At 48.9% G+C, this 461,373-nt stretch carries 421 protein-coding genes, 10 tRNA genes, 1 other RNA gene and 1 pseudogene (1 of these 433 only partly in view); 235 read left to right on the forward strand and 198 right to left on the reverse strand.

All coding sequences use genetic code 11. The annotated features are described in order from the left end of the window. Both HMPREF1091_RS03530 and HMPREF1091_RS03535 read right to left on the reverse strand, forming a co-directional pair. On the reverse strand, positions 1–683 hold the start of the coding sequence (locus HMPREF1091_RS03530) for an OPT/YSL family transporter (RefSeq protein WP_002563459.1). It extends 997 nt beyond the left edge of the window; the window shows 683 of its 1,680 coding nt (coding positions 1–683); the start codon lies at positions 681–683; its stop codon lies off the left edge, out of view. Between the two features lie 75 nt (positions 684–758). Beyond that, complete coding sequence (locus HMPREF1091_RS03535) at positions 759–1,526, reverse strand: gamma-glutamyl-gamma-aminobutyrate hydrolase family protein (RefSeq protein WP_021736289.1); 768 nt, start codon at positions 1,524–1,526, stop codon at positions 759–761. Between the two features lie 161 nt (positions 1,527–1,687). Here HMPREF1091_RS03535 and HMPREF1091_RS03540 point away from each other — a divergent pair, with 161 nt between their 5' ends. The 38 genes from HMPREF1091_RS03540 to HMPREF1091_RS03725 all read left to right on the forward strand — a co-directional run bounded on the left by HMPREF1091_RS03540 (position 1,688) and on the right by HMPREF1091_RS03725 (position 39,481). Beyond that, on the forward strand, positions 1,688–3,133 hold the full coding sequence (locus tag HMPREF1091_RS03540; protein WP_002563461.1) for a replication-associated recombination protein A: 1,446 nt from the start codon (positions 1,688–1,690) through the stop codon (positions 3,131–3,133). Between the two features lie 103 nt (positions 3,134–3,236). Then, a complete protein-coding gene (locus HMPREF1091_RS08015) occupies positions 3,237–3,947 on the forward strand; it encodes a DUF948 domain-containing protein (RefSeq protein ID WP_002563462.1) in 711 nt (236 codons plus the stop codon). A gap of 66 nt (positions 3,948–4,013) precedes the next feature. After that, positions 4,014–4,385, forward strand: coding sequence for a hypothetical protein (locus HMPREF1091_RS03550; RefSeq protein ID WP_002563463.1), 372 nt, complete (start codon positions 4,014–4,016; stop codon positions 4,383–4,385). Beyond that, positions 4,375–5,163, forward strand: coding sequence for a SigB/SigF/SigG family RNA polymerase sigma factor (locus HMPREF1091_RS03555; RefSeq protein WP_002563464.1), 789 nt, complete (start codon positions 4,375–4,377; stop codon positions 5,161–5,163). The genes HMPREF1091_RS03550 and HMPREF1091_RS03555 overlap by 11 nt, the downstream gene beginning before the upstream one ends. Positions 5,164–5,175: 12 nt before the next feature. Beyond that, entirely contained in the window at positions 5,176–6,732 is a 1,557-nt protein-coding gene (locus HMPREF1091_RS03560; RefSeq protein WP_002563465.1) for an AI-2E family transporter, read from the forward strand. Beyond that, the gene (gene alaS, locus HMPREF1091_RS03565; RefSeq protein WP_002563466.1) at positions 6,725–9,370 is read left to right on the forward strand and encodes an alanine--tRNA ligase; all 2,646 of its coding nucleotides are present in this window, start codon (positions 6,725–6,727) and stop codon (positions 9,368–9,370) included. The genes HMPREF1091_RS03560 and alaS overlap by 8 nt, the downstream gene beginning before the upstream one ends. Further along, positions 9,371–9,853, forward strand: coding sequence for a Holliday junction resolvase RuvX (gene ruvX, locus HMPREF1091_RS03570; RefSeq protein WP_002563467.1), 483 nt, complete (start codon positions 9,371–9,373; stop codon positions 9,851–9,853). It begins immediately after the preceding gene. Between the two features lie 11 nt (positions 9,854–9,864). Then, positions 9,865–11,148 (forward strand): endolytic transglycosylase MltG, encoded by a 1,284-nt coding sequence (gene mltG, locus HMPREF1091_RS03575; RefSeq protein ID WP_002563468.1) that lies wholly within the window; start codon positions 9,865–9,867, stop codon positions 11,146–11,148. A gap of 27 nt (positions 11,149–11,175) precedes the next feature. Then, positions 11,176–11,688 (forward strand): YqeG family HAD IIIA-type phosphatase, encoded by a 513-nt coding sequence (locus HMPREF1091_RS03580; RefSeq protein ID WP_002563469.1) that lies wholly within the window; start codon positions 11,176–11,178, stop codon positions 11,686–11,688. Then, on the forward strand, positions 11,685–12,098 hold the full coding sequence (locus tag HMPREF1091_RS03585; protein ID WP_002563470.1) for a prepilin peptidase: 414 nt from the start codon (positions 11,685–11,687) through the stop codon (positions 12,096–12,098). The genes HMPREF1091_RS03580 and HMPREF1091_RS03585 overlap by 4 nt, the downstream gene beginning before the upstream one ends. Before the next feature lie 140 nt (positions 12,099–12,238). After that, on the forward strand, positions 12,239–12,787 hold the full coding sequence (locus HMPREF1091_RS03590; RefSeq protein WP_002563471.1) for a shikimate kinase: 549 nt from the start codon (positions 12,239–12,241) through the stop codon (positions 12,785–12,787). Continuing rightward, positions 12,784–13,923 (forward strand): hypothetical protein, encoded by a 1,140-nt coding sequence (locus HMPREF1091_RS03595; RefSeq protein ID WP_002563472.1) that lies wholly within the window; start codon positions 12,784–12,786, stop codon positions 13,921–13,923. Before HMPREF1091_RS03590 ends, HMPREF1091_RS03595 begins: the two co-directional genes overlap by 4 nt. Before the next feature lie 39 nt (positions 13,924–13,962). Then, a complete protein-coding gene (locus HMPREF1091_RS03600) occupies positions 13,963–15,087 on the forward strand; it encodes a M24 family metallopeptidase (protein WP_002563473.1) in 1,125 nt (374 codons plus the stop codon). Positions 15,088–15,191: 104 nt separating this feature from the next. Beyond that, the gene (efp, locus tag HMPREF1091_RS03605) at positions 15,192–15,755 is read left to right on the forward strand and encodes an elongation factor P (protein ID WP_002563474.1); all 564 of its coding nucleotides are present in this window, start codon (positions 15,192–15,194) and stop codon (positions 15,753–15,755) included. Positions 15,756–15,806: 51 nt separating this feature from the next. Next, positions 15,807–16,169, forward strand: coding sequence for an Asp23/Gls24 family envelope stress response protein (locus HMPREF1091_RS03610; protein ID WP_002563475.1), 363 nt, complete (start codon positions 15,807–15,809; stop codon positions 16,167–16,169). Positions 16,170–16,171: 2 nt separating this feature from the next. Beyond that, positions 16,172–16,672, forward strand: a complete 501-nt coding sequence (gene nusB, locus HMPREF1091_RS03615; protein WP_002563476.1) for a transcription antitermination factor NusB — start codon at positions 16,172–16,174, stop codon at positions 16,670–16,672. Between the two features lie 2 nt (positions 16,673–16,674). Further along, a complete protein-coding gene (locus HMPREF1091_RS03620) occupies positions 16,675–17,025 on the forward strand; it encodes an exodeoxyribonuclease VII small subunit (RefSeq protein ID WP_002563477.1) in 351 nt (116 codons plus the stop codon). A 5-nt stretch (positions 17,026–17,030) separates the two neighbouring features. Continuing rightward, positions 17,031–17,816, forward strand: a complete 786-nt coding sequence (locus HMPREF1091_RS03625; protein WP_002563478.1) for a TlyA family RNA methyltransferase — start codon at positions 17,031–17,033, stop codon at positions 17,814–17,816. Positions 17,817–17,867: 51 nt separating this feature from the next. Beyond that, positions 17,868–18,722 (forward strand): NAD(+)/NADH kinase, encoded by an 855-nt coding sequence (locus HMPREF1091_RS03630; RefSeq protein WP_002563479.1) that lies wholly within the window; start codon positions 17,868–17,870, stop codon positions 18,720–18,722. Beyond that, a complete protein-coding gene (locus HMPREF1091_RS03635) occupies positions 18,723–20,366 on the forward strand; it encodes a DNA repair protein RecN (protein ID WP_002563480.1) in 1,644 nt (547 codons plus the stop codon). 36 nt (positions 20,367–20,402) lie between these two features. After that, on the forward strand, positions 20,403–21,308 hold the full coding sequence (xerD, locus tag HMPREF1091_RS03640) for a site-specific tyrosine recombinase XerD (RefSeq protein ID WP_002563481.1): 906 nt from the start codon (positions 20,403–20,405) through the stop codon (positions 21,306–21,308). A 285-nt stretch (positions 21,309–21,593) separates the two neighbouring features. Beyond that, entirely contained in the window at positions 21,594–22,025 is a 432-nt protein-coding gene (locus HMPREF1091_RS03645; protein ID WP_002563482.1) for a division/cell wall cluster transcriptional repressor MraZ, read from the forward strand. A gap of 15 nt (positions 22,026–22,040) precedes the next feature. Next, a complete protein-coding gene (gene rsmH, locus HMPREF1091_RS03650; protein WP_002563483.1) occupies positions 22,041–23,012 on the forward strand; it encodes a 16S rRNA (cytosine(1402)-N(4))-methyltransferase RsmH in 972 nt (323 codons plus the stop codon). Between the two features lie 49 nt (positions 23,013–23,061). Then, on the forward strand, positions 23,062–23,634 hold the full coding sequence (locus HMPREF1091_RS08020) for an FtsB/FtsL family cell division protein (RefSeq protein ID WP_002563484.1): 573 nt from the start codon (positions 23,062–23,064) through the stop codon (positions 23,632–23,634). Between the two features lie 15 nt (positions 23,635–23,649). Further along, positions 23,650–25,428: a peptidoglycan D,D-transpeptidase FtsI family protein gene (locus HMPREF1091_RS03660; RefSeq protein WP_002563485.1), complete on the forward strand. Its 1,779-nt coding sequence runs from the start codon at positions 23,650–23,652 to the stop codon at positions 25,426–25,428. Between the two features lie 16 nt (positions 25,429–25,444). Next, complete coding sequence (locus HMPREF1091_RS03665) at positions 25,445–26,893, forward strand: UDP-N-acetylmuramoyl-tripeptide--D-alanyl-D-alanine ligase (protein ID WP_002563486.1); 1,449 nt, start codon at positions 25,445–25,447, stop codon at positions 26,891–26,893. Next, positions 26,893–27,924, forward strand: coding sequence for a phospho-N-acetylmuramoyl-pentapeptide-transferase (gene mraY, locus HMPREF1091_RS03670; protein ID WP_002563487.1), 1,032 nt, complete (start codon positions 26,893–26,895; stop codon positions 27,922–27,924). Before HMPREF1091_RS03665 ends, mraY begins: the two co-directional genes overlap by 1 nt. Before the next feature lie 14 nt (positions 27,925–27,938). Continuing rightward, on the forward strand, positions 27,939–29,345 hold the full coding sequence (murD, locus tag HMPREF1091_RS03675) for a UDP-N-acetylmuramoyl-L-alanine--D-glutamate ligase (protein ID WP_002563488.1): 1,407 nt from the start codon (positions 27,939–27,941) through the stop codon (positions 29,343–29,345). 2 nt (positions 29,346–29,347) lie between these two features. After that, a complete protein-coding gene (gene ftsW, locus HMPREF1091_RS03680; RefSeq protein ID WP_002563489.1) occupies positions 29,348–30,994 on the forward strand; it encodes a putative lipid II flippase FtsW in 1,647 nt (548 codons plus the stop codon). A gap of 5 nt (positions 30,995–30,999) precedes the next feature. Next, positions 31,000–32,136: an undecaprenyldiphospho-muramoylpentapeptide beta-N-acetylglucosaminyltransferase gene (murG, locus tag HMPREF1091_RS03685; RefSeq protein ID WP_002563490.1), complete on the forward strand. Its 1,137-nt coding sequence runs from the start codon at positions 31,000–31,002 to the stop codon at positions 32,134–32,136. Between the two features lie 64 nt (positions 32,137–32,200). Next, on the forward strand, positions 32,201–33,628 hold the full coding sequence (gene murC, locus HMPREF1091_RS03690) for a UDP-N-acetylmuramate--L-alanine ligase (protein ID WP_002563491.1): 1,428 nt from the start codon (positions 32,201–32,203) through the stop codon (positions 33,626–33,628). Between the two features lie 23 nt (positions 33,629–33,651). Continuing rightward, complete coding sequence (locus tag HMPREF1091_RS03695; protein ID WP_002563492.1) at positions 33,652–34,842, forward strand: cell division protein FtsQ/DivIB; 1,191 nt, start codon at positions 33,652–33,654, stop codon at positions 34,840–34,842. 261 nt (positions 34,843–35,103) lie between these two features. After that, complete coding sequence (gene ftsZ / locus HMPREF1091_RS03700; protein ID WP_002563493.1) at positions 35,104–36,234, forward strand: cell division protein FtsZ; 1,131 nt, start codon at positions 35,104–35,106, stop codon at positions 36,232–36,234. 9 nt (positions 36,235–36,243) lie between these two features. Next, positions 36,244–37,050, forward strand: a complete 807-nt coding sequence (locus HMPREF1091_RS03705) for a polyphenol oxidase family protein (RefSeq protein WP_002563494.1) — start codon at positions 36,244–36,246, stop codon at positions 37,048–37,050. A gap of 47 nt (positions 37,051–37,097) precedes the next feature. Then, complete coding sequence (locus tag HMPREF1091_RS03710; protein ID WP_002563495.1) at positions 37,098–37,859, forward strand: YggS family pyridoxal phosphate-dependent enzyme; 762 nt, start codon at positions 37,098–37,100, stop codon at positions 37,857–37,859. Further along, positions 37,856–38,482 (forward strand): cell division protein SepF, encoded by a 627-nt coding sequence (locus tag HMPREF1091_RS03715; protein WP_002563496.1) that lies wholly within the window; start codon positions 37,856–37,858, stop codon positions 38,480–38,482. The genes HMPREF1091_RS03710 and HMPREF1091_RS03715 overlap by 4 nt, the downstream gene beginning before the upstream one ends. 5 nt (positions 38,483–38,487) lie before the next feature. Further along, complete coding sequence (locus tag HMPREF1091_RS03720; protein ID WP_002563497.1) at positions 38,488–38,751, forward strand: YggT family protein; 264 nt, start codon at positions 38,488–38,490, stop codon at positions 38,749–38,751. Between the two features lie 49 nt (positions 38,752–38,800). Then, positions 38,801–39,481 (forward strand): DivIVA domain-containing protein, encoded by a 681-nt coding sequence (locus HMPREF1091_RS03725; RefSeq protein ID WP_002563498.1) that lies wholly within the window; start codon positions 38,801–38,803, stop codon positions 39,479–39,481. A 148-nt stretch (positions 39,482–39,629) separates the two neighbouring features. Here HMPREF1091_RS03725 and HMPREF1091_RS03730 read toward each other — a convergent pair whose 3' ends face one another. From HMPREF1091_RS03730 to HMPREF1091_RS03740, 4 genes are all read right to left on the reverse strand, one after another. Then, complete coding sequence (locus tag HMPREF1091_RS03730) at positions 39,630–40,451, reverse strand: TIGR03915 family putative DNA repair protein (RefSeq protein WP_002563499.1); 822 nt, start codon at positions 40,449–40,451, stop codon at positions 39,630–39,632. Positions 40,452–40,530: 79 nt separating this feature from the next. After that, a complete protein-coding gene (locus HMPREF1091_RS03735) occupies positions 40,531–41,937 on the reverse strand; it encodes a putative DNA modification/repair radical SAM protein (protein WP_002563500.1) in 1,407 nt (468 codons plus the stop codon). A gap of 199 nt (positions 41,938–42,136) precedes the next feature. After that, positions 42,137–42,504: RNase P RNA component class A (gene rnpB, locus HMPREF1091_RS08115), an RNA gene on the reverse strand. 80 nt (positions 42,505–42,584) lie between these two features. Next, positions 42,585–43,238 carry a GntR family transcriptional regulator gene (locus HMPREF1091_RS03740; protein ID WP_002563501.1) on the reverse strand — a complete coding sequence of 218 codons (654 nt, stop codon included), beginning with the start codon at positions 43,236–43,238 and terminating at the stop codon, positions 42,585–42,587. 286 nt (positions 43,239–43,524) lie between these two features. Here HMPREF1091_RS03740 and HMPREF1091_RS03745 point away from each other — a divergent pair, with 286 nt between their 5' ends. The 3 genes from HMPREF1091_RS03745 to HMPREF1091_RS03755 all read left to right on the forward strand — a co-directional run bounded on the left by HMPREF1091_RS03745 (position 43,525) and on the right by HMPREF1091_RS03755 (position 46,681). After that, positions 43,525–44,301 carry a dimethylarginine dimethylaminohydrolase family protein gene (locus HMPREF1091_RS03745; RefSeq protein WP_002563502.1) on the forward strand — a complete coding sequence of 259 codons (777 nt, stop codon included), beginning with the start codon at positions 43,525–43,527 and terminating at the stop codon, positions 44,299–44,301. A gap of 83 nt (positions 44,302–44,384) precedes the next feature. After that, a complete protein-coding gene (locus tag HMPREF1091_RS03750; protein ID WP_002563503.1) occupies positions 44,385–45,887 on the forward strand; it encodes a basic amino acid/polyamine antiporter in 1,503 nt (500 codons plus the stop codon). Positions 45,888–46,042: 155 nt separating this feature from the next. Next, on the forward strand, positions 46,043–46,681 hold the full coding sequence (locus HMPREF1091_RS03755; RefSeq protein ID WP_002563504.1) for an IMPACT family protein: 639 nt from the start codon (positions 46,043–46,045) through the stop codon (positions 46,679–46,681). On the opposite strand, the gene HMPREF1091_RS03760 is transcribed toward HMPREF1091_RS03755, so the two are convergent. After that, entirely contained in the window at positions 46,668–47,201 is a 534-nt protein-coding gene (locus tag HMPREF1091_RS03760; protein WP_002563505.1) for a cysteine hydrolase family protein, read from the reverse strand. The genes HMPREF1091_RS03755 and HMPREF1091_RS03760 overlap by 14 nt on opposite strands. A gap of 203 nt (positions 47,202–47,404) precedes the next feature. On the opposite strand from HMPREF1091_RS03760, the gene HMPREF1091_RS03765 reads away from it, so the two are divergent. Both HMPREF1091_RS03765 and HMPREF1091_RS08025 read left to right on the forward strand, forming a co-directional pair. Then, positions 47,405–47,773 (forward strand): VOC family protein, encoded by a 369-nt coding sequence (locus tag HMPREF1091_RS03765; RefSeq protein WP_002563506.1) that lies wholly within the window; start codon positions 47,405–47,407, stop codon positions 47,771–47,773. Between the two features lie 285 nt (positions 47,774–48,058). Further along, entirely contained in the window at positions 48,059–51,991 is a 3,933-nt protein-coding gene (locus HMPREF1091_RS08025) for an RICIN domain-containing protein (RefSeq protein ID WP_002563507.1), read from the forward strand. 109 nt (positions 51,992–52,100) lie between these two features. Here HMPREF1091_RS08025 and HMPREF1091_RS03775 read toward each other — a convergent pair whose 3' ends face one another. Together HMPREF1091_RS03775 and HMPREF1091_RS03780 are read right to left on the reverse strand one after the other, a co-directional pair. Beyond that, positions 52,101–53,537 (reverse strand): C1 family peptidase, encoded by a 1,437-nt coding sequence (locus HMPREF1091_RS03775; protein WP_002563508.1) that lies wholly within the window; start codon positions 53,535–53,537, stop codon positions 52,101–52,103. Positions 53,538–53,549: 12 nt separating this feature from the next. Beyond that, the gene (locus HMPREF1091_RS03780; RefSeq protein ID WP_002563509.1) at positions 53,550–54,902 is read right to left on the reverse strand and encodes a C1 family peptidase; all 1,353 of its coding nucleotides are present in this window, start codon (positions 54,900–54,902) and stop codon (positions 53,550–53,552) included. 142 nt (positions 54,903–55,044) lie between these two features. Between HMPREF1091_RS03780 and HMPREF1091_RS03785 the strand changes: the two genes are divergently transcribed. From HMPREF1091_RS03785 to HMPREF1091_RS03810, 6 genes are all read left to right on the forward strand, one after another. Next, on the forward strand, positions 55,045–56,442 hold the full coding sequence (locus HMPREF1091_RS03785) for a CCA tRNA nucleotidyltransferase (protein ID WP_002563510.1): 1,398 nt from the start codon (positions 55,045–55,047) through the stop codon (positions 56,440–56,442). A 208-nt stretch (positions 56,443–56,650) separates the two neighbouring features. Beyond that, positions 56,651–56,724: transfer RNA gene (locus HMPREF1091_RS03790), tRNA-Gln, on the forward strand. A gap of 20 nt (positions 56,725–56,744) precedes the next feature. Further along, positions 56,745–56,821: transfer RNA gene (locus HMPREF1091_RS03795), tRNA-Glu, on the forward strand. A 122-nt stretch (positions 56,822–56,943) separates the two neighbouring features. Next, the gene (locus tag HMPREF1091_RS03800; protein WP_021736188.1) at positions 56,944–57,231 is read left to right on the forward strand and encodes a hypothetical protein; all 288 of its coding nucleotides are present in this window, start codon (positions 56,944–56,946) and stop codon (positions 57,229–57,231) included. A gap of 3 nt (positions 57,232–57,234) precedes the next feature. Continuing rightward, a complete protein-coding gene (locus tag HMPREF1091_RS03805) occupies positions 57,235–59,262 on the forward strand; it encodes an InlB B-repeat-containing protein (RefSeq protein WP_002563512.1) in 2,028 nt (675 codons plus the stop codon). Positions 59,263–59,484: 222 nt separating this feature from the next. Then, positions 59,485–60,777, forward strand: coding sequence for a lysylphosphatidylglycerol synthase transmembrane domain-containing protein (locus HMPREF1091_RS03810; protein WP_002563513.1), 1,293 nt, complete (start codon positions 59,485–59,487; stop codon positions 60,775–60,777). A gap of 58 nt (positions 60,778–60,835) precedes the next feature. On the opposite strand, the gene sdaAA is transcribed toward HMPREF1091_RS03810, so the two are convergent. The 4 genes from sdaAA to HMPREF1091_RS03830 form a co-directional block, all read right to left on the reverse strand. Beyond that, positions 60,836–62,410, reverse strand: a complete 1,575-nt coding sequence (sdaAA, locus tag HMPREF1091_RS03815; protein ID WP_002563514.1) for an L-serine ammonia-lyase, iron-sulfur-dependent, subunit alpha — start codon at positions 62,408–62,410, stop codon at positions 60,836–60,838. A gap of 73 nt (positions 62,411–62,483) precedes the next feature. Further along, on the reverse strand, positions 62,484–63,974 hold the full coding sequence (gene gltX / locus HMPREF1091_RS03820) for a glutamate--tRNA ligase (protein WP_002563515.1): 1,491 nt from the start codon (positions 63,972–63,974) through the stop codon (positions 62,484–62,486). A gap of 212 nt (positions 63,975–64,186) precedes the next feature. Then, the gene (locus HMPREF1091_RS03825; RefSeq protein WP_002563516.1) at positions 64,187–66,415 is read right to left on the reverse strand and encodes a YhgE/Pip domain-containing protein; all 2,229 of its coding nucleotides are present in this window, start codon (positions 66,413–66,415) and stop codon (positions 64,187–64,189) included. Next, on the reverse strand, positions 66,412–68,991 hold the full coding sequence (locus HMPREF1091_RS03830) for a YhgE/Pip domain-containing protein (protein WP_002563517.1): 2,580 nt from the start codon (positions 68,989–68,991) through the stop codon (positions 66,412–66,414). Before HMPREF1091_RS03830 ends, HMPREF1091_RS03825 begins: the two co-directional genes overlap by 4 nt. 116 nt (positions 68,992–69,107) lie before the next feature. Here HMPREF1091_RS03830 and HMPREF1091_RS03835 point away from each other — a divergent pair, with 116 nt between their 5' ends. From HMPREF1091_RS03835 to HMPREF1091_RS08515, 3 genes are all read left to right on the forward strand, one after another. Next, positions 69,108–69,722 (forward strand): TetR/AcrR family transcriptional regulator, encoded by a 615-nt coding sequence (locus HMPREF1091_RS03835; protein ID WP_002563518.1) that lies wholly within the window; start codon positions 69,108–69,110, stop codon positions 69,720–69,722. A 9-nt stretch (positions 69,723–69,731) separates the two neighbouring features. Beyond that, positions 69,732–70,973: a methionine adenosyltransferase gene (gene metK / locus HMPREF1091_RS03840; protein ID WP_002563519.1), complete on the forward strand. Its 1,242-nt coding sequence runs from the start codon at positions 69,732–69,734 to the stop codon at positions 70,971–70,973. Positions 70,974–71,132: 159 nt separating this feature from the next. Then, positions 71,133–72,944 (forward strand): C40 family peptidase, encoded by a 1,812-nt coding sequence (locus tag HMPREF1091_RS08515; protein ID WP_002563520.1) that lies wholly within the window; start codon positions 71,133–71,135, stop codon positions 72,942–72,944. Between the two features lie 30 nt (positions 72,945–72,974). Here HMPREF1091_RS08515 and HMPREF1091_RS03850 read toward each other — a convergent pair whose 3' ends face one another. Further along, entirely contained in the window at positions 72,975–74,810 is a 1,836-nt protein-coding gene (locus HMPREF1091_RS03850) for a glycerophosphodiester phosphodiesterase family protein (protein ID WP_002563521.1), read from the reverse strand. 123 nt (positions 74,811–74,933) lie between these two features. Between HMPREF1091_RS03850 and priA the strand changes: the two genes are divergently transcribed. The 5 genes from priA (at position 74,934) to HMPREF1091_RS03875 (ending at position 81,481) form a co-directional block, all read left to right on the forward strand. Continuing rightward, on the forward strand, positions 74,934–77,234 hold the full coding sequence (gene priA / locus HMPREF1091_RS03855; protein WP_002563522.1) for a replication restart helicase PriA: 2,301 nt from the start codon (positions 74,934–74,936) through the stop codon (positions 77,232–77,234). 79 nt (positions 77,235–77,313) lie between these two features. Continuing rightward, positions 77,314–77,856: a peptide deformylase gene (gene def, locus HMPREF1091_RS03860; RefSeq protein WP_002563523.1), complete on the forward strand. Its 543-nt coding sequence runs from the start codon at positions 77,314–77,316 to the stop codon at positions 77,854–77,856. 7 nt (positions 77,857–77,863) lie between these two features. Further along, a complete protein-coding gene (gene fmt, locus HMPREF1091_RS03865; protein WP_002563524.1) occupies positions 77,864–78,796 on the forward strand; it encodes a methionyl-tRNA formyltransferase in 933 nt (310 codons plus the stop codon). After that, a complete protein-coding gene (locus HMPREF1091_RS03870) occupies positions 78,781–80,379 on the forward strand; it encodes an RsmB/NOP family class I SAM-dependent RNA methyltransferase (protein WP_002563525.1) in 1,599 nt (532 codons plus the stop codon). The genes fmt and HMPREF1091_RS03870 overlap by 16 nt, the downstream gene beginning before the upstream one ends. Positions 80,380–80,446: 67 nt before the next feature. Continuing rightward, on the forward strand, positions 80,447–81,481 hold the full coding sequence (locus tag HMPREF1091_RS03875) for a fructose-bisphosphatase class II family protein (protein ID WP_002563526.1): 1,035 nt from the start codon (positions 80,447–80,449) through the stop codon (positions 81,479–81,481). 77 nt (positions 81,482–81,558) lie between these two features. Here the strand turns inward: HMPREF1091_RS03875 and HMPREF1091_RS03880 are convergent, their stop codons facing one another. After that, positions 81,559–81,765, reverse strand: coding sequence for an FmdB family zinc ribbon protein (locus tag HMPREF1091_RS03880; protein ID WP_002563527.1), 207 nt, complete (start codon positions 81,763–81,765; stop codon positions 81,559–81,561). A gap of 140 nt (positions 81,766–81,905) precedes the next feature. On the opposite strand from HMPREF1091_RS03880, the gene HMPREF1091_RS03885 reads away from it, so the two are divergent. Continuing rightward, complete coding sequence (locus tag HMPREF1091_RS03885) at positions 81,906–82,583, forward strand: HAD family hydrolase (protein ID WP_002563528.1); 678 nt, start codon at positions 81,906–81,908, stop codon at positions 82,581–82,583. A gap of 36 nt (positions 82,584–82,619) precedes the next feature. Next, positions 82,620–83,297: a thiamine diphosphokinase gene (locus HMPREF1091_RS08030; RefSeq protein WP_002563529.1), complete on the forward strand. Its 678-nt coding sequence runs from the start codon at positions 82,620–82,622 to the stop codon at positions 83,295–83,297. 70 nt (positions 83,298–83,367) lie between these two features. Here HMPREF1091_RS08030 and rpmB read toward each other — a convergent pair whose 3' ends face one another. Then, positions 83,368–83,556: a 50S ribosomal protein L28 gene (gene rpmB / locus HMPREF1091_RS03895; protein WP_002563530.1), complete on the reverse strand. Its 189-nt coding sequence runs from the start codon at positions 83,554–83,556 to the stop codon at positions 83,368–83,370. A 258-nt stretch (positions 83,557–83,814) separates the two neighbouring features. Here rpmB and HMPREF1091_RS03900 point away from each other — a divergent pair, with 258 nt between their 5' ends. The 15 genes from HMPREF1091_RS03900 to HMPREF1091_RS03970 all read left to right on the forward strand — a co-directional run bounded on the left by HMPREF1091_RS03900 (position 83,815) and on the right by HMPREF1091_RS03970 (position 100,465). Then, a complete protein-coding gene (locus HMPREF1091_RS03900; protein ID WP_002563531.1) occupies positions 83,815–84,159 on the forward strand; it encodes an Asp23/Gls24 family envelope stress response protein in 345 nt (114 codons plus the stop codon). Between the two features lie 45 nt (positions 84,160–84,204). Next, entirely contained in the window at positions 84,205–85,920 is a 1,716-nt protein-coding gene (locus HMPREF1091_RS03905; protein WP_002563532.1) for a DAK2 domain-containing protein, read from the forward strand. Between the two features lie 87 nt (positions 85,921–86,007). Then, a complete protein-coding gene (gene recG, locus HMPREF1091_RS03910) occupies positions 86,008–88,125 on the forward strand; it encodes an ATP-dependent DNA helicase RecG (protein ID WP_051058346.1) in 2,118 nt (705 codons plus the stop codon). Further along, entirely contained in the window at positions 88,122–88,706 is a 585-nt protein-coding gene (gene rsmD, locus HMPREF1091_RS03915; RefSeq protein ID WP_002563534.1) for a 16S rRNA (guanine(966)-N(2))-methyltransferase RsmD, read from the forward strand. The genes recG and rsmD overlap by 4 nt, the downstream gene beginning before the upstream one ends. Then, positions 88,699–89,229 (forward strand): pantetheine-phosphate adenylyltransferase, encoded by a 531-nt coding sequence (coaD, locus tag HMPREF1091_RS03920; RefSeq protein WP_002563535.1) that lies wholly within the window; start codon positions 88,699–88,701, stop codon positions 89,227–89,229. The genes rsmD and coaD overlap by 8 nt, the downstream gene beginning before the upstream one ends. Before the next feature lie 210 nt (positions 89,230–89,439). Further along, positions 89,440–89,937, forward strand: a complete 498-nt coding sequence (locus tag HMPREF1091_RS03925; protein ID WP_002563536.1) for an ATP synthase subunit B family protein — start codon at positions 89,440–89,442, stop codon at positions 89,935–89,937. Positions 89,938–89,954: 17 nt separating this feature from the next. Further along, positions 89,955–90,521 (forward strand): YceD family protein, encoded by a 567-nt coding sequence (locus tag HMPREF1091_RS03930; protein WP_002563537.1) that lies wholly within the window; start codon positions 89,955–89,957, stop codon positions 90,519–90,521. Between the two features lie 132 nt (positions 90,522–90,653). Then, the gene (rpmF, locus tag HMPREF1091_RS03935) at positions 90,654–90,833 is read left to right on the forward strand and encodes a 50S ribosomal protein L32 (protein ID WP_002563538.1); all 180 of its coding nucleotides are present in this window, start codon (positions 90,654–90,656) and stop codon (positions 90,831–90,833) included. A 77-nt stretch (positions 90,834–90,910) separates the two neighbouring features. Beyond that, on the forward strand, positions 90,911–91,906 hold the full coding sequence (gene plsX / locus HMPREF1091_RS03940; protein WP_002563539.1) for a phosphate acyltransferase PlsX: 996 nt from the start codon (positions 90,911–90,913) through the stop codon (positions 91,904–91,906). Positions 91,907–91,971: 65 nt separating this feature from the next. Beyond that, entirely contained in the window at positions 91,972–92,208 is a 237-nt protein-coding gene (locus HMPREF1091_RS03945; RefSeq protein WP_002563540.1) for an acyl carrier protein, read from the forward strand. Positions 92,209–92,210: 2 nt separating this feature from the next. Further along, positions 92,211–92,924 carry a ribonuclease III gene (rnc, locus tag HMPREF1091_RS03950; protein WP_002563541.1) on the forward strand — a complete coding sequence of 238 codons (714 nt, stop codon included), beginning with the start codon at positions 92,211–92,213 and terminating at the stop codon, positions 92,922–92,924. Positions 92,925–92,953: 29 nt separating this feature from the next. Next, on the forward strand, positions 92,954–96,529 hold the full coding sequence (gene smc, locus HMPREF1091_RS03955; RefSeq protein ID WP_035424795.1) for a chromosome segregation protein SMC: 3,576 nt from the start codon (positions 92,954–92,956) through the stop codon (positions 96,527–96,529). Next, complete coding sequence (gene ftsY, locus HMPREF1091_RS03960; protein ID WP_002563543.1) at positions 96,530–97,435, forward strand: signal recognition particle-docking protein FtsY; 906 nt, start codon at positions 96,530–96,532, stop codon at positions 97,433–97,435. Between the two features lie 3 nt (positions 97,436–97,438). Beyond that, positions 97,439–98,830, forward strand: coding sequence for a signal recognition particle protein (gene ffh / locus HMPREF1091_RS03965; protein WP_002563544.1), 1,392 nt, complete (start codon positions 97,439–97,441; stop codon positions 98,828–98,830). Positions 98,831–99,175: 345 nt separating this feature from the next. Further along, positions 99,176–100,465 (forward strand): LPXTG cell wall anchor domain-containing protein, encoded by a 1,290-nt coding sequence (locus tag HMPREF1091_RS03970; RefSeq protein ID WP_002563545.1) that lies wholly within the window; start codon positions 99,176–99,178, stop codon positions 100,463–100,465. A 122-nt stretch (positions 100,466–100,587) separates the two neighbouring features. On the opposite strand, the gene HMPREF1091_RS03975 is transcribed toward HMPREF1091_RS03970, so the two are convergent. Beyond that, on the reverse strand, positions 100,588–102,216 hold the full coding sequence (locus tag HMPREF1091_RS03975) for a L,D-transpeptidase family protein (RefSeq protein ID WP_002563546.1): 1,629 nt from the start codon (positions 102,214–102,216) through the stop codon (positions 100,588–100,590). Positions 102,217–102,331: 115 nt separating this feature from the next. Between HMPREF1091_RS03975 and HMPREF1091_RS03980 the strand changes: the two genes are divergently transcribed. Together HMPREF1091_RS03980 and HMPREF1091_RS03985 are read left to right on the forward strand one after the other, a co-directional pair. Continuing rightward, entirely contained in the window at positions 102,332–103,144 is an 813-nt protein-coding gene (locus HMPREF1091_RS03980) for a TrmH family RNA methyltransferase (RefSeq protein WP_002563547.1), read from the forward strand. 95 nt (positions 103,145–103,239) lie between these two features. Continuing rightward, positions 103,240–104,676 carry a glycoside hydrolase family 1 protein gene (locus tag HMPREF1091_RS03985; protein ID WP_002563548.1) on the forward strand — a complete coding sequence of 479 codons (1,437 nt, stop codon included), beginning with the start codon at positions 103,240–103,242 and terminating at the stop codon, positions 104,674–104,676. Between the two features lie 147 nt (positions 104,677–104,823). On the opposite strand, the gene ftsH is transcribed toward HMPREF1091_RS03985, so the two are convergent. Together ftsH and HMPREF1091_RS03995 are read right to left on the reverse strand one after the other, a co-directional pair. Beyond that, on the reverse strand, positions 104,824–106,731 hold the full coding sequence (gene ftsH, locus HMPREF1091_RS03990) for an ATP-dependent zinc metalloprotease FtsH (protein WP_002563549.1): 1,908 nt from the start codon (positions 106,729–106,731) through the stop codon (positions 104,824–104,826). A gap of 111 nt (positions 106,732–106,842) precedes the next feature. Then, entirely contained in the window at positions 106,843–108,735 is a 1,893-nt protein-coding gene (locus tag HMPREF1091_RS03995) for a fructose-bisphosphatase class III (RefSeq protein WP_002563550.1), read from the reverse strand. Between the two features lie 322 nt (positions 108,736–109,057). On the opposite strand from HMPREF1091_RS03995, the gene HMPREF1091_RS04000 reads away from it, so the two are divergent. The 37 genes from HMPREF1091_RS04000 (at position 109,058) to holA (ending at position 152,847) form a co-directional block, all read left to right on the forward strand. Then, on the forward strand, positions 109,058–110,875 hold the full coding sequence (locus tag HMPREF1091_RS04000) for a hypothetical protein (RefSeq protein WP_002563551.1): 1,818 nt from the start codon (positions 109,058–109,060) through the stop codon (positions 110,873–110,875). Between the two features lie 106 nt (positions 110,876–110,981). Then, entirely contained in the window at positions 110,982–113,792 is a 2,811-nt protein-coding gene (gene ileS / locus HMPREF1091_RS04005; protein ID WP_002563552.1) for an isoleucine--tRNA ligase, read from the forward strand. A 1-nt stretch (position 113,793) separates the two neighbouring features. Continuing rightward, positions 113,794–114,345, forward strand: coding sequence for a signal peptidase II (lspA, locus tag HMPREF1091_RS04010; protein ID WP_162261128.1), 552 nt, complete (start codon positions 113,794–113,796; stop codon positions 114,343–114,345). Further along, positions 114,345–115,379 (forward strand): RluA family pseudouridine synthase, encoded by a 1,035-nt coding sequence (locus tag HMPREF1091_RS04015; protein ID WP_002563554.1) that lies wholly within the window; start codon positions 114,345–114,347, stop codon positions 115,377–115,379. The genes lspA and HMPREF1091_RS04015 overlap by 1 nt, the downstream gene beginning before the upstream one ends. Before the next feature lie 17 nt (positions 115,380–115,396). Beyond that, positions 115,397–116,704 carry a glycosyltransferase family 2 protein gene (locus HMPREF1091_RS04020; RefSeq protein ID WP_002563555.1) on the forward strand — a complete coding sequence of 436 codons (1,308 nt, stop codon included), beginning with the start codon at positions 115,397–115,399 and terminating at the stop codon, positions 116,702–116,704. 82 nt (positions 116,705–116,786) lie between these two features. Further along, positions 116,787–118,304: an IMP dehydrogenase gene (locus tag HMPREF1091_RS04025; RefSeq protein ID WP_002563556.1), complete on the forward strand. Its 1,518-nt coding sequence runs from the start codon at positions 116,787–116,789 to the stop codon at positions 118,302–118,304. Positions 118,305–118,449: 145 nt separating this feature from the next. Further along, on the forward strand, positions 118,450–121,044 hold the full coding sequence (gene leuS, locus HMPREF1091_RS04030; protein WP_051058329.1) for a leucine--tRNA ligase: 2,595 nt from the start codon (positions 118,450–118,452) through the stop codon (positions 121,042–121,044). A 34-nt stretch (positions 121,045–121,078) separates the two neighbouring features. Continuing rightward, positions 121,079–122,380: a PASTA domain-containing protein gene (locus HMPREF1091_RS04035; RefSeq protein WP_002563558.1), complete on the forward strand. Its 1,302-nt coding sequence runs from the start codon at positions 121,079–121,081 to the stop codon at positions 122,378–122,380. A gap of 120 nt (positions 122,381–122,500) precedes the next feature. After that, a complete protein-coding gene (locus tag HMPREF1091_RS04040; RefSeq protein ID WP_002563559.1) occupies positions 122,501–123,001 on the forward strand; it encodes a ribosome maturation factor RimP in 501 nt (166 codons plus the stop codon). Between the two features lie 12 nt (positions 123,002–123,013). Next, the gene (nusA, locus tag HMPREF1091_RS04045) at positions 123,014–124,279 is read left to right on the forward strand and encodes a transcription termination factor NusA (protein WP_002563560.1); all 1,266 of its coding nucleotides are present in this window, start codon (positions 123,014–123,016) and stop codon (positions 124,277–124,279) included. Positions 124,280–124,325: 46 nt separating this feature from the next. Beyond that, the gene (gene infB / locus HMPREF1091_RS04050) at positions 124,326–126,971 is read left to right on the forward strand and encodes a translation initiation factor IF-2 (RefSeq protein WP_002563561.1); all 2,646 of its coding nucleotides are present in this window, start codon (positions 124,326–124,328) and stop codon (positions 126,969–126,971) included. 25 nt (positions 126,972–126,996) lie between these two features. Continuing rightward, on the forward strand, positions 126,997–127,413 hold the full coding sequence (gene rbfA, locus HMPREF1091_RS04055; RefSeq protein WP_002563562.1) for a 30S ribosome-binding factor RbfA: 417 nt from the start codon (positions 126,997–126,999) through the stop codon (positions 127,411–127,413). Continuing rightward, positions 127,413–128,429, forward strand: coding sequence for a DHH family phosphoesterase (locus tag HMPREF1091_RS04060; protein ID WP_002563563.1), 1,017 nt, complete (start codon positions 127,413–127,415; stop codon positions 128,427–128,429). Before rbfA ends, HMPREF1091_RS04060 begins: the two co-directional genes overlap by 1 nt. A 12-nt stretch (positions 128,430–128,441) precedes the next feature. Continuing rightward, positions 128,442–129,404, forward strand: a complete 963-nt coding sequence (gene truB / locus HMPREF1091_RS04065; protein WP_002563564.1) for a tRNA pseudouridine(55) synthase TruB — start codon at positions 128,442–128,444, stop codon at positions 129,402–129,404. After that, positions 129,404–130,453, forward strand: coding sequence for a riboflavin biosynthesis protein RibF (ribF, locus tag HMPREF1091_RS04070; RefSeq protein WP_002563565.1), 1,050 nt, complete (start codon positions 129,404–129,406; stop codon positions 130,451–130,453). The genes truB and ribF overlap by 1 nt, the downstream gene beginning before the upstream one ends. Continuing rightward, complete coding sequence (dnaG, locus tag HMPREF1091_RS04075; protein WP_002563566.1) at positions 130,450–132,318, forward strand: DNA primase; 1,869 nt, start codon at positions 130,450–130,452, stop codon at positions 132,316–132,318. Before ribF ends, dnaG begins: the two co-directional genes overlap by 4 nt. Before the next feature lie 32 nt (positions 132,319–132,350). Continuing rightward, entirely contained in the window at positions 132,351–133,706 is a 1,356-nt protein-coding gene (gene rpoD / locus HMPREF1091_RS04080; RefSeq protein WP_002563567.1) for an RNA polymerase sigma factor RpoD, read from the forward strand. A gap of 73 nt (positions 133,707–133,779) precedes the next feature. Next, a tRNA-Asn gene (locus HMPREF1091_RS04085) sits at positions 133,780–133,854 on the forward strand. A gap of 224 nt (positions 133,855–134,078) precedes the next feature. After that, positions 134,079–134,909: an ABC transporter permease gene (locus HMPREF1091_RS04090; protein ID WP_002563568.1), complete on the forward strand. Its 831-nt coding sequence runs from the start codon at positions 134,079–134,081 to the stop codon at positions 134,907–134,909. A gap of 14 nt (positions 134,910–134,923) precedes the next feature. Further along, positions 134,924–136,030: an ABC transporter ATP-binding protein gene (locus HMPREF1091_RS08235; RefSeq protein ID WP_002563569.1), complete on the forward strand. Its 1,107-nt coding sequence runs from the start codon at positions 134,924–134,926 to the stop codon at positions 136,028–136,030. Between the two features lie 2 nt (positions 136,031–136,032). Continuing rightward, entirely contained in the window at positions 136,033–137,121 is a 1,089-nt protein-coding gene (locus HMPREF1091_RS04100) for a glycosyltransferase (protein ID WP_002563570.1), read from the forward strand. Then, entirely contained in the window at positions 137,121–138,302 is a 1,182-nt protein-coding gene (locus HMPREF1091_RS08035) for a glycosyltransferase family 2 protein (protein ID WP_002563571.1), read from the forward strand. Before HMPREF1091_RS04100 ends, HMPREF1091_RS08035 begins: the two co-directional genes overlap by 1 nt. 52 nt (positions 138,303–138,354) lie before the next feature. Continuing rightward, on the forward strand, positions 138,355–139,443 hold the full coding sequence (locus tag HMPREF1091_RS08040; protein WP_002563572.1) for a glycosyltransferase family 2 protein: 1,089 nt from the start codon (positions 138,355–138,357) through the stop codon (positions 139,441–139,443). Between the two features lie 7 nt (positions 139,444–139,450). After that, a complete protein-coding gene (locus tag HMPREF1091_RS04115) occupies positions 139,451–140,509 on the forward strand; it encodes a glycosyltransferase family 2 protein (RefSeq protein WP_002563573.1) in 1,059 nt (352 codons plus the stop codon). Between the two features lie 139 nt (positions 140,510–140,648). Further along, on the forward strand, positions 140,649–141,203 hold the full coding sequence (gene pyrR / locus HMPREF1091_RS04120) for a bifunctional pyr operon transcriptional regulator/uracil phosphoribosyltransferase PyrR (protein WP_002563574.1): 555 nt from the start codon (positions 140,649–140,651) through the stop codon (positions 141,201–141,203). A gap of 15 nt (positions 141,204–141,218) precedes the next feature. Beyond that, positions 141,219–142,154: an aspartate carbamoyltransferase catalytic subunit gene (locus HMPREF1091_RS04125; protein ID WP_002563575.1), complete on the forward strand. Its 936-nt coding sequence runs from the start codon at positions 141,219–141,221 to the stop codon at positions 142,152–142,154. Then, entirely contained in the window at positions 142,138–143,430 is a 1,293-nt protein-coding gene (locus tag HMPREF1091_RS04130; RefSeq protein WP_002563576.1) for a dihydroorotase, read from the forward strand. The genes HMPREF1091_RS04125 and HMPREF1091_RS04130 overlap by 17 nt, the downstream gene beginning before the upstream one ends. A 74-nt stretch (positions 143,431–143,504) precedes the next feature. Then, a complete protein-coding gene (locus tag HMPREF1091_RS04135) occupies positions 143,505–144,299 on the forward strand; it encodes a dihydroorotate dehydrogenase electron transfer subunit (protein WP_002563577.1) in 795 nt (264 codons plus the stop codon). Further along, complete coding sequence (locus tag HMPREF1091_RS04140; protein WP_002563578.1) at positions 144,299–145,252, forward strand: dihydroorotate dehydrogenase; 954 nt, start codon at positions 144,299–144,301, stop codon at positions 145,250–145,252. The genes HMPREF1091_RS04135 and HMPREF1091_RS04140 overlap by 1 nt, the downstream gene beginning before the upstream one ends. After that, entirely contained in the window at positions 145,246–145,962 is a 717-nt protein-coding gene (pyrF, locus tag HMPREF1091_RS04145) for an orotidine-5'-phosphate decarboxylase (RefSeq protein ID WP_002563579.1), read from the forward strand. The genes HMPREF1091_RS04140 and pyrF overlap by 7 nt, the downstream gene beginning before the upstream one ends. A 195-nt stretch (positions 145,963–146,157) precedes the next feature. Then, positions 146,158–146,466 (forward strand): integration host factor, actinobacterial type, encoded by a 309-nt coding sequence (gene mihF, locus HMPREF1091_RS04150; RefSeq protein ID WP_002563580.1) that lies wholly within the window; start codon positions 146,158–146,160, stop codon positions 146,464–146,466. Beyond that, positions 146,467–147,033 (forward strand): guanylate kinase, encoded by a 567-nt coding sequence (gene gmk, locus HMPREF1091_RS04155; protein ID WP_002563581.1) that lies wholly within the window; start codon positions 146,467–146,469, stop codon positions 147,031–147,033. A 12-nt stretch (positions 147,034–147,045) separates the two neighbouring features. Beyond that, positions 147,046–147,339 carry a DNA-directed RNA polymerase subunit omega gene (locus HMPREF1091_RS04160; protein ID WP_002563582.1) on the forward strand — a complete coding sequence of 98 codons (294 nt, stop codon included), beginning with the start codon at positions 147,046–147,048 and terminating at the stop codon, positions 147,337–147,339. 9 nt (positions 147,340–147,348) lie between these two features. Next, positions 147,349–148,593, forward strand: coding sequence for a tRNA uracil 4-sulfurtransferase ThiI (thiI, locus tag HMPREF1091_RS04165; protein ID WP_002563583.1), 1,245 nt, complete (start codon positions 147,349–147,351; stop codon positions 148,591–148,593). Positions 148,594–148,741: 148 nt separating this feature from the next. After that, the gene (locus HMPREF1091_RS04170; RefSeq protein ID WP_002563584.1) at positions 148,742–149,503 is read left to right on the forward strand and encodes a ComEA family DNA-binding protein; all 762 of its coding nucleotides are present in this window, start codon (positions 148,742–148,744) and stop codon (positions 149,501–149,503) included. Between the two features lie 202 nt (positions 149,504–149,705). Continuing rightward, the gene (locus HMPREF1091_RS04175; protein ID WP_196792751.1) at positions 149,706–151,886 is read left to right on the forward strand and encodes a ComEC/Rec2 family competence protein; all 2,181 of its coding nucleotides are present in this window, start codon (positions 149,706–149,708) and stop codon (positions 151,884–151,886) included. Beyond that, the gene (gene holA, locus HMPREF1091_RS04180) at positions 151,879–152,847 is read left to right on the forward strand and encodes a DNA polymerase III subunit delta (RefSeq protein WP_002563586.1); all 969 of its coding nucleotides are present in this window, start codon (positions 151,879–151,881) and stop codon (positions 152,845–152,847) included. The genes HMPREF1091_RS04175 and holA overlap by 8 nt, the downstream gene beginning before the upstream one ends. Before the next feature lie 71 nt (positions 152,848–152,918). On the opposite strand, the gene rpsT is transcribed toward holA, so the two are convergent. Further along, the gene (rpsT, locus tag HMPREF1091_RS04185) at positions 152,919–153,182 is read right to left on the reverse strand and encodes a 30S ribosomal protein S20 (protein WP_002563587.1); all 264 of its coding nucleotides are present in this window, start codon (positions 153,180–153,182) and stop codon (positions 152,919–152,921) included. Between the two features lie 109 nt (positions 153,183–153,291). Between rpsT and lepA the strand changes: the two genes are divergently transcribed. The 3 genes from lepA to hemW are packed head-to-tail and all read left to right on the forward strand — an operon-like array spanning position 153,292 to position 157,495. After that, positions 153,292–155,103: a translation elongation factor 4 gene (gene lepA / locus HMPREF1091_RS04190; RefSeq protein WP_035424750.1), complete on the forward strand. Its 1,812-nt coding sequence runs from the start codon at positions 153,292–153,294 to the stop codon at positions 155,101–155,103. Next, entirely contained in the window at positions 155,104–156,186 is a 1,083-nt protein-coding gene (locus tag HMPREF1091_RS04195; RefSeq protein ID WP_002563589.1) for a tRNA dihydrouridine synthase, read from the forward strand. Between the two features lie 4 nt (positions 156,187–156,190). Next, entirely contained in the window at positions 156,191–157,495 is a 1,305-nt protein-coding gene (gene hemW / locus HMPREF1091_RS04200; RefSeq protein WP_002563590.1) for a radical SAM family heme chaperone HemW, read from the forward strand. Here the strand turns inward: hemW and HMPREF1091_RS08045 are convergent. Then, on the reverse strand, positions 157,492–158,169 hold the full coding sequence (locus HMPREF1091_RS08045; protein ID WP_002563591.1) for a histidine phosphatase family protein: 678 nt from the start codon (positions 158,167–158,169) through the stop codon (positions 157,492–157,494). The two genes, hemW and HMPREF1091_RS08045, sit on opposite strands and share 4 nt — an antisense overlap. A 184-nt stretch (positions 158,170–158,353) precedes the next feature. Here HMPREF1091_RS08045 and HMPREF1091_RS04210 point away from each other — a divergent pair, with 184 nt between their 5' ends. From HMPREF1091_RS04210 to HMPREF1091_RS04225, 4 genes are read left to right on the forward strand one after another with little or no spacing between them, the layout of a single operon-like run. Then, positions 158,354–159,442 (forward strand): DnaJ domain-containing protein, encoded by a 1,089-nt coding sequence (locus HMPREF1091_RS04210; protein ID WP_002563592.1) that lies wholly within the window; start codon positions 158,354–158,356, stop codon positions 159,440–159,442. Positions 159,443–159,478: 36 nt separating this feature from the next. Beyond that, complete coding sequence (dnaJ, locus tag HMPREF1091_RS04215) at positions 159,479–160,735, forward strand: molecular chaperone DnaJ (RefSeq protein ID WP_002563593.1); 1,257 nt, start codon at positions 159,479–159,481, stop codon at positions 160,733–160,735. Further along, complete coding sequence (locus HMPREF1091_RS04220) at positions 160,732–162,048, forward strand: MiaB/RimO family radical SAM methylthiotransferase (protein ID WP_002563594.1); 1,317 nt, start codon at positions 160,732–160,734, stop codon at positions 162,046–162,048. Before dnaJ ends, HMPREF1091_RS04220 begins: the two co-directional genes overlap by 4 nt. Before the next feature lie 47 nt (positions 162,049–162,095). Further along, positions 162,096–163,049, forward strand: coding sequence for a PhoH family protein (locus tag HMPREF1091_RS04225; RefSeq protein ID WP_002563595.1), 954 nt, complete (start codon positions 162,096–162,098; stop codon positions 163,047–163,049). A 113-nt stretch (positions 163,050–163,162) separates the two neighbouring features. On the opposite strand, the gene HMPREF1091_RS04230 is transcribed toward HMPREF1091_RS04225, so the two are convergent. After that, a complete protein-coding gene (locus HMPREF1091_RS04230; protein WP_143273450.1) occupies positions 163,163–164,980 on the reverse strand; it encodes a hypothetical protein in 1,818 nt (605 codons plus the stop codon). Between the two features lie 234 nt (positions 164,981–165,214). On the opposite strand from HMPREF1091_RS04230, the gene ybeY reads away from it, so the two are divergent. The 21 genes from ybeY (at position 165,215) to hflX (ending at position 188,364) form a co-directional block, all read left to right on the forward strand. Beyond that, on the forward strand, positions 165,215–165,718 hold the full coding sequence (gene ybeY / locus HMPREF1091_RS04235; protein WP_002563597.1) for an rRNA maturation RNase YbeY: 504 nt from the start codon (positions 165,215–165,217) through the stop codon (positions 165,716–165,718). Further along, on the forward strand, positions 165,719–166,093 hold the full coding sequence (locus HMPREF1091_RS04240; protein WP_002563598.1) for a diacylglycerol kinase family protein: 375 nt from the start codon (positions 165,719–165,721) through the stop codon (positions 166,091–166,093). Positions 166,094–166,102: 9 nt separating this feature from the next. Beyond that, a complete protein-coding gene (era, locus tag HMPREF1091_RS04245; RefSeq protein ID WP_002563599.1) occupies positions 166,103–167,014 on the forward strand; it encodes a GTPase Era in 912 nt (303 codons plus the stop codon). A gap of 6 nt (positions 167,015–167,020) precedes the next feature. Beyond that, positions 167,021–167,770 (forward strand): DNA repair protein RecO, encoded by a 750-nt coding sequence (recO, locus tag HMPREF1091_RS04250; protein ID WP_002563600.1) that lies wholly within the window; start codon positions 167,021–167,023, stop codon positions 167,768–167,770. A gap of 172 nt (positions 167,771–167,942) precedes the next feature. After that, positions 167,943–168,224, forward strand: a complete 282-nt coding sequence (gene rpsO, locus HMPREF1091_RS04255) for a 30S ribosomal protein S15 (RefSeq protein WP_002563601.1) — start codon at positions 167,943–167,945, stop codon at positions 168,222–168,224. An 86-nt stretch (positions 168,225–168,310) separates the two neighbouring features. Continuing rightward, complete coding sequence (locus HMPREF1091_RS04260; RefSeq protein ID WP_002563602.1) at positions 168,311–170,530, forward strand: polyribonucleotide nucleotidyltransferase; 2,220 nt, start codon at positions 168,311–168,313, stop codon at positions 170,528–170,530. A 307-nt stretch (positions 170,531–170,837) separates the two neighbouring features. Next, entirely contained in the window at positions 170,838–172,502 is a 1,665-nt protein-coding gene (locus HMPREF1091_RS04265; RefSeq protein ID WP_002563603.1) for a ribonuclease J, read from the forward strand. 7 nt (positions 172,503–172,509) lie between these two features. Continuing rightward, complete coding sequence (locus tag HMPREF1091_RS04270; RefSeq protein ID WP_002563604.1) at positions 172,510–175,011, forward strand: FtsK/SpoIIIE family DNA translocase; 2,502 nt, start codon at positions 172,510–172,512, stop codon at positions 175,009–175,011. A 2-nt stretch (positions 175,012–175,013) separates the two neighbouring features. Then, positions 175,014–176,525 carry a helix-turn-helix domain-containing protein gene (locus HMPREF1091_RS04275; RefSeq protein ID WP_002563605.1) on the forward strand — a complete coding sequence of 504 codons (1,512 nt, stop codon included), beginning with the start codon at positions 175,014–175,016 and terminating at the stop codon, positions 176,523–176,525. 11 nt (positions 176,526–176,536) lie between these two features. Next, positions 176,537–177,034, forward strand: coding sequence for a YajQ family cyclic di-GMP-binding protein (locus HMPREF1091_RS04280; RefSeq protein WP_002563606.1), 498 nt, complete (start codon positions 176,537–176,539; stop codon positions 177,032–177,034). A 12-nt stretch (positions 177,035–177,046) separates the two neighbouring features. Next, positions 177,047–178,387 (forward strand): 30S ribosomal protein S12 methylthiotransferase RimO, encoded by a 1,341-nt coding sequence (gene rimO, locus HMPREF1091_RS04285; RefSeq protein WP_002563607.1) that lies wholly within the window; start codon positions 177,047–177,049, stop codon positions 178,385–178,387. Between the two features lie 3 nt (positions 178,388–178,390). Next, a complete protein-coding gene (pgsA, locus tag HMPREF1091_RS04290) occupies positions 178,391–179,014 on the forward strand; it encodes a CDP-diacylglycerol--glycerol-3-phosphate 3-phosphatidyltransferase (protein ID WP_002563608.1) in 624 nt (207 codons plus the stop codon). Positions 179,015–179,017: 3 nt separating this feature from the next. Beyond that, entirely contained in the window at positions 179,018–179,527 is a 510-nt protein-coding gene (locus HMPREF1091_RS04295; protein ID WP_002563609.1) for a CinA family protein, read from the forward strand. Positions 179,528–179,653: 126 nt separating this feature from the next. After that, positions 179,654–180,733: a recombinase RecA gene (gene recA, locus HMPREF1091_RS04300; protein WP_002563610.1), complete on the forward strand. Its 1,080-nt coding sequence runs from the start codon at positions 179,654–179,656 to the stop codon at positions 180,731–180,733. 5 nt (positions 180,734–180,738) lie between these two features. Continuing rightward, positions 180,739–181,404 (forward strand): regulatory protein RecX, encoded by a 666-nt coding sequence (locus tag HMPREF1091_RS04305; protein ID WP_002563611.1) that lies wholly within the window; start codon positions 180,739–180,741, stop codon positions 181,402–181,404. 264 nt (positions 181,405–181,668) lie between these two features. Further along, positions 181,669–183,228, forward strand: a complete 1,560-nt coding sequence (gene rny / locus HMPREF1091_RS04310; RefSeq protein WP_002563612.1) for a ribonuclease Y — start codon at positions 181,669–181,671, stop codon at positions 183,226–183,228. A 3-nt stretch (positions 183,229–183,231) separates the two neighbouring features. Further along, the gene (locus tag HMPREF1091_RS04315) at positions 183,232–184,323 is read left to right on the forward strand and encodes an ATP-binding protein (protein ID WP_002563613.1); all 1,092 of its coding nucleotides are present in this window, start codon (positions 183,232–183,234) and stop codon (positions 184,321–184,323) included. A 108-nt stretch (positions 184,324–184,431) separates the two neighbouring features. After that, a complete protein-coding gene (locus HMPREF1091_RS04320; RefSeq protein ID WP_002563614.1) occupies positions 184,432–184,728 on the forward strand; it encodes a stage V sporulation protein S in 297 nt (98 codons plus the stop codon). A 21-nt stretch (positions 184,729–184,749) separates the two neighbouring features. Further along, entirely contained in the window at positions 184,750–186,120 is a 1,371-nt protein-coding gene (miaB, locus tag HMPREF1091_RS04325; protein ID WP_002563615.1) for a tRNA (N6-isopentenyl adenosine(37)-C2)-methylthiotransferase MiaB, read from the forward strand. After that, positions 186,117–187,052 (forward strand): tRNA (adenosine(37)-N6)-dimethylallyltransferase MiaA, encoded by a 936-nt coding sequence (miaA, locus tag HMPREF1091_RS04330; protein WP_002563616.1) that lies wholly within the window; start codon positions 186,117–186,119, stop codon positions 187,050–187,052. Before miaB ends, miaA begins: the two co-directional genes overlap by 4 nt. Before the next feature lie 4 nt (positions 187,053–187,056). Then, on the forward strand, positions 187,057–188,364 hold the full coding sequence (hflX, locus tag HMPREF1091_RS04335) for a GTPase HflX (RefSeq protein WP_002563617.1): 1,308 nt from the start codon (positions 187,057–187,059) through the stop codon (positions 188,362–188,364). Here the strand turns inward: hflX and HMPREF1091_RS04340 are convergent. Beyond that, a complete protein-coding gene (locus HMPREF1091_RS04340) occupies positions 188,359–189,102 on the reverse strand; it encodes a heparan-alpha-glucosaminide N-acetyltransferase (RefSeq protein ID WP_002563618.1) in 744 nt (247 codons plus the stop codon). The two genes, hflX and HMPREF1091_RS04340, sit on opposite strands and share 6 nt — an antisense overlap. Beyond that, positions 189,102–189,767, reverse strand: coding sequence for a transcriptional repressor LexA (lexA, locus tag HMPREF1091_RS04345; RefSeq protein WP_002563619.1), 666 nt, complete (start codon positions 189,765–189,767; stop codon positions 189,102–189,104). Before lexA ends, HMPREF1091_RS04340 begins: the two co-directional genes overlap by 1 nt. A gap of 189 nt (positions 189,768–189,956) precedes the next feature. Here lexA and HMPREF1091_RS08050 point away from each other — a divergent pair, with 189 nt between their 5' ends. From HMPREF1091_RS08050 to trxB, 5 genes are all read left to right on the forward strand, one after another. Then, positions 189,957–190,406 carry a LysM peptidoglycan-binding domain-containing protein gene (locus HMPREF1091_RS08050; protein ID WP_002563620.1) on the forward strand — a complete coding sequence of 150 codons (450 nt, stop codon included), beginning with the start codon at positions 189,957–189,959 and terminating at the stop codon, positions 190,404–190,406. Between the two features lie 119 nt (positions 190,407–190,525). After that, the gene (gene nrdR, locus HMPREF1091_RS04355) at positions 190,526–190,978 is read left to right on the forward strand and encodes a transcriptional regulator NrdR (protein WP_002563621.1); all 453 of its coding nucleotides are present in this window, start codon (positions 190,526–190,528) and stop codon (positions 190,976–190,978) included. Further along, positions 190,968–191,417, forward strand: coding sequence for a dUTP diphosphatase (gene dut / locus HMPREF1091_RS04360; RefSeq protein ID WP_002563622.1), 450 nt, complete (start codon positions 190,968–190,970; stop codon positions 191,415–191,417). The genes nrdR and dut overlap by 11 nt, the downstream gene beginning before the upstream one ends. A 66-nt stretch (positions 191,418–191,483) precedes the next feature. Next, positions 191,484–192,815, forward strand: coding sequence for an NCS2 family permease (locus tag HMPREF1091_RS04365; RefSeq protein WP_002563623.1), 1,332 nt, complete (start codon positions 191,484–191,486; stop codon positions 192,813–192,815). A 183-nt stretch (positions 192,816–192,998) separates the two neighbouring features. After that, complete coding sequence (gene trxB / locus HMPREF1091_RS04370) at positions 192,999–193,949, forward strand: thioredoxin-disulfide reductase (protein ID WP_002563624.1); 951 nt, start codon at positions 192,999–193,001, stop codon at positions 193,947–193,949. Positions 193,950–194,258: 309 nt separating this feature from the next. Here trxB and HMPREF1091_RS04375 read toward each other — a convergent pair whose 3' ends face one another. From HMPREF1091_RS04375 to HMPREF1091_RS04410, 8 genes are all read right to left on the reverse strand, one after another. After that, on the reverse strand, positions 194,259–195,869 hold the full coding sequence (locus HMPREF1091_RS04375; RefSeq protein WP_002563625.1) for a ClC family H(+)/Cl(-) exchange transporter: 1,611 nt from the start codon (positions 195,867–195,869) through the stop codon (positions 194,259–194,261). Positions 195,870–195,973: 104 nt separating this feature from the next. Then, the gene (locus tag HMPREF1091_RS04380; RefSeq protein WP_002563626.1) at positions 195,974–197,179 is read right to left on the reverse strand and encodes a C40 family peptidase; all 1,206 of its coding nucleotides are present in this window, start codon (positions 197,177–197,179) and stop codon (positions 195,974–195,976) included. A gap of 123 nt (positions 197,180–197,302) precedes the next feature. Then, positions 197,303–197,836, reverse strand: coding sequence for an adenine phosphoribosyltransferase (locus tag HMPREF1091_RS04385; protein WP_002563627.1), 534 nt, complete (start codon positions 197,834–197,836; stop codon positions 197,303–197,305). Between the two features lie 47 nt (positions 197,837–197,883). Then, positions 197,884–198,603, reverse strand: coding sequence for a transcriptional regulator FtsR (gene ftsR / locus HMPREF1091_RS04390; protein ID WP_002563628.1), 720 nt, complete (start codon positions 198,601–198,603; stop codon positions 197,884–197,886). Positions 198,604–198,617: 14 nt separating this feature from the next. After that, positions 198,618–199,031 (reverse strand): FHA domain-containing protein, encoded by a 414-nt coding sequence (locus HMPREF1091_RS04395; protein ID WP_002563629.1) that lies wholly within the window; start codon positions 199,029–199,031, stop codon positions 198,618–198,620. A gap of 248 nt (positions 199,032–199,279) precedes the next feature. After that, positions 199,280–200,104, reverse strand: coding sequence for an aminomethyltransferase family protein (locus HMPREF1091_RS04400; protein ID WP_002563630.1), 825 nt, complete (start codon positions 200,102–200,104; stop codon positions 199,280–199,282). A gap of 9 nt (positions 200,105–200,113) precedes the next feature. Continuing rightward, positions 200,114–201,265, reverse strand: a complete 1,152-nt coding sequence (locus HMPREF1091_RS04405; protein ID WP_002563631.1) for a D-alanyl-D-alanine carboxypeptidase family protein — start codon at positions 201,263–201,265, stop codon at positions 200,114–200,116. Further along, on the reverse strand, positions 201,258–202,007 hold the full coding sequence (locus tag HMPREF1091_RS04410; RefSeq protein ID WP_002563632.1) for a CDP-alcohol phosphatidyltransferase family protein: 750 nt from the start codon (positions 202,005–202,007) through the stop codon (positions 201,258–201,260). Before HMPREF1091_RS04410 ends, HMPREF1091_RS04405 begins: the two co-directional genes overlap by 8 nt. 243 nt (positions 202,008–202,250) lie before the next feature. On the opposite strand from HMPREF1091_RS04410, the gene HMPREF1091_RS04415 reads away from it, so the two are divergent. Then, positions 202,251–202,327 (forward strand) — tRNA-Pro (locus HMPREF1091_RS04415). Between the two features lie 138 nt (positions 202,328–202,465). Here the strand turns inward: HMPREF1091_RS04415 and HMPREF1091_RS04420 are convergent. The 25 genes from HMPREF1091_RS04420 to HMPREF1091_RS04540 all read right to left on the reverse strand — a co-directional run bounded on the left by HMPREF1091_RS04420 (position 202,466) and on the right by HMPREF1091_RS04540 (position 227,824). Further along, positions 202,466–202,975 carry a helix-turn-helix domain-containing protein gene (locus tag HMPREF1091_RS04420; RefSeq protein ID WP_002563633.1) on the reverse strand — a complete coding sequence of 170 codons (510 nt, stop codon included), beginning with the start codon at positions 202,973–202,975 and terminating at the stop codon, positions 202,466–202,468. A gap of 127 nt (positions 202,976–203,102) precedes the next feature. Next, the gene (locus HMPREF1091_RS04425) at positions 203,103–204,962 is read right to left on the reverse strand and encodes an ABC transporter ATP-binding protein (protein WP_002563634.1); all 1,860 of its coding nucleotides are present in this window, start codon (positions 204,960–204,962) and stop codon (positions 203,103–203,105) included. Between the two features lie 5 nt (positions 204,963–204,967). Then, positions 204,968–206,719 carry an ABC transporter ATP-binding protein gene (locus HMPREF1091_RS04430; protein ID WP_002563635.1) on the reverse strand — a complete coding sequence of 584 codons (1,752 nt, stop codon included), beginning with the start codon at positions 206,717–206,719 and terminating at the stop codon, positions 204,968–204,970. Further along, positions 206,712–208,571: an ABC-F family ATP-binding cassette domain-containing protein gene (locus HMPREF1091_RS04435; protein WP_002563636.1), complete on the reverse strand. Its 1,860-nt coding sequence runs from the start codon at positions 208,569–208,571 to the stop codon at positions 206,712–206,714. The genes HMPREF1091_RS04430 and HMPREF1091_RS04435 overlap by 8 nt, the downstream gene beginning before the upstream one ends. A 4-nt stretch (positions 208,572–208,575) precedes the next feature. Then, on the reverse strand, positions 208,576–209,418 hold the full coding sequence (locus tag HMPREF1091_RS04440; RefSeq protein WP_002563637.1) for a deoxyribonuclease IV: 843 nt from the start codon (positions 209,416–209,418) through the stop codon (positions 208,576–208,578). Continuing rightward, complete coding sequence (gene coaBC / locus HMPREF1091_RS04445) at positions 209,415–210,644, reverse strand: bifunctional phosphopantothenoylcysteine decarboxylase/phosphopantothenate--cysteine ligase CoaBC (RefSeq protein WP_002563638.1); 1,230 nt, start codon at positions 210,642–210,644, stop codon at positions 209,415–209,417. Before coaBC ends, HMPREF1091_RS04440 begins: the two co-directional genes overlap by 4 nt. Positions 210,645–210,651: 7 nt before the next feature. Then, a complete protein-coding gene (locus tag HMPREF1091_RS04450) occupies positions 210,652–211,386 on the reverse strand; it encodes a zinc ribbon domain-containing protein (protein ID WP_002563639.1) in 735 nt (244 codons plus the stop codon). 72 nt (positions 211,387–211,458) lie between these two features. Then, positions 211,459–212,625: a cysteine desulfurase family protein gene (locus HMPREF1091_RS04455; protein WP_002563640.1), complete on the reverse strand. Its 1,167-nt coding sequence runs from the start codon at positions 212,623–212,625 to the stop codon at positions 211,459–211,461. An 11-nt stretch (positions 212,626–212,636) separates the two neighbouring features. Next, positions 212,637–213,311 (reverse strand): ribulose-phosphate 3-epimerase, encoded by a 675-nt coding sequence (gene rpe, locus HMPREF1091_RS04460; protein WP_002563641.1) that lies wholly within the window; start codon positions 213,309–213,311, stop codon positions 212,637–212,639. A gap of 80 nt (positions 213,312–213,391) precedes the next feature. Beyond that, positions 213,392–214,408 carry an NAD(P)H-dependent glycerol-3-phosphate dehydrogenase gene (locus HMPREF1091_RS04465; protein ID WP_002563642.1) on the reverse strand — a complete coding sequence of 339 codons (1,017 nt, stop codon included), beginning with the start codon at positions 214,406–214,408 and terminating at the stop codon, positions 213,392–213,394. Positions 214,409–214,413: 5 nt separating this feature from the next. Further along, on the reverse strand, positions 214,414–215,082 hold the full coding sequence (plsY, locus tag HMPREF1091_RS04470) for a glycerol-3-phosphate 1-O-acyltransferase PlsY (protein WP_002563643.1): 669 nt from the start codon (positions 215,080–215,082) through the stop codon (positions 214,414–214,416). 1 nt (position 215,083) lies between these two features. Further along, positions 215,084–216,397, reverse strand: a complete 1,314-nt coding sequence (der, locus tag HMPREF1091_RS04475; RefSeq protein ID WP_002563644.1) for a ribosome biogenesis GTPase Der — start codon at positions 216,395–216,397, stop codon at positions 215,084–215,086. Positions 216,398–216,447: 50 nt separating this feature from the next. Continuing rightward, a complete protein-coding gene (gene ispH, locus HMPREF1091_RS04480) occupies positions 216,448–217,299 on the reverse strand; it encodes a 4-hydroxy-3-methylbut-2-enyl diphosphate reductase (RefSeq protein WP_002563645.1) in 852 nt (283 codons plus the stop codon). Positions 217,300–217,309: 10 nt separating this feature from the next. After that, on the reverse strand, positions 217,310–218,782 hold the full coding sequence (gene cmk, locus HMPREF1091_RS04485; RefSeq protein WP_002563646.1) for a (d)CMP kinase: 1,473 nt from the start codon (positions 218,780–218,782) through the stop codon (positions 217,310–217,312). Then, positions 218,766–219,683, reverse strand: coding sequence for a pseudouridine synthase (locus HMPREF1091_RS04490; protein WP_002563647.1), 918 nt, complete (start codon positions 219,681–219,683; stop codon positions 218,766–218,768). Before HMPREF1091_RS04490 ends, cmk begins: the two co-directional genes overlap by 17 nt. After that, a complete protein-coding gene (gene scpB, locus HMPREF1091_RS04495) occupies positions 219,667–220,368 on the reverse strand; it encodes an SMC-Scp complex subunit ScpB (protein ID WP_002563648.1) in 702 nt (233 codons plus the stop codon). Before scpB ends, HMPREF1091_RS04490 begins: the two co-directional genes overlap by 17 nt. Continuing rightward, the gene (locus HMPREF1091_RS04500; protein WP_002563649.1) at positions 220,369–221,181 is read right to left on the reverse strand and encodes a segregation and condensation protein A; all 813 of its coding nucleotides are present in this window, start codon (positions 221,179–221,181) and stop codon (positions 220,369–220,371) included. Then, positions 221,181–221,921, reverse strand: a complete 741-nt coding sequence (locus HMPREF1091_RS04505; RefSeq protein ID WP_002563650.1) for a site-2 protease family protein — start codon at positions 221,919–221,921, stop codon at positions 221,181–221,183. The genes HMPREF1091_RS04500 and HMPREF1091_RS04505 overlap by 1 nt, the downstream gene beginning before the upstream one ends. 20 nt (positions 221,922–221,941) lie before the next feature. Then, positions 221,942–222,232 carry a hypothetical protein gene (locus HMPREF1091_RS04510; RefSeq protein WP_002563651.1) on the reverse strand — a complete coding sequence of 97 codons (291 nt, stop codon included), beginning with the start codon at positions 222,230–222,232 and terminating at the stop codon, positions 221,942–221,944. After that, positions 222,225–224,267 carry an ABC-F family ATP-binding cassette domain-containing protein gene (locus tag HMPREF1091_RS04515; protein ID WP_002563652.1) on the reverse strand — a complete coding sequence of 681 codons (2,043 nt, stop codon included), beginning with the start codon at positions 224,265–224,267 and terminating at the stop codon, positions 222,225–222,227. Before HMPREF1091_RS04515 ends, HMPREF1091_RS04510 begins: the two co-directional genes overlap by 8 nt. Before the next feature lie 174 nt (positions 224,268–224,441). Further along, positions 224,442–224,517 (reverse strand) — tRNA-Ile (locus tag HMPREF1091_RS04520). Positions 224,518–224,565: 48 nt separating this feature from the next. Next, a tRNA-Ala gene (locus HMPREF1091_RS04525) sits at positions 224,566–224,641 on the reverse strand. A 98-nt stretch (positions 224,642–224,739) separates the two neighbouring features. Then, on the reverse strand, positions 224,740–226,332 hold the full coding sequence (gene pckA, locus HMPREF1091_RS04530) for a phosphoenolpyruvate carboxykinase (ATP) (protein WP_002563653.1): 1,593 nt from the start codon (positions 226,330–226,332) through the stop codon (positions 224,740–224,742). A gap of 129 nt (positions 226,333–226,461) precedes the next feature. Beyond that, positions 226,462–227,043 (reverse strand): putative membrane protein, encoded by a 582-nt coding sequence (locus HMPREF1091_RS04535; RefSeq protein ID WP_021736293.1) that lies wholly within the window; start codon positions 227,041–227,043, stop codon positions 226,462–226,464. 43 nt (positions 227,044–227,086) lie between these two features. Beyond that, positions 227,087–227,824 carry an ATP-binding cassette domain-containing protein gene (locus tag HMPREF1091_RS04540; RefSeq protein ID WP_002563655.1) on the reverse strand — a complete coding sequence of 246 codons (738 nt, stop codon included), beginning with the start codon at positions 227,822–227,824 and terminating at the stop codon, positions 227,087–227,089. Positions 227,825–228,004: 180 nt separating this feature from the next. On the opposite strand from HMPREF1091_RS04540, the gene HMPREF1091_RS04545 reads away from it, so the two are divergent. Then, positions 228,005–228,079, forward strand: a tRNA-Val gene (locus tag HMPREF1091_RS04545). A gap of 88 nt (positions 228,080–228,167) precedes the next feature. Here HMPREF1091_RS04545 and HMPREF1091_RS04550 read toward each other — a convergent pair. The 80 genes from HMPREF1091_RS04550 to rpsP form a co-directional block, all read right to left on the reverse strand. Next, positions 228,168–229,883 carry a proline--tRNA ligase gene (locus HMPREF1091_RS04550; RefSeq protein ID WP_002563656.1) on the reverse strand — a complete coding sequence of 572 codons (1,716 nt, stop codon included), beginning with the start codon at positions 229,881–229,883 and terminating at the stop codon, positions 228,168–228,170. A 118-nt stretch (positions 229,884–230,001) separates the two neighbouring features. Next, positions 230,002–231,084 (reverse strand): flavodoxin-dependent (E)-4-hydroxy-3-methylbut-2-enyl-diphosphate synthase, encoded by a 1,083-nt coding sequence (gene ispG, locus HMPREF1091_RS04555; RefSeq protein WP_002563657.1) that lies wholly within the window; start codon positions 231,082–231,084, stop codon positions 230,002–230,004. 16 nt (positions 231,085–231,100) lie between these two features. After that, positions 231,101–232,471, reverse strand: a complete 1,371-nt coding sequence (locus HMPREF1091_RS04560) for a M50 family metallopeptidase (protein WP_002563658.1) — start codon at positions 232,469–232,471, stop codon at positions 231,101–231,103. Next, positions 232,471–233,667 (reverse strand): 1-deoxy-D-xylulose-5-phosphate reductoisomerase, encoded by a 1,197-nt coding sequence (dxr, locus tag HMPREF1091_RS04565; protein ID WP_002563659.1) that lies wholly within the window; start codon positions 233,665–233,667, stop codon positions 232,471–232,473. The genes HMPREF1091_RS04560 and dxr overlap by 1 nt, the downstream gene beginning before the upstream one ends. After that, positions 233,664–234,548: a phosphatidate cytidylyltransferase gene (locus tag HMPREF1091_RS04570; RefSeq protein WP_002563660.1), complete on the reverse strand. Its 885-nt coding sequence runs from the start codon at positions 234,546–234,548 to the stop codon at positions 233,664–233,666. The genes dxr and HMPREF1091_RS04570 overlap by 4 nt, the downstream gene beginning before the upstream one ends. Then, positions 234,549–235,331, reverse strand: coding sequence for an isoprenyl transferase (locus tag HMPREF1091_RS04575; protein ID WP_002563661.1), 783 nt, complete (start codon positions 235,329–235,331; stop codon positions 234,549–234,551). Between the two features lies 1 nt (position 235,332). Further along, positions 235,333–235,878: a ribosome recycling factor gene (frr, locus tag HMPREF1091_RS04580; RefSeq protein WP_002563662.1), complete on the reverse strand. Its 546-nt coding sequence runs from the start codon at positions 235,876–235,878 to the stop codon at positions 235,333–235,335. After that, on the reverse strand, positions 235,878–236,606 hold the full coding sequence (gene pyrH, locus HMPREF1091_RS04585; protein ID WP_002563663.1) for a UMP kinase: 729 nt from the start codon (positions 236,604–236,606) through the stop codon (positions 235,878–235,880). The genes frr and pyrH overlap by 1 nt, the downstream gene beginning before the upstream one ends. 185 nt (positions 236,607–236,791) lie before the next feature. Further along, a complete protein-coding gene (gene tsf, locus HMPREF1091_RS04590) occupies positions 236,792–237,667 on the reverse strand; it encodes a translation elongation factor Ts (protein ID WP_002563664.1) in 876 nt (291 codons plus the stop codon). Positions 237,668–237,736: 69 nt separating this feature from the next. Continuing rightward, positions 237,737–238,480, reverse strand: a complete 744-nt coding sequence (gene rpsB, locus HMPREF1091_RS04595) for a 30S ribosomal protein S2 (protein WP_002563665.1) — start codon at positions 238,478–238,480, stop codon at positions 237,737–237,739. Between the two features lie 224 nt (positions 238,481–238,704). Beyond that, a complete protein-coding gene (locus HMPREF1091_RS04600) occupies positions 238,705–239,664 on the reverse strand; it encodes a tyrosine recombinase XerC (RefSeq protein WP_002563666.1) in 960 nt (319 codons plus the stop codon). A 5-nt stretch (positions 239,665–239,669) separates the two neighbouring features. After that, complete coding sequence (trmFO, locus tag HMPREF1091_RS04605) at positions 239,670–241,034, reverse strand: methylenetetrahydrofolate--tRNA-(uracil(54)-C(5))-methyltransferase (FADH(2)-oxidizing) TrmFO (RefSeq protein WP_035424711.1); 1,365 nt, start codon at positions 241,032–241,034, stop codon at positions 239,670–239,672. Between the two features lie 36 nt (positions 241,035–241,070). Further along, positions 241,071–241,958, reverse strand: coding sequence for a DNA-processing protein DprA (locus HMPREF1091_RS04610; RefSeq protein WP_002563668.1), 888 nt, complete (start codon positions 241,956–241,958; stop codon positions 241,071–241,073). Continuing rightward, positions 241,955–242,434: an ATP-binding protein gene (locus tag HMPREF1091_RS04615; protein ID WP_002563669.1), complete on the reverse strand. Its 480-nt coding sequence runs from the start codon at positions 242,432–242,434 to the stop codon at positions 241,955–241,957. The genes HMPREF1091_RS04610 and HMPREF1091_RS04615 overlap by 4 nt, the downstream gene beginning before the upstream one ends. A gap of 314 nt (positions 242,435–242,748) precedes the next feature. Continuing rightward, positions 242,749–244,323 carry a recombinase family protein gene (locus tag HMPREF1091_RS04620; RefSeq protein WP_002563670.1) on the reverse strand — a complete coding sequence of 525 codons (1,575 nt, stop codon included), beginning with the start codon at positions 244,321–244,323 and terminating at the stop codon, positions 242,749–242,751. Positions 244,324–244,326: 3 nt separating this feature from the next. Beyond that, positions 244,327–245,538: a recombinase family protein gene (locus HMPREF1091_RS04625; RefSeq protein WP_002563671.1), complete on the reverse strand. Its 1,212-nt coding sequence runs from the start codon at positions 245,536–245,538 to the stop codon at positions 244,327–244,329. Positions 245,539–245,588: 50 nt separating this feature from the next. Further along, positions 245,589–245,759 carry an SHOCT domain-containing protein gene (locus tag HMPREF1091_RS08340; protein WP_002563672.1) on the reverse strand — a complete coding sequence of 57 codons (171 nt, stop codon included), beginning with the start codon at positions 245,757–245,759 and terminating at the stop codon, positions 245,589–245,591. Next, positions 245,752–246,123, reverse strand: a complete 372-nt coding sequence (locus HMPREF1091_RS04630) for a sigma factor-like helix-turn-helix DNA-binding protein (RefSeq protein ID WP_002563673.1) — start codon at positions 246,121–246,123, stop codon at positions 245,752–245,754. The genes HMPREF1091_RS08340 and HMPREF1091_RS04630 overlap by 8 nt, the downstream gene beginning before the upstream one ends. Before the next feature lie 124 nt (positions 246,124–246,247). Next, positions 246,248–247,162, reverse strand: a complete 915-nt coding sequence (locus tag HMPREF1091_RS04635; protein ID WP_002563674.1) for a GH25 family lysozyme — start codon at positions 247,160–247,162, stop codon at positions 246,248–246,250. Then, the gene (locus HMPREF1091_RS04640; protein WP_002563675.1) at positions 247,163–247,600 is read right to left on the reverse strand and encodes a phage holin family protein; all 438 of its coding nucleotides are present in this window, start codon (positions 247,598–247,600) and stop codon (positions 247,163–247,165) included. It lies immediately after the preceding gene. A 77-nt stretch (positions 247,601–247,677) separates the two neighbouring features. After that, positions 247,678–248,742 (reverse strand): hypothetical protein, encoded by a 1,065-nt coding sequence (locus HMPREF1091_RS04645; RefSeq protein ID WP_002563676.1) that lies wholly within the window; start codon positions 248,740–248,742, stop codon positions 247,678–247,680. Beyond that, complete coding sequence (locus HMPREF1091_RS04650) at positions 248,714–248,950, reverse strand: hypothetical protein (protein ID WP_002563677.1); 237 nt, start codon at positions 248,948–248,950, stop codon at positions 248,714–248,716. Before HMPREF1091_RS04650 ends, HMPREF1091_RS04645 begins: the two co-directional genes overlap by 29 nt. After that, a complete protein-coding gene (locus tag HMPREF1091_RS04655; RefSeq protein ID WP_002563678.1) occupies positions 248,950–249,183 on the reverse strand; it encodes a hypothetical protein in 234 nt (77 codons plus the stop codon). Before HMPREF1091_RS04655 ends, HMPREF1091_RS04650 begins: the two co-directional genes overlap by 1 nt. 14 nt (positions 249,184–249,197) lie before the next feature. Continuing rightward, positions 249,198–251,186, reverse strand: a complete 1,989-nt coding sequence (locus tag HMPREF1091_RS04660; RefSeq protein ID WP_002563679.1) for a phage tail protein — start codon at positions 251,184–251,186, stop codon at positions 249,198–249,200. Beyond that, entirely contained in the window at positions 251,186–251,917 is a 732-nt protein-coding gene (locus HMPREF1091_RS04665) for a hypothetical protein (RefSeq protein ID WP_002563680.1), read from the reverse strand. The genes HMPREF1091_RS04660 and HMPREF1091_RS04665 overlap by 1 nt, the downstream gene beginning before the upstream one ends. After that, the gene (locus HMPREF1091_RS04670; protein WP_002563681.1) at positions 251,914–254,832 is read right to left on the reverse strand and encodes a phage tail tape measure protein; all 2,919 of its coding nucleotides are present in this window, start codon (positions 254,830–254,832) and stop codon (positions 251,914–251,916) included. The genes HMPREF1091_RS04665 and HMPREF1091_RS04670 overlap by 4 nt, the downstream gene beginning before the upstream one ends. Before the next feature lie 218 nt (positions 254,833–255,050). Beyond that, positions 255,051–255,425 (reverse strand): hypothetical protein, encoded by a 375-nt coding sequence (locus HMPREF1091_RS04675; protein ID WP_002563683.1) that lies wholly within the window; start codon positions 255,423–255,425, stop codon positions 255,051–255,053. Then, positions 255,425–256,027, reverse strand: a complete 603-nt coding sequence (locus HMPREF1091_RS04680) for a major tail protein (protein ID WP_002563684.1) — start codon at positions 256,025–256,027, stop codon at positions 255,425–255,427. Before HMPREF1091_RS04680 ends, HMPREF1091_RS04675 begins: the two co-directional genes overlap by 1 nt. Before the next feature lie 6 nt (positions 256,028–256,033). Beyond that, positions 256,034–256,351 carry a hypothetical protein gene (locus HMPREF1091_RS04685; RefSeq protein ID WP_002563685.1) on the reverse strand — a complete coding sequence of 106 codons (318 nt, stop codon included), beginning with the start codon at positions 256,349–256,351 and terminating at the stop codon, positions 256,034–256,036. Continuing rightward, positions 256,344–256,727: an HK97 gp10 family phage protein gene (locus tag HMPREF1091_RS04690; RefSeq protein WP_002563686.1), complete on the reverse strand. Its 384-nt coding sequence runs from the start codon at positions 256,725–256,727 to the stop codon at positions 256,344–256,346. Before HMPREF1091_RS04690 ends, HMPREF1091_RS04685 begins: the two co-directional genes overlap by 8 nt. Continuing rightward, on the reverse strand, positions 256,727–257,059 hold the full coding sequence (locus HMPREF1091_RS04695) for a phage head closure protein (RefSeq protein ID WP_002563687.1): 333 nt from the start codon (positions 257,057–257,059) through the stop codon (positions 256,727–256,729). The genes HMPREF1091_RS04690 and HMPREF1091_RS04695 overlap by 1 nt, the downstream gene beginning before the upstream one ends. Position 257,060: 1 nt before the next feature. Beyond that, positions 257,061–257,324 carry a head-tail connector protein gene (locus HMPREF1091_RS04700; RefSeq protein WP_002563688.1) on the reverse strand — a complete coding sequence of 88 codons (264 nt, stop codon included), beginning with the start codon at positions 257,322–257,324 and terminating at the stop codon, positions 257,061–257,063. A 75-nt stretch (positions 257,325–257,399) separates the two neighbouring features. Continuing rightward, positions 257,400–258,590 (reverse strand): phage major capsid protein, encoded by a 1,191-nt coding sequence (locus HMPREF1091_RS04705; RefSeq protein WP_002563689.1) that lies wholly within the window; start codon positions 258,588–258,590, stop codon positions 257,400–257,402. Positions 258,591–258,604: 14 nt separating this feature from the next. Further along, entirely contained in the window at positions 258,605–259,435 is an 831-nt protein-coding gene (locus HMPREF1091_RS04710) for a head maturation protease, ClpP-related (protein ID WP_035424601.1), read from the reverse strand. Next, on the reverse strand, positions 259,371–260,681 hold the full coding sequence (locus HMPREF1091_RS04715; RefSeq protein WP_002563691.1) for a phage portal protein: 1,311 nt from the start codon (positions 260,679–260,681) through the stop codon (positions 259,371–259,373). Before HMPREF1091_RS04715 ends, HMPREF1091_RS04710 begins: the two co-directional genes overlap by 65 nt. Positions 260,682–260,695: 14 nt before the next feature. Beyond that, on the reverse strand, positions 260,696–262,297 hold the full coding sequence (locus tag HMPREF1091_RS04720; protein ID WP_002563692.1) for a terminase large subunit: 1,602 nt from the start codon (positions 262,295–262,297) through the stop codon (positions 260,696–260,698). Positions 262,298–262,410: 113 nt separating this feature from the next. Further along, positions 262,411–262,656, reverse strand: a complete 246-nt coding sequence (locus tag HMPREF1091_RS04725) for a DUF7678 domain-containing protein (RefSeq protein WP_021736284.1) — start codon at positions 262,654–262,656, stop codon at positions 262,411–262,413. After that, entirely contained in the window at positions 262,656–262,835 is a 180-nt protein-coding gene (locus HMPREF1091_RS04730; protein ID WP_002563694.1) for a DUF6900 domain-containing protein, read from the reverse strand. Before HMPREF1091_RS04730 ends, HMPREF1091_RS04725 begins: the two co-directional genes overlap by 1 nt. Positions 262,836–262,942: 107 nt before the next feature. Next, positions 262,943–263,116 (reverse strand): DUF5049 domain-containing protein, encoded by a 174-nt coding sequence (locus tag HMPREF1091_RS04735; RefSeq protein ID WP_002563695.1) that lies wholly within the window; start codon positions 263,114–263,116, stop codon positions 262,943–262,945. Then, positions 263,116–263,337, reverse strand: coding sequence for a DUF4314 domain-containing protein (locus HMPREF1091_RS04740; RefSeq protein WP_002563696.1), 222 nt, complete (start codon positions 263,335–263,337; stop codon positions 263,116–263,118). Before HMPREF1091_RS04740 ends, HMPREF1091_RS04735 begins: the two co-directional genes overlap by 1 nt. Continuing rightward, the gene (locus HMPREF1091_RS04745; protein ID WP_002563697.1) at positions 263,334–263,978 is read right to left on the reverse strand and encodes a hypothetical protein; all 645 of its coding nucleotides are present in this window, start codon (positions 263,976–263,978) and stop codon (positions 263,334–263,336) included. The genes HMPREF1091_RS04740 and HMPREF1091_RS04745 overlap by 4 nt, the downstream gene beginning before the upstream one ends. A 234-nt stretch (positions 263,979–264,212) precedes the next feature. Then, positions 264,213–265,421 carry a DNA cytosine methyltransferase gene (locus HMPREF1091_RS04750; protein ID WP_002563698.1) on the reverse strand — a complete coding sequence of 403 codons (1,209 nt, stop codon included), beginning with the start codon at positions 265,419–265,421 and terminating at the stop codon, positions 264,213–264,215. Beyond that, positions 265,414–266,676, reverse strand: coding sequence for a site-specific DNA-methyltransferase (locus tag HMPREF1091_RS04755; RefSeq protein ID WP_002563699.1), 1,263 nt, complete (start codon positions 266,674–266,676; stop codon positions 265,414–265,416). The genes HMPREF1091_RS04750 and HMPREF1091_RS04755 overlap by 8 nt, the downstream gene beginning before the upstream one ends. Beyond that, a complete protein-coding gene (locus HMPREF1091_RS04760; RefSeq protein WP_002563700.1) occupies positions 266,677–267,459 on the reverse strand; it encodes an S-adenosylmethionine synthetase N-terminal domain-containing protein in 783 nt (260 codons plus the stop codon). It abuts the gene before it with no gap. 9 nt (positions 267,460–267,468) lie between these two features. After that, a complete protein-coding gene (locus HMPREF1091_RS04765) occupies positions 267,469–268,044 on the reverse strand; it encodes a P27 family phage terminase small subunit (protein WP_002563701.1) in 576 nt (191 codons plus the stop codon). 125 nt (positions 268,045–268,169) lie between these two features. Beyond that, complete coding sequence (locus HMPREF1091_RS04770) at positions 268,170–268,547, reverse strand: HNH endonuclease (protein WP_035424599.1); 378 nt, start codon at positions 268,545–268,547, stop codon at positions 268,170–268,172. Between the two features lie 140 nt (positions 268,548–268,687). Continuing rightward, complete coding sequence (locus HMPREF1091_RS04775) at positions 268,688–269,119, reverse strand: DUF1492 domain-containing protein (RefSeq protein ID WP_002563702.1); 432 nt, start codon at positions 269,117–269,119, stop codon at positions 268,688–268,690. 72 nt (positions 269,120–269,191) lie between these two features. Continuing rightward, entirely contained in the window at positions 269,192–270,562 is a 1,371-nt protein-coding gene (locus tag HMPREF1091_RS04780; RefSeq protein ID WP_002563703.1) for an SNF2-related protein, read from the reverse strand. After that, the gene (locus HMPREF1091_RS04785) at positions 270,562–270,846 is read right to left on the reverse strand and encodes a PDDEXK family nuclease (protein WP_035424597.1); all 285 of its coding nucleotides are present in this window, start codon (positions 270,844–270,846) and stop codon (positions 270,562–270,564) included. Before HMPREF1091_RS04785 ends, HMPREF1091_RS04780 begins: the two co-directional genes overlap by 1 nt. A 129-nt stretch (positions 270,847–270,975) precedes the next feature. After that, the gene (locus tag HMPREF1091_RS04790; protein ID WP_002563704.1) at positions 270,976–273,222 is read right to left on the reverse strand and encodes a phage/plasmid primase, P4 family; all 2,247 of its coding nucleotides are present in this window, start codon (positions 273,220–273,222) and stop codon (positions 270,976–270,978) included. Then, the gene (locus tag HMPREF1091_RS04795; protein WP_002563705.1) at positions 273,219–273,620 is read right to left on the reverse strand and encodes a DUF7768 domain-containing protein; all 402 of its coding nucleotides are present in this window, start codon (positions 273,618–273,620) and stop codon (positions 273,219–273,221) included. The genes HMPREF1091_RS04790 and HMPREF1091_RS04795 overlap by 4 nt, the downstream gene beginning before the upstream one ends. Further along, entirely contained in the window at positions 273,620–274,402 is a 783-nt protein-coding gene (locus HMPREF1091_RS04800) for a phage antirepressor KilAC domain-containing protein (RefSeq protein WP_002563706.1), read from the reverse strand. Before HMPREF1091_RS04800 ends, HMPREF1091_RS04795 begins: the two co-directional genes overlap by 1 nt. Before the next feature lie 285 nt (positions 274,403–274,687). Continuing rightward, the gene (locus tag HMPREF1091_RS04805; protein ID WP_002563707.1) at positions 274,688–276,661 is read right to left on the reverse strand and encodes a DNA polymerase; all 1,974 of its coding nucleotides are present in this window, start codon (positions 276,659–276,661) and stop codon (positions 274,688–274,690) included. 72 nt (positions 276,662–276,733) lie between these two features. Next, on the reverse strand, positions 276,734–276,868 hold the full coding sequence (locus HMPREF1091_RS08520; RefSeq protein ID WP_002563708.1) for a hypothetical protein: 135 nt from the start codon (positions 276,866–276,868) through the stop codon (positions 276,734–276,736). Between the two features lie 11 nt (positions 276,869–276,879). Next, entirely contained in the window at positions 276,880–277,443 is a 564-nt protein-coding gene (locus HMPREF1091_RS04810) for a DUF2815 family protein (protein WP_002563709.1), read from the reverse strand. Further along, a complete protein-coding gene (locus tag HMPREF1091_RS04815; protein WP_002563710.1) occupies positions 277,444–278,571 on the reverse strand; it encodes a DUF2800 domain-containing protein in 1,128 nt (375 codons plus the stop codon). It abuts the gene before it with no gap. Then, a complete protein-coding gene (locus HMPREF1091_RS04820) occupies positions 278,561–278,881 on the reverse strand; it encodes a hypothetical protein (protein WP_002563711.1) in 321 nt (106 codons plus the stop codon). The genes HMPREF1091_RS04815 and HMPREF1091_RS04820 overlap by 11 nt, the downstream gene beginning before the upstream one ends. 196 nt (positions 278,882–279,077) lie before the next feature. After that, complete coding sequence (locus tag HMPREF1091_RS08055; protein WP_002563712.1) at positions 279,078–279,584, reverse strand: sigma-70 family RNA polymerase sigma factor; 507 nt, start codon at positions 279,582–279,584, stop codon at positions 279,078–279,080. Positions 279,585–279,957: 373 nt separating this feature from the next. Next, positions 279,958–281,526: an ImmA/IrrE family metallo-endopeptidase gene (locus HMPREF1091_RS04830; protein WP_196792752.1), complete on the reverse strand. Its 1,569-nt coding sequence runs from the start codon at positions 281,524–281,526 to the stop codon at positions 279,958–279,960. A 4-nt stretch (positions 281,527–281,530) separates the two neighbouring features. Further along, a complete protein-coding gene (locus tag HMPREF1091_RS04835; RefSeq protein WP_002563714.1) occupies positions 281,531–282,268 on the reverse strand; it encodes a M48 family metallopeptidase in 738 nt (245 codons plus the stop codon). Further along, the gene (locus HMPREF1091_RS04840) at positions 282,265–285,384 is read right to left on the reverse strand and encodes a type I restriction endonuclease subunit R (protein WP_002563715.1); all 3,120 of its coding nucleotides are present in this window, start codon (positions 285,382–285,384) and stop codon (positions 282,265–282,267) included. The genes HMPREF1091_RS04835 and HMPREF1091_RS04840 overlap by 4 nt, the downstream gene beginning before the upstream one ends. A gap of 2 nt (positions 285,385–285,386) precedes the next feature. Then, positions 285,387–286,634 carry a restriction endonuclease subunit S gene (locus tag HMPREF1091_RS04845; protein ID WP_002563716.1) on the reverse strand — a complete coding sequence of 416 codons (1,248 nt, stop codon included), beginning with the start codon at positions 286,632–286,634 and terminating at the stop codon, positions 285,387–285,389. Then, a complete protein-coding gene (locus HMPREF1091_RS04850) occupies positions 286,628–289,306 on the reverse strand; it encodes an HsdM family class I SAM-dependent methyltransferase (RefSeq protein WP_002563717.1) in 2,679 nt (892 codons plus the stop codon). The genes HMPREF1091_RS04845 and HMPREF1091_RS04850 overlap by 7 nt, the downstream gene beginning before the upstream one ends. A gap of 20 nt (positions 289,307–289,326) precedes the next feature. Continuing rightward, positions 289,327–289,533, reverse strand: a complete 207-nt coding sequence (locus tag HMPREF1091_RS04855) for a type II toxin-antitoxin system Phd/YefM family antitoxin (RefSeq protein ID WP_002563718.1) — start codon at positions 289,531–289,533, stop codon at positions 289,327–289,329. Positions 289,534–289,651: 118 nt separating this feature from the next. Further along, positions 289,652–289,837, reverse strand: coding sequence for a SymE family type I addiction module toxin (locus tag HMPREF1091_RS04860; protein ID WP_002563719.1), 186 nt, complete (start codon positions 289,835–289,837; stop codon positions 289,652–289,654). A gap of 13 nt (positions 289,838–289,850) precedes the next feature. Continuing rightward, the gene (locus HMPREF1091_RS04865; protein WP_002563720.1) at positions 289,851–291,053 is read right to left on the reverse strand and encodes a YifB family Mg chelatase-like AAA ATPase; all 1,203 of its coding nucleotides are present in this window, start codon (positions 291,051–291,053) and stop codon (positions 289,851–289,853) included. Next, complete coding sequence (locus tag HMPREF1091_RS04870) at positions 291,044–291,532, reverse strand: YraN family protein (protein ID WP_002563721.1); 489 nt, start codon at positions 291,530–291,532, stop codon at positions 291,044–291,046. The genes HMPREF1091_RS04865 and HMPREF1091_RS04870 overlap by 10 nt, the downstream gene beginning before the upstream one ends. Positions 291,533–291,631: 99 nt before the next feature. Beyond that, on the reverse strand, positions 291,632–292,426 hold the full coding sequence (locus HMPREF1091_RS04875; RefSeq protein ID WP_002563722.1) for a ribonuclease HII: 795 nt from the start codon (positions 292,424–292,426) through the stop codon (positions 291,632–291,634). 130 nt (positions 292,427–292,556) lie between these two features. Beyond that, positions 292,557–292,898 carry a 50S ribosomal protein L19 gene (gene rplS / locus HMPREF1091_RS04880; RefSeq protein ID WP_002563723.1) on the reverse strand — a complete coding sequence of 114 codons (342 nt, stop codon included), beginning with the start codon at positions 292,896–292,898 and terminating at the stop codon, positions 292,557–292,559. 116 nt (positions 292,899–293,014) lie between these two features. Next, entirely contained in the window at positions 293,015–293,968 is a 954-nt protein-coding gene (locus HMPREF1091_RS04885) for a DUF6273 domain-containing protein (RefSeq protein WP_002563724.1), read from the reverse strand. Continuing rightward, the gene (locus HMPREF1091_RS04890) at positions 293,965–295,041 is read right to left on the reverse strand and encodes a deoxyguanosinetriphosphate triphosphohydrolase (RefSeq protein WP_002563725.1); all 1,077 of its coding nucleotides are present in this window, start codon (positions 295,039–295,041) and stop codon (positions 293,965–293,967) included. The genes HMPREF1091_RS04885 and HMPREF1091_RS04890 overlap by 4 nt, the downstream gene beginning before the upstream one ends. Before the next feature lie 100 nt (positions 295,042–295,141). Continuing rightward, the gene (gene ppdK / locus HMPREF1091_RS04895) at positions 295,142–297,919 is read right to left on the reverse strand and encodes a pyruvate, phosphate dikinase (protein ID WP_002563726.1); all 2,778 of its coding nucleotides are present in this window, start codon (positions 297,917–297,919) and stop codon (positions 295,142–295,144) included. Positions 297,920–298,178: 259 nt separating this feature from the next. Beyond that, positions 298,179–299,057: a pyruvate, water dikinase regulatory protein gene (locus tag HMPREF1091_RS04900; protein ID WP_002563727.1), complete on the reverse strand. Its 879-nt coding sequence runs from the start codon at positions 299,055–299,057 to the stop codon at positions 298,179–298,181. A gap of 25 nt (positions 299,058–299,082) precedes the next feature. Beyond that, a complete protein-coding gene (glyS, locus tag HMPREF1091_RS04905) occupies positions 299,083–301,179 on the reverse strand; it encodes a glycine--tRNA ligase subunit beta (RefSeq protein WP_002563728.1) in 2,097 nt (698 codons plus the stop codon). Continuing rightward, positions 301,179–302,090: a glycine--tRNA ligase subunit alpha gene (locus tag HMPREF1091_RS04910; protein ID WP_035424692.1), complete on the reverse strand. Its 912-nt coding sequence runs from the start codon at positions 302,088–302,090 to the stop codon at positions 301,179–301,181. The genes glyS and HMPREF1091_RS04910 overlap by 1 nt, the downstream gene beginning before the upstream one ends. 39 nt (positions 302,091–302,129) lie before the next feature. Then, on the reverse strand, positions 302,130–302,738 hold the full coding sequence (lepB, locus tag HMPREF1091_RS04915) for a signal peptidase I (protein ID WP_002563730.1): 609 nt from the start codon (positions 302,736–302,738) through the stop codon (positions 302,130–302,132). Next, on the reverse strand, positions 302,716–303,495 hold the full coding sequence (gene trmD, locus HMPREF1091_RS04920) for a tRNA (guanosine(37)-N1)-methyltransferase TrmD (protein WP_002563731.1): 780 nt from the start codon (positions 303,493–303,495) through the stop codon (positions 302,716–302,718). Before trmD ends, lepB begins: the two co-directional genes overlap by 23 nt. Positions 303,496–303,506: 11 nt before the next feature. Further along, positions 303,507–304,019 (reverse strand): ribosome maturation factor RimM, encoded by a 513-nt coding sequence (locus HMPREF1091_RS04925; protein ID WP_002563732.1) that lies wholly within the window; start codon positions 304,017–304,019, stop codon positions 303,507–303,509. Positions 304,020–304,029: 10 nt separating this feature from the next. Further along, on the reverse strand, positions 304,030–304,338 hold the full coding sequence (locus tag HMPREF1091_RS04930; protein ID WP_002563733.1) for a KH domain-containing protein: 309 nt from the start codon (positions 304,336–304,338) through the stop codon (positions 304,030–304,032). Between the two features lie 2 nt (positions 304,339–304,340). Then, on the reverse strand, positions 304,341–304,682 hold the full coding sequence (gene rpsP, locus HMPREF1091_RS04935) for a 30S ribosomal protein S16 (protein ID WP_002563734.1): 342 nt from the start codon (positions 304,680–304,682) through the stop codon (positions 304,341–304,343). A 249-nt stretch (positions 304,683–304,931) separates the two neighbouring features. Between rpsP and HMPREF1091_RS04940 the strand changes: the two genes are divergently transcribed. From HMPREF1091_RS04940 to dinB, 3 genes are read left to right on the forward strand one after another with little or no spacing between them, the layout of a single operon-like run. Next, positions 304,932–305,612 (forward strand): response regulator transcription factor, encoded by a 681-nt coding sequence (locus HMPREF1091_RS04940; protein WP_002563735.1) that lies wholly within the window; start codon positions 304,932–304,934, stop codon positions 305,610–305,612. A 19-nt stretch (positions 305,613–305,631) separates the two neighbouring features. After that, a complete protein-coding gene (locus HMPREF1091_RS08060; RefSeq protein ID WP_002563736.1) occupies positions 305,632–306,897 on the forward strand; it encodes a sensor histidine kinase in 1,266 nt (421 codons plus the stop codon). A gap of 35 nt (positions 306,898–306,932) precedes the next feature. Further along, positions 306,933–308,237 carry a DNA polymerase IV gene (gene dinB / locus HMPREF1091_RS04950; RefSeq protein ID WP_002563737.1) on the forward strand — a complete coding sequence of 435 codons (1,305 nt, stop codon included), beginning with the start codon at positions 306,933–306,935 and terminating at the stop codon, positions 308,235–308,237. Positions 308,238–308,297: 60 nt separating this feature from the next. Here the strand turns inward: dinB and rsfS are convergent, their stop codons facing one another. From rsfS to HMPREF1091_RS05030, 16 genes are all read right to left on the reverse strand, one after another. Next, positions 308,298–308,654 carry a ribosome silencing factor gene (gene rsfS / locus HMPREF1091_RS04955; RefSeq protein WP_002563738.1) on the reverse strand — a complete coding sequence of 119 codons (357 nt, stop codon included), beginning with the start codon at positions 308,652–308,654 and terminating at the stop codon, positions 308,298–308,300. Next, positions 308,651–309,316: a bis(5'-nucleosyl)-tetraphosphatase (symmetrical) YqeK gene (gene yqeK, locus HMPREF1091_RS04960; protein ID WP_002563739.1), complete on the reverse strand. Its 666-nt coding sequence runs from the start codon at positions 309,314–309,316 to the stop codon at positions 308,651–308,653. The genes rsfS and yqeK overlap by 4 nt, the downstream gene beginning before the upstream one ends. Then, positions 309,294–309,995: a nicotinate-nucleotide adenylyltransferase gene (gene nadD, locus HMPREF1091_RS04965; protein ID WP_051058331.1), complete on the reverse strand. Its 702-nt coding sequence runs from the start codon at positions 309,993–309,995 to the stop codon at positions 309,294–309,296. Before nadD ends, yqeK begins: the two co-directional genes overlap by 23 nt. 35 nt (positions 309,996–310,030) lie before the next feature. After that, entirely contained in the window at positions 310,031–311,416 is a 1,386-nt protein-coding gene (gene obgE / locus HMPREF1091_RS04970; protein WP_002563741.1) for a GTPase ObgE, read from the reverse strand. Between the two features lie 176 nt (positions 311,417–311,592). Further along, positions 311,593–311,847: a 50S ribosomal protein L27 gene (gene rpmA / locus HMPREF1091_RS04975; RefSeq protein ID WP_002563742.1), complete on the reverse strand. Its 255-nt coding sequence runs from the start codon at positions 311,845–311,847 to the stop codon at positions 311,593–311,595. A gap of 37 nt (positions 311,848–311,884) precedes the next feature. Further along, positions 311,885–312,244 carry a 50S ribosomal protein L21 gene (gene rplU / locus HMPREF1091_RS04980; RefSeq protein ID WP_002563743.1) on the reverse strand — a complete coding sequence of 120 codons (360 nt, stop codon included), beginning with the start codon at positions 312,242–312,244 and terminating at the stop codon, positions 311,885–311,887. A gap of 127 nt (positions 312,245–312,371) precedes the next feature. After that, positions 312,372–313,217: a DUF697 domain-containing protein gene (locus HMPREF1091_RS08065; RefSeq protein WP_002563744.1), complete on the reverse strand. Its 846-nt coding sequence runs from the start codon at positions 313,215–313,217 to the stop codon at positions 312,372–312,374. Positions 313,218–313,237: 20 nt separating this feature from the next. Next, entirely contained in the window at positions 313,238–314,473 is a 1,236-nt protein-coding gene (locus HMPREF1091_RS04990; RefSeq protein WP_002563745.1) for an FtsW/RodA/SpoVE family cell cycle protein, read from the reverse strand. Between the two features lie 22 nt (positions 314,474–314,495). Then, the gene (gene mrdA, locus HMPREF1091_RS04995; RefSeq protein ID WP_002563746.1) at positions 314,496–316,535 is read right to left on the reverse strand and encodes a penicillin-binding protein 2; all 2,040 of its coding nucleotides are present in this window, start codon (positions 316,533–316,535) and stop codon (positions 314,496–314,498) included. An 8-nt stretch (positions 316,536–316,543) separates the two neighbouring features. Next, a complete protein-coding gene (gene mreD / locus HMPREF1091_RS08070; RefSeq protein WP_002563747.1) occupies positions 316,544–317,113 on the reverse strand; it encodes a rod shape-determining protein MreD in 570 nt (189 codons plus the stop codon). A gap of 3 nt (positions 317,114–317,116) precedes the next feature. Then, positions 317,117–318,082 (reverse strand): rod shape-determining protein MreC, encoded by a 966-nt coding sequence (gene mreC / locus HMPREF1091_RS05005; protein WP_021736285.1) that lies wholly within the window; start codon positions 318,080–318,082, stop codon positions 317,117–317,119. A gap of 42 nt (positions 318,083–318,124) precedes the next feature. Beyond that, on the reverse strand, positions 318,125–319,171 hold the full coding sequence (gene mreB / locus HMPREF1091_RS05010; protein ID WP_002563749.1) for a rod shape-determining protein: 1,047 nt from the start codon (positions 319,169–319,171) through the stop codon (positions 318,125–318,127). A gap of 67 nt (positions 319,172–319,238) precedes the next feature. Continuing rightward, entirely contained in the window at positions 319,239–320,675 is a 1,437-nt protein-coding gene (locus HMPREF1091_RS05015; RefSeq protein ID WP_002563750.1) for a tetratricopeptide repeat protein, read from the reverse strand. Positions 320,676–320,715: 40 nt separating this feature from the next. Further along, a complete protein-coding gene (locus tag HMPREF1091_RS05020; protein ID WP_002563751.1) occupies positions 320,716–321,264 on the reverse strand; it encodes a peptidylprolyl isomerase in 549 nt (182 codons plus the stop codon). 80 nt (positions 321,265–321,344) lie between these two features. Beyond that, on the reverse strand, positions 321,345–322,544 hold the full coding sequence (locus tag HMPREF1091_RS05025; RefSeq protein WP_002563752.1) for a zinc ribbon domain-containing protein: 1,200 nt from the start codon (positions 322,542–322,544) through the stop codon (positions 321,345–321,347). Positions 322,545–322,570: 26 nt separating this feature from the next. After that, positions 322,571–322,647 (reverse strand) — tRNA-Arg (locus HMPREF1091_RS05030). A 127-nt stretch (positions 322,648–322,774) separates the two neighbouring features. On the opposite strand from HMPREF1091_RS05030, the gene HMPREF1091_RS05035 reads away from it, so the two are divergent. The 7 genes from HMPREF1091_RS05035 to aroQ all read left to right on the forward strand — a co-directional run bounded on the left by HMPREF1091_RS05035 (position 322,775) and on the right by aroQ (position 330,935). Next, positions 322,775–323,632 (forward strand): prephenate dehydrogenase, encoded by an 858-nt coding sequence (locus HMPREF1091_RS05035; RefSeq protein WP_002563753.1) that lies wholly within the window; start codon positions 322,775–322,777, stop codon positions 323,630–323,632. Then, positions 323,629–324,726, forward strand: coding sequence for a 3-dehydroquinate synthase (gene aroB / locus HMPREF1091_RS05040; protein ID WP_002563754.1), 1,098 nt, complete (start codon positions 323,629–323,631; stop codon positions 324,724–324,726). Before HMPREF1091_RS05035 ends, aroB begins: the two co-directional genes overlap by 4 nt. Before the next feature lie 10 nt (positions 324,727–324,736). Beyond that, positions 324,737–326,053, forward strand: coding sequence for a 3-phosphoshikimate 1-carboxyvinyltransferase (aroA, locus tag HMPREF1091_RS05045; RefSeq protein ID WP_002563755.1), 1,317 nt, complete (start codon positions 324,737–324,739; stop codon positions 326,051–326,053). Position 326,054: 1 nt separating this feature from the next. Next, entirely contained in the window at positions 326,055–327,263 is a 1,209-nt protein-coding gene (gene aroC / locus HMPREF1091_RS05050) for a chorismate synthase (protein WP_002563756.1), read from the forward strand. A gap of 7 nt (positions 327,264–327,270) precedes the next feature. Further along, positions 327,271–328,425, forward strand: coding sequence for a bifunctional chorismate mutase/prephenate dehydratase (locus HMPREF1091_RS05055; protein WP_002563757.1), 1,155 nt, complete (start codon positions 327,271–327,273; stop codon positions 328,423–328,425). Continuing rightward, entirely contained in the window at positions 328,425–329,750 is a 1,326-nt protein-coding gene (locus HMPREF1091_RS05060; protein WP_002563758.1) for a shikimate kinase, read from the forward strand. The genes HMPREF1091_RS05055 and HMPREF1091_RS05060 overlap by 1 nt, the downstream gene beginning before the upstream one ends. A 186-nt stretch (positions 329,751–329,936) precedes the next feature. Beyond that, on the forward strand, positions 329,937–330,935 hold the full coding sequence (gene aroQ / locus HMPREF1091_RS08240; protein WP_002563759.1) for a type II 3-dehydroquinate dehydratase: 999 nt from the start codon (positions 329,937–329,939) through the stop codon (positions 330,933–330,935). A gap of 11 nt (positions 330,936–330,946) precedes the next feature. Here aroQ and nrdG read toward each other — a convergent pair whose 3' ends face one another. Together nrdG and nrdD are read right to left on the reverse strand one after the other, a co-directional pair. Further along, the gene (nrdG, locus tag HMPREF1091_RS05070) at positions 330,947–331,495 is read right to left on the reverse strand and encodes an anaerobic ribonucleoside-triphosphate reductase activating protein (protein ID WP_002563760.1); all 549 of its coding nucleotides are present in this window, start codon (positions 331,493–331,495) and stop codon (positions 330,947–330,949) included. 93 nt (positions 331,496–331,588) lie between these two features. Continuing rightward, complete coding sequence (gene nrdD, locus HMPREF1091_RS05075) at positions 331,589–333,814, reverse strand: anaerobic ribonucleoside-triphosphate reductase (protein ID WP_002563761.1); 2,226 nt, start codon at positions 333,812–333,814, stop codon at positions 331,589–331,591. A gap of 438 nt (positions 333,815–334,252) precedes the next feature. Between nrdD and trpS the strand changes: the two genes are divergently transcribed. After that, positions 334,253–335,305: a tryptophan--tRNA ligase gene (trpS, locus tag HMPREF1091_RS05080; protein ID WP_002563762.1), complete on the forward strand. Its 1,053-nt coding sequence runs from the start codon at positions 334,253–334,255 to the stop codon at positions 335,303–335,305. A 139-nt stretch (positions 335,306–335,444) separates the two neighbouring features. Here trpS and HMPREF1091_RS05085 read toward each other — a convergent pair whose 3' ends face one another. The 7 genes from HMPREF1091_RS05085 to HMPREF1091_RS05115 all read right to left on the reverse strand — a co-directional run bounded on the left by HMPREF1091_RS05085 (position 335,445) and on the right by HMPREF1091_RS05115 (position 344,220). Continuing rightward, a complete protein-coding gene (locus tag HMPREF1091_RS05085; RefSeq protein ID WP_074667908.1) occupies positions 335,445–337,076 on the reverse strand; it encodes a YfcC family protein in 1,632 nt (543 codons plus the stop codon). Between the two features lie 452 nt (positions 337,077–337,528). Next, positions 337,529–338,524, reverse strand: coding sequence for an ornithine carbamoyltransferase (argF, locus tag HMPREF1091_RS05090; RefSeq protein WP_002563764.1), 996 nt, complete (start codon positions 338,522–338,524; stop codon positions 337,529–337,531). A gap of 122 nt (positions 338,525–338,646) precedes the next feature. Continuing rightward, positions 338,647–339,897 carry an arginine deiminase gene (locus tag HMPREF1091_RS05095; RefSeq protein ID WP_002563765.1) on the reverse strand — a complete coding sequence of 417 codons (1,251 nt, stop codon included), beginning with the start codon at positions 339,895–339,897 and terminating at the stop codon, positions 338,647–338,649. A 553-nt stretch (positions 339,898–340,450) separates the two neighbouring features. Continuing rightward, the gene (locus tag HMPREF1091_RS05100) at positions 340,451–341,893 is read right to left on the reverse strand and encodes an ABC transporter ATP-binding protein (protein WP_002563766.1); all 1,443 of its coding nucleotides are present in this window, start codon (positions 341,891–341,893) and stop codon (positions 340,451–340,453) included. Next, positions 341,890–342,513, reverse strand: coding sequence for an energy-coupling factor transporter transmembrane component T (locus HMPREF1091_RS05105; protein WP_231289317.1), 624 nt, complete (start codon positions 342,511–342,513; stop codon positions 341,890–341,892). The genes HMPREF1091_RS05100 and HMPREF1091_RS05105 overlap by 4 nt, the downstream gene beginning before the upstream one ends. 50 nt (positions 342,514–342,563) lie before the next feature. Further along, positions 342,564–343,157: an MptD family putative ECF transporter S component gene (locus tag HMPREF1091_RS05110; RefSeq protein ID WP_002563768.1), complete on the reverse strand. Its 594-nt coding sequence runs from the start codon at positions 343,155–343,157 to the stop codon at positions 342,564–342,566. A gap of 79 nt (positions 343,158–343,236) precedes the next feature. Continuing rightward, positions 343,237–344,220, reverse strand: a complete 984-nt coding sequence (locus HMPREF1091_RS05115) for a helix-turn-helix domain-containing protein (RefSeq protein ID WP_002563769.1) — start codon at positions 344,218–344,220, stop codon at positions 343,237–343,239. Between the two features lie 179 nt (positions 344,221–344,399). On the opposite strand from HMPREF1091_RS05115, the gene rlmD reads away from it, so the two are divergent. From rlmD to HMPREF1091_RS05220, 22 genes are all read left to right on the forward strand, one after another. After that, positions 344,400–345,728 carry a 23S rRNA (uracil(1939)-C(5))-methyltransferase RlmD gene (rlmD, locus tag HMPREF1091_RS05120; protein ID WP_002563770.1) on the forward strand — a complete coding sequence of 443 codons (1,329 nt, stop codon included), beginning with the start codon at positions 344,400–344,402 and terminating at the stop codon, positions 345,726–345,728. A 64-nt stretch (positions 345,729–345,792) separates the two neighbouring features. Further along, the gene (locus HMPREF1091_RS05125; protein ID WP_196792754.1) at positions 345,793–346,365 is read left to right on the forward strand and encodes an RDD family protein; all 573 of its coding nucleotides are present in this window, start codon (positions 345,793–345,795) and stop codon (positions 346,363–346,365) included. A 163-nt stretch (positions 346,366–346,528) separates the two neighbouring features. Beyond that, the gene (locus HMPREF1091_RS05130; protein WP_002563772.1) at positions 346,529–347,047 is read left to right on the forward strand and encodes a ClbS/DfsB family four-helix bundle protein; all 519 of its coding nucleotides are present in this window, start codon (positions 346,529–346,531) and stop codon (positions 347,045–347,047) included. A 208-nt stretch (positions 347,048–347,255) separates the two neighbouring features. Beyond that, positions 347,256–348,839, forward strand: a complete 1,584-nt coding sequence (abc-f, locus tag HMPREF1091_RS05135; protein ID WP_002563773.1) for a ribosomal protection-like ABC-F family protein — start codon at positions 347,256–347,258, stop codon at positions 348,837–348,839. A gap of 104 nt (positions 348,840–348,943) precedes the next feature. After that, on the forward strand, positions 348,944–349,363 hold the full coding sequence (locus HMPREF1091_RS05140; RefSeq protein ID WP_035424589.1) for a MarR family winged helix-turn-helix transcriptional regulator: 420 nt from the start codon (positions 348,944–348,946) through the stop codon (positions 349,361–349,363). A gap of 21 nt (positions 349,364–349,384) precedes the next feature. After that, positions 349,385–350,044 carry a YczE/YyaS/YitT family protein gene (locus HMPREF1091_RS05145; protein ID WP_002563775.1) on the forward strand — a complete coding sequence of 220 codons (660 nt, stop codon included), beginning with the start codon at positions 349,385–349,387 and terminating at the stop codon, positions 350,042–350,044. 154 nt (positions 350,045–350,198) lie between these two features. Next, on the forward strand, positions 350,199–351,545 hold the full coding sequence (locus HMPREF1091_RS05150) for a PTS transporter subunit EIIC (RefSeq protein WP_002563776.1): 1,347 nt from the start codon (positions 350,199–350,201) through the stop codon (positions 351,543–351,545). Beyond that, positions 351,475–352,056, forward strand: coding sequence for a PTS sugar transporter subunit IIA (locus HMPREF1091_RS08405; RefSeq protein WP_196792755.1), 582 nt, complete (start codon positions 351,475–351,477; stop codon positions 352,054–352,056). Before HMPREF1091_RS05150 ends, HMPREF1091_RS08405 begins: the two co-directional genes overlap by 71 nt. A 21-nt stretch (positions 352,057–352,077) precedes the next feature. Continuing rightward, positions 352,078–353,535, forward strand: a complete 1,458-nt coding sequence (locus HMPREF1091_RS05155; protein ID WP_002563778.1) for a glycoside hydrolase family 1 protein — start codon at positions 352,078–352,080, stop codon at positions 353,533–353,535. Between the two features lie 243 nt (positions 353,536–353,778). After that, the gene (locus HMPREF1091_RS05160; protein ID WP_002563779.1) at positions 353,779–354,054 is read left to right on the forward strand and encodes a type II toxin-antitoxin system RelB/DinJ family antitoxin; all 276 of its coding nucleotides are present in this window, start codon (positions 353,779–353,781) and stop codon (positions 354,052–354,054) included. A 105-nt stretch (positions 354,055–354,159) separates the two neighbouring features. Next, on the forward strand, positions 354,160–355,959 hold the full coding sequence (locus HMPREF1091_RS05165; protein WP_002563780.1) for an ABC transporter ATP-binding protein/permease: 1,800 nt from the start codon (positions 354,160–354,162) through the stop codon (positions 355,957–355,959). Next, positions 355,960–357,618: an amino acid ABC transporter ATP-binding/permease protein gene (locus HMPREF1091_RS05170; RefSeq protein WP_002563781.1), complete on the forward strand. Its 1,659-nt coding sequence runs from the start codon at positions 355,960–355,962 to the stop codon at positions 357,616–357,618. A gap of 191 nt (positions 357,619–357,809) precedes the next feature. Continuing rightward, entirely contained in the window at positions 357,810–358,550 is a 741-nt protein-coding gene (locus HMPREF1091_RS05175; RefSeq protein ID WP_002563783.1) for a 5-oxoproline transporter, DUF969 family subunit, read from the forward strand. Then, a complete protein-coding gene (locus HMPREF1091_RS05180; protein WP_002563784.1) occupies positions 358,550–359,527 on the forward strand; it encodes a DUF979 domain-containing protein in 978 nt (325 codons plus the stop codon). The genes HMPREF1091_RS05175 and HMPREF1091_RS05180 overlap by 1 nt, the downstream gene beginning before the upstream one ends. 10 nt (positions 359,528–359,537) lie before the next feature. Next, on the forward strand, positions 359,538–360,188 hold the full coding sequence (pcp, locus tag HMPREF1091_RS05185; protein ID WP_002563785.1) for a pyroglutamyl-peptidase I: 651 nt from the start codon (positions 359,538–359,540) through the stop codon (positions 360,186–360,188). A 292-nt stretch (positions 360,189–360,480) separates the two neighbouring features. Further along, positions 360,481–361,104 carry a DUF47 domain-containing protein gene (locus HMPREF1091_RS05190; protein WP_002563786.1) on the forward strand — a complete coding sequence of 208 codons (624 nt, stop codon included), beginning with the start codon at positions 360,481–360,483 and terminating at the stop codon, positions 361,102–361,104. Next, positions 361,097–362,092, forward strand: a complete 996-nt coding sequence (locus tag HMPREF1091_RS05195; RefSeq protein ID WP_002563787.1) for an inorganic phosphate transporter — start codon at positions 361,097–361,099, stop codon at positions 362,090–362,092. The genes HMPREF1091_RS05190 and HMPREF1091_RS05195 overlap by 8 nt, the downstream gene beginning before the upstream one ends. Before the next feature lie 35 nt (positions 362,093–362,127). Continuing rightward, a complete protein-coding gene (locus tag HMPREF1091_RS05200; RefSeq protein ID WP_002563788.1) occupies positions 362,128–362,784 on the forward strand; it encodes a tRNA (cytidine(34)-2'-O)-methyltransferase in 657 nt (218 codons plus the stop codon). A 324-nt stretch (positions 362,785–363,108) separates the two neighbouring features. Further along, complete coding sequence (locus tag HMPREF1091_RS05205) at positions 363,109–363,672, forward strand: hypothetical protein (protein ID WP_002563789.1); 564 nt, start codon at positions 363,109–363,111, stop codon at positions 363,670–363,672. Positions 363,673–363,674: 2 nt separating this feature from the next. After that, the gene (locus tag HMPREF1091_RS05210; RefSeq protein ID WP_002563790.1) at positions 363,675–365,453 is read left to right on the forward strand and encodes an ABC transporter ATP-binding protein; all 1,779 of its coding nucleotides are present in this window, start codon (positions 363,675–363,677) and stop codon (positions 365,451–365,453) included. Continuing rightward, complete coding sequence (locus HMPREF1091_RS05215) at positions 365,446–366,192, forward strand: energy-coupling factor transporter transmembrane component T family protein (RefSeq protein WP_002563791.1); 747 nt, start codon at positions 365,446–365,448, stop codon at positions 366,190–366,192. Before HMPREF1091_RS05210 ends, HMPREF1091_RS05215 begins: the two co-directional genes overlap by 8 nt. Before the next feature lie 149 nt (positions 366,193–366,341). Further along, positions 366,342–368,477: a C69 family dipeptidase gene (locus HMPREF1091_RS05220; protein ID WP_002563792.1), complete on the forward strand. Its 2,136-nt coding sequence runs from the start codon at positions 366,342–366,344 to the stop codon at positions 368,475–368,477. 171 nt (positions 368,478–368,648) lie between these two features. Here HMPREF1091_RS05220 and HMPREF1091_RS05225 read toward each other — a convergent pair whose 3' ends face one another. Then, positions 368,649–369,800: a GTP-binding protein gene (locus HMPREF1091_RS05225; RefSeq protein ID WP_002563793.1), complete on the reverse strand. Its 1,152-nt coding sequence runs from the start codon at positions 369,798–369,800 to the stop codon at positions 368,649–368,651. Positions 369,801–369,932: 132 nt separating this feature from the next. On the opposite strand from HMPREF1091_RS05225, the gene HMPREF1091_RS05230 reads away from it, so the two are divergent. Next, positions 369,933–370,553 (forward strand): Maf family protein, encoded by a 621-nt coding sequence (locus HMPREF1091_RS05230; protein WP_002563794.1) that lies wholly within the window; start codon positions 369,933–369,935, stop codon positions 370,551–370,553. Further along, a complete protein-coding gene (locus HMPREF1091_RS05235) occupies positions 370,550–371,515 on the forward strand; it encodes a P1 family peptidase (protein WP_002563795.1) in 966 nt (321 codons plus the stop codon). The genes HMPREF1091_RS05230 and HMPREF1091_RS05235 overlap by 4 nt, the downstream gene beginning before the upstream one ends. Before the next feature lie 20 nt (positions 371,516–371,535). Here the strand turns inward: HMPREF1091_RS05235 and HMPREF1091_RS05240 are convergent, their stop codons facing one another. Both HMPREF1091_RS05240 and glf read right to left on the reverse strand, forming a co-directional pair. Continuing rightward, the gene (locus HMPREF1091_RS05240; RefSeq protein WP_002563796.1) at positions 371,536–372,582 is read right to left on the reverse strand and encodes a glycosyltransferase family 2 protein; all 1,047 of its coding nucleotides are present in this window, start codon (positions 372,580–372,582) and stop codon (positions 371,536–371,538) included. Positions 372,583–372,591: 9 nt separating this feature from the next. Continuing rightward, the gene (glf, locus tag HMPREF1091_RS05245; protein WP_002563797.1) at positions 372,592–373,794 is read right to left on the reverse strand and encodes a UDP-galactopyranose mutase; all 1,203 of its coding nucleotides are present in this window, start codon (positions 373,792–373,794) and stop codon (positions 372,592–372,594) included. Positions 373,795–373,993: 199 nt separating this feature from the next. Here glf and pta point away from each other — a divergent pair, with 199 nt between their 5' ends. Together pta and HMPREF1091_RS05255 are read left to right on the forward strand one after the other, a co-directional pair. Further along, the gene (gene pta / locus HMPREF1091_RS05250) at positions 373,994–374,971 is read left to right on the forward strand and encodes a phosphate acetyltransferase (protein ID WP_002563798.1); all 978 of its coding nucleotides are present in this window, start codon (positions 373,994–373,996) and stop codon (positions 374,969–374,971) included. 235 nt (positions 374,972–375,206) lie between these two features. Next, complete coding sequence (locus HMPREF1091_RS05255; RefSeq protein WP_002563799.1) at positions 375,207–375,773, forward strand: GNAT family N-acetyltransferase; 567 nt, start codon at positions 375,207–375,209, stop codon at positions 375,771–375,773. Positions 375,774–375,855: 82 nt separating this feature from the next. On the opposite strand, the gene HMPREF1091_RS05260 is transcribed toward HMPREF1091_RS05255, so the two are convergent. The 6 genes from HMPREF1091_RS05260 to rnd form a co-directional block, all read right to left on the reverse strand. Continuing rightward, positions 375,856–377,034: an acetate/propionate family kinase gene (locus HMPREF1091_RS05260; protein ID WP_002563800.1), complete on the reverse strand. Its 1,179-nt coding sequence runs from the start codon at positions 377,032–377,034 to the stop codon at positions 375,856–375,858. Between the two features lie 118 nt (positions 377,035–377,152). After that, complete coding sequence (locus HMPREF1091_RS05265) at positions 377,153–377,491, reverse strand: HIT domain-containing protein (protein ID WP_002563801.1); 339 nt, start codon at positions 377,489–377,491, stop codon at positions 377,153–377,155. A gap of 33 nt (positions 377,492–377,524) precedes the next feature. Then, complete coding sequence (gene xseB, locus HMPREF1091_RS05270) at positions 377,525–377,791, reverse strand: exodeoxyribonuclease VII small subunit (RefSeq protein ID WP_002563802.1); 267 nt, start codon at positions 377,789–377,791, stop codon at positions 377,525–377,527. Between the two features lie 2 nt (positions 377,792–377,793). After that, on the reverse strand, positions 377,794–379,149 hold the full coding sequence (xseA, locus tag HMPREF1091_RS05275) for an exodeoxyribonuclease VII large subunit (RefSeq protein ID WP_002563803.1): 1,356 nt from the start codon (positions 379,147–379,149) through the stop codon (positions 377,794–377,796). A gap of 9 nt (positions 379,150–379,158) precedes the next feature. Beyond that, positions 379,159–379,854, reverse strand: coding sequence for a zinc metallopeptidase (locus tag HMPREF1091_RS05280; RefSeq protein WP_002563804.1), 696 nt, complete (start codon positions 379,852–379,854; stop codon positions 379,159–379,161). A 127-nt stretch (positions 379,855–379,981) separates the two neighbouring features. Next, a complete protein-coding gene (rnd, locus tag HMPREF1091_RS05285; RefSeq protein WP_002563805.1) occupies positions 379,982–381,112 on the reverse strand; it encodes a ribonuclease D in 1,131 nt (376 codons plus the stop codon). 83 nt (positions 381,113–381,195) lie between these two features. On the opposite strand from rnd, the gene HMPREF1091_RS05290 reads away from it, so the two are divergent. Beyond that, complete coding sequence (locus HMPREF1091_RS05290) at positions 381,196–382,173, forward strand: diacylglycerol/lipid kinase family protein (protein WP_002563806.1); 978 nt, start codon at positions 381,196–381,198, stop codon at positions 382,171–382,173. Between the two features lie 39 nt (positions 382,174–382,212). Here the strand turns inward: HMPREF1091_RS05290 and HMPREF1091_RS05295 are convergent, their stop codons facing one another. From HMPREF1091_RS05295 to HMPREF1091_RS08085, 3 genes are all read right to left on the reverse strand, one after another. After that, positions 382,213–382,542, reverse strand: a complete 330-nt coding sequence (locus HMPREF1091_RS05295; RefSeq protein ID WP_002563807.1) for an AzlD domain-containing protein — start codon at positions 382,540–382,542, stop codon at positions 382,213–382,215. Beyond that, a complete protein-coding gene (locus HMPREF1091_RS05300; protein ID WP_021736249.1) occupies positions 382,539–383,228 on the reverse strand; it encodes an AzlC family ABC transporter permease in 690 nt (229 codons plus the stop codon). Before HMPREF1091_RS05300 ends, HMPREF1091_RS05295 begins: the two co-directional genes overlap by 4 nt. Positions 383,229–383,355: 127 nt before the next feature. Beyond that, complete coding sequence (locus tag HMPREF1091_RS08085; RefSeq protein ID WP_143273509.1) at positions 383,356–383,937, reverse strand: TetR/AcrR family transcriptional regulator; 582 nt, start codon at positions 383,935–383,937, stop codon at positions 383,356–383,358. A 290-nt stretch (positions 383,938–384,227) separates the two neighbouring features. Here HMPREF1091_RS08085 and HMPREF1091_RS05310 point away from each other — a divergent pair, with 290 nt between their 5' ends. The 4 genes from HMPREF1091_RS05310 to HMPREF1091_RS05325 all read left to right on the forward strand — a co-directional run bounded on the left by HMPREF1091_RS05310 (position 384,228) and on the right by HMPREF1091_RS05325 (position 389,407). Beyond that, positions 384,228–384,719 (forward strand): HD domain-containing protein, encoded by a 492-nt coding sequence (locus HMPREF1091_RS05310; protein WP_002563810.1) that lies wholly within the window; start codon positions 384,228–384,230, stop codon positions 384,717–384,719. 2 nt (positions 384,720–384,721) lie between these two features. Next, positions 384,722–385,297, forward strand: a complete 576-nt coding sequence (locus tag HMPREF1091_RS05315) for a putative ABC transporter permease (protein WP_002563811.1) — start codon at positions 384,722–384,724, stop codon at positions 385,295–385,297. Between the two features lie 68 nt (positions 385,298–385,365). Beyond that, positions 385,366–388,674 (forward strand): ABC transporter ATP-binding protein/permease, encoded by a 3,309-nt coding sequence (locus tag HMPREF1091_RS05320; protein WP_002563812.1) that lies wholly within the window; start codon positions 385,366–385,368, stop codon positions 388,672–388,674. Positions 388,675–388,690: 16 nt separating this feature from the next. Next, positions 388,691–389,407 (forward strand): acyl-[acyl-carrier-protein] thioesterase, encoded by a 717-nt coding sequence (locus tag HMPREF1091_RS05325; protein WP_002563813.1) that lies wholly within the window; start codon positions 388,691–388,693, stop codon positions 389,405–389,407. Here HMPREF1091_RS05325 and HMPREF1091_RS05330 read toward each other — a convergent pair. The 3 genes from HMPREF1091_RS05330 to HMPREF1091_RS05340 are packed head-to-tail and all read right to left on the reverse strand — an operon-like array spanning position 389,400 to position 391,639. Further along, positions 389,400–389,720 carry a hypothetical protein gene (locus tag HMPREF1091_RS05330; RefSeq protein ID WP_002563814.1) on the reverse strand — a complete coding sequence of 107 codons (321 nt, stop codon included), beginning with the start codon at positions 389,718–389,720 and terminating at the stop codon, positions 389,400–389,402. The genes HMPREF1091_RS05325 and HMPREF1091_RS05330 overlap by 8 nt on opposite strands. Further along, on the reverse strand, positions 389,704–391,035 hold the full coding sequence (locus HMPREF1091_RS05335) for a Y-family DNA polymerase (protein ID WP_002563815.1): 1,332 nt from the start codon (positions 391,033–391,035) through the stop codon (positions 389,704–389,706). The genes HMPREF1091_RS05330 and HMPREF1091_RS05335 overlap by 17 nt, the downstream gene beginning before the upstream one ends. Positions 391,036–391,060: 25 nt before the next feature. Continuing rightward, complete coding sequence (locus tag HMPREF1091_RS05340; protein WP_002563816.1) at positions 391,061–391,639, reverse strand: DJ-1 family glyoxalase III; 579 nt, start codon at positions 391,637–391,639, stop codon at positions 391,061–391,063. 116 nt (positions 391,640–391,755) lie between these two features. Here HMPREF1091_RS05340 and HMPREF1091_RS05345 point away from each other — a divergent pair, with 116 nt between their 5' ends. After that, the gene (locus tag HMPREF1091_RS05345) at positions 391,756–392,067 is read left to right on the forward strand and encodes an MGMT family protein (RefSeq protein ID WP_002563817.1); all 312 of its coding nucleotides are present in this window, start codon (positions 391,756–391,758) and stop codon (positions 392,065–392,067) included. Here the strand turns inward: HMPREF1091_RS05345 and HMPREF1091_RS05350 are convergent. The 9 genes from HMPREF1091_RS05350 to HMPREF1091_RS05390 all read right to left on the reverse strand — a co-directional run bounded on the left by HMPREF1091_RS05350 (position 392,064) and on the right by HMPREF1091_RS05390 (position 401,865). Next, positions 392,064–392,435, reverse strand: coding sequence for a GAF domain-containing protein (locus HMPREF1091_RS05350; protein ID WP_002563818.1), 372 nt, complete (start codon positions 392,433–392,435; stop codon positions 392,064–392,066). The two genes, HMPREF1091_RS05345 and HMPREF1091_RS05350, sit on opposite strands and share 4 nt — an antisense overlap. Positions 392,436–392,609: 174 nt before the next feature. Continuing rightward, positions 392,610–393,842: a peptidase U32 family protein gene (locus HMPREF1091_RS05355; RefSeq protein ID WP_002563820.1), complete on the reverse strand. Its 1,233-nt coding sequence runs from the start codon at positions 393,840–393,842 to the stop codon at positions 392,610–392,612. A gap of 202 nt (positions 393,843–394,044) precedes the next feature. Next, on the reverse strand, positions 394,045–394,791 hold the full coding sequence (locus HMPREF1091_RS05360) for a DUF3825 domain-containing protein (protein ID WP_002563821.1): 747 nt from the start codon (positions 394,789–394,791) through the stop codon (positions 394,045–394,047). Between the two features lie 97 nt (positions 394,792–394,888). Continuing rightward, positions 394,889–395,968: an ABC transporter ATP-binding protein gene (locus HMPREF1091_RS05365; protein ID WP_002563822.1), complete on the reverse strand. Its 1,080-nt coding sequence runs from the start codon at positions 395,966–395,968 to the stop codon at positions 394,889–394,891. 3 nt (positions 395,969–395,971) lie between these two features. Beyond that, entirely contained in the window at positions 395,972–397,681 is a 1,710-nt protein-coding gene (locus HMPREF1091_RS05370; RefSeq protein ID WP_002563823.1) for an ABC transporter permease, read from the reverse strand. Between the two features lie 132 nt (positions 397,682–397,813). Beyond that, entirely contained in the window at positions 397,814–398,959 is a 1,146-nt protein-coding gene (locus tag HMPREF1091_RS05375) for an ABC transporter substrate-binding protein (protein WP_002563824.1), read from the reverse strand. A gap of 222 nt (positions 398,960–399,181) precedes the next feature. Beyond that, positions 399,182–400,288 carry a nucleoid-associated protein gene (locus HMPREF1091_RS05380; protein ID WP_002563825.1) on the reverse strand — a complete coding sequence of 369 codons (1,107 nt, stop codon included), beginning with the start codon at positions 400,286–400,288 and terminating at the stop codon, positions 399,182–399,184. Between the two features lie 102 nt (positions 400,289–400,390). Continuing rightward, positions 400,391–400,912 carry a hypothetical protein gene (locus tag HMPREF1091_RS05385; protein ID WP_002563826.1) on the reverse strand — a complete coding sequence of 174 codons (522 nt, stop codon included), beginning with the start codon at positions 400,910–400,912 and terminating at the stop codon, positions 400,391–400,393. Between the two features lie 731 nt (positions 400,913–401,643). Next, on the reverse strand, positions 401,644–401,865 hold the full coding sequence (locus tag HMPREF1091_RS05390; protein ID WP_002563828.1) for a hypothetical protein: 222 nt from the start codon (positions 401,863–401,865) through the stop codon (positions 401,644–401,646). A 516-nt stretch (positions 401,866–402,381) separates the two neighbouring features. Between HMPREF1091_RS05390 and HMPREF1091_RS05395 the strand changes: the two genes are divergently transcribed. From HMPREF1091_RS05395 to pstB, 6 genes are all read left to right on the forward strand, one after another. After that, positions 402,382–403,116, forward strand: a complete 735-nt coding sequence (locus HMPREF1091_RS05395) for a winged helix-turn-helix domain-containing protein (protein ID WP_002563829.1) — start codon at positions 402,382–402,384, stop codon at positions 403,114–403,116. Between the two features lie 107 nt (positions 403,117–403,223). Then, complete coding sequence (locus tag HMPREF1091_RS05400) at positions 403,224–404,606, forward strand: sensor histidine kinase (RefSeq protein WP_002563830.1); 1,383 nt, start codon at positions 403,224–403,226, stop codon at positions 404,604–404,606. A gap of 254 nt (positions 404,607–404,860) precedes the next feature. Continuing rightward, entirely contained in the window at positions 404,861–405,730 is an 870-nt protein-coding gene (locus HMPREF1091_RS05405) for a phosphate ABC transporter substrate-binding protein (RefSeq protein WP_002563831.1), read from the forward strand. Between the two features lie 337 nt (positions 405,731–406,067). After that, positions 406,068–406,937 carry a phosphate ABC transporter permease subunit PstC gene (pstC, locus tag HMPREF1091_RS05410; RefSeq protein ID WP_002563832.1) on the forward strand — a complete coding sequence of 290 codons (870 nt, stop codon included), beginning with the start codon at positions 406,068–406,070 and terminating at the stop codon, positions 406,935–406,937. Between the two features lie 5 nt (positions 406,938–406,942). After that, a complete protein-coding gene (gene pstA / locus HMPREF1091_RS05415) occupies positions 406,943–407,794 on the forward strand; it encodes a phosphate ABC transporter permease PstA (protein ID WP_002563833.1) in 852 nt (283 codons plus the stop codon). A 110-nt stretch (positions 407,795–407,904) separates the two neighbouring features. After that, a complete protein-coding gene (pstB, locus tag HMPREF1091_RS05420; protein WP_002563834.1) occupies positions 407,905–408,786 on the forward strand; it encodes a phosphate ABC transporter ATP-binding protein PstB in 882 nt (293 codons plus the stop codon). A gap of 232 nt (positions 408,787–409,018) precedes the next feature. On the opposite strand, the gene HMPREF1091_RS05425 is transcribed toward pstB, so the two are convergent. Then, complete coding sequence (locus HMPREF1091_RS05425; protein WP_035424581.1) at positions 409,019–409,228, reverse strand: hypothetical protein; 210 nt, start codon at positions 409,226–409,228, stop codon at positions 409,019–409,021. 335 nt (positions 409,229–409,563) lie between these two features. Here HMPREF1091_RS05425 and HMPREF1091_RS08090 point away from each other — a divergent pair, with 335 nt between their 5' ends. Next, the gene (locus HMPREF1091_RS08090) at positions 409,564–411,837 is read left to right on the forward strand and encodes an LTA synthase family protein (RefSeq protein ID WP_002563836.1); all 2,274 of its coding nucleotides are present in this window, start codon (positions 409,564–409,566) and stop codon (positions 411,835–411,837) included. 28 nt (positions 411,838–411,865) lie between these two features. On the opposite strand, the gene HMPREF1091_RS08095 is transcribed toward HMPREF1091_RS08090, so the two are convergent. Then, positions 411,866–413,065 (reverse strand): acyltransferase, encoded by a 1,200-nt coding sequence (locus tag HMPREF1091_RS08095; RefSeq protein WP_002563837.1) that lies wholly within the window; start codon positions 413,063–413,065, stop codon positions 411,866–411,868. Between the two features lie 255 nt (positions 413,066–413,320). On the opposite strand from HMPREF1091_RS08095, the gene HMPREF1091_RS05440 reads away from it, so the two are divergent. The 4 genes from HMPREF1091_RS05440 to HMPREF1091_RS05460 all read left to right on the forward strand — a co-directional run bounded on the left by HMPREF1091_RS05440 (position 413,321) and on the right by HMPREF1091_RS05460 (position 418,169). After that, positions 413,321–415,513 (forward strand): alkaline phosphatase family protein, encoded by a 2,193-nt coding sequence (locus HMPREF1091_RS05440; protein ID WP_002563838.1) that lies wholly within the window; start codon positions 413,321–413,323, stop codon positions 415,511–415,513. A gap of 35 nt (positions 415,514–415,548) precedes the next feature. Next, positions 415,549–416,334 carry an LOG family protein gene (locus HMPREF1091_RS05445; protein WP_002563839.1) on the forward strand — a complete coding sequence of 262 codons (786 nt, stop codon included), beginning with the start codon at positions 415,549–415,551 and terminating at the stop codon, positions 416,332–416,334. A gap of 279 nt (positions 416,335–416,613) precedes the next feature. Beyond that, positions 416,614–416,808 (forward strand): hypothetical protein, encoded by a 195-nt coding sequence (locus HMPREF1091_RS05450; RefSeq protein WP_002563840.1) that lies wholly within the window; start codon positions 416,614–416,616, stop codon positions 416,806–416,808. A gap of 944 nt (positions 416,809–417,752) precedes the next feature. After that, positions 417,753–418,169 carry a pyridoxamine 5'-phosphate oxidase family protein gene (locus tag HMPREF1091_RS05460; protein ID WP_002563842.1) on the forward strand — a complete coding sequence of 139 codons (417 nt, stop codon included), beginning with the start codon at positions 417,753–417,755 and terminating at the stop codon, positions 418,167–418,169. 331 nt (positions 418,170–418,500) lie between these two features. Here the strand turns inward: HMPREF1091_RS05460 and HMPREF1091_RS05470 are convergent. The 3 genes from HMPREF1091_RS05470 to HMPREF1091_RS05480 all read right to left on the reverse strand — a co-directional run bounded on the left by HMPREF1091_RS05470 (position 418,501) and on the right by HMPREF1091_RS05480 (position 420,043). Then, positions 418,501–418,574, reverse strand: a tRNA-Cys gene (locus HMPREF1091_RS05470). A gap of 41 nt (positions 418,575–418,615) precedes the next feature. Then, a tRNA-Gly gene (locus HMPREF1091_RS05475) sits at positions 418,616–418,691 on the reverse strand. A gap of 92 nt (positions 418,692–418,783) precedes the next feature. Continuing rightward, positions 418,784–420,043 carry an FprA family A-type flavoprotein gene (locus HMPREF1091_RS05480; RefSeq protein WP_021736271.1) on the reverse strand — a complete coding sequence of 420 codons (1,260 nt, stop codon included), beginning with the start codon at positions 420,041–420,043 and terminating at the stop codon, positions 418,784–418,786. Positions 420,044–420,275: 232 nt separating this feature from the next. Here HMPREF1091_RS05480 and HMPREF1091_RS05485 point away from each other — a divergent pair, with 232 nt between their 5' ends. The 17 genes from HMPREF1091_RS05485 (at position 420,276) to HMPREF1091_RS05565 (ending at position 440,477) form a co-directional block, all read left to right on the forward strand. Next, a complete protein-coding gene (locus HMPREF1091_RS05485; RefSeq protein WP_002563844.1) occupies positions 420,276–420,944 on the forward strand; it encodes a class I SAM-dependent methyltransferase in 669 nt (222 codons plus the stop codon). A 343-nt stretch (positions 420,945–421,287) separates the two neighbouring features. Continuing rightward, positions 421,288–422,487 (forward strand): DUF6017 domain-containing protein, encoded by a 1,200-nt coding sequence (locus HMPREF1091_RS05490; protein ID WP_002317296.1) that lies wholly within the window; start codon positions 421,288–421,290, stop codon positions 422,485–422,487. 21 nt (positions 422,488–422,508) lie between these two features. Then, a complete protein-coding gene (locus tag HMPREF1091_RS05495; RefSeq protein ID WP_002317295.1) occupies positions 422,509–422,721 on the forward strand; it encodes a DUF5348 domain-containing protein in 213 nt (70 codons plus the stop codon). Between the two features lie 74 nt (positions 422,722–422,795). Next, positions 422,796–423,272 carry a PcfB family protein gene (locus tag HMPREF1091_RS05500; protein ID WP_002317294.1) on the forward strand — a complete coding sequence of 159 codons (477 nt, stop codon included), beginning with the start codon at positions 422,796–422,798 and terminating at the stop codon, positions 423,270–423,272. After that, the gene (locus HMPREF1091_RS05505; RefSeq protein ID WP_002317293.1) at positions 423,269–425,077 is read left to right on the forward strand and encodes a VirD4-like conjugal transfer protein, CD1115 family; all 1,809 of its coding nucleotides are present in this window, start codon (positions 423,269–423,271) and stop codon (positions 425,075–425,077) included. Before HMPREF1091_RS05500 ends, HMPREF1091_RS05505 begins: the two co-directional genes overlap by 4 nt. Next, complete coding sequence (locus HMPREF1091_RS08610) at positions 425,037–425,369, forward strand: Maff2 family mobile element protein (protein WP_456257205.1); 333 nt, start codon at positions 425,037–425,039, stop codon at positions 425,367–425,369. Before HMPREF1091_RS05505 ends, HMPREF1091_RS08610 begins: the two co-directional genes overlap by 41 nt. A 91-nt stretch (positions 425,370–425,460) precedes the next feature. Continuing rightward, a complete protein-coding gene (locus HMPREF1091_RS05515; RefSeq protein ID WP_002317291.1) occupies positions 425,461–426,324 on the forward strand; it encodes a VirB6/TrbL-like conjugal transfer protein, CD1112 family in 864 nt (287 codons plus the stop codon). 30 nt (positions 426,325–426,354) lie between these two features. Then, on the forward strand, positions 426,355–426,897 hold the full coding sequence (locus HMPREF1091_RS05520) for an MT-A70 family methyltransferase (RefSeq protein WP_002317290.1): 543 nt from the start codon (positions 426,355–426,357) through the stop codon (positions 426,895–426,897). 13 nt (positions 426,898–426,910) lie between these two features. Next, complete coding sequence (locus HMPREF1091_RS05525; RefSeq protein ID WP_002370797.1) at positions 426,911–427,333, forward strand: PrgI family protein; 423 nt, start codon at positions 426,911–426,913, stop codon at positions 427,331–427,333. Further along, a complete protein-coding gene (locus tag HMPREF1091_RS05530) occupies positions 427,263–429,662 on the forward strand; it encodes a VirB4-like conjugal transfer ATPase, CD1110 family (protein ID WP_002317289.1) in 2,400 nt (799 codons plus the stop codon). The genes HMPREF1091_RS05525 and HMPREF1091_RS05530 overlap by 71 nt, the downstream gene beginning before the upstream one ends. A gap of 31 nt (positions 429,663–429,693) precedes the next feature. After that, positions 429,694–431,685: a C40 family peptidase gene (locus HMPREF1091_RS05535; protein WP_002382864.1), complete on the forward strand. Its 1,992-nt coding sequence runs from the start codon at positions 429,694–429,696 to the stop codon at positions 431,683–431,685. Positions 431,686–431,707: 22 nt separating this feature from the next. Continuing rightward, a complete protein-coding gene (locus HMPREF1091_RS05540; RefSeq protein ID WP_002317286.1) occupies positions 431,708–431,959 on the forward strand; it encodes a DUF4315 family protein in 252 nt (83 codons plus the stop codon). Further along, positions 431,949–433,178, forward strand: coding sequence for a CD1107 family mobile element protein (locus tag HMPREF1091_RS08615; protein ID WP_002317285.1), 1,230 nt, complete (start codon positions 431,949–431,951; stop codon positions 433,176–433,178). The genes HMPREF1091_RS05540 and HMPREF1091_RS08615 overlap by 11 nt, the downstream gene beginning before the upstream one ends. Continuing rightward, positions 433,175–435,256 (forward strand): DNA topoisomerase 3, encoded by a 2,082-nt coding sequence (locus tag HMPREF1091_RS05550; RefSeq protein WP_002317284.1) that lies wholly within the window; start codon positions 433,175–433,177, stop codon positions 435,254–435,256. The genes HMPREF1091_RS08615 and HMPREF1091_RS05550 overlap by 4 nt, the downstream gene beginning before the upstream one ends. 148 nt (positions 435,257–435,404) lie before the next feature. Next, positions 435,405–439,325 (forward strand): YodL domain-containing protein, encoded by a 3,921-nt coding sequence (locus HMPREF1091_RS05555; protein WP_002317283.1) that lies wholly within the window; start codon positions 435,405–435,407, stop codon positions 439,323–439,325. After that, complete coding sequence (locus tag HMPREF1091_RS05560) at positions 439,326–440,270, forward strand: hypothetical protein (protein ID WP_002317282.1); 945 nt, start codon at positions 439,326–439,328, stop codon at positions 440,268–440,270. Between the two features lie 3 nt (positions 440,271–440,273). Next, the gene (locus HMPREF1091_RS05565; RefSeq protein ID WP_002330519.1) at positions 440,274–440,477 is read left to right on the forward strand and encodes a transposon-transfer assisting family protein; all 204 of its coding nucleotides are present in this window, start codon (positions 440,274–440,276) and stop codon (positions 440,475–440,477) included. Positions 440,478–440,776: 299 nt separating this feature from the next. Here the strand turns inward: HMPREF1091_RS05565 and HMPREF1091_RS05570 are convergent, their stop codons facing one another. The 5 genes from HMPREF1091_RS05570 to HMPREF1091_RS05590 all read right to left on the reverse strand — a co-directional run bounded on the left by HMPREF1091_RS05570 (position 440,777) and on the right by HMPREF1091_RS05590 (position 443,811). Then, a complete protein-coding gene (locus tag HMPREF1091_RS05570) occupies positions 440,777–441,013 on the reverse strand; it encodes a helix-turn-helix domain-containing protein (RefSeq protein ID WP_002330520.1) in 237 nt (78 codons plus the stop codon). A gap of 182 nt (positions 441,014–441,195) precedes the next feature. Continuing rightward, entirely contained in the window at positions 441,196–441,567 is a 372-nt protein-coding gene (locus tag HMPREF1091_RS05575) for a cysteine-rich VLP domain-containing protein (RefSeq protein ID WP_002595216.1), read from the reverse strand. Further along, on the reverse strand, positions 441,564–442,892 hold the full coding sequence (locus HMPREF1091_RS05580) for a relaxase/mobilization nuclease domain-containing protein (protein ID WP_002317279.1): 1,329 nt from the start codon (positions 442,890–442,892) through the stop codon (positions 441,564–441,566). The genes HMPREF1091_RS05575 and HMPREF1091_RS05580 overlap by 4 nt, the downstream gene beginning before the upstream one ends. After that, positions 442,853–443,182 (reverse strand): plasmid mobilization protein, encoded by a 330-nt coding sequence (locus HMPREF1091_RS05585; RefSeq protein ID WP_002317278.1) that lies wholly within the window; start codon positions 443,180–443,182, stop codon positions 442,853–442,855. The genes HMPREF1091_RS05580 and HMPREF1091_RS05585 overlap by 40 nt, the downstream gene beginning before the upstream one ends. Positions 443,183–443,439: 257 nt before the next feature. Beyond that, the gene (locus HMPREF1091_RS05590) at positions 443,440–443,811 is read right to left on the reverse strand and encodes a helix-turn-helix domain-containing protein (protein ID WP_002317277.1); all 372 of its coding nucleotides are present in this window, start codon (positions 443,809–443,811) and stop codon (positions 443,440–443,442) included. A gap of 144 nt (positions 443,812–443,955) precedes the next feature. Between HMPREF1091_RS05590 and HMPREF1091_RS05595 the strand changes: the two genes are divergently transcribed. From HMPREF1091_RS05595 to HMPREF1091_RS05670, 16 genes and pseudogenes are all read left to right on the forward strand, one after another. Further along, the gene (locus HMPREF1091_RS05595) at positions 443,956–444,141 is read left to right on the forward strand and encodes a MerR family transcriptional regulator (RefSeq protein ID WP_002317276.1); all 186 of its coding nucleotides are present in this window, start codon (positions 443,956–443,958) and stop codon (positions 444,139–444,141) included. 178 nt (positions 444,142–444,319) lie between these two features. After that, on the forward strand, positions 444,320–444,466 hold the full coding sequence (locus HMPREF1091_RS08415; protein WP_162183096.1) for a hypothetical protein: 147 nt from the start codon (positions 444,320–444,322) through the stop codon (positions 444,464–444,466). Between the two features lie 617 nt (positions 444,467–445,083). Further along, positions 445,084–445,743, forward strand: coding sequence for a vancomycin resistance response regulator transcription factor VanR-B (gene vanR-B / locus HMPREF1091_RS05605; protein WP_002317273.1), 660 nt, complete (start codon positions 445,084–445,086; stop codon positions 445,741–445,743). Between the two features lie 2 nt (positions 445,744–445,745). Beyond that, positions 445,746–447,089 (forward strand): vancomycin resistance histidine kinase VanS-B, encoded by a 1,344-nt coding sequence (gene vanS-B / locus HMPREF1091_RS05610; protein WP_002382867.1) that lies wholly within the window; start codon positions 445,746–445,748, stop codon positions 447,087–447,089. Positions 447,090–447,259: 170 nt separating this feature from the next. Continuing rightward, positions 447,260–448,066: a D-Ala-D-Ala carboxypeptidase VanY-B gene (locus tag HMPREF1091_RS05615; RefSeq protein ID WP_002416070.1), complete on the forward strand. Its 807-nt coding sequence runs from the start codon at positions 447,260–447,262 to the stop codon at positions 448,064–448,066. Positions 448,067–448,083: 17 nt separating this feature from the next. Beyond that, a pseudogene (gene vanW-B / locus HMPREF1091_RS05620) lies at positions 448,084–448,910 on the forward strand (glycopeptide resistance accessory protein VanW-B). Further along, positions 448,907–449,878, forward strand: coding sequence for a D-lactate dehydrogenase VanH-B (locus HMPREF1091_RS05625; protein ID WP_002317268.1), 972 nt, complete (start codon positions 448,907–448,909; stop codon positions 449,876–449,878). The pseudogene vanW-B and the gene HMPREF1091_RS05625 overlap by 4 nt, the downstream one beginning before the upstream one ends. After that, entirely contained in the window at positions 449,871–450,899 is a 1,029-nt protein-coding gene (vanB, locus tag HMPREF1091_RS05630) for a D-alanine--(R)-lactate ligase VanB (RefSeq protein ID WP_002563847.1), read from the forward strand. Before HMPREF1091_RS05625 ends, vanB begins: the two co-directional genes overlap by 8 nt. 5 nt (positions 450,900–450,904) lie before the next feature. Next, positions 450,905–451,513 carry a D-Ala-D-Ala dipeptidase VanX-B gene (locus HMPREF1091_RS05635; RefSeq protein WP_002317266.1) on the forward strand — a complete coding sequence of 203 codons (609 nt, stop codon included), beginning with the start codon at positions 450,905–450,907 and terminating at the stop codon, positions 451,511–451,513. Between the two features lie 587 nt (positions 451,514–452,100). Continuing rightward, positions 452,101–452,532 (forward strand): sigma-70 family RNA polymerase sigma factor, encoded by a 432-nt coding sequence (locus HMPREF1091_RS05640; RefSeq protein ID WP_002317264.1) that lies wholly within the window; start codon positions 452,101–452,103, stop codon positions 452,530–452,532. Positions 452,533–452,538: 6 nt separating this feature from the next. Then, positions 452,539–452,772: a helix-turn-helix domain-containing protein gene (locus tag HMPREF1091_RS05645; RefSeq protein ID WP_002317263.1), complete on the forward strand. Its 234-nt coding sequence runs from the start codon at positions 452,539–452,541 to the stop codon at positions 452,770–452,772. A gap of 423 nt (positions 452,773–453,195) precedes the next feature. Then, entirely contained in the window at positions 453,196–453,396 is a 201-nt protein-coding gene (locus HMPREF1091_RS05650; RefSeq protein ID WP_002317261.1) for an excisionase, read from the forward strand. A gap of 83 nt (positions 453,397–453,479) precedes the next feature. Further along, the gene (locus HMPREF1091_RS05655) at positions 453,480–454,673 is read left to right on the forward strand and encodes a site-specific integrase (RefSeq protein WP_002317260.1); all 1,194 of its coding nucleotides are present in this window, start codon (positions 453,480–453,482) and stop codon (positions 454,671–454,673) included. A 222-nt stretch (positions 454,674–454,895) separates the two neighbouring features. Beyond that, the gene (locus tag HMPREF1091_RS05660; protein ID WP_002563848.1) at positions 454,896–456,215 is read left to right on the forward strand and encodes an MATE family efflux transporter; all 1,320 of its coding nucleotides are present in this window, start codon (positions 454,896–454,898) and stop codon (positions 456,213–456,215) included. Next, the gene (locus tag HMPREF1091_RS05665) at positions 456,208–456,840 is read left to right on the forward strand and encodes a uracil-DNA glycosylase family protein (protein WP_002563849.1); all 633 of its coding nucleotides are present in this window, start codon (positions 456,208–456,210) and stop codon (positions 456,838–456,840) included. Before HMPREF1091_RS05660 ends, HMPREF1091_RS05665 begins: the two co-directional genes overlap by 8 nt. Before the next feature lie 68 nt (positions 456,841–456,908). After that, positions 456,909–457,976, forward strand: a complete 1,068-nt coding sequence (locus tag HMPREF1091_RS05670; protein WP_002563850.1) for a threonine aldolase family protein — start codon at positions 456,909–456,911, stop codon at positions 457,974–457,976. Positions 457,977–458,085: 109 nt separating this feature from the next. On the opposite strand, the gene HMPREF1091_RS05675 is transcribed toward HMPREF1091_RS05670, so the two are convergent. Continuing rightward, positions 458,086–458,868, reverse strand: a complete 783-nt coding sequence (locus tag HMPREF1091_RS05675; RefSeq protein ID WP_035424643.1) for a ZIP family metal transporter — start codon at positions 458,866–458,868, stop codon at positions 458,086–458,088. Positions 458,869–459,014: 146 nt separating this feature from the next. After that, positions 459,015–461,276: an HAD-IC family P-type ATPase gene (locus HMPREF1091_RS05680; RefSeq protein WP_002563852.1), complete on the reverse strand. Its 2,262-nt coding sequence runs from the start codon at positions 461,274–461,276 to the stop codon at positions 459,015–459,017. Between the last annotated feature and the right edge of the window lie 97 nt (positions 461,277–461,373).

The raw sequence follows: 461,373 nt of genomic DNA on the forward strand, positions 1-461,373 counted from the left end.
CCTACAATACCAAGATGGCCAACAACAGCACCAATAAACCAAACAGCGGTAGGAACAACTCCCACAGCAAAACCCATAGCAACGCTCATAGGGGAGTTATAGATTCCCAGTGCTACACCGGGAAGTGCGTTGGATTGGAACAGGATTGAAGGAACGAGGTGCAAAACGTCTCGTATAGCGGCGTACACACCGGACAAGCCCAAGCCCCAAAACAGGGCGGGTGCATCCTGTGCATTATTGTTCCCTACCGCAGTAAGGGTATCTGCGGCGGCAGTACCAATGGGGTAAGCTAATTTTTTGTCGCAGATAAAGTAGGGCTGGAAGGCAGCACAGGCAACCAGACCCACGAGCGTTCCAGCCAATGCTGCAATAAGCACTTCATATAGAGCAAGATCCTGACCCAAGCCCATAATCCACAGACCAGGGATGGTAAAAGCAAGACCGCCTGCAATCATGGAGCCAGCGCTCATGGCTGCGTGCATAACGTTTGCTTCATGAAGGTTGTGAGATTTAAACAGCTTAAGCGCTAAGACGCTGGCGATGGCCGCAAAAGAGATAGGCCAAGGCAGCATGCCCATACGCAACGCGATAAACAAAGAACTTGCAGTAAGAATTGCAGATCCAAGGGCTCCAATAACCAGTGCGCGAACGGTAAGTGCTTTATTGTTAGTGCCAGAATTCATGAACTGCCTTTCGGTGTAAAGAGCTGTAAAGAGCCTTTTGCGTGTGAGTTGTTTTGTTATTGAGCATCAGGCCAGTTATTGAGCGTCAGATAAAGCGGCCTTCTTTGCTTTGTACGTGGCTGCAGCATCAATAAATGCCTCAAACAGATCTGGTTGTGTGCCCAAAATCTCTGGATGCCATTGCACGCCAACCACAAAGTCCTTCTCGGCACATTCCAGCGCTTCGGGAGTGCCATCGGTTGCCCAACCTACAATACTCACTCCTTGCCCAGGAGTGCTAATTGCTTGATGGTGATAAGAATTTACCCCCAACAGCGTTGAGTGATAAATGTGAGCAAGCTTGCTGTGTTCATCCAGATCAACGGTATGGCAGGGCATGTCAAAGGGAGGAGCAACGTGCACCTGGGCTGTGGTTGTGGTGTTTGGCTGCTCGGTTACATCACGCACCATGCGACCACCACGAGAGATGTTAAGCAGCTGCATGCCGCGGCAAATTGCTAGAGTTGGCAGGTTAGAGCTCCATGCCTGTGCACATAAAGCTTCTTCCATGTTGTCGCGCACCATGTCTGTAAGAAAGATCTCTGCTGTGGAGTAAGGCTCATACACCTTGCCTCCAAATGACTCGGCAGCAATGTCTCCGCCGCCTGTGAGCAACAGGCCATCTACCAGATCCAACAAACGCGGCACCATGGCAGGACCCTGAGCAGACAGAGGGAGCACAACGGGAATACCACCTGCGGCAATAATACAGTCTGCATACCTCTGATTTATCCAGGTATGTCCATCCTCACCTGGACGAGAGGTAATACCAATAAGAGGTGCAAAATCATACGCGGTATCCACCATCATTCCTTTCTGCTGGCGCGAAACTTTAATCATAGGTCAAAACGCAGTCTCCTGCACTAAAAATAAGGCCTCAAACAATTTCTTATAGTTATTACGTAAAACCATCGCAGCGGTTGGCTGGTGAGAAAAGCGTGGTTTTGCTGCGCTAAAATGAGCCTATGGATACTTTGTTTAGCAGCGCTCAGCGCACTATTAAAATTAATAACGCTCCGATGGCCGTCAGAATGAGACCGACTTCCTTGGATGAATTTGCGGGCCAAACCGCAGCGGTTGGTCCAAATTCATGGTTGCGTCGTGCCATAGAGCATGATGTATTGTCCTCTGTTATTTTGTATGGTCCAGCCGGTACGGGTAAAACCACCCTGGCTCGCATCATTGCCAACTCTACCAATGCTACGTTTGTAGAGGTTTCTGCTATTACCGGCACGGTTAAGGATCTGCGTCGAGAGATTGAGCTTGCAGAATCACGTTTGCTTACCAGCGGAACTCGAACCATTTTGTTTGTGGATGAAATCCACCGTTTTAATCGTTCCCAGCAAGATGCGCTGCTTCATGCGGTAGAGGACCGTATTGTGGTGCTGATTGGCGCTACAACGGAAAACCCTTGTTTTGAGGTTAATCAGGCATTGATTTCTCGTTCGCGCGTGGTGGAGCTTACCACGCTTTCTGATGAGGATATCAGCGGTATTGTTACCCGTGCCCTGGAGTCTGATCAGGGTTTGGCGGGTAAGTTTACGCTGACAGACGATGCGCTGGAAGAAATCGTGTTACTTTCTGGTGGAGATGCCCGCTGCGCTCTGACCACCCTAGAGCTGGCAAGCCAACTGGCAACACCGCTGGCAGCGTCGGCGGCGCCTACGGCACCCACGCCAACACCAGAGCCATCGGCAGCACCCACGTCGGTACCAGATTCGTCGGCCCCGTCCGACGCACCCGCAGACGCAACGGATCGTCTCGTCATCACACGTGAACAGGTGCTTGATGCCAACCCACGTCATGGCATGCCCTACGACAAGTCTCAAGACATGCACTATGACATCATCTCTGCCTTTATCAAATCCATGCGTGGCTCGGATCCCGATGCCGCACTGTACTGGCTTGCTCGCATGATTGACGCGGGTGAGGATCCTAAATTTATTGCGCGACGCATTATGATTGCCGCCTCTGAGGATATTGGTAACGCAGATCCTCAGGCATTGCTGGTGGCCCAAGCTGCGTTTAGAGCTGCTGAGGTTATTGGCTATCCAGAGTGTCGCATTATGTTGGCGCAGGCTGCGGTGTACAATGCCTTGGCACCCAAGTCAAACGCTAGTTATGCTGGCCTTAATGAGGCTATGGCAGAGATTCATAACGGTCCTTTGCGTGCCGTGCCGTCGCATTTGCGTGATCGGCATCGTCCGGGGGCAGAGCAGTACCAGGAGTATCTGTATCCGCACGATGATGCAAGAGGATGGGTTTCTCAGCAGTATTTGCCCGATGGACTTTCCAAGGGTGCCTTTTTTACGCCCTCTGAGCGCGGGTGGGAGGCGTGGCGCTATGAGGCGTCAAACAGAGATCACACCGATCCGCCTGCCCAGAAGGGTTCGTCTGCCGAGAAGGGCTAAAAAGTAGATGTAATTGCCCGCTAAATGCGGACGTTGTGAGTAGCTATGGGGTTTAAACGGGTAGAATTAAACGAATGTAACGGGCTAGGGGAAGGTTGACGCGATGTTTGACGCGATGTCACCAATGGAGATTGCAGGTATTGTTCTGATAGTAGCTGGTATTTGGGCAGCTATTGAGCTTGCTTTGACCTTGCGCTCCTCACGCAAGTCTCTTGCAGAGCTTACCCATACCGTTACTGACACGGTGGCCGAGGTTAAGCCTGTGGTGCAAAAGCTGGATGGCGTGGTAGATGAGCTGCAGCAGTCTTCCAAGCAGCTTGAGCCGCTTTTAGAGAAGACTTCGGTAGCCGTGGATGCTGTGACGGTTGATCTGATTCGTGTGGACGACATCCTCTCTGATGTTTCCACGGTTACTTCTACAGGCGCCAATCTTTCCAGTGCGGTAAGCAAGGTTACCGCGAGTGCAGCAGACGGTGTAGCCGGTATTGTGGGCAAGATCACTTCAAGTGCAAGCAAGACCGTCGGCGCAAAGCTGGGACTTTCTGTTTCAGAGGCCACGGCCGCCCTACAAGATGCTGCTAGCAGCATGGAGGGTCAAGCACACAGCAAGGCAGCGGGCGCTGGTACTGGCGCCAATGCGGACACGAACGGCACCGGCTCTGAGACTTACTCATCTAAGGATCAGGGCGCTCAAGATACAGCCCAGCAAAATGCTGCACCATCCCATAAGTCGGCTAAGCCTACTTATTTTACGTACCCAGATAGCGCAACGGGTACCGCTCGTGCACAAAGCAGCGCAACGGATAAGGAATAATTAAACTGCCTCGTCGGGTTTCTCGGCAGGCACAACAGCCAAATAGGCGTACGCAAAAGGAGAGATATGTCCCAACAAGTAGTGTCGTTGAGCGTTCCTGCTCAACCGTTGTTTGCACGTTCGGTCCGTATGATGGCGGCTAATCTGGCTGTGGTAAACAATATGGATGTGGACGAGGTAGAGGATTTGCGCATGGCCGCAGAGGAAGGCTTTGTATATGCGTGTGCAACCCAGCCTGCTTCTTGTGACATTGTGTTTGAGCTGGATGAGTCTGGCATTGCAATCAACTATACCTTGGGCGATACCATTTCGTCCGATGACGATGCCCTGCAGTATGCAAACTTGTTACTCTCTGCCATTTGTGACGAGTATGATGCCGATCATGCGAACAAGAAGCTTCGCCTGGTAAAGCTTGCGGATGGTGCACATGCCAACTAGTACACGACGCTCCTCGGGTAAGCTGGCGTGGGACAAGCAGCGTACTCATGAGCTTTTTCGTAGGTATAAAGAAAAAGGTGATGAGGACGCACGTGAGCAGCTTATCGTCAATCATCTTAATCTGGTACGTTTCTTAGCGGCCAAGTTTAAAAACCGTGGCGAACCTTTGGATGACTTAATCCAGGTTGGTACCGTGGGACTTATCAAAGCAATCGATCGTTTTGACCTTGAGCGTGGCCTTGAATTTACCACCTTTGCAACGCCTACTATTTTGGGTGAAATCAAGCGCCATTTTCGCGATAAGGGCTGGTCAGTACGGGTTCCTCGTCGCCTTCAAGAGCTTTCTGCCAAAGTTAATCAGGCTACGGATACCCTCACGGAGCAACTTCAGCGCAGTCCTTCTGTAGAAGAGATTGCTCAGTACCTAGGAACCTCCGTGGATGAGGTTTTGGAAGCTATGGAATCTTCCAGCGCATATAGCTCGGTGCCCTTGGAGGGCGGCTCGACTGATGACGAGGAAGCTCCCTCGGTTATCGATAAATACGCAAGTGAGGATACCGCCCTGTCTACGGCAGATGATCGTATGGTCATAGAGCAGACCATTCGGGATTTTTCTCCGCGCGAGCAAGAGGTTATCCGCATGCGCTTTGTGGAAGGCCTGACACAGGTAGAAATTGCCGAGAAACTCGGTGTATCGCAGGTACAGGTTTCTAGGTTGCTGCGCCGCACCCTTAAGAAGATCCAAGAAAAGATTGACCCCGACTCTTTAGCACAATAGAAAGGTGGCTGGGTGAGCACATCTTGTAATCAGCAGCATGATACCGAGCAATATGACAACGAGCAGCTATCACAAAGTCGTCGCATGCTTGTCATCGTATGGGCGGCCATTGGCTGTTTAGCACTGTTGTTTGTTGCCATTCAAGTCCTTGGTAAAGTTTGGCCAGCGGTTCAGCTTTTACTCTGGGGTATTGTTATTGGCTTTATTTGCAGTCCTATTACCAACTGGCTTGAAGACCACAAAGTGCCTCGCGGTCTTGCAGCGTTTTTATCGCTTCTCGTTATGGTGGGCATAGTGTCGCTGGTCTTTACGCTTTTGCTGCCTCCGTTTATAGAGCAAACCATTAACCTTTTGCGTAATGTGCCAAGCTACGTAAGTTCATTGCAAGAGATGTTTTCTCAATTTATGAAAGAGCATCAAACCATTGCAGGTACCGATGTGCAAGCTATGCTCTCGTCCAGTATCAGCTCGTTGTCTGATGTGCTGAGTCGTTTGGCAACAGATATGGCAGGCAAGCTTTCTGGTGGCATTGTGACCAATATTATGGGTACGCTTTCAGACCTGTTTACCATGTTCTTGGGTTTGGTCATGGCCTATTGGCTGGCCAAAGATTATCCCGTTATCATTCATGAGATTGCTATTTTGGTAGGCCCTAAACATCGAGAAGGCATGACCATGCTGTTTGCCGTTATGAGTCGTTCTATGGGCGGCTATATGCGCGGCATTGTGATTACCTCAGTTGTGGGAGGCTTTTTGAGCTATATAGGGTTTAGCTGGATTGGCCATCCCTATGCAGGTCTTATGAGCATTACGGTAGGTATTCTGCATTTTATTCCTGTTATTGGTCCATGGATTGCCGCTGGACTTGCCATGGTTTTGGCTCTGTTTACCAGTCCAACCTTGGCGCTTTTCTCGCTTTTGGTATCCGTGGTTGCTCAAAACGTTACGGACAATGTGGTTTCACCATTGGTTATGCAATCGGCCGTTAAGGTACATCCTATTATGTCGCTTACCGCCATCATTGTGGGCAATGCTCTGGGAGGCGTGCTGGGCATGGTCTTGGCCATTCCGCTTTCCGCAGCGCTGAAGGGCATCTTTGTGTACGACTTTGAAACGCGTACCGGCAGACAGATTGTGTCCTATGAGGGCGCCATCTTTAAGTCCACGCCTTTTCATGATAATGAGGGCGCCATCCTGCCATCCTTTGATGCCTTGGATGATGATCGTTTCTTTGAGTACACCAGACTGGTTCCTCGTGTAAAGAACGTGAATGTTACGGCGGAAACACCCCCAGATTCCATTCGTCCTACTATTGCAGATGTTGTTCGCAGGTACAATGAACAGCTTGGAACAACAGCGTTCCACATTGGCTTGTCGCGTGATACCAACAACTCAGACAAGCCTGGCGCCACCAGCGCTACCGACGCTACTGGCACTGGCGGCGACGGTGCTGACAAGAGCACTACGAGCCACGGCACCGCCGGCGCTACTAGTACCACCAGCGCTACACAAACTATGATATCAGATACACCCACTACCAGCACCAAGGAGCACCATGACAATGTCTGATTACAAGACAATGACCACCGCAGAGATTCGTGAGCATTATCTGCGCTTCTTTGAATCTAAAGGCTGCAAACTATACCCCAGCTCATCACTGGTTCCCGACGATCCTTCTTTGCTCTTAGCTAATGCTGGTATGAACCAATTTAAGGAATACTACCAGGGCACCAAGACCATGCGTGAGATTGGTGCAACCTCGTGTCAGAAGTGCTTGCGCACCAACGATATCGACAATATCGGCGATGCCCGCCACCTGTCATTCTTTGAGATGTTGGGTAACTTCTCTTTTGGCGGCTACTCTAAAGCGGACGCCATTGCCTGGGCTTATGAGTTTATTACCAGCCCCGAGCACCTTGGTCTTCCCAAAGACCGCCTGTACATGACCGTCTTTGAGGATGATGATGAGGCCATCGAGCTGTGGCATGAGCAGGGCGTAGCCTATGACCACATCTCCCGCTTGGGTGAAGAGGATAACTTCTGGGCGGCTGGTCCTACCGGTCCCTGTGGTCCTTGCTCTGAGATCTACTTTGACCAGGGTCCTGCGTTTGAGGGCGAGAAACCCGGCGATGACGGCGATCGTTACCTTGAGTTTTGGAACCTCGTCTTTACCCAGTATGACCGCCAGGAAGATGGATCCATGCCCGATTTGCCTCATCGCAATATTGATACCGGCATGGGCTTGGAACGCATTGCTGCCATCATGCAGCACGAGGGATCCAACTATGAGGGCGATGTACTGCGCTCTCTCATCCACGTGGGTGAGAAGCTTGCCGGTGTGAGTTATCACAGCTCTGAGGCGGTAGATAAGTCCCTGCGTATCTTGGCAGATCACTCCCGTGCTGTATCCTTCATGATTGGTGACGGCATCCTTCCTTCCAACGAGGGCAGGGGCTATGTTTTGCGCCGCCTTTTGCGTCGTGCTGTCTACCATGGCCGATTGATGGGCATTAAGGATGCATTCCTCAATACCTACTTCCATGAGGTACAGGCGCTGCTGGGAGACGTATACACAGCGCTTATCGACAACCGAGCCCTTATCGAGGGTATTATCGCTGCAGAAGAGGAGCGCTTCTCCGCTACCTTAGACGCTGGCGAGAAAAGCCTTGCTGCTGAGCTTGCGGCTTTGCCTGCTGGGGCGGTGCTTTCTGGTGAGGTGGCCTTCAAGCTGCACGATACCTACGGTTTCCCCATTGATCTTACCCGTGAGATCGCAGAAGGCGCTGGTCATGCGGTAGATATGGACACCTTTGACAAGCAGATGGCGGCACAGCGCGATCGTGCTCGTGCAACGGCCAACCGCGATGCTTGGGGTCAGGCCAACAATGTGTGGGTTGCGCTTTCTGATGAGCATGAGCCTACGCGTTTTGAGGGTTACAGCTCTGATGTTGTAGAGAATGCCAAGGTTATCGCTTTGGTTATTGACGGACAATCCGTTGAGTCTGCTTCCGTAGGCAGCGAGGTAGAAGTTGTGTTGGACGCCACCCCCTTTTATGCGGAGATGGGTGGTCAGGTAGGGGATACGGGCACCATTTATGGCCCTGCCTTTAGCCTGGAGGTAACCGACACCAAGAGTCGTGGGGACGGACTGGTCGCTCACGTAGCCGTTGTTCGCGAGGGTACGGTTGGGGTTGGTGCCTTAGTAACCGCTGCGATTGACCACAACCGTCGCGAGTTGATTCGTCGTAACCACACGGCAACCCACCTGTTGGATGCCGCCCTTAAATATGTGCTGGGCGAGCATGTAAGTCAGGCAGGCTCTCTTGTAACCCCCGATCGTCTGCGCTTTGACTTTACGCACTTTGAGGCCATGACGGCAGAGGAAATTGCCCGTGTAGAAGGCCTTATCAATGCAGAAATTTTTGCTGCCGAGCCCATGATCACCAACATCATGAGTCTTGATGAGGCAAAGGCTTCAGGCGCGGTAGCGCTGTTTGGCGAGAAATACGGCGAGACGGTTCGCGTTATTTCTACCGGTGCGTCCGAGAAGCCCTTCTCGCGTGAGCTTTGTGGCGGCACCCATGCACACAACACTGCTGATCTTAGCTTCTTTAAGATCATCTCCGAGAGTTCCGTTGGTTCTAACGCGCGTCGTATAGAGGCTGTTACCAGCGCGGGAGCCCTTGAATATGTGGATGAACGGCTCTTGGAGCTTTCAGAGATTGCCGCTGAGCTTAAATGTCGTCCCTCCGAGATTTTGTCTCGCGTAGCGCAACTGCAGCAAGAAGTGCGCGATTCCAAGAAGCGTATAACACAGCTGATGAGCGGTGCTGCTTCTGACGTTGTGGGCGATGCGCTTAAGCAGGCGGTGGATGCAAGTGGATATCGGTGTGCCATTACTAAACTGAACGGCGTTTCTGGTAAGGAGCTTCGTGGTGTTTGGGATGGTATTCGCGATGCCGCACAAGGTAAGCCCATTGCCTGCGTTTTGGCTTCCGCTACATCTGATGGCAAGGTTGGCCTGCTTGCTGCTGGTACCGATGCCGCTGTTGCTGCAGGATTTTCTGCAGGTGATATCGTGAGTGCGTTGGCTCAAAAGCTTGGTGGCCGTGGCGGCGGACGTCCTAACATGGCTCAGGCTGGTGGTACCAATGTGGACGGCATTGATGCTGCTCTGGAAGCTGCTCGACAGATGATAGGCGCATAAGTGCGTGTCCTTGCTTTAGATATTGGAGAGGCCCGCATTGGCATTGCTACTTCTGATGTCACGGGTCGTATCGCGTCGCCCGTCAAAGTACTTCCTGCTCAGGAGGTACTTTCGGGCGCACGCTCTTTTCGCATGATTTTGGAAGACTACGAACCAGAGTTGCTGGTGTGTGGTCGTCCTAAGACTATGACGGGTGAGGATGGTCCACAGGCACAGCATGTGATGGATCAGGCTCAACAGATTGCAAAGGCCTGTGGTTTGGCTCTAGAGTTTGTCGATGAGCGCTTATCGTCTTGTGAGGCCAAGCGTATTCTGCGCGAACAAGGACTTTCCGAGAAGAGCATGCGCGGCAAGGTAGATATGGTTGCTGCTTCCTTGTTCTTGCAATCATGGCTGGATGCTCAGGCTGTCCTGAACACTCAGGATGCTCAGGATACCCAGGATATCCAGGTTACCCAGGATGCTCAGGCTGCTTGGCAATAAAGGAGAAATGCATGGCTAGTTCCCAAGAATCACATTCCTCTCACCGTGCTTCTCGTGGTGCACATTTTTCTGGTACGCCTCGGCAAACCCCTGCTCGAAACTACGCTTCTCGACAAGTGCCTGCACAAAATCACGTTGCACAAAACCTCACAGCTCGACAACACGCTGCTTCTCCATCACGCAGCTCAGCTGTACAAAGTCCTCGCTCCTATAAACAGCCCACTACAAATCAGGCACCCGTCACCCCACCCATCAAAGTCATTGTTTTGGTTATTGCGGTGATCTGCCTGCTTGTTGCCGGTTTTGTTATTCATGGCTGCGTGACGGCAAAACAAAAGAGCACCTCTGGCGTAGCTGCTGGTACAGAGGTTACCGTTACCATTGCAGAAGGCTCTGGTGCTCAAAAGGTTGCCCAGTCTTTGCTTGATGCTGGTGTCATAAGCACCAGTGAAGACTTTTTAAAGGAGCTCAGCCTTAAGAATGCAGATTCCCAGATCAAGCCCGGTACCTATGTGTTTACAACGGGTATGTCTGTGGAAGAGGTTGTTCAGCAACTGGTAAAGGGTCCTAACACAAGCGCTAACAAGCTTTCTGTTCCCGAGGGCCTTACGGTTAAGAAAACAGCAGCACTGGTAGAGAAGTCCTTGGGAATTAAAGCCGATGATTTTCTCGCCCAGGCTAAGGCTTCTAACTATGTGAATGAGTTTTCCTTCTTGCAGGGCGTTGCAGATGATTCCCTTGAGGGCTTTTTGTATCCCAAAACCTACGACTTTAGCGGCAAAGAAGTAAGCGCTGACAGCGTTATTCGTACCATGCTTAATCAGTATCAAGCGGAGCATGCGAGCCTGGATTTTGAGACTGCTTGCGCCACCATTCAAAGCAACTATGGCATCACCATGAGTGATTACCAATTTTTGATCTTGGCATCCATCATTGAGCGTGAGGCCGTAACGCAAGATGACCGCCCTCTTGTTGCTTCCGTCTTTTATAACCGTCTTAAACAGGACATGGCCCTGCAGTCGGATGCTACGATGGGCTATGTATTGGATAGGGAAGTGACGGCAGAAGATCTTAAGACGCAGAGTCCGTATAACACCTATCTTAACAAGGGTTTGACTCCTACACCTATTTGTACACCCAGCACCGCTTCACTCAAAGCTGCATTGGAGCCTGCAAGTACGGACTACCTCTACTTCTTTATTGTAGAAAATGGTAGTTACTCCAACCATAGTTTCTCTAAGACCTACGAAGAGCATCAGCAGGCTATTGAGACAGCAAAAAATGCTCAATCGTAGCCGTGTATACCTGTTGTTGTGATAGCCATGAGTTTGCTGCAGGCCTCAAAATATGTGGCGTCGTTGCCTTTGGTGGATATAGACGAGCTTGTTCATGCAGGTATACGCTGTATTTTGCTTGATCGCGATAATACCTGCGTGCCAAAAGACAGCAAGTATCTACCCTCTGACATTGTGGCGTGGGTACAACGAGCAAAGCAAGCGGGCTTACAGATCTGCTTGGTATCCAATAATTTTTTTGCAGCTCAGGTAGCACAGACGGCACACGAGCTTGCTGTACCAAAAATAGATCATGCTCTAAAACCGGCACCCTTTGCGCTCTGGACTGCGCTTAAGCGCATGGGCGTTTCGCGCCATCAGGCTGTCTTAATTGGTGATCAGGTATTTACCGATGTGGTGGCAGGTAATCTAGCAGGCATTTCTACCATCCTTGTTAGACCGCAGTCATCCACCGATTTGTTCTACACCAAACCCTTGCGCATGGCTGAACATAGAATCCTCGACGGCATTAGTTTTGAGGGAGAGGATGTGCAGCCGTGATAGCAGCTATTCTTATATCGTTGGTGGCCTCGGTCCAAGATATAAGAACCCGCTGTGTTGCTAATGCACATTCGTTGTTGCTGCTCCTGTTGGGGGTAGCGCTGCGCCTTGCTTATGCACCTTCTACCTTTATGCTGTATGCGGGGTTTACCATAGCATTAGCCTTTGTTTTAGTGGCAGTCGAGCTTTTATTTCGTAAACGACAAAACCATGCCGCTCTGGGTATGGGCGATATTAAATTTATTGCAGCGTGGGGTATGTGGTTGGGACCTGTTACGGTTATGGCCGTTGGTATAGGTTGTGCACTAGCAGCAGTGTTTGGTGTTGTAGTCCAGCAAAAAACAATAGCGTTGGTTCCTTGGCTTACCATAGGCTTTGTGTTCGTAGTTTTGGTAGTTCGGTTTGTGTAGGAGCTTTGGGTCCTGCTGTGACCTGCCATTGGATGATAAAATCTAAAAGTTAGATGCAAAAGCTAGCTGCTTATGCAAAGAGCAAAGGAAGCGTGCTGGGAGAGTAAAGGCGCATATACCTAAGGCATACGAGGAGTGCTGTGCAAAGGCCGGAGCGTGGATATATTGTACACAAGGGCTGTGACCACGTCTTTTTTGTGGGCTTCTTTGGTGCTGGCAAGTCTACCTTGGCACGCAATATTGGCCATATGTTCAGTCGCTCATTCACGGATACGGATCGCATTATAGAGCGCATGTATCACTGCTCACTGGCGCAAATGTATGCAGATGGCGGGGAGAAGGCCCTGCGTCAGGCAGAAACCAGCGCCCTCCAGAGTTTGCAGTCACAAAAAAGTCTGCTTGTAAGCTGTGGAGGCGGTATCGTAGAAAGTGAGCTCAATTGCCAGCTCATGCATGAGATGGGTATCGTTGTGTATCTAGATGGCACCTTATCGGATTCCCTCAAACAGATTCAACGCACTGATCGCAGGCCTGATTTGACACTGTGTTCGAGTCCTGAGGAATTGTTTGAACGGCGTCGTCCTCTCTATCAAAATGCAGCTGACTATTCGATTTGTATTACGGACAAGACATTTGATGAGGTTGCGCAAATAACCGCACAACTCTTGTGGGAGAAAGGCCTGCTATGAGTCAGGAAGAAGCTCAGCAATCAGTTATTCGCCAATCAATCACCTTGCCTGGCGGCTCGTGCGATATGCGCATAGGCAGGGATGCTCTCTACAATATGGGTCGTGAGCTCCGTTTATTAGTGGGTAAACCGCGTAAGGCTGCACTCATTTGCGGGGCAGATGTTTCTGATGCCTTAGCAGAGGAGCTGCGCCGTCAGTTGGCGGATGGCGGTTTTGTTGCCGTGCAAGCAAACCTACCCGATCAGGACGATATAACAACCATAGATCTTGCCCACGAGCTGTATATCTTTTTAAGCAATGAAGGTCTTACAGCAGATGATGTTCTTATCTTTGCTGGTAATGAGCAGTTGGCTGGTTTGGCTTCCTATAGTGCAAATGCCTGGTGCGCTGGGGTGGAATATGCCTTTGTTCCCACTACCGCTCTTGCTGCGGTACAGGGTATTACTACACCACCCGCTTTGCGTGCTACACCAGGTGCTTTTCCTGTTATAGCCACAAAAGCACGACCTCGTATGGCCTTTTGTGATTTGACCTATATGGAGCTATACGAGCAAGATCAATTTCAAACCATGCTGGCCTACGCGGTTTCTACGGCGGTGTGTGACAACACAGATGCCTTTGGCCGTCTTGCCTCAAGAGCCAACAAGATTATGGAGCATGACGAACAGACCATCGTGGATCAGCTGGTAGATACCGTTAAATGTCGTGGTCGTATTGAGGCGTCCACTTCCCTGGCAATCCGTCAGAGCAATTCCTACGGCTTTATCTTTGAGGCTGCTCTGGATCGCTTATTCGAGGGCATTCCCCGTGCGCTTAAAATTGCCGAAGGTTTGCGGGTAAACGCGCGTCTTGCGGTTGGTCTTGGGGAAGCGGATATGGATTTGATGTACAGCCAAGATGGCCTGCTGGACAGCTTGGGCATTGGACAGATTGCGTGCGACGTGCAAGCGCAAGAGCTTATCGGCGCCCTTAAGGCGGTATGTTTTGCAAGGACCAATCGTTTCTTATTGCCGCTTCCTTTAGCTTTTGGTCGTGTGCGGTATACAGCAGTGCCAGATGAGCTGCTCAATGAGCATATTCAGGCTTGGTGTATGCTACACAAACAGCTGCTAGAAGCTCATCAGGCAACAAACTAGCCAGGCGATACGAGCATATCCATTGGGAAAGGATTACTTATGGCAGATACACAGGCATGTGCGGCGCGTGTTGCGCGTTTGCGCGAGGTTATGGCACAGCGTGGCTATGATGCGGTGATTTTGAGAAACAATGCAGATTTGCGCTGGCTTACGGGTTCTGAGCGCACCTTTGATCATGAGGTTGCTCATACCGCATTTATTACGGCTACTGGTCAGTGGCTGCATACGGATTCTCGTTATTACAACACCTTTATAACGCGTATGGGTACCGACCATGCTTGGATTATAGATATGGACCTGGTGGATCCTGCCTGGTGGGTTGCTGGGCTTATCGTTCAGACACACAGCCGCATGGTTGCTATTGAGGATAGCTGTGATTTGGCCTTTTATGATGAGCTAAAAGCGTGTGTGCATCAACAATCTGCTGCCTGCCTGCTGCCACGCATACATGGAGATATTGCCTCCTTGCGCATGGTAAAAGACGCAGAAGAGTTGGAGCTTATGCAGCATGCACAGGATATTACCGATGCTGCTTTCGAGTATATGTGTAGCTATATTAAACCCGGTCAGACCGAGCAGAACCTTCGAGTGGCACTGGAAAACTACATGCTGACGCACGGTGCTGATGCGTTGTCATTTGACACGATCATTGCAACCGGCGCAAACGGTGCAAATCCCCATGCTCAACCCGGTTCTGCCATAGTGCAAGAGGGCGATTTTATCGTCATGGACTACGGTGCTGGCTATCATGACTATCATTCTGATATGACGCGCACGGTATATGTGGGGACGCCTTCTCAAGAGCAAAAACAGGTCTACGACATTGTTCGTTTGGCTCATGAGACCTGCGCAGCCTATGTAAAACCTGGCGTTATTGGCAGCGATGTTCACAATCTTGCTGTTAAGGTTATTACGGATGCCGGGTATGGTGATTTCTTTAAGCACGGTTTGGGGCACGGTGTTGGTTTGGAGATTCACGAGAAACCCAATTTTAATCGCCGGTATGATCTGCTCATCCCCGAGGGTTCGGTTGTTACCATTGAGCCTGGGATTTATTTGCCTGGTAAATTTGGTATTCGCCTGGAAGACTTTGGTGTGGTAACGTCAGATGGCTATAAACCCTTTACCAAGTCTACGCATGAGCTTGTTTGTATCTCCTGTTAAGTCTGCATAGGTATTCTCGTTAAGAAGACAGACAACGGTATACTAGAATGCATCTGTGAATATGTTGCTTCAAAAGGCATAGATCAAATAGAAAGTGAGTTGTTGTGGCAAGCATTAGCACCGCAGATTTTAAGAACGGCATGGGTCTTAAAATTGATAACAAGTATTACACCATTGTAGAGTTTCAGCATGTAAAACCTGGTAAGGGCGGCGCATTTGTTCGCTACAAGCTCAAGGATTTGCGTGACGGTCGTACGATTGATCAAACCTGCAATGCTGGCTCCAAGTTTGAGAGCGTCCAACTCATCACCAAGGAAATGCAGTATCTGTATAACGATGGCGATGCATACAACTTTATGGACATGGAGACCTACGATCAGATTCCTGTCTCTGATGACTATATTGGCGATAATGCCAAGTGGCTTAAAGAGAACGACGTGTGCCAGCTGCTGTATGCAGATACCGAGCTTTTAGGCGTTAATCCTCCTATGTTTATTGAGGTAGAGGTTACAGAAACCGATCCTGGTTTTAAGGGTGATACGGTCCAGGGTGGCACCAAGCCTGCCGTTATTGAGACGGGTGCAACTATTCAGGTTCCTATGTATCTTAACCAGGGTGAGCGTGTAAAGGTTGATACCCGTACTGGTAAGTTTGTACAGCGTGTCTAGCCAGCTGTCACCCCAAATGTGAGTGTGGCTCGTAGCGTGAAAGGAATTCCCATGGAACAGACTGAGATTCTGATCTCTGGCATCGGTATTTCTAAGAGTGTTATTGGCACCGTGGTTACGGCTGCCGTAAACAAGGTAGAAGGCGTTGCTCGCGTAGGCGGCAACGATATTACATCGAGCCTGATCTCTGTATTTACCAGTAAGACGGTGCAATCTGGTCGCGCGGTAGAGTGCGAGTCTGATGAAAACGGTCTTATTGTGACGGTTCATTTGGCGGTCTTTTTTGGCTATACCTTTACCAAGCTGGCCGAGCAGGTTCGCATTGCGGTATCTCAGGCCATTACCGAGCAAATTGGCGTCAACGTAAGCGCTGTTAATGTGTGCATTGATAGCCTCGTATTTCCCAAGGAGTAAGTTTGAGCACTCCCGCTTATCAAACTCGTAGGCTTGCGCGCAGCCAGGCGCTTCAGATTTTGTTTCAGGCTGAGGCCACTGGTCGTAAGGTGTGTGATGTCCTGTCGGGTGACTATGCTTTGTCCGACGGTCCTCTCAACCCGTATGCACAGACCCTTGCTTTAACAGCAAGCGATAAGATCCCTGCGCTTGACGGCATTATTACGCGCTTTTCCAAGCGCTGGGAAGTTATGCGCATGCCTGCAGTGGACCGCAACCTCTTGCGTCTTTCCATTTGTGAAATGCTCTGTATTGCTGAGGTAGATACCGCTGTTTGCATCAATGAATCCGTGGAGTTGGCCCGCGCCTATGGTACGGATGAGTCCTCTCGCTTTATCAACGGTGTGCTGGGTGCGATTGCTGCAGCTACGCAAGCAGGGGAAGATCTGTTTGCTACCACTCCAGCGGTTGAGGCAAACGCTCCCAAACCTGCAGACCATGATGTAGATGCGGTAGAGGAATAGCTATGGCAAGGGTTGATACGTCTGCCTACCAGTCCTTTGATGACATTGTTGGTCGTTTGGACGAGATCGTGGGCACGGTTCGCGATAAAGACACCTCGCTTGAGCGTTCTTTGGATCTGTTTGAGGAAGCTATTAGCTTGGGTTCTAAAGCGGTAGACATGGTAGATAAGGTTGACCTTACGGCCCAGGATGCTGCTGCCGAGAAACCCGATAAGCCCGTTGCGTCCGTTGAGGCTGATGAGTCTGGTTCTGACTCTGACACGAGCTCCGACGCGGACGCCGATACAGGCTCCGACGCGGATGCCGCTACGGGCTCCGATACCTCTAGCTCTACCGCAGCTGAGTCTAAGTAACTCATATGGCTCGTGTGCGTTTGGACACAGAGCTGGTACAGCAAGGCTTTTTTACCAGCACCAGTGATGCTCTCCGTGCAATTATGGCTGGAGAGGTATCCACTACCAATCGAAAGCTTACGAGCGCGGGCGAACAAGTTAAACCTGGTATAGAACTGCATGTTCGTGGAAAAAATCCTTATGTAAGCCGCGGTGGGCTCAAGCTCGACTGCGGCTTAACTACATTTAAGGTCAATCCGCGTGGCTGTGCTTGTGTAGACGTTGGTTGTTCTACCGGCGGCTTTACCGATTGTTTGTTGCGTCATGGGGCTGCGTCGGTTTTATCGGTAGATGTGGGGTATGCCCAGTTTGCGTGGTCTTTGCGTAACGATACGCGCGTTACGTTGCTGGAACGTACAAATATTGTGGATGTTGCCACGCCTGAGCGTGCTGGTACCATCGACCTGGCTGTTTGTGATGTTTCCTTTACTTCAATAACCACCATTGCTGGTGCTGTTTGGGATTTACTGCGTGAGGAAGGAAGCTTTCTTACGCTGGTCAAACCCCAGTTTGAGGCAGCGCGTGAGCAGGTGGGCGAGGGCGGCATTGTACGTGATCCCGCCGTGTGGCTTGCCTGTTTGGAAACGGTAAGCCAAAACCTTTCGCACAGAGGCTTTGCGGTGCAGGCTGTGTGTGCAAGCCCTGTTGTAGGACATAAGGGAAATCATGAATTTTTGCTGCTTGCACGTAAAGGTGGACAAGCAGATCCCGTAGATTTTTCTCAAGCAATTGCGCAGATTACCACTTCTTAGTGCTCGGTGATACACTTTGTACAATCTATCGTGTAGCTGAGGAGAAGCCTTATGAAGGTCCTTTTGGTGCCAAACTATTCTCGTCCCGTTGCTGTGCAATCTGCTACGGAGCTTTCCAACTGGCTTGAGTCACAGGATGTCGTGGTAAGCTGGGCTCACGATAAGAAAAAATATCCTCAGCGCACCACCTCTGCAGAGGGAAGTGACCTTGTCGTTTCTTTGGGTGGCGATGGCACTCTGTTACGTGCGGCAAAGATCGTTGGCTATGCAGAAATTCCTTTACTGGGGCTCTCGTTTGGGCACCTTGGATTTTTGACTGCTGGCGATTCGGAAAATATTGTGGGTAGCGTGGCCAGCGCATTAGCTGGAGAGATGCACGTTTCTCGTCGTACTGCGCTGGATGTTGAGTTGCATATGGTGGATAAAGAAACGAGTGAGCCAGAAGTGGTACATCATTTTGCCCTCAATGAGCTTGCAGTTACGCGTGGCGCTGATGGCGATATGATCGAGTTTGATGTTGGTGTTTCGGGCAATCATATTGATCGCTTGCGGGGGGATGGGGTAGTTGTCTCCACCGCTACCGGATCTACGGGGTATTCACTGGCAGCTGGAGGTCCTATTGTGCATCCAGACTTTAAGGGGATGCTTATTACGCCTATTGCTCCCCATACCATTTTGGCGCGCTCGTTTATGACAGGCGCTTCTGATGTGGTAGAGATTGCTACTTCACATAATCGTCCAGCAGATCGCTCTGCCTTTGTGGATGGTCAGCTGGCAAGTAAGGGCAAGTGGCTGGAATTAGCTTGTGTGCGCCGTGGTGTGGGCGACATTGTTTTGCTGGATGGTGGCCCCTCAAGTTTTTATAATTCTGTCTCCCGTGTATTTTACGGAAGGACGAGGAAATAAATGATTGACCAGCTGCACGTTCAAAATGTGGCGCTCATCCAAGATGCATCTCTTGAGTTTTCAGATGGGCTTACCGTGCTTACTGGCGAGACGGGCGCGGGCAAAACAGCGCTTCTCGGAGCACTTAAGCTGCTTATCGGGGAGCGCGCGGACAGTTCCTTTATACGTGAGGGTACTGAGGAACTACTGGTAGAAGGCCAGGTTTTCTCGCCAGATGATCCTGATGGGCATGTGGTAAGACGTCGTTTGAGCCGCTTAGGTCGCGGACGTATAGATATTGATGGCCAGATGGCTTCCGTGCGGGAATTGGCCAGCGGCATTGGTTCAACGGTAGATTTGTGTGGTCAGCATGAGCATCAGCGCTTGCTTTCACCCTCGGCTCATTTGGAGCTGTTGGACGGCTGGGCCGCGCAGGAGATAGCTCCTGCAAAAGAAAAATTTTGCGAGGCGCTGGCTGCCGCACGCGCAGCGGCCCAAGAGCTTGAGCGTGTTCAAACCGCGGTACAAGAAAGTACCAGCCGTTTGGATGAGGCTCAGTTTGTGTTGGCGCGCATTGATGAGGTGGACCCGCAGGCAGGTGAGCTCGATCAGCTCCAGACCACGCTTGACCTTGCAGAGCATGCGGAATCCTTGTTTACAAGCGTAGAAGCTGCGTATGAGGCCCTTTCTGATGATGACGCGGCGCTCGATCAGTTTGCACAAGCGCTTACCAATCTGGAAGCCGCTGCGCGCTATGACGCGTCTTTGGCAACCAAGATTGACACGCTCAGAAGCTCCCTTCTGGATGTGGAAGACGTGGCTCATGAGCTGCGGGATTATCGCTCGTCCATGGAATTTGACCCCGCACAGCTCAATGCCCTGCAAACGCGCATGTCTCGCTTGCAGGGCCTGATGCGCAGCTATGGTCCCCAGATGGAGCAGGTGTTTGAGCGTCGAGCGTGGGCGGCTGGAATCGTAGAGGCTTCGGGCGATACGGGCCAGGCACTTTTGGAGGCTCAAGCAGCGGTGGATGCTGCCGAGAAAACCTTGGCGCTTGCAGCGGATGACTTGGAAGCTGCGCGTCTGGCTGCTGCTCCCTTGTTGGCGCAGCGTATTACCGAGCAGATGCATCGCCTGGAAATGGGCACTGCGCAGCTAGACATTGAGGTTGTGCGTCTTGCTCGCAATCAGTGGACCAATGCAGGTCCTCATAGGGTAGAGCTGATGTATAGGCCTGCTGCGGGTATGAGCGCTCGTCCGCTGCGCCGCATTGCTTCTGGCGGCGAGATCAGCCGCGTTATGCTTGCGTGCAAGGTGGTTTTAGGCGAGGCAGATGCCGTAGAAACCCTTGTTTTTGACGAAGTTGATGCAGGTGTTGGCGGCATGACAGCAAAGGCTTTGGCATCAGTGCTGTCAGATTTGGCGCGCACCCATCAGGTGGTTGTGGTCACTCACTTGACGCAGATTGCTGTTGTGGCAGACCGTCAGTATGTGGTACGCAAGACCGAAGGAGATACACCACAGGCTGTTCCGCAAACCCACATTGATGAAGTTGTAGGCCAGGATCGTGTGGTAGAAATAGCTCGTTTGCTATCGGGAGATGCCAGCACTGCTTCCTGTGAGCACGCCCGTACACTGCTTGATGAGGCTTCTCGTGTGCGTTAAACCGCTTGGCACACCTGCTTGCTTTAAGGAACTCCAATGGATCTTTCTTGTGCCCTCAAAGAATATGTGGCATACCTTGCAATAGAGCGGGGAAGTGCGGCTAATACCGTTCAGGCATACAGGCGGGATCTGTTGCGCTATATACGGTATTTAGCGCAGCAAGACATCACGCAGCCGGATCAGGTGACTCGCACAGATGTTGAGCATTATCTCCAAGCACTGAGTTCTATAGAGCTCGCATCTTCATCTATAGAGCGAGCCACTTCTGCCATTAAGGGCTTCCATCGCTTTATGGTGGCCGAGCAAATCTGTGCGTCTCATCCCGCTGTGGATATCCCGCTGCCTAAAAAACCCGATCGCTTACCCGATGTTATCTCTCCAGAACAGGCGGCAGCCCTGCTAGATCAGCCTTTCTTACCAACCGCTACCTCTCAGCGCGACCGCACGATCTTAGAAGTGCTGTATGGTTGTGGTCTGCGTGTGTCTGAGCTGTGCGGTTTAGAGCTGCAAAATGTTTTGCTCGCCGATGAGGTACTTCGCGTGTATGGCAAGGGCTCCAAGGAACGTATAGTGCCCATCATGGGAACAGCTGCAAGCACCCTGCAGGAGTATCTGGAGCTGTGGCGTAGTAGCTTGGCACGTCCAAATGCATGTCAGGCCAGCGTCTCTGCTGTCTTTTTGAACGCCCGCGGCGGACGTATTTCTCGGCAGTCTGTTCATAGCATTGTTGAGAAGTACGGGCGTATAGCTGGTCTTGCGGGCCTACATCCCCATACGCTGCGACATAGTTTTGCAACGCATATGCTGCAGGGTGGTGCGGATTTGCGTGTGGTTCAGGAATTGTTGGGACATGCTGACATTTCTACCACCCAGCTGTATACCCACGTAGATCGCACGCATGTGCGTATGGCTTATATGGGAGCTCACCCGCGCGCTCATTGATTGGGTAGGCATTCCTACATGATTACATCACTAAATTTTTAAGTTACTCACTAGATGACCCACCATAAGACCCACGCTGTATTCGTACAGGTAGTGGGTCTTTTGCTTTGTTACCACAACATGTAGTGGTTGGAAAGAAGGGCGTAAATTTTCTTTTCTGAGAAGTGGGAAATTAGGGGATAAAGTGGGAGAAAGTGTTGAGAAATGTTGCAAAAGCACGTATAGTGGTTGGTACGCAACGTGGACACGACTCCACGCAGACCGCAAAGCGAAAGGAGGGTGAGCATGTATTTGACCGACCACTACAATCGAAACCTAGACGTCAAATCCCGCCTCACCCTTCCTGCGGATTTCCGCAAGCAGTTTGCTAACAAGGTTTGTTTGGTTCCGTTTCACGGTGCGCTGTGTGGGTTTACCCCTGAAGGACATCAGGAGTGGATGCAGAGCTTTTTCCCCGAGGGATTTGATCCAAAGGATAAGGCTCAGGACGCTATCCGCCGCAGGCTTTCGGCACTTACCACCACGGTTGATATTGACACCGCTGGTCGTATTGCCCTAAGCAAGGTCTCGGAACAAATTCGCGAGAAGTTCGGACTCGGTCGCGAACTCGAGATCGTGGGTAACGTAGATCACTTTGAAATCTTTAGTGCATCCAAGTGGGAGCAAATGCAAGCAAGCTTCCTGGATGAAGATTTCGATTCACTGCTGTTTGGCTAGTAAAGGGGAAGCGCTTTGACAGAAGAATATTGGCACGTACCCGTAATGCTTAACGAGGTCCTTCAGGAACTGAACCCTCAAAAAGGAGACGTTGTATGTGACTGCACGCTGGGTGGCGCTGGTCATACCATGGAGATGGCAAAACTGGTAGCTCCAGAGGGCTTATCGATAGGAATCGATCAAGACGATATGGCCCTAGCAGCGGCAACGCAACGCTTTGAGAAAGAAGTTCCTGGTGCTCGCCACGTTTTTCTTAAGGGAAACTTTGGCGACCTGGACAATCTGCTCTTGCAAGCTCGTGTTTCTGGCGTGGATTGTTTCCTCTTTGACCTTGGCGTTTCTTCTCCGCAACTCGATATTCCTATGAGGGGTTTTTCGTATCACGAGGATGCCCCACTCGACATGCGTATGGATCCGGGTAATAACACTCTAACCGCAGCAGAGGTCGTAAACACCTATAACGAAGCAGATCTCGCTCGGATTCTTCGCGTATATGGGGATGAGAGTTACGCAAAAAGCATTGCCAAACAGGTGGTTTCCCGCAGAGCAAAGGCGCCCATTACCACAACACTGGAGTTGGTGGACGTTATTAAAGCAGGTATTCCTGCGGCGGCTCGTCGTCACGGTGGACATCCGGCACGCAGAAGCTTTCAGGCGCTGCGTATTGAGGTTAACCATGAGCTTGAGATGCTTGAGCAGGGCTTGCGCGCAGCTATTCGCTGGGCAAATGAGGGTGGTAGGATTTGCGTTATAAGCTATCACTCGCTTGAAGACCGTCTTGTTAAGCATATCTTTACGGAGCTTTCACAGGGATGTACCTGTCCTCCAGATCTTCCTGTTTGTATGTGTGGCAAGGTGCCAATACTCAACGTCATAACGCGTAAACCACTTGTTGCAACGCCTCAAGAGATCCAGGTTAATCCTCGGGCTCGCAGTGCAAAGACACGCGCGGCAGTAAAACTGTTTGCTCCGCGTACCAACAAGTAGATTTCCCACCACAAAGCATGTATTGATACTATCAAGGAGCACGTACATCATGGCCTATCCACTTACACAGGCGCAGAGCCTCGGGGCACAGGAGAGCAGGCGCGCTGGCGCGCATCAAACTCGTCCAGCCTTTGAGATTGTAGAGGGCGCCGGCCTTGATGCTCGCGTACGCCAAGGTGTCTCCGATCTTTTCTTGTCTCGTGTTCGCATGGCAGTACTTGCGATCGCTGTTTTTGCGGTACTGGCTATCACGCGAGTAACGCTGTATGCCGCTACTGCGAGCGCTTTGCAGGCAAATGCTGAGCTTCGCGGTCAAATTAAGACGGCTCAAAGCCTGGAAAATGACCTCAAGGTGACGACTTCTACGCTTTCTAACAGCTCGCGTATTGATCGCATCGCTACACAAAACTATGGCATGGTTCGTGCGTCTCAGACCGAGATTATTACCCTAGGCGGCAGTGCCCAGGATAGTTTTACGGCTTCTACTGGCGATAATGACAAGCAAATTGAGGGCAGTAAGAAAGCTAAAGATGCGGCTTCTGCTCCCGAGGGTACCGCTTCCGCTAAGCAGGCCAAGCAGGCCAAGCAGACAACCAAGGCCACTGACGCTACGAGCAAGTAGTGCCTTTTCTTTGTTGTGGCTGGTTCAAATCGACAGAATGGGAAACGACGTGTTCGTGGCTCCTCCTACGATGAGGCGCCACGTACGTCTCATAAAGGCTTAGAGTCCAAAGGCCCTTCAAACTCCTTTGCCTCCACAAACGCATTTGGATGGCTTCCTTTTATTTTTGTAGGACTCTTTTTGCTGGTGGTTTTGCGCTTGCTCTACCTGCAGCTTATTGATGCACCGCGCCTGTCTGCTAAGGCACAGGCCAACCATACCAATGTCATTACTATTTCTGGTAAGCGCGGCACGATTTATGATCGTAACGGTAATGTGCTGGCTACCAGTGAAGAATGCCAAACCGTCTACGTTAATCCCAAAGAAGTTGCAAATATAGAAACTACCTCTCAGATTCTTGCTCAGAATCTCGGCGGTAAGCAGGATGATTACAAGACCGTTCTTAGTAAGAACACCACCTTTGCTTACATTCAGCGCAAGGTGGATATGTCCGTTGTAAAGCAGCTCAAAGAAGATCTCAAAAAAGCAAAGCAAACCGGCATCTATTATCTTGCAGATACCAAACGAGTGTATCCCTATGGGGCTCTTGCAGGGCAAATCCTTGGCGTGGTAGGTACCGATGGCAATGGTCTTACCGGTCTTGAGCTGTATTACGACAAAATCTTGAGCGGTACCGATGGTCAAATGACCATGGAGGTAGGTGCTGATGGCACACCCATTGCAGGTGGTGCCAGTCAGATTACCGAAGCAAAAAATGGTCAAGATATTGTTTTGTCCCTGGATGCAAACGTTCAACAAGTGGCAGAAAACAAGATTACCGAAGCGATTGAAACCTACGGGGCAGAGTCCGGTATGGTTATGGTTACCGATCCTAAATCCGGAGAGATCCTAGCCGCTTGCTCTACGCCGCTTCTTAACATCACCGATCCTGCGTCCTATACCAATGATCAACTGGCCTTTAAGATGGTTTCCAGCTCCTATGAACCGGGCTCCATGTTTAAGGTGCTCACTATGTCCATTGCTATTGATAATGGCACGCTCACTCCGGACTCCGTACTTACGGTGCCTGCAGGGGTAAAGGTTGGAGACGACACCGTAAGAGATGATGATGGCCGTGATTACACCATGGACATGACGCTTACAGAAATCTTGAGACGCTCTTCCAACACAGGAGCTATTTTGGTAGGTCGCGCCAGCGGTGCCGATGCTTTTGCAGAGGGTGTAGAGAAGTTTGGCATTGGCTCTAAGACCGGCATAGACTACCCGGGTGAGGTAGAAGGCTTGGTTACTAAGCGCTCTGAGTATACGGGTGCAACCTTGGGGGCTATGTCCTTTGGTCAAGCTACATCAATGCCCATGGTCCAGATGGTGCGCGCCATAGGTGCCGTTGCAAATAAAGGTGTCCTTACCACTCCTCACTTCCTTATTTCTCAAGGTGGAGAAAAGGTTGATTGGTCAAGCAGCAACAAACAGGTTATTTCTGAAGACACCGCCCAAAAGATGACAAAGATGATGCAGGTAGTAGTAGACAAAGGTACTGGTGTTGCCGGTAAGGTTGATGGCTATGCCGTTGCGGGTAAGACAGGTACCGGCGAGCAGGCGGGCGAGAATGGCTATAAAGAAAATGTGTATCTCAGCTCTTTGATTGGTTTTGCAAATGCCGATGATCCTGCGGTTATGGTGTATGTCGGTCTTAACGGTACAAGCTATTTGGCTTCTAGCTCTGCTGCACCGGTCTTCTCGTCAATCATGAGTGAGGCGCTTAGCGATATGGGCGTACAGCCTGTTTCCTAAGGGCATGGAGGATAGTATGGTTACTTTGGATGTTGCTTCTATTTGCTCAGCTACCAGCAGTATTTTGGTGGCGGGGGATCCCAACCGCATAGCAAAGGGCGTGGCAATTGATTCTCGTGCGGTAGGTACGGATGGTTTGTTTGTAGCCTTTGTCGGTGAGCGTACTGATGGCAATGCCTATGCACCTGCGGCAATACAAAACGGTGCCGCCTGTGTTGTACTTACAGCAGATCCTACAGAAGAGCTGCTTGCTTTGGCTGCCGAGAAACACTGTGCTGTTGTTCGTGCAGCTCATGATGATGGAGAAGAGTTTTTGCTGCGTCTTACACAAGCATGGCGCCAAAAACATGCAGAGTGGCTGGTTGTTGGCGTAACGGGATCGGTAGGGAAAACCACTACAAAGGATATGCTTGCAGCAGCAATTTCTGCTCAATATAGAACGCATGCTACTAAGGGTAATTTTAACAACCTGATTGGCCTGCCCCTGACATTGCTTTCTGCGCCCGAGGATACACAGGTTATTGTGGCCGAAATGGGCATGAATCACCCCGGTGAGATCGCGCGCCTAGCCGCTGCAGTACGTCCAACTCTGGCGGTTATTACTAATATTGGAACAAGCCATATTGGCTTGTTAGGTTCACGTGAAAATATTGCAAAAGCTAAGGCAGAAATCGTTTCTGGAATGGCTCAAGCTACACTTGAAAGTATGCAAATTGAGCCCTGCCTCTATTTAACGAGTTCTGATGACTTTAGTAGCTATATTGATAGTAAGTATGCACAAGTAAATTCGATAGCTACCTCGTATGTTGGTATATCTTCTCATGATAATCTCAGCGCTCAAAACATTAAGCTTACAGATGAAGGTTATGTTTGTTGTGATGTATATTATGAAAATGGTGATATACAGCCTGCACAACTACCAATTCCTGGAAAACATCTGTTAAATGACTATCTTTTAGCGTTAGCTGTTGCAGATAAGCTTAATATAAACCATAAAGCTAGCATTGAAGCTATACAAACTATGCCTCAGACACATATGCGCTTAGAAATTGTCGGTGGTGGGAATAAACCACGCATGATTGATGACAGTTATAATGCAAGTCCCAGCTCTATGGCAGCTGCCCTAGACGTGTTGACTTCGTTGCCTTGCACAGGCAAGCGTGTGGCCGTTCTGGGCGAGATGGGTGAGTTGGGTCAGATGGCCCCACAACTTCACAACTATGTGGGTGCGTATGCTGCCGGCAAACCGTTAGATATGCTTGTTCTTATCGGTAGTGAATTTGTGGGTGGGATGCGTGAAGCAGCTATCACAATGGGCATGTCTGACGATAAAATTGAAATGTTTGATTCTGTGGACAGTGCGGTTGCCGCGCTCAAACCCATCTTGGACCCTCAAGATTTGGTGTTGGCAAAGGCCTCAAGGTCCAGTGCGCTCGACCTATTTGTAAAGGGGGTGCTCGCATAGTGTTTGGTAAGCCAAGCTATCCGAGCTATCAAGTCTTTTTGGCAATGGGACTTTCTGCTGCTATCGTTTTGGTGCTGATGCCGCTTTTTATTAAGCTCATGCGTCGCAAGGGAGTAGGTCAGCAAATTCGTGCTGACGGTCCCCAGCGTCACCTCATTAAGCAGGGAACCCCCACTATGGGTGGCTTCATCATTTTGGTGGCCATGTCTCTTACCTGCATGCTTCTGGCGCGCTGGTCTGCCAATCTTATTATCGGCTTTGGCGCAACCAGTATTACAGCCTTGCTTGGTATTGCAGATGACATAGAGTCTGTGGCACACGGTCGCTCGTTGGGCCTTACCCCCAAACAGAAGATGATTGGCCTGTTTATCATTTCTGTTACCTTCGGTTTGCTTGCCGTAAATATGTGCGATATCGCTCCGGTACTGCGTTTTCCCGGTGGCCTTGATCTTAACCTTGGGTTCTTAACCAGTACCTTTGTACTTAATGGCATGGCTATTTCCGTGCCTTGGCTGTACATCTTTTTTGTTTTCCTTCTGATGGCGGGCATGTCCAATGCCGTTAATCTCACCGATGGTCTTGATGGTCTTTCCGGTGGAACGGTGCTTGTTGTCATGCTTATGATGGCTGCAGTTGCCTTTAGTTCTTCCGAAGTAAACCTTGCGGTGTTTGCTGCATCTATTGCTGGTGGTCTCATTGGATTTTTGTGGTTTAACTGCTACCCCGCATCCATCTTTATGGGGGATACGGGTTCGTTGGCTTTTGGTGCTGCCTTTGCGGCGCTGGCTGTTCTTACCAAGACCGAGGTAGTCTCGGTAGTTATGGGTGGCCTGTTTGTGGTGGAAGCATTGTCGGTCATGATCCAGGTGTGCAGTTTCAAGCTTACCGGTAAGCGTGTCTTTTTAATGGCTCCCATTCATCATCATTTTGAGAAGCTTGGCTGGAGCGAAACTAAAGTTGTTATCCGCTTCTGGATTATTTCGGCAGCGTTTGCAGCCCTTGGCTTTGCGTTGTACTTCCAGCTTAAGTAACGGTTAGGTTTAATATGGCTGTTTGGAATTTAGGAAATGTACTCGTGCTTGGACTGGGCAAAACGGGTTTTGCCGTCTGCGACTACCTCCTTACCCTTGATCCCAGCCGTGTATCTTCCATCACCCTGTATGGTGGTGCCTCGTCTACTGCAAGTGAGAAAACCGCACAGCTTGAAGCTTATGGTGTACGTGTTGTTGTAGGCTGCGACAGCGTTGAGGGCAGCTATGACGTGGCCATCTCTTCTCCGGGCATCTCTGAGTTTTGCGATTTTTTTCTCAGTGCTCAAAACCATTCCAGCCAGATTATGGGCGAGCCTGAGTTTGCCTTTCGTGAAAGTCCTGCCAAGTGGATTGGCATTACGGGCACCAACGGTAAAACCACCACCACCACACTTACCTGTACGATGTTGCAGCAGGCTGGTCTAGCTGCTCAAGCAGTGGGCAATATTGGCACACTGAGCATTAGCTGTGTACCTTCTCGTCAAAAAGACGAGTGGTTTGTAGCAGAGCTTTCCAGCTTTCAGTTGGCTGGGAGTTCAACTCTGCATCCGCGTGTGGCCGTGTTGCTTAATATCACCCCCGATCATCTGGCATGGCATCGTTCGCTTGATAACTATAGTGCCGCCAAAGAACGTATTTTTGCCAATCTTGGTCCGAATGACCTTGCCATTGTTTCTTCTGATGACAACCTCAAGGATCTGGTACAGCGCCTTGCTGCTCGCAAGATTCGTACTTGTGTGGTAAGCAGCTCTGCAGACCCTCAGACGCCAAGCGCTGCTTTTGTGCGTAACAATTTGCTGGTGGTACGGTTAGATGGAACAGAGGTTGAGCTCATTTCTGTGGATGAGCTGTTGCTCAAGGGTGCGCACAATATACAAAATGCCCTAGCTTCCGCTGCTGCTGCACTGGAGGTGGGAGCTGCTGCTAGCAGTATTGCACAAACGCTTGCCAGCTTTAGCCCTCTGCCGCATCGCATTGAGACGGTCGGCCAGCTTAATGGCGTTACGTTTATAAACGATTCCAAAGCAACCAATCCCGACGCTGCACTCAAAGCCTTAAGTGCCTTCCCTCCTCAAACCATTGTGCTTATGGCAGGTGGACACGATAAGGGCACGAACCTTGCAAGCTTTTGTCAAGCTGCTTTGACAAGCTGTAAGGCTGTGGTGTGTTTTGGCCAAGCTGGTGAGCGTTTTCAATCTGCTCTAGCTGCGGCCGCTGTGGCTGCTCATATGCCTACGACGCCCAAGCTTGTGCGTGCAGAACATTTGGCGGATGCTCTAGAGCGTGCCTGTGAGCTTGCTGGGCCGCAGGACACCGTATTGCTCTCTCCGGCCTGTTCATCATTTGATGAGTTTTCCGGATATGAAGAGCGTGGTTGCGTCTTTAAGCAGCTTGTTGCAACTAAAATTCAGGAGCGCTAAGTATGGCATCTCCTACTCGTGGTACATCTCAACAAGCTAAACCCAATACACGCACCAAGCGTGCGTCATTGGATACAACAAAGCGCAGCAGTGAGCGCACCGATGCTTCTGGCAGACGCGCACAAAGCAAGAAGTCCTTTTTGGAGCGTATAGCCGCTGGTGTTCCTGCACGCTTTATGGAGCCTCGTCTGATTTTGTCGCTTATCGTGGCTGCACTTGTGGTATTTGGTCTGGTCATGATTTACTCGGCCAGCTCTGTGAAGGCGCTGCAGTCTGCAGGAGATCCTGCATATTTCTTTAAGCGTCAGCTCGTTTATGCAGCGATTGGTGTTGTTGTTGCTGTGCTGCTCAGTATGATTGACTACCACACCCTGCGTAAAGGACTGTTCTTAGCCTGGGCGGTGTCGATTGCGCTGTTGTTATTAACAGCTGGTTTGGGTATTGCTACTAAAGGCGCAGTACGCTGGCTTAATCTTGCGGGATTTTCATTCCAGCCATCCGAATTTGTAAAGGTCGTTATTGTTTTGTATACGGCAGATATCTTATATAGATATTTTGCAGAGCAATCAATGACGGATCGTCAGTTTTATCAAGCGGTTGCTCTCCACATTGTGGCGCCTGTAGTACTTATTTTGTTTCAGCCGGATAAAGGCACGACGCTTATTTTGAGTGGCACCATCTTAGTGATGGCATACCTTTCCGGGTATCCCATGCGTCCCTTATTGCTTGCTGCGGCAGCTGTCGCTGCGTTTATGCTTGTATATATTTTGGTGGACGATTATTCACGTGCCCGCGTTTTTACCATGTTCAATCCTGAGGCAGATCCCTATGGTGCGGGCTATCAGATCCTTCAAGGGTTTTATGCCTTTGGTAGCGGCGGTTTTATGGGCGCGGGTATTGGTATGTCACGCCAAAAGTATTCCTATTTGCCCGAAGCGCATAACGATTTTATTTTTGCAGTTATTGGCGAGGAGACCGGTCTTATCGGCACACTTGCGGTTATTGCAGGCTTTTGTGCGTTTCTTTACTACGGCTATCGTATTGCTAAGAATGCACCTGATCTGTGCGGCAAGCTTATTGCTGCTGGTTGTACCTCGCTTATTATTATCCAATTGTTTGTAAACGTTATGGGAATCTTAGGTATTGCTCCCATGACAGGAAAGCCCCTGCCGTTTTTGTCCTATGGTGGTTCGTCTATCATATCCACGTTGGCGTTGGTGGGTCTTATTTTGTCGGTATCCAAGCAAAGCGTTTTGCCTGAGACCGAGTTTGATCGTCGTCGTAGCCAGATGAGCTTGGCAAACGATCAGAAGGGGAGTGCGTATCAGGACTCCTCAGACTCTGGGGTGGTTTCTGTCCAAAGACGCAGTGCTACTCGGTCCTCCGCACACACCAGATCCAATGTTTCTGCTGCTGCCCAAGAAAACACGCACCGCACCGTGTTGAGTTTTCGGAGCAAAGCAGCTGCGGACAAGGCGCGCGACGTGCAGACAACGCGGTCTTCTCGCTCGGAGCGCTCGGATCGTACGACCCGTAGCGAGCGCACAACCCGTACTGATCGTGCGACCCGTATAGACTTGGGGCCCAGTCCGGCGGAGCGCCTACGCTCACGCAGATCGGACTCGTCAAAGGATAATCGCAGGAGGTAATCCAATTGACAACTACTACTAAGCTTGAGATTGCTCTTGCTGCTGGAGGCACTGCTGGTCATGTAAATCCTGCCCTTGCTCTGGCAGAGGAGCTTGTGGCACGTGGCCATCATGTTACGTTTTACGGTCAGCCTAATCGCCTTGAGGCAAAACTTGTGCCCGAGGCTGGCTATGATTTTGTTCCTTTGCAGGTAACCGGTTTTGATCGCTCTCGTCCTTGGACGTTGGTAACGGCATTGTGGCGTATCCGTAAGGCACAGGCGGAGCTTGGACGACGCTTTAGTGCTACTGGCGCGCCTGATGTAGCGGTGGGATTTGGTGCCTACGTGGAGCTGCCCCTTGTTGATTGGTGTGCTTCTCATAAGGTGCCCGTTGTATTGCATGAGCAAAACTCTGTCCCAGGCCTGGCCAATAAAACATCTGCAAAAAAATCCGCTGCCGTATGCGTTGCTTTTCCCGCTGCACAAGAGGCCTTTCAAAAAATTCTAGGCTCCGATGAGCGCATTAAAGTTACTGGTAATCCAGTGCGTAAGTCCGTGGTTCAGTCCACACGTACAGCGGGTCGTCAGGCCATACACGTCCCTCAAGATGCACGCTTGGTAGTGGTGTTTGGTGGCAGCTTGGGTGCCAAGCACCTTAATAGTGCGCTTGCGGCGCTTAAGTCTGAGCTTTTGTCCAGGCAAGACCTCTATGTTATCCATTCTACGGGCGCAGCAGATTACGATCAAACGCTGCTCGAGCTGGATCTGAGCGATAAAGAAAAACAGCGTTATCATGTTATGCCTTACATTGCCAATATGGGAGCTGTATTGGCTGCAGCGGATCTGGTTGTCTCGCGCGCCGGTGCTTCTTCCATTGCAGAGATTGCTGCACTGTCCGTTCCTTCCGTGCTGGTGCCCTATCCCTTTGCAACGGCAGACCACCAAACCACCAATGCGCGCTTGCTGGTAGATTGTGGTGCCGCGCGCATGGTAGCAGACGATCAGCTGGGCGAGAAGGTCTTCTCGCAGACGTTGTTATCGCTTATTGACAGCCCTGCTCAGCTAGCAGATATGCGTGAATCTGCCAATGGCTTGGGCTCGGCAACCGCTGCGGCTCTTCTCGCCAATGAAGTGGAGAGCGTGTCAAAGAAGCGTTCGTAGAGGCTTTGCTCCCTTCAAGATGGGGTAGAGTTATAGTGTCCTTTTTAGACTCCTAGGAGATACTATGTCCCAATCCATAACTGCCCTGCCCTTCTCGAGCGCCCACTTTGTAGGTATTGGTGGTGCTGGCATGAGCGGCATTGCATTGGTGTTGCATCAGCGTGGTGCTTGTGTAAGCGGTTCGGACCTCAAGCAGTCGCATTACGTGCGCAAGCTCGTGGAGGCCGGTATTGAGGTACGCATAGGCCACGAAGCCCAAAACATTGATGACCTCATGCCCGATGTTGTGGTCGTTTCTTCTGCTATTCCAGAAACCAATCCCGAGGTCATTCGTGCTCGTGAACTTGGTATCCAGATTTGGCCGCGTGCAAAGATGCTGGCTGCTTTAGGGCGTGGCCGCACGGAGATTGCTGTAGCCGGTACGCATGGCAAGACCACTACGTCTTCCATGGTTGCTTCCATGCTTGATCACATGGGAAAAGATCCCGCGTTTTTGATTGGCGGCATTGTTGAGGAGTACGGCACCAATGGCCGTGATGGTAAGGGCGGCTACTTTGTCTGTGAGGCGGATGAGTCCGACGGTTCCTTCTTATACCTCGAGCCATCCATTGCAGTGGTTACCAACGTAGAGGCTGACCATCTGGATCATTACGGTACTATCGAGAATGTCGAGAAGACCTTCTGCCAGTTTATGGATTTGGTAGGAGAGGCCGGTTGTATAGTTATTAACGGTGATGACCCGCATTTTATTGAACTTGCGCGCAATACACACCGTCGCTTTGTAACCTATGGCTTTGCCGATACCAATGACTACGTGGTGTGTGCTGGCGAGCGTGGCACGGGCATTACAAGTAACCTGAGCGTCACCACGCCTGCTGGCAGTGTTGTGCACGTTACTCTGAGCGCCAACCCTGGCCGTCATAACATGGCAAACGCTACGGCTGCACTTGCGGTAGCAGATGTGCTTGGTTTTGATGTTACGCAGGCGGCCGCGGCACTATTGCATTTTGGTGGGGCACATCGTCGCTTTACGCAGGTAGGCACCATAGCTGGCATTACTGTGGTGGATGACTATGGTCATCATCCAACTGAGATTGCAGCCACCCTTGCTGCAGCTAAACCGTTGGGCTTCAAGCGCATTATTGTGTGCTTCCAGCCGCATAGGTATTCTCGTACGCAGGCACTGGCGGATCAGTTTGGAGTAGCATTTAACGATGCAGATGTGCTGTTTGTGGCAGATGTATTTTCTGCTGGCGAGATGCCCATTCCAGGTGTTTCTGGCAAAACAATTTCTCAGGCGGTGCGTAAGTTGGGCACGGTGCCACAGGTTAGTTTTGTGCCAGTTCACCATGGCTTGGTAGAAAAACTGTGCGATGTTTGCCAGGAGGGCGATCTGCTTATTACACAAGGTGCTGGCGACATAACCTTGCTGGGGCCACAGTTTATTGAGGCCATGCAGGCACGTCTTGATGGCGCTGCACAGCAGTCATAACATCAACGAACGGGTTAGTACGCATGGCAGCCGATTCAGATCGCAAGAAGGTAAAGCCTACACCTCGAAAAAAGCCAACAAAACGAGAGACGGCGCGTGCTGTTAAGCAGCTTAAGAAGCGTGGAGCAAGCCCTGCGCGTATTGCTGCTAAACAGTCCATGCAGCTGCGCATCGAAAACGCAAACAAGCGTGAGGGTTCGTCGGGCTCTGGTAGTACTAGCACAGCAAAAAGCGCGAAGTCCTCTAAGGGTTTCTCGCTTAGCTTGTCCAAGCTGTCTGTTTCTCCGCTCCGTGTTCTGATTGGCATTGCAGCAGCAGCTATTTCTTTAGTGTTGGTGCTGCTGGTTTTGTCTCAACTGCCGGTATTTGTGATTGAGTCTATTGATGCGCAGCCAACGCAGCATATGGATTCCGAGTCCATTGCTAAGCTTGCTGCTGTTCCTGCGGGAACTACCTTGCTTAACGTAAATACTTCAGAGATTGCTCAAAACATCCAAAAGAATCCCTGGGCAGGTGAAGTACACATTGGTCGCTCTTTTCCTAACAAGCTTACGGTGCAAGTGGAAGAGCGCAAAGCGTCCGCTATTGTCCTTATGAGTTCAGGCGATATTGCGTGGTATATTGGCGATGATGGCGTGTGGATTGAGCCGTTTAAGATCACCACCTCAAAGGATGAATCTGCAACAACGGTAGCCCTGCAACAAGCCAATCAACTGGGCTGTCTGTTGATTACCAACGTACCTTCTTCTATTACGCCCAAGGCCGCAACTAAGACCTCTGATGCCACAATCTTGGCAGTGTTGAAGTACATCAATGGATTTAGCAAAGACTTTTCCAAAGATATTGTCAGCTATTCCGCTGCAAGTACTGAGTCTATTTCTTGCGTGTTGTCCAGTGGGGTAGAGGTATCTTTGGGTGCCGCTAGCGATATTTCCACCAAAGAGAGTGTGGTTTCACAGCTCCTTACCCAGTATCCTAACCAAATTACTTACATTAACGTGCGCGTGCCCTCCAAACCAAGCTATCGCAAGGTAGGCTCTGAGTCAGTCAATCCTGGTTCGGGTGGTCGTGTGACCGATGGCACAAAAAATCCCCCTTCAGACGCGGATGAGGCTGCCGCAAAGAAAAAAGAAGAAGAGAGCGCCCAGCAGTCTGAGGATGGCAAAAATAAGGACGCTGATACGTCCCCTACAACCAACTCTCAAGCTCATTAGGTTCATGTAGAGGGTTACATAAAGGCTAGAGAAAGTGCATATCTACCCGATAACTATACAAAGCCTGAGGTATCCCTTTAAGGTTGAGAAAAGCATATAGCAAGCAATCTACCTGTGGTTTCCATCTTTTATACAAATTGGTTGCATCTGAAGCCGAGCTATGTAAATATTACGCGCTTTACCTTGTGCTTTGAGTTTAAGTTGAACTTTAAGGTTTGCATACTTCATGGTGTGCGCAAGCTAAATGAATGAGGAGGAACCATGGCAGACGTAGATACTCCAAACAACTACCTTGCAGTCATCAAGGTTGTTGGTGTAGGTGGCGGCGGCACCAACGCTGTTAACCGCATGATTGAAGAGGGCATCCGTGGCGTTGAGTTTGTGGCTATCAACACAGATGCTCAAGCTCTTGCCATTTCTGAGGCAGATATTAAGGTACACATTGGTACAGATATTACCAAGGGCCTTGGTGCTGGCGCTAATCCTGAGGTTGGTGCAGAGGCAGCCGAGGAGAGCCGTGATGATATCAAGCGTGCTCTTGCTGGTGCAGACATGGTATTTATCACTGCCGGCGAGGGCGGTGGCACGGGTACAGGTGCTGCTCCTATTGTTGCTAACATTGCAAAGAACGATGTGGGCGCTCTGACCGTTGCTGTGGTAACCAAGCCCTTTACCTTTGAGGGTCGCAAGCGCGCTGGTTCTGCTGTAGACGGTATCAAGAATCTTGCAGAAGCAGTAGATACGCTCATTGTTATTCCTAATGATCGCCTGCTTTCCATCTCTGAGAAGAAGACCACGATGCTGGATGCATTCCGTATGGCAGACGATGTTTTGTGCCAAGGCACCCAGGGCATCACAGACCTCATTACCGTTCCTGGTTTGATTAACCTCGACTTTGCAGATGTGTGCACCGTTATGCGTGGTGCTGGTTCTGCCATGATGGGTATTGGTTTGGCTTCTGGCGATAATCGCGCTGCAGATGCAGCTCAGCAAGCAATTTCCAGCCCCTTGCTAGAGAGCTCCATTGATGGTGCAACGCGTGTGTTGCTGTCCGTTGCTGGCAACAAAGATCTTGGCATCCAGGAGATCAACGAGGCAGCAGACCTTGTCGCTTCCAATGTTGATCCTGAGGCAAATATCATCTTTGGTACGGTGGTTGACGAGTCCTTGGGTGATCAGGTTCGTGTAACCGTCATTGCAACTGGTTTTAATGATGCTAATGCAACACAGATGCCTGACCTGCTCAGCCGCATGCCACAAAGCCGTCCTGCAGCTCCTGCACCTGCTGCGGCTCCTCGTCCGGCTGCAGCCCAGCGTCCAAGCCGTCCTGCCAATGACTTTGGTAACCAGGCATTTGACATCCCTGAGTTTCTCAGGAATTCTCGCGCATAAGGGGCATCAGTGTTTCCTCGCGTGAGCGAATATACCTCATGTGGCGTGACCTTGCTGGGCGATACCTCTTGCCCAGCTGGGGTCACGCTTGCTTTTACTCAGCGCAGTGGTGGGTTTTCGGATAAGCCCTATGCATCTCTTAACGTGGGTTTGCACGTGGGGGATGACCCAGAGGCGGTACAGAAAAACCGTGCGCTGGTATGTGAAGCGTTGGGCCATAAGGAGCTTGTCTCAAATTTGGTAGTACCACATCAGGTACACGGTAGTGAGGTTTGTACCATTTCGAGCGCCGATCAGCTGCCGGCTTTTCGTGCACGCATCGCTCAGGGCTGCGATGCTATTGTCTGCACGGCGGCTCAGATACCTGTGCTGTTGTGCTATGCAGACTGCACTCCCGTTATTCTTGTGGCAGAGGGTGGAACTCGTCCAGGCTTTGCGGTTATTCATTCTGGTTGGCGCGGAACCTTTTCGCGCATTGTAGCGGCGGCTTTGCAAGAGCTCTGTGCTCAAACCAACGCTGCACCTCAGCAGGTTTTAGCATATGTAGGTCCTCATATTTCTGCCGCGGACTATGAGGTATCGGCTGAACTTATCCAGCGTTTTATAGATGAGTTTGGTGAGTTTGTGTGTGTGGGCGAGCGCAATTTGGATATGAGTGCTGCCATTAAGGCATCGCTATTGGAGGCGGGCTTGCAGCCTCAGCATTTTGTAGATTGCCAGCGCTCAACAGCAAGTGAGGTAGATAAGTTTTTCTCGTACCGTGCCGAGCAAGGCATATGTGGTCGCCACGGTGCTATAGCGTTTTTGGTTGAGTAGCTACGATAGTGTTTCGTGGCTGAGGTGTTTGTAGAACGAGGGGAGGTATGTTGGAGTATTCACAGTTTATTGCTGCTCGACGTGAGCATATCATGGCAGATATAGAGGCTGCTTGTGCGCTTGCTGGTCGTAAGCCCAGTGAGGTGAGCGTGGTTGCTGTGTCTAAAACGGTGGGCATTCCTGAGGTACAGGCAGCTATCCAAGCGGGTTGGAATCACTTTGCAGAAAATCGTCCACAAGAGTTGGTCCGCAAGACGGCGGAATTGCCTTCTGTGCCGTTTGACATGATTGGTAATCTGCAAACTAACAAGATTAACCATGTGCTTGGTTGCGGTCAGCTCATCCATTCTGTCTCGTCTTTTGATCTAGCCGCTGCTATCAATAAGCGTGTGCTTGCATCGGGGGATATGCAAATGGCGCAAACAGCGGCTGCAGACACAGGTCAAACAGCTGCTGGGCGTCAACAACCCGTGTTGTTTGAAGTTAACGTTTCTGGCGAGCAAAGCAAACAGGGTTTTAGCTCCCGTGAACTGTACCAGTCAGCGCAGCAACTAGCTGCTATGGAAGGCTTGGCATGGCAAGGCCTTATGACTATGGCTCCAGCAAACAATCCCGAGGCAGCAAAGCGCAGCTTTGAAGGCTTGCGAGAATTGCGTGATGAGCTGCAAACACAGATAGGCCATCAGCTACCTGTATTGTCTTGCGGAATGAGTGATGATTTTAAGATTGCTATTGCGCAGGGCTCGACACTTATTAGGCTGGGTAGGATTGTGTTTGATCCAAAGTATGCAAAGGGAGTAACACGATGAGTTTTTTAGATACCATTAAAGATAAGCTTCGTATAGAGCCTCAAGATGATTACTACGATGATGTCTATGATGAGCAAGATTACGATGACACCCCCGATGCATACGATCAACCTCATGATGTAGCTGCAAATACAGGTACCGGTCTGTTGGGTAACACTCCTCGTCCCGAGGCAGACAGCGTGTCTGTGTATACGCGCTCTGGTCGTCCCTTAGGTGGCAATAGCGGTTCTGTCCCTGCAACTACCTATACGCGCGATGATGACTACGAGAGTGCACCTCGTGCAAGCTATGTTCGCTCTACTCCGCTTTCTGAACGTGCTGCCGTTCCTCGTTCTGGTAGTCAGCTTCCTGCTTATGTGCTCACCCCTCAGTCCTACGATGACTGTCAGACGGTTGTTCGTCGTGTTCGCACCAATCAGCCTGTCATTTTGTTGTTCCGCAACACCAATATGGACGCAGCAAAGCGCATATTTGATTTCTGCGCAGGTCTGGCTTGTGGTGTGGGCGGTCAGATTCAGGAGTTGGGTGTGCAATGTTTTGTTGTTTTGCCCGCCGGCAAGGAGCTCTCTCAAAATGAGGTCGATAAGCTCATTGCAGACGGCACGATTGTTCGCAAGGATTAAAACGTATGATTGCAAGTGGTATTGCTGCTCTTTTTAGGTTTTACGAGTTTTTGATACTCGCCTGGTGCATCTTCTCGTGGTTCCCTCAGCGTTGTGAGTGGTTCCAGGATTTGTGTGTTGTACTCGATAAGCTCGTGGCTCCGTACATGAATTTATTTAGGCGCTTCATTCCTCCCATAGGAGGCATAGATTTTTCACCAATTGTGGGGCTTATCGTCCTGCAATTACTTGCACGTTTTGTAGTCAATTTCTTTGTAGGTATACTTTAACAAGCACGGCTATCTTTGCGTAGTGGCGCTCACATGAAAGGAACTAACAATGGCTATTACTCCAGCAGACATCGATCAGCTTACCTTCTCGCCATCCAAGCATGGTTATGACACAGAGGAAGTGGATGCTTTTCTCGAGCAGCTCTCTGGTGAGCTGGATGCAATGTTGCAAAAGATTGCAGACCTTAAGGGCCGTCTGAACAATTCAGAGCAGCAGCTTGCCGCAGCTCAAGAGCAGGTGGCTCAGCTTACCGAGCAGGCCGCAGAGGCCTCTGCCTACGCAGCTCCAGAGGCAGCAGTCGTTGTGAGTCCTGTTCAGCCTGACACCAGTGCATCTGAGGCTCAGATTTCCCGCGTTCTTATCATTGCTCAGCAGTCTGCAGATCAGATTGTTGCCGATGCTAAGGAATCTGCCGAGAAGATCCGCACCGAGGCAGATCAACGTGCCCGCGAGGTCATTCGCGCTGCCTTAGCCGAGAAGCAAAATGAGCTGGATGAGATCGACCGTCTTAAGGCTTCCCGTGAAGAGTTCCGCTCTGAGTACAAGACGCTGTTGCAGCACTTCATGGATGATGCAGATGCTGCCTTCCCCAATCAGGTGCTTTCTAACGCAACGTCGTCTGAGTACCATGCCGTTGCTCCTTCTGTAAGCGTTCCCAATGCTGTAGACGCAGCTTCTGTTTCTGTACCTGAGCAGACACCTGCCATTAGCTTGGACGACCTTGACTAAGCAAGCCGACTAAACCGGCCAAGCCTACTAAGCTGGTCAAACCGGCCAATCCGGTCAAGCCGACCAAGCAAACATATCTGGCACCAATTGATGATGGGGTCCCTGTAGCCAATGTGACTGCAGGGACTTTTTATGGTTCCTAGGGCTTCTATGGTTCCAGCTCATGCAGACCATCCCAAAAACGTTTGGGCATCCAGTGCATGCGTAGGTCATAGCCCCGTTCAGCTTTGCCTCTTTGGCTAAACCCAAGCTTTTTGTAAAAGGTTTTCCACAGAGCGCGAATATAGTGCTCTTCATCAGACGGCTGTTTTGCATCCAACAGTTCTTGCATCAGTACTTTATCCAACAGCATGACACCACAGCGTGCATCTCCAGCATTGTGTATGAGTGCCACTTCATGAGCAGGATCAACAAGGGCAAACGTTTCCGTCCGCAAGCGACCTGCAAAATGGGATGCCACCAAGGGCAGTACATTAGCTTTGCCGCTAAAACGCGCAAAGTATGATCCATCTTCCATCTTACTCATACGAATAAACTGCCGCGCGTGCTCACATTCATTGCTTGCTTTGCGAGCAAAATGTAAAAAGGCTTCTGTTTGTGGAGCGGACAGCAGTGTCTGTGACTGGTTCTTATAGCGCAAAACCATGCGTACCCATTCATATACCGCTTGAGGCATGGCAGGGTCATCATAACTACAGGCACACGCAAGAAGGTAGTTTGTTGGCTTTCCATAAAAGCGTTGCAGTTGAGTGAGGAGGCGCTTGACTAAGGCCAAATCCTGCAGTCCTTTTATGGGTGCAATGGGTGTTTCACCTAGTTGCAGCTGGCAAGCTTTCTCTAAGCTAAGTCGGAGCTGCGAGCTGTGTAGCTTTGCATTCCCGTGCCGTGCATAGTAGGTGAGTGCAATAGTGGTGAGGATTGACTCAAGCGAAGGCTTGCATAGCAGAACCACGCGTTGCTGTTTGCTCATACAGTTCTGTATCTCTGTAACAAATCTCTGAGCTTCTTCAGATAAGCCCTGCGTACCTGAGGTTTTAGAACGGGTTGTTTTAGAACAAGCTGAGTTGCTGTTCTTCAAGCTCTTTTCTTTTTTGGTTGTACTTGCTATATGTGGCATCGCTCACCACCCGCTGCCTAATGAGCTGCTCATCAAGGGGGCTTTGAGGATCGCGTTTGCCATTACAGCTCAAGAAGTGACGTGCTCGTTTAAGGGTGACATGCATACGTTTAAGATCATCAAAGCTTAAAAGGGTTGTGCGGCGTGCTTGTATGATGCGCCGAGCACCAACAGGCCCAACACCAGGAACACGCAACAAGAGCTCAAGCGGGGCATCCATTACCTCCACAGGAAAGCGATCCATATGGTTGAGCGCCCAGGCAAGCTTGGGGTCCACCTCTAAATCCAGCCATGGCGTATGGGGGTTTACCAGCTCATCAGCATCAAAGCCATAATAGCGCATAAGCCAATCCGCCTGATAAAGCCTATGCTCACGTCGCAACGGAACAGGCGTGCCCAGTTCCGGTAGATGCTCATCTTCCAACATGGGCATATACGCCGAGAAAAACACGCGCTTTAGCTCAAACTTTTTATACAGCGAGCTCGACAGCTTGAGAATGTGATTATCATCCTCAGGACTTGCTCCTACGATTATTTGCGTAGACTGTCCAGCTGCAGCAAAGCTTCTCAGAGAATTTCTTACGCGAGCAGGTTTTTGCATGGACCTGGTGGGTAGGGTATAGCAGGCTCCATTGGAGATAAGCGCACGCTCAGAGTATTGACGGGTTGTTTTCTCAGGGGCAGCAGTAAGGGTGCGCGCCTGTTTTGCGCTTGGGTTGTGCGTAGTGTTAAGGAATAGTGTTTGCTCTTCCTCCATGCGTTTGTTATGAATAAGCGCCATGGGTGCTAAGAGGGAAGAAGGGGTTTTATCAGGGCAGAGAGTAGATAAAGAAGCGGCACTTGGTAATTCTAAGTTTACCGATAAACGATCCGATAATCTGCCAATGACATCCACGAGTTCAGGACTGGTTCCTGGGATGATTTTAGTATGAACATACCCGTTAAAACGCAGGTCCTCACGTAAGATGCTCAAGCAGGCAATCATCCGCTCAGATGTGGCATCTGCCGTGCCCAAAACTCCGGAAGACAAAAACAGGCCTTCAATGTAGTTATGCTTATAAAATTCAACAGTAAGTTCTGCCAGCTCGCGTGGAGTAAACGTTGCTCGAGGACAAGAAGCGCTTTTACGATTAACACAGTACGCACAGTCAAAACTACAGTTGTTTGACATGAGTACTTTAAGCAGAGTAATGCAACGGCCGTCTTCCGTAAAACTATGACAACAGCCAGCTGCACGAGTGGCACCTAACATACCAGCCTTAGAGCTTTTGTTAGAGCCAGATGAAGTGCAGGCTACATCAAAGCGCGCAGCTTCTGCAAGAATTTCAAGCTTTGACATGGTATCCACAGTGCACCCCCGTACAGAACATATGTTCTAAAAAAGAATACCACAGGGACGGCAATAGTACAACTGTTCGATATGTCGGAGCGTTATTAAAAGTAATAATGCACCGACATAGGTCAGAGAGCTATGAGAGCTATACAAAAGCTGGTATTTATGGCTGTAGAGGCATGAGGCTATAGAAGCATGAAGAAAAAAGCGAAGTGAGCCTATGAGCCGGGTTCTGTCGAGGACGATCATTTATCTACGAACGTTGTTACCAACGCCCTCTAGCACGCAACCCGAACGCTCTGCGGGCAACATCATAGCGTTCCTATTTGCGCTTGCTCCGGATGGGGCTTGCCAAGCCGCCGTATTACTACGACGCTGGTAGTCTCTTACACTACCGTTTCAGCTTTTCTCTTACTCACCTGCCTGTACGCAAGTGAGCAGTGGGAGTCTTCTTTTCTGCGGCGCTTTCCGTCGGGTCACCCCGCCTGGCCGTTAGCCAGCATCCTGCCCTGTGGAGCCCGGACTTTCCTCATGGGCAGCTTGAGCCACCCCCGCAATCGTCGAGCTCACTTCGCGTTAGCGATTGTACCACGTCTTGCGGTATCCTTCTTGTGTTTGTCATGTGGCTTAACCATAAAAAACACCTGTCTTCTTTACCACGACAAGTACTTAGCGTTATCTAAAGACCAGTGCACATCACGAATGTATTTTTGCAGATCACTGCCATCGCGCTTTTTAAATAGCGCCACTATATGGGCATGCTCTTTATTAGCTTTGCGAGCATTAGCTTCAAGAACCTCTGGATCTTCTTGCAAATACGCGCGCTTCATAAAAAAGCGGTTGAGTTCTTCTATGTAGTTGGATAGGCGAGAGTTACCACACTTAAGCACATACGTCTGATGGAACTCACGTTGCAAGTCATCGTATCTGTCATACAGTCCACTGTTTATAGCTAATTGCATGCTATTACATAAGAAGCTCAGCTGCGCAATGTCATTGTCGCTCATTCGTCCTGCAGCAAGAAGGGCTGCTCGACCATCCAAAGGACCAAGGATTTCAAACACTTCTCTGGCAGCGGATTCGTCAAAGCCACGAACCACAAATCCTTTACGAGGAACGCGTTCTAAATAGCCCTCATCACTCAATTGCATAAGGGCTTCTCTAACGGGGGTTCGGCTTACCGAAAGAGCATCTGCAATGCTTTGCTCGCTAATATGCTCAAACTCGCTGAGCATGCCCTTGTTAATGAGGTTGGCAATGTGAGCATACACATGGTCTTTGAGGGAGAGGTATCTATCTTGTGGCACGTCCGCGCTCACCTCCATTGGATGTATATAAACGCAAATTGTATACAATCAACATTTTTGTTTATATAAACAAAAAAGTAAAGGTAAATCATAGTATTTAAGCCGTTTACAGCTCAAATTATACCGCTCAAGTTCACAGTGTACATAGCAGTTGCAAGCTCACGATATGTTGAACGTGCAGATGTAATGTCTACGCGCAATCCAAACATAACGTGGATGCATGAGGACATTAGCATCGCAGTTTGAAGTCATTCTTATGGTAGTTCTTGAGGAAAGGGGTTATAACATGACCAAGTTTACGCACTGCATTGTTCGTCGTCCGAGCCACTCTTTGCTTGATGGTATTACCTCTGCTCCTGAGTTGGGCAAGCCTGACTATGATCGTGCCCTCGAAGAGCATAATGACTACATCGATGCGCTGACTCGCTGCGGTGTAGACGTAACGGTTTTGCCGGCATCTGAGGAATATCCAGACAGCTGCTTTGTGGAGGATACCTGCGTTATTACGCGTTGCGGCGTTATTGTAGATAACCCTGGTGCGGATAGCCGCCGCGGGGAAGCTGCGCTTCTTGAGCCCGTACTTCATCGTTTCTTTGACTATGATAAAATCCGTCACATTACTTCTCCCGGTACGCTTGAAGGCGGAGATGTCATGATGGTTGGAGACACCTTCTATGTTGGTAGGTCTAAGCGCACCAATGAAGAGGGCATTCGTCAGTTTGCTGCCATTCTAGAAGAGTGGGGCCTTACATGCGTAGAAGTTCCTCTCGAGAAGGTCCTGCATCTTAAGACGGGTGTTAACTATATCGAAGATAACAACATGCTGGTTTCCGGCGAGTTTATCGATAAGCCCGAGTTTGCGCAATATAACAAGATTGTGGTTCCAGAAGAGGAAGCCTATGGTGCCAACTGCATTTGGATGAACGGTACCGTTATTGTTGCAGAAGGATATCCCACGGTGCTAAAGGCTGTTCAGGATGCTGGCTATAAAACCATTGTGGTGGATACTTCCGAGTATCGTAAGCTCGATGGTGGTCTGTCCTGCCTTGGTTTGCGCTTCTAATATGAATTTGTAATCCCCAAGAGCTGCATGGACCTTTGCTTGTGAGGTTCGTGCAGCTCTGTATTACAGAAGGGGGCTTTACGATGGAAAAACCTACTACGACAACACATGACGCGACTGAACTTCTTGTGGATGAGCAGGGCAATAAGATTATTGACCCTCACGGAATGGGCTTGTTGCGTCTGTCTATGATGGTTATTACCGCCAGTATTTGCGGTGGTATATTCTCGCTTGCAGGAGATTTGGCAGCTGGAGGAGCTCATACCGGTGCTGTGCTGGTAAGCTGGGGCATTTGTTTTGTGGGTGTGTTGGCTTTGGCCATGTGCTTCTTTGGTTTATCGCGCGCTCGTCCTGATCTTACGGGCGGTATTTATGCCTATGCTGCCGCTGGCTTTGGTGACTTTGTTGGGTTTATTTCTGCCTACGGGTACTGGATTTCTGGCTGCCTATCCAATGTCTCATTCGCTTTATTGCTTTTCTCGGCATTAGGATATTTCTTTAAGCCATTTGAGAGCGGTAATAACTTGCTTTCCTGCATATGTGCGTCTGCGTATTTGTGGCTGTTGGTATGGTTGGCAGCTAAAGGCGTTAAGGAGGCAGCAAAGCTCAATATTTTTGTAACCGTGGTAAAGATTATCCCGCTTGGCTTGTTTATTGTATCCATTTTGCTGCTTGGCAAGTTTGACCCGTCCATTTTTATGGACAACTTTATGGGTGAGCCTGGTGGACCAGGCTTTTACGAGCAAGTTGTTTCTACTATGGTGGCATTAGTCTGGATTTTTACGGGTATTGAGGCTTCTGTTGTTATTTCTGGCCGCGCTCGTTTAGCAAAAGATGTTGGACGCTCTACCATCATTGGCTTTGTCTTTATTTTTGTGCTGTACATGCTCATTTCTGTGCTCAGTATGGGCGTGGTGCCTCGTGCGCAGATGGCGGAGCTGGCAACGCCTTCTATGGCGGGTGTGTTGGAAGCCGCTATTGGTCCTATAGGCGCCGCCGTTGTTAATTTGGGCGTTGTGTTGTCCTTGTTGGGCGCTATGTTGGGCTATGTAATTATTAATGCCGAGACTCCCTATGAGGCAGCAAAGATGGGCACGTTTCCCAAGGTATTTGCACGCTCAAATACGGCGGGATCTCCTCTTGTTACCCTGATTGTTTCTTCTGGCATTACCCAGCTGTTCTTGATTTTGGCTGTGTTTGCTACGTCTACGTATCAGTTTATGTACAACTGTGCGGTCTGCACAATTCTTGTTCCCTATGTGGCATCTACCTTGTATTTTGCAAAGATTGCATGGCAAAACAAATACATGGGGGATGACGGTGCTGGCAGCGTAGCACAAGCTCGCTTCTTTGGTACCTTGGGCTGCGTATACGCGCTCTTTTTGGTGTGGTCTTGCGGTGTGACGGGCATTATGATTACCACCATTTTGTTTACGCCAGGCATATTGCTCTATGCTTGGGGAGAAAAGACACAAGACAAGAAGATTTTGCCTACCATGGCGGATAAGATTATTGCCTTGATTATTGTGGGTACCATGTTGGTTTCTGTGTATCAGATTGCAACAGGAGCTATTTCTGTAATCTAGAGCACATATCTCATTACATACCTTATGGCAATACGCGTTATAGTAAACCGTGCATGTACTTTAATTTGGCATATGCACGGTTTTAAGATGGTGGTACTCACAGCGCTGCCAGGGTAGACACTGGTGATAACAATAACGAGTAGGGTTAATTGCAAATGAAGCAAGAATATAAGACACTTGTTTCTGACGTAGTGCATACGGCGGAGTTTGTAGATCGTCGTAGTCGTTTTCTTGCGGCACTTACACACTTATCTTCAGAAGCTGCTGCTGAGGAGTATATTGCTTCTTTAAGGGCTCGCTATCATGACGCACGCCATACTGTTTTTGCGTGGATATTGGCAGATGGGCGTGAGCGTTTTTCTGATGATGGGGAGCCATCTCGTACCGCTGGTATGCCGGTTTTTGATGTCTTGCATGGTGCTGGCTTAGCAGACATATGCTGTGTTGTAACTCGATATTTTGGTGGCACTCTTTTGGGCCCTGGTGGTTTAGTTCGTGCTTATACCGCAGCGGCACAAGCTGCGGTAGCAGACGCTCAAACTGCAAACCATATAGTTGTTATGGGACTTACTACCTATGTAACGTGCTGTATTCCTTATGCTGCCTATGATCGAGTTTTGCATATGGCACAAGCTGCTGGCGGCAAACAACATGAGGCTCTTTTCACCAATGAAGTGCAGCTTACCTTGAGCTTTGCCTCTGGTTTAGAGCAACCCTTTGTGGCGGCTCTGCGTGAGTTTGCTCATGGGGAAGACCTTTGCACAATTGCAGAACCTGTCTTTACTGCACGATAATCTGGCAACTTTCCAGAGCACCAAGTGCACGTTCATGGCTTTGTGGCGTAACCCCTGCACAACAGTTTTTCTTTACAACGATAGGAACTTCAGGTACGGCAGCTTTTGCGAGCAGCGCATTAGAGATAACGCAAATGTCTGTGCACAGGCCAATGAAGGTAATCTTTTGAAGAGGTGCCTTTGCATTGAGCTGTGTAAGGTATGCTGCGAGTTCCATGCTGCCAAAACTGGGCTTATCAAAAATGCGTACATCTGCAGCATTGGCAACCTCTGCAAGCTCGGGAATAATTTGCCACCCCTCGCTGCCATATAAGCAATGTGGTACAGGTAGATTGGTGCCTTCTTGTGTGGATAGATAGTTGCTGTGATGGGTGTCACGCGTAAAGATAATCTTCTCGTTAGTTTGTTGAGCGGTGGCAATGCGTGCCATAACAGCAGGTACGATAGCGCGTGCTTCGGGTGTGCCCAGCGCATGGGTTACAAAGTCATTTTGCATATCTACAACAACCAAGACGTTCATGAGCGCTCCTTATCGTACAAAATGATTGACTTGCTTTTGGGACTTACTTGGTTTTATGCAAGTTCTGAGTACCTCTATTGTATCTACGGCGCAGGTTGTAGGAGAAAAAACATATCCTGAGCATGCTTTTTGATGACAAGGCGAGTAAAATTATATAGATGCTAAACAAACTTAAAATGCAACAAAGCAGTAAGGAGCCTACTATGAAGGCACGTTTTGTTCATCGTTGTACCCATGTGCTTGATAGAGATGCTACGGTAGCGTTTTATCAAAAGGCCTTGGGGTTAGTTGTGGCGCGTGTTTCGGGTCCTGAGGATGGGAGCTGGTCAAACACCTTTATGGTTGACCCTCAGTCTGGTTTTGAGATTGAGCTTACTTGGAATCGTGGTCGTACAACGCCCTATGAGAATGGCGGAATGGATATCCATATTGCCTTTAGGGTGGACGATATTGAGGCAGCTCATGCTTTGCATGAAGAGATGGGTTGCATTCAAAAAGAAAATCCCAAGATGGGTTTGTATTTTATTGTAGACCCAGACGGACAGCGCATAGAGATTTTGCCCGAGAACTAGGGCGTGTTGTTGCCTTGCATTATAGGGGATGGGGCATTGTATACATGGTATAAAAAGTGCATGGTATAGATACGCACATACAACAAGCCAGAGTTAGCTGAAACCTAAGAGCATACAGTTTTGACTTTGTGTATAAAATGTTGACCTTCTCTGTAATTATCGGTCTGTATAAAGTTAGCGCCTGGTTACTTATGGCAGTTGTACTACGCGATAAATGACTGCAAACTATAAGCCCTGAGATTGTGCATAGTTGCTGTGTAGCATGCACATTAGATTCGGAGCGTTATGAAGTATTTGGAAAGACAAGCTCGTAATAAGATGCTGTGGACAGCGTGCTCGCTCATATGTGGCGTAGCGTTGCTTGTTGTGCTCAGCGTGCCTAGTGTGGCACGTGCCGCTACGGATTCTGCTGCTCAGCAGTCCGCGGCGGCTGCACCAGCTGCACAGGCAACACAAACCGTGCAAGCAGATACAACCACGGTTCTTGCTGAAGCGCAAAGTAAGGATGCTGTGGCAGACCAGAGTGACTCTGTAGTGGCACGTGCAGTTTCTGTAGCCGAACCTTTGCTTGCTTATGAGGATGCAAACAAAGCTGATGACACTAACAGTACCAACAGCACTGATGGTGCTTTGGCAGCTCAACAAGATGAGCAGGCCACCGCAAAAAAACGTGCAGCAGCTCCTCGTGCCGCTGCTGCCGCAAACTATGATGATAATTTGGTTGAAGGGGATGTGTACTACATCCACTCTAAGGTAGCGCCCGATAAAGTTTTAGACGTTGCCTGGGGCTCTAAGGCAGATGGTGCTAACGTACTGCTCTGGAAAAAGAATAATGGTGCTAACCAGCGTTGGCGTCTTATTCGTAATGGCGAGCATTACCTGTTTATTAACGAGGCAACCAATAAAGCTTTAGATATAGCTGATGGCCAACCTTTTAATGAGGCTAACGTACAACAATACCAACCCAATTATACCGATGGACAAAAGTGGATTTTGAATCGCATGGCTGATGGCAGCTATTCCATTGTGTCAGCTGTAGATCCAACATTTTCACTTGATTTATATGCAGGCAAGACAGCTAATGGTACCAATGTGCAGCTGTATACCAATAACGGCGGCAACAATCAAAAATGGGTTTTAGAAAATGTAACGGGTGCCTTGCGTGAGGCTAAGCAGGCTCAGGACAATAATCGCCTTCCCGAAGGCGATTACCTGATAGAGACCAAGGTAACTGATGGCAAGGCAGTAGATGTGGACTATCCTACTGCTGAGTCTGGTTCTAACGTATTGCTCTGGCAGACCACTCGTCATAAAACGCAGGTCTGGCATGTGTCGTACGATAAGGACGGCCTGGCAAAACTTACCAACAAGTATTCTGGTAAAGCACTTGATGCAAATGGTGGTATGGCTGCTAACGGTGTAAACGTACAGCAGTGGGACGCTAATGATTCCATGGCACAGCGTTGGCTTATTGTTAAGATGGCTGATGGCACCTACAAGATTTTATCGGCAATTAACCCCAAGTTTGCAGTTGATTTGCATGCGTCTCAGACTAATAACAACGCAAACATTGAGCTGTACGGCGTTCATGATGGCGCTAACCAGCGTTGGCGTTTTACGTCATTGGACATTCACGTTCCACAAACAGACCTAGAGGTTGCACACTCCCTTGATCCAAATGCAATGTACCGTATTGTTTCATCTGCCAATCCAAGCTATGCAGTAGATGTGTACGCAGGTAAGACAGCTAATGGTACGAATGCCCAGTTGTACACTAAGAACAACGGTGCTAACCAAGCATTTATGTTTGAGCCTGCCGCCAAAAATGGTTACTTCTTACTTAAATCGTTGCGAGGCAATATTGCGTTAGCCTCTAATGGTGACAACCCAACCTCTGGCAATAATGCACAGTTCTGGGAGACCCACGCCGACGATAAGAACCAGCAGTTTGCCATTATTCGCAATGCTGATGGCACCTACTCCTTTAGGAGTGTTTCGACTGGTTTGCTCCTAGACATTAATGGCGATCCTGCCAATGAGGCAAATCTGTATCTAACCAGCTTTAGCACGTATCCTTCCGATACTCAGAAGTTTAGGATAGAAAAGATTACTGACATCATTCCCAGTGGCTTATATTCTGTTGCCGCAGCTGGCAGCAAGACTATGGCACTTACTACAGATGGTGCATCTCTAACCATTGCCTCTAATGCTAAGCGTCTTAATCAGAAATGGGCTATAAGAAAAGTTGGGGGCAAGGATAACACCTACACCCTGCAGTCTTTGGATACGGGCGCCTACGTAAATACCCTGAATGGCAAGGTGCACTTAAGTGCTTCTTCCACCACGTCTTCTGCTCATTGGGTAGTGAGTTTTGTACAGGGTAACTTGCAGTTTAAGAATGAACTTTCTGATACTGTCTTAGATATTACAAACAATGTGTATGCCTCTGGTACCTCTGTAGGTATGTGGCTTGCTCATGGTGGCACCAACCAGCAGTGGACTTTGTCTCAGGCAATTGAGCTGGAAAACGGTACTTATGAGATTAACGCTGCTGTAGGCAATAACATGGCTTTGGACGTAGATGGTGGTTCATCCCAAAACGGTGCAAACGTTCAGATTTATACGCGCAACCACTCTGCTGCTCAAAAATGGACCGTTCGACGCCTAGCAAGTGGCGCATACGTATTTACCAATGTTTCCTCAGGTAAGGTACTTGACCTGTATAACAATGAGGTCAAGAATGGCTCTAATATTTTGCAATACGCCTCCAATGGCGGTTCCAATCAGCACTGGTATGTAGAGTGGAATATCAAGGGCTATTTTGTGTTGCGCTCCGCCCTTAACCCCAACTATGTTATTGACGTGACTGGTGGTCATGCAGTTAACTCAACCAACGTAGAGCTGTATGCCTATCATGGTGGTGTTGCTCAGGGTTGGAACTTTTTCCGGGTAAGTGCTGCTACTCAGCAACATACTGGTACATTCCGTTTGTATCTTGATGCTGGTCACGGTTACAGTGCCCCGAACGGCTGGGATCCTGGTGCTACCACCCCTAACTATCGTGAAGCGGATCTTACTCATGAACTCGTGGACCTTATCGCTCTACGTTTAGATAAAAAGGGTATTGCGTATCGTAAGTCCCAGGATGACGGCGTTAATTTTGATCGTCGTCAAGAGGCTGCACGCGATCATGGTTGCACAACGCTGCTATCCATTCACTTTAATGCTTCACCGAATGCTACTGCCACGGGTTTTGAGAGTTTTAGGCATGCCTGTAATGCCGAGCCTGGTTCTCTTGAGTTCCAAAGTGCTATGCATGAGGCCCTCAAGGCTTCCGTTGGCCTAAGAAACCGTGGTATGAATACACAAGAAATTGCTGTTATTAGTGGCAAGAAAGGCCATCTACCTGCAACGCTTCTTGAGATTGCATTTGTGACCAATGCAAACGATATGTATGTATACCAGCAGCGTAAATTTATAATTGCAGATGCCTTGGCAAACGCCATTGAGCAGTATGCAAAGGAGTACTATGGCGGCGGTTCTGATACTCCTCATGCTGATGAATCTCAAAATGACGTTCCATTTACCCCTGATTACCAGTCTAATTCCGAGAACCCCGTCGACCCTAACCCGGATTTGCCCAATCCTCCTTCCGTAGACGAGGACATAAGCTCCGAGACATACACCATTATGGGCAATTCCACGGTCACCGCACGTCAGATGGTTGCTCTGTATAAGCAGATAGGCAAGCAGTATCCCAGTTCTGTGTACAGCGCTTATGGCGCCCCAACTATCGAGAAGTTCTGTCAGCTTGTTATGGAAGAGGCAGCTGCTGAAGGCGTGCGTGCCGAGGTAGTTTTTGCACAGGCCATGCATGAGACAGGCTGGTTGCAATTTGGCGGTGACGTAAAGAACTGGCAGTGCAATTTTGCTGGCCTTGGTGCTGTTGGCGGTGGCGTCCGAGGTGAGGACTTTAGCGGCTACGGTGCTGAAGGTGTGCGCTATGGTTTGCGCGCCCAAGTCCAGCATCTTAAGGGCTATGCAAGCACCGATGCACTTAATAATGCATGTGTGGATAATCGCTTTAAGTACCTTACGCCAAAGCGCGGTTCTGCACCAACCATCTCTGGTCTTACGGGCACATGGGCCATGGATCCTGCCTATGCAAGAGGACTGTTTAGTATTTTGAGGGAACTTAAGGAAACGCCTCAGTACTAAGCGGTGCAAAATATACGCTGCTCTTGGGTTACAGAGCGTCTTATATGGTAAAAAAATCAGCCGTCCCTCATCTGAGAGACGGCTGATGTGTATGAATCCGATAAGTAACTTACTTACCTTGTCCCATGCCTAACGCAAAGCCGCTCCAAGGGTCGCACTCTTCGGCAGGAGCGCTGTCCCACAGCTCACGTATTTCTGCGGGCAAGTATTCACGGCGTACCACAACTTCACCACCGTATATACGGAACCATTCAGCACTCATGTACAGGTATCCGTCTTTGCCAGAGTCCTTACCCCAGCTGTTTTCTACACGCCAGGCAACAAGTTGGCCTTTATCGTTAAGCTCTACGCCCTGGAAGGTCATAGCATGGGTCAGGCATGTCTCGTGTATGTCGAGCATATCCGTGCGGTCCATGCTCAAGTCCATACCAAAGAGACCGTCTAAATCTACGCCATCCATAGTTAGGATGCCTTTGAAGTCCTCAATATGGCGAGGATATTCCTGCATAACATCGCATGCCATACTTACAGGCTCACCAGCCTTAAGCTGGGCAATGGCTGCTTGCTCTAGTATGGATTGCTCAACATTAAGGAAGCGGTTAGGACGGCCGCCCTCTACGCTGTCAATAGCGCGAACATGATAGGGGGTATTGAGTTTAGAATCGCTGGTAGGTATGCAAACAATCTCTGCGTACTCATAGGGATTGAAGGGCACATAGCGCTGCGCAAACTCCTGAGGAGTAATGTTAATGTCGCGAAGTAAGCGCTTTGTGTCCTTGTCATCTGCATACTCAGAAGCAGGAAGAATGTTACTAAGCTTTGTGGCATCTACCTTGCATTTTTTGCCTACACGCACTTCAAAATCAAAGTGGGTGGGAGGCTCACCTAAGCAAATGGAGAGCATCTTGTATACATCTACAAGCATCTCTTGCTTATGCTCTTGGAGTTGCTGGCGTGAAGCACCTGCAGCAAACTCTTTACGCAAGATGGAAGCGTCCTTGCGCAAAAGGCGCTCAAGCTGCGCATCCATTTGAGCAGAAGATTTGGTGCATGCAGTTTCTGGCATGACATCTTTAGGAACAAGACCCCATTTGGCAATGAGGTTCATGGCAAAAATCCAGTAACCACCGTCATCCATACCAGTGGACAAAACGCTCATGAGCTCACGGTCATCGCAGGGCTTATCGGCAAGACGAATGATGTTTTCCAACATGGCGTTTGCCTTCTCAAGCTTGTCATAAAACATGCCATAGGCCTGGGAAAACTCAAAGGTATCCACATCAAGAAGTTTCATGGTGGCTACACGAGCTACGTTATAAGCGCTAAACATCCAGCAGCGTCCGCTGTGGCACTGGTTGGTAATGTTGGCAGTCTTGAGCTCTACGCTGTAGGTATCGTGATAGGTGCGCATGCGATTGTAGTCACGTGCAGCAGCCATGACATCCATACTGGTAACCGCATTACGTGCCACACGGTTGGCGCGGTCTGTAGCAAAGGATGCGTTTTGAGAAGTGGCCCAATCTGGGGTAATAGTTGATAAGCTCATATGTTTGTCTCCTTAGTGAGCGAGTGAGCCCATGGGGTCCCAAGGCGCAAGCTCTATGTCGTCGTGAGCATCGTACTGTGCGCGCTGCTCGTCTGTTAGATACTTCTTGTCTACTACAACTTGGTATACATACTCATCAAACCAGGCATCAGAGATGGTGTCAAAGCCGTCGCGACCATGGTCTTTGCCCCAGCTGTTTTCTACCTTCCACATGGTGGGTTTGCCATGAGCATCAAAGCGCACGCCTTCCAAAACCATGGCATGGGTCATAAGAGATTCGCCGTAGTCTAGGCGCTCTTCTCGATTAAGGGCTGCTTCAACGGCAAAGCCAAATAGGCCGTCTACGTCCAAAGCGGCGGTATCCATAATGCCTTCGTCTTGCAGATACGACTGCATGACATCGCAGCCAAACCATACAGGTACGTTGTCTTTCATCTGTGCTATGGCTACGCGCTTAAGCTGATTAATGGGAAGGTTGAGGTGACGAACTTGACCAAACTCAACTATGTTACCAAGGCGAGAAACAGTAAAGCTGCGATTATAGGGCTTGTCTGTCGTTGCAGCAGAGATTAAAGAGACATAGTCATCCACCTTGATGCGAACGGCTTTCTCAAAGAACTCTTGTGGGGTAAATGTGCCAGAAAGTACGAGCTTATCGTCTTTATCACGCAAACGTACCTCAAAGTGTGTGGGAGGCTCGCCCAAAGCAATGACGAGCATGCGATAAATCTCGCTCATCATTTCCTTCTTCATAGCAGTTAAATCCTCTGAAGAAGCGCCTGCGGCGTTGGTTTCGCGCAAGCGTTTGGCACAGCCGCGTAAATAACGGGTAAGGTATCTGTCTAAATCACGCGTGTTACATGAGTTAGCAGTTTCTGGCATGGCCTCTTTGGGGCATACACCATACTTCTTGACAAGGCCCTTAAACATGTCCCATTGGCCACCGTCACAAATTGGATCAAACAAGAGATAGTTCACCAGACGACCCTCAAGAGGCTCATCTGTGGTGTCTAGGATGTTCTCTAAAAACCAGTTGCTTTTCTCGAGCTTGTCCCAAAAGAGGGGATAGGCCTGCGATAGTTCAAAAGTCTTAAGGTTATAGTTTTGCATAACCCGAATACGGAAGGTGTTGAGCGAGGCAAACATCCAACAGCGACCAGAGCGCTCTTGGTTAGTGCGGTCTCCCTGCTTTACCTCTACATCAAAAGCTAAGGCATTATTGGCAATGGCTTCAGGCACGCGCGCAACAGCGCGAATACCTTGAGCAGTTGCGGCATTTTTGGCTACGCTATTGGCGCGCTCAGCAGCAAAGTCTTTACGGGCTGCAGCAATATCATCAAATGTAACCGACGTATCTTGGTTCATAATAACCTCCCTGCAAACGTGTTGTACCATATGAAGAATAGCATGTACTTGATGCGTTCTATGCCCGTTACCACGCATTTGTTATACGCGGTATACTATGTACATACTATCTTCGTTTGTTGTTTGAGCTAAGGGTGCGGGTATGAGCCACCACATTTTGCCAACTGATGTGCCCGCCTATGCTTGGCGTGTGCTGTCCGTCTTGGAACAGGGCGGTTATGAGGCTTGGGTGGTTGGTGGCTGGGTACGCGATGCTCTTTTGGGAATGCCCTCACATGATGTAGATGCCTGCACTAATGCGCCGTGGCAAGAGTCTGTGCGCCTGCTTAAAGCAGCACATATAGAGGTGCATTGCACGGGTGTTCAGCATGGTACGGTAACAGCTGTGGTGCAGGGCCACCCCATAGAAGTAACTACTTATCGCGTAGAGTCTGGCTATTCTGATTTACGTCACCCCGATAGCGTTCAGTTTGTAGATTCTATCCTCGATGATCTTGCCCGCAGAGACCTTACTATTAACGCCATGGCCTACCATCCGCAACGCGGGCTTCTTGACCCCTATGCTGGCAAGAAGGACCTCGAAGCTGGTTGTATTCGTGCTGTAGGTAATCCACGGCGCCGTTTTACCGAGGATGCTTTGCGCGTGTTGCGTGCCGTGCGTTTTGCCGCGCGCTTGGGCTTTGAGGTAGAACCCGCTACACAAGGTGCACTGCAAGCATGTGCACCTGAGCTTGCTCATATTGCGCGCGAGCGAATTGGTCATGAGCTTGACGGTATTATCGCCACTGGGCATCTTGCATGGGCTTTGCGTACTCAGCGCAGCGTGCTGTTGGAAGCTGTGCCAACGCTTGCCCCTATGGTGGGGTTTGAGCAAAATAGCCCATTTCATTGTTATGACGTCTATGAGCACACCATACAGGTAGTTGCTGCCATGGAATGCTTTGCAGGTGGCATTGCTTCTAAACGGCTGCGTTGGGCATCCTTGTTGCATGATATTGGCAAGCCACATACGTTTACCATGGACGAGAAGGGCCAGGGGCACTTCTTTGGCCATCCTTCTGCTGGTGCTCAAATAGCCGAGTCATTGTTGCGTATGTTTGCGCTTCCCACCAGCTTGATTGTACCGTGCGTAAACCTTGTGCGATTCCACGATAGGCCCGTTAAGGCTACGCGTCATTCTGTGTTGCGTATGATGAGTGATTTGGACAGTCGTTGTCCTGGTCAAGCTGTTCCACTGGCGTTTGAGCTGCTTACGCTTAAGCGTGCGGATGCCATGGGCAAGGCGGCTCCTTATCGCTCGTATGCGTTGGAAATCGATAAAATCGAGCGCGTATTGCGGGAGCTGGTGGGACAGCACGCACCGTATCGCGTAAAGGATTTAGCGGTTAACGGCACCGATGTTGTAAAGCTGTTAGGAGGCCGTCCCGGGCCATGGATTGGCACTATGTTGGAAAGTGTGTTGCGTGAGGTGGTACATGGCCGCCTAGACAACTCGCGAGAAGCCCAATTAGCTTGGATACAGGGAACAACTTCGGTATAACAGATGCTTAAAATGGCATTGAGACAGGTATGAGACAGGTATTCAAGAAGTTGGCTTTATCGCTTGGCATGAAACTTGTCATGGAATGTGACCTGCGGTCTTAATAATTTTTCCAAAACATGCCTATTTTTTTCAAATTAGGACTTGCACAAATGGTGTATATCCCGTAAAGTATGTTCTCGCGTCAAGGCGCGTAGGACGTATCCCTTGGGACGTCGTCTAATGGTAGGACAACGGATTCTGGTTCCGTCAGTGGGGGTTCGACTCCCTCCGTCCCAGCCAAGAGTCCTACCTCACAGTTTGGCCCGTTCGTCTAGCGGTTCAGGACGCCGCCCTCTCAAGGCGGAGATCACCGGTTCGAATCCGGTACGGGCTACCAAGCATTTGCAGGGCTGGTTATCCAGCCCTTTTTCTTTACCCAGACCTGCTAAAACATAACAATATTTCAAATATACTTTTACGGTGGACCCGCCCTTTTTCGGGGAGGGGGGTAAGGTGATAATGTTTATCACATATAGTTATATACGGCAGAGTATAGACGGTAGTTATGACGATGAGTCCTTGGCAGAGTATGAAACCCTAACAGGGACGGTTGGAGAAAAAACAAACGCGGTTGCCAATCGTTCTTATGATGGCTTTCAAGCACTTGTTCCAGAACAGGTAGAAATTGGACAAAGTGGCGCTCTAACTGTGAGTGTATATTATGCACGCAAGTCCTATACCACGTATTTTAAGACGGGCGATGCTAAGCAAGACTTTCATGAAGCCTATAGGTATCAAGAGCAGTAATCCATGCCTGCCGCGCCAAAGATTCCAGGTAAAATCTTTAGTCATTGGACCTATAAAGATGATTCTGGTGTATGGCAAACCTGGACTCCAGGTGCACAACCTGCTAAGGATATGACGGTATATGCACAATATGACACTCCTATACAGGCATCCTATGTTGTAAATTACTGGTATCAGAATGTAGGTGATGAGCTGTCATATACCGATGCAGAGAAAACGTATTCCCTGCTTGCAACTGAGACAAAAACACAAGACATCAATACCGATGTAGTTTCTGATAGCTCAAAATATGAGGATACCTACCACAAGTATAACCAAAGTAAAACAGAAGCAGCTAATGCGAATAAGCTTGTAAATCCAGATGGTACAACCGTTGTTAATGTGTACTATGATCGACCAGTAATGACGCTTACGTTGGTGTATTACAACCTTACGGATGGAACAGAAGATCATAGAGAAATATTCCAGGCAATCTATGATCATACCGCTGATGGCATAGTCTCACTTGATACTACTTACAGATGGACAGCAGCAAAAGACGCACACAGGGACGTTAGCATAAAAAGTTTTAATAGTGCTGATCCTGATTCTATGATTGATTCGTATCATATAGAGTTTCATGCACGTGAGCTCGCCACAACTACTGCACAATATAAGGTCTATGGTATTAAACATTACCAAAATCCCGATGGCAGTTGGACAAATGGAAAAAGTATTACCAAGGGAGTTAATACATCCGATTACAAAAATTATTATCTATATTTTAGTGAATCCACTGGTAACTATGCCTCATTTTATTATTGGGCAAACAGTGCCGATGATTTTACTACTGATGTAAGCGCTTCTAATCCTGAGTTAAATAAATATACGGCTTATGAACATGTAGATGTGCTTAAAGACGGTAAACCCATTAATGATTATGACGATGATGGCATAAGCTACCTCCATGTTTATATTGCAAAAAAGTCCTATCAATTACATTTTGTTAATACCGATAATGAGCCTGTTACCTTGTTGTATGAGGCACCCTTAACGTATGCCAAAGACAGTCTTGATCATCCAATCAAACCTGCCTCTGTGCCCAGCAGCTATGTTTTTGGCGGCTGGTACACCACGGCTGATTTTCAAGAAGGTACGGAGCTTAACGCACAGGCAACTACCATGGAAGCACAAGACAAGTTTGTGTATGCCAAGTGGGTAGAGCCAAATGTTACGGTAACAGTTGAGGGTAACGGGGCTACATCTCAGCTTCCAGACACTATTGTTATCCCCATGCATTCTACTGTACATAAGGATCTTCCTAACATTCCATCAAAGGATGGCTATTGGTTTGCTGGGTGGTATAAAGATCCCGACTTTACCATTCCCTTTGATATAGATGAAGCGGTAGATGAAGACACTACTGTCTATGCAAAATGGACCAATCGAGCACAGACAAGCTGGACGGTAAGGTATCTTGACAGCAAGGGAAAGATCCTTGCAGAAACAGAAACTGGATCTGCAGATCTGTATTCCGTGTTGCTTACCTATCTCAAAAATATTCCTGATTATACCGTGGATTATGCAAGTAAAAATCTTACCTTAACGCTTGCAACAGCTACGAATCGTTTGGATTTCATATATATCTATCGGGTAAAAACCTTCTGGATTACCGAGGATAAGACCACGCTCAAAGATATGGAGTATGGAACCCTAGAGCCAGAAACATTTGCAGGGTATGAATTTGTTACAACCTATACATCAGAAAACGGTGACACCATACATATCTATAGGGCAACTAAGCCTGCAGATAACACAAACAATGGTTCTAAAAAGACGGCAACAACTAAGCCTTCAAGTAATACAAACGACGGTTCTAAAAAGATGGTAGCAACTCAGTCTGTAAGCACAGCCAAGCAGACCGTAGCGGCTGCCTTGCCCAAAACGGGAGATACGACCCATTCTGAGCTTTATCTGACCGTCGGTGTTTTGTCAGCACTGTGCTTGGGACTTTTCTTTTTTAAAAGCAGGGAGAACTCCTTAGAGAGCTAAGCAAAAGGACAAGCTCTTACAGCACAACAAGGTACGGTAAAAGAGAAGTCGTTACGGCTTCTCTTTTTATATACAGGCTCTGTACTAGTAAAATGACAGTAATAACTATGCTATAGTGCTTTATACAACGTTCAAACATCAGCGGTTAATACGAAACAGAAAGTGCGACTGCATTTTAAATACAACTTAAACGAAGCGTACCGTTCTATCAACCGGAGATCCATGTCCAACAAGCTTACTCATACTTCTGAATCTCAGAAGCCCACCACACAGGTTGGCTCAAAGCCAAAGACGCGCGTTACGTCTAAGGATGAAGAGACTTCTAGCGCACGAAAAGGCGCTCAGTTTCTTGCTGTGGTTGTGGCTGCTTACATAGTTTTTCTTATTGTTACGGGGCAGATGGCAACTTTTGTTGATGCGCTTGCACATGCAAATCGTGCTTGGATTTTTGGTGCTGTTGTCTGCTTTGTACTCTACTTTGTGTTTGGTGTTATTGCGTATGCCATTGCAGTGTGGCTTGATCCTAACTCACCCGTTGGCATCCGTGATCTGATGAGCGTCGAGGCATCGGGTATTTTCTTTGGCAACCTTACGCCTATGATGGCAGGTGCCGTTCCTTCTCAGATTGTACGTCTTACCCGTACGGGATTGGATGCAGGAGAAGCATCGGCTACGCAATTTACGCGCTTTATTATGTTCCAGTTTGGCGTGGTACTGTTTGCAGCGTTAGCACTGTTGGGTAAATTTGAGTTCTTTTTGCATACCTACGGTGACATTGTCATTCTCAATCTGTTTGTCTTTGGTATGCATGCGATAGAGCTGATTGTCTTGTTTGTGGTGTGTCTGTGCCCGGGCTTTGTCAAGCGTTTTGGCAATGGCTTTTTGCGTTGGATTCGTAAGCGCAATTTGGTTAAGGATAGCTCACGGCTTGATGATCTTATCAACCGTCAGGTGGATGAGTTTGCAGATGCCTTTAGGCGTGCTGCTGTTCATATCCCCAGCATGGCGTTGACTTTGCTTGTTACCATGCTGCAGTTAGCTGCGTTTTATACCATTCCATGGTTTGTTTTGAATGCTTTTGGCCAGTCAGCAGATTTTTGGGCCTGTCTTGCGGCGGGTTCCATGGTACAAATGGTTGCCACTGCGGTACCCTTGCCGGGTGGAACTGGTGGCGTAGAGTCTGGTTTTGCGCTGTTTTATGGTCCGTTATTTGGTGCATCCGCAACAGCTGGATATCTGGTTTGGCGTATCGTTACCTTCTTTGCACCTACCATTTTGGCCGCTCCCTTGTTGGGCTTGCGCTCCAGTAATCCCGTATCTATTCGCCATCGTTGGGATCGTATGATGGGTAAGTACTCAGGTACAGAGTCTGGCAATAAGCGCAGCTATGGCGGTGTTGGTATGAGTGGTGCGCGGGCAGCAAGGCTGGCTGCAAAGGCACATAAGGGATTATTCTCTTCCGCCAAGAGTGAGTCTCAGGACAAGCAGGACAAACAGCAATCTAAAAAGTCTTAAACCAGCACGTAGCTTTAAAAGCTTAAAACAAGCCCCCAAAGAGCTTAAGTCTTAAAGCCTAGTGGCAACCACTGCAGGCAAGACAGGATGGAGCTTGTGCAAGCCCGCCAAGAGCGGTTTCTCTCAGTGTTGTAGGAATTGCTTTGCCTACGGAGTACATAACGCTTACAGCCTCGTCAAAGGGAACAGGGCAACCCACATTGGAAAGTGCCAGCTGAGCTGCACTAAAGGCATCAGAAACACCAATAGCATTGCGATCTTGGCAGGGGAATTCCACCAAACCGCGTACCGGATCGCATACTAAGCCCAGTAAGTTAGCAATAGCAATAGAAGCTGCCTCTAAGGCCTGTTTGGGAGTACCGTCGTGCAACTCCACAAGCGCCGACGCAGCCATAGCTGCTGCAGCACCAACTTCTGCCTGACAACCACCTTCTGCACCGGCAACCGTTGCATTGCGAGAAATAATGGCACCAATAGCAGCGGAGTTCCACAGTGCATTAAGAAGGTCTTGCTGACTTGCTCCCTGAGCCTTGGCGCTTGCTAATACAGCACCGGGAACCACACCTGCAGATCCCGCTGTCGGTGCGGCAACAATAACGCCCATAGCAGCAGAGCGCTCAAGTACCGCCATAGCACGAGCTACCGCACTGCTTAGGGTTTCGCCCAATAGTGTAGGAGCATAGCGTGCCGTATGGTTGGCAACTGCCTTTGCTTGGCCATTGAGAAAGCCTCCCAAAGAAAGTTGGGGTTCTACCAAAGGTTTGGTGGTTTCTTCTTCCATAACATCCGCTACATGCGCCATACGCTGCTGTTGAGAAGCCAGATCAGCATTATCTAGCTCTGCTTCACGCAAAGCCATAACCTCTCCGATGGTCTTGTCGGCCTTCTCGCACAAAGCAAGGAGCTCAGCACCATTATCAAAGCCATAATGGAGCTGTGCATCAGGGGCAACCTCACTGGTGCCAGGCACTTTTACGAGGGCGGTTTCTACCACATTATCCATGCTGCGGATACTGTCCAAAGCAGACTCAGGCAATACTTCGTCTGTCTCTATAATCGTATAGGCACGCCCGCCCTTAGAGGTACGATAGGTGCGAATAGTAGCGATATTGGCCTTGCTGCTCGCAAAAAAGCCGGTAAGAGATGCCAAAACACCAGGTCGATCCCAATGCCCCACAAACAGGGTGGGGTAGTCTCCGGTCAGATCAACCTCAACACCGTTAATGGAACTAAGGCGTACACGCCCACCGCCCAAAGACTCGCCGCGCACCTCTAGAGTGTTGCCATCAGTGCAGGTCATGCAGATGTCTACCGTATTGGGATGCAGGCCAGGATCATCCCCAGCCTCTACAAATTCCACGGCAACCTTTGCTTCTTCTGCAAGGGCAAAGGAATTGCGCATGCGGGTGTCATCGGGCATAAGTCCCAAGATGCCAGCTACAAGAGCACGATCGGAACCGTGACCGCGGTAGGTATGGGAAAAGGAATTGTGCAAAATAAAGCGCACGCTTTTGAGAGGCGCATTAACAAGCGAGCGAGCAACTAAGGATAGGCGTGCAGCGCCAGCTGTATGAGAGCTGGAAGGGCCAACCATAATAGGACCAAGAATCTCAAATGCTGATGTTGTCATCATGATGCTGGGATGTCCTTACTATCCGTTGTGTATCCTCGTTATACGCGTACGTTTGTTGCTTACGCTTGTCTTGTTATGCTTGCGCCAGGGTGTAGGCTTGCTCAAGGCGGGTGAGTACCAGCTCTTTACCCAGCAGCTGTAAAGACTCGCCCATAGGAGGAGATACCTGATTGCCGCATTCCGCTACGCGGATAGCAGCGTAAAACTTACGCTTGTTTGCCTCAAGCTGCTCGGGAAGGGGCGCTAAGGCCTCATCCAAATGAGCGGCAGTCCAGTTTTGTGGCTCGATGGCTGCTAAGGCTTGGTAAGCGGCTTGCAAATAGCCAAGTGTGCCTTCTTTAGCGAGGTTTTTAGCCACGCTTTTCTCGTCATACGATAGCTTGGTACCCTCATACAGGAAGCGAGCCTTGTCCACTACCTCACCAGCAAGCTTAACGCGGGGCTTGAGGATGGAAGCCAAAAGCTCATACCAAGCGCTGTTGTGAGCAAGCGCGTTATCCTTTTCCAAACCAGCAGTTATCAGTTGGGGGATAAGAACGTCTGCGGCAAAGGCTGCATCCGTTTTTGCGGCAAGGTATTCCCCGTTAATCCAGTCCAGCTTTGTCTGATCAAAGGTGGCAGGATTTTTGGATACATGGTCCAAAGAGAATTTCTGAGCAAGGACCTCACGAGGAATAAGGGTAGTCTGTCCATCTAAAGCCCAGCCTAGCAGCGCCAAATAGTTTACAAAGGCATCGGCATCATAGCCGCCGTCACGATACTCCTCCACGCTGGTTGCGCCATGGCGCTTGGACAGCTTCTTGCCGTCTGCACCCAAGATCATGGAGATATGAGCAAAGCAGGGAATGGGAGCGCCCAGTGCCTCATATACCATAACCTGGCGAGGTGTGTTAGAAAGGTGGTCATCGCCGCGGATAACGTGGGTAATGCGCATGTCTGCGTCATCCACAACGGTGGCAAAGTTATAGGTGGGAGTACCGTCGGAACGGAAGAGGATAAAATCGTCCAATTCCTTGGCGTTAAAGACTACATCACCATGAACGGCGTCGTGGATGGTGATGTCACCACGATCTTCTGGTACTTTAATGCGAATGGTATAGGGCTCGCCGGCTTCTACGCGTGCGCGCGCTTGCTCGGGATCAAGATGGCGACACGTGCGTTGATAGCCCTGGAAGGGATCGTGACGCTCTTGAGCAGCTTTGCGGTCTGCCTCGAGTTTCTCGGGAGTGCAGAAGCAATAGTATGCCTTGCCCTCATCTACGAGACGTTGCGCCGCAGCACGATATATCTCAAGGCGCTCGGTTTGCCAGTAGGGACCATAGTTGCCGCCTACCTCGGGACCCTCATCCCAGTCCAGGCCCAGCCAGCGCATGGCGCGCAAGATGATCTGGGTGTTCTCATCGGTGGAACGCGTGGGGTCAGTATCATCAATGCGCAAGATGAACGTACCGCCGTTTGCGCGTGCAAATGCCCAGTTGTAGATCGCTGTGCGAGCGCCGCCAATGTGCAGCTTGCCCGTGGGCGAAGGTGCAAAACGTACCCGAACCGCTGTGGATGTGGTCATGCGTAACTCCTCTAATGATAAAAGCGGCCGCTGGAAGGCATGGGTTTCCAGCGGCAGTTGTATAGCTTATTGACACAAGCCTAGCCGGCTCATTATACCGCTTGACTTGGGCTGTGTGTGATGCTTACGACACGGGACAGATAAACGGCATGTGCCCTACAAATGCACCTTGCAAACGGCAAATACGTTACCTCTTGCAGATAGCATGCGCCCTACATGACCTTAGCCTGTTCCAGCTTTTGTTCCACCCAGGCCGTAAGACGGAGCACCGGCTTGCGCAGGAAAATGCCAAGTATGCATGCAGGGATAAGGAAAGATGCAAGTTTGCCAAAACTTATCCAATAATCTTGAGCATATATACCGGCAATAGCTGCGCGGAAGGCGTTTTCTGCATGGACAAAGGGCAGATAGGGATACAGTGCCTGGAAAGAGCTTGGCAACATCTCCTTGGGGAAGGAACCGCCCGAACCTGCAACCTGCAGCACCATAAGAATAACGGCAATCGCTTTGCCCACATCTCCAAAAGCAGTGGTCAGTGCATAAATTATGTTGACAAACACAAACGATGCCAACCAGCCCACCAGCAAAAACAACCCAGGGTGTACGCATTGGATGCCCAAAAAGTACAGATCACCCAGCAAGATAATGCTTGCCTGTAACAATCCAATAATGACAAAGTATACCAAGCGCCCCAAGTACGCCTGTGTAGGGGTGAGCTGCAGCTCGTGGCTAAGCTCCTCGTCGGGAGAGGCCTGAGCAATGGCGCACAAAATGATGCCACCAATCCAGATAGCAAGAGTGGTATAAAACGGTGCCATAGCAGAGCCATTGTTGGCTACCGAGAAAACCGGCGTACGATCAACGCTTACCGGAGCAGCAATAAAGTCTGCCAGCTTGCTGGGGTCGGAGCCCAAAATCGTGCGTACACGATCCATATTGGAAGAAGCCAGTGCCTCAGAGAGCTGTGCATGCAAGTCTGCTAGGTTGTCTGCTGCGGCGTTGATTTTATCGGCAGCGCTCTGCAAATCTTGTGCTGCTGCATCAAGGTTGTTGGATGCATTGGTGGTGGCTGCGCGCACGGTTTTTTGTGTATCGCTCAGGCTCTCAGAAAGTCCCTTGCTGGTTTGCGCGGCCTTGTCGATAGCTCCAGAAAGCTCGGTTAAAGAGCTGTGAACCTCACCCTGTACCTTGGTAGAAATGGAACTGAGCTGCTCCTTTGAGCTGCTTACCAAATCTTTGAGCTGCTGCTTTGCGGTATTTGCATCAGTTACGCTGGTGGTTATATCGCTTTGTGTTTTGTTAAGGGCATCGGACAGTTCTTGCATCTGTTGGATGGCATTGCTTACGCGCGCATGCAGCGCCATAAGATCCGCGCGGATGTTTTGCACCGAGGTCTTGGCCAAGCTGGAATCAGGCAGGCTGTCCTCTATGGTTTGCAACAGCTGTTCTTGAGAAGCCAGCTCGTCAGCCAGGGTTTGGAGGGGAACAATGCGGGCATCCACAACCGTTTTTGCTTTTTGTAGAGCCGCAGCTAAGTCCTTAGACTGGCTGTTGGCAGTGGAGTATGCAGCATCAATGGCGTCAGAAACATCATTAAGGCTGTCATTGCTTTGTGTAACAACCTCTTGCAAGGCACTGTGTGCTCCATCAAGAGCGGAGCTCACCCCATCAATGCCTTTAGATGCGCTGTTTAAGCTAGAGCTGGCATCTAACGTTGCACCCAAAGATGTATTTGACGCAGCGGTGGAGTCTGAAACTATGGTGTGTAAGGAAGCTACGATACGTGCATAGGCATCCGTATCGGTAGCAAGATTACGCAGGGTATTCTCACTATTGTCCAGGGCTTTGTCCAGACTTTGGGCAAATTGTGCCAGGTCGCCGTCGCTCAGTGCGTTATCCAGCTCCTTAAGCGCTGCGGCTCCAACCGTGGTAACGGACTGTGCAAACGAGCTGTCAATGTCTTGTTGCACTGCGGCACTTGCCTTATCGGTTACCAAAGCGCCAATAGCGCTGCGCTTTTGATTTTGATAGAACTCCACTTCGGGGGTTTGGGTGGAAGTGGTCAGCGAGGTTAGCATCCGAGAAGAAAAATCTTGGGGGATAATAAGCGCTGCATAATAGCGACCTTGGGTAACGCCTTCCTTGGCATCCTCTGTTGAGGTGATCACGTAGTCAATAGATTTGGATTTGCGCAAGTCTGCGATGACGTTGTCGCCAAGATTAAGCTTGACAGGTACCAAATTTGATTGATAGCCCGCATCGTCAGAAGCCACCGCTATTTTGAGGTTTTTGGTATTGGCATAGGGATCCCAGCTGGCTGCAATGTTAAACCAGGCATAAAACGAGGGAACCACAATCAAACCAACGCTTACGATAAGCACAATGACGTTGGTACGCACCATGTGAGCGTCGTGTTTAATGAGCGCTAGGAGTTTCTTCATGAGTTGCTCCTCATCTCTGCGTCTAACAAGTCATACAGCTCATCGCTGGATTTGTTGAGCAACGATTGTCCTAATTCAATGCGTGAGTGCAAGAACTCAACTACCAAGAGGTAGGTAAGGGTTATGAGCAAAGAAATAATCCATGCCACTAAAGCTACCATCTTAAAGGGCAGCACAAACAGACCTGCTAGCAGCACCAGTGGAATGACCAGAAGAGCAATCACACCCTTGCGGATCCTGCGCGCATAACCAGCTTCAAACTTTTGTGCGCGACGCACCATAAAGTCTTGGTAGCTGCCGGGCTCTCTAATGGCAAGAAGCAGCATGCGAATACGGTAGTGGTGCAGGGGTTTGACTTCATGTTCGGGATACATCATATGAGATTCCCGCAACTTTTGATCAAACAGCGCGTTAATGTTAAGCAACCAACGGCGCAAACCAACGCCTACGATAAGCGCTGGGATCAAAAAGGCTACCAAAACAAGCAGGTAAAAGCTATAGTCGGCGCCATTCAGTCCTGCAATGGCTTCTCTCATGGCATTGATGCCATAGGTAAAGGGCAAAAATGGATTAAGGAAGCGGAAGAAATTAGGCATCATTTCTATGGGATACAGGCCGCTTGAACCAGGAATTTGTAGGACTACCAACAAAACGCAGAGTGCCTTACCAATATGCTTAAAGGCCACGGACAGCGCGTAGATAAAGCCTACATAGACAAACGATTCTACTAATCCGGCCAGGATAAAGAGGGCAGGATAGATGCATTGGATCCCCAGCATGAGGTCGCCCACACAGCAGATCAGTGCTTGCAACAACCCCAAAAGGCCCAGCAGCAACCAACGACCAAAATATGCTTGTGCGGGAGTGAGTCCCTCTATCTCTTCTGAGTCTACCTCTAGCTTGTAGATGGCTACCAGCACAAATCCGCCAACCCAAATAGCCAGATTGGTATAAAACGGTGCTACGCCCGAGCCGTAGTTGGCTACCACAAAAATGGGTTTGCTTACCATCTGAACGGGGGAGCCGACAAACTCACCAAACTGTTCGGTATCCAGCTCAAGGATGTCCGATACACCCTCTAGGTTTTTGACACCCTGAATTGTGGCAAGGTCATTGGCAAGCTCATCCGTTCGTTTGCTTGTGCTTGTAAGAGCATTTTTGGTGCGATCGAGGGCCCTGGAGCTTTGGTCAAGCACCTCATCAAGCTGAGAAAGGCTGGTATTTGTTTGCTTAAGAATACTAGGCAGCTGCTGGAGGGTGCCAGAAATATCGCCAGAAACAGAGGCAAACGAGTCAAGTGCGCTGGAGAGCTGCGGATAGCTGGTGCCCATGAGCTCCTGAGTAAGCTTATTGGTGGCATCTGCTCCGTTTTGAAGAGCGCTGTTAAGCGTAGAGGACAAATTGGCTACATTTTCATTGCCCTGACGCAGGCTGTCGGAGCGTGCTTGCAGGGTATCAAGACGACCCTTTTGGCTGGTATACAAATCCTGTAGAGCACTGATTTGGGCATCCAATGAAGCAAGAACCTTGGCCTGTGCTTGTTGGCTGGTAGGGAGGATCAAGCTAAGCCGTGCGATGGTGTCACGTATGCTTTGGAGCTCTTGCGTAATGCTGGCTACGTTTTGGTTGGCGCTGCGCAGCTGTGCGAGAGCGCTGTCCATCTTGCCTTGAGCCCAGCCCACATCTCCAGAAAGCTGACCTATGTTGTAGTTTGCCTTGCTCGAAATGCTGGCAATGGTGGTGCTTGAGTTGTTGAGTGCACCAGAAAGTTGTGCCATCAGATCCTGAGACGTCTGTCGTGTTGCTGCCAGCTTGCCGGAAGCCTTGTCTAAGGTAGTGGCTAAATCATCGGTTGTACCCTCAAGGCTCTCAAGGGTTTTTTGCGCATCCGCCAGCACCGCACGACCTTGCTCAATGGCGTCTTGTGCGTTGGTGGTTTTGCCGGACAGCTCATCTAAGGTGGAACTGAGCTCGCGCAGATCACCTACGACGGTTTGCTGAGCGGTATCCAAGCCATTGGTGCGCACTTGCACCTTTGCCTTGAGTTTATCGGCAACGGTCGTGCCAGCAAGGGTTACAAATTTGCGTGAGATTTGTGTTTCAAGTGTAGTTGCGCCCGAATCAGTTACCTTAGGAGCCACTGCGTTGAGCTTCTCATTTACCAGATAAGTGATGTGTGCGGGTTTGGTGTCTCCGTCCAAAACGTCACCCAAAGAGGCGGTAAAGTTTTTGGGGATGATAAACGCGGCGTAATATTCACCAGATTTTACTCCCGTGGTGGCTTGTTCTTCTGTTACGAACGTCCACTTGAGTTGGTCATTTTCTTTCAGCTTCTCTTCAATGAGATCACCTGCGTTGTTAAAGCCCTTATCGCCTACAACCGCGCCTTCGTCTTGGTTGACAACAGCTATGGGAATGGTGCTGGTGTTTTTATAAGGGTCCCAGTTGGCTTTGATGTTAAACCACGCATATAAAGAGGGCAGAATTAACACACCAATTGTGACCAATAAAGCCACAGGATTATGTACAATTCTCTTTACGTCTCGGCAAAATACAGCCAAGCTGTTTTTACTCATTGTGCAGACTCCCAACAACCGGAGTTTTGATACGGGCAAAAGCGTAGCACTGTTGTATTTTTTGATCCGACGTTAATTTTTATACTTGCAGGATTTTTAAAGTTCTGGAGAGTTATATGACAGGAGCTATACAGCAAAAAACGGCTAAGAGTATGCGCACGCGTAAACATATTCTGGATGCGGCCGCACAGATCATTTCTGAGCGTGGGCGCGTTGAGTTCCAAATGACAGAAGTGGCACAGCGTTGTAATATCACCAAGGGTGCCTTGTATTACTACTTTGCAGATCATGATATGATCGTGGATGAAGTTTTAGATAACGCGTTTGCAGGATTTTTGAAGCTGCTCGATCAAGCTGCCAAAAAGGGCGACGGCTCGTTTGAGTCCCTGCGCAATCTGTGTCTTGTGTTTTGTGAAAAGCTCTATGAGAGTCCTACCACGGCCATTGCATTGGCAGGTGATATAGAAGAGTCTGATGCACTCATGCGTGACCCCAATTCTCGCTTTGCCTTGGCATCGAGGATCATTCAAGATACGCTGGATAAGGGCAAAGAGGCCGGTAGCGTACGTACAGACCTTAACAGTCAGCTTACGGCAGACTGCCTGGTAGGAGCCTTTTTCTTTTCTGCTCGCAGCATGGCAGAACGGAGCAGTAGTATCAATGCATCAGAATTTGCGCGCAGAGTCGTAGACGTTGTGACTAACGGAATTACTGAGCAAAAAAAGAAATAAGGTGTTTATATGGCTAAGAAGAGCTATTTGTTTACGTCAGAAAGTGTGACGGAAGGTCACTCTGACAAGATGTGTGATCAGATCTCCGATGCAATTGTGGACGCTATTCTCACCAAAGAAGCGCAGCTTGAGGCAGAAGGCTATGTGGATTGCGATGGCGTGCCTGCACGTGTAGAAAATGTGCGCTGCGCTGTGGAAACCTTTACCACTACAGGCACGATTGTGATTATGGGCGAGGTCCGTACGCAGGGTTATGTGGATATTCCTGCCGTGGTGCGCAAGACGGTGCGCGAGATTGGCTATGATCGCGCTAAGTATGGTTTTGATTGTGAGACCTGCGGCGTTCTTAATCTCATCCATGATCAAAGTCCTGATATTGCCCAAGGTGTCGATGGTCTTTACGCGCAGGGCGATGGTGATCCGCTGGATAAGATTGGCGCGGGAGACCAGGGCATGATGTTTGGCTATGCCTCAAATGAGACGGATACTCTGATGCCCATGCCTATATATTTGGCTTCTCGTTTGGCGGCGCGTCTGGCTGACGTGCGTAAACAGGGCGTGGTGGACTACCTGCGTCCCGATGGCAAAACACAGGTGACCGTGCGCTATGAGGACGATACACCCGTGGAGGTAACGGCGCTTGTTATTTCCACCCAGCATGACGCTGCTATTAAGGATATGAATATCGTTCGCAAGGATATGATTGAGCAGGTTATTACCCCTGTTTTAGACCAGGTGGGCATTGCGTGGAACCATGCTCAGATTTACGTTAATCCTACGGGTAGGTTTGCTATTGGCGGACCCATGGGAGATACGGGTCTGACCGGTCGCAAGATTATTGTGGATACCTATGGCGGCATGGGTCGTCATGGTGGTGGCGCCTTTTCTGGTAAGGATTGCACTAAGGTAGATCGCTCCGCTGCGTATGCGGCTCGCTGGGTTGCTAAAAACGTGGTGGCTGCTGGTTTGGCACAGCGCTGTGAGATCCAGCTGTCCTATGCCATTGGCGTTTCTCGACCCCTGTCCATTATGGTGGATACCTTTGGTACGGGCAGCGTGGATGATACCCGCATTGAGCAGGCTATCGAGAAGGTATTTGACTTGTGTCCCGGAGCTATTATTCGTGATCTGGATTTGTTCCGCCCCATCTTTAAGAAGACGGCTGCGTATGGTCACTTTGGTCGTGAAGATGCAGACTTTACCTGGGAGCAGACTAACCGCACGCAAGAGTTGCTTAACGCCTTGGCTTAAGCTGTCTTTATACTTTGGCTTAAGACTGGGTTAAGACTTCTGTAAGCGTGTATACTGCTATCAGCTAACTGTCAGGTTTCGAACAACCATTCGGACAACCATATTTCTTTCTCTCTGGTGTGAGGGCTCATACCAAAGCCAGGGGGAGGGGGGGGATTCATGGACCAAAAAAATCGTCTGATAGCGGGGCTTATCGCCATAACGGTAGCGATGGGCGCCATACATCAGGCCCCTGTACTGGCATGTGCTCAAAGCACCCGTGAGGCCGCCTTGGATGCGCAGGCTACAAGTACTGCAACCACCACCGATCCTGTGCAGCCTCAAACTGCACCCGCATCCATACCACCACAACAGCACAGCTATGGCTGGGAAAAAGATGAAACAGGATCATGGCGCTTTTATACAAAAGAGGGAAGCGCGGTATCTGGTTGGTTAAAAAGCCCTGTTAGTGGCATTTGGTACTACTTAGATCCACAAAAGGACAACACGATGGCTGTTGGTCCATTTAAAGACGCAACGGGTACCAGCTATGTTGCTAACAATGAAGGCGCTTGCCTTGCTAACCGCTGGGTTTACGTACAGGGAAAGTGGTACCTTACCAGCCCCAGTTGTTCGGTGTATACCGGTTGGCAATACAGGAAAGCCTGGTACTTTTTAGATAACGATACGGGCGCCATGTATACCGATGTTATTGCAAATGCAGGTAAGTTTTACCTGCTTAATACCTCCGGCGCTATGGTTGTTGGTTGGGGACAAGATACCCAGGGAAGCTGGCATTATGCTAAAGCTTCTGGTGAGCTTGTAAAGGGCTGGTTTAAAAGTCCTGTAAGCGGCCTGTGGTATTGGCTTGATCCAAGCAAAGAGGGGTATCCCATGTATACCTCTGGAATCGTTACTCCTTCTAGTTCAGGACCAGAATATTATCTACATCCTAACGGTGCCATGGCATACAACGCTTGGGTTACCATTCAAGATGGAATTGAGAGATATGCCACCGCTTCTGGTGCGCTTGCCCCTCAGCGTAGCATTCGTGACGAGAAGGGCTTTAGGTATCTGCTCGACAGTGAAGGCAGGCATCTGTACGGCTGGCAGCAGCTTGGAGCCACTCGACTCTGGTGCGATCCTAACCATGGTGGGCGTATTGCACAGGGTTGGGTAAAAGAGGCTGATGGCTGGTATCTTTTCTCATCGCAAGGCGCAGCTCTTACTGGCTGGCAAAAACAAGGAGCTTTGTGGTATTACCTCAAGAGCAATGGAGCTATGCAAACAGGATGGCTCCAACACAACGGTCATTGGTATTGGCTCGATCCAACTTCGGGTGCCATGAAGACAGGCTGGTTGTACGAGTCCGGTCATTGGTATTGGCTTCATAACTCTGGCGCCATGGCTACTGGTTGGCATGTTATCAACGGATATTGGCGTAACTTTACCTACTCTGGTATTTGCACCAATGCAAATTATCAAAACCCTTCGTATTACTATCCCATTAACGGACAAGCGGTGAGTCCTAAATCGAGCACCTGGCCTTTCTCGTATGTTGCTCCTTTGGGGATTGGTTATAACGCGACAAGGGATGAATGCGTAGAAGCGTTTATTGCTACTGCAAATCTGTATATTGGTACACCGTATATCTGGGATTATGCGTGTGCTCCTGGCGTTGGTGTTGATTGCGCCGGTCTTGTTTTGCAATGCATGTATTCCGTGGGCATGGATCCTGCTGGATACTCACCCTATGATCATTACTACAGTTGGAACCACGATCACTATGCCAATGATATGAGGGCAGATCCTAAGATTCTTAAAGTATCCACGTCGGATATGCGTCGCGGAGACCTTCTTTTTTGGCCTGGACATGTAGCAATCTATATTGGCAACGGACAGGTAATTGAGGCAGCCTCCGGATATGTAACCAAGGGTGCGCCCAGCATTCCTCTGTACAAGGTAACAGCAGTTGGCAGACTTTTTGTATAAGCCTACAGCTCCATGCGTAAGCCTATTAAGCTACATTTCCATGAGGTAGTAGTACATATTGCTGAGGAGAGAGTCTACCGTTATCTCGATTGAATCAGTTGCTATAACGCTTTGAGCAGTAGGAACGTCATCGGTAATGATGTTATCTACACCATTTTCTAAGGCACGCTCCATATTAGCGGGCCTGTTAATAGTCCATGCCAAGACTCGTTTGCCATTATCGTGAGCATACTGTACAAAGCGCTGTGTGCAGCTGTTTTCTTCTACGGAGTAAATATCAGCTGCATTGAGCTCATTAATCTTGCCGTATACCAAGCTTATGATATAAGCGCGGGACATATCGGGGGCAACCTGTGCAATGTTTTTTACACAGTCATAGCTTTGTGAAGCAAGAATAACGTTGTTTGTCATGCCTGCATCGCGAATTTCCTGGGCAGCCTGTGCTTCAAGATTGGTGTAATGCTTATTGGGCTTAAGCTCAACATTAAGGCGCATATCATTAGCTTTTGCCCAAGCAAGCACTTGTTTAAGGGTGGGGTAGCGCTCACCCTTGTATTGTTTATTCAAAAGACCGCTGGCATCGAGCTTGGCAATCTCTGCGTACGTCAGCTCCCAGGCGTTTTTGTTAACACCAGAGATACGAATAAAGTTAGAGTCATGAGAGATAAACAGCACGCCATCCTTGCTTTGCTGAACATCGAGTTCTATCCAGTCTGCTCCCTGCAGTTTGGCACCACGAAAAGCGGCCATTGTGTTTTCTGGATACTGCTTGCTGGCACCACGGTGAGCAGTCACTTCAACGCGAGGAGCAGGTTCGCTCTCATCTAGGTCTTCGGTGCTAATGGAGTACTGTGAATATGACGCAGCACTTACGCACAACACCAGGTAACTCAGGGCAGTAATGCCAATAATCCAGCGATTGGTTGGAGAGGTTGGGCGCTTTATCCATTTGGGAGGTTCAGGATTGGGGATCTCTTCTCCCACTTCAGTCAGGCGATTCCAATAGCGCGTGCATACAATTGCATAACTGGTGGCTGAACCTAAAATAAAGGTCAAGAGCATGAGAGTAATTGCGGTACCAGCAACAATGCCCACTACAACCGACTTGATAAACACGCCTGCATTGCTTAAAAATGCCAGCACAGCAATCATGCTGGGAATGGCCACAATAACAATGAGTAAAACATCAAACAAAAGCTTGAGTCCTACAATGGAAACCAAGTCACCCCAAAAATGTTTTCTCGTCAAGTGAATTGAGTGCCTTGCAGACTTAACAAACGATTGGCCTTCCAATAAAAAGCTGGGGAAGGTGTAAATCAAGCGGATAAAACCGTAGCCCAAAGCCAAGGCAAGCAGTACATAGATAATGGTAAAGGTCTGATTTTCCAGAATGTAGTCCAGGATAAATTCTGGAATAGGAATCGAGTTAATGATGTTTGAGGTAATGCCTAAGTTGAGGAGCGGCACCAACAATAAGGCATACAAAGGCAAAAGGATGTTGCGCGGATAAAAGGTGCGTATGGATTGTTTAAGACCAAAGCTCAAGGCCTCGCGCATGGTGATGTTTTTATCTTCTCTCGATTGATCAAAGATGAGAAGAATGGCAGAGACATCAAAGATAGAAATGGCAGAGAGCACCAACAAGAGAAATAGGATTGCTACAACAACACCTGGATGTGCTAAAAATGCGGGCAGGCTTTCCAAGGTGATAAAGGAATAGCCATAAAAAGCCATCAGACGATCTAAAAAGAATTGAACAAGTGGTACCAACGCAAAAGTGGTTATCAGTCGCAAGAGCGCTTCAAAGCCAAGCAAGGTCCAAAAGTTACGCGCCAAAAGATGAAGCGTATAGCGAATAGTTTTCATATCTGCCTTCTCGTCAAAAATATAACGGGTATAGTGTAGCAGCACCACTCTGGATCTTTGCCAAATGGGATAACTATTACGAATTTGTAAGTAGAATAGAAGAGGCTGAGTAAGGAGGGAAACATGTATGCATCGGTAGTGTTGGACATCCCAACGCGTTCCTTGAGCACTGCATTTGATTACCGCATTCCTGCTCAGTTGGAGCCTTCGTGTACGGTGGGAACAACGGTGCTCGTGAGCTTTTCTCATCGAGCGGTAGTTGGATATGTCATTGCTGTGGTGGACCGAGCGCCTATAGGTGTTGCGGACAATAAAATCAAGCCTATAGAGCGCGTTCTTATGCCCGCTGCCTTTGATGAGAAGGCCGTGGAGCTTGCGTGGTGGATCTGTGAGCACTACGCAGCCCCGCTTTCTGATTGTCTGCGTTTATTTATTGCACCTGGTCAATCCATGCGCGTGCGCAGAAAAGATGCCTCAAGTCCGTGGGAATTGGTGTGTGAAGCCACGGGTGCGGTGGACGATAGGTGGATTGAGCTTGCACCTGCTGCTCAGGAATTTGTCCCTCGTAAAAATGCTGCCCGTCAGCGTGCGGTGTTAGCAGCGCTTACTTCAGGCTCAATGCGCATGTCCGAGCTTAATGCCACCATTGTGGGAGCAGCCAGTGCTGTGCGTGCGCTGGAGGCTAAGGATGTAGTGCATATATATACCAAGCGCCGGGTTCGTGGCTATGACAACACCACGCTCTCCAGTGCCCATGCTGCTCGGCCCAAGCAGCTTACTTGCGGCCAGCAAGAGGCGCTTGCGGCCATTGATGCTGCTTGTGAGGCGGGCAAGGGAGATGTAGTTTTGCTGGATGGCGTTACCGGTTCTGGCAAAACCGAGGTGTATCTTGCGGCAATTCAAAAGGTGCGCGAGCAGGGCAAGGGTGCTTTGGTGCTCGTGCCAGAGATTTCGCTTACTGCTCAGACGGTTGGTCGCTTTCGCTCTCGTTTTGGTTCAGATGTGGCAGTGTTGCACTCCCGTCTTTCTGCTGGTGAGCGCTACGATCAATGGGATATGGTGCGCCAAGGCCAGGCTCATGTGGTGGTGGGTGCACGCTCTGCCTTGTTTGCTCCCTTACACAATGTTGGTCTTATCGTGATTGATGAGGAGCACGAGAATTCCTATAAACAGGACTCAAGTCCACGCTATCATGCACGTGAAGTAGCGGCACAGTTAGCTCAGTTGCGTGGGGCTGCGCTGGTTTTGGGAAGCGCTACGCCGTCATTAGAAAGCCTTGCGCGCACACAGATGGGCAGCTATGCGGGTGCACAGTGGACCCGTGCTGTTATGAATGAGAGGCCGGGTAGCTCGGTGTTGCCGCGCGTGGAGATTGTGGATATGACGCAGCAATTCTCGCAAGGTAACCGCTCTATTTTCTCACAACCGCTGGTAGCAGCCTTGCATGATGTGGTTACTCGGGGCGAGAAGGCCGTACTGTTGCTTAATCGCCGCGGCTTTGCCAACTTTTTGATGTGCCGTGAATGTGGCTGTGTTCCTACGTGCCCGCACTGTTCAACTTCGCTTACCTATCATGAACGTACCCATGAGCTCATGTGCCATAGTTGTGGCAACAGCTGGCCCATCCGCGCATTTCCCGATCCCTCTACCAAATGTCCCAATTGTGGGAGTCGCTATTTGGCACAGTTTGGTGTGGGTACGCAGCGGGTAGAGGATGAGCTTGCCATGCTGTTAGGACCCGATGTAGACATTATTAGAATGGATGCGGATACCACTAAAGGCAAAGGCGCTCATCAGCAGCTGCTGGAACAGTTTGATGCAAGTTCCTGTGCGGTACTCATTGGTACGCAGATGATTGCAAAAGGTCTTGATTTTCCAGAGGTTACGCTCGTAGGTGTTATCAATGCGGATACCACGCTTAAGCTGCCAGATTTTCGTGCTGCAGAACGGAGCTATCATTTGCTGGAACAGGTAGCGGGGCGTGCAGGGCGTGGCACCAAGCAGGGTCGTGTGATTGTGCAAACCTACTGGGCCTTTCATCCAGCAATTCGGGCGGTGGCTTTGCATGACCGTACGGTGTTTTTAGAGCCTGAGCTTCTCGACCGCAAAGAGGCAGCCTATCCACCCTATACGCGCCTTTCCAATGTGGTGGTGTGGGGAAACCATGAACGGGACGTTAAGCAAACTGCAGCTGATTTTGCTGCGGTGCTGCGTGAGGAAGTAGAGGATTTGGATGGTTGGCATATTTTGGGACCAGCAGAATGTGTAAAAGCTAAGGTTAAAGACCGGTTTAGGTTCCACATTCTTGTAAAATCACCTCTTGATTCCCATCCTGGTTGTGTGTTGAGTACCTGCGCCGCACAGATAAAGCCAAAGTTGGGTATGAACATGGCATTGGACATTGATGCGTACGATTTGCTGTAAGGGCTGCCAGCAGCTGTTTATGGCTGTTTGCTAGCATGCTTATGTGTAAGGTCGTACGTGCAACACATAAGGAGATACTATGAGCGCCCTTGATGACATTGTTTTGTCACCAGATCCCCGTCTTAAACAGGAATGTGCTCCCATTGAGCACATAGATGACAACATCAAGAAGCTGGCTAAACGCATGTTGAGGGATATGTATGCGGCTGATGGCTGTGGCTTGGCTGCTCCGCAGGTTGGCGAGACCATCCAGATACTTGTGATTGATGTGGATTATGCAGAAGGGAAGAAAAATCCTTACGTTTTAATTAACCCAGAGATCATTACAGCAGATGGTGCTCCCAAAGTATACAACGAAGGCTGTTTAAGCTTTCCTGGTATTAGTGTGCCGGTAGAACGTCCTTCTCATGTGGTGGTTCATGCGCTTAATTTGGATGGCGAGCTTATGGAGTATGAGGCAGACGGCAATCTGCTGGCTGTCTGTTTGCAACATGAGATTGATCATTTGCATGGCATAACCATGGTGGATCACCTGTCTATTGCCCAGCGTGCGGCCGCTATGCGTGAATATGAGCAGGCCTTAGCCGCTGGTGCTCGTCCTGGTGATACAGAGATTGACTAGGAGTCTCATGCGCATTGTTTTTATGGGTACACCCGATTTTGCTGTTCCGTCGCTCGAGGCTGTTGCGGAGGCTTTTGAGGTCACCCTTGTGGTAACACGTCCGGATGCAGTGCGCAAGCGTGGGAAGAAGCTTGAGCCTTCTGCCATTAAAAAGCGTGCCGGTGAGCTTGGTTTGCCGGTATTGGAGACTGCTCGTATGACAGATGCTGCTTTGGATGCCATTCGAGCAGCTCGTCCGGAGATTATTGTGGTTGCTGCTTATGGTTGTATTTTGCCCGATGAGCTGCTGGCCATTCCCACCATAGATTGTGTTAATGTCCATGCGTCTTTGCTGCCTCGCTGGCGCGGTGCTGCCCCCATCCAGCGCGCCATTTTAGCAGGGGATAGTCGTGCCGGTGTGTCCATTATGCGTGTGGTACATGAGTTGGATGCTGGTGCGTACTGTGCTCAGGCAGATCTAGAAATAGGCAACAGCAATACCGCGGAGCTTACGCAGCGGCTTGCTTCTTTGGGTGCTCAAACACTGGTAGAAGCACTCCCAACTCTTGCAGAGAGAAGTGCTGTGTGGCATGAGCAAGATGAGTCCCAAGTTAGCTATGCCCATAAGCTTACAAAGACCGAGATGTTTTTGTCGCCTCAGGTTTCTGCTGCACACAATGCCTTGCTGGTACAGGCTTCTTCCGATGCCGCTCCCGCCCGTGTAGCTCTTGCCGATAAAAGCGTGCGTGTGTTACAGGCTCGTGTTGTTTCTGAGGCTCAAGCAGATACGCTTGCTGTTGCTCCTGGAGAGCTTGTGGCGGCACAGAAAAAGGTATATGCAGGCTGCGCTGAGGGTGTGCTTGAACTTATCGCCATTCGCCCTGATGGCAAGCGTGATATGGCTGCTTGGGCATGGTTTGCAGGTTTGCGCGGTGAGGGACATACGTGGGCAAAGCTATAAAGCAACGTGCTGGTCATCCATCTGCTGGTCATGCAACCCAAGCGCGTACTGTTGCCCTTGGTATTGTGGGAGAAGTGCGTCGTCGTGCGGGATATGCGCGTGATATAGTGCGCTTGTCTCCAGAACTTCGTGCTATGGACGCGCGCGATGCTGGTTTTGTTCAACGCCTCGTTTTGGGTGTTACGCTTTCTTGGGGCCTGTTAGATGAGTTTATAAACAGTCACGCTACTAAGCCTGCCAAAATCCAACCACAGGTGCGCGATGCACTGCGTATAGCAGCCTATGAGCTGTGCTATTTACAAACTCCTGCCAATGCCGCGGTTAATCAAGGTGTGGAGTTGGTGCGCAGCGTGGTTCCTCGTGCTGCTGGTATGGCCAATGCGGTGTTGCGTCGCATTGCAGAACAAGATGCACCACGGGTGGCTGCTGCGCTCAGAGCGGTGAATAGTGCTTTGTTGCAGTTGGCTCCAGCACAGGTAGCCTCAGTGCAGTCGGCTCCACCACAGGTAGCCTCACTGCAGCCGGCTTCGCTGCAGACAATTCCAACAATTGAAGAGCTCTCACTGGTGATGGCTGCACCCAGCTGGCTTGTGCAACAGCTGGTAGATTCTCTCGGTTTGCAGAACGCCTGCGAGATGGCTTTGTGTGCTCATGAGCCAGCGCCGCTGTGGCTGTCTGCCAATGTGGGTAAGCATAGCCCTCAAGAAGCACGTACATTGCTCAATAAGGAGCATATCAAGGTAGAAGATGCATCCCTTCCGGATGTATGGCAGCTGTGTAATGCTGCTGCTCTTACCTCATCTCAGTTGGTAAAACAAACGGATGTTGTGGTGAGCGATCTTGCTGCACGCATGATTTGTTACGCTGCCTCTCCAAAGCCTAGTTCTCGCATTTTAGAAATTGGTCAGGGCAGAGCTACCAAGTCTCTTTTGCTCCAAGCACTTGCTTACCAAGCAGGTGGCCCTGCACAGCTGGTTGGTGTGGATAGCTCTTCTTTTAAGACCAACATTGCAAATCGTCGTTTGCAACAAGGATGGGCTGGCTTTTGTCAGTCTGTTTGCTATGACGGCTGTGCCTTGGGTGTCCATACACACAAAGATGACCTGTTCGCTCCAAGTCAAACCCTGCCCGAGCCGCTGCGTCATGCGTTTGATGTAGTATTTGTAGACGCTCCCTGCTCAGGCACGGGTACTATGCGTCGTCATCCAGAACGTGCTTGGACGCTTACGCCAGAAGCAGTACAGCCCAATAATGCACAGTCCATTGTGGCTCTTCAACTGAACATGCTTATCTCTGCTGCAAGCCGTGTGCAAAAGGACGGTACTCTCATATATTCCACCTGTTCTGTACTCAAGCAAGAAAATGAAGCAGTGGTTCATGCTTTTTTGCAAACAGAAATTGGCCAGCATTTTGAGTTGGTTTCACCCTTGGATGCCCCTGCTGTTCGTGCTCTTAAAGAGCAGTATAGGCAGGCGTACGAGTTGTTTGCAAATTGTGTAACAGATGAGGATATGTTCCGCTCACACCCAAAAATGGGGTCGTTTGACGGTCATTTTTGCGCGCGTTTTGTGAGACGAGCCTAACACTTGCACAAGTTCGTTACGCTGCATGCATGGTAAATCCTGCACAACAAGCGTGAGGAGTGTGGCCGTGCGTCAGAGTTTAATTTCTAATTTTCAGCGTGTGTGTGAGGCAACAGCTATCGAAGCCTCCAAGTGGGCGGGGCGTGCAGATAAAATTGCGGCCAATGCCGCTGCCATGAAGGCGGTGCGCCACGGCTTAGGTGCTATGAGCATGTCGGGTCATGTGGTTATTGGTCAGCGTGTGCTTACCGATACACCGCTTGAGCAAAACGATACGGACAACAAACAAAAGCATGATGGTCTGTTGGTGGCAGGGGAGACCCTTGGCCGTGGTGGCGATTCTTTGGATATTGTCGTCGATCCCATTGAGGGCACTAATCTGGTTGCCAACAATCAGCGCAATGCGATTTCTGCCATAGTTTTTGCGCCTCGTGCAACCTTACTCAATGCTCCGGTTAAGCGCATGGCAAAAATTGCCTGTGGTCCTGCGGTTCACCCCGAGGCGGTGGGCATCGATAAAACCCCCGAAGAAAATATTGCGGCGGTAGCTCGTTCATTGCATAAGCCTGTCCATGATGTCATGGTATGTATTCTCGATCGTCCCCGTCACAAAGAGCTTATCGAACGGGTTCGTGCAACGGGTGCACGGGTTAAATTGGTCTATGACGGTGACGTGCAGGCCGCACTTGCAACAGCTATTCCCAACACGGGCGCAGACCTCATGTTGGGAGAGGGTGGCGGACCAGAAGGTGTTTTGGCTTGCGCTGGTCTTAAGGCTTTAGGCGGCTTTTTCCAGGCGCGTTTTCACTTTACAGAAGAGGGAGAACGCGAGGCAGTGGCAGCTGCCTGTGACTTTGATACCGATCAAGCTATTACCATGGATGAAATGGTGCGTACCAACGATATCCATTTTGTTGCGACGGGTATTACGGATGGCAGTATGTTGGCTGGTGTTAAGCACAATCCTGACGGCTCAATCCAGACCCATTCCATTGTGGTGAGTTCTATAGACAATACCACGTCATATACAACCCGTCTGTATCGTGATGGCTCATTTGGCTCATCCATTTCCGAACCGGGCCTGCATGACTCTATTTTCTAATGCAAGGAAATGCAAGGATAGCTTCTCGTGCACAGTCTCGTGCACAGATAAGGGTAACAATAGTGCGAGGGCGTGGCTTATTTCTTGCCGGATAGGCTACTGCCCTTGCTGCGCTGATCGGTATTGTAAAAACCCGTGCCTTCAAACTTAATACCGCTTGCCGCAAAGACTTTCTCGGCCGTATGACCACAACGAGGGCAGGCTATTTCTGGTCGTTCCGACATGGGATGCTCAACCTCAAATGTGTTGCCGCAGGATGGGCAATGATAGTCATACCGAGCCATACAAAAAGCCTCCGAAATTATGCAAAGATACTACTGCGTTGGTTACTGTACCCTAAGTGTGGGCTAAAACCTCTCGACATTGTACGCAAAAAGGCTTTACCATGAACCCTGCACGCATTTTATTTGATGGAGGAACTTGTATGGCAATAAGCGGCGCAATCTTTGACTGTGACGGCACGCTGGTTGATTCTATGTATATGTGGTGGGACGCCTTTCCCCGCCTGCTTGCCAGCCATGGCTTTGCTATGACGCCTCAGATCGAGAAAATCTTGCATGAGTGTGAGGCGGTCAGCTTGGATGAAGAGATCCATACGCTGCGCAACGCTCTTGCTATTCCCGCTTCTGCCGAGCAGCTAGCACAAGAATTATCCCAGAATATTAGCAATGCGTATGCCTCAGAGATCAAAGCATGGCCTGCCGTTAAGCCGTTCTTGGATCAGCTCAAAGACGCAGGTATCCCCATGATCATTTGTACTTCTACCGGAGCCAAAGAAGTTGGTCTGTGCATGGATCATCTTGGTTTGTCCAAGTTTTTTGTAGATATTGTCAGCGCGGAAGAAAACAATTTCACCAAAACTGAGCCAGATATCTATTACTATGCGCTAAAAAAGCTTGGTACCACTAAAGAGACAACCTGGGTATTTGAGGATGCTCCGTTTGGCCTTACTACCTCTGAGCGTGCAGGATTTCCTAATGTGTGCGTCTTTAATGCGCACGATAAGCGCGATGAGGACTTTTTGCGTCTTCATGCTACGTTGTTTACGCACATATATGAGGATATTTCCCTTGCGGATTTGCAGTCGTACCCCACCAAGTAAACCTCGCGATAAAAACTTTGAGATAAGAAGTCTACAATGCAGCAGACCACACATACCGTTTTATTGATAGCTGGTTCTCCAGAACCCAGTTCTGCGGATCTTATACGCAAGCTTTCCCAGGATGCTCAGTGCATCATTGCCGTAGATCGTGGTGCCAATGCGCTCATACGCGCTGGTGTAGTACCAGATTTATTTGTAGGGGATGCGGACACCATTTCTGCTGAGGCGCGTGCGTGGATAGAGGACAAGCGGGTTCCCGCAAAGCTTTTCTCGCCAGAAAAAGATTACACAGACCTCGACCTGGCCTGTAAAGCTGCTGCTGCGTACGGGCAGGACAATCATGTGCGCGTGCAGTTGGTGGTGAGCTGTGCCACCGGCGGCAAGCCAGACCATGCGCTGTGCGTATACGGCGTCATGGCACACTATGCCCAGCTTTGCCCCACGCTGGTAGAGGATGATTTTATCTGCAAGGTGCTCTCTGATACAGGGACTGCGTCATGGACGCTTACAGAAGATGCGGTAGGTAAGAACTTCTCGGCAGTAGCGCTTACTCCTCATACGGTGCTGAGCGAGAAGGGCTTTGCTTGGGAAGTGGAGCAGTTGGAGCTTCCCGTGTTGCTCGATAGGGGAATCTCTAATCGCGTACAAACAGCGGATGCCTGCATTAGCTGTGCACAGGGCGTCGTAGCTGCCTTCTTGCACACAAAGCCATAGGGTAAACAAAAAGCCTCCCGAAGGAGGCCTGTAAATACAAAGTACACGCACCTAGACGGTGCGCTTACAGTTATGAACGAGCAACTTTGCCAGACTTGAGGCAGGTGGTGCAGACGTTCATCTTTTGACGGTGACCATCAACAACAACGTTAACGGACTGAATGTTTGGCTTAAATTTACGATTGACGGTGCGGTGGGAGTGGCTAATAGAGCGACCAGCAACAGCGTGCTTACCGCAGACTTCACATACCTTCGACATGGTTACTACCTCCGTTGGAGTGCACGCGCAGGTGCACGCAATGACACAAAGCTGGATTATATTAGCACAGCAGCAGCGTTTTGCAAAAAGAAAAACCCTGATGATGTGTTGGTTTCGTAGTGGTGCGCCCAAAGTATTGGTAACAGCGTGGTGAGGCTTTGTCATTTTGTGAGTAAAATCCTTGGTGGTCTATACTTAATGAGGTTAAAGCGGGAAAATATTTCAACGCATTCGGCGTTTTTATCGAGAGGAGAGGGCATGGCAGATTCCGTACCCGGTACCTTGAGGGTCTCTAATGATTGCATTGCGGATTTAGCAGGGTATGCAGCACTTGAAGCATATGGCATCGTGGGCATGGCCTTTATCGACGCAAATGAGGGCGTAGCGCGCTTGCTTCCTAACAGTCGTTTGCGCAAGGGAATTGACGTAGATCTCAAAGATGGTCAGCTGGCAATTGATATGCACGTCATCGTAGAAGAGGGCGTAAACATGTCTACCGTGTCTGCCAATCTTAAGGATAACGTGGCATTTCTTATCAAGAGAATTGCCGAGATTGATTCCGTACTTGTCACTGTCCACATCGAGGGTATGCGTACTCACTAGTACAGCCCCAGCGTCAGACCGTTTATAGAACCGAGGATCTAACCCATGATTTCTTCCGTCGTCAGGAAATGCTTTCCTGTTGCTGCACAAGTAGTCGCCGCCAAGGCTGAGGACATTAACAAACTCAACGTGTTCCCTGTACCAGATGGGGACACCGGTACCAACATGTCTCTTACGTTGGGAACGGTTGTGAATGAGCTCAATGCGCTTGATACAGATGCTTCTATGGATGCTATTGCAAAGGCCATCACTCATGGTTCCTTGATGGGCGCCCGCGGCAATTCTGGTGTTATCACCTCCCAAATTTTGCGCGGTGTTGCAGAGGGTCTGGTAGAGGCTGACGAGAATAACCTCAGCTCTGCAGATATTGCTCACGCCTTCCAACGTAGTCAAAAGGTTGCCTTTCAGGCGGTTCGCAAGCCGGTAGAGGGCACCATTCTTACCGTTTTGCGTGACATAACCACCAAGGCATCAGAGTGCGCTGCTGCCAAACTATCCGTAGAAGATACGCTTAACAGCCTGGTGGTAGAAGCCTATGAATCCGTGGCACGTACACCAGATTTGCTTCCCGTGCTTAAAGAGAACGGCGTGGTAGACTCAGGTGCTTTTGGCTTTGCAACCTTTTTAGAAGCCTTTGTTAACTGCGCGTTGGGCAATAACACCACCTTAGAGTTCTCTCCCACGCTTGCAAGCCCGTCAGAGGCCGAGGCTCAAGCTAAGGCGCAGGTAAGCGCACAGGTTGCTATTGAGCTTAATGATGACTGGGAGGGTTCGGAGTTTCGTTATTGCAACGAGTTCTTGTTCCAGGCAAATGATGAGACGTTTGATGAAGCTGCGGCACTCAAGTTTTTGTCTACCATGGGCGACTGCGAGCTTTTGGTAGGCGATAACCCCACGTATAAGGTGCACGTTCATTCCAATACTCCAGACCAGGTCTTGAAGTACATGCTCCAATATGGCCAGGTATTTAACGTATTTATCCACAACATGGATCTTGAGGCCCAGGAGCGCACAGAAAAAATTGCCTCCGACCAGCAAGCATCTCATATGCAGCAAACACAAGAGGTGTTGCAGGAGGACCAGCCTCTTCCTCATAAGGAGCTTGGTTTTGTGGCGGTAGCTGCTGGTGCCGGAGAAGCAGATATTCTCAAGTCCTTGGGTGTAGACGTGGTGGTATCTGGTGGCCAGACCATGAATCCCAGCACTGCAGATATTATTGCTGCTGTGAATAAGGTCAATGCCGATACGGTCATTGTGCTTCCCAACAACTCTAATATTCGCATGACCGCAGAGGCTGCTTGTGGTGCTTTTGATGAGGGCTGTGTTGGCGTCGTTCCCACCAAGACCGTTCCTCAAGCTTTTGCAGCACTCTTTGCCGTCGATTTTGATGCCTCGCTGGATGACAATATTGCAGCCATGACCGAGGCAGCGGCAGCGGTTCGTGATGGCGAGGTCACCACGGCGGTTCGTGATTCCGCAGCAGCAGATGGTACCCCCATTCACAACGGTGATGTAATTGGCATTGTTCAAGGAGTTATCGAGGCTGTTGGCAGCAGTGTGCATGACGTTACTTTGGATATTATCAATCGCATGCAGCAGCAGGAAGAAGGCGACACGCTTACCATTCTTGCAGGTTCTGACCTTTCCGATGAGGACTTTGAGGCGTTGTGCGCTGCTATCGAGCAGGTTCAGCCGGACCTGGAGATTGATTCCCAGCGTGGTGAACAGCCCCTGTACCCTGTTATTTTCTCGATTGAATAAGCAAAACTTAGAGTAGTTTGAACGCTCTTGTCGTCAGTAGATACTTCACATAAGGGTGTGCCTGCGGTAGCCGATGTTTCTGACCGCATGGGGTGCACCCTTGCTTTGTCTGACAGCGTTTCGCGCTTGCGCTATGTATCTGAGGCGCGTGATGAGGCACTGGCGCGTCTCAACATCGTGCAGCTGCGCGATCTTTTTTTGGCAGTGCCTCATCGCTATCTTGATTTTTCCCACAAGGTAGACATTGCCCGCGCTGACGTTGGTGCTACGGTGACGGTGGTGGGCGTGGTCGATAAGGTCGTGGCTAAACGTCCTCGTCCACGTATGAGCGTGGTTGAGCTGTCCGTCGTAGATGACACGGGCGTCATTATGGCCACGTTTTTTAAGCAGCCCTGGGTAGCAGAACAGGTTCATGAGGGCGATATGCTGGCGCTTTCTGGCAAAATCACCTTTGCCTATGGATTCAAGCAGATAAAAAGTCCGTTTTATGAGGTGTTGGCATCCGCTGGCGAGCAGAGCGACTACTCTCGCATTCTACCCGTCCACCATGTAAGTGAAGGCTTAAGCGTTGCCTGGATGCGCCGCATTGTCTCCGCTGCTTTGGCGGATCGCGGTAATGTGTATGACTATCTTCCTGCCCAGCTGGTGTCTGCACGGGGACTTATGAGCTTTGCTCGTGCCGTGCGAGAAATTCATTTTCCTTCCAGCATGGTCAGTGCTGCTGCGGCACGAACGCGCTTTGCCTATGACGAGCTGTTCTGTTTACAGCTTGCCCTTCAAACGCGTAAGCGCCTCGCTCTACAGGATGTGACCGCTTGCACACATCGTGTGAACGGGTCCCATGTACAGGCACTTGTGGCTGCGCTGCCTTTCTCGCTGAGCTCTGAGCAGCAAAAAGCGGTAGAAGAAATCTTTGCCGATATGGCCTCATCCCAGGTTATGAACCGCTTGTTGTTGGGCGATGTGGGTACGGGTAAGACGGCTGTTGCTGCTATGGCCTTGGCTGCTGTGGCAGACTCCCACACCCAAGCTGCGATGATGGCACCTACGTCTGTGTTGGCACGTCAATATGCCGAGAAGCTCGGTCCGCTGTTGGATGCTGCCGGTATTGGTTGGGCGCTCATTGTGAGCTCCACTCCTCAAGAGCAGCGCAGTCAAGCAACGCAAGCGCTTGCAGCGGGGGATATCTCTGTGGTCTTTGGTACGACGGCTTTGTTGTCAGAAGATGTTGTCTTTTCTCGGCTTTCTTTGGTTGTGATAGATGAGCAGCATCGTTTTGGTGTTGACCAACGCAGCGCCTTGCGCAAAAAGGGAAGGGGCGCAGATTTACTTGCCATGACCGCAACGCCCATCCCGCGCACCTTGGCGCTGTCTTTGTATGGGGATATGGAGATCAGTCGTATTGCACATCGTCCCGTTTTGGGTGCAGGGGTGAGCACACAGGTATTGGCTCAAGAAAACCTTGATCTTGCCTATGGATGCATCCGAGAAGCTCATGAGGCTGGCCATCAGGCTTATGTGGTTTGCCCGCTGATTGATGAGGCAGATTACGGTACAGATATGGCAGATGATGCCCCCCAAACCGATACCTTGCCGCCTCGACTCCATTCTGCTCACGCGGTGTATAAGGAGCTTGCGCGCTCCGTGTTTTGCACTATGAGGGTTGGTCTGCTCACTGGTCGTATGTCTGCGCAGGAAAAAGATCAGGTTATGAGCGATTTTAGAGCAGGAAAGATTGATGTGCTGGTAAGTACTACCGTCATTGAGGTTGGGGTAGATGTACCTAATGCAACCGTATTATTGGTGCATGACTCCGAGCGTTTTGGCTTGGCAACGCTGCATCAATTGCGTGGTCGTGTAGGACGAGGAAAGCATGCGGGTTCGGTGTTTTTCTCGACCAGTGCCAAGAAAGGATCGCCTGCGCGTAGGCGTCTTGCAGCGCTAGAAGCCACAGATGATGGCTTTGAGTTGTCCCAGATGGATTTGCGCTTGCGTCATGAGGGAGAAGTGCTGGGCTTTAGACAAAGCGGTGGTGTAACGTTGCGCTATGTGGATTTAGCTCAGGATGAGCAGCTGGCAGCACAAGCGCGTAAGGACACGCAGGACATACTGGCTCACGACGCGGACCTGAGTGCTCACCCGAGCTTAGCACTTGAGGTACGAGATAGATTTGGTGCTTACTTTGAGGAGGTAGAAGGCTCGTGAGAGTAGTTGGGGGTAGATGGCGCGGCAAGCCATTAGCGGCTCCTGAGGGGCGTGAGGTAACGCGTCCAACCACCGATCGTGTGCGTGAGTCTATGGCATCCATGGTGCTTTCTGCCTGTGGTTTGGATATGAGCGGTCTGTATGTTCTGGACGGATTTGCGGGATCGGGTGCATTGGGCATAGAGATGTTGTCCCGCGGGGCTGCACATGCCACCTTTGTTGACCTGAGCCATAAGAATGTACAGATTATAAAAAATAATTTGTCTGGAGTGGGAGCTGGCCCAAACAGCTTTGCTGTACTCAGAGCCGATAGCTTTGCCTTGGCTCACATGCAGGCTTTTTCTGCCCATCCCTTTGGTCTTGTGTTGTTGGATCCACCATATGCAATAAGCTGTGAGCAGGTTGCAGATATGGTGAGGACACTGTATGCATCTGCGGCTTTGACGCCTGATGCCTTGATTTTGTATGAACACGCTGTCAAAACACCAGGGCTGAGCTTGGATTTTGCTCACAGTCTTAAGCAAAAGCGCTATGGTACTACCCAGGTTGACTTACTACGAGTGGAGTGCACAGATGAATAAGCCTCAGGCAGAACAGGACGTTATTTCACATCTGGTCGTGCCGGGTACCTTTGATCCTGTGACCTATGGGCATTTGGATGTTATTAGGCGTGCACGAAGAATTTGTCCGCGCGTAACCGTTGCTGTGGCAGCATCGGTGAGCAAAAACGGGAGCGGTCCGGTCTTTACGCTAGAAGAGCGCGTGCAGATGGTACGCGATGCCCTACAAGAAGCATGGATTGAAGAAGGGGTGGATGTAGCACCCCTCAAAGGACTTCTCGTTGATTTTTGTCGTGATGTTGATGCGAGCGGCGTGGTAAAGGGTTTGCGCGCTACAACGGATTTTGAGTATGAGCTTCAACAGGCAGATCTTAATGCACGCTTGGCACCTGGCATCGAAAGCATTTTTGTGATGTCAAGCCCTGAGCTGGGTTGCGTGTCTTCTTCTGTGGTACGTGAGCTGACGAGTTTTGGCTCAGATGTGCACCTGCTTGTTCCGCCAAGCGTAGAGAAAAAATTGGATGAGCGCTTTAGGCAGATATAACTATCTTTAAGCATTTGGATTACGTTACGTTTGGATTATGGTATTCATGTACGTATGAGTAAGCTTGCCGTTAAGCTTGTGTATAACACATGGTAGTTGGCGTGTATTACCAAAAACCTGTATACTTTGCTCATTAAGAATGCAAATTTGTGGCCTGGGCGCCTCTTTGGGGTACCAGAACAGCTTGTCCTCACGAAAGGAGACCCTTATATGCAGCCAGGTGAGGAAATCGAAAGCTTGGTAGACGAGCTTGAAGGAATTGTGGCAGATGCACGCGCCCCCTTTGGTGGCGGTGGCCAGAAGAAGATCATTGATTCTGGTGACGTGTTTGAGATTTTGGATGAGATTCGTGGACGTTTCCCCGAAGAGTTCCAGAATGCTCGCCGCATCCTCAAGGAAGAAGACGAGATTTTGTCTCGCGCTCAGCAGCAGGCCGATTCCATTATTGCAGATGCTCAGCAGCAGGCAATGATCCTTGCTGGGGACCAGGAGATTGTGCGCTTGGCTCAGCAACAAGCTGATGATATCCGTGATCAGGCTCAGCAGTACGAGCGTGATACCCGCTACAATGCAGAAGAGTATGCAGAGTCTGTTCTTGCTCACCTTGAGGATAATCTCAAGTCACTTACCAGTACTGTTTCTCGTGTTCGCCAGACCTTGGATGAGAATTCAGGGGCACGCAATACATCCAATAACGTACCTTGGTAGTTAGTGTGAGTCATACCGTGAGCCAACTAGAAGCACTTGTCGTTAAGGTAGATGATCGCCTTGCCAATCTAGGCGATACACTTTCCTTAGACGGTCACATAGATCAAGAGAGCTTTTCTCTGGGTGATCATACCTTTATGTTGCCAGAAGGCATTAGCTACAATCTGGTGCTTACCAATGCCGGTGAAGGTATTTTAGTCACCGGTATTGTTAAAGCGCAGGCAGAAGGTGTATGTGATAGGTGTTTGGATCCTGCCCATCTTGATCTATCTGCAGAGGTAGATGAGTATTTTTTGTTTGAGGAGCCTCAAGCAATCTCTGAAGAGCAGTCAGATGAAGAAGAGGGCGTGGACTTTTCCTTGGTTTCGGATGAGGATACCATTGATGTGTCAGAGGCGCTCTTGTCGGCACTTTTGATGGAAACCCCTTATATTGTGTTGTGTCGTGAGGATTGTAAGGGGCTTTGTCCTAACTGCGGTGCCAATCTTAATGAGCAGGATTGTGGTTGTGTCGCCAAAAAGGAAGAACAGGCAGCTTTGGAAGGTCCGTTTGCTGCTCTTGGCAAGCTGGATCTGAATGACTAAAATTGTTAAATTGTGATAAAACGACAGAGACAGCACAAAACACAGGTTTTGTAGCTATGATGTGGTACTATCTGCATTTGTGATTTGATACGGGCGGTGGCTCGATATCGTAAGGACGTAAGAGAGGCAACCATGGCAGTACCTAAACAGAAAAAGGGCCGCGGCGCTACGCACACTCGCCGTTCCGCCAACAGCAAGCTCGCCGCACCAGCACGCTCCGTGTGCCCACAGTGCGGTGCCGTTAAGCTTCCGCATCATGTGTGCCCTAATTGTGGCTACTACAAAGATCGTGAAGTTATTGTAACCGAGTAGCACCTGTTCTTTGATCGGCCTGGGAGGCTGGCTCTATTTGGGGCCGGCCTCCTTTTCATAGCTCAGAATGGACAAGCATGATTACAGTTTGCGTTGATGCAATGGGTGGGGATGAGAAACCCGAGGTAGTACTGGAAGGTATTGCGGCTGCTTTGAGCTGTGACAAAGACCTGAGTGTACTCGTGGCTGGTAATGAAGAGTACGTTCGTGACTTTTGTGCATCTCACGAGCGCGCCCGTGCGCTCATAACCACCCAAGAAATTGGTATGGATGAACATCCTGCAGAAGCCGTGCGCAGCAAGAAGGATTCCAGCATTGTGCGCGCCTGTGCTGCTGTAAAAGCTGGGGAGGCGGATGGATTCTTTTCCGCCGGTTCTACCGGTGCTATTTTGACCGCTGCAACTCTGGGCATTGGTCGCATTCGCGGTATTAAGCGCCCGGCAATTAGCGCAATTTTTCCTGGTCGTAATGGTCACCAGACCGTGTTTTTGGATATGGGAGCCAATGCAGACCTGCGCCCCGAGATGATCGTGCAGTTTGCACGCATGGGAGCAGCTTATGCACACGTTGCTTTGGGGACTACTCAGGCGCGTGTGGGTCTTTTATCCAACGGGGAAGAGGACACCAAGGGTTCTGAGGTTGTTTTGGCCTACCATGCAGCTCTGCGTGAGGGTTTACAACAGGATAGTGCTTGTACTTTTATGGGTAATTGCGAGGGCACCGACATCCTTAATGGCAGTTTAGACGTTATTGTGTGTGACGGATTTACCGGCAACGTTGCTCTTAAATCCTTGGAGGGCACCGCGGGCTATCTCATGCATGCCATCAAGCAAGCCGCTCAGCAATCACTGCTAGCCAAGCTTGGCGCAGCACTTCTCATCCCAGCACTACGTGGTGTGGCAGGTGCTTTGTCTGGAGACGAGAACGGCGGTGCTATGCTGTTAGGCCTTAAGGCTCCGGTGCTTATCGGCCATGGTGCTACGAGCGTACAAGCTGTTAAGAACGGTACGCTGGCTACTGCACGCTGCATTCGAGCAGATTTATGCAACAAGATTGCTCAAGATGTTGCCTAGCCTTTAGACCCTAGGTAGTATTAGCTATGGCGTGTGTAAGTATGCAACTATGAAGGAGGACTGTCATGGATCGTGCAGCCATTCTTGAGAGGGTTATTGCTCTTGTGTGTGAGACGCTGGAGGCCGATGAGGCAGACGTAGATGAGACCACTACCTTTGATGACCTTAATGCAGATTCGTTTGACAAGCTTGAGCTGGTAACAGCATTTGAGGATGAATTTGACCTTACCCTTGATGACGAGGTTATGGCAAGCATTAACAGCATTGGCGATGCGGTTGATGCTATCGAGAATGCGCAGTAGTTGTGGCTGGAGCAACTAAGCAACAAATAGAGGCTGCCGAGAAAATCACCGGGCACGTATTTACCAACAAACAGCTGGTACGTAGTGCCCTTACCCATCCTTCTGCAACAGAAAACAAGCCCATTTCCGAAAGCTATGAGCGCCTCGAGTTTTTGGGTGACTCTATCTTGGGTGGGATGGTTGCAGCAGATTTGTTTTCTCGCTTTCCTGACATGGACGAGGGTGGTCTTTCTCAGATGAAGATTGCTCTCGTTTCTGGCGCAACGCTTTCTCGTGTGGCAGACGAGCTGGGGCTTTCTGACTGTATCTTTTTTGGTGAGTCCGAGCGTGGTACGGGTGCCCGTGGTATGCACTCTGCATTGGAAAATGTCTACGAGGCCCTGGTGGCTGCTTTGTACTTGGATGCTGGTTTTGATGCTGCGCACAGCTTTGTGGTGCGTACGTTATCCCCCCATATGTCGCGTGATCTATCCGTGGTTCCGGTGAGTTCTAAATCTCGACTGCAGGCAGTTATTCAAAGCGATGCCCACCTGCAGCCGGAGTATAAGATTATCTCGCAAGAAGGTCCTGCTCATCAGCCTACCTTTGTAGCTGTGGTTATGGTTGATGGCAAACACATTGGGCGCGGTTCGGGTCCGTCAAAAAAGTCCGCCCAAACCGCTGCTGCACATGATGCGCTCCAGCGTATGGGTATAGCCGATACCGATGCTTTGTAACAGACATGCCTTAGGAAAGGGTGCGCGCGGTGTATCTAAAGTCGCTCACGCTCAAGGGCTTTAAGTCCTTTGCCGATAAAACACATATGGTGTATGACCCAGGTCTTACCGTTGTGGTAGGACCAAATGGCTCCGGAAAATCTAATGTTTCCGATGCTGTGCTATGGGTTTTGGGCGAGCAAAGCGCTCGTATGCTGCGTGGGCAGGCAATGGAAGATGTTATCTTTTCTGGTTCCAGCGCGCGTAAGCCTGTTGGCGTCGCTGAGGTTACCTTGGTGTTGGATAACTCTGACCACACCATTCCGGTGGACTTTACGGAAGTGGGCATTACGCGCCGTATGTATCGCTCTGGTGAATCGGAATACCTTATCAACGGAGCACCGGCACGCTTGATGGATATTCAGGACATCCTGCATGATTCCGGTTTGGGCAAGGATACGCATTCCATTATTTCTCAGGGCAAGTTGGATGCTATTTTGCAAAGCCGCCCTGAAGAGCGCCGCCAACTCATTGAGGAAGCCGCTGGCATCTCTAAGCATCGTCGCCGCAAGGAGCGCTCGGAGCGCAAGCTTAAGAGCATGGATGAGAACCTGCATCGAGCTAAGGACATTGCTCGAGAGATCACGCGTCAGCTGCGCCCTCTTGAGCGCCAGGTAGATAAGGCCAAGCGTGCTAGTGATTTGCAGAATCGTCTTTCTGAGCTGTCTTGCATTTTGGCAGTGGATGATCTGCGCGCGCTTAAACATGAGTGGGCACAGCTCAGCTCTAAAAGCAATGAGTCCGATGCAGAGCTCGAGCTTGCACGCTATCGGCTGGATGAGAAGCAAGCAGAGCTTGAAAAACTCCAGTCCATGCTTGAGCAAAAAGGCCTGTTTGTAGGGGATTTGGGAGATCAGCGTCGCCGCATGCAGGATGCGCTGGGGCGTATCAATTCTGATATGCGTCTGTTGGAAGAGAAGGGCAAGAACATGGTTGCCAAGCTCTCTGACATGCGTATGAACCTCTCGTCTTTAGAAAAACAAAAAGCGGATCGTACCCATGAGCTCGAGCACAATCGTGACGAGTTGGCCGGTCTTGTCGCCCGTTTTGACCAGCTGGATCAAGAGGTGAGCGAGCTTGGTCCTCAGGCCATGGCTGCCCGAGAAGAGCTGCGTGACGTGGATGGCAAGATTGCACAGCTTACGGCAGAACAGCGCGCTGCTCAGCGCATCAGCGATCAGGAAACCCTGGCGTATGCCCGCCTTAAAGAGCAGATTTCCAACGCGGAGCTGGAAGATTCCATGTTTGTGAGTCGTCTGTCTCAGCTGGATGAAACCATGGCGCTTTGCTATGAAGCACTCTCGGAGCGTACGGCCAAGCAAAAAGAGCTTACGGATGCGCTTGCCGCGTTAGATGAGCAGCTACATACTGCTGCTGTACGCATTGAGACAAAAAAGCAGCAGCTTGTACAGGCATCAGAGGCAGAAGAAGTGGCGCGCCGGGCTTTGAGTGAAGCCAAGGCGTCGCTGAGTGCCCTTGATGCTGTTCAACGCGCCAGCGATACAGCAAATCCGCTGGTAGCACAGTTGCTCAGCAATAAAGAAAGCGCGTCTGTAATAGAAGGCCGCCTGAGCGATTGTATCGAGGTTCCGCAAGCACTGGAGGCGCTGGTAGAGCGTCTGCTTGCCGATGACCTTTTTGCTCTGGTGACCTCTGCCGAGAAGGACTTGGACCTGCTGCTTAAACAGGCTCTACACGCCGCTTCTGATACCAGTCATGCAACGCTGCTCAGCAAGGACTTCTCTGCCGTCTCTGTTGGAGGAAGCGCACAAGAAACGCGTGTGTCTGCACGTCCTGAAGACGGCACCATGCTTCTGGACCAGCTTACCATTGCGCCTGGTGCCCACGCTTTAGTATCTGCCCTGCTGGGCAACGTGTGCGTTTGTCCCAGCGCCACACAGGCCCTGGCTGCACATAAGCACAATCCGCAGCTGGTATATGCCACCTTGGATGGTACAACGGTGCTGCCCGATGGCCGCGTGCTGGTAGGCAGTGCCGCGTGCACCGAGGCTGGTTCATTGGAGCGCAAGCGTTCTATACGCCAGCTCCAAGAGGGCATGGACGGTTTGGAACGCGCGCTAGCACAAGCGGGCGCTCTGGTAGAACAAACGCGCTCAGAGCTCAGCACTTCTCGAGAAGAGCTGGACGATTGCAAGAGTGCTGTGGCGTCGCGCAAAGGCGAGCTGTCAAGTGTGTCTTCTGAGATTGGGCGTTTGCAGGGTCAACACGATCAGGCGCAAAACGAGCATGCCCAGCTTTCCAAGCGTCGAGAAGAAGCACGACAGCGTGCAAGTGAGGCACTCTCTCAACTTGATGAGCATAGTACTCAGGCTCAGCAGGCTACGCAGGAGGCTGATGCCATTGCACAAAGCCTGCAAGAGGTGGTTGCTTCTCGTGAGGTGATTGCAGAGCATGAGGCTCAGCTAGCAGCCCAGTTGTCTGAGGCTCGTCTGCAGCTTGCGTTGGTGCGCGAACGCAAGCGTCATTTGCAAACCAGTGTAGCGGAGCTTGAACGGCGTTTGCGTGGTTTGGAAAGCCGCCACAGCTCACTGGAATACAGTGCACGATCCCTTGAGGTGGTACGTCTGCGCGTGCAGCCCTTGCATGAGCGCTATTCTGCTATTCATGAGCTTGCTATGAGTTGGGCTTCTCGCCTGCAGGATCGAGCCAGTTTGGCGGAGGCAGACTCCGAGTCTTTGAAGAAAACCATCAATGATGCCCGCGCACAGGTAGCGGAGGTTCAAAAAGCCTACGAGCAGGCACAGGCACAGACCAGTGATCTTAAGGTCAGCATGGGCAAGCTTGAGGTGCAGGTACAACAGGCAATCCAAGCCATTGTGGCAGATGGTGCCTATACCTTAGAGGAGGCGCTTGAGCTTCCTGAGCCCGAGGATCGCGAGGCCGCGCAGCATGAGGTTTCTTCCCTTAAGCGTCAGCTTGCAGATATTGGTCCGGTCAATCAAGTTGCTATGGACGAGTACACCAAGCTCAAGACGCGTTCTGATTACATAGCGGCACAGGTACAGGACCTGGAAGCCGCACGCAGTGCGCTGGTAAAGATTACCGCTGCTATCGAGCGTAAAATGCGCAAGCAGTTCTTACTTACGTTCGACACCGTTAATATGCATTTCCAGCAGGTGTTTGCCATGCTCTTTCCGGGTGGTAAAGCATATCTAGAGATGACCGACCCCGACCATCTGTCAGAAACAGGCATAGAGATCGTGGCGCAGCCTCGCGGCAAACGCATTACCAAGATGATGCTTATGAGCGGTGGAGAGAAGTCACTTACGGCTCTGGCCTTGCTTTTTGCGGTATATCGCACGCGTACTGTTCCCTTCTACGTATTTGACGAGGTTGAAGCCGCGTTGGATGACTCCAATCTCGACAAGCTCTTGGGCGCCATTGAACAGCTCAAGCAGACTACGCAGCTTATTGTTATTTCTCACCAGCGCCGCACCATGGAGCAGGCAGACGTCTTGTATGGTGTGTCTATGCAGGCAGATGGCGTAAGTCATGTTGTTTCGCAGCGTTTGGATCACGCAACAGGAAAGGTGGTTGACGCCTAAATGAGTATTGCAGATCGTTTGCGAGAAGGACTTTCTCGTTCGCGTGAAGCCTTAAGTGAGCTTTTTTATCTGGGTGGCGAGGTTGATGAGACCTTTTGGGAAGATCTTGAAGACACCCTGGTTATGGGCGATATTGGAGCAGAAGTTGCCCTGCGTGTGACCGATGAGTTGCGCCAACAGGCCGCTAAAGAAAATCTGCGAAGTGCTCCAGCATTGCGCCGTGCACTGGCTACTAAACTGGCGGCAACGTTTTCTGTAGCGCCGCGCGATCCCTTTACGGATACACCCAGCTGTGTGTTGTTTGTAGGCATCAATGGTGCTGGCAAAACTACCACCGTGGGTAAGCTTGCTGGTAAGGCAAGGTCACAGGGGGTAAACGTGCTCATCGGCGGAGCGGATACCTTCCGCGCTGCAGCAATTGAGCAACTTGAGGTATGGGGCAAGCGCGCGCAGGTGGATGTGGTTACGCGTGAGCGTGGTGCCGACCCCGCAAGTGTGTGCTATGACGTTTTGGAGCAAGCCGAGAAAACCGATGCCTCGCTTGTGCTTATCGACACCGCAGGACGTCTTCATACCTCTTCTGATCTGATGCGCGAGCTGGCTAAGGTGGTAAATGTCACGCGCAAGCGCGCTGCTATGCCCGTGTCTGTGGTGCTGGTTATTGATGCAACAACGGGTCAGAATGGTCTGTCTCAGGCTAAAGAGTTTAACGATGCCTTGGACATAGACGGTCTTATCGTTACTAAGCTTGATGGCACCGCAAAAGGTGGTATTGCCGTTGCCATTTCTCACCAGCTTAACTTACCCATTTACCGTATTGGTGTGGGCGAGGGGATCGAGGATTTGCAGGTATTTGATCCACAGCAGTTCTGTGAGGCGCTGGTGGGCTCTACGGAAGGGATGTAGCAGATGTTTAACAACCTGTCTGACAGGCTTCAAGATACCTTTGATAAGCTGCGTGGTAAGGGCCGTCTGACCGAGGAAGACATCACGCTGGCAATGCGTGAGATCCGCATGGCTTTGCTGGAAGCAGACGTTAACTATCGCGTGGTTAAGGATTTTGTCGCTTCGTGTAAAGAAAAGTGTCTCACGGCAGAAATTCTGAGTTCCCTCAATCCCACCCAAAATGTTGTTGCCATTGTTTTGGAAGAGCTCACAGAGTTGCTTGGCGAGACTGAGTCCAAATTGGTGCTTGCACAAAATCGTACGCCCAACGTTATTATGCTGGTTGGTCTGCAAGGCTCCGGTAAGACCACCGCTGCGGTCAAGTTAGCGTATTTGCTCAAAAAGCAAGGTCACACTCCGCTATTGGCCGCGTGCGATACCTATCGTCCTGCTGCAGCAGATCAGCTTGCTACCCTTGGTGGGGAGATTGGCGTTGCTGTGTATCGTGGTGATGGTGCTCATCCCGTAAGCATTGCCACCGAGGCCATCAATGACGCTGTCAACCGTTTGTGCGACATTGTGATTGTGGATACCGCGGGCCGCTTGCAAATTGATGAAGCCATGATGCAGGAGGCCGTGGATATCAAAAACGCTGTTCGTCCTGATCAGGTGCTTATGGTTGTCGATGCCATGACGGGTCAAGACATCGTAAACGTTGTGTCTGAGTTTGCCGAGCGTACGGACTTTGATGGCGTTATCATGTCCAAGCTCGATGGTGATGCTCGTGGCGGTGGCGCCCTGTCTGTTCGCGCTGTTACGGGTAAGCCTATCAAGTTTGTCTCGCTTGGCGAGAAGCCCAGTTCCCTTGAGGTGTTCCATCCAGATCGTATGGCCAAGCGCATTCTGGGCATGGGCGATATGTATGGCATCATTGAACAGGCCCAACAGCTTGCTAATAAGGAGTCTATGGATGCTGCTGAGCGCATGATGCGTGACGGCTTTACCATGGATGACATGCTTATGCAAATGCAACAAATCCGTAAGATGGGCGGTTTATCTAAACTTGCAAGCATGATCCCCGGTGTTGAGCGCGCTATCAATCAATCTGGTGGTGCTGCTGGTCTTGACGATAGTGCTATTACTCGCATTGAGGCTATGATTCGCTCTATGACACCTGCAGAACGCCTGCGTCCTAAGACGATTAACGGGCAGCGCCGTAAGCGCATTGCTGCAGGTTCTGGTCGCTCTGTGCAAGAGGTCAATGGTCTGTTGCGTCAGTGGGGCGAGATGAACAAGATGATGAGTAGAATGAAAGCCATGACCAACAGCGCTAAGGGCGGCAATAAGGCAAGCATGCGCCAGATGAAGGGCATGATACAGCGCATGGGAATTGATCCGCGTACTATGAAGTTCTAGCTCTGATCTTATAGGTTTTGCATTGCAAACAATACCGATACAACTAAAACAAGAAAAACATATGGATATCGTCCATATGTTTTTGTTTAGCTCACAAAAGCTCTATACTCCTAAAACACCTTTATTTTTTGTAAAAGGATTCTTTAAGGAGGGTTATTGTCTTTTCAAGTGTAGAGCGCTTGCTTAAGCAAATAAAGAGAGGAGGGGGGGGGACTGTTCCTTGCTCTGCTTGTTGCGGCATCGCTTGTTCCTTCTCCTGCATTTGCAGAGTCAACAGTATATTCCAATAATATTTGGATAGCTGATCCCCTACGGTATGGCTATCGCTACGAAAAAACGATAGATATGACCAAGGCACCAGATCGCACCAAAGTTCCTGAGGCAAAGTTTAGTTATACACTTTCTACTATACCTGCAGAGGATTACAGCGCCATGGGGATAGGTACGCGTTATACCTCTTTTGATGATGGAACTACCACTCCAGAAAGCATAGTAAGAGCTGGTAGTCTGCTTGATGGCCAGTCTTCTACACCTTTTTCTACTGTTACCTTCCGCAATCAGGATCACTACTGGCCCGAACTTGAACACATGATTGATAACAATGAGACTCAAGCAACGCTTGATTACATCATTACGCATGCTTGGGGCGAGATGCGTTCCTCTGACCATATCCAAAGCGTTATTGTTAGGCTGCCAACTGATGATGAGCGTGCAGACCTACGTTATAGTTCGTATATAGGTGCAGGATGGTTAGAAGATATGAGTCCATGGCGCAGCTTCTACACGATGGATGATCCATCCCAATATCTGACGCCTGAAGGATATTATGCTTCTGATACGCCCGTGGGTTACGATACTGGAAGCCAGTCTCTTTGGGATTATGCTGTGCCATTTAGCTATACAGAGATGTTTAATCTTCATAGCAATCCTGCTGTAAACTATGTCGCCTATGCTATACGTGCTCCATATGTATCACGTGAGCGTATAGATAGCAATGGTCTGCTTACTTCCGTTTCTAAACCTTTGTTCTCACCTGAAGAACTTGAACATATCCAGCAAATGTTTAAGGATATTGTTGCAGAGGTTCAAGGCAATGGTCCCATCGATGCAGATGATGAAGCAAATGCAGACGTTCCTCGCATTTATCGCTATGTCCTTACGGAAGACGCCGCTTCCGAAGAGTTTACTCCCAATACTCAAAAGCTTATCGTTGATTATTTTGTAAGGTCTAGTAGTGCAGACAGCGATGGTACTCTGTTGATTTTTGAGAGTCCTGAGCAAGCTGATGAGTTCTATAAAGGTGTGTTCACAAAAGATAGTAGTGGTCAGTATTCCAATCAAGAAAATTTGTTAGCACACGGACTTCCTCAGGCTGCTCCCAAGGCTGGCTTTACCAATACCTATGCTGAGTCAAAGCCCGAGCCAACTCCCGAACCCACTCCTGAACCCAAGCCAGAACCTAAATCTGAGCAAACGCCTACAACACCTACGTCTCATTCAAACGTGAAGGGATCGGGTCGTTCAACGGCCAAGCTCCCCAAGACTGGTGATGTTACGAGTGTTGCACCGCTGATTATGTCTGCTGTGGGTGTCGGAGGCGTTTTGATTGGCCGCCGCATTCGTCGTCGTAAGTAGTAAGTAGTTACGAGCACGTTACTATAGCTGTTGGAAGAAATCTCCTCAGGCTCGCTTATAAGCAAGTCTGAGGAGATATTTTTAGCTTTTATCTCGGTTAAGAACGAGTATCGTTTACCGTTTTATTGATGTACCACCACTACGGTACCAACAGGAACAAGCTTATACAGCTCAGCAGCCTTATCGGGAGGCAAATTAACACAGCCGTGACTGCCGTTGTACTGGTAAATGGTACTGCCAAATTTTCTACGCCATGGAGCATCATGGAAGGCAACTACGTTGTCAATAAAGGGAATCCAATAGTCAACATGGCTCTTATAGTCAGGCTCGCCATCATGATCTTCATCAAAGCCAATAAGCGTTTGATTAGTGCCTTTATTGCCATTTACCGCATACACGCCAGTGGGGGTGCCGTGATTGGTTGAGGTATTGCCGCTTACCAAATAGCTTTCCCAGGTAAGGGTGCCGTCAACATAGTAGCGTGCATACTGCTCACCAAGACTTACGTCAATGTAGCTATTGCTCCAATCCTGACCACCAGTACCTGTCCATGCCTGAGCCGATTGCTTAGCAGGGATCTCAATGTCTGCAGTGGATTTTGCCTCAATCTGTGCAGCGATTTTCTCGGCAAGGGTAGCGCCGTCAATAATCCAGCCGTAGTTACCACCGCTTACAGAAAGCTGGACCCCATCGGGACGGGTGTAATTTCTGGTTGTACCAACGGTGTCAAGCTGCTTTGACAAATCTCCCTTGGCCCAGGTAGTAATGGCATTGGTGTCAAGGCTGGCATCGGTATTGTTTGAGAGGAGTACCCACTGTGCAATATCCTCGTTGGAAAGCGTGCGGACCTCTGTGCCGTTAAAGGTAAGCTTGGTACTGCCAATCATAAAGCTGTTGGCTTTTTCTACCTGCGCCTTGAGATCTGCATTGTCCGAAGTGATGGCAGGCAATGAAAGAGATTCTTCACCAAGCTTGATGTTGGATTGTAAAGCAACAATCTTGCTGCCCACATAGCTGTTGAGTGCATCCTCATTGATAGCCGTGCCATATACTTCTTTGGCAACAATAAACTTTTGCTCATTCTTATCAAACTGAGCTGCAGCATCTTGGGGCTGCGTTGCATCTTTGTTGATAGCGGCAATATCTTCGGTGAGGGCATCGTGCAGTTTGTCCTTATTAAAGCTGGCCTTGTATTGCGTGTTGAGCGTATGCGTCTTAAAAAGTTCAAGAGGCCAGGCCCAAATGTTTTGCTCAGAAAGTGCCTCGGCAACAAAGGTCTTGGTATCTAGCTGGAGGTCTATATCGTGGGTAGACAACTTCTTAGAAATGCCATCTCCGGCAATAGAGACGGTATAGCTATCAAGGTTTGCGTTGAGATGATTGGACACGTCAGCAGCAGATTTGAGAGAAACGTCTTGGGCTTGCAGCGTGGTTTTAGGATAAAACCTTCCCGAGAAAACCAGTGCTCCAGCGCAGTATATGCCAGCTAAAATTGCAACGATACTCGCCGTAATGATATAGGTACGCTTCTTGTTACGAAGATGTTTTTCTGGGTGTTGCTCATCAGAGCCTGCGGGGTCTACCGGATCTGCGGGATCCATGAAGCTTGATACAGTATCTGAAGAAAAATCATCAGATGACAGAGACTCAACCGAAGGAACTGTGTGGGAAAGAACGGTTGCGTCTAAATCCTCCGATACGCTATCCGATGAGTTGTCGGATGAATCAAAAAAATGCTTTGGATTAGACATACAACAAAACCACTCTCTCCAAGATACGCAGGCAGCGCAAAATACAAACCGTTCTCATGATACCCTGTTCTTGATTAGCAAAGTATGGCATTGCGTTTTACAAAGAAAGAGTACTATGCCAATTATACGAGTTCAAAATTTAGATGACCCACGCCTTGAGGTATATACCAAGCTTACGCAGCATCAACTCAGAAATGCTCTGGATCCCAAGCGTGGCATTATGATCGTTGAGTCAGAAATTGCAATCAGGGTCGCTCTTGCTCATAAGCTAGAGCCTCTTTCTCTGTTGCTGGACGAGAAGAAGCTTGCAGCTATGAACGATGTGTTAGCTACGCTTGATCCCGAAGTGCCTATATTTGTTATGCCTCATGCGCTTACAAGTGAGCTTGTGGGCTATAAGGTCACCCGTGGTAGGTTTGCTGCTATGAAAAGGCCTGTCCAGGCAGAGCTCACAGAGGTCTTGCAGCATGCTCGGCGTGTAGCGGTGCTGGAGGGGATAGTAGATGCCACCAACGTGGGCGCGCTTTTTAGATCTGCTGCAGCACTCAATGTGGATGCTGTTGTGTTATCTCCCGATTGTGCCGATCCATTTTCTCGTCGATCCATTCGCGTGTCCATGGGTAATGTCTTTTTGATTCCTCATGCTCGTTTTGAGGGTAGCTGGCCAACAGAAGGCATAGCACAGCTGCATGACGCAGGCTTTACCTGTGCAGCTCTCGCATTATCTGATGATGCCTGCAGCTTGGATGATCCTAGCCTCAAAAAGCATGAGCGTCTCGCCTTGTTTTTTGGTACGGAAGGGGATGGCTTAACCCATAGCGTTATCGAGGGCTGTGATGTAGTAGTGCGTATTCCTATGGCGCATGCGGTTGATTCTTTAAATGTTGCCGCAGCATCTGCTGTGGCCTTTTGGGAGCTCTGTCGCTAACCCGTAGGGCAAGCTATGCACACTCAAGCAAGGACTACCTTGTTATGCTGGCGTATTTTATGCAGGACTTGTAAGGCAGATAGAAAGGATAGAACATGGCACAGAGATTTCCCGATGGTTTTTTCTGGGGTGGCGCTACGGCTGCCAATCAGCTTGAGGGTGCGTGGAATATTGATGGCCGCGGTCCAAGCGTTGATGATCACTTAACCGGCGGTACCTATGATCGTGCTCGTGAGATTACGGTGGATATCAGGCCAGACATGCTCTATCCCAACCACGATGGCATTGATTTTTATCACCGCTACGAGGAGGATATTGCGCTGTTTGCCGAGATGGGCTTTACGATGTTTCGTATGTCTATTTCCTGGAGCCGTATCTTTCCTAACGGTGACGATAAGACCCCCAATGAGTCTGGCCTTGCCTTCTATGACCGCGTTTTTGATTGCCTGCGTGCACATAACATTGAGCCGATGGTAACGCTCTCACACTATGAGATGCCCTATCACCTTGTTGAAACGTACAACGGTTGGGCTTCTCGTGAGCTTATTGGCTTTTTTGAACGGTATTGCGCTACCGTTTTTGACCGTTACCAAGACAAGGTACGGTATTGGCTTACCTTTAATGAGATCAACTGCGGTACCGTTCCGTTTGGAGATATGCTTGAGACGGGACTTATGCAGGGTTTTGAAGGCTCAGCTTCAGATCTGGAAAACTCGCTGCAAAACCGCTATCAGGCACTGCATCATCAGTTTGTGGCTGCGGGCCGTGTTACGCGGCTGGCACATGAGCGCTATCCTCAGTTTAAGATTGGCAATATGGATTGCTTTATTCTGTCCTATCCGGCTACCTGTGACCCTACTGACATCATGTTAAATCAGCAGGCAATGCGAAAGATGAACTGGTTCTGTTCCGATATTCAGGTACGTGGTGCCTATCCAAGCTATGCTGCGCGCTTCTTTGAGGAGAACGACATAGCTCTTGTGATTAAAGACGGAGACTTGGACGATATTACCGATGGTAAGGTGGACTTCTATACCTTTAGCTACTATATGAGCAACATAGTGGGCGTGCATAAACTTGAGCAGATTCCCGGTAATCTAACCCAAGGCGGGAAGAACCCCTACCTTAAGGCTACGGACTGGGGCTGGCAGATTGATTCTGAGGGATTACGCTTTAGCTTAAACGAAATTTACGACCGCTATCAAATTCCGCTTATGGTGGTTGAAAACGGCATGGGAGCGTATGACACGGTGGAAGAGGATGGCTCTATTCACGATCAGTATCGTATTGACTACCTGCGCTCTCACGTGCGTGCCATGCGTGAGGCTGTAGCTGACGGTGTAGATCTTATTGGCTACACCTGGTGGGGTCCCATTGATCTTGTTTCAGCTGGAACGGGAGAGATGCGTAAGCGCTATGGCTTTATTCACGTAGATAAGTACGACGATGGTAGCGGTACGTATGAGCGTCGTCGCAAGGATAGCTTCTTTGCATACCAAAAGATCATTGCAAGTAACGGTGCCGATATTTAAACCACGATCTCGGCTGATCTTAGAATCTTAATAGCGCTATAAAACGCTATGGTACTGGCTGTGCTAAGACAAAAATTTGCGCGTAGGACGTCCTTGATCGGAAGTCCTACGCGCTTTGGTCTTAGTTCTTGTAAATAGAACGTATGGTTACTTTTCGTAGGCAGAACCTACCGGAGCAAAGCCATCTTCGCGCTCAAAGATGCGCATGAACTCTTCACCGGTGATGGTTTCCTTCTTTTGAAGATAGCGTGCAAGCTCATGGAGCTTAAAGCGGTTGGCGGTAAGGGCATCCTTTGCTGCCTGGTGGCCCTTCTCGACAAGACGAATAACCTCTTCGTCAATCTGTTGTGCGGTGCCTTCAGAGCAGTTGAGCTCTGCGCCGCCACCAAGGTAGCGATTGCGCACCTGACCAAGGGCGACCATGCCAAACTTATCAGACATACCATACTGGGTAATCATGTTGCGGGCAATTTGCGTGGCCTTTTCGATGTCGTTAGAAGCCCCTGTAGTAATTTCGTTAAAGATGAGCTCCTCTGCTGCACGACCGCCACACAAAACGGCAATTTTATTCTCGGCTTCCTCGCGGGTAGTGAGGAATTTTTCATCCTCTTCTACCTGCATGGTGTAGCCAAGAGCACCAGAGGTACGAGGAACAATCGTAATCTTCTGCACGGGAGCGGTACCCTTTTGAGACGCCGCAACAATTGCGTGACCAATCTCATGATAGGCAACAATTTGCTTTTCATGTTCGGAGAGTACGGTGGATTTGCGCTTCTCGCCAGCAATGACCACTTCTACGGATTCCTGGACATCCTCTTGGGTTACGCGAATACGACCCATACGAACCGCGCGCAGGGCTGCCTCGTTGATGATATTAGCAAGGTCTGCACCCGAAGCACCAGGGGTTGAACGAGCAATAACATCAAGGTCTATGCCGGGCTCCATCTTTACATCGTTGGAGTGCAGCGTAAGGATGGAAATACGACCCGCAAGGTCAGGGAGCTCTACCGGAATACGGCGATCAAAACGTCCAGGACGCAACAGGGCGGGATCGAGGGAGTCTGGCCTGTTGGTTGCCGCAAGCACAACAATGCCCTTGTGATTGTCAAAGCCATCCATCTCGGTAAGGAGCTGGTTGAGGGTTTGCTCGCGCTCGTCGTTGGTGGAAAGACCGGCGTCACGACGCTTACCAATGGTGTCTACCTCATCGATAAAGACGATGCAGGGAGCCTTTTCATTGGCCTGTTTAAAGAGGTCACGGACCTTAGCGGCACCGCGTCCAACAAACATCTCCACAAATTCAGAGCCAGAGATGGAAAAGAACGGAACGTTTGCCTCGCCCGCAACCGCTTTAGCAAGCAGGGTTTTGCCCGTTCCTGGAGGGCCTACCAACAAAGCACCGTGGGGAAGCTTTGCGCCAATAGCAGAATATTTACCAGGGTTTTCCAGGAAGCTTACGATCTCCGCAAGCGATTCCTTGGCCTCATCTTGGCCAGCAACATCTTTAAACGTAACTCCGGTTTCCTCGCCATTAACCACCTTGGCACCAGATTTACCCAAACCGCCGCCAAAGGGGCCGCCTCCAAAGGGATTGCCGCCAAAGGTCATGGAGTTATCTCCACCCATTGCCTTTTTGAGCTTACGATTAAGCCAAATACCTGCAGCAATCATAAGAATGAGAGGCAGGATGGTGGTAACAAGGTAGTAGATGATAAGCGTTTGGGAATCATTGGTTTGCGTGGTGGCAGAATACTTGACGCCCTTCCGGTTAAGGGTTTCTACCAATGAGGTATCGCCAGGGAACTGTGTGGTTACAAAGTCCTGTTCCTTATTATCTTTGGAAGCGGTGTAAAACAGCTCACCAGAATTGGTGTTGAGCTTTACCGAGGTAACGCTCCCATTGTTAAGCATGGTAGAAAACTCGCTGTAACTTGTCTGGATAGCGTTGCCCGAGCGCATGCTGGAAAACGCAGAATTGAGAGCAAAAATTACAGCCGCTGCCAGAAGCGCATACAACAACATCGATTGATGCTTTTTGCGCTTGTTCATTTCCATTAGGTACTTCCTCTCTTAGAGCATGAGCAGCAACAATGATAGGAAAATACCCCTTAGCATGGTAGTTCATACGTACACATTTTGATTATGTATGCACGGTGAGCTTTGCGCTTAGTGCTCTGCAATTTCTCCCATACGATAGGCAAACAACAGCGCTTCAAGTGCTTCAATGCGTGTGGCAATGGAAGCGCCAATATCGGTATTGGCAATCTTGAGAAGTTTTTCTTCTCGCTCAAAGCTATCATCGTCCGACTCAATATCCGCGTTGTTTACCAGTGCATAGGTAACGCCTTGGAAGGGGCGGTGAGCCTTTATGCGCATGCCATAGGCACTTGCAATAAGGGTGTAGCCAGCAATGCCCGTTTTGGCGTGGTAGGCCTTGCAGAAACCACCATCAATAACAAGCAGTTTTCCCTGCGCGCGAAGGGGCTTCTCGCCCTTAATGGTCTTTACCGGGGTGTGTCCATTAATGATGTGACAATGGGGGCCAACCAGGCCAAATTCTGCCAATATGCGCTCACATACATGAGAGGATTCGGTCAGATTGTAATAGGCATCTTGGGGCTCTACCCAAGAGCTTTTATCGGCAATAAAACTTCGCTCGAAGGTTTTTACGACACGGCCGGAGAGAGGGGAGTACTTGCCGCACCACAAATACCACATCCAGTCCAGTGCAGCCTGATCATGCTCATGCCATGCGCGTCGTGCAATACGATCGCAAAAGTCCAGGTATTCCTTGCCGGCATAGTGTCTGCCCGCACAGGTAACCGGCCTAAAGCTGCCATACAGGTGCAGCGGGATGCAGCCATGAAGCAGCAGGTTGTTGTTGTAGGTTAAGTACAGCGAGCCATGTTCGTACAAAAAGTTGATGTGCTTTTGCAGGCGCTCTGACTCTCTAAAGGACTTACGCAAGCCCTGCATAATGTCACGCTCTTCTGCACACAAAGCGTAGGGGTCTGTGGGGTCTATAGTGGGGAAGTCCGTGGTGATAAGGTCATAGGTTTTGCCACCAACCTGTACAGTACCAGCTGTAAGGTCCATCTTGTCCAAGAAGAGGCGGTCTGTCATAGCAAAGTCCGGACTGCGCTTAATGAGCTGACCTTCCAGTTTAAAGAGCATGACGGCAATGGCCTTATTGATGGGAGTAATAACGTCATCTGCTCGATAGGTTTTCTCGGCAAATAGCGCGAGCTCACGCAGAGAAATTCCGTAGGAACGCTCGAGAAGTTCGTAGGAGTTGTAGCGGATGTTGTTGCGCACAACCGAAGCAATACAGGCATCAGAGCCTGCGGCTGCTCCCATCCAGCAGATGTCATGGTTGCCCCATTGGATGTCCAGGGAATGGTAGGACATCAAACGATCGATGATTTTGTCGGCATGCGCACCGCGGTCAAAGAGGTCACCGACGATGTGCAGATGGTCCACGGCCAGGCGTTTAATGAGCGCGGACAAAGAGACGATAAAGTCATTGGCAGAGCCGGTGGCAATGATGGATTCTATGATGTGTACATGGTAGTCATGGCGGCTCTCCTCCCCAATGGAAGAGGCACGCAAAAGCTCATCAATGATATACGCATAGGGTTGTGGGAGCGCCTTGCGCACCTTGGAGCGAGTGTAAATGCTGGAAAGATGCCGAGCAATGCGGACGAGCTGCAGCAGCGTGTTGTAATACCACTCGTTGTCCTTCTCGTCCATAAACGAGAGTTTTTCACGCGGGTAGTAAATCAGGGTACAAAGATCGTCTTGTTCTGTGGCCGTGAGCTCATGTCTAAAAATGGCTCGGACGCGCTCGCGGATAACGCCTGAGCAGTTGTTGAGGATGTGCTCGAAGGCCTCCGCTTCTCCGTGTACATCACTCATAAAGTGCTCGGTTGCCTTAGGCAGATTGAGAATGGCTTGCAGATTGATGATTTCGGTATACACGGCTTGTGACGTGGGAAATTGTTCAGAAAGGAGGTTGAGGTACTTTTTATCGTAATACTGTTCTGCTCTTTGGTGCTGCACAGCACTGCTCCCTTTGGTAGTGGCTACAAATAGCTGGTTTTTATGCATCACTATGGCGTACCTTGCTTTGATTGTACGGGCGGTGCCGTCGGGCGGGGCTAAGGCTTAGGTAGGCGTATGATGGACAAAATATATTCATGAATCCCCGACGTATTATTCATAAAATAATTTTCTGAAAAAAATATTTAAATGTACTAGAGAGTCGTAGACAATAAGAGGTATGTTCACGGCTCAAAAAGTGTTTAAGTACACTTGAGTACACATGTTTGCGTACAAGGGTTTATGTACAAAACTATACGGTTTATTGCCGCAAGGAGGAAGTATGGTTATACGCCATATGGCATCACCAACAACCTTGGATGATCAGTGTGAGACAAACAGCGCTCAATCCTCAGATTTTAGCGCTGGCATATTGGGGATTTCGCTTATAGGAGCATTGGGTATTTTGTTCCTTATCTTTATGGTGCAGATGCCCAAGTATGCAACCCCCGATGACTTTGTACAGGCTTTATATGCGCGCGGTGCATTTATGGGTGACTCTCATGGCCTTATGCCGTACTCATCAATTACGTTTTCTGCACCAATATATGGTTTATATCAAATAGTCCCTGCTATCCCTTGGTTTTTAACCTCGTTGTGCGGGCTTATCGTAGCTGCATTTACAACACTGTATTATCTGACACTTAAGCGCTCGTCTCCTCTCCAGATTAAGGTACTACTTATGGTTGCCTTAGTGGTAGGAGAGATTATAAGTTGTATTTATTTTACCTATACGGCAGTTGCATTCCTGAGCGTTGGCGCAGGCATCAGTTTGTTGTTGGTGCGCGGCGCTTTTAAGAAACCGGCAACCTGGATTACGCTTTCTGATGTTGTGGGCTATGTGCTTATTTTTGCCGGAGCCGGGCTTCGTTTGGAATCAGCCGTGGCAGCCGTTTTGTTGCTTGTGCCCTTTTTACTGTGGTGTTTGTGCTGCAACCGCAATGCAAAAAGTATGGTTATGGTCCTTGTGGTAGTCCTTATGCTGGTCATTCCTGCTGCAAGTGGGCTGTATTCCAAAGACCATACTTCTGGCTGGACTCAGTACAATCAAATGTCCACAACTGCGCGGTCCATCGCAGACTACCCACCACTCAGTTCTCAGACGGTACAGAAGCTTGAACCTACCGTTTCTCAAAATGATGTAAACATGATCTATGAGTTTTTGTTTGCTGATACCTCCACCTTTAGTTTTGATACGCTCCATATGCTGAGCGAGCAGGTGCAAAAATATGGGGTCGGCATTTTTATTTCTGCACTTTTAGCTCGTAAGGCGTTTTCTGTCTTTGTGTTTGGCTTAGTGGTCTTGATAGCATTTCTTGCAGCAATGGTGGTTTGGCTGTGCCGTATACGCACACGCTCTGCTCGTCTCTTAGCTGCTGGCGTGCCCAGTATGCTGTTGCTTGAATTTCTGCTTCTTTTCTTGCGAGCCCGTCCAAAAATGCAAGTCATACTTCCCGCATTTATAGTTGCCCTTTTTGCCTTGGTAGTACTTTCATATATGCATTCAGATACAGCTAACGCTTCGAGCACGACTGACACTTCTAATACGGCTGACAGTTCAAATGCGGTCAGCGCCTTTGGTGCTCGTGTTTGGGCTGTGGTGTGCATAGCAATTCTCGCACTCGTAGGAATTGCTGGGTTTGTTGAGCGTGTCTATGCGCAGCCCAATCAGCGCTCGTTGTCGGTAGAGGTGAGTAAAAATGCCACGCGCTACGTAGCTAATAATCCTTCTAAAGTGATCGTATTTGCTCACAACCAAGGCGTCATCCTTAATATGGATGTGGTACAGATTGAAAAATGGGAGTTTCCCAACAACATCTTGCCTATTGCTGGATACGAGCAATACACGGGTACTTGGGATGAGCTGCTTGCTCGTCAGGGTGTCCCGCTTGATGGGTTGTATTTACACTTTTTGGATTCGGATACCTTCCAGATTGTGGGTTCTGAAGAGCAGGCTCAGCTGTTTACCACCTATTTACAAGAGCATTCCGGCAAGCAGGTTGTAGCCCATAAGGTGGAAAATCTTGGCTCTGGAACCCAGACTCATGGAGACTTGTTTGTGTGGTCTTATAGCTCACAAAGTCCTGAGTCTGCTCACTAAACAAGCATGCTATCATTGCTATTTATATCTATGCATTCATGTGCATACCAGAAGAACCTGTGTGGTGCAGGTTCTTCTTTTACGCGGTACGAAAAGGGGTACTTGAGTGGCAAACGAGTATAAGAAGACAATGAATCTTCCAAACACTGGTTTTCCTATGCGTGCAAGCTTGGCTTCTCGTGAGCCTGAGCGCCGTCGTGCTTGGGATGAAGAGGGTGTGTATGAGCAATTGCTCAAAAAGAATGAAGGACACGAAAAGTTTGTTCTTCATGATGGCCCTCCTTATGCAAATGGTCCAATTCACCTTGGTCATGCTCAGAACAAGATTTCTAAGGACATCATCAATCGCTATTGGTCTATGCGCGGTTACCAAACGCCGTATGTTCCTGGTTGGGACTGCCATGGTCAGCCCATTGAGCATAAGGTTGAAGAGATGCTTGGTACTGCCAAGTTCAACGAGCTTCCTGTCGAGAAGATCCGTGAGCTGTGCCGTAAAATGGCGGTGGAGCAGGTAGATACCCAGCGCCAAGGATTTAAGCGTCTAGGCGTTTTGGGCGAGTGGGACAATCCTTATCTCACTTATGTGCATGACTATGATGCTACTGACATAGAGATCTTTAAGGCCATTTTTGATAATGGAGCTGTATATCGGGGGAGTAAGCCGGTACACTGGTGCAGCCATTGCCACACCGCACTTTCTGAGGCAGAGATTGAATACAGTGATGAGATCTCTCCTGCAATCTTTGTACGCTTTGAACTTACTACGACTCCCGAGGGTCTTGAAGCCCATGCTGGCACTATTTGGGTAGATATCTGGACTACCACCCCTTGGACTATGCCTGCCGACATGGCCGTCATCCTTCATCCAGAGGCCAGCTATGTTGCCATCAAGGTTGATGGATGCGTTGAACTTATGGCAGAGGCGTTGGTTGCTAAAAACGCTGAGCGCTTTGGCTATACCAACTATGAGCTGGTTCACAACCAGGACGGTACGCTGTGGTCTCGCACAGGCGTTGAGCTTGCGGGCAACGAGTACAAGCAACCCATCTTTGGCGATCAGGGCATCCGTGGCAAGTTTATCTATGCAGACTACGTTACGCTTGATGACGGTACGGGTGTCGTTCACTCCGCTCCTGGTCATGGTGTGGATGACTATAACGCTGGTCAACGCTTTGATATCCAGCTTGTTATGCCAGTGGACGATGATGGCTACTTCTACAAAGGTGAGAGCCTAGGTACCGGCGGCCCCTTTAGCGGTATGGAAGTCAATGAGGCCAATCCCGTTATTATTCAGTGGCTGGATGAGCATGGGCTTCTTATCATGTATGAAGACATCTCTCACAGCTATCCTCACTGTTGGCGTTGTAAAAATCCAGTTATCTTCCGTGCAACGGATCAGTGGTTTGTCTCTATGGACAAGACTGGATTGCGTGCAAAGGCAACGGATGAATTATCTCACGTAACGTTTTATCCTGCACATTCTCGTAATCGCATTGGATCTATGGTCGAGGGTCGCCCAGACTGGTGTATTTCTCGCCAGCGTAACTGGGGTGTACCAATTCCTGCGTATACCTGTGCGGACTGCGGCGAGACGGTCATAAATGATGCAACGCTTGATCGTGTCATTGAGCTGTTCCGTCAAAAGGGTTCTGATGCTTGGTTTACCGATGATCCTGCAAGCTATCTGGGTGACGCACAGACCTGTCCTCAGTGTGGAGGCCACCACCTTAAGCCCAACACTGACATCTTGGATGTCTGGTGGGATTCTGGCGTGAGCCATACGGCGGTATGCAAGCATCGTAAGAACCTGCACTTCCCAGCAGATATGTATCTTGAGGGTTCTGACCAGCACCGCGGTTGGTTTATGAGTTCCCTTATGACCTCTGTAGGGGCTTATGGTAAAGCTCCTTACAAGGCCATTGTGTCTCAGGGCTTTACCCTGGATGGCAATGGTCGCAAGATGTCTAAATCTTTGGGCAATGTTATTGACCCCAACAAGGTGTGTGATACACAGGGTGCAGATGTTTTGCGTCTGTGGGTTGCTTCGGTGGATACCTCTACGGATGTGGCCTGCGACAATGACATTCTGTCCCACGTAGGCGATGCCTATCGTAAGATTCGCAACACCATCCGCTTTTTGCTGGGTGAGCTTGAGGGTCAGTTTGACCTTGCGTCTGATGGCCTTGCCGTAGATGAGCTGCTTCCTAACGATAAGCTCGCGCTCGCTCGTATGTGTGAAGTTCACAGCATTGTGTCCGAGGCATACGAGAATTATCGCTTTAACGTGGTATACCGCACACTGTATGACTACATCATCACCGAGCTTTCCAATGATTACCTCAATGCCACTAAGGATCGTACTTACTGTGGTGGCAAGGATTCCTTTGAGCGTAAGAGTGCCCTTACTACCTGGTCTTATATCCTTGGCATGCTCGTTCATGATTTCCAGCCCATCTTGGCATACACCACTGATGAAGTTATGGACTTCTTGCCCGAGTCTTTACGTGACGGCCAGACCCATGCAGCACTGCTTGACTGGTTTGAGGCTCCCTTAGCAAAAGAGCAGTACCAAGCATACTTGCCCGTATATGCTGCCGTGAGCGCTGCTCGCAGCAGTTATACTCGTGCCTATGATGCCGCATTGGCTGCCGGTGTTATTACCGAGAAGACCACTCAGGCTACTCGCGCAGAGCTCACGCTGACACAAGATTTGTATGATCTGATTGTTGCTCATAAGGTGGATCTGGCGGAGTCGTTTGTCTGCTCTGACGTATGCATTCATGTGGGCGACGAGCTTACCTGTGACGTTGTTCCAGCGCACGGCGATAAGTGTCCCCGTTGTTGGAATTGGCGTACTGTAGGTGAGGATGGTCTGTGCCACCGCTGCCACGATACCATCGCTTCAGTGAATGAGTAAATTGACAAAAACATCAACGCCTGGTGCACGAATGACCGCACGGACCAAACTGTTTATTATGACAGCGGTGGTCTGTGCGGTTGTTGCGCTGGACCAACTCAGCAAGGCGTATATGCGCCAGTATCTTGCTGCTGGTCCTCAGCCCTTGTTGCCAGGCGTTATACGTTTAGTGCTGGTGCAAAACAAGGGCGCTGCTTTTAGCATTGGAGAAGGTGCATCTTGGGTGTTTGTGCTCTTTGCACTTGCTGTCGTGATAGCTGCCTATTTGTGGGTACTTCTCGATAAACGCCTCCCTTTGAGTGTAGTTCTTGGTCTGGGCGTGGTGTGTGGCGGCGGTATAGGTAACCTTATTGACCGTGTGGTCTTTGGCGCTGTTACAGATTTTCTCGCTACAGAATTTATTAACTTTCCGATTTTTAACCTGGCAGACATTGCCGTTAGCTGTGGCATTATTGGGACCTTTTTGTTGGTGCAGCGCGCCGATGGCGCGGTGTTGGCCTCTGACACAAGCCGTGATGCCCACGATGGATCCTCTGAACAAGGACAAGCATAATGGCCAGCCAAAGGTTTGAATTTTTGGTAGACCCCGCAACCGATGGTCAGCGCCTTGATACTTTTATTACGCAAGCAGGAAACTTTGCTTCACGCTCTGCCTGCGTCAAACTGATAGAAGCTGGTGCCGTAACCATCAATGGCACCGTTGCTCAGAACAAGTCTGAGCGCGTTGTGCTGGGTGATCGTATTTATGTATGTTATGACGCGCCAGAGGAGCAAAATACCGGTGTCTTGCGTCCCAATCCGTATATAGATCTGGATATTCGCTTTGAAGATGAGTATCTTATCGTGCTGTCCAAACAGGCCGGTTTGGTTTGCCACCCCAGTCCTGGTCATGTGGATGATACTCTTGCCAATGCCCTTGTCGCCCACTGTGGCTATGATCATTTGGGACTGCTACAAGGAGATGACCGACCAGGTATTGTGCATCGTTTAGACATGGATACCTCGGGCCTTATGGTCGCTGCCAAAGACGATGCAACCCAAAAGTATCTACAGGATTTGATTCGCCTGCGCACGCTGGATCGTCGCTACATCGTTTTGGTGCAAGGCTATGTTTCCATGGAGAAAGGCACTATTGTGACGGGCATCGCCCGCTCTACCCGCAATCGCCTGTCCATGACGGTTTCCGATGATCCCATGGCACGAGAAGCCATTACCACGTTTCGCACGCTTGAGCGTTTTGAAGCGGGACCCAAAGATGAGGGATATTCCTTATTGGAGTGTCATTTGTACACGGGGCGGACGCATCAAATCCGTGTACACATGCGTCATATTGGCCATCAGGTGGTGGGAGATCCACTGTATGGCAGGGGTAGCTTGCAAAGAAATCTCAACCTCAATAGGCAATTCTTGCATTCTTGGCATATCAGCTTTTCCCACCCCGTTTCGGGAGAGACCATAGAGATAGCCGATTGCTTGCCCATTGATTTGGTGACTCCTCTACAATCAATACAAGATCGCTCACTTGGTAGGTCTGAGGTGGGTGAGAAAATCATTCCACAACTCTTTACGCACGATTGGATAGGGTAGTGTACGAGTTTAATCACATGGCCATTACACCCATTGTGTTGTTTAATGGCATCTTGTTTTTGTTTTATACCTTTGCCTATCTTTATCAATTTTTCTTTATTATTCGGGTACTTATTAAGGGCGATGTCAAACTGCCGCCTGCAAAAAAGCAGCATACATACGCGTTTTTTATTGCAGCTCACAATGAGGAAGAAGTGATCGGCAATCTTGTACGCTCTATCAAGAACCAAAATTATCCTGCTCAATATATTGAGACCTTTGTTGTAGCGGATGCCTGTACCGATGATACCGCCCGCGTTGCCCGCGAGGCGGGAGCGGTGGTGTATGAGCGCAATGACCTTGCACGCAAGGGCAAGAGCTGGGTTATGGATTACGGGTTTAACCGCATTCTTAATGAGTATGGCAACAAGTTTGAGGCATTTTTTATTTTTGATGCCGATAATATCGCTTCTCCTGATTACGTAAGCATCATGAACCAGGTCTTTGATATGGGCTACTTGGTTTCTACGAGCTATCGCAATTCCAAGAACTTTGATTCTAACTGGATTTCTGCTGGATATGCTACCTGGTATTTGCGCGAGGGGAAATTCCTTAACAATGCGCGCATGCAAAGCCATACCAGCTGTGCTGTTTCCGGCTCTGGCTGGATGGTGTCTGAGAAGATTATTCGTGGCATGCATGGATGGGATTTCCATACCCTTACGGAAGATATTCAGTTTTCCACCTTTTGTGCTGCACATGATATTTGCATTGGCTATGCGCCGGCAGAGTTTTTTGATGAGCAACCCACTACGTTTAAGGCGTCATGGATTCAGCGTATGCGCTGGACTAAGGGATTTTACCAGGTATTCTTCTCATATTGGAAAGACTTGCTACGTGGCATTGGGGCTCGTAAATTTAGCTCATACGATATGATGATGACCATTGCCCCTGGCATGATTTTGACGCTGTTGTCCTTCTTTGTGAATGCAACCTATTTAATAGTGGGCAATTTATCCAGTGGATTTTTGGCAAAGACCAATGAAATTGCCATGGCATCTGGCTCGTTGGTTATGACCTTTACCTCTATGTACAGCGTATTCTTTCTCTTGGGGCTTCTCACCACCATTACGGAGTACAAGCATATCCATTGCGATAAGAAGATAAAGATCATTACCAACCTGTTTACCTTCCCGCTATTCATGATGACCTATATTCCTATTACGGTTGCAGCCCTGTTTAAAAAGGTCGAATGGGTACCCACAAAGCATACAATCGCCGTTTCGTTTGACGACGTTGTGAATACCAAAGCTGAGGCACGGTCTTCTGAATCAGCTCAGTCATAAAGTTCAGAGAGTGCGTTACAATCGTTCAAACTACTAAACCTGCGGCCTATGGGTCGCCAGAAATGAAGGGGGAGCAGCTTATATGGCAACGTTTTTCGAGGGGGAGTCTCACACTTTTTCCGAATACCTTTTAGTCCCTGGTTATTCCTCGTCGCAAAATGTCCCTGCTAACGTCTCTTTAAAGACGCCGCTCGTTAAGTTCAAGCGTGGTGAGCAATCGGCTATCACCATGAATATTCCTATGGTTTCCGCCATTATGCAGGCTGTTTCCGGTCCCCGTCTTGCTATCGCTTTAGCACAGCAAGGCGGCATTTCTTTTATTTATGGCTCTCAAACCCCCGAGGATGAGGCCTCCATGGTACGTGAGGTTAAGTCTTACAAGGCTGGCTTTGTTATTTCTGACTCCACCCTTACGCCTGCAATGACGCTTCAGGATGTGCTGGATATACGTGATACTACCGGCCACACCACCATGCCGGTTACCGAGGATGGACAGCCCTTTGGTAAATTCTGCGGTATTGTAACCAGCCGTGATTACCGGGTTTCTCGAGATGATCGTAACCTTAAGGTGAGCGAGTTTATGACTCCCGCATCTGAGTGTGTAACGGCAGATCCCAGCGTGTCTTTGAAGGAATGCAACGATATCATCTGGGACAACAAGGTCAACACGCTTCCTATTGTCGATAAGAACGGTAACCTGTGCTCTTTGGTGTTCCGCAAGGATTATGATTCCCACAAGGCTCGTCCGGAAGAGCTGCTCGATGAGCATAAGCGCTACATTGTTGGTGCTGGCATCAATACCCGCGATTATGCCGAGCGTGTTCCTCTGCTGGTGGAAGCCGGTGCAGATGTTTTGTGCATTGACTCCTCCGAGGGCTTCTCGGAATGGCAAAAGCTTACGCTGGACTGGATTCGCGAGCACTATGGTGACCGCGTAAAGGTTGGCGCGGGTAACGTGGTGGATGCGGAAGGCTTCCGTTATTTGGCACAGTGCGGTGCAGACTTTGTTAAGGTTGGCATTGGCGGCGGTTCCATCTGCATTACTCGTGAGCAAAAGGGTATTGGTCGCGGACAGGCTTCTGCCTTGATTGATGTCTGCCGTGCTCGTGATGAGTATTATGAGGAAACAGGTGTCTACGTTCCCGTTTGTTCCGATGGCGGCATTGTTTATGACTACCACATGACCCTTGCGCTTGCCATGGGCGCAGATTTCTTGATGCTTGGTCGTTACTTTGCTCGTTTTGATGAGTCTCCAACGCGTCGCGTTAATGTCAATGGCTCTTACATGAAGGAATACTGGGGCGAAGGCTCTGCTCGTGCGCGCAATTGGGCACGTTACGATTTGGGCGGCTCCAAAAAGCAGCTTTCCTTTGTTGAGGGTGTAGATTCCTATGTTCCGTATGCAGGTCCGCTTAAGGACAACGTGGATGGTTCGCTTACCAAAGTACGTTCTACCATGTGCAACTGTGGTGCCCTTGATTTGGCAGAGTTGCGCGAAAAGGCAAAGATTACCTTGGTCTCTGCAACCTCTTTGGTAGAGGGCGGCGCACATGATGTTATGCTCAAAGACAGTCCTGCCGAGAATAACTTCCGCTCATAGGGCAGAGTAACCCCACCAGAGCTTCTCGCTCTTATCGGGAGCATAAGAACTAGTTCGTAATAATTGCGTAACGACACTTCAAAGCTTTGAGGTGTCGTTTTTATTTATTTAAAACTGGGTTAAACTTTATAGCTATCTAACCAGTATGAGGGGAGTACACGTGACAGACACGAGCACACCAGATGAAAAGAATTCCACCATCCCTTGGTATGACGCCAAGGAGATTGAAGCTAAATGGCAAAAGGTATGGGAGACCGAGAAAACCTTTAAGGCTTCTGATAAATCGGATCGTCCCAAAAAGTATGTGCTGGAAATGTTCCCGTATCCTTCGGGTGACCTGCACATGGGCCATGCACGCAACTATTCTATTGGTGATGCTATGGCGCGTCAGGCACACATGCGTGGTTATGATGTGCTACATCCCATTGGCTTTGATGCCTTTGGTCTTCCTGCAGAAAATGCTGCCATTAAACATAACACCCAGGCGGCTGAGTGGACCTATCAAAACATTGCTCAAGCGGTGCAGACCATGCATCGTATGGGTTTCTCGTATGATTACGACCGCCTCTTTAACACCTGTGATCCCGAGTACTATCGCTGGGGTCAGTGGATGTTTATTAAGATGTGGGAGAAGGGCTTGGCGTATCGAGCCACCAGTCCAGTTAATTGGTGCCCTCAGTGCAAGACTGTGCTTGCAAACGAGCAGGTAGTAAATGGTGTGTGTTGGCGCTGCGGTTCTATTCCTGAGAAGCGCAATCTTTCTCAGTGGTACCTCAAGATTACGGACTATACCCAGGAGCTGTTGGATGATCTGGATACGCTTGAGGGCTGGCCAGAAAATGTAAAGGCTCAACAGCGCAATTGGATTGGTCGCTCTGAGGGTGCAGAAATAGACTTTACGTTGGTAGATGTAGATGGTGTGACCCCTACTGATAAGAAAATTACCGTCTTTACTACGCGTGCAGATACCGTTTTTGGCACCAGCTTTATTGTGCTTCCTCCAGAAAGTGAGCTTGCGGCACAGTTGGTCGCCGGCACACAGTACGAGGATGCGTATCGCAAGCTTAAGGCAGAAACAGAAAAGATTTCCAGCGTTGATCGTCAGGGTTCTGGCTTAGAGAAGAACGGCGTGTTTACCGGCCGTTATGTTAGCAATCCTGTCAATGGTCGTCTTGCACCTATCTGGGTTGCCAACTATGTCCTGCTGGACTATGGCACCGGTGCTGTTATGGGTGTTCCCTGCGGAGACCAGCGCGACTTTGACTTTGCAAAAAAGTATGGCTTAGACATTGCACCCATTATTTGTACAAAGGATGATCCGCTGTATGAGCAGCTCAAGGATGAGAAAGACCTGCGCGTAACCTCGGTAGATTGGGATAGCGCGATGGCTACTGAGGGCTATCTCATTCAATCCGGTGAATTTACTGGGCTTAAGGGTGGCAAGCATTCCGAGGCGGTAGAGGCTATTACCACATGGCTTGAGCAGCATGACTGTGGCCGACCTAAGGTCCAGTTCCGCCTGCGCGATTGGTTAATTTCTCGCCAGCGCTATTGGGGCAATCCCATTCCCATGATTCACTGTGATGATTGTGGTGATGTTCCTGTTCCAGAAAAGGATCTTCCCGTCTTGCTCCCTCAAAATCTGGATTTGGGCGCTGGAGAAACCCTGGCACAAAACGCCGCATTCTATGAGACAGTCTGTCCGGTATGTGGCAAGCCCGCCAAGCGTATTACGGATACCATGGATACCTTCACGTGCTCAAGCTGGTATTACATGCGCTATACCGATCCTCATAACACCGAGTTGCCCTACGCGCGTGAGAAGGTCAATCATTGGATGCCGGTAGATAACTACATCGGCGGTATTGAACATGCGATTTTACACCTTCTATATTCTCGCTTCTGGACTAAGGTTGCACGCGACTTAGGCATGGTGGATGTAGACGAGCCGTTTACCAACCTGCTTACCCAGGGCATGGTTAAGGATGCCAATGGCGATACCATGTCTAAGTCAAAGGGCAATGTTGTTCCTCCCTCAAGCGTTATTGATCCATATGGCGCGGATACTATGCGTCTTGCCATTTTGTTTATCGCTCCTCCCGAGAAGGACTTTGACTGGGACGAAGAAGCTGTTGGAGGTGCCAATCGTTTTATCAAGCGTGCTTGGCGCGTGGTGTGGGGCCTCACGCAGTCCGCAGACTTTAATGCAGAGCTGAGGCTGGATTGTCTGGATAGCAAGGCTTTGGAGCTCAATCGCTGTCTGCATGAGCTTGGTATTCGCTGCACCAATGACTATGATCGAGGGCAGTTTAACACGGCTATTTCTGCGGTCATGGAGCTTGTTAATGCTGCAAGCAAATATCTGGTAGATACTCAAGAGGCTCCTCAAAGTCGCGATGCGGCTTTGTGCGCACGGGTTGCTCGAGATATTGTGGCCATGCTGGCACCCATTTGTCCTCATTGGGCAGAAGAGCTGTACCATGAGGCATTTGGCCTGAGTGGCTCGGTGTATGATGAGAAGTGGCCTGAGTTTGACAAACAGCAGGCTATTGCTGCAACGCAAGAGATTGTTGTACAGATTATGGGTAAAGTACGTGCACGTATTGCCATTGCCACGGATGCCACTAAGGAACAAATGCAGCAGCAGGCCCAAGAGGCAGTTTCTGAACTACTTGCCGGAAAACAGGTTGTTAAGGTAATAGTTGTGCCTAATAAGCTGGTAAACTTTGTAGCAAAGTAATCAGCGGTAGTACATAGTATGTAACGGAGGAAGTATGTTGTGTCCAAATTGCTCTCATGATCTTGGAGATGGCATACTTCCTGTTCGTTGTCCTGAATGTGGACATAGTCTTGCCAACCTATCTGACATTCCCGATGTGGCAGAAGGGGCAAAGCGCGCAGAAGAACGAAAAAACCTTTTGCGAGATTCTGTTGCCATCCAGCGTATGAGCCATCCTTGGGACGGTCGTAGCAAAACCTTTGGTATAGCTATTTTTGTGCTTGCGCTTGCTGGTATTGTTTTTGTTCTGTGGCATTTGCAGGCGTGCGGGGGAGTGACACCTCACAATGTGGTTGGCTGGCGTCTTGAGCGTGCACAAGCCGCTTTGGAGCAAAAAGGGTTTATCGTAGAGACATCAGAAGAATTTGATGATGGTGAGCCAGGGTTTGTCCTCAGTATGAGTCCCAACTATACCGATAGGATTGCGCCAGGTGCCACCATCAAGCTGGTGGTTTCCAAAGCTCGAACCATGCCTGATATTGTCGGCAAATCAAAAGATGAAGCCAAAAAGCTGCTGGATGAAGCCGGGCTGAGCTATGAGTTTGTAGATGTCATAGACGACGGTGATGAGAACATCGTGCTTTCTGCAAACATAGCTGCTGGTAACAAGGCATCCTCCAAAAATAAGATTACGGTTGAGGTATCAAAGAAGCGTACGGTACCCGATGTCCTTGATAAATCAGAGGCGGATGCCACTAATTTGTTAAGTATGGCGCAGCTTAAAGCCAAGGTCGTTTACGTAGCTGCTCAAGCAGACCAAAAAGAAGGAGTTGTTGTCGCAGCAGATCCGGTCGTTGGGACTGCCGTAGAAAAAGATGCGGTCATTACCATTTCTGTTACAAAAGGGCATATCAAAACCATTGAGGATGCTGCTAAAGCAATTCTCGGTGCTGTGTATAGTGGAAGCCCAGCAGCTGATGGCTATGCCTGTGGCGGAACCATCAAGCAGTATGTGGATAGTTCCATCACTATAGGCGGTAGGTCCGCCGCCTTAGCTTCTAACAAAGATGTGTATTATGCGTTTGTCAAAAACGGTAAGTCGTTGCCTGCAGGTGTGGATACTCGTTTGGGAACCTTACCTCGTACGCTGGTAAGTATCGACAACTTACGTGGAAACGAGAAGGGCCAGGTAAGCGCTTCGGTTACGGTACGCTGGGATTGGTCTGTTTTAGGTGAGGAGTACGCAGGGGTGAGCTCTACGGATACTCATACGGCAACTTTGAGCTTTAATAAAGAAAGAAAGCTCACCGCGTTTTATGATCCACAAATGGATGTACCGTCGTACACCGTAAGCTAGCTTGCACGGGCGGCTTTCTTGTAGTATAGTTGCTCAAGATAGTGAAGTTTTACTGCTAAAGAAGTGGGGTGCACGTCCGGCCCCGCTTCTTTCTTGTATGTATACAGAAAGGAGGGCGCTATGGCTAACGAGGCAGTTGTTGCAGGCATTCTTGAGGCTTTGGAACAAGCTGGAGAACAGCACAACATTGACATTGTGGACGTAGAGGTTGTGGGAGCTACTAAAAACCCAACCGTACGCGTACGCATTGATTATCTTGACCCAGAGGCACAAGCCATCTCTTTGGATGAGGTAGCAGCTCATACGGGTTGGATCGGGGAACTTATCGATGAGGTTGATCCTTTCCCCGGCACCTTTACGCTCGAAGTTTCTTCTCCAGGACTTTCTCGTCCTTTGCGTCGTGCTAAGGATTTTGAGCGTTTTGCTGGCGCTACCGTAGCGCTGAATACCACCGCCCATGAAGGTCGCCGCCGCTTTACCGGTGAGCTGGTGGGCATGGAGCATGAGAAGGTCGTGCTGTTGTGTGATGGCGAGCGTTATGAATTTGCGCTGGAAGAGATTGGCCGTTGCACTATTAAACCTGATTTTGATTTTTCGTCTTCTTCATCCAAGAAAAAGTAGTTAGGGGAGAATATGGCATCAGAAATGATGGAAGCATTGATGGCGCTGTGTCAAGAAAAGCATATCGATCAGCTGTATTTGTTGGATCGCTTAGAGCAGTCTTTGGCTAAGAGCTATGCAGATGTTATGCACCTGATTGATGGTGCTAAGGTAACCATCGACCGTGCAACAGGCAAGATTTATGTGTATAAACTGGTTCCTCGTGAGGAGTCGTGGGATGATGAGACCGGTCTATACACCGAGTTTGACGAGGTAGATGTCACTCCTGAGGACACCAGCCGTATTGCGGCGCAGCATGCTAAGATTGAGATTAACAACATTGTGCGCAACGCTGCTCGTCAGCAGATTTACGAGGAGTTTTCTGAGCGCATCGGTGACATCATTAACTGCACCGTGTTACAGATCACCAATGACTTTACGATCGTAAAGATTCGCGAGGGTGTAGAGGCAGAGCTTCCTTATTTTGATCTGCGTCGTTATCCTGAGGAGCGCAACGAGCGCCCTGCAGGGGAGCGCTACGTGCACAACCAGCGTCTCAAGGCCATTATTGTGGATGTGCGCGATCCATCCAGCACCGCAGCTCCTGTCCGTGGAGAGCATGTACGTCCTTCCATTGTGGTAAGCCGTACCCATCCTGATCTGATCCGTCGTCTCTTTGAGGCAGAAGTTCCTGAGATTTACGATGGCATTGTAGAGATTCGCTCTATTGCTCGTGAGCCAGGTGCTCGTTCTAAGATAGCTGTGTATTCCGCAGATGAACACCTTGATCCCGTAGGTGCTTGCGTTGGTCCTAAGGGCAGCCGTGTTCGCGCTGTGGTAGGTGAGCTTCATGGTGAGCGCGTTGACGTGGTTCTTTGGAGCAATGACCCGGTACAATGCGTGGCAAACGCGCTGTCTCCCGCAAAGGTCAGCCGTGTGGTAGTGGACCCAGAGACTAACTATGCAACCGTTATTGTTCCGGATGATCAGCTGTCCTTGGCAATCGGTAAAGAGGGCCAAAATGCCCGTTTGGCTGCTCGCCTTACCGGTTTGCACATTGATATTAAGAATGAATCGTTGGCTGCTAATGTATTGGCCGGTATGCCAGTACAGCCCGTTGTGCAGGCAGAGGATCTTCTCGATGAGGAAGATGAAGAGCATCGTTGTGAGTATGTCTCTCCAGCCGGTGTTCAGTGCCGCAACATGGCTCGTCCTGGCTCTCGCTTCTGTGGCGTTCATGATCGCATGACTTCGATGGCTGATATTGAGGTTTCCGACGATCCAGATTCTTTGATTTAGTCTGGGCTTTGTCCTGTAGGTTTATGATGTGAGAGAGGTAGAGTCTATGGCTAAAATTCGAGTACATGACCTTGCCAAAGAATATGGCATGACCAGTAAAGAGATGCTGGGGCACTTAAAGGAAATGAAGATCCCCGCTTCTTCTGCGTCATCTTCATTGGAAGATGCGTACCTATTCATGGTGCGCAAAAAGCTTGCTCCCATTATGGAAGCTCGCGCTGCAGAAATTGAGGCCGCCAAAGCTGCGGAAGAGCAGGCAAAGGCTGAGGAAGAAGCTGCTGCAAAGGCCAAGGCAGAGCAGGAGCGCATTGCTGCAGAGCAGCGTCGTGCTGCCGAGCGCGCCGAGGAAGAGCAGCGTCGTGCTGCCGAGCAGGCGGAAAAAGATCGTCTTGCTGCCGAGAAGGCCGAGGCACAGCGTAAGGCTGCCGAAGAGGCTGAGAAGAACCGTGTAAAGGATACCGCTCCTAAGGCCGTACCCTCTATGATGAGCTTGCTGGATCAAATTACGGCACAGCAAAAGGTTTTGGAGCAGCAGAAGGCCGAAGAGTCCGCTAACAAAAAGGAGCAGGCTGCTGCTAAGAAGCAAGCCAATCGTCGCAACAACCGTCGTAAAGCTGCTCCTACAGCTGCGGCGCAAACCACTCCGGACGATGTGGCTGCTGCTCAGGCTAAGGCCGAGGCTCAGCCCACCAATTCCAAGCGCAGTCGCAGCCGTAAGGCTCGTCATGAGCAGGAAGAGGATCGCTATACGCGTATGGCGCGTGAGGCAGAAGAGTACAATCGCGATCACGTATTGGCTGCTGCTCGTGCTGCTGTTGAAGAGGCGAGTAAGGAATCGACAGGCCGCCGCAAGAAGCGCAAGGAGCGTCGTCAAAAGCAAGCCGAAGAGGCTGCCGAGCAAGCGCGCATTGAGCAAGCGCTGGCAAACGACCAAGACCTGTCTCAGCTCGATACCGTTAAGGTGCCGCAGGGTGCTACGGTAGCCGAGCTAGCAGAGCTTCTCGGCGTATCCGCTAATGATATTATCAAGCGCCTGTTCTTGCTGGGTACCCCCCTTACGATGACCCAGTCTATGACCGATGAGCTCATTGAGCTGGTGGCGGACGACTTGGGTGTAGATGTAAAGGTTATGTCCAAGGAAGAGGAGAATTCCTTTACCTTCTACGATGATCCCAAGGATTTGCAGCCCAGGCCTCCCGTGGTTACGGTTATGGGCCACGTCGATCACGGTAAGACTTCGCTTTTGGATGCCATTCGTCACACCGGCGTTGCTGCTGGTGAGGCGGGCGGCATTACTCAGGCAATTGGTGCATCGCAGGTTAAGATCAAGGGTCGTACCATTACCTTTATTGATACCCCTGGTCACGAGACCTTTACCGCCATGCGTGCTCGTGGTGCTCGCGTAACCGATATCGTTATTTTGATTGTTGCTGCGGATGACGGCGTGATGCCTCAAACCATCGAGTCCATCAACCATGCCAAGGCGGCGGACGTACCCATTATTGTTGCGGTCAATAAGGTCGATAAGCCCGGTGCGGACCCCACTCGTGTACGCCAAGAGCTTACCGAGCATGGCGTCATTCCTGAGGAGTGGGGCGGCTCCAACATGTTTGTAGACATCTCTGCCAAGCAAAAAATTGGCATTGATGACTTGCTTGAATCCATCTTGCTTGAAGCAGATGTTTTGGAGCTTAAGGGCAATCCGTCTACCTTTGCTTCCGGCAACGTCCTTGAGGCCAAGCTTGATCGTGGTCGTGGCTCTGTTGCTACCGTTCTTGTCACCCGTGGTACGCTGCGCGTTGGTGATGCTCTTGTCGCTGGCATGTCCTTTGGTCGCGTCCGCGCTATGGTGGATTCCAAGGGTCATACCGTTACAGAGGCCGGTCCTTCCGACGCAGTAGAAATTCTGGGCTTGCAAAGCGTTCCTATGGCAGGCGATGAGTTCCGCGTGTTCCCCGATGAGCGTGATGCGCGTGATCTGGCAGATCAGCGCGCCCTCAAGGCTCGTATCGAGGAGCAAAATCGCGTGAAGCACGTAACGCTGGAGAACCTCTTTGACACCATGGCAGATGCCGAGGTAAAGGAGCTTAACCTCATTATTAAGGCAGATGTTCAGGGCTCCATTGAGGCACTGCAGGATTCTTTGGATAAGATGGATCAATCTGAGGTCCGTATTAACACCATCCACTCTGCAGTTGGTGCTATTACGGAAACCGATGTTGTTCTAGCAGACGCCTCCAACGCCATTATCATTGGCTTTGGAGTTCGTCCCGAGGCAAAGGCTCGTGCAGCTGCGGAGCGCCAGGGTGTGGAGATTCGTTCCTATAGCGTTATCTACAAGGCCATCGAAGATATTGATGCTGCGCGTATTGGTATGCTCAAGCCTACCGAGCAGGAAGTGCAGACCGGTACTGCCGAGGTTCGCGATACCTTCAAAGTACCCAAGGTTGGCATTGCTGCAGGCTGCATGATTATCGAGGGCGAAATTTCTCGAGAAGACCAGGTACGCCTGGTACGCGATGGTATTGTTATCTTTGATGGTAAGCTTGCCTCGCTGCGTCGCTTTAAGGATGACGTGAAGAGCGTTAAGTCTGGCTTTGAGTGCGGTATTGGTCTTGAGAACTACCAGGACATTCACCCCGGCGATCTGATTGAGGGATACAAGATTGTCCAGGTTGCCCGTACTGAGTAAGACACAGGCAGCATAAGGAGTAACTATGAAGCAAAATCAGAACTCAAGGCGCACTAATGAGAGAGCGCGTGAAAAGCTCGCAAGCATTTTGCTGTTTGAGATCTCTGATCCTGATCTGGAGCTCGTAACCATTACGGGCGTGGAAGTCTCAGTTGATCGTTCGTTCATGCGCGTGTATGTAAGCTGTGAGCCCGAGTCCTATGACAGGACCCTTGCGGCGTTTAATCGTGCTAAGGGACGGATTCGTTCTTTGCTGGGCCACAGTTTGGGCTGGCGTGTTACGCCAGAGCTTACGTTTACTATTGATAAGACCACAGATGAGGCGGACCGTATTGCTCATGCCTTAGAGCAGGTACCTCCCACCTTATCTGTCGAGAAGGACGAGGAGGGTTATCCTGTTGTGGATAGCTCCAACTCGTCTGCCGATAAGGGAGATGAGTAGTGGCACCTCACTACACAGAATCTTTTTCTGCACAGCCAAAAATGTTTGATGCCATCGCCGAACTCATTGACGAGGCACAAACCATCGTAATCTGCGCCCATACCAACCCCGATGGCGACGCCTTGGGGTCTGGCTTGGGCTTAGCTATGCTTATTGAGCGTGTTTGGCCTGGTAAAGAAGTTGTAAATCTCTTGGCTGACGATAAGCCCATTCCTTCGATTTATCGCTTTATGCCTCAGTCAGAGCGCTTTGTGCCTGCTTGTCAGTATACGGGTACGCCCGATCTGTTCTTCATGATCGATCTGCCGCATCCTTCACGTCTTAATGAGGCACAGGCCATTTATGAGCGTGCTGTTAAGCGGGTAACTATCGATCACCATCCCAGTGACGACGCCTTGGGTGATGTTTGCTTGTCTCGTCCGGAGGTGGCAGCAACAGGGGTCATGATTGCGGAGTTTGCGCTTAATCGTAAGCTGGCACTTACCCCCGATATTGCAATCTGCTTGCTTACAGCCATCGTAACCGATACCGGAAGTTTCCAATATCAAAATGCCGATTCTGAGGCATTTGAAATTGCAAGTTTGCTGGTGGATGCGGGTGCAGATCCAGCACTTATCTCACTTAACGTGTATCAAAGCTTTAGACTGGAATACTTGCATCTTGCCTCATTGGTCATGGGCCGTATTAAAACCTACGGTAATGGCCGTATAGCCTACAGCTATGCCTTGCAGGATGATTTTACCGCCATGGGCGCGCTGCCTGAAGAGAGCGAAGGGCTTATCGACATCGTACGAAGCGTAGCAGGAGCGCAGTTGGCCTTGTTTGTAAAACAGGTGGATGCACATACGGTGCGCGGTAACCTCCGCTCTAAATCCGACCTGGATGTTTCGCAGGTTGCTGCCAAATTGGGTGGTGGTGGTCATCGTGCCGCAGCGGGCTTTAGCTGTAGCGGTACCATCGAAGAGGTCCTAGCACAAGCGCTTCCCCTGTTGACGGCCTTGCTTGAAGGGGAATAGAGGTTTGCTGAGGTGAAACGTTCTTCATCAGGGTTGCATGCGCTGTTGGCAATCGATAAACCCGTGGGTATGACAAGTCACGACGTAGTAAATAAGCTGCGTCGTGCTTTGCATGAACGCCGTATTGGCCATGCGGGAACTTTGGATCCCGATGCTTGTGGTGTGTTAGTGGTAGGGGTTGGTCAGGGCACCCGTCTTATGGGCTTGCTTTCTGCAGAGCGTAAGCGCTATCAGGCACGTATCTGTTTTGGCTCACAGACCTCTACGGATGATGCTGCAGGTAAAGTCATTGCTACGGCTCAGGTTCCTGAGCAGCTTTATGATCCAGACTTTGCCGCGCACACCATATTCGATCTTGTAGGAGAGCACCAGCAAGTGCCTCCCGCATACTCTGCCATTTCTGTTAATGGTAAGCGGGCGTATGATTTAGCGCGCAGTGGTAAGACGGTTGAACTTGCTGCGCGTACCATTCATATTTATGAGGCGTCACTTATCGGCATAAGTTCTGTACAGCCCCTGATTTGGGACGTAGATATTCTTGCTTCTAAGGGGACCTATATTCGCAGCATTGCTCGTGATGTGGGGCAACAGCTTGGTACGGCTGCTCATATCTGTGGCTTGCGTCGCATACAAAGCGGTAGGATCTCCATGGATGCGTGTACCCAGCTCGCCCAGCTGCAGTCCTTGGAAACACGTACAGAGGCCGAGCGCAAAGCAGCGCTGGAAGCCTTATGGCTCAATCCCCTGGCTGCTCTTGGGTATTATGTGCGCAGCTTGGACGATACGCAAATGGAAGCGGTGCGCTGTGGTCGTAAACTCTGGCTTACCCCTCAGGAATATAGCCTGTTACCAGTGGATCATCAGCGTGCCAGTTTAGTTTATAACAACAAGCTTGTTGGTGTGTGGGAGCGCGTGGGTAAGCACCTGGTCTGTGTGGCTAACTTTCCCGATGGTATAGAAGGAGTGCGTCTGTAATGCAAAGCTATCCTTTGGATGCGGATACGCGCACTCATCTTATGCAACGGGCGTTGCTATGCGATGCTCCGACACCGCTTAGTGTAGAAAGACAAGCGGACGCGCAAGTATATGTCTACACTGACGCGTGGAATACGCCAGAGATTGCTCGCTCGTATATCATTGGCGCTTTTGATGGCATGCATGTAGGTCATCAGGCTTTAGTGCACGATGCTTGTGCCTATGCACGGGCTCATGATACCTTGGCTGTGGCAGTGACGTTTGACCCCGATCCTTCTGCTTTGGTAGGAGCTGCGCCACAGGCCTTGTTGCTTACGCTTTCTGCTCGTGTACGGGCGTTGGCGGCTGCGGGTGTTGATGCGGTGGTGGTGCTTCGTTTTACCCCCGAGCTTATGAAAACGAGCTATCAGGATTTTTGCTCGAAGGTCTTGCAGCGCTTTGGAAAGCTGGCGTCACTACATGTGGGTGCAGATTTTGCGCTGGGTGCTCAGGCGCAAGGCACGGTTGAGGCACTTACGCATCTGGGAAAAGAGCAGGGGTTTGTCGTTATGGGGCATCCCTTGGTGGAAGTTACCAATGGAACAGTAACCGCAACGCGCATTCGAGCTCTCCTCCAACAGGCACAGCTTGATCAGGCTAACGAACTGCTGGGTCGCTGCTATTGTGTGCACGGCAGGGTAGAGCACGGCAGGGAACAGGGTGCTTCATTTGGCTTTCCAACCGCCAATGTGCATTGCGATAAGAGCTGGTGCTTTCCTCAGCAAGGGGTGTATGCCTGCATGCTGCACTGCGATGGCCATGCATGGCCTGCAGCGGTAAACGTTGGTGCTCCGCCAACTTTTACGGAAGAGAAGCAGAATTTTTTGGAAGCCCATTTGCTGGGCTTTGAGGGAGATTTATATACCAAAGAGGTGGATGTTGCGTTCATTTCTTTTTTACGACCGTCTAAAAAATTCCCATCACTTGAGGAGTTGAAAAAAACGGTTGTGGGGAATATCCAATGGATAGCAACAAATATTGGCACGGCACCTATGGAGGTTAGTTTGTGATTGACAACAACGATAAGGAACGGGTGCGCGAGGCTACAGATTTTGCTGCGTTAGTTTCCGAAACCGTTGTGCTCAAACCTCGCGGCGGTGACCTGTGGGGCTGTTGTCCTTTTCATCAGGAAAAAAGTCCTTCGTTTAAAATTACTCCCTCCACCGGACTGTGGCATTGTTTTGGCTGCGGTAAAGGCGGTGACGTCTTTGATTACGTTTGCGAGCGAGAAAACCTTGATTTTCCAGATGCCATTCGTTTTTTGGCGGATCGTGCAGGCATTGAACTTAAAGAAGAGCGTACGGGGCACGCTGCCGGTCCTAAACGCAATCGTTTGATTGAATGTTTGACTGCTGCGCAAGAGTTTTACAACAAACAACTTATGCGTGTAAGGGGTGCTGCCTTCCAAGAAGCACGTAGCTATTGTGCGGGACGTGGTTTTGGTTCTGAGGTCTGTAAAAAATGGATGCTTGGCTTTGCTCCTGGTCATGCCCTGCTCGTGCAACATCTTCAAAGCAAGGGATTTACAAAGGCAGAAATGCAGGCTGCCAACCTTGCAGTGGAGCGCAAAGGATATTTGCAGGATGTGTTTTATGATCGCGTGATGTTTCCTATCCACGATGAACTCGGTCGTTGTATTGGCTTTGGTGGGCGTGTTATGGGTGATGCAAAACCAAAGTATCTTAATACGCGAGAAACGCCCGTGTTTCATAAAGGGAAGTATCTGTTTGCCTTTGATTATGCAAAGCAAGCTATTACTACCACAGCAGTAGCCATTGTCTGCGAGGGCTATACAGACGTGATTGCCATGCATGAAGCGGGATTTTCTCATGCTGTAGCAGCACTGGGTACTTCGTTTTCTCTTGATCACGTTAAGCTGCTCTCTCGTTTTGCAAAGACGATCATTTGTATGTTTGATGGGGATGCAGCGGGTCAAAAGGCTGCAGAGCGCGCGCTACAATTTGTAGACAAAACAAAGGCTGATATTCGCTGTGTTGTCTTGCCCCACAATCAAGATCCGGCAGAGTTCTTGGCAGCTCATGGCGCTCAGGCACTGCAGGAACAGCTCGATGCCTCACAGCCGTTGATCGATTTTGTCTTTGCTAAGCGTCTTTCTACCTATGACCTTTCCGTGCCTGGTCAGCGTGTTCATGCATTGGATGAGCTTGCTTCAGTGCTTGCTCCGCTCAAAAACTCATTGTTGTTAGACAGCTATGCTACGCAGCTTTCTGATGCATTGGATATGGACTACGAAGAGACCAAGCAGCGCATTAAACATGCTAAGCTGCCAGGGGATACGCTGGTTAGCACGGCGTCAGATGAGTATGAACCCTATGAGGAAGCTGTGGCTTCTGCAGAGACCGCGGCAAGCAGCCAAGCCGCTTTGCTCGATAGCTCGGTTTTATCGTTAGATGACCGCCGCCAAATATATATCGAGCGTGAGCTTCTTTCCTATATGGCAGAACATATGGAGAAGGTCCGTCCGTTTGATATGAAGATAGGTGCGTTTTCATGGGCAGACTCTCGGCATGAGGCCCTTGCATGGGCAATGCTGGCAACACCTGTGCAAACCCCACCGGCTCAAGTTGTTGCCGCTGCAGAGGCGGTGGTAGCTGATGCCCGTCAGATTTTATCGTCAGGTCGCCTCTCTCATGTCTGGACAGGCAGTGAAGACAAGAAGTTGGATTTTCTGCTCAACCAAGTTGAGTACTTTTCGACTAAGCGCCAAATTAGACAGATTCGCTCACAGCTGCGTGGTGCGCCTATGAGCGATGAGGCAGAGCGCCTCTTTTGTGAGGCCACGCAACTGCAACAACACGTGAATGAGCTGAGTAAAACGCTTTCTCAACTGTTATCTCCTGAAAATAATGGGTAGAATGGAACAATCCGTGCGTCGAAAGGACTTTTGTGGCCGCTAAAAAGCAAAAAGCCGACGTCAAGCTTTCCGAGGAACTCGCGCAGGTTGCTCAAAAGCTTGTAGATGCTTCCGTTAAAAGTGGAAGTATTACAGAAGATGATATCCAAGTTGCCTTACGTGATATCGATATTGAAGATGACGAACTTTCCGATTTGTATGATGCTGTTCGTGCTCGTGGCGTGGAAGTAACTACTGCTGGTGATTCTGAAGCTGCAGGTAGTTTGATGGACGTTTTGGGCGCTGCGGACGACGACGATGCTTCTGTATTTGATGATCTTGATGATGAGGACAAGCGTCCTGGTCTTGATGAGATCAAAATTGCAGATGAGGAGCTTCGCAGTGTTTCTCGTGCCAAGCCCAGCAAAAAGCGGACCACTACGCGTGCTAAGAAGCATGGCAAGTCTGATGCCTCTACGGTGTTGCTTACTGGAGATCCAGTACGCATGTATCTAAAAGAGATTGGTAAGGTAGACCTTCTGAATGCTGCAGAAGAGGTACATCTTGCCATGAAAATTGAGGCAGGTTGTGAAGCTGCCGATAAGCTCGAGGCTGCCGAGAATGGCGAGGTTGAGTTTACGCGTGCACAAATACGCCGTCTTACCCGTGTTGAGCAGGTGGGTCTTGAGGCAAAGCAGGCCCTGATTAGCGCTAACCTGCGTCTGGTTGTATCCATTGCAAAGCGCTATGTTGGTCGCGGCATGCTGTTCTTGGATCTGATTCAAGAGGGTAATCTTGGTCTTATTCGTGCGGTAGAGAAGTTTGATTACACCAAGGGTTTTAAGTTTTCTACCTATGCTACTTGGTGGATTCGCCAGGCTATTACCCGTGCCATTGCAGATCAGGCGCGCACCATCCGCATTCCTGTTCATATGGTTGAAACCATCAATAAGCTTGTTCGTGTCCAACGTCAGCTTCTGCAGGATCTTGGTCGCGATCCAACCCCTGAAGAGATCGCTGAAGAAATGGGCATGACGGCGGATCGCGTACGTGAGATCCAAAAGATTAGCCAAGAGCCTGTTTCTCTGGAAACACCTATTGGTGAAGAAGAGGATTCTCAGCTGGGTGACTTTATCGAAGATGCACAAGCTGTGGCTCCTCCCGATGCAGCTTCTGACTCTATGCTGCATGAGCAGCTTGATCAGGTGCTTGATGGTCTTGCAGATCGTGAGCGTAAGGTTATTAAGCTGCGCTTTGGTTTGGAAGATGGTCATCCTCGAACCCTTGAGGAAGTGGGCCGTGAGTTTGGGGTTACGCGTGAGCGTATTCGTCAGATTGAGTCCAAAACTCTGGCAAAATTGCGCCATCCTTCCAGGTCAGGCAAGCTTAAGGACTATATGGAAGATTAGCCTTAAGTTTTTTAAAAAAATGCTTGCACACAGATACGAGTTCGCTATACTTAGTATTCGTTGCTTGCAACATTCCCCGGTGGCGCAGTGGTAGCGCAGCTGACTGTTAATCAGCGTGTCGCAGGTTCGAATCCTGCCCGGGGAGCCAGTTAGAAATTGTGCGAACCCGTGAGATGCTTACCTCACGGGTTTTTTGTTTCTCGCCCTTTCCCTAAATCTTCATAGAATATCACAAAGTCTTACGCCATTTGTTTGGAATTTTCCCGTTGGTAGGGTGTACATGGTAGGATTTACAAGAACGTAAACACCATAGACAGCAGCAAGAAAGCGTTTTGTCTATGCAGGTTACGAAAGGATTTGGGGAGCTAAATAGTGAGTATTTCTCAATCTGTAAATCAAGATCAAATAATAAGTCGCAGGGATGCATGGAACGCTCCGCTTAAGCGCGATTTTTCTATCTTACAGCAGCTGGTTTCTAAGGATTTTAAGCTCAAGTACCGCCGTAGCCTTTTGGGCGTAGCGTGGAGTGTTTTGAACCCACTGCTTATGATGATTGTAATGGCAGCGGTGTTTTCTTCATTTATGCGCTATCAAAACGCGGATCTTGGCAATTACCCTCTGTATTTGATCTTGGGTAACACGGCATGGCAGCTGATGGCAGATTCTACTTCTCAAGGAATGGTATCTATTATCGGCGCGGCATCGTTGCTCAAAAAAGTAAGGGTTAATCGCTTTGTATTCCCAGTGCAAAAAGTTCTGTTTGCTATGGTCAATTATGCATTTTCCCTGGTTGCTGTTGCCTTGGTTATGCTCTTTTTCCGCATACCGCTAACCCCCTTGGCACTCTTCATGCCCATTGCCTTGCTTTTGTTGGGTATTTTTTCTATCGGTCTGTCCCTGCTTCTCTCTACGCTCTCTGTCTTTTTCCGTGACGTTATCCATCTGTGGAGCGTTTTTCTTACGGCATGGATGTATGCCACGCCTTTGTTCTATCCCTATGCTAATTTGCCTGAATGGATGCAGGTGGCAGAGGCATTTAATCCCATGTATTGCTACATCACGCTTATTCGTGATGCGCTTTTGTGGCAAGAGATGCCAACCATCGGCTTACTTGTTCGTTGTGTTGTGTTTGCGTTTGCTGCGTTGGCGCTTGGCTGGCTGGTATTTCATAAAAACGAGCACAAATTTATTCTTTATATCTAACAGGGGAGTAGCTCTTGTCAGACACTACATTACATAAACCCAATGGATGGACCGCTCAATTTTGGATTGAGAAGTCCCAGCTGCTTACGGAAGAAACCGCCGTAGTTAAGCCTCGCATTGAGGGTATTGATCATAAGGAGCTATGGCTCAATTATACCTGGTCATTTGAGGGTCGTTGGGATGAAGGTAATTGGGATTCTGTTTACAACCAAACCGGTTCCTATACGCAAGAGACCTCTTGGGTTTTTGAGCCGCCACATGAGGGTCGCTACCAGATCTTTGTAGATATCAATGACTCCAATAATGGGACCATGACGGTTTCTGGCTGGGTAACCGTGTCTGCTCCTGATGGCTTTAAGCGTCCTGATCTTCCTGCTCCAGATGCGCCAACTGTTATTGCCGTGGACGATGTTTCCATGATCTTTAATATTGCTTCGGAGCAGTTTAACTCCCTTAAAGAGTACTTCTTAGCGCTTACCAAAGGTGAGCTCAGCTTCAAAGAGTTCCGTGCGCTTGATCACATTAGCTTTGAGGTTAAACGAGGCGAAGCGTTTGGTTTGGTTGGCACCAATGGCTCCGGTAAATCTACCATGCTTAAGATTATTGCTGGGGTACTTGAGGCTTCCGAGGGTAGCTGTCGGGTAGCAGGCACCATTGCACCACTCATTGAGTTGGGTGCAGGCTTTGATATGGAGCTTACAGCTACAGAAAATATCTACCTCAACGGCGCGCTTCTCGGCTATAAAAAAGAATTCATAGACGATCATTTCGATGAGATCGTTGAGTTTGCAGAGCTCCAGAACTTTATGGACATGCCTCTTAAGAATTATTCCAGCGGCATGGTTGCACGTATTGCCTTTGCCATTGCTACGATTACCGAGCCGGACATCCTCATTGTTGATGAGACGCTTTCCGTTGGTGACTTCTTGTTCCAGCAAAAGTGTGAGCGCCGCATTAAAGAACTCGTTGAGTCGGAAGGCGTTACCGTATTGTTGGTCAGCCACAGCATTGATTTGGTAGAGCGCATCTGTGATCGCGTCTGTTGGATTGAAAAAGGCAAGCAACGTATGCTCGGACCTACCGATGATGTTTGCGAGCAGTACAAGAGGTTGGAGGTTTAACGATGCCTACGGTCTCTTCAGAAAACCCGAGCCTGAGTATTTTGGTTCCCATTTTTAATGTCGAGAAGTACCTGCGACAGTGCTTGACATCGCTTATGGCCCAAGACTATCAGGACTTTGAAATCATCTTGCTCAATGATGGGTCTACCGATGGTTCTGCGCGTATCGCAGAGGAATTTTCGGCTGCCTACGAGCATGTTTCACTTATCAATAAGGAGAACTCCGGTTACGGCGCCACTTTAAATCTGGGTATTGATAAGGCGCGCGGTGACTATATTGGATTTCTTGAATCAGACGACCTGATGTATTCAGGCGCGTTGCGTGTGCTTATGGATGCAGCGGTGCGCTATGATGCGGATGTTGTTCGCGGAACCTATTCGTATTATTGGTCGCTGGAAAATAGGGATGAGCTACAGCATCCCTATGCTGCAGATTTGATAGGTCGTCCCAAGGACTACCGTGCAGATGTACGACCTTTCTTAGCGCAGCATGCCATTTGGGATGGCGTGTATCGTCGCCAGATGCTTTTTGATCAAAACATCCGGTTCTTAGAGACAGCTGGTGCTTCCTACCAAGATACATCCCTTGCTTTTAAGACCTATGCTGCTTCTCAAAAAACGGTCTTTTTAGATACCCCCATCATTCATTATCGTCAGGATAATGAGGGCTCTTCTGTGCGTTCCCGCGGCAAAGTATATGCCGTGTGCCAAGAATATGATGAGATTGATCGTTGGCTGGCCCACCGCAACAATCAGTCGTTTGAGAAAAACCTCCAAAGGGCTGCGTTGATCAGCCGCTATAACGCATACTTGTGGAATGTAGATCGCATTGCTCCTGAGTTTCGTGAGGAGTTCATTTGTTTCATGAGTAAAGAGTTTTCTCTTATGGATGATGCAGGCAGGATTGACTGGACTCATTTAGATGAGTGGCGCACCCTTAATTTGCGCAAAATCATGCTCGATCCCAAGGGCTATCTTACTATTCGTCAACGCTTGCATGGAAAGTCAGCAGTATCTAAAGCGGCATTTGCTTTGGAATTGGGTGGTCCCGCAGCGCTTTTCTCTGCGATTAAAGAACGAAAGACGCGATAATGACCAGCTGTTCTTCCGTTTTGCCTTCTGCCGAATATTCCGAGCATCCCGAGCACCCCAGGCGTTCCGAGCATCTTGCATGCCCTGATCGTGCTGAGCAACCCGCGCAACCCGAGCAACCTTTAGTCTCTCTTATCGTTCCCGCTTATAACGCACAGGAGTTTTTAGAGGACTGTCTGAGTTCTTTATGTGCGCAAACCTTGCACAACATCGAAATTATTTGTATCGATAATAACTCTACGGATGCCACCGGTCAGCTTCTCGAAAAAGCTGCTGCTCAGGATAGGCGTATTGTCGTACTGCACCAGCAACATAGGGGTCCTGGCCAAACTCGTAATGCCGGACTTGCTGCTGCGCGCGGCCAAATACTTATGTTTTGCGATGCGGATGACATGCTTAAACCCCAGTCTTGTGAGCAGGTATATAAGCAGTTTGCTAACACCAAGTGCAGCGTTGTGGTCTTTGGTTTTGAGGTATTTCCTGCGCGTGCCCTGCACCCTTCCATGGCTGGTCAGCTGCACCCGCGTGACGCAATTATCGCCCAGAGCAAGCACGGCGTGGAGCAGCTGCTGTTTGAGGAGAAGGCGCGTCCCTTTGGAGCGCGGATTGCCTTGCGCGCGAGCTTTGCGCGTGAGCACAACATTCATTTTCATCCTGAGCTTACCTTAGGCGATGATCAATACTTTTGCTTTGCCGTGTATCCTCGTTCAACAAAAACGGTGCTTATGAGTGATCAGCTGTACCTGTATCGCATGAATGATCACTCCATAACCCATACCATTGGCTCTGATGTAGATGCTCGCCTCAATAAGCTTTCCAAGCATCTGGCGTGTGAGCATGCCATTATTCAGGATTGGACAGCTGCTGGGTTTTTAGGCATCTGTGACGAGAAACTCATTGAGTGGTGCTTGGATCTGCTGTTATTAGACGTTTCTAAATTACCAGTTTGCGCGCAAACATCATTTTGGAGCCAGTGGCGCGCCGAAGTGCTCGATGCCTTCTCTTTGCAAGACCTCTTAAGCTCCCACAAGCTTTTTCACGCTGCAAAAGCCTGTCTTGTTGATATTGCATCCGATGCGGGTATGGTGTCAAAGTGTCACCTTACGATGTTTTATCTGCGAAAACGTGGGGTGGTAAGCAGCATGAAGCGCGTGGTATGGGGCCTTACCCACACCAGCTAGTCAGCCGTATATAGCTGCTGTTACAATGGGAACACTCAAACAAAGGATTGCCATGGCCTCTTCCAATCAAACAGCTCCACTTATCTCGGTATTAGTGCCCATCTATAATGTGGAACGCTATCTTGAGGAATGCCTGGACTCCTTACGTGCCCAAACCTTGGACAATTTTGAGGTGCTTTGCATCAACGATGGCTCTACCGATGGGTCACGCACGCTTATCCAGCGCTATGTGGATATGGATGCTCGTTTTAAGCTTATCGATAAGCCCAATTCTGGATACGGTGCATCCATGAACCAAGGTCTTAATGCCGCGCAGGGTAGCTATATTGCAATTTTGGAATCGGATGATCTGTTTATCCCGCAGGCGCTTGAGCTGCTGTATCGAGCAATAAGCACCAATAAGGCGCAGCTTGCAAAAGCAAATTTTATGCTGTATTGGTCCGTACCCCAAAAGCGTACGGAGCCCTTTGATGTGGTGGGGACCTTTGCTCAAAAGGTGCTTTGTCCTGCTCAAGAGGCACAGGAAGTGTTTTATCAAAAGCCCTCCATCTGGAGCGCTCTGTATAGCCGTGCCTTTTTGGACGAGAAACACATTCGCTTTTTAGAAACTCCGGGTGCTTCCTATCAAGATGCTTCCTTTAGTTTTAAGGTCTTTGCTTCGGCAACACGAGTAAGCTTTATTGCCGATGAGGTTGTTTGGTATCGACAAGACAATGAGGCCTCTTCCGTTAACGCAGCTGGCAAGGTGTTTTGCGTTTGCGATGAGTATGCAGAGATGCAAAGCTGGCTCGCGAGCCAAGCTGAGTTAGAGCCGCAGCTTAACCAGGTGTTGGCTCGGATGAAGCTCAATACCTATCTATGGAACTATAGTCGCCTGTCGCCTGAGCTGCGCAAAGAGTTTTTCCCAACTATGCGTGCAGATTTGCAAGCAGATTTTGATCAGCAAAAGTTTGATGAGCAGAGCTTGGGTTTGGTTCGTACGGCAGAACTAAACACGCTTTTGTATAACCCCAAACGCTTTGTGTCTGCCTGGCGCAATGGGGAACCCAAGCCTGGTGTCTGGAATACCTGCAAGCATTTATATGCCCTTGGTGGTCCGCTGCTCTTGTTCTTTGTGGCGGGCAAAAAACTCATGAGATGAGTGTCGTATGGCAAAGCTAAGCGTCATAGTGCCTATGTATAACGTGCAAGCGTATTTAGAGCAGTGCCTCGATTCCTTGCTTGCCCAAACGTTTACTGACATTGAGGTTATCTGTGTCAACGACGGTTCACCCGATAATTCTTATGACATTGCCCAAACATATGCTGCCCGTGATCCACGCTTTACCCTTATCGATAAACCCAACGGTGGTCTTTCAAGTGCTCGTAATGCCGGGATCTTGGCAGCTCACGCACCTTACGTATGCTTTTTAGATGCGGACGATCGCTTTAAGCCACAAACCTGTGAGCGCATAGTACAAGAATTGGATGCCACCCATGCCGATGTGCTGGTCTTTGGTGGGGAAGCGCTGCCTTTGAGCGAGTCATATGCATGGCTGGAAGAGGTGTTGTCTCCGCGCACCATTACCTATGAGACCTGTACGCCAGAGCTTATTTTTACTGAGGCAGTCAAACCGTTTTCATGGCGTCTTGTCTGCAAAAAAGCATTCTTGCACGAGCAGCATATCTTGTTTAATGAGACGGTCCGTTATGGAGAAGATCAGATCTTTGCCTTTGAGCTCTTTCCACGCTCAAACAAAACAAGGCTTATTTCTGACAAATTGTATGAATACCGCATTGTGCACACCGCTTCGCTGCTTAATACTATGTTGCAAGATAGAACAGATATGTTGTTGGAACACATTAAACTGCAGCAAATCATTTTTGACTCATGGCAGCGTATGGGCATTTTACAGCGCTATATAAACTATCAGCTCGAGTGGCTGATAGAGTTTTACCTTCTCGATGCGCTCATGCTTGATACCCAAGGTTTTCTTACGGTATGGCAAGCAGCACATAAGCAGCTGCAAGATACCTTTGAGCGCTCACAGATTAAAAGTGCCCAGATCAGGCGGCCCTCAAAGAAAGTGTTACTTGCTTGCTATGAGAACAAGCCCTTGTCGCCCACCCGGCGTAAGCTGCTTAAACTGTACTATTTGGTGGTAAAGCGCGGTGCCAAGGGAATTGTGAAAAGAATTCTTCGTGGACGAGCAAAAGTTCATAGCTAAACCTAAGGGCTATGGTATAGTGCTCTCAGACCTTTAAGTGTGGTACGAGATACCCACAAGGCGTTCCATAGATTCATATGCCTTTTCAGATGTCTCGTGTCACATGGTGGCAGGGACATCTTTTTTTGAAAGGGGTCATATGGAGCAGAAGGCTAAGGCAGTTCTTATGGACGAGGCTGCCATGAACCGCGCCATCATCCGTATTGCTCATGAGATTGTGGAGCGCAATGAAGGCGCCGCTCATCTCGCGCTCGTAGGTATTGTGCGGCGTGGTGTCTTTTTGGCTGATCGGCTGGCGGACCAGATTGAAAAAATTGAGGGAGTGCGTCCTCAAACCGGTTCGTTGGACATTAGCTTTTATCGCGATGATGTTACGCGAACCATTGCACCAGTGCTTCATGCAACCAATATTTCCTTTGGCGTAGATGATATCGATGTCGTTTTGGTAGACGACGTACTTTACACCGGACGTACGGTTCGCTCCGCGCTTGATGCGCTTATGGATCTGGGTCGACCCAGTACCGTTCAGCTGGCGGTTATGGTGGACCGCGGCCATCGCGAGCTTCCTATTCGCGCTGATTATGTTGGCAAAAACGTACCTTCTTCTCATGAGGAAGACGTGCGTGTGCAAATTACCCCATTTGATGACGAGGATTCTGTTGGCATTTGGGATATTCCATCCAAACAAAACTAGGAGGTGCTTGCCAAGATGCTTTCTGTCAAGAATTTAATCGACACCAACAGCTTGACTGCCGATGATATTACACAAATCCTTGATACCGCTGCTTCGTTTGAGCAGGTAAACAGCCGTGCTATCAAAAAAGTTCCTGCGCTTCGTGGTCGTACCATCGTCAATTTGTTTCTTGAGCCCTCTACGCGTACGCGCAGTTCGTTTGAGCTGGCCGAGAAACGCCTGAGTGCTGACGCCTTAAACATGGGTGGTTCTACCAGCTCTGTCGTAAAAGGTGAAAGCCTAGCGGACACCATTCAGACTATCGACGCCATGAACGTAGACATGTTTATTTGTCGCGCTCGCTTGGCTGGCACCCCTCAAAAGATTTCCGAGAATACCGATGCGGTTGTTATCAACGCAGGCGATGGTAAGCACCAGCATCCCACACAGGCCATGCTTGACCTGTACACCATTCGCAAAAACTTTGGCCATCTCGATGGCCTGAAGGTTGCCATCGTGGGTGACCTCAAGCACAGCCGTGTATGCGGTTCGCTTGCGCCTGCGCTCAAAACCATGGGCGCAGAGGTTACGCTGGTAGCACCTCCAACCTTCCAGGTGGATGATCCGCAGTGGTTTGGTTGCCCTCAGACCTCCAGTCTGGACGAGGTACTTGAGGATATGGATGTCGTGTACATGCTGCGCGTGCAGCTTGAACGCATGGAGGGTGCTGCAATTCCTTCTCGCCGTGAGTATAACCGTCTGTATGGATTGGACGAGGCGCGCGAGAAGCGCATGAAGCGCGATGCCATTGTGTGCCACCCTGGCCCCATGAATCGCGGTATGGAAATCAATACAGAAGTTGCAGACTGTGCTCGTTCGAGGATTTTGGACCAGGTAAATGCTGGTGTTCTTACGCGCATGGCCGAGATGTACCTGCTTTTGGGAGGAGAAAACAATGGCGTTTCTGCTTAAAGCTGCTCACGTAGTAGATCCCTCAGTTTCGCTGGATGAGATCTGCGATGTTTTAATTGAAGATGACAAGATTGCCCAAGTGGGTCAAAACCTTACCGCTCCACAAGATGCCCAGGTCATTGATGCCACAGGGAAGTATTTGGTTCCCGGTTTGGTAGACATGCATGTGCACTTCCGTGATCCTGGCTTTGAATACAAGGAGACCATAGAGACGGGTTCGCGCGCGGCGGTTCACGGCGGGTTTACCGATGTAGCAACCATGCCCAATACAGACCCCATCACGGATTCCGGTGCCGAGATCCGCTATCAGATTGACCGTGCTCGTGAGGCGGGCTATGCGCATGTACGTCCTTTGGGCGCACTTACCCGTGGCGAGAAGGGCGAGGCGCTTGCAGAGATTGGCGACATGGTCATGGAGGGCGCTTGCGGCTTCTCTGATGATGGACATGGTGTTCAGTCTGCCGGTATGATGCGCACCTGCATGGAGTATGTCTCCCAGTTTGATCGTGTGGCCATCGCGCACTGTGAAGATGAGTCATTATCGTCCCACGGTGTCATTAACGAGGGCTTTACCTCTACCCGTTTGGGCATGTTTGGCTGGCCCGCCTTGGGCGAAGAGCTTGAGATTTATCGCGATATTGAGCTGTGTCGTCTTACTGGTTGCCCCTTGCATATTGCTCATATCTCCACCAAAAAGGGTTTGGATCTTGTCCGCGCTGCAAAGGCAGAAGGTCTGCCGGTAACCTGTGAGGTTACCCCGCATCATCTGTTCTTGTGTGAGGACGACATTACGGATACCTACGATACCAATCTCAAAATGAATCCACCGCTGCGTCTTGCTTCTGATGCCCAGGCCCTGCGCGAAGGGCTTCTCGACGGCTCCATTGATTGCGTGGTTACCGACCATGCGCCCCATGCAGCTCACGAGAAGGACTGCGAGTGGGAGATTGCGTTCTTTGGCATGATTGGTTTGGAGACTTCCTTGCCCCTCATGCTTACCAAGCTGGTACTTCCTGGCAAGATGAGCTGGTCTCAGCTGGTAGAGGTGATGGCTATCAACCCGCGTAAGATTTTGCGTCTGGCTCCTGTAAGTATTGCCGAGGGCAGCGTGGCAGATCTCACGCTTATCGATCCTTCACAGACTCGCGTGATCACCAAAGAATACTTTGAGTCCAAATCCAAGAACTCAGCGTTTTTGGGCGATGAACTCACGGGCTTTGCAAGTGATGTGTTTGTTGCAGGAAAACAGGTAGTTGTCAACGGTGACGTTGCATAAACGCGTGCCTATGCCGTCTTCCTAGCGTAGTATTTTGCTAGGGAGACGGTTTTTATAAGGAAGGAGTTGCGTTTATGAGAGCACGTTCGCGCACGCAGCTACATGATTTTACGGTTGTGGAAAATGTATCGGTAGCTGCGGGTCTTAAGAAACTAGTCATCAAATCAGACCTGCTTGCTCAAAAGATTATTCCTGGTCAGTTTGTAAACATTGCGGTTCCGGGAGATCCTTCGCACATTGTCCGCATTCCGCTTTCGTATAGCGCTTCAGATCCCAGTACTGGTACGGTAGAAATCGTATACGCACTGGTAGGAGAGGGTACTCGGCGCCTTGCTGCCATGAAGCCTGGTGATAGTTCCAACCTCGTTGGCGCATCCGGTAATGGCTGGCAGGTCCATGATGACGATACACGCGTGCTATTGGTAGCTGGTGGCGTGGGAGTAACGCCTGTGATTGGTCTTGCCCGTGAGCTGGGAGGTTCTTCTACCACCTTTGATGTGGTCATTGGTGCTCAAAACCAAGATCGTCTGTGGGGAGCAGATGAGGCGCGAGCAGCCGGTGCTGACCAGGTGATCATTACTACCGATGACGGTAGCTGTGGCCTTAAAGGCTTTACCACGGACGGCATGAAGCACTTACTGGCATCTCATAGCTATGATCGCGTTTTTACCTGTGGTCCTCAAATCATGATGAAGGGCATTGCCCAGTTGGCTCTGGAGCATAACATTGTTTGCGAAGCCTCGCTTGAGCGCATGATGACCTGTGGTTTTGGTGCCTGTCATGTATGTAATGTTGCTATGGTTGGTGGCGGCTACAAACGCTGCTGTACGGAAGGTCCTGTCTTTGATGCAACCGAGGTGGTGTGGTAATGCAATCCACTCACACAATGAACCCTACACAGTCCAACGTCGATATGTCTGTGACGTTTGCAGGCATGTCTCTCAAAAACCCTATCAATACGGCCTCGGGAACCTATGGACAAGGTTATCAATTTGAGGCCTTTTATCCGGTTTCTACTCTAGGAGCCATCACCACTAAGGGCTGTTCTGCAGAGCCTTGGGAGGGCAATCCACATCCCCGCACCGCAGAGATTACCAGCGCAATTATTAATTCCGTTGGCTTGGAAAACCCCGGTGTAGAAGGCTTTGTTAAGGCCTATGGCACATACCTTACCAATCTTGGTAAGAGCGGTACCCGCATCATCGTGCAAGCTGTTGGCCATACGATTGAAGAATACATTGCATCTGTCGAGCAGTACGAGCAGTTGGCACCGTTTGCGGATGCTATAGAGCTTAACGTAAGCTGCCCTAATGTTTCTGCTGGTGGTGCAGCCATGGGCGGTACGCCCGAGGGTGCTGCGGGAGTTGTGCGTGCAGTGCGTAATCGCACTTCTCGACCGCTGATTGTTAAGATGGCGCCCGTTGCTGTGGGGGAGATCGCCCGTGCCTTGGAAGACGCTGGTGCAGATGGTCTTTCTTTGATCAATTCCATCCCTGGCATGGCCATTAACGTTCATACGCGTAAAAGTAGGCTTTCTAGGCCTACAGCAGGCATTTCTGGTCCTGCAATCCATAACATTGCTGTTCGCATGGTATGGGAGGCCCACAAGGCCTGTAAGCTGCCTTTGTGCGGCATTGGTGGTATTTCTACTGGTGAAGATGCTGCCGAATTCATCTTGGCTGGTGCAAGTGCAGTTTCTGTTGGTACAGCAAACCTTGTTGATCCTAGCTCAGCACCGCGTATTTTGTCTGAGCTTTGCGATTGGGCGGCATCTCAGGGTGTTTCGAGCATCACCGAGCTGATTGGAGCTTTTGAATGCTAACTGCTTCCGAGCGCATTATTGTGGCATTGGACTGCGAACGAGAAGAAGCCATACAGCTGGCACAGCGTCTGCGGGGCCATGCTCAGTGGGTTAAGATTGGCATGACCTTATACTATGCCTGTGGGCCAGAAATTGTCCAAGTAATGCATGAGGCTGGTCTTAAGGTGTTTCTCGATCTTAAACTGCATGACATTCCTCATCAGATCAGGGGGGCTGCACAGTCTGCTGCACGTGCTGGTGCAGACATTTTGTCCATCCATGGACTTGGTGCTGCAGCTATGATTGCTGCAGCTCGTGAGGGTGTACAGGCAGCTGCTCAAGAGCAAGACGAGCGCACCAAGCTTGTAGCTATTACGGTACTTACCAGCATGAATCAAGAGTCCCTTACCTCCATTGGAATTGAGTTGTCTTTGCAAGAGGAAGTCCAGCGTTTAGCAAGCCTTGCTTGTTCCAATGGCTCGGATGGTATTGTGTGTTCACCTCAAGAGGCATCTGCTATGCGTCAGTTGTTGGGTCCCGATGCACTTATCGTAACGCCTGGCGTTCGTCCTGCTGGTGCGGATCTGGGCGATCAGAGACGTGTGGCAACACCTGTCCAGGCGCTTGCAGATGGCGCTTCCATGCTTGTGATTGGACGTCCTATTACCCAAGCAGCAGATCCCGTCCAGGCGTTTGATGCTATCGTTGAGGAGATAAAAAATGCCGATTAAAGGTATTCTTTGCCTAAAATGTGCAAAAATACCTGTTAGTTGTGTAAAGTGAGTGGTACTAAACCATAGTTTAGCTATTCAAGGGTTGATTTTAGTGCTGTGTATTGCCAAACTATGGTTTCGTTAACGTGTTAGAGCACGTTTTTATGCAGTTTGCATTGACGATATATAAGATGTTTTGTGTTTGGAGGAAAAATGGCTCTCCCTAACCTCACCCCAGAGCAGCGTAAGGCCGCTCTCGAGAAGGCAGCTGCTGCCCGTCACGCTCGTGCAGAGCTCCGTGAGAAGATTAAGAATGGCGAGGTTTCTCTCGATAGCGTTCTTAATTCTGATGATCCCATTGCTAGCCGTCTGAAGGTTTCTGCTCTTATCGAGTCTCTTCCTGGCTACGGCAAGGCAAAGGCTGCTAAGGTCATGGCTGAGCTTGGTATCTCTGATTCTCGTCGCGTAAAGGGTTTGGGTGCTCGTCAGCGCGAGCAGCTCCTTGAGGCTCTTTCTAAGTAAGTGTCGGCGAATCCAAAACTTTTCGTCGTTTCGGGACCGTCGGGTGCAGGTAAGGGCACTCTGCTTGCAAAGTTGCGTGCAGAGCGCCAAGACTTGGGCCTGACGGTTTCAGCAACTACACGCAGTCCGCGTGACGGCGAAAAAGACGGCATTTCTTATCATTTTCTTTCCGAAGCACAGTTTAATGCTGGTATTGCTGCGGGTGAATTCTTGGAGTGGGCGCAGGTGCATGGTCACAAGTATGGCACTCCAAAATCTGAGGTAGATACGCGTTTGGCGTCCGGCCAGTCCGTCATTTTGGAAATTGATGTCCAAGGCGCACTTATCGTTAAGCAGCGGTATCCTAAGGCAGTGCTCATTTTTATTGAGCCACCTTCGCTTGACGTTCTCGAGAAGCGCTTGCGAGATCGGAAAACAGAGGATGAAGCTTCTATTAGGCTTCGTATGACAAATGCCGCCAAAGAACTTACGCTTGCCTCACACTATGATGTACGCATCGTAAACGATGAGCTTGACGTGGCAGTTAAAGAACTCGATGCCACCATCAAGCACTACGAAATGATATAAGGAGTGTGCTTAATGTCCGTCATTCAGCCACAGATTAACGATCTTCTGGATAAGACCGAGAATAACCCCTTCCTGCTGTGTTCTATCGCATCAAAGCGTGCGTGTGATATTAATGATATGCTTCGTGATCAGCACCTCCGCGTTACGGCTGTGCAGGCTATAGATGACATTACTACCATTGCATCTGGTAAGGATTCTATTGGCATTGCTATGTCCGAGATCTCTGAGGGCAGTTTAAGCTTTGTAAAAGATGCCTTTGATGAGGATATCAAGGGTGCAAATAGCAAATATGATCAGATTGACTAGTGTTCGCATATGATCTCGCGCGTTTGTCTTGTTCATTATCATGAGATTGGTTTAAAGGGCAAAAACCGTTCTCGTTTTGAAAATCAGCTGGTTACCAATCTGCATCATGCGCTGCATGCGTTTCCTGTGGCAGATATTTCGAGGATCTCAGGCCATATACTGGTGTCGGTAACGGATGATTCTTGCATTGAACAGCTTGCCCAGGCTATTGCTTTAGTACCAGGAGTTGCACGTACTTCTCTTGCCTTTAAGACTGCCCAGCATGAAAAAGAGTTTTGTGCTGCCGCTATTCAGGCATTGGCTGAAGCAGGGGAGTTTACGAGCTTTAAAGTGCACGCTCATCGTGCAGCTACCAACTATCACCTCCATACGCTGGAGCTTAATAGGCTTGTTGGATCTGTTTTATGCGAAGCCTATCCCTCTAAAAAAGTTGATGTACATAACCCCGATGTAACCGTTTATGTAAACGTCGTTCAGGGTGCGGTATTTGTGTATGCTGCCTCGTTGGTTGGTGTGGGTGGTTTGCCTGTTGGAACAGCCGGTAAGGTGGTTTCACTGCTTTCCAGCGGTATTGATTCTCCTGTGGCAAGTTGGATGGTTGGGCGTCGCGGAGCCAGCGTTATTCCCGTTCATTTTTCTGGTCGTCCTATGACGGCGGATACCAGCGAGTATCTGTGCCAAGATATTGTCGAGAAGCTCAATGCCGCAGGTATGATTGGCCGTATGTATGTGGTTCCCTTTGGAGAAGTACAGCGTGAGATTTCCCTTGCGGTGCCACAGGGTCTGCGCATTATCATGTACCGTCGCATGATGTTCCAAATTGCAGAGCGTATTGCTCGTATTGAGGGTGCACAGGCGCTGGTTACAGGCGAGTCTTTGGGACAGGTTGCTTCCCAAACTTTGGAAAACATTACCGCTGTTAATGAAGTGGTGGAGATGCCCATTTTTCGTCCTTTGATTGGTACGGATAAGCAGGAAATTATCGCACGTGCTCAGCAAATTGGTACCTTTGATATTTCTAGCCAGACAGCTCCTGACTGCTGTACGCTGTTTATGCCTCGTCGTCCTGAGACGCGCGCACGGCTTAAGGATGTACATGCAGCGTGGGAGCAGTTTGATCATGAAGCCTATATCGAGAAGCTCATGGATGAGCTTGAGTACCTTGATTTTGAGGGCAGCCCCTCCTATAGACCTCCCAAAGCCATGCGAACGTATCACGCTACGCTTGGTCCTGCAAGGTCAAGTTCTGAATAGCATATAACAGCAGCTCATAAGCGTGCTTTTTGTGATGTAAGACCTCTGTTTGAGTTTTGTTAGATCCCTGACAGTTCAAACAGAGGTTTCTTTTTTGACTCTAAGATGTGCGGTACCGCATGTACATACTTAAGAGCAAGGAGGACCTATGGCACAAATGCAATCACATTCCATTGCTCGCAAATTGGCTGTTTTAAAACGACGCTTTCATCTGACAAAACCCAAATGCCTGGCAGCGGGGCTTATCGTTATGGTGCTGGTAGGAGGCTTGGTATTTGCTCTGGTGTATTTGAGAACGCCAGGTTTTATGATTGGGCAATCAGACGGGAAAGCTGCTCCTTCTATTGAGGAGAGCAAGCTAAAAGAGTTGGCAACACAGGCCGATACAAACGTTGAACAAGCAACAACAAGCTCACAGGCTCAAACATCAGAGGCCGCACCATCTGTGGTAGTGCATATAGATGGCGCTGTAGCAAAACCAGGGGTTTATACCATAGTACAGGCTAAGCCGCGCATTCGAGATGTGGTAGATCTTGCTGGAGGCATGACAGAAGAAGCGGATAGCTCTACTATCAATTTGGCCGCCATGGTAGAAGACGGAAGTAAAATCCACATTCCAAAACAAGGGGAGACCCCTTTGGTGGAGGGTTCCACTGCTGTAGCAGAGGGAGATGGCTCGGCGAGCATGGGTGTGAGCTCCCAGAACGGATCTGCTCAGGGGCTTATCAACATTAACACAGCCACGGAGCAAGAGCTTATGAGTCTACCTGGTGTAGGAAAATCGACGGCACAAGCCATTATTGAAGATCGCAGAACAAATGGCGTGTTTACTACTACAGAAGACCTGATGCGTGTATCCGGTATTGGCTCTAAGAAGTTTGCAAAACTGCAAGGAAAAATTCGTGTATAAAGATGCGGTGCTTCCCAGCAAACCGTATATACCAGAAACCTTATTTGTTCTGGCTTGTTGTTTGGGAAGTGTCAATTGTCTTCTTTGGGTGAGGTTTTCTCTTCCTGCGGTGGCATGCGTGCTTATGATAGCTGTCATAAGTACGGCTGCTTTGTGTTGGCAAAGAGCAAAAAGCAAACGCTATACGCTGTTGTGTGTAAGCATGGTGCTTGCGAGTGTTCTGAGTGTCTGCATACAACAACAGCAGGTTCTTGAGACGGCACAACTGCTGCAAGACGTCTCTGTTTCTGCTTGTGAATATGAGCTCGTGAGCGACAGCACGCAGACGCGCTTTGGCTGGAAAGCACGTGCGCAATGCCGGTATAGCGCTTCCAACAAGCAAGCACCTTATCTACGTGCACAGGTATGGCTTTCTAGTAAAGAGTCCCTGCAGTACGGAGAGCTTATTCGGATTGTTGGGCGCTATAAAGAAAACTCAGATGATTTGCAGGGACAACAAAATGCCGCGCGAGGTATTTGCGGCACCGTAACGGTTTTACAAATCAAACAAACGACTCATCTGCCAGGAGTACAAGGGTTTGTGCTGGCCTGCCGAGAAAAGCTCTTATGTCGCATTGATCCACTTCTCAGTCCCTCACGAGCGCTCTTAGCGGGATGTATATGCGGATACAAAACAGGACTCTCACAGTTTGGAATTTCTCAAAGTTTGGCTAGTTGTGGGCTGGCTCACATGGTTGCGGTATCTGGCGCACACCTGTCCATAGTGGCAAGTATCTTGTCGGTATTTGTGGCTAGAACACGGTTTAAACCTGCATTGCGCTTTGGAATTGTCGCATGTGTAGCCGGTGCCTTTGTCGTGCTGTGTGGCTGTCCCGCCTCTGCTATACGCGCCTGGCTTATGTCGATAGTAGGACAAACGTCGGTTTTGTTTGGGAGACGTTCGTATGCGCTTTCAAGCAGCTGTTTGTGTGGTATAGGCATGCTGATAGTCGATCCCTTTTTGGGGATGGATGTGGGGTTCTTGCTATCCCTAAGCTCTGTTATAGGACTGTGTTTGTTTAGCTCCTACGGCAGCTATGTAGCAAAGCTGCTAACGCCTCAGCTGCCTCTTCCTTCTTCTCCAGTAGTACATCGGGCTGTGCGGCTTATACAACCGCTTCAAAAGTCACTCCGTTCATCTGCGATAACCTGTTGTGTGGCGATGATATGCACCTTTCCGCTCACCTCACAGGTATTTGGACGCTTGCCTTTGGTAGGACCCTTGTCTAACTGTGTACTTGGGCCGATCTTTGTATTCTTTATTTTGTTTGGATGCAGCGCCGCTCCCTTTTTATTCATACCGCTTGTTGGAAGCGCACTTCTTACAGCATTGGATGTAATAGGAACGCTCATCTTAGAGCTGTCTGGAAGGTTTTCTCAGCTGCCGCTGGCCTGTATTGAATTGGATTTGGGCTGGTTGATGAGCATTGCTATAGGAGTTCTGCTTGTTTTTGTGGCACTTGTTTGGCCACGTTTGTCTGCTTGTGTTATCCGCCGGATTGCGTGTTTGCTTACCGTTTTACTTGTGCTGTGGTTTGTACGCGTGCGCTATTTTGCGCCGCCGCGTATGGTGGTGCTTGATGTGGGACAGGGCGATGCAATCGTGCTTCAAGATGGGCCGTACGCCTTTTTGGTGGATACTGGTCCCAAAGGAGCTATTGTAAAGGCACTTGGACATAAACAGGTTGTGCATCTGGATGGAGTACTTCTCACTCATCTACACGATGATCATGCTGGTGGTGTGGAAGATCTGGCACATACGTTTCATGCTCAGCAGGTGCTGGTGGCACAGGGTACAAAGCAGTCCATCTCTTCAGAGCTTGGGCGTGCTATTCAGACGATGACCGGTATTGATGCGCAGGAACTTGTCTATGGCTCTGTGATTCAAATCGGTCGTTTTTCTGTACGCTGTGTGTGGCCACGTAAGCCTTCTGATGGAACGCACAATGCAGATTCCGTTATGTTGCTGTGCAGCTATCAAGATGGCTCATCTGCGCAGACGTCTGTGACGTTTTTGCTCACGGGAGATGCCGAGAAAGACGAGCTTAAAGCTGTGATGCAGGCGCACGATGTGGGAAAGATTGATGTGCTTAAAGTGGGCCATCATGGATCGCAGGAAAGCCTTACACAAGAGCAAGCACAAGTCCTTGCGCCCAGCTATAGCCTTATTAGTGTTGGTGCACATAACAAGTATGGGCATCCTACGCAAGCCTGTGTGGATGCGTTGGAACAGGCTGGCTCACAGGTTTTGTGTACTAAGGATTACGGAGACCTTGAGCTGCGTCCGGATAAGAGGGGAGGCTTTGCTATTATGGGAACACGCAAAGGAGGTAGTGATGGCTAAGATGAACAAAGAGGATTTGCTTGCTGCTTACTTATTGGTAGGTGCCGATGAGCTTAAACAGCAGCGTTCAGTTGCTCGTCTTAAGCAATACCTTACTCCTGAGTTTGTAGATTTTAACTTGGAAGAGCATGCTAGCGCCTCCGGCTTGGAAGAAGAAGTCCTGATAAACTCGTTACAGGTGCTTCCTTTTGGAGATAGCCGAAGGTTGGTTATTGTATGGGAAGCCGATAAGCTTCCCAAAGAGGTATCAGAAGCTTTGGTACGGTATTTGAACAATCCCAATCCTTCCAGCATTTTGGTGCTTATCGCTCACAGTTTAGCTAAGTCAACCCGTCTCTATAAGGCTGTCGCTCAGATTGGTTCTTCGGCAGTTATTGATTGCGGTGCCAAGAAAAAATTTGCCCTTGCCACCGATGTGGTACATATGGCTCAGGTGCATGGCATATATCTTGATACAGCAACCGCACAAAAGCTCATTTTTAAAGTGGGCGAATCAACCATCATGCTGGATAATCAACTTACTTCTTTGGCTGAACGCTTTGGAGCAGGGGCAACTATTCAGCTGGCAGATATAGATGCGCATGTGGCACAGATTGCAGAAGTGAGTCTCTGGGATTTTTTGGACGTGCTTTGTAACAGGGATTTTGCCCAGGCTATGGATCTGTTTTGTGTGATGAAGGCCAATGGATACGTGGCACTTCAAATGTTTATTACCACTCGCTTGCGTGAACTCATTTGTGTAAAGGCATTACAAGCGCGTGGCAATATAGCAAATATGGCTCATGAGCTGGGTAAGCAAGACTGGCAAGTCAAAAAATATCCCAGTTTTGCTCGTAACTTTGCTCCAGCTGAGCTTGAGGAGCTTCTTAAAAAAAGTAAAGAGCTTGAGTGGACGCTTAAAAATTCAAGTGAAAAAGATACGGCGTTTATCCAATTTATTGCTGCTGTTTGTGGAAAATAACGCAAAAGCTAAAAAAGACCCCGCCAGCACGCGGGGTCTTACACACAAAGATTACTAAGAAAAGCGCTTAGTTATGCAATGGTATTTACAAGCTTAGCAACGCCGCTCTTACGCTTGGCTGCCTGATTCTTGTGGATGATACCCTTGGAAGCTGCCTTATCAAGGAGCTTACCTGCATGTTGAGCTGCCTGCGTTGCTGTTGCAACGTCATTTGCCTCTACGGCAAGACGAACGTTCTTTACAGCAGTCTTGAGCTCGGAACGAACTGCCTTGTTGCGAATGCGAGCTTTCTCGGCAGTTTTGATGCGCTTCTTCTGAGACTTAATGTTTGCCACGTGTGTTTCCTTTCAAAAATAATCTCTGTGAGGCCTCTGACGTTGAGACACGGTGAGGTCAACAAGGAAGTATAGCATGAATGGGGTGGTATACGCTATTATCTCTACTATGACTACATTTGATACCTTACATATCCGCAACTTCTCCGTTGTGGCACACATCGATCACGGTAAATCAACGATTTCTGACCGTATTTTGGAGCTTACCCATACGGTTGAAGAGCGTGATATGGAACAGCAGTTGCTGGACTCCATGGATATTGAACGTGAGCGTGGCATTACCATCAAGTCCAACGCGGTACGCGTGGTGTATGAGGCGCGCGATGGCCAAAAGTACCAGTTTAATCTTATTGATACGCCAGGCCATGTTGACTTTACCTATGAAGTGTCTCGCTCGCTTGCTGCCTGTGAAGGTGCCATTTTGGTTGTTGATGCAACACAGGGTGTAGAGGCACAAACCGTCTCTAATGCCACTCTTGCCATGAATGCTAATTTGGACATTGTGCCTGCTATCAACAAGATTGATCTTCCCAGCGCACGTCCTCAGGAGGTTAAGGAAGAAATAGAGGAGGAATTGGCCATCCCCGCAGAGGATGCCGTGTGTGTTTCCGGCAAGACGGGCGAGGGCATCCAAGACCTTCTCGAGAGCATTGTGTATCTTGTTTCTCCTCCTTCTGGTGATCCCCATGCTCCGCTTAAGGCGCTCATTTTAGATTCCTATTTTGATGAGTATCGCGGCGTAGTCGCCACGGTGCGCATCTTTGATGGTGCCATGAAAGCTGGTCAGAAGCTTAAACTTATAGCTGTAGGGGAGAACTTTATCTGTGATGGCGTGGGCTGTAAGCGCCCTGTTGAGGTGAGCTTGCCTCAGCTTGGCGTGGGTGAGGTTGGTTTTGTGGTGACCGGTCTTAAAGATCCAAGTCTGGTCAAGACCGGCGATACCATCACCTTAGCGGACAACCCTTGTGCACAGGCGTGCCCTGGCTACCACGAGGCTAAGCCTATGGTCTATACGGGCTTGTTCCCCATAGATAACAAACAGTATGAAAATCTGCGGGATGCTCTTGAGAAACTCAAGGTCAATGACCCCTCTCTTACCTGGACTCCGGAAACATCGGTAGCGCTGGGCTTCGGTTTTCGTGTTGGCTTTTTGGGCCTTCTTCACATGGAAGTGGTAAAGGAGCGCCTGGAACGTGAGTTTGATCTGTCTTTGATTGCCACCTCGCCTTCGGTAAGCTATCACGTATTTCTGACGGATGGGGAGCAGATTTCTATTACCAGCCCCCAGGATCTCCCCGAACCCACGCGTATTGATCATATTGACGAGCCCTATCTTAAGGCCAAGGTTATTGTTCCGCCTGATTACATGGGTGCAGTCATGCAGCTGGCGGTAGAGCATCGTGGCACTATGCAAGACATGGTGTATCTAAGCGAGAAAAGCGTGGAAATGCACTTTGATATTCCCCTTGCAGAGCTTATTTTGGACTTCTTTGATCAGCTTAAAAGCCGCACCAAGGGCTATGCCTCTCTCGACTATGAATTCGGAGACTATCAGGCATCTGACCTGGTTAAGCTGGACATCCTGCTTGCTGGCGAGGTTGTTGATGCCTTGTCCTTCATAGTGCACAAGGATAAAGCTTATGATATGGGACGTGCCTTGTGTGACAAGCTCAAAGAAATTATCCCTCGTCAGCAATTTGAAGTTCCCATCCAAGGCGCGCTGGGCAATAAAATCATTAGCCGTTCAACGGTGAAAGCCATGCGCAAAGACGTTCTTGCCAAGTGCTACGGTGGCGATATTTCGCGTAAGCGCAAGTTGTTAGAGAAACAAAAAGAGGGCAAGAAGCGCATGAAGCAGATTGGTTCGGTTGAGGTTCCTCAGCAGGCCTTCCTAGCGGTGCTTAAGGTGGACGACGCATAAATGAGCATGTCTGTAGCTGAACTGCTTAAAACCTACGGACCTCCCGCGGGCTTATCGTCAGAGATACTTCCTGCTCCACGTGAGACCTCCTTTGCCCAGCGTCTGGCTCATAATCCGTTTTTGATGGCGCCTATGGCCGGTGTATCCGATGCGGCATATCGCATTATGGCCCGTGCGGGAGGTGCGGCTTGGGCTGTCAGTGAGATGGTTTCCGTTGCTGGTCTGCATTACGGTGGCGAGAAAACCTGGGAGCTTGCGATCCCCCATGATGCCGAGCCTGACCTTGTGGTGCAGTTATTTGGCAGCAAACCAGAACAGTTTGCTGAAGCCGCACAGGCGGTGACGGAGCGGCTCGGCAAGCGTTTAAGCGCTCTTGATGTCAATATGGCGTGCCCGGTGCCCAAAGTGACGCGTAAGGGCGAAGGTTCGGCGTTGCTGGATGATCCACAGCGCGCCGCAGATATCATTGCGAGCGTGGTGCAACATACCAATGTTCCCGTTACGGCAAAAATTCGTATAGCTCGTGTACCCGAGCATATTGTGGGGCCAGAGTTTGCAAAAAGATTAGAAGCTGCGGGAGTTTCTGCGCTTGCGGTGCATGGGCGCAGTGCTTCACAGCTCTATCGTGGCCAGTCGAGCTTGGATCAGGTATGTGCGGTTGCAAATGCGGTGTCTACTCCTGTTATTGGATCAGGAGATGTGTTAACGCCCGAAGCTGCTGCCTTGATGGTTGCGCAAACACCCTGTTTGGGAGCGTATGTGGCGCGAGGCAGCTATGGTAATCCGTGGCTGTTCCATGATGCTGCCCAGCTGCTGCAGGGCAAGCCAGCTGCCAAGCATGACATTATTCAGCGCCTCAATGCCTTTGAGCTGTATGTTCGTTTATTGGTTGCAACGGGCGCGCATCTCGCTCGTGCACGAAGCCTTGCCGGTTGGTACCTACGGGGCATTCCACAGGCAGCTGCCTGGCGACAAAAAGCGGTGAGCTGTAACAGTGCTCAGGAATACTACGAGCTCATAGCTCAGGTGAAAGATGAGCTTGCTGTACACGCAGTGCATGCAGCACATGACGGCGTGAGCTAAGGATATGCTTACCAGCACAGACATGTCTTTGCCGTATGGCTTTGCTCAGGATCATTCTCAAGAGCTGCCGTACGCGTTGTATCTACATGTTCCCTTTTGCGCACAGCGCTGTAAGTATTGTGACTTTGCAACATGGGCTGTGGATCGCGGCTCTGCCAGCATGAAAGACTACGTTGATAGCTTGCTTGCAGCACTTCACCATTGTGCCTCGGTAGGGTTGTTGAGTGCTATTCAAACCGTCTACATTGGTGGTGGAACCCCTTCGATTTTAGGCGAACAGCTTCCTAGTCTTGTACGAGCAATTCGTCAGCTCTGTACTCCTGTAGAAGTGAGCTGTGAGGCTAATCCGGAATCATTTTCCCAGGATTTAGCGTGTAGCTTGGCTGCTTGTGGGGTCACCCGTATTTCTTTGGGCGTGCAGTCTTTAGTAGACCAAGAGCTCCGTGCACTTGGAAGGATTCACAGTTCCTATACTGCGCTCCAAGCCCTTGGATATGCTTGCAAGGCTGGTCTTGATGTATCCGCAGATCTTATGTGTGGTATTCCTCTGCAAAGCTGCGAGAGTTGGGAGTATTCTCTTGAACAGCTTATGGACTGCGGGGTTGATCACCTAAGCATCTATCCGCTCATGATTGAAGAAGGTACCCCGTTTTGGAAACAGTGCCAGAAAGGATTGCTGGAGTGGCCCGATGATGATCTCCAGGCACATATGATGCAGTGTGCTCAAGATATGCTGCAGCAGCAGGGGTTTTCTCGCTATGAAGTAGCTAGTTATGCGCGGGATGGGAAGCAGTGTAGGCACAATTTGGCGTATTGGTCTGGTTTGCCCTACCTTGCTCTAGGAACTTCGGGCTCTGCTTTGCTATCCAGTCAGGCTTACGAGAAGTTTTGTGCTCTTGTTGGGAACTTTCCGCAGCTTGATGAGGATATTTCACGAGTTAGATACCGCATGGTAAGCGGATATACACAGCTAGCAGCTGCAAAAAATCTAGCTGATCTTTCGTATGAGCTGGAGCTGCTCACTGATTGCCAAGCGGCGGCAGAAGATTTGATGTTAGCAGCGCGCACCAAGTATGGCATTGCCCCTGCACTGTACAGACGTGCTTGTACGGCAATAGGACAATCAGAGCTGGATGCGGCGCTTAAAAAAGCGCAGGAGCTGGGGTTGCTTAACCAGCGTGCACCCATGCACTGGATGCCAACGCAACAAGGTTGGCTGTTGGGTAATGAGCTGTATGGTCTGTTGTGGGACTTAGCGCAGGGGCATGTTGCATCCTTGCGGCTGGATGGCACCGAGGGGTGGCATTAGCGCAGGTAGCGAGGGAACATCTCTTTGAACTTCTCGGCACACAAGGGCGTGGTAAGCAGCGTGAAGCTATCGTTGTGAGCCTGAATAAGCCCCACAGCTGCATTAGACGTTTTGACCGTGCGGCTTTCCCATGCGCGGGTAAGGTAGCTGCCTTCCATAAACTCCCATACCAGATAGCGCACTAAGGCACCGTGAGCAACCACAAGAATCTTATCCCCATCACACGCTTCGTGGTACATGTGCTTAAAGACACGCAGGATTCGTGCGCGGACCTGAGCGGCGGTTTCTCCACCAAAGCGAGAAAAGTCTTGCATAAGGTAGCTGCTGAGAAAAGCAAAGCGATGCTCTTCATAGGGCGTACCGTCAAGGGAGCCAAAGTCAAATTCACGCAGGTCTTCCGTGAGCTGAAGTGGTACGTTTTGGTCGCGCAGCACCAAGCGAGCTGTGTCCTGGGCGCGCTTAAGGGGAGAGCACCAGCAGGCGTTAAACCGTATGTTTTTGAGGGCGTCGGCCGTATTGTGAATGAGGTATTTGTACTCATCTACCAGCGCAGAATCAACAGAGCCACCCTGAATAATGTGGTCACGGTTAAACTCTGTTTTCCCGTGGCGCACATAATAAAACGTAACCGTTTTATCCGTTGGGGTGTTTGCGGTAAGAGATCCGTGGGACATTGCTGCTCTTCTCTGTCAACATAGACGTAAAAACGCGTGTAAGAACCTAAGCTTGCGCGTTTATTGTTGGTACTGTGCCATAGCATGCTTAAGATGCGCGTAGGATGGATATAATCTCGCACGTATGAATTATAGTATTGTAGGTCACTGCAGACCCTGTGGATAGGACTGAGCCTTGGCTTCCATGAATGAGAAAGACTATTACGAGATTTTGGGTGTCTCGCCTCATGCAACGGTGGATGAGATCCGTAAGACATTCCAGCAAAAGGCTCGTAAGCTACATCCCGATGTCAATAAAGCGCCCGATGCGGAAGAGAAGTTTAAAGAACTGTCTGAGGCATATGCTGTGCTTTCCGATGAGACCAAGCGTAAGCGCTATGATGCCATGCGTTCAGGCAACCCCTTTGCCTCTGCAGGTAATTGGAGCTCTTCGACCTCTGGTGATGTAGATTTTGGCTCGTGGCCTTTTGGTGGCTGGGGGACTCCCTTTGGCTCTTCTCCCTTTGGAGGGGGTAGCTCCACAACAAGGACGCGGGCGCGTGCCTACAATCCTAAAGCAGGTGCCGATGTGGTGTATCAGATAGATTTTGATGCAGAAACTGCCAAAAAAGGCACTCGTCGTGGCGTAACCTATAACCACTTTGTGAGCTGTGATGTGTGTGCGGGTAAGGGATCAGTGCACACGGATCACGCTCAGGTTTGTCCTACCTGTAATGGTAGTGGTCATATTAGTGTTGACCTTACAGGTGTGCTGGGTTTTGGTGAGATCAACATGGTCTGCCCTGAATGCGAAGGCACTGGTAAGGTAGTAGCAGATCCATGTGAGCACTGTGATGGCTCGGGTCGTGTTTTAACGGCCAGTGAGATCGTGATAGACATTCCTGCTAACTCACACGATGGCGATATTATCCGTTTGGCTGGTAAGGGAAACGCTGGCACTAATGGCTCTTCTGCTGGTGATTTTGTTTGCAGGGTTGGTGTGCCAAGTGAGCGCTTGGATCCCTTGCAAGCGTTTGGTTTTAGGCTTGTGGGCGTTACGCTGCCGTTTTTTGCGTATGGTGTTATCGCCAGAACGTTGTTAGGCTTTAGTTTTACCTTCTCAATTCCTCTGTTTATTGGCCTGTACCTCGTATTTTCTCGTGGGGTTGTAGGCAGGCGCTCCATATGGTGGAAAAACGCTGCACGCTACTTGGGTAGCGGCTTGGCAAACGGTCTGATGGTTACCTTGTTCTTACTGGCAATGGTATCGTGCGTTTCCGGTAGGCTCTTCTAGGTATACGGGCCTAAAAATCTGTTGTAACGGTTCGATGTGATTGGTTTTGGTGTGGCTGCTTCAAAGGATTATTACGAGATCTTAGGTGTTGATCGTGATGCGGATGCAAAGACGATTAAGCGTGCTTTTTTAAAATTGGCGCGCAAGTTGCATCCTGACGTATCAAATGAACCTGATGCGGAAGAAAAATTTAAAGAGGTCAATGAGGCGTATTCCGTCTTATCTGACGAGAAGCGCCGCTCTAATTACGATACCTTTGGCAATCCCGATGGTCCTGCTGGCTTTGGCGGAGACTATGTGGATATGTCCGATATCTTTGGCGGCTTTGGTATGGGCGATTTGTTCTCGTCCTTCTTTGGCGGCATGGGCAACTCCGCTGGCGCTCGTTCCGCCCGTACCCGTGGTCGTGATATGGGCCTAAACCTGCAGATCACACTGGAAGAAGCTGCCGCTGGCTGTACCAAAACCCTTGCGTATGATCGTTTGGCTCCTTGTGATGACTGTAACGGCAGTGGAGTAGGCGCGGGCGGTAAGGTCACAAACTGTCATCGTTGTCATGGTACGGGTCGTGTGGTTACGGTTCAGCAGACCATCTTGGGTCAAATGCAAACACAGACTACCTGCCCTGGATGTGGCGGTACGGGCAAGATTGTCGAAGGCGCCTGTGAGACCTGCGGCGGTCAAGGTCGTACGCCTTCGCGTGAGACCGTTGAAGCGGACATTCCCGCTGGTATTCACTCTGGTCAGTCCATCCGCATTAAGGGCCGCGGTGAGGCAGGCGTGCGTGGAGAGTTGGCGGGTGATCTGATCATAACCATCAACGTATCGGACCATGAGCAGTTCCAGCGCCAGGGTGATGATCTGTACTACGTGTTGCGCATTGATGCATTTGAGGCCATGCTGGGCGCTACTCACACCATTGATGGCATTTTGGCTGACGAGAAGGTCAGTGTGGTTGTGCCTGCTGGTTGCCAGTATGGTCAAAGGATAGTGGTTTCTCGTCATGGTATGCCGCGTTTGCATAGCTCGGCACGCGGTAGTTTGATTGTTGCAGTTGAGGTAAGTATTCCTACTGATTTGACCGATGAGCAGCTGAAGACTGTTCGTGAACTGGTAGCACAGCGTGGTCAAGAGGATGAGCTGCACAGCCAAGAGGATGAAGAGCAGAATAAACAGGATGAGTCGCAGCCAGAGTCTGAATCTGAGCCTGAGCCTGAGCCTCACCATACCAACAATCCTTTTCGCAGGCCACTAGGCAAGAAGAAGCGTCCTCGTAAGGGTCAGCGTAAGTGAACGGCGTCACTCCCCGTATTGCGTTTGTCAATTTAGGCTGCCGTGTTAATCGATTTGAGCTTGATGACATGGCCTATACCGCCAAGCTGCTCGGTGCACAGATTGTGTGTCCAGAAGAAGCAGATTTGGTTGTTATCAATACCTGTGCCGTAACAGGAGAGGCCGAAGCAAAAACCCGTAAAGCCATCAGAAAACATGCTGTTTTGGCACAGAGACCGTTGGTCATGGCTACGGGCTGTGCAGCAAATCTGTTTAGCGATGAGCTTACCAGCTTAGGAGAGCGTGTTCTTGTCGAGACAAACAAGAGCTTGGTTCCGCTGCGTGCAATGCACGAGCTTGGATTTACCGTTGACCAAGAGCTATTAGCATCTGCCTATAGGATGGATGATCCTACTGCTCAGTCTCAACCATCTTTGGCAGCACGTGGTGTAACGCCAACAGGCCGTACTCGTCCTGGGATCAAAATCCAGGATGGTTGTGATCATCGCTGCACCTATTGCATAGTTTGGAAGGCGCGTGGCACCGGGCGTTCCTTGCCTGTGGACCAGATTATTCAGCGCGTGCAGTATGAGTGCGCACTGGGTGCTCAAGAAGTGGTGCTGACAGGTATCAACTTGGGCTGTTATGAGGACACCAGCACCGGTTACACCATCAACCTTGCAGAGCTTCTCGATACTATCTTAGAGCGTACGGATATTTCTCGCATTCGTCTTTCGTCCATTGAGCCCCAAGATGTGAGTGCGGAGCTGTTGGGTGTGATTGCTCAATCCAAGGGTCGCATTGCACCGTACCTGCACATTCCGCTGCAGTCGGGCTGTGATCAGACGCTTAAGCGGATGGGGCGTGCCTATAGCTTGGATGATTATCTGCGCACTATTGACCTCACCAAATCAACGCTGCCATTGGTGTTTTTGGGCTGTGACTTGATTGTTGGCTTTCCGGGCGAGACAGACGATGAGTTTGCACAAAGCCTGCAAAGCTGCATGAAGGTGAGCTTTGCAAAAATGCATATCTTTAGATATTCCAAACGTCCTGGGACACCTGCGGCGCGTATGCCCAATCAGGTTGATGCTCACGTAATGGCCGATCGCGCAAAACAAGCTCGTGAGTTGGCACTATCTATGCGCAAAGAAGTGGCTGCCGCGTTGGTAGGTACTACGGATATGATCATTTCACAGATGGATGGCAGGGGCATTTCTTCCGGTTTATTTGACGTGCAGTTTAACCATCCACTTCCTCTTGGCATGCATACCTGCACAATAACTGGGGTGCAGGGTACAACGCTTATGGCAGCTGCTTGCAAAAATAGCTAGAATAAGGCTATAAGCGTTCGCATAAAGCGGGATTACCTTGGAGGGCTATGGATCCCACGCAACTTCGTTTAAAAATTCCTGATTCAGTGGACCTTACCTTGTTGATGGGGCCTGCGGATTGTTTATTGCGTCATATTGAGCAAGCGTTTGATGCCATTATTACGGTACGTGGAAATCAAGTGAGTGTAAGCGGTGCTCCTTTGGAGGCCAATGGTGCTATACAGGTATTTTCGCATCTCATAAGACAGGTGCTGGATGGTGATGCACCTACGGTTTTGGACGTAGACGTGCTTATCAAACAGGTCAAGTCTGGCACCACGCCCGTGGCCTCTGGTTCTGATGACATTTTGTTAACCTATCGTGGACGTGCCATCAGACCAAAAACAGCTGGTCAGAAGGCGTATATCAATGCTATACGTACCAATACCGTTACCTTTGGCATTGGGCCTGCTGGTACGGGTAAAACCTACCTTGCTATGGCAATGGCGGTAGCAGCGCTTAAACGCCATGAGGTGGGGCGCATTGTTTTGGCTCGTCCTGTGGTAGAAGCGGGGGAGTCTTTGGGATTTTTGCCAGGAACCCTGGAAGAAAAGCTCGATCCCTATGTACGTCCGCTGTACGATGCGCTGTATGATATGACGGACATGGAAAAGGCGCATGCGCTTATCGAGCAGGGTGTTATAGAGATTGCTCCCTTGGCCTTTATGCGTGGACGCACCTTTAATGACTCGTTTGTGATTTTGGATGAGGCGCAAAACACCACGCCAGAACAGATGAAAATGTTTTTGACACGCTTGGGTTTCTCGTCACGCTTTGTGGTAACGGGAGATTTATCTCAGCGTGATGTGCTAGGTAGAAATGGTTTGGAATCAGCTCGGCGTGTGTTGTCCAACGTTGCTGACATTGACTTTGTAGAGCTCACGCGCGCGGATATTGTTCGTCACTCGCTGGTGGCGCGCATTGTAGATGCGTATGCACAAAGCGAGGAGCATATCTCGTAGGGACAAATCTCATTTGTAGAGGCTTGAGGCTTAGCTTGAGTAAGAAAAACGGACCGGATTTTCACCGGTCCGTTTGCCTATGAAGCGTATGTGCTACCGAGAAAAACGTTGTGTTATTTACTGCGGCGCTTACAGAGGCTTCCGACTCCCGCAAGGGCAGCACTCATTACTGACGCAACAGCAGCAAGGGCCGAGGAAGCATCTCCCGTATGAGGCAGTTTATTGGAGGACGTAGTGCCCTTCACAGTCTTTGATGGGTTGGCATGCTTCGTTTTATCTTGCACTTGAGACTGATTGTTGTTATCAACGGTATTGTCATCTGATGGGTCTGTTTGATTAGGGTCTTTTCGCGTGTCGTCGCCCTTCTCATACTTTACATCCAATTCGGAGTTGAGCTCTGCAGCAAAGGCAATGAAAGAGCGACCGTTTCTATCGGTAAAGACGTGTACTTTACCAAGGCTGCTGTCATCGGAGCCATAGAAAAACGTTGTGGGCGTAAAGCCAGCAAAGCGCTTGATAAGCTTGAAGTTATCAAGGTAAATTCTTTGCTCAGAACCTGGGATAACGTTTTCAATGACTTCTTTTATAGGTGATCCGTCTGCCTCAAAGTACTCATCGATCAAAGCCGAAGGAGCTGAATCGTTGTGATGACGATAGCGAATACCTAAGGTAAATGGCTTATATTTTGGCTTTGTGGTATCCAGCTTTGTCTCTTCGAGAGCCTTTGTGGCTGTTTGAAGTTGGGAAAGCGCGCTGTCTACATCGCGTTGCTCGGGATACAGGGTGTTCAACATGATCTTTGCATGTTCGAGTGCTTCGTAAAAAGCAGTGCGGGAAGCAGGTGTCCACCCAAAGCCTTCCTGCGGCATCACATCAAGGGCATTGAAGTAGGTCTCGCGAAGACTATCGGTTTTGGCAAGATCCATTTTGATTGGATTAAGAGCCTGGGTAAGACGATTGAGTTCATCTGCAGTCGTATCAAAGTCGCGCTGGGTCTTAAGGGGGCCTCCCTCATGGGGACCAATGATAAAGGCAAGGTCTTCGAGGGCGTCCAAATCCTTTGCTGCAAGATAGGAACGATAAAAGGCATCAAAGCCGCTCTTCTCAAAACCCATACCGTCTTTGGCAAGCTCCGGAATGCGATTAAGTGCTTTTTGTGCCTTGTCAAGAGCAGCTTTGAGGGCAACTCTATCATAGGGTAGTGGCTTGAGTGCACCAAACGCTTCGTTCAGTTTTTGGCGCTGAGCAGTAATTTCGTCTTGTGTAACGGAAGAGGGGCCATCCTGAGCCTTTTTGAGCAGGGCATCGCAGGCGGCCACCTCAGCCTCAAAAGCCTTCGAGCTTTCCTCAGAAATCTTCATACCGTATGCCTTAGCAGCCTCATACTGGCTTTTATGCTCGGTAAGAGCATCTTGCAAAGGAGAGGTATCCAGACTTGAAAGATCGGCAGGAACAGCAAGCTCAAAATCTTCTCCGTTCAGTTGCATCTTGAGTACTCGAGTTCCCTTTTTGACAAATACGGGGAGTTTGTTTTGAAAGACGGTACGGTCATACGTCCCAACAGAGGGATCTGTTGGTGACCATTCAAAGAACGACTTGACGTATTCGTTGGGCTTAAACCAGTTTTCGTCTTGGTTGTCCAGGTCAATATCTTGAGAGGTATAGGGGAGTTTAAGCTCACCAAAAATCTTTAGTTCAAGATTATTGGTATGATCGGTTTGCTTTACAGCAACAACGTACATGCTTCCATAAGCACCCACATCGGTTTTAGTGCCTATGGCTTTTGCATCGGCAAGGGTTATTTCCGAGGAAGCAGTGGTCTGAGCAAGAGCGGGTTTTGCTTCAAAGAGCTGCGGTACAATTCCACAACTGCCGGTAAGGGCAAGCGCCAAGCCGGCGGCTACGGCAACATGACGTTTTGTTTGTTGCATAAAACACACTTCCTTCATTCACACACATCCTTCATGCTGGGAGTTTAGGAATCGAGATAGTTCGTATTCCACAGAAATTAACCTAGGTTGACTTTTATCATACACAAAGATTGAAAATTTGCACGAAAGTATTTATATAATTTGCTTAGACCTCTGATACGCAGGGAATACTTTTGTGTTAGCGTGATATACATGCGTATAAAAAGACTGGCGCTGTAACAGGGAGAACTGAGCATGGCTGCAACACTTGATATGTTTTGCGAAGACAACGTTTGTCCTGCCATAGATCAACAAGAGTGTCTTTCCATTTTTAATACCGTTTTGGAAGAGCGCAGCATTTCTCGTGAATGTTCTATTTCTTTATCGTTTGTTTCTAACGCCAGTATCGCAGAGCTTAATGAGGAATGGCGTAGCGTAGCGGCTCCAACGGATGTTCTTTCTTTTGAGATTGAGCGCCCTGATGATCCGGACTTAGTTGCCGGTGAGGTATGCGAATTGGGCGACATTGTTATTGCACCAGAGTATGTTGCCAATCAGGCACATGACTTTGGTACTACGCCTGCTGACGAGACACGCCTGATGTTGGTACATGGTCTTTTGCATTTGTTGGGCTACGACCACATGGAAGAGCATGATGCTATTATCATGCAGCGCATCGAAGATAAGCTTGTGCAGATGCTTGCTACAGATGGCACGTTAAGCAAAACGGTTCTTACGCGTCATCGTGAGGATGTATAAATGATTCCTGGTTCTACGCATAATCACCCAAGCTTCAAAAAAAGTTTTGGTTTTGCCATTAAAGGCTTTGTAACGGCATTAAAAACCGAGCGCAATATCTGTGTGATGGTCGGCGTTGCTTTGGTGGCAATCCTTGCTGGTTTTACAGTAAAGCTTGATCCCCTTGGTTGGGTAGTAGTGCTGTTGGGTAGTGGAATGGTCCTCTCCGCAGAGCTTATCAATACGTCCATAGAGACCGTCGTTGATTTAGCTTCTCCAGAGCTGCATCCGTTAGCCGCGCGTGCTAAAGATATTGCTGCCGCCGCTGTTTGGATCCTGTGTATGTTTGTAGCCTGTGCGGGTCTGCTTGTGTTTGTACGCGCACTGTTTTGTTAGGAGTAGGGTATGGCTGCTGAGTCTTCCGATGTGTTTCATAGTGGATTTGTTGCCTTAGTTGGCCGTCCTAACGTGGGTAAATCAACGCTGCTCAATGCCTGTTTAGGACATCGGGTTGCAATTACCAGTCCTGTTGCACAAACCACGCGCAAGCGTTTGCGTGCTGTGATTACTACCAATAGCTCTCAGCTTGTTATCGTGGATACGCCCGGTTTGCACAAGCCCAAGGATGCTTTGGGCAAAGAGCTCAATCGAGCGGCGTTGGGTGAGCTTGCCGATGTGGATGTGGTTGCCTTACTCATTGATGCTACAAAACCGGTGGGTACGGGAGATGAGTGGGTGGCCTCACATATGGCTGCTTCATCTGCGTTTAAGCTGTTAGTGATTACCAAGGCAGATTTGGCGAGCGCCGAGCAAATGGACGCACAGCTTACGGCGGCGCAGGCTTTGGCAGATTTTGATGACGTTCTGGTGGTTTCGGCAACGCAAAACTTTAACGTAGCCGCCTTTGTCTCGCTGGTGTCTTCTCGGCTGCCCGAAGGTCCCAAGTGGTTTCCTGATGATATGCAAACCGATGCAACGGATGAAGAGCTGGTTGCAGAGTTTGTTCGCGAGAAGGTCTTGCTTAACTGCAGGCAGGAGATTCCTCACTCTGTTGGTGTGCTGTGTACAGAGATTGTTTGGGCAAAGAACGGACATGCCTCTATAGAAGCAACCATTTTAGTAGAGCGAGAAGGACAAAAACGCATTGTTATAGGTCATGGTGGCCAGATGATTAAGACGATTGGCATGCAGGCAAGAAAAGATATCGAGCGCCTGCTGGGTGCTCCGGTATTTTTATCACTGGAAGTGCGCGTTCGTCCTGCATGGCGTCGTGATCAAAATGAAATTCGCCGCTTGGGTTATGACGCTGGCCAATAAAAGATCATGCCTCAGCGTCGGACCTTTCGCACAAAAGGAATTGTGCTTCGCAAAACAAAATTAGGTGAACAAGACGTCATTCTCACCCTTTTAACTGAGGATGGCTCGCAATGTCAGGCAGTGGCTAAAGGAGCTCGCAAACCAGGGAGTCGTTTGGCTGCGCGCTGCGACCTGTTTTGTGAGGTCGATTTTTTGCTGGCGCATGGTCGGTCGTTGGCGGTGGTGGCGGAGGCTTCTTTGATAACGCCGCACCAGCTATTGCGTATGCAGGTGGAGCATATGAGTGCTGCTGTCTGTGTGTGTGAGATTGCACAACATACCTCGTTTGAAGATGCTCAGGATGGGTTTTTGTTCCCCTTGCTGTCACGCGTGCTCTTGGCAATTGAGCAGGCAACTGTCAGCGAGCAGCTCGATCTGATTGTGGCTGCCTATACGTTTAAGGTGTTTGCTCATCAAGGATGGCGGGTGCAATTGGATAGTTGCGTTGCCTGTGCAGATCCAGCACCTTCGCGTTTCTCGGCAGCTATGGGTGGCGTTGTGTGTGAAAGTTGTGCGGCAGCTTTAGAGGGTGCAGAGCCCATTTCCCACACAGAAATCGAATGGCTTGATGCTCTGTTGCATATGACCTTTGATCAGATACTTGCAGCTCAGGTTGATAAACAAACAGCGGCCTATATAGCTTCTTTGGCACATATTTGGGCGGTCACGCACCTGGATTGTCGGCTGCGTGCCTTTGAATATTATCTGTCAGTGTAGTGATTTTTGTAAAACCCCAGCTTTTGTAGGGAGTTTTTGCTATACTTTCTGGGTTGTATTACCCAAGCTTTGTTACCACGTACCACCTACATGGTTACGCAGCTATGGGCGTATTATCCAGCGGTCGTAGGCCGCGCTATGGTGTTTGACACCAGAAAGGTGGGACAGTCTTATGGCTACCATCACAAATGAGCAGATTGTTGACATCATTAAAGAGTTTGGTAAGAGTGAGAAGGACTCCGGTTCTGCACCTGTTCAGGTTGCAATTCTTACCACGCGCATCAAGAACCTTACCGAGCACATGAAGTCTCATCCTAAGGACTTCCACACCCGTCGCGGTTTGTTGATGCTTGTAGGTCAGCGTCGTCGTTTGCTTGGATATATCAAGCGTAATGACATTAACGAGTACCGTGAGCTTATTGCTCGTCTGGGCATTCGCGACAACGTCCAGTAAATTGGCAAGAAGGGGCGCTGCACAGCGCCCTTTTTCATATGAGGCCCGTCTGCAATGGGGCAGGCGGAGTTAAGGGGAAATATAAGATGACAAAAGTTACCCACGAGTTTGATCTTTATGGCAAGCATTACGTTTTGGAATCCGGTGAGCTTGCAAAGCAGGCTACGGGCGCGTGCTTGGTTTCATGCGGCGACTCAACGGTTTTGCTCACCGCTGTTGTATCGGATGAGCGCAAGGATTATGACTTCTTTCCACTGACCGTTGATTTTATCGAGAAAATGTATGCTGTTGGGCGCATTCCTGGCGGCTACCTCAAGCGTGAGGCACGTCCTTCCGAGAAGGCTACGCTTACGGCTCGCATGATTGACCGTCCTTTGCGTCCAAGTTTTCCAGAGGGCTTCCGCAATGAAGTACAGGTTGTAGCTACTTCGTTGGTTGCAGATCAGATTCATGCGGTAGATACCATTTGTATCATGGGCGCATCTGTTGCTTTGGCAGTGGGCGGTGTTCCTTTTGAGGGTCCGCTGGCTTGTGTTCGTATTGGTCGCTCTAAAAGCACGGGTGAATTCATGGTTAACCCAAGCTACGAGGAGCGTGCGGATTCTGATTTAGACCTAGAGCTTGCAGGTTCCGATGGCTTTATCTCCATGCTTGAGGCTGGAGCGGAAGAAATTTCAGAGCAGGATATGCTTGCTGCTATGGCCTTTGGTCAGCAAGCAATCGCGGCATTTTGCGAGGAGCAAAAGAAGTTTCTTGCAAAATATGAAGCGGAGAATGGCCCCATTGAACAGCGTGAATACATCCTTGATGAGCCTATTGTGGAAGTTCATGAGCGTATCTTTGCTCACTATGATGAGATGAGCGCTGCGCTTAAAAATGAGGACAAGCAGTCTCGTATCGGCTGTGTTGCTGCACTTAAAGAGCAGATTAAGGCCGAGTTTAGTGATGAGGAGCTTGAGGAGTGGAGCCGCGCTATTGCGGTAGAGCTCAAGAGCCTTGAGAAGCACGCTATGCGCATGATGGTTGTAGAGACGGGCGAGCGTGTGGACGGCCGTGTCGCCAATGAGGTGCGTCCTTTGATGGTCAAGCCGGACTACCTGCCTTTGGTTCATGGTTCCGGTTTGTTCCAGCGTGGTCAAACCCAGGTTTTGTCGGTAGCTACCTTGGGCATGCTCAATGAGTGGCAGCGCCTGGATACCATTGAGCCTGTTGAGGGCAAGCGCTATATCCATCACTATAACTTCCCGCCTTACTGCACTGGTGAGACAGGTCGTATGGGAAGTCCTAAGCGTCGCGAGCTTGGACACGGTGCCTTGGCAGAGCGTGCCCTGTTGCCCGTTTTGCCTTCCGAGGAAGAGTTCCCTTATGCCATTCGTGTGGTGAGTGAGGTCATGGAATCTAACGGCTCTTCTTCTATGGCTTCTACCTGCGGATCTACCCTGGCATTAATGGATGCCGGTGTGCCTATTAAGCGTCCTGTTTCCGGTGTGGCCATGGGCCTTATCCAGGAAGAGGGCAAGACGGTAGTGCTTACGGATATTCAGGGTCTTGAAGACTTCTTGGGTGACATGGACTTCAAGGTAACCGGTACCGAGCGTGGTATTACCGCCATGCAGATGGATAACAAGGCAACCGGTCTTACTGCGGAAATTTTTGAGCAGGCCATGAAGCAGTCTCATGAGGGTCGTATGCATATTTTGCAGGCCATGCTTCATGAGATTGAAGCACCTCGTGCACACACAAAGGAGACCGCTCCTACCATTTTGAGCCTCCAGATTCCTGTTGATAAGATCCGTGATGTTATTGGTTCTGGCGGCAAGGTTATTCGCAGCATTCAGGATGAGACGGGCGCCACGATTGACATCCAAGAAGATGGCACCGTCTTTATTGCTGGTGTTGGCAGCGCTGGTACCGACGCGGCAGAGCGCGTGAAGGCTATCGTCAAGGTACCCGAGCCTGGTGAGGAGTACACCGGTCGCGTGGTTGGCATCCAGGCATTTGGTGCCTTTGTTGAGCTGCTGCCTGGTAAGGATGGCTTGCTGCACATTTCTCGTGTTGCTCAGGGCCGTGTTAACAAGGTTGAAGATGTCCTTAACGTTGGAGATGAGGTTAAGGTTAGGGTACTTGAGGTAGACGATAAGGGTAAGATTTCTCTTGACCGTATCGATAAGCCCGAGGTCAGTACGGGTGATTCCAAGAATGGAGATGCGGGCAAGCCGCGCGCTTCTCGTAACGATAAGCGCCGTCCTGGTGACCAAGGCTCTAACACTACCCGCAAGCCCCGTCGTCACCATGAGGCAAATTAGCCGTTGTTGTCATAAGGCTCACTAATAAGGGTTATCACTCTTTGAGCTCTATCAACTTGTTTAAGAAGCTGCTTTCTTACAAGAAAGTGGCTTCTTTTTTTGGTTTTGCAACCTGCTCGTGAACGATATGAGAAGACGGGCGCTATAAGCCGATATAAGAAATATGCCCTTTTAATTGTGGGTATAGTGCAGGTAGCTCTATTAAAACTGACTTTCTATTACAATAGATAAGTTACAACGTTTGTACCGTTCAGCACCATGGTGCTGTGTTTTTCATACAAAGCTAATGAAAGGATTTCCTACTATTATGGCAAAAAAGAAGCCACCTCTAAAAATTATCCCTCTGGGTGGTTTAGACGGCATCGGTAAAAATATGACCGCCTTTGAATATGGCGATGATATGGTGCTTATCGATGCTGGTCTTATGTTCCCAGATGATGATCAACCAGGTATTGATCTGGTACTTCCTGATTATACCTACGTTCTAGAAAATGAAAATAAGCTCCGCGGTATTATCATCACGCATGGTCATGAGGATCATACGGGCGCTTTACCGTATTTGCTGCAGGATCTTGTCCCTAAGGTACCTATTTTTTCCAGTGCTCTTACCCTTGGTTTTATCGAGGGCAAGCTGGCAGAACACAAGATTCGCAATCCTAAGTTCCGCACCGTAATGGACGGGTCTCACATTGACTTAGGCGCCTTTTCCATTGATTTTTTCTCTATGACGCATTCCATTCCGGGCGGTTTTGGCGTGTTTTTACAAACGCCTCAGGGCAGCGTTATGCATACGGGAGACTTTAAGTTAGATCAGACGCCTATTGATGGCGTGCTGCCCAATTACTATGCCATTACCAAGTTTGGACACCAGGGCATTGACCTGCTGCTTTCAGACTCCACCAACGCCATTAGACCTGGCTATACTCCTTCTGAAGCAGAAGTTGGTGCCTCGCTGCGTCATATCATCAAAAACGCTACGGGCAAGGTTTTTGTCGCTTCCTTTGCAAGCCACATCCATCGTTTGCAGCAAATTTGTGACTTTGCAGTGGCGTCTGGCCGTAAAGTGGTGGTTACCGGTCGTTCCATGGTCACCAACACTAAGATTGCTCGTGAACTGGGCTATTTGCACATCGCGGACGAGGACATTATCGATGCCTTTAATGTGGAAGAGATTCCTGACGAGAAAATTGTTGTCTTGTGTACCGGCAGCCAGGGAGAGCCTTTGAGTGCGCTTGCTCGTATGGCAAACGGCGAGCACAAATCGCTGACCATTACAGCAAATGACACCGTCATCATTTCCGCAACACCTGTTCCGGGCAATGAACGTTCCGTTCAGGGCATTGTTAACTCGCTCTCTAAAATTGGCTGCACCATTTACGATAAGAGCAATGCTTTGGTGCATGTGTCCGGCCATGGCTCTCGAGAAGAGCTTAAGCTCATGCTGGCCATGACGCATCCCGTTAACTTTGCTCCCGTTCATGGTGAGGCCATCCACCTGCGTGCACATGCACAGCTTGGACGCGATATGGGTGTAAACCCGGATAATATTTTCCTCTTGGATAACGGCGACACCTTAGAAATGCGTGGCGGAAAGGTACGCTTTGGCACTCCCGTCGAATCAGGTATTGTATATGTTGATGGTCTGCGCATTGGCGATACGGAACCCGCGGTATTGCGCGATCGTCAAAAACTTTCGGAAGACGGCATTGTTACCTGTTTTGTGGCGATCTCTACGCGGAGCCACAAGGTTTCGGAGATTGAGATTTCCATGCGTGGTGTTTCGTTTGCAGGAGATGATTCCTTGTTGTCCGGTGCGCAGGATTCTATCCGCGATTCGATAAATCATGCTGCTAGCAATACGGGTTCTTCTCTTGAGACCCTGCGCAAAACTGCTCGTAATAACCTTTCTAATTATTTGTGGAATAAGACTCACACGCGCCCGATGGTTATTCCGGTCGTGATGGAGGTTTAGGATTTTCATGCCCAATCGCAGCTCAAATACATCCCGTAAAGGCAAAAAGTCCAATGCTCGCACTAATCGTGGGACAGGCGCTCGTCGCGCCGATGCTTATTTGTTTGCTTCCAGTACGGCAGTCAATGACATTGTAGGTGTGTTGATTGCCGTCATTGCGCTTGCATTTGCCCTTGCGCTTCTCTCTCCTTCAGAGGCGCCGGTCACTCACTTTACCGGTCAGATGCTTATGCAAGGGTTTGGCGCTGGTGCCTTGTTGGTGCCCATCGCATTGTTTTTGTATGCACTTACCTACTTTATGTCATCCGACGGACCCATATCTCAGCGCATTGCCCTCGGACTGACCCTCATAGTCGTGGCCATATTGTCCATCTTGTCAGTATTGGTGCCCGGCGTAGAAGCTAATCCAGCTATCGTTTTTCAAGAAACTGTTTTACCGGTAGCTGGTGGATATGTTGGCGGCGGCGTTGCCTGGGCTTTGGTTTCACTCTTGGGCAAGCTGGTTTCTTTGGTGGTTTTAGCTGGCATTATAATTGCCGGCGTCATTGTTTGTGGCTTCTCGATAAGCGCCGCTGTTGCCAAGCTGCAAGATCGGGCAACGGAGTTTTATGAGGCCGCCGCTCGTAAAAGAGAAGAAGCGGCCAAGCGTGCTGCTCAAAATAAGCTTACGCGCAATCAGGATGTGCAGCCACAGTCCAACAGCAAGCGTCAGATGGCTGTTGTGGGGGAGGAGCCTGCAACCACCTTTATTGGTGCTCGCAAGACAACGGTTATTAAGCGTGGTGAGACCCCACAAGAGCAAAAGAGCTCTGCCCCTGCAACCACCTTGCTTAAGCGTAAGAAAAAGACTGCGGCTGCAGATAAGCCAGCGGAGGGGTCTGCTGCCATGGCTGAGTCTGAAAACACAGCGGCTGTTGCAAAAGATGCTCCAAATGGCACAATGGCTATCCCTAGCTTTTTGCAAAAGGCAGCTTCTCAGGACCAAAAGCGTAAAAGCCCGGCCGCACCAAAGGCAGACCCCTTGCGTGAGCGTACTGGGGATCTTGATGGTGCGCTGCCCCCCCTTGACATGATTAAATGTACAGAGGGTTCTTCCACTCATACGGTGAGTTCTGACGAGCTTGCAGGCACCGCTGCAAAACTTCAATCCACCTTGGAAGAGTTTGGTCTGGTAAGTAGGGTAGTGGGCTGGACGAGTGGTCCTGCTGTTACCACCTTCAAAATTGAGATGGGTGAGGGAGAGCGTGTAAACAAGATTCGCAATCTTGAGGACGATATTGCACTTTCGCTGGCTGCAAAGTCCGTGCGTATCTTTGCCCCCATCCCAGGTACTTCATTGGTGGGTATTGAAATCCCCAACAGGACAACGCAGTCCGTTTACTTGGGCGATGTTTTATCGCATGTAACAGGAGGTCCACTTGAGGCGGCGTTTGGTCGCGATTCTGAGGGCGCGCCGGTTGTGGTAGATATTGCTGCGTTGCCGCACTTGCTTGTGGCAGGTACTACGGGATCTGGTAAATCCGTTCTTCTCAACAGCATTGTTATGACCATGCTTATGCGCGCAACCCCCGAGGAATTACGCCTTATTATGGTTGACCCCAAGCGCGTAGAGTTTACTTTTTATGCCGGTCTTCCGCATCTGTATGTGCCTGTTGTTACGGAGCCTCGCCAAGCTACCAGCGCTCTTCAATGGGGTGTAACGGAGATGGAGCGACGCCTCAAAGTGTTTGAGCACTATAAGGTTCGTGACATCAAATCCTTTAATAAGCAGGTAGAGAGCGGTAAATTATCCGAGATGGACAATCCGCCTCAGAAGATGCCCTATTTTGTTATCGTTATAGACGAGTTGAGCGACCTTATGATGGTTGCTGGCAAGGATGTGGAATCGTCTATTGTTCGCATTGCGCAATTGGGCCGTGCCGCAGGTATTCACCTCATTGTCGCTACGCAGCGTCCTTCTGCAGACGTGGTAACCGGTCTTATTAAGGCCAATATCGATAACCGTGTGGCCCTATCTGTTGATAACAGCATCAACTCGCGCATTATTTTGGATCAGACGGGTGCCGAGAAGCTCTTGGGTCGCGGTGACATGTTGTATAAGCTTCGTGGTCGCAAACCAAAGCGTGCTCAGGCTTGTTTTGTGTCCGAAGCAGAAGTGGAACAGGTTGTGGAGTTCATTAAAGAACACCATGAATCCGACTACCATGAAGATATTTTATCTGCGGTAACACCAGGAAAGCCCAGCGTTGGTGGGGCGGAGGCTGCCTCTGATGACGATCCTTTGATCTGGGAGGCTGCACAGATAGTTGTGGATTCCCAACTTGGTTCTACTTCTGGTATTCAGCGCAGGCTTAAAGTTGGTTATGCTCGTGCTGGACGCATTATGGACATGCTTGAGGCAAAGGGTGTTGTTGGTCCTCCTGATGGATCAAAGCCTCGTGAAGTACTTATCGACGCAGACGGATTAGAGGAACTTCGTGCTGCAGAGTCTGAATATAGGGAGGTGTAGTCATGGCTTATCCACGCTTTAGCGAGCTGTTGCGTAATCGTCGCATGCAGCTTGGACTGTCTATTGAACAGGCCGCTCGAGTGCTCAAACTTAAAGAGCAGGCACTTATCGCTTTTGAAGAAGCGGATTTCACGTCCATTCCTAAGTCTGGCTATGCACAAGGCATGCTTTCCTCGTACGCTCGCTATCTCGGCTTAAACCCCCGTGAAGTGGTAGATCAGTTCCAAGAAGATTTGTATGAACATACCAATGGGGTTATGTCTCATGAATTGCGCCGTCGTACGCGCGATGGTGTGCATGGGCGTGGGCCGATGGAAGCCTCCAGCTATGAGCTGCCCCTTGTTGGAAAGCGCTCATTCAATTCTCGCTTGCCCGAGCCGCCACATTTGCTTCCTGAGAATCCCGTGTTGGGTCGTACTGGTTCCTTTGATACCACCTCTCAGGCGCGCTCGCGCTCAGAGCTGTATCAACAGGGTAGTTCTAGCCTGCGCAACTATGAGTCCACCAGCACCAACCTGTCGACTCAGCCCAACGATGCATATCCACAGGGTCGTCCCTATACCAGCAGCTCTGCCTCCTCGGCGTATACGAGTCCTCGTCGTTCTTCTCGCCGTTCTCGTAGCGGTGCGGGATCGCAAGCTGGTCAAAGTCGCTCTACAACGCCGCGTACCGGTGACGTGGTTTCTCGCCGGCCGACATCAGATCAGTATACGGATGACCTGCGCATTGACAATAATGCCCGCAGATATGAGGCTGCCTCTTCTCGTCAGGGCAGGCATTCCTATCGCAACATTGCTTCTACCAACCGTCCTTCGGTTAAGCGCAATGATGAGCTCAAACGTCAACAGCTGCGCAACAGGCGTTCCCGTACAGCGCCTCAGCAACCTGGCGTCATAGGCTTTTTGAGCTACTTTTTTTCTGATCGAGTTCGCACCATAGTAACCATTTTAGTAGCCTTAGTACTCGTGCTTATTATTTTGATTGCTACAGCTGTTCGTTCCTGTACCAGTCGCGTTACCGATAGCAAAAAGACGGTAGCAGTAGAAACAGCAACACCCGCGACAACCACTTCTACCACGGATGCTGCAAGCACCGCTGCCTCTACCGAGGCTACAGCGGCTACCACTACCGCTCCGGTTACTGAGACTGTGGTAAAGGTGGCAGTAAACGATGGTGCTGTTACCTGGCTAGAAATTATCAATGATGGAACTTCAGAGGTTGCCCAAACCGTTACGGGACCGTGGTCAAAGACGTATACCGTTACCAAGGAAATCACGGTACGCGTAAATGACACTTCTGCGGTAAGCATTACTAAAAACGGGGAGAATGTACGTTTTGACGAGCATTCAAGCGGGGTAGGCACCATTACCATTCAGGGCACTAATCCCAATGCTGCTACCGCTGATGCTGCGGATGAGAGTTCTAGCACCAACGATGCAAAGAGCACAACAACAGGCTCTGCAAAAAAGAATAGTTCTGACGCTTCGTCCAAATCGTCTTCCAACAACAACTAAGGAGAATCGCCATGGCTAAAGACTCTAGTTTTGATGTGGTATCTACCGTGGATATGCAGGAAGTTGACAACGCTTTCCAGCAAACAGCGCGCGAGCTCACGCAGCGCTACGACCTTAAAGATACCGGTGCCACGATTGAGCTTTCTAAGGCAGAGAGCACCATTACTGTTCATGCGCCTTCCGAATTTACCGCTTCTCAAGTAACCGATGTTCTTGCGAGCAAACTTATTAAACGTAAGGTTGACCTTAAAGCTTTACGCTGGGACAAGCCTCAAGCGGCAACAGGATCTTCTGTGCGTATAGTTGGTCATATCGTTCAGGGCATTGAGCAGGAACTTGCTAAAAAGATCTCCAAGGATATTCGTGATCAAAAGCTTAAGGTTAAAGCTACAGTAGAGGGTGATAAGCTTCGAGTTTCCTCTGCCTCAAAGGATGCTTTGCAGCAAGTTATTAGCTTCCTTCGTGAGAAGGACTATGATCAAGCTCTTCAATTTGTTAACTATCGTTAGGATCAAGCGTTTATGCCGTCTGTTTGTTATGTCACGCTCGGTTGTGCAAAAAATGAAGTAGATACTGATCGCATGCGCGCTTTGCTGCGCATGAGCGGCTATGCCGATGCTACTGGGGTTGAGGATGCAGATGTTGTTTTGATCAACACCTGTTCTTTTCTCGCCAGTGCTACTACAGAAAGTATCGAGACAACCCTTGAGCTTGCAGAAGGTATGACTTCTGGTGTACGTAAAAAGCCCATTATTATGTGTGGCTGTGTTCCATCTCGCTATGGCAAAGAGCTACCTCAGGAACTTCCTGAGGTTGCTGCCTTTGTGCGTACCGATGAAGAGGATGGCATTGTTACGGTGGTTTCAAGCGTACTGGGCATTGATCAGCAGACCTGTGTTACTGATTATTCTACCTATGCGTTGCGTACCGTTGAAGGTGCAAGTGCGTTTGTCAAGATTTCTGATGGCTGCGATCGTTTTTGTGCGTTTTGCGCCATTCCCTATATTCGTGGGCGGTATGCCTCAAGGTCCGCGCAGGAGATTTTGGATGAAGTTCATGCTCTGATGGAGGGTGGCGTTCGCGAAATAGTGCTCATTGGCCAAGATACCGGTGTTTGGGGTAAGGACATCAAGGGTTCTTATAACCTTGCATGGTTGTTGCGTCAGGTTGGCAAAGCTGTACGCCCGTATCAGGCTTGGGTTCGTGTTTTATACTTGCAGCCAGAGGGTATGACGGACGATCTTATCGCTGCTATTCGAGATACTCCTGAGGTTTTGCCTTATATTGATATTCCCATTCAGCACTGCTCGGGATCTGTTCTTAAGGCAATGAACCGCAGAGGTAACGCAAGTGAGTATCGCAAGGTGTTTGATCGTCTGCGTACAGAGATTCCCGGTATGGTTTTGCGCACCACGGCACTCACGGGGTTTCCAGGAGAAACCGAGCATGATTTCGATGAGCTCATGGGCTTTTTGTCCGAGCAGGAATTTGATTACACCTCCGTGTTCACCTACTCGGCAGAAGAGGGTACGCGCGCTGCAACGATGCCTGATCAGGTTGATGAGTCAGTTAAACTTGAGCGCACGCAGGCTCTGATTGATGTGGCTGAGCAACTTGGCTTTGCGGCCACTGCCAAACATGTGGGCGAGCGGGTGCCGGTTATTATTGACGGCATAGAAGAGGGCGACAAGGGCGCTGAGCTGATTGGTCATACCTGGTTCCAGGCACCGGATTGTGACGGTGCAGTGCATATTGCCTATGGTCAGGCGGCTGTGGGCGATGTAGTCATGTGTGATTTGGTTGATTCGTTTTGTTACGAGCTTGTTGGTGAGCTTGTGAACGCTGCAGATGAGGAAGCATAAGGTATGAGTACAGACTCTTCTACGAGCAAAAAGGCTGGTTCTGGTATTCGTTGGACAGCTGCCAATATTGTTACTACTATTCGAGTGGTACTTATTCCTCTATGGATTTTGCTAGCAGAGCTTATCTCTTCTAAGAGTGATGGCACCACTGTAAACTGGGGCGGGTTTGTCGTCTTTGTATTCTTTGCTTTTTTGTCTCTTACCGATAAGATCGATGGATATCTCGCTCGCAGCAGGGGAGAAGTAACCGTTTTTGGTAAGTTTCTTGATCCCATTGCAGACAAACTGCTTGTCGTGACGGGCATGATTTGGCTTTTGGAACAAGGCTTTGTTCCTGCTTGGAGTATTGTTCTAGTTATTTCTCGTGAGTTTTTAGTATCTGGCCTGCGTATGGTGGTTGCTTCTAAGGGTACTGTTGTTGCAGCAAGTAACTTAGGAAAATGGAAAACCGCAACTACTATGCTTGCCTTATGTGGTTACATGCTGGCCCTTACCCTTCCTGCGGGGACGCTCTGGCTTGTCATCTTTGGTATTTCTACCTTCAGTTTTTATGTAGCAATGATTCTTACCGCTTGGTCTGGCATTGATTACTTTATCAAGTCTTGGAGTTCTTTAGGCGAGGATTAACTCATGGAAACACCACGTTGCGTGTGCAATCAAGATACGTATGAGCTGGCAGCTAAGGTTGTTCAGCATGCCTGTGCCCACAATCAACGTCTGGCCACGGCAGAATCTTGTACCGGCGGCCTGGTAAGTGCCGCACTTACTTCGGTAAGTGGATCGAGTGCTGTTGTGCGTGGGGGCATTGTTAGCTATGCCATTGAAGTTAAACATGAGGTACTTGGTGTAGATGCGCAGACACTTTCTGATGTGGGTGCTGTATCTTCTGAATGTGCCCAGCAAATGGCTCAAGGTGCAGCCAGGGTTCTTAAGGCTGATTTTGCGGTATCGGTTACCGGCATTGCTGGACCTACTGGTGCAGAACCCAACAAGCCCGTGGGTACCGTTTGGTTTGGCCTGTGTACACCATCTGTAGTTACAAGTTTTGTTAAATACTTTGATGGCAATAGGGATGACGTGCGTCAACAGGCTGTCTTGACGGCTCTTCAGGCTTTGCTGGATGAACTGGTGCGTTGCTAGACCTCTGTCAGGCCTCTGTTTATGGTTGTTTGATTTATGTTGGCTGCTTCTTGCAAAATGAGTAGTATCAATTGACACAGAACAGGTGTTCGTATATTCTCTTTCGTGAGAGAAGGGAAAAATCCTATGGCAAAAAGTAAAGGTCCAGGTCGCGAGATTCACGCTAAGACAACGGGTGAAGAGCGCGAGAAAATGATTGATACTACTACAGCAGAGATTGAGAAGCGCTTTGGTAAAGGTGCAATCATGCGTTTTGGCGACGGTGGCCCAGACCTTGAGGTGGAGGGAATTCCAACCGGTTCTGTTGCCTTGGATGCCGCTTTGGGTATTGGTGGTGTGCCACGTGGTCGTATTATTGAGATTTATGGACCTGAGTCTTCTGGTAAGACCACGCTTTCTTTAGAGATTCTTGCAGAGGCACAAGCGCTTGGTGGCGTTGTAGCATTTATCGATGCGGAGCATGCGTTGGATCCTGGCTATGCTGCACGTATTGGCGTTGATATTGACGATGTTTTGATCTCACAGCCGGATACAGGCGAGCAAGCCTTGGAAATTTGTGACATGCTTGTGCGCTCAGGCGCTATTGATGTTGTGGTTGTAGACTCCGTAGCTGCTTTGGTTCCTCGTGCAGAAATTGAAGGAGAAATTGGCGATACAACCGTGGGCTTGCAAGCTCGCCTGATGAGCCAGGCCCTACGTAAGCTTGCTGGATCTTTATCTAAATCCAATACTACCTGCATTTTCATCAATCAGCTTCGTGAGAAGATTGGTGTAATGTTTGGTAATCCAGAAACGACGCCCGGAGGTCGTGCACTTAAGTTCTTTGCATCCGTACGCATGGATATTCGCCGTGTTGATTCCATCAAAGAAAGTGGAGAGGTTGTTGGTAATCGCGTGCGCGTAAAGATTGTTAAAAACAAGGTAGCGCCACCTTTCAAACAGGCAGAATTTGACATTATGTATGGCACCGGTATCTCCAAAGAAGGCTCTATCTTAGATATGGCCGTTGAGTACGATATTGTTAATAAGTCGGGCGCTTGGTATACCTACCAAACCGAGCGTTTGGGGCAGGGTCGTGAGGCTGCTAAGGAGTTCCTACGAACAAATCCAGAGCTCTGTCTTGAGATTGAGCATAAGGTTCGTGAAGCCTGTGGCCTTGAACTGAGTGATGAGCCTGTAGGTGCTCCCATACTGGATAAAGAATAGCTATCGTGCCTGCCGAGACATTTTCATGGGATTGCGAGCTTCCTGATAGGACTGCTTCTGTTTTGGGCGCTCGCAAACCTAAAGCACAACTGCGTATCACTTCGGAAATAATGGGAGAAGAAACATTTTATATTCCCATTGTGGTTGCTCGGAAATTGCTTAGTGCTCACAAAAAGCATGAAATTGTTCCTCAATCACGTGCCGAAGTGCTCTATGAGCTAGGCCGTCTCTCAGAGCACTGCGCTTTTTTGCGTCTTACTAAGCTCGTGGATAGAAGGGACTATTCCAGCAAAGAAGCTTCTGACAAGCTTCGTTTGGACGGCTATTCTCAAAAAAGTATCGAGTATGCTCTTGCACGTGCTATTAAGCTTAATTTTATTAATGATCAACGCTTTGCAGAGGTCTTTATTCGTTCAAAAGTATCTATGGGCTGGGGTAAGCTACGCATAGAGCGAGAGCTTTTAGCTAAGGGTATTGATATAGCAGAAATTTCTGGTTGGCCAGATGATTTTTATGAAGAACAGAGTGAGTCTGATCGGGCTTATGCCTTTATTTGCACCAAGGCTATTCCAGAGAAAAATGCCTATCAAAAACTTATGAGAAAACTCGTCTCACGGGGATTTTCTTATGAGGTGGCTTCTCATGCGGTAAAACGTTATCTGCAAGAATAGGGTTTTCCCATATTTTTTTAATAAAGTTCATGAATTACTGCATTTACGCAGGTAGGTTAAATAGAAAGATTTGACAAGTTCAGCTTATCTACCTACGATTAGAAGGTCACTTGAGTTTACTTGCGTCTGCCATAGGTTGACGTTTTATATATGTTTTGATGAGTTTTGCCAACTATATAGCGGTCCTAGGTGCTCTTTTGACGGGTTCAATCCGTAAAGATTGATTCCTGAACTAATTCATATACTTCTTAGGAGAGCAGTTTTATGGAACCGATTTCGATTTTGATTGGCATTGTGTGCCTCATTGTAGGTGCTGCTGGTGCCTATTTCATTGCAAATAGCGCTCATACCAAGCGTGTGCAAGAAGCCCAAGCAAAAATTAAAGAAGCAGAAGATAAGGCAAAGCAAATCCATGTAGATGCTCAGCGTCAGGCAGAAACTTCGCGTAAGGAAGCTGTGCTTGAAGCTAAGGAAGAAATTCTGCAAATGAAGCAGGCTTCAGAAAATGAAGAGCGTCAGCGCAAGAGTGAACTTCGCAGCATGGAAAATCGTATTATGCAGCGCGAAGAATCTCTTGATCGCCGCAATGACGCACTGGATAAGCGCGAGCATCATCTCTCTAGCCTGCAAGGTCAGCTTGATCGTAGGCGTAATGATTTAGATGGTATTATTTCTCAGCAAACCATAGAACTTGAGCGTATTTCTGCATTAACTACGGATGATGCTCACAAAGAATTGCTTGATAGGGTTCGTAAGGACACCATCAAAGAAGAAGCACAGATTTTGCGTGAGTCTGAGACGCGCGTACGTGCAGAGGCAGAAAAAACCGCCCGCAAGATTGTTTCCATTGCCATCCAGCGCTGCGCCTCTGATCAGGCCGGTGAGATCACGGTTACTTCAGTGCACATCCCATCCGATGATCTTAAGGGTCGCATTATCGGTCGAGAAGGTCGTAATATTCGTACCTTTGAGCAAATCTCCGGCGTTTCTCTGGTTATTGATGACACCCCAGAAACCGTTGTGCTTTCCAGTTTTGATCCTGTCCGTCGTGAGACCGCTCGTGTTGCGCTAGAAAACCTCATTGCGGATGGCCGTATTCATCCTGCACGTATTGAAGAGATGTACAAGAAGGCAGAAGAACTGGTAAATCAGCGCGTTCAGGAGGCGGGCGAGCAGGCTGCATTTGATTGTGGTATGCATGATTTGCATCCAGAAATCATCAAAATCCTTGGTAAGCTTCGCTACCGTACGTCTTTTGGTCAAAACGTGCTGCAGCACTCCATACAGGTTGCAGAGCTCTGCGCCATTATGGCTTCTGAGCTTGGGATTGATCCCATTCCGGTGAAGCGTGCTGGTCTGTTGCACGATATTGGTAAAGCTATCGATCATGAGGTTGAGGGTCCTCACGCTGTTATCGGCGCAGATTTTGCTCGTCGGTATGGCGAGCGTGCCGATATTGTGCATGCTATTGAGGCACATCATGCTGACATTGAGCCTAATACCATCATGGACCTTCTCGTCCAAGCTGCGGACGCCATCTCTGCGGCGCGTCCGGGTGCTCGTCGTGAATCTGCAGAGAACTACATTAAGCGTCTAGAGAAGCTTGAGACTATCTCCAACGCACATGAAGGCGTTGAGCGCACCTATGCTATGCAGGCCGGTCGTGAGCTACATGTCATGGTAGAGCCTCAGAAGATTTCTGACTCTGAAGCCACCATTTTGGCTCATGATATCGCTCAGCAAATTGAGGATGAGATGGAATATCCTGGCCAGGTTCGTGTGGTTGTCATTCGTGAGTCTCGCGCCGTGGACATTGCTAAGTAGGATATGAGCACATCTGCTCAGCAACATAACGATTTGCTCGACTTTGTAGAAACACTTTCGGGCGATAAGACCCTTCGCGTTGAGGAAAACTTGGGCGAGGGGTTTGTCCGTCTACGCGTAGCAGAAGCGGAACGTCGCCAGGCTAAGCATGATATCCGCTGCTCAGAGGATGTTATTGTTGAGATGCTGCGCAACTCGCGTGATGCCGGTGCTCGTCACATCTACGTAGCTACTGCTCGCGAGAAGGACGTGCGCACCATTGTTGTTCTTGATGATGGTCGGGGCATTCCTGACTATATGCATGCAAAGGTCTTTGATGCGCGCGTTACTTCCAAGCTGGAATCGATGCATATGGACCGTTGGGGCGTGCATGGACGTGGCATGGCGCTTTATTCTATTAAAGAGAACAGCAGTAAAGCCTGTGTTATGTCTTCTGACGTAGGCAAAGGTTGCTCCATTCAAATTGTGACCAATATCTCTCAGCTTTCAGAGCGTGCAGACCAATCAACCTGGCCACAAATTGGTGTGGATGACGGCGGCAATCAAAGCGTTATTCGTGGCCCGCACAATATTGTGCGAACGTGTTGCGAGTTTGCACTAGAGGAGCGCCCTGGGGTTTTCGTGTACCTCGGTTCTCCTGCAGAGATAGTTGCAACTATCCGTGCGCGGGTTCGTCCTGAAATTGATGATGCAAAGCTGCTGTTTATTGACCGTCTTGATGCATTGCCCGTGCTACACAGGCTGTATGCTGCAGCTGATGCACTTGACCTGCAAAAGGTTGCTCAAAGCCTTGGTTTGGATATCTCAGAGCGTACTGCCCATCGTATTCTTGCAGACCAGATCAGGCCACAGCGCAGCGTTGTTGCACAGCTCACACACGCATCAGATGCAACAGCAAATCATGAAGTAGATCTGCTTAAAGATTGCCGAGGTCTTAAGCTCTCAAAAGATGATCTCGATGATTTTTCTCGCCTGCTTGAGCGCGATTTTGAGCTGATCGCAAATCGATACTATGTTTCGCTGGCCGGTCAACCAAAGATCAGGGTCTCAAAAAATAGGATTTCAGTCAGTTTTGAAATAGATAAAGGCGATTAGTAACATTTTTAATCTTTCATGTATTTTGTCCAAGCGGTATCGTACAATGAACCCGCATAAACGCAGTACACATACGCTTACATACAACAATTTGCAGGAGTCATAGCAATGGAGTTTCTAAAAGTATCAAGTAAATCCTCGCCAGCCTCTGTCGCGGGCGCCATTGCTGGTATGGTTAAAGACGGAACTCCGGTAAACATGCAGTGTGTTGGAGCGGGTGCTGTTAACCAGGCAATTAAGGCTTTGGCGATTGCGCGCGGTTTTCTCATCCCCACGGGCATTGACATTTCCTGTGCGCCTACGTTTTCTGATATTTCTATTGGTGGAGAAAATCGTACCGCTATCAGGATTGCTGTATATGTGCATCGTCTTGCTGCACCTTCAACAGAAACTTCTGCTGAGTAATTTTTTGGAGAGAAATTTTTAATGGCTGATTTTCCTGTTCTTGTGGGCAAAACCTACTCTATTAAGACCTTTGGCTGCCAGATGAACCTGCATGACTCAGAGCGCGTCTCTGGTCTTTTGGATTCTATTGGCATGAATGAAGCACCTTCAATGGAGGAAGCCGATACAAACGTCTTTATGACCTGTTGTGTGCGTGAGAAGGCCGATACGCGCCTGTATGGTCAGGTTTCTTCCTTGGTAAGTGCCCCGGTTCCTGCGGCTGGCAAGCGCGTTGTTGCGGTTGGTGGATGCATTGCCCAGCGTGACGGTGAGAATCTGCGCAACAACATTCCCAATGTAGACGTCGTTTTTGGCACCCAGGCCATTCAGAATTTACCTCACTTGCTTGTTGAGGCGTTCAACTCCCAAAGCAACAGCACGATCTATGCCGATACAGAAGAGTCCTACAAGAATTTCTCGACAGAGCTTCCCAGTAATCGCGCGCAGTCATTCCACGCCTGGCTGCCCATTATGACGGGCTGTAATAATTTCTGCAGTTATTGTATTGTCCCGTACGTACGTGGCCGAGAAAACAGTCGTGACATGGAGGACATTGTTATAGAAGCAGAGCACCTCGTGCACGATGGCGTTCGCGAGATTACCCTGCTTGGTCAAAACGTCAACTCATATGGGCGCAATCGTTATGGCAAGCCTCGCTTTGCGGAGCTGCTGCGCCGTGTGGGCAATACAGGCATTGAGCGCCTGCGCTTTACCTCCTCGCACCCCAAGGATTTGTCCAGCGATACCATTGCTGCTATGGCAGAAACTCCAGCGGTTATGCCGCATCTTCATCTGGCGGTACAAAGTGGCTCTACCAAGGTACTGCGTAAGATGAATCGCCATTATACTCGTGAAGACTTTTTGCACTTAGTGGACAACCTTCGTGCCACCATGCCCGATATTGCGCTTTCCACAGACATTATCGTTGGTTTTCCCGGCGAGACCGAAGAGGACTTTGAGCAAACACTTTCTTTGGTAAAAGAGATTGGATTTTCTTCGGCGTTTACCTTCATTTATTCTAAGCGTCCAGGTACTCCTGCCGAGAAAATCGTTGATTCTACTCCTCATGAGGTAATTCAGGAACGTTTTGAGCGCCTTGCCCAGTTGGTGAGCACGCTTTCATATGCGTCTAACCAAGCTGACCTTCATACGGTCTCTGAAGTGCTTGTGGAGGGTCGTTCTAAGTCTGATGAGAACGTTATGGTGGGCCACAGCCGCAAAAATCAAACCGTACACTTCTCGGTGCCCAATACCATGCAAGCCCAGGATCTTATCGGCAAGATTGTAGATGTGCGTGTGGATGAGGCGCGTACTTGGTATCTGCGCGGGCCTCTGATTGGTGCCGTGCGATGACAACTCCCGTTGTCTGCATAGTTGGGCCAACGGCATCTGGGAAAAGTGCTCTTGCTGAGGTATTGGCGGAGCATTTTTGCGTTCCAGTCATTTCTGTAGATGCTATGCAAGTCTATAGGGGTATGGATATTGGTACCGCAAAAACCCCGCCTGAGCAGCGCCGGGTAGAACTGCAAATGGTGGATGTGTGTGACGTTAATCAAAACTATTCAGTTGACTTGTTCCAAAAGCAGGCACGTCGCTGTGTTGATGCACTTTTACGTGAGGGTCGTCAGCCCATTTTATGCGGTGGTACGGGGTTGTATCTCGATGCTGTCATCGATGAGATGGAGTTTCCTGCTGGCGACATACAAAGCGCTTCTCGTGAGCACTATACACGGTTTTTAGAAGAGCAAGGCCCTGCGGCGCTATATGAACTGTTGTGTCAAAAAGACTCCCAGAGCGCTCATGAAATACACCCCAACAACATGCGTCGTGTTATACGTGCGTTAGAGCTGCATGATCAGGGCTTGTCGTATGCCTCAATCCATAGTGGGCTTCTTCAAAGAAAGGCGCACTATCCCGTGTTGATCTTTGGTCTTACGCACAATCGAGAAGAACTGTATGCTCGAATTGATACGCGCGTTGACTGTATGTTTGAGCAGGGTCTTGTGGATGAAGTGCGCGCGCTTCTTAAGCAAGGTCTTTGCAATGCTCAGACGGCTCATAAGGCAATTGGGTATAAAGAGATTATTGATGCACTTGAAGGGCGTATCTCACCGGATGAGGCGCGCGCTTTGATCAAGCTTCATACCAGGCACTATGCAAAGCGTCAGCTTTCTTGGCTTAAGCGTGACAAAAGAACCATTTGGGTTTCTTTGGACGACATGACGCAGCAAGAAGCTGTTACGTTCATTACAAGCTCGATCGAACAATGGAAGCAAGATCGGTAGTACTATGGCTAAACCTCAGCGCTTTAAACCGCTTTCAACTGCGCCGGTAGCAGAACGTGCGATTTTGGTCGGCGTAGATTTTGGAAAAGGGGAGTGGAGCATTGATGAGTCCTTGTCTGAGCTGGAGCGCCTTGCTCAAACCGATGGAGCAAAGGTTGTTGGGCGCCTTACACAAAGGCTTGACCATCCTGTTTCAAAGACCTTTATTGGATCCGGCAAGGCACAAGAACTTGTAAGTATGGTTAAGCGTCTTGAGGCAGACGTTGTCATTTTTGACGATGAGCTTAGCCCTTCTCAGCAGTCAAATCTCGAGAAGATCATTGGAGAGCCCACTAAGGTCATTGACCGCACAGCCCTTATCTTGGATATCTTTGGTGTTCATGCTAAAACGCGTGAAGGGCGTCTTCAAGTGCAGCTTGCTCAGCTGCAATATCTGTATCCACGTCTGCGTGGTATGTGGAGTCACTTGGTAGGCGAACAAACCCGAGGAGGCATTGGCAGCCGTTTTGGACAGGGAGAAAGCCAGCTTGAGGTAGATCGTCGTTTGGTGAGAAAACGTATTGGCATGCTCAAGGAAGCGCTTGCACATTTAGATGTGCGTCGTGCCACACAAAGTAAAGCGCGCTGGGAGTCTGGAGTATGGCGTGTGGCATTAGTGGGTTATACCAATGCAGGTAAGTCAACACTGCTTAATGCGTTAACCGGCGCAGAGGTCTATGCGCAGGATGAATTGTTTGCCACGCTGGATCCAACAACGCGCTCTCTTGACTTATCTGAAGGTAGGAAGATTACCCTGACAGATACGGTAGGCTTTATCCAAAAATTGCCTACTACCTTAGTTGAGTCCTTCAATTCAACGCTTGCAGAAGTTAAGGCCGCAGATCTCATAGTAAAAGTGGCAGACGCGAGCGATGTCCATCTCATAAAACAGCTACAAGCTGTTGACGAAGTGCTGCAGCAAATTGATGCGCAGGATATTCCGTATATTGTGGCTCTGAACAAATGCGATTTAATTTCACCAGAGCTCAAGCGTACGCTGAGGTTTACGTTTCCCAAAGCAGAGTTTGTTTCTGCTGCTCAAAAGACTAATCTGGATGGTCTTTTGTATCGCATTGCCAAAGAAGCATCTGCAGGAAATAGCGTTATTACCGTTAGGATTCCCTACGATAAGGGCATCTTGCTCAAAATGATTCATGAGCAGGCGCAAGTTATCCGAGAAGAGTATACCGAGCAAGGCCTTCTCGCCACCGTAAGCGTTGCCACACGTATGGAGCAGACCCTTACGCCGTACAAGATTGTTGCAAACTCATAAGAACAGGAGTTGTACTAATCCTAAGAGCAGCGGCTGATGTAAGACGTATATCAGCAAAGCATGCCGGCCGACAAGCTCTAGTGGCTTGCATTGCATATTGATAAACCAGCTTGGGATTCCAGTTTTTTGCCAAGCAGTGCAAAAAGACCATGCTGCAAAATAGATAAGGCCATAAGGGAGTAAAGGGTAATAATCGCCCGAGGCAAATCCAGGTCCTGGTAGTCCAAGCCAGCTAAAGTATGGAGTGGAGTACAGCTGAGAAGGAAGCATAAGTCTCATGCCAAGTATGTCTATATAACCACTTGAAAGAGGAAGTAGACAGAAAAATACTACAATGCGCAGCGCGCCTAGCTTATATCCGTTGATTTTAATCTTGCAATGTTGAATAATCCCAGCTAAAAGTGTAGATACGCCAAGGCAGTATATAATTCCAAAGTTAATGGGCGTATCTACAGCAACAATACTGGTGACAAAATAAATAATGAATGCGAGCAGTAAAAGTTTGCAAGAACGTTTGATATTGTTTTTTGAATAGCATGCCATGCAGCCTGCAATGCCTAAAAAAGTCCATGAAATGCTATTACGCCAGAGGTCTTCAAGTAATCCATCAAACCAAGGCAGTGCAAGAGGAGAGAAGCTTGTTAGGTCGTAGCAAAGGTGAAAGAACACCATAGATACAACAGCAATGCCCCTGAGAACATCAAAGCCATGAACTCTTTGAGTCTGGACCTTTTTCATTAGGAGATAGAACGAATAAGTGCGGTTACCCTGCCTAAAATCTTAGGATTTTTGACATAAATGGGATCCATGGTGTCATTTTCTGGTTGTAGACGAACGCGGTACTTCTCACGATAAAAGGTTTTTACCGTTGCAGAATCATCAATAAGCGCAACAACAATCTCTCCGTTATGGGCATCTGCCTGCTCTTTTACTACAATAAAGTCTCCGTCAAAGATACCGGCATTAATCATTGAATCACCGTGAACACGCAAAATAAATGAGCTGTAATCACCAACAATGCTTGTAGGTAAAGAGAGGTTTTCTTCTACATTTTGCTCGGCTAAAATTGGCTGCCCAGCAGCAACTCTTCCTACAACAGGAAGAGAAATGAGATTGTTATTAACATCAAGCGATACCGTGGCCAGCTTTGAATGGGCTGCTGGTGTAGGCTGTGTATCTTCTTGCTCCGTTACAACACCGATTGCACGCGGCTTCTTAGAGTCTCGATGGATAAAGCCGTTATCTTCAAGGTATTTCAAATGCATATGAACAGTGGAAGGTGATGCGAGACCAACGGCACGCCCAATTTCACGAACTGAAGGCGGAAAGCCATGCGTTTGAGAATAGACACAAATATAGTCATATATCTGCTGTTGACGCGCGCTGAGCTTTGCTGTAGCCATTTCATCCTCCTTGTAGGTATAAAAAGATACTACCTCTGTTCTAAAAAATATGCAAACATTTGTTCGTTTTTACTTGACAAGAACATATGTTCGTAGATACTTAAGTATAAGAACACTTGTTCTAAATCCAATACTGTCTGAGCACTCCTCTATAAATGACTCAGAAGACACAAGAAAGAGGAGAGGGATATGAAAACTGGACGTGAATATATACGCTATAGCTCCGATGGCTGTGCTGCTCGTCAACCTGAAGTTATTCAGTTTACCGTCTATGAAGGCGGCCTTAGTGCACTAGATTCTGATGGAGCTTCGTCTGTACAAAAGCCTCAATCTAAAAGTCAGAAAGTCGTTCATACCCAGCTTGCTATCCGTATGGCAAGCATCATCGCTGTTATACTTATCGCTGCGGTCATGTTTATTGATAGTACGGCAGCGTGGCAGCGTAGTACTGGCTTTGACTCTATTCAAACAACAGAGATTTATGTGCAACCAGGAGAGTCTCTTTGGTCTATTGCAGCATCTCATGGCGTTGAGGGGCACTCTACAAAAGATGTTGCGAGCTACATCTCTAACAAAAATAATTTGTCTGATTCAATGCTAACTATCGGTCAAAAATTGACCGTTCCTCTCGTGCAGTAAATTCTTTTGTTTTGCTTGTGTTTGTACCTGTAAATTGACAACTATATAGCGTTTCACAGGCTTTTTATGCTATCGTCCTTGTATCTAAAATCACTTGTAAAGATAAAAAGGATATGCCCATGCGTTGTCCAAAGTGTGGCCATGAAGAGTCACGCGTGGTAGATTCACGTTCATCCGATAACGATGCTATTCGTCGAAGGCGAGAGTGTGAAAAGTGCCATCATCGTTTTACTACGTATGAGCGTCGTGAAGAAACGCCCCTTACCGTTATTAAGCGTAATAGTATTTGTGAGCCATTTGATCGTCAAAAACTCATGCGAGGCCTTATTGCCGCTACGGTAAAGCGTAATATTTCTACCGATCAACTCAATGAATTTATCGATAAGATTGAGTCAGAAATTCGTGACACTGGCAAAACAGAGATCCAGTCTTCTGAGTTAGGCAGTCTTGTTTTAAAGAAGCTTCTTTCTTTAGATAAGGTTGCCTATGTTCGTTTTGCATCAGTCTATCGTGACTTCAAAGACCTCGAAGAATTTAGTAATGAGCTGAGGAGCCTTTCTGATGAGCGTTAATCACATTACGTTAGCTATCAAAAAGCTTGATCCAACTGTTGAGTTGCCTGCCTATGCGTATGAGGGAGATGCCGGCCTTGATTTACGCGCTAATGAAACGGTGACTCTTCAACCGTTTGAGCGTCGTCTTATTGCTACTGGTTTGGCAATTGCTATTCCAGATGGCTATGCTGGCTTTGTACAGCCTCGCAGCGGTTTAGCCTTGCGTGAGGGTCTGTCTATGGTTAATACCCCTGGTCTTATTGATGCGCATTATCGTGGTGAGCTCAAGGTGTGTGCTATTAATCTTGATAGCACCAATCCTATTCATATCGAACGCGGAGAGCGCATTGCTCAATTAGTTATTCAGCAGATTCCTGTAGTTACCCTTTCTGAAGTAGACGAGTTGGATGCAACGGATCGTGGAACTGGTGGATTTGGTTCTAGCGGCGTTAACTAACGCTGTGGAATAGCCTGTTACAGGCTTTTATTGTCCGTCTTTTTGACGTAGAGAGGGTAATTTTCAATGGAAAAGTTCTTTCACTTGGAAGAGAGGGGAACGTCAGTAGGACAAGAGCTGCGAGCTGGTCTTACTATCTTCCTTGCAATGGCTTACATCATTGCAGTTAACCCAGCTATTTTGGGTAATCCAGAGGTACCTCTTCTGGCTTCTATTCCAATGAATGCACTTGTTACTGCCACGTGTGTTGGTGCAGGTGTCATGACCATTTTAATGGGCTTGTTCGCTAACCGACCCTTAGCCTGCGCCTCTGGTCTGGGCGTAAATGCCATGATTGCTTCTGCTGCAACCGGTATTACTGGTGGCGACTGGCATGCTGCTATGGCAATTATTTTTGTTGAAGGCGTTGCAATTTTGGTTTTGGTTCTTGCGGGTCTACGCGAGAAGATCATGGATGCAATTCCCGTTTCTTTACGTCATGCTATTTCTGTAGGTCTTGGCCTGTTTATTGCCATGATTGGCCTTGTAAATGCCGGTATTATTGTCCCTGGTGCGGGTACCATTGTGAGTTTTGGTGACATCCACAGTGCATCTTTTCAGGTTGGTATGATTGCAATCATAGCCACTCTGGTTTTCTCTGCACTTAATATCAATGGTTCAATCTTACTGGGCATTTTGGTAGCCGTTGTAGCAGGTATTCCTTTAGGGGTAACCATGGCACCCACCGGGATTGTCTCTGGCCTTGATTTTTCTACCTTTGGAGCACCGTTCCAATCTGACGCACAGGGTGTTATGGGCATTGTTAAGGTTTTAACCAGTCCCAGCCTTCTTATTTTTGCATTTTCTCTTATGATGTCTGACTTCTTTGACACCATGGGAACGGCTCTTGCGGTTGCAAAACCCGGTGAGTTCCTTACCAAGGATGGTAATGTAGAGAACATCAAAGAGATTTTGATTGTTGACTCCTGTGCTGCTGCTATGGGTGGTTTCTTTGGTGCCTCTTCCATCACCACCTTTATCGAATCTACGGCAGGTGCTGCAGATGGTGGTCGTTCTGGCTTAACCTCTATCGCAACTGGTGTCCTCTTTATTTTGGCTGCGTTCTTTGCTCCGCTTATTTCTGTTGTAAGTACTGCTGCTACCTGTGGTGCTTTGGTTTACGTTGGTTATCTCATGATGACTGAATGCACAGAAATTGACTGGTCTAACATCCTTGATGGTTTCCCTGCATTTATGATTGTTGCCGGTGTATGTATGACCTATTCCATCTCTGATGGCATTGGCATGGGCTTTATCTCTTATGTCGTTATCTCACTGGTAACAGGTAATGCAAAGAAGGTTAAACCCATGATGTGGGTTGCTGCCCTCGCATTCTTGGTTTACTTCCTTATGCGTTAAATGTAACTAAGTGCACCTAAAAACTATAGTCAAGCTAAGAAGAGGCTCGGGATTCCGGGCCTCTTCTTTAAAAGGGGAAGAGGAGCGCAGCAATCTCATGAATAAATTGTGTACAACTTAATTCTACTAAAAGTGGGGTAGAAGAAGGATCGTATAGATACGAATGCTTACAAAGGAACTACTATGGCAACTACCGAATATCATGATCTAGTTATAATTGGCTCTGGCCCCGCAGGTCTCTCTGCTTCAATATATGCAACACGTGCAATGCTTGATGCCATTACTATCGAGCAAACAACTATTGGTGGGCAAGTTATTACTACCAATGAGATTGATAATTATCCAGGAGTTCCCAATACCACTGGCTTTGAGCTGATGGATCTTATGGAAAAACAGGCTCGTGATCTGGGCGCTCAAATTGTGATGGACAACATTGTTTCTATCGAGAAAGATCAAGCATCTGGCATTTTTACTATTGTCGGCGGTTCAGCAAGCTATACGGCTAAGGCTGTAATTTTTGCTACTGGCGCAACGCCTCGTCATGCTGGTTTTGAAAATGAGGAAAAATTTGCCGGCCGTGGTGTTTCATATTGTGGTACCTGTGATGGTATGTTTTATCGTGGTAAGCATGTTTTTGCTATTGGTGGTGGCAATACTGCAGTGGAGGACGCCTTATTCCTCACACGCTTTGCAGATAAGGTAACCATGGTGGTTCGCAAAGATCATTTCAGGGCACAGCCTGCATTGATTAAACGCCTTGAGGAAAATGAGAAGGTAAACATTAGGTATCAAACTTCTATAGTCAAGGTTGACGGCAATCAACTGCTCAATGAAGTAACTTTCCGTAACAACGTTACAGGCGAGCAAACGACCGAGAAATTCGATGAGGGTTCCTTTGGTATCTTTGTTTTTGTGGGACAGCAGCCTGCATCTGAGGTTTTGGGAGACCTTGTAGATAAGGTAGCTAATGGTGCAATCATTACCGATGAGCACATGGCCACCAAGACTGAAGGTCTTTTTGTTGCGGGAGATGTTCGTGCAACACCGTTGCGTCAGATTATTACGGCTGCTGCAGATGGTGCAATTGCAGCGACAAGTGCATCATCGTTTTTGGGTATTCCTGTAGACTGCTAAGGTGCGTAAGAGTCTACAGCGAGGTACTAATCTTACAGTAGTTGTTTGGTTCATATATAGCTAAGATGTTTCAAGCCAATAGCCGTTCTTAGAGACTATTGGCTTGTTTTGTTATCAAAAGAGAGTGCGTAGTCCAGCAGTCTTTACCTTATTATGGGACTAAGTCTATCTGCTTGTCCCTAAAAATACGATAATATATCTTATGTAAACTAAAAACATATCAAGAATACCGTTCAGGATGATCCAGTACTTCCCTCATACGCGTAAGTTTCAAATTCTGTATGTGGCTGTTTGAGCTCAGCGCCTCTATTAGATATCGCCACTTTGATCAGGTACATAATCTTCAGCACAAATGGCACGAAGCTTACGCTGTGAATCCGTTTCGGTTTTCTCGTCCATTAATACTATGAGTCGATCAAGTGGCTCAATGCGCGTGTGTCCAGACGGAATAAGCTCAGTTCCCGCTCGATCAATAGATACAACCAAGGTAGATTCGGGCCAGGATATCTCACTAATGAGTTTATGTGCCGCCATACTATTGGTAGAGACAATATGACTTCTCAAGAGCTTCTCAGAGGAATGAATCCGAGAATCGTAGTCATCTCTATTGTGACGACCAAGCATTTTGGCAAAGAGATGCTCGTAAAAAGCGTCAACATTCATCTGATCTGCTACAAGATATGCAACGATGGAGACCAGCACAGCCGACAAAAGCGAGCTAAAGCTGCCAGTGAGCTCAAATACCAACACCACACCGGTGATAGGAGCTCTAATAACGCCTGCAAAAAGTCCCGCAATGCCCAAAGCGATGTAATTGGTAACATAGGCGTAGCTGACACCAGTCATTTCTGTAACTACCCTACCAAAGATTGTTCCAGCTAATGCACCCATAACTACCAGTGGAAACAATGTTCCACCCGGCACGCCAGAACCAAAAGCAAGAGTTGTGAGGAAATATTTGCCAATAAGGAGCGCTACTAACAGTGTTAAGGGCTCAACGTACGGGTCTTGAATAATCTCAAAAAGTGCGTCTCCACCATCGAGCAATGCTGGTACCGTAAATGCCACTACTCCAGCCGCTAAAAATGGAATAAGATAGCGACTAAAAGGTGCCTTATAGGTAAGTTTTGTATAGAGGTCTTGCGCAAAAAACATACCAACATTATGCAGTGCACCAAGCACTCCCAGGCAGATACCCATGATTATAACAATGATATAATCAATATGAGGCAAATGGCTTACAAAATGAAGCGATAATACAGGCTTTACGCCCAGTACTTGGGATACAAAGAAGTCAGAGGTAACAGCTGCTGCCATAACCGCTGTAATAAGTGGTGCCGAGAAGATCTTTTGCATCTCTTCCAGTGCAAATACAATACCTGTAAGCGGTGCGTGAAATGCTGCTGCCATACCAGATGCCGCACCGCAGGTAACTAAAATATGCTCTTCTCCCCTTTTGGTTTTGAAAAACCTTGCAACACCTTTGCCAGCCATTCCACCAAGTTGAACAGAAGGACCTTCTCGGCCCATAGAAAGGCCTGCAAATGCTACCAGCGTGCCTTCAATAAACTTTGCAACAATAATCTTATGCCAAGGCAAATTATAATGTCCTGCAACATCGGCCTGAGTTTGAGGAATGCCAGAGCTTGCCGTATATGGTTCCCACCGCACCAACAAAGAGACGACAAGAGCAAGAAGAACAAGTATTCCAAACCAAAGGGCAATAAGGGCGTAGTTTTGTGCAATAGCTGTCGTAATAAAGCGCAAGAGCTTCTCGGCATTGCTCAGAGCAAGTCGGTAGAGTGTGACAAGAGCGCCTGCAAAAAGGCCAACAAGGGCACCTTTACCAACGATTTTGAGCCTAAAACTACGGGAAAGCCTCCGCTCTACAGCTGTTCTTGTGTCTGCTTGCGTACTCACATACCTCTTTTCCTTGTAGTCTACTTTTCTACAATAACAAAAAGACGTTGCTTGTAATCAAACAACGTCTTAGCACTTATAAACTCAGCATATTTTTAGATATGTTAGTAGGAGCCACCGCCATAAAAGGCCCAGACCGTGGTTTCGGTTACCCTACGTCCCTCTGCTGGTGCATGAATCATCCTATTATTGCCAAGATAAATACCTACATGGCCAGAAGAAGTAAAGATAAGGTCGCCAGGATTCAATTCGGAAATGCTGGTTTTCCAATCTCCAGAAGCCTTAAGCGAGCTGATCATCTCATAGGTGGTACGTCCACGACGTGTGCCATAGGAGTAAACAACCAAGCCAGAGCAGTCTACGCCACCATCTCGATTAGGGTCAGAGCCGCCCCATTTATACATAACACCAATCAAAGAGCGTGCGGACTCAATGCCAGCACCAGAATAGCTGTTATACGTCTCTTTAGGTTTAGATTGAGTAGTAGTTTTTGAGCTGTTATTTTGTGTGCTTGAACTGTTTGTGCTAGTGCTCTTAGTCGTGCTGGATTGAGAACTTGTAGAGCTGCTCGTAGAAGAAGAGTTTGAGCTTGAGCTTGAACTAGAGCTCGAAGTATTGTTCTTGATGGCATGTACTACTGTAGATACAGAAGAGTTTTGAGTTGAGCTTGAAGCTTGACCAGAGCTAGAACTTGCAGCCTCATCTGCAGCTTGAGCCTTACTCTCAACCTGTTGTTGAGTCTGCTCATCCAAAGAGTTGAAGTAAGCTTGAGCCTCATCAACCTTTTGTTGATAGTCGGCAAGTTTAGCCTGTGTAGAGGTAATAGAAGCCTCAAGTGACTGTTTACGAGCTTCAAGCGACTGATTTTGAGTAGCAAGATCAGAGCTTAATTGCTGTACTGCTGCAATAGCGTCTACATTTTCTTTAGAGGCCTTATTCATATAGTACATACGATTAGCAAGGTCTTCAAAACTTGAAGATTCAAGAATGACATCCAAAACAGAACCGCTACCAGTTTTATAGTTTGAACGGGTAAGTTTTGCAAGCGTTTGCTTTGCTACATCAAGCTTTTGAGTGGTCTCGCCAATCTGAGCTTGGGTTTTATCGATTTCTACCTGTGTATCTTCCATCTGCGCAGTCTTAGTATCCAGCTCACTTTGGATGGAATCAAGCTCTGCACCAAGGGACTGTAGCTTGTTGAGCGCCTGCTCTTGTGTGGTGGGCTCGGCTAAAGCAAGGGTAGGCATATATGCCTGGAAAGAAAGAGCTACAACAAGACTAGCCGAGACAGCTATATTTTTGTTGAACATACCATAACCTTTCGTTGCGTGAAAAACGCATGCTGTTTACTATACCCTTTGCCACACAACAAAAAACGCTACTTCACAAAACATGAAGTAGCGTTCACATACATGGATAGTCTGTGGGGATACTTAATCCACCGTAATAAGCGAGAAGATCTCTTTATCAAAATCTTTCTGTACAACCTCACGGGGCTTAAGGAAGGCCAACTCAAGCAAGAAGGCAAACCCTTCTACCTCAGCACCAGTTTTCTCGACAAGCTTGCCGCTTGCAACGCAGGTACCGCCCGTGGCCACAAGATCATCTACGATCAGGACTTTATCATGGGCATTGAGTGCATCCTTGTGGATTTGCAGCTCATCGGTACCGTATTCCAAGGCATATGGTTGCGAATAGACTTCACGAGGCAGTTTACCAGGCTTACGAGCAGGAACAAAACCTGCGCCCAAACGATATGCCACAGGAGCGCCAATCAAAAACCCGCGAGCTTCTGCGCCAACAACCTTGGTAATACCCTTCCCCATAAAGTGAGTAGCAATGGCATCTACCGCTGCCGATAAACCCTGAGGATCCGCAAAGAGCGGAGTAACATCTTTGAAGATAACACCAGGCTCTGGATAGTCAGGAATATCTACAATGAGGTTTTCATAAGCAAAATTAGACACAGTTGTTCCTTTCACTGAATGCACAGCCTGATTAAGTGTACTTGAACTTAACTGGTGTAGACACCATTTGTTCTATTTGTGACGGATTTCCGTATAAGCGTGCTTCTGAGCGCATTGGTAAGCGCAAGCATCTGATCAAAAGCCGCGTCAAACGCCGCCTGGCGCTCTTCATCACTGTTTTGGCGTGCCTTGCCATAAGCGATAAGTGCTTGTTCAAACATGGTAGACTCACGATTTGCAGCGGTTACATATTGGCGCAAATTTTTTGGTCCAATATTGTAGCGGCCCAGCTGCGATGCAATACGAATGATCGCAAAATCATGTCCATCAACAAGATCTCTCCCATGGGGGGATCGCTTAAAGGCAATGATGCCTGCCTCTGCTAACTGGCGCACAAAACTTACCGAGACGCCCAAAAGATCAGGCATGCGATCAATGGGATGCAAGCGATTGACGGTTTGCTCATCATCAATATCAAAGCGCAACTCAATGTTTTTCTCGCTTGGTTGCATGGCAATATACTCAGAGTGTTTGAGCTCTTCTTTGATCACAGACAAGGGCAAAAAACGATTCTTTTGCAAATATAAAATATCCTCTAAGCGCTTAGCATCGCGTGCAGAGTACAGCCTATAGCCACCAGGAGTGCGAGAAGGATTAAGCAGTCCCTCATCCTCCAAATAGCGAACCTTAGACACAGTGAGGTCAGGATAGGTATCCTGGAGCTTTTTTACAAGCTTTCCAATCGTTAAATAACCAGCGTCTGGCATGAGTATCTACCTTGCTATACGGAAGTATTGCTATGGAACACCATGTAAAACGTACCAATTTGGATGGAGGCACCGTCGCAGATTTGTGCCTGAGACACAATAGCGCCGTTTACCCAAGTACCATTAAGAGAGCTTAGATCCTCAATTGTGGCAAATCCAGAGGCGATATTGGACAGGTCAATACGGGCATGATGACGCGACACCGTCATATCGTTGAGAAAGACGCTATTAGAAGGATCACGACCAATGGTGATGGAGTCTTGATCCAGCTCAAACGACATGCCTGCTTGTGGACCTTTTACAATGCTCAAAGAGGGGTTAACGATAGTGCGCGTACCCATCAGATCGGGCATAGTGGCATCCTGAGAAGGAATGCGAAACATTTTAGTTGCGTCCCCATCCTCTGGGGTGGTAAATCCTTGTGCCATCGTATGCTCCTTAAAAAGTATGATGTCTACAATTGTACCCGTCTTAATTGGAATATGTTCAATCTATACCTAAACTTTATGCCAGACGGTATGTTTCCTCAAATAGACTCCCTTAAGCTCAAGTAGATATTCCCTCTAGCTACCTTTACCTTTAGAGAGAAGTTTTCCTCAAGCTCAAGCAGACCCTTACTTAAGGCTCCTTGAAGTACATTGAGGCATATGGACGTATGTAATAAGAACTGTGGCTCTTACTGAGCAAGCGCACGAGCGCCGATAAAATCATCTGAAGTTCTGCAAATATGCCAATCTGTAAGCATACTGCGGGTGGCGCTTATACGATCAGAATGAGATAGCGCGCTTGTCCAGGGATTTTGTTTACGTTCCAGCTCTTGTATCACATCGTAGCCCACAGGTTTAACCTCTGCAAAAGACAAAAAGCTTCTCCAAAATACTGGAGCAGCAGCTGGTGGAAGCAGCACCGTATAACAATCTTGTTGAGCAAGACTGTTATGCAAAACAATGCTCAGTGTAGTGTCGAGAGTAAGGTTAGCCACACAGTGCATCTTGGGCAGGTAAGTGGCTTGTTCTACATAATCAGATAGCACAGCGCCTGCTTGTGGACCAGCAAGCTGCAAAGGAACCAGGGCAGAAGATTCATTGCTCACCGACGTGTTTGCATAAGGAGCAATGCCGTCTTGCTCCACACAAGACAGCCATGAGATCCATTCAAAGAGCAGCTCAAAGCGAGAAGAGCCATCTACAAGTAAAAACTCAGTATCTCCGGTACGAACTACCAAAGGAACACTGAGCAAAGCAGCATCGCCAGAGAGAACAGCCCCGTACGCACAGGATCCCACCGCAGGTAATTCACAGGCTATAGCAGCCTGTATAAGCTGTGGTGCATCTGAGCCACGTACAAGCATCATGCCCAGATCGGAAAGATGGGTAAGACCACAGGATTGAAGTAGCGCAGTTTTCTCGTCAGAAGTGGAATGGTAGTGCAAAACTACCTGAGTTCTATATCGTTGAGCCATTACGCCGCCAAGCAGCAGGTGCTCCTTATCAAGGTTCATAGGGTGTCCTTAGGCATGGTAGAAGGAAGGTGTTGTAAAGATGTCGTATGAGGGTACGCCCAGCACCGGGGTACCTGCGTAGTAGGAACAAATCGCAACCGTACGCTCCCCTTGGTACCAGCGAGTGACACCATAAGCATCCTGAGCGGTCACTAAGGTATTGGTACGATACTGCCATGAATCATATGAAAGGGTTGCACCGTCAAAAACCGCACCCGTTGCTTCAGACGTATAGATGGGACACTTAAAGCTAAAGTTGTAAGCAAACGGTGCCCAGCGCACGACGGTATCCTGTGTTGCGAGCGTTTGTTCCTGCATGTGAGAAAAACCCCAGTCCAGAAGGGCTGCACTATCTGCAAAACGACCATCATTTGTTTGGCAGCCGAGCACGGCAGCATACAGGCGCACGCCTCTACGCTGAGCAGCCGCTAAAAAGGTGGTGCCAGACTCAACGGAACCGGTTTTGATGCCCAAAAGACCCTTATATGTTTCCATGAGCTGATCGGTTGACTCAAACGTTTTGTTTTGGTTATTAATAGAAACGGTTACCGAGCGTTTGGTAACGACCTGAGCAATGAGTGGATAATGCAGCAGCGCATAGCGCCCCATGATTACCATGTCATGAACGGAGGAATAGTGCTTTCCCGCATCCTCCAGTCCATGTACGTTAGTAAAATGCGTGTGTGTCATGCCAAGCTCTTGTGCCTTTTTGTTCATGAGCTCAACAAATTTATCCTCATGACCAGCTACAATACGTGCAATCTCTGTAGCAGCATCGTTAGCCGAGAAAACCAGCATGACATCAAGCAGATCAGAAAAAGTAGCCTGATCATTTTCTTTGTATCCAGCGGTTTGAGAATAGGGACCAAGATCTACAGCAGTCATGGTATAGCTTGCATTGAGATCTATTCCGGAATCCAAGGCCACCATAGCAGTCATAATTTTGGTTACAGATGCTAGGCTCATCTGCATATCCTCATTTTTTGACCACAGTGTCTGTCCAGAAGCATCAGCAATTATGGCAGCTTGAGCTTCAGAAAGCTGAGGTTCATCAGATGTGGAGGCCTCTGCAGCAAAAGCGCTGGTAAGCGGTGTGAGACTAACGCTTATGATAACGGCAACAACAAGAACCGAAGTAAGAAACTGTTTTGCCCTACACATGTGATACTGAGTCCTTTTGATCTGAACGAGCTGAACGAATGATGGAAACGCCGGTTTTGGTGTACATAATAGCTGTAATAAGAGAACAAACCACACCTATATACACGGCAAGCATGCCAAGTGGCGCGGGTGTCTCGTTAAGAAGCGGCAACCAGTTTATGCTCACAAGATGCATGCCTTTTAGCATGGGAAGTCCCAAGAGCAGATCACTAAAACCAAACATAAGCAGTGCGGTGGTTATCTTGCCAATAAAGATAACATCTACCGGGCGTCGCCGATACTTTTGTACGATTTGGGCACCAATAGCAAGATAGGTATCTCGACCAATGACAAAAATTGCAGTCCAGAGGGGCAACTCATTGGTAAGGACTAAGCCCAAAACACCCGTAAAAAGCAGCACACGATCCATAATAGGATCCATAATCTTGCCAACCCAGCTGACCGTTTGAGTACGACGGGCTACTTGACCATCGACAAAATCTGTAAGCGCCGCGGTGACATAAAAAATGAGCGCAAGATAGCGATTCTCATGTGTCACAAAAAGGTAGAGAAAGATAAGCGTAAAAATCAAACGCGTAAAGGTAATAGCATTTGCAAGCGTAACAATGCGGGTGCTGGGATTATCTGGTGTACCAACGGGACTGGTGGTATTACCGGTCTGTTGTGCAGTTAACGCATCATGGTCAGCCTTATTTTTAAGGTCGTTCTTAACACGTTCTTTTATGTGGCGATTCTGGACCATGCACTACCCTTGCAAAGTTTGAATGACAGATACCTGTGTAGCGATAAACACGGATTAATCCTACCCTATCAATCGTCTAAAAACGCCTCTTTGATAAAGCGCACATACTCCCTAAGATTGTAAAGTGTATGGCGTGAAGCCTCCGTGTAATGAGAGAAGTTTTTGAGTTAAAACAAAAGTTTTGCTTGAAAGCATCTCTGATGAATGGTAAGTTATTCCTCGTGCTCAATGAGCATATCTTTACGGGTGGTGGCGCAGTTTGGTAGCGCACTTGACTGGGGGTCAAGGGGTCGCTGGTTCGAATCCAGTCCACCCGACCAGTAACATAGGAAGCCAGACGGGTTTTCTCGCCTGGCTTTTTTGTTAGCTAGACTCTTTGTTTGTGGTGACCGCAACGTCTGTGGGCCTGATGGTCAGGCTTGGGTGCTACAGGTAGTTCTCAGGTAGTTCTCAGGTAGTTACCTATGGGAACGTAGACGATACAAACCATACAGTGTCAGCACGAGTACGAGCGGGGCAATTCTTACAAACACCCACTCAAGCGCATGCAGTCCAACAGCTACAATCATCAGCTCTGGATCTGCAGAATCCCAGTTGAGATAGGAACCATCAAGCGTTATAAAGAAAATAAAGAGCAGTACCACAAGGGTGCACAGAGCGATAAGCGCAATTTGAAGACGCTTTTGTCGATCGTGTTTTTGGTCTGCAAGCTGTTGATTGATTAGCTCCAATTTAGTGGCAAGCGTTTTAAGTTCATCTGCTTGTTGTTCTGGAATATCCTCACCAAGCAAGGTGCTTACGGATGTATCCAGCACTTCTGCAAGTACTAGTAGCATATCCGCATCAGGAACAGAGAGTCCCTTTTCCCATTTAGAAACGGTCTGTCGTACGACATGAAGCTTCAAAGCAAGTTCTTCTTGCGATAAGCCCTGTGTTTTACGAAGCATCTTGATATTGGTGCTGAGCATAGCGGTACTCCTTTGCTACAAAACTGCTACAAAAACGTATGCAACCCTTTATCTAGCACCATCGTATGCATATGCGTTCGTTGCTGGTAGCAATGCAAACTAACAAGGCTTTTGAACTGCAGTTCTTTTACGCATTTTCAAACTGGCTCTGATACAACGTGGCATAAAATCCATCTTGAGAAAGAAGGTCATCGTGGGTGCCGCGCTCGATGATTGTGCCGTTGTTGATAACTAAAATGCAGTCGGCATTGCGGATCGTAGAGAGACGATGTGCTACCACAAGTGACGTACGACCCTGCATCATGCAATCAAAGGCATCCTGTACTTGTCGTTCGGTACGGGTATCAATAGAGCTGGTAGCCTCATCCAACAGCAAAATGGAAGGATCTGCCAACATAACACGAGCGATGCACAACAGCTGGCGTTGACCTTGGCTTAACAGGCCACCCTCTTCATCAATCAGCGTATCGTAGCCTTTTGGAAGCTGCTGGATGAACTTGTGTGCATGAGCCATTTTGGCAGCCTGTATGATTTGCTCGGTCGTTGCATCAGCTTTACCATAGGCAATGTTTTGTTTAATCGTTCCCTTAAACAGCCAGGTATCCTGTAAAACCATGCCAAAAGCCTCCCGGAGACTTTCTCGCGTGGTCTTTGTAATGTCCTGACCATTTACCACAATTTGCCCGCTAACGGGATCGTAAAAGCGCAAAAGTAGGTTGATGAGCGTAGTTTTGCCACAGCCCGTTGGTCCAACCAATGCAACGGTTTGTCCTGGTAGCACATGGAAACTGAGATCATGCAAAAAGGGTTTCTCGCGCGTGTAGGAAAAGGATACGTTTTTAAACTCAATTTCACCCTTTTTGCTGGTAGGCAATGGCTGTGCATGAGGATTCTCGGTGCTTTCTGGAGCATCAAGAAGCGCAAGAATTCGTCGCGCAGATGCAAAAGCCGTTTGAATTTGTGTTACTACAGCAGAGATCTCATTAAAGGGTTTCATATATTGGTTGGAGTACGCCAAAAAACTTTGCACCTGACCAGCGGTAAGGACGGATGGCACACCAGTAAGCATGCAGACAACGCCTACCACAGCCACCACGGCATAGGTGATGTTGTTAACCAAACGTGTGCTGGGATTGGAAAGTGAGCTTATAAACTGCGCTTTCTCCCCTGCAACGTATAGATCTTGATTAATATGGCCAAACTGCTTTTGTGCTGCTGTTTGATAGCCAAATGCGGCAACCAGGTTTTGATTACCAATGAACTCCTCTGCATAGCCACCAAGATTACCCTGCAGTTGCTGAGCGCCCGCAAAATATCGTGCCGAGAAACGCGCAATAAGGCTTGCCGCCACAATGGACAGCGGAGTGATAAGTATCACAATAAGTCCTACGGGAATAGAGATACTAAACATAAAAACCAGCGTACCAACGATAGTTACCATTCCCGTAAAGAACTGGCTGAGTCCCTGAAGCAAGCCGTCACCCAGCTGATCAACGTCATTGGTAATGCGAGAAAGCAAATCACCATGAGCATGAGAATCAATATATGATAAAGGAAGGGTATTAAACTTGTCATATGCCAGGGTACGCAGGTCTCGCACGGTTGTGTAAGACAGCCTATTGGTACTGTAGCTGGCAACCCACTGTAACAGTGCAGCACCAGCCATGACAAAGGCACTTTGCTGCAAGAGGGTAAGCATTGGTTTGTACAATACGACACTAGCGCCAACAAGCAAATCTATGCCTCGTCCAATAAGAATGGGAACATAAAGCTGCAAGACAACCGATCCAGCGCTTGCAACAAACGCTATCAAAACCAGCCATATATGAGGTTTTATAACCGAGAAAATCCACCACAAGACCTGTTTGACCGAATAGGAGCTGGCATCAAGTTGGTAAGCGTTGTCGTGCGGTTGCTTGGGATCGGTATTACGAATGGTAGAGATAACCGCCGCTCCTCCGCCGGCACCAGTATATGCATTTGCCATCTGCGCTACACCTCCTCTTTGCTTAACTGAGACAAACAAATCTCCCGGTAGATTGGACAGTCTCGCAAAAGCGTTTCATGGTCTCCCAAACCGGCAACACGTCCATGATCAAGCACTAAAATGGCATCAGCATGCATAACGGCGCTGACGCGCTGAGAAATAATAATGCTTGTTACCTCCTCACCCAGGTTGGCAAGTGCTGCACGGAGCCGAGCGTCCGTTGCAAAGTCCAATGCAGAGGCTGCATCATCCAACACCACTATGCGTGGCATCTGCACCAAACTACGTGCAATGGTTAGGCGCTGGCGCTGTCCTCCAGAAAAGTTTTTTCCTCCAGCTTCTACCACGCTGTCCAGCTGATTAGGTTTTTGTGCAACAAATTCTTGCGCTTGAGCCACAGTGAGCGCATCCCAAAGCTGCTCATCTGTTGCCGCAGGATTTCTCCACAGTAAGTTGGAACGAATGGTGCCACTTATCAATGAAGTCTTTTGAGGCACATATCCTACGAGTTCATGAAGCTGTTGGAGCGGATAGGCTTGAATATCGGTGCCAAACAAACTAATAGAACCACTGGTCATATCGTATAGGCGGCATATGAGTTGTGCCAGACTGGATTTACCAGATCCGGTACCACCAATGATACCCAGGGTCTGACCAGCCTGAATGGAAAAACTTACGTCATGCAGTGCAAGCGCTTCGTCATGCGTGGCTGCGTTATAGCTAAAGTTTACGTTTTCAAAGCGTAGAGCAGCTGCGGTGCAATCAAGTTCTACGCGGGTGCTGGGTACCGTAATGCTCAGGTGGGTGTCCAGCACCTCGGCTATACGCATGGAAGAAGCCCAGGCACGCAAGAAAACAATGACCAAATTAGCCAAATATCCTATGGAGATCAGCGTTGTAGTCATGTAGGAAACACAGGCAATAACCTGGCCTTGTGTTAGCGTGCTGCCCGGAAGTGTGTCTCCCGAAATCCATACTGCTGAAATCCACAAAATGATAAGGATCGCACTATACATGACAAAAAACGTAGCGGGATTAAGCAGTGCACTCAGTTTACCTACGCCAATGGCTATTTGTGCTTGGTTTTGTGCAGCTGCCGAGAAACGCTTGGATTCATAGGCATCTTTTCTGAATGCGCGGATAACACGCACGCCTGAAAGGGCTTCTCGCGTAATTTGAGAAACCGTATCTAATTTGTTCTGCATATCCTTATAAAATGGAATTGACGCACGCATAATAACAAAGAAAATGACGCTTACGAGTACCGTACTTATCAGCGCCACAGCACCAAACGCAACGTTTAAAGAAAAACAGGCAATGATAGAGCCGATTGCTAACAAGGGCCAGCGTGTGAGCTGACGTATGCCTAGAGCAATGCCAAGTTGGATTTGATTTACGTCATTGGTAAGACGGGTAACCAGTGAAGGTGTACCAAAAAAATCAAGCTCGGCAGCAGAGAACTGTGAAATATGTTCATATAAGGCATTACGAATGTCCGTACCGATACCCTGGCTACAGACAGAAGCACACTTTTGGCATATCAAGGTAAAGCAATAACTTACCGCGGCAAAGAGCAAAAGCAAGGCACCCAGGCCTATAACCGCAGCTACATTATGGGTATGTACGCCATGGTCAATCATGCGCGCTATCACAAGCGGTGTGAGCACCTCAAACACAACCTCAACCATTTTGGTAAGAATGCCCAAAATAGCTTTTGAAGTGTAGGGTTTCATAAATTGTTGCAGAAGCCTACGCATTGCGCTGCTCCTCCAATAGCTCTTCAAGCTCAAGCCACTGCGTTTCCAGTTCCTCTACCCTTGCCTGTGCTTGTTCTAGCTCCTCTTGTAAGGCTTGGAGCTTGGCAAAGTCCGTTGGATCTGCCTGATGCATTGCTTCAACAATCTGATGAGACTTTTCAGATGCAGTAGCGAGCTTACGTTCCACAGAGTCATGACGCTTGCGCAGCTCACGCAGCTCCGCATTGGAACGTTTTTTCACTCCAGAGGGACAGGGCCTCGCTGTGCTTGTCTTGGTCTGCTCAGCAGAACCCTGTTGAGCATCCTGAGGCTTTGTCACAGTGTTACTTGTACGAACAGGCGTATGCGCAGCCAGCAGCTGAAGATACTCAGCTACGCCACCAGGTACATGGCGTATGTGTCCATCAATGAGGGCAAACTGATTATCTGTTACACGCTCCATCAAATAGCGATCATGGGTAACCACCAGCATCGACCCGGGCCAGCTGTCGAGAAGATCCTCAAGAATGGTCAGCATATCGGTGTCCAAGTCATTGCCCGGCTCATCCAATACCAGTACGTTGGGCTCTTCCAACAGTACGCACATAATTGCAAGTCTGCGCGCTTGCCCACCGGAAAGGTCACATACACGGCTCATAAGCTCCCGCGTATCAAAGCCAAGACGCTCCAGCAAACGCTCCGGGGAATACGTCTTGCCATCAATGTAATAGCTGTTTTTATACTGACCCAGTACCTCGCGTACGCGCCACGTTTGTTTATCTGCCAAGGCATCCATATTTTGTGTCAAAAAGCCAAACTGTACGCTTTTTCCGATGCGTATACTGCCCTGTGTTGGCTGTATGGTTCCCGTCATGAGTTTGAGAAGCGTCGTTTTACCAGCGCCATTCTCGCCTAAAATGCCCCAGCGATCACCAGGACCAACCAGCCAATCTACCTGCTCTATAACGGGTTTATCGGCATCAGCATATGAAAACCCGGCGTTTTTCATCTCTATGACCATCTTGCCTAAGCGCGCCACTGCTAAATGCTTGAGCTCTAAGGGATTGCGCAGTGGAGGATCATTGGCGATAAGTTCCATTGCGGCATCAATTCTAAACTTTGGTTTAGAGGTTCGCGCCTTAGCGCCATGTGCTAACCAGTTAAGCTCTTTGCGCAGCATGTTTTGACGGCGCTCTTCACTTACCGCTTCCTGGCGTTGACGCTCTACACGCTGCTGAATATAGGCAGAATAACCACCCTCAAATGGATCTACCACACCGTCATGGACTTCCCACATGCTCAGGCATACTTCGTCCAAAAACCAACGGTCATGAGTAACTACCAGCAGCGCTCCCTGACCTGTTTGCCAGCGGCGCTTGAGATGAGCGGCAAGCCAGCTAATAGCGGCCATATCAAGGTGATTGGTAGGCTCGTCCATGAGCAAAACATCCCAGTTGCCAATCAACACTCGTGCCAAATCCACTCGCCTGCGTTGACCACCAGAAAGTGTACCCACCAAGGTTTCCCAGTCCATATCGGACAAAAGTGCAGCGATAATCTCACGGATAGCTGGATTGGATGCCCATTCATAATCAGGCATCTCCCCTACCACCGCTTGATGTATGGTTAGCGCATCGTCAAGGGCATCTTTTTGGCTTAGGTAGCCAACACTTACGCCACCACGCCAGGTAATCTTGCCTGCATCAGGCTTAAGTTCATGAGCAATGAGCTGCAGCAGTGTGGATTTACCATAGCCGTTTTTACCCACAATGCCTATGCGATCGCCCTCGGTAATTCCCAGCGTCTGATCAGAAAAAACCTTTTTACCAGGCCATTCATGAGATATTTTTTCACAACCAATAAGAATTCCCATGGGCTTAGGCCTCCTGAGCGGCTGCACGTAATAGGGCGATTTCGGCTGCATAGCCATTCAAGGATGCTTGGGGCGTCTCCAAAATCATAGGCAAATGAGCCACGCGTTTGTTGTTTACTACCTGCTTAAAAAAGGGCAATCCCAAATACCCCTCACCTATCTTCTCATGCCGATCCTTGTGTGAGGCGCAGGGATTTTTAGAATCGTTGAGGTGCAGTGCCTTAAGACGAGAAAGGCCAAGCACTCGATCAAACTCATCCAGCACTGCATCAAAATCTTGTACAACGGCATAGCCGCCATCATGGACATGACAGGTGTCAAAACAAACACTCAGCTGATCACCATGGTGACAGGCATCAATAATCGTAGCAAGTTCCTCAAAGGTTCTGCCAAGCTCAGTGCCTTTGCCAGCCATAGTTTCCAACAACACCGTAGTATGCATGCCTTCAAACAAAATGGAGTCAAGACCATCTGCGATGAGTTGCATACCTAAGGTAGCTCCCTGTTTGACATGGGAACCAGGATGAAAATTATATAGATTACCTGGGAGTTGCTCTAACAATTCAAGGTCTTCTCGCATGGCTTGTTGTGCAAAGTTACGCGTGTGTTGCGTTGCAGAGCAGAGGTTATAGGTATAGGGTCCATGTACCACAAGCGGCCCAAAGCCCTGCTCTGTTATAAGATTGCGCAATGCTGTCACATCAGCCTCAGGAACATGCTTTCGAGAACCGCCACGCGGATTGCGCGGAAAGAAGGCAAAGGTATTGGCGCCAATGCTTAAGGCCGTCTGACCCATTGCAGCATACCCATCTGAAGAAGAAAGATGACATCCCAGATAGAGCGTCATGAGCCGGCCTCATTCATGCGTTGTATCAACGCGTCTATAATGTGCGCTGCGACTTTGTCCTTGCTCATGGTGGGCAGCTGTTCAACTGCGTCTTTGGTAATCAGGGCAACGCGATTGGTGTTAGACCCAAAGCTTGAATCGGGGCATGAAACATCGTTTGCCACAATCATAGAACACCCCTTTTGCGCCAGCTTGGCCTGAGCATGTTCTATCAGTTGATCCGTTTCTGCCGCAAAGCCAATCACCACGCGGCCCTGTGCTTGAGCGCTTATGTGGGCGAGAATATCTTGAGTCTGCACCAAATCCAGCTGATCAAGCAGCTCATATGCCTTTTTGAGCTTATGGTCCGATGGATGCGCTGGTGTATAGTCTGCAACTGCTGCAGTAAGAATGGCGGCATCAGCGTCTGAAAACGCTTCTACAACTGTGTCATACATCTGTGCAGCAGAGGTAACCGGAAGCGTTGTTACACTCCAAGGTGCTTCTTGGGTAACAGGACCAGAAACCAACACGACGTTTGCGCCAGCATTGCGTGCTGCGCGAGCCAAAGCATATCCCATCTTGCCAGACGAAGCATTGGAGATGTAGCGCACGGGATCGATGGCTTCATGGGTGGGACCAGCTGTAATAACTACTGTCTTGCCTTTTAGGGGCATGCCAGATGTGGCTTGTTCTAAGCTGCAGCATACGGCATCTACAATGGTAGAGACTTCAGCTAGTTTACCCGTTCCCATCTCTCCACAAGCAAGCATGCCAGAGACGGGATGGACAAAGCGCACGCCCCTATCCATGAGCGTTGCTACGTTTGCGCTCGTTGCAGGATTGTTCCACATGCGGGTATTCATAGCAGCAGCTACCACGATGGGCTTCTCGCAAGCTAGCAAGGTGGTGCTCACTACCTCATCTGCAAGACCGTGAGCCATCTTGGCAAGGATGTTTGCCGTGGCCGGAACCACTACCACCACATCGGCCCAAGCACTCAGATCAATGTGAGGAATACGCGACTCAGGATAGTCATACAAACCCGTGGCAACGGGATGCCCCGAGAGCGCTTCAAAGGTGGTGGTGCCTACAAATTTGCAGGCATCGGCTGTCATGGCAACGCGGACATCCATTTCTGCCTTTTGGAGGCCGCGCATGACTTCGATAGCTTTGTAGACCGCTATGCCACCGCTAACCAATAAGAGCACATGGCGCTGTGCTGTATCTGATGAAGAAGCAAGCATGGTACACCTACTTGTTTTGAGCAGTATATGAGGGATCAACGACCACTAATATCCTATGACAGTAGGGACAGGTGGTGATATCTGTGTTCTGAGCGCGAATATCCGCGTATGAGCTGGGCTGCAGAGAAACGCGACAAATTGAGGGGTTGTTGCCTATAAGTCGCTCCACCGCAAGACCCTCAAAGCGCTTGAGGGCGTGCTCATAGGTATTAAGTAGCTCAGGATCCAGTTGAGCTACCAACTGTTCGCGCTCCTGATTGAGTTGCGCGATGGTGGCGTTGTTCTGCTCACTTGCTGTTTTATAGGCAGCTGCTTGGGCTTGAGCTTCACTTTGTAAGGTACGACCCAGCGTACGAGCTTTTGCCTCGGACTCTTGAAGCTTTGCAAGGTCTTTATCGAGCATTTGCTTTTCAAAATCAAGGCGCTCAATGCGCTTAGCAAGATGCGTAAGCTGAGACTCGAGGTCTGCAATGGCACGATAATCGCTGGTAGTATGCATCTTGGCGGAAACCTCTTCCACCAAGTCAAGCATGTGTTGATGTGTGGCACGATTGTCTTCCAGCTCAATTTGGACGTCCTTGCGTGCACCCACCAACTTAGTGAGCTCAGTACTCAGGCTGTGAGCAGCCTGCTTGATTTTGCGAATCTTATCCTTTTGGGGAAGAGCGGCGTAAGCCCGCTTGGTACGAAGTAACTCCAAATCGACTTCTTGAAGTCGCAAAAGAGCGTCGGTCTGCGTCATGTAGACTCCTGAATAACGGGTCCGCCTTTATTCGGTTGAAGACGAACAAGATGGTCTTGTTTCTAGTAGTTTCTAGCGATAGGTTTTTACTATCTGTAAAAGCGTATCGCAAAATGCGTCAAGTGCCTCTGGAGAAACGCGCTCATCAAAGGAAATACGAAGAGAGCCAAACGCCAATGCGCGGGGAATACCCATAGCAGTTAACACATGGCTGGGATCAAGCGATGCGGAAGAGCAGGCAGACCCAGCGGATACTTCAAACTTTGCGGCATCAAGCTGTAGTACCAGCGTCTCTGAATCCAGACCATCTACGACGATGCTCACTAAACCGGGCAAGCGATACTGATCCATGGTGGCTGTTGTGGTCGGAAGAATATGGCTGTTCTCTACACACAGGCGGTCATAGACCTTTTGAGCCAGTGCCGCTACCTGCGGTCGCACCACATCCATTTGTTCTACGACCATTTGAGCGATCTTTGAGAAAACATAGGCAGCCTGTACATCTTGTGTGCCGGGACGACGCCCAAGCTCTTGTCCCCCACCAAAGGTCTGTGCTTTAAAGGGACAGTTGCGCCGCAGTGCTAATACGCCCACACCAATGGGCGCACCAATTTTGTGAGAAGCAATACTGAGTGCATCCACCTGATCAAGAACAAGGGGAACACGCCCAAATGCCTGAATGGCATCCGTATGAAACGCTGCCTGATGTGTGTGCGCCACCCGTGCAAGGGCATCCACATCGTTTATGATGCCTGTTTCATTATTTGCATACATGATAGAAACGAGCGCCACTCGCTCATCCATATGTTTTTGCAAATCTTCTGGATGAACGGTACCGTCGGATTGAGGGGGTACCAACACCACTTCAAAGCCACGCTCGCGCATGGCAGGCACCAAATCAAGCACGGAATCATGCTCAATGGCCGAAAAAATAACCTTGGTACGTGCAGGATCTTTCTTGTGTACTGCTTGCGCAATGCCATAGATGGCAAGATTGTTGGCCTCTGTGCCACCAGAAGTAAACACGATGTCTGTTGGCCTAAAGCCTCCTCCCAGCGCTTGTGCTATACGCTTACGAGAAGCCTCGAGTTCTTGTGCAGCCATTCTGCCTAAGCTATGAAGCGAGTTAGGATTAGCCCCCGCAAAAGGTTTTTCTCGATATTCTTGCATTGCAGCATATGCTTCTTTCCTTACGGGTGCAGAAGCGGCATAGTCCAAGTAGGTAAATTCTGATGTCATACAAACCTCGGTTATACCTGCGGATTCATAGCGGTATTACCAGCTGCGCGCAGCTCAGAAATATTTTGAGCATAGTCTCCCTTAAAGACTGCGCTTCCGGCTACCAGCATAGTTGCTCCACAGCTGCAAACCTCTTGTGCCGTTTGTGTATTGATGCCTCCGTCTACCTCAATGAGGGGTGATACACCGGCCGCTTGGCACAGTGCACGAACCTTCTTGAGTTTCTCGGCCGTGGTAGGAATATAGCTTTGTCCACCATAGCCCGGATTGACGCTCATAATAAGAATCAAATCCACATCATGCACCAGTGAATCAAGCATGGCAACAGAGGTACCAGGATTGAGCGCTACACCAGCAAGAGCACCGCGCTCATGAATACGAGAAATAATGCGGTGTGCATGCTTGGCAGCCTCTACATGAAAACAGACAATGTCTGCACCTGCATCCAGATAGGTATCCACCATCTCATCTGGGTTGCTAATCATCAAATGCACGTCTACGGGAAGCTTGGAGTACGCTTTAACCTGCTTGAGTATGGGGATGCCAAAGGAAAGATTGGGAACGTAGTTGCCATCCATTACATCAAAGTGGATGTAATCAGCTGTTGCAATCTTATCAAGCTCAGCACCAAGCTGCATAAAGTCTGCCGATAAGACCGATGGAGCAATTAAAACTTCCTGGTGCATAGGTTCATCCTTCCCAAGCAACGGTTTATCCTTTCCAAGCAAGTGGTACGAGTGTTACAAGCTTACATTCACTACGAGCACTATGAGCGCTCAAATCCGTAAAATTCGCTCCGTGGCTTGCGCCCCAACAGCTCCTTGAGCCCTTGTTCAAGCGACACGCCTTCATACAAGATAGTATAGATTGCTTTGGTAATAGGCACCTCAATGTGCTTATCAAGAGCAATTTCATACACGCTTTTTGCAGCACGCGCGCCCTCTACAATCATGTGCGTTTGTGCCTCATACTCCTTGAGTGTTATGCCTTGAGACAACGCCACGCCAAAGCTGCGATTGCGTGAATGCTTGGAGGTGCAGGTGGCAACAAGGTCTCCCATTCCAGCAAGGCCCATACAAGTAAGCGGGTCGCCGCCGCAGGCGCTTACAATACGGCCAATCTCTGCTAAGCCGCGCGTCATAATAACGGCAAGTGTGTTGTCTCCTTGGCCATATCCTGCAGCCACACCCGCAGCAATAGCAATGATATTTTTAACAGCACCACATACTTCTACGCCAATCACATCAGTAGAAATATAGGTTCTAAAACTTTGCGATAAAACCAAATTCTGAAAGCGCTCGACCACATCCATGCGCGGCCCTGCAATAACAGAGGCTGCCACCTTGCCCTTACAAATCTCTTCTGCATGGTTGGGACCCGATAGCACACATACCAACTCTGGCTCACCCAGCTCTTCTGCAACCACCTCTGCCATGGTTTTGGCGCCTTCATGCTCCATTCCCTTGGTAAGTACCAAAGAAGGCGTACCAGTCGTACGGTAAGGAGCCACTTGCTTAGCAACCTGGCGTAAATGTGCAGATGGAACTACAAACAAAAGCTCAGAAGCGCCTTTTACAGCTTGCTGAATGGAGTTGGTAGCCCATACCGTGCTTGGCAACTCATAATCTGTAAGGTAGCAGGGATTATGATGAGTCGCACAAATGGCCTCTGCCACCTGAGGAGAATGCGCCCACAGCGTGACGTTATCTACATGAGGGGCAACCAACCCTGCTGCGGCGGTACCCCAAGAACCCGCTCCTACTATACAAACGGTATGCGACATAGCTACTACTCCCCATCAGAAGAATGGAAAGAAAACCGCTGCTCTTCCCCATGAAATAGCTTCTCTATATTATGACGATGCGCCCACAGAACCACGCAAGAAGCAAGAACAATACTCATAAGCACATTTGGAAGTGCATGGTACAAAACCGCAATCCATAAAGGCATAGAAATTGCAGCTGCCACCGATCCTGCGGATACCAGTTTGGTGGTAAGTACAAGCGTAAGAAATACTGCTAAAAGACCCACTGCCACTAAGGGTGCATAGCCAATGATGGCGCCAAATCCTGCAGCAATGCCTTTTCCACCTTTAAAATGCAGATATGGCGAGAATACATGGCCTACGATGGCCGCCAAAACCACAATGCCACCAATCCATCCCCAGCTACCGTCTGGCATAGTGGCAGCACTATTGCCTGCTGCAAGCGTTGTGAGCACCACGTAACGGGCAACAACACTGCAAAGAATTGCCTTGCAGGTATCTGCTAAAAGCGTTGCCGCTGCAGCCGCTTTACCCACAGAACGTCCCACGTTGGTTGAGCCAATATTGCCCGAACCCATGGAACGAATATCGGTATGCGTGGTCAGTGAGGTGATGATAAGACCGAACGGAATGCCACAAATCAGATAGGTACCAACAGCTAAGCAGACCGTAATGAGCAGTGGATGTGCCATGTTAGTCCTTCTTGCGAAATCTCAGACGGATAGGAGTGCCCTCAAGCGGATAGGCTTCACGCAAACGGTTTTCCAAATAGCGCTCGTAATTATCGTCAATCAAATCTGGTGCGTTACAAAAGAACGTAAAGGTAGGTGGGTTAACCGTAACTTGTGTAGCATACTGAATCTTTAAGCGGCGGCTCTTATCAACAACCGTATGTCCGGTTTCCCGCAGGCGCACAATGAGCTTATTCAGTTGAGCCGTTGAGATACGAGAAGCACGTGTAAGTGCCACCTGAGAAGCCAGGGGCAAAACCTTATCGATACTGCGACCTGTCAGTGCGGAAATGCGAAGAGTGGGTGCCCATGAGGCAAAGGTAAGCCGCAGCTCCAACGAGTTCAGAACCTTCTCGCGCTGCTGATCATCTTCAAGCAAATCCCACTTGTTAAGCAAGATTGCCAAAGCACAGCCACGCTCAATGGCCAGTGCCGCAATCTTTTGGTCCTGCTCGGTAACACCATCAAGAGCGTCGATGACCAGCAAACAAACATCTGCTTTTTCCATGGCGCGCAGGCCACGCACCATGCTGTAGTACTCAATATCTTCGTGAACCACATGACGCTTACGCATGCCCGCAGTATCTACCAGGCGATATTTTTGACCCGCCTGCTCGACTACTACATCTATAGCATCGCGCGTGGTGCCTGCAACATCAGAAACAATGGAACGGGCTTTTCCAGCAAGCCTATTGGTCAGCGAAGACTTACCCACGTTAGGGCGGCCTACAATGGCCACGTTAAGCATGTCGTCGGTATAGATCTCTTCTTTTTCCTCTGGAAGGACGGCGATAATATCGTCAAGGAGATCTCCCGTACCATGTCCATGGATTGCAGAAAGCGCAATGGGCTCACCAATACCTAAAGAGTAAAAGTCCCAAATCTCACCTTCATGGGCAGGGTTATCCAGCTTGTTGACACACAAAAAAACAGGCTTTTGCGTCTTGCGCAGGATGCGCGCTACCTCTTCGTCCTCATCGGTAACGCCTACCGAACCATCAACCACAAAGATGATGGCATCCGCCTCTTCACAGGCAGCAACTGCCTGTTCACGAATGCGTGAGGCAAACACATCCTCAGAACGAGAAGGCTCCATACCACCCGTATCAATCAGGATAAAATCGCGACCAGACCAGTCTGCTTCATGATAGGAACGATCGCGGGTAACACCGCGCGATTCATGAACAATAGCCTCTTTATCTTGTGCAATGCGGTTTACCAATGTGGATTTGCCCACATTAGGACGACCAACAACCGCAACGATTGGTTTTGTCATGCGTACGTTCTCCTTAGTTGAATCAGCCATAGCCTTAAGTCTATCAGCTGTTAGAGCTGCTCACATAAACTAACAATGGCAGCGTATACCGTTTGAATTTGGTTTGCAGGAGTGGAAGCCCCAGCGGTAATGCCAATGTGCTGTGAGCTGGTAAACCATGCTGCCTCAAGCTCATCGGGTGTCTCGATATGGTGTGTGTTGGCACAGCGTTCAGAACAAATCTCTGCCAGACGAGTGGTGTTGGCTGAAATGCGTCCACCAATCACAATCATCGTATCTACACGAGAAGACAAATCGGCTGCCGCCGTTTGGCGCTCTGTTGTAGCAGCGCAGATGGTGTCAAACACGCGCAGTTCCTCTACCCTACCAAGAAGGTAGGCCACAATTGCCTGTAGATTGACCTTGGATTGTGTTGTTTGCACAACGATTCCAACCTTGCGCTTGAGCTTTACCTTCTCAAGCTGTTCTGGCGTAGTAACCACTAATGCGGAAGGTGCATTTCCACGGGTACCCTCTACCTCTGGATGGCCTGATTCACCCACCACAATGACTTGATAGCCCTGCTCTTCAAGAAACTTAGCTGCATGATGAACCTTTTTGACATAGGGACAGGTTGCATCTAAGGTGGTTTTCCCCAGTTCGCGTGCTCGTACCACAACCTCTGGTGCAACTCCGTGTGAGCGAATGACCACGGTATTGGCGGTGGCATCGTCCACACTGGAAGCCACGCGTACGCCGTCGTGCTCAAGTTCTTGTACAACCTGAGGATTATGAATGAGTGGGCCAAGGGTTTGAACGGAGCCCTTGGCCTGGCAATTAGCTTCTTTTACCAGGCGCAGCGCGCGTTCAACACCATAGCAAGCGCCCGCTTGTGCTGCAATTTCTATGCTTGGCATAGTCATAAGGCTTACGCTACTTCCTTCCGGGATGTTCAGCCATCAGCTGATCGCGCAGCTCATACATCTTTTGTGTAGCTAAGCGCTCCATCTCTACCACTTGCTCTTTTCGTCCCTTTGAGCTGAGGTCATCAAAGGATAAGGGCTCTCCTACCCGACAATACACCTTTTTGGGGCGCGGATAATGCTTTCCGGGAGGGGTAATATCCAAGGCACCCACAATAGCCATGGGCACAATGTCTGTCTTAGCCATTTTTGCCATGAGAGCAAAGCCACCATGGATCTGAGAAACCTGATCAGGCTTGCGCACGCGTGTTCCTTCGGGATAGATTAGGACGGATTCACCTTTTTGTAGTGCACGCTGAGCACGACGCAGTGCCTTAACGTCTGCAGTACCACGAGCAACCGGGATAGCACCTAAGCGTGGCAAGGCCCAATGCAAAAGACCAAAGCGGTTAAAGTCGTCTTTGTAGATAGGACGTAAGCTTCTTCCCGACAAGATCATGGCACACGCAGGGATAAAAGGATCGAGATAGGACACGTGGTTCATAATAATGACCACACCGCGATCAGCCGAGGCAGCCAACAGCGTCTGGAGATTCTCGATAGTCCAGCGATACTTAAGTTTGGTGTAAGCATTGCACAACACCACTGCTACTTTAAGTAAGATGCGGGCATGCAAGGGGAACTCCCGCACTTTCATCTCATAGTAGGATTCCCATTTGTCTTTAGCGGCCACAGGCTGCTGTTCTGCAACAGATGTTGTATTCTTTGCAGCTCCAGCCTGCAGCTCAGAGGCTTTTTTTGCTAAGGCCTTGTCCATAAGTGCTTCAATTTGAGCACAAACCTCATCAACCGACAAGTTTGATGAGTCAATATGAACAGCATCTTGTGCGGGCACTAAGGGAGAAGTTTTGCGTGTGGAATCCATTTGGTCACGACGCAGCAGATCCTCATAAATCTTTTGCTCTTCCGTATGATTGGTAGCAACATCATGTTTGGCAGCATTACCGCCCTCACGCTCTACCGCACGACGATGAGCGCGGGCAGAAGCATCCGCCGTCAAGAACACCTTGACCTCTGCATGAGGAAAGACAACGGTTCCTATGTCACGACCCTCGGCTACCACATCTATCTTCTCGCCAGCTTTACGCTGTAGGTTAACCATGGCCTCGCGAACCTGAGGAATGGCCGCAACCAAAGAGACGTTTTGATCTACCTGGGCGCTTCTGATCTGCGAAGTGACCTCTGCGTTGTTTACAAACACGCGCTGCGCTGTATCGCCCTGCTCAAATCGAATATCAATAGCTTGAGCAACGCCAATAACTGCCTGGCTATCGGTTAGGTCAATCCCCTGCTCAAGACAGGTAAAGGTAACACTGCGATACATAGCACCGGTGTCCAAATAAGAAAGATTGCGCTGCTTTGCAATTTGCTTGGCAACGGTTGACTTGCCCGAACCCGCGGGACCATCAATTGCTACTTTCACGTACGCCTCCCTTAGTAGGAATAAACTCTTGTTGTATACCCATTTTTGTAAGACATGCCAGCTGCTGTTCTGTGAGCAAACGCCAAGCGCCGCTTTTAAGGTTTCCCAAGGTTAAAGGTCCAAAACTTTGTCTATGTAAGCGAAGTACCGGGTGCCCTATGGCTTCAAACATGCGCTTAACCTGGTGTTTCTTTCCTTCATGTATGGCTATTTGCACCACGGTTGTTGAGGTTTGTTCCACAGCAGCACGCTTTTTTGCCTGCTGCAGAGAAGATCGTTTGTTCTGAGAGCAGCCTACTACAGGCAGTGCCTGTTTTGAGCCTGGATCCAGAAGCGCACACGCTGCGGGCGCACACAAACCATCGTCAAGCATAATGCCTTGACGCAGAGGGCCTAACTCCTCATCCAATACGATGCCTTGCACCAAGGCAATATAGGTTTTAGTAACGTGTTTGGATGGATGCAACATGTTTTGTGCTGCTTGACCATCAGTGGTAAATAACAGCAATCCGGTTGTATCCTTGTCCAGCCTACCCACAGGAAAAAGACCAGGATATTGCTGGGTAGGAACCAAAGATGCAACACAGGGTCTGCCTTGGGGGTCTTTCATGGTAGTAAGAAAGCCAGCAGGTTTATTAAGCATCAAGAAGATTGCAGTATTGGTAAGTGAGTACGGTATATCATCAACGGTAACCACATCCACCAGAGGATCTACTTTGGAGCCCAACTCTGTTACCACCACACCATTAACGCGCACGCGACCAGCAGTCATCAGGTTTTCTGAGCCGCGACGACTGGCAGCACCGGCGCGCGCTAAAAAGCGCTGCAAGCGCATAGGAACCATGCGTTGTACTTGTGTTTCTGAAAGCTCGAAGGGTTTCTCGTTAGTGTGTTGAGTCATGGTCTAAGCTTGCCTCAACATCCGTAGTATCTGTCTGGAGCAAATCACGCTCTTCATCAAGATCCTCATCAATATCTTCCAAGGTAGAATCTATGGAGCGGCCGCTTAAGCGCTCACGAATAAACTGCTTAGACTCCTCATCGGGAGCAAACTGTTCTAAATCGGGAAGTGCCTTAAGCGACGTAAGACCAAAGCGCTCGAGAAAGACCTGCGTGGTGCCGTACAAAATGGCCTGACCGTGGTTAGCATCGCGACCAAGCTCACGTACCAGCCCCTTATCTACCAGAGAAGACACCACGCCGTCGGAGTTTACTCCACGAATAGCACGCACGCCTTCGCGCGTAACTGGCTGATGGTAGGCAATAACCGCAAGGGTTTCCAAGGCGGCCTGAGAAAGCTTTTTGGTGTCCCAGGACAGTACAAATTCCTCTACCTGCTCATGATAGGCAGGGTGGGTATACAAGCGCCAACCACCAGCAACTTCACGCAACTGAAAGCCACGATTGGCATCGCTATACTCTGCAGACAGCTCCGCAAGTGCTGCAGCAACTTCTCCGGGTGTGGTGCCTAAAATTTTGGAAAGGGATACCGCAGACACAGGTTCGCTTGCAACCAATAACATTGCTTCAAGTGTGGGCTTAAGCGAGCCAAAATCCATGGCTTGCAAGTCTTGCAAATCTGACATTTATCCATCCTTTTCCACACTGGAAAGCTCATCGCCCGCCTCATAAGCAGGTGCGCCTTCCACGCGCGTAATAGCAATTTCACCAAAAAGTTCTGACTGAGCAACGTTAATGGATCCACGTTTAAACAGTTCAAGCACTGCCAAAAAAGTAACAACAACCTGCTCTGGGGTTGTTTGTCCATCCAGAAGCTCGGAAAAGCTCAGCATCTGTCGGGCGCGGGTTAGCCGATCTACCGAAGCGACGGTAAGAGCTACGGGTAGACGCTTGGGCGCAATATGCTCTGCCTCAAGCAAGAAGCTTTCTTTTCTACTATCGAGGTCCGCACAAATAACAGCAAGCCCGCGCAGCGTAATACCGGCAAGGTAATCCGGCATAAGGTTGAGGAATTGCGGATCTGCACCAGCAGTACGCGGATGCATACGTGCTTCATTTTCCATGCGCATACCCAGCGCCAAGCCGGCGTTTCTAAATTGCTTGTAGGCAATAAGTCGAGCGATAAGTACTTCTCGTGCCTCATCTGGACTCAAATCAGATAAGTCATCGTCATCATACTCATCCGCATCGTGCTTCTTGAGGACCACATCTTTTGGAATGAGCGAGGCAGCCTTCATATCAAGCAAGGTAGAAGCAACCAATACAAAGTCACTTGCAACATCCAAATCCATATCGCGCATGCAATCAATTTCGGACAGATATTGATCTGCCACTTCACTAATAGAAATGGCTCCAATATCTACTTTTTGCCTACTTACCAGCTGTAGCAGTAAATCAAACGGTCCAGAATATGCTTGGGTAGCAACACGATACGACACTACCTACCTCCCATAAGAAGAGGCTGGATGAGGTCTTGTATCACAGAGGCCAGCCGTAAGAGCTGATCGATAACTACGCCTCCAACACCTTGAATGTAGCTACCGATAAGGTCTATGTGCAGCACCGAAGGCATGAGATAGATAACGATCAAAAGAATGGGTAGTGCGCTGCTTTGAACGGTGTAATAGATAGCTTGAGCTTTTTTATTGAGCAAAGGAAAAATGATGGCAGAACCATCCAGCGGTGGAAGGGGGATGAGATTAAACAGCATAAGAGAGATGTTAATCACCAAATAGCTACCCATAAAGTAGATAAAGGCTTGTCCAGCTGTTGTGTCTTGCCAACCAAAAGCAGTGCCAAAGGCAACACAGATTCCCAGCAAGATGGCTGCAACAAGCGCCTGTAGCAAATTGCTTGCTGGACCAGCCAGAGCAACCAAAACTTCATCACGCTTACGATGTTTTAGGTTAAAAGGATTGTAAGGAACAGGTTTGGCAAACGCTACTGCCCCACCACCCATAACCATACACAGCAAAGGTAAGATAACAGAGCCAAAGGGATCCAAATGCGCTAAAGGATTAAGCGTAATGCGTCCTGCGTCCTTTGCGGTCGTATCTCCACAGTTTAAAGCAACCACCGCATGAGAAAGCTCATGCAGCACCAGTGCAATGATAAGAGCAGCAACCTGAAGAAGTAGGTACAAAGGTTGCGCGAACATACTCATAAGTCCAGAAAACAAGGTATAAACTCCTCTATTTCTTATTTATACAATGCATAGAGGCGTGCAAAGAGCCAGTCTAATACAAATAGTAGACTTGCTATCAGAGCAAAATCTCCTCTAAATGCGCCACCAAGCGGGGTGGGAACAACGGCAATCCCGCGTATACCATCAGGAAGAAGCATGGTAATAGCAGTTTGGATTTGCACCAAAAAAGGACGCAAAAAGCCTGTTGAGAAGCACAAAAGAACCACACAAGCAAAACATACATATGCAAGTACACGTGACAGCAGGCTTAGCGCATGGAAGATGCGAGCAGGAGTGCTATTCAAGGTTTACCTCCTCAAGTTTTGCCTGTAATTCCAACCACTCTTCCTCAAGTACAGGAATTTTCTTGGATAGAGCCGTGTATTCACTCATTGCTTCATCAAACTTAGCAGCATCTGCATAGAGTTCTTCCGAGGCCATGAGCTCCATGAGTTGTTTATACCGCATTTGTGCCGGTTCCAACGCCGCTTCAATTTCTCGAAGACGCTTCTTGGTACCCGAAAGCTTTTTATGAGCTGCATTACGCGCCTGCGCTTCTGCACGACGTTGCTCTTTTGTTTTGACGTTTCTTCCCTGTGAAGTGGTAGGTGAGGTTGCCGTGTGCATGGATGGAGCTTGTGCATTTTTAGGAGCAGACGGTGTGCTATACCCTACCGTCCTTGTCTGAGTGCCTGCTGCACGAGCTTCTTGCTCTGCACGTTGAGCTTCAAGCTCTGCCCGTTTAAAGAGATAATAGTCATAATCTCCATCATAGACAGTTACGTTGCCATCTCTCACATCAATTACCTTGTTGGCAACAGCTCGTACCAGGTGTTCATCATGGCTGATCAAAACGATAGTGCCAGCAAAGCTTTTCAAAGCCTCCTCAAGCACCTGCACCGAATCGATGTCCAAATGATTGGTTGGCTCGTCTAAGCACAGTAAAGGATCGGGCGCTACCAACATCTTTGCCAGAGCCAAACGAGCACGCTCCCCACCGGAAAGCACGCTTACGCGCTTGTCCACATCGTCGCCATGGAACAAGAATGCCCCCAGCAAACGACGCTCTTCTGAAGTAGTCCAGCCAGCAGCTACACTGTCCATCTCGCCCAAAACGGTATGAGACTCTGTTAGCGTTTCCAATTGATGCTGTGCATAGTATGCGCTCGTAACGTTTTGACCGAGCTCGATACTGCCAGCTGTTGGCTTGGTATGTGCAGTAATGAGTTTCATAAGTGTAGATTTACCAGCACCATTGGGACCAACCAGCACTACATGGTCTGAGCGGTACAAAGAGAAATCAACGTCTTTGTATACCAGATTAGTGCCATATGACTTAGTAAGATTTTTAACAGCAATAACACAGTCGCCTGTGCGCGGTGGCTCAGGAAAGCTAAAGTGCACGTGTTTAGATTGTTCAGGCAATACCACAAGCTCTTCTTTGATTTTTTCCAGCCTTTTAATGCGCTCCTGAACCTGCTTTGCCTTGGTTGGTTTATAGCGGAACTTCTCGATAAAAGTTTCCATATGGGCAATGTCGCGCTCTTGAGCCGCGCGCTTAGCCCGCAGCTGTTCAAGATTGTCCGAACGCTGATGCAGATAGGAAGAATAGTTACCGGTATACGTGACCAAACTGCGATTCTCTAAAGCGGCAACATGGGTTACACAAGCATCCATAAACGCACGATCGTGGCTTACGAGAAGGACGGCGCCATCATAGTTTGAAATAAATGATTCAAGCCAACGTACGCTCTCCAAATCCAAGTGATTGGTGGGCTCGTCTAACAATAAGAGGTCTGGGTGGCGAAGTAAAAGCTTAGACAGGGCAATACGCATTTGCCAGCCACCAGAAAAATCCTTTGCGGGCTTATCGAGATCATCTACCGGAAAGCCCAGGCCGCACAAAATTTGCCGTGCACGACTTTCTAGCTCATATCCCCCAGCATGCTCAAAGCGATCCTGCGCTCGACCATACTCTTCAAGCATGCCTGCCAGCAGCTTTTCATCCGTGGTTGTCGATATGTCTTGTTCCAGCGTTGCAATACGCTTTGCAAGGGCTTTAATCTCCGTCGCTGAATCCATAACTTCACCCAGCGCGCTTTTCTTACCAGCAAGCTTGTTTTCTTGCTCCAGATAGCCAATGGACGTACCACGAGCAAAGCTCACAGAACCCTCGTCATAGCTTTCTTGTCCCATAAGAATTTTAAGCAAGGTGGTTTTGCCAGCACCGTTGGGTCCAACCAATGCCCAACGTTCTTGAGCGTTCAATTGTAGGGTGGCAGCCGTATAGAGTGTGCGCCCACCAAAGGACTTACTTATTTTATCTGCAAGAACAATCACAGAGTTTCTCCCATATAGATAAATCTTTGCACTATAAAGTATACGGAACCACTAGAACTATGCAGCTCACAGAGCTCTCTTTTATAATCATATAGATTATGACCTGCGGTTTTATAGCTTTCTTGTAATAAAAACTACAAAAGGCGACCTTAAAGCCGCCTTAATACAAGCAAATGGTGGGCCCAGCAGGATTCGAACCTGCAACCCAGGGATTATGAGTCCCCTGCGCTAACCGTTGCGCCATGAGCCCTAATAAAAAATAAAAAGCGACGGCAAATGCCGCCGCCCTTATATACCATGGTGGAGAATAGGGGGATCGAACCCCTGACCTCATGACTGCCAGTCATGCGCTCTCCCAGCTGAGCTAATTCCCCGCGCTTTACGCTTGAATAACTATAGCAGAGCACGTGACTTGGTCAAGTAACAGAACTAAAAAAATTGGTAAGTTCATATCTGTAAGGAGCTCATGAGCTTAATCAAGCTTTGGACCTGCAGCAATGAGTTCTTCAGACATCCCGGGATATTTATTGCGAGCATTATCAATAAACCTGCCGGCAAGGGCTTTAGCCACCTTATCGTACTCTTCCTTATTGCTCCAGCACTCACGAGGATTGAGCAGGCGACTATCTACGCCTTCAACCTGCTGTGGAACATCTAGGTTAAAGATAGGATCATGCACAAAGCTGGCAGCCTCCACAGAGCCAGTCAATGCTGCGGTAACGATGTGTCTGGTAGCAGTAAGCTCTATTCTGTGACCCACGCCATACGACCCTGCTGTCCAACCTGTATTGATGAGGTATACCCTGGTACCCGAGCGCTCAATTTTCTCTCCAAACATATCTGCATACAGAAGTGGAGATAAAGGCATGAAGGGCTCTCCAAAAAGTGTGGAGAACGTTGGCTGAGGCTCAGAAACTCCACGCTCTGTACCAGCAACTTTACTGGTAAAACCGGAGAGGAAATGGTACATGGCACTGTGCTTGCTTAAACGAGAGATGGGTGGCAAAACACCAAAGGCATCAGCTGTGAGGAAAATAATAACCTTAGGATAGCGACCTTGGCCCAGCACTTGGGCATTCTCAATGTAATCCAAGGGGTATGCAAGACGTGTATTCTCGGTAAGGCAACTATCAAAATAGTCAGGTATACGCGTAGCCTGGTTAACTACTACGTTTTCACACACGGCACCAAAACGTACGGCCTTAAAAATCTCAGGTTCAGTTGCAGGGGAAATTCTAATGGCTTTGGCATAACAGCCACCCTCAAAGTTAAAGATAGAATCAGCGGCCCAGCCATGTTCATCATCACCAATGAGCATACGTTGAGGGTCTGCAGAAAGCGTGGTCTTGCCAGTTCCCGAAAGGCCAAAAAAGAGCGCGGTCTCGCCCGTATGTGGATCCATGTTTGCACTAGCATGCATGGGAAGGATCTCTTCTTCAAGTGGCATGAGGTAATTCATGACAGAGAAGATTGATTTTTTGATTTCTCCGGAATAAGAAGTACCTACCACAATGATGCACTTGTCTTCAAAGTTTATAAGTATGGCTGCTTCTGAATGCGTATGATGAAGCTCTGGGTTAAGTTTAAGCCCAGGAGCCACCAATACCGAGAAGTCTTGGGGCACAAAGGTCTCTAGTTGCTTTTCTGAAGGACGTACCAATAGCTGATGAGCAAAGAGTGCCTGACTTGCGCGCTCGCAGACAACCAGAAACTTCCTGCACCAACGCTTGTCAGCTCCGGCTATAGCGTGAACTACATAGAGGTCTCGAGCTGAAAGATAGTTGACGCAGTCATTCTTGATACGCTTATAGTGCTCTTGTGCAAAGGGAATATTAACAGCTCCCCAGGCAATGTTGTCGTGTACGTCAGGCGTATCAACAATAAAACGATCCTTTGGCGAGCGTCCGGTATATGAGCCTGTTTCAACTGCAAGCGCACCGGTATCTGTGAGAATTCCCTCATTTTTGCGTAGTGCTTCTTCAACCAATACTGCAGGAGAAGCATCAACCAACACAGCCCCATGACATTTTGCAATGCCAGCAATATTGAGTTCTATATCAACCATAACTCCCCCTTTGCTCCTGTTTAATCTGTATGAGAGCGGTGCTCTATGGTGAAATGCACTATACCTTATACGGTTGTCGAGTCATCGTAGCTTCTGTTAGTCATTATCTATAAGTCCAATATTTGACTGTTATTTCTTAGATATGGCATATATGTATATAACAAGCGCTATAAATGTGCAGAGCATTATTACAATACAAAAAAGTAGCAAATTGTTTAAGGGGCTACAAAAAGCAATGATAGGAATATGCATAATCACAATATAGATAAGAAAGTTTGGTCTACTTTTTGTATCGGGTCTGAGAAATACACTAATTGTATGTATTGCACTAACACAGAAAAGTATGTCCAGAATGTAAGCTCCGATTAAGCCACCTGCGCCTTGCAACAAAATTGCAAAAGATGGTGAGAAGTATGAGGCTACAATTCCAAACAATATAACATCAGCAATGCTGATACAAAGAGGAATGATGGCCTTAGCGCTTGCATACTCAAATGGTTTGATACCGCAATAAAATGCAGTAGCTCTCGTTCCGTCATCAATGTCACACAAGAGCGCCCGTCCGAGAAACTCTACGCAGCTAGAAGCCCCGAGCAATACGATAAGCACTAGCTGCAAATTGGCGCGCCCAAATAACAATACTCCAGAAGTGTTTACATGAGAAATCGCATAAGCAGCAAAACAGAGACCAAGGACAAGAATTCCGTTCATAAGTAGCATTTTTCCTTGGTACTTTAGAGCTTTGCAATCATGTCTAATGATGGTTAGAAGCATAGGAACGTCTCTGTCTACTCGTAATCAATAAGTACTCATTTTGGAAATCTTTGCTGCTAGGGTACTTGCTGGGTTCTATTTGAGCCACCCTTTTGCCATCCTGCATCACAATGCAATAGTCAGCAACACTATAGGCAAAATCCAAGTCATGGGATACTACCAAAGCAGATCTATGGCTGTGCTTGCAATCTTTTAGCATGTCCTCCAGCAGAAACCTTGTTTCTTGATCTACTGTATTCGTAGGTTCATCCAACAGTACCAGTGAGGGGTTCACACAAAAGCCAGTTGCAAGGCTTGCCCTTTGACGAAGTCCACTCGAAAGACACTTTATCGGCATATCTTTGTGACGCTGTAATGAGAATTGATCCAGCTCTTTGGTGGGATCTATTGATTCATTTCCTAGTAGAGCAAGTCTGAACTCCAGGTTATCTGCCACGGTCATGTCTTCATTAAGTGCAAAGTGCGAGTCTAGGTAAAAGATATCGCGGTAGCTCTGAATGACTTCTTGGTTAATGAGGACCTTTCCGGTGTTGGGTCGCAGGATTCCATATATGAGATTCAGAAGGGTTGTTTTGCCAGCACCATTATGACCAAGGACACATACGATTTCTTCTTCGTAAAGGTCAAGGTCAAATGAATCCAGTGCCGGGGTTTTCTGGTTCTTGTACCTAAAAGACAAACTCTGGGCTAGGATGACCTTGCATCTGAGTTTAGACACTATCGAACACCCCCAACTCACTTAGGGCAGATGCTTCAGCTTCTTTTTGTTTACTATTGTAACTAGCTACTGAATCGATCATAGCATTGTAAGGACTCATTTATTGCAATACTGGCTTTGTGATAAGACCTAAAAATCTATAACGCACTTTGCATATATTCTGCTATAGTAAGAACGCACGGGCGATTGGCTCAGGGGTAGAGCACTTCCTTCACACGGAAGGGGTCATGCGTTCAAATCGCATATCGCCCACCAACGCATGTAAAAGGTCGGAAGAGATTCTCTTCCGACCTTTCTTTGATTGTCAGTGTAAGTTCTGCACTAACGTATCTTATGTAGACGCTTATCGGCGCTGCTCTTCAATGAGTTTGGCAAGTATGCCAGCAATCTCAGAAATAGCAACTTCACTACGCTCGCCTGTTGCACGGTTCTTAAGCTCAACATTGCCGCTCACAACAGCCTTCTTACCACAGATTATCTGATACGGCATACCAATCAAATCAGCATCCGCAAACTTAACGCCTGGACGCTCTTTACGATCATCAAGCAACACGTCCACGCCGAGTTTGGATAGCTCAGAGGCAATCTCGGTAGCTACAGGCCATACGACCTCATCTTGTATATCAAGTGGTATAACCTCAACCTCATACGGAGCAACACTAACAGGCCAGAAAATACCATGAGCGTCGTGGTATTGCTCAATAACAGCAGCCAAGGCACGAGAAACACCAATGCCGTAAGAGCCCATCATAAGAGGCTTCTCACGACCATTTACATCCATAAAGGTGGCGCCCATGGATTCAGAGTATTTGGTGCCCAGCTGGAACACCTGGGCAACCTCAATGCCACGCGCACTCTTAAGCGGAGCACCACAATGAGGACAGAGGTCATCGGCCTTTGCAGAGATCAAATCTACCCAGTTAGTGATAGTAAAGTCGCGACCTTGCTGAGCATGCAAGAAATGATAATCAGGCTCATTAGCGCCAACGGTCCAATACTCAATATCTTTAAGAGTGCTGTCCGCATAGACGGTAACAGTTTCAGGAAGGTTTACCGGTCCCATAAAGCCACGAACCAAGCCAGCCTGAGCCAGCTCTTCTTCCGTCATAAAGTGATACTCACCAAAGTACTTCTCGGCCTTACAATCGTTCAGCTCATGATCACCAGGAATCAAGCACACCACATTATTGTTTTGCTGGTCTACCAAAGCAAGAGCTTTAACCGTTGCCGATGTGGGAACACCCAGCTGCTCCGCCAAATCCTCGATCGTATAGATCTGAGGGGTATGCACGCGCTCAAGCACTCCTGCACCAGAAGACTGCAGACAAACCTTTGCAGTAGCCGCCTCCACGTCTGCTGCCCAGCCGCAGTCGTTGCAATATACAAGCTCTGCCTCACCTGCCTCTGCCAATGCCATGAACTCAACAGACGTATCTCCACCAATTTGACCAGAGTCTGCAACTACCTGTAAGGCGCGCAAGCCTATGCGCTCACAAATCTTTGCATATGCTTCTTTTTCCTGGTCATAGCACTCTTGCAGTGACTCTTGATCTGCCGAGAAGGAATAAGCATCCTTCATAATGAATTCTCTTCCGCGCATCAGACCAAAGCGTGGGCGACGTTCATCACGGAACTTATCCTGAATTTGATACAGCGTTACGGGAAGTTGTTTGTATGAGCGCAGCTCATTGCGGACTAGATCCGTAAAAGACTCCTCGTGTGTAGGGCCAAGCGCGTAGATGTGTTCATGGCGATCATGCATACGCATCATCTCTGGACCATAGACATCCCAACGACCAGACTGTTTCCAGAGGTCTCCATCGGTCAAAATAGGAACGAGCATTTCTTGTGCGTCAATCTCGTCCATTTCTTCTCGAATGATAGTTTCAATCTTAAGAAGAGAGCGCCATGCAAGCGGCAAATAGCTATAAAGACCGGCAGCTCCTTTGCGAATCAGACCGGCACGAAGCATGAGTCTATGGCTGGCAAGCTCGGCATCTGTAGGATCTTCTTTAAGTGTAGGCGCATAGAGCTTACTCATCTTATGAAATGACTTCACGAGAAATCCTCTCTGTTTGGGGTCATCCCCACACTAACGTACTTTGAAATAGATGGATACTAGCTGCATCACTACTATCTATTGTGTTTGCTCTTAGATAATAAACGCTGTATCGGCATTAGCAAAAACGCTTCTGAATCTCCTCAAACAGTGCATCTATAATCTGCTCTTCTGGTACGCGTCTCAGGGTTTTTCCTCCGGCAAAGATTAAGCCTTGTCCACAGCTACAAGCAACGCCAATGTCTGCATCGCGCGCCTCACCAGGGCCGTTAACCTCACAACCCATAACGGCAACAGAAATAGGTGCAGAAATGGTTTGTAGACGACGTTCTACCTCTTCTGCAATAGGAATGAGATTAATCTTGGTACGGCCGCAGGTAGGACAACTTACCAACTCTGGATTACGGCGGCGTATACCCAGTGCTGCCAAAATTTCCCAAGCAACTTTAACCTCTTCTACCGGATCTGCGGTCAGCGATACACGCATGGTATCGCCAATCCCCTGTTCCAGCAAACAGCCCAGACCAATGGCACTTTTGATAGTGCCTTGGAAAGCAGTACCCGCCTCTGTTACCCCAAGATGTAGTGGAATATGAGGCAAGGCGCGTGAGAGTTCTCGGTACGTTTCCAAGGTAGTAGTAACATCATGCGCTTTTGCAGAAAGAACGATATCGGTAAAGCCATGCTCCTCAAAATAGCTCACAAATGACTCAGATGAGGCAACCAGTTTTTGAGGCTGAGTCATGTCCTGACGCACATCAAATTCTTTGGCCAATGAACCGGCATTTACTCCAATACGAATGGGAATATGAGCTTGTGCAGCGGCTTCTATAACGGCATCAACCTTAGCAAACGAACCAATATTGCCAGGGTTGATACGCAACGCACAAGCTCCGCGACGAGCGGCCTCAATGGCCAGCCTGTGATCAAAATGAATATCTGCTACTACAGGCAGCTCGGACCGAGCACAGATCTCTTCAAAGCCACCAATCGCATTTTTATTGGGCAAGGCAACACGAATAATTTCACAGCCCGCTGCAGCTAAACAAGTAATCTGAGCTAAGGTAGCTTGAGGATTTGCGGTATTGGTATTGGTCATTGATTGAACACAGATGGGCGCTCCCCCACCTACTGCTACGCTACCAACCTGTACGCGCTGTGTCTGCGCGCGGTCGTGGCGCTTAGCATGAGTAATTACCATGACAAACTACACAACCTTAGATAAATCGAAGAATGTCGTTCTTAAGCGACAGCAAGAATAGACAAGCAAACAGAGCAATTCCTACAAAAGAGATATAGCTTTGCGTACGCTCGCTGAGGGGTTTACGGATAATGACCTGTATAAACTCGATCAAAATCTTACCGCCATCCAAAGGAGGGATAGGCAGCAGATTCATAAAGGCCAGTGAAAGAGAAATTTGTGCAGCAAATAATAAAAGCGTACCCAGACCAGAAGAGGCAGCTTGAGAAGCCATAACAGAAATCCCCACAATGGAAGATGACTGAGAAACCACATTCATGGTTTGCGTGGGAACTATCAGTTTGGCCGCAAATTGAGCAATCTGTACTGAAAACTTCCAGGTAATGTTAAGAGCTTCTCCAACAGAGAGGTGTGCCCATTTTGTAGGTGCGTATATTCCCAAGGCCGTATCGTTTTGAGCTGGAGTAATCTGCAACGATTGAGCAGATCCATCACGCTGATAAGACAGCTCAAAGGCCTCATGCTTATCAAACTTATCTTTAAGCAAGCCAGCAAGGTCCGTAAAGCTATCTACCTTGTGGTCATCTACAGCAAGCAGGCGGTCTCCGGACTGTAAGCCAGCTTGTTGAGCAAGAGAATGCTCAACAACAGCACCAATCATAGGATCATTTGTTGGCACCTCTTGACCTACCACGCTCAAAGAAAGCACCATGAACAGGACACCGGTAATAAAGCTTGCAACTGGACCTGCAAAGATCATAAAGAAACGAGCCCAGAATTTTTTGCCCACATAGATTTTTGAGCGCTCTTGATCCAAAAAGTCCTGAGCAGTCATGGTTAAGGGCTGTGCCGTACCAGCCTGCATAAGCTCGGTATTTTCGTCAAAGGAATCATCAAACTTGGTGTTAAATGCACTATCACGTAAGGTAGTTTTATATGAGTTTGGTAAGCTGCGCCCTTTGGGTTTATCGCCCTCATGCGACTCATAATCAGGCTCAATGGTAGCCCAATCCACCAAGGTTTCAAAGATGTCATAGGCATCTTCTACGGAACAATCCAGCTGCTGTGCGGCTTGTTCTACCTCGATGCTGCCCTGCGTTTGCACCAATTCAAGACCGCGGGCATATTCAAGCTGGTTAAGCGGCGACATACCACAAATCCTGGTATAACCACCCAACAGGATGGGAGTGATTCCAAACTCGGTACCATGCTTTTTGCTGCGCCACGACCATTTATGACGGGAGGGCATGCCGATAAAAAATTCGGTAACGCGCGCTTTACAAAGACGGGCTGCAAAATAGTGCCCTGCTTCATGAGCGGTTACTAAAATGGAGAGTACTAAGACTCCCCAAAAGATTGCTGAGATCGTAGAAACAAACTGGGGCATCAGATTACCTCACGAATATACTGTTCTGCTACTGTACGCGCATGCGTATCTACCTCTGTGAGCTGCTCTAAAGAAACTAAATCTTGCACGGGTATATGATCCATGACCTTCTCAACAAGCTGCGCAATTTGCAAAAACGAGAGCTTGTGCTGCCTAAATGCAAGGTTTGCCACCTCGTTTGCAGCGTTAAGAATGCAAGGCAGGGTTTTACCTGTGCGACCTGCTTGACGAGCAAGCTCCAAACACCTAAAGGTTTGATCATCTGCAGGTCCAAAATCCAAGCTGGTTTGCTCAAAGAAATTGACAGGCGTTGCAGGGGCTTCCCAGCGCTCGGGATAGCTAAAGGCAAGCTGGATTGGACCACGCATATCAGAAGGACCAAGCTGTGCTATGACTGAACCATCGATGGTTTCTATCATAGAATGAATACGACTCTGACGCTGCACTAACACCTGAATATCATCGATTGCTACACCAAACAGATGGTGGGCCTCAAGAATTTCCAAACCCTTATTCATAAGCGTGGCAGAGTCTATGGTAATCTTTGGTCCCATCTTCCAATTGGGGTGTTTAAGCGCCTGATCTGCAGTGACGTTACGCAGCTCAGCTACGCTCTTGCCGTAAAAGGGTCCGCCGGAACAGGTAAGCCAAATACGGCTCACCTGCTGTGGCTGTGTTCCCAACAGACATTGGAAAATGGCTGAATGCTCAGAATCAACCGGAATGAGTTTGCCTGGTTTGACCAGGGGCATCAAAAGCTCACCCGCGCAAACCAGAGCTTCTTTATTGGCAAGCGCCACTGTCTTGTTATTGATAAGGGCAGTATAGGTTGGCAGAATGCCTGCTGCTCCTACAACACTTACTAAAACAAGGTCAACCTCATCAAGAGTTGTAAGATCAGCGACTGCTTGGTTACCAAACCCAAGCTGCACATCTGAACCCAGCTGATTGACAGCTGCTGCCGTGCGCTGGTTTTCATCTGCAAGGGCAAGATGCTTTACACCAAATTCCTGGGCAAGCTCTATGAGCTCATCGGCAGAACGGGCTGCCGATAAGGCCACAACCTGCAGCCTGTGTGCATGTTTGCGACATACCTCTAATGCTTGGGTACCAATAGATCCGGTAGCACCAAGAATTGCAATGCGAAGTACTTCTGGGCGTTTGACCTCAGGCCAGGGAGCTTCGAAGATACTCAAATGATTCCACCTAACATCAAAATAAAGGTTGCAGCGATAAGACCAAAAAGCAGCGAATCAGAACGATCAAGCATGCCGCCGTGTCCTGGTAAGACATTGCCTGAGTCTTTGACCCCAACCCCACGCTTAATGCGCGACTCAAATAGATCACCAAAGACACCCATAAGCCCTGTGGCTAATCCAGTGCACAATGCAATGGGTAGATCCATGGGAAGTAAGGTTTTAGACAAAAATACCCATATAAAAAGAGAACCAAACATACCTCCAACAAAGCCCTCCCAAGACTTTGCAGGAGAGATACGTGGTGCCATTTTATGCTTACCAATGCGTGTGCCTACAGCGTAAGCAAAAGTGTCATTAAGCCAAATAGAAGACATGGCCAAGAAGGTAAGCACACCACCCATGATGCTGGGGTTTATCGCACGCAAAATAATAACTGAGATAAAGAGCATGCCGGTATATACGGGTCCAAAAATGGTAAGCGCAACATCAGAAATGTTTGATCTTGGTGTATTAACAAACCAAATACCCGTTGCGGTGGCAAGCAGATAAAACACAATTGCTACCCAATAGAGTGAAAAATGAGCAGCTAAAGGAAAACCTACCGCTGCAACAATCCCAATAAATTCATTGGGATTACGACCAGCCATGCGCATCATTTTAAAGAACTCAAAGCAACACAGACCTGCATACAAACAAATAAGCGCGGTAGTCGTCCACCGGCCAATCAATAAAGCGACAAGGGTAAGAACCGCGTAGCCCGCGCCATAAAGCACGCGGATTGCTCGCTGTTGCATCTTTGATTGTGTAGAGACCTGATCAGCTTCTGCAGGGCGAGTGCTATTTGTGGATGCTACATCAGAATCATGAGAGGTTGTCATTTAGGACTTCACTCCCCCAAAGCGTCGGTCACGCGATTGGAAGCTTGCAAGGGCACGTAAGAGCTCCCATCGATCAAAGTCGGGCCAGAACATATCGGTAACGTAAAACTCAGTATAGGCAAGCTGCCATAAGAGAAAATTAGAGAGACGCAGCTCACCGGATGTACGAATGAGCAGTTCTGGATCGGGTAACCCAGCCGTATAGAGATGTTGCGATACAGACATTTCGTCGATCTTCTCGGGAGTTATGTTTCCATCAACAACCTCTTGAGCAATGAGACGAACTGCACGGGCAAGCTCTGCACGAGAGCCATAGTTAACCGCCAGTGCTAAAACCATACCCGTATTGTTCTGAGTGCGCTCAAGCCCCAGTTCAAAGGTCTCACGCGTCTTTTTGGGAAGCGCCGTAAGGTCTCCAAGAAACACGAGCTTGACGTTCTCTTCCTCAAATAGATGGAGCTCCTTGATAAGTGTTTGAGCAAAGAGCTGCATGAGAAGATCTACCTCATGCTGAGGACGCCGCCAATTCTCGGTAGAAAACGCATAGGCAGACAAAACATCAATGCCAAGGCGCACGCAGGAGGTGATGATTTCTTTAAGAGAAATGACTCCCGCCTTATGACCTTGGCTTCTATCCAAACCTTGCGCACGAGCCCAGCGCCCATTTCCATCCATGATGATAGAAATATGACGAGGCAAGCTATCAAGCTTAATGTCTGCAAGTGAAATATCAGAAGGTGCGTTGGCGTAGTAGTCTTGAAGCTTTAAAAAGTCAGGTACCACGCTAGATCTCCATGACCTCGGACTCTTTTGTCTTGAGCATCTCATCAATCTTAGCTACGTAGGTATCGGTAAGCTTTTGGATTTGGTTTTGCTCACGCTTGACCTCATCCTCAGAATACTCGTCATCGCGCTCGATCTTGTTGTTATAGTCGCGGCGAACATTGCGGATGGCAATACGAGCCTCTTCTGCTAGTGCACGGCACTCCTTAGCAAGCTCACGACGACGCTCCTCTGTGGGAGAAGGGAAAGGAAGCCTGATGCAAACGCCATCATTGCCAGGAGTAATCCCAAGATCAGAGCTCTCGATTGCTTTTTCTATTGCATTGAGGGAAGACTTATCCCATGGCTCCACTACCAACATGCTTGCCTCAGGAACTTTGACAGCAGCAAGCTGAGTGATGGGAGTGGAAACACCGTAGTAATCCACCATAATGGGGTCAAGAATATGAGGATTGGCGCGACCAGTACGTACCTTGGAGAAATTTGACGCAAGAGCGCTTATACACTTCTCCATATTAGATTTAGCCTTATCGGTATACTCGCTCATTATTCGCTCTCCTCTTCTACAACAGTGGTACCAACGTTTTTACCCTTTAGGGCATCGTCAAATACACCAACCTGATCAATATTAAATACAAGCATTGGCATGTTATTGTCGCTACACAGTGCCGTTGCCGTTGCGTCCATTACCTTAAGATTGCGCGTTAATACCGTATGATAAGACACCTCATTAAAGCGCTTAGCATCGGGATTACCAACAGGGTCCTTATCATAGATGCCGTCTACCTTTGTTGCTTTCATAAGAATCTCTGCATCGATCTCACAAGCACGGAGTGCAGCTGCGGTATCCGTTGTAAAGTAGGGGTTACCGGTACCAGCCGCAAAAATAACCACACGACCCTTCTCAAGATGGCGAATGGCACGGCGGCGGATATAGCCTTCTGCTACCTCATGCATCTCGATAGCAGTCATAACACGGCACATCATGCCATTGCGTTCAAAGCAATCCTGCAAGGCAAGGCTATTCATAACCGTGGCAAGCATACCCATGCTGTCTGCCTGTGCGCGGTCCATACCAGATGCAGCACCCGCAAGACCGCGGAAGATGTTGCCGCCACCTACAACAATAGCAACTTGAATTCCATGATCGTATGCCGGCTTAATCTCCTGAGCCAAACGGTCTAATACGTCTGCCTGGATCCCATACTCACCAGATCCCATGAGTGCCTCACCGGACAGCTTGAGCAATACGCGCTTGTACTTGTAATCGGACAAAGCCTACGACCTCCTTGATTTGTGGTAGTCGGCCGAAGTGCTGCACCCAAAGGCGTTTACCACGACCTTATCAATTCTACCAAAGCAAGCTCCATAAGGAACAACACGCTTGATAAGCGAACACTTTACATAGAAAAAGAGCCGACATCAAAGACGTCGGCTCTTGATTGGGTTAATGAGAAAACTTAGTCCTCATCACCAAAGGCAAAGCGCTCAAAGCCAGCAACCTTAATCTCATCGCCACAGGACTTAGAAACCTGCTCAGCAAGTTGAGAAACCGTTACAGAGCCATCCTTGATGAAGTCCTGCTCGGTAAGGACATTCTCCTTATAGAACTTCTCCAGTTTGCCCTGTGCCATACGCTCCTGAATTGCCTCAGGCTTGCCAGACTCTGCAGCCTGTGCCATATAGATTGCCTTCTCACGTGCAACAACGTCTGCATCTACATCCTCGCGGCGTGCTGCAGCGGGGTTAGCAGCAGCAACCTGCATAGCCACATCGTGAGCAAAGGTCTTGAACTCATCGTTTTGAGCGGTTGCGTCATTGTTGAAGGTAAAGGTTACAATGTCACCCAACTTGCCACCCAGGTGAATGTAGCTTGCAAGCGCACCAGACTCAACGCTTACGCGCTTAAAGCGATTTACCTTCATGTTCTCACCGATGACGTGGATCATCTCGGTAAGCTCTGCCTCAACGGTAGAACCGCCAAGCTCAAGGCTCTTCAGCGCATCAACATCGGCAGGATCATTCTTTGCAACAACCTCAGCAAGCTTGGCAGCAAAGCCGGTGAACTTAGGATTGGTTCCTACAAAGTCAGTCTCACAGGTGAGTTCAAGCAATGCGCCCGACTTACCATCCTCAGAAATGTAAGCAGCAACGGTGCCCTCATTTGTATCGCGACCAGCACGCTTAACGGCCTTGGCAATACCCATCTTACGAAGAACGTCTACTGCTTTTTCCAGATCGCCATCAGCCTCTACGAGAGCCTTCTTGCACTCCATCATAGGAGAGTCGGTCATCTCACGAAGCTGCTTTACGAGAGCTGCGGTAATAGTAGCCATGTAAATCCCCTCCCTTGGGGGTTAAGAATGATTAAAACAAAACTGCTAAAAGAAGCTCAGAGAAATTAACTACTCAGCAGCAGGTGCTTCTGTAGCCTCTGCAGCCATCTCGGCCTCAGAAATCTGCTCCTTGCCAGAACCAGCAAGAACGGCATCTGCCATAAGCTCGCACATCAGAGATACAGAGCGGATAGCATCATCATTAGCAGGAATGCCGTAATCAATCACATCAGGATCAGAGTTGGTATCCAAAAGACCAACAACAGGGATGTGAAGACGGTTTGCCTCACGAACAGCCAGCTCTTCACGCTTGGTGTCCACTACAAAAATAGCCTGAGGTACAGCCTTCATATCACGAACGCCGCCCAAGTTACGCTGGAGCTTATCGAGCTCTTTGCCGAGAACAGCCTGCTCCTTCTTAGGAAGGGTGGCCATACGACCATCCTCTACCATAGCCTCAAGTTCTTCCATACGATCAATACGAGAACGCATGGTAACAAAGTTGGTAAGCATACCACCGAGCCAGCGCTGGTTAATGTAGGGCATATTGCAGCGTGCAGCCTGAGTAGCAATGGGCTCCTGAGCCTGCTTCTTGGTGCCTACAAACAAAACAGTGCCACCCTTAGCAGTGATGTTCTTGAGGAAGGTATATGCCTTATCAGCGCCCACAAGAGTCTGCTTAAGGTCAAGAATGTAGATGTCATTGCGCTCACCAAAGATGAATGGCTTCATCTTAGGATTCCAACGACGAGTCTGATGACCATAGTGGCAACCAGCCTCAAGCAGCGTCTTAATGCTAATCTTTGCAGCCATAGTAAAACCTCCAGTTTGGTTTGCCTCCGTGCGGTATCAGCCCTATTGAACCACCCAAAACCTGGCTTAGTCTTAGGCACCATGGCAAATAGGTAGCCACACGTGTGTAATAGATAGTTGTGCCTTTTACACAACTCGATGAAGTATATCAGCTCTTTAGCTATTTAGAAAGCACGAGTTTTACGTACATAAACCCATCGTATCATGTGTATAGAGCCACCGGACTAAGCGCGCGGATGTGCTTGTTTTGTCGCTTCTTTTAAGCGCGATACCGATAAGTGCGTGTAAATCTGTGTCGTAGATAAACTCTTATGGCCGAGAAGCTCCTGAACACTGCGCAAATCCGCTCCTCCATCCAACATAACCGTTGCAAAGGTATGCCTCATAGCATGTGGTGTAAGCGTTGGATCTAATCCTGCCTGAACAATGTGTCTCTCAAAGACCTTTCTTAATGCTGCCGCAGACATTGCTCTGCCTCGTGTTGAGATAAAGAGTTTTTCATGAACGGCACCAGAATCGTTTGAATGTGCTCCACGGGCTTTGGCTATAAGCTGTGGACGTGACTGTTCCAAATAGCATTGCGTAGCATTAAGGGCATGACTATACAAAGGAACAATTCGCTGCTTGGATCCCTTTCCAAATAGTGTGAGTTGTCTTTGTGTAAAATCAACATCCTTAATGCAAAGATTTGCCAGCTCAGAAATACGTGCGCCACTTGCATAAAGCAGTTCAAGAAAGGCTGTATCTCTTATGGATTGTGCATCGCTGCCTTCGCAGGTTTTAAAAAGTTGGATCACCTCAGTGTGTGACATAACATGCGGTAATGTCTTAGGAATCTTAGGACTTACCATAGCTGCTATGGCATTCTCTTGTATGAGCCCCTCACGCATAAGCCACTTATACATGGAGCGAAGGGCCGAAAGATGCCGGTTAATAGTTCTCTCAGAATAGCCAGCGCGAGTAAGCTCAAGAAGATATCCACGCAGTTCTCTGTGACTTACTTTGAGAGGATCTACTGCCTCACGCTTTAACCACTCTGCAAACGCATGTAGATCTGTGGCATAAGCTCGCAAGGTATTGCTCGATAGATTTCTTATATCGTCATCAAAGGTAATAAACTGCTCGATATAGGTTTTAAACCGTTCTTGAGAAGCACTGCGTGTACAAACATCCGTATCAGACATAACAATTAGTCCTCAAGTACAGGAAGTATGTCTTGACCAATCCCGTTGGGGAACAGATCTGGTCGAGAAGAAATGTAAGCATGTAAGTCATTCGTAGCACGTGCAGCATAGGCAGCATATCGTTCTTTTTTACTGCGTATCTGCTGATCAAGAGGCTTGATGATTCCAAAGTTTACATGCATAGGTTGATAGTCTTGTGTTTGAGGATTGGTAGCATAGGCTACCAATGAGCCAAATGCACCCGTATTGGGAAGCTGTACCTGCTGTACCCCAGAAAGGTCTGCATAGGTATTAAGTGCTGCCAACAAGCCAGAGGCAATTGCCTCAACATATCCCTCGGTTCCTGTAATTTGACCTGCAAAGCGCGTTTGCATACCCGGAAGCGCAAAACTTGAGTCAAGTACATGAGGGCTATCCAAAAATGAATTACGATGCATAACACCATAGCGGAAGAACTCTGCATGCTCTAATCCTGGAATCATACGAAAGACACGTTTTTGCTCTCCCCAATTGAGGTTTGTTTGGAAGCCAACCAGGTTATATGCAGTACAGTCTTTATTTTCAGGACGCAGCTGAACTGCCGCCCACGGACGTTTATTAGTACGGGGATCAGTTAAGCCTACAGGCTTCATCGTTCCAAAGCGCAGCGAGTCTATGCCAGTACGAGCAATCTCTTCTACCGGCTGGCAGGCGTTAAACAGATCGGATTGATCAAAGTCTTTAGAAATGGCACGCTGAGCATTGAGAAGTTCAGCAATGAACGCTTCGTATTCTTGCTTATTGAGCGGGCAATTAAGGTAGTCACCTACACCAGATACACCATAGCGCGACTGCTCAAAAATAATCTCCCTATCAAGAGAGTCAGCATCCACAATAGGCGCGGCAGCATCATAAAAGGCGCTGCCCTCGCTTCCTACACAAGCCGTAAGCGCGCTAAAAAGCTTTTCTGAACATAAGGGACCAGCAGCAATAACACAAAGACCTTGAGGGATGGAACAAACTTCCTCATGGACTACCGTAATATACGGATTGGATTGGATTGCTTGTGTGACAAGAGCGGAAAATATATCTCGATCAACAGCGAGCGCAGCACCTGCCGGAACTCTTGCTTGCACAGCCAGTTTGATAAGCTCAGATTCCATATACAAAAGTTCACGCTTTAGTAGTCCTGCTGCGCTGGTTTCACGCATGGACTTAAGAGAATTAGAACAGACAAGCTCAGCGAACTTATCGCTATGATGAGCAGCAGAATGAACTAACGGACGCTGTTCATACAAATACACCTGTACACCGCGTTTAGCCAGTTGTAACGCACATTCACTACCCGCTAAACCTCCGCCAACAACCGTAACAGCATGATTATTTGACATACAATCGCTCACAAAACCTATCCTTATCCTAGGGTCTTATGTGTTTAAGTATGACTGTTCTGAAGCCGAATAACGACCATCAGGCAATCTTTTTACAAGGCGCTTCGCTTCATACTCTGATAGCGTACGAATTATCGTCAGAATATTACCATCTAAACGCAGTGCCAGCTCATCGGGACGCATGGGATTAGCCACCAGCGCCTCAATAATTCTTCCGCGCATAGGAGTATCTCCGGACGACACAAGCCTGCTTTTACCAAAATCAAGAGAAATAAGCGTTTCAAGGGCAACTTCGTCAGAAATTATGGATGCGTTCATTTCAATAAGCCGATTGGTGCCACGAGATTGTGGTGAGAAAATCGATCCAGGTGCGGCATATACATGTTTGAGTAGGTTGTCTGCCGTCTGTGCAGTACTAAAAGTACCCGAAGGCATGCCTGCTTCCGTCACGATCAAGCTAGTGCACAACCCTGCAATGATCTGGTTGCGCTTGGGAAACGCATAGCGTCTCGGACCTTGGTGCCACGCCTCACAGGAAACAATGACTCCCCTACCAGCCTTTGCTGCAGAAAAAATATCTTCAGAACTGTGCGGATATACCACATCTGCGCCGCAGCCAGACACAATTATGATCTCACCACCGGCATCAAGAGCAGCTTTAGCTGCAGCATAATCAACGCCCATAGCTCCACCAGATACAACCACAATGTCGCTTTCTGCCGCAATACGCCCAGCCATTTGTGCAACGGCAATGCCATAAGGAGTTGCCCGACGAGCGCCGATAATAGCAAGAGAGGGCTTATATAAGATATCCAAACAGCCAAGGGTGTACAGGCGTTTATATGATGCATCCAAAGAATTTAAACTTGCTGGCCAGCGCGGATCTTCTCGGCCAAACTCTGCACAAGCTGTCTGGTGAGTCATACAACATCACGCATCCTATATGCTGCAGCTTCAATAACATCATCACCATCAACACGCTCACGCTGGGCTATATCAGCAATGGTTCGCGCAAGAGCAATGGTTTGAGCAATGGCACGACCTCCCAAACTATACGAATCAGAAAATGATTCTAGAGCGTGTCGTGCTTCTGTCGAGAAGGACATGAAGTCATTTGACTTTATGTTGTTCTGCGAGCGAGTTGGATGTTTGAGAGCCATGGCTTGGCGATCTTGTCTAAATGATAGTCCCTCTAAAACAAGCTTTTTCATATCTTGGGTAGATAAACCAGCATGCTGACCAAGTACTTGAGCTGCAGATGGACGAGGAACATCCACATATAACTCAATTCGATCCATCAGAGGGCCGCCAATCTTACCGAGGTACTTATCGATAGCTGCCTTAGAACAACGACAGGTATGGCCGCTGTCACCAAACCAGCCACAAGGACAGGGGTTCATAGGGCTTCTCACTCAGATACCATTAAACGATAGTCTAAAGTTTGCACCCCCTGATGCATCCCCTGAAAAGGGTTGAAATCCTGCGGTTTTATTCGATTTTGCGCTTAAAACCGGAGCTGCTTTTTCTCTCAAATTTTATATACATATCATGCCAGATTTAACGTATAGATGTGTACATATCACTCATAGCGGCGATGGAGGTGAATCGCTATAAGCTTAAATCCCCGCTGACCTATTGTCATGCGAGGATTTCTCAAACCGTCTTATTGCCTTATTTTCAGATCATCTGTTGTTATTGATGGTAAATTCTATTTTTATACCTGATCAAGCTCCATTTTTACGATAGAGCCGTCTTTAAAGACGTAGCGGATATCGTCTCTGCTATAGACTTCAACCTCAGACAGGAGAAGCCCCCACATGGTTTCGCTGAACCTGCCGTCCGGCTTGAGCTTTTTCAAGGTATCGATGAACAGCCCCGTCTCAAGGGCATGAGCCTTGTTTGCTTGCACCTGGCTGAGCAGGGATTTGTACTCAGTCTCTTTGGCATCGTAGCTTTTAAGAAGATGCACTTCACGCTCGTTGCCCTTTCCTTCCCGTCCGCTTTCTCTGATTGCTTCCTCGAAAGCTCTCAACGTTATCTTCATCTCATCGTTTAAGGCTTCTGCGTGTTCTTCAAGCGATGACGTGTCTTCAAGCTGACTTTGCAAAATCCTCGCGTCCTCGATGACGGAATCCTTGACACCCATGAGCTTATCGATAGCCTTGACAAAAAGGATCTTGATGCTTTCTTCGGGAATTGCCACCATGTGACAGTTCCTCGTGCCGTGATAGATATTGGTGCACTGCCAGACGACTTTTCTGCCTTTGTCGTTTGAGTGCCAGATGCGCCGCCCGAAGTATGCTCCGCAGTCCATACAGTGAATACGAGATGAGAAGATAAACAGTCCGTTATAGCGCGACATGGAATTCCGCCTTTTTACTTCTTCTTGAACGATGTCAAAGATGGTGGGGTCTATTATCGGCTCATGGTCGCCCTCAACGTAGTACATGGGAAGCTCTCCGGTGTTCTTTCGCTTTTCCTTTGTGAGGAAATCAACGGTGTACTCCTTTTGCAGCAGGGCATCTCCTCGGTATTTCTCATTTACCAAGATCCTCTTGATTGACGTAAACGGCCACTTCTTTTTCCCTGTTGGAGTAAGATCGCCATCAGCTTCAAGGCGCTTCTTGATGCCGTGGGCAGAATATCCCGTTAAAAACAGGCGGTAGATCTTCCTTACAACCTTTGCCTGCTCTTCGTTAATTACCATTTTGCCATCGGGACCTCTGTCATAGCCTAAAAAGCGCGAATAGCCAAGCGAGACCTTGCCGTCTGCCATCTGTTTGCGTTTGCCCCAGGTGGTGTTCTCGGATATCGAGCGGGATTCTTCCTGCGCAAGACTGCTCATGATAGTGATGAGCAGCTCACCTTTGGCGTCAAGGGTATGGATGTTTTCTTTCTCGAACCATACCTCGATGCCTTTTTCTTTCAACTTGCGTATGGTCGTCAGGCTGTCTACGGTATTTCTTGCGAAACGTGAGATGGACTTTGTGACGATGATGTCGATCTTCCCGGCAAGAGCATCGGCGATCATGGTGTTAAATCCATCTCGTTTCTTTGTGTTGGTGCCGGTGATGCCTTCGTCTGCGTACATGCCGGCAAACTCCCAGCCGTCATGCGCCTGTATGAAGTTGGTATAGTAATCGAGCTGTGCCTGATAGCTTGTGAGCTGTTCTTCGTTGTCCGTAGAGACACGGGCATAGCCCGCGACCTTCATAAGATAGTTCTCGTCGGTGCTGCTTATAATTCCGCGAAGTTTTGGCTTTGCTTCAATTTTCTTGACGGTCTTCATGTTTCACCTCTCGTTTCTTTTCCACGTGCACACCACGGTTTTGCCGCTTTTGAAAATAAAGCTGACCTCACGCGCACCCGTTATCACGATGTGGTCGATTTTATTTTTGAAGAGATACTCGTTAAACTCATCTGTCCTAAGCACCTCAGCAGCAAGCCTCCTCAACACTTTCTCGGGGACGGGCTTGGATGCGCATCTTCCTCCGCGACGTTTTTTTACCGAGCAGTCCCAGAACTTTCCGTTCGTGTGGGTGTACGTCTTGCCGCAGATGCCGCAGATGATTTTTCCCGTAAAGCAGTCGAAAGTATGGGTGCGCGCACCTTTGATGCTGTTCTTTTTTATGATCTCCTGAGCAAGAGAGAAATCCTTCTTGTTGACCAAAGCTTTATGGTGATTTTCGATCAGATAGCTTGGTCTGTCGGTTTGATGCCTGACGACATGCTTTGTTATCGGATCTTCGATATAGCACTTTTGAAGATGAAGATCGCCTGTGTAGGTTAGGTTTTCCAATATGTCTTTTATGCCGTCACCTCGAAAGGCTCTGCCTGTGATGGTTGTGTAGCCGTCTTTATTTAAGCCGTCCGCTATGGCATAAAAAGACCTGCCGCCTAAATACTCGTCAAAGATGCGGCGGATGAGCCTCGCTTCTTCGGGGATAGCAATAAGCTCATCGTCTTGCCATCTGTAGCCTAAAAGCCGCTTTCGACCGCAAGGGATGCCTTTCTCGAACTTCTTCATTATCCCCCACCGCACGTTTTCCGAGATGCTGACGGATTCTCCCTGAGCAAAAGAAGCGAGTAATGAGAGCATTAATTCGCCTTCGGAAGAAAGCGTATGAATACTCTCACGCTCAAATCTGACCTCGATATTAAGCGATCGCAGATACCTGACCGTCTGCAGAAGATCGACGGTATTTCTTGCAAAGCGTGATATGGACTTGACCAGAATAACGTCGATGAGTCCTTTCTTACAGTCGGAGAGCATGCGCTCAAATTCATCTCGCTTGTCCATTCCCGTACCGCTGATGCCAAGATCGGCATATACACCGGCAAAGATCCACTCAGGATTTGACTTGATGAACTTGCTGTAGGCATCCACTTGATTTAGAAGTGAGTTTCTTGTTTCGTCCGTATTGACGGAAACTCTCGCATAAGCCGCGACACGCTTTCGTTTTGGTGGCTCTTTTCGTCTTTCAAATTTGCTGATTGTTGCCAATGATTACCTCCTTTCTTCATGTCTATACATCACTCTAAATCGCCTGTTTATCAAGTAATTTCAGCGAATAGACGCGCAGCTTGAGGTCGGTATTTCTCCTTCATAGTCTCAGCAAATCGCTCGTAGTCATCCTCGGTAATCGTGCCGTTTTCAAGAAGCGTTTTCGCCATTTCGATAGCGCCGATGTAGCGCGCCTCACGCTTAAGCTCTGCCTTATTCATCCAAAGCACCCCCGAAGCGGGCTTTAATGTAGCAGTAGCGTGAGCAGTAGGTCTTACCGTATCCGTGAAAAGCCGCGCCACACACAGGGCATACGTGCTCTGAGGATTTCGTGGTATGAATCTTGTCTCGGTTATGGTTCCACCAGCTGCTTCTGCAGCTATCTGAGCAAAACTTCTTCGTTTTGCGGCCTTTGACCTGCTCGATTTTCTTGCCACAGTTCCGACAGCGTGAGGTATGCTCATGCCGTTTGAGATAAGACTTTATGGTGTTTTCGGAGATGCCGATCTCTTTGGCGATTTTCTTATAGCCCAAGCCTTCGGAGCGAAGCCTTATCACTTGTTCTTGTTGCGTTATGTCCATCATGTTTACCTCCCACACCTCTCTGGATGTGAGAAGCCGAAACGGACGGATTTTTAGCAAAAAAATAAGCCTGCAAAGCTATGGGGATTTCTCCTCATAACCTTGCGGGCATATAGATGGAGCTCATTTAGAGCAGTTGATTCACTCGTTTTTGCACAGCGCTGTAATCATAGCCGGCGCGGGTCAAGCGATTCTTTCTATCTTGACCGTTACCCCAGTTGCCTCGGATGACCTCGCGGGCGAGCTGGTCGATGGACTTGCGGGATTTTACGCCGAGCAGCTCATTGACCTTATCTTGTACGGCATCATAGCTATAGCCGGCTTCCGTCAGACGTTTCTTTCGCTCGTCTCCGTTACCCCAGCTTCCTGAAATGACCTCGTGCGCCAGCTGGTCGACCGACTTTCGAGCGGGCGCGCTTCCTTTGCCGTAGCCGTTAAAACCACCCTTGCGGATAATCGAGGGGTAGTCCACGTAGGCCAAGTCCATATCGCATCTTCCGGAAATACCTGGAACAGAACCGCTTGAGGAATACTGCCAAAGGCCGTAAGCGCCTTGATAGGTGCAGTAGCTGTTCCACTGTGCGATCCAGAAGGCGTAGCGGTTGCGCACGTCAGAAGAGACGTTGTTTAGCGCGGACGAAAGCGAGGTGTAAAAGCCCGCGAAATAACCGCCCGCTTCCATCTCGTTGCAGAAGGCGCGAATGAGCGAATCGCAGAAGACTCTGCCACGGGAAAGCTGTGACTTTTCCTCGATGTCAAAGTAGATGGGATAGTCAAACTGCTTGCCGGAAAGCACCTGCTTGCAGACTTTTGCTTCCTGTATGGCTTGAGCGGCGCTTTTCGCATAGGAATACCAATAGGCACCGATGTGAAGACCTGCCGCTTTGGCTCTGGCATAGTTTTGCTCGAAGCACTTATCTTTTTGCGAGAGCGCCGAGCCGTAGCCTGCGCGCATAATCACAAATTCGATGCCACTTCGTTTTACCTTGTTAAAATCAATCGATTTTTGCCAGACCGATACGTCGATTCCCTTAACAGCCATTTACTTTTCCTCCTTTGCTGATACAGATGTTTCTCTGTCTTCGGCGCGGTCATGAAGCTGCGCCAAAACTGCCTTGAGTTTCTCCGGGACGGAAAGCCCCAGATGGACAGCGTTTTCGATGATCGAGAGTCCTTCGTTTGAGAGATAGAAGAAGATGACGGCGGTGCGAAGGACGGCTCCCTGCGTGACGACGTTCACGTCGATGATGTTGGCAACGGCGACCAGAATGAAGATGACGATCTTCTTGGCGATGCCCTTGAAGCCGACTTCGCTTGAGAGCTTCTTGTCCGCCACGGCGCACATCACGCCCGTCACGTAATCGCAGACGACGAAGGCGATCAGCGCGTAGAGCAGACCGTCAAAGCCGCCCAGGTAGTAGCCGAGCCAGCCGCCGACGGCGGCAAAGATCAGCTGTATGGTGTTCCAGAATTCTTTCATAGGTATGTTCCTTTCTGCCTTCAGGCATAAAAAATGCCGCTCTCAGGCGGCTAACGAAAACAAGTAATACGTATTGCTTATCCGACTGGTGGAGGTGCGGGTTCTGTCACGAAAACCATGTCGATCAAAAATTGACCCGGGAATGTCAAGCGCCCCGGCATTTCAAGGTAGATGTCCCCGTTTTCAAAGACGATGGGAATAATCTTAAAGCTGCCCTCATCCGTGAGGGAGAAAAACAAAGCATAGGTCATAATCGGAATTGGTGAGCTAATCGGAGATTTACACAGGTAGAGCTGACCGAACTGAAGCGCCGTGTTTTTTTCGATGGTACCGATAGCACGAAGGACTCCAACCTTTCCGCAGGTCATTAATGAGCTGTACCCATCCATTAACGTGACGCTGTCTGATGCGGGAGTCAGATCATACGATTGAACAGCAGTCCTTTCCAATGCCACACTCAGCCTGTCTCCGGTCACATTTGCATCGGCGGCCTGTCCTTCTTGGGTCAGCGTTGCATCGATGACGATGCTGCCGCTTCCTTGAATAGCTTGATCCATCTGCTTGAGCTTCGTGTCGATGTCGGACTTGAGTTTCGTAAAGGTCGTCTGGCGGCTCGTCTCCTGCGTGGTTCTTGTCGTCTCATTTTTCTTGCGGGTATCTTCCTGTGAGACTCTCGTCGTTTCTGCTTTGACGCGGAAATTCTCCGCAGACGAGCGCTTTTCTTCGGCTGCCGAGCGTTTCGTCTCAGCGTCAATCCTGCTTGTTTCTGCGCTTGTACGAGCCTTCTCGGTATTGATGCGAGAGGTCTCTGCACTTTCTCTGGCTTTTTCTGCTACCACTCGTTTGTTCTCCGAAGCAATGCGGCTGTTTTCCGATTGGTATCTCGTGGTCTCTTTTTTTGCTCGGTCCGCCTCAGCGTTAACTCGCGCTGTTTCCGCTGCTGATCTTCCTGACTCGGCAGTCTTTCTGGCGTTTTCCTGCGAGACGCGGGTCTTCTCGGCTGAGACTCTGGCGTTTTCCGCCGCCGTGGTGGTTTCCACTTGCTCGTTGATGGAATCGATGGAGTCGTGGATGGCGCCTCGCACATCCTTGCCGTAGACAGCGGATAAAATTTTATTGAGATACGTCTTCACGTTTGCCATGCGGATCATCCTCCTTTCCTTCGGCCAATGTGATCTGTTCACTCATAAGCGCAATGCGCTGTCCTTTTTCCTCCGAAAGCAAAGCTTCCAGAATGAGATCGAGCAGGTATCCGGGAATCTCGTATCGCGCCGCCGCTTGGTTTAAGGCATACCTCAGGTCGTTTCTGGCCTTTTCAACCCGCAGGATGAGGGGCATCTCTTTTTCCATCACATACCACCTCCAAAGAGCTTCACGAAGAAATCAATGATCTTTCTGAAATTACGTGCTGCCGTGATGAGATCAGATGCGTCCTCGTCTGAGATTTCCTCGTGTTTGTCGATGCCTAAGATGATCTCGACAGCTTTCTTCCATTCGTCGTCTTTGATCTGAAAAATCGTCTCGGACGGTTTTTCGGCTTCCTGTTCGTTGGGTTTTCCGTTGATGAGTTCATGTTCTTCCATTTGACTGTTCCTCCTTAGAATCTTCCGTCGATAAGAATTCCGTTTTTGAATGTCATGTAGCAGTTGTTCGACCAGTTCGCGGCTGTGCCGTCCGAGCTCATCGAGTTGATCTTCACGAAGTTTGCGGTGCCGGAGATGCCGCCGCCTTCAAAGTTCACGTTTTTTAAGGTGTAGTTGTGCATGTCGATGTCGCAGCCGGCGTTTAAGGCTCCTCCGGTAAATCCGCTGAACGAGGATCTGGCATAAGTCCATACCATGTTGTAGTTGCCGCCTGAGGCAGGTTGTGCGGCCCAGGTCATGTAGTCTCCGGTGTTTTCGAGGTCGAAGTTCAGCCCTGCGATGGAGTTTGATTGCGCAAAGCTGTTTCCGCCAATCAGTCCAACCTCTTTGTCGTTGTAATAGATGGAAAGGTGTCCATAGCCCACACGAACTTTGGTGTCTCCGGAGCTTGCCGTGATGGAGCCGTCGATGCTTGCGCCTTTTGCCGTCATGTAACCGTAGGTCGTGAGCTTGAAGTTTGGGGAGTCGATCGATAGCTTCTTTGCTGTGAGTGCTCCTGAGCTCATGTTCCAGCTGATGTTTCCTTGTTTGTCTTTTAAGGTTCCCGCCCGAATGAGGTCAGCGTTTAAGGTGCCGGTCGTGATGAAGTCGGCGACGATGGCGCCGTTCATGGTGATCGCCGTACCGTAGGTGCCGTTGTAGCCCGTCTTGGAGTAGCCGAGCCCGTTTAAGTTCCAGCGCCAGACCTTCTTTGCCGTCGCCTTGTCCGCCGTGTCCATGACGAGAATCTCGTTTTTGCGGGTCACGACGTGACCTGTCGTGGCTGCGGTGATAAGGGCTGTGGAATTATCTTTGGCAAGACGAAGCGTCTCCGACTGTGTGGGCAGCCGCTCGATCTTTTGCACCAGCGCCTTGTTTTCTGAGACACTCCTTTCAGAGAGTCCCGCCTTCACCTTCGTCCCGAGCGTCACAGTGGAAGACTCGGGGTGGTCGAGAGATATCTTTAGCTCCGTCAACGGGTAGAACCGATCCATGCCATGAGGCGGAGAAATCACACGGATTGAATCTCCAACCTTCATCGCCTCGATATCTGCATGAAGCAGGTGCAAATCGACAGCTGTAAGCGTCAAGGTGACATCGGCAAACTGCGTATCCTTGAGGTATTCTTCGCCTTTCTTCTTGAGATTGGCAGGTATCGTCACATCTTCAAAGTGGACAGTCTTCGTGATTACGCCATAGGTCTTTATTGCCGCAGCTGACTCCACATAGTTTTTCCGATTGTTGACACTGCCGATGGTGGTGTAAGCGTCGAGCGTCTCGATCGGTGAATCGTCCAGTCTTTTGCCGAGCGGAATGACGCGGGTGGCGATGTCTTCGGCGTTCAGGTTTTCGGTGTAGTCGAGCAGGTTTTCTCCGAACTCGATCACCTGCGTATTCGTGTTATCAAAATCCTCGATGTAGTCCAGGTATCTGGTGGTGCCGACATGGCGGATACGAAGATGCCCGCCGAGACGGTCGACAAGTTTGTCTGTGATGGCATCAAGTGTGGTCTCCCAGTTGGTGTAGCGGTAGATGGAGTCGTTGGGATCTTCCACCGTGACCTGTCCGACTTTAAAGCACTTCTTGCCGCCCGTCATCTGGTTGTTGTGCTTGGTGATGAGCGTCTCAAGGAAGGCGCGCACAGAGATGTCGTGGTATTCAGCGGGTTCCTGCACCGAGTCCAAGAGATAGGCAAGCTCGCCTTCGCATGTGATGGTCTTCGTGCCATAGAAGTCCCTCTCGACCGAGAGCACCCGCCCGTAGAAGATAGCGGTGCCGTCGCGTTTCACGCAGACCTCAGATGCCAGTTCCTTGACCGAGTCGTAGAGCAGATTGGTGATCGGGATCTTGGCGGTAAAAAAGCCGGATTTCGAATCAGCCATTTCCAACACCGGATCGATGAGGAGCGCATTTTCATCTCCCGGCATATAGAGGACTTGATCGTCTAAAAATACTTGATACATCAGAGGCTTCCTCCTCTCACAGATACGGTCACGGTATAGGTGCCATAGAAATAGAAGAGCTGTCCATCCGATGGGATTTGCCACTCCGGGAAGCGATTAGCCCCGTTCTGGAGGGGTTTTGTGCCGTCCCCATTCATAAAAACCTCTGCTTCTTCTCCCTCTTGAATGCCTGAAACGATAAAGGTGGGTGTCATGGGAATTGCAGATCCCGTAATATAAAGAGCAGCGGATTTTTCAACCTTGATATTTTGGTAATCCCGTATCACGCCCGTCTCAAAGTTGAACGTGTCCCAGAGCCAGTCCTCATCACTTGCCGTGATCTCCCATTTGTAAGGGTCGCAGGTAACTTCGAGGGTAATCTCGCCGATTGCGCGGGTGCGCTCGAAGCCCTTCACCTCGGCTCTGCCTTCGAAGTAATACTCGAGCTCGGAGTCGAGGACGACCTTCACATGCTTGCCGTGGATGTCGTTTAAGAAAGCACGAAGCCTTTCTGCCCAGGCGTCGATCCTGCCGATGCCGCCCAGCGTGAAGCTGAGCGTTCGCTCGGAGAACTCGCACTTGCCTGTTAAGGCTTCAGTTAAGTCGAGCCGCTTGGAGGAGCCGGGGATTTCCACGATGAGGGTCTTGGGTTTAGGCATGCCGACCACATCGGTGTTGCCGACAACGAGGCCGTAGTCTTTCCAGGTGTGTTTGCCGTTGATGGTGGCGCCAAAGCCGATGTTTTGGTTCATGTCATCCTCCTTCCCACATAACTTGCGCGACGACCTAAGGCTCCATCCAGTTTTGGAGCCAATGCTCCAACGAGGAGTCCTGAGTCGAGCACGATGTCTTTTTCTGAGTTTCCGGCGATCACGGAGAGGTATTTCTCCATGAGAGATGTGTCACGCTGAGCAAGCATAGTTTCCAGCTTGTCGTAGAAGCCTTTCAGAGGCAGGATGGCTTCTGCTCCGGCTTCACCTCCTGCCATAAGCGATGAACCGTTCATGCCGAAAAGTGTCGGGCGAGCCATGATGCCGCCTTCCTTGTACCAGTCAATGGAAAGGTGCGGCACTCTGGGCGGCACGATAGAAAAGCCGCCGGAGATCGAAAAGTGCGGCAGCTTGATATGCGGAAGTTCGATGTGAAGGCCGGAGAAGAAGCCTTTGATCTTGTCCACGATGCCCTTGATGGTGTTTTTCGCGGCTTCGATCGGGCGCGTGATAGCAGACTTGATGCCGTTCCACACGGAGGTGGCCGTGCTCTTAATTCCGTTAAAGATGTTTGTCACCGTGGACTTCACAGTGTTAAACACATTTGAGACCGTCGACTTAATCCCATTAACCACACCGGAAATCGTGTCTTTGATGCTATTCCAGATGTTTGATGCAGTGGTGCTGATCACCGTGAAGACCGAGGAGACCGTGTTGGACACAGCACTTACGGCTCCCGTGACAACAGACTTGATTCCTTCCCAGATGCCGGTGAAAAAGGAGACGATCCCGTTCCAGGTGTTCTTAAAGAAGGTCTTGATCGCCGTCCAAACCTCGCTCCAGTTCGTGCCAAACCAGCCTAAAACGGTGTTGGTGACACCGACCAGCGTCTCCCACGCGGCCGTAAAGATGCCCGCAATTGCTGTCCAGATACCTGAGAAGACTTCCTTGATGCCGTTCCAGAGCTGGCTCCAGTTGCCGGTGAAAAGCCCGGCAAAGATATCGAAGATACTTGTCAGGATGTCGAGCGCTCCTTGCAAAATGGCCGCAATGGCAGTGAAGGCGTTCTGAAAGACCGGAGCAAGCAAAGCGGTGAAGCCGTTCCAAATCGCAGAGATCAGCTCACCGAAGGACTGGAAGTTAAAGCCTAAGGCGTTCACCCGCTCCACGATGCCGTCCGCAAAGGCAGTGAAGCTTTCCTTGATCTGATTCCACGTGGCGATTATGGAGTTCCGAAAGTCTTCCGAGGTGTTCCAAAGGTGCACGAACGCCGCGACAAGTGTAGCGATCACGGCGACGATGGCAACAACCGGAAGCGAGATTCCACCGATGGCGGCTCCGAGCTTAGTGAAGATACCCGATAAGCCTCCGGTCTTTGCCATCAGACCGCCGATGGTCTTGCCGACAGCTGAAAACGTCGTAATAAGAGAGCCAAGACTCAAGACCACCTTTCCGACGATGAGAAGTAGCGGTCCCAAGGCGGCAATGAACACACCGATCTTAATAATCGTGTTTCTCGTGCCTTCGTCCATGCTGTTCAGCTTGTCAACAAGTGCCTGAAACCAGGAGACGATGTTTCTTATGGTTGGCATGAGGGCATCTCCGATGGAGATGGCAAGTTCCTCCATCGCAGACTTTAGCTCCTCGATCTGTCCGGGGAGGTTATCCTGCATGACCTTCGCCATCTCCTCGGCAGCACCCGTGGAGTTTGTTAAGGCATTCCGCATCGTGTCGATATCTTCAGGGGCTGCGTTCATGAGGGCAAGGAAGCCTGACATGGCGTTTTTTCCCACGAGCTGCTCAGCAGCATGCACCTTTTCGGACTCGGTAAGTCCCGAGAAAGCTTCCCGGCAGTCGCCCAAGATGTCGTTTAACGATCTCATGGAGCCGTCAGCGTTCGTGGTCTTTACCACCGCATCGCCGATCGCATCGCCTGATATCGTCACATCCTTCGATAGCGAGTTAAAGATGGTGCGAAGCGAGGTACCTGCCTGAGATGCCTTGATGCCGGAGTTTGATAAGAGTCCGATGGCTTCCGAAGTGTCTTCGATGGAAAAGCCTAAAGCACCTGCAACAGGTGCGGCATACTCGAAGGCCTCACCCATCATATGAACGTCCGTGTTGGAAGCCGCAGCCGCTGCGGCCAAAACATCCGCAAAATGAGCAGCGTCTGAGGCTTTGAGGCCGAAGGCGGAAAGAGATCCCACGACGATATCAGAAACTGCCGCAAGATCCTCACCGGACGATGCGGCGAGGTTCATCACGCCGTCGATGCCGTCAAGCATCTGCTCGGTCGACCAGCCGGCCTGCGCCATGTAGGACAAAGCGTTCGCACCGTCGGTGGCGGAAAACTTCGTGGTTGCGCCCATCTCACGGGCTTTATCCCGTAAGGCTTGGAAGTCATCCCCGGTGGCGCCTGATACGGCGGCAACCTGACTCATGGCGGCATCAAAATCCCCGGCAGTTTTTACTGCAGCCACGCCAAGTCCGCCAACGGCAAGAGAAAACGGCATGACCTTTTGTCCTGCGGTGGTGATGGAATCTCCCGCTTTGGTAAAAGCTGCTCCCGTTGCGTCCATCTTGGAGAAGACTGAGTTGGTGTTGACCGCTTCCTGCTGGAGTCCCCTGAGCTTTTCTTCGGTTTCTGCGATCTCACGCTGGAGCGCGTCGTATTTATCCTGCCCGAGGTCGCCGGACTCAAGCTGCGCCTTAGCCTGCTCCGAGGCAGTCTTTAAGGTGTCGAGCTTCTCTTTGGTTGCGACAATCGCGTCCTTTAGCATCTTCTGCTTTTGAGCCAGAAGCTCCGTGTTTTTGGGATCGAGCTTTAGGAGCCTATTCACATCCCGAAGAGAGGACTGCGTGGTGCGAATCGTCGACTGGACATTCTTTAAAGCCTTGTCGAGACCTGTGGTATCTCCGCCGATTTCCACGGTAATGCCCTTAATGCGTGATGCCATAGCAATCCTCCTTTCTTGGCGTAAAAATAGCGAAAGGCACCAGATTTCTCAGATGCCTTAGAAGCGGTCGTAGTCTTCCTGTGTGGCAATCCGCCTGTAGCTTGCCGAGTCGTTTGCTTTCTCCGTCCACATGTCCAATAGCAGCCCTATGGAGATAAGATCCATGTCCCGTATGGGCACGCCGATCTCACAGGCGCGAAGCATCAGAAGCGGCGTGGTCATTTCTCGTTCGCTTCGCGCTTCCCTTTTTTTGGCGTGACCTCGGTTTTGATGTTTTCTCCCCAGAGAGCGAGAATTTCCGGCAGCACCTGATAGATGGAAAACATCTCGAAGCCGTCCAGCCATTCCTCAATGGAAGACGGAACCGTGCTGTCTGCGTGAAGGGCCATGATGTAGGCGACGTTTTCGAAGATCTCGAGGTCTTCAATGGGAAAGCCGCCGTCCTCGTCCTTTTTGCCTTGATAGCTTTTCTCGAGCTTGGCTAAGTCCTTGAAGATATCCCGACCGAACTTGGCGCGATAAAGTCTCGGGATCGCGGCAGACGATCTGAACTTTACAGGCTTTCCGGAAACAGCGATGGTTTTCTCGATCATTACTTGCCTCCCGTGCTCTCAGCACTCATAGTCGGCACGTAGACCGCCTTGTACCAGTTGGTATAGGTGGCAGAGTCGGTCGCGTCTCCGGTCTTGGCTTTCACAAGACCGTCGGCTCTCGGATCTGCCGTCATGGAAAGCGTCTCAGTACCAGGCTCTATCGTGTCTTCCTTCGTTTCCGACTCAATCGAAGGGCGAGATGCCGTGCAGTTATATAAGGCATGTCGAATTGCCTTGACGTCGCCGTCAAACTCGAAAAGCAAAGCGAACTTTACTGACTCTGCGGTATTGGAGTTTTCGACCAGCACGCCTTTGGAATCGAGCGTCTCCTGCAGGATCTCGGTGCGAAACCACTCCGGGATGAGCGCGATCTCAAGGTCACCGGAGTAACCGTTGTTCGTGACGGTACGGAAGTAGACGATGCCGTCTGCATAGAACGGTGAGGATTCACCTTCTGCATCGAGTGACAGAGACACCGCTCCGGGGATCGCCTTCGGGGTTTCGTAGGTAAAGGTGGATACGCCGTTCGAGACGGTTTCTGCCATCTTGGCGGCATAGACGTTTTTAATGTTGTATTTGACTTTGTTGTTTTTATTTGCCATATTTCATCATCCTTTCAGCTCAAATGAATAGGAAACCTCGTAGAGGTCTTCTGCGTTGATATAGACTTCGGCCTTATCGAAGAAGAGCCCATGCGAAGTCAAACAGGCCTCAACTCGTTCTTCTAAAGCAGGATTCTTCTTGTCCGTGTAAAGCTCCACGTAGTAGAGATTCACGGGAAGATATACACGACCGTCTGCCGCAAAGTTATGCGACTCCGGTGTTACGTAGCAGATAAAGGGCGGATCAGGTGCCTGGCCTTCTTCAAAATGGTCGTAAGCAAAGGGAAGCGCGATCTCTTTCAATATTTCTATGATTTCATCCATCTTTGATCATCCTTTCGATCTCTTTCATAAGCTGCTCTTCACCGATTGTCTCGGCAGGCGCGATATGAGGAATTGCCCTCGTCCTGCCGCCGTTCCGTTTGGCGTGGCCGTGTTCCAAGAGGTGTGCCAGCTGGTAGCGGTTACGAGAGTAGACCGTCACCTGCAGGGCATGGGAGGACTCGGAGGTTTTCTTTTGCGTCCAGCTTTTTTGATAGTCGCCGTGCTTCTTTGGCGCATGCGCCTTGATTTCTTTTTTGGTGGTCGTTGCCGCTTTGGTGACGGCTTGCTTCATGCCTTCCGTTGTTGTTTTGGCATAGGCGTTGAGTTCCTCCATCACGGCATCGGCAAGGCCGGAGATTTTGATTTTTCGGCTCATCAGGTTCTCTCCTTTACGCAGAAAAACTTGATCGCCCGCTTTCTGAAAGACAGGTGGTCAATTTTTTCGATGTCGTAGGCGCAGCCCTGAAAGACGATGCGAAAGTCTGTCGTGTTCATCGCTGCCGTTTTCTTACACCACCTGACCGTCACCGCCATGTCCGCCTTATCCACTTCAGAAGCTGCGATAAAGACCTCACGTCCGCCTTCTCCTGAGATGGTGGCGGCACAGGTGTAGTCGTCTTTCCACGTTTCGATTTGGTTTCCGATGGCATCGGATTCCACGGTTCTTTTTTGGAAGGTGACGGTGACATTGAGCAAAGCGATATCCATATCAGAAGCTCACCTGCCTTTCTCCGAAAAGAAGAGCGCGAAGCGTCAAGGTGAGCGCATGGTGATCGGCTTCTTCTCGGTGTTCGTAGAGATAGGCCACCGTAAAAAGCACGGCAATGCGCCCGTTTTCAAAAGAAGAGAGATCTTCGGTTCGTGCCACGTTTTTGACCAGCTCGGTGGCAGAGGGTATGAGCGACTCGATGAGTGCGTCATCGTCGTCAAAATCCACGCGGAGATAGTTTTTCACGTCTTCAAGGCTCAGCATGCTTCCTCCTTTCCTGCAAGGAAAAGGCGGCTCCCTCGTATAAAGAGAGCCGCCTTATGGCTAAGACGTTTATTTTTACGCATCGGCTTTGAGAATCTGCACGGCCTCGGGCAAGATCAGTTTTCCGTCCACACGTTCTTTGGCAACGTAGCCCACCATGCCGTTTCCGGCAAAAAGCTCACGAAGTTCCTGAAAACTCCTGGTTCCGCGGTCTCCGATGTTGTAATAGGAGAAATCCCCGAAAGCCACGCCGGCTTTTCCTGTCTCCAAAACAGGGCAGAAGGCAGAGGTCTTAACCGGATAGCCGCAAAGACGGTCCGGTTCTCCTGCCTGATAGCTCGGCTGCCAGATGTAGGCCTGATTGTTATCCTTGAGCTTTCGAAGGGCGGCAAGCGTTGCGTCATTTAAGATAAACGCGGCGTTTTTGCGGTATGGGCGCTTCAGAGAGTAGATGAGCGTCAGGATATCGTCAGTTTTAAGCGCGGTACCCGTGAGTGTGACGGAAACCTCTCCTCCGCCGGTTGCGGCAAAGATGCCAAGCGGCTTGTTTTTGCCGTCGCCGTTTAAGAAGGCATCTTCTTCCGCGTTACCGAGTGCTTTGCCGAACTGGTCGATGATGTAGCTTTCCAAATTGAAAGCATTGTCGTAGAGCAGTTCTTCGGTAACCTTGATCGCTACATGAAGCTTATGGGCATCGAGCACCACCTGATCAAAGGTCGCCTCGCCGAAACTTAAGGCCTGACCTTCCTCGATCCATGCCGCGGCAGGCTTAGTAGCCGCGATATTGATCTTGTGTTCGCCGGACGTGGTGATGGTCGTGGCGAGGCTTCGGAAGATATTCTCTTCGGTCAGCTTGTCAATGAGGCGGCTGTCCCATTCTTCAGGTACCAGATAGCCGCCGTTTTCGTCTTTGCCTTCTTCCAAGATGTTCGAGACGCGCTTAAAGCCGCTTCGCAGGGCAACGAGCATATCCTTGGCATAGGAAGAGGAGGCGCGTCCGCGCTTTTCTTCCGTCTCTGTGGAAAGCACGGCCGGTTTTGCCGTAAGCGGCGTACCGAGCGGCTTGCTCATCTTGTCTTCGATGTCCTTTTGACGGGACATGCGGTCAATTTCTGTGCTATATGCTGCGATCTCGGCTTCCATCTTGTCGTAAGCCGCTCCGTCTTCAGCGCTAAGCAGTCCGTCTTTGTCCCGGTGGGATTCCAGAAAAGCCTTTGCGACCTCCCACGTCTTGGCACGTTTGTTCAAAAGTTCAGTAATCGTCATGGTAGGTTTCCTCCTTAAATAAAGTGTTTGATAAGATCAAGGCGTGTTTCCAAGTCCTTGACTTTGTAGCTGTGGGTAATCGGTTCTGCCGTTTGGTCAGGTGTTTTTGCCTCACAGGTCGCCGCATAGTCACAGAGCTTTTTGTTGATGGCGGCTACGACCTTGCGGCGTGAAAAGAGCATCGGTGTCTCCGTGAGGCTTTCATATTCTTTTCCGTTTAGCACGGCACTCTCACCATTTACAGGATCTTCTTCGTTCTCGCCTTGCGGATAGAGATCCTGCCTTGATGTGATGCGGTCGGCAAAGTGCAGCTCTACTGCCTTTTCCGCGTTCATCCAGGTCTCTTCATCCATGAGTGAAGCGAGCTTTGCATGAGAAAGACCGCTTTTTTGCTTGTAGGCACCGATGATGGATTCTTTGACCTCGGATAACATCCCGATGGCACGCTGCATATCCTGTGTATCGCCGATGGCCACGGTGGATGGGTTATGGATCATGAGCATGGAAACAGGACTCATGAGAATCTCATCTCCCACCATCGCAATGACTGATGCGGCGGATGCCGCAAGACCGTCAATCTTGACCGTCACCTTGCCTTGATAGTTCAAAAGCAGGTTATAGATCTGAGCGGCCGCAAAGCAGTCGCCTCCCGGTGAGTTGATCCAGACGGTGATGTTGCCTGTGCCGTCATCAAGTTCGGATTTAAAAAGAGCCGGTGTGACTTCATCGTCAAACCAGCTCTCCTCAGCAATCACGCCGTCCAGGTATAAAGTTCGTGTTTCATTTTCGTTTGGATCGGGTCTTTTGTTTTTCGTCCATCTCCAAAATTTCTTCTGTCGGTTCATCGGTATCCTCCTTGTTTTTCGTATAAGCCGATCCCGCATCGGCAAGCTTCACGACGTTGCCATTTAGCACGTGCAGGTTTCCGCCTTCCTCATCGGAAAGTAAATCCATGTCCTCGAGACGTCTGACGTCGTTGACCGAGAAGATGCCGTTTTGTATGGCTGTGGCATATCCGTTCATGCGGCTTTCATAGTCACCGCGCAAAAGACCATCCACGTTAAAGCGAATGAGATAGTCTTTCTTCTGCTCAGGCAAAAGCAGCGAGTGCGCCATCGACTCTTCGAAGCGCACCAGCCAAGGCCTCAAGGTATAGGTCACAAACTCCAGCGACTGGTGCTCGATATTGGAAAAGGTCGCATGTTCGAGATCTCCGATCATATGGGGCGGCACGCGGAAGATGCGGGCAATCTCATCGATTTGAAACTTACGCGTCTCAAGAAACTGCGCGGCTTCCGGTGAGATGGAGATCGGCGTGTAGGTCATGCCTTCTTCCAAAATGGCGACCTTGTTGGAGTTCTGCGATCCGCCAAAGCCCTGCTCCCAAGACTGGCGGATCTTTTCCGTGTCTTTCACCACGCCGGGCATAGATAAGATGCCGGATGGGTTTGCGCCATTTTTAAAGAATGCCGCACCGTATTCTTCGGTGGCCATTGCCATGCCGAGAGCGTTTTTCGCCATCGCAATCGGGCTGTATCCGACAAGACCGTCAAAGCCGAGGCCCGGAATATGAAGTACCTCAGAAGGAGAAAGCCTTACCCGTCCGTTTTTAAGCGTTGGAGCATCGCTTTTACTGACCTGATATTCGTAGTAAAGCGTGCCATTTTCATCCCGATCAACCGTCATTTTGTTGGCCATGAGCGGGTATAGGGCGACAACTTCACCTTTGCCGTTTCGGATAATCTGTGCGTAGGCGTTGCCCCACAAGAGCAGATGGCACATGAGGGTTTCCCGGAAGATAAATGAGGTCATCTCCGGATTCGGCTCATCGTGCAGCAAAAAGTAAAGGGGGCTGTCCGTTGCTTTCTCTTTGCCGGCATTTCCTCTGAGGTGAAAGAGATGGAGCGGAAGACCGGCGACCGCCTCAGCTAAAACTCTTACACAGGCATAGACGGCAGTAATCTGCATGGCAGAGCGCTCCGTCACCGCTTTCCCCGATGTGGTGTGCCCAAAGTAAAAGCGAAAGGCAGAGCCGGCGGTTTGATCTTTCGGCTTATCTCTTGAATGAAAAAGTGATTGTAAAAATCCCATAGGCAAAATCTCCTTCACAAAAATAAAATGCCGCGCTCGTCATAGACTGACTCGCTCGTGTCGCATCCCATGCGAATCGCTCGGTCAAGTGCCATTACAAGTGCAACGGCACCGTCGACTTTCTCGGTGGATTTGGCTTTGTCGATTTTGATATTTCCGGCAGGATCGGTTCGGATGAAGATGTTATCCATCATCCAGCGAAGGACGGGTTGTCCGCCGTGTGCGAGGCGCTTGGAAAGCACGAGGTTCATCAGTTCCTTGGTGGGAGGCGACATCGAAGCAAAGCCCTGACCGAAAGGAACGACAGTAAAGCCGATGTTCTCTAAGTTCTGCACCATCTGAACGGCTCCCCAGCGGTCAAAGGCGATCTCCCGGATGTTGAAACGCTCGCCTAAGCGCTCGATGAATTTTTCGATAAAGCCGTAGTGGATGACGTTTCCTTCCGTAGTCTGCATCACACCTTCTTTGATCCAGATGTCATAGGGCACATGGTCACGGCGCACTCTTTGTTCTGCATTTTCTTCGGGAATCCAAAAGTACGGAAGGATAGTGTATTTCTCGTCTTCATCACGGGGCGGAAAGACCAGCACAAAGGCGGTGATGTCGGTGGTGGATGAAAGGTCAAGGCCTCCGTAGCAGATTCTGCCTTCGAGTGCCTTTTCATCCACATCAAAGGCACAGGCGTCCCATTTGTCCATCGGCATCCAGCGGATCGACTGCTTTACCCACTGGTTCAGGCGAAGCTGACGAAACAGGTTCTCCTCGGCAGGGTTTTCTTTAGCCTGCAGGAAGGCGGCTTTCACCTTATCCAGTCCCACCGTGATGCCAAGGGAGGGATTGGCTTTCTTCCAAACCTCAATATCTGACCAGTCGTCGCTTTCTTTGGCACCGTAGATCACCGGATAAAAGCTCGGATCATGCTTTTTGCCGCGCAGGATATCCAGCGCTTTTTGATGTTGTTCATAGCAGATGGAATGGGTATCGGTTCCTGCCGTGGTAATCAGAAAGTAGAGCGGCTGCATGCGGGCATCGCCCGAGCCTTTGGTCATGACATCGAAAAGCCTTCTGTCGGGAGCGGCGTGAAGCTCGTCGTAGACCACGCCGTGAATGTTTAAGCCGTGCTTGGTATAGGCCTCAGAGGAGAGTACCTGATAGAAGCTGTTGGTCGGCTTATAGATAAGCCGCTTTTGTGAGGCTAAAATCTTCACGCGCTTGGCAAGAGCCGGCGACATCTTCACCATATCTTCTGCCACGTTAAAAACAATCGATGCCTGCTGACGGTCGGAGGCACAGCCGTAGACTTCGGCTCGCTGTTCACCGTCCCCGCAGCATAAAAGAAGTGCTACAGCTGCAGCAAGCTCGGATTTTCCCATCTTTTTGGGGATTTCGATGTAAGCGGTGTTGAACTGGCGGTAGCCGTTTTCCTTCACGGTGCCGAAGAGATCCCTTATGATGCGTTCCTGCCAGTCGATTAGCTCAAATGGCTTTCCCGCCCAGGTCCCTTTGGTGTGCGAGAGGCACTCGATAAAGGAGACGGCATATTCGGCTTTTCTCCTGTCATAGTGAGAAGTCTCTGCCATGAACTTGGTCGGCTTATAGTCTTTCAGTTTTCGCATGCCAGCCTCCTTTCTTCAGGACATAAAAAAAGACCGCTTCTTGCGATCTCATATATCCTTTATTTCTACGAGCAAAAGAGCCTTGCCAGCTCTTTTCTCGGGTAGGTTCGTTTTTAGTTATAGTTTTCAAGCAAAATGGCAAGCACTGTCTCGGCTTCCTTGCAGGTCGGCTCGATGTCCCAGCCTCTGTCGTAGTTTGCGGCATCTTGCCCGTTTATCCTGATTGTGAGCTTTGAAATTCTTCCTTCGTTGATGCCGTATTGGCTTGGCTCCTCAAAGTGTTTGACCCAGTAGCGGCAGGCGGTGTATTTCGTTTTGTCCTTGGCATCGGGAATGCCGATCGTTCCTTCGCTCCACATTAGCATGCCGCCTTTCCTGCCGCGTAGGCTTCTTCCAGCATGGCTTTGAGTCCCCAGACCGAAACTTCGATGAAGTCGTCACCGTCGTTATGCCTGGTTTCAAGGTCGCCTCGATCTTCGATTTCCCAGTTGTTTTTCTTTGCGATCTCCAGCAGTGTTTTTTCAATCTTCTTTGTCATGGCTTTTTCCTCCTTTACCTGTGTTCCTTTTGGCATGTACATATATCACTCTGTTTGGGAGGAATAGCAAGTTATTTATCGATATAAAAGCGCATTTTTTGAAAGAATTATTCGCCCGTTAAGATGAAGTGAATGTAGGCTTTCTTATCTTCTTCGATGAAGTTTACAAGCTCGTAGAAGTCCCGCTCAAAGGCAAGCCGCTGCACAGTATTGACGTCAAACATGTTCGTAAGACCGCTGTCCCTTATGGCAAGGATCTGTTCTTTTACTTTTTCGTCCATTACTGAATCCTCCTGACTTCATCAATCCCGAAGATGACGTTTAGACCGGAGCCGTTATCCCAATCCACGAGGATGGAGCCGGTATCATCGACTCCGGTGACGGTGCCGCGTGTTCCTGCAGGCGGTGCCTGTACGTCGTCCATGTGAAGAAGCTCCACACGGCAGCCTTTAGGAAAAGTAATCCGCAGCAGTTCCAGCGTTTCTTTCGTTGGCATTTTCATTTTTCTGCCTCCTTCTGGTACTTGAAAGCGGAGGAGCCTTGAAGACGGCTGAGCAGGATTTTCCTTGCTTCCTTGTAGGAATCACCGATCATGCCGAGACGCAACAGAAAGCAGCGAAAGTAGTATTTTTCGTTTTCGACTGCGTGGTCTTTGCCTGTGATGCGCTTGGATTCCTTTGCCGCCTTGCCCAAAAGGGAGATAAAGGCGGTATAGGCGGAAAGCTCTGCAGAACTTGGCATCTCGGAAAACCACGGGAAGCTGATCTTTTCTTCGTCCACCTCAAAGGCGACGCTTTCAATGCCGAGTGCATGTTTGATGATACCTTCCTTGGACAAAAGAAGCTCGGAGAGCCTTTCGAGGTCCTCATCGGTGAATTTGTTTCTTGGAAGTGAGATCGTCACCGCCATGTTTTCCTGTTCCTCCGGCACAAAGCCGTGTTCCGATAAAGCAAGCAGGATGCTGTTTTCTTTTTCCGTATCATTGATGCTGAGCACGCCCTGATTGTCCAGTGTGATGTGCTCGCCAATGTGGTAGCAGAAGGTCGGCGCTTTGGTGCAGGTGGATTTCTCTTTTGTGAAGTCTTCCAAGGCTTTCACCAGCGGCCGCCTTGCCGAGCCTGTTAAACTGAAGTGGTAATCCATGTCTTTATCCTCCTTTGCAGGTGTTTTCTTGGTATGTCTATACATCACTCTTACCGGGAGGAATAGCAAGTTATTTTTGCAGGTAAATACCACTATTCTTTTTGATTGCAGCAAGTACAAAGACGGCGCACGGAAGCGCGATGCCATTTCCCCAGAGCTTGTAGGCCGCACTGTCCGAGTAGGGATTTTTAAGCCACTTTTTGATCTGCTTGTCGCTTTTTCTCTGGATGGACATCATATCGGTGTAGCGGTCAAAAATCTCACGCCAGAAGGTAAACTGAGCCTTGCTCGGATTTTCTTCTGCAGCTGGCATTCTTTTTCCACGGCAAAGTCGTAGGCGGCGTTTTGCCCCTGATTAAAGGAAGCCCGGTCAAGCCCGTAGGAAAGAACCGCTATGCCGCCTTGATTGCAGACGGGATCGGAGCCTCTCGTATCCAGCGTGCGGGAGGTCTCGGTTATCTGGCTGTTGTCTTTGATGTCCGAAAACATCGCCTTGTTCTTCTTGGAGCAAAGCGAATAGGCGCACGGCAGATCAACAACAAGCGGCCGATTGTTTCCATCTGTACCGAAGCGGGAGACGATGGTCTGCGCCGTATCATTGGAGCCTGTGTATCTTGCGTCCTGTCCGTGGTTTTCAAAGATCAGCGGAGGATGGCTTGACTGAGCACGCAGGGTTCCCGTGACATCTTCTGAGATGTCCATGCGCGATCCTCCCTGATCGTTTAGAACAAGCCTGCCTGTTTCATAAGCGCCTCTCTTAGGATTTCCGGCAGGTCTTTTCCTTTTGTCTTGGCACGCCTCAAGATCCCCAAGCACGCTCTCGGACTCAAATAATATTTTTCCGGCACGTGTGTCTCCAAAATCTGCGACAAGAAAGATTCTCTTGCGTCTTTGGGGGACTCCGAAGTGCTGAGCATCAAGTACCCGCCATGCGAGAGAAAAATGATCTGCCACGATCTCTCCGGCTGTATGCCACTTTTGAGGTCGAGGCGCATCAAACGTATATCCTTTGACGGAGAGGAAGGCTTCAAGGACTTTTTCGAAGTCCGCTCCTTTGTGGGAGGAGAAAGCGCCCGGGACATTTTCCCAGAGCGCGTATTTTGGGTAGTTCCCATTGGTTTTCCACCTCATTTCTTTGATGATTCGTATCGCCTCATAGAAAAGTGACGAGCGGGAACCTTCAATCCCGCTTCGTTTTCCGGCGATGGATAAGTCCTGACAGGGACTGCCGAAGGTGATGATGTCAACCGGCGGCAAATTTGCTCCGTCAAGGTTTCGCACATCTCCCATGTGAGCCACGAAAGGCAGTCGTTTGGATGTCACCCGTATGGCAAAAGGCTCGACTTCCGATGCCCAAAGCGGCTTGATGCCGACGGAAAGTCCCGCTAAGGGAAAGCCTCCTGAGCCATCGAAGAGGGAGGCGAGGGTAAGCTTTTTATTCATCGGCTGCTTCCCTCTCTTTTAGAAGGTCGGCATAAGGGGTGTCTTTGCCGTCTCTGTGACAGATGATGCCGTCCGTTGTTCCTTTCAGCTCGGCATAACGAGCACAGGCCACATCGACGTATTTCGGTTCCAGCTCAATCCCATAGCAGATGCGGCCAAGCTCCTCGCAGGCGATGAACGTCGATGCGCTGCCTAAAAAACCGTCCAAAACAAGAGCGTTGGTTTGTGTGGACTGCTTGATGAGGTGCGCGATCAGAGGCACCGGCTTACTTGAGGGGTGTCCGAAGCCTTCAGTTTTGGAGTTTTTCACCGAGTCAAAATCAAAGCAGGCTTTCTGCTTCTGGTCACCGTACCATTTGTGTTTTCCGTCTTTTCGCCAGCCATACAGGATCGGCTCAAAGTTAAACTTCCAGTCGGTACGCATGAGCGGCGCTCGTTCTTTTCGCCAGATAAGGCCGGCTCCGAGCTTGAAGCCCGCATCGTCGAAAGCGTCGTAGAAGATGCGAGACTTACTCGTCGCATAGAACTCGTAGATCGAGGCATCTTTTGCCATCGCTTCCTTGAAGCAGGTAAAGACCTTCATGAGGAAGTCGTAGGCTTCCTTGTCCGTGAGGTCATCGTTTTTTATCTTCCCTGAGGCACTTTCAAGATTTACGAAGTACGGTGCGTCCGTGCAGACAAGGTTCACCTTGGTATCGCCGAGCAGTGCCTTGTATGTCTTGGGATCGGTTGAGTCTCCGCAGATGACGGTGTGCCTCCCGATCGTCCAGATGTCGCCGGGTTTTGTAATGGCAGGCTTTTGAAGCTCTGCGTCTACATCAAAGTCATCTTCGGTGATTTCATCTTCGGAAATGTCCATCAAAGCAGAGAGTTCCTCGTCATCAAAACCTAAAAGGGATAAATCAAAAGCTTCACCTTGAAGATCGGATAACTCGACCGAGAGCATGTCCTCGTCCCAGCCGGCGTTAAGGGCGAGCCGGTTGTCTGCCAGAATATAGGCTCGTTTTTGTGCCGCGGTGAGGTTTTCCGCAAAGACACACGGAACGGTCTTATATTTTTCTTCGCGGGCAGCTGCGATGCGTCCATGTCCAACTAAGATGTTAAAGTCCTGGTCAATCACGGCAGGGCTCACAAAGCCGAATTCCCGAAGCGACGAACGAAGCTGGGCAATCTGCTCGGGACTGTGGGTACGGGCATTACGAGCGTATGGGATGAGCTTTTCGATATCCACTTGCGCAAATTTCGTCGTATCCATTTAGGTCAGCCCCCATTCAGCAAACTTCTCAAATCCGCCAACCGAATCGATATACCGGCGAGCGATCTCTACCAGCTCGCTATAAGGCTTTCCATCCACTACTTCGTCACCGATCGCACAGGAAAGAGAAACAGGCATGCCCGTCTCTTGCGCTTTGAGATGGGTGTAGATGTTGAGCGTCACATCTGCTTTGGAGAGGTCTTTGCCGTGAAGACCTCCGCCCGTGACAGCAGAGCCCATGTCACTTCCGAGCTTACGGTTCGTCGCTCCGGTATCGACATTCGTTCCGCCAATCCAGTCGCCTAAAGGATTCACCACAGCGTTTGGATAGAGAGCCTTGAGGTCATCACTGTCTGCGCAGGATTGGCAGATGACGAGACGTTCACCGTCGATCAGGTACTTTCCATCCGTGGGATGGGCGGCATAAATATCGCGGGCAATCTCTGAAAGTCGTTGTTCCTCATCGGTGATAGGGAAACCTGCAAAGATGCCGTTATCCCCGCAGCGCATCTTCCTGCACTGATTTTTTGCAAGATGTATATCTTGTGGGACGAGGCATACATCTACAGCTACATCTCCCGCCAGACGATGCACGGCGAACTCGATATCCGTCTTTGGAATCAGTGTGCCGGTTTCTGCGATGATGTGGCAGACGCTGTGACCGAGCAAAACCTCAACCGCAATCTTCGGGTTTTCTTCTTGACTGTATGCATGGTCGACCAGCGCTCCTGCGATGCGGTCGGCAATTTTATCCGGGTGTGCCGGATTCACTTTTTCAAACATGTCTTCACCTCATTTCCTCGCCCGAAGCAGGCGTTCCATCGCGTCATCCTGCGGATCGCCTTCGAAAGGCTCCGTGCAGTTTTGCTTTACGATGTCGTAGATTTCGTACCAGAGAAGGTTTGCCTGCTTTTGAAAGTTGAGCGAGAGCTGCACGAAGGGACTCGCAATGGCAGCTCCGGTCGTCGGGTGCTTTCCTAAGAGCCCGTATTTGCTGATGGCAAGCTCACACTGGATGAAGCGCGCGAAAGCCGTCGCGTAGCTCTCAAGGAGCCTTCGGTTGATGAGCTTCTCGCAGTGTCTTGCTTCGAGCCACTCCCATGTTTCTTTATATATTTCGTCCGCACCGAGAGGTTTGCCGTCCCGCTGCGTCGCGGAAAGGTAATCGGAAGGCTCCGGCATATCCGCACCCTCCAGCTCCACGCCCTCGCCGATATCATCGGCATAGAGTTCCGTGACGGGATAGTCAGCGTCCTGAAACTCTATGTGCGTCGCTTTTTGTCCTTTGCTGATTTTGTCGGCAAGCGCATCGGGTTTATGTCCCGCTTTGACACGCCTGCCGCCTCGGCTGGTTCCGTCTTTTGCCACAGGCCTTCCTCCTTTCCTTGGTTAATAGGGCGTTTGAATCGGCGTTTTTGCACGCGTGACCCCCGCACCGTTCCCAGCCGGAAGCCCTGTAGAGATTCGACCCGCCCCCGGGGTCACAGAATTTTTTATTTGTATTTCGTCGGCTTTTTGTTATGCCAACGATCTCCCATGAGCGCTGTGATTCTCGAATGGCACTCGTGACAGAGTGCTTCGAGGTTCTCTTCCTTGTGCGTTCCTCCCCACGAGAGAGGGACGCGGTGATGAACCTCGGTCGCTTGGGTGTAGCGTCCTTCTTTTAAGCACTCCTCACAGAGAGGATGCGCCGCGATATATCGGTCGCGGATTCGTTTCCATGCGTGTCCATATTTTCTTTTGGCGTGCTTGTCTCGGTAATATTTTTCGTAGTCTCGGTTGTATTTCTTTTGATGTTCCTTGCAAAACCTCTCCTCGGTAAGGTTGGGACAGCCGGGATAGGAGCAGGGATGCTTCGGTTTCCTCGGCACGTCGTACCTCCTTCGGGCATGAAAAAAGCCCTGCAGGACGAATCCCTGCAAGGCTTTCTTCTTAGATTTCTTCTGACTATATAATACCAGGTCAGAGGGGTGGACATGTTAGGGCAAAGTCGGACATTTACGGCATCTTTTTATAAAACGATGGGCGTTTTAGGCATCTCCATATGAAGAAGCGCTCGTCCGTGCCAACGACGGATTGTTCGCTCGTCGGCGTGTAGTGCTGCTCCGATGGCTTCCCATGTCATTGCGTTGATATATCGATACTGCAAGACAAGCTGCTCATCAATATTCTTGACCGAGGCGATTGCGTCTTTGATCTGTTCCTTGAGATCGTAGAGCAGCGAGAGCTCATCGGCTATGCGCTGCTCAATCTCCCACGCTTTCTCAAGCACGCGGACGAAAGGCGCATCGGTCGAGCGTGTGGTCTGGATGGGATCTTCTTGGAAGCGAAGCGAGGAGACACTTTCTGCCGTCTCTCTTAGGTTTCTCACTTCTTCGATGTTGGCGTCGATACGCTTATCAAGCCTGTAGGCCTGACGCAGATATTCTTTTGGTGTAAGCATTTCATATTCCTCCGTGAAAACAAGTGATGGTTTCCCTCGGATTGACGGAGGTTGACTCTGATTGTCTTAGAATTACTTTGTTTGGCTTAAGGTTGCCTTGACCGCGTCGATCAAAACTTCTTGCGTTTTGTCTTTGTTTTTCAATACTTGAAGGATGCGCTCGTCGATGGTGTTCTTGCAGACGATGTGGCTGATCACGACCGTTTTTGCTGCTTGTCCTTGCCGCCAGAGGCGGGCATTGGTCTGGCTGTATTGCTCAAGACTCCACGGAAGCGAGAACCACACAAGCGTTGAGCCACCGGACTGCAAATTCAGTCCGTGTCCGGCAGATGCGGGGTGAATCAGCCCGACAGCAACTGTGCCTTCATTCCATGCTTTAACGGAGCCCGACTTATCCAGTTTCCGATAGTTGACCTTAAGGTGTTTTAACCGCTCCTCGATACGCGAGAGGTCGTGCTTGAAGTTATAGGCCACAAGAAGCGGCTTGCCGTTGGCTGCTTCCACCATGTCCTCTAAAGCGTCCAGCTTATGGCTATGGAGCTTTACAACTTTACCGTCATCGGCATAGATCGCGCCGTTTGCCATCTGCGTGAGTTTTCCGGTTAAGACTGCCGCATTAGCAGCTGTGATCTCGTCCTCTTTAACCGACAGCACCAGTTCCTTTTTGAGCTTCTCGTAGGCGTCGTACTCGGTCTCGCTCATCTCGACTTCCTGCGTCACACTCAGAAGCTCCGGCATCTTGAGGTAGTCGCCGGACTTCATGGAAATCGTGATATCTGAAATCACGTCGTAGATGGCACGCTCTGCATCCGGTTTCGGCTTGTAGGAGAAGATGACCTGCCCGTTACGCTTGTCGGGAAGGAAATACCTCTCCCTGTAGTGAGAGATGAACCTCCCGAGACGTTTTCCAAAGTCCAAGAGCTTGTATTCTGCCCAGAGATCCATGAGCCCGTTTACCGCAGGCGTACCTGTAAGTCCCGCGATACGTTTTATCTTGGGACGGACTTTCATGAGAGCCTTGAAGCGTTTGGTTTTATGGTTCTTAAAGCTTGAAAGTTCATCGACGACAACCGTATCAAAGAAAAACGGCAAACCGGATTCTTCAATGAGCCAGCTGATGTTCTCACGGTTGATGATGGTGATGTCTGCTCCTTGAAGCACAGCAGCCTTCCGTTCAGCCGGTGTGCCGACTGCCACGGCATAGGTCAGCATCGAGAGGTGATCCCATTTCTTGATTTCAGATGGCCATGTCTCCCTTGCGACACGAAGCGGGGCTATGACCAGCACGCTGTGTGCAAGGAAGTAGTCAAAGAGAAGATCCAGCATGGCTGTTAGGCTGATGACCGTCTTGCCTAAACCCATATCCAACAGGACGGCAGAAACATCGTGCTTCTCGATATATTGAATTGCATATTTCTGGTAGTCGTGGGCAATAAACTCCATCAGGCATCACCTCCGATCTGTTTAAGAGTTTTTGAAATCTGCTCTTTGTCGTCCAAGACGAAAACGTGAAAGCCTAAGTGCCGTAGTTTCCTATGCCTTGCCACCTGTAACGGTCGTGGCATTTTGCCGGGAGCTTTCACCTCGACAAAGCCGATATGTCCGTCAGGAAGAAGTACAAGCCGATCCGGCATTCCGGCAAAACCGGGACAGACAAGCTTTAAGCACAATCCGCCTTTGGTCTGAGTTTCTTTCACGAGTTTTTGTTCTATTGTTTTTTCTTGCATTTATCAGTACTTTCACCTTTCCTGTGACGGCCGGTGACGCCCTAAACCTAAACTCTTCTTAAGGGATTTTTTGACAGAAAAATCACCCTAAAGGGGGTTTATGTTTCAGGCGTCACAGAGCGTCACACATCAGTCTAAAAAGTCATTGACCAGCAGCTTGAAGCCCAGTATGAAACGGCCTTCACGGTTTTTTACTTTCTCAAACCCGCGCTGCTCCAAGGCAGCCGTGAACTCATTGTTGGTTCTGCGGAATTCACCGGTTCGCTCGCAAAAATCACGGTAGGCTTCATAGGTTTCTCCTGACGGAGCGTGCGCATGTGCATCGATCTCGCAGCACTCGTCTAAGAAGTGCGTCAACCAGTCGTTGTCGGAGCGATACCTTTTGATGGCTTCCTTGACGCAATCCGGCATGGGAAATTTGAAGTCAGCGGCGATGGCTTTCTTTGCGCCTTCCATAATCCACGTGAGCACGTAAGACGCTGCGTGATCGATGAGAAATTTCGAGTAGTTCTTGATGTCGCTTTTCGCATCGATGGTCGCCGTGAAGGGTATGACAATAAGGCGCCGCCAGATGCCGGTGTCCATTGCTCCCACTTTCGGCAGGTGGTTTGTATAGAGTACCAACGTATGCGAAGGCGTGAAATCCGCCGGATCTTTATACTTCTTTTCCGCCTTGATCTTGTCCGTGGAACAAAGCTGCTTGACCACGGAGGTGGAAAGGCGCATGCCTTCCTCAAGCTCCGCCGCAATGAGGAGCCGTTTCCCTTTGGCTTCAGCAAGCTCGGGCTTCACGTTGCGTCGGACGTTAGCCGTGAGCGTATCAGCTGAGATGGTTCCTGAGTAGCTCCCCAGCACCTCGGCGACCGTGTTCCAGAAGGTCGATTTGCCGTTTGAGCCTTCGCCGTAGGAGATGATGAGTGCTTCAAGCTCTACTTGACCGATGGCGGAAAGCCCTGCGATCATCTGCACGTAGTCGATGAGCTCCGTGTCCCCCGAAAAAGTTCGGTTCACGCAGTCCAGCCAGAGCTTCTTTCCTTCCTCGCCGGGAGAAACTGACGTGACCTTCGTGATGAGATCCGAAGGATTATGGTCACGTCTTCCCCGCGTTCCTTTGGCAAGGTCGTAGGTGCCGTCCGGGCAGTTTAGGAGTAACGGGTCTTTGTCCAGATCTTCATAGGCGACTTCCAGCATGGGCTTTGCCGCCTGCAAGGCGGAGGTCACATACTTCATGTCTCTCCGTTTCATGACGAAGTTGAAATACGATACGGCGGCAAGATGAGCGAGATATGCCTTGGTTTGATCTGCCTCGATCTTCTTTTCAAGCGTCTTTCCGCCGGAGCGGATATCCTCCTCATCGACGCCTGAGTCCAGCAATGCCTTCCTTGCCTTGCCCACCGAATCTTTTGCGTCCTCGAGCTGCAAATCCAGAAATTCTTCCATCGCACCGACCGCTTTTTGCTTGGATTCCACCCAGCTCGTCCCGTCGTAGCGTAGATAATCGGTGGCGGGCGTGAACTTTAGCTCGTTGCCATATTGGGATACGAGTGCTTTAGCCTGCCCAATGTCCGAATAGTCCGGAGGTTTTAACGCGCCGCTCTTGTAGTCCTCCGGTGCGACATAGCCCGGCTCTTTTTGCACCTTGTGAAAGAAACGGCAAGCAGAGTGCCAGATGCTGCGCAACTCCGCCTTCTCAAGCGGCGGATCGCATTTATCCGCTTCTTCAAGAAAGATGGCCTTTGAACGGTCGGTGATGCCGTAGCGCTTAAGCACCCGTCCGGCAAAACGGGACAGCGTCGCGTTGCGGCTGCCCTCCGGAATCGTGCCAAACTGAGCCATGTTCTTGTCGAAGTCTTCGCCGTCCAGATACTCCGTCAAAGTCATCTTGCTTTCGTGGATTTCCACATCAGGGTCTTTCGTGCCGAAGAAGAAACGCGCAGCATCGAGTGCCTTTGTGTCGAAATATGGGAACAGCAAGGAAATCTGCTGCTTTAGTTCTGCATAGACCTTTGCGTCCGTGACTTCTTCGATGGGAAAAAGGACATGGAACTTTGGTCTCGCAGCCTTGCCTGCCTTCGAGATCATGTTATGGCGGCTAAAGTGAATTGCAAAAGAGACGCCGGGAAAGGCGCTCTCAATATCAGAGGATGCGATCCAGTCCGAGGGGTTTTCCGAGTGGTCGTTATCGCACTCCACCGGAAGACAATCCGCATACAGAAAGTTATCGTTTGAGCGGTAGTCGCTCTTGTAGGCGGCGCAAACATAATCCTTCGATACGGCGGCTTTGAGGCTTCCCTCATCGGTGACTGTCACTTTATGTGGATAGGAGCAGTTTGAGGGGACGCCGATCACATCGGCCGTATAAACCGTCATCTTCATGCATGCACCTCCTTTAAATCTTCCGTGAAATAGCGGATGTTTCGCTTGTGCCGTCTGGCATAGGCGATCTCTTTGGCCATGCCCATGCTCTGTTCTCCGAAAGCCCAAAGCTCGACGCATTTGTCGATTAAGACCAGTCCAAATTGCAAGGCCAACTCTCGCTCGGTTTTCTCGTCCATGAGCTGGGGGTATAGGAGGTGCGGCACCATTGGAATAAAGCCGCAGTCAATAGCGAAGCGGGCGTAACGCTTGGCGGCTTCGGTGTTTTTATCGACATCTCCCGTATATGCCGATGCAATGTAGACGAGCGGCATGTATTGAAATTTCTTTGGCTTATAGATCGCCTCGTAGGCGGTCGGATCAGCGTAGCCTTCGCTGTTGTTATACAGATTTTCCATTAGCGCACCTCCTGTTCAATCTGGGGATAGATGCCTCGGTCTTTGAGGGTTTCGTAGATGAACAGGCGGCCTTTTTGCGTCCACTTGGTATGAACGGCTGTATGCTCTCTGCCTTCCTTATCCTCATAAATCGTGGTGTTGGTTTTGGTGTATCCGCACTCAGCGAAGGGCTGGTATAAAAGCCAGATATTTCCTTGCTTGAACTGAATCCCCAGCTCATGTAGGAGCTTGTTCATGCGTTTGGCACTCATGCCGTAGTCTTTGGCAATCACCGAGATATTGACTGCGTCCTTGCATTTGAGGACGATGTCGCAATAGGTAGCCTTCGGCTGAAGCTCCGCAATCTGCTGCTTCTGGATCGCGGTCGTGACTTTAAGCGTCTTTGTTTTCTCCCGTTCCGCCTTTAGTTCCAATAAAGCTTCAATCAGCATGTCGGGATCTGCCAGCAGCTCCTTCGTAGCGTATACGCCATGCTTTCGGATAGCTGGTAGGACTTCTGCGGTTACCCAGCGTTTGAACTTTTTCGCCTTTGGCATGTGGCTTGAGAGGATGAGGCTGTAGAGACCGGATTCGTTTATGAGTAGTCCCATTGTTCCGTTAACGGTGAACGATTCATTCACCGTCCGATCTTCCTCGTCCACGTGATCGCGGATTGCCTTTTGAGGATTCGAATAGCAGAGGACTTCCGCTACATCCTTTCCGACAAAATATGGCACGCCGTCGATGGTGGTTGTTCGGATGCTCCCGAACTCACTGTTTTGAAATACTTGTAGATTGGTCATATCAAACCTCCGTTTATTTACTCGGAGGGAGCACGATTGCTCTCCTCAAACCTCTCTGGATGTGAGAAGGCAAAACGGACGGATTTTTTGAAAAATATTTTTTATCGCTGTCCAAAGTCGGGCAGTCACTGCTGATAACTCATGAATAAAGAGACCTTGAAACGCATGTTGCTTACACACCGAAAAATCAGAAGATCATCCGTGCAAAAACAACAAAGGGAGTAACGAATCGTTACCCCCCTTGAAAGAGCTGAATTTAGATTTGAGCCGAGTCCAAATCTGGGCTCAGTCTTTCTTGTAAAACGCACACTCATAACCATCTGCTTTAAGAGGAAGACCTTCTGCCCAAGGCGGCGTGAGGCTCATCTGCTCACAGACGGCATCAAGGGACATCCGAGGGTTGGCTTCAATCACGACTTCATCGTGGATATGCATCACGATGGAGCAATTGCGGAGCGTCCGCATGGCATAAGCCAAAATATCACGGGCGGTTGCCTGCACAATGTTTTCCACGAACTTTGGACCGTAGGAATCGATGCGAGACCATTTCTTTCCTGTGGTGATGCCCTCATAGGTGACACAGGGAGAGCCGAAGCGATTCTCCCCCATCTTCGGCTTCACATAGGCAAGGTTTCTGCCTGATGGCAGCGTGATAAAAAGCATGCCGTGCTTGCAGGTAAAGGTAAGCCCGTGCGTCTTGGTGGTTTTCTTATGTCTTACGGCTTCAAGAACAGCTTTATCCACGTCCCACCAGAATTTGACGATGTTCGGATTGGCAGAGCGCCATGCATCGACCAGAGGCTTGAGTTCTGCTTCGCTCAGCCCCATCTCGAGTGCGCCCATTGCTTTTAGCGCTCCGACTGAGCCGCCGTATCCACAGGCTAAAACAGCGATCTTTCCTTTTTGACGAAGTTCTCCGTTGATACCGTGTTTAACGACAGGGACACAGAACATTCGGGATGCCGTTTCGCAGTAGAGGTCTTTACCGGATACAAAGGCATTGAGGGTATCCTGTTGTCCTGCGTACCAGGCAATGACACGAGCTTCAATGGCGGAGTAGTCGGCGACGATGAATTTGCAGCCGTCTTGCGGAATGAAAGCAGTACGCACGAGCTGAGATAAGGTGTCCGGCACGTCGTCATAAAGGAGTTTCATAGCATCAAAGTCTTCTGATTTCACGAGTGCTCTGGCAGCATCCAGGTCAGGCAGGTGATTTCTGGGGAGGTTTTGCATCTGAACGAGTCTTCCTGCCCAGCGTCCGGTGCGATTGGCACCGTAAAACTGAAACATGCCTCGCACTCGTCCGTCTTTGCAGGCTGCGTTTTGCATTGCCTGATATTTCTTCACAGACGATTTTGCAAGCCGGCTACGAAGTACGAGTGCATCTCGGAGTTTTGGCGGAGCTGTTTGGATCAGCTCTGCCACTTGCTTTTTGCCGAGAGACTCTGTGGGCATGCCGTTTTCGGCAAGCCAGTCCTTCATCTGTGCCACAGAGTTGGGGTTCTCCAGATTTGTGATGTTCTTCATTTTAGTGATGAGTTCATTCTTGGAGCGCCTGTCCATCTCCACGGCGACATCGGCCAGTGCAAGGTCGACTTTCACGCCTCGGTCATTGATCTCTTGGTCAACAGCATATTCGTCCCAGAGAAAGTCAGGCATCTTATAGTTTTTGAGCCTATCTTTAATGGCAAGCTCTACTTCTACGTCACGTCTGTTATAAGCCTTGAAGGTTTCCCACTTATCAAGTGCTTCGGATGGAAGGTGTCGTTTTCCTGTTTGCTTATCCGGCACACAGAAATAGCGGATGAGGTCTTTACCTTCCTTGAGCTTCTGATCGGAAAGGTTCAGGACTTTGCCCACTCCTGCAAGGGAAAGTGGAAGCCCCAAGGTTGCTGCCCAAACCATCGAGCAGTGCCAAGAAGAAGGATTCAAGAACCTGGCCATTTCGGTTGAGAGCGAATGGCGGTCATAGAATGAATCAAGACTTATGCCGAGATCGGATAGATAGCGTGATAAACAGACTCTCTCGAAATTTGCATTGTATGCCCACTTGATGATGTCATCGTCGGTCAAAGCATCAAGGATATCTACAGGAATTTCATCGCCCTGCGCAAGGTCAATGACCTGAGGCTCACCGCCGTCAACAGAGTAGCCAAAAAGCAGAATCTCAAAATCCGGCGATTCGGCATATCTATATACGCCTGCTTTGGAGAGGTCAACGGACGAAAAAGTCTCTAAGTCCAGTGACAAAGTTTGCATAATTTTCACCTCCTCAAATAGGCAGAGAGACAGACTTCTGTCTCTGTCTGCCTCTCTGCGTCATTTTTGGTTTTACTGAACGTCGTTCTTTTTCTTCTCACGCTTCTCGAGTCTTGCGATAAGCACATTGGCAAAAGCAGCTCCGAAGGTAAATCCGACCGCCAGTGCGATGACGAGCTGAGACATGAAATCAAGTAGATAAGTCATGACACACCTCCTTAGCTCAAGAAATCGTCGTCATCGTCGGCTGCAAAGTCCTCAGCTGCTGAGGTGTGACCGCCCAGAGGCTCGCCATCACGAATCTTCTGCAGGTTGTTGAGTCCGCAGGCGATTCCTCGATTGCCGTTACTATTGAATGCGTAGAAGTTGATAGACGCACGACCGTACACACCGGAATAGACCTCGGAGCTGTCAATGATCTCGTTTCGATCGCTATCTACAATGCCAGGCCTTGAGGTGGAGTTGGCATTCAGGAAGTAGCTGTTCGCATAGGCTTCGTCGTCCGGACGTTCCACGTCTCCGTCACGAAGTGGCGTTTTGATTGCAGAAAGCGCCGGCACGGAGCGACCGTTGCCCTTGAGCTTGGCTTCGCCTTCCTTGTAGGCGGCTTCGATTGCAACCTTGATCTTGTTTAACGTGACTGTGTCGGATTTCGGAATAATGAGTGACACGCTGTATTTCGGCTTGCCTCCGTTGATTGATTTTGGCTGCCACACATTTGCGTAACTCCAGCGTGTATCAGGACCGGTTATAACTTTCATTGGGTTCTTATAGGTTGACATTTAAATTTCCTCCTTAAAATCGTCTTTTGCTGTATGAATAGCCGGGCGTTTATCCGACTCCGGCACGAGTGTTGGTTTGCCTTGCGGCTTTTCGATAAGCCCTTCGAGCAGTTCGTCAAAGCGTTTCTTGCCCATGAGCTTTTGCATCGCGGTGATGCCGAGCAGCTTCTTCTCGAATGGATCGAAGCCCGCGTCTTGGACTTTCTCTGCAACGGCATCGGCACTCACGTACTTTCGATTGCTGCGACCTTCGACGAGCTTGTAGCCGTGCCACGTTTTGCCGGATAAGGCTTTCGTCAGCGCATAGGCTTGGATGTCTTCTGCCCAAGCGGTCAGCTCGTCAAGAACAGGTAAGATGGCTTCGATTTCTGCATCGGTTAAGGTCGGCGGTAGCGCGAAGTCATACTTTGCCAGGGCAAGATTGGCTTCGGCTCGGGCACGACAGTCGTTCCTTGCTTTGCAGAAGCGACAATGCTCACCGGCTTTGAAGTCTCCTTCACCTTTTGAGGCAAGAGCCGCCTTTGGCTTCAGCGTGTTCTCCGCCCAGTCAAGCAGATCGGATACGGGTAGCTCATAGGTTGAAACGTTGTCGCGCCTCGGCTGGAAGATCGTCATCGTGATCGTCTCGATGTCATAGAGTGCGGAGAACATTTCGAGTGCGCCGAGGGCATAGCACATCATCTGAGGATTGCGCTTAGCCTCAACGAGGACACCTTGTCCGTATTTAAGGTCGATGACCGCCAAGGCTTTGTCTGAGACGATTAAACAGTCTGCCGTGCCAAAGCCTTCCGGCACCCAGCGAGAGAAGTCCACTCGCTGTTCCGCGAGCACAACCGGATCAGGCGTTTCCTTCTTCGCAGCCTCAACATGCTCTGCCACATAGGCAGCGTAGCTATCCGTCGCTTCGTCCATCTCTTCGTTAAAGTAGTCAAGGTTCTCCGTCGGATCGGCAGCATCTTTTCCCAGCGCCTTCAGCACCTTATATTCGGCAAGACTATGCGCATCCGTGCCTTCTTTTGCGTAATCCGAAGATGTGTCCTCGTACTTTGCCGAAAGCAATGCGGAAGGCGGGCAGGCAAGCCAGCGCTGGGCGCTTGATGCTGAGAGAAGTGCATGCTTAGTCGACATGGAGCACCTCCGCGTCATGAAGCAGGGCTTCATAGTTTTTTGGATCAACCTTGGAAAGCCTGTCTGCCCCATACTTTTCGATGAGTGCTCTGACTTCTGCGGTATGTCCTATGCGGGAGATGTCTGCCAGCACAGCTCGCACATCTTCGAGCTTCAGCTCCTGCTTCTTAGGTGCCTCTTCTTTAACGGGTTCTTCATGAGGTGTTTCCGTCCCATACATTTGTGCCAGTTCTGTTGCGAGTCCGTTCAAGTAGTCGCTACAAGCATGTAGGTCGTCTATAACAGACTTCATTTTCTTCATCTGTCCCATAGGGATTGTCTCCTTTCTGCAATAGTCGTCTGGTTAGGTCTTTGGTGATAACGGATATGGCGCAGAGCACTTCGATAAGCTCTGCCTTGCTTACGCTCGGCGATTTGTTCTTCATGGTCTTCTCCTCCTTTCCGAGGGCTTTGCCGTCTCCCTCCAAACCTCTCTGGATGTGAGACGGCAAAACGGACGGATTTTTTTAAAGAAAATCTTCGAGATCGGAAAATTCGCGAGCGAGGCGAGCTAAGAGCTTTGTTTTCCTGTCACGATAGGTGGATGCGGGTATTCCCAAAATCTTCGCCATCTGGCGTTTTGGTTTGCCTTGCTCGAGACCTTCGATGATCTTCAGTTCTTCATCAGAGCAGCGCTCTTTGATTGATTCGATGCTTTCTTTCAGAACTTTCTCGGCAAGAACTGCCTCGGGCGAGGGGGCCGTGTCCGGCAAAACGTCTGATAGAGTCAGCCCCTCGGTTCCCGGTATTGGAGCATCAATGGAATCGAAGATCCCGTTTCTGTGATACGGACATCCGACGCAGTCGGTATCACATAGATTGAATCGCTCACGCGGGCAGACGCATTCATGGCGTCCCTGCATGCGATGGCGAAGATTGTCCCGCTCTTTTTCGAGAAATTTTTTAACATCGGGTGTGACTTCGATAAATCCGCAGTCACGGTAATAGATCAGATTGTCATAATTCTTAGCCATAATTTTTCCTCCGTTGGTTGACTGGCCCGAACGGAGGAAAGCGACCTAAAAATGAGCGCAAGAAAGCAATCACAGGTCTTCGGATTTCTCCGAACGGACGTGTGACCGCACTGCTCATCGTTTGGTCAGAGTTATTTACTTGTTCAATGGAAGATGTGAGCCACTGCTGATCAGACGGTGCATCTTGCCATTGAAAGATCAAGATTCATGCAAAATTTCTTGATCTCATCCTTAGAATCTCATGTAATAAAAAAAGGTGTATGACTTGAAAAGTCAGGATAAAAAGCCTTGTAAATAAAGGTTTTCGGGAAAAATGGCATAAAAAAAAGCCCATTTTCAGGGCTCTGTATGACTCAGTGAGTCAGATTATTTTTTAGGATCTCGATTTTGTTTTGAGAGAGGTGATTCCGGCAGCCTGCAAAAGATTATTAAAATCGTCGATGCTTAAATTGGGATATCGCTGCAGAATTCTTATGTACACACTGTCAGGTGGCTGATAGGGATTTAGTGCGAATCCCGCCTTCTCCATCAACGTGCTTGTGACAAGATAGCTCAAGGATAGACCGACGCAAATTGCGAGTAGGGTCTCCTTTTTCATATTGTTTTGTCGATTGTTTTTGATTTTTGTGTATAGCTCCTGGTACAAGTTCGTTTTTCTGAGAAATAGCGAAGATGTCCATTCCTTTTGATTCATAATTGACCTTAAGGCATTACATAAGGTTAGGGTTGGATCAGAAATAAGTTTTATAAGCTGACAATCATTATCGGTATCTGCAAGAATCTCGTTGATTGCATTGTGATAGGCCTTTTCATCACCCGATTCAATTTTGGAGCGTTCTTGATATTTTGGATCAAAAACTTTAATGCGTTTATTTGTCCCGATAGACGAGAGTAGGTAACTTGTTCCTGTTAAGTCTTTTTGAAGTCCGCCGTAATCTTTGACGGTGACGTCTTGTATGAGCAGGACGCATTTTTCCAGATTCTTTTTGGCATAAGCATTGAGTCGAAGCATTCCGGAGGCATCTCTTCGCAGATATTTTGTGCTGTTGCGAATGAAATATCCGTCGACGAATACGTAATCCTCCGACTTTATCCAGGCAGCAATTTGTGGATGGTTAAGCAGGAGTAACAGTGCTTCTTCTTCGGAAAGCTTGGCGAATTCTCTATTATCTGACAGCAGGGTTGTCGAATAAACGTCCTCAAAGTCAGCGTAGTCTTCGATCTGTTTCTGTAGGCCTACTTCGAGCAAGCGATATTTAACGGCGGAACGTGAAGCGATAAAGAATTCGCTGAGGGCATCGATCAGGCTGTCGCATGAGCCGATGTCGTTTTCCTCATCTTCAATAAGCTCCATTGCTTTTAATTTGAATGTGTGCAGGGGCATGAGCACTCGTGGTGCCAGTCTGTGACATTGCCATTCGAGCCATTTGACTTCATTGTCTTTTCGTTGCGCAGATGATGGAGTAAGGAAAGTTTCCGATTGTCTGCCTAAGATCGGTGTGAATTCTTCTCCGTCCCCAGATTCCCGTAATGCTTTAATGTCAAAGTATTTTTTGTCTTTTTCCCAGTGCAGGGCTTCATGCATCAGAGTGTTTCTTTTTGCCCCCTCACCATAGATCAGGCCGTAATCCGGATCAATCAAGATGGTGCCTTCAGGGTAGAAGTTTTCTTCATAGGTATAGGTATCCGGGTTATAGATCTCAACGGTTCCATCTAAAAGAAGGCAACAGCCGAACACATCCAGCGTGGGAGAAAGTTTTGCCTCAACAACTGTGAGATTTTCATTCTGCAGGATTTTTTCAACCGGTAGCGGCATAGGGGTTATTAAAGCTTCCAGACAGTGCTTACTCAAGTATTTCGTCGCATACTCTTCCAGCCTATTTTTACCGAGGATAAGAGCCCCAGTTTTCTTGTTGACATCATAGACATCGCTTGTGTTCAACTTTTTACTCCTCATTTTCGGCTTCCTCAGCGTCTATATAATCCAGCGGCAGCTCTTCAAGCAGTTTCTTAGCGTCCCGCCAGGTCGGATAGAACTGCTCCACTAAAGCATGAAAACGATGCGTATGATTTCTTTCAAGCAAATGCACCAACTCATGGGTGACGACATACTCCAAGCACTCCGGTGCTTTTTTGACCAGTTGAAGATTGATCCAGATGCGACGTTCAGAAATGTTACAGGTGCCCCATTTGGTTTTCATGTTTTTAACACGGTATTCATCGGCGTGTAACGACATGCGCTGTTCGCAGCGTTTGGTGACGGCAGGTAAAGCTCTTTTAATCTCTTTCCTGTACCATTCCGTCATTAGTTTTTCCCGCTGATCCTCCGTTGCATCTTCAGGTACAGTCATCACGATCTTTTTTGGCATCTTTGCGATGCTGCGCTTTGTGCCGTCATGAACCACCTGCAGGCGATACGGTTTGCCCCATAGATAATGGGCTTCACCGGACACATAGCGTCGTTTGCTTTGCCGATTTTGTGTGAGCATTTTCTCGCGAGTTTTTGTGATTGAGGGCATTTTTTTTAACACAAATTGCGTGATATCTTCCGTTGACAGGGAGGCAGGCGCACTGACACCGACCTCGCCGTCGGGCGGATAAATCCGTATATAGAGGTTTTTGAGGTTCCTCTTTCTTGTAATGGTGATAGAAATTTTTCCTATCTCAAGTATTTCCTTTTTCATAAAGCATATTCGTCCTGTTTCTTCACGAGGTCGAAGATGCGTTCTGTCGCCTCGTCTATCTTGTTTTCGTCATATCCATATGCCCTCAAAAGCTGATTAATAGCAAGTTCTATTTTGCGTTGTTTTTGCAAGTTGCTGCGCCAATCAGGCTGACGTGCTCGAAGAATCGCTCCGTCAAGGGCAACACTTAAATCAGTATCTCCATCCATCAGGTCGTAAAGAGCCCTCCTGGCTTCACTGTCGCGAATCGCCTCAGGGTATTCTTCACTTTCCTCCGGATGCAAAATCGACTTTGCCAGCTCCACTACCTGACGCAAATACTCCTCATAAGTGATGGCTTCGATCTTCCTGGCGTCAATTACTTTTTTGAGCATCTCCGAGAGCTTACCGTAATGTATTTCATTGGTGGACATCTTTCGTACGATCTCATGGGTCAGGTTGTTCTCGATCGTTTCCGCCTTGGCTTCGTTACTGCCCGGCAGACCATCAATAATTTGTTCGATTGGTGTTGTCGTTGTTTTATCCAAAAGCAACTGCACTAATGGAATATCGTCAAGAGAGCTAACGACCTTGCTGTCTTCGGCACGGACATAGTTATCCAAAATGAAACGCATGTCCTCTTCATAAGGTTTTAGATCAATAAAGTCCGCACTAGCCAGTTTGATCATGTCTTTCAGGCGGTTGTAATTCAAAATAGTGGAGCGTAGCTTTTGCACATCATCATGGGTGTAGTCAAAGTGACTCTCTAAACGGTCACAGCACTCGCCAAAAGAGCGAGTCAGGCTGGCAGTTAAGCTATAGAGGGTGTCACGCTTAGCGGCGTTCTCATCAGTCTGAGCATCATCATCGGAATCCCCGCAGAAAAACTGAATATATTCTGCGTCTTCTTCCGGTTCATCAACGGGAGAGAGCAGGTCGTCCAAAGAGTGAAGTGCGCCCACCATTTCCGCTTTAGCTTCGTTATAACGGTTCTTAATCAAACCGTCCACATCTTCCTTGGCGTAGTCATCAAAAGCACCGGACGTGTATTCGTCAATAACCAGTTGCACGGAACGAAACAGGTCTTTGTAATCCACAATAAAGCCGTAGTCTTTACTGTCATCGTCCGGTCTATTTACACGGCAAATCGCTTGGAACAGATCATGGTCACGCATAGATTTGTCAATATAAAGATAGGTGGCGCTCGGCGCATCAAAACCGGTCAGAAGTCTATCCACTACAATGAGGAGTTTCATCTTAGCCGGTTCTTTTTTGAACTCTTCCTTGACGCGAGTTTCAAAATCTTGAATAGATTCTCCGCCCAGCATCCGGCGATAAACGCTTTCTTTGTATTCAGCCTCACCGGGTTCATCTAAATCGCTTGTTGCCGTGCGCACATTAGAATCCGAAGGAACATAAGAGGTGACGATCGCGCACTTATTAAAACCGCTCGAAGTAAACAGATCATAATAACGGCAAGCCTCATAAATACTTCCGGCCACCAACATAGCCGTCCCACGATCCTGTTTCAAGCGGGGTAAATTCACCATATCTGCCATAATGTCAGCAACGATCCTTTGCAGGCGATCCTTTGAACTGTACAGCTTTGACAGGGTTGCCCAGCTGCGCTTGAGTTGGGCTTTCCCGCATTCCGTTAATCCCGCAGTCTTAGCCTCAAACCACTGATCAGTTTTTTCCGCACTCGATAAATATTGATCAACGTCTCTAGCCTCATAACGCAGATCCAAGATAACGCCATCACGCACGCCCTCATCAAACTTATAGGTATGAATATATGGACCGAAAACCTCCAAACTTGTCTTCTTATCCTTCTGCAACAGTGGTGTCCCGGTAAAACCGATGATCGTCGCATCCGGCATCAGCAACCGCACTGCTTCATGGAGCTTGCCGGAATTCGTCCGATGACACTCATCGATAAACGCCACAATATGACCTTTAGCTTTATAGTCAGCAGGCAGATTGTCCAGCAGCTGCTTGCGATACAGCTCTATATCCGAATCCTTGCCGGCGTTATAGCCATACTTATGAATTAGGGAACATATAATGCTGTCCTCATTCTTGTTTAGAAGGTCACGCAAATCCGCGCCACTCTTCGCACGTGTGATTGTTTCGCCCACGTCAAAAAAGAGATCTTTGATCTGCTCGTCCAGCTCCTCACGATCCGTGATGATCACGACGCGACTGTTGTCAATATTTTCAATAATCCACTTGGTCAGCCAAACCATGATGAGGGACTTGCCGGATCCCTGAGTATTCCAGATAATCCCGCCCTCATTATTTTGAATGTACTTTCTGGCGGCAACATTAGCGAAGAACTGATTGTGGCGGGCAGTCTTTTTCCTGCCGGCATCAAAAATCATGAAATTCTCGACCATTTCCAGAAAGCGCTCTTTTTGGCATAAAGAAATCACGCCGGCACGCAGCTTGTTCTTATCACTACCAATCAGCTCTCGAATTTTCAGAGAAAGAGGATTGGACGCTTTTTCGTCCTCACTCCACTGCAGATAGAACTTTTCCGGCGTCTCAATCACACCATAAAACAAACCTTCCGATTCATTTCCCGCAAAAAGCAGCTGCTCGGTAGAAAAGAAACCGGGAATGTTCTCGGACTTCTGATTGGTTAAAAGCTGACGGATTCCTTCACCCGCACTCACCGAGGAGCGTTTCAGCTCAAACATGCCCAAGGCGATCCCGTTCACATAGATCACGACATCCGGACGCTTATTTCGTTCTTCCACGTTACGAGGCACCGTCACTTCTTCGGCGACAGCGAAATCATTCGCCTCCGGATCATCCCAGTTAATGTAATGAACCGTCACGTTTTTCGAGTTCGGAGTCTCCTTCGGTTTGTCCCCGTAGCGAAGCAGGGAATACATCTCTTTATTCAGTGCATAAAGACCCATGCTCTGATTCTTACTTAAGGTCACCATCCGCTGGATAGCACGCTTAATCAAAGCATCCGAATAACCTGCCTTTTCCAAATGTGCGCGCAGCAAGTCAGGCTTCACCGGGTCATTGTATTCATCATGAAGATTGCCCAGATACCGATAACCCAGCTCGTTTACAAGCCAAGACTTCAACAGCTTCTTTTGGGTTTCATATTCTCTACTGACCATAGCTACACCTCTGCGTTCAAACGCACACGACCTGTAAGCAGATCGTCCATCGCGCCAAGTTTTATCTTCTCTATTTTCTCGCGTTCCTCTTCCAAAGCCAGGATTTCCGCATCCATAGAAGAAAGCGCATCTGCAATCGCTTGCTGCTCCTCAACATGCTTTGGAGCATCAAAATAAAAATTCTTAAGATCTTTTTGATATAAGTGTTTAATCGTTGATCCTGCTGACAAATCTTCAATAAATCTGTCAAATATTGACGAGCGTAAAATCCAATATAAAAACTGTTTAGTCAACTGTCCGTTCGGTCGAAAAACATAAACCCCGCTATTTAGTGTTGCTGGCTTGTCAATCTTGGGAACGACTGCCACTTTTCCAATCGTTCCATCTTTAGTTACAAGAACATCACCTTTAGAGACCTGAATGAACTGATCCATTGCATATCTTTCTTTGGTTACAAAGTTGCATGCTGAAAGATCTATCGTTCCGTTACTGAAGTCTGTACCTCCGAATATATAGCTATATCCCACGCTTAAATATTCATCTGTTCTAAGGTTTTGCCATCCGATTCTTGCTTTAGGAGTGACAGTTTTTTCGAATGAGAGATGTCCCCACTCGCCATCAAAGCCTTGCAGGCGTTTCTTGCCGCTGACCAGTTCCTCGAGCGCACCGTCACGAATGGCTTTCTTCTTGGTAATCAGTTCATCCAAATTCGCCAGATGCTCATTAAACGAGGACAGCACCTTGGCGATCTCCCGCTGCTCTGGAAGAGGCGGTATCGTTATCTCCGTGTTTTTAATATCTGTTTTTGATATCGAAGATACTTTGATGCCCGTGATATATGGCAGCAGTTGATCATGAAACAACCTTGAATTTAGGTAGTATCCTAAAAATCCGGATGCTGTTTCTATTTTTGGTCGGCATGGAATCGTATGAAGCCCAGATATAAGTTTTCCCTTAAAGTCACCAATCTGAATACATTTGCCCACAGTGTCATCTTCAGCCGTATCGGCAAAAACTACATCGCCATTTCTCAGCAGTTCAAATGCTGAGGTATCAAGTGCAGAGCTCAGCTTCGGTACATCATTAACATTGTTCAGATTCTCCCCGTATTTAATTAACACGTCTCCGTAATGGATATTGCTGATTTGACCTGTAGCTGACTCCATTGCTCTTGGATAAGTATTATTGTTCAATATCGCAAAATAGTCATCAAAGTTATAAGTTTTCCAATCTTCTGGATAGTTCACCATGTGTAGCCCATCCTTTCGAGGTTTCTCATCACCGCATCTCGGGAGGTCTGCACTTCTGTTTCTATTTCGGGCAGTGTCTTCTTGTAGCGTTTGGCAATCTCGGTGATTTTTTGAGCATACTGATTGATGACCTGCCCAAACTCTGCTGTGATAGAGGTTTTCAGGCGCAGCATCCATTTGCGATCAAAGAGGAGATGCTTGATTTCTTCCTCAGTCAAGACCGGGTATCTTTCGAGCAGTTTTTCATCCAGTGCCTTTTGTAGAGCCGTAGCTTCTTTTTTGAGTGCTTTCAGCTCACTATTTTTCTCTGCATAGTCAGATAAAGCTTCGTATTCGTCCTTGACGCTGTCAGGGACTGGCAGTGAGTCTGCCAGTTCTTTGCGTGCGGCTGTGACTTTTGCTTTGTTCGGTTTGCCTGTTTTGGTGCACAGGTCAAGAACGGCCAATGCCTCATTGCTGTCAATGATGGTTTTGGCTTTTTCTGTGTCTTTCTTTGCTAAGGCCACTAACACGGAGTCAAGATCATAAAGCTCTTTGGATTGTTTCTTTCCTTCCAGTACTTTAATACGGTCATTCAGCAGCTTGTCAGTGACTTTTCCGGTGTTACTGAGGACTTCCTTGAACAGGTTTTCTTCTTCGTCCTGATCTTCAACGGTTTCCGACATTTGGGCTTCAAGAGCGGAGGCCCGCTCGTTCAAAGCTTCGATTTCTTTTTTGTCTTCCGAGAAGAACTCGTCTTCCAAAAGACCTATTGGAATGAGCACACCGTCAAAGCCATTGACTTTGCTTTTGTCTTCCACGGTGACGGTTTCGCCGTCTTGCTTTTCTTTTTTCGTACCGTATTTATACTCAATCTCGCGCCCAGCAAGATAGCCAGATGCCTTGATGATATAGACATCGTCCTGCAGTTTTTCGTTCCAGTAGTTCATGAGAACGTCAAACACGTCATAAGCATCCAAAAGTTTGGCATCTTGATAGTCGTAGAGCAGTTTTTGGCTGAGCCTGCGTATAAAAAGGCGCGGGTCGATGTCACTTTGGATATTCATTAGTTTGTCCTTAGCAACTTCTTTCCATGCATCAAAAAGATCGCAGGTCTCCACTTGTTTTTGTGCATCCAAAGCTTTATCTTCTGCGATAACAGAGGCTATCTCATCCTGTTCCTTCAATAGGTCAAAGCGATCATGAGCACCAGCCTTGAATAGCTCTGCTTTTAGATGGGGCGCAATATCCCAGAGCGCATGCAGAGAGTTCAGGTCTTCACGCGGAATACCACCTTGCAGATGCGCGGCAATGTTTTGTGGCAGCGTGTCATCAATGGGCTGAATATAGCGTGGAACGTTAAGATTGCCGTCATTTTTCTCGTTGATCTCTTCGTAGGAAACCATACGGGAATAGCCCTCGATCTCCTGCCGTTTCGTGAAGGCTTGCACGATTTTTTCGATGTCTTGTTCACGCAGGCGGTTCTTTGCGCCATCCTTTTTGAATCCGTGACTGGCATCGATCATGAAGATGCCTTCATGCTCTTCCGCATTTTCCTTGTCTATCACGATAATGCACGCAGGAATACCGGTTCCATAGAAAAGGTTAGCAGGGAGACTAACGATGCCAGTGATGTATTTGCGTTTGAGGATTTCCTTACGGATACCCTCTTCGCTATTTCCTCTAAACAGAATGCCGTGCGGCATGATGATGGCGGCTTTCCCGTCATCTGTCAGCGATTTTAAGACATGTAAAAACCAGGCATAATCGCCGTTCTTTTCCGGAGGTATCCCATAACCCTTGAAGCGTCCATATTTATCATGTTCTGGATTAATCCCGTCCGACCAAGACTTGTCGGAAAAAGGCGGGTTCATGACCACGAAATCAAACTGGCGGAGCTGACCGAACTCATCTAAAAACTGTGGTTCGTAGAGGGTTGAGTCGGTTTTGATTTCTCCCGTGCCCTTTTGATGCAGGATCAGGTTCATTTTGGCAAGACCTGCCGTAGCGTGATCTTTTTCTTGACCATAAATCGTGACGATGCTGTCGCCGTTGGCATCCTTTGGAGCCTCGTCGGCTGCCCGAATTAATAGACTCCCTGAACCTGCTGCTGGATCGTAGAGCGTCCATTTCTTATCAACAGACTGCTTAATGTGACTGATTCCCAGCAGCCGAGCTATCGTGCGAGAGACTTCGCTCGGTGTATAAAACTGGCCTTTACTCTTGCCGGACTCTTGGGCAAACTTCATCATGAAGAACTCGTAAGCGTCTCCGATAATGTCGTCCCCGCTGGCACGGTTATTTTTGAAATCGATCGCCGGGTTTTGGAACACACCAATCAGGCCGGAAACCTTGTCGACCAGTTCCTTACCTTTACCAAGCTCTGCTTCATCATTGAAGCTCACCTCGGGAAGAGAACCCTGCAGTTGGTTATCTTCCAAGAACTTGGACAGGATGGTGTCTACTCGCTCACCGACATCCTTTTTGCCTTTGGCGGAAATCAGGTCATCAAAAGAAGCTCCCGGACTTACAGTGAACTCACCATATCGGGTCCCCTTATACCTGTCTGATACGTATTTGAAGAACAAGAGCACAAGCACATAATCCTTATACCTTGCCGGCTCTACGCCACCTCTTAATTTGTCACACGCTTCCCATAGAAGCGAATATAGCTCTGTCTTTTTCACGGCCATTCAACAATCCCTCTTTGCTTTTAATATTCTAAAATATCAATACCGGCTGCCAGCAGCCTCTCATAGCGTTCGTTGGAGATAAGAACAGCCAGCGGTTTTCCGTTCTTCAAGATGAAGGCGGCATCGTCATCTTCGGACAATGATGTGATGATTTTGGAAGACTGTCCCTTCAAAAAAGCGGACATATTGTAAAACTTCATTACTTTTTTCTGTTCAGAGTTATTCATAGTTACCCCCAGACTAAACATCATTATACCAGCTGATGGGCATATTGTCACTAATATTGTAATTACTTTTTTGATTATACAAATATGTATGAGGGAGGTGACTACCGCCACGAGGAATTTATGCCTCATAATTTAATTTTGAAATAACCAGTCTCCCATCGCTCGGTTCAACAACAACATGATCGCCAATTTCAAAGCCCGCTGCCTCCAGCCACCTGCCTTGAAGGAGAATTCTTGGTGACTCATTTTTCCAGCTGTTGCCAAAACTGTAGACCTTTAAATTCCTATTTTTGAATTCACTCATCTGCTCCTCCTTATCAGTAAACGATTGAATAGCTATCGTTTACTTTTATGCACACCCCCATTAAGTGTGTACGACTTTCTATCACAAGTTCCCAAAGTGCTTCTAAGACGGCAATCAATAAAAGCCGAAAAATAGCTGAAATGCTGGGCTTTTGCAGGCATTCTGTGCTATGTATAAGTATCAAGCTCAGAAGGATTACGTTAGCAGCAGCTATGAGTAAGAAATCGGACGGAAATTCGTAGACACCATCTGCACGAACAAGACGTACCAATTTTTGTTCAATAGGTTGCCGTAACACTTGGAGTGTATTGGAGGCAAATTCTGGTATTTCATCCAAAAAAAGTACGCCTTTGTGTGCTAAAGAAATTTCACCGGGCATAACAGGTCGTCCTCCACCTACCATTCCTGCCATAGAAATGGAATGGTGTGGTGCTCTAAAGGCTGGTATTCCTTGAGCGATTTTATGTGTTGGCAATCCTGCAACGGAGTGGATAAGCAACGATTCTTGTCGTTCTTTTTGAGTTAAGGGTGGCAAGATTTGAGGAAGACAACGTGCAAGCATAGTTTTGCCTACGCCAGGTGGTCCAACCATGAGCAATCCATGTTTACCCACTGCAGAAATGACAAGCGCACGTTTGACTAACTCTTGTCCGTACACTTGATTGTAGTCCCCCACCTCATCTATCTCAGAAGTAAAGTAACTATCAACTGCTGCAGAGGAATGCGTAAGCTCTTTGGCTTTGGCAGGACTGCGTAAATCTGCAAGGGTATGAACACTCCACCCATAGGAACTTGTTTGCAACGCTCCACATAAATTCATAGTATTCGTTTGGCAGTACCGTTCATAGGCAGACTCTCCACGCACGGGACACACCTTACCATCCAGTGAAAGTTCTCCAACAACTAAAAACTCATCAAAAGCAGAACAAGGAATTTGCTGTGTCGCGCAAAGAATTGCGGCAGCAATGGGCAGGTCTAAGCCACTTCCCGATTTGCGTATATCACTAGGAGATAAATTAACCGTCACATGCATCCGTGGAACGGAAAATCCCGTTGCGCGCATGGCACAACGTATACGTGAGCGCGCCTCCAACACCGCAGCATCGGGCATTCCAACAATAGTAAGACCTGGAATGCCACCAGATAAGCCAACCTCAATCTCTATGGGAATAGCCGTAATACCTCTTAAAATTGCTGCATGAATTGTCACTGCCATTGCTGTTCATCTACTTCAAAGGCACCAATACTATGATGAATGCGTGCAAGATTGTCGTTCATAAGCTGAATGGAAATAACGTCAAAGCGTATGGGCCTACTGTAATCAAAACAGCTTTCAAACGCCTGCGCTGCCCTTGCATAGCGCGCTTGCTTGCGCCTATCGACAGCATATTCGGGATAGGTATCTTCTGTGTCCTTGCACAGGCACACGCGTGTCTTTACCTCGATAAGGACAAGCTCTCGTGCTTCTCCCACATTAACAAGTGTGTCATTTTGGTTGCTCTGTGCAACGATATCAATCTCTACTCCCGCAATCTTGAGATTGGTGGCGCGGATAGTGTATCCACGTTTAATGAGGTATTGCTGGGCGATGTTTTCTCCCTCACGCCCAACCTCTTGGGCTGAGTAATCTGTAATAGGTTTGGTATATATGCGGCCCTTAGTTTTTTCTTGCGCTTTTGAAGAACTATCATGCATGCTGCCTCCTTTAAAGAGTTCTACACACACAGCATGACAAACAGGCCTTACACAAACCAAACAACTAACAACAAGAGACAAACACTACCAGTTGCAATGTTAAAAGAGAGGTGGCGTCTCTAAGAAATTGCCGCAAAATGAGACGCGATGGATGGGACATAGGCCCTTTGCTTTGATAGCAGCAATATGTTCTGAAGAGGCATACCCTTTAGATTCTGCAAAATGATAGCCTGGATATTCTGCGTCATAGGCAACCATTAGAGCGTCACGCGTAACTTTTGCAACAATGGAGGCAGCAGCAATACAGGCAATCGTAGCGTCACCCTTAACAACACAGCGCTCTTTTGGATGTACCTGTACGGGATTGCCATCAATCAACACAGCGTCTGCCTGCACACCCGTATTTTTAATTGCGCTTGCCATGGCCATACGAAGTGATGTGGCCATGCCTGCAGCGTCAATGGAAGAAGGCTCTATATGTGAAATGCCAATGGCAAGTGCGTGTTGTGCTATTTGCGCTGCAAGGGCTTCTCTGCGTGCAGCAGTAAGCTGTTTGGAGTCATTAATGCCCCAAATGATGGGCTCTGCTGGAAGTGCCACAGCACACACCGTAAGTGGACCTGCTACCGCGCCACGACCCACCTCATCTACGCCCAGTACCATACCCTGGCCGCCATACTCTTGCATCTTCTGATACATAGTTACTACGCGCGTACGCTCTGCAGTTTCCTTCTCGTAGCGCCGTAAAGCAACGCCAACAGCATGCTTGACCTGCGTACGGGGATCCTCGCTATACCGCTGAGCTAAGACAGGGATTTCATCAAAGGGAGCATCGGATAAAAGAGCACAGATCTCACGTGCCGTACCTGGACGCGCCTGACCATATGCCCCCATAAGAACCCCTTTACTACTATGTGAATTGTGTCCTGTATCCTATACGCCACAGGATACCCTATTATCTGGATAAGTAAAAAGCCGCCCCAAAAGGACGGCTTTATAAACAAGCTCATGAAAACCGAGCGGTCTAGCGCTTCTCGCGAATACGAGCTGCCTTACCAACGCGATCACGCAGGTAGTAAAGCTTAGCACGACGAACATCACCATGACGTACAACCTCAAGCTTAGCAATCTTGGGGCTGTGTACGAGGAAGGTACGCTCTACGCCAACACCAAAGCTGAGCTTACGAACGGTAAAGGTCTCACGAGAACCAGCACCAGAAAGGCGAATAATATCACCCTGGAATACCTGTACACGCTCACGATCGCCTTCCTTAATGCGATAGTGAACCTTTACATTGTCACCAACCTGCAGCGTAGGGATATCCTCGCGGATCTGCTGACGCTCAATAGCACGAATGTAATCCATTAGAATCCTCGTCTCTAGAGGTGCCGGCGCACAAGCGGACGACACATAGTTTTACACACAGCTGTCCAGTATATCTAAGCAACTTCAGAGCGCAAGTGATAATTGGTTTTTAGCATCTAAATGCAAAAACCCACCACAACACCCAACTGCTCATTAGGAGCAGAATAAGCATAGGGGTAACCAGTAGGAAGTACGTTATAAAAGTAACGATGCTCCAAACCTTCATACACAAAGAAGAAGGCCGAGCGGTACCACCATGCAGACTTCTCACTTTGATAATTCTTAATCAAAGTACCTGACGGATCAGAATGAGGCGTAATTCCTTCACTGGTATAGCGTTCATACTGCGTGCCTTCTGCATTAACCACGTCATCAAGATAGGCATACTGGTTGCCATACTCATGTGCAAACCAATCAATCTTGCCACAGACTTCCGTTGCCGATAAAAGCCACAGCTTGTCATCAGTTGTGCTCACCGTGGAAGCATCACGAGTATTGCCTGTATTGTTCGTAGCTTTTTTAACAGAAACAATCGTCGATTGAAGCTCTGCAGGGAACTTGGGTAGCACGGTTGACGCTAACCAACTGCGCATTTCTGATGCTTCCCAACCGCCCGCGTTATCAGCAGAGGCATTCATACTGTGCTGATCCAGCGCCTGCTTTGTTACAAAGGTCAAACCCGCCTTACCTGAACCATCTGACATATCATCATGACGAATACCTACCAGTTGAGCGGACGCAACGCTACCATCGCTGAGTTCAAGACGAACCTCTTCATCGCTTAGCTTGCCCTGCTCGTCCACCAACTTATATTTTTGCGCAAGAGCACGTGCCTGATCATCAGTGGAAGCCGCAGCTATCTCTTTAGAAATCTGAGACAGTTCAGCCCAGCTGTAATCATCAAGACTTTTTTCCTGAGGGGTATCTTGCTCCTTAAGCGTATCCGTGCTATTTGCAGACCCCTGAATAAACGGAAGCGGTGTACCGGTGTAAGCAAGATAGACCGCCGTCGCACCTGCCGCTACAATGAGTAGCGACATCACAATACGAATCACTTTTCCAAAACTCATAAAGAACCTCCCATTCGCCATGCGCGGGGAACCATAAGGTTTTGGAAGGTTCTAATGGCATAGCGGTCCGTCATACCAGCGATAAAATCAGCCACTTGAATCTCAGGTTTGTCCTGATCATGAATACGATACTCCGCAGGAATTGCATCAATATGCTCTACAAAATAGAAAAAGAGCAGATAAAGCAGTTGATTTGCCTTAGGTTCTTCCACCTTGGCATCACTTTTTGTATAGATATTGTCATTCAAAAAGCGACGCAGCTCCATCATAGCCTCAAACACCTGGGGAGACATGCAAATATCGTTTTGTGCCTGACTGGTGGCAATTACATCTTCAACCATCGTGGCAATGCGTTGTGAGGAACACGTTCCCAGTACTTGACGTGGCCCGTGAGGTAAATCCTCTTCGAATAAAAGACCTGCACGCGTTGCATCATCAATATCGTGGGAAACATACGCAATGCGATCTGCTAAGGCCACAATTTGACCTTCTCGTGTCATGGCTTTTTGCTTGCCAGTGTGGCAGACAATACCATCTACAACCTCACGCGTAAGATTAAGCCCTCGTCCGTTTTTCTCGAGTAAATCAACAATACGTGCACTTTGCTCGTTGTGCTTAAAAATAAGAGACTGCTGTGTGAGGCCTTTTTCGTCTGCAGGCTGATGCCTAAATTCCGCAAGCGCCCTGGAAAGCGTGCGCTCCCCCGTATGACCAAAGGGCGTGTGACCAAGATCATGCCCCAGAGCAATTGCCTCGGTTAAGTCCTCATTAAGACGCAAAGGTCGAGCAATAGCACGGGCAATTTGCGTGACCTCAAGTGAGTGCGTCAAGCGCGTACGATAATGATCGCCTTCGGGCGCGAGAAAAACCTGCGTTTTATGCGCTAGACGTCTAAAACTTTTGCAATGCAAGATACGATCACGATCACGCTGGAAGCTCGTGCGGTACAGATCGGGCTCCTCATCGTGCAGACGACCCACGGTCATGTCAGAAAATGCTGCATACTCAGACAGGATTTCGTGCTCGCGTTGTTCAAGCACTTCTCGATAAGCCAACTGAGTTTGATTGGACATACTTTCTCCTTTCTGCTAGCAGTGTAGCAGCAACGCTGTGTATGCAGCAAAAAGGGAGGAGTTTTACAACCCATCCCCTCACAAAGCTTCCTACATATGCTTACACGTCGCGCTCTACAGCGCCGCCATTTGCCAAAATCTTTGCCTGAGCAGCTGTCAGACGTGCAATGGGCACACGATACGGCGAGCAACTGACGTAGTCCAAGCCATCCTCGTAATAGCTGTGAATGGACTCAGGATCGCCGCCGGTCTCACCGCAAACGCCGCAAACAATCTTAGGATTGGCAGCGCGACCGCTTTCAAGTGCAATCTTGACCAGCTTGTTTACGCCGCTATCAAGCGTCTCAAAGGGGTTGGAGGCCAAAATCTTGCGACGGAGGTAGGTTGGGATAAAGGCACTCTCAACGTCATCGCGAGAAAAACCAAAGGTTGTCTGCGTAAGGTCGTTCGTACCAAAGCTGAAGAAGTCAGCATACTTACCAATTTCATCCGCCTCAAGAGCAGCGCGCGGGAGCTCAATCATGGTACCGATAGGAATATCCAGATCAATACCATAGCGAGCGCCTACTTCTTCAATGTCCTTCTCAATCTGAGCACGGAGCTGAATAAGCTCTTCTGCGGTGGAAATCAAAGGCACCATGACCTCGGGCTTAGGATCAAGGCCACGACTCTTAAGCTCTGCAGTAGCGGAGGCAATAGCGCGAATCTGCATGTCAATCAGCTCAGGATAGACAATGCCCAAACGGCAACCGCGCAGGCCAAGCATGGGGTTGGCCTCAACCATGGCATCAATACGACGCAGCAGGCTGCGCTTCTCGGCAATTTGAGACTTAGGAGCACCCTGCTCCTCCATGTGAGCAAGCTCTACCGCAATGGCGCGTGGATTGTCCAAGAACTCGTGCAGAGGAGGATCGAGCAAACGCACAATAACGGTGCGTCCGTTCATGGCCTCAAACATACCCAGGAAGTCGCCCTTCTGGGCATCCAGAAGCTGACCTAATGCATGCTCCTTTACGCCGTCAGACTCAGCCAAGATAAAGGATTGAATGATCTGCTTGCGCTCACCCAAGAACATGTGCTCGGTACGGCACAGACCAATTCCTTCTGCACCAAAGTCACGAGAAAGCTGGGCATCATCAGGGTTATCCGCATTTGCACGGACGCCAATGTTGCGACCGCGAGAAGCATCCAGACGGATCTCATCCGCCCACTCGAGAATAACCTCAAGATCACCACTAAGATCAGGGCGAACCAGTGCAACCGAGCCAAGAACCACACGACCGGTGGTACCGTCAATGGAAATGACATCGCCCTCATGCAAAACAACATTGGTGCCAGAAACACGCGCTTCCTTGCGTGTAGCATCTATCTTGAGCGCTTCTACGCCGCACACGCAAGGAGAACCCATGCCACGAGCGATAACGGCTGCGTGGCTGGTCTTTCCACCGTGGCTGGTAAGGATGCCCTCTGCGGCAACCATACCCTTGAGGTCATCGGGGTTTGTTTCCCAACGAACCAAAATGCAGGGACGATTTTGCTCTGCAAAGGCAACGGCATCATCAGACGAGAAAACAACCTCGCCAACAGCGGCACCAGGACTTGCGTTAAGGCCGGTAGCCAAAACTTCAACCTTGGCACTGGGGTCAAGCTGTGGATGCAGCAACTGATCCAGCTGAGAAGGATTCACGCGAAGTACAGCCTCTTCCTTAGAGATGCGGCCCTCGCGCTGCATATCAATGGCAACCTTAAGAGCAGACAGAGCGGTACGCTTACCAATACGGGTCTGAAGCATCCAAAGCTTGCCCTGCTCGATAGTAAACTCAATATCCATCATGTCGCGGTAGTGATCTTCCAGCACCTCAAAGATATGGAAGAGCTCCTCGCCAGACTGCTTAAAGGCAGGCATCTTGATAAGGTCATCAATGGGCTCAGTATTGCGAATACCTGCAACAACGTCCTCACCCTGAGCGTTAACCAAGAAGTCACCATAGCGCTCATTGGTGCCATCTGCGGGGTTACGTGTAAAGGCAACACCGGTAGCAGAGGTCTCACCCTTATTACCAAAGACCATGACCTGTACGTTTACAGCAGTACCAAGATCATCAGAAATCTTGTTCTGTTTACGATACAAAATGGCACGGCTGTTCATCCAGCTGCCAAATACTGCCTCGATAGCAAGCTTGAGCTGCAGCTGAGGATCTTGAGGGAAGGAGACTTTACCGGAAGCATCCACAACCTCGGGATGCTCCTTAGCATCCACATGCTTGGAGAAAATCTCCTTGAACTGACCAGCCAGATCCTTTAGGTCATCAGCGGTCAAATCTGTATCGCTTTTAACGCCCTTAGCCAACTTACGGGAGGTAATGGCATTCTCAAACAGATCCGCATCTACACCCATAACAACATTGGAGAACATCTGGATAAAGCGACGATATGAGTCCCAACCAAAGCGAGGATTTTCAGTCTGAGCGATAAGACCATTGACGGAAACATCGTTAAGACCAAGATTGAGGACGGTATCCATCATGCCAGGCATGGAGAACGGTGCACCAGAACGAACGGAAACAAGCAGAGGATCCTTTGGATCGCCCAGCTTTTTGCCCATACGCTGCTCAAGATCTTCTCGTGCGGCATCAATCTCATCCAAAACCGCCTGATCAGTCCAGGTATTGCCAGCGCTGGAATACGCTACACAGGTCTGGCACGTAATGGAAAATCCTGGAGGAACCGGAAGGCCAATACGAGCCATCTCGGCAAGGTTTGCACCTTTGCCGCCGACAATGTACTTGGCTTCATCGACTGTTTTTCCTGCTGCTTCAGTAACATCAACGCCTTCGGCGTTTTTACCAAAGCGGTAAACATGTTTTGTATCAGCCATTTACACTCCTTGGGTCCATGCACACAACGTATGCAACCAGCTCACGCTCTACACGTAAAGTCTTAGTCCAATTGTTACCAATAGGGACAAATTTGGGACAGCGAAAACCGCTCATAGGCTCATATTTTCCGTAGACGGACGAAAAAGAGATGCAATATTGGTGCTGAGTTATAAAAAACAGGAGATGCTATGAACATCTCCTGTGCATCCTATGTATATTCGAGTAAGCCTTTATACGGCCAGCTAAGACTGCCCCACACTACTCTGACAGGGCGGCGCGCGTCTTACGAATAGATTCTATATGCTCGATAATTTCTGATGCGGTTTCTTCCACTGCTTTACCCTCAGTATTAATGATAATGCAGCCTAAACGCTTCATAAATTTACGCGCCTCATCCTGCTCTACATCAATCTCTTGGGGATCTGCGTAGGAGCCAGCAATGGCAAAGGCAGCATCATCAGACAGGCGGCGCTGGCGAATAGCGGCCAATACATCCGTAGAGGACACTAAACCAAAGACGTTGGAAGGACTGACATTCAAAAGCTCCGCAGGGGGCTCAACACCCAAGGCCAGAGGTACATTGGCCACCTTAAAGCCCAAAAATGCAAGATACATGGACAGTGGTGTCTTAGAGGTACGAGAAACACCCACCAAGATAACGTCCGCCATACCCAAATCCTGTGGATTGCGGCCATCATCATGCTCAACAAAGAACTCCATGGCTTCAACGCGACGGAAATACCGATCGTCGGTGTTGTGGATAACACCAGGAATGTTCTTGGGCTCCTCACCCGTCAAGCTTGACATAACCGTGATGGCAGGACCCATCAAATCAATGGAAGGAATGCCCCTGTGATCAAGCTCGCGGCGGACATCGGCACGCAAGCGGGCATCAACAATGGTGTGGAACACAGCGGTTTGCTTGTCGGGATCATCCAGGCTGTCTAAATACTCACGGACCTGCTCGATATTGGAAACTTTTGCCAAACGCTCAATACGAATGGACTCATCGGGGAACTGACAGGCGGCGGCATTTACTACCTCACTTGCGGTATCACCTAAAGAGTCCGACAAGATATGTACGACAGGCACGTCCTCACAGGCTGTGTCGTCAACAAGATCAAAGTTTGCCTTCACGTCATGCATTCCTTTCAATAAGCACCTAGTTCTTGCGAGCCAGGGCTCCAATATTAGCTACGTCAGCAAAGACGTTGCAAAAACGATTCAACAGTCTCAAACGATTATTCCTAACTGTATCATCCTTGTCCATGACCATGACTTCATCAAAGAATCGGTCGATGGGGCCCTTCAGTTGGGCAAGCGCGTGTAAAGCTTCGGCAAAGTTGCCCGCCTCCATCGCTTCTCCAACGTTTTTCTCGGCAGAGCTGATGGAATGAAGCAACTGTTGCTCGGGATCGGTCAGAATAGAAACATCAACCTGGCTGCCCAGGGATGCATCGGCCAAGTGAGAAGCACGGGCAAACGCACCGGCCAGTGCCAAAAAGAGCTCTGGGTTGGTTGCACGCGCCTGATCAAGAGCGGCAACGCGATTAAGAAACTCTTGCGGATCAATGATGCCAACGGCACTAACCGCCTCAATGGTATCGGGCTTGGCGCCTTCATCTTTGGCAATAGTTGCCAGGCGGCCACCAAAGAAATTGGCTACCTGCACCGCAACATCGTTCTTATCAAAAGATATACCCTGCTGTGCAAGCCCATCAAGAGCGCAGTCGATAAGAGCACGCAGCTGCACTGCAGGCAATGCGCGCAAAAGCGCAATAATGCCAATGGCAGCACGACGCACCGCAAAGGGATCGGATGAACCCGTAGGAGGCTCCCCTATCGCAAACAGAGCAGCAACGGTATCTAACTTATCCGCTAAAGCAACCAGCTTACCATAGGTATTTTCAGGCAAAACATCACCAGCAAAGCGAGGGCGGTAGTGCTGTGCTACTGCAATGGCTACCTGGGGATCCTCTTGAGCTGCCTGCGCATAATAGCCACCCATAACACCCTGTTGGCTCGTGAACTCAATGACTGCTTGACTTACCAAGTCCGCCTTTGCCAAATGAGCCGCACGAACAACCTGCGTGGTTTGTGCCTCATCCAGCTTGATGGCCTGAGCTGCAGCGCGTGCAATGCGCTCCATGCGCTCAACCTTTTGCAAAACGGTACCAAGCTTTTCTTGGAAAACAACGCGGTCCAAACGCTGGACAAATTCATCCAGCTCAACCTTAAGGTCCTCTTCATAGAAAAACTTTGCATCGTCCAAGCGGGCGCGCACTACGCGCTCATTGCCATTAACGATGGTCTTCTCGTATGTAGGATCTCCATTGGAAACAACAACAAACTCGCGCGTAAGCTTGCCCTCTGCATCATAGATGGGGAAATAGCGCTGATTGGAAAGCATGGATTCACAGATAATCTCGTGAGGAACAGCAAGAAATTCCTCATCAAAGCTGCCGACCATAACCGTAGGCCACTCGCACAGATTAACTACCTCATCAAACGTGCGCTGAGGGGTGTCAACATGACTGCCTGGACGCGCCGCTTGCACCTGTGCAATCTGCTCACGAATACGCTGAGCACGCTCTGGTGCATCAAGCACATGTGCCTCTTTAAGAACCTCTTCATACACAGCGGGAGAGGCAACCGTATAGGTACCCTCAGAAAGCACCCGATGCCCGCGCGTAGTATTGGAAGCACTCACATCACCGTAGTGTACGGGCACAACTTCAGAGCCCAACAGTGCACAAATCCAACGAATAGGACGTACAAAAGACTCTCGAACACAACCCCAACGTTGGCTGCGATAGTTAGGCCACTCAATCGTGCCGATAAGATCGTGGCACAGCGAGGTCAAAATAGGCTTGGCAGGACGAGAAGCGATGTTAATTTCTGCAAAGACATACTCACGGCCATCATCGTCCATCTTACATACCAACTGAGCAGGTTCAATCCCGCATTTGTGGGCAAAACCAGCGGCAGCCTTTGTATACGCACCGTCTGCATCAAGCGCAATTGCCTTTGCAGGACCACGCTTAACCTCATGGATTTCCTCGGTTGCCACCGAAAGATCCTCCACCAAAACCGCCAAACGGCGAGGACTGCTAATAACACGAATGGCACCGTGCGCTAGACCGGCTTCATCAAGAGCCTTGGTCATAAGCTTACTAAGCTGAGTGCAGGCATTATTCAAGGGTGCCGAGGGCATTTCCTCTGTACCAATTTCGAGCAAAAAATCCTGTGTTTGAGCCATTAGGCTACCCCTCCTACCTGCTTGACATCACTAGATGCACAAGCAACCTCTGCCAAATAGCACTCACAACAACGTTTGGCTATGCTACGAACACGTAAAATATAATTTGCACGCTCCGTAGCAGAGATAGCACCACGAGAGTCAAGCAAATTAAAGGCGTGGCTGCATTTCATCACGCAATCATATGCAGGAAGTGGCAACTTGCGATCAAGGCATGCCTGACATTCTGCCTCATACTCATCAAACTTACGACGCATCAAAGCCACATCTGCTACTTCAAAGTTGTACTCAGAAAATTCCCGTTCATTTTCTAGGAAGACTTCACCATAGGTCATGGGAGTTCCGTCAGGAAGATAGCTCCATACAATGTCATATACCGAGTTAACACCTTGGGCATACATTGCAATACGCTCCAGGCCATAGGTAATCTCAACAGGAATAGGATTTACTTCAATGCCACCTACTTGCTGGAAGTACGTAAACTGTGTAACCTCCATGCCATCCATCCAGACTTCCCAGCCCAGACCCCAAGCACCAAGCGTAGGGCTTTCCCAGTCATCTTCTACAAAGCGCACGTCATGCTGGGCAGGGTCAAGACCAATGGCCTTCAGTGAACCCAGATACAAATCCTGAGAATCTGCAGGAGACGGCTTGAGAACTACCTGGAACTGATAATAGTGCTGCATACGATTGGGGTTTTCGCCATACCTACCATCCGTAGGACGACGGCAAGGCTGCGGATAGCAGCAACGCCACGCAGCAGGACCAAGCGAACGCAACAAAGTTGCCGTATGGAAGGTACCAGCACCTACCTCGCTATCATAGGGTTGCATAACCGTGCAGCCCTGTTCTGCCCAATAGTGTTCTAGTGCCAAGATCATATCTTGGAATGTAAGGGGCGTATTGCTCATATGCCACATACCTTTCCTTATGGAATGACCGCGTACGTGCTACAGCGTACTTGCGTCTTCAAAGGGCCAATAAATAAACAGACAGTGAGAAGTAATATTAGCTACCGAAACAGCACCAAAATAACGAGAATCAAGTGAATTGGTACGATTGTCCCCCATGACCCACACATATCCTTCGGGGACGGTGTACGGATAGGACAATCCACCTTCTACAATAGTCTTATCCAGCGGATACGAAAGCTTGCCAGCCGTATAGGGCTCATCCAATGCTTTCCCGTCCACTAAGACTTTGCCATCTTGCATGGTAACTGTTTGACCGCCTGTGGCAATAACGCGTTTGACAAGGATGGTGCTGTTGTCTTCCGGGCTTTTGAACGTAATAACGTCTCCTGCTTTGGGCTGGGTAAAGTGATACGTGATTTTCTCGCCCACCAAACGATCACCCAGCTGAATGGTTTGAAGCATGGAACCCGAAGGGACGATAAAAACTTCCGCTACAAACACACGGATGAACACAGACAATATCAGTGCAGCAACCACTATACCTATCGTTTGCACATACCACGGTGTGCCCGTTTTAGGTGGTTCTGTCTTTTCGATTTTCTCGTCGATAGACTCATTGGTCTTATCGATAGTGTCGAGACTCATCGCTCTTCTCGTTCTCCTTTATCTGAGCATCCAATACCTGTTGAGCAAACAGCTGCTCCTCCTTAGATAGAGTAGCGTGCTCAAGCAAGTCGGGACGACGTAAAACGGTACGCTCCAAAGCATTTGCACGTCTCCAGGCTGCAATCTTGCCATGATCACCCGACAATAGCACGTCGGGCACATCCAACCCACGATAGCTCGAAGGTCTGGTGTATTGCTCGTATTCAAGCAGTCCATCAGAAAACGATTCATCCTGTGCACTCGCTTCATCTCCAAGCGCTCCAGGAAGCAGGCGCACGATTGCATCGACCACAACCATGCAGGCAAGCTCGCCACCCGTCAGAACATAATCCCCTAACGAAAGCTCCTCGTCCGCCAAGGAATAGGCGCGCTGATCCATGCCTTCATAACGGCCACACATAAAGATAATGCGGGGCTTCTTGCTCAGGCGCTCAGCAACCGTTTGCGTAAACGGAGTACCTGTAGGTGTAAAGAACACCACATGCGGTTTTTCCAACGAGACATCACAAAGGCTGTCCAGCGCTTCAAAAATCGGAGCAGGCTTCATAAGCATGCCCGCGCCACCACCAAAGGGGGCATCATCTACTGTTTTATGACGATCATGCGTCCAGTCTCGCAAATTGTGCGCCGTAAAAGAAAAAATGCCACGTGCCTGGGCCTTGCCTAAAATTGAGGCTGCAAAATAGGAATCAAAAACTTCTGGAATTACGCTCAGAGCTTCATATGAAGGCGTCACTCTTGGCTCCTTTAATCCTCAATAAGACCATGAGGCGCATCCACATGAAGAGCACCCTGCTCATCAAAACCTATAATAAATTCTGCAACCGCTGGCAGCAGTACCTCACCAAAGGGACCGTACATAACCCAAACGTCCTGGGCAGGTCCGCGCATGATCTCTTTTATCATGCCTAGGTAACCAACTTGCTTGTCATACACTTCTTTACCGAGAAGCACATCTGGATCTTGCAGGTCTATGTCTTTTGGCAAGTCCTGAACACAAGCCATGACCGTCTTGCCCACAAGCTCCTCAGCGTAAGACATGTTTGATACTTCTTCAAACTGCACCAACTGCCCAACGCTGCTATCGCTTGCAGCCTGCACGGTATACCATCTTTTACCTTTGAGCTCAGGCGGCAGTATGCACACACACATGCCAACATGCAGAAGAAGGGGAAGGCCGTCTGCAGGAACACATACGACCTCCCCCTTTTTACCATGTGTTTTTGCCACACGAGCTATGGGTTTAAGCTCTTTAAACACTGTAAGATGCCTAACCTAGAACTTCTACCTCAACCGATGTGCCAACACGCTGACCCAAGGCGCGCGCAAGGGTACGAATTGCCTTAATGGTTCGCCCGCGCTTACCAATTACCTTGCCTGTGTCTTCTTCAGAGCACGATACCTCGATGAGCGTTCCATCGTCGCTATCGGTAACATCAAGCGACACGGAATTGACGTCGTCTACTAAACCACAAACAACATACTCAACAAGATCTGCCACTTGGTCTGATGGCAAACCCTCAGAGGCACTTCCCTCATCAGCAGTAAGGGTGTACTCCTCTTCCGCATCAAAAGACATAATTACTCTGCAGACTCTGCGGCAGCAGCAGCTTCCTCAGCAGCGGCGGCATCCTTTGCAATCTGCTTCTTGGACTTTTTGTCCTTTTTGGAAGGCTCTGGAGCGGCGCCACGAGCAATATCAATAAGATGAGCAACGGCATTGGTGGGTTGTGCGCCCTTTGCTACCCATGCATCTACCTTCTCGAGATCAATCTCGATGGTCTTAGGGGTGGTAAGGGGGTTATAGCGACCAACCAACTCGATGTAACGACCATCGCGAGGCATACGGCCATCTGCAACAACGACGCGATAGAAGGGACGCTTCTTGGCACCATGACGGGCCAAACGAATCTTGACTGCCAAAGTAAAACTCCTCTTTAAACGAATGCGGCACGGGTAATCAGAATTGGTTTGCCGCAAAGCTACATACAGCAATAGATAATAATATGACATAAATCCGCATCTGAAAAGCACGTCTGCAAGTTCGTAAAAAATATTAAATAAATTCTTACGAAAAGCACTTTTTTTAGGAACCTGAAAGTGTATATTCTTGTTATACGAAATAAAGGTTCATACAACAGTATGAACCAGCTATAACAAAGGAGGTTCCCAATGAATATTTTGGTATGCGAAGACGAGAAAAACATGTCTGATGCAATCTGCAAAATTCTTGAGGACAGCGGCTTTAAAGCAGAGGCTGCCTATGATGGTCAGGCTGGTCTGGAAGAGGCAAATAGCGGCAGATTTGACGCAATAGTACTAGATATTATGCTTCCCAAAATGGATGGCATGACCCTCGTATCCAAGATGCGCGAGAAAGGCAACTCCCTTCCTGTGCTCATACTTACGGCACGCACGCAAATCGCCGATAAGGTCGAAGGCCTTAATGCCGGTGCGGACGACTACATGACCAAACCGTTTGAAGGCATAGAGCTTGTCGCCCGCGTTCGTGCGCTTACGCGTCGGCAGGGAGACGTCGTCATTGATGAGCTGAGCTTTGGTGATCTTATGCTGGACCTCTCCACCCACGATCTTCGTTGTGGAGACAAAACCGTGCACCTTTCTCAAAAAGAGTACGAGGTTATGTCCATGCTCATGAACTCAAAGGGCAGAATTATCTCCAAGCAAGATCTTCTCACCCGCGTTTGGAACATTGATGGCGATGCTTCCGAGAATTCGGTGGAGGCATATATCTCCTTCTTGCGTAAGAAGATTACGCACCTTAAGTCTACGGTTCATATCACTACCCTACGCATGCTGGGTTATCGTCTTGAGCAAATTGTCGGAGCCTAAGATTTGTAGGTAACGTTACATGATAAAAAGACTTAAAAGGAGCTACGTCATCCTGACGAGTACCTTATTGGGTGTTATTTTGTTCGTTGTGCTTGCTAGTTCCTTTTATAACACCTATACGCTTATGAACAGCTCCCTTGACCTAACGTTTGATTATGGCGTAAGTGATGTATCCGTTGTTCAGCTGGTCATTGGAAAGACGGATTCCAGTCCCTCAGATCAGCGCAGTCTTTCAGATCAACGTATTGCTTTGCAGATGTTAGTGGCCCGTGCAATTTACAACACGACCACCGGGGAGCTGTTGCAAGAAAAAAATGACTTTTCCCAGGTCGAAACCAGTATTTTAAAGTCAATTGTTTCTGAATACACGCAAACAGGCATGACCTCGGGAAAACTTCCTTCCTCTCACCTTAGTTGGCGCATCAAAGAATTGCCCAACAAAAACATCCGCATTGCCGTTGCCGATACATCGAGCATAGACATCGTGTTGCAGCGCCATTTAATTGCGAATGTCTCTTTATTCATCGGAACCATGCTGGTGCTCATCATGCTTGCGCATGCGGTGGCTAACTGGGCTGTTAACCCCATAGAGAAGGCCTGGCTCAGTCAGCGTCAATTTATTGCCGATGCCTCGCATGAGCTCAAGACTCCCCTTGCAGTGATTCTTGCCAACACACAAATTCTTTCCACGAACCAAAGTGCCATTCCTGCAGAGGACAAACGATGGATTGCGGGTATTTCTACCGAGGCCCAACGTATGCAAGCCCTAGTGCAGGCACTGCTTGACCTGGCACGTATGGATGCAGCAGAGGCAGAGGGTACAACTGCACATCCTCACCAAGATGTTGATTATTCTTCCGTAGTCGAGAAAACCGCACTACAGTTTGAGGCTCTTGCTTTTGAGCGCGGTATTGAGCTGGTAACCAATATCGCTCAGGGAATTCACCTCCATGGAGATGAAGAAAGCCTTGAGCGTATGGTTGGCGCTATCGTGGATAACGCGTGCAAGTATGCCTCACCAAACACGGCAATAAGCATTTCGCTTTCTGCCCATTCTGGCCACTCATACCTGCGTGTTAACAATAAGGGTAGCTACATTGCACCAGAAGACATTCCTCATGTATTCGATCGCTTTTATCGCAGCGATAAGGCTCGTACTGCCAAAACCACAAGTGGCTACGGCCTTGGTTTAGCTATAGCCGCTAACATTGTTCAAGAGCACAATGGTCGCATTTGGGCAGACAGTTCTCCCGAAGAAGGAACAACGTTTATCGTAAGTATATAAACCTCATTTACGACAGCTATAATTGATAAGCAGCAATGAGTGATGTTTTTAACATATCTTCTGGTGCTGCACACCGCCCTTGGCAAGGCTGTGCTATTGGCTTGTTAGACCTTGATGCCTTTTTTGCCTCGGTAGAGCAGCTGGATCACCCTCAATGGCGTGGTAAGCCTGTTATTGTGGGTGGTTCTGCCGATAAGCGCGGCGTGGTTTCTACCGCATCCTATGAGGCACGTAAATTTGGTGTGCACTCTGCTATGCCCTCTGCCCAAGCACGTCGTTTATGCCCACAAGCCATTTGGACCTCTGGGCACTTTAGCAGGTACCGTCAGGTAAGCCAGCAAGTTATGGCCTGTATCTTGGATGAAACTCCCTTAATAGAACAGGTCTCTATTGATGAGGCGTTTTTTGACATCACTCCCGGACGCTATTCAAAAGAATCGCCCGAAGCTATTTGCAAACGTATTTCACAGCGCGTCTCACAGCTAGGAGTTACCTGCTCCATTGGCTTGGGTGCCAACAAAACCATTGCCAAGATTGCCTCTGAGCGCAAAAAACCCTGTGGACTGTACTTGGTTTACCCCGAGGATAGCGCTGCGTTTTTAGCTCCTCTACCCGTAGAAGCCATGAGTGGGATTGGTAAAACAGCAGCAGACAAACTACACCACTTAAAAATCTTTACCTTGGGTCAACTGGCCCAAACGGACAAGACCATCATACTAAAAGAATTCGGGAGCTTTGGGCACACCATGCTACTGCGTGCTGCTGGTAAAGAGGTTAGTTCGGTTACACCGTTTGCCCAAAAAGATGAGCCAAAGTCTGTCTCGTCCGAACGTACCTTTGCACAGGATTTACTCTCACCTGTACAGATCTATGCTGCTATAGACCACGTAGCCGAACTTACGGCAGAGCGTCTGCGCGCCAAGCAGTTGGCAGGACATACCATTACGCTCAAAGTAAAGTTTGACTTTGCCCATCAAAAGACGGTGCAAACTCAGCTTTCTTCCACCACAAACAGTCAATCTATATTGGCTGAAACCGCCAAAAAACTCTTGCATAAGATATGGAAAGAGGGCATGCCTATTCGTCTTTTAGGAATAGGAGTAAGTGGCTTTTCTGAAACTGCGCCTGCACAGCTTTCACTTTTTGATTCTTCTGATTCCAAAAAGGGTCAAGTTCAGTCCAACCAAAAAGAAAGTCCCGACAAGCAAAAACTTGCCGAGACATACGATCATCTGCGAAAGCGATTTGGCTCACAGGCGCTCTCTTATGGGCACGATCTACGTTTTGAACGTCATACCACCGATACCAAACCAACGGCTGGTAAGGGCAGCATCTCTTAAGACAACCGAAAGAAGAGCTGCTTTACTCTTTGTCAGCCTACTCTTCTATGAATTGACTCTTTAGTCAAACCTAAGCTCTACCCGTGGGGCATCTCCCCACAGTTTATCCAAGCGATAAAAATCACGCTGCTCCGGTAAGAACACGTTAACCAAAACAGCACCATAATCCATCAAAATCCAGGTTTTATCTTCCCTACCCTCAATGGAAAGAGGCTTTTGCGCACAATTAATGCCGACTTTTTCTTCCACCTCATCAATGACGGAATCCGCAAGGCGACTATTGGCAGCGGTGCAAATCAAAAAGTAATCACAGATGTCTGAGGTTTCGGAGACATCAATAAGCACCATATCCTCGACTTTTTTCTCGTTTGCAGCGGCTGCTGCAACTTTTGCTAGCTCTAGTGGGGTAACGCTCATGCACGCTCCTTTGCGGTGGCACGTTGTAAAACAAGGGTATTGTATATTTCTAATGTTCTAGGATACAGGTAGCGATGGGTGCTAAGCACATATAAAATTCCTTCTACAAAGGTTTCCCAGAACAAGCTGTCAAGTGATACCACACCCACCTGTTCGCGCAGCTGCTCCAAAGGTTGTGCAGATGGCCTGAGCGGCTCTATTGCATCGGCAACAAACACGATCTTATCGAGGTCGGACATCTGTTCATGTGCAACGGTGTGACGTGCTATAGCCTGCAAGACATCTTCTCCCAGCTCTGGATATCGCTGTGCGAGCGTCCTTTGGGCGATAGGTCCATGCAACAGAGCGCCCACCAGCTCCAGATCCACACCAAAATCCAAATTGAACTCACGCGCCCGTGCAAGCTGGACCGACAAGGGATTAACCTTTTCCCAGTCATGCAAAATACCAGCTACCCGTGCTTTGTATGGATCAATCCCATACACCAGTGCTAAATGCTGCGCTGTTTTTGCAACGGACATACTATGAGCCAATCGGTGCGGATTTTTTTCCATATGTGCACATAAATCTGCTTCATAGCCACGAATTGCAGCCAGCTGCTCTGAACTATAGTGGGGCTCTAAATCTAGAGCTGCAGTACTATAAACGAGTTTGTGGTCCATACAGGCCTCGCTTAGAAATATATCCGATAACCGAATCTGGTGTTAAGTACGCTAACGACTGACCAGCCATAATACGTCCCCGCAAATAACTTGAAGAAATAGCCAATGCCGGAACCTCAAGATACGTCACATCAAAATCAATCTGAGACTTAAATATGACGTCTGTTGCATTATCCAGATCATAGCCAGGTCTCGTAGCGGCAACTAAACGTGCTAAACGCGCAATCTTTTTGGCATCATGCCATTTTACAATGTCGATAATAGCGTCCGCACCCGTAATAAAGTACAGCTCAACATTGGATGGATACAACTCCCGCAAGGTACTGAGAGTATCTGCGGTATAGGTAATACCCTTACGATCAATCTCAAATCGACTGGTTACAAAGTGCGGATTATCAGCTGTAGCAAGCAATGTCATAGCATAGCGATCTGCTGCAGAGGTGACGTTCGCGTTCTGCTTAAAAGCAGGGCTTCCGGCAGGCATAAAGACCACCACATCGAGGTCCAGATCTCCCAATACCTGCTCTGCAGCTACCAGGTGCCCATTATGAATGGGATCAAAGGTACCGCCCATGATGCCCAAACGATACGTTTTTGCACTATCGGCTCCAAGCAGCGGAAGATCGAGATCTTCAAGTACTTGTGCGTCCACCTTTGACTCCTCATTCACTCGTGGCATGTTACTCACACCAACACCGTCGTAGCACTTGGTTCTTATGACAACAGACGATCATCATCGGTGAGGTTTTCGTCCTCTTCATCAACAAGCTCGGCAAAGTCGTCATCATAAAATCCATTGTACTCAAAGGAGTAGCCTAAAATACGAACCTCATCACCGTTCTTACAGCCAGCCTTTGCAAGCTGATCATCTAAGCCAATGCGCTCAAAGCGGTGTTGCAGGTATACGATTGCCTCATCGTTATCCCAGTCAGTCTGAATAACCATGCGCTCAATAGCCGCACCCGTAACATGGAACACGCCACCGCCTAAATTCTCGATACTAAACGCCTTGTCACGGCGACGACGCCGCTGTTCCCAAATGCTATCGTTAGGCGCAGTGGAGCTGTCTATCTGAAGTTGCTTACGAAGCTGAGCTACCTGGCTGGCACAGTGTCCAATGAGCTCATCAAGACCCTCACCTGTTACGGTAGAAATTGCAAAGAATGGATGACCATCCGCAAGCGCTGCCTCGCGCAAACGAGCAACAGCCTCTTGGGTATGGGGCATATCAATCTTGTTTGCCACAACAACCATGGGACGTTCAGCCAACTCAGCTGCGTAAGCCTGCAGCTCATTGGTGATGATACGATAGTCCTCAAGCGGATCTCTCTCTTCAAAACCGCCGGTCATATCCACTATATGAACAAGCAGTGCTGTACGCTCAATATGGCGTAAGAATTCATGACCTAAACCCTTGCCCTGGCTGGCGCCTTCAATTAAACCAGGAATGTCTGCCACAACAAAGGAAGACTCGTCGTGTGCACGAACTACGCCCAGATGAGGAACGAGTGTGGTAAAGGGGTAATCCGCAACTTTAGGCTTTGCAGCACTGATACGGGAAATCAGTGAACTTTTGCCAACGGAGGGCATACCCACCAAAGCCACATCTGCCATGAGCTTCATTTCCAGCTCAATCCAATGCTCAATTGCAGGTTCGCCCTTCTCGGCAAAAGCGGGAGCACGACGTGTTGAGGTTACAAAGTGAATGTTACCTTTACCGCCCACACCACCAGGACCAACAATAACGCGCTCGCCGGGGTGTGTGAGATCTGCAATGTCATATAACGGTTGCATGGTTTGGGGATCAAGCTCACGCACCACAGTACCAAGAGGCACACGCAAAATAAGATCCTCGCCATCGCTCCCATGCTTACGTGCACCCTGACCGTGGGTACCACGCTGAGCCTTAAAATGATGCTTATAGCGATAGTCAATCAACGATGATAGTTGTGGATCTGCCATAAGAATGACATCTCCACCACGACCACCGTCGCCGCCATCAGGCCCACCCTTAGGAACATGGGCTTCTCGGCGAAAAGACATACAGCCGGCGCCGCCATTGCCACCAATAACATTGATATGTGATAGATCAGTAAACATAGATAGAGAGCCTCTCTTTGGCGACTCAAAACATCAAATCGCAGGGTTAGTGAAGCATTAGCTCCTACGGACACAAACTGTCTTAGCAGCAATACTACCCCATACGGCACCACTACATACAAAACAAGACCCCCGACTAGGTCGGAGGTCTCGCGGTATCATACAAACGTCTTTTGTTATGCCTGAGCAGGAATAACAGAAACGGTATGCTTGATACCCTTCTTAAACTCTACTGTGCCATCGACAAGAGCAAACAAGGTATCATCCTTGCCGCGACCTACGTTAGCACCAGGAGTGATGTGGGTACCACGCTGACGAACGATAATCTGACCAGTCTTGATTGCCTGACCACCATAAATTTTGGTGCCAAGGCGCTGTGCATTAGAGTCACGGCCATTACGAGAGGAGCCGAGACCTTTCTTGTGAGCCATGTTAACCTACCTTCTACTCAACGAGGAAATACTCGAACTACTCTGCTGCGGACTCGTCAGCAGTAGATGCGGCCTTAGCGGCACGAGGCTTAGCAGGAAGCTTTACGATGGAAAGCTTAGTGAGGTTCTGCCTGTGACCATTAAGGCGATGATAGCGCTTACGCTTATGGAACTTGAAGACAAGCTGCTTCTCGCCCTTAAACTGCTCTACGACCTCTGCCTGTACAGACATCTTAGAGAGCTTCTCGGGATCGACAACAACGGTCTTGCCGTCGCTGAGCATAAGGACGTCAAGCTTAACCTTATCGCCAGGTTGCGCGTCGAGCTTCTCTACGTCGATGACGTCGCCCTTGGCAACCTTATACTGCTTGCCGCCAGTCGTAATGATTGCGTACATGTTTAATGCCCTTCATTGCTATGAGTGAGTGCAACAGCTGGTAACTTTATCATCGCTTGACAGCTTGGTCAACAAGAAAATCCAGCTAACTACTGTTATTCACTACAAAAACTCATGAACTACATTTTTACTGAGTACGATCCTCTTGCTCAAAACGAGCTGCTAGGACTCGACCAGTGGAAATAGTTCCACCAAAACCCACGGATGCCTTTACTACAGCGCCAACAACAGGAACAACGCTTAATAACGCGCGGGCTGCACCACGATACACCAAACCTGCACCCACTACAGCGACGATATCACCCACACGAGAAAGATCTTGCTCATGCCCATACACGCGGGCTATATCAAGTGCGAGACGCATTTGATTGGTAGTCATAACAGGCATATCTGCACCAGGAATGAGCACCAGAGCACCTACTGCAGCATTTTGGAGAGCACAGCTGTGAACCAATTGGTTTACTTTTGCCTTACGCGCAAAAGTAAAAGCACGGGCAAATGCAATGCCCTTCTCGGCAAGTGCATCTACTACCCATGAAGCCAGCTTTTGTTTGAGTGTAGCCGCATCTGCAGCAGTGACAAGCCCCACCGCGCTGCCATCAGGATCGGATGCACAATACGGTGCCTCGACACTTGAGCGGGCAATCACCGCACAGGGCAGATGAGCCTGTTGGTACTGGACAACAACATGCGCCGCTGCCTGACTATGGTGACCACAGAGTACAAAACAAACATCACAATCTGTTTCAAAACGCATGCCAACAGGACTGTCTACTGCCGAGTCGACGTTCAAAATACGCAGCTGAGCACTAGGATCAGCAGGAATAAACAGCTCTTTAACCGTGGCGATGATAAAATCTGGAGCTGTAGTATCCACATACAGATGCACACGAATAGGATCTGTTGTATTTGCTGTCATAAAAAGCATGGCGGCATTTTTAAGCGTGTCTACTGACGTTTTTGACCTACGCATACGTGCTCCTTATGCCACTCTTATGCCACCTTTGTCCGATGTAAGTAAACACTTTGGACAATACCAATTGACATAAGCTGGACCACCATGGACGACGAACCAAAGCTAATAAACGGTAAAGGGATGCCGGTAATAGGCATGATACCAATACACATACCCACGTTTTCTAAGAGCTGGAACGACCACATGGCAACAATACCAACCAATACCAGCTTACCAAAGGGAGACTCCAACTTAAGCGCCAATCGGATTGCCGAGAAGATCAGCACAGCAAACAGGGTTAACAAAATAACAGCCCCTACAAAGCCAAACTCTTCTGAAAGCAAAGCGAACACAAAGTCTGTGTGTGCCTCGGGCAAAAATCCACCGCCCGCTTGCGTAGCATTGCCAATACCCTTGCCAAAGAAACCACCAGAGCCCACAGCAATCTTGGATTGTAATAAGTTATAGCCATCACCCGTAGGGCTCACGCTTGGGTCTACAAAGACAATAAGACGATTAAGCTGGTACTCCTTAAGCAGGTGCGGAAGACCGGGCGTCATAGAGGTAATGATGATAAACGCCGACCCCACAATAATCAGCGCAATGGTTACCAACACCCAACTTCGTCGTGCTCCCGCACATATAATAATTGCAGCACCAGAAACCAAAATAACAAGACCGGTTCCCAAGTCTGGCTGTGTAAGGATAAGGACAAATGGAATAAGCAGATAGATGCACAAGCGTACGTAGTCACGCAAGGACTCAATTTTGCCGTTGTATTGCGCACTCAGCGACGCCATAAGAGAAATAGTAACCAGCTTTGCTATCTCAGACGGCTGCATGCGTAGGTGGATAAAGGGGATCTGTACCCAACCCGTAAGACCTTTTGCGGAATAGGAAAGCCCTGGAACCTTAGGCATGAGCATCAAAACAATATCTATGGCCAGCAGTATGTTGGTCATATTGGCAAGATTTCGATAATCATAGCGACGAATGAATGCGGCACCGGTAAAACCAATGCCTACACCAAGCATCTGGCGGGGCCATGAAGCCTCAGGAATGGTCAAAGAAGCGGACCAAACAACTAACAGTCCGTAGACACACAGCAAAATAGCAGGAACGAGGTTAGCCAAATAGTAGGCACCAAAGCGCCGTTTGACTGGTCTCATGCGAGCATGGGAAGGCGATTTTCCAGCATCGCCTCCAAAGAGAGAAGACAAGATGCTGCCAAAACCAACATCTGACAGACTTCCTTTTGGTGTCTCGATAGCCATTCCTCCCCCTTTCTGAGCTGTGTTAGTGAGTCTCGGTATCTGAAGAATCACCCGTAGTGTCAGGTGAATCATAGATGGCACCTAAGGTATCACGAACGGCATACATTGCAGATGTTGCACCAAAGCCGCCCTTCTCGACAACCGCTGCGATGGCATACTTAGGATCATCTGCAGGAGCATAGGCACACAGCCAACCGGTTGCTGCCTCACCTGCACGTTCGCCAGAACCCGTTTTACCTGCTACCCGTACGGGAAGATTGGTAAAATGTGCCGTTACGGATCTATCTTCCTCGTAGATAACACCTTCAAGCGCACGATGCAACATATCGTATTGCTCGGTGCTTTGCTTGGGCTCCAAACGCTTAGAGGAATCGGTTTCCAGAATAGTACCATTACCAGAATGCGACTGTACGCTCTTGAGCACACGAGGCGTCCAAATAGTTCCTCTATTCGCAAGACCCATATAAGCACTTACCAGCTGAATAGGCGTTACCAAAAAGTCACCCTGACCAATAGCCAGGTTGGTGTTGTCTCCGCCCTTCCACTGACGGTCTGCCTCAGAACTGGTGGTGTAGTAATTCCACTTCCAATCCGCATCGGGCACGCGACCTTCTCCCTCACTCGGAAGATCAATGCCTGTCTTAGAGCCAAAGCCCCATTTTTTCATGGTATCCTGCATGCCCCATTTGTGTGCATCATCCGCAAGCCAGAAGCTCTTACCGATTTCATAAAACACCACGTCACAAGAAAAAGTAATACCTGTTTGCAGTGTCATGTATCCATGTCCACTATGCTTCCAACAGTACTGACCAGATGCCTTGCCAAAGCCTGTCCAAAAACCAGTACAGTTATAGCCAGAATCAAAACCTGCCAAGCCACTGTCCATAGCAGCCAGGGCATTGATAGGTTTTATAGTGGAAGCGGACATATAGGCACCGTCTACCGCACGGTTCATAAGCGGGTAGCTATTTGACTCATCGGAAAGCTCAGACCAATCGTCGTTAGAGATACCGCCGATAAACACGCTTGGGTCATAGGTGGGCGCACTTGCCATAGCAAGAACCTCACCATTGGTAACGTCCACTACAACCACAGCGCCGGCCTTGCAGTCAGCATTGCCCTTTTGCTGGGACGCTTTAATGGCGTGTGCAAGACCTTCTTCCGCACCCTTTTGAATCTTAGCGTCAATGGTAAGCGTAATGTCAGAACCTGGCGTTGCATCCACTGAGGTGGAATAGTCCACTACCTTACCCGAGGCATCAACATACACTTTTTGTTCGCCATGAACACCTTGCAAAATAGACTCATACTGGTATTCAATGCCCGCCTGACCAACAATGTCACCCAACTCATAGCTGGGAGAACTTTGATCATCATTTTTATGCTTCTTGATAAAATCCTGTGTAACAGAACCCGTATAGCCCAGCAAATGCGCAGCTAAACTACCCTGTGGGTAATTACGCGTAGATCGTGTTTCCACCGTAATGCCCTCAAAGACGTCTGCATGCTCACCCAAATAGGCAACCACGCGGCGGCTCACATCACTTGCCACCACGCGCAGGTTCTGTGCCCCCGCAGAAGCATCTTGAATCTTTCGTTTAACAGCAATTTTTGGCATACCTAAAAGATTTGCTAACAGCTGCAGTTTGATCTCATCGTTAAGAACATCGCTTTTTGCTACCACGGTTAAACTCGAGCGATTGCCCACCAGCTCAACGCCATTGCGATCCAAAATTCGTCCCCGTGGTGCCGAGGTGGCAATGGAGCGCGTACGATTACTTTCTGCTTGCTTGGCGTATTCATCTGACGAGACAAGCTGCATACTCCACAATTTACCCACCAGTGCTGTAAGGATAGCGCCAGAAAACACTGCCAGACCGTAGAGCCGCGTTTTAAACCCGCCCTCGGTAGAATGGTCTTCTCCACCAGCAGCTCGAGGTGTTTGTCCACCAATATCAAAGGTAAAACGCTTGCTACCAGAGCGCATGGTTATAAAAACAATAACCGCAATGGCTATTGAAGCAAGCGCAATAATAAGCAGGATGACAAGAGCTAACGACATAGTAGGTCCTAGAGCTTCTTACCAAAAAAGTGTCCGCTGCTGCGATCAGGGCGCTTGACCGAGAAGGACGAAGCAGCACTGCCCGTACGCAAGCCACTGAGCAGCAAGACGATAACAAAGGCTACGCAGTCCAGCACAATAGCTGGAATACTATGCAGTCCAAAGGTGTACAAAATATTGTGTGAATTACCCGTTAACACCATGGTAAGTCCATACACTAGCTCTATAGAAACACAGGCAATCAAGAACGGCCTCAATACCCCGCCAAAGCCGTCAGCAAACCTATTGCGTCCCTCAAGGCCGACAAAATATGATGCTATCGTAAGCTCAAAAGCCATAAGACCAACGGGTCCTGTGGTGGTCAAATCAAAGAATAATCCCGCGACAAAACCGGCAATAACGCCTGTTTTCCCTCCGGTGCTTAAGGCAATATACAAAGCAACAATCATACAGACATTGATATGCCCATCAAACAGTGCAATGTTTGGAACAATGGCTAAATGAAGCACAAAACAAAGAGCAGCCGCAATAAGCAAGGCTTTACGCGTCTTATTACTATCGTTTACCTGCATTGCCATCTGCTACCTCCTTTGTTTTGCGTTGGATGAGTCACTGGAAGAATCTGTAGAAGCCGCTTGATCCGCATCTTGTGTCGTGGCCGCAGCAGAGGTGGAGGATGATTCTTGTTTGTCTGCCTGCGCAGCCTCTGATGCATCTGCCTGTTGTTCATCGGTAAGCGAAGTGATAACCAGGACCTCTTCAAAGCTGGACGTTGTTGTAAACGGCTTTACCGTAATAACATAGTAGGTGGATCCGGTATTTTTTTCGATAGAGCTTACAGTGCCAAGCGGCAACCCCTTGGGGTAAATACCGCCCAAGCCGCTGGTTACAATCGTGTCTCCTACCGCAACGCTTTGATCGGTAGTTACCAGCGTTAAACGTAAGGTTCCATCCGCAGAACCAACAAGCATGCCTTGAGCACGGCTTGACTGCACCATAGCAGAAACAGAGGATGTCTCGTCAGAAATGAGACGAACCACAGAAGAAGTAGGTCCTACCTCGGAAATCTGGCCGATAACCCCTGTGGAATCCGTAACGGGCATACCAATTTGCATGCCTGCCGCAGAGCCCTTATCGATAGTAATGGTAGAGCTCCAAGAGTCTGTAGAACCAGAAACAACATGTGCCGCCGTTGACTGTAGTTTGTAGGCATTTTTGAGTTCAAGAAGACTCTGCAAGCGTTCTGCAGACTGTTGAGCTTCAGACAACTCCACATTTTTAGCGCGCAAGGCGTCATTTTCTGCCTTGAGCTCGCTTAAGGTTTCTTGGCTGGCCGTCAGATTGGAAAAGATATTTCCCAGTCCCTTAAACGGCGCTGTGATAAACGACCCCACACTACGAACAGGGGTTGTTACCACACTAACCATGTCACGCGCCGCAGTTATAGGCCCGTGACCTGTTTCTCTGCAGCTCAAGGTAAACACGACAAGAGCAATAACGCATAAAACTGTTGCAAGACGACCACCGGTTGCGCTTTTGCGTGGCATTGTGTTTGTGCGAGCAGAATGGGGCGAAAGTAAAGCCACGATTTACTGGCCTGCACTCTGAATAAAGCCACCCGACAAAGCATTTGCATCAAGAACGCGAGCGCAACCATTAACAACGTTCTCAAGAGCCGTGGGGCTTACGTTTACTGGAACACCCGTCTCATCACGCAGGCGAGAATCAAGGCCGCGCAACAGTCCGCCACCGCCAGTGAGCAAAATGCCATAGTACATAAGGTCACTTGCCAAATCTGGAGGGGTAACGTCTAAGGCATCCTTAACGGCTTTGGTGACCTCATCCAAAGGTCTATCCAACGCACGACGAATCTCTTCGGACTCAATACGTACCGACTTGGGAAGACCATTGATAACATCACGGCCATTAACCTCAACATCAAGCTCTTCTCGCAAAGGTGCGGCAGAACCAACCTTAATCTTGATATCTTCTGCAGTGCGCTCACCAATAGAGAGGTTATAGGCATCCCGAACATGCTCAAGGATGGTCTGATCAAACTCATCACCAGCGGTTCGGATGGACTGTGACACAACAATACCGCCCATGGCGATAACGGCAACTTCGGTTGTGCCGCCACCAATATCTACCACCATAGAACCCGTTGGGTCTTCAATGGGCAGGTCTGCTCCAATAGCTGCTGCCATAGGCTCTTCTATAAGATACGCCTGACGAGCACCAGCAGAAATAGTTGCTTCAAATACTGCGCGCTTCTCTACCGAGGTAACGCCTGAGGGAACGCAGACCACTACCCGTGGGCGCGGAGACCAAGGATACCGGCGAGAGCCACGGGCCTTCTCGATAAAATAGCGGAGCATGACCTCGGTTACATCAAAGTCTGCAATAACGCCATCCTTAAGTGGACGCACCGCCATGATGGAGCCGGGCGTACGACCAACCATGCGCTTTGCATCCGCACCAACTGCCAAAACACGCTCAGCGTCTTTATCAATGGCAACAACAGAGGGCTCATTGAGAACAATCCCCTGACCGCGCACGGATACCAGCGTATTTGCAGTACCAAGGTCTATGGCAAGATCGCCGCCATACTCACCAAATAATGAATCGAAAAAGGACATGTCGTTGTATCCTTCAGACGTATTTTACAAACGTAATTGCCCTAAAGCTACAGGCAATACAACTTTACTACTTGTTGGAGCTTGATGCCTGAGTATTTGCACTATCAGCTCCTGTTGCCTCGGTGCTTGCTGCAGAAGTAGAAGCAGTATCTGTCTCTTTGGTAGCAGACGTAGCAGCATCGGTGCTGGAGCTGGTGGCAATGTTGTTACCATTGCTTGCTTGAGAAGCATAGCTAGCACTCACGGCAGTTACCTTCCAAGAAATACCGTCACGGATAAGATCAACGGTATAGTCCTGGGTACCACCCTGAGCAAGGGTTGCGGTAACGTACACCTTAGAAGAGCTTATGGAGCGATCCACGCCGCCAATGGAAACTTTGGCACCCACGGGCAAGCTCGAAATAATCTCTGCCTGTTGTTCTGCAGAAAGTGAACTGCTGAAATACTGGTTTGCTTGGCCAGCATTAGAGACAGATTCAAAGAGCTGCGTAGCAACCGTTTCCTGCGTAGGATAGCCATAGCCTTTATAGAAGGCCGCACCACCCGCAGCGGCAAGCAAGAGCAGTATGATAAACAGGGTGATAAAAATCTTGCGCCCAATATGCCTATGCTTACGACGCACCTTACGATTACCCTTTTCTGCCTCGATAAGATCGGACTCGCTTACCGAGAAGAAACCAGTATCCTCGGGAGAAGGGATCATCTCGCCCGATTTGCCCAAAGGATCTAGCGGATCATAGGAGCCGGTGCCGGCATAGCCAGCTGCCTCCAAAAATGCATCGGTTTCCGAAGGCTGGTTGCCAACAAACGCGATCATAGCCTTCTGAGCAGCAGCATATGCTGCTTGCTGTTCATTTGTAAGCTCATAGCTTCCATCTGCAAGAGCATGACCAAAGGCATCGAGAGCCTCAGACATGCGATTGGCAGCAACGTATGCATCACCGAGCTGAGCATAGATTGCATTTTGATTGACCATGGGTGTAGAAAAATCAAGAGCCGTACGATATGCCTCTACGGCATCAATGGGACGACCAAGCTGCATAAAGCAGCCACCCAAACTGGTAAGTGCACTTGCAGGGTTGGGGTTTGTCTCGTCAATTGCAGCGTTACGGTATGCAATACCAGCATCACGAACATTGCCCAAAGCAAGCTGTGCTGCACCCAGTGCTACCTGTGCTTTATACGGAGTAGCATAGTCAGGATCTTGCAAAGCATTGGTCAAGACCTCTACTGCCTCTTGACTGCGTCCAGCAGCCAACAAAGCACGTCCTTGATTGCACAGCAAGGCACCACGCTTACCATATGCTTCATCGCGCAGGGCATCAGAATATGCCTGGGCAGCCTCATCAAAACGACCCAGCTTCATGAGCGAATTGCCCTTAAGGTGATCCGCTGCACCAAACAGCTCACCCGGATCCTTAACAGCTGCCATTGCAAATACAACAGAAGACCAATCTCCACGCTGATATGCAGTACGTGCTGCTTCGAATGCTTGCTGATCCATATTGCTCCTTCGATTATGCTACAAAAACAAGGATAGAGCGCTATGCCTTGTCGTGTTCAATACGAACAGACTCAATGACATCTCCTGCACGCAAAGCAGCAATGACATCAAATCCATCGATTGTTTGACCAAAAACAGTGTACCCGTTATCTAAATTATGTTGGGGGCCCAAGCAAAAGTAGAATTGAGAACCAGCGGAATCAGGCATCATAGAACGAGCCATGGCCAAGGCGCCATCCTCATGGCTGTTACGAGGATTTGTATCATACTCATGCTTGATGCAATAACCAGGACCACCCGTGCCAGGCATACCAAACTCACCGGATTTACCAGCAGCTACTTCCTCACTGCTAAGATCACGGGTGTTGGGGCAACCGCCCTGGATAACAAAACCTGGAACATAGCGATGAAACTTGAGATCATCATAAAAGCCAGACTCTGCCAACTCACAAAGGTTTCCCACATGAATAGGGGCACCTTCACCATCGAGCTTAACGCGGATTACGCCTTTGCTCGTGGTAAATACTGCAACCTCATCACCAGCGATTGTGTACTGGGGTGTATGCAATGGATCTCCAAGAAAACTCATTTGGTACCTTTCTTCATTTTGTCTATCTGAATTAGTTTACCAGCACATAAAACGGTTCACAGTTTGAGCAGAACGTCAGCTTATGATTCTGGATTCCAACTTTCATAGTTTTGCTCAAAGAGTGACTTGTAGGCCTCTTGGCTTGAGCCATTTTGCGATGAACGAAGAATCGACATGATGTCGGATTTATCGGAAGACGGATTATCTGACGCCAAGACTTTCTTCCACGCCTTGTTGATAATATCCAATCTATTACGCAGATAATTCCCTAAGGTAGCCATATGATTGATCTGCGTTACATAGGTACCTGTAGTGGTGTCCAGTGACTGAATTTCTGTAATCAAATTGCTGGTTTGATATGAAAGAGACTTTGCCTCATCCGCTGCTTTTGCACGAGCATCAGAGTCAGAACCAAACGCTATAGAGCTGAATGACTCAACGTTCTCATCGGTTTTTTGAGCAAGATCGCCCAGCTTTTTATACGCTTCAACCAGCTTCTTGTAGGTTTGCTCGTCACCTGATTCCACCTGCGTTGTGGGCGTGGTATCTGAATCCTGCCCTGTAAGCTTTTCTTTAACACCAGGAAATCCTGCCTTAGAGATATCCATCTGTGTTGTGTTTTGCGCAGAAGATCCCTGTGGCGCCCAGGGATGTGTAAGGTACAACACCGCGCAGCCCACTAACAAAAGTGAAGCTATAGCAGCAGTAACAACGGTACGTACGCTCGGGAGATTTTCAAAGGCATAACCGTTGTTGGAATTTGCAGGAAGCGCGCTTGCAATACGAGGAATAGCATGCGTTTGCTCTGCCTCGCAGTCCGATGAATCATCAGCCTGATCATTGCTTTGATCGTCTACATCATCAGGTTCCTCCAACATGTCATCCAAGGATGGAATATCCTGTGGCTGCAAAGTATGTGAGGCTTGTGGTTGAGGCGGGGTTGACTGCTCTAATGAAGGCAGATCTGCCAGCAAAGAAGCAACATCAGCTGGCGCTGCTACATCAGAATCCGATGCAGCATTGCGCGTTTGGTTACGCACGGGCTTATCGACAGATGTATCGGGCGGCAGTGATGGAAGCTTTTTCACAGATTTCTTGTGCTCGACAGGCATACCGCAAGAAGGACAAGCCTGTACACCATCTGGAACCAGCGCTCCACAGGTCTTGCAATACGTACCGTCAAGCTTGGGGATACTCATGGTGAGATCCAAGGTAGAGTGGCAGGCCGGACACACCGACGAACCGTTAGCAATATGCGTGCCACAATAAGGGCAAATCACGTGAGTCCTCCAGCAGACCAAGCAAATGGTGCCCTCAGTGGGGATCGAACCCACGGCCTTTCGCTCCGGAGGCGAACGCTCTAATCCACTGAGCTATGAGGGCATGTACGTACCAGTATAACCCGATAAATGTTACACCAACATGTACGATATCTATACCACAACAATTGAGCTTAAAATACGTAGTATTATTTGATACCTATACGATACGTTTTACAGATAGAGAACAGATGACGCAGAGTTCTAACACGCATACCGTAGGCGTTTTAAGCCTTGGTTTAATTGGTGGTTCATTTGCAAAGGCCTTTATACGCGGTGGATACACCGTGTATGCCTATGATGTAGCTAGCTCTAGTATGCACAAAGCACAGGCGGATGGCGTTGCTGGCACACTTGACGACACAACCATTGGAGCCTGTGAGCTTATTGTGCTGGCAGGTTATCCTGACGTATGCAAGCGTTGGCTTGAGGCTCATGCGGCCAGCATTGCAGCTGATGCCTTGGTCATAGACACTGCTGGTGTAAAACGTGCTTTGTGCCAAGCATGTACTAACATCGCGGCAGAGCACAGCTGGACCTTTATAGGTTGCCATCCCATGGCCGGAACTCAATTTTCTGGCTATGGCCATGCTCGAGCAAGCCTGTTTGTCAATGCGCCGCTGGTAGTCTGTTTACCCGAGAACTACCCAGGTACCTCAGAGTTGCTCGGACGCTTGCGTCTACTGCTTGAACCCTGTGGATTTGCCTCCTTTACCTGTGCAACGCCAGAATTTCATGATGAACAAATTGCCTACACCAGCCAGCTTGCTCACGTGGTGTCCAACGCTTACGTCAAAAGTCCTGCTGCTCAAGCTCACAAGGGCTTCTCGGCAGGATCGTATAAGGATTTAACGCGCGTAGCTCGCCTGAATGCAACCATGTGGACCGAGCTGTTCTTAGATAATGCAGACAAGCTCTCCGCAGAGATAGGCACCCTTATCCAAAACTTACAGGCCTACAAAGATGCCCTTGACACCAATGATGCTCATACGCTGCATGCACTGCTGGAAGAGGGCGACCGTCTTAAAAAGGAAGCTGAGGCTCGATGAATACTACGGTTACGGTCACTACCCCATCGGCACGCTACAACGTTTTTGTGGGTTCGGGACTTCTTGCGCAGCTGGGCACCATTACGCGCGAGGTCAATGGCGGTACGCGGGCGTTTGTAATCACCGACAGCACGGTCGGACCCCTATATTTAAAAAAGGTAAGCGATGCGCTTACGCAGGCAGGCTACACGGTTTTCTCGGCAGCGTTTGAAGCTGGCGAGAAGTCCAAGCATTTTGGCACCTTATCTGACCTGTTGGAGAGCATTGCTGCGGCGCAGCTTTCTCGCAAGGATGTAATAGTTGCCTTGGGCGGCGGTGTGGTCGGAGACATAGCTGGCCTGTGTGCAGCCCTGTATTTGCGCGGCATAGACGTTGTGCAGGTGCCCACCTCGCTGCTTGCCATGGTCGATTCTTCTGTGGGCGGCAAAACCGCAGTTGATCTGCAGGCCGGTAAAAATCTTGCGGGCGCTTTTTTGCAGCCACAGGCAGTCGTTGCAGATGTTGATGTTCTGGCAACCATAGCGCCTGAACTGTTTCGTGATAGCACCGCCGAGATTATCAAACATGCCGTGCTAGCGGATAGAGCAATGTTTGATCGGCTGATGAGCAAACCTTTGCTTGGTTCTGATTACAACACGCAAGCGCTAATAGATATTATTGTGCGCAACGTGCAGATCAAGCGCGATATTGTGCAGGCGGATGAGACGGAACAGGGTATGCGTCAAACGCTTAACCTTGGCCATACCATAGGCCATGCCGTTGAAGCAGCAAGTAACTTTAGTCTTGGTCACGGCAGCAGTGTTGCCATTGGCCTGTGCTGCCTGGTGCGCGGCGCTGCCAAGCTGGGCTGGTGCGATCCTTATTTGCTTCAACCCATTACACAAATCATCCAAGCACATGGTCTGCCCACTAACACAGACGTTGATCACGCAACCCTCTTTGAATATGCTACCCATGACAAAAAACGTCTCGCTCAAAGCGTTAACCTCATCGTACCTACCACCATTGGTGCTGTAGAAATAAAACCAATTTCCCTCACCCAGTTACAAGACCTTATTGACGCAGGCTGCGGCAAAGCCGGCTGTAGCAAATAAAAGGAGTATGATGGACGTCAAAATTACCCCGCATGAGCTCAGCGGCTCTGTGAACGCAATCTCATCCAAATCGGTTGCCCACCGCTTGCTCATTTGCGCAGCTCTTGCCGATAAGCCCTGCAATCTTGAATGCGATACAACAAGCGCCGACATCATGGCAACGGTAGACTGCCTACGGGAGCTGGGCGCACACATTACTCGAACACAAACGGGCTTTAGGGTTGTGCCCATCAAGCAGCGTGGACGTCACTTTTGGATGCCTCGTGCAAAACTTGATTGTCGTGAATCCGGTTCCACCCTGCGCTTTTTACTTCCAGTAATCTGTGCTCTTGGTACTAAGGCAGCTCTTTCCATGGGCGGCAAACTGCCGCAACGGCCGCTCTCTCCTTTATATGAACAGCTCATTGCATCTGGTGCTCAAATAACTCCGCAAGGCACGGTACCCATGATGGTTTCTGGTGCTATGCATGCAGGTATTTTTAGAATGCCTGGCAATGTATCTTCTCAATATGTCAGCGGCCTGCTTATGGCTGCCCCGCTCTTATCGGACACCTTGCAGGTTGTGGTTACAGAACCCGTAGAATCTCGTCCGTATATCCAACTTACCATCAATGCCATGCAGCAGTTTGGCGTACCCGTATACACAGAGCGCACCGTTGAATTTGATCAGAAGGTCACCATTTATACGGTTGATGGCTCTGCTCGGTATAGTTCACCGCAGACAGCGTATGTAGAAGGAGACTGGTCCAATGCGGCATTTTGGCTGTGCGCCGCAGCTTTGGGCGGTAACGGCATTGCTGTCAACCAGCTCAATCTATCAAGCGCGCAGGGTGATCGCTCCATCATGGCAGCACTTGCCCGCTTTGGCGCACGCATTTCTCGTAAGGGTAAATCCGCGCTGGCACTGGCAGATCATATTGATGCCTGTGTCTTAGACGTTGCCGATTTTCCAGATCTGGTTCCTCCCCTTGCCGTCGTTGCAGCGTTGGGTAAGGGAACTACCCAGCTCACGCGCGCGGGGCGCCTGCGGCTTAAGGAATCTGATCGCCTGCAAACGGTATGCCAGGGCCTGAGTGCCCTTGGTGCTACCATCCACATTCAGGACGATGGACTGGTTATCGAAGGCGTTGAGCAGCTCAAGGGTGGCGTGGTGGATGCTTCCAATGACCATCGCATTGCCATGATGGCCGCCCTTGCCGCCGTACGCTGTGAGGGCGACGTTATTATTCGCGGTGCACACTGTGTTACTAAGTCATATCCTCATTTCTTTGAGGACTATGCCCAACTGGGCGGGCTTGTTGAGAAGATAGAAGAGGTACAGGAATAATATGGCATCTACGTTTGGCACAAGCGTGCGTATCAACCTGTTTGGACAGTCTCATTCCGATGCCATTGGCGTATGTATAGAGGGTCTTCCTGCCGGGTTTTATATTGACCAACAAGCATTAGCGGCCTTTATGGCGCGACGCGCACCGGGACAAGCTGCTTGGTCTACGCCACGTAAGGAAGCAGATGCACCTCACTTTGTGTCTGGCCTTAATCCCGATGGCTACACCTGCGGCGCACCTCTTTGTGCACTCATCAAAAACAACAATACGCACTCGGCAGACTATGATGAGCTGGTCCGCATTCCTCGTCCTGGTCATGCAGACTTTCCCGCACAGCAAAAATGGCTGGGCTTCCAAGATGTGGCCGGCGGTGGGCATTTTTCTGGCAGACTGACCGCGCCTCTTTGCATTGCCGGTGGTATTGCCCTCCAGATGCTTGAGCACAATGACATTTTTGTTGCAGCTCACCTCAGTGAGGTGGCCGGTATTGCGGATGAGCACTTTGCAGCCTATCACAACGACAGCGCTTCTCGACATCTGCTGTACCAGCAGATGCAAGCGCTTCACGATGGACGTCCTTTTCCTGTTTTGAATGATCAGGCCAGCGCACAGATGCAGCAAGCCATTGCACAAGCACGCCATGATAAGGACTCGGTAGGTGGCATTATTGAGTGCGTGGCTACAGGGTTGCCTGCAGGTGTAGGAGGACCGCTGTTTGATGGCATTGAATCCGCCATTGCACGGATTGTGTTTGGCATTGGCGGCATAAAAGGACTGGAATTTGGCCGAGGCTTTGAAGCAGCATTGATGCGCGGCTCTGAACACAATGATGCCTATCACATGGAACAAAACACTATTGCTCCTCTTACCAATAATGCGGGCGGCAATCTGGGCGGCCTTACTACGGGCGCTCCCCTGCTGTTTAGAATGGCCGTTAAACCAACATCTTCCATTGGTCTTGAGCAGGATTCTGTGGATATGCAGCAAAAACATAACGCACGCCTTGCTGTGGTTGGGCGCCATGATCCTTGTATTGCTCCCCGCGCTGTTCCAGTAGCAGAAGCTATCATGGGTATTGCCCTGTTAGATCAGCTTATTTCCTATCCAGCACAGCAGACCTATGCTTCATTTGCAAAGGCTCTTGCTACTCAAAAACATGTAAACACGGATTTAGACTCACGTTCAAACACAGACTTAGACACGAAATAGGGTTGGTATGCAAGATCTTTCCGACATTCGTCAGCGCATAGACGAGATTGATGACAGTATTATTGATCTATTTGTGCAGCGTATGCACTGTGTTTCTGAGGTATCAGCATATAAAGCTGCACATAACTTACCCATACTGGACCCCAGTCGTGAGCGTGCAAAGCTCGCCTATGTAGCCTCACAAGTTCCTGACGCGCTCAAAAGCTCAAGCCAAATCCTCTTCTCGCTCCTTATGGAAACAGCCCGCGCAGCCGAACATACACAGCTTGATGGTCCCACCAGCAATACGCTTTTGGGCGATAGCATCTTAGCGGCCCAAGCCAACACGCCAGACCTGTTCCCACAAACAGCACTTGTGGCGTGCCAAGGCGTTGAAGGAGCCTACTCTCAAGTTGCCACCGATAAGCTCTTTAGACATCCCAACATATCCTTCTTTAACACCTTTGAAGGCGTTTTTAACGCTGTTGATATGGGCTTTAGTCGCTATGGCGTCATTCCTTTGGAAAATTCAACCGCTGGTTCGGTCACGCAAGTATATGACCTTATGATGAAATACGACTTCCACATAGCCCGCACACTGCGCCTTAAGGTGGATCATTGCGTTTTGGCAAAGCCGGGCACCCGTATGGAAGAGGTGACCGATATCTATAGTCACCCCCAGGCAATTGCACAGTCTTCTGAATTTTTGGACGCCCATAAAGCCATTACCGTCCATGTTGTCGAGAATACCGCGATGGCAGCACAGCTTGTTGCTCAGTCACCAAACAACACAAGCGCCGCTCTTTCGAGCCGCTGGTGCGCCGAGCTGTATGGCCTAGTTACCCTTGCAAAGAATGTGCAGGACAAAGGGAACAACTACACTCGCTTTGCCTGCATCAGCAAAGGTCTTGAGGTGTATCCGGGTGCGGACCGCAGTTCTCTTATGCTTGTGGTTGGCCATGAACCAGGTACGTTGTACAAAGTGCTTTCTCGATTTTATGCGCTGGACATCAATATTTGTAAGCTGGAAAGTCGCCCCATCCCAGATCGTGACTTCGAGTTTATGTTCTACTTTGATATAGAATGTCCCGTTGCTGCTCCCCAGTTTGCACTGCTCATGAACAGCTTGAGTGACGTATGTGAGGAGTTCCGCTACCTTGGAAGCTATTCGGAGCTGGTGTAATGGCAGATCAAACACACGCTTCTGCACACAACAATCCACAAAACCCGGCGACCCTCATCCCCTCTACGCCATATGGACTTGTTGGTCGCACGCTTGCGCACAGCTGGTCTTCCAAAATCCATGCGCAGCTGGGTAGCGCCCCCTATGCACACTATGAGCTTGAGCCGGAACAACTCGAGACATTCATCCATGCTGACGGCTGGCAGGGACTTAATGTAACCATCCCCTACAAGCGTGCCGCCGCTCAGCTGGCCGACGAACACTCTCAAGCGGTACAGGAGCTGGGTGCTGCTAACACGCTGGTGCGTCTTTCTAACAATACCATCTATGCCGAGAATACCGATGTGCTCGGTTTTTCTTGGATGCTTGAACGGTTTTGCACAACCCAGCTTGCCGGTAATGCTACCGACGTGCTTACCAACAAAAAGGTGCTTGTGTTGGGTAGCGGTGGTGCTTCACGCGCCATTTGCTATGTACTTAAGCAGGTACAAGCACAGCCCGTTGTGGTTTCTCGCACGGGCACGACCACCTACACCAACCTGCTGCCACAGCATCAGGATGCCACGCTCATTGTTAATACCACGCCGGTAGGTATGTATCCTCACGACTCCACCTCACCTGTATCTCAACAGACGCTTCAAGCGTTTTCACAGCTCAAAGGCGTATTAGATATTGTGTACAATCCAATACGCACGCGTCTTTGTCAACAGGCACACCAGCTAGCAATCCCTGCTCAAACCGGTTTATCCATGCTCGTTGCTCAGGCCTGGGCCTCCTCTAAACTTTGGCAGCAGCGCGCTCTTCCTGAAGAGTATATTGAGGCCATCGAGAAGGACCTCCAACGTCAGATTTTAAACATTACCTTTATCGGCATGCCTGGCTCTGGCAAGTCTTCTACCGGTAGAAAGCTTGCGCATATGCTTCAGCGTCCCTTTGTTGATCTTGACGATGCAACAGCTCTTGCGTGTGGTATGTCGCCAGCACGCTATATCACGCAGTATGGTGAGGCCGCTTTTAGAGACATAGAGACGCAGGTATTGGCACAGTACAGCCATGAATCTGGACTTATCATCTCTTGTGGCGGTGGGGTGGTTACCCGTCCAGAAAACCATGATCTACTGCATCGTAATTCAGTGGTGGTCATGATTGACCGCCCACTCAACGAACTTTCTGTTGAGGATCGACCGCTTTCGCAAACACAGGGTATCCAGGCGCTGGCAAAACAGCGTATGGACTTGTATTATAGCTGGTCAGACCATGTAGTTCAGACTACGGGATCTCCTCAAACAGACGCTGAAGCTACCAAGAACCTTCTTGATCTCTAACGTAAGGCTTTTACTAAAGAGCGTCACAAAATCCCCACTGCAGCTGCCATTTACGGAGAGCTGAGCACAACTCATAGATATATATACTTGCAAAACAGTGTAGCGTGCAATACTTATCGTTTAACAAAGCATGTAAAAGCACTTCAAAGAGTAAGGATGTAACGGGGATTTCTCGCACAAGCAATCATGAACTATGAAAACGTCGCAGCACACATTTTGGATAACATTGGCGGTAAACAAAACGTGCTCACCAGCACGGTCTGTATGACCCGTCTGCGGCTCAGCCTGAGCAATGTTGCCCTAGTAAATGAGGATGAGCTTGCGGCACTTGATAGCGTTTTAGGGGTTGTTTCTCGTGGGGACCACGGTATAGAAGTTGTGTTTGGACCTACGGTTGTCGAGAAGGTATATCAAAGCTTTACCTTGCTCATTGGTTCAAAAAATAATGAAACTACGCCTCCCGAGCGCCCACGTGGTGCTGTACGCGTTCACATTAGTCCTGCTCGTCGCCAATCCTTTGCTGCTCAAGCGCAAGCACTCATGACTGCAACACAAGACACGCAAGATGCACAGGCAGGTGTGGGTGCTAACGCTGCTGCCAAGACTATAAACGCCAACGATGATATTTCAACACTTGTTGCCGCCCTGGATAATGCACCAGCCACGCGCAAGGCTGTTTCTTTTTCTGCTTCACACAGACCGAGCGCGCAAAACAGACAAGGTACTCAAACAAAACCAGCAGCCCATAAAAAGGTGTTGGTATTGAACGGACCAAACATTAATATGTTAGGCATCCGTGAACCACAAATTTATGGCGCTCAAACCTATGCCGATCTTATCGACCTATGCCAGGATGAAGCCGGTAAACTAGGTTTTGAGGAATGCAGCTGTTTTCAATCCAATCATGAGGGAGATCTCGTGGATGAAATTCAGCATGCCTATGGTATCTATGACGGTATTATCTGTAATCCCGGTGCCTATACCCACACGTCCATTGCCCTACTTGATGCTCTCAAAGCGGTACAAATTCCCTGCATTGAAGTACATATCTCCGCAGTGGATGCTCGTGAGGACTTCCGCCAGGTCTCCTATATTCGTCAAGCATGCTTTGAGACCATTGTGGGACTGGGTCTTGCTGGCTATCGTAAAGCGCTGCAGTCTATGGCCCGATATCTGTCTCGTTAATCCATATTGCGTTAGTCCATGCTATGAGTGCTGTAGACCTTCTCGTCTTCCCATAACACTACTTGCCCTGCCTCAAGCGATTGGGGTACATCTATAAGGCGTTGATTAGAAGACCCTCTAAAGCGCAGGGTAATATCGTAGAGCTCCTTTATAAACATGCCATCAACCAGCACATCGAGGCAGGCCAAAATACGATCTGTTACCTCGGTATGGTGAAAGCCGCCCTCATTGATCTCTTCCCAAGTATCACCTGTGTAGCACCAGATGCTTTTGTTGGGAAATTCTTTGCGTACGCGCTCAAAAAATGCTACCAAACCACGCTGGTTTTCCGGCTCCATAGGCTCGCCACCCAATACGGTAAGCCCTTCAATCCAGCTGGGACGTAGGCTTTCTACAATGGTGTTTGCAACCTCTTCTGTAAATTCCTCACCAAAGCTAAAGCACCAAGTCTTAGCATTAAAGCATCCCTTGCAATGCCTGCGACATCCCGATACAAACAAACAGGTACGCACGCCTGTGCCGTTGGCAATATCCGAATATTTGATACCTGCGTAATGCATGGTGAAATCCTTTGCAAAAGTATACTACGAAGCATGTGTACAAAAATGCGAGCTACCTAGGCAGCCCGCATTAGTTGTTACAACATATACCGCTTAGAGATGAAGTACGCGGTCCTTAATCTCTTCGGTACGGCCCTGATTCCAGAACTGGGTACCAATATAGCCGCAGGTACGACGTGCTACATTGAGCTTATCCTGATCACGATTGCCGCAACGTGGGCATTCCCAAATCAGTTTGCCATCCGTATCTTCGATAATCGTAATCTCACCGTCATAGCCGCATTCCTGGCAGTAGTCACTCTTGGTATTGAGCTCGGCATACATGATGTTGTCGTAAATAAAACGCATAACGCTTACAACAGCTTCCAGGTTATCCTGCATGTTAGGAACCTCAACGTAGCTGATAGCCCCTCCTGGAGACAGGCGTTGGAATTGGCTCTCAAAAGCAAGCTTCGTAAACGCATCAATGGTTTCAGAAACGTGCACGTGATAGCTGTTAGTAATGTAGCCGTGGTCCGTGATATGAGGAATGACACCAAAGCGACGCTGCAATGACTTGGCAAACTTATAGGTTGTAGACTCAAGAGGCGTACCATACAGTGAGTAGTCTATATCCTCAGCCTCTTTCCATTGCGTGCACTTATCGTTCATGTGCTGCATAACAGAAAGTGCAAAGGGTGTAGCCTCCGGATCCGTATGAGAGTGCCCCGTCATAAAGCGTGTAGTCTCATACAGGCCAGCGTAGCCCAAAGAAATGGTGGAGTAGCCGCCATACAACAGCTTATCAATGGGCTCTCCCTTGCTCAGGCGAGCAAGGGCACCGTATTGCCACAGGATGGGTGCTGCATCGGAAAGCGTACCCAACAAACGCTCATGGCGGCAGCGCAATGCCTTATGACAGAGCTCAAGGCGCTCATCAAAAATCTCCCAAAAACGATCCATGTCACCACCAGAAGACAGTGCCACATCGGGAAGGTTGATGGTTACAACACCTTGGTTAAAGCGACCGTAGTACTTGGGCTTGCCGGGAACATAATTCTTAGCATGAGCGATATTGTTAAAGCCGCCCTCAGAGCGATCGGGCGTCAAGAAAGAACGGCATCCCATGCAGGTAAAGGTATCACCCTCACCTTCCTTCTCGCCAGTAGAGAGCTTGTATTCCTTCATCTTCTTCTCAGAAATATAATCGGGTACCAAGCGCTTGGCCGTGCACTTAGCAGCCAGCTGCGTTAGGTAGAAGAAGGGCTGACCAGGCTCAATGTTATCTTCCTCAAGGACATAAATAAGCTTGGGGAACGCGGGGGTAATCCACACGCCCTGCTCGTTACGAACGCCCTCATAACGCTGACGCAGGGTCTCCTCGATGATAAGTGCCAGATCCTTCTTGGTGCGCTCATCCTCAACCTCATTGAGATACATGAACACGGTTACAAACGGTGCCTGGCCATTGGTAGTCATCAGCGTGACCACCTGGTACTGGATGGTCTGAACACCGCGACGAATCTCATCACGAAGGCGCTTCTCTACAATCTCTTGCAGCTTGTCTGCAGCGGGCTCCACGCCAAGGCTATTAAGCTCGTCGATGGTCTGTGAGCGAATCTTCTTACGAGAAACGTCAACAAAGGGCGCCAAGTGAGACAGAGAGATGGACTGGCCACCATACTGGTTAGAAGCAACCTGAGCAATAATCTGCGTTGCAATGTTGCACGCAGTAGAAAAGCTGTGAGGTTTTTCTATCATAGTGCCCGAAATAACCGTGCCGTTTTGCAGCATGTCCTCCAGATTGACCAAGTCACAGTTGTGCATGTGCTGCGCGTAATAGTCTGCATCGTGGAAGTGGATAATGCCCTCATTATGAGCCGCTACTACGTCCTCCGGCAGCAGCATACGCATGGTAAGGTCTTTGGAAACCTCTCCGGCCATGTAATCGCGCTGCACCGAGTTAACGGTTGGGTTCTTGTTAGAATTTTCCTGCTTTACGTCCTCGTTATTGCACTCAATGAGCGACAAGATTTTGTCGTCCGTAGTGTTCTTCTGACGCTTAAGGCTTTGAAGATAGCGATAAATAATATACTTACGAGCCACCTCAAAACGATCCAGAGCCATGATCTCATCCTCAACCATGTCCTGAATCTCTTCTACTGTAACCGTGTGGCCTGCATCCTCACAACGATCGCGTACATTCTCTGCCGCATAGGTAATCTGACGCGGTGTCAGACGCATATCAGAGGGAACTTCATTATTGGCGGCGGTAATAGCGTTAGAGATTTTTTTGATGTCAAAAATAACCTCAGAACCGTTACGCTTAATAATCTTCATGGCAGAAACTTTCTTCTTTATGCAGATTGAGCTACCGAGAAAACCGATAAGCTACGCTGCTTTCTTCGACACCGTCTATCCTACTCTATTTGTGGGCCTTAAGTATGCACAATTTTCCTTAAACCACAAAATATTGTTGCTCAATTTATCTATAACCACAATATATGGTAGACGCTGAACAGGGGTTTTGTAAAGAGCTGCAGGTAGATAATTTGCGTCCAACACCACATATTGCGCTTGCAACCTTTTTCCCACACTCTTATGTCATGCACCACGAACCATGGGACGTTGGCTCCACATAATTTATCCACCAACATCCACCGATGCCGATAACCTTACTGTGCAAGCGCACACACTGACCGCAACCTTTATCTGCTAAATGCACTACACTAAGTAGGTTACCTGTTACATAATTGCACCAATGGTGAAAGGACTATTATGCCCAACGAGGGTAGTTACGAAGTTGCGCTTAAGCGCAGCAATGATATCCATCATGACATTGAATCTGGCAATGTTGCACCCTATACCATGCTTACGGGTGATCGCCCTACCGGACGCTTACACCTTGGCCACTACTTTGGCACCATTGCACAGAGGGTTCGTCTGCAAAACCTTGGTGTAGCCACCAATATTATTATTGCGGATTATCAGGTCATCACGGATCGAGATACCACGGAGCACATCCAGGACAATGTGTACAACATGGTTATGGATTATCTTGCCTGCGGCATTGATCCCAATAAGACTATGATTTTTACCCATTCTGCAGTTCCCGCAGCAAATCAGCTTATGCTTCCCTTCCTATCGTTAGTGACCGAAGCAGAACTCAAGCGCAATCCAACCGTCAAGGCAGAGCAGGCAGCCTCTGGCCATGCACTTACCGGCTTACTCCTTACCTATCCCATACATCAGGCCTGTGACATCTTGTTCTGCAAGGGTAATCTCGTACCCGTAGGGCGCGATCAGTTGCCTCACATTGAAATTACCAGCAAAATTGCTCGTCGCTTTAATGAGCGCTATGGCAAAGTGTTTCCCGAGGTATCCGGTCTACTCACCTCTACCCCACTACTTCCCGGTCTTGATGGACGAAAAATGTCCAAATCTTACGGTAACGCCATCTCTTTGTGCATGACCGAGGAAGAAACCGCCAAGCTTATTAAGAAGTCCAAAACAGACTCTGAGCGTGCCATCACCTTTGATCCCGAGAATCGCCCTGGCGTAAGCGCACTGCTTACCACCGCAAGTATCTGTACTGGCCGTAAGCCCCAAGAAATCGCAGAAGAAATTGGTATGGGCGGGTCCGGACAGCTCAAACGCTATGTTACCGAAGTGGTTAATAGTTACTTTGCTCCTATACGCGAGCGCCGTCGTTCATATGAGCAAAATCTTCCCTACATCAAAGAAATTCTGCATGAAGGCAATAAAAAAGCAAACGCCCTTGCCGAGAAAACCTTGGATGAGGTACGTGAAGCTATGGGTATGACGTACTAACGTTAATAAAATAGTTCTACATGCCGGTAAAGGTGAATGAGAACTTCTTATTCACCTTTTTCTTCACTGATTTTTGATTTAAAAAAACCGCCCCACTTAGGTGAGGCGGTTTATTACTCTATCTATGCGAGCGCGTAGCTTAGAGAACCATCATTGCGATGGTAAGGATGATGATGGAAGCCAAAGCAATGGTTCCAACAACCTTAATAGCAAACTTAACCCATGTACCGTACTCAATACGAGACAGAGCCAAGCCACCCATGATTGCACCATTAGTAGGAGTAATCAGGTTTACAGCACCGGAAGCTGCAGAGAAGATCATGATCATAACTGCAGGGTTGAAGCCAAGCTGCTGAGCCAGAGGTCCCATGATAGGCATGGACACGGTTGCCATACCAGAGGTGGAAGGAATGAGGAAGGACAGCAGGAAGTACAGCAGGTAGCTACCAACAGAGAAGACAACACCCGAAGTGCCTGCAAGAGCTGTAGCCGCAGCGTTCAAAACGTAGGTAGAAAGACCAGTAGAGCTCATAACTACCGATACACCACGGGAAAGAGCAATGATCATTACTACGGACATCATGTCGCCAGCACCGGCCATGAACTCATCAACGATTTCATGCTCGGAAAGGCCACCAACAACACCAATAATAATAGCAAGGAGCAAGAACCAAGTGGTGGACTCTGCAAAGTACCATTGACCAAGAGGGGTACCGGTCAAGAAAGAGGACCAACCAGCATTGTCGGTAACAGAAGTGGTAAGCGTACCCTTTACATCACCATCGAATGCAAGGTCACCAATCTTCTGATCCTTATAGGTGTCAATGAGATCGTCAGCCGTAATATCGGTAACTTCTTCGTGAGAAGCAGCATCAGAAACAAATACATTTACATTAAGGTCTTCCCAAGGTACGAAGGAAATAACCATGATGATAAATGCTGCAGCAAAAATGCCCAGAACAGCCTTCTGCTTGCCGGTAAGCTTAACGTCCTTGCCGGTCTCCTCAGAAGCGCCACCATAGGTAGCCTCTGCATTTTCAACCTCAGTAGCAGAAAGAAGCGTACGAGAAGGATCAGCCTTAACACGCTTTGCATACTGAATGGTAAAGAATACAGCGATGAGATAAGAAACAACCAAAAGGGCAACGCCCAAGAAGATAACGATGGACTGGTTAACCTCAATGCCAGCAGAAGTAAGAGCTGCTGCTGCTACACCAGTTGCAAAGGGGTTTACGGTAGAACCAAGGCAACCAACACCAGCACCAAGAAGAACCATCATTGCACCCGTAAGGGTATCAAAACCAGCAGCCATCATGGTTGCGGAAAGCAGAGCATAGAAACCTACGGTCTCTTCGCACATACCATAGGTGGAGCCACCAATAGCAAACAGAGCCATAAGAATAGGGATAAGCTTGATCTCATTGCCGCCCATCTTACGAACGAGTGTTGCAATACCATCATTAAGAGCGTTGGTCTTGTTTACGATTCCAAGGAATCCACCAAGAACCATTACGAACAAGCAAACGTCAATAGCGTCTGCAAAACCCCTAGCGGGAGCCATCGTGAAGTCACCGAGCGTAGCGCCGGTAACATCCGCAGTGGTGCCTGCTATTGCAATAGTAATCAGACATACTGCTGCAAGGATAATGAAGATGATGGAGAAGGATGTAAGCATCTCCCTCTTCTTCTTAGGCTGTGCCTGGTCTGCCATGACCGTTCTCCTTTCGTGAGAAACATAAGCAACAACGAACAAAAATAGAACAACTAAAATGCTGCCTATCACTTACATACTGATTTTTGCAGATTCAGTGCAAAAATGCACATAATATTTCTGACCGTTATTCAATAGTCGGTGAGCGTAGTTTTAACAACAACCTTGATTTTTAAAAAAACTTGTAGATGGACTTGAAAATAGCTTACTAGCATATTACCAGTACACTTTTCGTGTCCCTCTTTTTTTATTCTTTTCTAAAAAATAGTTGTAGTTTCATTTCAGTATAGTTTTATGCATAAATACTGCAGTTTTTCTCACTTTTATTGTATAAGTTAAGTAGCCGTTCATGGAACAGTTCTTGACATAGAAAGAAAAACATTGTCCGAAACTAAAGTTTAGCTCAACACATACATAACGCTGAAATAAATACGAGTAAGCATGGCACCTCTCTAAAAGACCTCCCTGGATTGGACCAAGGAGGTCTTAGTACCACTTATATTAGTACATGCTTACTTAAGGGTTGCGTACATTACAGCCTTAATGGTGTGCATGCGGTTCTCTGCCTCTTGGAAAACCTTGGAAGCAGGAGACTCAAATACCTCGTCGGTAACTTCCATCTCAGTGATACCAAACTTCTCAGCAACCTCAGCACCCTTTTTGGTGTTGGTGTCGTGGAAGGAAGGCAGGCAGTGCATGAAGATAGCATCAGGAGCAGCCATAGCCATAACCTCAGAGGTTACACGGTAAGGCTCCATCAGAGGAATGCGCTGCTTGTAAAGCTCATCGGGCTCGCCCATGGATACCCAGATGTCGGTGTAGATAACGTGAGCACCCTTTACACCCTCAGCAACATCAGAAGTAAGGGTAATGGTAGAACCATTCTCAGCAGCAATCTCGCGGCAAGTAGCAACAAGATCCTCTGCAGGCATGTTCTCCTCAGGACCGCAAGCAACAAAGTTCATGCCAAGCTTGGCGCAAACAACCATAAGGGAGTTAGCAACGTTGTTACGAGCATCGCCCATGAATACCAGGGTCTTACCCTTGATGTCGTTGTTGAAGTTCTCCTTAACGGTAAGGATATCAGCAAGCATCTGAGTGGGGTGGAAATCGTCGGTCAGACCATTCCATACAGGTACGCCAGCCTTATCGGAAAGCTCCTGTACGACATCCTGATCAAAACCACGGTACTCAATACCATCATACATACGGCCAAGTACGCGAGCGGTGTCCTCTACGGACTCCTTGTGGCCCATCTGAGAACCAGTAGGCTCAAGATAAGTTACGCCCATACCAAGGTCATAAGCGCCAACCTCAAATGCGCAACGAGTACGAGTGGAGGTCTTCTCAAAAATAAGAGCAACATTCTTGCCCTCAAGATAACGGTGAGGCACACCAGTCATCTTCATGCGCTTGAACTCAGCGGAAAGGTCAAGCAAGTAGTTAATCTCCTCGGTAGAGAAGTCAAGCAGCTTAAGGAAGCTGCGACCAGAAAGGCTTACACCCATAGATCTGATCCTTTCAAATAGAAAACAACAACCGGGAACTCCCGGATAGTACCTAATTAAACAGTACTAGTCCGGAGATGAGTGTAACTCACCCCCGGACCGAGACCTAGAACTCTATAAGACTAGAGATCCTCACGTACAAAAGGCATGCTCATGCAGCGTGGGCCACCACGGCCGCGGGAGAGCTCTGCGGAAGGTGCAACGAGAAGGTCAAGACCTTCCTTGTACAGTACGTCATTGGTAACAGAGTTGCGCTGATATACGCAAATCTTACCAGGAGCAACGCACAGGGTGTTGGAACCATCGTTCCACTGCTCACGAGCAGCTGCAACAGGATCGCCGCCACCGCAAGGAATGAGCTTAACAGCGTCAAGACCCATAGCCATTGCAAGAATGTGCTCGAGGGTGTCGTTCATCTCTTCGATCTTGATCTCGCCCTCAGCAGCACCCTTGGTGAGCTTGAATACGCGCAGCGTACCCATGATTGCTGGGTGGATGGTGAACTTGTCAACATCAATCTGAGTAAAGACGGTGTCAAGGTGCATGAATGCACGAGAGGAAGGAATGTCAAATGCGTAGATGGTGTCGATCTCGCACTCGTCGCCCTTCTCCCAGAACATGTTCTGAGCCATGATGTCAATAGCAGCAGCCTGGGTGCGCTGAGAAATACCAACAGCCAGGGTGTGAGCGTTGATGTTAAGAACGTCGCCGCCCTCGGTGTGAGCTGCAGAGTCACGACGGAACCACAAAGGAGCGTCATTGTACTCAGGGTGATCGCGGAAGATGTACTTACCGAAGAGGGTCTCGCGGTTACGAGTTACGGAGTACATACGATTGAGGTTAACACCCTTACCTACGATTGCGAAGGGATCGCGAGTGAAGTAGGTGTTAGGCATGGGGTCAATCAAAAGGTCAGACTCGCCATCGGAGTCATGACCAACAATCTCGTCAAGAAGAGCGGTGGAGTTGGTGGGAAGCTCAAGCTCATTCTTACGGATACCAGCAATAGACTTCTCTACAAAAGTCTGGGTATCAGTAATGGAGTCCATGAACTCCTTAACGGCTGCACGAGCGGTTGCACCATGAAGGCCAGACTCGTCGAGCCACTGATTAGTGAATTCCTCACGAGAACCAGCAGCGTCAAGTGCCTCAGCAGTCAACTTCTCGAGGTATACAACCTCAGCACCTGCCTCCTGAAGAAGCTCAGCAAACTTGTCATGCTCAGCCTGAGCTACCTCAAGAAAAGGTACGTCGTCGAACAAAAGACGACCAAGCTCATCGGGGGGAAGATTGAGAAGCTCCTCGCCAGGGCGGTGAAGGCAAACCTTCTTCAGAGAGCCAATCTCGCTGTGGACGTAGAGTCCGTTAGCCATTGTCCCTCCTCCTTTCAATGTCGCATCCCTGCGACGTATCTGGATTGTACATGCGTATGCATGCACCACTACCAACACGGCACCGTAGCACAACCAAGTACCACGCCCGTGGATTTACGATTATCAATATACATTCATTATTCAGTAATGCAACGAGAAAATCTGAACGGTATATTTGCGTCTGTTAACGGTCTTGAAATACTAAACAACTCATAAACTAACCATATATCCAGCATAAACTATGAGAATTAACTGGACTTTCTATTTTTCACTTGAAATTTCATTTATCTTTTTTGTAATTTTTCGTCCTGAATTTACACATTTCTTACAAAAGTTTTAGGTATTTCGAGAATTTCAGAATATTCAAGATATTGGGTAATTTATGCAATAAATACTAGTAATCGGATATTGCGATTTTTGTTTATTACCCCCTATTTTCTTGTAATGGGGGCCTTACATGCGAACAAACCAGCTTATAAACAGAAGCTAGTACTCATTTATACTCTGCTACAAATGTTTGCTTTTACATGTACAAGTAATTGTCGTTTTTACCCTATCCCTGTAATAGATCTAAAATTTTTTCCTTATCTTTTAGGGTGGAAAACTCTTTAAAAGAATGCCCATCTAAATGCAAAACCTTATTACAGGCAGTCATGAGGAACTCATAGTCATGAGAAATGATAAGAACAATTTTCTGTTTTTCCTGGAGTCGCTTCATTCTCTCTGCAATAAGCCGCATATTGTTTGCATCTAATCCACTTGTAGGCTCATCAAACAGATAGACATCCCTTTCCAAAAGCTCAGCTACTGCAATGGTCAAGCGCTGCTTCTGACCACCTGACAGAATTTGCGGATGTAAGGCTTTTACTGTCTCTAAATGAAACTGACGTAGGATTTCATCTGTATCGGCCTTTGGATTGCTTAGACGCAGTTCATCTTCAAGAGAAACCTCAAAGAGGTTGCTGTCAGTATTATTTGATAGGTAATAAATCTTTTTCTTTCTTTTTGATCTCGTTATGCGCTGCCCATTAAGGACTATGCTGCCCTTTTGTTCCTTAAGCAGGCCGCTTACTAGTTTACATAAGCTGCTTTTTCCAACACCGTTATCCCCTATGATTCCGTAGACATTGCCACTCTTAAATGAATAGCTGAGGTTGCTTATGAGCTTTTTATTCTTATACGAAAAACAGAGCTTATCTAACTCCAGTACCTTTGAATTGAGTTCTTCTCTTGAGATTGCTTGTCCAACAACACGATCTAGGTCATATGCTCTCAGTCCCGCTGTTTTGAAGAAATCATTACTACTTGCAAGAAGTTCTTTTTCTGAAAAAGAGGCTTTGATCTCACCATTCTCAAGGTAATAATAGGTATCGACAAGCCCCTGTAAATAGTAAATTCTATGCTCAGAAATCACCATTGTTTTTCTTTGCGCTTTTAATGACAGCATCAATGCTCTTAACGCCTCTACGCTTTTCATATCAAGATTAGCCGATGGCTCATCAAAAACATAAATTGGTGGATCAAGAGCATTTATAGAGGCAATTGCAATTTTTTGTCGTTCACCACTTGAAAGGTGAAGGAGCTCTTTATCAATCAAATCTTCACCATTAATTGAAGAGAGTGCCTCTGTAATCCTTTTTGCAATTTTTTCTCGGTCTACTCCATAATTTTCTAAGCCAAAGGCAATTTCATCAGCTACGTTATCTGCAAAGAACTGACTTTTAGGGTTTTGAAAAATTGAACCGACTCGTCTTCCTATTTCATAGAGTTCCCTCTCACGGGGATTCATGTCTCCTAGTGCAATGTTTCCGCTTACATTCCCAGCATAAAATTTATATGCAAGCCCATTTAGTATTCTTGTTAGTGTTGTCTTTCCGCATCCACTGGCCCCAATAAGAGCGACCACCTCTCCTTTTTGAATTTCTAAATTGATATTTTTGAGTATGGTTTTAGGATTTTGATTGTATGAAAAACTAAGCTGATCAAGTGTAATCACCCTATCATCGCCCCTTCCATAAAGTACAGACCAACTGTACAAAGAACAGCTAAGGTGACTACAACAGCATCAACCTTTCTGAATTTTATTTCTCGCCTTGAGCTGTGCTTCCCGCTAGCAGAGATTCCCCTTACTTCAGATGCAGCTGCTAGTTCCTCGGCAATTTTGGACGCAGAAAACATCATAGGAACAAACAAATATTCCATCATTACCAGCGGTTTTCTAAAAGAGAGCAGTCCTCGTAAGGTAAGTGAATCAATAATCTCCGAAAACTCGCTCTTTACCACAGGAAAAAATCTCATCATAAAAATCAGTGGCAGAGCTATATTCCTGTGGACTCTCATTTTCTTCATTACGGCCATGAGCTCGCCTGGTGATGTTTTCATTATTGGTATAACAGATAAAACAATAACCAGGGTCCTCATAACTATAAAAAGAAACATATCCGGAAGAATAATCCCAAATCCATTTCCTTTTGAAGCCAGCCGTAGAGCGCTGATAAATATGAGTGCAAGCATGATTTTTACGCTCGATTTGCCATATCCTACTATGGATACATAGAGCAGAAGAATAACAGCCAGTAGAAAAAGTACAGTATCTTTGGACAACATTGCCGCCAAAAATACTGTACTTACAAATACCGCTATTTTGGAACGTAAATCCAAATGCATTATTGGAGTATGCCTATCTTTTTAAAGTGTTTCTCGGTCATTTTATTTCCTAAATAGCATCCCAGTACGGCCGCTACTGCAGTCAATGCCAAAGAAATAAGCACCCACTTCTCATCCGTATAATACTGTGTTTGAATTTGAACCTGCTCCGAAGATACTCCCGTTTTAAGAAATGCATCTTTAAAGAACCAAATTTCACTCATTCCATGAGCTGCTCTTGTAAGCGAGGTAATAATCCAAGCAATCGTAATTCTTTTTACATTCCTATAGCTATCAGTGCCTATCATAGACAACTCTGCCAGAATGCCACCGCCTAAAAACCAGGGAAACATAAACGGTCCCATAAAGAGCGTTGCTAAAACTGCTTGCAAGATATTGTAAATAAGGGCAACCCCAGGCTTCCCAACTTTCATTGCCATGTATACGAAAAAGGGGCCTAAAATTAATGCCGTAAACACCGCATTAAAAATCATGTTAAAGAATAGTGATGCCCCCGTTACCATGGAAAACGCTATAAACACTACAATCATGATTGCAGAAAAGATTCCTATGGTTGCCAAATCCTTTACGGATAATTTCTTTGTGCTTTCCATAAACATTCCCTTCATTGTGTCTGTAAAGATAAAGGCAATGTTTATTGTTAAGGCTATCTAACTTTAATTTCTTGCTAAATCAGACTGAATGTACTGTTTTAGACATCTTTCTATACGCAGAGGGCGTAAGGTTGTACTTCTTTTTGAACGCGTTAGAGAATTTAGAGTGATCAGTATAGCCAACTTGAAGAGCAATTTGGGTAATGGGAAGAGCGGAATCTTTTAATAAACTCGCAGCCACCTCCAAACGCTTTTTGATTATGGTTCCATTGATCGTTTCACCGTAGATGCTCCTATAACAGGTTTTCATCGTCGTACTCTTTATATGAAACTCTTCAGACAAAGTTTTATACGTTACGGTCTTATCAAAGTTTTGCAGTACGTACTCGTGGATCTTTTTAACAATGTCAGTATTGCTTTTCACAAAATACTGCCGGTTATTGTCACTATGGAGCAGCGTATTTTTCACCGTTATAAGATACAAAAACAGTTCTTGAAATTTTACTTGTAGGTACTCGACGATAATATCGTCTGAAACGGTATACATTTCAGAAAAAATATGCTCAATCTCAGCTGTAGCCCGCTGTAAAAATAGTTTATCTTCGTAACAAATCTCTTGTAGGACAGACTCGTAGTTTATTCCAAACACTCTTTCTAAACAGTGTATTTCCTCATCAAACTCTGAAGGTGTTATACAAAAAGTAACACCGTGATAATGACTTATAGGAAAGAAGGATTCTTGAGAGCTATTGCTTATTACGTTGATAGCAAAATCTCCGGCTTCCATATAGGTTATAGTTCCGTCTCTTAGCACGCATTCAAATCTGCCTTCCCTACAATGGTTGATCTCATACCTTTTTACCGTGTGTAAGACATCGGGAAGGGAGCTTGTCATTTTTGCTACATGGATATCGTTATAAAATACGCTGACCCCTTTAAAAATTTGGTACTCCGTAATGACATACGTACCATTTTTCAGATCACCATACTCATAAACCTTGCCTTTTGAGGATTCTATTACTTTTTTCTTATCTCTTCCGTAAAGATGACTCATGTAGTCCATAGTGATTACCTTGCATCTCTTTTGTGCGGTATCGTTGCGGTATCGTTTTCTAACGATACTACTCTAATAAATTGTTGATTTGTTTATTGGGTAGCTCTGATTCATGCTTTTATCGAACGTTTTGCAATAAAATACTCCAACAGCGATACGTTTTATATTCCCTAACAGATGGATTCACCATGGCAGAAACACTCACACTCACAATTGAACGAATGATGTATGGAACAGATGCCATAGCACACGATACCACTGGTAAAACCATCTTTGTATATGGCGCTGTACCTGGCGATACGGTTTGCGCACAAATTACTTCTTATGGCAAGACCTATAACAAAGCACGTGTGGTCAAGGTCTTAGAAGCTGGACCTTATCATCGTGAAGCTGCGTGCTCTGCCGCTGAACTGGCAAGCGGCTGTCCATGGGCTCAAATAAACTATGATCAGCAGCTGGTGGCAAAGCGCGCCAATGTTGTAGATGCCCTCACCCGTATTGGCCATTTTGATCCACTCTACACAGAGGAGCTTGTGGATGCATGCAACTCCCCTTCCGATGAATGGGAGTACCGCAACAAACTTGAGTTGGGATTTGAACGTAAGGGAGGTCGTGCACAGCTTGGCGTGCACGCTCTTAACACCAATGAGCTGATCAAGCTTGACCAGACCTTGTTGTTGCCAAAACAGCTTGCAAAGCTACCTAAGGCAATTTCGGGCGCACTCTCCTACCTATCCAACTCGCATGATCTATCTTTTACGCGAGTAGGTATTCGAGCATCTAAACGCACCAAGGATGTAGAAGTCGCTTTATGGACAGAGCCTGGACCATTCCCCCGTGCCCAGGTTGCACGCGTGCTCAACGACGCAGCCAAGCTTACGAGCGTGGTTCGTGTGATGAGTAAGGGCCGTACAAAGGCACGTAAGATTGCCGGTGTGGAGCGCCTAAGCGGTAAAGGTTTTTGGACTGAGAAAATCGGTGAAGAAACCATGCTTTTATCGGCACCCTCTTTTTCCCAAGTGAACACGAAAGGTGCAGAGCGCTTAGTTGAGCTGGTAATGGAGGGACTCGACCCTCAAGCAGATGATGTTGCTATGGATCTATACAGTGGAGCGGGCACCTTTACCCTCCCCCTAGCGCGTGCCTGTTCTTTTGTATACGCCGTAGAAAGCTATGGTCCTGCTGTAAAGGATTTACGTCGTAACATGCAGCAAGCAAGGCTAGATAACATTGATGCTGTTGGCGGTGATGCCGCACGTGAGTTCCCGCAGGGTGAAGCAGATATTATCGTAGTAGATCCACCGCGTGCAGGATTGGCTCCTGAAGTCATAGAGCTTCTCTGCAAACAACCTGCTCGTTCCATAGCCTACGTGTCATGTGATCCTGCAACGCTAGCGCGTGATGTAGCGCGTTTTGCTGCGGATGGTACCTTTGCTCCCGTTCGTATTACGCCCGTTGATTTGTTCCCGCAAACTTTTCATATAGAGTGCGTGTGTTTGCTGTCAAGGGCGGACTAGCTGGGTGCAGATTAGGCTTTGTGTAGCTGGGTTTTATGGTGGCTATTGTTAAAAGGTGCAGCTTGTGGCTGCTTTAGGCGGGATGATAACGGATGTTAGCTGTAATTTTGCTGTTTGTGGAAATATGTCAATAGCTTGGGGTCGAGTGCACAAGATGGATATTGGTGAAAATGCACCCACCTGCACCCATCCTACTGGTGTAAGAAAATATAGCTCGAAAGGTAAAATAGGGTGTAATCATATGTGCGAGGAGAGATACATTACGCTTATTAAAAATAATCCAATATCATTTAGAAATCGCATGAAAGAATTGCGTTTTGACTATCTAGTTGTCCTTTTGTATTTAGCATTGTTATTCGGAGTAACCATGGCAGTTTATCACCTGTTTTTTAAGGGAATTCCGAAAATGAATGAGACACAGTCGCAACTCATTGCTTTATTGACATCAGTTATTCCGATTATTCTAATTTTTGCTTATTTGGATTATGCAAAAGATGGCAGTATTGGTAAACGAAAAGCTAGTCTAAAACTCGTCTATAAACGTAAATCTTTTCAATCAAGCGTTATAAGAAACGTAATCAAAATTTTTACCATGGCAACTAGGACATATGAGTACGATTCATGGAATCTATACTGACTTTGACATATGGGCTATCGTGCTGTTTTTTATGAGCATCGGATTTGCTGTGCTGTTGTTATTAACGGGTTTCATGCGCAAGGATAAAAGACATTTGGGCGATTTATTGGCGCATACGCAAGTACAAAATCAATAACAGACTAGAGATTTAAGAGGTGATTATATGAGGATCTATAGCAATAAGGAAGAACTGAAATCAGAGATAAAGAAGACCTTTGAGAAATACATTGCTGAATTTGATGCTATCTCTGAGGCGTTAAAAGATAAGCGTGTTGATGAGGTTGATCGGACACCAGCAGAAAATCTCGCCTATCAAGTCGGCTGGACGACCTTGCTTCTTCAATGGGAAGAAGGTGAGAAAAATGGGCGGAAGGTAAGTACTCCGTCTGATCAGTTTAAGTGGAATCAACTGGGTGAACTATACCAGTGGTTTACTGATACCTATGCCCACCTGTCACTAGAAGAGTTGAAGACCAAATTAAAAGAGAATATTGCTTCCATTTACGCAATGATTGATGACTTAAGTGAGGAAGAATTGTTCAAACCACATATGAGGGTCTGGGCGGATGAAGCGACCAAAACAGCCGTGTGGGAAGTGTATAAGTTTATTCACGTGAATACCGTTGCACCTTTTGGAACATTCAGAACCAAGATCAGGAAATGGAAAAAGGTAGTACTGTAGAAAAAGGAATCCAGGAACCTATTTGTTTTTATCAGGATATTTAGGTTTGGAATCGCTGGAAAGGTGACTTTTATCAAGCGATATAACGGCACATGCTACAATAACCATTAGTAATTGTTTTATGAAGGTATCAGAAGATGGCAATCAATAAATCCTTTTCTAGATAATGAGAGAGGTTAAATCCTCTCGGTATGTATAAGGAGGATTTATGATACATGTTGATGCTTTAACAAAAGTCGTAGGTACAAGAACTTTATTTGCCATTGACCATCTAGCTATTAATATCTATGACAAGATTGGCTTAATTGGCGATAACGGTACTGGAAAAACCACATTTTTGAGGATACTTTCAAACCTTGATACTGACTATACAGGGCATGTTCATGCGGATACTAAAATTACTTATTTGCTTAATGATTCGGATGATACATTTAGTTGCGTAGATCAGTATGGATCTCAGCAGAATAGTAGTCCAGGCGAGCGGCAGAGACAAAAGCTGGAGGATCTTTTAGCCGACAATAGAACCTTTGTGCTTATTGATGAGCCAACATCCCATCTGGATAGTAAGCAAAAAGATGCATTAGCTAAGCGTCTACAATCTCGTAATAAGGGATTTATTCTCGTTTCCCATGATCGAGATTTTATTAATCAAACATGTACGATAATTTTTGAACTGATACACGGGAAAATTGAGATTTATAATGGCGATTATTCATTTTACTTATCAGAACGAGAAAAGCGCAATACGTTTGCTGAGCGAGAATATCAGAATTATACAAAAGAAAAGAAGCGTCTTTTACACGTTGCAAATGCGATAAAGCAGCAGTCTGCAAAAGTAAAAACCACACCAAAAAGGATGGGTAATTCAGAAGCTAGGCTGCACAAAATGGGCGGTCAGCAAAATAAGAAAAAGCTCGACAAACAGGTAAAAACTACTTTGGAGAGAATGAATCAGCTTGAAGTGAAGAACAAGCCCTATCAAACTACTGCAATCAAGCTTAGTATGGATGAGCGAGAAAAAATTCATGCGAAAGTGATCATTAAGGCAGAAAATCTCAACAAAAGCTTTGATGGTAAGGTCATTTTTAAGAATGCCAATTTTACAATAGACAATATGAGCAAAGTCGCTTTACTGGGAGATAACGGTACCGGAAAAACAACACTGCTTAAGATGATTCTTCACGGGGAAGTTTGGACACATCCAAACTTACGAATTGGTTATTATAGTCAGCTGGAAGAAACACTCGACTGCATAAAGACAATTCTAGACAATGTTTTGCCTTACTCGATCTATGACCAGTCAATGACGAGAATAATTTTAGCTCGTTTAGGTTTTAAAGCAGATGATGTGTTTAAGCAAGTGCACGTGCTTAGTGACGGTGAAAAAGCGAAGGTAAAATTGGCGAAGCTTTTAACGGGTGATTTTAATTACTTGATAATGGATGAGCCAACTAACTTTCTAGATCTTCGTACCATAGAAGCCCTAGAAGATTTACTTCAAGGCTATGACAGACCATTGCTCTTTGTAACGCATGATGTGTCTTTTATCAATACGGTAGCGAATTCTTTGTTGCTTATCTCAGATAAAAAGATTACTGATTTTAAAGGCAGCCTACAAGAATTCAATGAGAGAAGTATCCGACCGAAAGATAGCAAAAAGCAGGATGGGTTTCTCATTGATTTTAGATTGGCCGCAATTAACAATCGACTAGCTTCGCATATTTCAAAAGGAGAACGAGACGAGCTATTAGCTGAATACAACGATCTTATAAAACAGAAAAACAAAAGTTAGGCTCTTAGAATATTCTTGAAAACACCAGCTATAAATTTCTCTTGACATAGTGACATATCGTATTATTATATAGTTTGAATTCAAACTATATAGCGGTGATACCAGTGACGGATAATTTCCACTTTCAGTTGATGCAATTATTTAACGGTCATAACCAAGTTCTGCAAAAAGAGGCTAGAACCCTGGGGCTTTCCCCTGGCCAGCCAAAGATTCTTGAATGTTTAGATTCAAAACAAGCACTTTCTCCAAAACAGATCGGAAAAATGTGCATAATTGATAAGGCGACAATGACGAGCCTTCTAGAAAAAATGGAGAAAGACGGTCTTGTCATACGTTTTGCTAACCCCGCAGACAAGCGTTCTGTTCTTATTAGCCTGACCGATAAGGGCATGGGTCTGGCAAAGCAAATCAATAGCTCCTACAGCAATATAGACGAAACGGTCCTGTCCTGTCTTTCGACAGAAGAGAAAGACCAGTTTCTTGGCTGGATCAGGCTTGTCGCATCGAAGTATATAGAGGACTGATCTTATGAAGGGAGGATTACGATGAACAGAACCCTTAGTCGCTGGTTTTGGTTTACCATCGGGCTCATCATTAATGCATTTGGCATCGCCTTTATCACCAAGGCAAATCTTGGAACGTCCCAGATTTCGAGTATCCCCTATGTGCTTTCACTAAAACTTCCCGTATTTTCATTTGGGATAATGACTTTCTTTATCAACATGCTGTTTATCTTGGTGCAGATTCTCTTGCTTAGACGAAAATTTCAGCTTCTACAACTTTTGCAGATTGTAGCAAATGTGCTGTTTAGCGCTTTTATCGATATTGGAATGATGACTCTGTCTGGGCTTAACCCAGCCGGATTTTTGCAAAGGATTCTCTGTGTGCTAGTCGGATGCATCATTCTTGCCTTCGGGATCTGCGTAGAAGTCGCACCAGATGTTGTCACGGTTTCTGGTGAAGGTATTGTAAAGGTAATCGCTCGGGTGTCCCATAAAGAGTTCGGACAAATAAAAGCCGCTTTTGATATCACGCTGATTGTAATTGCCTCCGTGCTCTCCCTCATCTTTTTCCATACGCTCTACGGCATCGAAATCGGGACTGTTATTTCCGCATGTCTGGTAGGACCTATTACGCTCATTTGCAAGAAAGTTCCACTTGTCCAGCATATCCATATTCTTTCACTGCAGGCATCCGAATCATAGATAGCAAAAAGTACCTGTGCTTATCACGATATTTAAAAATACATTAATAAGGAATACCTATTCATAGCAAAAAGAAACCATAGATTTCAATAACAGATTGGATACCCCTGTTAGGCAGTCTCTAAGCTGAAAGCATATGTATAAGGAGGACAGTATGGATTTTCAGCAGTTGGCAAAGCAAGTTGTTGAGGATATCGGAGGTAAAGATAATATCCAATCCTTAACTCACTGTGTAACCCGACTTCGCTTTAAGCTCAAGGATAGAAGTCTGGCGGACAAAGAGGCAGTGAGTCGGATTAAAGGCGTCATCAATGTAGTAGAGCAAGGCGGTCAATTCCAGGTTGTCATAGGTAATGAAGTAACAAAGGCCTACGACGCTGTAGTGGAACTAACCGGCATTCAAGGACAGGCCATCGATGTGGTGGAAAAGGATGACCTTAAAGTCAAGGGCAAGTTCTTGGACATAGTGATTGACTTAGTAACATCCATTTTTACACCCATTATGCCAGCCTTGATTGGTGGCGGCATGATTCGTGCCCTACTGATGATTTTGCTTCAAGTTGGGGTTTTGCAAGAAACGAGCGGCGCTTACATAGTCATCAACGAGATTTATGTTGCTATCTTTTCATTTTTACCGGTTTACCTTGCTTTTTGTGCAGCCAATCGCTTTAAATGTAATGAGATGCTAGCTGTTGCTCTTGCTTTGACCATGGTGAGCCCAACTATCGTAGCAACCGTAAAAGATGGTACAGCAGCAAACTTCTTAGGTCTGCCCTTAACCGTTCCTGCTGGTGGCTATGGTGGCGGAGTCTTCCCCATCATCATCAGTGTTTGGTTCTTGAGCGTGGTGGAGCGCTTCTGTAATAAACACATTCATCCAATGGCGCGTAATTTCCTCACCCCCATGATTGAGCTGGTCATTACGGTGCCCATAATGTTCCTTGTTTTTGGTCCACTTGTAAGCGTTTTGGAATCTGCTGTTGGAGATGGCTACCTTGCCCTTCAGCATGCAAGCCCACTCTTAACAGGAATTTTGCTCGGTGGTTTATGGCAGGTCTTGGTGGTATTTGGTCTGCACTGGGGTATTGTTCCTATTGGCCAAATCAATCTGGCTCAGTACGGTCGTAACACTATCGGAGCTATTATTGGACCGTCTAAATGGGCACAGGGTGGCTCAGCTCTTGGAGTTGCTCTTCGCAGTAAAGATCCAGACATCAAACAAAATGCTTTCTCAGCTGGTTTGACCTGTATCTTTGCTATTTCAGAGCCCGCTGTATATGGCGTTAACTTGAAGTACAAGACACCATTTTATATCGCTCTTGTTATGTCTGCGCTTGCTGGCGGTATCTGCGGTTTAGGAAATGCAGCGCAAGTCGGCGGCGGTCCTGTTGGAATTTTCAGCTTCCCCCTCTTCCTTGGAGAAGGTTTCTTTGTATTTTGTCTTTGCTATGATTTTTGCCCTGCTGGCATCCTTTATCGTGACCTACTTCTTTGGTTATGACACAAAAAATGACAATTTGCCTGAAGATACTACGGCAGAAAAGCCTGCTCGCAAGGGCGAGAAGAAAACGGTGTATGCACCACTCTCCGGTAAAGTTTTGCCTTTGGATCAGATTCCTGACCCCGTCTTTGCGCAAGGTGTTATGGGTCCTGGCTGTGGCATTGAGCCCAGTTCGGAAACGGTTTGCGCTCCTTTTGCAGGAACAGTAAGCATGGTGGCTGCTACCAAGCACGCCGTTGGCTTGACAAGTGAGGACGGCATGGAGGTCTTGATTCATATCGGACTCGATACCGTCAACATGAACGGGCAAGGTTTTGAAACACATGTAACAGCGGGGCAAAAAGTGAACCTGGGTGATAAGCTCATTACCTTCTCAGCTGCAGAAATTGAAAAAGCAGGCTACTCACGGACAGTGGCAGTTATTCTCACCAATGCCGATGAAGCTGGTCAAGTAAGCCTTAAAGCCGAAGAGACCGTTCAGACAAGCGATGTATTGTTATCCGTTGACTAAGATGACGATAAAAGGATAAACATGGGATTTCCAGAGACATTTTTGTGGGGCGGAGCAACAGCCGCTAATCAATACGAGGGAGGCTACCAGACGGGCGGTAGGACACCGTCTACTTTGGATGCCATTACCGCAGGAAAATACAAAGTGCCTCGGATGGTGACCTTCAAGCGAAAAGACGGAAGTATAGGCACGGTCACTCGAGAGGATGCTTTGCCAGAAGGAGCGATTGGCTATATTGATCCTGATCGCTACTATCCAAGTCACCAAGCAACAGACTTTTACCACCACTACAAGGAGGATATTGCTCTGTTTGCGGAAATGGGCTTTAGATGCTTTAGATTTTCCATCTCTTGGTCTCGAGTCTGTCCCAATAGCTTAAAAGAAGTCAATCCAGAAGGACTTGTCTTTTATGATGCGGTGATTGATGAATTGCTAAAGTATAAGATTGAGCCTGTTATCACTCTCAATCACTTTGATATGCCTATGCATCTCGCAGATAGCTATAATGGCTGGGGCGACCGTAATGTAATTGATGCGTACCTTTTCTTCTGTGAGGTTCTGTTTACTCGCTATCGTGATAAGGTTCGCTACTGGATGACCTTCAATGAAATTAATATTTTGCGGGCTTGGGCTCAACTAGGGATTCATGACAATGGACCTCAAGGACGCTATCAAGCAGCTCATCATGTCTTTGTTGCAAGTGCCAAGGCGGTTTTACTGGGGCATTCCATCCAGCCAGATTTTAAGATTGGAATGATGTGTTGCTATATTCCCACCTACCCCATGACCTGCCAGCCAGAGGACGTCTATGAGGCCCTCAAGGAAGACCGTAAGCGCAAATTTTACATGGACGTCCAATGCCGAGGTTATTATCCAGCGTATCAGCTCAAAGAGTTTGATCGCTTGGGAGTTACCATTGAAAAAGCTCCTGAAGATGACGAGATAATTCGTCAGGGAACGGTGGATTATATCGGCTTTTCCTACTACAACTCAACGGTAGCAACGATAGATACCAACGCAGAAAAAACCGAGGGTAACCAAATTCTTGCCTATAAAAACCCATATCTCAAAACAAGCGATTGGGGTTGGGCAATAGATCCCTTGGGCCTGAGGATTTCTCTCTGCCGTCTGTATGAGCGATACCACCTTCCACTCTTTATCGTGGAAAATGGTATCGGAGCAGTTGATACCGTGGAAGAGGATGGTAGCATCCAAGACGACTATCGAATTGAGTATTTTCGCTCCCATATCCAAGCTATGAAAGATGCTGTTGAGATTGATGGAGTGAATCTTTTGGGATATACCCCATGGGGCTGCATAGATCTTGTCTCTGCTGGGATGGGAGAAATGAAGAAGCGCTACGGTTTTATCTATGTCGATATGGACGACGAAGGTAAAGGCAGTCTCAAGCGCAGCAAGAAAAAATCTTTTGACTGGTATAAGAGAGTCATTGCTAGCAACGGAGAAGACTTAGGATAGACCATTAGGATAGGCTAGCATTTTACCTGCTCAAATCCGTATGATTTTCGAATAACGTATCGCAGCAGTGCGATACGTTATTTTTTACTTTCCAGAACGGTTAATTTCTTACGATTGTCATAACGGATATAACTCATACAGCTTTATATTTAGCGCAAAACACGCCTATTATATACATAACACGCACATAACCATTGCTTTTTGCTATATTATCTTATAATGAATTACAAAGGAGGAACCACTATGGCTAAAGTCAGCACTAATATCAATCTGGATGCAGATCTCAAACGCTCTGCACAGGCTTTACTAAAAGATCTTGGAATGGATCTCACAACAGCAGTGACGATTTTCCTTCGTCAGACAGTTCGCGATCAGGGGATCCCCTTTCAAATCACCCGCAATGTTCCCAATGCTGAGACTATATCCGCTTTACACGAATATGAAGAGATGAAATTGCATCCTGAGAACTATAAGCACTATGCAAACTTTAAAGAGGCAATGGAGGATGTTCTCGCATGAGTTTGCAAGTACGGTGATGAGCTGATCTTATTTCTTAACCGCACAGGGTCACATGCCGATCTCTTTGGTATGTAAGACAGCTCATTCAAGTCAACAAGGAGTATGATGACCTACACGCACACACGTTTAAACGTGTGTGCGTGTATCTATAAAAAGCCAGAAGGAACAGCAGGTATGTTTGATAAGCGCTTACTTAAGCTCTGCCAAGAGGCAAGGCTATATATCGCCGGAAATATTTTCTTCCAATGGGTAGAGTTGCTGCTTAATGCAGCAATGATTTATGTGATTAGCAATGCAGTCCAAAGGCTCTATCTAAAATCCTGGGGCACACAAGAACTGTTGCGCCTTGTTCTTATCATCATATGCTTTACTATCGCACGTTTTGCAACAACAAAACTGGCGACAAAAATGAGCTACCTCGCATCCCGCAACGTCAAAAAAACGCTACGCGAAAAGATATATAAAAAGCTCCTTGCGCTTGGCGGAAGCTGGCATGACAAAGTAAATACCGCAGAATTGGTACAAGAAAGCGTAGAGGGTGTTGAGCAGCTTGAAAACTATTTTGGACTGTATCTTCCACAATTCTTTTATGCATTTCTAGCACCAATTACGCTCTTTGTGCTGTTTGGACTTTACGGGAGTTGGACAGTCAGTGCCATACTGCTGGTTTGCGTACCCCTAATTCCGGGGGCCATTATGATAGTGCAAAAGATTGCCAAAAAGCTTCTTAGTACATACTGGGATCAATATACACAGCTGGGAAGCACCTTTCTTGAAAATCTACAGGGCATGACAACACTAAAAACTTACCAGGCGGACGCATGGAAAAATGAGCAGATGAACGCTGAGTCGGAGCACTTTCGCAAGGTGACCATGGCGGTACTCACCATGCAGCTCAATTCCATTATCGTCATGGACTTTTTAGCGTATGGCGGAGCGGCTCTCGGCATTATCCTTATCGTAAAATCCTTCATGGATGGAAGCCTTTCTCTTGCAAGCGGCTTGTTCATGATTCTGTTGTCGGCAGACTTCTTCCTGCCTATGCGCAAGCTGGGAAGCTACTTCCATATAGCCATGAATGGCATGGCCGCAAGTGACAAAATTTTTACGTTCTTAGACCAAACAGAGCCAAAACAAGGGACTCAGACTGTCTGCGGCAGGAATATCTCTGTCAAAAATCTCGGCTTTTCCTACGATGGAAAGCGAGAGGTATTGCACGGTATTGACATGGAGATTCCGGAGCAGAGCTTCATTGGGATTGTCGGTAAATCTGGTAGCGGCAAATCAACCCTTGCCCGCCTTCTTATGAGAAGAAGCCATCCAACCTCTGGTGAGATCCAAATAGATAAAACGCCGCTCGAAGCCATTTTGGAAGAAAGCCTCATGGAGACCATAACCTACCTTGGTTTTGGAAGCGTCTTTTTTAAGGGAACGGTGTACGAAAACCTAGCGCTTGCTATGACAAAGCCAGACGAGAAGCGCATGTGGCAGGTACTTCATGATTGTCAGCTTGACGCTTTTCTCCACACCCAAGACGGGCTACAAACGCAACTTCTAGAAAACGCCTCTAATTTGTCGGGCGGGCAAAGACAACGCCTTGCACTGGCAAGAGCAATTTTGCACGATACACCCATCTATATCTTTGATGAAGCCACCAGCAACATAGATATAGAGAGTGAAGAAGCTATTTTAGATGAAATACGTCGTATGGCTCAAAGCAAGACAGTCATTATGATCTCCCACCGTCTTGCAAATGTTGTCTTCGCAGACACCATTTACTGTATGGACCAAGGCACCATAGTTGAAAGCGGAACTCACAATGAGCTGCTCAAGCAAAACGTTACATATGCTGGGCTGTGGGAAACGCAACAGATGCTAGAGCAGTATGGAAAAGAGGCTCTGTAAATGAATCGTCAATCAAAAGCAAAAGTCCTCTTTAGGATGCTTGGTCTAGTAAAGCCGCTTGCTGGCTGGATGGTACTTACTGTTTTGATGGGGACCCTGGGATTTCTTGCGGCACAGTTCATTCCCATTCTTGGTGCATATGGCATTTTGTGTGGACTGGAAAACCGTGCCTTCTCCCCTCTTTGGCTGCTTTGGGCATCATTGATTGCCTGTGCTCTTTTGCGAGCCGTGTTTCGCTTAATAGAGCAGCGGACAAATCACTACATCGCCTTTACCCTGCTTGCCATCGTTCGCGATAAGGTATTTAAGGCGCTCAGAAAACTCTGTCCTGCCAAGCTGGAGGGACGAGACAAAGGAGATCTTATTAGCCTCATCACTTCTGACGTGGAACTGTTAGAGGTCTTTTACGCTCATACCATCTCGCCCATCTGCATTGCTGTTCTCACATCGGGGATCATGTGCGTCTATATTGGCCATTTTCATTGGAGCCTTGGGCTGCTTGCCCTCGTTGCATTTTTGGTCGTTGGAGTCGTACTTCCTCTTGTGATTTCAAAGCAAAGCGGGACGGTGGGAGATGCGCTTCGTGCCCAATCGGGAGAGCTGGCAGCATTTATGCTAGAGAATATCCGCGGTCTGGACGAGACAATACAATATGGTTGTGCAAATCAAAGACTGACAGCCATAAACCAAAAAACGGACGAGCTCAGCAAGCGTCAGGCCCTGCTCAACCGTCTTACGGGCACCAACCTAGCTCTTGCCAACACACTGATTCTTCTCTTTGATGCGGCAATGCTGCTGCTTTCTGGCAGCTTGTACCTCAACGGTACAGTGGGATTTGACGGTTTTCTCATCCCTCTTATCGCACTGATGTCCTCGTTTGGTCCGGTTATTGCACTGGCAAATCTTGGTACAACCTTGCAATCCACCACCGCAGCCGCTTCCCGCGTACTCAGCCTTTTGGACGAGAAGCCCCAAACGCAGGACATAACTGGGAGAGAAGACATTTCCTTTACTGGTGCAGAACTGCGTGACGTATCGTTTTCATACAGTGGAGAAACAATTCTGGATCAGCTATCGGTTTCGTTTCCCAAAAATACAATTGTTGGGATAGTGGGAAAATCTGGCTGCGGAAAATCTACTATGATGAAGCTCCTTATGCGTTTCTGGAAAGCAAACAAGGGCTCAGTGAGCATTTCCAATAGAAGCGTGGAAGAGATCAACACATCTAACCTGCGCGCCATGGAAAGCTATATGACCCAGGACACGCAGCTGTTCATGGATACCATTGCAAATAACATTAGGATAGCCAAGCTTTCTGCCAGCGATAAAGAAGTAGAGGCTGCCTGTAAAAAAGTGGCTCTGCACGATTTTATTATGACGCTGCCCAAAGGCTATGAAACACAGGTAGGAGAGCTGGGCGAAACCCTCTCTGGTGGTGAACGTCAGCGTATTGGACTAGCACGAGCCTTTTTACACGATGCACCCTTTATGCTGCTTGACGAGCCTACCAGCAATCTGGACAGCTTAAATGAGGCGCTTATTCTGCGTTCATTACGCGAGCAAGCAAGCGATAAAACCATTGCTCTTGTATCGCATCGCAAAAGCACCGTACGTATTGCAGACACGGTGATCTCTATGGAACAGGGAAGAATTTCGTAGCGCATTCGCACAAAATATAGCTTGGTTTTAGCTCTCCGACTCCTCCTGAGCTTTAACCTACTGAGCTTTAATAATAACGCTGTTTTTAGTTTTATTTAAGGTATGTAACATAATAGCTGCTACCATGTACATAAGAGAAACCTTTGTGATAGCGTACATGCTCTCTCGTACACACAAGAAAAGGAGGCCACATGGACTTTTCCGAGTTGGTCAAGCTACTGGGAATCCTAGTAGTAATTGTGGGATTTACCCTTAAATGGGATTCAATCCTTACCATTTTGGCGGCTGCCATAGTAACTGCAGTTATTGCAGGCATGGATCCCATTGTCTTCTTGCAAACCTTAGGCAAAAGCTTTGTATCCAACCGCGCCATGCTTATTACCGTAGTTATTTTCATACTTACGGGTACCCTCGAAAGAAATGGTTTGCGTGTAGCAGCACATCGCGTTATGTCCAGCATCAAGGGTGCTTCGGCTGGCATTGTTATGGCAATCTACGGTGTGTTCCGCGTCATTTTTGGTGCCTTTAACGTAAGCTTTGGCGGTGTAGCCGGTTTTGTGAAGCCGGTTGTTATGCCTATGGCAGAGGCCGCGGATGATCCCGACGGTAAAACTATGAGTCCCAAGCACCGCGACGAACTCAAAGCCATGGCTTCTGGTATGGAAAACATTGCTTGGTTCTTTGGTCAGGTCCTCTTTGTGGGATCTTCGGGCATGCTGCTGGTACAGGGTACCTTAAAAGATCTTGGTTACACTGTTGACCTGGTCAAGCTTGCTGTTATAGAAATCCCTGTCGCTATCATTGCTGTCCTATTTACCTCTGCGTATTACATCATTTTGGATCGTCGCTACCAAAAGCGTGATCAAGAGCTTTTGGCACAGGCTGCCGAGAAGACCGCACAGGTCGCAGACCAGGAAGGAGGCGAAGCGTAATGGGAGCATTCATTGCATTCTTCACCTCAACCGATCCAGAGATTACGCTTTCTTTGAAGCTGCTTGAGATCGTCTACCTCATCGTAGGCCTCGTTTTGCTATATGCCGGCATTGCCAACTTCCGCGATAAAACCAACGAGAAGCGCATTGGCTCAGGAATCTTTTGGACCATGCTAGGTCTGCTTTTTGTGGTAGGCCGCTGGATACCTGCGGAATACACTGGTATCGGCCTGGTTATCATGCTCCTTCCTGTCATCTTTAAACAGATCGACAAGGGCAAAGATGTTACCAAGCCAAGCGAGGAAGAAATGGAGTATGCCTTTAACACTATTGGCAACAAGATTTTCCTTGCAGCATTTAGTATTGGCGTAACCGCGTTGCTCGGAGCTTTTATTTTCCCCAAGATTTCCTCTCTTGTCGGTCTAACTGTGGGCGTGTTTATCGGCTGCATCATTTTGATTGTTCTTCGCCCCAAGCAAAACACCCCCAAGGTCTTTATCGAGGATGCTCGTCGCATGCTTGATGTGGTTGGTCCTTTGCTCATCCTTCCTACCTTGCTTGCAATTCTTGGTGCTACCTTTACCGCGGCAGGCGTTGGTGACGTTATATCGCACCTGGTAGGCGGCATTATTCCTGAAGGCAACCTTGTGGTTGGCATCATTGTCTACTGCGTGGGCATGGCGCTGTTTACCGCCATCATGGGCAATGCCTTTGCCGCTATTACCGTTCTTACCGTTGGTATTGGCGCTCCCTTTGTACTTTCTTTGGGTGCAGATCCAGCTGTTGTAGGCGCACTTGCACTTACCTGCGGTTTTTGCGGAACCCTTATGACCCCCATGGCAGCAAACTTTAACATTGTGCCCGTTGCTATCCTTGAGATGGATGATGAGTACGGCGTTATCAAAAAGCAGCTCATTCCCGCTGCCTTTATGCTGCTGGTCCAAACAATTATGATGATTATTCTTGCTGTTCACTAAGGAGAATACCATGGCAAAGATCCTTGTAACTGGTTTTCAACCTTTCGGCGGAGAATCTATGAACCCAGCGTGGGAGGCGGTACGCGCACTGCCCGACACCATTGCGGGCGCTGAGGTTGTCAAGATAGAAATCCCGGTTGTGTTTGGTGAAGGAGCCGCAAAGGTAGCAGCAGCTATCGAGGCCGAGCAGCCCACCCACGTGCTGTGCGTTGGACAGGCTGGCGGCCGCGCTAAGATCACCCCCGAGTTCGTAGGTATCAACTATCGCGATGCCCGCATTCCAGACAATGCCGGAAATCAGCCAATTGACGAGAAGATCGTCGAGGGAGCACCTAACGCATACTTTGCAACCCTTCCCGTACGCGCCATGATACGTGCTATGAATGACGCTGGTATTCCAGCAGCGGTTTCCTACACGGCAGGCACCTACGTATGCAACGATGTTATGTACAGCCTCTTGCACGAGCTTGCTACCAAGCACCCCAACGTACACGGTACCTTCCTGCATGTCCCGTATGCAACCGAGCAAGCAACCAAGCAGCCCGTAGGCACAGCCAGCATGACTGTTGAGATGATGACACGAGGACTGGAGCTGGCACTCGAAGCAGCCATTACGCACGATGTCGATGTTGTTGATGGCGCAACCGGAGATATTCAGTAGGTTTGCAATCAAACAAACATACGGGGCTTCTCGCCCCTCTAGCCCTCTAGTAAAAGCACTAAAAGGCCTGTCACGCGGTGGCAGGTTTTTTAGTGGCACAGGTACAGATTCCAACCCAAAACAAACGACGCTTTCACAAAGCGCTTCCTTAAAGCACACGACACTCCACCAACGCAGCGCCGCTCCAGAATGCTGCAGAGCGTACTTTAAGTAAACTTTGATATATCAGCTGTATTCCCATGCGCGCGTGCTATACTAAAAAACTGTGAATTTTTCTGCGAAAGGCCTACACATGAGTCGTGTATCACGCAAGGAAGATGCGTTTTTTAGCCTCTTTTCTGAGTTTGCATCATTAACCGTTTCTGCAGCTAAACTCTTTGTTGATCTCGTAGACAACTACCCCGCTTCACAAGATTTGGTTCCCAAGATTAAAGACTATGAAAACCTCTGCGATGAGCAAGTGGGCAAGATCATTACCACGCTCAATTCTTCTTTTATTACGCCTTTTGATCGAGAAGATATTTCTGAGCTTGCACTGCTTATGGATGAGATCGTAGACGGCATGGAAAGCACCTCTGCTCGTTTTGCTTTATATGACATCACTACCATACGCCCTGAAGCCACTCAAATGGCACATCTACTCTTGTTTGCAACAGAGGAATTGCAAAAAGCCTTTGATCGTTTTTCCGATTACAAAAAAGATGAATCCGTTATCAAACATACTAAAGCAACCAATGAGTATGAAGATAAGGCAGACGTGGTGTATCGCACTGCAATGGGTGACATCTTCCGTGATACCGAGCATCCCGTTGAGGTCATTAAATGGAAAAGCCTCATGGACAAAATGGAAGAAACCATGGATGCCTGCAAACATGTTGCAAATGCAGTACAGAACGTAATCGTCAAAAATGGTTAGTGTATTACTCGTTGCGGTATTAGCCGCCGCACTACTCTTTGAATTTATCAATGGCTTTCACGATACGGCAAACGCTATTGCTACCACGGTTTATACCAAAGCACTTCCCCTGCGCGTAGCAATCATGATGTCCGCAACCATGAACTTTATTGGTGCTCTTACCAGCGAAAAAGTTGCTATGACTATCGCAAGTGGTCTTGTTACGGTACAACTCCAACTCTATGTTATCTTTGCTGCACTGGCAGGTGCTATTATCTGGGATTTATTTACCTGGTGGTTTTCCATCCCAAGTTCCAGCTCCCATGCACTTATTGGTAGCCTTATTGGCGCAACCATTATGTTTACCCACTCAACCAGCGATATTCTCTGGAAGGGTGTCGTAGAAAAGGTTGTTATTCCTCTGTTTACCTCCCCTCTTATAGGCATGGCTTTAGGTTATCTGTTTATGAAGCTTGTTTTTGAGCTCCTGGCAGAGTGGCCACCCAAAAAAGCTAATGGACTGTTCCATAAGCTGCAGATCTTATCGGCAGCGTTTATGGCTTATAGTCACGGCAATAATGACGCACAAAAAACCATGGGTATCATTACGCTTGCTTTGGTTACAGCTGGCTTATACGATCCGTCGCTGGGCATTCCCCTATGGGTCAAGCTTGTGTGTGCTACCACCATGGCACTTGGCACCTCTATTGGCGGCGGTCGCATTATGCGTACCGTAGGAGATGGCGTAACCAGGCTTACCCCTGTTATTGGCTTTGTAGCAGAAGCCAGTTCCACCATTGCCATTGAAGTCATGACCGCCTTGGGCGCACCTGTTTCTACCACGCAAGTTATCACCACCTCTATCATGGGCGCTGGCTCTGCTCGTAGGCGCACTTCGGTACGCTGGGGCGTTGCTCGCAAGATTATTGCTGCATGGTTTATCACACTACCCGCAACCATCTTTTTAGGTGCTCTGGTAGCATTTGCAACAGGCTTGTTCCTAGCCTAAAAGGTCTACGTAGTGGTTATGTAGGGGTAGTTCGCATGTTTAACCTTGTGCTTGTAGAACCAGAAATACCTACCAATACCGGCAATATTGGCCGAAGCTGTGTGGTCAGTGGCACCCGTCTTCATCTTATTGGGCCTCTAGGCTTTTCTTTGGACGATAAAAGCCTCAAACGTGCGGGCATGGCATATTGGCAAAGCCTTGACGTACAGCTCTATGAGAGCTGGGAGGACTTTATGGAGCAGAATGCTCCCTTTGCAACACCAGCTCAAACGGGGCCAACACCGTCCACATCTCCAAACCACAGCCTCCCTCAACTGCATTTCTTAACCAAAAAGGCACGTAAGACCTATGCAGAAGCCACCTATCGTGACGGAGATTTTCTCATCTTTGGTAAAGAGAGCTGTGGGTTGTCCGAAGAGCTTCTGGCTCAACACGCTTTAGAGTGTGAACGTATTCCCATGCTTTGTGACGATGAGTCCCTCATAAACGGTGATACCTGGAGCAGTAGGAACGCTTCACTGGCTTCTCAAACTACGCCACACACCCATGAAGCCTTGCTGGCTCAAGACATTTGTGGCAACTTCATTGATCCAGAAGACTACCACGTAAGCGCTCTTAATCTGTCTAACGCAGCCGCAATCGTACTCTATGAAGCCTTGCGTCAGACTAATTTTTCCACTATGGGAAAATAATACTTGCATAACTGCGATAGGACGCGTACAGTTCTTAGCAATTATAAAACGGCTAACAAACTTAAGGAGGCGCACGGATGACCAGCTCCACAGTACAATTTGTTCTTACTAACTGGTGGTGGCGCATGCATATTGCAATCGGTCAATCGTGAGTCTTCTGCACGCGCTACTCGCTCTTCTGTAGTATTTCAGGAACTCCCGGGAGACCGGGAGTTTTTTATTAGCTCAGTAAGTTCAGCCAGTTCAGTGCAGCAAGACCTATGACCACCAGCTCTAAAACAGGTTCTACGATGCAAGCACCCATAAGCAAAAGGAAGGTAGCATATGCCAAAACCCGGTCAACAGCCAAGGACGTGTACCGTCGAGAAGGTCGATGAACTAGAAGTTCGTTCCCTTATTTTGCTTGCCGTTCTTCTCGCTGCAGGATTTATTTTGAACTTTACCGTTGGCAAAGCAATCTCAAGCATTTCTGGTGGCCTCATTAGTCCTGAGTTTATCATCTCGGCTTTTTGCATCACCATTTTGATCGTAAAGCCACGTACGCGCCAGGCATGTATATTTGGTCTCATATCTGCTGCAGTCATTCAAATCACCACCACCTCACCGTTTATTGATTTTGTCGCCGAAGGCATTGCCGCCGTACTTATGGCTTGGATGGTACGCGCCGGAAGCAAACTGCCCCATGCCAAGGCCCTGCCCTTTATAAGCACCGCGATAACCACTACTGTCTCGGGACTCATTTTTATGGGCATCAAAATTGTCATGATTGGCGCAGCAACCCAGCTTGTTGCCGCCATGACGCCCGTTATCATTTTGACGGCCCTGTTTAATGCAGTGCTGGTACAAAGCCTATACAAACCTGTTGTTGACGCCCTAAAGATTGGATAAACATGACGCAGCAATCCGTTATTCATCTTGATGACGTAAGCTTTTCTTACACGTCCAATCCGGATGACGCACACACGTCCACCTTTGCACTTGAACAACTCTCTTTGGATATTACCAAGGGAGAATTTGTTGGGATTATTGGTCCTTCTGGTGCAGGCAAATCAACACTGGCCGCCGTACTTTCTGGAGCAATCCCCCACCATACGCAAGGAGCCTTCTATGGAGCGGCTTTTATCCAAGGTCAGGACAGCTGCAACGTAAGCCTGACAGATATTTCTCAACAGGTAGGCAGTGTATTGCAAGACATCGACGCACAGATGGTTGCCTCCGTCGTAGAGGATGAAATTCTCTTTGGTCTAGAAAACTTTGGCGTTCCCCACGAACTTATCGAGAAGCGCCTGGAGGATGCCCTTGCCACTACTGGCATTAGCAATCTGCGCTACCGAGACATCGCTACTCTATCGGGCGGACAAAAACAAAAACTTGCCCTAGCAGCTATCCTAGCCTTACAGCCGCAGATCTTAGTACTTGATGAGCCAACCGCAGCCTTGGATCCGCAGTCTTCTCAAGCCATCTTTGACCTGCTCAAAGATCTATCTCAAAACAGCAATATCACCATTGTGGTTATAGAGCAAAAGGTTGCGCTGCTCTCCCACTACTGTTCACGCATGCTGGTCATGGACCATGGTCGCATTGCTCTTGATGGCACCCCACGCGAGGTTTTACAGCACAGTGAGCAGCTGCGCACCATTGGCGTAGACAGCCCTCGAGTCACCAGAATTTCCAACAGCCTGTATACGGCAGGGCTGTTAGCCACCCCTCAGACCTGCATTACCCCACAAGAGGCCTGTGACCAAATATGCTCACTCCTCACAGCTGCCAATATATATCCCGATCCCAGCTCCATAGCAGCTAGCGAGAAACCCTCTGATGTTGCAGCGGTATCTACCTCAGACGCGGCTGTGGTTGCTCGTGTCAATAACCTGTCCTTTTCCTATGCAGGCGGCGATGCTCTCCATGACATAAGCTTTACGCTTCATGAGGGGGAGACGCTGGCGGTCATTGGCCAGAACGGCGCAGGTAAAACCACTCTCACCAAGCTTATGAACGGATTGTTGCAGCCTAAAAGCGGCAGCGTGCAGATTGCTGGTATGGATACGCGCACGACACCAACAAGTACCCTTGCTGCATCGGTGGCAACACTGTTCCAAAATCCAGATCATCAGCTATCCAAAAACACGGTACTTGAAGAAGTAAGCTTTACGCTTGAACTCCATGGCTGTAATCGTCAAACAGCGCACATGCGTGCACAGCGTGTTTTAGACAAGTTTCATTTACCGGCACAGGCATCTCCCTTCCAGCTATCACGCGGGCAGCGGCAAATGGTAGCCTTAGCAAGCATTGTGGTCTTAGAACCCAAACTTGTTATTCTAGATGAACCAACAAGTGGACTGGATTATCGCGAGTGCATGACCGTTATGCAAGCCATCACAGAACTCACTCAGAACAAAACAGCCGTCCTTATGGTATGCCATGACATGGAAGTGGTCTTGGACTTTGCAGATCGCATACTTGTTATGGCAGAGGGTCACCTGTTAGCAGATGCTACGCTTGCCTGTGTATGCGCTCGGCCGCAGCTCATGCAAAAGGCTTCTATTCAGCCTCCTCAAACGCTTGCACTTGCTGCACAGCTCACGCAAAAGGGCTATCCAAACTATGCAGACCTTACCCACGTAGATGAGTTCATTGCAACCACGACGGAAATGATGCACCATGAATAACCTCATTGATTACACCCCTGGAACCAGCGTTCTCCATCGACTCAATCCTGTTGCTAAGCTTGTTTTAGCTGCCAGTATCATTGCTGCAACACTTCTTGCTCACTCATTTGTGATGTTGCTTAGTTTGCTGGCACTCAGCTTTCTTCTGGCGACAAGTGCCGGCGTTGCTCGCAAGCTTGCTACCCTGCTCTATATGCTCGTGCCACTGGCGCTCATCATGTTGCTGTTCCAAACCTTCTTTATACAAGAAGGTACGCGCCTGTGCGCATGGATCACCCTTGATGGTCTAACTACAGGCGCGATAGTGGGGTTGCGTTTGATTGGCATTGCTCTTCCGTTGGTACTGATGCTTATGGTTACACGCCCTAACGATCTGGCCAATGCCTGCGTTGAGCGCTTGCATATTCCTTATCGCTATGCTTTTACGTTTACCTCTGCACTACGCTTTATTCCCATCTTTTCCAAAGAGATGACCGCTATTATGGAAGCTCAAACGGCGCGTGGAGTTGAGTTTGACACCAAAAATCCGCTCAAAAAAATGCAACTCATGATGCCCGTTATCATACCTTTGCTTGTCAGCTCTGTTGCCAAGACAGACAGTGCTGCCCTCGCTGCCGAACAGCGTGGTTTTTACCTCAGAGGTGCTCAGAGCTCATTCAAGCGCTACCCCTTGAGCGGACTCGATGCTGTATGTTTTGTTTTATGCATAGGTATTATCGCCTGCACTGTAATGTTCTAAATTTTTATAGAACCACTTGCCGTAAATATACGCACATCACCTTTTTTACACATCAAAAATTCGACTGGAATACCTATTATAAAAACCGGTAGTATGCCCAGCTTATTCAGGTAGCTGGGTAGGCAAAAGTTCGCAGGTAAAGGAGAAGCATGATACCAACAAAGAAAGGGTATTCGCTTTTCAAAACCGCTGGTAAAGTCGTAACACTCGGCACAGCTCTTTTGATGGCACTACCTCTCGATGCTCTAGCATGCACTCAGGTGTACGTTGGACCAAAGGCTACCGATAACGGCAACGTCTATGTTGGCCGCACCGAGGACTACAATCCTCGTCATGGCAAGGTATTTGGCATTCAGCAGCCTCGTACCAATCCAACGTTTTCCTCCGCTGAGTCCAACTTTGAGTGGACTTACAATGGCACCACACATCGCTACACCTATGTGCGCGACGTGGCGGGCGATTGGGATGGGCGTCAGGATGCCTATTCCGAGGCCGGCACCAACGATGCCGGTGTCAGTGTTTCCGCAACGCTGACCACAGACTACAACTCCAAGATTGCTGCTGTTGATCCCTGTGGCAACGAGGTAGAGGGTAGCGAAACCGGCATTGGTGAGTACACCTTGGGCGATGTATTGCTGGCTTGCTCTGGTAGTGCTCGCGAAGGCGTCCAGCTCCTTGGAAACATTATCAAAGAGCATGGCAGCTTTGACTGCAACCAGATCATCATTACAGATGCTAATGAGACCTGGGTATTTATGCAGCTATCTGGTCATCAGTGGTGCGCAGTTAACCTGACTGCAGCTGCTCCTGACAAGGTTTCTGTTAACCCCAACATTGGCAAGCTTAAGTTCCAGGTAGATCTCAACGATCCTAATGTTTGCCTCCACTCTGAAGACATGGTAAAGACGGCAGAGCAAGCTGGTACTGCTACCTACTTTGACGCAGAGAAGACCCAGTTTGACGTAGCCACTTCTTACGGCGCAGCCGATCCTGGCCCTGGTCAGTACACCCGCTATGCACAGGGCCATGCTCACTTTGGTGACATCTTGTCAAAGGACAACTACACCTTAGATCCAAACAAGGGCGTAACTGATATTGTCGATACTCAGTTGCTGTTCACCCCTGGTAAGACTGGCATTACCCTCATGGATTCCATGAAGGCGCTGTGCGCTCGCGGTCAAAATACTGCGTTTGACGCCAACCTCAACAAAAAGTTCTACTCCATTGGTAACAACCGCAACGTAGAGGGCAACTTGTTCCAGGTTCGTCAGGGCATGTCCTCTGATGTAGCTACCATTCAGTGGGAAAACCTTTCTCGTCTTGAGTTTGGTCTGTTCTTGCCCAGCTATTCCGCACTTCTTACCGAGGTAGATACCAACATCTATCCTACGATTGACAAGTTCACCACTGAGCACACGGGTGCGAGCGAGCGCAAGGACTCCGTAGAGGCAGCTATGGATGCTTCTACCGAGAATGGCTCTTTGGATTACACCATCATGGACATCAACACCTTGGCATACAACAATCGTGATGATTTGGCCAAGCCTGTTCGTACGTATCTTGATGCACTCCAGAAGCAAATCATTGCTCAGCAGGATATGGTAGATACCGTTATGCAGGCAACCCCTGCCGCTGAGCGTTCTGCCCTTGCCAACAATGCTCACAAGGTAATCAGCCAGCAGGCCTACAATAAGCTGCACAATCTGCTTACCGAGATGCGCGAGTGGCTCAACGGTGACAAGTCCTCTGCCTTTGTTCCAAGTGACTGGAATGCAGACACCAATGACACCAAGGGGCCCATCTACTACGCAGCTTCAGCAGTTGCTCCTACCATTACCAAGGTTTCTGACTCCTCTACCGTTATGGTTAACGAGACCGCAACGCTTTCGGTTGAGTCCAACATTCCCGATGGTGTTAAGGGCAGCGACCAATTCTTGAAGGTTGCTTGGTTTAACAAGGCCACGGGCGAGCAGATAGCCGAGGGTGCAAGCTTTAATGCCGATACCTCCCAGGCTGGTACAACTGAGTACTATGCCGTGGTACACAACACCCTTTCTGGTAAAACTGTTACTTCTGATGTGGTAAGCGTTACCGTTAAGGCTCAGCCTGCTGCTACGGAAGATCCTCAGGCCAACAAGCCCATGCCTAACAAGACCAACAAGGTTCGTGGTGGCAAGCTTCCTAAGACGGGCGACTCTGCCAATATGGCTGTAGCATCCGTTATGGGTATTGCCGGCGTTGCTCTTGCCCTGGCAGCTGTAGATCACAAGCGCAAGAACCACTAGTCTTAACTAGTATCGTTTAGCGCACTTTTGTGAGCTTAAGCAACACGCCCTCGCATAATGCGAGGGCGTGTTTTTTCTTCAAGGAATTCTCTAAGATGTATCGTCTCTAAAGCAGTCTCTAAAACAAGCTAGGACAAAAACGCAGCTCTTTAACCTAGCTTTCTCTAGGACCTAGCTCTCATCCAGATCATCTTCCCATGATTCAAGACACGCATCCAACAGCGTCTCAATACGATCCCGATCCATGTTGCGCCCAATAAAGCACAGCTTAGTTTGGCGGTCCCCCGTCTTGGAGTTCCACTCATCCATAATTTCCGGATTCTGAGCAATCAGCTGCTGTTGCTGCTCTGATGGAGCACTGGCTACAAACAAGCCATTCTCGCTTAGGGTTACCTGACGACCCGCCTGCTCAAACACAAAGCACATATCAGGGTCTTGAGAGGCCCACAACATGCCTTTACAGCGGATAATACCCAGCTCATCCCACTTTTGTAGTACGTCATTAAAGGCATCCACATTAAAGGGCTGGCGACGACGATACACAAAGGTAGAAATACCATATTCCAAAACTTCAGGGTCCTCATGCTCCTCTGGATGCTCCATAGCATGCATCCACACGGCGGAGTTATAGGCTTTATCAAAATCAAAACAACCCGTGTTAAGCAACTTATCCAAAGGAACGCAACTGTTTTGTGCCTCAATGATGGTGGCATCTTTTTGTAGGCTTCGCACCAAGCCCTTTAGCTCTGCAAGCTGCGCTTTAGAGACCAGATCGGTTTTGTTGAGTACCAGCGTTGAGCAAAACTCAATCTGCTGAATGAGCAGCGCCTCAAGATCATCCTCATCGATCATATCGGAAAGCAAATCCTGACCGCCATTAAACTCGTCATACATACGAGCACAGTCCACAACGGCCACGATGTTATCCAAATCCAGCGGCGCACCATCGCCAGCCCACTTGCTTTGATCGCAAAATGCGCTGATGGTATAGGCAATGGGAATAGGCTCACAGATGCCGGATGCTTCAATCACGATGTAATCAAACTTGCCGCTGTTTGCAATCTCAGAGAGCTGCCGCTCCAAATCTTGCGACAAGGTACAGCACAAACAACCATTGGTCATAGGAATGAGCTCATCGGTTTGAGATAAAGCGCCGTCTGCAATCAGCTGGGCATCTACATTTACCTCGCCAATATCGTTAACGATAACCGCTGCACGGATGCCCTCAGTATTAGCCAAAATATGGTTGAGCATCGTGGTTTTACCGGCGCCCAAATAACCAGTAAGCAGAATAATTTTCACTGGAGTCTTTTGCTGTGTCATAACACCCCTTCTTCAATTTCTGTACCTGTGCCATGATATGCCTACTATGCAAACTCACATGACACATGCCCTATGTTTCGCCAAACCATTATACTCAGTAGCTGAAACATATACACATCTAAAGGAATAGCTATGATTCTTGCCTCTTCTTCCCCACGACGCTTGCAGCTTTTGCAAGAGCTTGGCATCACGCCTATTGTGCTGCCAGCCGCAATTGATGAGTCTCCTCTTCCTGCAGAGAAGCCCACTGCACTTGTAGTGCGTCTAGCCAAGCAAAAAGCGCTGGCCTGTCAAAAACGTGCTCTGCATGAATTAGAGCTCGCATCCAGAGCAAATCAGGTCATAGTTGCTGCAGATACAACGGTGTGGTTTCAGGACACCATCTTGGGCAAGCCAAGCAACGCAGAAAATGCCATTCATATGCTCAAACAACTCTCTGGAAAAACGCATCAGGTTTCTACAGGAGTGCAGCTTCTTAAGCTCGATGCCAGCGGTACTATTGCCGCTCAAGCAACCTTTATCGAGACGAGCCAGGTAAGCTTCTATGACCTTAGCACGCAAGACATTGAGCGCTACGTTGCCACGGGCGAACCCATGGACAAAGCAGGAGCGTATGGCATTCAGGGATATGGCCGCCTGCTTGTACAAAAAATTGATGGTGACTTCTTTAGTATCGTAGGACTTCCTGTTGCACGCCTTATGCGAGAAATACAAACACTTGAAGAACAGGTCCAAGAAACGGAGGGGCTATGAGCCTTAGCTCTATTACTCAAATCCCAGGCATCTATGCCGCTCATTATACCAATGAACAGGATGCCACAGGCTGCACCGTTATTATTTGTCCCGATGGCGCTACTGGTGGTGTAGACGTTCGTGGCGGAGCACCTGCCACCCGAGAGACCGATCTGCTACGCCCAGAAGAGACCGTGGCTGTTTTACACAGCGTTGTGCTTTCCGGTGGTAGCGCCTATGGTCTTGAATGTATGTCCGGCGTGGCTAATGAGCTCGAGAAGCGCGGTGTTGGCCTAGACGTTGGCGTTGGAATTGTTCCTATCGTCAGCGGTGCATGCGTCTTTGATCTTGCTTGTGGCAACCCCACCGTTCGTCCCGGCCTTGCTGCAGGTGCAACAGCCGTAGCAGATGCGCTCGATACCAACGCTCCCCTTGCTCGCGGTAACGTTGGAGCTGGCACCGGTGCTACCGTAGGCAAGCTTGCTGGTCCTTCTCGCACTATGAAGGGTGGACTTGGAGAAGCGGTCCAGGCATGCGGAGCGCTTATCTGTGGTGCCGTAACAGCGGTCAATGCGTGCGGCACAGTAGTAGATCCGCTTACACATCTGCCCATAGCAGGCGTTTTGGACGAGAAGGGCAGCGCATGCATAGCAGATACAACAGAGCTGCTACTAAACGCAAGCGCACAGATGCCTTTATCGCGCACGAATACCACTATTTCGTGTGTCGTAACTAATGCCAAACTTACCAAAGCTCAGGCAACTAAAGTAGCTCAGATGTCCGCAGACGCCTATGCCCACACCATTGAACCTACGCACACCACCAATGATGGTGACACTATTTTTGTAATGGCTACAGGTCAGGTAGAACTACCGGTAGACGTGGTCGGTGCACTTGCTACCAGAGTTTTGGAAACCGCCATTGTAGACGCGGTCCAGCAAGCAAAAACGGCTTATGGCTTTAAGGCAGCCTGTGATCTGTAAAGCTACAGCAGCGGTAAGGATTAATTAAACTTATACAGCTTTTGTGCCACCCGATAGATATAGATGGTTGTTTTAACACCCGCTTTAGTAGGCAGGTTAGTAGCAAAACCAACTACTCCGCGACGTGCCCGCCGATACATGCGGTCATCATAGGCCTTTAGTTCATCCCAAAGAGCCTGGCAATTATCCATAGCATCTGGATCGTCAGACATACGCGAGTAAACAGAACAGACAGCCATCATAAGGGTAAAGTGATTGCACATATAGCTGCGCAGTTTTGCTACTTCTATATCATCATACAAATGGTAGGCATGCATCATGATACGTGTAACCGCCAGCTGTTGACTCACACGAGAAATGGCCACGCTCTCATTGATGGACTGGTCTTCTCGGCCAATAAAGTAGCGATAGAGATCCACATCCAAGTAATACAGGGTCTTACAGCGCGGCAGCGGCACGTAGGCATAGATGTTGTCCACATAAAACGTGTGAGCCGGCATGGGCAGACCACCATCGAGCAGCACATCCGTACGATAACACAGCGAATGCATGAGCAGATTTTGCGTCATCATAAAGTGACCGATGTTTTTCCAGCCAATCACACGATTGCGCGGCAGAGCATACTTAAAGTCCACGATGTTTTGCTTGCCATCCACCACATGTTCAAACACGTAATTGGTAATAACCAAATCTACCTGCTCATCTGTGGCGATAAAACTGCGAAGCTGAGCGAGAAGCGCCTGAAGAGCAGAGGCTTCTACCCAGTCGTCTGAGTCAATGATCTTAAAGTAGGTGCCCTGCGCATGATTTAAAGCAGCAAGGACGGCCATACCGTGGCCACCGTTAGGCTGATGAATGGCCGTAATGATGTTGGGGTAGCGCTGTGCCCACTCTTCCGCCCTTTGCGGCGTGTTATCTTTGGTAGAGCCGTCATCAACAATGCAGATATGGATGTCCTCCGCAAAGTGAGAACCTTCCAAAATGGACAGAATACATCTATCCATATAGTCTTCAGAGTTGTAACACGGAATACCAAAGGTAATTACTTTGTTTTGGCTTGCAGACATGAAACTACCTTATGCATGCTGGGCAATAATCTCATCACACAGGGTAAGAGCAGAGGCACAGACGCCATCCATATCGTAATAGCGGTACTCTGCCAAACGACCTGCGGGATGGAAGTTTACCAAACCACGCACACGGTCACGATACTGTTCATACAAAGCGCGGGTATTATCCTGCAAAATTGCATAATACGGAGTCTCTCCACTACCTGGCTCAAAGGCCTTGGAATACTCACGCATAATGGTGGTCTTACCAGGAACAACTTGACCAGTCATGTTCTTAAACTCGGTAATGCGCGTAAAGTCCTCAGAGGTGGTGTAATTAACCGTGCCGACGGGCTGGAACTGATCCATATCCAAGGTTTCAAACTGCATGTCCAAGGTACGATACGGCAGGCCGCCCAGATCTAGATCAAACAGCTCATCCAAAGGACCGGTATAAATGACCTCGCCACCATAGGGACGCTCACGGACCTCCACATTTGTCTCGGTAACCGTAAGAATGTCACGCACATCTACGTTGAGAAATACGTCAATCAAGTCGTGATCTAACATGTGCTCAAATAGCTTGGTGTAGCCCTGAGCAGGCATGCCCTGGTAGGGAGCCTGAGGGAAATACCTGTCATCGTCACCCACAAAGATGGGTACGCGACCAGTAATGGATTTATCAATTTGATCAGGCGTTTTACCCCACTGCTTCATGGTGTAGTACAGAAAAACGTTCTCATAAACATAGTCCGCTACTTCTGCAAGCTCATCATCATTCTTGTCGCGCAGCTCCATGATGGGAACCTTTTTGTTCTCTCCAAAGGTAGCTACGAGTTTTTGATACAGGCGCTCGCCCTTCTCATCACCAAAGGCAAGCTTAAGCGAAGTGTGATTAAAGGGAACAGGCATGAGCGTGCCGTGAATGTTTGCTAATACCTTGTGGTCGTAATCCGTCCACTCAGTAAAGCGAGAAAGGAACTGATGAACGCGGCTGTTAAACGTATGATAAATATGGGGACCATACTTGTGAACCAAAATACCGGCGGCATCCTCATAATCGTAGGCATTGCCAGCAATGTGATCACGACGCTCAATAACGGCAACTTTGTATCCGCAGGCTTCAGCCAACCTACGCGCGCAGGTAGCCCCAGCAAAACCGGCGCCTACAACCAAAACATCGTAAGAATCAGCGCTAAAAGTAGCAGGTAATCCATACTCACAGTTCATGTTTATCCTCCCCTAGGCCAACTGGCCCGCAGGCTCAAAAAAAGCGAGTGTGGGATGATCCCACATCTCGATTGTATGGTTGATTTTATCACGTGTGTCTATAATGGTGACACATCGTGTAAAACGTCCGTTGGTTGTGCATAATCGCTCCGGCGCTCGACTGCACGAGTATGTCGTAGATTTTTGGGAGGGGTTTTGCATGAGTGATTTTCTCAATCGCATGAAAGCTGCAGCAAAAGCAGACAAAAAGACTATCGTGTTGCCCGAGGGTGAAGATCCACGCACCCTCGAGGCAGCCCGCATGATTGTGGATGAGGGCATTGCCAACCTTGTTATTTTGGGCAATCCTGACAAAATTACCATTGATGGTGTTACGGTCATTGATCCTATGAACTCTGAGAAGCACGAGGCATACTCACAAAAATTTGCTGAGCTGCGCGCTAAAAAGGGTGTCACCATTGAGCAGGCTCGCGCACAGATTAACGACGCCACCTACTTTGGCACCATGATGGTAAAGATGGGTGATGCTGACGGTCTGGTTTCTGGCGCATGCCACTCCACAGCAGATACCCTGCGTCCTGCACTGCAAATTCTTAAAACCGCCCCCGGCACTAAGCTTGTCTCGGCCTTCTTTATTATGTGTACCGATACCAGCGAGTTTGGTGAAAACGGTACCGTCCTCTTTGCAGACTGCGGCCTGAACATTGCTCCTACCGCCAACGAGCTTGCAGAGATTGCAGCGGCATCTGCCAACTCTTGGAAGACCTTCATGTCTGATGAGCCTCGTGTGGCCATGCTCTCCTACTCCACTATGGGTTCTGCTGGTGGAGAAACTGCAAAGAAGGTCCAGGAAGCTACCGCCATTGTTAAGGAAGCCTATCCTCACTTGGCAGCAGATGGTGATTTGCAACTTGATGCGGCTTTGGTACCCAGCGTGGCCGCACTTAAGGCTCCCAACTCAAAGGTTGCTGGCAAGGCTAACGTCTTAGTCTTCCCCACGCTTGAGGCGGGCAATATTGGCTACAAACTGGTACAGCGTTTTGCCCATGCACAAGCTTACGGCCCCATCCTTCAGGGTATTGCCAAGCCTGTCAATGACTTGTCTCGCGGCTGCTCTGCAGCAGACATTGTAGGCGTTGTTGCTATTACTGCAGCTCAAGCCCAAATGGCAGAGTAATCAAAAGTAGCGTACGTCTTTTTGCTCTCATATAAGCGATAGCTCTCGAGAAACTCCGGATGCCTGGCAGCAAACCTATGCATTCGGAGTTTTTTACAGGTTCGTTTTTGTATAAGTTCATACCTGTGATACCAGTGAGCGCTAAATTTTGACTGTGCCGTACACATTGATACACAAACGTATAGAATAGTGCAGCTATTTGTATCACGTAAAAAAGAAAGGGTGACTTACTTACATGGATATCACTTCTTTGGTATTTCAGTTCAATGCTAGCAAGCCACTTTCTCAAGAGCTGAGCATCGCATTGGCACAACCGACTGACGTCGATCAAATTATGGATACCATCACTGCAGCACGTGCTATTATGCGTGCTAACAATAACTTTGCACAATGGACGAGTGAATACCCTTCCCGCGAGCTTATCATCCAAGATATTGCTGCTCACCGTGGTCTTATCTGTGTAGACGCAAGCCACAAAGTAGTTGGATATATGGTTATATTCTTTACCCCAGAACCAACCTACGCCTCCCTCGATGGGAGCTGGCTGAACGATACTGATCCCTATCTAACCGTTCATCGAATCGCTGTACGTCAATCCGGTTTAGGCGTTGGCCGCATGTTGATGCAGTTTGCCATGAGCTGTGGTTTGAGTGTTCGCGCAGATACCCATGAGGTTAATACACCCATGCGCACGCTCTTGAAAAAGCTTGGCTTTTCTGAATGTGGCACCATCATTATTGACGATGGCACTCCTCGCATTGCTTATCAGTGGATGCCTCATACCAGCTTTGATGCTGCGTAGCAACAAATAAAGCCCTAACAACAGCGGTGTGTTGTTAGGGCTTATCTATGCAATAAAAAGACAACGCTGCCGACAAAAACAATTAGTTGCCCAAAAGATCCTCTACATCCATGGCAATCATGAGCTCTTCGTTGGTAGGAATGACCAAGACCTTAATAGCACTATCCTCGGTGGAAATAACGCGAGGCTCGCCAGAACGAACCGCATTAGCCTGCTCATCCAGCTTGACGCCCAACCATTCCAGCTCTCGAGCAACACCAAGACGCATAATATCGGAGTTCTCACCAATACCGGCAGTAAACACCATAGTGTCAAAACCGTGCATAGACTGAGCCATCTCGGCAATAAGTTGAGAAGTGCGGTAGTAGAACATCTCTAGGGCAAGCTCACAGTTTTTATCGCCACGAGCAGCACCCTGTTCAATATCGCGAGAATCAGAAGAAACGACAGAGAGCGCAGCCAAACCAGACTTTTTGTTCATCATGGTATCTACTTCATCAACGCTATAGCCGCCAACACGCTGAAGATAAAATACAGTTGCAGGATCTACCGTACCGGTACGGGTACCCATAATAAGACCATCAAGAGGAGTAAGGCCCATGGTGGTATCCATAACGTGCCCGTCCTCAATCGCGGCCAAAGAAGCACCTGAACCAAGATGGCAGCTTACCAGCTTGTGGACCTTGTCGCCCAAAAGCTCATGCGCGGTGCGCCAAATAAAACGATGAGAGGTACCGTGAGCACCATACTTGCGAATATGCAGCTTATCTACCACATCGCGGGGCAGCGCATAACGCCAGGCCTTCTCGGGCATGTTGTAGTGGAATGACGTGTCTGCAACAATGACGTTGCCAATGGAAGGAAACATCTCGCGACAAATCTCGATAACATCTGCCTCGGCATAGTTGTGCAAAGGTGCCAAAGGTGCTACCTCGCGCACCCATGCCAGCGTTTCTTCCGTTACAACCTTAGACTCAGGAAAATACCAACCGCCCTGAACTACGCGGTGACCAATGCCCTCAATCTTGTTGGTATCAAAGCCTGCTTTATCAAGAATATCAAATACGTACTTAACGGCAACCTTATGGTCTGGTAATGCTACCTCAAGCTTTGATTTAACACCCTGCTCCTCATGACCAATAAATGAGTCATTGATGCCAATACGCTCACAATTGCCTTTTGCGTACACCTCATGCGTGGTGGTATCCAGCAGCTGATACTTAAGCGATGAGCTACCTGCATTGATAACCAGAACGTTCATGTATTCTCCTAAACGATCAATACCTAATGTGCTTGCTGTACAAAAATTGCAACTCTTCAATAATACGACCAACACAGCACAATGACACACACGTGGATGAGTTTAAATTAAAAAACCGCTAAGCAAGCTGATCCGATAAACGCTTGCCGCCCAAAACATGCCAATGAAGGTGATTAACCGTTTGACCAGCATCCGCGCCCACATTGGTAAGCACGCGAAAACCGCTGTCTTTAATACCGGTGCGCTGCACAACTTGCTCGACGCACTCCACCATGGCCATAAGCGTTTGAGCATCCACTCCATCAAGCAGGTTGTCATGATGAGCTTTAGGCACTACCAGTACGTGTACTGGAGCCAAAGGAGAGGCATCAGCAAAGGCAGCTGCCAGTTCATTTTGATATACCATTGTGGTTGGAATCTCGCCCTTGGCAAGCTTGCAAAAAATACAATCACTCATGACTACCCCTTCTTATTTGATTGTTTGAATACTCTATTCGTTGATAAACGCGGTCGAAGGCGCAGCGGTGGTATCAGGCGCAGCGGCTGCAGAAGCATCTAACAATACCTGTACGCGCTGCTCAGCATGCGCAAGACGTTCACGTAAATCATTGAGAAGCTCGACGCCTCGGTTGTATTTCTCAAGCGCTACCTCAAGCTCAAGGTCACCGCTTTCGAGCGAGCGTACAATCTGCTCAAGCTCGATATTAGCCTCTTTAAAGCTCAAATCCTTAAGAGGAGTTACCTGCGTCTGATCCATCTTTACTTCTCCTGTTCCATGGAAGTTTTGTTTTGTGTCTGGGTAACCACCACATCCAGCTGGCCCTTATTTAACAAAACACTTAATTGATCATTGGGGCAAACATGGCTGGCATCACGCACCACTGCACCCGACGGTGTCCGCACAATGGAATAACCACGAGAAAGCACGTTGAGTGGAGAAAGCGCCTGTAAGGATGCAGCTTGACGATCTAATGCTAGGGCATACGGACGAGTCATGCGAGCAGCTGCACCGGTAAGACGCCCACTGAGTACTCCCACATCATGCAAGCGACGCTCCACAATGCGTGGCAGCGCATCCATTAAACGCTGCTCCGTTTGCATCAGAGCACTGACCCTATCGTCCACTAAAGAGCTTGGATCGATAAGACAACGATGCTTTGCAAGGGCATCAAGATGGGTTTTCTCGATAGACAAGCGATTTTGCATAGCAAGCGCTGCACGATTAGCAGACGCATCCACTACACCTCTGGCAGTGGCCACTATGGTGGACATAGTCTGCACCAAACGCTCCTGCCTCATGTTGACGGCGGCCACAATCTCCGAAAGAGCAGGTGCCACACTTTCTGCTGCAGCGGTTGGCGTAGACGTACGACGATCAGACACCATGTCACAAATGGTTACATCGGGCTCATGTCCTATGCCAGTGATTACCGGAACAGGACACGCAGCAACTGCACGGGCCAGCGCCTCATCATTAAAGCACATCAGATCCTCGTAGGACCCGCCACCGCGCACCAGCAAGATGCAATCCGGTTGCGCTGCAGCAGCAACCTCCAATGCGTGAATAATGGTTTGCGCTGCCGTAGCGCCCTGAACAGCACAGCCAGCACACAGCAACTCTACCAATGAATTACGGCGCGACAGCGTACGACGTACGTCTTCAATGACGCTACCGGAAAGTGAGGTAACAACGGCTACACGCGTACAAAAGAGGGGAATTTTGCGTTTGCGGGCACTATCCATCAACCCCTCTGCCTCGAGCTTTTTTGCAAGCGCAGCCACCTGCTGGCGCAACAGTCCTTCTCCAGCTACCGTAAGCGTTTTTGCTTTAAAGCTCAGCTTTCCGGAAGCCTCATACACATCAAAGGAGCCCGTCATTTGGATTTTAAGGCCATCTTCCAAATCAAAACCAGCAGCAGCGTAAATGCCACGCCACACAATAACGTCCATGGTGGCAGAAGCATCTTTGATTTGAAAATAGCAATGCCCGGAACGGCTGTTAGGCCCTCTAAAGCCAGAAACCTCACCGACAACAGTACATACAGGAATAGATCCCACTGCCATTTTGGCCTTATGTATAGCTTCCGAGACACTCAGAGTAGGTTCATTATCCATAGCAACACACTAATCTCTCGAAGACCTTGAGAGCAGATACAGCAATTGCAACACAGAAACCAGCGCGGCTGCAACATAGGTAAGCGCGGCTGCAGTTAACACCTGTTTTGCGCCTCTCTCGGAAACCTCATCTAAACCAGATTCACCCGATGCGATATACGCTACCGCACGACGAGACGCATCAATCTCTACAGGAAGCGTAACCAGATGGAATACCACAGATGCTGCAAACAGCGCGATTGCCAGCTGAACCAGACCCGTAAATTGAAGCATCACGCCTAAAAGAAATAGATATATCCAAGCGTTAGAAGCAAACTGCACTACCGGCACTAAAGCCGAGCGAATCTTCATGGGCACATAGCCCTTTGCAAACTGCACCGCATGACCTGCTTCATGACACGCTACTGCGATAGAAGCAACTGAGCCACCCGTGCGATTGGCCTGTGAAAGATTAAGAACATTGGTGCGTGGATCAAAATTATCCGTGAGCTCACCATCAATGGACTGAATTCCCACGTTAGAGGCACCGTTTACCTGCAACATATGACGTGCAACCTCTGCACCCGTACGTGAAACATTGGCGTCCACACCTGACCAATAGGCGTAGGTTTTCTTGATATAGGCTTGCGTGCCCAAGCCTATAGCCGTGGACAGCAGCACCAAAAGAATATATGCAAAATCGCCACCAAAAAAGTAATACGGCATTATACGATCCTCTCAAACCAACTAGGGTAACCCAAACGGTAGTTCATAGGGCACTCCATACAAGTACGGTATATGTACCCAGATATACACACCGTGCTCAAGGCAGCACTTTTGCTACAAATTTCTCCTACAGAAATTCGATATGGCCGTCTTTGACCGTAAGGCCCGTTTGCCCATCCAGCAGCGCTTGCAATTGCTTGCCTACCAAATCGTAGCGCCAGCCTTTAGACAATCTGGACGTATGAGGATGCGTGGCAAACTCATATAAATCATCACGTGTCGAGATAAGCTGCGTAGCTACGCCGCTTTTATCGGCAACCATACGAACCATGGCATACATCAGGTCAAGCACGCTTTCCATAGTGGATGAAGGGCGTGGCTTTTTCTGAATAGTGGGCATGTCTTGAGCTGGACAATGCAAGCCAGTCACTACCGCCTTGCAGATATCACTGCAGTCAAAGGAGGTGAGTTGCTCTGTTCCACGAATACGTTGTAGCTTGTGCATGCTTTGAGGAGCTAATTTACAAATTTCCACGATGGTCTCGTCAGACAATATCCATTTGCGTGGAACATCGCGCGCGCACGCCATGGAATCGCGCCAGGCACACAGCTCACGTGCAAGAGCAAGCTGCTTGCGCGTTAACGAGTTGGAGCGCTTAAGACGACGATACGCCTCACGAGGATCCACGTGCCAATGGCTGGGGTCACAAAACGCCTCGAACTCCGGCATCACCCAGGACAGGCGATTTTGCTTCACCAGAGACGTAATCATCTGGTCATAGATACCCGGCAAATACCGCACGTCATCCTCTGCATACTCCAGCTGTTCACTATCAAGGGGACGATATGACCAATCCGTAAGAGAGGCAGCTTTGGGTAGATGAACGCCCGTGTAAGCCTCCACCAAGGCACCATATCCGAGCTGCATGCGATAACCCAAAAAAGCCGCCGCAAGCTGCGTATCAAAAATGGGATGTGCAACCACGCCAAGCGTATGGTCAATAACCTCCATATCCTGGCTGCAAGCATGGAAAATCTTTACTACAGACTCATCTGTTAAAAGCTCTTTTACCGGTGTAAGGTCCTCAATGAGCAGCGGATCAATTGCTGCAGTTTCCTTGGCGGTTCCAATTTGGATCAAGCACAAGCGTGGATAAAAGGTTTTCTCGCGTAAAAATTCCGTATCAACCGCCACGGCCTTCTCGGCACGAACACGGGCGATAAATTCCTCCATCTGGGAGAATTCTGAGATATACATTGATTCCTCTCGGCAACAAAAATCCTTCGCTAGTATCATAGCTAAGGTAAGGTGCTGAGGTATGCAGATGTGGGAGGATTTTGATGCGTGCTCTTATCATCCACAATCAGATGTCTGGGTTTGGCTCAGATGCAATTTACGAGTTTGAGCGAGCGTTGGTCAAGCAGGGTGATGAGGTTGTGCTGCGCATCCCCACCGCCGATTTTGTGCCCCAAGACGTCTTAGCGGATGCGAATAACTTTGACATAGTTGTCCTATCGGGCGGCGACGGCACTATGGCATCGCTGTTATATTATCTCCGTAACACTACGATTCCTACCTGCGTATTTCCTTCTGGCACCTCTAATTTGTTGTTCCTTAATTTGGGGAATGCGCCCGACCCCGCTTCCATTGCCCTTGCCTGTCGCGCGCGCAAAACCATTACTGCAGATTTAGGTGAAATGTCTTGGACTGACGAGAAGGGCGTGGAGCATACCAAGGGATTTTGTCTCATGTCCGGCCTGGGCTACGACGGTGAATTTATGCGAATGGCAGCAGAAAACAAATCTGCCCTTGGCGAAGCAGCATACTTTGCTGCTGCGGTTAAAACGCTTAATCCCCAAGTATCACACTTTAGTATTACCGTTGATGGCAAAACGTTTGAACGTGATGGCATTGCGTGTATCGTAGCCAACAATGCCATGATCCAGGGTGACATCAAAATCATTCCAGAAAACACCATGACCGATGGCTTGCTTGATGTCATGGTCCTTGAGGTTAACCAAACCGTTGAGCTGCTTCCTTCCGTGGTTGCCTCCATTCTTGATAAAACGGGCAAAGTGCTTGAGCGCCCCATGATTGAAAGCTTTAGAGGTAAAAACATCGAGGTGCAGGCACAAAATCCCATGGCTTTGCAAATTGATGGCGATCCTATGGCAGACAACATCACCAGCTATCACGCGCGGGTGCTCGAGAAGACCAATCGCTTAATCGTTGATGATGTCAGTTTTTATGCAAGCCAGGCAACACAGCCAGACAAAACCTTGCCCGAAGCAAAGGTTATTCCTAACCCCTTTACCTAGAAGCTCCGCCCGCTTTTATCGACCAGTATCGGTCAGTATTTAGAAGGGAATGCACAGCAAAAGAGCGTAGGCAATAACACCACTCACGGCACACCAGAGCAATGAGCGGGTTTTTCGAGCTACTACTACCACAAAGGCGGAGGCAATAAGTGGAGCTATGCCCTGTTGTAGGCCCTTATCAAACATAGTGGGAGACAGAATATCATTAGCTACCAGTGAGGCAAAGGCTGCCGTGGGAATCAGGCCCAGCACCTCATTAATGCTTTGTGGGATATCCTTACCCTTAAGAATCAGCATAGGCGCAACGCGCAGCACAAACATGGTTGCGGCACAGCAGCCATAGAGTATAAGAAAATCTTGTATACTCACTCGCCCATCACCCTATCGTATATAACGCCAGAACAAACGCCTAAAAGGGCTCCGAGCAAAATAGCTGGACCGGCTAAGCCAAGATACTTGCACGCAAACACGCCAACCATGGAAGTAGCAATAACAACCAGAGCGCGTTTATCGATACGTTGAACACAGAGCAAGCAAATAAAGATTGCCGTCATTGCAAAGGATGCCAGGTTCATGGGGATGGAAATGACAGAACCTACCAAACAACCAATCATATTTGAGGCAATCCATGAACACTGGCAAAACACATTGACCAAGCTGGCCTTTTGCACGGTCCAGGAGCTAGCATCGCTAAAGTGCTCCAGGTTAACGCCAAAGCTTTCATCCGTTACAGTGGACGCAAAAAACACGGTAGCAAGCCTATTTGCGCGTTTGGTATGAGAAGAAAGCGCTGCAGAATAGAGCATCTGGCGCGTGTTGACAAACGAAACGCTCATGATAATAGATGCTAAAGGAGAACCTGCCATAAGCATATTGGCAGCCATGAATTGCCCAGCACCAGAATAAAAGAGTAGAGACACAATAAAGATCATCCAGGGCTGCAGACCAGATGCGCTTTCCAAAATACCACAGGGAATACCAATAGAAAGGTATCCAACCATGACGGGCGTAGCGGCTCGGAGTGCCTCGTGTATATCATTTCTGGAAATGCTCACAACCCACCTCTGCATCAGGACTTCTCTAGCACGTATAGATACTAGCGCCTAACGCACAGACATATGAGCTCATGCATAATTTCAAGAGTTTTTATACAAGCTTGAGCGTTTCTTTATTGAACAGAATTTATTGAGCAGAATGTTCGCTCAAAGCATTGAGTCCCGCAGAGGCAAGTGAGTCAACCGTGTTGGCGATCTCCTCTACTGACTGTGTTTGTGCACCTGAATCCAACCAACGCTGTACAAGCGCAATAACACCACCAGATACAAAGCCTGCAACTGAGACAATGCCCGCCTTGGCCTTGTTGGCATCCACAATACGAGCCTCTAAAAACTCACGCACCCGCTCCATAAACTGATCATGCACACGTGAATTGAGCAAACAGGCAAGCTCCGAGCTTGTATCGGCAGCTAAAGCACCAATGTTGGTAAGTACCTCTTTGACATGATCTGCAGAAAAATTAATGGTAGTGCCACCAAAAGCGTCCTTGATAGATGTCAGCGCAGACTCCTGCATTTCATCTACCACGGCAAACACCGTATTGTAATGAGCCAAGAACGTCTTTTTGGAAATAAGGGCACGATCAGCAACATCTTTGATAGTGATTTGAGACAAATCGCGCTCTGCCATAAGCGACAAAACCGCCTCTTTAATAGCACGACGCGTCTTAACAACACGCATATCCAGCTGATTTTTGACCGATGACATAGCCACTGCCTCCACCAAAAACTCTTGCCTTTTGTTCTGTTCTCTTACCCTGCCTATAGCACACACAAGCATACGCGCTACAAGCAAGCCCCCTCCTGTACACCCTTGATTGTGTGCAACTTCTGTTTATGGTTCCCACTATAGCAAGTTTTATTACATTTAGGTCACTTTTTTTGACTTATTTCCATTTTAGGAAATAATACTAATTGAAGCGAGAAAACTGTACGCAAAACAAAAGCCGAGAAAGCCGTGCACTAGAGGATGCTCAAAACGATAAGCGGAGAACCACGATGAAATTTGCTGACCTGACAGATGACTTTACACAGCTTGCACTACCTGTGTTGTCTCATCCTCGCGTTCGTAGCATGGATCAATTCATACAGCACGGCAGTACAACCACCCTGGACCACTGCATGGCGGTAGCGTACTGCTCGCTGCTCTTTGTTCGCACACTAAACATTACCTGCAATGAACAGGACCTCGTAACCGCTGCCCTGCTGCACGATTACTACTTGTATGACTGGCATATTAAAGACGCATGCCCACAGAGACTGCACGGGTTTTCTCATCCTCACTTAGCCCTCCGTAATGCTATGGAGGATTTTATCCTATCCAAGCGCGCAAAAAACGCCATTAAACGCCACATGTTTCCCCTGACCCCTATCCCGCCCAAATACCGTGAAGGCCTCATCATTTGTTTTATCGATAAGATCTGTTCCACCTACGAAATTTTTGCCAAGCAGCCCTGGGCTTGGGCGCATTTAAGAGAGCTGGAGGTATAGCTATGCTAAATCCGGTTTCTGGTGTTGTTGTAAGCTTCTTTGCCTATGCCTTTTTTGGATGGGCTTGGGAAACCGTCTATTGTTCGCTTGTCGAGAAGCACTTTGAACGCCGCGGCTTTTTATTTGGTCCCATCTGTCCCATTTATGGTGTGGGAGCCATGAGCGCTGTCTTGCTTTTAGACTGGATTCAAAACCCCTGGCTGCTCTTTGCGGCTGGTGCACTCCTTTCCACAGCTATAGAGCTTATCGGTGCCCATATATTGCTTGTCTGCTTTAAAAGGCGTTGGTGGGATTACTCACATATCCCGGGTAATTACAAGGGATATATCTGTGTGCCGGCAACAATACTTTTTGGTCTGTTTTCTGTTGCCTGTGTACAGGTCATACAACCCGCGCTGATGCAGGTGCTTTATGTGCTCGCTCCTCATACGTTAAATCTCATGGCTGCAAGCTTCCTTGGCTTGTGCTTTGTAGACCTTATTTGCAGCATCGACCACGAGCTAATAGGTGTTTTGCCGCTTGATGGAGCAAAAAATCGCATTATGTACGAATTACAAAACTACATGTATTCACGCTAGAAACCGTCTAATTTGGTCCACGAGGGGTAAAATTATCCCAAAGCTATATTCTGCAGAAACTGGACCATATGATTGAGCTAAAAAACATTCATAAAGCCTATACTACAGGCTCCTTCGTACAAACCGCCCTTGATGATGTTTCTGCCACCTTCAGAGACAATGAGTTTGTAGCAATCTTGGGTCAATCTGGCTCTGGCAAAACCACCATGCTTAATATTTTGGGTGGACTTGACCATGCAAATAGCGGTGAGATTGTAATCAATGGCGTCTCTACCAAGCAGTACAAAGCTAAAGACTGGGATACGTACCGCAATCATCATGTTGGTTTTGTATTTCAGAGCTATAACCTCATTCCTCACCAAAGCGTGCTCTCTAACGTAGAACTGGCACTTACCCTTTCTGGTGAACATGGAGCCTCCAGGAAAGAACGTGCACGTAAGGCACTGGAGCGCGTAGGACTTGCTGATCACGCCCATAAAAAGCCTAATCAGTTGTCCGGCGGTCAGATGCAGCGCGTTGCCATCGCGCGCGCTTTGGTAAATGATCCCGACATTGTTCTTGCAGATGAGCCTACTGGTGCTTTGGATAACAATACCGGTATCCAGATTATGGACCTCTTACGTGAGGTTGCTCATGACCGCCTGGTCATCATGGTCACTCATAACCCAGAGCTCGCTCAACACTATGCAACCCGCATTATCCGCTTGCAGGATGGCAAAATTGTTGATGACTCCATGCCCTTCTCGGCTCCTCAACAAGATTGCAAAGCCGGTGCTGTCGATACAAGCGCTGTAGATGCAAGAGCTGTTCCTGCTCAGAGGTCCAATAAGTCAGGTAAGGCTTCGATGTCTTTTTTGACTGCCTTGGGCTTATCGGCAAACAACTTGATGACAAAAAAGGGTCGTACCATTTTGACGGCCTTTGCTGGCTCCATTGGCATTATCGGCATTGCAGCAATTTTGGCTCTGTCCAACGGCGTCAATGACTACATTGCTCAGACGGAAAAAAATGCCATGTCATCCTATCCGCTTACTATCAATGAAAATGCGGCGGACTTTACCAAGCTTCTTACTACTATGGCACGTGCCAATTCTGAGGACAGACAAAAAGATGTTAAAGAGGGCCAAATTGGCATTACCTCGGATGTTTCTTCCATGTTTGACACGGTCAAAAAGAATGATCTGGCAGGATTTAAGAAATACATTGAGTCTTCTAGCAGCTCCATTAAGAGCAACTCCAATGCTATTCGCTACAAGTACAATGTTGCACCCAATTTTTATCTACCTACAGCAGATGCTTCAACGCTACCCTTGGGCAAGGTGCTAGAATCTGGTCCTCAAGGCAGCACGTCTATGATGGGCCTGTCTTCTAGTTTTGGTAACACCAGCACGGATTCGTTCCAAGAGCTTATAGACAACCATGAAGTACTTGCTTCACAATACACGGTAGTTGCCGGTAGATGGCCTAAAAACTACGATGAAGCGGTCTTAGTGTTGGACAAAGACGGTCAGCTGTCTGACTACACCTTGTACAACATTGGTGTGCTTGACCCCGACATCTTCCGTAACCTTTTGAGCAACCTCACCAAGGACCAAAAGTCTACGGTAGAGGCAGCCAAAAATATCACCTTTACCTATGAAGACGCACTCAAACTGACCTACAAAGTGGTTGAACAGCCTACGCTGTATCAATTTAATTCGTCCACTAATACCTGGTCTGACATGTCTAATGACACCACCTACATGCGTCAGGCTATCGATAAGGGTATTACAGTTAAGGTTGTAGGCATTATTCGTCCTGCAGAGGGTCAGTCAAGTGGCTCACTATCTCAAGGCATTGCCTACACCAGCGATTTAACGCACAAGCTTATGGAAGACAATGCCCAAACAGATATTGTTAAGCAACAAATTGCCAACCCTGAGGTTGATGTCTTTACAGGCCAAACATTTGAACAGCTCAAGAACAACGCCAATTCAAGTTTGGATTTGAGCAAGCTGTTTACTGTTGACCAAAAGATGCTTGCCTCTGCCTTCTCATTTGATACCTCAAAATTATCGAGCTTAAGTTCTGCGCTCGATCTCTCAAAACTTGATACCAGTAAGATGGACCTTGATCCCTCTGCTCTTACGTTTGATACCGATGCGCTTACCCAATCCATTACACCTGACATGATAATGAGATTGCTCCAAGGCGCACCTAAGCCTGATTTTGAGAAACTTGGTCAACTGCTGGGTACGCTCGATCCCATGCAACAACAGCAGATTACTGATATTCTCCAGCAGATTGCTAACGGCTTTTTGCCTTGGTGGTATGCCCAACATCCTGGCCAGTCTCTTACGCCAGATATAGATCTTAGTGCGGATTTACAGGCTTATTTACAGTCTGAAGCCGTTCAAACCTTGCTTGGTCAGCTCAACTCTATTGTGGGTGATACGTTTAAAACCGGTATTCAATCCTTTGCGGAGGAGTACTTTAGCAAGCAGTTTGTTCCCTATCTTCAACAGCAAATGAGTGAGTTTGCACAAAAGGCAGCTCAAAGCATGATGGAACAGATAAGTTCTGCGCTGCAGTCTCAGATGAGCGTCCTTACAAACGGATTAACAAGTGCTTTGCAAAGCAGCCTGTCCAACAGTGCTCAAAGTTTACAAAATGCATTCTCTTTTGATCCCGCTGCCTTTGCTAAAGCCATTCGCTTTAATATGACCCAAGAAGAGCTTATGGCTATGTTTACCAATCTTTCTTCTGCACGGCGTTATTCGTACGATAGCAACTTAAGCAAGCTTGGCTATGGCAACCTAGACAAACCAAGTGCTATTGATATCTATCCCAAAGACTTTGAGGCAAAGTCCACCATCATGTCCGAGATTGATTCGTACAATGCCAAGCTGAGAGAAGAAGGCAAATCAGATAACACTATTACCTATAGTGATCTTACCGGAACACTTATGACGTCGGTAACCAACATTGTGAATATGATTTCCCTTGTACTCATTGCGTTTGTAAGTATTTCATTAGTGGTAAGCTCCATTATGATTGGCATCATTACCTATATTTCGGTACTGGAACGCCGCAAAGAAATTGGTATCCTGCGTGCAATGGGTGCATCCAAACGCAATGTGGCTAATGTCTTTAATGCAGAAACCTTTATTGAAGGACTCATCTCTGGTGTATTTGCCATTCTTGTAGTGGTAGGTCTATCCATTCCTATAAACGCTCTTGTTGAGCACCTTAATGGCATACGTAACATCATGCAATTAGCACCAGGTTCTGCAATTATCCTGATACTTATCTCTATTGTTTTAACCGTTATTGCTGGCATTATTCCTTCTCGCTCTGCTGCTGCAGCAGACCCAGTAGAAGCCTTGCGCAGCGAATAAGAACAGAGGCGATGTATTGTATTCCTTTTCTTCGCGCGTACGTTACAGCGAAACCAATAAGCAGGGTATCTTGTCTTTAGTTTCGCTTGTAAATTATTTGCAAGATTGCGCACTGTTCCAAACCGATACCTTAGGTGTTGGTCTTGATCATCTTAGCCAAAAGAACATCGCATGGTTTATTGCAGCCTGGCAAATTCAAATACAAAAAATGCCTCGCTATGGGCAAGATATTGTCGTGAGCACCTGGCCCACCCAGTTAAAGGGTGTAATTGCACATCGTAACTTTACTATTTGTTCCCCTGAAGGCTTTGAATACATCCGTGCGGACTCCCTTTGGTTCATGTTTGATTTTGCCAAGCAATCCCCTATTTTGCCTCCAGAAGAGGAGTGGGCTCCCTATAGGTCACAGATGCATGAACCATTGGACATGCCAAAAACGTCTCGTAAGGTGCGCATAGATCCTCAGCTTGAAGCTACGATCAAACCTTCTTTTGTGGTAAGCGCTCAAAACCTTGATACCAACCATCATGTAAACAACGCACAGTATATAGACTTTGCTCAAGCTGCTGCAGGCGACATATCCTCATTCAAACGCATAGCCGTACAGTATGTTTCTTCAGCCACGCTTGGAGATATCATTGTGCCTGCGGTGTATGCCACCTCTGATAGCATCACCGTAAGTCTTAATGGAGCTAACGAGAAGCCCTATGCTCTTGTGCAGTTTCTTAACTAAGCCAGCCTAACACTTCATCCCAAATGAGATGCGCATCAGCTGTGGCTGCGGTATTTTGCGGCTGTTCATCTAAATGCTCATCAGACCATACATGAATACGTGCATGAACCCCATCTCCCGCCAGAGCCTCACGTTCAGCCTTTTGTTCTTGTTCGCGCAAGGCCTCTGCAAACCCCTTGAGCGGCTCAAACGGCTGAAATATTTTTGCACGATCAGCAAGGGCCATAGGACTATGGTGAGACAGAGCCTCTGGATATACTTGCCCATCCTTACGATGCTTCTGGTCCTTCTCGTCCTTATTGTGCTTCTCCACTACGGTGCCCTCCAATTTGCAGATTACGTTCACGCGCAGTGGCCTGCGGAAGCAGGTCAATACCACGAAGCAAAGCGTTTTTGCCAAACTTTCTTTTTACATCATTGATCGTATGGCTCATGGCATGTTCTTCAGACAGCTGCTGTGTATTAGAAAACAAATCAAGCTGCACATCAGCTGCTTGCTCATCAATCACTCTCGTAGCAGCAAACCCCACCCGATGCACCGCACGATGAGGAAGGCACTTCTCATAAAACAGCTGTGCTGTTGCTTGACGAATTTGCCGAGAAGATGCAGTAGGCACAGTAAAGCTATAGCTACCCGTAGAAGCAGGACCTCGATGCTGATGCAGGGCAAGAGATTGCTTTATAAGCTCGCGCTCAGCGGTACTGTTAGCGGAATACCCAATATACAAAGAAATCCCTGATGCCTGTTTATGCTGCTCTACCAGCTGTAATGCAAGCTGGTCTGCCATTTCTTTAAACACAACAAGTGTATCTTGCAAGGTGTAATCATGGTCAAAAACCTGCGCTGTAGAGAAGGACTGTGTGCATGGCCGATATGCTTTAATATCTGCCATGGTTGTTGGCTCTATGCCCCAAGCGTGGTCTATGAGAATCTCTGCATCAATACCAAACTCCTGATACAAGGGCTCAATTGGAGCTGCTGCCAGTTGACCCATGGTATGGATGCCCATGGCTGCTAACCTACGAGAAATTCCCGGTCCAATGCGCCAAAAATCTGTGATTGGTGTATGGTTCCACAGGTGTTCTCTGTAGCTCTGTTCGGTAAGTTCGCCAAAAAAATCACTACGATGCTTGGCAGAAATATCCAATGCAATCTTTGCCAAATAGAGGTTGGGACCCATACCACAGGTAGCAGTAATACCCAAGGTGCGAGCAACATCTGCACGAATAGCCTCTCCCAGCTCACGTGCACTCATACCGTATAAAGATAGGTACCCCGTAATATCAAAAAAGGCCTCATCGATTGAATATACGTGAATGTCCTCTTTGGCAATCCACTTCAGGTATACGCCATATACTTCAGCGGAGCGCTTGATATATAAAGACATGCGTGGCGGTGCCATAATGTACTTGATGTGTTTTGGTATTTCAAATACACGACAACGGCCGGGCACACCCAAGGCCTTCATCGCAGGAGATACCGCCAAACAGATAGTTTTAGCAGTGCGCGTAGGGTCCGCCACAACTAAGTTAGTTGTAAATGGATCAAGACCCCGTTCAACACACTCAATTGAGGCATAGAATGACTTGAGGTCAATACACAAGTATGTCCTGTTATGCTGTTCCATACTCTAAGATGCTCTAGTTCTTACGCTAGCGCAGTGCAACAATGCTTTGAGATACCTCTTGCACGACCTTCTCACCCAAATATGTGCGTACAATTTCTAAGGCAAACGCAAGAGCTGTAGCCATCCCCTGGCTGGTAATGATGTTGTCATCATGCACCACAGCAGCATCCACAAGCTTTGCTCCATGCTCGGTTATTAGATGCTGAAAGCTGGGATTGGCAGTAGCAGAACGCCCCCGTAAAAGCCCTAATTGAGCAAGAATAGAGGGTGCGGCACAAATAGCAGCAATATACTTTTTGGAAGAGACAAATTCTTTGAGTGCATCACACAAAGGCTCACAAGCAGCCAAATTGGTGGTACCGGGAAGTCCTCCAGGCAAAACAAGCATGTCATAGGAGTTAAAGTTAAAATCTGCATCAGGCACACTACATTGACAGCGAAGCGCTACGTTATGAGAAGAGATAACACTGAGCTGCGAAGTAATAGAGACCATATCACAAGGAATACCAGCACGATATAAGATGTCTACAACAGTAAGTCCCTCAATCTCTTCCATACCGTTAGCAAAAAATACAGCAACGCGCTTGTCCGTCCGAGCCTCCATGGTACCTCCCCTATCCAAACACCAGTTCTATATTGTATACTATCACTATTCTCAGACAGTATGTTTGGCATAAAACGGGCACAAGTATGTAAGCATCGCAACGTAATGGGATGAGCATGGGACAGTTTAATGAACAGGTCTATGAGGTAGTTAAGCAAATACCTCCTGGTAGAGTGGCAAGCTATGGGCAAGTTGCTCGGATGATTGGCAGGCCTCGCAATGCCCGCTTTGTAGGATTTGCCCTACATAGCAACCCTCAGCCCGGTATTATTCCTTGTCACCGTGTTGTGTTTAAAGACGGCTCGCTCGCACCAGGCTTTGCCTTTGGCGGACCAGAAGCCCAGCGTGCACTTCTGGAACAAGAGGGTATTCAATTTTTAGATGACGGTCGGGTGGATATGGAACAGTGCTGTTGGGAAGTTTATTAGCAAGCAAGCGGTTTAAATGCAGTCCAATCAATAAGTTTCTCGATAGCTGCTACCAGCTCTTCTAATAACGTGGCATCTTCTGCCGAGAAGCGCGCCAAGCTCGTAGAATCAATATCTAAAACGGCAACCACCCTACCCGAGACATCTCGTACGGGCACCACTATCTCAGAATTGGAAGCCGCATCACAAGCAATGTGACCAGCAAAGGCATGAACATCGGGTACCAACTGCGTTGTATTCGTTGCAGCACAAACACCACAGACGCCTTTACCCCATGCAATGCGCGTGCAAGCAATCTTGCCTTGGAAAGGCCCTAAGACAAGTTCTGGATTCTTCTGTAAGGATTGAGTCTGCTTGTCCTGCAGCATATAAACCCAACCCAACTTACATCATCCAGCGTTTCCCACAACAGTGCTACCACATTAGAGAGCGCTGGCAGCCATGCACGGTCGGCTTGCACCAGTTCAAAGGCCTGTTTTGAGAGCAGAGATTGAGCCATGACATCTTCCTCATGCTTGAATATGCTTTACGCTACAAAAAGGCTATTGCTTAAGGCAGATAAGATCGAGCGGGTCAACCGCAAAGGGAAGCCAAATTTTATAGGTTCCCATAGTGCGAGACATCACATCACAGGGTGTGTAGGCGTCATACCCATTCCACTGCTCAACCGTTCCCAGCGTGCACTCGCGGATGGGATAGTGTGCCGATAAAACCTGGAGCTGATCGGAAGCCTTGGCCTTATTGCGACAATGTACCTGAACCTCATACCTTCCCTGCTCGTCAGGCTTCTCAGCGCAAGCAATGACGGAAGCAACCATAAGACGGTCGCGCATATAGTCCACATGACCAGGGTTTTGGGTAGGATTGCCATAGAAGAATCCGGTGGAGTACGGACGGTGGCTCACGGCGTCAAGCTCGCTGATCCACTGTTGGGCTGGCTCTCCATCTAGAACATGGCGATATGCATTGGTAACACAGGCAGTATAATATGCCCCTTTTGCACGACCCTCAATCTTGATGGTGTCCACTCCAGCGGCCGCTATATCATCGAGGTGTTCCAGCATGCACAGATCATTAGAGGACAAGATGTAGCTCCACTTGTCATCTTGTTCTATATCCATACGACGGGTATCTGGTTTGGACTCCTCTACCAACGCCCAGCCCCAACGGCAAGGCTGTGTGCAAGCACCCACATTAGCCCCACGCTCTCGACCAACCAGTTCACTGGACAAAAAACACCTGCCCGATACCGCCATACACATAGAACCATGGGCAAAAACTTCAAGCTCAAGCTCAGAACTTACTCGACGACGAAGCTCAGCTATTTCCGCCAGGGCCATTTCTCGAGCAAGCACAAGGCGGCGCGCACCTAAGCGCATATACTGCTCGGCAGCAAGCGCATTCATGACGGACGCTTGCGTAGAGACATGAAGCGCAAGCTTTGGTGCATATTTTTGTACCAATGCCATACCGCCCAGATCAGCCACAATAGCAGCGTCAACACCAATGTGATTGATAAAGTCAAGATATGCAGGCAAACCATCGGTATCCTCATCACGCATGATGGTATTAAGCGTGATGTGCACACTGGCGTTTTTGCTATGAGCCAGCTTTACCGCTTCTTCTAGCTGCACATTATCAAAGTTTTTGCTGCGCGCGCGCATACCCCACTGCTTGCCAGCTAAAAAAACTTCATGAGCGCCAAAGTGCAAGGCCATTTGTAATTGTTCAGGACCACCCGCTGGTGAAAGTAGACGAAGGGGCAACGCAGACATAGAACTCCTCGTTCAACCGTCATTTTTGAAATCACATGAAATGACAAAGGAACCACATCTTTTGATGTGGTTCCTTTGTCATAATTCAAAAAAACAATCAGTACAAAACAGAACACTAATGCAAAACAAAAATAGTAAGAACAAGAAATAGTAATATAATTATTATATCCAAACTCCCATAAAAGTCAATAGCTCTCAGTTCTTATCTCTCAATTTTAAGCCATGCACTATCTGGTCGCGCAATTAAGCGAGCATTATTATATGCCATATCAAGAGTTAAACAGGTATGACCTAGATACTGATCTCCTGACTCACTCTTACTAACAACAAGCGCTAAATCAGGAACACTCGGATCAATTAGGCATATCGGAATAAGCAACTGAATATGCCCTCTGTAATATTGGGGCACTGCTGTCTTATAATTTGCATCTATCATATGCTTTGCATGCTTTATTGCACCATCAAACAGAATTTCTCTATTCATTTCTTCGCGCACTGACTTGGGAATACGATTTCGATTTTCTGTATTTCCAAATATATGTGCATATTGCGGACAGATTTCACAGTTTGTATCAAAAACTAAATCAGCTGGGTTTTCAAAATAGTTTGCCCTTTTAGGACGAGATGAAATCCCCATTGATGTCAATTGATACTCAGTGTAGAAGCCGTTGAGGAACCACTTTTGACGATTAGGAATTTCATTCCTCGTAAAATAGGTATAGATTGCTTCGTAATGTTCTGTATATAATCCCGTGTTAAAAAGTGCATAGTCTTCTGACTGAAATATATTGTTCTCTTCAACTAGCTTCAAAAAAGTATGCATTATATAGCTTTTAAGTATTGTATTTGTTGGTTGATTGTCAAAATTCCATTTTTCTGGACACATTCCAGAAAGATATGAAAGCTTCTTACCAAATTCATGACAAAATGCAAACTCAAACAATTCCATAGCACTCCTCCTTAATAAACTAGTTGTAATTATCAATATAGTGAACTCAAACTGATAAACATATAAGGTATTTGGTGAACGGATATCTAACAAATTTTTACAAGACGTGAACCTCATCCTTGGTAAAGTTTACGAAAGCCTCATCACCTACGTTATAAATCTTGTGCGTACGAGGATTGAAGTCCGTGATCTTAATAAGACAATCACCCACCATAACCTGATAGTTTTGGTAATGGCCCATAAAGCGAGACAGCACCACCTTGCAAGGCAGGACACCTTGGTCCGCAAGCGTAGCAGACTCAGGACGCAAAACAATACAGCACGCGCTTCCCTTCTGCAGGTGTTTGCAGCCGTCCACCTCAAGAGTCTGTCCTTCAAAGCTGCACAGAGCACTTTCTTCCGTGGGCTTATCGGTAACCGTGGCATGAAGGAAGTTAGATTCACCGATAAAGTCTGCGACAAATTCATCTTTTGGATGATAGTACACGGTTTGCGGATCACCAATTTGGTCCACGAGACCCTTCTTCATAACAATAATGTTGTCGGACAATGCCATGGCCTCAGACTGGTCATGTGTAACATAAATAGCAGTAATGCCAGCCTGTTGCTGAATACGACGGATCTCATTACGCATATCTACGCGCAGTTTGGCGTCCAAGTTAGACAAAGGCTCATCAAAGAGCAGGACACTAGGCTCAATGACCAAAGCGCGGGCCAGCGCAACACGCTGCTGCTGACCACCAGATAGCTGGTTGGTCATACGATCTTCCATGCCCTCCAGACCTACCAGCTTAAGGATGTTGAGGACCTTTTCGCGAATGGTCGCTTTATCCATCTTGCGCAGCTTGAGGCCGTACGCAACATTATCAAAAATATTGTAATGAGGCAGCAAGGCATAGCTTTGGAACACCATTGCCGTATCACGATTATTGGGTGTGATCTCATCAATCTGCTCATCGCCCAAGAAAATCTTGCCTTCATCCGGAGATTCAAAGCCAGCAATCATACGTAAAATGGTGGTCTTACCACAGCCGGAAGGTCCAAGCAGGGTCACAAACTCGCCGGGATTGATGGTGATGTTGGCATCATGAACGGCGTAAAAGTCTTTACCTGTTTTAGGATCCTGATAAATCTTGGAAACGTGCTCCAGAGTAATACCTTTTTTCTGCTTAGTCATGAGTTACTCCTCCTTGAGTGCTTGACTGGTTCCGAAGTGCTTCATGACCCAGTTCATTAACAAGACCGAACCGTAGGTAATTACAATAAGAATGGTTGCAAAAGCACAGGCCATACCATATGAACCCTTGCCTGCAAACTCGTTAATCTGAACAGTAATGAGTAAGAACTGTGGTGTAACCAGCAAAATAACTGCGGAAATTGCCGTAATGGAACGAACAAACGCCGTAACCAAACCGGACAGGAATGAGTCTTTAATAAGCGGTAAGGTAACCGTCATAAAGACCGTAAAACTATCAGCGCCCATATCGTAGGCGGATTCCTCAATGGACTTATCGATCTGACGTAAGGCAGAAATACCAGAACGCGTACCCGTTGGAAGCGAACGTACGACAAACACGATAATCAAAATTAAGCCAGTACCATACAGGCCCTGCATAAATCCGGTATGCAAAATACCGCTAGAAAAACCACGGATGTAACCAACACCCAAAACGGTACCAGGAACTGCCATGGCCAACATGGACACAGCCTCTATAAAGCCACGGAATCTAAAGCGCCGCTTAACAACAAGGTAAGAAATGATCATGGACAAAAGCGCAGTAATGGGGGCAGCAATAAGCGACAACATAAAGGAGTCGCGGAAGGCCTGCAAGCCATGATACTTAGTAAATACCAAGGTAAACCACTTGGTCGTGAGGGCATAGTTGGAGCCCCAGGAACGCACAAATGACCCGTAAGGAACCATCAGGTACATGGAAATGACAAAGATTGCTACACCACCGCACAAAAGAGAAAGCGGTATGCGTACAGAATTATCGGTAATCAACATGCGCGCACGGCTTGCTTTACCAGAAAGCGTTGAGGTGCTTTTTGCCTCAAGGATATACTTCTGAACAATAAACATCAGAAGGGTGATGGCAAGCAAAATAACGGCCATTGCAGCGGCACCTTGTTTGTCATACGCACCGGTAATCTGCAAATAGATGGATGTTGCTAGCGTATCGTATCCACCACCGATAATCATAGGGTTAGCAAAGTCTGCAATGGACTCAATAAAAGAAACGAGAAACGCATTGCCCAGACCAGGCAAAATCAAAGGAAGCGTTACACTGGTGAACACTTTCCAACGGCTTGCCCCCATATCGCGTGCTGCCTCTTCTAGGGACGGATCAATGTTTTTAAGGAGTCCCTTGAGCATCATATAGCACACAGGGAAAAACGTCATAGTCTGAACGATAAAGATACCCCAAAAGCCATAGATATTGTTGTCATAAATGCCCAGTAAACTGCGGGTAATAAGGCCTTTTTTACCAAACATCATGATCATAGAAAGAGACAGCACAAAGGGAGGTGACACAACAGGGAGCATGGATACAACCCTAAACAGAATATCCATGAAGCGGGTATGCAGCTTAACGTAGACCTCTACATAGGCAAAGAGCAAGCCGATAAGTGCTGACAAAATACCAACCGCAAAGCCCACCCTTAAGGTATTGGAGATCGATCGCGTAAACGAAGGTAACGCCAAAATGCGATGAAATACATCAAGCGTTATCCCCTTTTCTGAGACAACGGAATCTACCATAAGAATGGCTAGAGGATATAAGATAAATAAGGTAAGAAATACAATCAATACGATAATGGTCGTAACCAAAATCGGGTCACCCAACAGCTTTTTTCGATCAAGCCGAGCGCTTTGGGTCTTTGCCATACTACTTCCTAACTCCATGCGTCTGTATTTGCAAATCAAACCGGGTAGACGAACTTTCCGTCTGCCCGGTCTTTAGAGTAGCAAACTTGAGAGGTTTTGCTGACATCAAACTTATATAGACATGCAGATACGCTATTCCGTCTTAAAGCGATTATCGCCGCCACCCAGAGCCTGCATGACATCCTTTACGTACTGCTCGGTATGCTGCTTTGCATCCTCAAAGTCATAATCCATTACGTTGTTGGGATCCAAGCCATACTCTTCTGCAATCTTAGGCTGCTGAGCATTGTCGATTACCAAGAACTGATAGGCACCGTTTTCCTGTGCACGATTTACACAAGCGGGAGAAAGCGCATATTCAACCCAGAGCTTTGCAGCGTTAGGATGCGTTGCACCCTTAAAAATAGCCGTTGCGCCAACCTCATAAGAAGCACCAGAGGAAGGAATCTGAAGACCAATATTGTCATGCTCTTGATCAACAATCTGATAAATACCGTCATGCAACATACCCAAACCAATGGTGCACTCTCCGGTACCAATAGCCTTAGAAGGACCAGAGCCACTCTTGGTGTACTGAGCAATGTTCTTGTCAAGATTTACGAGATACTCAATGCCTTTGTCATGGCCATACTTCTGGATAACCGTGTTTACAACCAGCTTAGCAGTGCCAGCAGTGTTGTAGTTAGAAGACCAAATCAGACCCTTGTACTTCTCATCCGTAAGATCTGCATAGTCCTTAGGAGCATCAATCTTGAGGCGCTCAAGCTCTTCCTTATCGTACATAATACCGAGAATACCCTTGTAAACGCCATACCAGTCATTATTGGTAGACTTAAACTTATCAGAGATAAGGTGAGAAGCGTTCTTGGGGTCATACTGCTCCAGCAGGCCCTTAGAAGAAACAACATTGTATGGATCTGTAGTGCCACCAAACCATACGTCTGCAGAGGGATGACCGTTCTCTTCTTCTATCTTTGCTGCAACCTCACCAGTAGAAAGGCGCTGTGCCTGCACATCAATGCCATACAGCTTTTTGAAATTATCGCAAACTGCTGTCATGTGCTCCTCTTCGCAGGAACCATATACAATGAGTTTGCCCTCTTCCTTAGCAGCCTTAACTAATTCTTCTGGAGCACCAATAGCCTCTACTGTATTGGTATCGGTAACGTTAGCGGGCTTAGCCTTGTCTTCAGAGCCACCCTTGCTGCATGCTGCCATGCCAAGACCAGCAACCACCGCACTAGCACCAAGGAAGTTACGACGAGTAAGGTTAATCATAAAAACTTCTTTCTCTCTTAGCCATTCACTATAAGTGCTCACAGGTACGATGAAAGAATACCTATTTATTACAATACCTATTTATTACTAATGTTACGTACATTGGAAGCATTGATAAGCACTATTCGCCCAGTGGACGATTTTTAGCGGTTCTCGTCATGTTTTATTGCTACCTGATGCCGTTTATCGATTCTTGGCGCCGTTAAGCGGTTTTTGATACCGTTAGCGATTCTCGATACTCCCGACGTTTTTGATCTCTATGCAAATCTTGCCGTTATCCGTACGCTCAAAGGAAATAAATTCTGATGAGCCGGCATACTCAGAGGGAAACATAATTTCAATCCCTGTATTGGTACGAATGCGATGGTTCTTTGCAAGACGTTTTGCATCTGACTTGGCCACACTTATGCGTTCTGGAAGAGACGTCTGTGTTGCCTCACGCTCATAGTATTCTGCCGCATCTGGACTGGACTGTGCAAAAACAGCCTTGCCAACCTCTGCAGGAGTAACATCACAGGCCGCAGAGGCGCGCTCGATAACATATGACTTTACCTTTGCTGCAGCAACAGCAGATTCCAAGCCGTGTTTTTGCGCCACATCCTCCACTAACTTAGTAACGGTATCTACCACCTCTTTATTGGAGGCAATGGAAGAACACTGCAACAAGAGTTCTGGAATGATGAAGGACTTCTTGCCCATGACAAGGCGCTCAACATCATGAAAATCAATACTCAGGCTATCCGCTTTTACCAACACATAGGTATCAATTTTTTGGGAAGGATTGGGAAGTGTAGAGTCATAACGAACAATATCGTTATACGCTTGGCCATCTCTATTGCGCACATCATGTATAAAGGCTTGTTTGCGCGGTAACAGCAACAGAGCAAGACCGCGCGTTCCTTCGCTATCATAGGCGTCGTCTGGACTGGAAATGGCAGCAGACTCAGTGGACTGAACCGCTTGTTCGCCCTGAACCGCCTGCACACCCGTTTTCATATCTCCGGTATCGACAAAATCAACTACCAGTAAATCACAGGCATCCAGATCCTCACTTTTGCGCAGCGCATCATAAAAGCTGAGGGCAATATCTGCAGAAATATCCAAGAAGCTACGATGCCCAGAAAAATAGCGCTGTAGCTCTTGTTTAAAGTTTGACTCTGGCGCAAACTGACCATGCTTTGACTCGGCATTTGCCAAAATACGACGCACACTACGCGTTACATACGACTTAGTCTGCTTAACCTGAAGATCTATCTCACACTGAGAAATATCACATTCGCCTATTTCCAGCTCAAACCCATGCAAAGCAGCATGCTTAATACGAAGCAAAAGTCCTCCTCAAAACACAGCAAACAACAGTTTTACGCCATCTTACAACCATGTATACAAACCATAAGGCATTCAGAATAGCAAACCAAAGTCACAAACAGCTCAATTACACGTTTTAGTCCTCGATAATAATTTTTCAGTTTGAGAGTTTTTATCTGCAAGTTTATATTGAGCGCCTTCAAGAGAGTAGCAGCTGTTGTTGTTTGTGATGGAAGGATCAGCCGATACCTTCTTTACAGTAGCTTTTCCCTTCATAGGGGCAGGTTCTCCTTCTGCTACAGCATATACAATGATGGTGAGTTGTTTGGAGCTATCCCATGCACCAAGCTTTTTGGCACCGTACTCATAAAGCCACTGTCTCCAGGATTTTCCTTCCTTCATCTCAGACCATCCAGCCCGCTCATAAAGCTCATTGGCAGCATCTGCTTTTCCTGCTCTACCATGTGCATACTTAAGGATGTAACGTGTGCTAGCTGCGGTTAGGCTTCCTTGTTCAAATGAGGGACGATAGCCTACACCAATGACACCAACAATACGAACACGTGTTGCATGAGCATGCTCACGAGCATCAGCTAGCGCAGCTTTAGCTGCTGTGTTATACAGACGCTCATATTTAGCATCCATCTTGCAGCCAGTGTAGTCTTCAAGCCAGCCCTTCCATTGGTGTTTTTAAGGTGGTATACAAAAAACGTATCAGACTCATTGCAATCTTTTCGTTGCTTTTAGGTGTCTGGCACGCTGTTGCGAACTTCTCCGCTTGTATGCTGTTGTTTTAGATGTGCCAGACACACTAACACTTACAAGGCATTTCTGTCTTGTAAGTCTGCACACTTTCTTTCTGTTTATAAGCTGTCTGCTTCAGCTTTTTGGTCGAAGATGGATAGATACTTTTTTTGAATAGATGCTAGATATTAGATGTCTGCTTTTATCACCTACCCCCAGCAACCTTGTTCGGGATGGGTCACAACTTTGGTTTGTGCGGGATGGTGCTTTATTCCCGTGCGAACCTTTCTTACGTCAACCGTGTGAGTTAGGAATACGTCGTCTTCTATAGCTCGTTTTTTACAGTAGTCATACGCTGAGGATTCTGTCGAAAATTCCTTACCATCGCTTGTAATCCACACTGATTTTTCCTCATATTTAGATTCATCCCAGGCTTCTTTCACAACAACCGTCTCGGTCCAAGCGGGTTTATCAACTATCCAACGTTTTTGCTTAGCCGCAGGTCTTGATGTTGTTTGTCCCGCACTCGAACTAGAAGATGAAGAAGATCTTTGTGTTGAACTTGAAGACGACTGTTCTGAGGAGCTGTATTTTGAAGACGTGCCAGCACCACCAGAAGAAGACTCACTAGATCAACCAGGGCTACTATCAGATGAAGCGTTAGACGTGCCTTGCGTGTCAGTTACCCCATCTGCACCAACAGCATTTTGTGCTACCGTGCCAAGTTCAGGGCTCTTATCGGCAGATTTAGATTTTGCTACAAGTAGTGCTGCTACGGACTTAGCTGTGTTAAGACCTGCCTGATGTTGCATGACAGTAATGACAGTAATGCCAGTACCTCCTACAAGTAACAACAGCGCAAGGGCTCCTCCTGCTATGCATTCACACTTATGATTTTAGATTCAGGTATTGAGTTCGAAAGAACTGGCTGTAGATTTTAAGTTGGAGTTGGGATTTGTACTGGAACTGGCATGAGAGCTTTATGTTACATCGGGCTTCTCATCAGACTGAGAATTGGTCTGCATGATAGGCGTTCCTTTCGGATGGAAAGTACTTTTCTGCAAGAAATATACTACACATATTATGCCGTACATCAGACAAAACTAATTATAGAAACCAGCGTGTACTCGGCTTGTTTAAAGATCAACTTTGCATTGAAAATCACTGCTGCTTTTGTGCGCGTGGGAATGTGATCAAATTTGCGGCGTTGCAGGCGCACTTCAGCCTGGCGCCGAAAAGCTATAAAGAAAAATTAAGCATTTCGGACAGACACTCAAGACAGTCTTATAATGAAGCTGTAGCGCGCAGACTAGAATCGCTCAAGGCGCAACGCTAAGGGTGCCCGGGGCTGTGATCACGCAGGATGCACGATGCGTCCGCACAGGTGTGATGCCCGCGGGGTGCTCACACGAAAAGAGGTGATTTCGATTACGATTTACTGCGTGGAAGATGATCCTTCCGTCCGCGACCTCATGGTCTACACCTTAAATCTTTCGGGATACGAAGCACAGGGCTTCTCGAGCGCTGATAGCTTTTGGCCAGTATTGAAGGCCGCCAAGCCCGATCTCATTATTTTGGACGTGATGCTTCCTGGCGAGGATGGCTTGAGCATTTTGAAGCATCTTCGTGCGTCGTCGTCCACCGCCGAGATTCCCGTCATTATGGCCACCGCCAAGGATAGCGAGTACGACACCGTCATTGGCCTAGACTTGGGCGCGGACGATTATCTGTCCAAGCCGTTTGGCATGATGGAAATGATTTCGCGCATTAAGGCGGTGCTGCGTCGCACTACGCAGAATAAGCCCGAACTCATTGCCAATGGCATCATCAGCATTGATGAAGAGAAGCACATCGTGAGTGTCGAGGACAAGCAGGTGCTGCTCACGCTCAAGGAGTATCAGCTACTGCACATTTTGCTAACGCATCCAGGACGCGTCTTTACCCGCGAGACCCTGCTTTCGCGCGTGTGGGGTATGGATTTTGCTGGCGAAACACGCACCGTTGACGTGCACATTGGCACGCTTCGTACCAAGCTTTTGCAGGCGGGAAGCCTGATCAAAACCGTGCGCGGCGTAGGCTACAAAATGCACGCAGCTGACGAATAGCAACCTGACGCACATACGCCTAGCGAGAAGACCGACTGGCAGCGCGCAATTGCGAATAGCCGCTCGACGAGCAGCCACCTGATAACAAACGCGAATGACGGGACCCCATGAATAAGAAGATTTTTAGAACGATTTGGCTCGTGGCGTTGTCAGTATTTTTGGCATCGCTCGCGTTTATCATGACGGTGTCCTATAGCTATCTGTCGTCCGAACAGCTCAAACAACTGCGCATCGAGGCACGCCTTGCCGCACAGGGCGTCGAGCGCCTCGGCAAGGACTATTTCACGAACCTCGATACCAAAGACTATCGCATCACCTGGATATCCGAGTCGGGTGAGGTCCTCTTTGATGACGACGTCAACGCCAGCAACATGCAAAATCACAAAGAGCGCCCCGAGATCCAGCAGGCGCAAAAGTCGGGCTTCGGGCAGGCCATGCGTCACTCATTTACCCTCGATGACCAGCAGTCCTATGTAGCGCTTCGCCTTGCCGATAAGAGCATCATTCGCATGTCCACCACGCAGCTCTCGTTTTTGACCCTGCTTTTGCGCTGGATACAACCCATTCTGTTTGTTGTTATTATCGGCGTGGCCTTAAGCTTTGTGCTAGCGCGGCAACTGTCCAAAAAAATTATGCAACCTCTCAACGAGCTCGATTTTTCGCGCCCAGAGCGCTACTTCGGCAACGAGAATTACAAAGAGGTCGAACCGCTGCTCATGCACATCGCCCAGCAGCAGCAACAGCTCAAGGCCAATCAGGAGCAGATCGAGAAGACCGCCCTTATCCGCCAGGAATTTACTGCCAACGCCTCTCACGAACTCAAAACGCCACTGCACGTCATTTCGGGGTATGCTGAACTGCTCAAAAATAAGATGGTGCCTGACGAGAATATCACGCTATTTGCCGATAAAATCTGCGCCGAGGCTACACGCATGTCCAAGCTCGCCGAAGACATTATTAATTTGAGCAAGCTCGATTCGGGCGGCGCGGAGCTTGTGCACGAACGTTGCGACTTATATCAAATATGCAAAAATGTGCGCGACAGCCTTGAACCCACAGCCACAAAGGCGCAGGTTAGCCTGTACGTACATGGTGACCACACCTTTGTGAGCGGCTCGCCAGGCCTTTTGCACAGCATTGTCTACAATCTGTGTGACAACGCCATTAAGTACAACCGCCCAGGTGGTTCGGTACATTTGTATCTTGATCAGCAAGATGATGCCACGTCAGGCACGCTCACCACCTTGCGCGTGCACGATACGGGCATCGGTATTCCTCCGCAGGATATTGATCGCATTTTTGAACGCTTTTATCGCGTCGACAAAAGCCGCAGCAAACAAGCTGGCGGCACAGGCTTGGGACTTTCGATCGTCAAACACGCCGTGCAGCTGCATAATGGCACAATCCAGGTACAGAGCTTTAACGGAGCTGGCGCTGGTAGCGGCCAGGCCGAAGGCACAACCTTTACGGTTACGTTTCCCGCGCTGTAGCACGCGATGCCGCGGCGGCACGGTACGTTCGGTTGCACCTCCGTCGATCTTCTTGCCTGCACAACACTCCCCCAAACAACACTTCATAACTTTACCTATATTTTACAAAAGCACGGTGCTGCTTCTTACATAGGCTCGATAGCCTAACAGTAAGCAGACGTCGCTTCACGCACGCAAGCCGAACGCCACGCAAACGCCGCACGAGCGACGACCAAAAAGCACGCAATAAACCTACGGTAAAGGAGTGTTTTTACATGAAAGCATGCCGCCTTATTAGAACAACGAGTGCCCTTATTGCAGGCATCGCTGTGACCTGCGCCCTGCTGCTTGTTGGCTGTGGAAAGCCCACCGAGGCCCCTGCGCCCAAAGAGGACGCCCCCAAGGAGCTCTCGGGTGCCGTTGCCACCAATGGCTCGACCTCGATGGAAAAGGTCATCGGCGTTTTATCCGAGCAGTTCATGGCCGACAATCCCAAGGTAAAAATCACCTACGATCCCACTGGTTCTGGCACGGGCATCGAGACCGTCAAGAACAAGACCTGCGACATCGGTCTGGCTTCTCGCGCCCTGAAGGACAACGAGACTGGCCTGACGCAAACGACTGTCGCACTCGATGGCATTGCTATTATCGTCCACAAGGACCTGGGCGTAAAAGATCTTTCTGTCGAGAAGATCGCCGACATTTTCACGGGCAAAATCAAGAACTGGAAGGAAGTCGGCGGCCCTGACCTGGCGATTTCCTGCATTGGCCGCGAGGCTGGCTCGGGCACCCGCGATGGCTTCGAGGATGTCACCAAGACTAAGAAGAAGTGCGTCTTGGAGCAGGAACTCACCTCGACTGGTGCTGTTATCTCGGCCGTTGGTAGCAACAAGCACGCTATTGGTTACGCTTCCCTTTCGGCTGTCGAGAAGCAAGAAGGCATCGCCGTCCTCACCGTTGATGGTGTTGAGTGCAGCGAGAAGACCGTCCTCGATCAGTCCTACAAGATCCAGCGTCCCTTCATGCTGATCACCCGCGAGGACGAGAAACTCAGCCCGCAGGCACAGGCGTTCTTCGACTACGCAACCTCTGCCAAGGTGGACGATCTTATCCGCAAGGCTGGTGCCGTACCTACCAAGCACTAAGGTGCTACCCCTCGGGTGCAAAAGCTGGCGAGAAGATCTCGAAGCTTTAAAGATCATCACACGTGCGACGTTGCATCCCAAACCCGCGCTACATGCGACGTCGCACCCCTCACCTCGTCTCTCGCTGCGCCTCTGGTCGCACCCCTTACGAAATATCTTGCATCTCACTCATGACAACCTGGTAGCTATCAGATGTAGATCACTTGATAGCTACCAGCCTCTTACTAAATCGACCTTTCGCGAGATTCGCAAAGAGCCCCACGCGAGGGCTGCAGGGTTCCACACAAGGAGCTGCACAGAGTCCGCACGAAGGTCCACAAAGAGAACAGCACACACTATGACACTATCCAAATCATCACATGACCCCATCGAACAAGCCTTTCACGTCTTCTTTTTTCTGCTGGGCGTTTGTTCGGTGGGCTGCGTTGTTTGCATAAGCATTTATCTGTTTATTGCAGGCACGCCTGCCATTATGCAACTCGGGTTGCCGACGTTTTTGTTTGGCACCACCTGGGATGCTTCACAAAATCAATTTGGGATCCTTCCCTTTATTCTGACCAGCATCTATGGCACTGCTGGCGCTTTGCTTATTGCGCTGCCGCTGGGGCTTTTTACTGCCGTCTTTTTGGCAAAGGCAGCGCCCGCGTGGCTAGCAGGAGGCATTCGCTACTGTGTCCAACTGCTTGCAGGCATTCCTTCGGTTGTCTACGGCCTTATTGGCATGACGATCATCGTTCCTGCAACACAAAGGATGTTTAAGCTTTCGAGCGGAGCGTGTTTGTTTGCCGCCATTATCGTACTCGCCGTTATGATTTTGCCCTACATCGTCAGCGTAGCCGAAACTGCGCTGCGAGCCGTGCCGCAGGAATACGAAGAAGCCTCTCTTGCGCTGGGCGCTACCAAGGTGGAGACCTGGTTCAAGATAAGCCTCGTCACTGCGCGCAGTGGTGTCGTGGCCGCCATCATCCAGGCAATCGGCCGCGCCATTGGCGAGGCCATGGCCATTGTCATGGTAGCAGGCAACGTTGCGCAAATGCCATCGCTCTTCTCGTCGGTACGGTTTTTAACCACGGCCATCGTCTCGGAGATGTCCTACGCCTCATATGGATCGTTGCAGCATCAGGCGCTCTTCTCGATAGGTCTTGTTCTGTTTTTATTTGTTCTGTTGCTTAATGGGGCCTTGCGCCTTTCGAACGAAAGGGGGTAGATGGCATGAGAGATGGCAAGCGACGTTTTAAAGAATCGCTGTTAAAGATTGGTATTTACGGGTCGGCAGCACTTACCTGCCTGTTGCTGATAACGCTTCTGGGAGTTATTTTTTACAAGGGCTTTGGCGCGATTACGCCCGAGTTTTTGACCTCTCAGACGAGCTACATAGCCGATACGATAGGCATTATGCCCAACATTTTGTACACGTTTTATATCGTGTTTCTTACCATGCTCATCGCGACGCCCATTGGTGTTGGCGCCGCAATCTACCTTACCGAATACGCGAATCGTCCGCGTTTGGTCAGCTTCATTACCTTTTCGGTAGAGACCTTGACGGGTATCCCCTCGATTATCTTTGGTCTTGTTGGCATGCTTTTCTTTACCCAGATTTTGGGGCTCCGCCAGGGCCTTCTTGCCGGTGGTCTTACCTTAGTTATTCTTGTGCTGCCGACCATTATTACCAACACGCGTGAGGCGCTGCTCACTGTACCCGATGCGTATCGTCACGGTGCGCTGGCGTTGGGCAGCGGCAGGTGGCACATGATTCGCACGATCATCTTGCCGCAAGCGCTCAATGGTATTTTGCCGGGTTGTATTTTGGGAACGGGACGTATTGTGGGCGAGTCGGCGGCGCTGCTGTTTACCGCAGGCTTTGGTCTGAAGCTACTCTCGTTTGGAGAGGCGCTGCAGTCCTCGGCGGCGACCCTGACCGTGGCGTTGTACATTTACGCCAACGAGCAGGGCAAATTCGAGGTTGCCTTTGGTATCGCAGCCGTACTGCTGCTCATCACCCTGACGCTCAATGTGATCGCGTCCGTCTTTACCAACCGCCTCAAGAGAAAGAGTTCACAATGACAAGCGTTTTACAAACCGCACCCACCGTCGCACCTGCACCGACAGTGGCGCCCGCCCCCAGTGCCGTGCGCACACTCACGCAAACCATTACGTCACGAGGATTACAAACCATGCCCCACACACTTGCTCAATCTGCACTACAAACGGCGGTCAACACCTTAGACACGGCTGCCTCAGAAGCTGCCGAGGCCGCCACCGCCACGACTGACGCTGCGCATGTCACCGCACAGACCAGTGCGCAAACCATCGTCGAGACCAAGAACTTATCGCTGTGGTACAACGATTTTCAAGCGCTGTACGACGTCAACATGCAGATAAAAGAGCATGAGATCACCGCCCTTATCGGCCCGTCGGGCTGCGGAAAATCCACCTACTTAAAGACGCTCAATCGCATGAACGACCTTGTGCTGGGATGCAAAATCGCGGGCTCGGTGCTGATTGGTGGGCACAACATTTATGCCGACAGCATCGACGTCACCGAGCTGCGCACGCGCGTGGGCATGGTGTTCCAGAAGCCAAACCCCTTCCCCATGAGCTTGTACGACAACATCGCGTATGGGCCGCGTCTGCATGGCACCAAAAAGCGCAGCGAACTCGACGAAATTGTCGAAACCGCCCTGCGTCAGGCCGCCATTTGGGATGAAGTGAAGGACGATCTGAAGAAGTCTGCGCTGGGACTTTCGGGAGGTCAGCAGCAGCGCTTGTGCATTGCGCGCGCCCTTGCCGTAAAGCCCGAGATCCTGCTGATGGACGAACCCACGAGCGCCCTCGACCCCATCTCGACCGCAAAAATCGAGGAGCTCGCGCTTGAGCTCAAGGAGCACTACTCCATCGTAATCGTGACGCACAACATGCAGCAGGCGAAGCGCATCTCGGATGCGACCGCATTTTTCCTGCTTGGCAAGCTCATCGAGTGCAACAATACCGAGAAGCTCTTCTCGGATCCCAGCGATTCGCGCACCTTTGATTACATCACGGGCCGCTTCGGTTAAGCTCGCGGGGCGCGTGCAGGGAATGTCTTCGAGAAACACGACACCACTTCAGTAACACTCGCTCTTCTCGTCAAGCGCTCTGCTCTTCTCGTCAAGCACGTCGCCCTCCTCAGTTAAGTGCTCCGCTCTTTTGAAAAACCGCTACAATAGCTTCGAGCTTTGGCGAAGGCTGTATTGGCTTGCCAGGCTTGAAGCTTTTTGGGTCTGCTGCTCACCAGCGAAAACGAACCTGTCATGTTTTGCAACCACCTCTTCCCCCGATCCAGGCGCGACCTGCGATAATGTCGTGTGGTTTGACGATGCCGATAACCCCGTCGAGCTCGTAGCCAAGCAAGCGTTTGCTTTTTCTCATCTTTTTGAAGGTCGACTTTGCGCGCTTGATAGCCGTCACGGTGGATTTGTACTTATAGACGGGGTTATAAGTTTGGTTGAAACTTTGCACAACCGTTCTTTTTAGGGACGGTTTTTGCATGAGTATCTGAGTATTTTTAAGATGCGCAGGATCTAATATTTGAGGTTTTAAAGGCGAAGGTATGTATGCTTGAGTCTTGTTCAAGCCCTCTGGGGTAATGCCTAAACCGGCATTTACAAAGCTAGATGACGTAGTTACGGAGTTGAGTTTTATTCGTGGCGCACCTCTCGGTCGGTGCGACACTCATTTTTCTACTTCACAAAAATTTTTCAGAGTATGCCCACTCAGGTCATGTGATAAAAACATAAATGGCTATACTAAACATGCTTCATCCTTAAGATTACTTTTATTTGGAGTTGAAAAAGATGACAGATTTGACCATGCTTTCCTCTCAATGGTCAATACTTCCTTGTGTACTTTCTCTTGTGCTTCTTTTGCTTGCTGGTCTTATATGCTGGCAACGCAAGGGGATACATAAACCTCTTTATCTGGGAACCTTTGCCTGGCTTGTTCCCATCATTGGAACGTATGTAGCAATGGCTGTCATGTTTGTACTTCACCTAGTCTCAGCACCTGAAGAAACGGTCAAGCTCAGTTGTCTTATACTATTCTTAGCAGGCCTTATCGTGGTGTTTCGCGCACCGTTGCGTGAGTTTGCACGCATCGGTATTCAAAAGCTTGCACTCAGCCCTTCTCGGTTAAAACAGCGGCTTGCTTCTTTCTTAGTAGGCCTTCGAACTGCAGTGCTTATTATTTGCATAGCTGCACTCTCTTGCCTTTCTCTAGAATATGCCCAAAATCCAAAGATTTTTGAGACAGTACAGCTGCCCTTTGTATTTGCAAGCATTGCACTTACCGTGCTGTTTCTTACCACGCTCTATTTTATTGCCCAACGTCATGGCGCTCTGATGCCCCTGCTGAGCTTTGTCTTCTTTGGCTTTGGCCTTGGCTGCTATTTCCTTTTGCGCTTTAAATCCACTGTTATCATTCCATCGGATTTCCTCGCCTTAGAAACAGCCGCTTCTGTAGCAAACGGCTTTGTGTATTACATCACCGAAGAAGCATTCTGGGCCGCCGTATACATGGTAGGTGCCTTTGCTCTGTCATCGCTGCTGTATCCGCTGCCCTTATCGGCCGCGGCACAAGCACCACAGGATGCAAACCACAAAGACACCGCTGATGTCGAGAAACCCCTTCTCCCGAAACATATGGCGTCAGAGCAAGTACAAGCCAAGCATTTTCATATTCCACAGCTAGGCACTGTGTGGAAAAATACTCTTATTGGTGCAACTCTTCTCGTTAGCTGCATAGCTATCACCACTATTCCGGTCTACAGGGATTTAGGTGTAAAAACTATCTATTGGTCAACCTGGATTACTTATGAATCTCAAGGCTCTCTTTTGACCTTTATCTCGGAGTGTCAAGATCTGCAGATTAAAAAGCCAGCGGGCTATACCAGTGAGGATGCAAAGAATCTCATCGACTCGTATGCTCAGAAGTATGATGCATCCAGGGGCTCTTCAGAGAAACACATGGCTGCAGTGGCACAGTTTAACGAGAAGAAGCCTACGGTTATTGCCGTAATGAACGAGGCCTATTCCAACCTTGCCATTTTTGACGGCATGCACTCAGGATACACGGGTGAGAATTTTGTTACCAACGGTATGTCTGATGCTTTGCAATCCGGGAACCTGCTTGTTTCCACCTATGGTGGTGGCACATCTAATACAGAGTTTGAATTTTTAACCGGTGAGTCCTGTTACTTTATTGGTGAAGGCAATGGATATTCACTCTATGACTTTAGTAAGGTCGATTCCCTTCCCCATATCTTTAACGCGCTGGGCTACACCTCTACTGCTATTCATGCGTACAATCCAAACAACTGGAACCGCAAAAATGCTTACCGAACCCTTGGCTTTAAATCGTTTATCTCTGGTGATTCATTTGTTGATGTAGATACCTGGCGAGGATGGCCTTCTGACAAAGCAACATATCAAAAGGTACTCGAGCTGCTTACTACTAATCCAAATCCGCAGTTCATTTTGAATGTAACCCTTGCTAATCACTCAGGCTATTCTCAACACTTGGTTGATGATTCTTACCGTCCCGGCTACACGCCTGATTTTGGCGATGACACTCTCACCGACGAGCTCAATGAATATCTGGGCTCTATGAAACGCACCGACGAGGATCTCCAGTGGTTTGTAGGGCAGCTCAAACAGCTTAATAGACCTATTGTACTGGTCTTTTTTGGTGATCATCAGCCTTCATTTACCAAAGAATACAATGATGCTTGGTTTACCGATGAGACACAGGCTGCCCATATAGCACGTCAATATCAGACGCACTATATCATGTGGGCTAACTATGATGTTGCCGGCAATGAACAGAACAACGATAAGAGATTTACCGCTGCATCCAGTCTTGCAAGCCACCTGCTTGATGCTATTGGCGCTCCTCTCACAGACTTTCAGAAGGCGCAGATTGCTTTAGGCGAGGAGCTGCCCGGTATTGGCCATTACACCACTCTGAGTGCGGATGGCAACTGGTACTTCCCCGACGATAAGAACGCTCCCAGCTATACTCTGCAGACAGAACTACAAAAAATGAGCTACCACAACTTTGCAGAACGCGTCTAAAGTCGCCATCCAACAGCACCTTTAAGCGTTACTTGCTCCGCACAGCCTTGCGCACAAAGCGAGCAATAGTTTGGTAAAGCAACACAAGAAGCCCGACCACAACAAAAATCAAAAGGCCCTTGATAAAAGGATGCATACTCAAGAGTTGAGATGCGCGAGGATGCGTCCCCAACTGTACGCCCAGCCAATTAATAGCTGGATAATGGAACAGATAAATACCAAAGGTTAGTACAGCAATGCGATTAAGTATGGTTTGCATCCCTGCAGGAAGTTTTTGAAGCAGTGGCTCTGAACAGCGAACTGCATGGAACAGTGCACACGCCTGAATAACGGTCAGGATATTGTTGGGACTGGTCCAGAAATTATCGGTAGGCTTATCGGGAAAATATAAGCCAGCAGAGAAGGACGTAGCAGAGTTGGCAATACGCGCCAGACAGTACATTGCCGTCAAAGAAGCCACCAAGGACACAACGGCGATGATTGCACTCTTTTTAGACGGTTTGATATAGGTTGCTACAAAATAGCCCAACACATAATAAAACGCCCAGTTATCCGTAAAGAAAGGCCAGGCAAACAGCTGTGTAATGCCTGTAAAGTCATGAAACCAATTAACGGTAGGTAGCACAAATCCCAGTACACAAGAAACAAGAAGAAAGAGCTTGAGGATCTTCTCGTCTTCTACAATAAGGGCAAGCAGCGGCGTTAATACATAGAGGTACACGAGGGAATACAAGAACCAATAGACGTCACAAATCTGATTGGTGCAAAAACGTCGAATAAAATCCTGAACGCCTAGGCTGTTGGCCAACTGTTGTGCGCCATAAAAATGATCTGGCAACAGACCGTATGCAAGGTATACAAGAATGCTTGAAATAATCAGCGGCACCACAACACGCTTAACACGTTTACATAGAAATTGTTCTGTTGAATACTTTTTACGATACCCCAGCAGATTTGCTCCACTCAGCATGAAGAATACTGGTACAGAAAACTTACCCATTACCTGCCAAAACAGGGACACATACCAAACTTGATCGCGCACAGGCGAGAAATATACAAGCGTGACATGCAGCATAACCACTGCAAAACATGACAAGATATTCAATACGGAATATGACAGTAGTCTTGTATGAGCAGAGGCGATAGAAGCTGCAGAAGCGGTAGCGATCATCGAAGCCGTCGATTTTGGCTGCTGGGCTATGACAGACTGGTTATTCTCTTCAGACACAGGTACTCCTTATGAGGTCGCCGCCTTTATGGGGATGCCAATTTTTATACCTTTGCCAATACTGCGAGATTGGCACTTTTCTTTCCTAGTATACGTAGTTTTTAATTTCTGTAGCACCACAACAAGACAGAAAGCAACAAATGGTTGCTGTTCAATCTTACTTCTGATGCAAGAAGTTGAACAAATCAAAGAGGTAGTAATAAAATGTGTACGATAAAACCTATATCTGTTATCCGACTGATTTGAGACTTCTTCATGAATTCTGTGTATATGCTGTTTGCTAACATGGCAAACCTTATCTCTACCCTGCCGCTCATTCCCATAGCTTTTGTCGTAGCACTGCTTATTGTCAACAACATAGCTAAGCTGGATAAAGGTGCCAAGAAACACCTTCCTATAGCAGTACAAATCCTTACCGCCAATGCATACAGCTGTGCCTTTGGTTGCGCAGGCTTTGCCGTCTTTTTTGGTTTAGGGTGGACATCACTTTGGATAACGCTACTTAGTGCAGCCGTTCTGTTTGGCATAAGTTTTGTTGCAGGCAAGCGTGAAGCGTATAGCGCCCACATTGCACATGCTTTGAACTGCCTACCATATCGTGCACAGATTGTCCTTGTGGATGTTGTTTCCATAGCCTTTCAGCTTGTATCGGCATTTTACGCTTTAGAAGCACCCTATAACGAAGGACTCGTATTCGTTGAGCCACCCTTTTTGTTTATGGATTTAGGGCTTATGCTTTTGGCAATAGTAAGCATTTATTACCTCAGTCATCGTAATGCCATTGCAAATAGCGTACTGCAAGGGTTTTTCTTTGTATGGGGCCTTGCTCAATACTACCTATGGCAGTTTAAAAATACCGCCATCATGCCCGCCGACCTCTTTGCTTTAGGTACGGCCGCTGCTGTTTCTGGCAATTATTCTTATGCCTGGAAAGACAGTGTTTTAGCTGGTCTGATAGCTTTTTGCTTTGGCATGCTTGTAATTTCCTATCTGGGTATCCTACGCCACAAACTTCAGGCACAAGGACAGGTCAAAATCGCCAAACGCATACGGTATACGTCTGTTGGCATGACCACATTGATCGGCCTTGTAAGTGCGACTGTGTTGGGAAGTATGCTTGTTTTTCCCAACTATAACCAGATAGGTGCCGGCATTAACTATTTCTGGCCGCTGTATGTCTTTCGTCAGCATGGCGCGGTGCTGAGCTTTACTGCAGGTGTACAAGATTTGATCATCAAGAAACCAGCTGGATATAGCGATAAAAGCGCGCAAGAACTGCTCGATTCCTACGTGGCACAGTACAATACCACACTCGACAACACCTCAGGGCGCCAAGCTGCGGTAGCGCAGTACAACGCCCAAAAACCTAACATCATTGTTGTCATGGATGAAACCTTTGCAGACCTCTCCGACTTTGACAACATGCATGACAACTATACCGGTCCCGAGTTCTTTACTACCGGCATGAAAGACGCACTGGGAGCGGGTAAGCTTGCAGTATCTGTTTTAGGTGGTGGCACCGCAAACTCTGAGTTTGAATTCTTAACCGGCAATAGCATGGCCTACCTCGGTCTTGGCAAGTACCCCTATGCCATCTACCGCTTTTCTCGCTATGAATCCCTGCCTTCGCTCCTTAAAAAGCAGGGCTATGATAGCACTGCTATACATCCCAATCTGGCCGGTAATTGGAATCGCGATAAAACCTATGAGGACATGAAGTTTGACCGGTTCTACAGCATTGATGATTTCCCTAATGCGCCCGTATTCCATAACGGCGTTACGGACAAGGCTACCTTTGACAAGTGCCTCGACCTTATCAAAAACTCTGACAAGCCGCAGTTTATTTTTAATGTAACCATGCAAAATCACTCGGACTATAGTAAAAATAATATCCCTGCAGATCGTCTAACCAAGATACATCCTTCTGATCTATCTTCTCCAGAGCAAGATGGCATCCTCAATGAATATCTCAGCTGTATTAAAGCTTCCGACGAAGATCTCAAATACTTAGTATCACAACTCAAAGAGCTCAAGAAACCTACTGTTTTAGTTTATTTTGGTGACCATCAGCCCAACTTTACACCCACCTACAACGATGCCTGGTTTAGCGGTGAGTCCGATCTTATTCACAATCAGCGCCTATATCACACTTCATATGTGATGTGGGCAAACTATACGGTAGCTGGTGCAGCACAGAACACGCGCGCTGAATACAGCAGTGCCAATTTCCTAGCCGTACAAATGCTGTACACCATTGGCGCCCCTCTTACTGACTATCAGAAAGCTCAACTGGCTATACGTATACAAATGCCCGCCATCAATGCTTTTGGACTTTTAGACACTGCAGGCAACTGGCATAGCCTCACCCAGCAGGATGATTCTATGCATACTCTCTCGGAGGACTTCCGAACACTAACATACTACGAGTTTGCAACTAAACTTTCCTAGGTTCGTACCTTCATACATAAACAAGGAGACAACTCATGACTTCTCATAACAACACAAGCCCTCTGGGCCCTAGCTATCACCGTGGACCCGTTACCCTTCGCGGAAAAATGATCCCGCAAAGCACTTCCACCCAGCATTTTTTGTCGCCCGACTACAACGCAGACTGGATTCATGATGATCCCTGGCGCGTGCTGCGTATTCAAGCTGAGTTTGTAGACGGCTTTGGCGCTCTGGCAGAGCTTGGCCCTGCAATCTCTGTGTTTGGTTCTGCGCGCACCACTCCGGATAACCCGTACTATCAGGCTGCACAGACGATGGGTGAGCTTATTGCACAAAAGGGCTATGCGCTCATTACGGGAGGCGGCCCTGGCATCATGGAGGCAGCTAATCGTGGTGCTACAGAGGCTGGCGGAGTATCGGTGGGACTTGGTATTGAGCTTCCCCACGAACAAGGCATCAATGATTGGGTTAACCTTGGCATGAGCTTTCGTTACTTTTTTGTGCGTAAAACGATGTTTATGAAGTATTCTGCGGGCGCCATCATCTGCCCAGGCGGCTTTGGGACGCTGGATGAAACGTTTGAGCTCCTTACCCTCGTGCAAACACATAAAACACCTTCTATGCCCATCGTAATGTTTGGCACAGACTACTGGTCTGGCCTGTTTGATTGGATTAAAACATCCATGCTTGCCGAGGGCGCTATCTCTCAGTTTGACACATCACTCATTACGTTTACCGATAATCCCCAAGAGGCTGTAGACTGCGCATGCCCTGATCATCTCTTGTCTTCTATCGAGAAAAACAGACCTGAAGCACACTAAGCATTTTGAGAAAGTACTTCCAGATGGTCAGTAATCCTCGAAGAAACAAATGTGTTTTGTGCTATCCACAAATACATACGATAATCGATCTTTTATTGTATATTCAGCTATCCCCAATCACAGAAAAATGGTTGGGGATTTTCTTTCTTTTTTGGTCTTTTATGGCGATTACCTGCAAATACGCTTACCAAAAAATGTCTTGCACAATTGTTTCAAACATGTTACAAAACAATTGTAATGAATAACGCGTCCGGTTTTTGAATAAGGAAGGAGTATTGTATGGGACCAATTTTTTCCTTTTTGCCCTTGCCTCTCATGATTGCAGCGCTCGTCCTCTGTGAAGTTGTTTTTCTCGCCAGCATTTTGGGTATTTGCAGTCTAATTAGAAAAGCTATCGATAAGATCACAGGCACACCTACGGGTCATTACAACTCTATGACCTATCCCAGTGAGATGGAGTTCCGCTGCCTCTAAGGCACCAGCTGGTCGTGTTAATCAGCCAAACACGTCGGCTTGCTACAATGGTGTTGGGGCTAGAGACCTGCTTTGCATCTATACAAGGCAGGTCTTATTCTTTCACAAAGCATGCACCAATCTTCTGAGGGCCTGCTATCAGTGATGAGGTAAGAAATCTGTTGTAAATCGATAAGGTGCAAAAAGCTGTCCGTAGAAATAAGGTAAAAAGTTTTACATCAATACATAAAAGGTCCACACATAAGCATGGGGGCGCTGTCACGTAGGTTAGAGACTACTTATCTAAAAGAAACTTCTTTACCAATAAGATTATACGAACCCTTTATGGCTCATATGTCTAAATGCCCGCCAGAAATATATACCATTTCAAGCAAATCATCATCAATCGCCATATTATACTAACCAACGCTTGGTGCATTTTTTGCAAGCTTTATAACTGTTATAGGCTCACTACCAGCAGATAAGACCCATGAATCAACTATTTTAACTTTATCCATTAGTCTCATCTCCCTTTTAGTAAATCATTAAGTTACCCCCAATAATAGCTGAGGTTCTTCTTGGCAAATTCTATCTCATTTTTGGTATTTGATACTAATTTGTTGCACCTAAAAGATACTTTTGTGCATCAATTTCTCTACGCAATATCATCTCTCCAAATGACAAATTCTCATAGTCCCCTAGAAAAGCCTGTTTGAAGTGGTATATCTCTTCAAACATCTCAGAAGTAGTAGCATTCTCACGAAGAAAAAAATGTATCACCAATACTTGAAGCACCTGCACCCATTTTGTCGAGATGCTGCACCACATCACCACTTGGAACTTAAGGCTGTTTTGTCCTTACCGTGCCACTATGTTACAGAATTGAGCTATGTATCTACTTAACTATTACATTACAGCAGTACTATTGGATTATAATTCGATTATAAAAAAGGAGGTCTTCTCGAATGAACGCAAAAACAGAATTTTTAAAAATTATGGCTGAACAAACAACAATAGCCTTAGCAACCTCTGTAAATGATATTCCAAATGTGAGAATCGTAAATTTTTATTTTGAGCCAACTGAAAATAAAATTTATTTTTCGTCTTTTAAAGGGGACGACAAAATCAAAGAAATAGAATCAAATCCATGTGTGTCATTTACTACAATCCCTCACTCAGGAAATGAATATGTCAGAGCTAAGGGTATCGTCCAGAAAAGTCCAAAAACTATTTTTGATGTTGCTAAACAATTTATTGCTAAAATTCCGGATTACAAAGATGTTATAGAGTGTGCCGGGGAATCCTTGATTTTATTTGAAGTAAGCTTTGATACGGCTATAGTTACAAAGGATTTAGACACAATTACAACATTAAAGCTATAACTTATAACCTATATATTAAAGTAAAAGTGAAATACTTTCTTTGAAGAAACTTCAGTTAACAGACCTTTAGTTAATGTTTACCGTCCTGTTGCCTAGGATAACCATCACTTCGCATTTTATACGCTTCTCTTTGCAGCAGGCAATACTAGTCTCCACCGCATCTTCCAATCCAGAATTAAGAGTATAAGATATACCGATAAAAAATATTGTATGCTCTCTTTTCCAAACATAAAGAGTTTCTCGTAAAGAGCTTGCATAACTATGTGTAATGCCATCGTTATTTTATATAAAAAATGGAGCCTCTTTTCTAAAGAAACCCCAGGTAAACATATGGAGGCGGCACCCCGATTCGAACGGGGGGTCAGGGATTTGCAGTCCCGTGCCTTACCACTTGGCCATGCCGCCTTATAAAAAGGGCCGAATGAGTATCCGGCCCTGTGCTCACATGGAGCGGGCTACGGGGTTCGAACCCGCGACCTCAACCTTGGCAAGGTTGCGCGCTACCAACTGCGCTAAGCCCGCGAACGAGTTACTAATATACGGGAATTTACCTTGGTATGCAAGTAGAAATAGAAAGAAAAATTAAAATCTTTTCTCTACCTACAGCACCACAGTTAAACGCCCTCATTTGCAGACAAAGAAGTGGCAATGGCCTCCGCCAAGGTACTTAGCTGCTCCAAAGTTTCATCATTTAGACGCGAGCGAATGGAAACAAACGGCTCAATCATAGTTATGTTCTTCATAGCATCAAACTGCGCACGCATTAACTTGCCAGAGCAAGGAGCCCAAGAGCCATTCTCGATAAGCGCAACGGAACGTTTTTGCAGCGCATGAGCACGCAAGTCCAGCACAAGCGAACGCATGGCATCGTAGATCTCCATGTTTTGCGTAGAGGAAGCAAATACCAAGTGAGAAGCCCTAAACGCCTCGGAGACCATCGTAGCAAGGTCTGCGGTGGCCGTATTGTATACGCGCACATCGCGCACGCCACGCTCAGACAGCATACCGGCTAAAATATCAGCCGCCTGCGCGGTACCGCCATAGATAGTGCCGTAGTAGATGACAACGCTTTGCTCCTCTGGCTCAAAAGAAGCCCACTGAGCATACTTGGAGCGAATAACATCCAGATCCTTACGCCAGATATGACCATGCAAAGGACAAATGCGATTGATGGGCAACGCAGCAGCCTTCTTAAGCAAGTTGTTGACCTGCATGCCATATTTGCCAACGATGTTTGCATAATACCTACGAGACTGATCCAGCCAGTCACGCTCCCAATTCACCTCGTCGGAATACAGGTTTCCACCAATGGCACCAAACGCACCAAACGTATCTGCCGAGAAAAGCGTTCCCGTTGCCAAATCAAAGGTAACCATGACTTCTGGCCAGTGAACCATAGGTGCTGTTACAAACTGCAAGATATGTTTGCCGAGCTCCAAGGTATCCCCTTCGGTTACCACAATGGCATAGGGTGTAGGGTCAAAATTATGGAACTGGCGAATGAGATCAAAAGTCTTGGCGGTACCAACCAATTTGACCGTAGGATATTTTTTTACCAGCCAGGGAATCTCTGCACAATGATCGGGCTCCATATGGTCAATTACCATATAGTTCAGCTCGCGGTCACCGAGCATATACTCCAAATTCTCACTAAACTGACCAGCTACAACATCATCCACACCGTCAAGAAGACAGGTCTTCTCGTCAAGAATGAGATAGCTGTTATAGGCCATGCCATTAGGAATGTGATAGGTATTCTCAAACAGGGATAGTCTGCGATCAGATGCACCAATCCAATAGGTATCTTCGCAAATTGCGCGCACGTTATGCATAAATGCCTCACTTGCCAAAATGAAGTAACCTGTAGTAAACATAGATAACTTTACCAAAAAGTATGCTTCTAATCTGTGTATTCGTCTATGAAATATAAATATGCTTGGATAGTTTTTGTACAACCAACCTATGCAATGCTCAATTTAGGGAACACTGAGAAAAGCAAGCAAGATACAAGCTTACGATACGCAGCTCAGACATATGGTATACAAATATGTCGTGTAGGTACTGCTTGGCGCGTAAAATGATATGCAAACCAAGAATAGGAGTTTTATGGCTTCTCGAGATCATTACAAAAATGCAGGTAATCCCACTGGCGACGCTGGTCGTGAGCTCCTTGACGCCATGAATGCCGGCACACATGAGCGCTTAGCGGGCTGGAGTCTGCCGCTCCTTGAGCAAGCAACACAGCAGGCGCCCGTCAAAAAACCCCTTGCTTCGGTACTTGATGTTGGCTGCGGCGGCGGCGCTAACTTGGCTCGCCTCATGAACTTGTTTGATGCCAGTCAAGCCTATGGTCTTGATCACTCTCCCATTTCTGTCGAGAAGTCCAAAGCAACAAATGCACAAGCTGTGGCCGATGGGCGTTGCCAGGTTGTGGAAGGTGATGTAGCAGCTCTTCCATATGACAACGCAACCATCAATGTGGCTACCGCATTTGAAACTATCTACTTTTGGCCTGATGTAGCAGCTGGCCTGAGCGAAATCCTGCGCGTACTTACCCCCGGCGGTCTGTTTATGGTTTGCAATGAAACTGATGGCAGTGGCATGGATCAGCTGCGCTGGAGTGACCTATCTCAGGCAGCAGACTTACTAACTATTTACTCCGAGCAACAGCTAAGAGACTTCTTTACCAACGCTGGTTTTGTTAACATACAAGTGTGTTGCCATCCAAAAGAGGACTGGATTGTTATGTTTGGTCAAAAACCTGTTGTTAAGTGACGAATAGAGCCTCTCTAGAGTGGCAGTGTCTCGCTATACCATCTCTCTGATAGACGTATTCGACCACCAGCAGGAAACTGATTTTTATGTCCAAAATTTTAGGTTATCGCTGAAAGCCCCGGAAATACGGGCATTTCGCAGGATATGAGAACTCAATTTACTACCAATTTACTACTTTCGGATTGAGCCGCATATATGCTGAACCATACTGCTAATACCCGCCACCCCAAATACGGCACATCATAAATTGAATACGACACCGTAAACGCGGCGTTCCTCTTTCCCGTCATGGGAGAACAGGACGCCGCTTTTTTATGCCCAAATAGAGAAAGGAGGCGACGCCATGCTATTTACTTCCGGCCCTGACCGGGCGTTTGAACGGCTGATGCAGGAAAAGCCCGGTTTCGATCACTACGACGGCGGCGGGGCGGACGCGCCGGAGGATTGCGGCACCTGCCGATTTTACCGCCCGGATTGGAAATATCAATTCTGCCAGTTTGCAGAGTGTCCCTATCAGCCGGGCAAGCTGACCGACTATGCAGCGGTCAAATTCACAGTGAAAGGAGCGAACAACGCTATGGCAGTTTTCCGTGTGGAAAAGAACAAAGGCTATACGGTGATGTCAAATCACCACCTGCGGAATAAGAACCTGACCTTAAAGGCCAAGGGCCTGCTGTCGCAGATGTTGTCCTTGCCGGAGGATTGGGACTATACCCTAAAAGGACTGTCCTATATCAACCGGGAAAGCATCGACGCGATCAGGACAGCGGTATGGGAGCTTGAAAAAGCTGGATATATCCGGCGTGAGCAGGGCCGTGACGCAAAAGGCAAAATGGCCGATATGGTCTATACCATCTACGAACAGCCGGTATTGGAAAACCCGGTATTGGAAAATCCAACATCGGATAACCCGGTGTTGGAAAATCCGACATCGGATAATCCGGCGTCGGAAAATCCAACGCAATTAAATAAAGAAGTACAAAGAACTGACTTATCAAAAAAAGAAAAAATAATTACAGATGGACAAAGTACCCATTCCATTCCTATCCCATCCCCGACCCCTGCCCCTATGGAGGGCGAGGCAGCGGCTACGCCGCCGGAACGGAAAAGGACAGGAAAGGATGAGGCTGTACGGATTTATCGGGAAATCATTTTGGAGAACATCGAGTATGCCTATCTCATTCAGGACAGGAGCATTGACCGTGAACAGCTTGACGAAATCGTAGACCTGATGCTGGAAACCGTCTGCACCGCCCGAAAGACAATCCGTGTCGCCGGGGACGACTACCCTGCCGAGCTGGTGAAATCCAAGTACATGAAGCTGACCGGCGAACATATCCGCTTTGTCCTTGACTGTCTGCGGGAGAACACAACGAAAGTCCGCAATATCAAACAATACCTGCGGGCTATGCTGTTCAACGCCCCCAGCACCATTTCCAACTACTACACGGCCCTTGTCGCGCACGACATGGCACAGCCCGATTGGGGAAAGCCTAAATCCGGCCTGCCGGACTATTCCTGCGGCGAGGGCGAAAGCCTGTAACGAGAAAAGGAGGACGACCCTATGAAGCAGGGCGCATTGATTTTTGACGAGCGAACAGACCGTTACGACATCCGCTTTGATCTGGCCGACTATTACGGCGGCCTGCATTGCGGGGAGTGTTTCGACGTGATGATCGGCGGCAAATGGAGGCCCACCCGCATTGAAATGGCCGAAAACTGGTATCTTGTCGGCATCCGGGCCGACGACCTTTCCGGCCTGCGGGTGCGGATTTGACCTATATCTACCTGCGGCGTCTGGTGGTTCCGCCTTAGACGCCGCTTTTGACTTTCTGACAAGGAGGGATGCGATTGCAGGAAGAAGTTACTCAAAAGACCATTGCCCTGTCCATGAAAACGGGCAAGCTCACGGCTCAAGTGCTGCAAGCGGCGCTGAAAAAGTACCTGCAACACCGGGCCAAGGGCAAAAACACGCTGCACCACGGCCAGCAGAGCCTAAAGCAGCTTAAAAAGCATGGGGCTGATCTCTCCAACATTGAGATCACCGAGGCCAACATTGGAGCGTTCAAGCCATGCGCCAAGAAATACGGCGTGGATTTTACCTTACGAAAAGATAAGACCACCCAGCCGCCCCACTACGTTGTGATTTTCAAGGCCAAGGATGCAGATAACCTTGATCTGGCGTTTCGGGAGTTTACCGCCAAGACGCTTTCCAAGGAGCAGCGGCCCTCTATCCGCAAGGTTTTGTCCGCTGTGAAGCAAAAGGCGGCGGCCCAGACCAAGCAGCGGGCCAAGGAGAAAATCAAGGAAAGGGGGCTGGAACTGTGAAGCCTGACGTAAAGAAATTGCTGATCCTGAACCTCCCGTATCTGATTTTTGTGTACCTGTTTGCGAAATGCGGGGAGGCGTACCGGCTGGCCGCTGGTGCTGACCTGTCGGGGAAGCTCCTGCATTTTGCGGATGGTTTTGCGGCGGCTTTTGCCAACCCGCTGCCAAGCCTGCACCTGTTTGACCTGTGTATCGGTATCGCCGGTGCCGTGATCGTGCGGCTGGTGGTGTACTGCAAGAGCAAGAACGTGAAGAAATACCGCAAAGGCATGGAGTATGGCAGCGCCCGCTGGGGGACGGCCAAAGACATAGCGCCTTACATCGACCCCAAGTTTGAAAATAATATCCTGCTCACCCAAACGGAACGGCTTACCATGACCGGCAGGCCCAAAGACCCCAAGACAGCGCGGAATAAAAACGTGCTGGTGATCGGTGGCAGCGGTTCAGGGAAAACGAGATTTTTCGTGAAACCCAACCTGATGCAATGCTTTCCGACCACGGACTATCCGACTTCGTTTGTGGTGACAGATCCGAAAGGCACTTTGGTTCTGGAAACCGGCAGGATGTTCCAGCAGGCGGGCTACCGCATTAAAATCCTGAATACCATTAACTTTTCCAAGTCCATGAAGTACAACCCCTTTGTCTACATCCATTCGGAAAAGGACGTGCTAAAGCTGGTAAATACCCTGATTTCCAACACCAAGGGCGAGGGGGAAAAGTCAGCGGAGGATTTTTGGGTGAAGTCGGAACGGTTGTTTTATTCGGCCCTGATCGGCTATATCTGGTACGAGGCCCCAGCGGAGGAAATGAACTTCTCAACGCTGCTGGAAATGATAAACGCCAGTGAAGCCCGCGAGGACGACCCGGAGTTTCAAAGCCCCGTCGATCTCATGTTTGAGCGTTTGGAGCAGAAAGACCCCGACCATTTTGCGGTGCGCCAGTACAAGAAATTCCTGCTGTCCGCAGGCAAGACCCGTTCTTCCATCCTGATTTCATGCGGTGCCAGACTTGCGCCCTTTGACATCCGGGAGGTACGCGAGCTGATGGAGGACGACGAAATGGAGCTGGACACCATCGGGGACGAAAAGACGGTGCTGTATCTCATTATGAGCGATACGGACACGACCTTTAATTTCATTCTGGCTATGCTCCAAAGCCAGCTAATCAACCTGCTTTGTGACCGGGCTGATGATGTGTACGGCGGGCGGCTGCCTGTCCATGTACGCCTGATTTTGGATGAATTTGCCAACATTGGCCAAATACCCAATTTCGATAAACTCATTGCCACCATTCGAAGCCGTGAAATATCGGCCTCTATTATTTTGCAGAGCCAGTCGCAGCTAAAAGCGATTTACAAGGACGCCGCCGAGATCATTTCGGATAACTGCGATAGTGTGCTTTTCCTTAGTGGGCGCGGCAAAAATGCCAAGGAGATTTCCGATGCGCTGGGGAAAGAAACGATTGACAGTTTCAACACCAGCGAGAACCGGGGAAGCCAAACGTCCCACGGATTGAACTATCAAAAATTAGGAAAGGAGTTGATGTCCCAAGACGAAATTGCCGTGATGGACGGCGGCAAGTGTATCTTGCAGCTACGGGGTGTGCGCCCGTTTTTATCGGAGAAATTCGATATTACCAAGCATCCCCGGTACAAATACCTTGCCGACGCCGACAAGAAGAATACCTTTGACGTGGACAGATTTTTGACTATCACGCGCCGGAAACGGCAGCAAGTGGTAACGCAGGATGAAGTATTCGACCTGTATGAAATCGACCTGTCGGACGAGGACGCCGCCGCTGAATAAACAGCGGCTTTTTTCATTCCAACAACAAAATCAAAAAATCATTATGAGCCGGAAACCGGCAGAAAGAGGTAAATTTATGGCATTTTTTAATTCCGCAGTTACTACTTTGCAGACTATCGTGATCGGACTGGGCGGCGCTCTGTGCGTATGGGGCGGCATCAATCTGTTGGAGGGATACGGGCAGGACAATCCGGGGGCAAAATCGCAGGGTGTCAAGCAGCTTGTCGCTGGCGGCGGCGTGGCCCTGATCGGTGTCACTCTGGTTCCCCTGCTGTCCGGGCTGCTGGGCTGATCCTGGCCTTTGTCCCTGTCCAAACCCTTAACTAATCGCCTCCGCGTCCTCCCGGCCAGACCGGGAGGGCGCGGGAAAGGAGGTGCTACCCGTGATTAGTGAAATCATTGAAGAATGGATAAAAGGCATCCTCATGGACGGTATCACGGGCAACCTGTCCGGGCTGTTCGATACGGTAAATGCCAAAGTCGGAGAAATCGCCGCCGACGTGGGACGAACCCCGCAGGCATGGAACAGCGGTATTTTCAATATGCTGCACAGCCTGTCGGAAACCGTGATCGTCCCCATAGCCGGGGCCATACTCGCCCTTGTCATGTGCTATGAGCTTATCCAGATGATAACGGAAAAGAACAATATGCACGACTTTGACAGCTCCATGTTCTTCCGCTGGATATTCAAATCCGCGTTTGCAATCCTGATCGTAACGAACACATGGAACATCGTCATGGGCGTATTCGACGCCACCCAAAGCGTCGTCAATCAAAGCGCCGGTGTGATTATCGGGCAGACATCCATTGATTTTAACACCCTGATACCAGACCTTGAAAGCCAATTGGAGGCTATGAGCGTGGGCGCTCTTTTGGGGCTGTGGTTCCAAACCCTTGTTGTGGGCCTCACCATGAATATCCTTTCCATCTGCATTTTCCTTGTGACCTATGGCCGCATGGTGGAAATCTATGTTGTCACGTCGCTGGGGCCTATCCCCCTTGCCACAATGGGCAACGCGGAATGGCGCGGCATGGGCCAAGGGTATCTGAAATCCCTGCTGGCGCTGGGCTTCCAAGCCTTTTTAATCATGGTTGTGGTGGGTATCTACGCGGTGCTGATACAGAATATCGGTTCCGCTTCCGACATATCCGGCGCAATCTGGGGCTGTATGGGCTATACGGTGCTGCTGTGCTTCTGCCTGTTCAAGACCGGCAGTATATCAAAGGCCGTATTCGGGGCGCATTGATCCCAAAATCCAAGCATACACAGGAGGAACTTGTTTATTTCAACGTACAACATCATTTACGCTGACCCGCCGTGGCGGTATGACTGCAAAAACGTACAGGGCGCAGCGGAAAATCACTATTCCACCATGAGCATTGACGAGCTGTGCGCCCTGCCGGTGGAACGGCTGGCGTCCAAAGACTGCCTGCTGTTTTTGTGGGCCACATTCCCCATGCTGCCGGAAGCTCTGCGGTTAATCAAAGCGTGGGGCTTTTCATTCAAGACCGTGGCTTTTGTATGGCTGAAACAGAACCGTAAAAGCCTTACATGGTTTTACGGGCTGGGCCGCTGGACAAGGGGAAACGCGGAAATCTGCCTGCTGGCAACACACGGCAAGCCGAAGCGTCGTTCTGCCTCTGTCCATCAGTTTATTATCAGCCCGATTGAACAACACAGCAAAAAGCCGGATGTGACCCGTGAAAAAATCGTAGAGCTGGCGGGCGATTTGCCCCGCGTGGAGCTGTTTGCCAGACAGAAAACCCCCGGCTGGGACGTGTGGGGGAACGAGGTGGAATGTGACCTTATCCTGACGTGAAAGGAGGTGCCAAATGGCTTATGTAACCGTCCCCAAGGACTTAACCCATGTGAAAAGCAAGGTTGTGTTTGGGCTTACCAAACGGCAACTGATCTGTTTTTCCGGGGCGCTGGTGATCGGCGTCCCCTTATATTTTCTCACCCGTGACTATCTTACCAACAGCGCGGCGGCCCTGCTCATGGTATTTGCCATGCTGCCGGGCTTTTTGCTTGCCATGTACGAGCGTCACGGCCAGCCCCTTGAAGTGGTGATTATGCAGATCATCCAGTGCTGCTTCATCCAGCCAAAGGAGCGTCCCTATCAGACCGACAACACCTACACCGCCCTTGTGCGGCAATACCAGATGGAACAGGAGGTAAAGGCCATTGTCCAAAAAGGAAATCCCAAGAGAAACCGAAAAAACAAAGCTGACCCGCGCCCAGCGAAAAGAAATTGACGCGGTAATCCGTAAATATAAGGGCGACGGCAGGCCCCACACGGCGCAGCAGAGCATCCCCTACGAGGTCATGTACCCGGACGGCGTGTGCCGGGTATCGCCCGGCGTCTTTTCCAAGTGCATTGAGTTTGCGGACATCAGCTATCAGCTTGCCCAGCCGGACACGCAGACGGCTATCTTTGAAAAACTGTGCGACCTGTATAACTATGTGGACGCCTCCATTCATATCCAGTTTTCTTTCCTCAATCGGAAAGTTGACCCGGTGCAGTACGCCAAGAGCTTTGAGATCGCGCCGCAGGGGGACGACTTCGACGACATCCGGGCCGAGTACACCGGCATTCTGCAAAAGCAGCTTGCAAACGGCAACAACGGCATGGTAAAGACCAAATACCTGACATTCACCATCGAGGCCGAAAGCGTGAAAGCGGCGCGAGCCAGATTGAAGCGCATCGGCTTTGACCTGTTAGGCTATTTCAAGAGCATGGGGGCCGTAGCCCATGTGATGGACGGCTGGGAACGGCTGAACCTGCTGCATGGCGTGTACCACCCGGACGGCGAGATATTCAATTTTGACTGGAAGTGGCTGGCCCCGTCCGGCCTCTCCACCAAGGATTTTATTGCCCCGTCCTCCCTGTGCTTCGGCAATGCAAAGACATTCGGCATGGGCGGCAAATACGGCGCGGTAAGTTTCCTGCAAATCCTGTCCCCGGAGCTGTCGGACGATATGCTGGCCGACTTCCTCAATACGGAAAGCGGTGTTTTAGTCAATCTCCATGTGCAGGCCATTGAACAGACCAAGGCGATCAAGACCATCAAGCGCAAAATTACCGACCTTGACGCTATGAAGATTGCGGAGCAGAAAAAGGCCGTCCGCAGCGGTTACGATATGGACATTCTTCCCAGCGACCTTGCCACCTACGGCGAGGACGCCAAGAAGCTGCTGACAAAGTTGCAGACCCGCAATGAACGGCTGTTCCAGTTGACGTTCCTTGTCCTCAACGTGGCCGACACCAAGCAAAAGCTGAATAACGACGTGTTCCAAGCCGCAGGCGTGGCCCAAAAGCATAACTGTCCCCTTGTCCGGCTGGACTACCAGCAGGAACAGGGCCTTGCAAGCAGCCTGCCGCTGGGCGTCAATCAGATCAAGATACAGCGCAGCCTTACGACTTCCAGCGTGGCCGTGTTCGTCCCCTTTGTGACGCAGGAGCTTTTTCAGGGCGGCGCGGCCATGTATTACGGCATCAACGCCAAGTCCCGCAACATGATTATGCTGGACAGGAAGCAGGCCCGTTGCCCCAATGCCTTGAAGCTCGGCACCCCCGGCAGCGGCAAATCCATGAGCTGTAAATCCGAGATCGTCAGTGTGTTCTTAACGACGCCTGACGATATTTTTATTTCAGACCCGGAGGCCGAATATTACCCCCTTGTCAAACGGCTCCACGGACAGGTAATCCGGCTGTCGCCTACCAGCAAGGACTTTGTGAACCCGCTGGACATCAACCTGAATTATTCGGAGGACGATAACCCGCTGGCCCTGAAATCCGACTTTGTGCTGTCGTTCTGTGAGCTTGTCATGGGCGGCAAGAACGGGCTGGAAGCCATTGAAAAGACCGTGATAGACCGGGCTGTGCGCGTGATCTACCGGCCCTATCTGGCAGACCCCCGCCCGGAGAATATGCCGATCCTGTCCGACCTCCACAAAGCGTTGTTAGATCAGCATGTCCCGGAGGCTGACCGGGTGGCGCAGGCCCTTGACCTGTATGTGTCCGGCTCCCTGAACGTATTTAACCACCGTACCAACGTGGACATCGGCAACCGGCTTGTGTCCTTTGACATTAAGGAGCTGGGCAAGCAGCTCAAAAAGCTGGGGATGCTCATTGTCCAAGACCAGATATGGGGGCGCGTCACGGCCAACCGAAGCCAAGGAAAGGCCACATGGTATTTTGCCGACGAGTTCCATTTGCTTTTGAAAGAGGAACAGACGGCGGCCTATTCTGCGGAGATTTGGAAGCGGTTTAGGAAATGGGGCGGCATTCCAACAGGTGCCACCCAGAACGTCAAAGACCTGCTTTCCTCCCCGGAAATTGAAAATATCCTTGAAAACAGCGACTTCATTACGCTGCTCAATCAGGCGTCCGGGGATAGAAAAATCCTTGCGGAACGCTTGAATTTGTCCACCGAACAGCAGAAGTACATCGACAATTCCGAACCCGGCGAGGGCCTTTTGATCTTTGAAAACGTGGTGCTGCCCTTTACCAACCCCATCCCGCACAACACCCAGCTTTACAAGATTATGACGACCCGCTTAAACGAGGTGGCGGGAGTATGACCCGGCGACGCCACAAAGGAGGTGAACCACCATGAAAGAGCTGAAAGCCAAGGCGAAAGTGACGCAGGCCATGACCCGCGACGGGCTGACGCTGGAAAATCAGGCCACCGGCGAGGTGGAGAACATTTCCAGCCGGGAGGCCGAACAGGATTTGTCCGCGCCGGGGCCGGGCGGCACCGCCGATAAGCTGCTGGAACGGGCCGACGCCATCCATGACGGCCATAAGGCCAAGAAAGCCGCGAAGCAGGCCGGGGCTGTGGCCGCCGAGGGGGACGCTGCCCTGCACCGGCCATCCGCCCGGCTCCAACTGTCGGAGGAAGAACGGGCCGACCCGGATTTACAGCCCTATATCCGAAAATCGGACAAACGGGCCGATAAGCTGGATAAGGCCCGCGCCGCCATCCCCAAGAAGCGCGTCCCGGTCAAGGAAACCGTCTTTGACGAGGCAAGCGGCAAAGCAAAGACCGTCCTGCACTTTGACAAACAGGACAAGGGGCCTCCCTCCCTGAAACCCAATCCGGCAGGCCGTCCTGTTTCCGAGGTTTTTCTATTCGGCCACGGGAAAATCCATGAAGTCGAGCATGAAAACGTGGGTGTGGAGGGCGGCCATAAGGGGGAGGAACTTGCCGAGCGGCAGGCCGGAAAAGCCATCCGCAGCACCATCCGGCACCACAGGCTGAAACCCTACTGGGACGCGGAAAAGGCCGAGCGCAGGCTATTGTCTGCCAACGCGGAGTATTTCTACCAGAAATCTTTGCGGGATAACCCGGAGATCGCACAGGCGGCCAGCAACCCCATTTCCCGGTTCTGGCAGAAACAGCAGATCAAGCGCCAGTACGCCAAGGCCGCCCGGACAGCGGGCCAGACCGCAGGCGCGGCGGCACAGGGCGCGGCCAAGACAGCCGGGGCCTCCACGAAAGCGGCCAAGGCCGCAGCCAAAGAAAGTGAACGGGCGGCCTCCTTTGTGGCCCGCCACTGGAAAGGGGCGCTGGCCGTCCTTGTGTTGGGGCTTTTGATGCTGCTTATCATCGGCGGCTTACAGTCCTGCACCGCCATGTTCGGCAGCGCCGGAAGCGGCATCACGGCGTCCTCTTACTTTTCCGAGGATAGCGATATGTTGGCCGCCGAGGACGCCTACGCGGAGCTGGAAGCCGAGCTGCAAGACTATCTGGACAACTACGAGGCCACCCATGACTATGACGAATACCATTTTGACCTTGACGAGATCAGCCATGACCCCTATGTGCTGATTTCCATTCTGTCGGCGCTCCATGACGGGATATTTACCATCGGGGAGGTACAGGGTGATTTGTCCATGCTCTTTGACAAGCAATATATCCTGACAGAAAACGTCGTGGTAGAAACCCGTTACCGCACCGAAACCGATACATGGACGGACGCGGAGGGCAACACCCATACAGACACCTACCAAGTGCCGTATGACTATTACATCTGCTACGTCACGCTGGAAAACTTCGACCTGTCCCATGTGCCAGTCTATATCATGGACGAGGAAACGCTAAGTTTCTATTCCCTGTATATGTCCACGCTAGGAAACCGGCCTGATCTGTTTTCCGGCAGCCAGTACCCCAACGCCTCCACCCTGACGCCGCCGACCTACTACGACGTACCCCCGGAGGCTTTGGAGGATGCCACCTTTGCCGCCATGCTCAAAGAGGCGGAAAAATATATCGGTTATCCCTATGTGTGGGGCGGCAGCTCTCCCAGCACCAGCTTTGATTGCAGCGGCTTCATTTCGTGGGTAATCAATCATAGTGGATGGAACGTGGGACGGCTGGGGGCGCAGGGCCTATATAACATCTGCACCCCTGTTTCCAGTTCGCAGGCCAAGCCCGGCGACCTTGTATTTTTCAAGGGAACCTACGACACCCCCGGCGTGTCCCACGTCGGCCTGTATGTGGGCAACAATGTGATGCTGCATTGCGGGAACCCGATTTCCTACACGAACCTTACTTCAAACTACTGGCAATCCCATTTTTACAGTTACGGGCGTTTACCTTAACGCCAGAAAGGAGCTTTCAATTATGGCAACCAAACTTGACCGCATCGAAAAGGACATCCAGAAAACCAAGTCTAAGATCGCGGAGTTTCAGAAACAGCTTCGGGAGCTGGAAACGCAGAAAACCGAACAGGAGAATTTGCAGATCATCCAGCTTGTGCGCGGCATGAACATGAAGCCGGAGGAATTTGCCGCGTTCTTACGCAGCGGCGCAATGCAGGCCGCCCCTGCCGCAACCCCTTACCATGAACAGGAGGACAATGCCCATGAAGAATAAGACCAGACGGATTTCCCGTATTCTCCCCGCACTTCTGGCCGTGATGCTCTGCGTCACGGCCTTTCCCGTTACCGCCCTTGCAGGCGGCAATGACCCGGCACCGGCCCCGCTGCCGGAGGCTACAACCGAACCCGCTACGGGCGGTTTGGAGCCTGAAACAGACGAAACCGGCACCGCCACGGACGGGACAGAAACCGAGGCCGAAAAAGATACCGGCCCTCTGACCGGCAAGGACATCACCGACCTGTTTTCCGCGCTGTTCGGTTCCAAGGTGAGCATTGCCGCCACGGACGACGGCATCCAGATCACCACCGGCACCGACAAAAAAGAACCTGAACAGACCGGCACCGTCACCACCAACGGCGGCAGGCTGAATGTCCGCACCGGCGCGGGGCTTGACAAGACCGCGTTCACCCAGCTTCCCAATGGGACGACGGTTGAGGTAGTCGGCACAGACGGCGACTGGATTAAAATTCTCTTGCCGGAGCGCATCGGCTATGTCCATTCCGACTATATGACCGTCAGCGAAAAGGAAGTAGCGGCTACCGGCGAGGGCGGTTTTTCCCTCTCCATTGACCCGGAGGAAATTGCTTCTCTGCTGGAACTGTTCAATGGCGGCGGGGCCAGCGCCGCCCTGTCCCCGGACGGGAACCTGTCACTGATTGACGACATCGGCAGCGCCGCGAAAAATGGCAAGCAGTTTATCACCGTGGAAACCAAAAACGGCAATGTGTTTTATCTGATTATTGACCGGGACGACGAGGGAAAAGAAACTGTCCATTTCTTAAATCAGGTGGATGAAGCCGATCTGCTGACGCTGATGGAGGACGGGGAAACCGTCACCCCCGCTGCTGTCTGCTCCTGTACCACGAAATGCAAGGCCGGGGCTGTGAACACGAATTGCCCGGTATGTAAAACCAACCTGACCGAGTGCAGCGGCCCGGAGCCGCAGGAACCCCAGCCGGAGGAACCCGAAGCCCCGGAGGAAGAACCCAAGGGCGGCGCGGGCGGCCTGATCGTGTTCCTGCTGGTGGCGCTGGCGGGCGGCGGTGCGGCCCTTTACTATTTCAAGTTCAAAAAGCCCAAGGCTGAAACCACCGGCAGCGACGATTTGGGCGAGTATGATTTTGGGGAGGACGAGGATTTGGAGGACGAGGAACCCGAAACCGAGTTTGACCCGGAAGCTGATTTTGTGAGTGAACAGGAGGACGAGGAATGACATATAAACTTGTAATCGCGGAAAAACCCAGCGTGGCCCGCAGCATTGCGGGCGTGATCGGGGCCACGGAGAAACACGACGGCTATTTGGAGGGGAACGGCTATCTGGTGAGCTGGTGCATCGGACATCTGGTGTCCTTTGCCGACGCCGGACGCTATGACGAGCGTTTCAAAAAATGGCGCTATGAGGATTTGCCCATTCTCCCGGAAACATGGCAGTACATCGTCCCCGACGACAAGAAACAGCAGTTTGACGTTCTCTGTTCGCTGATGCAGCGCCCCGACGTGACCGGCCTTGTGTGCGCCACCGACGCCGGGCGCGAGGGGGAATTGATTTTCCGTTTCGTCTACCAGATGGCGGGATGCCAAAAGCCCTTTGAGCGCCTTTGGATTTCCTCTATGGAGGACAGTGCTATTAAGGACGGCTTTGCCCACCTGAAACCGGGCGGCGACTATGATCCGCTGTATCAATCGGCCCTGTGCCGGGCCAAGGCCGACTGGCTGATCGGCATTAACGCCACCCGGCTTTTTTCCGTCCTGTACCACAAGAACCTGACTGTGGGCCGCGTCCAGACGCCGACCTTAAAAATGCTGGTGGACAGGGACGCCAAGATTACCGATTTCAAGAAAGAGAAATATCACATCGTCCATATCACGGCGGGCGGCGCGGACGCGGTAAGCAGCCGCTTTTCCGACGCTGCCGAGGCAAACACCGTCAAGGCGGCTTGTGCAAAAGCGCAGGCCGTTTGCGTTTCCGTGACGCGGGAGAAAAAGACGGAACAGCCGCCCAAGCTCTATGACCTTACCACCTTGCAGCGGGAGGCTAACCGGCTTTTCGGCTATACCGCCAAGCAGACCCTTGACTATGCCCAGGCACTGTATCTAAAGAAGCTGCTGACCTATCCGAGAACGGATAGTCAATATCTTACCGACGATATGCTGCCCGCCGTGGAAAGCCTTGTGTCCGGCCTGTGGGAGCTGGTGCCGTTTGCCAAGGGCCTGAACCTTTCCCCGCAGTTTGACCGCATCCTGAACAGCAAAAAGGTGTCCGACCACCACGCCATTATCCCCACCGCTGAATTTGTGAAGCAGGGCTTTGGCACTCTGGCCGAGAGTGAAAAAAAGCTGCTGTCCCTGATCTGCTGCAAGCTCTTATGTGCCGTGGCCGGGCCGCATATCTATGAGGCCGTCACCGCCACATTTACCTGTGCCGGGCAGGAGTTTACCGCCAAGGGCAAGACCGTCCTTTCCCCCGGCTGGAAAGAGATTGAACGCCGGTTCCGTTCTTCCTTAAAGACCGACGCCGACGAGGACGCCGAGGCGGTGCGGGAGCTGCCGGAGCTTTGCGAGGGCCAGACCTTTGCAGACGTGGCCGCCTCTGTCACCGAGCATTTCACCACGCCGCCCAAGCCCTACACCGAAGATACGCTTTTGTCCGCTATGGAACGGGCCGGGGCCGAGGATATGCCGGAGGATGCCGAGCGCAAGGGATTAGGCACACCGGCCACCCGCGCCGCCATTCTGGAAAAGCTGGTGCAGATGGGCTTTGTCCAGAGAAAAGGCAAGCAGCTCATTCCCACCAAGGACGGCATCAATCTGGCTGTGGTGCTGCCGGAGGCGCTTACTTCTCCCCAGCTTACTGCCGAATGGGAAAACCGGCTGACCGAGATCGCCAAGGGGCAGGCCGATCCTGACGAATTTATGGACGGCATCGAGACGCAGGCGCGGGAGCTGGTGCAGACCTATTCCTGTATCAGTGAGGAAAAGCAGAAATTGTTTCAGGCCGAGCGTGTTCCTATCGGGACGTGTCCCCGCTGTGGTGAGGCTGTCTATGAGGGCAAGAAAAACTACTACTGCGGAAACCGGGCCTGCCAGTTCGTCATGTGGAAGAATGACCGATTTTTTGAGGAACGCAAGAAAGCGTTCACCCCGAAGATCGCCGCTGCGCTGCTCAAAACCGGCAAAGTCAAGGTAAAGGGCCTCTATTCCGTAAAGACCGGCAAAACCTACGACGGGACGGTGCTTTTGGCTGATACCGGGGGCAAGTACGTCAACTACCGCATTGAACACAGGAGCTAAAGGACAGTAACACAGCAAGCATAGGGAGTGTGGCTACACTCCCGGTAAAATCCCCCGGCCGCGTCCCTGCCGGGCCGGGGATTTTTGCTTGTTGGGGAAGTCCCCAACCCCCTATTTTTTGAAACAGAACAGAGAAAGGAGTGACCGCGTGAACGAAGTATTTTCTATCCAAGTCCATAACCGGCAGTTTTTGGAACAGGGCAAACAAGGCGTCTGGCTGGATTTGCCCACCACAACCGAAACGCTGCAAGCCGCCCTGCGGGATGTTGGCATTACTGCCGACAATCCGCAGGATTTTTTTATCAACGGGTATTCCTGCCCGGAGGACAGACACCTTGCCATTCCCTATGACATGGTGCTGGCCGCCGACGTGGACGAGCTGAATTTCCTTGCCGCCCGGCTGGGCCAGCTTGACGCCGCCGAGATCGCAGAGCTGAACGCCGCCCTGCAAAATCCCCGTGGCGGCTTTGAGAATATCGGCCAGATCATCGACTACACCGAAAATGTGGATTACTATGTGCATCTTCCCGACGTTAGGGGGGATGGACAGTTGGGCGACTACTACCTGAACCGTTCCGGCATGGTGGATATGCCGGAGGAATGGAAAGCCGGGATTGATACGGCGCAGTTTGGACGCCACATTGCCCAGCAGGAACAAGGCGTTTTTACCCAGTACGGCTATCTGGTGAGAAGCGGCGACGAATGGCAGCGCGTCCATGAGGGCCAGCCGGTGCCGGAGGAATACCGGGTGATGCACTACCCCCAGCCGGAAGCTGACCGGGAGGAACCGCAGGCCCAGCAGCCGGAGGCATCCGAAAGCCCCGACAAAGCGCCGCCCCCGGTTATCCCGATCATGCTGGACGGCATGAACAGCAAAGAACGCATGAAAGTGATTACTGACCGTCTGGAAACCGGCGTACAGGAGCTTTTTGAAAGTAGCCGCTATATGGCTTACTTATCCGCTATGTCCAAGATGCACGATTACAGTCTGAACAATACGCTGCTGATCGCCATGCAGGGCGGTTCGATTGTGGCGGGCTATAACAGGTGGCAGGATGAATTTGACCGCCATGTGAAGCGGGGCGAGAAAGGCATTAAGATACTGGCCCCGGCCCCGTTCAAGGTTAAGCAGCAGATGGAGAAAATCGACCCGGCCACCCAGCAGCCCGTGATCGGCGCGGACGGCAAGCCCGTGACCGAAGAACAGGAAGTGACGGTTCCGGCCTTTAAGGTGGTGACAGTCTTTGACATCAGCCAGACCGAGGGCAAGGATTTTCCCATGCCCTATATCAGTGAACTTACCGGCGACGTGCAGCAGTATCAGGATTTCTTTGCCGCGCTGGAACGGACATCACCCTATCCCATAAGCATTGAGCCGATTTCAGACGGGGCCAAGGGCCGCTGCTTCTACGCAAAACAGCGCATTGCCATCAACGAGGGCATGAGCGAATTGCAGACCCTAAAGACCGCCATCCATGAGATTGCCCATGCCAAGCTCCACGCCATTGACCGGGAGGCCCCCGCCGAGGAACAGGCGGCCCGGCCAGACCGCAGCACCCGCGAGGTACAGGCCGAAAGCGTGGCCTATACCGTCTGCCAGTATTACGGGCTGGACACGTCGGACTATTCTTTTGGCTATGTGGCCGATTGGAGCAGCGGCAGGGAGTTATCCGAGCTGAAAGCCTCCCTTGAAACCATCCGGGCCACGGCCAGCGAATTGATAACCGAGATCGACGGCCATTTTGCCCAGCTTCAGCAGGAGCGCGAGGCCCGGCAGGAACAGGAGGCCGTCACGGTTGACGTTACCCCGGAGGCAGCGGCCCCGGCGCAGGCCGAGGAAGAACAGGCCCCGGCCCTTGATCCGGCAGCCGAGCCGCTTGTGACTGTGCTATGGAGCGAAAGCCCCCAGCTAAAGGACGGCCAGCAAATGCCGTTGCATGAGGCCGACGCGCTGTTTGCCCGTCTGGATGCAGCATATCCGGCAGAGGCAGGCTATGACAAAACCGCGTTCCGCATTGACTGTATCTTTCAGGGCGAGCCGGACAGCTACGAGGGGCGGCAGGATTTTGGAGATAGGGACGGTTCCCTGATCGAACATATCCAGAGCTACCACCAATTTTACGCGCAGGACGAAAACTGGAAAAAGCATGTAATCGCTACAACCGGCATAGAGGGCTGGGAGCAGGACAAGGCCCATCGGGATATGCTGTTAGGCGAGTTTGTCCCCTATATGAAGCTGCATTGCAGCCTTGCCCAAATGGAACAGACGGCGCAGGGCCGCTTACAGTCCGGGGAAACCCTGACGCCGGAGGAAACGGCCTATTTGGGGGCGCTTCTCTCTTATGTGCAGGAGTGCCGCCCCATGCTCAATCAGGGCCAGTATCAGTTGCCGGAGCCGCCGAAACTGGCTGACTTCGACCAGAGCTTGCAGGACTACAAAGCACAGGTACAGGCCGAGATCGCGCAGGAGGCCGCCGCAGCCGGTATGACCGTGGAGGAATACGCGGCGGCTGGCTATGAAGCACCCCAACAGGACACCTTTTCCATCTACCAGCTTCGAGGCGGGGAGGAAACCCGCGACTATCGGTTTGAGCCATACGAGCGTTTACAGGCCGCAGGGCTGGCCGTGGACAGTGCCAACTATGACCTTGTTTATACGGCACCGCTGGATAAAAGCACGTCTTTGGAGGATATTTACCGCACATTCAACATCGACCACCCGGCAGATTTTAGGGGACACAGCCTTTCCGTTTCCGACGTGGTGGTGCTGCACCAGAATGGACAGGACACCGCCCACTATGTAGACAGCTTCGGCTATATGGAAGTGCCGGAGTTTTTGCGGGAAAATCCCCTGCGTACCGCCGAACTGTCTACGGAGCAGAACGAAAACATGATTGACGGCATTATCAACAATACGCCGCCCGAACCGCAGCCGGAGGAACCCGAACAGCTATCTTTTGAGGATGTGGCAGTTGCTTCCGGCCAGACACAGGAGGAACCCCCGGAGGCTGCGCCCCCGCAAACGGCTGTCCGCTATTATCCCATCAATGAGGGAGCCGCCCGCCGCGCCAAGGAAGCCATGAGCTTTTCTGACTACCGGCCCGGCAGCGCCACGGCGGAATACCGGCACTATGTCGATCAGGCCGTGGAAATTGCGGAGCGCCAGAAAAAGCGTGTGGAGCCAGAGTATCACGAAAAGATAGACAGCCTCCTTGACACCTACGCCCGCAAGCTGGCCGAGAACATGAATAAGGGCTATGAGATTACCGCCCGCGTCCCCTCTGTCCTGATTGCCGGGCCGTCCAATTTCCCGGTACGGGCGAAAGAAAAGCAGAACGCCGCCAGTGACCGCAACATGGAGGAATTTCAGTACATTCAGGGCTTGCTTGACAAAATCCGCAGCACCGGCATGGGTGGTATCAGCGCCGACGATCCGCAGGCCGTTTCCAAGCTGGAAAAGAAACTGGAAAAGCTGGAAGCGTCGCAGGAGTTGATGAAGGCCGTCAATGCCTACTACCGCAAGCATGGGACGCTGGACGGATGCCCCCATCTGACCGAAAGAGGCATTGAAAACCTGAAAGCGGATATGGCGTCGGGCTGGCACTATGAGAAAAAACCGTTCCAGTCCTGGCAGCTCTCCAACAATAACGCCGAGATACGCCGGTTAAAGGGCCGCATTGAGGAATTGACCCGCCAAAAGGAGGCGGCCTATGTGGGATGGGAGTTTGACGGCGGCACTGTGGAGATCAACCGGGTGGCCAACCGCCTGCAAATCTTCTTTGAGGGGAAGCCGGATGCTGCTGTACGCGACGAGCTGAAAAGCAACGGTTTCCGCTGGTCGCCCAAGGCCGGGGCATGGCAGCGGCAGTTAAACGACACCACAATCCGCGTCGCTGACCGTATCAAGTGCATCCAGCCCCTTTCCGGCGAAAAGCCCAGCGCCTTACAGCTTGCGGCCCGCAGGGAGAAAGAAAAGCCCTCTATCCGGGCGCAGCTCAACGCGGCCAAGACCGAACAGGCCAAGCAGCCACCGGCGCGGGAAAAATCAAAGGGATTGGAGGTAGAGTAAATGCAGAAGTTTGAAAATGTGGACGTTCTGGCCGCGCTGGAACAGATCATGCGGCAGAACACCGCGTTTTATCAAAGTGACTTTGGCATTGACAAAGACATTATCAGGCGGGATGCCGCCAGCGATCAGGCCGCAGACAAGACCCTGCTCTGGATGTCCCGGCCCTCCGGGACGTACTGTTTCCGGGAACGTGATGTTTTCCTGAAAGACACCCGACAGTACAACACATGGAAATTTTACGGGGAGCAGACCCGTGACAAGATACTGGCCTACGCGGTGGAGCTGACCGGCACACAGGGCGGCACTATCCGGGGCAATCTCTATGAGCTGGACTATCCGCAGCATTTCCGGCACGTCATTGAAACCGCCCAGCCGGTGAGTGTGAACCGGCTCTTTTATGAGCATGGCACCCGTGACATCCCGGAGAGCCAGCGTTTTGACGGAAGCCCTGACCGGGTATTGGGAAACTTTTTGTACTATGAGGCCCAGCCCCATGACCCGGCTGTGCTGCAGGAGGCGCTACGGACGGAGCAGCACAGCCGGGGGCGGGCCGTCCCCGGCGATTTCAAAGTCCACGTCACCGCTTTGCATGACAGCCGGATTGAAACCGAGGCCCGGCGTATTGTGGACAGCCTGAAAGATCTGTCCGCGCCTAACAGCCCCAATAAAACGCATTTCATGGTGGAGATCTCCCCGCACTTTGCGGCGATTGCTTCCACCAAGGATAATGACCGGCTCTTTGCCATGCTGCCCTATAAATCCCTGTGTTTTACCGGGATGAAAGGCAGGCATGGCGTGTATGCCGTGATTAACCGGGACGAGCGCCGGGATGTGAGTATTCGCAGGCCCCGGCCCTCTATCCGCAAGCAGCTATCCGACAGCAAACAGGCCGCCAGCCCAAAAAAGGCGGCGGCCAGAACCAAAAAGAATGAATTGGAGGTATAAGGAATGATGCACTTTACCGTGGAGGAAGAAAACCTGATCTGTATGTACCACAATGCAGACCGGCGCAGAACGATAAACAGGCTCACCGCCGTCATGCCGGTTATGGATGGGGATATGCGGGCGCAGGCCCAGCAGACCCTTTCCAAGCTGGAACGCATGACGGATGCCGACTATGACGGCCAGAAGTTCCACTTCACAGACGAATAACGAACAGCAGACGCCGGGCGCGGCGGCCATGTGGTCGCTTGCGTCCGGCGTCTTTTCTTTTTGCCTATTCCTACGCATTTAGAACCCGGTATTGTCGGGGATAGGATGAAGTATTCGCTTGCCCCTGCAAACATGCGGGAGAAGCCTTGCAGCGGGCGGTTTTCAATCCCTTAAATGCGTAGGTTGCAGCTATAATTAGACCCCTGAAACAGATATAGCCGCGCAGCGGGTGTATCTGTTTCAGGGGTGTGCAGGTGATAGCCGCAAAGCGGCGTAAGAGGGTGCAGCCCTCTTGCCGTCTATCTCTGTTCCAGCGGGAAGCTCGGCAATGCTTCCAGCAGTTTCAGGGAAATGCGCTGCCGTATATCTTCGTCAATGACTTTCTTCTTTTTGCCGTTTGCCTGTCTGATCTCCACCGTGGAAAGCTCGTTGATGTAGTCAGCATAATGGGCCAACACTTTTTCCGTGGCCCACCTCTCACCGGCAACGGCGGCTTTGATCGTTTCATAGTCCAGCAGCTTTTCTTGTCCGTCCATCCTGATACCCCCGTCAGACTGATTTTTTCTATGATACCATATTCGGAAGCATGGAACCAGAGAAAACGGCGCTTTTCTGCTGGTAAATTCTACGCATTTAGAACAGCACTTCGGCGGGGATAGGATAAAACACCCACATACCCCGCTGACCATGCCGGAAAAGCCTTGAAATATAAGGGCTTTTACAGCTCTAAGTGCGTAGGTTTCCAGTATCTTTTCCGCTGGCGCTCGGCCTCTTTGCGGCGGCGCATCCGTTTGGAGCAGGCCGCGCAGTATTTGGCCCGGTTAGACTTCGGCGTGAACGTGGCCCCGCACTCACAGCAGCGTTTCACTTCGTCCCGGTCTTTGGTGATCTCGGCATACAGGGCCGCATCCAGCGGGAGGACAGCGGCCTTAAACCAGCGGCACAGAAGCGAATAGGAAATGCTCTGTACGCAAATACATTCTTCGCCGTCGTCCAGCAACAGGCAGTTGCCGTCACAATAGTTGCAGCACTCATGCGTCAGCTTCCGGGCCTTGCGATATTGAGGGTAATTCATTCGTGGAATACTCATAGCTCTTGCGTCCATTCCTTTCCCGGCGTCATACGCAAAATGCCGTCCACATTCTGCTTGATGATGCCGTATTCCTGCATCTGCTTTTTCGCTTCGCCGTACTTCTCATACAGCCGTTCCTTTTCCTCGGCCAATCGCTTGTACTCGGCTTTCAGGGCGTACAGATCGGGGAGCTTTTTCACACCCTGTCCCTTTAGGGCCTTTGCCGCAGCTTCATACAAAATCAACGTGCTTTCATGCTCACGCCGGAATTTTGCCTTATCCGCTGCATTGCGGTATTCCATAGCCACGGGCCAGAGCTGCTTGTAGGTAGAAATATTCTTTATCAGCACCGCCATATCCGCAAGCCGGTGTTCCATAGCTTTGAGGGTAGCGGCGGCCTCGTCGCTGGCGGCGGTGATCTCGGCCACTTTGCTTTCCAAATCCGGGTAGGTGTCTATCCCATGTTCAGTCAGGAAATTCAAAGTCTTTGCGGCCTGCTTCAAATTGTGGAGCTTCGCCCACCTCTCATAGCCTGCCGACTGCTGGGCCTTAATGTTGTTTTCCAGATCAATCCGCAAAGAAATCCCCTTGCGCTCTTTGGGCGCTCTGGTGATAACGCGGCCTTTGATACGCTCTTTGATGGCTTCCTCGGTGTAGGCTTCCCCCAATGTCTTGCAGCGGGTAAAGCGTTCCTGTCCGGGAGCGCGGAAAGAAATAAACTTTCCCGGCTTGATCTCATAGCCCTGCGCCTGCATGAGCCGCAGGAAATCATCAAAATCTTTTGCCTGCGGGATAGCGGCGTCAATGGCTGCTTTGAGCTTCGCTTTCCAGCTCGTCCCTTTCCGCTGGGCGTCCCACTCGGCATAGCTCTTGCCCTTACTCTGGCCGGGCTTCACCACGGACAATCCGTTTTCCTTGCACAGCCTGTCGCTGGTGCGCCGGATATAGGCATAGCTCTGTTTGTTGGAAATGTACTTGCGCTGATTTACCATATCCACGGCACAGAAAATAATGTGATTGTGGACGTGGCCCTTATCAATATGGGTAGTCAGCACATAGGGATATTTCCCTTGCAGCACTTCCTCGGCAAGCTGCTTCCCGATCTCATGGGCCTGTTCCGGCGTGGCTTCGCCGGGGGCAAAGGATTGTATCAGGTGGTGGCCCAGATTATTGCCCTTTTGGTATGCCTGCGCCAGCAGCATTTCAAATTCAATGTCCGCTGTTTCATAAGAGCAGGCAAAGGAGGCCACCAGCAGCTTGCCGTCAGTTTTGTCCGGGTTCTCGATGTAGTCAAGGGCTTTTTTCAGCGTTGACTTGATAGGATGTATCTTTGTAACTGCCATATCTGCGCCAGCGCCCCCTTTATATCCTCGATGTCCTGTGCGTACACCGGCCCCATACCGTTCAGCCTCTTTGCAATCTGATTGACGTTGACGCCGATCTTCTGTATCTCGGCGGTCTGCGCCCGGATGTCGCTGGTGTCCATGTTGACGATATAGCCGTCAATGAGCATCTTCCGGGCGTAGGCTGAAAAGTTCTTCGTATGCAGCAGCGCCATTTTCTGTTCAATCATAGCCCGTTCCTCCGGCGTCACAGGGACGCGCAGCACGATTTTTCGCTTTCTGTTTGCCATGCTTCACCGTCCTTTCCATTCAGGGGTTTGGGGATTTCCCCAACAAGCAAAACGGACGCGGCCCGGCAGGGACGGGGCAGGCCGTTTTTCCGGGAGTGGCTACACTCCCTATGCTTGCTACGTTACTGTTTCTCCACTAACAAGACGTTTCCAAAGCCCCAAACTACCCGCAAAATAGCCCTCTGGAAAGAAAAAAGTGCAAAAAAATAGAAGCTACGCTGTGCAGCTCCCGCTAAAAGTAAAACAGAGGATGCCAGTTACACATCCTCCGTTTCATTCTTCTTCGGCTTTTCAATTAGTATGGCGCTGTCAATCGCGCCCTCGATGATCGGCAGGTATTCTTCGGGGCAGAGTTTCAGCTTGTGGCTGACCCTTTGCCGCAGTTCGCTTTCCTCCCGCATGATCTCCGGGTTAAAGTAGCGTTCCACAGGAAGCCCGCAGGCTTTAATAAGCTGTATGACAACCGGCAGACTGGGAATGGCCCCGTCGTTTTCGATGTTGGCAAGATAGCGCCAGTCAATATTTATTTTCTCTGCCATTGCTTTGCGCGAAACGCGCTTTGCTTGCCGGGCCGCTTTCACATCCGCGCCGAAAGTTTCAAAGCCGGGACAATCTTCAATATTCGCCATATCGCACCTCCCACTTACATTGTATATTTCATACTCTGCCCGTGGAATGTTGGTATATGCACCTTTCTTAAAGTTTATATTTCACATTTTGTTTCTTTTATTCTTCGAGCAAAAGAATTATAATGTACCCTGTGGAGGTGTACTATGGACTACATGACGTTGAAAGAGGCAGGCGAGAAATGGGGTGTGCCCCCACGATGGATAAACTACTATTGTGCTGCGGGACGCATCCCCGGCGCTGTAAAGATGGCGACGATCTGGCTCATTCCCAAAACTGCGGAAAAGCCGATTGACAGGCGTACAAAGAAAGGAAAGGCGGTTACTGAATAGTATAATGAAACCGGCGCATTTTGGATATGGTTTTGAAGAGAGAGAAAGCATGGTATTTTGTCACGGAAAAACTATAAGATGATAGATGGCAGGCTGCTCCAGACCGATAAAAAGTATTCTCATCTGAAACAGAAAGAAAAGATTTACACATGGATGTATGAAGAAGCGAAACTTTATCATGACAGAAATGGAAAATGCCCGAAACAAAGACGAGGAAGCTGCTGCTGTATCAGCCGTATATGGTAGAATTGAAAAGGCCGGCATCTGGATTCTTTATGGTGAAGTCTCCAGACATTGGATAACTGCTGGTCTAATGCGCCTTTGAGTATGGGGTGATTGATTTTAATACCGGGGAGGTACGGCTTTTTGAGGAAAATATTCTGGGATTTACATTTGGCGATTATTACATTTCCTGTAACTGCAAGGACACGGATGATGAAGATATGAGGAATATAGACTTGCTGATTTTCTACTGTCTTGAACGGTATTAGGACTGAATCTGCTGCGCGGAGTGCGGCAAGAGCGACCGGAGGGAGTACACACAGGCCCTGCCTGTGTGAAAAGCCATACCGCAAGGTGCATTCGCAAAAAAGAGGCCGCGCATTTTGCTGAGGCTTGGGGTGTCCCCAACAAGCAAAACGAGAACGCCGCAGGCGGGCAAGTGGTGGATCAGAATATCCGTAAAGGATATTCTGATCCATTGCTTGCCAGTATTATCGGGATGTTTTGACAACCGCTGTAATCGAAACATCCCAAACATTAAGAAGGTGTTAATTATTATTATCTTGATTTAATTCGTTTAAACCAATAATATAGATACATACACCATGAAAAGAAGCGAGTATCCCAATGACGGATGATTAAAATCCGAAAAGAAATCGCTTTGAAACTACAGGGAAACTACAGACTGTTATGTTATCTTCTTAAAATGGAGGGATTTTTATGTCGATACGAATTCTACTTGTCGAGGATGATGATCATATCTGTAATACAGTAAGGGCGTTTCTGGCTGAGGCAGGATATCAGGTGGATGCCTGCACAGATGGAAATGAGGCATACACCAAGTTTTACGAAAACACTTATCAACTGGTTATTCTTGATATTATGCTGCCCGGTATGAACGGGCATGAACTTTTGCGTGAATTTCGTGCGAAAAATGATACTCCCATTCTGATGATGACAGCCCTGTCGGATGACGAAAACCAAATCCGGGCGTTTGATGCAGAGGCAGACGACTATGTAACAAAGCCATTCAAGATGCAGATTTTACTAAAGCGGGTGGAAGCCCTGCTGCGGCGCAGCGGTGCGCTGGCAAAGGAAATCCGTGTCGGCAGGCTGACACTTCTGCCGGAGGATTTCACGGTACTTTGTGACGGTACAGAGCTGCCCCTGACACGAAAAGAATTTGAAATCCTTTTGCTGCTGGTGCAGAACAAAGGCAGAACCTTAACGCATGAAATCATTTTGTCACGTATATGGGGATATGACTTTGAGGGTGATGGCAGCACAGTCCACACTCATATCAAAAATTTGCGGGCCAAGCTGCCGGAAAATATCATCAAAACCATTCGCGGTGTAGGATACCGATTGGAGGAATCATAATAATGGAAAGAAAAGGGATTTTCATTAAGGTTTTTTCCTATACGATCATTGTCCTGCTACTGCTTGTCGGTGTAACAGCAACACTGTTTGCACAGCAATTTGTGTCTTATTTCAGAGTGATGGAATTACAGCAAACAGTAAAATCCTATCAGCCATTGGTGGAACTGATTCAGAATAGCGATAGGCTTGATATTCAAGAGGTGGCAGGGCTGTTTCACTACAATAACCAATCCTTTGAGTTTTATATTGAAGATAAAGAGGGAAGCGTACTCTATGCCACACCAAATGCCAATACATCAAATAGTTTTAGACCCGACTTTCTTTATGTGGTACATAGAGATGATAATATTTCGATTGTTGCTCAAAGCAAGGCAGGTGTGGGATTGCTTTATCAAGGGCTGACAATTCGGGGAATTGTTATGATTGCGATAATGGTTGTATTCAGCCTTTTATGCGCGTATATCTTTGCGCGGCAAATGACAACGCCGATCAAAGCCTTAGCGGACAGTGCGAATAAAATGGCAAACCTGAAAGATGTACCGCCGCCGCTGGAGCGAAAGGATGAGCTTGGCGCACTGGCTCATGATATGCATTCCATGTATGTCAGGCTGAAAGAAACCATCGCAAGGCTGGAGGATGAAATCGCAAGGGAACATGAGTTGGAGGAAACACAGCGATATTTCTTTGCGGCAGCTTCTCATGAGCTAAAAACGCCCATCGCGGCTACAAGCGTTCTGTTGGAGGGAATGCTTGAAAATATCGGTGACTACAAAGATCATTCTAAGTATCTGCGCGAATGCATCAAAATGATGGATAGGCAGGGCAAAATCATTTCCGAAATACTGGAGCTTGTCAGCCTGAATGATGGGAGAATCGTACCCATAGCTGAACCGTTGGACATAGGGCGCACGGTTGCCGAGTTGCTGCCCGATTTTCAAACCTTGGCAGAGGCAAACAACCAGCGGTTCGTCACAGATATTCCAGCCGGGCAAATTGTCCTGTCCGATCCGAGGCTGCTCCAAAAGGCACTATCCAATGTCATATTGAATGCAGTTCAGAACACGCCGCAGGGAGGCGAGGTACGGATATGGAGTGAGCCTGGTGCTGAAAAATGCCGCCTTTTTGTTTTGAACATGGGCGTTCACATTGATGATACTGCGCTTCCAAGGCTGTTCACCCCATTCTATCGCATTGATCAGGCGCGAAGCAGAAAAAGTGGGCGAAGCGGTTTAGGACTTGCCATCGTACAAAAAACGCTGGATGCCATGAGCCTCCAGTATGCGCTGGAAAACACCTCGGATGGCGTTTTGTTCTGGCTGGATTTACCGCTCACATCAACATTGTAAATATTTAAAACTTAAATGATTTTGACCGACAGGTATAACCCTGCCGGTCTTTTTTTGCTGCTACAGGAAAACTACAGACTGGCTACAGGGAAAGTACAGATGCGCTTGCCATAATAACAATCGTACCAGCCACAAATCGTAGTTTTATTGCAAAGGAGGCATTCGATCAAATGGAAAAAAGCAACTATCATTCCAATGCGGATCATCACAAACGGCATATGAAACAATCCGTGGAAAAGCGGGCTTTTCTATGTGCGTTCATTATTTCGTTCACAGTCTGCACGCTGTTTTTGGGGTGGAGACTGGCTTCCGTATTGGAGGCAACACAGATACCGCCCATCCCTGCAACTCATACAGGCAGCAGCACTGACGTAGTGGAGAATTTGGAGGAAAACGCTCTTGCCACCGCCAAAGAACAGGGAGATGAACAGGAATGGAGCCTGATTTTAGTGAACAGGCAGAACCCCATCCCCGCACAGTACGATGTGGAGCTTGAGCAACTATCAAATGGTGAGCGGATAGATATTCGGATTTCTCCCTATCTTCAAGATTTGTTTGATGCCGCAAGAACTGATGGAGTTTACCCGATTGTCGCATCCGGATACCGAACAACAGAAAAACAGCAAGAAATTATGGATGAAAAAATTGCCGAATATAAGGCGAAAGGCTACACCTCTGCACAGGCTAAAGCGGAAGCAGAAACTTGGGTGGCCGTGCCGGGAACGAGCGAGCATCAGCTTGGTCTTGCTGTGGATATCAATGCGGACGGAATTCATTCAACAGGCAACGAGGTTTATAGATGGCTGGATGAAAACAGCTATCGTTTTGGTTTTATTCGTCGCTACCCACCAGACAAGACAGAGATAACCGGTGTGAGCAACGAGCCGTGGCATTACCGATATGTTGGCATCGAAGCTGCCACAGAGATGTACAACCAAGGGGTTTGCCTTGAGGAATATTTAAAACCAGAAAAATGAGAAAAGGATGTTATGTTATGGACAGAAAAAGATTGACACAGCGTTTCCCGTTCCTGCTTCCAATGAGACGGGCGCAGAGAAAAATGTGCTTTTATGCGGGAATGAGATTTGACGGCTGTCGCTATGCGCAGACGATAGGGGAAAAATCGCTTTCCCATTTGCTCTTTGAAACGGATTGCGCATTATACAACCACAATACCGGATTTGACATGATATACCAGGAAAACAAGGTGTTCAACTTAAAGCTGGCAGCAAAGACCTTAAACGGCTTATTGATAAGACCGGGGAAACCTTTTCTTTCTGGTGGCTGGTACGCCATGCGGACAAAGATACCCCCTATAAAGACGGCCTTACGGTGACCAATGGTAAACTCACCACCATGTCGGGCGGCGGTATGTGCCAGATGAGCAATTTACTATTTTGGATGTTCCTGCATACGCCATTGACAATTATCCAGCGCAGAGGTCACGAAGTAAAGGAGTTTCCAGAGCCAAACAGTGACGAGATTAAAGGGGTGGATGCAACCATTTCAGAGGGCTGGATTGATTTAAAAGTGCGAAACGATACCGACTGCACCTACCAAATATGGGTGACCTTAGATGATGAGAAAATCATCGGTCAGGTGTCCGCCGACAAAGAGCCCCAAGCATTATACAAAATTACAAATGGCAGTATCCAGTATGTCCGTGAAAGTGGCGGGATTTATGAATATGCCCAGGTTAAACGGATGCAAGTTGCCTTAGGTACCGGGGAAATAATAGATTGCAAGCTGCTTTATACAAACAAATGCAAAATCTGTTATCCCCTCCCGGAAAGTGTGGATATTCAGGAGGAGAACCAATGAGAAAAAGTGTGGGCATTACTGTTTTTGGATGCGAACAGGATGAGGCAAATGCTTTCCGCGCTTTATCGCCGGATTTTCATATTATCCCTACGCTGATTAGCGATGCGATATCGGCAGACAACGCAAAATTGGCCGCTGGCAATCAATGCGTTAGCGTAGGCCATAAGTCCGAGGTTTCCGAGGCGACAATTCTTGCGCTGAGAAAGGTCGGGGTAAAATACATTTCTACCCGCAGCATCGGCTGCGATCACATTGATACGACTGCCGCCGAGAGAATGGGAATCTCGGTTGGCACGGTTGCGTATTCGCCGGACAGCGTTGCGGATTATGCTTTGATGCTGATGCTGATGGCCATACGGGGTGCAAAACCCACCATGCACGCCGTGGCGCAACAAGATTTCAGATTGGATCGTATCCGGGGGAAAGAACTGGGGGATATGACTGTGGGAGTTATTGGAACCGGCCATATCGGGCAAGCGGTCGTCAAAAGGCTGCGGGGATTTGGATGCCATGTGCTGGCCTATGATAACAGCCGAAAAATGGATGCAGATTATGTCCAGCTTGATGAGCTTCTAAAAAACAGCGATATTGTTACGCTCCATGTGCCGCTTTGTGCGGATACCCGCCATCTGATCGGTCAGAAGCAAATTGGAGAGATGAAGCAAGGCGCATTTTTAATCAACACCGCGCGCGGAGCGCTTGTCGATACCGGGGCGCTGGTGGAGGCGTTGGAAAGCGGAAAGCTGGGTGGTGCGGCACTGGATGTGTTGGAGGGCGAGGATCAGTTTGTTTATACCGATTGCTCGCAGAAAGTGCTTGACCATCCCTTTTTGTCGCAGCTTTTAAGGATGCCGAATGTGATCATCACACCCCATACGGCGTACTACACTGAGCGTGTGCTGCAGGATACTACAGAAAAAACAATCAGGAATTGTCTCAATTTTGAAAGGAGTTTACAGCATGAATAGAATAAAAGTCGCAATCATCTTCGGCGGTTGCTCGGAGGAACATGATGTGTCGGTAAAATCCGCAATAGAAATTGCTGCGAACATTGATACGGAAAAATTCGATCCGCACTACATCGGAATTACAAAAAACGGTGTATGGAAGCTATGCAAGAAGCCATGTACGGAATGGGAAGCCGACAGTCTCCCCGCCATACTCTCCCCGGATAGGAAAACGCATGGGCTGCTTGTCATGAAAGAAAGCGAATACGAAACACGGCGTATTGATGTGGCTTTCCCGGTTTTGCATGGCAAATGCGGGGAGGATGGTGCGATACAGGGGCTGTTTGTATTGTCTGGTATCCCCTATGTGGGCTGTGATATTCAAAGCTCCGCAGCTTGCATGGACAAATCACTGGCCTACATTCTTACAAAAAATGCGGGCATCGCCGTTCCCGAATTTCAAATTATTAATAAAGGTGACAAGCCGGAGGCGGGTGCGCTTACCTACCCTGTCTTTGTGAAGCCGGCACGGTCAGGTTCGTCCTTTGGCGTAACCAAAGTAAACGGTACGGAAGAACTTAACGCTGCGATAGAAGCGGCAGGACAATATGATGGAAAAATCTTAATTGAGCAAGCGATTTCGGGCTGTGAGGTCGGGTGTGCGGTCATGGGGAACGAGGATGATTTGATTGTCGGCGAAGTGGATCAAATCCGGCTGAGCCACGGTATCTTCCGCATCCATCAGGAAAACGAGCCGGAAAAAGGCTCAGAAAATGCGATGATTACAGTTCCCGCAGACATTCCGGTCGAGGAACGAAATCGGGTGCAGGAAACGGCAAAGAAAGTATATCGGGTGCTTGGATGCAGAGGGCTTGCCCGTGTTGATCTTTTTTTGCAGGAGGATGGCGGCATCGTTCTAAATGAGGTCAATACCATGCCCGGTTTTACATCGTACAGCCGCTACCCACGTATGGTGGCCGCCGCAGGAATCACGCTTCCTGCACTGATTGACAGCCTGATTACATTGGCGTTAAAGAGGTGATAAGTATGGAAAATGGTTTTTTGTTTTTAGATGAAATGTTGCATGGCGTCCGTTGGGATGCCAAGTACGCCACATGGGATAACTTCACAGGAAAACCGGTGGATGGGTATGAGGTGAATCGCATCATCGGCACAAAGGCCGTGGCGTTTGCTCTGCGCGAGGCACAAATCCATGCGGCTGCGCTTGGCTATGGCTTGCTTTTATGGGATGGATATCGGCCAAGAACTGCGGTGGACTGCTTCCTGCGTTGGGCAGCGCAACCGGAGGACAATCTCACAAAAGAAAAATTTTACCCCAATATAGAGCGAGCCGAGTTGATTACAAAGGGTTATGTGGCCTCACAATCCAGCCATAGCCGTGGAAGCGCAATTGATCTTACGCTCTACCACCTGGATACAGGGGAACTTGTTTCAATGGGAAGTAACTTCGATTTTATGGACGAACGGTCGCATCATACAGCAAAAGGGATAGGGGATGCAGAGGCACAAAATCGAAGATGCTTGCGTAAAATCATGGAAAGCAGCGGATTTCAGTCTTATCGCTTTGAATGGTGGCACTATAAGTTGATTGATGAGCCATACCCCGATACCTATTTTAATTTTGCCGTTTCATAATGAAAGTATTGGTTTTGTATCAGATTTTGGATTTGATAAAATCTATGCTGGTCATGGACAATCTTTTACTGGAAAGTGGTTAAAGCATCTTTTGTAATACATTGCAAATTATAGTATTCAATCTGCCCAGCGGCAGAAAAGAAAAAAACCGCTGTTGGGCAGACCTTTCCCACGCCCATTTTGTATTTTGCTGGCGGCGGTTTTGAGAAATCAAGGCCGCCGTTCTTTTCTGGCAGCAAAAGGTGTGGCGGCCCATAGGAGGATGCCGCTATGCTGTTTTGCTATTGCCATGCTCTAATCCACTTCCACCACTCAAAAAAAGCCTTGCCCCTCCACAGGGCTATTCCGGTTATGAGTATGTACTATACCATGTAAATCAGCAGCATAGCAAAGCATTTTCTCGCCCGGTAGGTTTGCGACCTGCCGGGCGATTTTTGTCGTCTTTTGCGGCCCGGCTGTCCCCAAAAAAATTTTTTGAGAAATTTTCAAAAAGGAGGTATTTAGCGGGTAGCTGGCGGCCTTGTCAAAGTCTTGTTAGCGGAAAGGGAGAGAACCACCTAAGTCCCCCACAGAAAGGGGGTGAGAAGATGGATGCTATCCCCCGCGACTATGAAGCGCGGTGCATGTTCGATGCTTTTTGCAAGACGGTACTGCGTAACGAGGCCAAAAGCTACTTGGCTGAAATGAAGCGCCGCCGTGACCGTGAAGTGTCACTAAGCTCTTTGTCACAGGCAGATTTGGACAAGCTCTGTACAGTAGATCACTACCCCAGCGACAGCTTTACGTTTTCGTCGCATGGCTATGACCTACATATCAACAATGAGCTTGTTGCCGAAGCCTTTGCCGCGCTGCCCAGCATGGAGCAGAGTATTTTAATCCTGCACTGTGTTCTGGATATGGCAGATGGTGAGATCGGCGGCCTTGTGGGAATGTCCCGGAGTGCCGTTCAGCGGCACAGGACAAATACCTTATCGGAGCTGCGGAAACAGCTAAAGGCGTTGATGCCGAAGGGAGGTTAGACGCGGATGAAGAACCCGAACTACAAGGGCATTGAGCTTTTGCCCCTTTCGGTGATCGAGGCCGCCCGCGCTGGGGATGCCGGAGCCGTAGAGCGCGTTTTGCAGTATTACAGCGGTTACATGAACAAGCTGTGTACCCGGACGCTCTATGACGAAAACGGCTATCCGCATGTGTGTCTGGACGAGGCCATGAAGCGCCGTCTGGAAATCAAGCTCATCCACGCTATCGTCACGAACTGACGAACCGGCCCCGGCAGCATGAAACGGCTTACCCTTTCCCCGTTTCGGTGTTTTCCCGGTGGCCTGATCGCACCTTGATAAATATGCCCGCAAGATAACGGCGGCGCATCATAGGGCATACGGACACATTCTGTCTGTGCCGAGCCGGACGGCTGGTGCGCCATGATACTTTTCCCTACGGGAAAAGCGGAGCGAGGAACACCACGCCGCAATGTGAGCGTGGCGGCTTGCGGGCGACGACGTACAGGCAGGACTATGATACTCCCTTATAGCCACAGTCCGAGCGTTAAAAGCGTCGCAGGCAATGGGTAGGGCCGCGTGAGAACCACGCGGGGGTGAAAGTCCCGTGGAGCTGTGCCAGCAGCCGTCCGTCTATGCCCCTAAATCACACAAACCTTTGAATTTGTGAAAGGGGGCTGCATTATGAACCATGATGTGCCTATTTGGGAAAAATACACGCTGACGATTGAGGAAGCGTCTAAATATTTCCGTATCGGAGAAAACAAATTGCGTAAGCTGGCCGAGGAAAATCCGGCCTCTGGCTGGGTCATTATGAATGGCAACCGCATCCAGATCAAACGCAAGCAGTTTGAGAAAATAATTGACACTTTGGACACAATCTAATAGTGAAAAAGGGCCGCAGATATGTTATAATAATTTATAAGCATATATGCGGCTCTTTCCGTCATGGAAAGGAGCATGACGAGATGTCAGAAAAAAGACGAGACAGCAAAAATCGCGTTTTGCGGTCTGGAGAGAGCCAGAGAAAAGACGGACGATATGCTTACAAATATGTTGATACCTTTGGAAAACCGCAGTTTGTTTACTCATGGAAGTTAGTGCCTACGGATAAGACCCCGGCAGGTAAACGGGAGGATATTTCACTCCGGGAAAAGGAGAAAGAAATCCAGAAAGACCTTGACGACGGGATAGACACCATCGGCAAGAAAATGACCGTCTGCCAGCTCTACGCCAAGCAGATCAGGCACCGGGGCAATGTGAAGCACAACACCAAACTGGGCCGGGAACGGCTGATGCGTATTCTGGAACAAGATCGGCTGGGGAGCTGCCCGATTGACAGTGTGAAGCTGTCCGACGCAAAGGAATGGGCGCTTCGGATGAAAGAAAAGGGCCTTTCTTATAAGACCATCAATAACGACAAGCGTTCCCTGAAAGCGGCTTTTTACACCGCCATACAGGACGATTGCATCCGAAAAAACCCGTTTGACTTCCAGCTTAGTGACGTTCTGGACGACGATACGGAACCAAAGGTGCCTCTTACACCAGCACAGGAAGAAAGTTTTCTGTCCTTTATTCAAGGTGATAAGGTTTACCAAAAGCATTATGACGCAATCGTTATTCTGCTGGGGACAGGGCTTCGCATTTCGGAACTGTGCGGACTGACGGACAAAGATTTGGATTTTGAAAACCGGGTAATCATCGTGAGCCACCAGCTTTTGAGAAATACCGGCGTCGGTTACTATATTGACGAACCCAAGACCCAAAGCGGCGTCAGAAAAATCCCCATGAATGAGGAAGTGTATCAGGCGTTCCAGCGAGTGATAAAAAACCGCAAAGGTGCAAAGCCGTTCATTATTGACGGGTATGCCAATTTCCTGTTTCTCAAACAGAACGGCTATCCCATGACGGCGGTAGATTATGGCGGGATGTTTGGCAGGCTTGTGAAGAAGTACAACAAGAGCCATGAAGAAGCGTTGCCGAAAACGACGACGCCCCATGCTATGCGTCATACATTCTGCACCCGGTTAGCCAATGCGGGAATGAACCCCAAAGCCTTGCAGTACATTATGGGACATTCCAATATCACCATGACGCTGAACTATTATGCACACGCCACATTCGATTCCGCAAGGGCAGAAATGGAACGGCTGGCAGCCTGACACAAGGCCGGTTTTACTACTCCATTTACTACTTTTGAGGGGGAAATGGTGAGAGGTAATAAGAACATTTGTAAGTATCTAACAATATCAAAAATGCCGGAAAAGCCCGGAAACACGGGCTATACCGACATTCAAGAACTTCTAAAAAGATAATCTAAAATCCCATATAATTTTTGGGCAACAAATCACGACAAGCTCTTTACGCAGACGCCGCTTTATAAAATGCTACTCATTATTGTTGTCCCTGGCGCTATTAGCATGTTAACGTCGGCTCTGTACGATATTATCGACGGAATTATGGTTGGCAATCTGCTCGGAGAAACCGCTTTTGCTGCCATTAACCTGGCAATGCCTTTTGTAATAATTCTTTTCTCGATAGGTGACCTTATTGGCGTTGGCTCAGCCGTCCCCCTCTCCATTACCCTTGGCGAGAAGGACCATGAGGCTGCCAATAATATCTTCTCGTATTCCATTGTCATGCTGTTTATCAGCGGCCTAGGCATAGGACTGCTTGTATTCTTTGCAGCTCCCTTTTTAATTGCTCTACAGGGAGCAAGCGGAAAACTTGCTGAGATTTCCATCATATACCTGCGCATATATGCTTTGTTTATCCCCATCTCCGGCATGATGTTTGCAATGGACAACTACCTTAAAGTGTGCGGCAAGGTCGGACGCAGTATGGCTCTCAATATTCTTATGGCTGTATCTGGCGCCATACTAGAAGCAATTTTGCTGATTGTCTTTCATACCGAGGTATGGGGTGCTGCATTTGCTTACAGCCTCGCCATGGTTATAGCTTCTACCATTGGTTTGTGGCCCTTTATTCGTGGCAAAATGGTTTTGAAGCTCGTACGTCCAAAACCCACCTTAGCCCTTACAAAACAAATTGTTATGGCAGGACTCTCTGCCTTTCTCAACAACGTTGCTGGTCGTGTGGTAAGCATCGTACTGAATGCTCGTATGTTATTGCTTGGTGGTGAACAAGCGGTATCCATCTTTGGCATCATGATGTTTACCGATGCCTTTGTTATGTCCCTTATCTATGGCACCACAGATTCCCTGCAGCCATCCATTGGGTACAACTGGGGAGCAAAAAACTACAAGCGAGCATTTGAGATTGGCAAGAGCAGCTTTATCATTTCTGCGGTGTTTAGCTTTATCTATATAATCTTGCTTCACCTGTTCCCCGAGGTTCCCGTACGCATCTTCATCTTTAATGCCTCAGATGATTTTGTACAAGCCGCCGCTGCCGCTTTTGCACTATTGTCACTACAGTGGCTTACCCGCTGGTTTGTATTTGCTTGTGATGCTTTTTTGCTTGCCTGCGGTCAATCCAAACGTGCTGTATGTCTTTCTGTTGCATCTTCTATTGCTGTTCCATTAACAACTATTGTCTTACTATCACCCCTGGGACTTACGGGAGTATGGTTAAACGCAGCTGTTGCAAATACGGTTGCAGCCCTCTTTGGCATATGGCTCTTAACGAGCTTCTTGCGCAAACATAACCACGGATTGGAAAAGAAGAACACCCTTCATGAATGAAGTAACAGAACCAGAAAAAGTCACTAAAGCCACTACGGCAAATGAAGCATTTCTGAGCATTTTTGAAAACATCAAGCAGGATCCACAAAATAAAGTCTATACACAACAGGGTATAGATCCTCTGTATACTGCCGCCTCTGATGCACGTATTTTAATAGTAGGGCAAGCTCCTGGACGTATTGCACAGCAAACACGTATTCCTTGGAACGATAAAAGCGGCGAACGCCTCCGTACTTGGATGGGCATTTCTCGCGAGGACTTTTACAATCCTCAAAAGCTTGCCCTCCTACCCATGGATTTTTACTTCCCCGGTAGTGGCAAAAGTGGAGATCTTGCCCCGCGTAAAGGCTTTGCACAAAAATGGCATCCTCAATTGTTAGAGCTCATGCCCCACATTCAACTGACTATTCTGATTGGGAAATACGCGCTCTCCCACTATTTGGAACTTCCAAAATCTGTTCGCATCACAGAGGTAGTGCATAACTACGAGCACTATGCTCCAGACTATTTTCCCTTGGTTCATCCATCTGGACGTAACCAGCGGTGGATAAAGAAAAATCCTTGGTTTGAAGAAGAAGTGCTCCCTCAACTACAAAAGCGTGTTTCTCAAACACTTTTTAGCTAAGTCTCGTATCATCAAATACCTGATTGGCGCTTATAGAAAACTACTAGATCAAAGGAATGGCTACCTCTATGACAGACACGCAAACCAATGACCTCTTGCACTTCTCGTCAGACTATATGCAGGGTGCTCATCCTGCCGTGCTCGATGCTTTGGTGCGCACCAATATGGAGTCTACCTCTGGTTACGGCACAGACCACTATTGTGCCGAGGCCGCTCAGGCAATTTTAGAGGCCTGCAACTGCCCCGATGGCGAGGTTCGATTCTTGATGGGCGGCACGCAGACCAATACCTTTGTTATTGATGCGCTCCTGCATCCGTGGCAGGGCGTCATAAGTGCAGCAACGGGCCACATAAACGTACATGAAGCAGGCTCTATTGAGGCGGGCGGTCACAAAGTCATATCCCTCGATCACACTAACGGTAAGCTTTCTGCCACAGCTATCGATAAAACCGTGCAGGCTTGGGAGCAGGATGACAATCGTGAACATATGGTTCAACCTGCCATGGTGTACCTTTCCCAGCCCACTGAGTACGGTACGTTGTATAGTACGGCTGAGCTTGAAGCAATTGCTGAGGTATGCACTGCACACAATCTGAAGCTTTTTGTGGATGGTGCGCGCCTGGCCTACGCACTTGCTGCACCCCAAAATGATGTCAGTCTGGCAGACTTAGCGCGCATAGCAGATGTTTTTTACATTGGTGGCACTAAATGTGGCCTTCTTTTTGGTGAAGCCGTTGTCTTTACCAAAAAGGGCATGGTAAACGGACTTACTCCGCTCATAAAACAGCACGGTGGTCTGTTAGCAAAAGGGCGCTTGCTGGGCGTTCAGTTTAAAGAGCTGTTTAAAGATGGCCTGTACGAGCGCATAGGTCAAACTGCTTTGGAATGTGCGACACGCATTAAAAAACGCCTTGCAGAAAAGGGGTTTGATCTATATATAGACTCCCCCACCAACCAAGTATTTTTTGTCGCCACCGATGCTCAACTTGCCTGGCTAAGCAACCATGCGGAGTATGGCTTTATGGAGCGCCTGGACGATAACCGCGTCGTTGTTCGTTTTGCTACCTGCTGGTCCACCACACACAAAGATACGGACAAACTGCTTGAGTGTATCGACCAGATGGCCGAGCTTTAAGACAACCAAGCTTTAAGATGGTCAAGTTTTAAGACAACCGTGCTAAAACTCTAAAAACAACAAGACAAGGCGAGAAGTGCCTTTCCAAGTGTAGAGAGGCGCTCGTACTTTAGCCCAGTGCAACATCCAAGGTCATCATCAAAGCAAACCCAAGCATAAAAATGACAGTAGCAAGATTTGAGTGCTTGCCTGCACTCATCTCTGGAATAAGCTCCTCTACCACCACATACATCATGGCACCTGCTGCAAAACCAAGTAAATAAGGCAAAATAGGAACAATAGCATTTGCCGCTACAACAGTTATTACAGCACCAATAGGTTCTACAATGCCAGAAAGCGTACCCATAACAAAAGCCTTGGGCTTAGATTGACCAGCTGCGCGCAAAGGCATAGAGATAATAGCGCCCTCGGGAAAGTTTTGGATAGCAATGCCCAAAGCTAAAGAAAAGGCAGCTGCCAAAGAAATGGTGGAGCTTCCGCTTAACCAGCCAGCGTACACAACACCAACAGCCATGCCTTCAGGAATGTTGTGCAGCGTTACCGCAAGTACCATCGTCGTGGTACGTTTAAGATGAGTCTTAGGGCCTTCTGGCTCATCCTCGCCAATATGAAGGTGAGGGATCACGGTATCCAAAAATAACAAAAAAGCAGCGCCAGCTAAAAATCCCAGTGTGGCCGGGACAAAAGCAAATGACCCCAGAGCAGAGCTCTGCTCAATCGCAGGTTTTATCAAGCTAAAAAATGAAGCTGCAACCATCACACCTGCTGCAAAGCCCTCTAACGCATGTGTCACAGAATCACGTAACTGTTTACGCATAAAAAAGACCATTGCTGCACCAAGCGTGGTGCCAGCAAATGGAATAAGCAATCCATACGCTACATCACTATTCATAAAGTGGTATTCTCCATCCTTTATAACCACCAACTGCAAAAAGTTGCAGAGCACCACTTATTTCCTCTCCAAAAAATAAGCAGCTAAAAATATGTGGTCGTATAGTTTAGTGCTCTTACGCTCGTAAGATACCCAAATATATAATCTTATTGCAAAAACGTAAAATGCTTGTGAGCAAACGTCCCAAACAAATTCAAGCACAGCATCAAAACTACCTCAACTCCAGCAATGGAACCCGTAAGCACCGCTGCATTCCAAGAGATAGCCGTAATAGCAAAAAGATTGGACAAAAAGAAAGCTGTCCCAATAAAGCCTGCAACACAGCCTACAAAGATAAGCGTGTGCCACAGATTAAATGGTCTACTCAACTCAAACAGAACCATAAAGCCTGCAAGAGACAACAAAAACGTACTTCCTACCCCTACGTCCATCTTAGAAACCTCTAGATACGGCGCAAGAGCCACAAGCAGCACAATCGCAAGAAAAGAGGTACAGGCCGCAGGAATAGCACGGGTAAGCGCCTCATAGATAAACCTACCATGCTGCTTTTTGTTGTTCTGCTCCATAGCCAACAAAAAGGCAGGCACGCCAATATTAAACATGGACACAAGGGATACCTGCGAAGGTTTAAGTGGATACACCCATGCAAATAAAATTGCACAGGTCGCTAACAGCATCGAGAAAATATTCTTATACAAAAACAGCGTTGCCGAACGCAACAAGTTATTGATGTCACGCCTACCCTCAGAAATGATTTGCTTCATGTGACTAAAGTCATCATCTAAGATAACAACTTGAGCCGCCTGACGAGCAGCATCACTGCCCGTACCCATAGCTATAGAGCAATCGGCTTCCTTCATTGCAAGGATGTCGTTTACGCCATCTCCTGTCATGGCTACTCGCAAACCCTGGGCTTTGAGGGCATTTATGATTTTCTTTTTTTGCTCTGGCTTCACACGACCAAACACGGTGTACTCTGACACAGCCTCAGTAAAGTCTTCATCCGCTATATCGGTAGCAGTAACGTATTGATCTGCATGAGGTATGCCCACCTGGCACGCAATATGAGAAACCGTCTGTGGATTGTCACCAGAAATGACCATAACACGGACTTCCTGCTGATCAAACCATGCAAAGGTTTCGGCAACATTGGGACGCAGGCCGTTAACCAAACTCACAAAGAGCAGCGGCTGGAATACACCCTTCTCGTCAGCCTGAGCAAATACCAGCACACGCTGGCCACGTGCAGCACGCTCAGCAACCTGCGCTTCACAGACAGCAAAAGTCTGAGCATCTAACACAAACTCAGGTGCTCCAAAGCGCAACGAAGCTCCGTGTACCTGGTCTATCTGTGAATACTTGTTCTTTGACGAGAAAGGCAACACACTGCTAGCAGTAAGCACACTTGCCTGATGTACAAAGGCACGCACCGCTTCCATAGTGGCATTGGCATCAGGAATGGTAGCCGCATACTGTGCCAACAGATCACAGGCAGCAGATGTATCCTTTGTAACGGCTGAACCCGCCTGATCAAACACCTCAACTACCTGCATGGTGTTATCGGTAATCGTTCCGGTTTTATCCACACACAACACATCAATACGTGCCAGCGTCTCTGTACTACGCATGTCATGCAGCAAGACCTTGTTTTGTGCTAAGCGCATAGCAGAAAGTGCCAAAGCCACGGTAACCAGCAGGTACAGTCCTTCGGGGATCATACCGATAATAGCGCCAACCATAGCCTCAATAGATTCCTTAAAAAGGTACCCATTCACAAAGAATGCCTGATAGAACAACAGACAACCAAGAGGAATGATGACAATACCTGCAATTCCAACAATCAAGTTGATGTCATGGATCATTTCGGAGGGCTTCTCGCGCATCTGTTTAGCCTCTGCCTGCAAGCGCGCAGCGTAGCAGTCCTCACCTACCTGCGTAAGCAGCGCGGTACAACTACCCGAGACAACAAAACTCCCGGATAACAACTTTGCATGGACCGGCTTTTCTATCTCATCCGCCTCACCGGTAAGCAAGGACTCGTTTGCCGCAATAAGCCCATCTACCACCGTGGCATCCGCCGGAATTTGCTGACCGGCCTCTAACGTAATGAGATCTCCCACCAAAAGCTCTCCACTTGCCAAAGATAGCACGCGGCCATCACGTGTGATGGAATAGGTGGAGCGCGCTAAAAGTGACAGCTGATTAAGCACCTTTCGTGCACGCAGCTGCTGCACAATGCCGATAAGTGAGTTTGCTATAACGACGGGTAAAAAGGTTAAACTACGATAACTACCTGCAATAATGAGCAGTATAGCAATGATCGCAAAAATTGCATTAAAGTACGTAAAGACATTGTTTATGACAATATCTTTCGCTGTAAGTTCTGCTTTGTTGTTCTGTTTTCTCATGAATCTCATTAAATGGTAGTCACCGTATAAGTGCAAGGCCTATTACCCAGATGCAACAAAAGACCCTAGAAGCCCACACAGCTTGCGCTGACCTCTA

The sequence above is a fragment of the Atopobium minutum 10063974 genome (assembly GCF_000364325.1).
GTDB classification, from domain to species: Bacteria; Actinomycetota; Coriobacteriia; order Coriobacteriales; family Atopobiaceae; genus Atopobium; species Atopobium minutum.

Excerpts from the sequence above, each read along its gene's own strand:
- HMPREF1091_RS03540 (WP_002563461.1), top strand. The coding sequence starts at position 1,688 with ATGGATACTTTGTTTAGCAGCGCTCAGCGCACTATTAAAATTAATAAC.
- HMPREF1091_RS08015 (WP_002563462.1), top strand. The coding sequence starts at position 3,237 with ATGTTTGACGCGATGTCACCAATGGAGATTGCAGGTATTGTTCTGATA.
- HMPREF1091_RS03550 (WP_002563463.1), top strand. The coding sequence starts at position 4,014 with ATGTCCCAACAAGTAGTGTCGTTGAGCGTTCCTGCTCAACCGTTGTTT.
- HMPREF1091_RS03555 (WP_002563464.1), top strand. The coding sequence starts at position 4,375 with ATGCCAACTAGTACACGACGCTCCTCGGGTAAGCTGGCGTGGGACAAG.
- alaS (WP_002563466.1), top strand. The coding sequence starts at position 6,725 with ATGTCTGATTACAAGACAATGACCACCGCAGAGATTCGTGAGCATTAT.
- mltG (WP_002563468.1), top strand. The coding sequence starts at position 9,865 with ATGGCTAGTTCCCAAGAATCACATTCCTCTCACCGTGCTTCTCGTGGT.
- HMPREF1091_RS03580 (WP_002563469.1), top strand. The coding sequence starts at position 11,176 with ATGAGTTTGCTGCAGGCCTCAAAATATGTGGCGTCGTTGCCTTTGGTG.
- HMPREF1091_RS03595 (WP_002563472.1), top strand. The coding sequence starts at position 12,784 with ATGAGTCAGGAAGAAGCTCAGCAATCAGTTATTCGCCAATCAATCACC.
- HMPREF1091_RS03600 (WP_002563473.1), top strand. The coding sequence starts at position 13,963 with ATGGCAGATACACAGGCATGTGCGGCGCGTGTTGCGCGTTTGCGCGAG.
- HMPREF1091_RS03610 (WP_002563475.1), top strand. The coding sequence starts at position 15,807 with ATGGAACAGACTGAGATTCTGATCTCTGGCATCGGTATTTCTAAGAGT.
- HMPREF1091_RS03620 (WP_002563477.1), top strand. The coding sequence starts at position 16,675 with ATGGCAAGGGTTGATACGTCTGCCTACCAGTCCTTTGATGACATTGTT.
- HMPREF1091_RS03625 (WP_002563478.1), top strand. The coding sequence starts at position 17,031 with ATGGCTCGTGTGCGTTTGGACACAGAGCTGGTACAGCAAGGCTTTTTT.
- HMPREF1091_RS03630 (WP_002563479.1), top strand. The coding sequence starts at position 17,868 with ATGAAGGTCCTTTTGGTGCCAAACTATTCTCGTCCCGTTGCTGTGCAA.
- HMPREF1091_RS03635 (WP_002563480.1), top strand. The coding sequence starts at position 18,723 with ATGATTGACCAGCTGCACGTTCAAAATGTGGCGCTCATCCAAGATGCA.
- xerD (WP_002563481.1), top strand. The coding sequence starts at position 20,403 with ATGGATCTTTCTTGTGCCCTCAAAGAATATGTGGCATACCTTGCAATA.
- HMPREF1091_RS03645 (WP_002563482.1), top strand. The coding sequence starts at position 21,594 with ATGTATTTGACCGACCACTACAATCGAAACCTAGACGTCAAATCCCGC.
- HMPREF1091_RS08020 (WP_002563484.1), top strand. The coding sequence starts at position 23,062 with ATGGCCTATCCACTTACACAGGCGCAGAGCCTCGGGGCACAGGAGAGC.
- HMPREF1091_RS03665 (WP_002563486.1), top strand. The coding sequence starts at position 25,445 with ATGGTTACTTTGGATGTTGCTTCTATTTGCTCAGCTACCAGCAGTATT.
- murD (WP_002563488.1), top strand. The coding sequence starts at position 27,939 with ATGGCTGTTTGGAATTTAGGAAATGTACTCGTGCTTGGACTGGGCAAA.
- ftsW (WP_002563489.1), top strand. The coding sequence starts at position 29,348 with ATGGCATCTCCTACTCGTGGTACATCTCAACAAGCTAAACCCAATACA.
- murC (WP_002563491.1), top strand. The coding sequence starts at position 32,201 with ATGTCCCAATCCATAACTGCCCTGCCCTTCTCGAGCGCCCACTTTGTA.
- HMPREF1091_RS03695 (WP_002563492.1), top strand. The coding sequence starts at position 33,652 with ATGGCAGCCGATTCAGATCGCAAGAAGGTAAAGCCTACACCTCGAAAA.
- ftsZ (WP_002563493.1), top strand. The coding sequence starts at position 35,104 with ATGGCAGACGTAGATACTCCAAACAACTACCTTGCAGTCATCAAGGTT.
- HMPREF1091_RS03710 (WP_002563495.1), top strand. The coding sequence starts at position 37,098 with ATGTTGGAGTATTCACAGTTTATTGCTGCTCGACGTGAGCATATCATG.
- HMPREF1091_RS03715 (WP_002563496.1), top strand. The coding sequence starts at position 37,856 with ATGAGTTTTTTAGATACCATTAAAGATAAGCTTCGTATAGAGCCTCAA.
- HMPREF1091_RS03720 (WP_002563497.1), top strand. The coding sequence starts at position 38,488 with ATGATTGCAAGTGGTATTGCTGCTCTTTTTAGGTTTTACGAGTTTTTG.
- HMPREF1091_RS03725 (WP_002563498.1), top strand. The coding sequence starts at position 38,801 with ATGGCTATTACTCCAGCAGACATCGATCAGCTTACCTTCTCGCCATCC.
- HMPREF1091_RS03730 (WP_002563499.1), bottom strand. The coding sequence starts at position 40,451 with ATGAGCAAACAGCAACGCGTGGTTCTGCTATGCAAGCCTTCGCTTGAG.
- HMPREF1091_RS03735 (WP_002563500.1), bottom strand. The coding sequence starts at position 41,937 with ATGTCAAAGCTTGAAATTCTTGCAGAAGCTGCGCGCTTTGATGTAGCC.
- HMPREF1091_RS03745 (WP_002563502.1), top strand. The coding sequence starts at position 43,525 with ATGACCAAGTTTACGCACTGCATTGTTCGTCGTCCGAGCCACTCTTTG.
- HMPREF1091_RS03750 (WP_002563503.1), top strand. The coding sequence starts at position 44,385 with ATGGAAAAACCTACTACGACAACACATGACGCGACTGAACTTCTTGTG.
- HMPREF1091_RS03755 (WP_002563504.1), top strand. The coding sequence starts at position 46,043 with ATGAAGCAAGAATATAAGACACTTGTTTCTGACGTAGTGCATACGGCG.
- HMPREF1091_RS03760 (WP_002563505.1), bottom strand. The coding sequence starts at position 47,201 with ATGAACGTCTTGGTTGTTGTAGATATGCAAAATGACTTTGTAACCCAT.
- HMPREF1091_RS03765 (WP_002563506.1), top strand. The coding sequence starts at position 47,405 with ATGAAGGCACGTTTTGTTCATCGTTGTACCCATGTGCTTGATAGAGAT.
- HMPREF1091_RS08025 (WP_002563507.1), top strand. The coding sequence starts at position 48,059 with ATGAAGTATTTGGAAAGACAAGCTCGTAATAAGATGCTGTGGACAGCG.
- HMPREF1091_RS03775 (WP_002563508.1), bottom strand. The coding sequence starts at position 53,537 with ATGAGCTTATCAACTATTACCCCAGATTGGGCCACTTCTCAAAACGCA.
- HMPREF1091_RS03780 (WP_002563509.1), bottom strand. The coding sequence starts at position 54,902 with ATGAACCAAGATACGTCGGTTACATTTGATGATATTGCTGCAGCCCGT.
- HMPREF1091_RS03785 (WP_002563510.1), top strand. The coding sequence starts at position 55,045 with ATGAGCCACCACATTTTGCCAACTGATGTGCCCGCCTATGCTTGGCGT.
- HMPREF1091_RS03800 (WP_021736188.1), top strand. The coding sequence starts at position 56,944 with ATGTTTATCACATATAGTTATATACGGCAGAGTATAGACGGTAGTTAT.
- HMPREF1091_RS03805 (WP_002563512.1), top strand. The coding sequence starts at position 57,235 with ATGCCTGCCGCGCCAAAGATTCCAGGTAAAATCTTTAGTCATTGGACC.
- HMPREF1091_RS03810 (WP_002563513.1), top strand. The coding sequence starts at position 59,485 with ATGTCCAACAAGCTTACTCATACTTCTGAATCTCAGAAGCCCACCACA.
- sdaAA (WP_002563514.1), bottom strand. The coding sequence starts at position 62,410 with ATGATGACAACATCAGCATTTGAGATTCTTGGTCCTATTATGGTTGGC.
- gltX (WP_002563515.1), bottom strand. The coding sequence starts at position 63,974 with ATGACCACATCCACAGCGGTTCGGGTACGTTTTGCACCTTCGCCCACG.
- HMPREF1091_RS03825 (WP_002563516.1), bottom strand. The coding sequence starts at position 66,415 with ATGAAGAAACTCCTAGCGCTCATTAAACACGACGCTCACATGGTGCGT.
- HMPREF1091_RS03830 (WP_002563517.1), bottom strand. The coding sequence starts at position 68,991 with ATGAGTAAAAACAGCTTGGCTGTATTTTGCCGAGACGTAAAGAGAATT.
- HMPREF1091_RS03835 (WP_002563518.1), top strand. The coding sequence starts at position 69,108 with ATGACAGGAGCTATACAGCAAAAAACGGCTAAGAGTATGCGCACGCGT.
- metK (WP_002563519.1), top strand. The coding sequence starts at position 69,732 with ATGGCTAAGAAGAGCTATTTGTTTACGTCAGAAAGTGTGACGGAAGGT.
- HMPREF1091_RS08515 (WP_002563520.1), top strand. The coding sequence starts at position 71,133 with ATGGACCAAAAAAATCGTCTGATAGCGGGGCTTATCGCCATAACGGTA.
- HMPREF1091_RS03850 (WP_002563521.1), bottom strand. The coding sequence starts at position 74,810 with ATGAAAACTATTCGCTATACGCTTCATCTTTTGGCGCGTAACTTTTGG.
- priA (WP_002563522.1), top strand. The coding sequence starts at position 74,934 with ATGTATGCATCGGTAGTGTTGGACATCCCAACGCGTTCCTTGAGCACT.
- def (WP_002563523.1), top strand. The coding sequence starts at position 77,314 with ATGAGCGCCCTTGATGACATTGTTTTGTCACCAGATCCCCGTCTTAAA.
- fmt (WP_002563524.1), top strand. The coding sequence starts at position 77,864 with ATGCGCATTGTTTTTATGGGTACACCCGATTTTGCTGTTCCGTCGCTC.
- HMPREF1091_RS03880 (WP_002563527.1), bottom strand. The coding sequence starts at position 81,765 with ATGGCTCGGTATGACTATCATTGCCCATCCTGCGGCAACACATTTGAG.
- HMPREF1091_RS03885 (WP_002563528.1), top strand. The coding sequence starts at position 81,906 with ATGGCAATAAGCGGCGCAATCTTTGACTGTGACGGCACGCTGGTTGAT.
- HMPREF1091_RS08030 (WP_002563529.1), top strand. The coding sequence starts at position 82,620 with ATGCAGCAGACCACACATACCGTTTTATTGATAGCTGGTTCTCCAGAA.
- rpmB (WP_002563530.1), bottom strand. The coding sequence starts at position 83,556 with ATGTCGAAGGTATGTGAAGTCTGCGGTAAGCACGCTGTTGCTGGTCGC.
- HMPREF1091_RS03900 (WP_002563531.1), top strand. The coding sequence starts at position 83,815 with ATGGCAGATTCCGTACCCGGTACCTTGAGGGTCTCTAATGATTGCATT.
- HMPREF1091_RS03905 (WP_002563532.1), top strand. The coding sequence starts at position 84,205 with ATGATTTCTTCCGTCGTCAGGAAATGCTTTCCTGTTGCTGCACAAGTA.
- recG (WP_051058346.1), top strand. The coding sequence starts at position 86,008 with ATGGGGTGCACCCTTGCTTTGTCTGACAGCGTTTCGCGCTTGCGCTAT.
- coaD (WP_002563535.1), top strand. The coding sequence starts at position 88,699 with ATGAATAAGCCTCAGGCAGAACAGGACGTTATTTCACATCTGGTCGTG.
- HMPREF1091_RS03925 (WP_002563536.1), top strand. The coding sequence starts at position 89,440 with ATGCAGCCAGGTGAGGAAATCGAAAGCTTGGTAGACGAGCTTGAAGGA.
- rpmF (WP_002563538.1), top strand. The coding sequence starts at position 90,654 with ATGGCAGTACCTAAACAGAAAAAGGGCCGCGGCGCTACGCACACTCGC.
- plsX (WP_002563539.1), top strand. The coding sequence starts at position 90,911 with ATGATTACAGTTTGCGTTGATGCAATGGGTGGGGATGAGAAACCCGAG.
- HMPREF1091_RS03945 (WP_002563540.1), top strand. The coding sequence starts at position 91,972 with ATGGATCGTGCAGCCATTCTTGAGAGGGTTATTGCTCTTGTGTGTGAG.
- ftsY (WP_002563543.1), top strand. The coding sequence starts at position 96,530 with ATGAGTATTGCAGATCGTTTGCGAGAAGGACTTTCTCGTTCGCGTGAA.
- ffh (WP_002563544.1), top strand. The coding sequence starts at position 97,439 with ATGTTTAACAACCTGTCTGACAGGCTTCAAGATACCTTTGATAAGCTG.
- HMPREF1091_RS03970 (WP_002563545.1), top strand. The coding sequence starts at position 99,176 with ATGACCAAGGCACCAGATCGCACCAAAGTTCCTGAGGCAAAGTTTAGT.
- HMPREF1091_RS03975 (WP_002563546.1), bottom strand. The coding sequence starts at position 102,216 with ATGTCTAATCCAAAGCATTTTTTTGATTCATCCGACAACTCATCGGAT.
- HMPREF1091_RS03980 (WP_002563547.1), top strand. The coding sequence starts at position 102,332 with ATGCCAATTATACGAGTTCAAAATTTAGATGACCCACGCCTTGAGGTA.
- HMPREF1091_RS03985 (WP_002563548.1), top strand. The coding sequence starts at position 103,240 with ATGGCACAGAGATTTCCCGATGGTTTTTTCTGGGGTGGCGCTACGGCT.
- ftsH (WP_002563549.1), bottom strand. The coding sequence starts at position 106,731 with ATGGAAATGAACAAGCGCAAAAAGCATCAATCGATGTTGTTGTATGCG.
- HMPREF1091_RS04000 (WP_002563551.1), top strand. The coding sequence starts at position 109,058 with ATGGTTATACGCCATATGGCATCACCAACAACCTTGGATGATCAGTGT.
- HMPREF1091_RS04015 (WP_002563554.1), top strand. The coding sequence starts at position 114,345 with ATGGCCAGCCAAAGGTTTGAATTTTTGGTAGACCCCGCAACCGATGGT.
- HMPREF1091_RS04020 (WP_002563555.1), top strand. The coding sequence starts at position 115,397 with ATGGCCATTACACCCATTGTGTTGTTTAATGGCATCTTGTTTTTGTTT.
- HMPREF1091_RS04025 (WP_002563556.1), top strand. The coding sequence starts at position 116,787 with ATGGCAACGTTTTTCGAGGGGGAGTCTCACACTTTTTCCGAATACCTT.
- leuS (WP_051058329.1), top strand. The coding sequence starts at position 118,450 with ATGAGGGGAGTACACGTGACAGACACGAGCACACCAGATGAAAAGAAT.
- HMPREF1091_RS04035 (WP_002563558.1), top strand. The coding sequence starts at position 121,079 with ATGTTGTGTCCAAATTGCTCTCATGATCTTGGAGATGGCATACTTCCT.
- HMPREF1091_RS04040 (WP_002563559.1), top strand. The coding sequence starts at position 122,501 with ATGGCTAACGAGGCAGTTGTTGCAGGCATTCTTGAGGCTTTGGAACAA.
- nusA (WP_002563560.1), top strand. The coding sequence starts at position 123,014 with ATGGCATCAGAAATGATGGAAGCATTGATGGCGCTGTGTCAAGAAAAG.
- infB (WP_002563561.1), top strand. The coding sequence starts at position 124,326 with ATGGCTAAAATTCGAGTACATGACCTTGCCAAAGAATATGGCATGACC.
- rbfA (WP_002563562.1), top strand. The coding sequence starts at position 126,997 with ATGAAGCAAAATCAGAACTCAAGGCGCACTAATGAGAGAGCGCGTGAA.
- ribF (WP_002563565.1), top strand. The coding sequence starts at position 129,404 with ATGCAAAGCTATCCTTTGGATGCGGATACGCGCACTCATCTTATGCAA.
- HMPREF1091_RS04100 (WP_002563570.1), top strand. The coding sequence starts at position 136,033 with ATGCCTACGGTCTCTTCAGAAAACCCGAGCCTGAGTATTTTGGTTCCC.
- HMPREF1091_RS08035 (WP_002563571.1), top strand. The coding sequence starts at position 137,121 with ATGACCAGCTGTTCTTCCGTTTTGCCTTCTGCCGAATATTCCGAGCAT.
- HMPREF1091_RS08040 (WP_002563572.1), top strand. The coding sequence starts at position 138,355 with ATGGCCTCTTCCAATCAAACAGCTCCACTTATCTCGGTATTAGTGCCC.
- HMPREF1091_RS04115 (WP_002563573.1), top strand. The coding sequence starts at position 139,451 with ATGGCAAAGCTAAGCGTCATAGTGCCTATGTATAACGTGCAAGCGTAT.
- pyrR (WP_002563574.1), top strand. The coding sequence starts at position 140,649 with ATGGAGCAGAAGGCTAAGGCAGTTCTTATGGACGAGGCTGCCATGAAC.
- HMPREF1091_RS04125 (WP_002563575.1), top strand. The coding sequence starts at position 141,219 with ATGCTTTCTGTCAAGAATTTAATCGACACCAACAGCTTGACTGCCGAT.
- HMPREF1091_RS04130 (WP_002563576.1), top strand. The coding sequence starts at position 142,138 with ATGGCGTTTCTGCTTAAAGCTGCTCACGTAGTAGATCCCTCAGTTTCG.
- HMPREF1091_RS04135 (WP_002563577.1), top strand. The coding sequence starts at position 143,505 with ATGAGAGCACGTTCGCGCACGCAGCTACATGATTTTACGGTTGTGGAA.
- HMPREF1091_RS04140 (WP_002563578.1), top strand. The coding sequence starts at position 144,299 with ATGCAATCCACTCACACAATGAACCCTACACAGTCCAACGTCGATATG.
- pyrF (WP_002563579.1), top strand. The coding sequence starts at position 145,246 with ATGCTAACTGCTTCCGAGCGCATTATTGTGGCATTGGACTGCGAACGA.
- mihF (WP_002563580.1), top strand. The coding sequence starts at position 146,158 with ATGGCTCTCCCTAACCTCACCCCAGAGCAGCGTAAGGCCGCTCTCGAG.
- HMPREF1091_RS04160 (WP_002563582.1), top strand. The coding sequence starts at position 147,046 with ATGTCCGTCATTCAGCCACAGATTAACGATCTTCTGGATAAGACCGAG.
- thiI (WP_002563583.1), top strand. The coding sequence starts at position 147,349 with ATGATCTCGCGCGTTTGTCTTGTTCATTATCATGAGATTGGTTTAAAG.
- HMPREF1091_RS04170 (WP_002563584.1), top strand. The coding sequence starts at position 148,742 with ATGGCACAAATGCAATCACATTCCATTGCTCGCAAATTGGCTGTTTTA.
- HMPREF1091_RS04175 (WP_196792751.1), top strand. The coding sequence starts at position 149,706 with ATGGTGCTTGCGAGTGTTCTGAGTGTCTGCATACAACAACAGCAGGTT.
- holA (WP_002563586.1), top strand. The coding sequence starts at position 151,879 with ATGGCTAAGATGAACAAAGAGGATTTGCTTGCTGCTTACTTATTGGTA.
- lepA (WP_035424750.1), top strand. The coding sequence starts at position 153,292 with ATGACTACATTTGATACCTTACATATCCGCAACTTCTCCGTTGTGGCA.
- HMPREF1091_RS04195 (WP_002563589.1), top strand. The coding sequence starts at position 155,104 with ATGAGCATGTCTGTAGCTGAACTGCTTAAAACCTACGGACCTCCCGCG.
- hemW (WP_002563590.1), top strand. The coding sequence starts at position 156,191 with ATGCTTACCAGCACAGACATGTCTTTGCCGTATGGCTTTGCTCAGGAT.
- HMPREF1091_RS08045 (WP_002563591.1), bottom strand. The coding sequence starts at position 158,169 with ATGTCCCACGGATCTCTTACCGCAAACACCCCAACGGATAAAACGGTT.
- HMPREF1091_RS04210 (WP_002563592.1), top strand. The coding sequence starts at position 158,354 with ATGAATGAGAAAGACTATTACGAGATTTTGGGTGTCTCGCCTCATGCA.
- HMPREF1091_RS04225 (WP_002563595.1), top strand. The coding sequence starts at position 162,096 with ATGGATCCCACGCAACTTCGTTTAAAAATTCCTGATTCAGTGGACCTT.
- HMPREF1091_RS04230 (WP_143273450.1), bottom strand. The coding sequence starts at position 164,980 with ATGCAACAAACAAAACGTCATGTTGCCGTAGCCGCCGGCTTGGCGCTT.
- ybeY (WP_002563597.1), top strand. The coding sequence starts at position 165,215 with ATGGCTGCAACACTTGATATGTTTTGCGAAGACAACGTTTGTCCTGCC.
- HMPREF1091_RS04240 (WP_002563598.1), top strand. The coding sequence starts at position 165,719 with ATGATTCCTGGTTCTACGCATAATCACCCAAGCTTCAAAAAAAGTTTT.
- era (WP_002563599.1), top strand. The coding sequence starts at position 166,103 with ATGGCTGCTGAGTCTTCCGATGTGTTTCATAGTGGATTTGTTGCCTTA.
- recO (WP_002563600.1), top strand. The coding sequence starts at position 167,021 with ATGCCTCAGCGTCGGACCTTTCGCACAAAAGGAATTGTGCTTCGCAAA.
- rpsO (WP_002563601.1), top strand. The coding sequence starts at position 167,943 with ATGGCTACCATCACAAATGAGCAGATTGTTGACATCATTAAAGAGTTT.
- HMPREF1091_RS04260 (WP_002563602.1), top strand. The coding sequence starts at position 168,311 with ATGACAAAAGTTACCCACGAGTTTGATCTTTATGGCAAGCATTACGTT.
- HMPREF1091_RS04265 (WP_002563603.1), top strand. The coding sequence starts at position 170,838 with ATGGCAAAAAAGAAGCCACCTCTAAAAATTATCCCTCTGGGTGGTTTA.
- HMPREF1091_RS04270 (WP_002563604.1), top strand. The coding sequence starts at position 172,510 with ATGCCCAATCGCAGCTCAAATACATCCCGTAAAGGCAAAAAGTCCAAT.
- HMPREF1091_RS04275 (WP_002563605.1), top strand. The coding sequence starts at position 175,014 with ATGGCTTATCCACGCTTTAGCGAGCTGTTGCGTAATCGTCGCATGCAG.
- HMPREF1091_RS04280 (WP_002563606.1), top strand. The coding sequence starts at position 176,537 with ATGGCTAAAGACTCTAGTTTTGATGTGGTATCTACCGTGGATATGCAG.
- rimO (WP_002563607.1), top strand. The coding sequence starts at position 177,047 with ATGCCGTCTGTTTGTTATGTCACGCTCGGTTGTGCAAAAAATGAAGTA.
- pgsA (WP_002563608.1), top strand. The coding sequence starts at position 178,391 with ATGAGTACAGACTCTTCTACGAGCAAAAAGGCTGGTTCTGGTATTCGT.
- HMPREF1091_RS04295 (WP_002563609.1), top strand. The coding sequence starts at position 179,018 with ATGGAAACACCACGTTGCGTGTGCAATCAAGATACGTATGAGCTGGCA.
- recA (WP_002563610.1), top strand. The coding sequence starts at position 179,654 with ATGGCAAAAAGTAAAGGTCCAGGTCGCGAGATTCACGCTAAGACAACG.
- rny (WP_002563612.1), top strand. The coding sequence starts at position 181,669 with ATGGAACCGATTTCGATTTTGATTGGCATTGTGTGCCTCATTGTAGGT.
- HMPREF1091_RS04315 (WP_002563613.1), top strand. The coding sequence starts at position 183,232 with ATGAGCACATCTGCTCAGCAACATAACGATTTGCTCGACTTTGTAGAA.
- HMPREF1091_RS04320 (WP_002563614.1), top strand. The coding sequence starts at position 184,432 with ATGGAGTTTCTAAAAGTATCAAGTAAATCCTCGCCAGCCTCTGTCGCG.
- miaB (WP_002563615.1), top strand. The coding sequence starts at position 184,750 with ATGGCTGATTTTCCTGTTCTTGTGGGCAAAACCTACTCTATTAAGACC.
- miaA (WP_002563616.1), top strand. The coding sequence starts at position 186,117 with ATGACAACTCCCGTTGTCTGCATAGTTGGGCCAACGGCATCTGGGAAA.
- hflX (WP_002563617.1), top strand. The coding sequence starts at position 187,057 with ATGGCTAAACCTCAGCGCTTTAAACCGCTTTCAACTGCGCCGGTAGCA.
- HMPREF1091_RS04340 (WP_002563618.1), bottom strand. The coding sequence starts at position 189,102 with ATGAAAAAGGTCCAGACTCAAAGAGTTCATGGCTTTGATGTTCTCAGG.
- lexA (WP_002563619.1), bottom strand. The coding sequence starts at position 189,767 with ATGGCTACAGCAAAGCTCAGCGCGCGTCAACAGCAGATATATGACTAT.
- HMPREF1091_RS08050 (WP_002563620.1), top strand. The coding sequence starts at position 189,957 with ATGAAAACTGGACGTGAATATATACGCTATAGCTCCGATGGCTGTGCT.
- nrdR (WP_002563621.1), top strand. The coding sequence starts at position 190,526 with ATGCGTTGTCCAAAGTGTGGCCATGAAGAGTCACGCGTGGTAGATTCA.
- dut (WP_002563622.1), top strand. The coding sequence starts at position 190,968 with ATGAGCGTTAATCACATTACGTTAGCTATCAAAAAGCTTGATCCAACT.
- HMPREF1091_RS04365 (WP_002563623.1), top strand. The coding sequence starts at position 191,484 with ATGGAAAAGTTCTTTCACTTGGAAGAGAGGGGAACGTCAGTAGGACAA.
- trxB (WP_002563624.1), top strand. The coding sequence starts at position 192,999 with ATGGCAACTACCGAATATCATGATCTAGTTATAATTGGCTCTGGCCCC.
- HMPREF1091_RS04380 (WP_002563626.1), bottom strand. The coding sequence starts at position 197,179 with ATGTTCAACAAAAATATAGCTGTCTCGGCTAGTCTTGTTGTAGCTCTT.
- ftsR (WP_002563628.1), bottom strand. The coding sequence starts at position 198,603 with ATGCCAGACGCTGGTTATTTAACGATTGGAAAGCTTGTAAAAAAGCTC.
- HMPREF1091_RS04395 (WP_002563629.1), bottom strand. The coding sequence starts at position 199,031 with ATGGCACAAGGATTTACCACCCCAGAGGATGGGGACGCAACTAAAATG.
- HMPREF1091_RS04400 (WP_002563630.1), bottom strand. The coding sequence starts at position 200,104 with ATGAACCTTGATAAGGAGCACCTGCTGCTTGGCGGCGTAATGGCTCAA.
- HMPREF1091_RS04405 (WP_002563631.1), bottom strand. The coding sequence starts at position 201,265 with ATGTGTAGGGCAAAACAGTTTCTTACTTCGGTTCTTGTTGTTGCCGTT.
- HMPREF1091_RS04410 (WP_002563632.1), bottom strand. The coding sequence starts at position 202,007 with ATGGTCCAGAATCGCCACATAAAAGAACGTGTTAAGAACGACCTTAAA.
- HMPREF1091_RS04420 (WP_002563633.1), bottom strand. The coding sequence starts at position 202,975 with ATGCTCAGCACCAATATCAAGATGCTTCGTAAAACACAGGGCTTATCG.
- HMPREF1091_RS04425 (WP_002563634.1), bottom strand. The coding sequence starts at position 204,962 with ATGGCAAATGCATATACTGGTGCCGGCGGAGGAGCGGCGGTTATCTCT.
- HMPREF1091_RS04430 (WP_002563635.1), bottom strand. The coding sequence starts at position 206,719 with ATGCGTAGGCTTCTGCAACAATTTATGAAACCCTACACTTCAAAAGCT.
- HMPREF1091_RS04435 (WP_002563636.1), bottom strand. The coding sequence starts at position 208,571 with ATGGGAATTCTTATTGGTTGTGAAAAAATATCTCATGAATGGCCTGGT.
- HMPREF1091_RS04440 (WP_002563637.1), bottom strand. The coding sequence starts at position 209,418 with ATGACGCTCTATCTGGGATGTCATCTTTCTTCTTCAGATGGGTATGCT.
- coaBC (WP_002563638.1), bottom strand. The coding sequence starts at position 210,644 with ATGCTTGCTTCTTCATCAGATACAGCACAGCGCCATGTGCTCTTATTG.
- HMPREF1091_RS04450 (WP_002563639.1), bottom strand. The coding sequence starts at position 211,386 with ATGACGCAGACCGACGCTCTTTTGCGACTTCAAGAAGTCGATTTGGAG.
- HMPREF1091_RS04455 (WP_002563640.1), bottom strand. The coding sequence starts at position 212,625 with ATGACATCAGAATTTACCTACTTGGACTATGCCGCTTCTGCACCCGTA.
- rpe (WP_002563641.1), bottom strand. The coding sequence starts at position 213,311 with ATGCACCAGGAAGTTTTAATTGCTCCATCGGTCTTATCGGCAGACTTT.
- HMPREF1091_RS04465 (WP_002563642.1), bottom strand. The coding sequence starts at position 214,408 with ATGTCGCATACCGTTTGTATAGTAGGAGCGGGTTCTTGGGGTACCGCC.
- plsY (WP_002563643.1), bottom strand. The coding sequence starts at position 215,082 with ATGGCACATCCACTGCTCATTACGGTCTGCTTAGCTGTTGGTACCTAT.
- der (WP_002563644.1), bottom strand. The coding sequence starts at position 216,397 with ATGACAAAACCAATCGTTGCGGTTGTTGGTCGTCCTAATGTGGGCAAA.
- ispH (WP_002563645.1), bottom strand. The coding sequence starts at position 217,299 with ATGACTATGCCAAGCATAGAAATTGCAGCACAAGCGGGCGCTTGCTAT.
- HMPREF1091_RS04490 (WP_002563647.1), bottom strand. The coding sequence starts at position 219,683 with ATGACTCAACACACTAACGAGAAACCCTTCGAGCTTTCAGAAACACAA.
- scpB (WP_002563648.1), bottom strand. The coding sequence starts at position 220,368 with ATGTCAGATTTGCAAGACTTGCAAGCCATGGATTTTGGCTCGCTTAAG.
- pckA (WP_002563653.1), bottom strand. The coding sequence starts at position 226,332 with ATGGTTGATATAGAACTCAATATTGCTGGCATTGCAAAATGTCATGGG.
- HMPREF1091_RS04535 (WP_021736293.1), bottom strand. The coding sequence starts at position 227,043 with ATGAACGGAATTCTTGTCCTTGGTCTCTGTTTTGCTGCTTATGCGATT.
- ispG (WP_002563657.1), bottom strand. The coding sequence starts at position 231,084 with ATGGTAATTACTCATGCTAAGCGCCACGACCGCGCGCAGACACAGCGC.
- HMPREF1091_RS04560 (WP_002563658.1), bottom strand. The coding sequence starts at position 232,471 with ATGCCCCAGTTTGTTTCTACGATCTCAGCAATCTTTTGGGGAGTCTTA.
- HMPREF1091_RS04570 (WP_002563660.1), bottom strand. The coding sequence starts at position 234,548 with ATGACAACCTCTCATGATTCTGATGTAGCATCCACAAATAGCACTCGC.
- frr (WP_002563662.1), bottom strand. The coding sequence starts at position 235,878 with ATGAGCGAGTATACCGATAAGGCTAAATCTAATATGGAGAAGTGTATA.
- tsf (WP_002563664.1), bottom strand. The coding sequence starts at position 237,667 with ATGGCTACTATTACCGCAGCTCTCGTAAAGCAGCTTCGTGAGATGACC.
- rpsB (WP_002563665.1), bottom strand. The coding sequence starts at position 238,480 with ATGGCTGCAAAGATTAGCATTAAGACGCTGCTTGAGGCTGGTTGCCAC.
- HMPREF1091_RS04600 (WP_002563666.1), bottom strand. The coding sequence starts at position 239,664 with ATGTCTGATACGGATGTTTGTACACGCAGTGCTTCTCAAGAACGGTTT.
- trmFO (WP_035424711.1), bottom strand. The coding sequence starts at position 241,034 with ATGTCAAATAATCATGCTGTTACGGTTGTTGGCGGAGGTTTAGCGGGT.
- HMPREF1091_RS04610 (WP_002563668.1), bottom strand. The coding sequence starts at position 241,958 with ATGACTCACCAGACAGCTTGTGCAGAGTTTGGCCGAGAAGATCCGCGC.
- HMPREF1091_RS04615 (WP_002563669.1), bottom strand. The coding sequence starts at position 242,434 with ATGAACCCCTGTCCTTGTGGCTGGTTTGGTGACAGCGGCCATACCTGT.
- HMPREF1091_RS04620 (WP_002563670.1), bottom strand. The coding sequence starts at position 244,323 with ATGAAGACCGTCAAGAAAATTGAAGCAAAGCCAAAACTTCGCGGAATT.
- HMPREF1091_RS08340 (WP_002563672.1), bottom strand. The coding sequence starts at position 245,759 with ATGAATAAGGCAGAGCTTAAGCGTGAGGCGCGCTACATCGGCGCTATC.
- HMPREF1091_RS04630 (WP_002563673.1), bottom strand. The coding sequence starts at position 246,123 with ATGATGGACATAACGCAACAAGAACAAGTGATAAGGCTTCGCTCCGAA.
- HMPREF1091_RS04635 (WP_002563674.1), bottom strand. The coding sequence starts at position 247,162 with ATGGCTGTTAAGGGAATCGACGTATCGGTCTGGCAAAAATCGATTGAT.
- HMPREF1091_RS04640 (WP_002563675.1), bottom strand. The coding sequence starts at position 247,600 with ATGAAAGAATTCTGGAACACCATACAGCTGATCTTTGCCGCCGTCGGC.
- HMPREF1091_RS04645 (WP_002563676.1), bottom strand. The coding sequence starts at position 248,742 with ATGGCAAACGTGAAGACGTATCTCAATAAAATTTTATCCGCTGTCTAC.
- HMPREF1091_RS04650 (WP_002563677.1), bottom strand. The coding sequence starts at position 248,950 with ATGGAAAAAGAGATGCCCCTCATCCTGCGGGTTGAAAAGGCCAGAAAC.
- HMPREF1091_RS04655 (WP_002563678.1), bottom strand. The coding sequence starts at position 249,183 with ATGGAAGAACATGAACTCATCAACGGAAAACCCAACGAACAGGAAGCC.
- HMPREF1091_RS04660 (WP_002563679.1), bottom strand. The coding sequence starts at position 251,186 with ATGTATCAAGTATTTTTAGACGATCAAGTCCTCTATATGCCGGGAGAT.
- HMPREF1091_RS04665 (WP_002563680.1), bottom strand. The coding sequence starts at position 251,917 with ATGAACCAAAACATCGGCTTTGGCGCCACCATCAACGGCAAACACACC.
- HMPREF1091_RS04670 (WP_002563681.1), bottom strand. The coding sequence starts at position 254,832 with ATGGCATCACGCATTAAGGGCATTACCGTGGAAATCGGCGGAGATACC.
- HMPREF1091_RS04675 (WP_002563683.1), bottom strand. The coding sequence starts at position 255,425 with ATGATCGAGAAAACCATCGCTGTTTCCGGAAAGCCTGTAAAGTTCAGA.
- HMPREF1091_RS04680 (WP_002563684.1), bottom strand. The coding sequence starts at position 256,027 with ATGGCAAATAAAAACAACAAAGTCAAATACAACATTAAAAACGTCTAT.
- HMPREF1091_RS04685 (WP_002563685.1), bottom strand. The coding sequence starts at position 256,351 with ATGGATGAAATCATAGAAATATTGAAAGAGATCGCGCTTCCCTTTGCT.
- HMPREF1091_RS04690 (WP_002563686.1), bottom strand. The coding sequence starts at position 256,727 with ATGAGCCGAAAAATCAAAATCTCCGGCCTTGCCGATGCCGTGATGGAG.
- HMPREF1091_RS04695 (WP_002563687.1), bottom strand. The coding sequence starts at position 257,059 with ATGGATATCGCTTTGCTCAATGTCACCGTCACCTTCCAAAAAAGAACC.
- HMPREF1091_RS04700 (WP_002563688.1), bottom strand. The coding sequence starts at position 257,324 with ATGCTGAGCCTTGAAGACGTGAAAAACTATCTCCGCGTGGATTTTGAC.
- HMPREF1091_RS04705 (WP_002563689.1), bottom strand. The coding sequence starts at position 258,590 with ATGACGATTACTGAACTTTTGAACAAACGTGCCAAGACGTGGGAGGTC.
- HMPREF1091_RS04710 (WP_035424601.1), bottom strand. The coding sequence starts at position 259,435 with ATGAACCGACAGAAGAAATTTTGGAGATGGACGAAAAACAAAAGACCC.
- HMPREF1091_RS04715 (WP_002563691.1), bottom strand. The coding sequence starts at position 260,681 with ATGGGATTTTTACAATCACTTTTTCATTCAAGAGATAAGCCGAAAGAT.
- HMPREF1091_RS04720 (WP_002563692.1), bottom strand. The coding sequence starts at position 262,297 with ATGCGAAAACTGAAAGACTATAAGCCGACCAAGTTCATGGCAGAGACT.
- HMPREF1091_RS04725 (WP_021736284.1), bottom strand. The coding sequence starts at position 262,656 with ATGTGGAGCGAAGGAACGATCGGCATTCCCGATGCCAAGGACAAAACG.
- HMPREF1091_RS04730 (WP_002563694.1), bottom strand. The coding sequence starts at position 262,835 with ATGACAAAGAAGATTGAAAAAACACTGCTGGAGATCGCAAAGAAAAAC.
- HMPREF1091_RS04735 (WP_002563695.1), bottom strand. The coding sequence starts at position 263,116 with ATGGACGAAAAAGTAAAAGAACAGATCCTTGCCATAAGGGACAGCGGT.
- HMPREF1091_RS04740 (WP_002563696.1), bottom strand. The coding sequence starts at position 263,337 with ATGAAAATGCCAACGAAAGAAACGCTGGAACTGCTGCGGATTACTTTT.
- HMPREF1091_RS04745 (WP_002563697.1), bottom strand. The coding sequence starts at position 263,978 with ATGGATTACCACTTCAGTTTAACAGGCTCGGCAAGGCGGCCGCTGGTG.
- HMPREF1091_RS04750 (WP_002563698.1), bottom strand. The coding sequence starts at position 265,421 with ATGAATAAAAAGCTTACCCTCGCCTCCCTCTTCGATGGCTCAGGAGGC.
- HMPREF1091_RS04755 (WP_002563699.1), bottom strand. The coding sequence starts at position 266,676 with ATGGATACGACGAAATTTGCGCAAGTGGATATCGAAAAGCTCATCCCA.
- HMPREF1091_RS04760 (WP_002563700.1), bottom strand. The coding sequence starts at position 267,459 with ATGTTTGAAAAAGTGAATCCGGCACACCCGGATAAAATTGCCGACCGC.
- HMPREF1091_RS04775 (WP_002563702.1), bottom strand. The coding sequence starts at position 269,119 with ATGCTTACACCAAAAGAATATCTGCGTCAGGCCTACAGGCTTGATAAG.
- HMPREF1091_RS04780 (WP_002563703.1), bottom strand. The coding sequence starts at position 270,562 with ATGGAGTTTATTGCCCACGACTACCAGAAATATGCAATTCAATATATC.
- HMPREF1091_RS04785 (WP_035424597.1), bottom strand. The coding sequence starts at position 270,846 with ATGCAAGAAAAAACAATAGAACAAAAACTCGTGAAAGAAACTCAGACC.
- HMPREF1091_RS04790 (WP_002563704.1), bottom strand. The coding sequence starts at position 273,222 with ATGAAGATGACGGTTTATACGGCCGATGTGATCGGCGTCCCCTCAAAC.
- HMPREF1091_RS04795 (WP_002563705.1), bottom strand. The coding sequence starts at position 273,620 with ATGGAAAATCTGTATAACAACAGCGAAGGCTACGCTGATCCGACCGCC.
- HMPREF1091_RS04800 (WP_002563706.1), bottom strand. The coding sequence starts at position 274,402 with ATGACCAATCTACAAGTATTTCAAAACAGTGAGTTCGGGAGCATCCGA.
- HMPREF1091_RS04805 (WP_002563707.1), bottom strand. The coding sequence starts at position 276,661 with ATGCAAACTTTGTCACTGGACTTAGAGACTTTTTCGTCCGTTGACCTC.
- HMPREF1091_RS08520 (WP_002563708.1), bottom strand. The coding sequence starts at position 276,868 with ATGACTTATCTACTTGATTTCATGTCTCAGCTCGTCATCGCACTGGCG.
- HMPREF1091_RS04810 (WP_002563709.1), bottom strand. The coding sequence starts at position 277,443 with ATGTCAACCTATAAGAACCCAATGAAAGTTATAACCGGTCCTGATACA.
- HMPREF1091_RS04815 (WP_002563710.1), bottom strand. The coding sequence starts at position 278,571 with ATGTCGACTAAGCATGCACTTCTCTCAGCATCAAGCGCCCAGCGCTGG.
- HMPREF1091_RS04820 (WP_002563711.1), bottom strand. The coding sequence starts at position 278,881 with ATGGGACAGATGAAGAAAATGAAGTCTGTTATAGACGACCTACATGCT.
- HMPREF1091_RS08055 (WP_002563712.1), bottom strand. The coding sequence starts at position 279,584 with ATGGCTAAGAATTATGACAATCTGATCTATTACCGTGACTGCGGATTT.
- HMPREF1091_RS04835 (WP_002563714.1), bottom strand. The coding sequence starts at position 282,268 with ATGAAAAAGGAAATACTTGAGATAGGAAAAATTTCTATCACCATTACA.
- HMPREF1091_RS04840 (WP_002563715.1), bottom strand. The coding sequence starts at position 285,384 with ATGGTCAGTAGAGAATATGAAACCCAAAAGAAGCTGTTGAAGTCTTGG.
- HMPREF1091_RS04845 (WP_002563716.1), bottom strand. The coding sequence starts at position 286,634 with ATGGTGAACTATCCAGAAGATTGGAAAACTTATAACTTTGATGACTAT.
- HMPREF1091_RS04850 (WP_002563717.1), bottom strand. The coding sequence starts at position 289,306 with ATGGCCGTGAAAAAGACAGAGCTATATTCGCTTCTATGGGAAGCGTGT.
- HMPREF1091_RS04855 (WP_002563718.1), bottom strand. The coding sequence starts at position 289,533 with ATGAATAACTCTGAACAGAAAAAAGTAATGAAGTTTTACAATATGTCC.
- HMPREF1091_RS04860 (WP_002563719.1), bottom strand. The coding sequence starts at position 289,837 with ATGAGTGAATTCAAAAATAGGAATTTAAAGGTCTACAGTTTTGGCAAC.
- HMPREF1091_RS04865 (WP_002563720.1), bottom strand. The coding sequence starts at position 291,053 with ATGGCAGTGACAATTCATGCAGCAATTTTAAGAGGTATTACGGCTATT.
- HMPREF1091_RS04870 (WP_002563721.1), bottom strand. The coding sequence starts at position 291,532 with ATGCATGATAGTTCTTCAAAAGCGCAAGAAAAAACTAAGGGCCGCATA.
- HMPREF1091_RS04875 (WP_002563722.1), bottom strand. The coding sequence starts at position 292,426 with ATGGGGGCATATGGTCAGGCGCGTCCAGGTACGGCACGTGAGATCTGT.
- rplS (WP_002563723.1), bottom strand. The coding sequence starts at position 292,898 with ATGGATTACATTCGTGCTATTGAGCGTCAGCAGATCCGCGAGGATATC.
- HMPREF1091_RS04885 (WP_002563724.1), bottom strand. The coding sequence starts at position 293,968 with ATGAGTTTTGGAAAAGTGATTCGTATTGTGATGTCGCTACTCATTGTA.
- HMPREF1091_RS04890 (WP_002563725.1), bottom strand. The coding sequence starts at position 295,041 with ATGTCCAATCAAACTCAGTTGGCTTATCGAGAAGTGCTTGAACAACGC.
- ppdK (WP_002563726.1), bottom strand. The coding sequence starts at position 297,919 with ATGGCTGATACAAAACATGTTTACCGCTTTGGTAAAAACGCCGAAGGC.
- glyS (WP_002563728.1), bottom strand. The coding sequence starts at position 301,179 with ATGGCTCAAACACAGGATTTTTTGCTCGAAATTGGTACAGAGGAAATG.
- HMPREF1091_RS04910 (WP_035424692.1), bottom strand. The coding sequence starts at position 302,090 with ATGAGCAATACGCCCCTTACATTCCAAGATATGATCTTGGCACTAGAA.
- lepB (WP_002563730.1), bottom strand. The coding sequence starts at position 302,738 with ATGAGTCTCGACACTATCGATAAGACCAATGAGTCTATCGACGAGAAA.
- HMPREF1091_RS04930 (WP_002563733.1), bottom strand. The coding sequence starts at position 304,338 with ATGTCTTTTGATGCGGAAGAGGAGTACACCCTTACTGCTGATGAGGGA.
- HMPREF1091_RS04940 (WP_002563735.1), top strand. The coding sequence starts at position 304,932 with ATGAATATTTTGGTATGCGAAGACGAGAAAAACATGTCTGATGCAATC.
- HMPREF1091_RS08060 (WP_002563736.1), top strand. The coding sequence starts at position 305,632 with ATGATAAAAAGACTTAAAAGGAGCTACGTCATCCTGACGAGTACCTTA.
- dinB (WP_002563737.1), top strand. The coding sequence starts at position 306,933 with ATGAGTGATGTTTTTAACATATCTTCTGGTGCTGCACACCGCCCTTGG.
- rsfS (WP_002563738.1), bottom strand. The coding sequence starts at position 308,654 with ATGAGCGTTACCCCACTAGAGCTAGCAAAAGTTGCAGCAGCCGCTGCA.
- yqeK (WP_002563739.1), bottom strand. The coding sequence starts at position 309,316 with ATGGACCACAAACTCGTTTATAGTACTGCAGCTCTAGATTTAGAGCCC.
- nadD (WP_051058331.1), bottom strand. The coding sequence starts at position 309,995 with ATGCCACGAGTGAATGAGGAGTCAAAGGTGGACGCACAAGTACTTGAA.
- obgE (WP_002563741.1), bottom strand. The coding sequence starts at position 311,416 with ATGTTTACTGATCTATCACATATCAATGTTATTGGTGGCAATGGCGGC.
- rpmA (WP_002563742.1), bottom strand. The coding sequence starts at position 311,847 with ATGGCTCACAAGAAAGGTCTCGGCTCCTCTCGTAATGGCCGTGACTCT.
- rplU (WP_002563743.1), bottom strand. The coding sequence starts at position 312,244 with ATGTACGCAATCATTACGACTGGCGGCAAGCAGTATAAGGTTGCCAAG.
- HMPREF1091_RS08065 (WP_002563744.1), bottom strand. The coding sequence starts at position 313,217 with ATGCGTAGGTCAAAAACGTCAGTAGACACGCTTAAAAATGCCGCCATG.
- HMPREF1091_RS04990 (WP_002563745.1), bottom strand. The coding sequence starts at position 314,473 with ATGGCTATCGAGACACCAAAAGGAAGTCTGTCAGATGTTGGTTTTGGC.
- mrdA (WP_002563746.1), bottom strand. The coding sequence starts at position 316,535 with ATGTCGTTAGCTCTTGTCATCCTGCTTATTATTGCGCTTGCTTCAATA.
- mreD (WP_002563747.1), bottom strand. The coding sequence starts at position 317,113 with ATGGCAATGCAGGTAAACGATAGTAATAAGACGCGTAAAGCCTTGCTT.
- mreC (WP_021736285.1), bottom strand. The coding sequence starts at position 318,082 with ATGCCACGCAAAAGCGCAACCGGTGGTCGTCTTGCAACAGTTTTATGC.
- mreB (WP_002563749.1), bottom strand. The coding sequence starts at position 319,171 with ATGTCCTTTTTCGATTCATTATTTGGTGAGTATGGCGGCGATCTTGCC.
- HMPREF1091_RS05015 (WP_002563750.1), bottom strand. The coding sequence starts at position 320,675 with ATGGATCAGCAAGCATTCGAAGCAGCACGTACTGCATATCAGCGTGGA.
- HMPREF1091_RS05020 (WP_002563751.1), bottom strand. The coding sequence starts at position 321,264 with ATGAGTTTTCTTGGAGATCCATTGCATACACCCCAGTACACAATCGCT.
- HMPREF1091_RS05035 (WP_002563753.1), top strand. The coding sequence starts at position 322,775 with ATGACGCAGAGTTCTAACACGCATACCGTAGGCGTTTTAAGCCTTGGT.
- aroB (WP_002563754.1), top strand. The coding sequence starts at position 323,629 with ATGAATACTACGGTTACGGTCACTACCCCATCGGCACGCTACAACGTT.
- aroA (WP_002563755.1), top strand. The coding sequence starts at position 324,737 with ATGGACGTCAAAATTACCCCGCATGAGCTCAGCGGCTCTGTGAACGCA.
- aroC (WP_002563756.1), top strand. The coding sequence starts at position 326,055 with ATGGCATCTACGTTTGGCACAAGCGTGCGTATCAACCTGTTTGGACAG.
- HMPREF1091_RS05055 (WP_002563757.1), top strand. The coding sequence starts at position 327,271 with ATGCAAGATCTTTCCGACATTCGTCAGCGCATAGACGAGATTGATGAC.
- HMPREF1091_RS05060 (WP_002563758.1), top strand. The coding sequence starts at position 328,425 with ATGGCAGATCAAACACACGCTTCTGCACACAACAATCCACAAAACCCG.
- aroQ (WP_002563759.1), top strand. The coding sequence starts at position 329,937 with ATGAACTATGAAAACGTCGCAGCACACATTTTGGATAACATTGGCGGT.
- nrdG (WP_002563760.1), bottom strand. The coding sequence starts at position 331,495 with ATGCATTACGCAGGTATCAAATATTCGGATATTGCCAACGGCACAGGC.
- nrdD (WP_002563761.1), bottom strand. The coding sequence starts at position 333,814 with ATGAAGATTATTAAGCGTAACGGTTCTGAGGTTATTTTTGACATCAAA.
- trpS (WP_002563762.1), top strand. The coding sequence starts at position 334,253 with ATGCCCAACGAGGGTAGTTACGAAGTTGCGCTTAAGCGCAGCAATGAT.
- argF (WP_002563764.1), bottom strand. The coding sequence starts at position 338,524 with ATGGGTGTAAGCCTTTCTGGTCGCAGCTTCCTTAAGCTGCTTGACTTC.
- HMPREF1091_RS05095 (WP_002563765.1), bottom strand. The coding sequence starts at position 339,897 with ATGGCTAACGGACTCTACGTCCACAGCGAGATTGGCTCTCTGAAGAAG.
- HMPREF1091_RS05110 (WP_002563768.1), bottom strand. The coding sequence starts at position 343,157 with ATGGAAAGCACAAAGAAATTATCCGTAAAGGATTTGGCAACCATAGGA.
- HMPREF1091_RS05115 (WP_002563769.1), bottom strand. The coding sequence starts at position 344,220 with ATGGACTACATGAGTCATCTTTACGGAAGAGATAAGAAAAAAGTAATA.
- rlmD (WP_002563770.1), top strand. The coding sequence starts at position 344,400 with ATGGCAGAAACACTCACACTCACAATTGAACGAATGATGTATGGAACA.
- HMPREF1091_RS05130 (WP_002563772.1), top strand. The coding sequence starts at position 346,529 with ATGAGGATCTATAGCAATAAGGAAGAACTGAAATCAGAGATAAAGAAG.
- abc-f (WP_002563773.1), top strand. The coding sequence starts at position 347,256 with ATGATACATGTTGATGCTTTAACAAAAGTCGTAGGTACAAGAACTTTA.
- HMPREF1091_RS05145 (WP_002563775.1), top strand. The coding sequence starts at position 349,385 with ATGAACAGAACCCTTAGTCGCTGGTTTTGGTTTACCATCGGGCTCATC.
- HMPREF1091_RS05150 (WP_002563776.1), top strand. The coding sequence starts at position 350,199 with ATGGATTTTCAGCAGTTGGCAAAGCAAGTTGTTGAGGATATCGGAGGT.
- HMPREF1091_RS05155 (WP_002563778.1), top strand. The coding sequence starts at position 352,078 with ATGGGATTTCCAGAGACATTTTTGTGGGGCGGAGCAACAGCCGCTAAT.
- HMPREF1091_RS05160 (WP_002563779.1), top strand. The coding sequence starts at position 353,779 with ATGGCTAAAGTCAGCACTAATATCAATCTGGATGCAGATCTCAAACGC.
- HMPREF1091_RS05165 (WP_002563780.1), top strand. The coding sequence starts at position 354,160 with ATGACCTACACGCACACACGTTTAAACGTGTGTGCGTGTATCTATAAA.
- HMPREF1091_RS05170 (WP_002563781.1), top strand. The coding sequence starts at position 355,960 with ATGAATCGTCAATCAAAAGCAAAAGTCCTCTTTAGGATGCTTGGTCTA.
- HMPREF1091_RS05175 (WP_002563783.1), top strand. The coding sequence starts at position 357,810 with ATGGACTTTTCCGAGTTGGTCAAGCTACTGGGAATCCTAGTAGTAATT.
- HMPREF1091_RS05180 (WP_002563784.1), top strand. The coding sequence starts at position 358,550 with ATGGGAGCATTCATTGCATTCTTCACCTCAACCGATCCAGAGATTACG.
- pcp (WP_002563785.1), top strand. The coding sequence starts at position 359,538 with ATGGCAAAGATCCTTGTAACTGGTTTTCAACCTTTCGGCGGAGAATCT.
- HMPREF1091_RS05190 (WP_002563786.1), top strand. The coding sequence starts at position 360,481 with ATGAGTCGTGTATCACGCAAGGAAGATGCGTTTTTTAGCCTCTTTTCT.
- HMPREF1091_RS05195 (WP_002563787.1), top strand. The coding sequence starts at position 361,097 with ATGGTTAGTGTATTACTCGTTGCGGTATTAGCCGCCGCACTACTCTTT.
- HMPREF1091_RS05200 (WP_002563788.1), top strand. The coding sequence starts at position 362,128 with ATGTTTAACCTTGTGCTTGTAGAACCAGAAATACCTACCAATACCGGC.
- HMPREF1091_RS05205 (WP_002563789.1), top strand. The coding sequence starts at position 363,109 with ATGCCAAAACCCGGTCAACAGCCAAGGACGTGTACCGTCGAGAAGGTC.
- HMPREF1091_RS05210 (WP_002563790.1), top strand. The coding sequence starts at position 363,675 with ATGACGCAGCAATCCGTTATTCATCTTGATGACGTAAGCTTTTCTTAC.
- HMPREF1091_RS05215 (WP_002563791.1), top strand. The coding sequence starts at position 365,446 with ATGAATAACCTCATTGATTACACCCCTGGAACCAGCGTTCTCCATCGA.
- HMPREF1091_RS05220 (WP_002563792.1), top strand. The coding sequence starts at position 366,342 with ATGATACCAACAAAGAAAGGGTATTCGCTTTTCAAAACCGCTGGTAAA.
- HMPREF1091_RS05225 (WP_002563793.1), bottom strand. The coding sequence starts at position 369,800 with ATGACACAGCAAAAGACTCCAGTGAAAATTATTCTGCTTACTGGTTAT.
- HMPREF1091_RS05230 (WP_002563794.1), top strand. The coding sequence starts at position 369,933 with ATGATTCTTGCCTCTTCTTCCCCACGACGCTTGCAGCTTTTGCAAGAG.
- HMPREF1091_RS05235 (WP_002563795.1), top strand. The coding sequence starts at position 370,550 with ATGAGCCTTAGCTCTATTACTCAAATCCCAGGCATCTATGCCGCTCAT.
- HMPREF1091_RS05240 (WP_002563796.1), bottom strand. The coding sequence starts at position 372,582 with ATGTCTGCAAGCCAAAACAAAGTAATTACCTTTGGTATTCCGTGTTAC.
- glf (WP_002563797.1), bottom strand. The coding sequence starts at position 373,794 with ATGAACTGTGAGTATGGATTACCTGCTACTTTTAGCGCTGATTCTTAC.
- pta (WP_002563798.1), top strand. The coding sequence starts at position 373,994 with ATGAGTGATTTTCTCAATCGCATGAAAGCTGCAGCAAAAGCAGACAAA.
- HMPREF1091_RS05255 (WP_002563799.1), top strand. The coding sequence starts at position 375,207 with ATGGATATCACTTCTTTGGTATTTCAGTTCAATGCTAGCAAGCCACTT.
- HMPREF1091_RS05260 (WP_002563800.1), bottom strand. The coding sequence starts at position 377,034 with ATGAACGTTCTGGTTATCAATGCAGGTAGCTCATCGCTTAAGTATCAG.
- HMPREF1091_RS05265 (WP_002563801.1), bottom strand. The coding sequence starts at position 377,491 with ATGAGTGATTGTATTTTTTGCAAGCTTGCCAAGGGCGAGATTCCAACC.
- xseB (WP_002563802.1), bottom strand. The coding sequence starts at position 377,791 with ATGGATCAGACGCAGGTAACTCCTCTTAAGGATTTGAGCTTTAAAGAG.
- xseA (WP_002563803.1), bottom strand. The coding sequence starts at position 379,149 with ATGGATAATGAACCTACTCTGAGTGTCTCGGAAGCTATACATAAGGCC.
- HMPREF1091_RS05280 (WP_002563804.1), bottom strand. The coding sequence starts at position 379,854 with ATGCCGTATTACTTTTTTGGTGGCGATTTTGCATATATTCTTTTGGTG.
- rnd (WP_002563805.1), bottom strand. The coding sequence starts at position 381,112 with ATGTATATCTCAGAATTCTCCCAGATGGAGGAATTTATCGCCCGTGTT.
- HMPREF1091_RS05290 (WP_002563806.1), top strand. The coding sequence starts at position 381,196 with ATGCGTGCTCTTATCATCCACAATCAGATGTCTGGGTTTGGCTCAGAT.
- HMPREF1091_RS08085 (WP_143273509.1), bottom strand. The coding sequence starts at position 383,937 with ATGTCATCGGTCAAAAATCAGCTGGATATGCGTGTTGTTAAGACGCGT.
- HMPREF1091_RS05310 (WP_002563810.1), top strand. The coding sequence starts at position 384,228 with ATGAAATTTGCTGACCTGACAGATGACTTTACACAGCTTGCACTACCT.
- HMPREF1091_RS05315 (WP_002563811.1), top strand. The coding sequence starts at position 384,722 with ATGCTAAATCCGGTTTCTGGTGTTGTTGTAAGCTTCTTTGCCTATGCC.
- HMPREF1091_RS05320 (WP_002563812.1), top strand. The coding sequence starts at position 385,366 with ATGATTGAGCTAAAAAACATTCATAAAGCCTATACTACAGGCTCCTTC.
- HMPREF1091_RS05335 (WP_002563815.1), bottom strand. The coding sequence starts at position 391,035 with ATGGAACAGCATAACAGGACATACTTGTGTATTGACCTCAAGTCATTC.
- HMPREF1091_RS05340 (WP_002563816.1), bottom strand. The coding sequence starts at position 391,639 with ATGGAGGCTCGGACGGACAAGCGCGTTGCTGTATTTTTTGCTAACGGT.
- HMPREF1091_RS05345 (WP_002563817.1), top strand. The coding sequence starts at position 391,756 with ATGGGACAGTTTAATGAACAGGTCTATGAGGTAGTTAAGCAAATACCT.
- HMPREF1091_RS05350 (WP_002563818.1), bottom strand. The coding sequence starts at position 392,435 with ATGCTGCAGGACAAGCAGACTCAATCCTTACAGAAGAATCCAGAACTT.
- HMPREF1091_RS05355 (WP_002563820.1), bottom strand. The coding sequence starts at position 393,842 with ATGTCTGCGTTGCCCCTTCGTCTACTTTCACCAGCGGGTGGTCCTGAA.
- HMPREF1091_RS05360 (WP_002563821.1), bottom strand. The coding sequence starts at position 394,791 with ATGGAATTGTTTGAGTTTGCATTTTGTCATGAATTTGGTAAGAAGCTT.
- HMPREF1091_RS05365 (WP_002563822.1), bottom strand. The coding sequence starts at position 395,968 with ATGACTAAGCAGAAAAAAGGTATTACTCTGGAGCACGTTTCCAAGATT.
- HMPREF1091_RS05370 (WP_002563823.1), bottom strand. The coding sequence starts at position 397,681 with ATGGCAAAGACCCAAAGCGCTCGGCTTGATCGAAAAAAGCTGTTGGGT.
- HMPREF1091_RS05375 (WP_002563824.1), bottom strand. The coding sequence starts at position 398,959 with ATGATTAACCTTACTCGTCGTAACTTCCTTGGTGCTAGTGCGGTGGTT.
- HMPREF1091_RS05385 (WP_002563826.1), bottom strand. The coding sequence starts at position 400,912 with ATGGATGCTAAATATGAGCGTCTGTATAACACAGCAGCTAAAGCTGCG.
- HMPREF1091_RS05395 (WP_002563829.1), top strand. The coding sequence starts at position 402,382 with ATGCGTCCGCACAGGTGTGATGCCCGCGGGGTGCTCACACGAAAAGAG.
- HMPREF1091_RS05400 (WP_002563830.1), top strand. The coding sequence starts at position 403,224 with ATGAATAAGAAGATTTTTAGAACGATTTGGCTCGTGGCGTTGTCAGTA.
- HMPREF1091_RS05405 (WP_002563831.1), top strand. The coding sequence starts at position 404,861 with ATGAAAGCATGCCGCCTTATTAGAACAACGAGTGCCCTTATTGCAGGC.
- pstC (WP_002563832.1), top strand. The coding sequence starts at position 406,068 with ATGACACTATCCAAATCATCACATGACCCCATCGAACAAGCCTTTCAC.
- pstA (WP_002563833.1), top strand. The coding sequence starts at position 406,943 with ATGAGAGATGGCAAGCGACGTTTTAAAGAATCGCTGTTAAAGATTGGT.
- pstB (WP_002563834.1), top strand. The coding sequence starts at position 407,905 with ATGCCCCACACACTTGCTCAATCTGCACTACAAACGGCGGTCAACACC.
- HMPREF1091_RS08090 (WP_002563836.1), top strand. The coding sequence starts at position 409,564 with ATGACAGATTTGACCATGCTTTCCTCTCAATGGTCAATACTTCCTTGT.
- HMPREF1091_RS05440 (WP_002563838.1), top strand. The coding sequence starts at position 413,321 with ATGAATTCTGTGTATATGCTGTTTGCTAACATGGCAAACCTTATCTCT.
- HMPREF1091_RS05445 (WP_002563839.1), top strand. The coding sequence starts at position 415,549 with ATGACTTCTCATAACAACACAAGCCCTCTGGGCCCTAGCTATCACCGT.
- HMPREF1091_RS05450 (WP_002563840.1), top strand. The coding sequence starts at position 416,614 with ATGGGACCAATTTTTTCCTTTTTGCCCTTGCCTCTCATGATTGCAGCG.
- HMPREF1091_RS05460 (WP_002563842.1), top strand. The coding sequence starts at position 417,753 with ATGAACGCAAAAACAGAATTTTTAAAAATTATGGCTGAACAAACAACA.
- HMPREF1091_RS05480 (WP_021736271.1), bottom strand. The coding sequence starts at position 420,043 with ATGTTTACTACAGGTTACTTCATTTTGGCAAGTGAGGCATTTATGCAT.
- HMPREF1091_RS05485 (WP_002563844.1), top strand. The coding sequence starts at position 420,276 with ATGGCTTCTCGAGATCATTACAAAAATGCAGGTAATCCCACTGGCGAC.
- HMPREF1091_RS05490 (WP_002317296.1), top strand. The coding sequence starts at position 421,288 with ATGCTATTTACTTCCGGCCCTGACCGGGCGTTTGAACGGCTGATGCAG.
- HMPREF1091_RS05495 (WP_002317295.1), top strand. The coding sequence starts at position 422,509 with ATGAAGCAGGGCGCATTGATTTTTGACGAGCGAACAGACCGTTACGAC.
- HMPREF1091_RS08610 (WP_456257205.1), top strand. The coding sequence starts at position 425,037 with ATGAAATCGACCTGTCGGACGAGGACGCCGCCGCTGAATAAACAGCGG.
- HMPREF1091_RS05525 (WP_002370797.1), top strand. The coding sequence starts at position 426,911 with ATGGCTTATGTAACCGTCCCCAAGGACTTAACCCATGTGAAAAGCAAG.
- HMPREF1091_RS05535 (WP_002382864.1), top strand. The coding sequence starts at position 429,694 with ATGAAAGAGCTGAAAGCCAAGGCGAAAGTGACGCAGGCCATGACCCGC.
- HMPREF1091_RS05540 (WP_002317286.1), top strand. The coding sequence starts at position 431,708 with ATGGCAACCAAACTTGACCGCATCGAAAAGGACATCCAGAAAACCAAG.
- HMPREF1091_RS08615 (WP_002317285.1), top strand. The coding sequence starts at position 431,949 with ATGAAGAATAAGACCAGACGGATTTCCCGTATTCTCCCCGCACTTCTG.
- HMPREF1091_RS05550 (WP_002317284.1), top strand. The coding sequence starts at position 433,175 with ATGACATATAAACTTGTAATCGCGGAAAAACCCAGCGTGGCCCGCAGC.
- HMPREF1091_RS05560 (WP_002317282.1), top strand. The coding sequence starts at position 439,326 with ATGCAGAAGTTTGAAAATGTGGACGTTCTGGCCGCGCTGGAACAGATC.
- HMPREF1091_RS05565 (WP_002330519.1), top strand. The coding sequence starts at position 440,274 with ATGATGCACTTTACCGTGGAGGAAGAAAACCTGATCTGTATGTACCAC.
- HMPREF1091_RS05570 (WP_002330520.1), bottom strand. The coding sequence starts at position 441,013 with ATGGACGGACAAGAAAAGCTGCTGGACTATGAAACGATCAAAGCCGCC.
- HMPREF1091_RS05575 (WP_002595216.1), bottom strand. The coding sequence starts at position 441,567 with ATGAGTATTCCACGAATGAATTACCCTCAATATCGCAAGGCCCGGAAG.
- HMPREF1091_RS05580 (WP_002317279.1), bottom strand. The coding sequence starts at position 442,892 with ATGGCAGTTACAAAGATACATCCTATCAAGTCAACGCTGAAAAAAGCC.
- HMPREF1091_RS05585 (WP_002317278.1), bottom strand. The coding sequence starts at position 443,182 with ATGGCAAACAGAAAGCGAAAAATCGTGCTGCGCGTCCCTGTGACGCCG.
- HMPREF1091_RS05590 (WP_002317277.1), bottom strand. The coding sequence starts at position 443,811 with ATGGCGAATATTGAAGATTGTCCCGGCTTTGAAACTTTCGGCGCGGAT.
- HMPREF1091_RS05595 (WP_002317276.1), top strand. The coding sequence starts at position 443,956 with ATGGACTACATGACGTTGAAAGAGGCAGGCGAGAAATGGGGTGTGCCC.
- HMPREF1091_RS08415 (WP_162183096.1), top strand. The coding sequence starts at position 444,320 with ATGACAGAAATGGAAAATGCCCGAAACAAAGACGAGGAAGCTGCTGCT.
- vanR-B (WP_002317273.1), top strand. The coding sequence starts at position 445,084 with ATGTCGATACGAATTCTACTTGTCGAGGATGATGATCATATCTGTAAT.
- vanS-B (WP_002382867.1), top strand. The coding sequence starts at position 445,746 with ATGGAAAGAAAAGGGATTTTCATTAAGGTTTTTTCCTATACGATCATT.
- HMPREF1091_RS05615 (WP_002416070.1), top strand. The coding sequence starts at position 447,260 with ATGGAAAAAAGCAACTATCATTCCAATGCGGATCATCACAAACGGCAT.
- HMPREF1091_RS05625 (WP_002317268.1), top strand. The coding sequence starts at position 448,907 with ATGAGAAAAAGTGTGGGCATTACTGTTTTTGGATGCGAACAGGATGAG.
- vanB (WP_002563847.1), top strand. The coding sequence starts at position 449,871 with ATGAATAGAATAAAAGTCGCAATCATCTTCGGCGGTTGCTCGGAGGAA.
- HMPREF1091_RS05635 (WP_002317266.1), top strand. The coding sequence starts at position 450,905 with ATGGAAAATGGTTTTTTGTTTTTAGATGAAATGTTGCATGGCGTCCGT.
- HMPREF1091_RS05640 (WP_002317264.1), top strand. The coding sequence starts at position 452,101 with ATGGATGCTATCCCCCGCGACTATGAAGCGCGGTGCATGTTCGATGCT.
- HMPREF1091_RS05645 (WP_002317263.1), top strand. The coding sequence starts at position 452,539 with ATGAAGAACCCGAACTACAAGGGCATTGAGCTTTTGCCCCTTTCGGTG.
- HMPREF1091_RS05650 (WP_002317261.1), top strand. The coding sequence starts at position 453,196 with ATGAACCATGATGTGCCTATTTGGGAAAAATACACGCTGACGATTGAG.
- HMPREF1091_RS05655 (WP_002317260.1), top strand. The coding sequence starts at position 453,480 with ATGTCAGAAAAAAGACGAGACAGCAAAAATCGCGTTTTGCGGTCTGGA.
- HMPREF1091_RS05660 (WP_002563848.1), top strand. The coding sequence starts at position 454,896 with ATGCTACTCATTATTGTTGTCCCTGGCGCTATTAGCATGTTAACGTCG.
- HMPREF1091_RS05665 (WP_002563849.1), top strand. The coding sequence starts at position 456,208 with ATGAATGAAGTAACAGAACCAGAAAAAGTCACTAAAGCCACTACGGCA.
- HMPREF1091_RS05670 (WP_002563850.1), top strand. The coding sequence starts at position 456,909 with ATGACAGACACGCAAACCAATGACCTCTTGCACTTCTCGTCAGACTAT.
- HMPREF1091_RS05675 (WP_035424643.1), bottom strand. The coding sequence starts at position 458,868 with ATGAATAGTGATGTAGCGTATGGATTGCTTATTCCATTTGCTGGCACC.
- HMPREF1091_RS05680 (WP_002563852.1), bottom strand. The coding sequence starts at position 461,276 with ATGAGAAAACAGAACAACAAAGCAGAACTTACAGCGAAAGATATTGTC.